This is a genomic window from Shouchella miscanthi, assembly GCF_007725405.1.
In the GTDB taxonomy this organism is placed as follows: domain Bacteria; phylum Bacillota; class Bacilli; order Bacillales; family Bacillaceae_D; genus Shouchella; species Shouchella hunanensis.
Genome location: NZ_CP042163.1, coordinates 3161220 through 3622592 on the forward strand (window position 1 = coordinate 3161220; position 461373 = coordinate 3622592).

General features: G+C 39.5%; 483 protein-coding genes, 14 tRNA genes, 3 rRNA genes, 6 pseudogenes and 6 riboswitches (1 of these 512 cut by a window edge). Of the genes and pseudogenes, 147 read left to right on the forward strand and 359 right to left on the reverse strand.

Annotated features, from left to right (window positions below):
- Both uvrA and uvrB read right to left on the reverse strand, forming a co-directional pair.
- Nucleotides 1-1457, reverse strand: partial view of an excinuclease ABC subunit UvrA gene (uvrA, locus tag FPV17_RS16095; RefSeq protein WP_144559449.1) — the 5' portion only. 1405 nt of this gene lie to the left of the window's left edge; only the first 1457 of its 2862 coding nucleotides appear in the window; the start codon lies at nucleotides 1455-1457; the stop codon falls past the left edge of the window.
- A gap of 4 nt (nucleotides 1458-1461) precedes the next feature.
- On the reverse strand, nucleotides 1462-3444 hold the full coding sequence (gene uvrB, locus FPV17_RS16100) for an excinuclease ABC subunit UvrB (protein WP_035394633.1): 1983 nt from the start codon (nucleotides 3442-3444) through the stop codon (nucleotides 1462-1464).
- Nucleotides 3445-3722: 278 nt separating this feature from the next.
- Nucleotides 3723-3848: riboswitch (FMN riboswitch) on the forward strand.
- A 111-nt stretch (nucleotides 3849-3959) separates the two neighbouring features.
- Between uvrB and FPV17_RS16105 the strand changes: the two genes are divergently transcribed.
- The gene (locus FPV17_RS16105) at nucleotides 3960-4940 is read left to right on the forward strand and encodes a DMT family transporter (protein WP_144559450.1); all 981 of its coding nucleotides are present in this window, start codon (nucleotides 3960-3962) and stop codon (nucleotides 4938-4940) included.
- A gap of 48 nt (nucleotides 4941-4988) precedes the next feature.
- Here FPV17_RS16105 and FPV17_RS16110 read toward each other — a convergent pair whose 3' ends face one another.
- From FPV17_RS16110 to FPV17_RS16155, 10 genes are all read right to left on the reverse strand, one after another.
- Complete coding sequence (locus tag FPV17_RS16110; protein ID WP_144559451.1) at nucleotides 4989-6161, reverse strand: PDZ domain-containing protein; 1173 nt, start codon at nucleotides 6159-6161, stop codon at nucleotides 4989-4991.
- 84 nt (nucleotides 6162-6245) lie between these two features.
- A complete protein-coding gene (locus FPV17_RS16115) occupies nucleotides 6246-7712 on the reverse strand; it encodes a S41 family peptidase (protein WP_144559452.1) in 1467 nt (488 codons plus the stop codon).
- A gap of 151 nt (nucleotides 7713-7863) precedes the next feature.
- Complete coding sequence (locus FPV17_RS16120; RefSeq protein ID WP_144559453.1) at nucleotides 7864-9267, reverse strand: murein hydrolase activator EnvC family protein; 1404 nt, start codon at nucleotides 9265-9267, stop codon at nucleotides 7864-7866.
- Between the two features lie 30 nt (nucleotides 9268-9297).
- Nucleotides 9298-10188 (reverse strand): permease-like cell division protein FtsX, encoded by an 891-nt coding sequence (ftsX, locus tag FPV17_RS16125; protein WP_035394639.1) that lies wholly within the window; start codon nucleotides 10186-10188, stop codon nucleotides 9298-9300.
- Nucleotides 10178-10864: a cell division ATP-binding protein FtsE gene (gene ftsE, locus FPV17_RS16130; protein WP_144560512.1), complete on the reverse strand. Its 687-nt coding sequence runs from the start codon at nucleotides 10862-10864 to the stop codon at nucleotides 10178-10180. The genes ftsX and ftsE overlap by 11 nt, the downstream gene beginning before the upstream one ends.
- 282 nt (nucleotides 10865-11146) lie before the next feature.
- A complete protein-coding gene (locus FPV17_RS16135) occupies nucleotides 11147-11470 on the reverse strand; it encodes a c-type cytochrome (RefSeq protein WP_186370632.1) in 324 nt (107 codons plus the stop codon).
- 170 nt (nucleotides 11471-11640) lie between these two features.
- Nucleotides 11641-12748, reverse strand: a protein-coding gene (prfB, locus tag FPV17_RS16140) for a peptide chain release factor 2 (RefSeq protein ID WP_186370633.1) whose coding sequence is annotated in 2 segments (ribosomal slippage) — nucleotides 11641-12675 and nucleotides 12677-12748 — 1107 coding nt in all. Because the reading frame shifts where the segments join, the coding sequence is not laid out codon by codon here.
- A 26-nt stretch (nucleotides 12749-12774) separates the two neighbouring features.
- A complete protein-coding gene (secA, locus tag FPV17_RS16145) occupies nucleotides 12775-15297 on the reverse strand; it encodes a preprotein translocase subunit SecA (RefSeq protein ID WP_035394643.1) in 2523 nt (840 codons plus the stop codon).
- Nucleotides 15298-15446: 149 nt separating this feature from the next.
- Nucleotides 15447-16013, reverse strand: coding sequence for a ribosome hibernation-promoting factor, HPF/YfiA family (gene hpf, locus FPV17_RS16150; RefSeq protein WP_035394645.1), 567 nt, complete (start codon nucleotides 16011-16013; stop codon nucleotides 15447-15449).
- A 157-nt stretch (nucleotides 16014-16170) separates the two neighbouring features.
- Nucleotides 16171-16368, reverse strand: coding sequence for a cold shock domain-containing protein (locus tag FPV17_RS16155; RefSeq protein ID WP_011247912.1), 198 nt, complete (start codon nucleotides 16366-16368; stop codon nucleotides 16171-16173).
- A gap of 609 nt (nucleotides 16369-16977) precedes the next feature.
- Between FPV17_RS16155 and FPV17_RS16160 the strand changes: the two genes are divergently transcribed.
- Nucleotides 16978-17820 (forward strand): DUF6612 family protein, encoded by an 843-nt coding sequence (locus FPV17_RS16160; protein ID WP_144559456.1) that lies wholly within the window; start codon nucleotides 16978-16980, stop codon nucleotides 17818-17820.
- 70 nt (nucleotides 17821-17890) lie between these two features.
- Here FPV17_RS16160 and fliT read toward each other — a convergent pair whose 3' ends face one another.
- The 16 genes from fliT to FPV17_RS16240 all read right to left on the reverse strand — a co-directional run bounded on the left by fliT (nucleotide 17891) and on the right by FPV17_RS16240 (nucleotide 29874).
- Nucleotides 17891-18235 carry a flagellar protein FliT gene (gene fliT, locus FPV17_RS16165; protein WP_035394649.1) on the reverse strand — a complete coding sequence of 115 codons (345 nt, stop codon included), beginning with the start codon at nucleotides 18233-18235 and terminating at the stop codon, nucleotides 17891-17893.
- Nucleotides 18232-18624 (reverse strand): flagellar export chaperone FliS, encoded by a 393-nt coding sequence (fliS, locus tag FPV17_RS16170; RefSeq protein ID WP_144559457.1) that lies wholly within the window; start codon nucleotides 18622-18624, stop codon nucleotides 18232-18234. The genes fliT and fliS overlap by 4 nt, the downstream gene beginning before the upstream one ends.
- A 12-nt stretch (nucleotides 18625-18636) precedes the next feature.
- The gene (gene fliD, locus FPV17_RS16175) at nucleotides 18637-20397 is read right to left on the reverse strand and encodes a flagellar filament capping protein FliD (protein ID WP_144559458.1); all 1761 of its coding nucleotides are present in this window, start codon (nucleotides 20395-20397) and stop codon (nucleotides 18637-18639) included.
- 15 nt (nucleotides 20398-20412) lie between these two features.
- The gene (locus FPV17_RS16180; protein ID WP_035394652.1) at nucleotides 20413-20715 is read right to left on the reverse strand and encodes a flagellar protein FlaG; all 303 of its coding nucleotides are present in this window, start codon (nucleotides 20713-20715) and stop codon (nucleotides 20413-20415) included.
- A gap of 36 nt (nucleotides 20716-20751) precedes the next feature.
- Entirely contained in the window at nucleotides 20752-20985 is a 234-nt protein-coding gene (gene csrA, locus FPV17_RS16185) for a carbon storage regulator CsrA (protein WP_035394655.1), read from the reverse strand.
- Nucleotides 20986-21417 carry a flagellar assembly protein FliW gene (gene fliW / locus FPV17_RS16190; RefSeq protein ID WP_060703674.1) on the reverse strand — a complete coding sequence of 144 codons (432 nt, stop codon included), beginning with the start codon at nucleotides 21415-21417 and terminating at the stop codon, nucleotides 20986-20988. It abuts the gene before it with no gap.
- A 9-nt stretch (nucleotides 21418-21426) separates the two neighbouring features.
- Nucleotides 21427-22482 carry a flagellar hook-associated protein FlgL gene (gene flgL / locus FPV17_RS16195; protein ID WP_186370634.1) on the reverse strand — a complete coding sequence of 352 codons (1056 nt, stop codon included), beginning with the start codon at nucleotides 22480-22482 and terminating at the stop codon, nucleotides 21427-21429.
- An 18-nt stretch (nucleotides 22483-22500) separates the two neighbouring features.
- Nucleotides 22501-23850: a flagellar hook-associated protein FlgK gene (flgK, locus tag FPV17_RS16200; RefSeq protein ID WP_144559460.1), complete on the reverse strand. Its 1350-nt coding sequence runs from the start codon at nucleotides 23848-23850 to the stop codon at nucleotides 22501-22503.
- 11 nt (nucleotides 23851-23861) lie between these two features.
- Entirely contained in the window at nucleotides 23862-24257 is a 396-nt protein-coding gene (gene flgN / locus FPV17_RS16205) for a flagellar export chaperone FlgN (protein ID WP_144559461.1), read from the reverse strand.
- Nucleotides 24254-24517, reverse strand: coding sequence for a flagellar biosynthesis anti-sigma factor FlgM (gene flgM / locus FPV17_RS16210; protein ID WP_052007862.1), 264 nt, complete (start codon nucleotides 24515-24517; stop codon nucleotides 24254-24256). Before flgM ends, flgN begins: the two co-directional genes overlap by 4 nt.
- Nucleotides 24518-24533: 16 nt before the next feature.
- Nucleotides 24534-24956: a hypothetical protein gene (locus tag FPV17_RS16215; protein ID WP_052007864.1), complete on the reverse strand. Its 423-nt coding sequence runs from the start codon at nucleotides 24954-24956 to the stop codon at nucleotides 24534-24536.
- A gap of 10 nt (nucleotides 24957-24966) precedes the next feature.
- Nucleotides 24967-25677: a ComF family protein gene (locus FPV17_RS16220; protein ID WP_144559462.1), complete on the reverse strand. Its 711-nt coding sequence runs from the start codon at nucleotides 25675-25677 to the stop codon at nucleotides 24967-24969.
- Nucleotides 25674-27029, reverse strand: a complete 1356-nt coding sequence (locus FPV17_RS16225; protein WP_144559463.1) for an ATP-dependent helicase ComFA — start codon at nucleotides 27027-27029, stop codon at nucleotides 25674-25676. Before FPV17_RS16225 ends, FPV17_RS16220 begins: the two co-directional genes overlap by 4 nt.
- A gap of 22 nt (nucleotides 27030-27051) precedes the next feature.
- Nucleotides 27052-27891: a DegV family protein gene (gene fakB, locus FPV17_RS16230; protein ID WP_144560513.1), complete on the reverse strand. Its 840-nt coding sequence runs from the start codon at nucleotides 27889-27891 to the stop codon at nucleotides 27052-27054.
- A gap of 113 nt (nucleotides 27892-28004) precedes the next feature.
- Nucleotides 28005-28712 carry a response regulator transcription factor gene (locus FPV17_RS16235; protein ID WP_081762106.1) on the reverse strand — a complete coding sequence of 236 codons (708 nt, stop codon included), beginning with the start codon at nucleotides 28710-28712 and terminating at the stop codon, nucleotides 28005-28007.
- A gap of 31 nt (nucleotides 28713-28743) precedes the next feature.
- Complete coding sequence (locus tag FPV17_RS16240) at nucleotides 28744-29874, reverse strand: sensor histidine kinase (protein ID WP_144559464.1); 1131 nt, start codon at nucleotides 29872-29874, stop codon at nucleotides 28744-28746.
- Between the two features lie 252 nt (nucleotides 29875-30126).
- On the opposite strand from FPV17_RS16240, the gene FPV17_RS16245 reads away from it, so the two are divergent.
- Nucleotides 30127-30759 (forward strand): YigZ family protein, encoded by a 633-nt coding sequence (locus FPV17_RS16245; RefSeq protein ID WP_035394665.1) that lies wholly within the window; start codon nucleotides 30127-30129, stop codon nucleotides 30757-30759.
- Here FPV17_RS16245 and FPV17_RS16250 read toward each other — a convergent pair.
- Nucleotides 30738-31355 carry a pyroglutamyl-peptidase I gene (locus FPV17_RS16250; protein ID WP_186370635.1) on the reverse strand — a complete coding sequence of 206 codons (618 nt, stop codon included), beginning with the start codon at nucleotides 31353-31355 and terminating at the stop codon, nucleotides 30738-30740. The two genes, FPV17_RS16245 and FPV17_RS16250, sit on opposite strands and share 22 nt — an antisense overlap.
- A gap of 75 nt (nucleotides 31356-31430) precedes the next feature.
- On the opposite strand from FPV17_RS16250, the gene FPV17_RS16255 reads away from it, so the two are divergent.
- On the forward strand, nucleotides 31431-32033 hold the full coding sequence (locus tag FPV17_RS16255) for a trimeric intracellular cation channel family protein (RefSeq protein WP_144559466.1): 603 nt from the start codon (nucleotides 31431-31433) through the stop codon (nucleotides 32031-32033).
- 45 nt (nucleotides 32034-32078) lie between these two features.
- Here the strand turns inward: FPV17_RS16255 and FPV17_RS16260 are convergent, their stop codons facing one another.
- Genes FPV17_RS16260 through FPV17_RS16285 form a run of 6 tightly spaced genes read right to left on the reverse strand, consistent with a single transcriptional unit; the run spans nucleotide 32079 to nucleotide 38257 of the window.
- Nucleotides 32079-33914, reverse strand: coding sequence for an oligopeptide ABC transporter substrate-binding protein (locus FPV17_RS16260; RefSeq protein WP_144559467.1), 1836 nt, complete (start codon nucleotides 33912-33914; stop codon nucleotides 32079-32081).
- A gap of 14 nt (nucleotides 33915-33928) precedes the next feature.
- Entirely contained in the window at nucleotides 33929-34840 is a 912-nt protein-coding gene (locus FPV17_RS16265; protein ID WP_035394671.1) for an ABC transporter permease, read from the reverse strand.
- A gap of 17 nt (nucleotides 34841-34857) precedes the next feature.
- A complete protein-coding gene (gene opp4B, locus FPV17_RS16270; protein WP_035394672.1) occupies nucleotides 34858-35820 on the reverse strand; it encodes an oligopeptide ABC transporter permease in 963 nt (320 codons plus the stop codon).
- Between the two features lie 2 nt (nucleotides 35821-35822).
- Entirely contained in the window at nucleotides 35823-36749 is a 927-nt protein-coding gene (locus FPV17_RS16275; RefSeq protein ID WP_035394674.1) for an ABC transporter ATP-binding protein, read from the reverse strand.
- On the reverse strand, nucleotides 36730-37752 hold the full coding sequence (locus FPV17_RS16280) for an ABC transporter ATP-binding protein (protein ID WP_035394675.1): 1023 nt from the start codon (nucleotides 37750-37752) through the stop codon (nucleotides 36730-36732). The genes FPV17_RS16275 and FPV17_RS16280 overlap by 20 nt, the downstream gene beginning before the upstream one ends.
- Nucleotides 37753-37798: 46 nt before the next feature.
- Nucleotides 37799-38257, reverse strand: coding sequence for an Lrp/AsnC family transcriptional regulator (locus FPV17_RS16285; RefSeq protein WP_035394677.1), 459 nt, complete (start codon nucleotides 38255-38257; stop codon nucleotides 37799-37801).
- Nucleotides 38258-38701: 444 nt separating this feature from the next.
- On the opposite strand from FPV17_RS16285, the gene FPV17_RS16290 reads away from it, so the two are divergent.
- The 4 genes and pseudogenes from FPV17_RS16290 to FPV17_RS22600 all read left to right on the forward strand — a co-directional run.
- Nucleotides 38702-39724, forward strand: coding sequence for an LCP family protein (locus tag FPV17_RS16290; protein WP_035394680.1), 1023 nt, complete (start codon nucleotides 38702-38704; stop codon nucleotides 39722-39724).
- A gap of 203 nt (nucleotides 39725-39927) precedes the next feature.
- Nucleotides 39928-43371: an SH3 domain-containing protein gene (locus FPV17_RS16295; RefSeq protein ID WP_144559468.1), complete on the forward strand. Its 3444-nt coding sequence runs from the start codon at nucleotides 39928-39930 to the stop codon at nucleotides 43369-43371.
- Between the two features lie 126 nt (nucleotides 43372-43497).
- Nucleotides 43498-43731, forward strand: a pseudogene (locus FPV17_RS22250) (transposase); the annotation flags it as partial.
- Between the two features lie 61 nt (nucleotides 43732-43792).
- A pseudogene (locus FPV17_RS22600) lies at nucleotides 43793-43930 on the forward strand (transposase); the annotation flags it as partial.
- Between the two features lie 286 nt (nucleotides 43931-44216).
- Here the strand turns inward: FPV17_RS22600 and FPV17_RS16300 are convergent.
- The 9 genes from FPV17_RS16300 to FPV17_RS16340 form a co-directional block, all read right to left on the reverse strand.
- The gene (locus FPV17_RS16300; protein ID WP_144559469.1) at nucleotides 44217-47735 is read right to left on the reverse strand and encodes a glucosaminidase domain-containing protein; all 3519 of its coding nucleotides are present in this window, start codon (nucleotides 47733-47735) and stop codon (nucleotides 44217-44219) included.
- Between the two features lie 91 nt (nucleotides 47736-47826).
- Entirely contained in the window at nucleotides 47827-49524 is a 1698-nt protein-coding gene (locus tag FPV17_RS16305) for an N-acetylmuramoyl-L-alanine amidase family protein (RefSeq protein WP_144559470.1), read from the reverse strand.
- A gap of 335 nt (nucleotides 49525-49859) precedes the next feature.
- The gene (gene tagD / locus FPV17_RS16310; protein ID WP_144559471.1) at nucleotides 49860-50264 is read right to left on the reverse strand and encodes a glycerol-3-phosphate cytidylyltransferase; all 405 of its coding nucleotides are present in this window, start codon (nucleotides 50262-50264) and stop codon (nucleotides 49860-49862) included.
- A 54-nt stretch (nucleotides 50265-50318) separates the two neighbouring features.
- Nucleotides 50319-53054 carry a bifunctional glycosyltransferase/CDP-glycerol:glycerophosphate glycerophosphotransferase gene (locus FPV17_RS16315; RefSeq protein WP_144559472.1) on the reverse strand — a complete coding sequence of 912 codons (2736 nt, stop codon included), beginning with the start codon at nucleotides 53052-53054 and terminating at the stop codon, nucleotides 50319-50321.
- A gap of 133 nt (nucleotides 53055-53187) precedes the next feature.
- Nucleotides 53188-54978 (reverse strand): CDP-glycerol glycerophosphotransferase family protein, encoded by a 1791-nt coding sequence (locus FPV17_RS16320; RefSeq protein WP_144559473.1) that lies wholly within the window; start codon nucleotides 54976-54978, stop codon nucleotides 53188-53190.
- Between the two features lie 33 nt (nucleotides 54979-55011).
- Nucleotides 55012-55761, reverse strand: coding sequence for a CDP-alcohol phosphatidyltransferase family protein (locus FPV17_RS16325; protein ID WP_144559474.1), 750 nt, complete (start codon nucleotides 55759-55761; stop codon nucleotides 55012-55014).
- Nucleotides 55758-56948 (reverse strand): CDP-glycerol glycerophosphotransferase family protein, encoded by a 1191-nt coding sequence (locus FPV17_RS16330; RefSeq protein WP_144559475.1) that lies wholly within the window; start codon nucleotides 56946-56948, stop codon nucleotides 55758-55760. Before FPV17_RS16330 ends, FPV17_RS16325 begins: the two co-directional genes overlap by 4 nt.
- A 74-nt stretch (nucleotides 56949-57022) precedes the next feature.
- Complete coding sequence (locus FPV17_RS16335; protein WP_246117049.1) at nucleotides 57023-58405, reverse strand: sugar transferase; 1383 nt, start codon at nucleotides 58403-58405, stop codon at nucleotides 57023-57025.
- 160 nt (nucleotides 58406-58565) lie between these two features.
- Entirely contained in the window at nucleotides 58566-59591 is a 1026-nt protein-coding gene (locus FPV17_RS16340) for a glycosyltransferase family 2 protein (RefSeq protein WP_144559476.1), read from the reverse strand.
- A 127-nt stretch (nucleotides 59592-59718) separates the two neighbouring features.
- On the opposite strand from FPV17_RS16340, the gene FPV17_RS16345 reads away from it, so the two are divergent.
- The 8 genes from FPV17_RS16345 to FPV17_RS16380 all read left to right on the forward strand — a co-directional run bounded on the left by FPV17_RS16345 (nucleotide 59719) and on the right by FPV17_RS16380 (nucleotide 67653).
- Nucleotides 59719-60501 (forward strand): SGNH/GDSL hydrolase family protein, encoded by a 783-nt coding sequence (locus tag FPV17_RS16345; RefSeq protein ID WP_144559477.1) that lies wholly within the window; start codon nucleotides 59719-59721, stop codon nucleotides 60499-60501.
- A 259-nt stretch (nucleotides 60502-60760) separates the two neighbouring features.
- On the forward strand, nucleotides 60761-61153 hold the full coding sequence (gene nrdI, locus FPV17_RS16350) for a class Ib ribonucleoside-diphosphate reductase assembly flavoprotein NrdI (protein ID WP_144559478.1): 393 nt from the start codon (nucleotides 60761-60763) through the stop codon (nucleotides 61151-61153).
- A complete protein-coding gene (nrdE, locus tag FPV17_RS16355) occupies nucleotides 61074-63218 on the forward strand; it encodes a class 1b ribonucleoside-diphosphate reductase subunit alpha (protein ID WP_144559479.1) in 2145 nt (714 codons plus the stop codon). Before nrdI ends, nrdE begins: the two co-directional genes overlap by 80 nt.
- A 36-nt stretch (nucleotides 63219-63254) precedes the next feature.
- Entirely contained in the window at nucleotides 63255-64235 is a 981-nt protein-coding gene (gene nrdF, locus FPV17_RS16360; RefSeq protein WP_144559480.1) for a class 1b ribonucleoside-diphosphate reductase subunit beta, read from the forward strand.
- 111 nt (nucleotides 64236-64346) lie between these two features.
- A complete protein-coding gene (locus FPV17_RS16365) occupies nucleotides 64347-64970 on the forward strand; it encodes a hypothetical protein (RefSeq protein ID WP_035397633.1) in 624 nt (207 codons plus the stop codon).
- Between the two features lie 41 nt (nucleotides 64971-65011).
- Complete coding sequence (locus FPV17_RS16370) at nucleotides 65012-65203, forward strand: SE1832 family protein (RefSeq protein WP_035397635.1); 192 nt, start codon at nucleotides 65012-65014, stop codon at nucleotides 65201-65203.
- 138 nt (nucleotides 65204-65341) lie between these two features.
- A complete protein-coding gene (locus FPV17_RS16375) occupies nucleotides 65342-66634 on the forward strand; it encodes a glycoside hydrolase family 18 protein (RefSeq protein WP_035397637.1) in 1293 nt (430 codons plus the stop codon).
- 266 nt (nucleotides 66635-66900) lie between these two features.
- Nucleotides 66901-67653: an SDR family oxidoreductase gene (locus tag FPV17_RS16380; protein WP_144559481.1), complete on the forward strand. Its 753-nt coding sequence runs from the start codon at nucleotides 66901-66903 to the stop codon at nucleotides 67651-67653.
- Between the two features lie 482 nt (nucleotides 67654-68135).
- On the opposite strand, the gene FPV17_RS16385 is transcribed toward FPV17_RS16380, so the two are convergent.
- Entirely contained in the window at nucleotides 68136-68969 is an 834-nt protein-coding gene (locus FPV17_RS16385; RefSeq protein WP_035397657.1) for an NYN domain-containing protein, read from the reverse strand.
- Nucleotides 68970-69280: 311 nt separating this feature from the next.
- On the opposite strand from FPV17_RS16385, the gene FPV17_RS16390 reads away from it, so the two are divergent.
- From FPV17_RS16390 to FPV17_RS16405, 4 genes are read left to right on the forward strand one after another with little or no spacing between them, the layout of a single operon-like run.
- A complete protein-coding gene (locus tag FPV17_RS16390) occupies nucleotides 69281-70105 on the forward strand; it encodes a hypothetical protein (protein ID WP_035397640.1) in 825 nt (274 codons plus the stop codon).
- Nucleotides 70105-71256 carry a hypothetical protein gene (locus tag FPV17_RS16395; RefSeq protein ID WP_035397642.1) on the forward strand — a complete coding sequence of 384 codons (1152 nt, stop codon included), beginning with the start codon at nucleotides 70105-70107 and terminating at the stop codon, nucleotides 71254-71256. The genes FPV17_RS16390 and FPV17_RS16395 overlap by 1 nt, the downstream gene beginning before the upstream one ends.
- Nucleotides 71257-71276: 20 nt before the next feature.
- The gene (locus FPV17_RS16400; RefSeq protein WP_035397644.1) at nucleotides 71277-71663 is read left to right on the forward strand and encodes a GntR family transcriptional regulator; all 387 of its coding nucleotides are present in this window, start codon (nucleotides 71277-71279) and stop codon (nucleotides 71661-71663) included.
- Nucleotides 71650-72345: an ATP-binding cassette domain-containing protein gene (locus FPV17_RS16405; protein ID WP_144559482.1), complete on the forward strand. Its 696-nt coding sequence runs from the start codon at nucleotides 71650-71652 to the stop codon at nucleotides 72343-72345. Before FPV17_RS16400 ends, FPV17_RS16405 begins: the two co-directional genes overlap by 14 nt.
- A 4-nt stretch (nucleotides 72346-72349) precedes the next feature.
- On the opposite strand, the gene FPV17_RS16410 is transcribed toward FPV17_RS16405, so the two are convergent.
- The gene (locus FPV17_RS16410; protein WP_035397646.1) at nucleotides 72350-73114 is read right to left on the reverse strand and encodes an MBL fold metallo-hydrolase; all 765 of its coding nucleotides are present in this window, start codon (nucleotides 73112-73114) and stop codon (nucleotides 72350-72352) included.
- Between the two features lie 100 nt (nucleotides 73115-73214).
- Between FPV17_RS16410 and FPV17_RS16415 the strand changes: the two genes are divergently transcribed.
- On the forward strand, nucleotides 73215-73718 hold the full coding sequence (locus FPV17_RS16415; protein WP_144559483.1) for an Rrf2 family transcriptional regulator: 504 nt from the start codon (nucleotides 73215-73217) through the stop codon (nucleotides 73716-73718).
- A 17-nt stretch (nucleotides 73719-73735) separates the two neighbouring features.
- Entirely contained in the window at nucleotides 73736-74581 is an 846-nt protein-coding gene (locus FPV17_RS16420) for a metallophosphoesterase (RefSeq protein WP_144559484.1), read from the forward strand.
- A gap of 49 nt (nucleotides 74582-74630) precedes the next feature.
- Here FPV17_RS16420 and FPV17_RS16425 read toward each other — a convergent pair whose 3' ends face one another.
- From FPV17_RS16425 to FPV17_RS16445, 5 genes are all read right to left on the reverse strand, one after another.
- Nucleotides 74631-75293 carry a type 1 glutamine amidotransferase domain-containing protein gene (locus FPV17_RS16425; protein WP_144559485.1) on the reverse strand — a complete coding sequence of 221 codons (663 nt, stop codon included), beginning with the start codon at nucleotides 75291-75293 and terminating at the stop codon, nucleotides 74631-74633.
- A 190-nt stretch (nucleotides 75294-75483) separates the two neighbouring features.
- The gene (yidA, locus tag FPV17_RS16430) at nucleotides 75484-76293 is read right to left on the reverse strand and encodes a sugar-phosphatase (RefSeq protein ID WP_144559486.1); all 810 of its coding nucleotides are present in this window, start codon (nucleotides 76291-76293) and stop codon (nucleotides 75484-75486) included.
- 32 nt (nucleotides 76294-76325) lie between these two features.
- Nucleotides 76326-77264: a ribose-phosphate diphosphokinase gene (locus FPV17_RS16435; protein WP_035397664.1), complete on the reverse strand. Its 939-nt coding sequence runs from the start codon at nucleotides 77262-77264 to the stop codon at nucleotides 76326-76328.
- 127 nt (nucleotides 77265-77391) lie between these two features.
- On the reverse strand, nucleotides 77392-78489 hold the full coding sequence (locus FPV17_RS16440) for a Gfo/Idh/MocA family protein (RefSeq protein WP_144559487.1): 1098 nt from the start codon (nucleotides 78487-78489) through the stop codon (nucleotides 77392-77394).
- A 142-nt stretch (nucleotides 78490-78631) separates the two neighbouring features.
- Nucleotides 78632-79261 carry a D-Ala-D-Ala carboxypeptidase family metallohydrolase gene (locus FPV17_RS16445; RefSeq protein ID WP_144559488.1) on the reverse strand — a complete coding sequence of 210 codons (630 nt, stop codon included), beginning with the start codon at nucleotides 79259-79261 and terminating at the stop codon, nucleotides 78632-78634.
- Between the two features lie 148 nt (nucleotides 79262-79409).
- Between FPV17_RS16445 and FPV17_RS16450 the strand changes: the two genes are divergently transcribed.
- Entirely contained in the window at nucleotides 79410-79739 is a 330-nt protein-coding gene (locus FPV17_RS16450; RefSeq protein WP_144559489.1) for an SCP2 sterol-binding domain-containing protein, read from the forward strand.
- Between the two features lie 53 nt (nucleotides 79740-79792).
- Here FPV17_RS16450 and FPV17_RS16455 read toward each other — a convergent pair whose 3' ends face one another.
- Both FPV17_RS16455 and FPV17_RS16460 read right to left on the reverse strand, forming a co-directional pair.
- Complete coding sequence (locus tag FPV17_RS16455; RefSeq protein WP_035395297.1) at nucleotides 79793-79975, reverse strand: CsbD family protein; 183 nt, start codon at nucleotides 79973-79975, stop codon at nucleotides 79793-79795.
- A 63-nt stretch (nucleotides 79976-80038) separates the two neighbouring features.
- The gene (locus FPV17_RS16460; protein WP_144559490.1) at nucleotides 80039-81001 is read right to left on the reverse strand and encodes a Gfo/Idh/MocA family protein; all 963 of its coding nucleotides are present in this window, start codon (nucleotides 80999-81001) and stop codon (nucleotides 80039-80041) included.
- Nucleotides 81002-81168: 167 nt separating this feature from the next.
- Here FPV17_RS16460 and FPV17_RS16465 point away from each other — a divergent pair, with 167 nt between their 5' ends.
- The 4 genes from FPV17_RS16465 (at nucleotide 81169) to FPV17_RS16480 (ending at nucleotide 85622) form a co-directional block, all read left to right on the forward strand.
- Nucleotides 81169-81417: a YuzB family protein gene (locus FPV17_RS16465; protein WP_035395299.1), complete on the forward strand. Its 249-nt coding sequence runs from the start codon at nucleotides 81169-81171 to the stop codon at nucleotides 81415-81417.
- Nucleotides 81418-81549: 132 nt separating this feature from the next.
- Nucleotides 81550-83301, forward strand: coding sequence for a LytS/YhcK type 5TM receptor domain-containing protein (locus tag FPV17_RS16470; RefSeq protein ID WP_144559491.1), 1752 nt, complete (start codon nucleotides 81550-81552; stop codon nucleotides 83299-83301).
- Nucleotides 83298-84032, forward strand: coding sequence for a LytR/AlgR family response regulator transcription factor (locus FPV17_RS16475; protein ID WP_035395301.1), 735 nt, complete (start codon nucleotides 83298-83300; stop codon nucleotides 84030-84032). The genes FPV17_RS16470 and FPV17_RS16475 overlap by 4 nt, the downstream gene beginning before the upstream one ends.
- A 138-nt stretch (nucleotides 84033-84170) precedes the next feature.
- Complete coding sequence (locus tag FPV17_RS16480) at nucleotides 84171-85622, forward strand: carbon starvation CstA family protein (protein WP_144559492.1); 1452 nt, start codon at nucleotides 84171-84173, stop codon at nucleotides 85620-85622.
- Between the two features lie 32 nt (nucleotides 85623-85654).
- Here FPV17_RS16480 and FPV17_RS16485 read toward each other — a convergent pair whose 3' ends face one another.
- The 7 genes from FPV17_RS16485 to FPV17_RS16515 form a co-directional block, all read right to left on the reverse strand.
- Nucleotides 85655-87310: an alpha-keto acid decarboxylase family protein gene (locus tag FPV17_RS16485; RefSeq protein WP_246117050.1), complete on the reverse strand. Its 1656-nt coding sequence runs from the start codon at nucleotides 87308-87310 to the stop codon at nucleotides 85655-85657.
- Between the two features lie 822 nt (nucleotides 87311-88132).
- Nucleotides 88133-88618, reverse strand: coding sequence for a GNAT family N-acetyltransferase (locus FPV17_RS16490; RefSeq protein WP_144559494.1), 486 nt, complete (start codon nucleotides 88616-88618; stop codon nucleotides 88133-88135).
- Between the two features lie 363 nt (nucleotides 88619-88981).
- On the reverse strand, nucleotides 88982-90529 hold the full coding sequence (guaA, locus tag FPV17_RS16495; RefSeq protein ID WP_144559495.1) for a glutamine-hydrolyzing GMP synthase: 1548 nt from the start codon (nucleotides 90527-90529) through the stop codon (nucleotides 88982-88984).
- A 205-nt stretch (nucleotides 90530-90734) separates the two neighbouring features.
- The gene (locus tag FPV17_RS16500; RefSeq protein WP_144559496.1) at nucleotides 90735-92915 is read right to left on the reverse strand and encodes a transglutaminase TgpA family protein; all 2181 of its coding nucleotides are present in this window, start codon (nucleotides 92913-92915) and stop codon (nucleotides 90735-90737) included.
- The gene (locus FPV17_RS16505; RefSeq protein ID WP_144559497.1) at nucleotides 92905-94089 is read right to left on the reverse strand and encodes a DUF58 domain-containing protein; all 1185 of its coding nucleotides are present in this window, start codon (nucleotides 94087-94089) and stop codon (nucleotides 92905-92907) included. Before FPV17_RS16505 ends, FPV17_RS16500 begins: the two co-directional genes overlap by 11 nt.
- The gene (locus tag FPV17_RS16510) at nucleotides 94086-95054 is read right to left on the reverse strand and encodes an AAA family ATPase (protein ID WP_144559498.1); all 969 of its coding nucleotides are present in this window, start codon (nucleotides 95052-95054) and stop codon (nucleotides 94086-94088) included. The genes FPV17_RS16505 and FPV17_RS16510 overlap by 4 nt, the downstream gene beginning before the upstream one ends.
- Nucleotides 95055-95345: 291 nt before the next feature.
- Nucleotides 95346-95903, reverse strand: coding sequence for a thioredoxin family protein (locus FPV17_RS16515; RefSeq protein WP_144559499.1), 558 nt, complete (start codon nucleotides 95901-95903; stop codon nucleotides 95346-95348).
- 160 nt (nucleotides 95904-96063) lie between these two features.
- On the opposite strand from FPV17_RS16515, the gene FPV17_RS16520 reads away from it, so the two are divergent.
- Together FPV17_RS16520 and FPV17_RS22255 are read left to right on the forward strand one after the other, a co-directional pair.
- On the forward strand, nucleotides 96064-97011 hold the full coding sequence (locus FPV17_RS16520) for a metallophosphoesterase (RefSeq protein WP_035395312.1): 948 nt from the start codon (nucleotides 96064-96066) through the stop codon (nucleotides 97009-97011).
- A 188-nt stretch (nucleotides 97012-97199) separates the two neighbouring features.
- Nucleotides 97200-97337 (forward strand): annotated as a pseudogene (locus FPV17_RS22255) (YjcZ family sporulation protein); the annotation flags it as partial.
- Between the two features lie 36 nt (nucleotides 97338-97373).
- On the opposite strand, the gene FPV17_RS16530 reads toward FPV17_RS22255, so the two are convergent.
- The 8 genes from FPV17_RS16530 to FPV17_RS16565 all read right to left on the reverse strand — a co-directional run bounded on the left by FPV17_RS16530 (nucleotide 97374) and on the right by FPV17_RS16565 (nucleotide 104780).
- Complete coding sequence (locus FPV17_RS16530) at nucleotides 97374-97619, reverse strand: hypothetical protein (RefSeq protein ID WP_210244243.1); 246 nt, start codon at nucleotides 97617-97619, stop codon at nucleotides 97374-97376.
- Nucleotides 97620-97696: 77 nt separating this feature from the next.
- On the reverse strand, nucleotides 97697-99673 hold the full coding sequence (locus tag FPV17_RS16535; protein ID WP_060705701.1) for a penicillin-binding transpeptidase domain-containing protein: 1977 nt from the start codon (nucleotides 99671-99673) through the stop codon (nucleotides 97697-97699).
- A 194-nt stretch (nucleotides 99674-99867) separates the two neighbouring features.
- Entirely contained in the window at nucleotides 99868-100440 is a 573-nt protein-coding gene (locus tag FPV17_RS16540; protein ID WP_035395314.1) for a nitroreductase family protein, read from the reverse strand.
- A gap of 135 nt (nucleotides 100441-100575) precedes the next feature.
- On the reverse strand, nucleotides 100576-101367 hold the full coding sequence (gene ehuA, locus FPV17_RS16545) for an ectoine/hydroxyectoine ABC transporter ATP-binding protein EhuA (RefSeq protein WP_144559501.1): 792 nt from the start codon (nucleotides 101365-101367) through the stop codon (nucleotides 100576-100578).
- Entirely contained in the window at nucleotides 101364-102044 is a 681-nt protein-coding gene (gene ehuD, locus FPV17_RS16550) for an ectoine/hydroxyectoine ABC transporter permease subunit EhuD (protein ID WP_144559502.1), read from the reverse strand. The genes ehuA and ehuD overlap by 4 nt, the downstream gene beginning before the upstream one ends.
- On the reverse strand, nucleotides 102041-102712 hold the full coding sequence (ehuC, locus tag FPV17_RS16555) for an ectoine/hydroxyectoine ABC transporter permease subunit EhuC (RefSeq protein ID WP_035395319.1): 672 nt from the start codon (nucleotides 102710-102712) through the stop codon (nucleotides 102041-102043). The genes ehuD and ehuC overlap by 4 nt, the downstream gene beginning before the upstream one ends.
- Before the next feature lie 78 nt (nucleotides 102713-102790).
- Nucleotides 102791-103645: an ectoine/hydroxyectoine ABC transporter substrate-binding protein EhuB gene (gene ehuB / locus FPV17_RS16560; RefSeq protein WP_144559503.1), complete on the reverse strand. Its 855-nt coding sequence runs from the start codon at nucleotides 103643-103645 to the stop codon at nucleotides 102791-102793.
- A 337-nt stretch (nucleotides 103646-103982) separates the two neighbouring features.
- The gene (locus FPV17_RS16565) at nucleotides 103983-104780 is read right to left on the reverse strand and encodes a DUF6612 family protein (protein WP_035395321.1); all 798 of its coding nucleotides are present in this window, start codon (nucleotides 104778-104780) and stop codon (nucleotides 103983-103985) included.
- 236 nt (nucleotides 104781-105016) lie between these two features.
- Here FPV17_RS16565 and FPV17_RS16570 point away from each other — a divergent pair, with 236 nt between their 5' ends.
- The 6 genes from FPV17_RS16570 to FPV17_RS16590 all read left to right on the forward strand — a co-directional run bounded on the left by FPV17_RS16570 (nucleotide 105017) and on the right by FPV17_RS16590 (nucleotide 110147).
- Entirely contained in the window at nucleotides 105017-105973 is a 957-nt protein-coding gene (locus FPV17_RS16570; protein WP_144559504.1) for a glycosyltransferase family 2 protein, read from the forward strand.
- Nucleotides 105957-106376, forward strand: coding sequence for a GtrA family protein (locus FPV17_RS16575; protein ID WP_246117051.1), 420 nt, complete (start codon nucleotides 105957-105959; stop codon nucleotides 106374-106376). Before FPV17_RS16570 ends, FPV17_RS16575 begins: the two co-directional genes overlap by 17 nt.
- Complete coding sequence (locus FPV17_RS16580; protein ID WP_186370636.1) at nucleotides 106366-108951, forward strand: YfhO family protein; 2586 nt, start codon at nucleotides 106366-106368, stop codon at nucleotides 108949-108951. Before FPV17_RS16575 ends, FPV17_RS16580 begins: the two co-directional genes overlap by 11 nt.
- A 119-nt stretch (nucleotides 108952-109070) precedes the next feature.
- Nucleotides 109071-109235 carry a hypothetical protein gene (locus tag FPV17_RS22030; protein ID WP_158331992.1) on the forward strand — a complete coding sequence of 55 codons (165 nt, stop codon included), beginning with the start codon at nucleotides 109071-109073 and terminating at the stop codon, nucleotides 109233-109235.
- A 91-nt stretch (nucleotides 109236-109326) separates the two neighbouring features.
- On the forward strand, nucleotides 109327-109506 hold the full coding sequence (locus tag FPV17_RS16585; protein ID WP_060705697.1) for a hypothetical protein: 180 nt from the start codon (nucleotides 109327-109329) through the stop codon (nucleotides 109504-109506).
- A 98-nt stretch (nucleotides 109507-109604) separates the two neighbouring features.
- Entirely contained in the window at nucleotides 109605-110147 is a 543-nt protein-coding gene (locus FPV17_RS16590; RefSeq protein WP_144559507.1) for a ferritin-like domain-containing protein, read from the forward strand.
- Between the two features lie 16 nt (nucleotides 110148-110163).
- On the opposite strand, the gene fdhD is transcribed toward FPV17_RS16590, so the two are convergent.
- Genes fdhD through fdhF form a run of 3 tightly spaced genes read right to left on the reverse strand, consistent with a single transcriptional unit; the run spans nucleotide 110164 to nucleotide 114564 of the window.
- Nucleotides 110164-110970 (reverse strand): formate dehydrogenase accessory sulfurtransferase FdhD, encoded by an 807-nt coding sequence (gene fdhD / locus FPV17_RS16595; RefSeq protein WP_144559508.1) that lies wholly within the window; start codon nucleotides 110968-110970, stop codon nucleotides 110164-110166.
- A 2-nt stretch (nucleotides 110971-110972) separates the two neighbouring features.
- The gene (locus FPV17_RS16600; protein WP_144559509.1) at nucleotides 110973-111617 is read right to left on the reverse strand and encodes a helical membrane plugin domain-containing protein; all 645 of its coding nucleotides are present in this window, start codon (nucleotides 111615-111617) and stop codon (nucleotides 110973-110975) included.
- Entirely contained in the window at nucleotides 111610-114564 is a 2955-nt protein-coding gene (fdhF, locus tag FPV17_RS16605; protein WP_144559510.1) for a formate dehydrogenase subunit alpha, read from the reverse strand. Before fdhF ends, FPV17_RS16600 begins: the two co-directional genes overlap by 8 nt.
- Before the next feature lie 161 nt (nucleotides 114565-114725).
- On the opposite strand from fdhF, the gene FPV17_RS16610 reads away from it, so the two are divergent.
- Entirely contained in the window at nucleotides 114726-115535 is an 810-nt protein-coding gene (locus FPV17_RS16610) for a formate/nitrite transporter family protein (protein WP_144559511.1), read from the forward strand.
- Between the two features lie 24 nt (nucleotides 115536-115559).
- On the opposite strand, the gene moaD is transcribed toward FPV17_RS16610, so the two are convergent.
- Genes moaD through moaA form a run of 5 tightly spaced genes read right to left on the reverse strand, consistent with a single transcriptional unit; the run spans nucleotide 115560 to nucleotide 119012 of the window.
- Nucleotides 115560-115799, reverse strand: a complete 240-nt coding sequence (gene moaD / locus FPV17_RS16615; protein WP_035395331.1) for a molybdopterin converting factor subunit 1 — start codon at nucleotides 115797-115799, stop codon at nucleotides 115560-115562.
- Nucleotides 115796-116242, reverse strand: coding sequence for a molybdenum cofactor biosynthesis protein MoaE (locus tag FPV17_RS16620; RefSeq protein ID WP_035395333.1), 447 nt, complete (start codon nucleotides 116240-116242; stop codon nucleotides 115796-115798). The genes moaD and FPV17_RS16620 overlap by 4 nt, the downstream gene beginning before the upstream one ends.
- Nucleotides 116230-116748, reverse strand: a complete 519-nt coding sequence (gene mobB, locus FPV17_RS16625) for a molybdopterin-guanine dinucleotide biosynthesis protein B (protein ID WP_035395335.1) — start codon at nucleotides 116746-116748, stop codon at nucleotides 116230-116232. Before mobB ends, FPV17_RS16620 begins: the two co-directional genes overlap by 13 nt.
- Nucleotides 116724-117995, reverse strand: coding sequence for a molybdopterin molybdotransferase MoeA (locus FPV17_RS16630; protein ID WP_144559512.1), 1272 nt, complete (start codon nucleotides 117993-117995; stop codon nucleotides 116724-116726). Before FPV17_RS16630 ends, mobB begins: the two co-directional genes overlap by 25 nt.
- 3 nt (nucleotides 117996-117998) lie before the next feature.
- Entirely contained in the window at nucleotides 117999-119012 is a 1014-nt protein-coding gene (gene moaA, locus FPV17_RS16635; protein WP_144559513.1) for a GTP 3',8-cyclase MoaA, read from the reverse strand.
- Between the two features lie 94 nt (nucleotides 119013-119106).
- On the opposite strand from moaA, the gene FPV17_RS16640 reads away from it, so the two are divergent.
- The 3 genes from FPV17_RS16640 to moaC are packed head-to-tail and all read left to right on the forward strand — an operon-like array spanning nucleotide 119107 to nucleotide 120675.
- Nucleotides 119107-119598 (forward strand): MogA/MoaB family molybdenum cofactor biosynthesis protein, encoded by a 492-nt coding sequence (locus tag FPV17_RS16640; RefSeq protein WP_246117052.1) that lies wholly within the window; start codon nucleotides 119107-119109, stop codon nucleotides 119596-119598.
- Complete coding sequence (gene mobA / locus FPV17_RS16645) at nucleotides 119595-120161, forward strand: molybdenum cofactor guanylyltransferase (RefSeq protein ID WP_144559514.1); 567 nt, start codon at nucleotides 119595-119597, stop codon at nucleotides 120159-120161. Before FPV17_RS16640 ends, mobA begins: the two co-directional genes overlap by 4 nt.
- A gap of 1 nt (nucleotide 120162) precedes the next feature.
- Entirely contained in the window at nucleotides 120163-120675 is a 513-nt protein-coding gene (moaC, locus tag FPV17_RS16650; protein WP_060705689.1) for a cyclic pyranopterin monophosphate synthase MoaC, read from the forward strand.
- On the opposite strand, the gene FPV17_RS16655 is transcribed toward moaC, so the two are convergent.
- Nucleotides 120676-122115 (reverse strand): 4-hydroxyphenylacetate 3-hydroxylase family protein, encoded by a 1440-nt coding sequence (locus FPV17_RS16655; RefSeq protein WP_144559515.1) that lies wholly within the window; start codon nucleotides 122113-122115, stop codon nucleotides 120676-120678. It lies immediately after the preceding gene.
- A gap of 153 nt (nucleotides 122116-122268) precedes the next feature.
- Here FPV17_RS16655 and FPV17_RS16660 point away from each other — a divergent pair, with 153 nt between their 5' ends.
- Nucleotides 122269-123087, forward strand: coding sequence for an alpha/beta fold hydrolase (locus FPV17_RS16660; RefSeq protein ID WP_035395342.1), 819 nt, complete (start codon nucleotides 122269-122271; stop codon nucleotides 123085-123087).
- 142 nt (nucleotides 123088-123229) lie between these two features.
- Nucleotides 123230-123904 carry a queuosine precursor transporter gene (locus tag FPV17_RS16665; RefSeq protein WP_144559516.1) on the forward strand — a complete coding sequence of 225 codons (675 nt, stop codon included), beginning with the start codon at nucleotides 123230-123232 and terminating at the stop codon, nucleotides 123902-123904.
- A gap of 26 nt (nucleotides 123905-123930) precedes the next feature.
- Here FPV17_RS16665 and FPV17_RS16670 read toward each other — a convergent pair whose 3' ends face one another.
- The 3 genes from FPV17_RS16670 to FPV17_RS16675 all read right to left on the reverse strand — a co-directional run bounded on the left by FPV17_RS16670 (nucleotide 123931) and on the right by FPV17_RS16675 (nucleotide 127100).
- Nucleotides 123931-124284, reverse strand: a complete 354-nt coding sequence (locus FPV17_RS16670; protein ID WP_035395343.1) for a hypothetical protein — start codon at nucleotides 124282-124284, stop codon at nucleotides 123931-123933.
- Nucleotides 124285-124537: 253 nt separating this feature from the next.
- On the reverse strand, nucleotides 124538-124687 hold the full coding sequence (locus FPV17_RS22035) for a hypothetical protein (protein WP_186370637.1): 150 nt from the start codon (nucleotides 124685-124687) through the stop codon (nucleotides 124538-124540).
- Nucleotides 124688-126590: 1903 nt separating this feature from the next.
- A complete protein-coding gene (locus FPV17_RS16675; protein ID WP_144559517.1) occupies nucleotides 126591-127100 on the reverse strand; it encodes a hypothetical protein in 510 nt (169 codons plus the stop codon).
- 457 nt (nucleotides 127101-127557) lie between these two features.
- On the opposite strand from FPV17_RS16675, the gene FPV17_RS16680 reads away from it, so the two are divergent.
- The gene (locus tag FPV17_RS16680) at nucleotides 127558-127773 is read left to right on the forward strand and encodes a tyrosine-type recombinase/integrase (RefSeq protein ID WP_144559519.1); all 216 of its coding nucleotides are present in this window, start codon (nucleotides 127558-127560) and stop codon (nucleotides 127771-127773) included.
- A 239-nt stretch (nucleotides 127774-128012) separates the two neighbouring features.
- Here FPV17_RS16680 and FPV17_RS16685 read toward each other — a convergent pair whose 3' ends face one another.
- The 4 genes from FPV17_RS16685 to FPV17_RS16690 all read right to left on the reverse strand — a co-directional run bounded on the left by FPV17_RS16685 (nucleotide 128013) and on the right by FPV17_RS16690 (nucleotide 129800).
- On the reverse strand, nucleotides 128013-128240 hold the full coding sequence (locus FPV17_RS16685; protein ID WP_144559521.1) for a hypothetical protein: 228 nt from the start codon (nucleotides 128238-128240) through the stop codon (nucleotides 128013-128015).
- Nucleotides 128230-128403 (reverse strand): hypothetical protein, encoded by a 174-nt coding sequence (locus FPV17_RS22040; protein ID WP_186370638.1) that lies wholly within the window; start codon nucleotides 128401-128403, stop codon nucleotides 128230-128232. Before FPV17_RS22040 ends, FPV17_RS16685 begins: the two co-directional genes overlap by 11 nt.
- A 135-nt stretch (nucleotides 128404-128538) precedes the next feature.
- Nucleotides 128539-128694 carry a hypothetical protein gene (locus FPV17_RS22045; protein ID WP_186370639.1) on the reverse strand — a complete coding sequence of 52 codons (156 nt, stop codon included), beginning with the start codon at nucleotides 128692-128694 and terminating at the stop codon, nucleotides 128539-128541.
- A gap of 14 nt (nucleotides 128695-128708) precedes the next feature.
- On the reverse strand, nucleotides 128709-129800 hold the full coding sequence (locus FPV17_RS16690) for an AimR family lysis-lysogeny pheromone receptor (RefSeq protein ID WP_144559522.1): 1092 nt from the start codon (nucleotides 129798-129800) through the stop codon (nucleotides 128709-128711).
- A 340-nt stretch (nucleotides 129801-130140) separates the two neighbouring features.
- On the opposite strand from FPV17_RS16690, the gene FPV17_RS22535 reads away from it, so the two are divergent.
- Nucleotides 130141-130437 (forward strand): helix-turn-helix domain-containing protein, encoded by a 297-nt coding sequence (locus FPV17_RS22535; RefSeq protein ID WP_144559523.1) that lies wholly within the window; start codon nucleotides 130141-130143, stop codon nucleotides 130435-130437.
- 38 nt (nucleotides 130438-130475) lie between these two features.
- On the opposite strand, the gene FPV17_RS16700 is transcribed toward FPV17_RS22535, so the two are convergent.
- From FPV17_RS16700 to FPV17_RS16710, 3 genes are read right to left on the reverse strand one after another with little or no spacing between them, the layout of a single operon-like run.
- Nucleotides 130476-130937: a hypothetical protein gene (locus FPV17_RS16700; protein ID WP_144559526.1), complete on the reverse strand. Its 462-nt coding sequence runs from the start codon at nucleotides 130935-130937 to the stop codon at nucleotides 130476-130478.
- A complete protein-coding gene (locus FPV17_RS16705) occupies nucleotides 130906-132129 on the reverse strand; it encodes an FtsK/SpoIIIE domain-containing protein (RefSeq protein WP_144559528.1) in 1224 nt (407 codons plus the stop codon). The genes FPV17_RS16700 and FPV17_RS16705 overlap by 32 nt, the downstream gene beginning before the upstream one ends.
- Nucleotides 132126-132407, reverse strand: coding sequence for a hypothetical protein (locus FPV17_RS16710; RefSeq protein WP_144559530.1), 282 nt, complete (start codon nucleotides 132405-132407; stop codon nucleotides 132126-132128). The genes FPV17_RS16705 and FPV17_RS16710 overlap by 4 nt, the downstream gene beginning before the upstream one ends.
- Before the next feature lie 139 nt (nucleotides 132408-132546).
- Between FPV17_RS16710 and FPV17_RS16715 the strand changes: the two genes are divergently transcribed.
- The 4 genes from FPV17_RS16715 (at nucleotide 132547) to FPV17_RS16730 (ending at nucleotide 135683) form a co-directional block, all read left to right on the forward strand.
- Nucleotides 132547-132768: a helix-turn-helix transcriptional regulator gene (locus FPV17_RS16715; RefSeq protein ID WP_144559532.1), complete on the forward strand. Its 222-nt coding sequence runs from the start codon at nucleotides 132547-132549 to the stop codon at nucleotides 132766-132768.
- A 210-nt stretch (nucleotides 132769-132978) separates the two neighbouring features.
- Nucleotides 132979-133383, forward strand: coding sequence for a YhjD family protein (locus tag FPV17_RS16720; RefSeq protein WP_144559534.1), 405 nt, complete (start codon nucleotides 132979-132981; stop codon nucleotides 133381-133383).
- Between the two features lie 444 nt (nucleotides 133384-133827).
- Entirely contained in the window at nucleotides 133828-134547 is a 720-nt protein-coding gene (locus FPV17_RS16725; RefSeq protein ID WP_144559536.1) for a RipA family octameric membrane protein, read from the forward strand.
- Nucleotides 134548-134696: 149 nt separating this feature from the next.
- Nucleotides 134697-135683 carry a DUF3644 domain-containing protein gene (locus tag FPV17_RS16730; RefSeq protein WP_246117053.1) on the forward strand — a complete coding sequence of 329 codons (987 nt, stop codon included), beginning with the start codon at nucleotides 134697-134699 and terminating at the stop codon, nucleotides 135681-135683.
- Between the two features lie 192 nt (nucleotides 135684-135875).
- Here the strand turns inward: FPV17_RS16730 and FPV17_RS16735 are convergent, their stop codons facing one another.
- The 56 genes from FPV17_RS16735 to FPV17_RS22545 form a co-directional block, all read right to left on the reverse strand.
- Entirely contained in the window at nucleotides 135876-136970 is a 1095-nt protein-coding gene (locus FPV17_RS16735) for an N-acetylmuramoyl-L-alanine amidase (RefSeq protein ID WP_144558548.1), read from the reverse strand.
- A gap of 2 nt (nucleotides 136971-136972) precedes the next feature.
- Nucleotides 136973-137239, reverse strand: a complete 267-nt coding sequence (locus tag FPV17_RS16740; RefSeq protein ID WP_144558547.1) for a holin — start codon at nucleotides 137237-137239, stop codon at nucleotides 136973-136975.
- A 49-nt stretch (nucleotides 137240-137288) separates the two neighbouring features.
- Nucleotides 137289-137663, reverse strand: coding sequence for a hypothetical protein (locus tag FPV17_RS16745; RefSeq protein ID WP_144558546.1), 375 nt, complete (start codon nucleotides 137661-137663; stop codon nucleotides 137289-137291).
- Nucleotides 137627-138055 (reverse strand): hypothetical protein, encoded by a 429-nt coding sequence (locus FPV17_RS16750; RefSeq protein WP_144558545.1) that lies wholly within the window; start codon nucleotides 138053-138055, stop codon nucleotides 137627-137629. The genes FPV17_RS16745 and FPV17_RS16750 overlap by 37 nt, the downstream gene beginning before the upstream one ends.
- 128 nt (nucleotides 138056-138183) lie before the next feature.
- A complete protein-coding gene (locus FPV17_RS16755) occupies nucleotides 138184-138603 on the reverse strand; it encodes a hypothetical protein (RefSeq protein WP_144558544.1) in 420 nt (139 codons plus the stop codon).
- The gene (locus FPV17_RS16760) at nucleotides 138600-140192 is read right to left on the reverse strand and encodes a phage tail protein (protein ID WP_144558543.1); all 1593 of its coding nucleotides are present in this window, start codon (nucleotides 140190-140192) and stop codon (nucleotides 138600-138602) included. Before FPV17_RS16760 ends, FPV17_RS16755 begins: the two co-directional genes overlap by 4 nt.
- Nucleotides 140193-140234: 42 nt before the next feature.
- On the reverse strand, nucleotides 140235-141257 hold the full coding sequence (gene xerA, locus FPV17_RS16765) for a site-specific tyrosine recombinase/integron integrase (protein WP_246117054.1): 1023 nt from the start codon (nucleotides 141255-141257) through the stop codon (nucleotides 140235-140237).
- Nucleotides 141258-141485: 228 nt separating this feature from the next.
- Nucleotides 141486-141608: a hypothetical protein gene (locus tag FPV17_RS22415; RefSeq protein WP_281284306.1), complete on the reverse strand. Its 123-nt coding sequence runs from the start codon at nucleotides 141606-141608 to the stop codon at nucleotides 141486-141488.
- Nucleotides 141609-141625: 17 nt separating this feature from the next.
- Entirely contained in the window at nucleotides 141626-141928 is a 303-nt protein-coding gene (locus tag FPV17_RS16770; RefSeq protein WP_144559538.1) for a hypothetical protein, read from the reverse strand.
- The gene (locus FPV17_RS16775; RefSeq protein ID WP_144559540.1) at nucleotides 141897-142094 is read right to left on the reverse strand and encodes a hypothetical protein; all 198 of its coding nucleotides are present in this window, start codon (nucleotides 142092-142094) and stop codon (nucleotides 141897-141899) included. The genes FPV17_RS16770 and FPV17_RS16775 overlap by 32 nt, the downstream gene beginning before the upstream one ends.
- Nucleotides 142095-142111: 17 nt before the next feature.
- Nucleotides 142112-143566, reverse strand: coding sequence for a hypothetical protein (locus FPV17_RS16780; RefSeq protein WP_144559542.1), 1455 nt, complete (start codon nucleotides 143564-143566; stop codon nucleotides 142112-142114).
- Between the two features lie 10 nt (nucleotides 143567-143576).
- Entirely contained in the window at nucleotides 143577-144398 is an 822-nt protein-coding gene (locus FPV17_RS16785; protein ID WP_144559544.1) for a phage tail family protein, read from the reverse strand.
- Nucleotides 144395-149485, reverse strand: coding sequence for a peptidoglycan DD-metalloendopeptidase family protein (locus tag FPV17_RS16790; RefSeq protein WP_144559545.1), 5091 nt, complete (start codon nucleotides 149483-149485; stop codon nucleotides 144395-144397). The genes FPV17_RS16785 and FPV17_RS16790 overlap by 4 nt, the downstream gene beginning before the upstream one ends.
- A 51-nt stretch (nucleotides 149486-149536) precedes the next feature.
- Nucleotides 149537-150514, reverse strand: coding sequence for a hypothetical protein (locus FPV17_RS16795; RefSeq protein WP_144559547.1), 978 nt, complete (start codon nucleotides 150512-150514; stop codon nucleotides 149537-149539).
- A 363-nt stretch (nucleotides 150515-150877) separates the two neighbouring features.
- Nucleotides 150878-151063, reverse strand: coding sequence for a hypothetical protein (locus tag FPV17_RS16800; RefSeq protein WP_144559549.1), 186 nt, complete (start codon nucleotides 151061-151063; stop codon nucleotides 150878-150880).
- Between the two features lie 5 nt (nucleotides 151064-151068).
- On the reverse strand, nucleotides 151069-151260 hold the full coding sequence (locus FPV17_RS16805) for a hypothetical protein (RefSeq protein WP_144559551.1): 192 nt from the start codon (nucleotides 151258-151260) through the stop codon (nucleotides 151069-151071).
- A 140-nt stretch (nucleotides 151261-151400) separates the two neighbouring features.
- Complete coding sequence (locus FPV17_RS16810) at nucleotides 151401-151877, reverse strand: hypothetical protein (RefSeq protein WP_144559553.1); 477 nt, start codon at nucleotides 151875-151877, stop codon at nucleotides 151401-151403.
- Between the two features lie 128 nt (nucleotides 151878-152005).
- Nucleotides 152006-152569: a hypothetical protein gene (locus tag FPV17_RS16815; protein ID WP_144558535.1), complete on the reverse strand. Its 564-nt coding sequence runs from the start codon at nucleotides 152567-152569 to the stop codon at nucleotides 152006-152008.
- Nucleotides 152569-152979 carry a hypothetical protein gene (locus tag FPV17_RS16820; protein WP_144559555.1) on the reverse strand — a complete coding sequence of 137 codons (411 nt, stop codon included), beginning with the start codon at nucleotides 152977-152979 and terminating at the stop codon, nucleotides 152569-152571. The genes FPV17_RS16815 and FPV17_RS16820 overlap by 1 nt, the downstream gene beginning before the upstream one ends.
- Complete coding sequence (locus FPV17_RS16825) at nucleotides 152976-153458, reverse strand: HK97 gp10 family phage protein (RefSeq protein ID WP_144559557.1); 483 nt, start codon at nucleotides 153456-153458, stop codon at nucleotides 152976-152978. Before FPV17_RS16825 ends, FPV17_RS16820 begins: the two co-directional genes overlap by 4 nt.
- Nucleotides 153451-153792: a hypothetical protein gene (locus FPV17_RS16830; RefSeq protein WP_144558532.1), complete on the reverse strand. Its 342-nt coding sequence runs from the start codon at nucleotides 153790-153792 to the stop codon at nucleotides 153451-153453. The genes FPV17_RS16825 and FPV17_RS16830 overlap by 8 nt, the downstream gene beginning before the upstream one ends.
- A complete protein-coding gene (locus FPV17_RS16835) occupies nucleotides 153789-154121 on the reverse strand; it encodes a hypothetical protein (protein WP_144559559.1) in 333 nt (110 codons plus the stop codon). Before FPV17_RS16835 ends, FPV17_RS16830 begins: the two co-directional genes overlap by 4 nt.
- A gap of 1 nt (nucleotide 154122) precedes the next feature.
- Complete coding sequence (locus FPV17_RS16840) at nucleotides 154123-154338, reverse strand: hypothetical protein (RefSeq protein WP_144559560.1); 216 nt, start codon at nucleotides 154336-154338, stop codon at nucleotides 154123-154125.
- Nucleotides 154339-154350: 12 nt separating this feature from the next.
- Nucleotides 154351-155370 carry a major capsid protein gene (locus FPV17_RS16845; protein ID WP_144559562.1) on the reverse strand — a complete coding sequence of 340 codons (1020 nt, stop codon included), beginning with the start codon at nucleotides 155368-155370 and terminating at the stop codon, nucleotides 154351-154353.
- Between the two features lie 15 nt (nucleotides 155371-155385).
- Nucleotides 155386-155793: a hypothetical protein gene (locus tag FPV17_RS16850; protein ID WP_144559564.1), complete on the reverse strand. Its 408-nt coding sequence runs from the start codon at nucleotides 155791-155793 to the stop codon at nucleotides 155386-155388.
- A gap of 12 nt (nucleotides 155794-155805) precedes the next feature.
- Nucleotides 155806-156435 (reverse strand): hypothetical protein, encoded by a 630-nt coding sequence (locus FPV17_RS16855; protein WP_144559566.1) that lies wholly within the window; start codon nucleotides 156433-156435, stop codon nucleotides 155806-155808.
- A gap of 107 nt (nucleotides 156436-156542) precedes the next feature.
- Complete coding sequence (locus FPV17_RS16860) at nucleotides 156543-157643, reverse strand: phage minor capsid protein (RefSeq protein ID WP_144559568.1); 1101 nt, start codon at nucleotides 157641-157643, stop codon at nucleotides 156543-156545.
- Entirely contained in the window at nucleotides 157640-159238 is a 1599-nt protein-coding gene (locus FPV17_RS16865; RefSeq protein WP_144559570.1) for a hypothetical protein, read from the reverse strand. The genes FPV17_RS16860 and FPV17_RS16865 overlap by 4 nt, the downstream gene beginning before the upstream one ends.
- 10 nt (nucleotides 159239-159248) lie before the next feature.
- Nucleotides 159249-160526 (reverse strand): PBSX family phage terminase large subunit, encoded by a 1278-nt coding sequence (locus FPV17_RS16870; RefSeq protein ID WP_144558524.1) that lies wholly within the window; start codon nucleotides 160524-160526, stop codon nucleotides 159249-159251.
- Nucleotides 160513-161319: a phage terminase small subunit gene (terS, locus tag FPV17_RS16875; protein WP_144558523.1), complete on the reverse strand. Its 807-nt coding sequence runs from the start codon at nucleotides 161317-161319 to the stop codon at nucleotides 160513-160515. The genes FPV17_RS16870 and terS overlap by 14 nt, the downstream gene beginning before the upstream one ends.
- A 36-nt stretch (nucleotides 161320-161355) precedes the next feature.
- Nucleotides 161356-161679: a hypothetical protein gene (locus FPV17_RS16880; RefSeq protein WP_144558522.1), complete on the reverse strand. Its 324-nt coding sequence runs from the start codon at nucleotides 161677-161679 to the stop codon at nucleotides 161356-161358.
- A gap of 41 nt (nucleotides 161680-161720) precedes the next feature.
- Nucleotides 161721-161915, reverse strand: coding sequence for a hypothetical protein (locus FPV17_RS16885; RefSeq protein WP_144558521.1), 195 nt, complete (start codon nucleotides 161913-161915; stop codon nucleotides 161721-161723).
- 30 nt (nucleotides 161916-161945) lie between these two features.
- Nucleotides 161946-162323: a hypothetical protein gene (locus FPV17_RS16890; protein ID WP_144558520.1), complete on the reverse strand. Its 378-nt coding sequence runs from the start codon at nucleotides 162321-162323 to the stop codon at nucleotides 161946-161948.
- 65 nt (nucleotides 162324-162388) lie between these two features.
- Nucleotides 162389-162796, reverse strand: a complete 408-nt coding sequence (locus FPV17_RS16895) for a hypothetical protein (RefSeq protein WP_144558519.1) — start codon at nucleotides 162794-162796, stop codon at nucleotides 162389-162391.
- Between the two features lie 218 nt (nucleotides 162797-163014).
- On the reverse strand, nucleotides 163015-163350 hold the full coding sequence (locus FPV17_RS16900; protein ID WP_144558518.1) for a RyR domain-containing protein: 336 nt from the start codon (nucleotides 163348-163350) through the stop codon (nucleotides 163015-163017).
- A 515-nt stretch (nucleotides 163351-163865) separates the two neighbouring features.
- Complete coding sequence (locus FPV17_RS16905; RefSeq protein WP_144558517.1) at nucleotides 163866-164306, reverse strand: DUF722 domain-containing protein; 441 nt, start codon at nucleotides 164304-164306, stop codon at nucleotides 163866-163868.
- 14 nt (nucleotides 164307-164320) lie between these two features.
- On the reverse strand, nucleotides 164321-165034 hold the full coding sequence (locus FPV17_RS16910) for an HNH endonuclease (protein ID WP_144558516.1): 714 nt from the start codon (nucleotides 165032-165034) through the stop codon (nucleotides 164321-164323).
- 16 nt (nucleotides 165035-165050) lie between these two features.
- Entirely contained in the window at nucleotides 165051-165392 is a 342-nt protein-coding gene (locus FPV17_RS16915) for a hypothetical protein (protein WP_144558515.1), read from the reverse strand.
- A complete protein-coding gene (locus FPV17_RS16920) occupies nucleotides 165385-165588 on the reverse strand; it encodes a hypothetical protein (protein ID WP_144558514.1) in 204 nt (67 codons plus the stop codon). Before FPV17_RS16920 ends, FPV17_RS16915 begins: the two co-directional genes overlap by 8 nt.
- On the reverse strand, nucleotides 165585-166019 hold the full coding sequence (locus FPV17_RS16925; protein WP_144558513.1) for a DUF1064 domain-containing protein: 435 nt from the start codon (nucleotides 166017-166019) through the stop codon (nucleotides 165585-165587). The genes FPV17_RS16920 and FPV17_RS16925 overlap by 4 nt, the downstream gene beginning before the upstream one ends.
- A 102-nt stretch (nucleotides 166020-166121) precedes the next feature.
- The gene (locus FPV17_RS22635) at nucleotides 166122-166373 is read right to left on the reverse strand and encodes a DUF8096 family protein (protein ID WP_496196953.1); all 252 of its coding nucleotides are present in this window, start codon (nucleotides 166371-166373) and stop codon (nucleotides 166122-166124) included.
- Nucleotides 166301-166876 carry a dUTP diphosphatase gene (locus FPV17_RS16930; RefSeq protein WP_144558512.1) on the reverse strand — a complete coding sequence of 192 codons (576 nt, stop codon included), beginning with the start codon at nucleotides 166874-166876 and terminating at the stop codon, nucleotides 166301-166303. Before FPV17_RS16930 ends, FPV17_RS22635 begins: the two co-directional genes overlap by 73 nt.
- Nucleotides 166877-166885: 9 nt before the next feature.
- Nucleotides 166886-167035 carry a hypothetical protein gene (locus tag FPV17_RS22050; RefSeq protein ID WP_186370640.1) on the reverse strand — a complete coding sequence of 50 codons (150 nt, stop codon included), beginning with the start codon at nucleotides 167033-167035 and terminating at the stop codon, nucleotides 166886-166888.
- Nucleotides 167029-167592: a hypothetical protein gene (locus tag FPV17_RS16935; RefSeq protein WP_186370641.1), complete on the reverse strand. Its 564-nt coding sequence runs from the start codon at nucleotides 167590-167592 to the stop codon at nucleotides 167029-167031. Before FPV17_RS16935 ends, FPV17_RS22050 begins: the two co-directional genes overlap by 7 nt.
- 15 nt (nucleotides 167593-167607) lie before the next feature.
- On the reverse strand, nucleotides 167608-168036 hold the full coding sequence (ssb, locus tag FPV17_RS16940; RefSeq protein WP_144558511.1) for a single-stranded DNA-binding protein: 429 nt from the start codon (nucleotides 168034-168036) through the stop codon (nucleotides 167608-167610).
- Complete coding sequence (locus FPV17_RS16945) at nucleotides 168026-168556, reverse strand: HNH endonuclease (RefSeq protein WP_144558510.1); 531 nt, start codon at nucleotides 168554-168556, stop codon at nucleotides 168026-168028. The genes ssb and FPV17_RS16945 overlap by 11 nt, the downstream gene beginning before the upstream one ends.
- Nucleotides 168557-168736, reverse strand: coding sequence for a hypothetical protein (locus FPV17_RS16950; protein WP_144558509.1), 180 nt, complete (start codon nucleotides 168734-168736; stop codon nucleotides 168557-168559).
- The gene (locus FPV17_RS22540; RefSeq protein ID WP_367614612.1) at nucleotides 168717-168890 is read right to left on the reverse strand and encodes a DUF6011 domain-containing protein; all 174 of its coding nucleotides are present in this window, start codon (nucleotides 168888-168890) and stop codon (nucleotides 168717-168719) included. The genes FPV17_RS16950 and FPV17_RS22540 overlap by 20 nt, the downstream gene beginning before the upstream one ends.
- Entirely contained in the window at nucleotides 168883-169038 is a 156-nt protein-coding gene (locus FPV17_RS22055; protein WP_186370642.1) for a hypothetical protein, read from the reverse strand. The genes FPV17_RS22540 and FPV17_RS22055 overlap by 8 nt, the downstream gene beginning before the upstream one ends.
- Nucleotides 169026-169484, reverse strand: a complete 459-nt coding sequence (locus FPV17_RS16955) for an HNH endonuclease signature motif containing protein (protein ID WP_144559572.1) — start codon at nucleotides 169482-169484, stop codon at nucleotides 169026-169028. Before FPV17_RS16955 ends, FPV17_RS22055 begins: the two co-directional genes overlap by 13 nt.
- Before the next feature lie 2 nt (nucleotides 169485-169486).
- A complete protein-coding gene (locus tag FPV17_RS16960) occupies nucleotides 169487-170164 on the reverse strand; it encodes a sigma-70 family RNA polymerase sigma factor (RefSeq protein WP_144559574.1) in 678 nt (225 codons plus the stop codon).
- Nucleotides 170161-170430 (reverse strand): hypothetical protein, encoded by a 270-nt coding sequence (locus FPV17_RS16965; RefSeq protein ID WP_144559576.1) that lies wholly within the window; start codon nucleotides 170428-170430, stop codon nucleotides 170161-170163. The genes FPV17_RS16960 and FPV17_RS16965 overlap by 4 nt, the downstream gene beginning before the upstream one ends.
- 154 nt (nucleotides 170431-170584) lie before the next feature.
- Nucleotides 170585-171421, reverse strand: coding sequence for an ATP-binding protein (locus tag FPV17_RS16970; RefSeq protein ID WP_246117055.1), 837 nt, complete (start codon nucleotides 171419-171421; stop codon nucleotides 170585-170587).
- On the reverse strand, nucleotides 171354-172139 hold the full coding sequence (locus tag FPV17_RS16975; protein ID WP_144559577.1) for a replication protein: 786 nt from the start codon (nucleotides 172137-172139) through the stop codon (nucleotides 171354-171356). The genes FPV17_RS16970 and FPV17_RS16975 overlap by 68 nt, the downstream gene beginning before the upstream one ends.
- A gap of 99 nt (nucleotides 172140-172238) precedes the next feature.
- Nucleotides 172239-172994 (reverse strand): Rha family transcriptional regulator, encoded by a 756-nt coding sequence (locus FPV17_RS16980; protein ID WP_144559579.1) that lies wholly within the window; start codon nucleotides 172992-172994, stop codon nucleotides 172239-172241.
- A 138-nt stretch (nucleotides 172995-173132) separates the two neighbouring features.
- Nucleotides 173133-173333, reverse strand: a complete 201-nt coding sequence (locus tag FPV17_RS22545; RefSeq protein ID WP_055737401.1) for a helix-turn-helix domain-containing protein — start codon at nucleotides 173331-173333, stop codon at nucleotides 173133-173135.
- 171 nt (nucleotides 173334-173504) lie between these two features.
- Between FPV17_RS22545 and FPV17_RS16990 the strand changes: the two genes are divergently transcribed.
- A complete protein-coding gene (locus FPV17_RS16990) occupies nucleotides 173505-173726 on the forward strand; it encodes a helix-turn-helix domain-containing protein (protein WP_055737400.1) in 222 nt (73 codons plus the stop codon).
- A 307-nt stretch (nucleotides 173727-174033) separates the two neighbouring features.
- On the opposite strand, the gene FPV17_RS22060 is transcribed toward FPV17_RS16990, so the two are convergent.
- The 13 genes from FPV17_RS22060 to FPV17_RS17050 form a co-directional block, all read right to left on the reverse strand.
- Nucleotides 174034-174210: a hypothetical protein gene (locus FPV17_RS22060; RefSeq protein ID WP_186370643.1), complete on the reverse strand. Its 177-nt coding sequence runs from the start codon at nucleotides 174208-174210 to the stop codon at nucleotides 174034-174036.
- A gap of 231 nt (nucleotides 174211-174441) precedes the next feature.
- Complete coding sequence (locus FPV17_RS16995) at nucleotides 174442-174666, reverse strand: hypothetical protein (protein WP_144559581.1); 225 nt, start codon at nucleotides 174664-174666, stop codon at nucleotides 174442-174444.
- A 27-nt stretch (nucleotides 174667-174693) separates the two neighbouring features.
- On the reverse strand, nucleotides 174694-174879 hold the full coding sequence (locus FPV17_RS17000) for a hypothetical protein (protein WP_144558499.1): 186 nt from the start codon (nucleotides 174877-174879) through the stop codon (nucleotides 174694-174696).
- 12 nt (nucleotides 174880-174891) lie between these two features.
- Entirely contained in the window at nucleotides 174892-175167 is a 276-nt protein-coding gene (locus FPV17_RS17005) for a DUF7352 domain-containing protein (RefSeq protein WP_144558498.1), read from the reverse strand.
- Nucleotides 175168-175193: 26 nt separating this feature from the next.
- On the reverse strand, nucleotides 175194-175472 hold the full coding sequence (locus tag FPV17_RS17010; RefSeq protein ID WP_144558497.1) for a hypothetical protein: 279 nt from the start codon (nucleotides 175470-175472) through the stop codon (nucleotides 175194-175196).
- A gap of 24 nt (nucleotides 175473-175496) precedes the next feature.
- Nucleotides 175497-175685 (reverse strand): hypothetical protein, encoded by a 189-nt coding sequence (locus tag FPV17_RS17015; protein WP_144558496.1) that lies wholly within the window; start codon nucleotides 175683-175685, stop codon nucleotides 175497-175499.
- A 48-nt stretch (nucleotides 175686-175733) separates the two neighbouring features.
- Entirely contained in the window at nucleotides 175734-176006 is a 273-nt protein-coding gene (locus FPV17_RS17020; protein WP_144558495.1) for a hypothetical protein, read from the reverse strand.
- 187 nt (nucleotides 176007-176193) lie between these two features.
- The gene (locus tag FPV17_RS17025; RefSeq protein WP_144558494.1) at nucleotides 176194-176556 is read right to left on the reverse strand and encodes a hypothetical protein; all 363 of its coding nucleotides are present in this window, start codon (nucleotides 176554-176556) and stop codon (nucleotides 176194-176196) included.
- A 197-nt stretch (nucleotides 176557-176753) separates the two neighbouring features.
- Nucleotides 176754-177308, reverse strand: coding sequence for a host-nuclease inhibitor Gam family protein (locus FPV17_RS17030; protein WP_144558493.1), 555 nt, complete (start codon nucleotides 177306-177308; stop codon nucleotides 176754-176756).
- An 82-nt stretch (nucleotides 177309-177390) separates the two neighbouring features.
- Nucleotides 177391-178068: a Rad52/Rad22 family DNA repair protein gene (locus tag FPV17_RS17035; RefSeq protein ID WP_144558492.1), complete on the reverse strand. Its 678-nt coding sequence runs from the start codon at nucleotides 178066-178068 to the stop codon at nucleotides 177391-177393.
- 16 nt (nucleotides 178069-178084) lie between these two features.
- Nucleotides 178085-178288: a hypothetical protein gene (locus tag FPV17_RS17040; protein ID WP_144559583.1), complete on the reverse strand. Its 204-nt coding sequence runs from the start codon at nucleotides 178286-178288 to the stop codon at nucleotides 178085-178087.
- Nucleotides 178289-178340: 52 nt separating this feature from the next.
- On the reverse strand, nucleotides 178341-178649 hold the full coding sequence (locus FPV17_RS17045; RefSeq protein WP_144559585.1) for a DNA-binding protein: 309 nt from the start codon (nucleotides 178647-178649) through the stop codon (nucleotides 178341-178343).
- Between the two features lie 35 nt (nucleotides 178650-178684).
- Complete coding sequence (locus FPV17_RS17050) at nucleotides 178685-178882, reverse strand: helix-turn-helix domain-containing protein (protein WP_144559587.1); 198 nt, start codon at nucleotides 178880-178882, stop codon at nucleotides 178685-178687.
- Nucleotides 178883-179038: 156 nt separating this feature from the next.
- Between FPV17_RS17050 and FPV17_RS22420 the strand changes: the two genes are divergently transcribed.
- Together FPV17_RS22420 and FPV17_RS17060 are read left to right on the forward strand one after the other, a co-directional pair.
- On the forward strand, nucleotides 179039-179398 hold the full coding sequence (locus tag FPV17_RS22420) for a helix-turn-helix domain-containing protein (protein ID WP_144559589.1): 360 nt from the start codon (nucleotides 179039-179041) through the stop codon (nucleotides 179396-179398).
- Between the two features lie 29 nt (nucleotides 179399-179427).
- On the forward strand, nucleotides 179428-180630 hold the full coding sequence (locus FPV17_RS17060) for a site-specific integrase (protein ID WP_144559591.1): 1203 nt from the start codon (nucleotides 179428-179430) through the stop codon (nucleotides 180628-180630).
- Nucleotides 180631-180718: 88 nt separating this feature from the next.
- On the opposite strand, the gene groL is transcribed toward FPV17_RS17060, so the two are convergent.
- Entirely contained in the window at nucleotides 180719-182359 is a 1641-nt protein-coding gene (gene groL, locus FPV17_RS17065; RefSeq protein WP_055736533.1) for a chaperonin GroEL, read from the reverse strand.
- A gap of 51 nt (nucleotides 182360-182410) precedes the next feature.
- A complete protein-coding gene (groES, locus tag FPV17_RS17070; protein ID WP_035395350.1) occupies nucleotides 182411-182695 on the reverse strand; it encodes a co-chaperone GroES in 285 nt (94 codons plus the stop codon).
- Between the two features lie 226 nt (nucleotides 182696-182921).
- On the opposite strand from groES, the gene FPV17_RS17075 reads away from it, so the two are divergent.
- The gene (locus FPV17_RS17075) at nucleotides 182922-183836 is read left to right on the forward strand and encodes a CPBP family intramembrane glutamic endopeptidase (protein WP_246117056.1); all 915 of its coding nucleotides are present in this window, start codon (nucleotides 182922-182924) and stop codon (nucleotides 183834-183836) included.
- On the forward strand, nucleotides 183833-184006 hold the full coding sequence (locus tag FPV17_RS17080) for a DUF4305 domain-containing protein (RefSeq protein ID WP_144559593.1): 174 nt from the start codon (nucleotides 183833-183835) through the stop codon (nucleotides 184004-184006). Before FPV17_RS17075 ends, FPV17_RS17080 begins: the two co-directional genes overlap by 4 nt.
- Before the next feature lie 20 nt (nucleotides 184007-184026).
- On the opposite strand, the gene FPV17_RS17085 is transcribed toward FPV17_RS17080, so the two are convergent.
- The 11 genes from FPV17_RS17085 to FPV17_RS17135 form a co-directional block, all read right to left on the reverse strand.
- Nucleotides 184027-185121: an iron-containing alcohol dehydrogenase family protein gene (locus FPV17_RS17085; RefSeq protein WP_144559595.1), complete on the reverse strand. Its 1095-nt coding sequence runs from the start codon at nucleotides 185119-185121 to the stop codon at nucleotides 184027-184029.
- Nucleotides 185118-185939, reverse strand: coding sequence for a MetQ/NlpA family ABC transporter substrate-binding protein (locus FPV17_RS17090; protein ID WP_144559597.1), 822 nt, complete (start codon nucleotides 185937-185939; stop codon nucleotides 185118-185120). The genes FPV17_RS17085 and FPV17_RS17090 overlap by 4 nt, the downstream gene beginning before the upstream one ends.
- Before the next feature lie 21 nt (nucleotides 185940-185960).
- Nucleotides 185961-186629: a methionine ABC transporter permease gene (locus FPV17_RS17095; protein ID WP_035395353.1), complete on the reverse strand. Its 669-nt coding sequence runs from the start codon at nucleotides 186627-186629 to the stop codon at nucleotides 185961-185963.
- On the reverse strand, nucleotides 186607-187632 hold the full coding sequence (locus FPV17_RS17100) for a methionine ABC transporter ATP-binding protein (protein WP_144559599.1): 1026 nt from the start codon (nucleotides 187630-187632) through the stop codon (nucleotides 186607-186609). Before FPV17_RS17100 ends, FPV17_RS17095 begins: the two co-directional genes overlap by 23 nt.
- A gap of 69 nt (nucleotides 187633-187701) precedes the next feature.
- Nucleotides 187702-187810, reverse strand: a riboswitch (SAM riboswitch).
- An 82-nt stretch (nucleotides 187811-187892) separates the two neighbouring features.
- Entirely contained in the window at nucleotides 187893-188807 is a 915-nt protein-coding gene (locus FPV17_RS17105) for a glycine betaine ABC transporter substrate-binding protein (RefSeq protein ID WP_052008017.1), read from the reverse strand.
- An 11-nt stretch (nucleotides 188808-188818) separates the two neighbouring features.
- Nucleotides 188819-189583, reverse strand: a complete 765-nt coding sequence (locus tag FPV17_RS17110; protein WP_246117057.1) for an ABC transporter permease — start codon at nucleotides 189581-189583, stop codon at nucleotides 188819-188821.
- The gene (locus FPV17_RS17115) at nucleotides 189580-190575 is read right to left on the reverse strand and encodes an ABC transporter ATP-binding protein (RefSeq protein WP_035395355.1); all 996 of its coding nucleotides are present in this window, start codon (nucleotides 190573-190575) and stop codon (nucleotides 189580-189582) included. The genes FPV17_RS17110 and FPV17_RS17115 overlap by 4 nt, the downstream gene beginning before the upstream one ends.
- A gap of 13 nt (nucleotides 190576-190588) precedes the next feature.
- The gene (locus FPV17_RS17120; protein ID WP_281284307.1) at nucleotides 190589-191281 is read right to left on the reverse strand and encodes an ABC transporter permease; all 693 of its coding nucleotides are present in this window, start codon (nucleotides 191279-191281) and stop codon (nucleotides 190589-190591) included.
- 53 nt (nucleotides 191282-191334) lie between these two features.
- The gene (gene tatC / locus FPV17_RS17125; RefSeq protein ID WP_144560519.1) at nucleotides 191335-192087 is read right to left on the reverse strand and encodes a twin-arginine translocase subunit TatC; all 753 of its coding nucleotides are present in this window, start codon (nucleotides 192085-192087) and stop codon (nucleotides 191335-191337) included.
- Between the two features lie 7 nt (nucleotides 192088-192094).
- A complete protein-coding gene (gene tatA / locus FPV17_RS17130) occupies nucleotides 192095-192283 on the reverse strand; it encodes a twin-arginine translocase TatA/TatE family subunit (RefSeq protein WP_035395357.1) in 189 nt (62 codons plus the stop codon).
- Nucleotides 192284-192298: 15 nt separating this feature from the next.
- A complete protein-coding gene (locus FPV17_RS17135; protein WP_035395358.1) occupies nucleotides 192299-192934 on the reverse strand; it encodes a redox-sensing transcriptional repressor Rex in 636 nt (211 codons plus the stop codon).
- Nucleotides 192935-193101: 167 nt separating this feature from the next.
- Between FPV17_RS17135 and FPV17_RS17140 the strand changes: the two genes are divergently transcribed.
- On the forward strand, nucleotides 193102-195018 hold the full coding sequence (locus FPV17_RS17140; protein WP_144559601.1) for an ABC-F family ATP-binding cassette domain-containing protein: 1917 nt from the start codon (nucleotides 193102-193104) through the stop codon (nucleotides 195016-195018).
- A gap of 44 nt (nucleotides 195019-195062) precedes the next feature.
- On the opposite strand, the gene tsaD is transcribed toward FPV17_RS17140, so the two are convergent.
- The 6 genes from tsaD to FPV17_RS17170 all read right to left on the reverse strand — a co-directional run bounded on the left by tsaD (nucleotide 195063) and on the right by FPV17_RS17170 (nucleotide 198800).
- Nucleotides 195063-196070, reverse strand: a complete 1008-nt coding sequence (gene tsaD / locus FPV17_RS17145; RefSeq protein ID WP_144559603.1) for a tRNA (adenosine(37)-N6)-threonylcarbamoyltransferase complex transferase subunit TsaD — start codon at nucleotides 196068-196070, stop codon at nucleotides 195063-195065.
- Nucleotides 196048-196536: a ribosomal protein S18-alanine N-acetyltransferase gene (gene rimI, locus FPV17_RS17150; RefSeq protein WP_246117058.1), complete on the reverse strand. Its 489-nt coding sequence runs from the start codon at nucleotides 196534-196536 to the stop codon at nucleotides 196048-196050. Before rimI ends, tsaD begins: the two co-directional genes overlap by 23 nt.
- Entirely contained in the window at nucleotides 196508-197221 is a 714-nt protein-coding gene (gene tsaB / locus FPV17_RS17155; protein WP_144559605.1) for a tRNA (adenosine(37)-N6)-threonylcarbamoyltransferase complex dimerization subunit type 1 TsaB, read from the reverse strand. Before tsaB ends, rimI begins: the two co-directional genes overlap by 29 nt.
- The gene (gene tsaE, locus FPV17_RS17160) at nucleotides 197199-197672 is read right to left on the reverse strand and encodes a tRNA (adenosine(37)-N6)-threonylcarbamoyltransferase complex ATPase subunit type 1 TsaE (protein ID WP_144559607.1); all 474 of its coding nucleotides are present in this window, start codon (nucleotides 197670-197672) and stop codon (nucleotides 197199-197201) included. Before tsaE ends, tsaB begins: the two co-directional genes overlap by 23 nt.
- A gap of 15 nt (nucleotides 197673-197687) precedes the next feature.
- Nucleotides 197688-198674, reverse strand: a complete 987-nt coding sequence (gene thiL / locus FPV17_RS17165; protein ID WP_246117060.1) for a thiamine-phosphate kinase — start codon at nucleotides 198672-198674, stop codon at nucleotides 197688-197690.
- 52 nt (nucleotides 198675-198726) lie between these two features.
- Nucleotides 198727-198800, reverse strand: a tRNA-Met gene (locus FPV17_RS17170).
- 212 nt (nucleotides 198801-199012) lie between these two features.
- Here FPV17_RS17170 and FPV17_RS22065 point away from each other — a divergent pair.
- Nucleotides 199013-199156 carry a hypothetical protein gene (locus FPV17_RS22065; RefSeq protein WP_158318548.1) on the forward strand — a complete coding sequence of 48 codons (144 nt, stop codon included), beginning with the start codon at nucleotides 199013-199015 and terminating at the stop codon, nucleotides 199154-199156.
- A 34-nt stretch (nucleotides 199157-199190) separates the two neighbouring features.
- Here FPV17_RS22065 and FPV17_RS17175 read toward each other — a convergent pair whose 3' ends face one another.
- The 3 genes from FPV17_RS17175 to FPV17_RS17185 are packed head-to-tail and all read right to left on the reverse strand — an operon-like array spanning nucleotide 199191 to nucleotide 201079.
- On the reverse strand, nucleotides 199191-200330 hold the full coding sequence (locus FPV17_RS17175; protein WP_035395367.1) for a trans-sulfuration enzyme family protein: 1140 nt from the start codon (nucleotides 200328-200330) through the stop codon (nucleotides 199191-199193).
- Nucleotides 200331-200351: 21 nt separating this feature from the next.
- The gene (locus FPV17_RS17180; RefSeq protein WP_052008018.1) at nucleotides 200352-200708 is read right to left on the reverse strand and encodes a fluoride efflux transporter FluC; all 357 of its coding nucleotides are present in this window, start codon (nucleotides 200706-200708) and stop codon (nucleotides 200352-200354) included.
- The gene (locus FPV17_RS17185) at nucleotides 200702-201079 is read right to left on the reverse strand and encodes a fluoride efflux transporter FluC (RefSeq protein WP_144559611.1); all 378 of its coding nucleotides are present in this window, start codon (nucleotides 201077-201079) and stop codon (nucleotides 200702-200704) included. The genes FPV17_RS17180 and FPV17_RS17185 overlap by 7 nt, the downstream gene beginning before the upstream one ends.
- Before the next feature lie 115 nt (nucleotides 201080-201194).
- Between FPV17_RS17185 and FPV17_RS17190 the strand changes: the two genes are divergently transcribed.
- Both FPV17_RS17190 and FPV17_RS17195 read left to right on the forward strand, forming a co-directional pair.
- Nucleotides 201195-201905: an MgtC/SapB family protein gene (locus FPV17_RS17190; protein WP_035395369.1), complete on the forward strand. Its 711-nt coding sequence runs from the start codon at nucleotides 201195-201197 to the stop codon at nucleotides 201903-201905.
- Between the two features lie 71 nt (nucleotides 201906-201976).
- A complete protein-coding gene (locus FPV17_RS17195; RefSeq protein WP_052008019.1) occupies nucleotides 201977-202606 on the forward strand; it encodes a DedA family protein in 630 nt (209 codons plus the stop codon).
- An 859-nt stretch (nucleotides 202607-203465) separates the two neighbouring features.
- On the opposite strand, the gene rrf is transcribed toward FPV17_RS17195, so the two are convergent.
- The 9 genes from rrf to FPV17_RS17240 form a co-directional block, all read right to left on the reverse strand.
- Nucleotides 203466-203581: ribosomal RNA gene (gene rrf, locus FPV17_RS17200) — 5S ribosomal RNA — on the reverse strand.
- A 209-nt stretch (nucleotides 203582-203790) separates the two neighbouring features.
- Nucleotides 203791-206727: ribosomal RNA gene (locus FPV17_RS17205) — 23S ribosomal RNA — on the reverse strand.
- A 353-nt stretch (nucleotides 206728-207080) separates the two neighbouring features.
- Nucleotides 207081-207156 (reverse strand) — tRNA-Ala (locus FPV17_RS17210).
- 12 nt (nucleotides 207157-207168) lie between these two features.
- Nucleotides 207169-207245 (reverse strand) — tRNA-Ile (locus tag FPV17_RS17215).
- Nucleotides 207246-207344: 99 nt separating this feature from the next.
- Nucleotides 207345-208892: ribosomal RNA gene (locus FPV17_RS17220) — 16S ribosomal RNA — on the reverse strand.
- Together the 16S, 23S and 5S rRNA genes with 6 tRNA genes alongside form the textbook arrangement of a ribosomal RNA operon.
- Before the next feature lie 232 nt (nucleotides 208893-209124).
- Nucleotides 209125-209201, reverse strand: a tRNA-Ile gene (locus tag FPV17_RS17225).
- A gap of 22 nt (nucleotides 209202-209223) precedes the next feature.
- Nucleotides 209224-209297, reverse strand: a tRNA-Gly gene (locus FPV17_RS17230).
- 25 nt (nucleotides 209298-209322) lie between these two features.
- Nucleotides 209323-209396 (reverse strand) — tRNA-Pro (locus FPV17_RS17235).
- Nucleotides 209397-209399: 3 nt separating this feature from the next.
- Nucleotides 209400-209476: transfer RNA gene (locus FPV17_RS17240), tRNA-Arg, on the reverse strand.
- A 212-nt stretch (nucleotides 209477-209688) separates the two neighbouring features.
- On the opposite strand from FPV17_RS17240, the gene FPV17_RS17245 reads away from it, so the two are divergent.
- Nucleotides 209689-210546, forward strand: coding sequence for a polysaccharide deacetylase family protein (locus FPV17_RS17245; protein ID WP_144559613.1), 858 nt, complete (start codon nucleotides 209689-209691; stop codon nucleotides 210544-210546).
- A gap of 13 nt (nucleotides 210547-210559) precedes the next feature.
- Here FPV17_RS17245 and FPV17_RS17250 read toward each other — a convergent pair whose 3' ends face one another.
- From FPV17_RS17250 to FPV17_RS17315, 13 genes are all read right to left on the reverse strand, one after another.
- Nucleotides 210560-210913, reverse strand: coding sequence for a YuzC family spore coat inner layer protein (locus FPV17_RS17250; protein WP_035398679.1), 354 nt, complete (start codon nucleotides 210911-210913; stop codon nucleotides 210560-210562).
- Nucleotides 210914-211205: 292 nt separating this feature from the next.
- Nucleotides 211206-212297: an ABC transporter permease gene (locus tag FPV17_RS17255; protein ID WP_035398680.1), complete on the reverse strand. Its 1092-nt coding sequence runs from the start codon at nucleotides 212295-212297 to the stop codon at nucleotides 211206-211208.
- The gene (locus FPV17_RS17260) at nucleotides 212294-213001 is read right to left on the reverse strand and encodes an ABC transporter ATP-binding protein (RefSeq protein WP_144559615.1); all 708 of its coding nucleotides are present in this window, start codon (nucleotides 212999-213001) and stop codon (nucleotides 212294-212296) included. The genes FPV17_RS17255 and FPV17_RS17260 overlap by 4 nt, the downstream gene beginning before the upstream one ends.
- Before the next feature lie 486 nt (nucleotides 213002-213487).
- Nucleotides 213488-214282 carry an SDR family NAD(P)-dependent oxidoreductase gene (locus tag FPV17_RS17270; protein ID WP_144559617.1) on the reverse strand — a complete coding sequence of 265 codons (795 nt, stop codon included), beginning with the start codon at nucleotides 214280-214282 and terminating at the stop codon, nucleotides 213488-213490.
- A 39-nt stretch (nucleotides 214283-214321) separates the two neighbouring features.
- Nucleotides 214322-215320 carry a helix-turn-helix transcriptional regulator gene (locus tag FPV17_RS17275; RefSeq protein ID WP_060704821.1) on the reverse strand — a complete coding sequence of 333 codons (999 nt, stop codon included), beginning with the start codon at nucleotides 215318-215320 and terminating at the stop codon, nucleotides 214322-214324.
- Nucleotides 215321-215885: 565 nt separating this feature from the next.
- Complete coding sequence (locus FPV17_RS17280) at nucleotides 215886-216593, reverse strand: M23 family metallopeptidase (RefSeq protein WP_144559619.1); 708 nt, start codon at nucleotides 216591-216593, stop codon at nucleotides 215886-215888.
- 147 nt (nucleotides 216594-216740) lie between these two features.
- Nucleotides 216741-217184, reverse strand: coding sequence for an NlpC/P60 family protein (locus tag FPV17_RS17285; RefSeq protein WP_144559621.1), 444 nt, complete (start codon nucleotides 217182-217184; stop codon nucleotides 216741-216743).
- Nucleotides 217185-217849: 665 nt separating this feature from the next.
- The gene (locus tag FPV17_RS17290) at nucleotides 217850-218500 is read right to left on the reverse strand and encodes an SDR family oxidoreductase (RefSeq protein ID WP_035398685.1); all 651 of its coding nucleotides are present in this window, start codon (nucleotides 218498-218500) and stop codon (nucleotides 217850-217852) included.
- A 111-nt stretch (nucleotides 218501-218611) separates the two neighbouring features.
- On the reverse strand, nucleotides 218612-219355 hold the full coding sequence (locus FPV17_RS17295; RefSeq protein WP_144559623.1) for an SDR family oxidoreductase: 744 nt from the start codon (nucleotides 219353-219355) through the stop codon (nucleotides 218612-218614).
- Between the two features lie 16 nt (nucleotides 219356-219371).
- Nucleotides 219372-220406, reverse strand: coding sequence for an NADH:flavin oxidoreductase/NADH oxidase (locus FPV17_RS17300; RefSeq protein ID WP_144560521.1), 1035 nt, complete (start codon nucleotides 220404-220406; stop codon nucleotides 219372-219374).
- Between the two features lie 115 nt (nucleotides 220407-220521).
- Nucleotides 220522-220962, reverse strand: coding sequence for a MarR family winged helix-turn-helix transcriptional regulator (locus FPV17_RS17305; RefSeq protein ID WP_144559625.1), 441 nt, complete (start codon nucleotides 220960-220962; stop codon nucleotides 220522-220524).
- Between the two features lie 755 nt (nucleotides 220963-221717).
- Nucleotides 221718-222047, reverse strand: coding sequence for a tRNA-binding protein (locus FPV17_RS17310; protein ID WP_144559626.1), 330 nt, complete (start codon nucleotides 222045-222047; stop codon nucleotides 221718-221720).
- Between the two features lie 35 nt (nucleotides 222048-222082).
- A complete protein-coding gene (locus FPV17_RS17315) occupies nucleotides 222083-222994 on the reverse strand; it encodes a DMT family transporter (RefSeq protein WP_144559628.1) in 912 nt (303 codons plus the stop codon).
- Nucleotides 222995-223344: 350 nt separating this feature from the next.
- On the opposite strand from FPV17_RS17315, the gene FPV17_RS17320 reads away from it, so the two are divergent.
- Entirely contained in the window at nucleotides 223345-223701 is a 357-nt protein-coding gene (locus FPV17_RS17320; RefSeq protein WP_144559630.1) for a VOC family protein, read from the forward strand.
- 43 nt (nucleotides 223702-223744) lie between these two features.
- Here FPV17_RS17320 and FPV17_RS17325 read toward each other — a convergent pair whose 3' ends face one another.
- On the reverse strand, nucleotides 223745-224479 hold the full coding sequence (locus FPV17_RS17325) for a DNA/RNA nuclease SfsA (protein ID WP_144559632.1): 735 nt from the start codon (nucleotides 224477-224479) through the stop codon (nucleotides 223745-223747).
- A gap of 97 nt (nucleotides 224480-224576) precedes the next feature.
- On the opposite strand from FPV17_RS17325, the gene FPV17_RS17330 reads away from it, so the two are divergent.
- Nucleotides 224577-225527: a helix-turn-helix transcriptional regulator gene (locus FPV17_RS17330; RefSeq protein WP_144559634.1), complete on the forward strand. Its 951-nt coding sequence runs from the start codon at nucleotides 224577-224579 to the stop codon at nucleotides 225525-225527.
- A gap of 39 nt (nucleotides 225528-225566) precedes the next feature.
- Nucleotides 225567-225836 carry a hypothetical protein gene (locus FPV17_RS17335; RefSeq protein WP_144559636.1) on the forward strand — a complete coding sequence of 90 codons (270 nt, stop codon included), beginning with the start codon at nucleotides 225567-225569 and terminating at the stop codon, nucleotides 225834-225836.
- A 115-nt stretch (nucleotides 225837-225951) separates the two neighbouring features.
- Here the strand turns inward: FPV17_RS17335 and FPV17_RS17340 are convergent, their stop codons facing one another.
- The 3 genes from FPV17_RS17340 to FPV17_RS17345 all read right to left on the reverse strand — a co-directional run bounded on the left by FPV17_RS17340 (nucleotide 225952) and on the right by FPV17_RS17345 (nucleotide 228557).
- The gene (locus FPV17_RS17340) at nucleotides 225952-227202 is read right to left on the reverse strand and encodes a hypothetical protein (RefSeq protein ID WP_144559638.1); all 1251 of its coding nucleotides are present in this window, start codon (nucleotides 227200-227202) and stop codon (nucleotides 225952-225954) included.
- Nucleotides 227203-227339: 137 nt separating this feature from the next.
- Nucleotides 227340-227471, reverse strand: coding sequence for a hypothetical protein (locus tag FPV17_RS22425; RefSeq protein ID WP_281284308.1), 132 nt, complete (start codon nucleotides 227469-227471; stop codon nucleotides 227340-227342).
- Nucleotides 227472-227474: 3 nt separating this feature from the next.
- The gene (locus tag FPV17_RS17345) at nucleotides 227475-228557 is read right to left on the reverse strand and encodes a response regulator aspartate phosphatase (RefSeq protein ID WP_144559640.1); all 1083 of its coding nucleotides are present in this window, start codon (nucleotides 228555-228557) and stop codon (nucleotides 227475-227477) included.
- 267 nt (nucleotides 228558-228824) lie between these two features.
- Between FPV17_RS17345 and FPV17_RS17350 the strand changes: the two genes are divergently transcribed.
- Nucleotides 228825-229154, forward strand: a complete 330-nt coding sequence (locus FPV17_RS17350) for a YhjD family protein (protein WP_144559642.1) — start codon at nucleotides 228825-228827, stop codon at nucleotides 229152-229154.
- Nucleotides 229155-229165: 11 nt separating this feature from the next.
- On the opposite strand, the gene FPV17_RS17355 is transcribed toward FPV17_RS17350, so the two are convergent.
- From FPV17_RS17355 to xis, 19 genes and pseudogenes are all read right to left on the reverse strand, one after another.
- Nucleotides 229166-229522 (reverse strand): cystatin-like fold lipoprotein, encoded by a 357-nt coding sequence (locus tag FPV17_RS17355; protein ID WP_144559644.1) that lies wholly within the window; start codon nucleotides 229520-229522, stop codon nucleotides 229166-229168.
- A gap of 353 nt (nucleotides 229523-229875) precedes the next feature.
- On the reverse strand, nucleotides 229876-230379 hold the full coding sequence (locus tag FPV17_RS17360; RefSeq protein ID WP_144559646.1) for a YddI family membrane protein: 504 nt from the start codon (nucleotides 230377-230379) through the stop codon (nucleotides 229876-229878).
- 10 nt (nucleotides 230380-230389) lie between these two features.
- Nucleotides 230390-231418 (reverse strand): lysozyme family protein, encoded by a 1029-nt coding sequence (locus tag FPV17_RS17365; protein ID WP_144559648.1) that lies wholly within the window; start codon nucleotides 231416-231418, stop codon nucleotides 230390-230392.
- A 47-nt stretch (nucleotides 231419-231465) separates the two neighbouring features.
- A complete protein-coding gene (locus FPV17_RS17370; RefSeq protein ID WP_144559650.1) occupies nucleotides 231466-233871 on the reverse strand; it encodes a CD3337/EF1877 family mobilome membrane protein in 2406 nt (801 codons plus the stop codon).
- 14 nt (nucleotides 233872-233885) lie between these two features.
- A complete protein-coding gene (locus FPV17_RS17375) occupies nucleotides 233886-234212 on the reverse strand; it encodes an STIV orfB116 family protein (protein ID WP_186370644.1) in 327 nt (108 codons plus the stop codon).
- A 14-nt stretch (nucleotides 234213-234226) separates the two neighbouring features.
- Nucleotides 234227-236725 carry an ATP-binding protein gene (locus tag FPV17_RS17380; protein ID WP_496196954.1) on the reverse strand — a complete coding sequence of 833 codons (2499 nt, stop codon included), beginning with the start codon at nucleotides 236723-236725 and terminating at the stop codon, nucleotides 234227-234229.
- Nucleotides 236610-237131: a conjugal transfer protein gene (locus FPV17_RS17385; RefSeq protein ID WP_144559656.1), complete on the reverse strand. Its 522-nt coding sequence runs from the start codon at nucleotides 237129-237131 to the stop codon at nucleotides 236610-236612. Before FPV17_RS17385 ends, FPV17_RS17380 begins: the two co-directional genes overlap by 116 nt.
- Before the next feature lie 14 nt (nucleotides 237132-237145).
- Nucleotides 237146-237409, reverse strand: a complete 264-nt coding sequence (locus tag FPV17_RS17390) for a hypothetical protein (RefSeq protein ID WP_144559657.1) — start codon at nucleotides 237407-237409, stop codon at nucleotides 237146-237148.
- Nucleotides 237410-237427: 18 nt separating this feature from the next.
- A complete protein-coding gene (locus FPV17_RS17395) occupies nucleotides 237428-238465 on the reverse strand; it encodes a conjugal transfer protein (protein ID WP_246117215.1) in 1038 nt (345 codons plus the stop codon).
- A gap of 30 nt (nucleotides 238466-238495) precedes the next feature.
- The gene (locus tag FPV17_RS17400; protein ID WP_144559660.1) at nucleotides 238496-238810 is read right to left on the reverse strand and encodes a hypothetical protein; all 315 of its coding nucleotides are present in this window, start codon (nucleotides 238808-238810) and stop codon (nucleotides 238496-238498) included.
- A 10-nt stretch (nucleotides 238811-238820) separates the two neighbouring features.
- Nucleotides 238821-239108, reverse strand: a complete 288-nt coding sequence (locus tag FPV17_RS17405) for a hypothetical protein (RefSeq protein ID WP_246117061.1) — start codon at nucleotides 239106-239108, stop codon at nucleotides 238821-238823.
- Between the two features lie 11 nt (nucleotides 239109-239119).
- A complete protein-coding gene (locus FPV17_RS17410) occupies nucleotides 239120-239413 on the reverse strand; it encodes a hypothetical protein (protein ID WP_144559662.1) in 294 nt (97 codons plus the stop codon).
- A 21-nt stretch (nucleotides 239414-239434) separates the two neighbouring features.
- On the reverse strand, nucleotides 239435-239707 hold the full coding sequence (locus FPV17_RS17415) for a hypothetical protein (RefSeq protein ID WP_144559665.1): 273 nt from the start codon (nucleotides 239705-239707) through the stop codon (nucleotides 239435-239437).
- Nucleotides 239708-240132: 425 nt separating this feature from the next.
- Complete coding sequence (locus FPV17_RS17420; RefSeq protein WP_144559666.1) at nucleotides 240133-240399, reverse strand: hypothetical protein; 267 nt, start codon at nucleotides 240397-240399, stop codon at nucleotides 240133-240135.
- A 319-nt stretch (nucleotides 240400-240718) separates the two neighbouring features.
- Nucleotides 240719-241797 (reverse strand): annotated as a pseudogene (locus FPV17_RS17425) (replication initiation factor domain-containing protein).
- Nucleotides 241781-243238 (reverse strand): FtsK/SpoIIIE domain-containing protein, encoded by a 1458-nt coding sequence (locus tag FPV17_RS17430; RefSeq protein ID WP_144559668.1) that lies wholly within the window; start codon nucleotides 243236-243238, stop codon nucleotides 241781-241783. The pseudogene FPV17_RS17425 and the gene FPV17_RS17430 overlap by 17 nt, the downstream one beginning before the upstream one ends.
- A 765-nt stretch (nucleotides 243239-244003) precedes the next feature.
- Nucleotides 244004-244399, reverse strand: a complete 396-nt coding sequence (locus tag FPV17_RS17435) for a DUF961 family protein (RefSeq protein WP_144559670.1) — start codon at nucleotides 244397-244399, stop codon at nucleotides 244004-244006.
- 390 nt (nucleotides 244400-244789) lie between these two features.
- Nucleotides 244790-245035: a hypothetical protein gene (locus FPV17_RS17440; RefSeq protein ID WP_144559671.1), complete on the reverse strand. Its 246-nt coding sequence runs from the start codon at nucleotides 245033-245035 to the stop codon at nucleotides 244790-244792.
- A 4-nt stretch (nucleotides 245036-245039) separates the two neighbouring features.
- On the reverse strand, nucleotides 245040-245231 hold the full coding sequence (gene xis / locus FPV17_RS17445; protein WP_144559672.1) for an ICEBs1 excisionase: 192 nt from the start codon (nucleotides 245229-245231) through the stop codon (nucleotides 245040-245042).
- Between the two features lie 211 nt (nucleotides 245232-245442).
- Between xis and FPV17_RS17450 the strand changes: the two genes are divergently transcribed.
- From FPV17_RS17450 to FPV17_RS17470, 5 genes are all read left to right on the forward strand, one after another.
- Complete coding sequence (locus tag FPV17_RS17450; protein WP_144559674.1) at nucleotides 245443-245814, forward strand: helix-turn-helix domain-containing protein; 372 nt, start codon at nucleotides 245443-245445, stop codon at nucleotides 245812-245814.
- A gap of 21 nt (nucleotides 245815-245835) precedes the next feature.
- Nucleotides 245836-246939, forward strand: coding sequence for a tyrosine-type recombinase/integrase (locus FPV17_RS17455; RefSeq protein ID WP_144559676.1), 1104 nt, complete (start codon nucleotides 245836-245838; stop codon nucleotides 246937-246939).
- A gap of 179 nt (nucleotides 246940-247118) precedes the next feature.
- Nucleotides 247119-247478, forward strand: a complete 360-nt coding sequence (locus tag FPV17_RS17460) for a histone-like protein (RefSeq protein WP_210244244.1) — start codon at nucleotides 247119-247121, stop codon at nucleotides 247476-247478.
- Nucleotides 247479-247480: 2 nt separating this feature from the next.
- Nucleotides 247481-248887, forward strand: coding sequence for a hypothetical protein (locus FPV17_RS17465; protein ID WP_144559680.1), 1407 nt, complete (start codon nucleotides 247481-247483; stop codon nucleotides 248885-248887).
- Nucleotides 248863-250086, forward strand: a complete 1224-nt coding sequence (locus tag FPV17_RS17470; RefSeq protein WP_144559682.1) for a hypothetical protein — start codon at nucleotides 248863-248865, stop codon at nucleotides 250084-250086. Before FPV17_RS17465 ends, FPV17_RS17470 begins: the two co-directional genes overlap by 25 nt.
- 276 nt (nucleotides 250087-250362) lie before the next feature.
- Here FPV17_RS17470 and FPV17_RS17475 read toward each other — a convergent pair.
- The 8 genes from FPV17_RS17475 to FPV17_RS17510 form a co-directional block, all read right to left on the reverse strand.
- Nucleotides 250363-250445, reverse strand: a tRNA-Leu gene (locus tag FPV17_RS17475).
- 30 nt (nucleotides 250446-250475) lie between these two features.
- A tRNA-Leu gene (locus FPV17_RS17480) sits at nucleotides 250476-250558 on the reverse strand.
- Nucleotides 250559-250579: 21 nt separating this feature from the next.
- Nucleotides 250580-250656: transfer RNA gene (locus FPV17_RS17485), tRNA-Asp, on the reverse strand.
- A gap of 10 nt (nucleotides 250657-250666) precedes the next feature.
- A tRNA-Val gene (locus tag FPV17_RS17490) sits at nucleotides 250667-250742 on the reverse strand.
- Between the two features lie 168 nt (nucleotides 250743-250910).
- A tRNA-Glu gene (locus FPV17_RS17495) sits at nucleotides 250911-250985 on the reverse strand.
- A gap of 12 nt (nucleotides 250986-250997) precedes the next feature.
- Nucleotides 250998-251088 (reverse strand) — tRNA-Ser (locus FPV17_RS17500).
- A 1-nt stretch (nucleotide 251089) separates the two neighbouring features.
- Nucleotides 251090-251164 (reverse strand) — tRNA-Asn (locus FPV17_RS17505).
- Between the two features lie 76 nt (nucleotides 251165-251240).
- On the reverse strand, nucleotides 251241-251687 hold the full coding sequence (locus tag FPV17_RS17510) for a SprT family protein (protein ID WP_144559684.1): 447 nt from the start codon (nucleotides 251685-251687) through the stop codon (nucleotides 251241-251243).
- 80 nt (nucleotides 251688-251767) lie between these two features.
- Between FPV17_RS17510 and cmpA the strand changes: the two genes are divergently transcribed.
- Nucleotides 251768-251905: a cortex morphogenetic protein CmpA gene (cmpA, locus tag FPV17_RS17515; RefSeq protein WP_144559686.1), complete on the forward strand. Its 138-nt coding sequence runs from the start codon at nucleotides 251768-251770 to the stop codon at nucleotides 251903-251905.
- Between the two features lie 42 nt (nucleotides 251906-251947).
- Here cmpA and FPV17_RS17520 read toward each other — a convergent pair whose 3' ends face one another.
- From FPV17_RS17520 to acpS, 13 genes are all read right to left on the reverse strand, one after another.
- On the reverse strand, nucleotides 251948-254101 hold the full coding sequence (locus tag FPV17_RS17520; RefSeq protein ID WP_144559688.1) for a Tex family protein: 2154 nt from the start codon (nucleotides 254099-254101) through the stop codon (nucleotides 251948-251950).
- A 71-nt stretch (nucleotides 254102-254172) separates the two neighbouring features.
- On the reverse strand, nucleotides 254173-254769 hold the full coding sequence (locus FPV17_RS17525) for a PP2C family serine/threonine-protein phosphatase (protein ID WP_035398798.1): 597 nt from the start codon (nucleotides 254767-254769) through the stop codon (nucleotides 254173-254175).
- Entirely contained in the window at nucleotides 254769-255554 is a 786-nt protein-coding gene (gene sigB, locus FPV17_RS17530) for an RNA polymerase sigma factor SigB (RefSeq protein WP_144559690.1), read from the reverse strand. Before sigB ends, FPV17_RS17525 begins: the two co-directional genes overlap by 1 nt.
- Nucleotides 255520-255999: an anti-sigma B factor RsbW gene (gene rsbW / locus FPV17_RS17535; RefSeq protein WP_035398802.1), complete on the reverse strand. Its 480-nt coding sequence runs from the start codon at nucleotides 255997-255999 to the stop codon at nucleotides 255520-255522. Before rsbW ends, sigB begins: the two co-directional genes overlap by 35 nt.
- Nucleotides 255996-256322: an STAS domain-containing protein gene (locus tag FPV17_RS17540; RefSeq protein ID WP_035398804.1), complete on the reverse strand. Its 327-nt coding sequence runs from the start codon at nucleotides 256320-256322 to the stop codon at nucleotides 255996-255998. The genes rsbW and FPV17_RS17540 overlap by 4 nt, the downstream gene beginning before the upstream one ends.
- Before the next feature lie 66 nt (nucleotides 256323-256388).
- Nucleotides 256389-257405, reverse strand: a complete 1017-nt coding sequence (locus FPV17_RS17545; protein ID WP_035398806.1) for a PP2C family protein-serine/threonine phosphatase — start codon at nucleotides 257403-257405, stop codon at nucleotides 256389-256391.
- A gap of 12 nt (nucleotides 257406-257417) precedes the next feature.
- A complete protein-coding gene (locus tag FPV17_RS17550) occupies nucleotides 257418-257834 on the reverse strand; it encodes an anti-sigma regulatory factor (protein WP_035398808.1) in 417 nt (138 codons plus the stop codon).
- 2 nt (nucleotides 257835-257836) lie between these two features.
- Entirely contained in the window at nucleotides 257837-258193 is a 357-nt protein-coding gene (locus tag FPV17_RS17555; protein WP_035398810.1) for an STAS domain-containing protein, read from the reverse strand.
- An 18-nt stretch (nucleotides 258194-258211) separates the two neighbouring features.
- A complete protein-coding gene (rsbRA, locus tag FPV17_RS17560; protein WP_035398811.1) occupies nucleotides 258212-259030 on the reverse strand; it encodes an RsbT co-antagonist protein RsbRA in 819 nt (272 codons plus the stop codon).
- A gap of 150 nt (nucleotides 259031-259180) precedes the next feature.
- Complete coding sequence (locus FPV17_RS17565) at nucleotides 259181-259531, reverse strand: type II toxin-antitoxin system PemK/MazF family toxin (protein WP_035398813.1); 351 nt, start codon at nucleotides 259529-259531, stop codon at nucleotides 259181-259183.
- Between the two features lie 3 nt (nucleotides 259532-259534).
- Nucleotides 259535-259741 (reverse strand): antitoxin, encoded by a 207-nt coding sequence (locus FPV17_RS22430; protein WP_206698938.1) that lies wholly within the window; start codon nucleotides 259739-259741, stop codon nucleotides 259535-259537.
- A gap of 300 nt (nucleotides 259742-260041) precedes the next feature.
- A complete protein-coding gene (locus tag FPV17_RS17575; protein ID WP_144559692.1) occupies nucleotides 260042-261064 on the reverse strand; it encodes a LolA family protein in 1023 nt (340 codons plus the stop codon).
- A gap of 115 nt (nucleotides 261065-261179) precedes the next feature.
- Complete coding sequence (gene acpS / locus FPV17_RS17580; protein ID WP_035398705.1) at nucleotides 261180-261542, reverse strand: holo-ACP synthase; 363 nt, start codon at nucleotides 261540-261542, stop codon at nucleotides 261180-261182.
- 93 nt (nucleotides 261543-261635) lie between these two features.
- On the opposite strand from acpS, the gene FPV17_RS17585 reads away from it, so the two are divergent.
- Complete coding sequence (locus FPV17_RS17585) at nucleotides 261636-262388, forward strand: rhomboid family intramembrane serine protease (RefSeq protein WP_144559694.1); 753 nt, start codon at nucleotides 261636-261638, stop codon at nucleotides 262386-262388.
- A gap of 97 nt (nucleotides 262389-262485) precedes the next feature.
- Nucleotides 262486-263097: a YitT family protein gene (locus FPV17_RS17590; RefSeq protein WP_246117062.1), complete on the forward strand. Its 612-nt coding sequence runs from the start codon at nucleotides 262486-262488 to the stop codon at nucleotides 263095-263097.
- A gap of 162 nt (nucleotides 263098-263259) precedes the next feature.
- On the opposite strand, the gene FPV17_RS17595 is transcribed toward FPV17_RS17590, so the two are convergent.
- Both FPV17_RS17595 and FPV17_RS17600 read right to left on the reverse strand, forming a co-directional pair.
- Nucleotides 263260-265179 carry an LTA synthase family protein gene (locus FPV17_RS17595; RefSeq protein ID WP_052008327.1) on the reverse strand — a complete coding sequence of 640 codons (1920 nt, stop codon included), beginning with the start codon at nucleotides 265177-265179 and terminating at the stop codon, nucleotides 263260-263262.
- Nucleotides 265180-265320: 141 nt separating this feature from the next.
- Nucleotides 265321-266076, reverse strand: a complete 756-nt coding sequence (locus tag FPV17_RS17600) for a M15 family metallopeptidase (RefSeq protein WP_035398703.1) — start codon at nucleotides 266074-266076, stop codon at nucleotides 265321-265323.
- Nucleotides 266077-266347: 271 nt separating this feature from the next.
- On the opposite strand from FPV17_RS17600, the gene FPV17_RS17605 reads away from it, so the two are divergent.
- Both FPV17_RS17605 and FPV17_RS17610 read left to right on the forward strand, forming a co-directional pair.
- On the forward strand, nucleotides 266348-266656 hold the full coding sequence (locus FPV17_RS17605) for a hypothetical protein (protein ID WP_035398701.1): 309 nt from the start codon (nucleotides 266348-266350) through the stop codon (nucleotides 266654-266656).
- A gap of 83 nt (nucleotides 266657-266739) precedes the next feature.
- The gene (locus FPV17_RS17610; RefSeq protein ID WP_144559696.1) at nucleotides 266740-267372 is read left to right on the forward strand and encodes a YesL family protein; all 633 of its coding nucleotides are present in this window, start codon (nucleotides 266740-266742) and stop codon (nucleotides 267370-267372) included.
- An 11-nt stretch (nucleotides 267373-267383) separates the two neighbouring features.
- Here FPV17_RS17610 and FPV17_RS17615 read toward each other — a convergent pair whose 3' ends face one another.
- From FPV17_RS17615 to FPV17_RS17640, 6 genes are all read right to left on the reverse strand, one after another.
- The gene (locus FPV17_RS17615) at nucleotides 267384-268304 is read right to left on the reverse strand and encodes an MBL fold metallo-hydrolase (RefSeq protein WP_246117063.1); all 921 of its coding nucleotides are present in this window, start codon (nucleotides 268302-268304) and stop codon (nucleotides 267384-267386) included.
- Nucleotides 268305-268322: 18 nt separating this feature from the next.
- A complete protein-coding gene (locus tag FPV17_RS17620) occupies nucleotides 268323-269669 on the reverse strand; it encodes a dihydrolipoyl dehydrogenase family protein (protein ID WP_144559698.1) in 1347 nt (448 codons plus the stop codon).
- A gap of 144 nt (nucleotides 269670-269813) precedes the next feature.
- Nucleotides 269814-270551, reverse strand: coding sequence for a sugar phosphate isomerase/epimerase family protein (locus tag FPV17_RS17625; protein ID WP_035398699.1), 738 nt, complete (start codon nucleotides 270549-270551; stop codon nucleotides 269814-269816).
- A gap of 17 nt (nucleotides 270552-270568) precedes the next feature.
- Nucleotides 270569-271606: a Gfo/Idh/MocA family protein gene (locus FPV17_RS17630; protein ID WP_144559700.1), complete on the reverse strand. Its 1038-nt coding sequence runs from the start codon at nucleotides 271604-271606 to the stop codon at nucleotides 270569-270571.
- Between the two features lie 12 nt (nucleotides 271607-271618).
- A complete protein-coding gene (locus tag FPV17_RS17635; protein ID WP_035398693.1) occupies nucleotides 271619-272587 on the reverse strand; it encodes a sugar phosphate isomerase/epimerase family protein in 969 nt (322 codons plus the stop codon).
- A 126-nt stretch (nucleotides 272588-272713) separates the two neighbouring features.
- The gene (locus tag FPV17_RS17640) at nucleotides 272714-273556 is read right to left on the reverse strand and encodes an SDR family oxidoreductase (protein WP_186370645.1); all 843 of its coding nucleotides are present in this window, start codon (nucleotides 273554-273556) and stop codon (nucleotides 272714-272716) included.
- Nucleotides 273557-273675: 119 nt separating this feature from the next.
- Here FPV17_RS17640 and FPV17_RS17645 point away from each other — a divergent pair, with 119 nt between their 5' ends.
- Entirely contained in the window at nucleotides 273676-274533 is an 858-nt protein-coding gene (locus tag FPV17_RS17645; protein ID WP_144559704.1) for a PRC-barrel domain-containing protein, read from the forward strand.
- Here the strand turns inward: FPV17_RS17645 and FPV17_RS17650 are convergent.
- From FPV17_RS17650 to FPV17_RS17680, 7 genes are read right to left on the reverse strand one after another with little or no spacing between them, the layout of a single operon-like run.
- The gene (locus FPV17_RS17650) at nucleotides 274530-274934 is read right to left on the reverse strand and encodes a Na+/H+ antiporter subunit G (protein ID WP_060704810.1); all 405 of its coding nucleotides are present in this window, start codon (nucleotides 274932-274934) and stop codon (nucleotides 274530-274532) included. The two genes, FPV17_RS17645 and FPV17_RS17650, sit on opposite strands and share 4 nt — an antisense overlap.
- Nucleotides 274912-275196: a Na(+)/H(+) antiporter subunit F1 gene (locus FPV17_RS17655; protein ID WP_035394708.1), complete on the reverse strand. Its 285-nt coding sequence runs from the start codon at nucleotides 275194-275196 to the stop codon at nucleotides 274912-274914. Before FPV17_RS17655 ends, FPV17_RS17650 begins: the two co-directional genes overlap by 23 nt.
- Nucleotides 275196-275678 (reverse strand): Na+/H+ antiporter subunit E, encoded by a 483-nt coding sequence (locus tag FPV17_RS17660; protein WP_035394710.1) that lies wholly within the window; start codon nucleotides 275676-275678, stop codon nucleotides 275196-275198. The genes FPV17_RS17655 and FPV17_RS17660 overlap by 1 nt, the downstream gene beginning before the upstream one ends.
- Before the next feature lie 39 nt (nucleotides 275679-275717).
- The gene (locus tag FPV17_RS17665; RefSeq protein WP_144560525.1) at nucleotides 275718-277205 is read right to left on the reverse strand and encodes a Na+/H+ antiporter subunit D; all 1488 of its coding nucleotides are present in this window, start codon (nucleotides 277203-277205) and stop codon (nucleotides 275718-275720) included.
- On the reverse strand, nucleotides 277198-277542 hold the full coding sequence (locus FPV17_RS17670) for a Na(+)/H(+) antiporter subunit C (RefSeq protein WP_035394712.1): 345 nt from the start codon (nucleotides 277540-277542) through the stop codon (nucleotides 277198-277200). Before FPV17_RS17670 ends, FPV17_RS17665 begins: the two co-directional genes overlap by 8 nt.
- Before the next feature lie 3 nt (nucleotides 277543-277545).
- Nucleotides 277546-277968, reverse strand: a complete 423-nt coding sequence (locus FPV17_RS17675; RefSeq protein ID WP_035394713.1) for a Na(+)/H(+) antiporter subunit B — start codon at nucleotides 277966-277968, stop codon at nucleotides 277546-277548.
- Nucleotides 277955-280378 carry a Na+/H+ antiporter subunit A gene (locus FPV17_RS17680; protein WP_432813886.1) on the reverse strand — a complete coding sequence of 808 codons (2424 nt, stop codon included), beginning with the start codon at nucleotides 280376-280378 and terminating at the stop codon, nucleotides 277955-277957. The genes FPV17_RS17675 and FPV17_RS17680 overlap by 14 nt, the downstream gene beginning before the upstream one ends.
- 610 nt (nucleotides 280379-280988) lie before the next feature.
- Between FPV17_RS17680 and FPV17_RS17685 the strand changes: the two genes are divergently transcribed.
- Complete coding sequence (locus FPV17_RS17685; RefSeq protein ID WP_035394715.1) at nucleotides 280989-281675, forward strand: universal stress protein; 687 nt, start codon at nucleotides 280989-280991, stop codon at nucleotides 281673-281675.
- A 24-nt stretch (nucleotides 281676-281699) separates the two neighbouring features.
- Here FPV17_RS17685 and FPV17_RS17690 read toward each other — a convergent pair whose 3' ends face one another.
- Entirely contained in the window at nucleotides 281700-282287 is a 588-nt protein-coding gene (locus FPV17_RS17690; RefSeq protein ID WP_035394716.1) for a nitroreductase family protein, read from the reverse strand.
- A 75-nt stretch (nucleotides 282288-282362) separates the two neighbouring features.
- Nucleotides 282363-283193, reverse strand: a complete 831-nt coding sequence (locus FPV17_RS17695) for a VOC family protein (RefSeq protein ID WP_144559707.1) — start codon at nucleotides 283191-283193, stop codon at nucleotides 282363-282365.
- 125 nt (nucleotides 283194-283318) lie between these two features.
- On the opposite strand from FPV17_RS17695, the gene FPV17_RS17700 reads away from it, so the two are divergent.
- Nucleotides 283319-283660 (forward strand): winged helix-turn-helix transcriptional regulator, encoded by a 342-nt coding sequence (locus FPV17_RS17700; RefSeq protein ID WP_035394720.1) that lies wholly within the window; start codon nucleotides 283319-283321, stop codon nucleotides 283658-283660.
- A gap of 29 nt (nucleotides 283661-283689) precedes the next feature.
- On the opposite strand, the gene FPV17_RS17705 is transcribed toward FPV17_RS17700, so the two are convergent.
- Genes FPV17_RS17705 through dppA form a run of 10 tightly spaced genes read right to left on the reverse strand, consistent with a single transcriptional unit; the run spans nucleotide 283690 to nucleotide 293486 of the window.
- A complete protein-coding gene (locus tag FPV17_RS17705) occupies nucleotides 283690-284046 on the reverse strand; it encodes a DoxX family protein (RefSeq protein ID WP_144559709.1) in 357 nt (118 codons plus the stop codon).
- 12 nt (nucleotides 284047-284058) lie between these two features.
- Nucleotides 284059-285210, reverse strand: a complete 1152-nt coding sequence (locus tag FPV17_RS17710) for a CapA family protein (RefSeq protein ID WP_144559711.1) — start codon at nucleotides 285208-285210, stop codon at nucleotides 284059-284061.
- A gap of 17 nt (nucleotides 285211-285227) precedes the next feature.
- Nucleotides 285228-286232, reverse strand: coding sequence for an ABC transporter ATP-binding protein (locus tag FPV17_RS17715; protein WP_144560526.1), 1005 nt, complete (start codon nucleotides 286230-286232; stop codon nucleotides 285228-285230).
- Nucleotides 286232-287146 (reverse strand): C40 family peptidase, encoded by a 915-nt coding sequence (locus tag FPV17_RS17720; protein WP_144559713.1) that lies wholly within the window; start codon nucleotides 287144-287146, stop codon nucleotides 286232-286234. The genes FPV17_RS17715 and FPV17_RS17720 overlap by 1 nt, the downstream gene beginning before the upstream one ends.
- Before the next feature lie 6 nt (nucleotides 287147-287152).
- Complete coding sequence (locus tag FPV17_RS17725) at nucleotides 287153-288079, reverse strand: S66 peptidase family protein (RefSeq protein ID WP_144559715.1); 927 nt, start codon at nucleotides 288077-288079, stop codon at nucleotides 287153-287155.
- A gap of 55 nt (nucleotides 288080-288134) precedes the next feature.
- Nucleotides 288135-289769 (reverse strand): peptide ABC transporter substrate-binding protein, encoded by a 1635-nt coding sequence (locus FPV17_RS17730; RefSeq protein WP_144559717.1) that lies wholly within the window; start codon nucleotides 289767-289769, stop codon nucleotides 288135-288137.
- A gap of 21 nt (nucleotides 289770-289790) precedes the next feature.
- On the reverse strand, nucleotides 289791-290786 hold the full coding sequence (locus FPV17_RS17735; RefSeq protein WP_035394726.1) for an ABC transporter ATP-binding protein: 996 nt from the start codon (nucleotides 290784-290786) through the stop codon (nucleotides 289791-289793).
- Nucleotide 290787: 1 nt separating this feature from the next.
- Nucleotides 290788-291729, reverse strand: a complete 942-nt coding sequence (locus FPV17_RS17740) for an ABC transporter permease (RefSeq protein WP_060704805.1) — start codon at nucleotides 291727-291729, stop codon at nucleotides 290788-290790.
- The gene (locus FPV17_RS17745) at nucleotides 291729-292652 is read right to left on the reverse strand and encodes an ABC transporter permease (protein WP_035394730.1); all 924 of its coding nucleotides are present in this window, start codon (nucleotides 292650-292652) and stop codon (nucleotides 291729-291731) included. The genes FPV17_RS17740 and FPV17_RS17745 overlap by 1 nt, the downstream gene beginning before the upstream one ends.
- A gap of 15 nt (nucleotides 292653-292667) precedes the next feature.
- Nucleotides 292668-293486, reverse strand: coding sequence for a D-aminopeptidase DppA (gene dppA, locus FPV17_RS17750; protein WP_035394731.1), 819 nt, complete (start codon nucleotides 293484-293486; stop codon nucleotides 292668-292670).
- A gap of 292 nt (nucleotides 293487-293778) precedes the next feature.
- Here dppA and rarD point away from each other — a divergent pair, with 292 nt between their 5' ends.
- Complete coding sequence (gene rarD / locus FPV17_RS17755; RefSeq protein ID WP_144559719.1) at nucleotides 293779-294690, forward strand: EamA family transporter RarD; 912 nt, start codon at nucleotides 293779-293781, stop codon at nucleotides 294688-294690.
- 54 nt (nucleotides 294691-294744) lie between these two features.
- Entirely contained in the window at nucleotides 294745-295800 is a 1056-nt protein-coding gene (locus FPV17_RS17760; RefSeq protein ID WP_144559721.1) for a lactonase family protein, read from the forward strand.
- A 123-nt stretch (nucleotides 295801-295923) separates the two neighbouring features.
- Here FPV17_RS17760 and ald read toward each other — a convergent pair whose 3' ends face one another.
- From ald to FPV17_RS17785, 5 genes are all read right to left on the reverse strand, one after another.
- Nucleotides 295924-297048 carry an alanine dehydrogenase gene (gene ald / locus FPV17_RS17765; RefSeq protein ID WP_035394734.1) on the reverse strand — a complete coding sequence of 375 codons (1125 nt, stop codon included), beginning with the start codon at nucleotides 297046-297048 and terminating at the stop codon, nucleotides 295924-295926.
- 131 nt (nucleotides 297049-297179) lie between these two features.
- On the reverse strand, nucleotides 297180-298331 hold the full coding sequence (locus FPV17_RS17770) for a helix-turn-helix domain-containing protein (RefSeq protein ID WP_186370646.1): 1152 nt from the start codon (nucleotides 298329-298331) through the stop codon (nucleotides 297180-297182).
- Nucleotides 298332-298399: 68 nt separating this feature from the next.
- Nucleotides 298400-299821 carry a cryptochrome/photolyase family protein gene (locus FPV17_RS17775; RefSeq protein WP_144559725.1) on the reverse strand — a complete coding sequence of 474 codons (1422 nt, stop codon included), beginning with the start codon at nucleotides 299819-299821 and terminating at the stop codon, nucleotides 298400-298402.
- Nucleotides 299822-299883: 62 nt separating this feature from the next.
- Entirely contained in the window at nucleotides 299884-300711 is an 828-nt protein-coding gene (locus FPV17_RS17780) for a sulfurtransferase (RefSeq protein WP_060704801.1), read from the reverse strand.
- Nucleotides 300712-300804: 93 nt separating this feature from the next.
- On the reverse strand, nucleotides 300805-301749 hold the full coding sequence (locus FPV17_RS17785) for an ABC transporter substrate-binding protein (RefSeq protein ID WP_186370647.1): 945 nt from the start codon (nucleotides 301747-301749) through the stop codon (nucleotides 300805-300807).
- A 167-nt stretch (nucleotides 301750-301916) separates the two neighbouring features.
- Here FPV17_RS17785 and FPV17_RS17790 point away from each other — a divergent pair, with 167 nt between their 5' ends.
- The 3 genes from FPV17_RS17790 to FPV17_RS17800 all read left to right on the forward strand — a co-directional run bounded on the left by FPV17_RS17790 (nucleotide 301917) and on the right by FPV17_RS17800 (nucleotide 305352).
- Nucleotides 301917-303248, forward strand: a complete 1332-nt coding sequence (locus FPV17_RS17790) for an APC family permease (protein WP_035394736.1) — start codon at nucleotides 301917-301919, stop codon at nucleotides 303246-303248.
- Nucleotides 303249-303465: 217 nt separating this feature from the next.
- Nucleotides 303466-303954: a M15 family metallopeptidase gene (locus FPV17_RS17795; protein ID WP_144560527.1), complete on the forward strand. Its 489-nt coding sequence runs from the start codon at nucleotides 303466-303468 to the stop codon at nucleotides 303952-303954.
- Between the two features lie 138 nt (nucleotides 303955-304092).
- Nucleotides 304093-305352 carry a helix-turn-helix domain-containing protein gene (locus FPV17_RS17800; protein WP_035394737.1) on the forward strand — a complete coding sequence of 420 codons (1260 nt, stop codon included), beginning with the start codon at nucleotides 304093-304095 and terminating at the stop codon, nucleotides 305350-305352.
- A 265-nt stretch (nucleotides 305353-305617) separates the two neighbouring features.
- Here the strand turns inward: FPV17_RS17800 and FPV17_RS17805 are convergent, their stop codons facing one another.
- Nucleotides 305618-306757: a S8 family peptidase gene (locus FPV17_RS17805; protein ID WP_060704798.1), complete on the reverse strand. Its 1140-nt coding sequence runs from the start codon at nucleotides 306755-306757 to the stop codon at nucleotides 305618-305620.
- 194 nt (nucleotides 306758-306951) lie between these two features.
- Between FPV17_RS17805 and FPV17_RS22070 the strand changes: the two genes are divergently transcribed.
- Nucleotides 306952-307101, forward strand: coding sequence for a hypothetical protein (locus FPV17_RS22070; RefSeq protein WP_158331971.1), 150 nt, complete (start codon nucleotides 306952-306954; stop codon nucleotides 307099-307101).
- Between the two features lie 113 nt (nucleotides 307102-307214).
- On the opposite strand, the gene hflX is transcribed toward FPV17_RS22070, so the two are convergent.
- Both hflX and FPV17_RS17815 read right to left on the reverse strand, forming a co-directional pair.
- Complete coding sequence (hflX, locus tag FPV17_RS17810) at nucleotides 307215-308483, reverse strand: GTPase HflX (RefSeq protein WP_144559732.1); 1269 nt, start codon at nucleotides 308481-308483, stop codon at nucleotides 307215-307217.
- 237 nt (nucleotides 308484-308720) lie between these two features.
- Nucleotides 308721-309614: an alpha/beta fold hydrolase gene (locus FPV17_RS17815; protein WP_437183300.1), complete on the reverse strand. Its 894-nt coding sequence runs from the start codon at nucleotides 309612-309614 to the stop codon at nucleotides 308721-308723.
- 134 nt (nucleotides 309615-309748) lie between these two features.
- Nucleotides 309749-309922: riboswitch (yybP-ykoY riboswitch) on the forward strand.
- A 41-nt stretch (nucleotides 309923-309963) separates the two neighbouring features.
- Between FPV17_RS17815 and FPV17_RS17820 the strand changes: the two genes are divergently transcribed.
- From FPV17_RS17820 to FPV17_RS17830, 3 genes are all read left to right on the forward strand, one after another.
- On the forward strand, nucleotides 309964-310776 hold the full coding sequence (locus FPV17_RS17820; RefSeq protein WP_144559736.1) for a TerC family protein: 813 nt from the start codon (nucleotides 309964-309966) through the stop codon (nucleotides 310774-310776).
- 133 nt (nucleotides 310777-310909) lie between these two features.
- Nucleotides 310910-311009, forward strand: a riboswitch (TPP riboswitch).
- Between the two features lie 59 nt (nucleotides 311010-311068).
- Entirely contained in the window at nucleotides 311069-311755 is a 687-nt protein-coding gene (gene tenA, locus FPV17_RS17825) for a thiaminase II (protein ID WP_035394739.1), read from the forward strand.
- Nucleotides 311752-312357, forward strand: a complete 606-nt coding sequence (locus FPV17_RS17830) for a hypothetical protein (RefSeq protein WP_144559738.1) — start codon at nucleotides 311752-311754, stop codon at nucleotides 312355-312357. Before tenA (FPV17_RS17825) ends, FPV17_RS17830 begins: the two co-directional genes overlap by 4 nt.
- 248 nt (nucleotides 312358-312605) lie before the next feature.
- Here the strand turns inward: FPV17_RS17830 and FPV17_RS17835 are convergent, their stop codons facing one another.
- Genes FPV17_RS17835 through FPV17_RS17845 form a run of 3 tightly spaced genes read right to left on the reverse strand, consistent with a single transcriptional unit; the run spans nucleotide 312606 to nucleotide 316299 of the window.
- Nucleotides 312606-313313 carry a TasA family protein gene (locus FPV17_RS17835; protein ID WP_035394741.1) on the reverse strand — a complete coding sequence of 236 codons (708 nt, stop codon included), beginning with the start codon at nucleotides 313311-313313 and terminating at the stop codon, nucleotides 312606-312608.
- The gene (locus FPV17_RS17840; RefSeq protein ID WP_035394742.1) at nucleotides 313294-313857 is read right to left on the reverse strand and encodes a signal peptidase I; all 564 of its coding nucleotides are present in this window, start codon (nucleotides 313855-313857) and stop codon (nucleotides 313294-313296) included. The genes FPV17_RS17835 and FPV17_RS17840 overlap by 20 nt, the downstream gene beginning before the upstream one ends.
- Nucleotides 313858-313908: 51 nt before the next feature.
- Nucleotides 313909-316299, reverse strand: a complete 2391-nt coding sequence (locus FPV17_RS17845; protein WP_186370648.1) for a S8 family serine peptidase — start codon at nucleotides 316297-316299, stop codon at nucleotides 313909-313911.
- A 381-nt stretch (nucleotides 316300-316680) separates the two neighbouring features.
- Between FPV17_RS17845 and FPV17_RS17850 the strand changes: the two genes are divergently transcribed.
- The 5 genes from FPV17_RS17850 to phnE (FPV17_RS17870) all read left to right on the forward strand — a co-directional run bounded on the left by FPV17_RS17850 (nucleotide 316681) and on the right by phnE (FPV17_RS17870) (nucleotide 322026).
- Nucleotides 316681-318231 (forward strand): AbgT family transporter, encoded by a 1551-nt coding sequence (locus FPV17_RS17850; protein WP_437183327.1) that lies wholly within the window; start codon nucleotides 316681-316683, stop codon nucleotides 318229-318231.
- 430 nt (nucleotides 318232-318661) lie between these two features.
- Entirely contained in the window at nucleotides 318662-319558 is an 897-nt protein-coding gene (locus FPV17_RS17855) for a phosphate/phosphite/phosphonate ABC transporter substrate-binding protein (protein ID WP_035394790.1), read from the forward strand.
- 110 nt (nucleotides 319559-319668) lie between these two features.
- Complete coding sequence (gene phnC, locus FPV17_RS17860) at nucleotides 319669-320469, forward strand: phosphonate ABC transporter ATP-binding protein (protein WP_038483200.1); 801 nt, start codon at nucleotides 319669-319671, stop codon at nucleotides 320467-320469.
- A complete protein-coding gene (gene phnE / locus FPV17_RS17865) occupies nucleotides 320438-321226 on the forward strand; it encodes a phosphonate ABC transporter, permease protein PhnE (RefSeq protein ID WP_035394744.1) in 789 nt (262 codons plus the stop codon). Before phnC ends, phnE (FPV17_RS17865) begins: the two co-directional genes overlap by 32 nt.
- Nucleotides 321223-322026, forward strand: a complete 804-nt coding sequence (gene phnE, locus FPV17_RS17870) for a phosphonate ABC transporter, permease protein PhnE (protein WP_144559744.1) — start codon at nucleotides 321223-321225, stop codon at nucleotides 322024-322026. Before phnE (FPV17_RS17865) ends, phnE (FPV17_RS17870) begins: the two co-directional genes overlap by 4 nt.
- A gap of 51 nt (nucleotides 322027-322077) precedes the next feature.
- Here phnE (FPV17_RS17870) and FPV17_RS17875 read toward each other — a convergent pair whose 3' ends face one another.
- On the reverse strand, nucleotides 322078-323085 hold the full coding sequence (locus tag FPV17_RS17875) for a zinc-binding alcohol dehydrogenase family protein (RefSeq protein ID WP_035394746.1): 1008 nt from the start codon (nucleotides 323083-323085) through the stop codon (nucleotides 322078-322080).
- A 131-nt stretch (nucleotides 323086-323216) separates the two neighbouring features.
- On the opposite strand from FPV17_RS17875, the gene FPV17_RS17880 reads away from it, so the two are divergent.
- A complete protein-coding gene (locus tag FPV17_RS17880) occupies nucleotides 323217-324740 on the forward strand; it encodes a CocE/NonD family hydrolase (RefSeq protein WP_144559746.1) in 1524 nt (507 codons plus the stop codon).
- Between the two features lie 33 nt (nucleotides 324741-324773).
- On the opposite strand, the gene FPV17_RS17885 is transcribed toward FPV17_RS17880, so the two are convergent.
- Complete coding sequence (locus FPV17_RS17885) at nucleotides 324774-325421, reverse strand: peptidylprolyl isomerase (protein ID WP_437183301.1); 648 nt, start codon at nucleotides 325419-325421, stop codon at nucleotides 324774-324776.
- Nucleotides 325418-326173 (reverse strand): hypothetical protein, encoded by a 756-nt coding sequence (locus FPV17_RS17890; protein WP_035394749.1) that lies wholly within the window; start codon nucleotides 326171-326173, stop codon nucleotides 325418-325420. Before FPV17_RS17890 ends, FPV17_RS17885 begins: the two co-directional genes overlap by 4 nt.
- 166 nt (nucleotides 326174-326339) lie before the next feature.
- On the opposite strand from FPV17_RS17890, the gene FPV17_RS17895 reads away from it, so the two are divergent.
- Nucleotides 326340-327398, forward strand: coding sequence for a DUF3900 domain-containing protein (locus FPV17_RS17895; RefSeq protein WP_035394750.1), 1059 nt, complete (start codon nucleotides 326340-326342; stop codon nucleotides 327396-327398).
- Nucleotides 327399-327540: 142 nt separating this feature from the next.
- Here the strand turns inward: FPV17_RS17895 and FPV17_RS17900 are convergent, their stop codons facing one another.
- Nucleotides 327541-327993 (reverse strand): flavin reductase family protein, encoded by a 453-nt coding sequence (locus FPV17_RS17900; protein ID WP_035394751.1) that lies wholly within the window; start codon nucleotides 327991-327993, stop codon nucleotides 327541-327543.
- Nucleotides 327994-328238: 245 nt separating this feature from the next.
- On the opposite strand from FPV17_RS17900, the gene map reads away from it, so the two are divergent.
- Both map and FPV17_RS17910 read left to right on the forward strand, forming a co-directional pair.
- Nucleotides 328239-329006 (forward strand): type I methionyl aminopeptidase, encoded by a 768-nt coding sequence (gene map, locus FPV17_RS17905; protein ID WP_144559748.1) that lies wholly within the window; start codon nucleotides 328239-328241, stop codon nucleotides 329004-329006.
- Nucleotides 329007-329136: 130 nt separating this feature from the next.
- Nucleotides 329137-330210 (forward strand): substrate-binding domain-containing protein, encoded by a 1074-nt coding sequence (locus FPV17_RS17910; RefSeq protein WP_035394753.1) that lies wholly within the window; start codon nucleotides 329137-329139, stop codon nucleotides 330208-330210.
- 33 nt (nucleotides 330211-330243) lie between these two features.
- Here the strand turns inward: FPV17_RS17910 and FPV17_RS17915 are convergent, their stop codons facing one another.
- Nucleotides 330244-331533, reverse strand: coding sequence for an aspartate aminotransferase type Ic (locus tag FPV17_RS17915; RefSeq protein ID WP_144559750.1), 1290 nt, complete (start codon nucleotides 331531-331533; stop codon nucleotides 330244-330246).
- A gap of 276 nt (nucleotides 331534-331809) precedes the next feature.
- Between FPV17_RS17915 and FPV17_RS17920 the strand changes: the two genes are divergently transcribed.
- Nucleotides 331810-332316, forward strand: a complete 507-nt coding sequence (locus tag FPV17_RS17920; protein ID WP_052007883.1) for a GNAT family N-acetyltransferase — start codon at nucleotides 331810-331812, stop codon at nucleotides 332314-332316.
- 28 nt (nucleotides 332317-332344) lie between these two features.
- On the opposite strand, the gene FPV17_RS17925 is transcribed toward FPV17_RS17920, so the two are convergent.
- On the reverse strand, nucleotides 332345-332695 hold the full coding sequence (locus tag FPV17_RS17925; RefSeq protein ID WP_144559752.1) for a hypothetical protein: 351 nt from the start codon (nucleotides 332693-332695) through the stop codon (nucleotides 332345-332347).
- 200 nt (nucleotides 332696-332895) lie between these two features.
- On the opposite strand from FPV17_RS17925, the gene FPV17_RS17930 reads away from it, so the two are divergent.
- The 4 genes from FPV17_RS17930 to fni all read left to right on the forward strand — a co-directional run bounded on the left by FPV17_RS17930 (nucleotide 332896) and on the right by fni (nucleotide 337184).
- Nucleotides 332896-333339, forward strand: a complete 444-nt coding sequence (locus FPV17_RS17930; RefSeq protein WP_144559754.1) for a MarR family winged helix-turn-helix transcriptional regulator — start codon at nucleotides 332896-332898, stop codon at nucleotides 333337-333339.
- Between the two features lie 166 nt (nucleotides 333340-333505).
- The gene (locus tag FPV17_RS17935; RefSeq protein ID WP_144559756.1) at nucleotides 333506-334177 is read left to right on the forward strand and encodes a nitroreductase family protein; all 672 of its coding nucleotides are present in this window, start codon (nucleotides 333506-333508) and stop codon (nucleotides 334175-334177) included.
- 83 nt (nucleotides 334178-334260) lie between these two features.
- Nucleotides 334261-334428: riboswitch (M-box (ykoK) riboswitch) on the forward strand.
- A gap of 195 nt (nucleotides 334429-334623) precedes the next feature.
- Nucleotides 334624-335994, forward strand: a complete 1371-nt coding sequence (mgtE, locus tag FPV17_RS17940; RefSeq protein WP_035394756.1) for a magnesium transporter — start codon at nucleotides 334624-334626, stop codon at nucleotides 335992-335994.
- Between the two features lie 140 nt (nucleotides 335995-336134).
- Nucleotides 336135-337184, forward strand: coding sequence for a type 2 isopentenyl-diphosphate Delta-isomerase (fni, locus tag FPV17_RS17945; protein WP_144559758.1), 1050 nt, complete (start codon nucleotides 336135-336137; stop codon nucleotides 337182-337184).
- Here fni and FPV17_RS17950 read toward each other — a convergent pair.
- Nucleotides 337181-338809, reverse strand: a pseudogene (locus tag FPV17_RS17950) (YndJ family protein). The gene fni and the pseudogene FPV17_RS17950 overlap by 4 nt on opposite strands.
- Nucleotides 338806-339693, reverse strand: a complete 888-nt coding sequence (locus FPV17_RS17960) for an AraC family transcriptional regulator (protein WP_144559763.1) — start codon at nucleotides 339691-339693, stop codon at nucleotides 338806-338808. The pseudogene FPV17_RS17950 and the gene FPV17_RS17960 overlap by 4 nt, the downstream one beginning before the upstream one ends.
- A gap of 158 nt (nucleotides 339694-339851) precedes the next feature.
- On the opposite strand from FPV17_RS17960, the gene FPV17_RS17965 reads away from it, so the two are divergent.
- From FPV17_RS17965 to FPV17_RS17980, 4 genes are all read left to right on the forward strand, one after another.
- Nucleotides 339852-341153: an alpha-glucosidase/alpha-galactosidase gene (locus tag FPV17_RS17965; RefSeq protein ID WP_144559765.1), complete on the forward strand. Its 1302-nt coding sequence runs from the start codon at nucleotides 339852-339854 to the stop codon at nucleotides 341151-341153.
- A gap of 211 nt (nucleotides 341154-341364) precedes the next feature.
- On the forward strand, nucleotides 341365-342126 hold the full coding sequence (locus tag FPV17_RS17970) for an L-2-amino-thiazoline-4-carboxylic acid hydrolase (RefSeq protein ID WP_246117066.1): 762 nt from the start codon (nucleotides 341365-341367) through the stop codon (nucleotides 342124-342126).
- Nucleotides 342127-342390: 264 nt separating this feature from the next.
- Nucleotides 342391-342969 carry a sigma-70 family RNA polymerase sigma factor gene (locus tag FPV17_RS17975; protein WP_035394766.1) on the forward strand — a complete coding sequence of 193 codons (579 nt, stop codon included), beginning with the start codon at nucleotides 342391-342393 and terminating at the stop codon, nucleotides 342967-342969.
- Nucleotides 342966-343217: a hypothetical protein gene (locus FPV17_RS17980; protein WP_035394768.1), complete on the forward strand. Its 252-nt coding sequence runs from the start codon at nucleotides 342966-342968 to the stop codon at nucleotides 343215-343217. The genes FPV17_RS17975 and FPV17_RS17980 overlap by 4 nt, the downstream gene beginning before the upstream one ends.
- A 42-nt stretch (nucleotides 343218-343259) precedes the next feature.
- On the opposite strand, the gene FPV17_RS17985 is transcribed toward FPV17_RS17980, so the two are convergent.
- From FPV17_RS17985 to pepT, 7 genes are all read right to left on the reverse strand, one after another.
- Nucleotides 343260-344141: a carbohydrate ABC transporter permease gene (locus FPV17_RS17985; protein WP_144559767.1), complete on the reverse strand. Its 882-nt coding sequence runs from the start codon at nucleotides 344139-344141 to the stop codon at nucleotides 343260-343262.
- Nucleotides 344142-344155: 14 nt separating this feature from the next.
- On the reverse strand, nucleotides 344156-345040 hold the full coding sequence (locus tag FPV17_RS17990) for an ABC transporter permease (RefSeq protein WP_144560530.1): 885 nt from the start codon (nucleotides 345038-345040) through the stop codon (nucleotides 344156-344158).
- 77 nt (nucleotides 345041-345117) lie between these two features.
- Nucleotides 345118-346305, reverse strand: a complete 1188-nt coding sequence (locus FPV17_RS17995; RefSeq protein ID WP_186370650.1) for a response regulator — start codon at nucleotides 346303-346305, stop codon at nucleotides 345118-345120.
- 4 nt (nucleotides 346306-346309) lie between these two features.
- Entirely contained in the window at nucleotides 346310-348031 is a 1722-nt protein-coding gene (locus tag FPV17_RS18000; protein ID WP_144559771.1) for a cache domain-containing sensor histidine kinase, read from the reverse strand.
- A gap of 101 nt (nucleotides 348032-348132) precedes the next feature.
- Nucleotides 348133-349803, reverse strand: coding sequence for an extracellular solute-binding protein (locus tag FPV17_RS18005; RefSeq protein WP_246117067.1), 1671 nt, complete (start codon nucleotides 349801-349803; stop codon nucleotides 348133-348135).
- A gap of 170 nt (nucleotides 349804-349973) precedes the next feature.
- A complete protein-coding gene (locus FPV17_RS18010) occupies nucleotides 349974-350816 on the reverse strand; it encodes a GNAT family N-acetyltransferase (protein WP_052007889.1) in 843 nt (280 codons plus the stop codon).
- A 20-nt stretch (nucleotides 350817-350836) separates the two neighbouring features.
- A complete protein-coding gene (gene pepT / locus FPV17_RS18015) occupies nucleotides 350837-352063 on the reverse strand; it encodes a peptidase T (RefSeq protein ID WP_144559773.1) in 1227 nt (408 codons plus the stop codon).
- A gap of 159 nt (nucleotides 352064-352222) precedes the next feature.
- Here pepT and FPV17_RS18020 point away from each other — a divergent pair, with 159 nt between their 5' ends.
- Nucleotides 352223-353731 carry a Na+/H+ antiporter NhaC family protein gene (locus tag FPV17_RS18020; RefSeq protein WP_144559775.1) on the forward strand — a complete coding sequence of 503 codons (1509 nt, stop codon included), beginning with the start codon at nucleotides 352223-352225 and terminating at the stop codon, nucleotides 353729-353731.
- A 135-nt stretch (nucleotides 353732-353866) separates the two neighbouring features.
- On the opposite strand, the gene FPV17_RS18025 is transcribed toward FPV17_RS18020, so the two are convergent.
- From FPV17_RS18025 to FPV17_RS18035, 3 genes are read right to left on the reverse strand one after another with little or no spacing between them, the layout of a single operon-like run.
- Complete coding sequence (locus tag FPV17_RS18025) at nucleotides 353867-354754, reverse strand: carbohydrate ABC transporter permease (protein WP_081762117.1); 888 nt, start codon at nucleotides 354752-354754, stop codon at nucleotides 353867-353869.
- Nucleotides 354735-355616 carry a carbohydrate ABC transporter permease gene (locus tag FPV17_RS18030; RefSeq protein ID WP_035394775.1) on the reverse strand — a complete coding sequence of 294 codons (882 nt, stop codon included), beginning with the start codon at nucleotides 355614-355616 and terminating at the stop codon, nucleotides 354735-354737. The genes FPV17_RS18025 and FPV17_RS18030 overlap by 20 nt, the downstream gene beginning before the upstream one ends.
- Before the next feature lie 59 nt (nucleotides 355617-355675).
- Nucleotides 355676-356953, reverse strand: a complete 1278-nt coding sequence (locus tag FPV17_RS18035; protein WP_144559777.1) for an ABC transporter substrate-binding protein — start codon at nucleotides 356951-356953, stop codon at nucleotides 355676-355678.
- Between the two features lie 200 nt (nucleotides 356954-357153).
- On the opposite strand from FPV17_RS18035, the gene FPV17_RS18040 reads away from it, so the two are divergent.
- Entirely contained in the window at nucleotides 357154-358050 is an 897-nt protein-coding gene (locus FPV17_RS18040) for an AraC family transcriptional regulator (protein ID WP_035394778.1), read from the forward strand.
- A 185-nt stretch (nucleotides 358051-358235) separates the two neighbouring features.
- Entirely contained in the window at nucleotides 358236-359297 is a 1062-nt protein-coding gene (locus FPV17_RS18045) for an acyltransferase family protein (RefSeq protein ID WP_144559779.1), read from the forward strand.
- A 46-nt stretch (nucleotides 359298-359343) separates the two neighbouring features.
- On the opposite strand, the gene tenA (FPV17_RS18050) is transcribed toward FPV17_RS18045, so the two are convergent.
- Nucleotides 359344-360015 carry a thiaminase II gene (tenA, locus tag FPV17_RS18050; protein WP_144559781.1) on the reverse strand — a complete coding sequence of 224 codons (672 nt, stop codon included), beginning with the start codon at nucleotides 360013-360015 and terminating at the stop codon, nucleotides 359344-359346.
- Between the two features lie 69 nt (nucleotides 360016-360084).
- Nucleotides 360085-360188, reverse strand: a riboswitch (TPP riboswitch).
- A 187-nt stretch (nucleotides 360189-360375) separates the two neighbouring features.
- Here tenA (FPV17_RS18050) and FPV17_RS18055 point away from each other — a divergent pair.
- The 3 genes from FPV17_RS18055 (at nucleotide 360376) to FPV17_RS22075 (ending at nucleotide 362826) form a co-directional block, all read left to right on the forward strand.
- Nucleotides 360376-361452 carry a metallophosphoesterase gene (locus FPV17_RS18055; protein WP_052007893.1) on the forward strand — a complete coding sequence of 359 codons (1077 nt, stop codon included), beginning with the start codon at nucleotides 360376-360378 and terminating at the stop codon, nucleotides 361450-361452.
- A gap of 145 nt (nucleotides 361453-361597) precedes the next feature.
- The gene (locus FPV17_RS18060) at nucleotides 361598-362692 is read left to right on the forward strand and encodes a response regulator aspartate phosphatase (protein ID WP_144559783.1); all 1095 of its coding nucleotides are present in this window, start codon (nucleotides 361598-361600) and stop codon (nucleotides 362690-362692) included.
- Nucleotides 362689-362826 carry a hypothetical protein gene (locus FPV17_RS22075; RefSeq protein WP_158331973.1) on the forward strand — a complete coding sequence of 46 codons (138 nt, stop codon included), beginning with the start codon at nucleotides 362689-362691 and terminating at the stop codon, nucleotides 362824-362826. Before FPV17_RS18060 ends, FPV17_RS22075 begins: the two co-directional genes overlap by 4 nt.
- Nucleotides 362827-362930: 104 nt before the next feature.
- Here FPV17_RS22075 and FPV17_RS18065 read toward each other — a convergent pair whose 3' ends face one another.
- The 4 genes from FPV17_RS18065 to FPV17_RS18080 form a co-directional block, all read right to left on the reverse strand.
- Nucleotides 362931-364568 carry a BCCT family transporter gene (locus FPV17_RS18065; protein WP_144559785.1) on the reverse strand — a complete coding sequence of 546 codons (1638 nt, stop codon included), beginning with the start codon at nucleotides 364566-364568 and terminating at the stop codon, nucleotides 362931-362933.
- Nucleotides 364569-364717: 149 nt separating this feature from the next.
- Nucleotides 364718-365782: a dual-specificity RNA methyltransferase RlmN gene (gene rlmN, locus FPV17_RS18070; protein ID WP_035394784.1), complete on the reverse strand. Its 1065-nt coding sequence runs from the start codon at nucleotides 365780-365782 to the stop codon at nucleotides 364718-364720.
- 165 nt (nucleotides 365783-365947) lie between these two features.
- Nucleotides 365948-366889: an NAD(P)-dependent oxidoreductase gene (locus tag FPV17_RS18075; RefSeq protein ID WP_144559787.1), complete on the reverse strand. Its 942-nt coding sequence runs from the start codon at nucleotides 366887-366889 to the stop codon at nucleotides 365948-365950.
- A gap of 16 nt (nucleotides 366890-366905) precedes the next feature.
- Complete coding sequence (locus FPV17_RS18080; RefSeq protein ID WP_186370651.1) at nucleotides 366906-367562, reverse strand: MOSC domain-containing protein; 657 nt, start codon at nucleotides 367560-367562, stop codon at nucleotides 366906-366908.
- A gap of 271 nt (nucleotides 367563-367833) precedes the next feature.
- On the opposite strand from FPV17_RS18080, the gene FPV17_RS18085 reads away from it, so the two are divergent.
- The 4 genes from FPV17_RS18085 to FPV17_RS18100 are packed head-to-tail and all read left to right on the forward strand — an operon-like array spanning nucleotide 367834 to nucleotide 371795.
- A complete protein-coding gene (locus tag FPV17_RS18085) occupies nucleotides 367834-368292 on the forward strand; it encodes an RNA polymerase sigma factor (protein WP_035397966.1) in 459 nt (152 codons plus the stop codon).
- Nucleotides 368289-369473: a hypothetical protein gene (locus tag FPV17_RS18090; RefSeq protein ID WP_144559791.1), complete on the forward strand. Its 1185-nt coding sequence runs from the start codon at nucleotides 368289-368291 to the stop codon at nucleotides 369471-369473. Before FPV17_RS18085 ends, FPV17_RS18090 begins: the two co-directional genes overlap by 4 nt.
- Before the next feature lie 14 nt (nucleotides 369474-369487).
- Nucleotides 369488-370831 (forward strand): MFS transporter, encoded by a 1344-nt coding sequence (locus FPV17_RS18095; RefSeq protein WP_144559793.1) that lies wholly within the window; start codon nucleotides 369488-369490, stop codon nucleotides 370829-370831.
- Between the two features lie 49 nt (nucleotides 370832-370880).
- A complete protein-coding gene (locus tag FPV17_RS18100; RefSeq protein ID WP_144559795.1) occupies nucleotides 370881-371795 on the forward strand; it encodes a ketopantoate reductase family protein in 915 nt (304 codons plus the stop codon).
- 43 nt (nucleotides 371796-371838) lie between these two features.
- Here FPV17_RS18100 and FPV17_RS18105 read toward each other — a convergent pair whose 3' ends face one another.
- From FPV17_RS18105 to FPV17_RS18120, 4 genes are all read right to left on the reverse strand, one after another.
- On the reverse strand, nucleotides 371839-373272 hold the full coding sequence (locus FPV17_RS18105) for a four-carbon acid sugar kinase family protein (RefSeq protein ID WP_035397974.1): 1434 nt from the start codon (nucleotides 373270-373272) through the stop codon (nucleotides 371839-371841).
- Nucleotides 373269-374174, reverse strand: a complete 906-nt coding sequence (garR, locus tag FPV17_RS18110; RefSeq protein WP_144559797.1) for a 2-hydroxy-3-oxopropionate reductase — start codon at nucleotides 374172-374174, stop codon at nucleotides 373269-373271. The genes FPV17_RS18105 and garR overlap by 4 nt, the downstream gene beginning before the upstream one ends.
- Before the next feature lie 94 nt (nucleotides 374175-374268).
- On the reverse strand, nucleotides 374269-375633 hold the full coding sequence (locus tag FPV17_RS18115; protein ID WP_035397978.1) for a GntP family permease: 1365 nt from the start codon (nucleotides 375631-375633) through the stop codon (nucleotides 374269-374271).
- A 51-nt stretch (nucleotides 375634-375684) separates the two neighbouring features.
- The gene (locus FPV17_RS18120; protein ID WP_144559799.1) at nucleotides 375685-376530 is read right to left on the reverse strand and encodes a MurR/RpiR family transcriptional regulator; all 846 of its coding nucleotides are present in this window, start codon (nucleotides 376528-376530) and stop codon (nucleotides 375685-375687) included.
- Nucleotides 376531-376690: 160 nt separating this feature from the next.
- On the opposite strand from FPV17_RS18120, the gene FPV17_RS18125 reads away from it, so the two are divergent.
- The 6 genes from FPV17_RS18125 to FPV17_RS18150 all read left to right on the forward strand — a co-directional run bounded on the left by FPV17_RS18125 (nucleotide 376691) and on the right by FPV17_RS18150 (nucleotide 382886).
- On the forward strand, nucleotides 376691-377527 hold the full coding sequence (locus FPV17_RS18125; RefSeq protein WP_144559800.1) for a class II fructose-bisphosphate aldolase: 837 nt from the start codon (nucleotides 376691-376693) through the stop codon (nucleotides 377525-377527).
- Nucleotides 377528-377633: 106 nt separating this feature from the next.
- Nucleotides 377634-379142 (forward strand): spore germination protein, encoded by a 1509-nt coding sequence (locus FPV17_RS18130; protein ID WP_246117068.1) that lies wholly within the window; start codon nucleotides 377634-377636, stop codon nucleotides 379140-379142.
- A gap of 16 nt (nucleotides 379143-379158) precedes the next feature.
- A complete protein-coding gene (locus tag FPV17_RS18135) occupies nucleotides 379159-380358 on the forward strand; it encodes a Ger(x)C family spore germination protein (protein WP_144559804.1) in 1200 nt (399 codons plus the stop codon).
- A complete protein-coding gene (locus tag FPV17_RS18140) occupies nucleotides 380355-380576 on the forward strand; it encodes a hypothetical protein (RefSeq protein WP_144559806.1) in 222 nt (73 codons plus the stop codon). Before FPV17_RS18135 ends, FPV17_RS18140 begins: the two co-directional genes overlap by 4 nt.
- Nucleotides 380573-381703, forward strand: a complete 1131-nt coding sequence (locus FPV17_RS18145; RefSeq protein ID WP_144559808.1) for a GerAB/ArcD/ProY family transporter — start codon at nucleotides 380573-380575, stop codon at nucleotides 381701-381703. The genes FPV17_RS18140 and FPV17_RS18145 overlap by 4 nt, the downstream gene beginning before the upstream one ends.
- 16 nt (nucleotides 381704-381719) lie before the next feature.
- Nucleotides 381720-382886 (forward strand): GerAB/ArcD/ProY family transporter, encoded by a 1167-nt coding sequence (locus tag FPV17_RS18150; protein WP_144559809.1) that lies wholly within the window; start codon nucleotides 381720-381722, stop codon nucleotides 382884-382886.
- Nucleotides 382887-382913: 27 nt separating this feature from the next.
- Here the strand turns inward: FPV17_RS18150 and FPV17_RS18155 are convergent, their stop codons facing one another.
- From FPV17_RS18155 to FPV17_RS18175, 5 genes are all read right to left on the reverse strand, one after another.
- A complete protein-coding gene (locus FPV17_RS18155) occupies nucleotides 382914-385508 on the reverse strand; it encodes an ABC transporter permease (RefSeq protein ID WP_144559811.1) in 2595 nt (864 codons plus the stop codon).
- A complete protein-coding gene (locus tag FPV17_RS18160; RefSeq protein WP_035397996.1) occupies nucleotides 385505-386188 on the reverse strand; it encodes an ABC transporter ATP-binding protein in 684 nt (227 codons plus the stop codon). Before FPV17_RS18160 ends, FPV17_RS18155 begins: the two co-directional genes overlap by 4 nt.
- A gap of 65 nt (nucleotides 386189-386253) precedes the next feature.
- A complete protein-coding gene (locus tag FPV17_RS18165) occupies nucleotides 386254-387273 on the reverse strand; it encodes a sensor histidine kinase (RefSeq protein ID WP_144559813.1) in 1020 nt (339 codons plus the stop codon).
- Nucleotides 387273-387956 (reverse strand): response regulator transcription factor, encoded by a 684-nt coding sequence (locus FPV17_RS18170; RefSeq protein ID WP_035398005.1) that lies wholly within the window; start codon nucleotides 387954-387956, stop codon nucleotides 387273-387275. The genes FPV17_RS18165 and FPV17_RS18170 overlap by 1 nt, the downstream gene beginning before the upstream one ends.
- 106 nt (nucleotides 387957-388062) lie before the next feature.
- The gene (locus tag FPV17_RS18175; RefSeq protein WP_144559815.1) at nucleotides 388063-389106 is read right to left on the reverse strand and encodes a serine hydrolase domain-containing protein; all 1044 of its coding nucleotides are present in this window, start codon (nucleotides 389104-389106) and stop codon (nucleotides 388063-388065) included.
- A 104-nt stretch (nucleotides 389107-389210) separates the two neighbouring features.
- On the opposite strand from FPV17_RS18175, the gene FPV17_RS18180 reads away from it, so the two are divergent.
- A complete protein-coding gene (locus tag FPV17_RS18180; RefSeq protein ID WP_060704739.1) occupies nucleotides 389211-389666 on the forward strand; it encodes a GNAT family N-acetyltransferase in 456 nt (151 codons plus the stop codon).
- Between the two features lie 124 nt (nucleotides 389667-389790).
- Here FPV17_RS18180 and FPV17_RS18185 read toward each other — a convergent pair whose 3' ends face one another.
- The gene (locus FPV17_RS18185) at nucleotides 389791-390417 is read right to left on the reverse strand and encodes a TetR/AcrR family transcriptional regulator (protein ID WP_144559817.1); all 627 of its coding nucleotides are present in this window, start codon (nucleotides 390415-390417) and stop codon (nucleotides 389791-389793) included.
- Nucleotides 390418-390576: 159 nt separating this feature from the next.
- On the opposite strand from FPV17_RS18185, the gene FPV17_RS18190 reads away from it, so the two are divergent.
- The 5 genes from FPV17_RS18190 to FPV17_RS18210 all read left to right on the forward strand — a co-directional run bounded on the left by FPV17_RS18190 (nucleotide 390577) and on the right by FPV17_RS18210 (nucleotide 395198).
- Entirely contained in the window at nucleotides 390577-392055 is a 1479-nt protein-coding gene (locus FPV17_RS18190) for an MDR family MFS transporter (protein ID WP_144559819.1), read from the forward strand.
- A 466-nt stretch (nucleotides 392056-392521) separates the two neighbouring features.
- Nucleotides 392522-392974 carry a VanZ family protein gene (locus FPV17_RS18195; protein WP_144559821.1) on the forward strand — a complete coding sequence of 151 codons (453 nt, stop codon included), beginning with the start codon at nucleotides 392522-392524 and terminating at the stop codon, nucleotides 392972-392974.
- 66 nt (nucleotides 392975-393040) lie between these two features.
- On the forward strand, nucleotides 393041-393733 hold the full coding sequence (locus FPV17_RS18200) for a metallophosphoesterase family protein (RefSeq protein ID WP_035395048.1): 693 nt from the start codon (nucleotides 393041-393043) through the stop codon (nucleotides 393731-393733).
- Between the two features lie 310 nt (nucleotides 393734-394043).
- On the forward strand, nucleotides 394044-394670 hold the full coding sequence (gene safA, locus FPV17_RS18205) for a SafA/ExsA family spore coat assembly protein (protein WP_035395046.1): 627 nt from the start codon (nucleotides 394044-394046) through the stop codon (nucleotides 394668-394670).
- A gap of 99 nt (nucleotides 394671-394769) precedes the next feature.
- On the forward strand, nucleotides 394770-395198 hold the full coding sequence (locus FPV17_RS18210) for a hypothetical protein (RefSeq protein ID WP_144559823.1): 429 nt from the start codon (nucleotides 394770-394772) through the stop codon (nucleotides 395196-395198).
- A gap of 306 nt (nucleotides 395199-395504) precedes the next feature.
- On the opposite strand, the gene FPV17_RS18215 is transcribed toward FPV17_RS18210, so the two are convergent.
- A complete protein-coding gene (locus tag FPV17_RS18215) occupies nucleotides 395505-396260 on the reverse strand; it encodes a hypothetical protein (protein WP_144559825.1) in 756 nt (251 codons plus the stop codon).
- A 150-nt stretch (nucleotides 396261-396410) separates the two neighbouring features.
- On the opposite strand from FPV17_RS18215, the gene FPV17_RS18220 reads away from it, so the two are divergent.
- The 3 genes from FPV17_RS18220 to FPV17_RS18230 all read left to right on the forward strand — a co-directional run bounded on the left by FPV17_RS18220 (nucleotide 396411) and on the right by FPV17_RS18230 (nucleotide 398568).
- Nucleotides 396411-397226, forward strand: coding sequence for an MBL fold metallo-hydrolase (locus FPV17_RS18220; protein ID WP_144559827.1), 816 nt, complete (start codon nucleotides 396411-396413; stop codon nucleotides 397224-397226).
- Nucleotides 397227-397336: 110 nt separating this feature from the next.
- The gene (locus tag FPV17_RS18225) at nucleotides 397337-397834 is read left to right on the forward strand and encodes a L,D-transpeptidase family protein (RefSeq protein ID WP_144559828.1); all 498 of its coding nucleotides are present in this window, start codon (nucleotides 397337-397339) and stop codon (nucleotides 397832-397834) included.
- Nucleotides 397835-397917: 83 nt separating this feature from the next.
- Nucleotides 397918-398568: an SGNH/GDSL hydrolase family protein gene (locus FPV17_RS18230; protein WP_144559830.1), complete on the forward strand. Its 651-nt coding sequence runs from the start codon at nucleotides 397918-397920 to the stop codon at nucleotides 398566-398568.
- Nucleotides 398569-398686: 118 nt separating this feature from the next.
- On the opposite strand, the gene FPV17_RS18235 is transcribed toward FPV17_RS18230, so the two are convergent.
- Nucleotides 398687-399286, reverse strand: a complete 600-nt coding sequence (locus tag FPV17_RS18235; RefSeq protein ID WP_144559832.1) for a hypothetical protein — start codon at nucleotides 399284-399286, stop codon at nucleotides 398687-398689.
- A 280-nt stretch (nucleotides 399287-399566) separates the two neighbouring features.
- Here FPV17_RS18235 and FPV17_RS18240 point away from each other — a divergent pair, with 280 nt between their 5' ends.
- Complete coding sequence (locus tag FPV17_RS18240; protein WP_035395033.1) at nucleotides 399567-399770, forward strand: cold-shock protein; 204 nt, start codon at nucleotides 399567-399569, stop codon at nucleotides 399768-399770.
- Nucleotides 399771-399815: 45 nt separating this feature from the next.
- On the opposite strand, the gene FPV17_RS18245 is transcribed toward FPV17_RS18240, so the two are convergent.
- The 7 genes from FPV17_RS18245 to FPV17_RS18275 form a co-directional block, all read right to left on the reverse strand.
- Entirely contained in the window at nucleotides 399816-400595 is a 780-nt protein-coding gene (locus FPV17_RS18245) for a nucleotidyltransferase domain-containing protein (RefSeq protein WP_246117069.1), read from the reverse strand.
- A gap of 9 nt (nucleotides 400596-400604) precedes the next feature.
- Nucleotides 400605-401402, reverse strand: a complete 798-nt coding sequence (locus tag FPV17_RS18250) for a pentapeptide repeat-containing protein (RefSeq protein ID WP_144559834.1) — start codon at nucleotides 401400-401402, stop codon at nucleotides 400605-400607.
- A 137-nt stretch (nucleotides 401403-401539) separates the two neighbouring features.
- Nucleotides 401540-402841, reverse strand: a complete 1302-nt coding sequence (locus tag FPV17_RS22605; RefSeq protein ID WP_437183302.1) for an N-acetylmuramoyl-L-alanine amidase — start codon at nucleotides 402839-402841, stop codon at nucleotides 401540-401542.
- A 165-nt stretch (nucleotides 402842-403006) separates the two neighbouring features.
- Complete coding sequence (locus FPV17_RS18260; RefSeq protein ID WP_052007967.1) at nucleotides 403007-403531, reverse strand: tetratricopeptide repeat protein; 525 nt, start codon at nucleotides 403529-403531, stop codon at nucleotides 403007-403009.
- A gap of 117 nt (nucleotides 403532-403648) precedes the next feature.
- Nucleotides 403649-405001, reverse strand: coding sequence for an amino acid permease (locus FPV17_RS18265; RefSeq protein ID WP_144559836.1), 1353 nt, complete (start codon nucleotides 404999-405001; stop codon nucleotides 403649-403651).
- Nucleotides 405002-405097: 96 nt separating this feature from the next.
- Complete coding sequence (locus FPV17_RS18270) at nucleotides 405098-405325, reverse strand: hypothetical protein (protein ID WP_035395032.1); 228 nt, start codon at nucleotides 405323-405325, stop codon at nucleotides 405098-405100.
- A 121-nt stretch (nucleotides 405326-405446) separates the two neighbouring features.
- On the reverse strand, nucleotides 405447-408200 hold the full coding sequence (locus FPV17_RS18275) for a 5'-nucleotidase C-terminal domain-containing protein (RefSeq protein ID WP_144559838.1): 2754 nt from the start codon (nucleotides 408198-408200) through the stop codon (nucleotides 405447-405449).
- 463 nt (nucleotides 408201-408663) lie between these two features.
- Between FPV17_RS18275 and FPV17_RS18280 the strand changes: the two genes are divergently transcribed.
- From FPV17_RS18280 to FPV17_RS18300, 5 genes are all read left to right on the forward strand, one after another.
- Nucleotides 408664-409887, forward strand: coding sequence for a glycosyltransferase family 4 protein (locus FPV17_RS18280; protein WP_035395027.1), 1224 nt, complete (start codon nucleotides 408664-408666; stop codon nucleotides 409885-409887).
- Nucleotides 409884-410915, forward strand: coding sequence for a glycosyltransferase family 4 protein (locus tag FPV17_RS18285; protein WP_035395026.1), 1032 nt, complete (start codon nucleotides 409884-409886; stop codon nucleotides 410913-410915). Before FPV17_RS18280 ends, FPV17_RS18285 begins: the two co-directional genes overlap by 4 nt.
- Nucleotides 410908-411933 (forward strand): lysylphosphatidylglycerol synthase transmembrane domain-containing protein, encoded by a 1026-nt coding sequence (locus FPV17_RS18290; protein WP_144559839.1) that lies wholly within the window; start codon nucleotides 410908-410910, stop codon nucleotides 411931-411933. The genes FPV17_RS18285 and FPV17_RS18290 overlap by 8 nt, the downstream gene beginning before the upstream one ends.
- Nucleotides 411934-412748: 815 nt before the next feature.
- On the forward strand, nucleotides 412749-413540 hold the full coding sequence (locus tag FPV17_RS18295; protein ID WP_060704828.1) for a lytic polysaccharide monooxygenase: 792 nt from the start codon (nucleotides 412749-412751) through the stop codon (nucleotides 413538-413540).
- 154 nt (nucleotides 413541-413694) lie between these two features.
- The gene (locus tag FPV17_RS18300) at nucleotides 413695-414087 is read left to right on the forward strand and encodes a hypothetical protein (protein WP_035395020.1); all 393 of its coding nucleotides are present in this window, start codon (nucleotides 413695-413697) and stop codon (nucleotides 414085-414087) included.
- Between the two features lie 61 nt (nucleotides 414088-414148).
- On the opposite strand, the gene FPV17_RS18305 is transcribed toward FPV17_RS18300, so the two are convergent.
- The 7 genes from FPV17_RS18305 to FPV17_RS18335 all read right to left on the reverse strand — a co-directional run bounded on the left by FPV17_RS18305 (nucleotide 414149) and on the right by FPV17_RS18335 (nucleotide 419829).
- Nucleotides 414149-414907: a class I SAM-dependent methyltransferase gene (locus tag FPV17_RS18305; RefSeq protein WP_144559841.1), complete on the reverse strand. Its 759-nt coding sequence runs from the start codon at nucleotides 414905-414907 to the stop codon at nucleotides 414149-414151.
- A complete protein-coding gene (locus FPV17_RS18310; protein WP_081762133.1) occupies nucleotides 414883-415401 on the reverse strand; it encodes a GNAT family N-acetyltransferase in 519 nt (172 codons plus the stop codon). The genes FPV17_RS18305 and FPV17_RS18310 overlap by 25 nt, the downstream gene beginning before the upstream one ends.
- 137 nt (nucleotides 415402-415538) lie before the next feature.
- Entirely contained in the window at nucleotides 415539-416525 is a 987-nt protein-coding gene (locus FPV17_RS18315) for a phosphotransferase family protein (RefSeq protein WP_144559843.1), read from the reverse strand.
- 272 nt (nucleotides 416526-416797) lie between these two features.
- Nucleotides 416798-416893, reverse strand: coding sequence for a putative holin-like toxin (locus FPV17_RS22435; protein WP_038483411.1), 96 nt, complete (start codon nucleotides 416891-416893; stop codon nucleotides 416798-416800).
- A 101-nt stretch (nucleotides 416894-416994) separates the two neighbouring features.
- Nucleotides 416995-418230: an MFS transporter gene (locus FPV17_RS18325; protein WP_144559847.1), complete on the reverse strand. Its 1236-nt coding sequence runs from the start codon at nucleotides 418228-418230 to the stop codon at nucleotides 416995-416997.
- A gap of 58 nt (nucleotides 418231-418288) precedes the next feature.
- A complete protein-coding gene (locus tag FPV17_RS18330; RefSeq protein ID WP_035395015.1) occupies nucleotides 418289-418861 on the reverse strand; it encodes a DUF2087 domain-containing protein in 573 nt (190 codons plus the stop codon).
- A gap of 71 nt (nucleotides 418862-418932) precedes the next feature.
- Nucleotides 418933-419829, reverse strand: coding sequence for a DUF2268 domain-containing putative Zn-dependent protease (locus tag FPV17_RS18335; RefSeq protein WP_144559849.1), 897 nt, complete (start codon nucleotides 419827-419829; stop codon nucleotides 418933-418935).
- Between the two features lie 390 nt (nucleotides 419830-420219).
- On the opposite strand from FPV17_RS18335, the gene FPV17_RS18340 reads away from it, so the two are divergent.
- Nucleotides 420220-420444: a hypothetical protein gene (locus tag FPV17_RS18340; RefSeq protein WP_035395012.1), complete on the forward strand. Its 225-nt coding sequence runs from the start codon at nucleotides 420220-420222 to the stop codon at nucleotides 420442-420444.
- 258 nt (nucleotides 420445-420702) lie between these two features.
- Nucleotides 420703-421602 (forward strand): EamA family transporter, encoded by a 900-nt coding sequence (locus FPV17_RS18345; RefSeq protein WP_035395011.1) that lies wholly within the window; start codon nucleotides 420703-420705, stop codon nucleotides 421600-421602.
- Nucleotides 421603-421614: 12 nt separating this feature from the next.
- Here FPV17_RS18345 and FPV17_RS18350 read toward each other — a convergent pair whose 3' ends face one another.
- From FPV17_RS18350 to FPV17_RS18375, 6 genes are all read right to left on the reverse strand, one after another.
- Nucleotides 421615-422070, reverse strand: coding sequence for a GNAT family N-acetyltransferase (locus FPV17_RS18350; protein WP_186370653.1), 456 nt, complete (start codon nucleotides 422068-422070; stop codon nucleotides 421615-421617).
- Between the two features lie 134 nt (nucleotides 422071-422204).
- Nucleotides 422205-422897, reverse strand: a complete 693-nt coding sequence (locus FPV17_RS18355) for a DUF624 domain-containing protein (RefSeq protein ID WP_144559853.1) — start codon at nucleotides 422895-422897, stop codon at nucleotides 422205-422207.
- Between the two features lie 4 nt (nucleotides 422898-422901).
- Nucleotides 422902-423990 carry an ABC transporter ATP-binding protein gene (locus FPV17_RS18360; RefSeq protein WP_144559854.1) on the reverse strand — a complete coding sequence of 363 codons (1089 nt, stop codon included), beginning with the start codon at nucleotides 423988-423990 and terminating at the stop codon, nucleotides 422902-422904.
- Nucleotides 423991-423998: 8 nt separating this feature from the next.
- Complete coding sequence (locus FPV17_RS18365) at nucleotides 423999-424742, reverse strand: carbohydrate ABC transporter permease (protein ID WP_412766059.1); 744 nt, start codon at nucleotides 424740-424742, stop codon at nucleotides 423999-424001.
- Nucleotides 424743-424894: 152 nt separating this feature from the next.
- Nucleotides 424895-425803, reverse strand: coding sequence for a carbohydrate ABC transporter permease (locus FPV17_RS18370; RefSeq protein ID WP_144559856.1), 909 nt, complete (start codon nucleotides 425801-425803; stop codon nucleotides 424895-424897).
- Nucleotides 425804-425866: 63 nt separating this feature from the next.
- On the reverse strand, nucleotides 425867-427189 hold the full coding sequence (locus FPV17_RS18375) for an ABC transporter substrate-binding protein (RefSeq protein ID WP_144559858.1): 1323 nt from the start codon (nucleotides 427187-427189) through the stop codon (nucleotides 425867-425869).
- Nucleotides 427190-427461: 272 nt separating this feature from the next.
- On the opposite strand from FPV17_RS18375, the gene FPV17_RS18380 reads away from it, so the two are divergent.
- Together FPV17_RS18380 and FPV17_RS18385 are read left to right on the forward strand one after the other, a co-directional pair.
- Nucleotides 427462-428424 carry a bile acid:sodium symporter family protein gene (locus tag FPV17_RS18380; RefSeq protein ID WP_144559860.1) on the forward strand — a complete coding sequence of 321 codons (963 nt, stop codon included), beginning with the start codon at nucleotides 427462-427464 and terminating at the stop codon, nucleotides 428422-428424.
- Nucleotides 428425-428604: 180 nt separating this feature from the next.
- The gene (locus tag FPV17_RS18385) at nucleotides 428605-429339 is read left to right on the forward strand and encodes a polysaccharide deacetylase family protein (protein WP_144559861.1); all 735 of its coding nucleotides are present in this window, start codon (nucleotides 428605-428607) and stop codon (nucleotides 429337-429339) included.
- A gap of 58 nt (nucleotides 429340-429397) precedes the next feature.
- Here FPV17_RS18385 and FPV17_RS18390 read toward each other — a convergent pair whose 3' ends face one another.
- The 10 genes from FPV17_RS18390 to FPV17_RS18435 all read right to left on the reverse strand — a co-directional run bounded on the left by FPV17_RS18390 (nucleotide 429398) and on the right by FPV17_RS18435 (nucleotide 439448).
- Nucleotides 429398-430510, reverse strand: coding sequence for a D-alanyl-D-alanine carboxypeptidase family protein (locus tag FPV17_RS18390; RefSeq protein ID WP_210244245.1), 1113 nt, complete (start codon nucleotides 430508-430510; stop codon nucleotides 429398-429400).
- Between the two features lie 110 nt (nucleotides 430511-430620).
- On the reverse strand, nucleotides 430621-431358 hold the full coding sequence (srtB, locus tag FPV17_RS18395; RefSeq protein WP_035395004.1) for a class B sortase: 738 nt from the start codon (nucleotides 431356-431358) through the stop codon (nucleotides 430621-430623).
- Nucleotides 431359-431374: 16 nt separating this feature from the next.
- Nucleotides 431375-432151 carry an ABC transporter ATP-binding protein gene (locus tag FPV17_RS18400; protein WP_035395003.1) on the reverse strand — a complete coding sequence of 259 codons (777 nt, stop codon included), beginning with the start codon at nucleotides 432149-432151 and terminating at the stop codon, nucleotides 431375-431377.
- Nucleotides 432138-433121 carry a FecCD family ABC transporter permease gene (locus FPV17_RS18405; RefSeq protein WP_060704711.1) on the reverse strand — a complete coding sequence of 328 codons (984 nt, stop codon included), beginning with the start codon at nucleotides 433119-433121 and terminating at the stop codon, nucleotides 432138-432140. The genes FPV17_RS18400 and FPV17_RS18405 overlap by 14 nt, the downstream gene beginning before the upstream one ends.
- Nucleotides 433118-434023 carry a heme ABC transporter substrate-binding protein IsdE gene (gene isdE, locus FPV17_RS18410; protein ID WP_144559863.1) on the reverse strand — a complete coding sequence of 302 codons (906 nt, stop codon included), beginning with the start codon at nucleotides 434021-434023 and terminating at the stop codon, nucleotides 433118-433120. The genes FPV17_RS18405 and isdE overlap by 4 nt, the downstream gene beginning before the upstream one ends.
- 23 nt (nucleotides 434024-434046) lie before the next feature.
- Nucleotides 434047-436392 carry an NEAT domain-containing protein gene (locus FPV17_RS18415; RefSeq protein ID WP_144559865.1) on the reverse strand — a complete coding sequence of 782 codons (2346 nt, stop codon included), beginning with the start codon at nucleotides 436390-436392 and terminating at the stop codon, nucleotides 434047-434049.
- A gap of 19 nt (nucleotides 436393-436411) precedes the next feature.
- Nucleotides 436412-437083, reverse strand: a complete 672-nt coding sequence (isdC, locus tag FPV17_RS18420; protein WP_060704709.1) for a heme uptake protein IsdC — start codon at nucleotides 437081-437083, stop codon at nucleotides 436412-436414.
- A 29-nt stretch (nucleotides 437084-437112) separates the two neighbouring features.
- Nucleotides 437113-437442 carry a heme oxygenase gene (gene isdG / locus FPV17_RS18425; protein WP_035394993.1) on the reverse strand — a complete coding sequence of 110 codons (330 nt, stop codon included), beginning with the start codon at nucleotides 437440-437442 and terminating at the stop codon, nucleotides 437113-437115.
- Between the two features lie 73 nt (nucleotides 437443-437515).
- Nucleotides 437516-438520, reverse strand: a complete 1005-nt coding sequence (locus tag FPV17_RS18430) for a FecCD family ABC transporter permease (protein WP_246117071.1) — start codon at nucleotides 438518-438520, stop codon at nucleotides 437516-437518.
- Nucleotides 438513-439448 carry an ABC transporter substrate-binding protein gene (locus FPV17_RS18435; protein WP_144559866.1) on the reverse strand — a complete coding sequence of 312 codons (936 nt, stop codon included), beginning with the start codon at nucleotides 439446-439448 and terminating at the stop codon, nucleotides 438513-438515. The genes FPV17_RS18430 and FPV17_RS18435 overlap by 8 nt, the downstream gene beginning before the upstream one ends.
- Before the next feature lie 314 nt (nucleotides 439449-439762).
- Between FPV17_RS18435 and FPV17_RS18440 the strand changes: the two genes are divergently transcribed.
- Complete coding sequence (locus tag FPV17_RS18440) at nucleotides 439763-440215, forward strand: flavodoxin domain-containing protein (protein WP_432813888.1); 453 nt, start codon at nucleotides 439763-439765, stop codon at nucleotides 440213-440215.
- Nucleotides 440216-440411: 196 nt separating this feature from the next.
- Here FPV17_RS18440 and FPV17_RS18445 read toward each other — a convergent pair whose 3' ends face one another.
- Nucleotides 440412-442607, reverse strand: a complete 2196-nt coding sequence (locus FPV17_RS18445; RefSeq protein WP_144559868.1) for a type IA DNA topoisomerase — start codon at nucleotides 442605-442607, stop codon at nucleotides 440412-440414.
- Nucleotides 442608-442763: 156 nt separating this feature from the next.
- Here FPV17_RS18445 and FPV17_RS18450 point away from each other — a divergent pair, with 156 nt between their 5' ends.
- A complete protein-coding gene (locus tag FPV17_RS18450) occupies nucleotides 442764-443267 on the forward strand; it encodes a hypothetical protein (protein WP_144559870.1) in 504 nt (167 codons plus the stop codon).
- A gap of 143 nt (nucleotides 443268-443410) precedes the next feature.
- On the opposite strand, the gene FPV17_RS18455 is transcribed toward FPV17_RS18450, so the two are convergent.
- Nucleotides 443411-444301 (reverse strand): YitT family protein, encoded by an 891-nt coding sequence (locus FPV17_RS18455; protein WP_035394987.1) that lies wholly within the window; start codon nucleotides 444299-444301, stop codon nucleotides 443411-443413.
- 164 nt (nucleotides 444302-444465) lie between these two features.
- Nucleotides 444466-444807 (reverse strand): DUF1904 family protein, encoded by a 342-nt coding sequence (locus tag FPV17_RS18460; RefSeq protein ID WP_052007954.1) that lies wholly within the window; start codon nucleotides 444805-444807, stop codon nucleotides 444466-444468.
- Nucleotides 444808-445268: 461 nt separating this feature from the next.
- Here FPV17_RS18460 and FPV17_RS18465 point away from each other — a divergent pair, with 461 nt between their 5' ends.
- Both FPV17_RS18465 and FPV17_RS18470 read left to right on the forward strand, forming a co-directional pair.
- Entirely contained in the window at nucleotides 445269-446348 is a 1080-nt protein-coding gene (locus FPV17_RS18465; protein WP_144559872.1) for an ethanolamine utilization protein EutH, read from the forward strand.
- Nucleotides 446349-446601: 253 nt separating this feature from the next.
- Nucleotides 446602-447594, forward strand: a complete 993-nt coding sequence (locus tag FPV17_RS18470; RefSeq protein ID WP_035394983.1) for a LacI family DNA-binding transcriptional regulator — start codon at nucleotides 446602-446604, stop codon at nucleotides 447592-447594.
- Between the two features lie 144 nt (nucleotides 447595-447738).
- Here the strand turns inward: FPV17_RS18470 and FPV17_RS18475 are convergent, their stop codons facing one another.
- Complete coding sequence (locus tag FPV17_RS18475) at nucleotides 447739-448221, reverse strand: FixH family protein (protein ID WP_144559874.1); 483 nt, start codon at nucleotides 448219-448221, stop codon at nucleotides 447739-447741.
- A gap of 418 nt (nucleotides 448222-448639) precedes the next feature.
- On the opposite strand from FPV17_RS18475, the gene FPV17_RS18480 reads away from it, so the two are divergent.
- Nucleotides 448640-449524: a cation diffusion facilitator family transporter gene (locus FPV17_RS18480; RefSeq protein ID WP_144559876.1), complete on the forward strand. Its 885-nt coding sequence runs from the start codon at nucleotides 448640-448642 to the stop codon at nucleotides 449522-449524.
- Nucleotides 449525-449606: 82 nt separating this feature from the next.
- On the opposite strand, the gene FPV17_RS18485 is transcribed toward FPV17_RS18480, so the two are convergent.
- Nucleotides 449607-450800 carry a GTP-binding protein gene (locus tag FPV17_RS18485; protein WP_186370806.1) on the reverse strand — a complete coding sequence of 398 codons (1194 nt, stop codon included), beginning with the start codon at nucleotides 450798-450800 and terminating at the stop codon, nucleotides 449607-449609.
- A 279-nt stretch (nucleotides 450801-451079) separates the two neighbouring features.
- Between FPV17_RS18485 and FPV17_RS18490 the strand changes: the two genes are divergently transcribed.
- On the forward strand, nucleotides 451080-453245 hold the full coding sequence (locus FPV17_RS18490) for an anthranilate synthase component I (RefSeq protein WP_210244246.1): 2166 nt from the start codon (nucleotides 451080-451082) through the stop codon (nucleotides 453243-453245).
- Between the two features lie 60 nt (nucleotides 453246-453305).
- Here the strand turns inward: FPV17_RS18490 and FPV17_RS18495 are convergent, their stop codons facing one another.
- On the reverse strand, nucleotides 453306-453692 hold the full coding sequence (locus FPV17_RS18495; protein WP_210244247.1) for a DUF2500 domain-containing protein: 387 nt from the start codon (nucleotides 453690-453692) through the stop codon (nucleotides 453306-453308).
- Between the two features lie 101 nt (nucleotides 453693-453793).
- Nucleotides 453794-453982 carry a hypothetical protein gene (locus FPV17_RS18500; protein ID WP_144559884.1) on the reverse strand — a complete coding sequence of 63 codons (189 nt, stop codon included), beginning with the start codon at nucleotides 453980-453982 and terminating at the stop codon, nucleotides 453794-453796.
- 179 nt (nucleotides 453983-454161) lie between these two features.
- On the opposite strand from FPV17_RS18500, the gene FPV17_RS18505 reads away from it, so the two are divergent.
- The 3 genes from FPV17_RS18505 to FPV17_RS18515 all read left to right on the forward strand — a co-directional run bounded on the left by FPV17_RS18505 (nucleotide 454162) and on the right by FPV17_RS18515 (nucleotide 456270).
- Nucleotides 454162-454557: a hypothetical protein gene (locus tag FPV17_RS18505; RefSeq protein ID WP_186370654.1), complete on the forward strand. Its 396-nt coding sequence runs from the start codon at nucleotides 454162-454164 to the stop codon at nucleotides 454555-454557.
- Nucleotides 454558-454728: 171 nt separating this feature from the next.
- Nucleotides 454729-454941 carry a hypothetical protein gene (locus FPV17_RS18510; protein WP_144559886.1) on the forward strand — a complete coding sequence of 71 codons (213 nt, stop codon included), beginning with the start codon at nucleotides 454729-454731 and terminating at the stop codon, nucleotides 454939-454941.
- Between the two features lie 204 nt (nucleotides 454942-455145).
- A complete protein-coding gene (locus FPV17_RS18515; RefSeq protein ID WP_144559887.1) occupies nucleotides 455146-456270 on the forward strand; it encodes a RipA family octameric membrane protein in 1125 nt (374 codons plus the stop codon).
- Nucleotides 456271-456486: 216 nt separating this feature from the next.
- Here FPV17_RS18515 and FPV17_RS18520 read toward each other — a convergent pair whose 3' ends face one another.
- Genes FPV17_RS18520 through FPV17_RS18530 form a run of 3 tightly spaced genes read right to left on the reverse strand, consistent with a single transcriptional unit; the run spans nucleotide 456487 to nucleotide 458243 of the window.
- A complete protein-coding gene (locus FPV17_RS18520) occupies nucleotides 456487-457203 on the reverse strand; it encodes a hypothetical protein (RefSeq protein WP_144559889.1) in 717 nt (238 codons plus the stop codon).
- A gap of 14 nt (nucleotides 457204-457217) precedes the next feature.
- Nucleotides 457218-457658, reverse strand: coding sequence for a protein-export chaperone SecB (locus tag FPV17_RS18525; protein ID WP_144559891.1), 441 nt, complete (start codon nucleotides 457656-457658; stop codon nucleotides 457218-457220).
- Between the two features lie 12 nt (nucleotides 457659-457670).
- The gene (locus FPV17_RS18530) at nucleotides 457671-458243 is read right to left on the reverse strand and encodes a hypothetical protein (RefSeq protein WP_144559893.1); all 573 of its coding nucleotides are present in this window, start codon (nucleotides 458241-458243) and stop codon (nucleotides 457671-457673) included.
- Nucleotides 458244-458514: 271 nt separating this feature from the next.
- On the opposite strand from FPV17_RS18530, the gene FPV17_RS18535 reads away from it, so the two are divergent.
- Both FPV17_RS18535 and FPV17_RS18540 read left to right on the forward strand, forming a co-directional pair.
- On the forward strand, nucleotides 458515-459066 hold the full coding sequence (locus tag FPV17_RS18535) for a helix-turn-helix domain-containing protein (RefSeq protein WP_035399113.1): 552 nt from the start codon (nucleotides 458515-458517) through the stop codon (nucleotides 459064-459066).
- Nucleotides 458949-459893: pseudogene (locus FPV17_RS18540) on the forward strand (IS3 family transposase); the annotation flags it as partial. The gene FPV17_RS18535 and the pseudogene FPV17_RS18540, both read left to right, overlap by 118 nt.
- A gap of 46 nt (nucleotides 459894-459939) precedes the next feature.
- Here the strand turns inward: FPV17_RS18540 and FPV17_RS18545 are convergent.
- Nucleotides 459940-461085: an N-acetylmuramoyl-L-alanine amidase gene (locus FPV17_RS18545; protein WP_144559895.1), complete on the reverse strand. Its 1146-nt coding sequence runs from the start codon at nucleotides 461083-461085 to the stop codon at nucleotides 459940-459942.
- Nucleotides 461086-461087: 2 nt separating this feature from the next.
- Nucleotides 461088-461357: a holin gene (locus tag FPV17_RS18550; RefSeq protein WP_144560535.1), complete on the reverse strand. Its 270-nt coding sequence runs from the start codon at nucleotides 461355-461357 to the stop codon at nucleotides 461088-461090.
- Nucleotides 461358-461373 lie beyond the last annotated feature (16 nt).

A 461373-nucleotide genomic window follows, 5' to 3' on the forward strand; every position in this document is an offset into this window, starting at 1 on the left:
GTGCCAGCAGCTCGTGATAACGTTAAATAATCAAGCCCAACATTAATGAGAAAACCAATTCGGTCTTCTATTTCTTTCAAAATTAACCTTGAAATTGAACGATCTTTTTCAGATAGCTCTAATGTTTGCATAAACTGCAGTGCATCCGTACATGAGTATTGGTTCACTTCACCTAAATGCTTCCCACCTACAAAAACAGCTAACGCTTCTTTCTTTAAACGGTACCCTTTACACGTGGGACAGTTTTTTTGCGACATATACGTTTCCATTTGTTCACGAATGTAATCAGAGCTGGTTTCTCTATATCTACGACCAACATTTGCAAGCACACCTTCAAATACAATCATATGCTCACGTACGCGACCAAAGTCATTTTCATAATGAAAGAAGATCTTTTCTTTTCCGCTGCCGTTTAAAATAATGGATTGATGTTTTTCTGGAAGCTGATTAAACGGCACATCCATGTCTATCGAGAAATGCTCACATACTGCCTCAAGTAATTGTGGATAGTAATTCGAACTTGTTGGCTCCCACGGCGCAACAGCATGATCTCTCAATGTCCTGTCAGCATCCGGTATGACAAGCTCAGCATCGACTTCCTGCTTCACACCTAGTCCGTCGCAAGTTGTACAAGCACCGTATGGGCTATTAAACGAAAAAAATCTCGGCTCTAGCTCAGGAATGGAAAAACCACATTCTGGACAAGCGTGATGCTGGCTAAAGAGTAATTCTTCACCATCAATTACGTCAATTAACACTCGCCCTTCTGCGAGATTTAAAGCCGTTTCTAGAGAGTCAGCCATTCTTGTTTGAATGCCATCTTTTACAACGATCCTGTCAATGACGACTTCAACACTATGTTTTTTATTTTTATCAAGCTGAATATCGTCTGTCGCTTCTCTCATTTCACCATTGACACGCACACGTACAAATCCATCTTTTTTGATTTGATCAAATACTTTTGCGTGCGTTCCTTTTCGCCCCGATACCATTGGAGCAAGAATTTGCATTTTTGTACGTTCAGGGAACTGCAACAATTGATCGACCATTTGCTGAATCGTTTGTGAAGTGATCTCTATACCGTGCTTAGGGCAGATCGGTTTTCCAATTCGAGCATAAAGAAGCCTAAGATAGTCGTGAATTTCAGTGACAGTCCCCACCGTTGAACGTGGGTTTCGACTCGTTGTTTTCTGATCAATTGAAATGGCTGGAGACAGTCCCTCAATGGCATCAACATCAGGCTTATCCATCTGTCCTAGAAATTGACGAGCATAAGCGGACAATGATTCTACATAGCGTCTTTGGCCTTCCGCATAAATGGTATCAAACGCTAAGGAAGACTTTCCAGACCCAGACAAGCCTGTCAAAACGACTAGCTTTCCTCTAGGAATGGATACATCCATATTTTTTAAATTATTTGATCGTGCACCTTTAACGATAATCTCTTCTTGTGCCATACCGTCATCCTTCCGCTTTAAGCTCTAACAGCATATCTCGAAGCTCTGCTGCCCGCTCGAAGTTTAAGTCTTTTGCCGCTTGCTTCATTTCTACTTCTATTTGAGCAATTGTTTTTTCGCGTTCTTTTTTCGTCATTTTTTGTTGCGGTTTCTTCGTTACGTCATATTCCCCTTCATCTTCAGCAGCATAGGTCGCTTGCACCACATCCGGGATTTTCTTTTGAATTGTTTGTGGCGTAATGCCGTGTTTTTTATTAAAGGCTTCTTGAATTTCTCGACGACGTTTTGTTTCACTAATCGCGACTTCCATTGAACCGGTTATTTTATCTGCGTACATAATAACTCGACCGTGTTCATTTCGAGCAGCACGTCCAATTGTTTGAATAAGAGATCGCTCTGCACGTAAGAATCCTTCTTTATCAGCATCTAAAATCGCGACAAGAGATACTTCTGGAATATCTAACCCTTCTCTTAATAAATTGATCCCAATAAGGACATCAAACGTCCCCAATCGAAGCTGACGAATGATCTCTAGACGGTCTAACGTTTTTACTTCTGAATGTAAATAACGAACTTTAATTCCAAGTTCCTTTAAGTAGTCCGTTAAGTCCTCAGACATTTTTTTCGTTAAGGTCGTCACTAAGACACGTTCGTCACGCTCAATCTGCTCATGGATTTCTCCAATTAAATCATCAATTTGCCCTTCAATTGGTCGGACTTCAATTGGTGGATCAAGCAAGCCAGTTGGTCGAATAATTTGTTCAACCATCTCAGGAGTGTGCTCTAGCTCATACGGGCCAGGCGTAGCCGATACGTAAACGGCTTGACTTATTTTTTCTTCAAATTCAGCGAATTTTAATGGTCTGTTATCGAGTGCAGACGGCAAACGAAAGCCATGGTTAACGAGTACTTCTTTTCGCGCTCGGTCACCATTGTACATCCCTCTTACTTGCGGTAATGTTACGTGAGATTCATCCATAATTAATAGAAAGTCTTCTGGAAAGAAATCAATTAACGTGTACGGGGTTGCCCCTGACTCACGTAAGGTTAAATGCCTAGAATAGTTTTCAATGCCTGAACAAAATCCCATCTCCGCCATCATTTCAAGATCATAGCGTGTTCGTTGCTCAAGTCTTTGTGCTTCAAGCAACTTTCCATCCGCATGAAGCGCTTTTAATCGTTCTTCTAGTTCGGCTTCAATATTTTCAATTGCTTTTTTCATTTTTTCTTCACGGGTAACAAAGTGAGAGGCTGGAAAAATCGATACATGGTTTCGCTCTCCCTTGATCTCTCCAGTTAATGCATCGACTTCGGTCATACGATCAACTTCGTCACCGAAAAATTCCACTCGAATACATTGCTCGTCTCTAGATGCCGGGAAGATTTCAACCACATCGCCTCTTACTCGGAATGTTCCACGTATAAAATTCAAATCGTTACGATCATACTGAATATCGACAAGGCGTCGTAATAATTCATTCCGATCCATTTCCATCCCGGTACGAATGGACAAGACAAGATCCCGGTATTCTTCCGGGTTCCCTAAACCATATATACACGATACACTCGCTACAATAATGACATCCCGTCTCTCAAACAACGCACTAGTAGCTGAGTGCCGTAACTTATCAATTTCATCATTAATACTTGCGTCTTTTTCAATAAACGTATCAGAAGAAGGTACATATGCTTCCGGTTGATAATAATCGTAATAGCTAACAAAATACTCAACCGCATTATGAGGAAAAAACTGTTTAAATTCACTATAAAGCTGACCTGCTAGTGTTTTATTATGGGCCATAATGAGCGTCGGCTTATTCACTGCTTGAATGACGTTGGACATCGTAAACGTTTTTCCTGTACCCGTTGCACCTAATAACGTTTGATGCCGATCCCCATTTTCAATTGCACGTACAATTTTTTCTATTGCAGTTGGTTGATCACCTTGTGGCGAGTAGTCTGATACTAATTGAAACGTTTGATCCATCGTCTTTAGAACTTATCAAATAACAATCTTTCTTTTGATAAGCTCACCCCTCCTTTGCAAAAGAACATGATCCTACTGGTATTCCCATTTTAGCGTCGTTAAAAACCCAATCAATTCATTTCCTGTAAACACACGTTCGCTTAAGTATACCACAAGAATGAAGACTTGCACCAACATTTACGAACGCACGTGCGCAACCAAAAATTGCTAACAAACAAATTTCTAGACGCTTTTAAAAAAATCCAGTATGATAACGGTAGATTATATACAAATTGAATAGGTATCTTCGGGGCAGGTGAAATTCCTGACCGGCGGTTAAAGCCCGCGACTCCGCATAATTATATGTGGACTGATTTGGTGAAAATCCAAAGCCGACGGTATAGTCCGGATGGGAGAAGATCAAATAGAAAGAACATAGTCTTTACTATGTTTATTTCTCCAGCCCTGAACACAACATTGTCCAGGGCTTTTTGATTTCTACAGAAGACCTTTTCATTGAAAAGGAGCTCACAGCTGTGAATGAACAACCGCAATCAAATAAGACGTTTTGGTTTATCGTGATTGGTGCCGCCTTTTGGGGGATTAATCCACTTTTTCGTATTTTGCTACTTGATACGATGACGTCTTTACAAATTGTTTTTATTGAACACATTATTTTAGCTTTTATTGCGATTCCCATCCTTTTAAAGTTTAAAGGTGATTTAAAGAAACTTAGCTTTAAAGATTTAGGAGCGCTTCTGTTTATTTCTTGGGGAGGCTCTGCTTTTGCCACTCTTTTATTTACACAAGGGTTAACTATTGCTGCATCTAGTGGTGAGATTAATTCAGTATTGCTATTACAAAAATTGCAGCCGCTATTCGCCATCACCCTTGCGCACTTTCTTTTAAAAGAAAAACTGCCGCAGCATTTCGGCGTTTACGTACCGATTGCGCTAATTGGGACATACCTGTTAACATTTGGCTTTTATTTCCCGATCAATAATCCAGGGGAAATATTTCAACTAGGTAGTTTGTACGCCATCGGAGCAGCAGCACTTTGGGGTGGCTCGACGGTAATGGGACGTATCTTACTAAAGAAATGTCGCCACGAGACTGTTACTGCACTACGGTTTTTACTTGCACTTCCATTACTCGGTGTCTTAATAAGCGTATCTCCTGATATGTGGGCAAGCCCTGAATCAACCATTGCATTAACGTTCATTGCCCTTAATTTACTTGCTTCAGCATTATTACCTGGTCTTGTGTCCATGCTGTTATACTATCGTGGGTTACAGTCTGTTAAGGCCTCCGTTGCTACAATTGCTGAACTAAGCTTTCCAATGACAGGGTTGCTTGTATCATGGATTACCCTTCAAGAAACCGTAACAATTGCCCAGCTAATTGGATTCGCCCTCATTTGGTTTGTTCTATTTAAAATCTCTAAGCAACAAGACACGATCTCTCAGCTACCACCTGTAAAAAAGCGTAAAAAAAGCGCGCTTCAACCATTAAAATAAAATTAATGCGTAAAGACCTTCCACAAAAATGGAAGGTCTTTTTATTCGCTAGATAATTGAGTTACTTAGCTTTTCTTGTTTGCGAACAAGCAATACACCAAGCTGATAGTGCTCTCCGCTATAAAGCGGTCCTTGTACAAAGCGCTTTTCTCCATTGACATCTTTCACTTCAATTTTACAGTAAACAGGGTTTTTTTGGAGCGCCTGATAAAGCGTCGTTTCATCATAAACCATTTGGCCATTTACCTTTGAAATTTCTTCTCCTAAAACAATCTTCATTTTATCAGCTGGACTGTTTGGTAAAACCCCAACCACTCGACAACTTTCTTCTTCCTCTGTAAAGAACGCGGTATCCTTCTTTTCTTTATGCCTAATGATCAATTGGCTTATAGCATGAATGAAGGCAATAACGCCTAGTATACTTACAAATAGCCATTCATTAGGGTAATAGAACAGAATAACAGTAGAGACAGTAGCTACTCCTGCAAGCAAGAAGTAAGCGCGTGTATATTGATAAAATCGTGTATCTAAGTGTGTACGGGATTGTTGTTTAAACCCTAGCAGGATTGGAAACAGAATTGGCTGAATAAACTCAGACCCTATAGAAAAAGTTGGCCAAGGCCAAGGTAGTACCAAAGCACTCTCTGGAATAAAAAAGACAACGGGGACAATCCATAAACGATTTATTTTATGGATCCCTATAAATCTTCCTCTTTTTCCTTTTTCAAGCTGTGGTGAAATGAGCCTTTTCCCGTTCATAGTTACAAGCATGGCTTGAGAAAACAATAACACCGCTACACTAAACGTAATGGCAGCATAAAGTAAGGACCCCTGGTCTCCACTTTCTGAAAAGGGAAACACCATGAACTGTGGAAAAACAACTAAATAAAGAGCAACAAGGAAAAAAACATATGTAGGCGTTAGCCAATGCATTTGTCCAGTAAGTAAAAGCAGCAACGTCGCTAATGCAATGGCCACAAGTATATCAGTCGGTACTACAACTCCCGCCGCAATGGTCACTATACTGACGAGAACACCCGTCACAACAGAAGGAATGGCACTTAACAAAAAATCAGCTCGCCGTGCATAAACTCGTGTATGAAACGATGACCGTTCTTGCTTCACTCGCCAATGAGCGATTATAAAAAGCGTAAAGAAGCCGATATAAACAATTGGATTCAAAAAAAAGCTAGCGACTGCAATTAGGATGGTTTCTACCATGAACTTGTCCTCCAACACTTACTTAAAAAGGGATATCTGTGCAATTCAATACAGATATCCCTTTTTTACTTTCAACAACATTTCTTAGGATGCTTGTTCCACCGCAAGCTCAATCGCTCGATTCAGTTGTGCATCATTCTCAACGTCTCTAATGTGCGCCTGTATTTCTTCTTGAATTTTTTGTGCGGTTGCTTCATCTAATTGACCAGTTTCATCTAAATCATGATCTTCTTGAAATTCCCTTACTGCCGTCTCTGTTTGTTCATCAAAGTAACCATCTGTACGTTCAATCGGATAATCAAGCCCTTCTAGCATACTTTGTGTACGTGCAATTTGGTCAGATACTTGATCCCTTTCGTAAGGTTCTTCAATAGAAAGAGCAACTGCATAAAAGTATTCAGGCTGGTCTACTTCTACAGTAGGCTCAACGCCTTCATGATCAATCGTGTTGCCTCCAGCTGTCAGCCAGCGATCGGTTGTAATCTTTAACGCACTGCCGTCCGTCATGCGAATTGATTTTTGTACAGTTCCTTTACCGAACGTTGTTTTTCCAACAAGATCATAGTCTCCAGATTCTTTTAAAGCAGCAGCTAAAATTTCAGAAGCCGATGCACTGCTTTCATTAATTAACCCGATAATCGGATAAGGCTTTCGTTCATCTAAACTTGATTCATAGCTTTCAATACTACCGTTGCTATGCTCAATCTGAACAATCGGCTTATTATCTGGGATAAGCAGATTACCAATATTTTGAGCACCATCTAAATAACCACCTGGATTACGACGAACATCTACAATCAGTCCATCAATTCCATCTTCCTCTAACTCTTGTAGCAATTCTTCAAATTGGGTACCTACATCTTCAGAGAATGACGTAATCTCAAGACGACCAATTACTTGACCATCTACTTCAAAAGTATCTGCTCGAACTGCATCAACTTGAATACGATCACGCTCAATGGTTACGTCAAATGGCTCATTTTGTTCGCCACGTTGAATGGTTAGAATAACTTCTGTACCGCCTTCACCACGAATTAATTGAACCGCTTCGTTAACTGAATAACCTTCTATTGATTCGCCATCAATTTCTAAAATTGCATCATTTGGCAATAAGCCGGCACGTTCAGCTGGAGATTCTCTCATCGGACTGATAATAGACACATAGCCATCTACCATACCTACTTCTGCCCCAATACCTTCAAAATGAGAGCTTAACGATTCCTGAAAGCTTGCCGCTGATTGAACATCCATATAATCTGAGAAGGGATCCTCTAACGTTTCAACCATACCATTAATAGCACCTTCAATAAGCTTTGTTCGTTCCACTTCAGACACATAATTATTTTCAATCGTTGTCAGGGCTGTTTCAAATTTCTCGATTAACTCATCATCATCCAAAATGACATCCGGTACATCAGAGTCATCGGCATTTGTTGCAGGCGGTGATTCATTCGCTCCACCAAGTTGGATTCCATCATTTATAAAAAAGATAGCAGCTACAGCAATAATCACCATTACCGATAACGTAAAAAACAACTGCTTTATTTTCAAAACACTTCACCACTCCCAATGAGTTAGACATCCAGTTCTCAACTAATACTTTTATTCTAAGTTGTTCAATCATTAATGTCAAAACACGTTTATCTTATTTTTGTCAAAACATTTAAAAATAGCGTCCATCGAAACGGACGCTATTTGTGTTTTATATATAATTCATTGGATCAACTGCATTTGATCGTGACCAGTTGAACGCTCCTTGGTGCACTTCAAAATGTAAATGAGCGCCAAATGAGTTCCCTGTATTCCCCATTGTACCAAGCTGTGTACCTTGTCCAACACGCTGACCTGCACTTACGTCAATTCGATCTAAGTGTGCATACACAGTAGAGTATTGTTGCCCATTCATTTGATGAGTAACAAGAACCCAGTTACCAAAGCCACCACTATGGTAACCAGCTTCAACAACCGTTCCATCTAAAACAGAAACAATCGGCACATCTCCACTTCGACCATTTTTACCAATATCAATACCCCAGTGCATTCTTCCACCGCGCATACCGTATTGAGATGTTACCGAACCTGTCGCTGGACGAATAAATGATGAAGAGTTATTTGCCGCTGGAGCAGCATTCTGAACGCTATTGTTTCCACTAGTTGAAGGAGACGCTTCTCTACTACTTGGCGCGTTTGCTGCTGGAGTAGACGCTTTCGTTGGCTCTGAAGCTGTCTCTACCTGTGCTGCATCAGCTGTTTGTTTTGCCTCACGCTCTTGACGTTCTTGTCTTTCTTTCTCTTCTTGCTTGCGGCGTTCTTCTTCTTCACGGGCTTTTTTCTGCTCTTCTTCCCATGCTGCTAGTTCTGCTTCAAGCGCATGTTCTTGTCCTTTAAGTAACTCTTCGTCAGAAATAATCGCATTTAGCTCTTGCTGAAGCTGTGTTTCTTTTTCGTTCAAATCATCTTGCAGACTATTTAATTCGTTCTTTTGAGAATCAAGCTCATTTTTAATTGTTACTAAAGCTGCTTTGTTCTCTTCAACTTTCGCTTTCTTCGCTTCTACCTCTTGTTTTGCGTTATGTAGACGCTCTTCATCAGCAATATGTTCGTCTAGTAACTCTTGGTCACTTTGAGCAATCGTTGTAATGGCACTTAACCGTTCAATAAAGTCACCAAAGCTTTGAGCACCTAAAAGCACTTCTAAATAGCTAACTTCACCATCGGACTCATACGTCGCAACTGCACGTTCCTGCAAAATCTCTCTTCGCTCTTCAATGCGTTCTTCAATAATGACAATTTCTTCTTCAAGAGCTTTAATTTCTTCCCCAAGTTGAATAAGCTCTTCTTCTGTTTCTTTTAACTTTTGCTCGTTTTCTTGTTGTTTAGCAGTTAATGCTTCAATTTCTGCCGAAAGTGCACTAAGCTCGCTTTCAAGCTCGGTAATCTCAGAGCGCGTTTCATTTGCAGATTCTTGCTTTGATACTTGTTCTTCACGAACCTGATCTAATTTTGTCTGAATTTCTGTGTTTGCCATCGCTGGCTGGAATCCTGTAAAAAGGAGAGCTACTGCCGCAGTAACTGCAACAGTCGCTCGAATTGTACGCTTTTTCAACCTTATTTCCCCCTTGATTTCTACACACGATTATACTTTTAAGAATTTACGAACAGACATGACGCTTCCCCATATTCCAACGCCAAGTCCTAAAACAACTAATAGAATGGAAAGCTGTAAGATTAATAGATTAGGTGCCAATAGTTCATACGGTACACCTTGTAAAAAGCTTGCTGACTCATTGTAGAGATACGTGTATCCAAAACTAATGAGGAGTATCGGAATAATGCTTCCTAACAGTCCGAGTAGCATCCCTTCAATTAGAAACGGCCAACGAACGAAGCTATCCTTCGCCCCTACTAGCTTCATAATTTGTATTTCACTTTTTCTTGCTAAAATGGTCAATTTAATTGTATTAGAGATTAAGAACATCGCTGTGAATAATAACGCCCCAATTACAACGGCTCCGGCTATTCTACCTGTATTGGTAATGGTAAACAGATCGGATATGATTTCTTCTCCATATGAGACGCGACCAATATAAGGATGTTCACCGATCGATTCTGCAATCTCTTCTGTAAACTGTGGTGTCGTCGCAATAATGCGTAGTGCGTCTCGCAACGGGTTGTCATCCCGTAAACTTCCCCAGTAGTCTTCTCCACCAGTGGACGCAATTAAATTCTCAAGTCCTTCTTCTTTATCAATGAACTCAACTTCGGCTACATCATACTCTGATTCGACTTCTTCCATAAGCTCATTTATTTCTGCTTCATCAGTACCGCGTTCAATGAAAGCTCGAATCTCGACATTTTCTTCAATCGTTGACGCAATGTGATTACCGTTTAAAAAAACAATCATAAAGAACCCAACGATTACGAGCATAACGGTAACAGCGCTAATAGAAGCAAATGTCATCCAGCCACTTCGTCCAATGTTTTTGAAGCCTTCACGGAGGTGGCGTTTTGGTGCATTAAACTTCATATCCGTAATTCCCCCTAGCTTCATCTCGAACAACGCGGCCAGCTTCAATGGCAATGACTCTGCGCTTCAAAGTATTCACAATTTCTTTATTATGAGTGGCCATAATAACGGTCGTTCCTAGCGCATTGACATTTTCAAGAATGTCCATAATGCTCCACGCTGTATCAGGATCAAGGTTACCTGTCGGTTCATCTGCAATTAAGATGTCAGGACGATTCACAACGGCTCGCGCAATGGCAACGCGTTGTTGCTCTCCTCCTGAAAGCTCACTTGGATAAAATTTAGCTTTACTTTTTATTTTTACTAAGTCTAGTACATCCATTACTTTTTGCTTAATCTTTGATGGGTCTTCTTCAATAACTTCTAAGGCAAAAGCAATATTCTCATAAACTGTCAACGATTGTAGAAGTTTGAAGTCTTGGAAAACCACCCCGACTCGCCTTCTTAGATGAGGAACTTCTTTTTGCTTTAATTGAGATAGGTTCACATTATCAATGTAAATCTCACCCTTAGATGCCTTCTCTTCTCGGTATAACAATCGTATAAATGTGGACTTACCGGCTCCACTTGGCCCAACAATGTAAACAAATTCGCCCTTATTAAACTCAATTGACATACCATTTATCGCTTTAACGCTATTTGGATACACTTTCCAAACATCGTTTAACTTAATCAAACTCACTTCATCACAGCCTTTAATAAAAAATGCCAAGGTCAATTTGTATTTTCGATCATCTATTGTACATATTCAGACATGCTTCGCGGTTATTATATCATTAGATCAATCTAGTAAATATTACATTTTTATTTCAGTTTGATGTTTCATGTCAAAAATGATCGGGTATACAATATGATTTTGTTGAAAAATGGAGGCTTTTTCAGGCGCAGACAACAAAAAAAGCGCTCATTTCGGAGTCACTTCTTAACCCATTCTTCCGACAGCACTTTTATCATTTTCCTAGCGTGCACTTAACCATTCCACTAGCGCTCTACGATCTTCTTCATCCAAATCTTGAGGCGGCATAAACCCTACCCCATTTACGATAATGGCTTCTATTTCACCAGCAGTTAGGTCAATGTCTAAAAGTGACGGACCTGATGCTCCTTGTAACTGATCGCCATGACAGTTTATACAGCTATTTTCTTTATATATCTGGTATCCATCGTCGTTAAAAATGATGTCCTCTTCATCTATGACATCGTTTTGCTTCGAGTCGTCTACTTCCGGATGACAAGCAGCTAATAAGATAAAGCAAAAAAGAATACAGCGTACAACTTTCAAGCCCATTCACTCCTTTCTATTCACAAATAAAAAGCGCATAGACGGTGTTTGTTATACAAGTAACAGCGACAACTAAAACAAGAATGGTATCCTTGTCAAGTTGGAGCGTTTCTTTTAAAACAACCGTCCCTAGCGCCAAATTATTTTCGCATCCATATAAAGCGTGTTAGTTAATCAATTCGAATGGTTTGCCTTAAGTATGCATCGATGAATGGGTCAAGTTCACCATCCATTACTGCATTCGAATTTCCATTTTCATGATTTGTCCGATGATCTTTCACCATTGAATAAGGATGAAAAACATATGAGCGAATTTGACTTCCCCAGCCGATATCTTTTTGCTCGCCGCGAATTTCTGCTAATTCACGTTCCTGCTCTTCAATCTTTAATTGGTATAGCTTTGCTTTCATCATCTTCATGGCTTGCTCACGGTTTTTAATCTGTGAACGTTCACTTTGACAAGTCACTACCGTATTTGTTGGCAAATGCGTAATACGAACTGCAGAATCTGTCGTATTAATATGCTGTCCACCGGCGCCACTCGCACGGTATGTGTCAATTTTCAAATCTTCTGTATTGAGCTCAATATCGACTGTATCGTCCAGCTCCGGCATTACTTCACACGAAACAAAGGATGTGTGTCTTCTTCCAGAAGAATCAAATGGCGAAATACGAACGAGACGGTGAACGCCTTTCTCTGCTTTTAAATAGCCGTAAGCATTATGACCTTTAATTAATAACGTTACGCTTTTAACACCAGCTTCTTCACCAGGTAAATAATCGAGGGTTTCAACAGAATACCCGCGTTTATCGGCCCAACGTGTATACATCCGCAATAACATAGAGGCCCAGTCTTGCGATTCAGTTCCGCCAGCTCCTGGATGTAACTCCAAAATAGCATTGTTTTTATCATATGGCTCACTTAGTAGCAGCTGTAGCTCAAACTGATTCATCTTTTCGATTAATGCGCGAACACCTTCTTCTAATTCATTCGCTAGCTCAGGATCGCCTTCTTCTCGCACAAGCTCTAAGCTAACTTCTAAATCTTCGTAGGCGTCAGACATATCTTTAAAGGTATGCACTTGCTCTTTCAACCCGTTCGTTTCTGCAATGACTTTCTGTGCCTCTTCTTGGCTATTCCAAAAATCAGGGTCTGTCATCTTCTCTTCTAACTCCGCAATCCGCTCTTCTTTATCTGCGACGTCAAAGAGACCCCCTAAAATCGGCTAATCGTTTCTCTAATGCCGCTAATTCTTGCTTAATTTCTACTAAATCCAAATCTTTCACCTCATTATTTAGTAACCTTAGCCATTCGCCCCACAGCAGTTTTTGTATTTCTTGCCGCTTCCGCAAACACAAGGGTCATTTCGTCCAATGTCTTCACCTTTACGAACTGGTTTCTTTTTAGCTTGCTTTTGCTCATTGTTTACTGATGGTTGAACGGCCTTACCTTGAGCAACTTCTTGTCGTTGTAAGTTTTGTTGTACTTCCGCTTTCATCACATACATCGATACTTCTTCTTCAATCTCAACAATCATTGCCTCGAACATATTAAACCCTTCAAATCGATATTCACGCAAAGGATCATTTTGGCCATATGCGCGCAAATGAATACCTTGACGAAGCTGATCCATTTGGTCAATGTGGTTCATCCACTTACGATCAACCGTTCTCAACATAATTACTTTCTCAAATTCACGCATTTGTTCAGGTGAAACCTCAGACTCTTTTTCGTGATAAGCAGCAAGTACTCTTTCCGTTACAAGTTCAATAACTTCTTCTTGTTCAAGTCCAGTGATTTCTTTTTCAGTTAACGCACCTTCACTTAACAATTGTCCATTAATATACGTCACAATAGCAGTTAAATCCCATTCTTCTTGTACGAGTGAATCTGGCGTGTGCGTTTGTACAACATGAGTGATCGTTGCTTTTAACATGTTTTTCACAATTGACTGTAAGTTTTCCGATTCCAATACTTCCATACGCTGCTTGTAAATAATTTCACGTTGTTCTCGCATGACATCGTCAAACTGCAAAATTTGTTTTCGTGCATCATAGTTATTTCCTTCAACTCGCTTTTGCGCAGTTTCTACCGCTCGGGAAACAAGCTTTGATTCAATTGGTTGATCTTCTTCCATTCCAAGCCGTTCCATCATATTACGCATATTATCTGAACCAAACCGTCTCATCAATTCGTCTTCCATTGACAGATAGAATTGCGAAGAGCCTACATCTCCTTGACGACCTGAACGGCCTCGAAGCTGGTTATCAATTCGACGTGATTCGTGTCGCTCTGTTCCTAATACGTGTAAGCCACCTAGATCTTTTACACCTGGCCCTAATTTAATATCCGTTCCACGACCAGCCATATTTGTTGCAATTGTTACAGCACCTTTGTGCCCTGCATTCTCAATGATTTCTGCTTCACGCTCGTGGTTTTTCGCATTTAATACATGGTGAGGAATGCGTTTCTTTGTTAACATCTTTGAAACAATTTCACTTGTATCAACGTTCACCGTACCAACTAGTACAGGCTGTCCTTTTTTGTGTAATTCAGCAATTTCATTAACAACCGCATTAAACTTCGCCTGCATCGATTTGTAAATCAAATCAGACCGATCATCACGAGCTACATCTTTATTTGTTGGAATAACCATTACGTCCATGCCGTAAATATTACGGAATTCTTCCTCTTCCGTTTTAGCTGTACCAGTCATACCTGCAAGCTTTTGATACATTCTAAAATAGTTCTGGAATGTAATGGACGCAAGCGTAATGCTTTCTTTTTGTACTTGCAAATTCTCTTTTGCTTCTAATGCTTGGTGAAGACCATCGCTATAGCGACGACCTTTCATTAAACGACCTGTAAATTGGTCAACAATGACAACTTCGCCATCTTCTACTACGTAATCCGCATCACGATGCATCGCCACATGAGCTTTTAATGACTGATTAATGTGATGATTTAAAGAAACGTGTTGTTGATCATAAAGGTTGTCAATATTGAATGCGCGTTCCGCTTTATTCACACCTTCGTCTGTTAACTGTACGGCTTTTGTTTTTTCATCGTACGTATAATCTTCATCTACTTTCAGAACCCTTACAAACGTGTTTGCTTGTCCATACAGCTTGGTTTTCCGTTCAACCGAACCAGAAATAATAAGCGGTGTCCGCGCTTCATCAATTAAAATGGAATCCACTTCATCAATAAGGGCAAAGTGAAGCGGACGTTGAACCATTTGATCTTTATATAGAACCATATTATCGCGAAGGTAATCGAACCCTAGCTCGTTATTTGTACTATACGTAATATCAGCAGCATACGCCTTTTGCTTTTCTTCTCTGGAGAGACCATTTTCATTCAACCCTACTGTTAGTCCCAAAAATTGGAATACGCGACCATAGTTGCCAAGGTCACGGCTCGCTAAGTAATTATTCACTGTCACAATATGAACACCCTTGCCAAGCAACGCTTGAACATAACAAGCAATTGTTCCTACAAGCGTTTTACCTTCACCTGTTTTCATTTCTGAAATGTTCCCTTGATGAAGGGCAAGGGCACCAAGAAGCTGCACACGGTACGGATATTCATTTAATACACGTTTAGCCGCCTCTCTTACTGTTGCGAGCGCAGGTACAACGACCTCATCAATTGAAGTACCTTCTTCAATTTGCTGTTTTAATTCTTGCGTTTTATTTCTCAATTGTTCATCGGAAAGCCTTGCCATTTCATCGGCTAGCGCCTCGACTTGATCAATAACTTTTTCATTTTTCTTTAATTGCTTTTGAGCAGGATCGCCTACTACTTTTCGAAGTAAACCGAGCATATTCATCTTCCTCTCTTAACGGCAATACACACTACATGACTTTTTTTGGGTTTATCATACTTATATTAGCAGTTTAGACACCGGCTTACAAGACTGCCTACTTGTGCACAGCATTAAAAAGTGCCAGCTATTAGCTGACACTTTTATTTTTATGCTTCAGATTCAATTAAACCGTATTTGCCGTCTTTTCGACGGTAAACAACGTTCGTGCTGCCGCTATCAGCATCTGAGAAGACGAAGAAATTATGTCCTAGCAGATCCATCTGTAAAATAGCTTCTTCAGCATCCATCGGCTTTAAGTTAAAGCGCTTCGTTCGAACAACCTGCAGATCATCTTCTTCATACTCTTCTTCAATGATCTCCTCACGAAGTGGCTCTAGTTCATTTTTGAACATATGCTTGAGGCTACCCTCTTGTCTGAACTTACGATTTACCTTTGTTTTGTGCTTTCGAATTTGGCGTTCCAACTTTTCGACGACTACGTCGATTGCTGCATACATATCCGCATTTGTTTCCTCGCCTCTTAATAATAGCCTAGGCATCGGAATCGTAACCTCTATACTTGATTCGCTACTATTAATAAGCTGTAGCTTTACATTTACATCAGCCACAGGAGTTGTGTCGAAATAGCGTTCAAGCTTACCGACTTTCTTCTCTACATACTCCCTAATTGCTGGTGTTACTTCAATGTTCTCACCACGAATATTATAATGCATCGTTGAACTCCTCCTTTTCCCTTGCTTACTTCTACATTTCCCTCTAAAATCCTTCTTAAACATTAAAAATATGACAAAAAAAACACAAAAAACTCACCCTACTAATGGTAGAGTGAGTTGAGATTAGCTATTATTCATATCCTTACAGGAATGTGAATTAAAGCTTTACTACGTTTGCAGCTTGCGGTCCGCGAGCGCCTTCAACGATTTCGAATTCTACATCTTGACCTTCATCAAGAGTTTTGAATCCATCAGAATTGATTGCAGAGAAATGTACGAATACGTCATCTCCGTCTTCACGCTCGATAAAACCAAAACCTTTTTCTGCATTAAACCATTTAACTTTTCCTTGCATGTTTCACATTCCCTTCGTTACATAAAATTCAATGTATGGTGTTATACCACAGTTTCAATATACCAGTACGATTCTTATAAGTCAAACTCTTTCTTCAAATGGCACAATAGGCATTTGTCTAATTCTGTCGATACAGATAGCCCTTTTTGTTAACGCTTTCTTAAAACTGTTACTAGAATAAAAGGTTTACGTATCTTGTGAAAATAAGAGAGAATATGAAATTTGTCGAAATCTTTTTAGAAATTCTTTAAATGAGTATTCTAACTGAAATTAAAAAAGAGCTCTTAACACTTCCATTGTTAAAGAACAATAAAACAAAGTTTCTCAAATAAGAGGGCAATGGTAAGAAAGCAAATAGCTTGAACCTTCCTTTTTAATCAGTAAATTATGAAATCCATTTACTTTATGAGCGTAATATAGTTTAACCGTGTTTCTTCATTTAATTGTTAATTCTACCCGTAAGTGGTCTCAATATCCCCCTCCCTCAAAAACCTTGGTTCTATTTTCCTATTTGCATTCAAGAGCAGGTTTGTTACAATATCACAAGCGCTTGTAACATAAATGTAATATTTTGTAGCGCTAACTTAAACCAACCAGGAGTAGATGACTATGTTACACAGAAACTGGCTCTATTCAGGTGTGACCTTATCAATCCTTCTTGGAGCATGTTCTATAGAGGATGTTGAACAAGAGGAGACACTCATTTTATCTGATGAGATTGAAGATAAAGAGGATATGTTCGTTAATCAAAGTCAGTCGATTATTAAAAACACGATTGACGTAGAAAAAGAACTTAAAAATTATCAAGCTACTATAAAGATAACAGACTTTATTTCTTCCCAAACGAAGCAAGTAGAGAAAGTGACAGAAGGAGCATTGGCTTATCAAAAAGAACCTGAAGTCACATACACTACCTTTTCTCGTTATGGCTTAGACCAAGAGGGAAATGAAGGAAAAGTAGAGGAATCTCTTAGTGTTGTAGCTACAGATGAATCACTTTTTTCTAATCATAATGGTCAAGGCTGGGAAGAATTGAATAGCGACGTCGAGTTAAGTTCACTCTTATCTTTAAATTATTCTCCTAAAGCTCAGTTATCTCTATTACAAGGCATTTCAGAGTTTGTAAGTGTTCGTGAATACGACGATCTTTATATACTATCTATTGAAGCAAACGGTGATGATCTTGATGATATGGCTTTACATATGGAGCTGTTTGATCAATCGTTACTCGGTATTGAAGACATTGCTCAACATGAGAGCACTTTCGAAGTGTCACAGCTAGACTTTATGCTGTTTATAAATAAAGATAGCTTTCAACTCGAAAAGTCTACTACTGTATTTGAATTTGTTATACATGCTCCTGATGAAGAGTACGCCGTTCGAAAAAATGTAACGGTAACACGTCCATCTGTGAACAACCCAGAGGGAATTCACTATCCTTCTGTCCATTAACAGGTATCCTAAAAAAGCCCTCACTTGAAATTAGTGAGAGGCTTTATTTTTATACATTGAAGCAAAGTTGTTACGTAGATGTTTTATCTAAAAACACACCAGCTTGCGTTGGCGCATGCGTACGCTGGTATTTATACCGTCCATCTTTTTGTTTATTAAAACGTTGGATATCTTGTTTTACTTCTCCTCGCTGTGTAGAAAGAAATTCAGTTATTTTTTTTTCTTCTGCCTCTAGAAATCCACTTTTTATCTCATCAATCGACATATGCTCTATTAGTTGCTGTCGCTCATTTAATAACTGCATCACTTGATCAATATAGGCATCTCTCTGATCGTCTTCAGACGGCAGACCTGTCTCAAGATGAGTAAGAAGAGTTTTTGTTAAAAGAGAGAAAGGATTGGACTCAGCTGTCATTTCGGTGTAACGCCCCCAAAACGATTCTGACGATCCAATTTAATAACTTCTTTCCACGTATCTCTAAATTCAACGACGTAGCCCTGTGCCTCTTGCAAGGCCATCAGGTCACTTTTTATATTGGCTTCAATTAATTGATAATGAATGTATTCGTACATTCTCATCATATTTTCACCAACTTCGGTATCCGTTTTCAACGTAATCATTAACTCTTTTATAATGGCCTCTGCTTTTGTAAGTGCCTCATTTTTTTGCTGAAAATGATTGTCCTTAATAGCATTTTCTGCAATTCGTAGTTGTTTAAGGCAACCATTGTACAACATGAGTGTTAACTCGCCAGGCGAGGCTGTTTGTACAGATTGCTGTTTATAGGCTGCTTGCTTCAGCATGTGCTGCCTCCCTTAATTGTATAATAGATTAAATAATGATTCACTTTGCTGATTGGCCATTTGCATTGCTCGTTCCATTGCAGTAAATTGTCTCCAATACCTCGCCTCTTTTTGTTCAAGCCTCCGCTCAAAATTGCTAAGTTGTTGGTCAATGGTACGTGTTTGTTGGCCAATTGTAAATTGATGAGCCTCATGGAAACCTTCTGATCCTCCAGCTCTTCTGGCAATGGAGGACATGGAACGCTGCAAATCCCGCCGCATAGATTGGGCTAAACCTTCCGTTTCTTGATTCCCGTTGAACAGAGTAAAAATAGCTTCAGGGTCGTTCTCAATCGCTTGTCTTAGCTTATCTTCATTTATTTCTAACTTTCCACCATCAGCGTAATCTCTAGTAGTTGTAATGCCAATTTGCGACAGATGCGTGAATGCGCCTCCTGTTGATATTGGTTTATATAGACTACTTCTTAATTGATTTAAACTAGTTTGAAGGAGTGAGTCATTACGCAATAAACCGCTTTGGGCTCGTTCATCCCAGCGTTTTGCTTCTGCCTCTGACAAAGAATCTCTCTCTTCGTCCGTTAATGGGTCATAATCACGATAGTAGCGTTCATTCACTTTACCGTTCATAAAATCGATTAACTCATTATACTCATTTACAAACGAAGTAATTGTTTTATAGATTGAATCTACATCCGTTGAAGCTGTCAACGTAATCGCCTGATTCGTTGTATCTTTTAGCGTAATTGTCATACCACTAACTGAAAAAATGTTCTCTCTTCTTTCTGTTTCGAGTCCGTTAAGTGTAAATTGTGCATTTTGCCCGTTTTTGACTTCATTCAAGCCAAAAGTAGAAGTAAACAAACTACCACCAAACGTAAGTTCCTTCTCATCTCGGTTAAATGTTCCAGTACTTTTACTCGTCAGTACAAATGTCTTCTGGTGCTCATCAAAAAAAGCAGTAACATTCGCTTTTGACTGATTCATTGTCGTCACAACAGATTGAATAGAGTCATTCTCACTAAAATAAAAAGACGTTGTATTGTAGTCCCCGTTTTCATTGGCCATAACCGATAGAGAATTAAATGTGAAGCGCTGAGCCTTCTCTTCATCTTCAACACCAGCTATATACTCAACTTGCACTTGGGATGAGAGCGTTACATCTTCATGAAAAGTAAGTCTTCCAGAATCGTCCATTGCTACTTGATTTCGACCTAGCTCTCCAGCTTGATCACTGACAATTTCATACGCTTGTCCTTGAATCAGAATGTGCTTTACACCGTCTGCTAGTGGTTCCTTGAGTTTAATGGAATGATTTTCGTCAACTTGTACCGCTTCTCTCGTGCGCTTGCCAACTATCCATTCCATATCGTTTGTTGCAATATCTTTTAATAACGTTTTACTTGTTACTGAATCAGATTGTTCATTTGTTTTTGAAATGGAGCCGCCGATAGCAGTTGTTGATGTTGCCAATTGCTTGACTTCATTAATTGTAAAACTCGTATTTCCTACGTTTGAAGAAGCTGTGGCTGTTATGATTGCTTCATTGGAAGACAATACAGACCTTCGCTGCATAGAAGACGCACGCATAATAGAATCGAACATGGACGTATGCAGGGCACGAAGTTTTAAATTCATTTCCCGATACTGATCCATTTTCCAGCCTAGTTCCGTTTTTTTCTTTTCTAATTTATTTACTGGCATTCGTTCTGCCTTCATAAGATCTTTCATCATCTGATCAATATCAAGACCAGAAGATAACCCCGATAACCGCATATGGTTCACCTCTTTTTATACTTGCCGATCAATAATTAACCCCGCAGACTTCATCATCGACGCGAGTAAATCTAGTAGTTGCTCTGGAGGCACCTCTCTAACAACTTCATCTGTATCTGAATCAATTACTTTCACATAGACTCGATCTAAATCGGTATGAATATGAAAGGATAGTGCACGTTTAATCGGTTTGTTACGAACAACCATCTGTTTTTCATCATGTAGGGTTTCTTGTTGTTTTGCTTGCGGTAAAGCCTGTTTAAAAGAATTGCTTTCTAATAAACGATTAACACCAGCTGATTGTATCTCCATTGACATGACCACGCCACCTTAAAAAAGAAATGTAAAAAGCTACTACGAATCTTTCTTATGCTCAAACAATGACTTTATTGTATCAACCGTTACAGATTGAACAGCCTGCTTATTCTCGTTTTCAATAACCTCGACTATTTCTTTCCGAAATATATCAATCGACTTCGGTGCTTGGATACCGATTTTCACCTGATCTCCGTTTACCTCTAGGATTGTCAGCTCAATTTGATCCCCAATGCAAATGGATTCCGTAACCTTCCTTGATAGCACAAGCATTTAAGCGCCCTCCTTTGTGGAGAGTAATGCTTTCGAAGAATACGTTTGTCCTTCTTGGACAAGTTGTTTTCCTTTATTATTCCGTGTATTAATAATAATAGGTGCGTTTAGATTCGCCGTCGATTGTGAAAACGGTTGTTGAATCGTAATAATGACAAATAACGCAACATCCGTCGGTTGTGCTACCTCTAACAGTTGAATCGTATTGGCATCAAGATCTATGTGATAATTTTTCCAAATTGAAAAAGGGTTCAAGCAAACAAAAGCAACATGCTTTTGCGCAATCGATTGCAGAAGGTAAAAATCACTTTCTGGAAAAGGAAGTAGTACAAACTCTTTTTCTTCTGGAAAACCTGGAATACCTAAAGAAAAGTGAAGTTTGTTACCATCCTCCACTTCAATTGTTCCTAAATAATTTGTTTCAAGTTGCATAAGAACCACCTATCTTAAAAAGTCTAATAATGATGGCTGCAACACTCTGGCACTTGCAGCTAGAGCAGCAGAATGAATGGTTTCAGCCACGAGCAACTTCATTACAGTCTCTTCAAAATCAACATCTTCATTTTCAGATTTAATTTTCTCTAATAAAAACTGCTGTGTATTCAAACGGTCTTCTATTAAGTCAACTCGATTCATTCTTGCGCCCAATTGACCATTTACATCTGCAGCAACGCGTAAATGATTGTCTGCTTTCCCTACAAACGTATCTAAGTCTTCTGCGTTTACATTTGGATCCAGCAACGCTTTTTGAAATTGAAATAAATCACTAAAAAACTCAGTTGTAAACAAACGGTGGGCATCTGCACCAACTGTTATGTTGATTCCTTGCTGCAATTCAAGTTCATAAGCAGAAGTCGCGAATTGATTGTTCATCATTCGCACATCTTCAGATTGAATGGGCTCGTCTCCAGCAAACAGCTGACCATCGTTAAATGTTATTTGTTCTCCACTTTCACTTTCAAATAGACCATTTCCTTCATAGCTGTACGTATCACCATTGTAAAAAAGAACCGTATGCTCGCTGAAATCTTGCTCAGTTACTTGCGCTGGATTTAATGTTTTTAAAGGGGGAACGTTGCTTAACTCGCCATTAAAAATGTATTTTCCTGCGCTATTTGTATTGGCAATTGTGACTAAATGGTTTGTCAATTGCTCTACTTCTTGAGCAATGCTTTTCCGCTCATCGGCACCGAACGTATCTGTTGATGCTTTCACAGCTAACTCACGTATTCTTGTAATGATTTGGCTCGTCTCCCGTAACGATGCATCACTTTGATCCAATCGATTATGTGCTTCACTTAAGTTACGTTGATACTGGTTAAGTTGATCAATTGATCCTCGATATTGCATTGATTTTCCAGCTATAACGGGGTCTTGCGAGAAACGAGAGATTTTCTTTTGTGTGCTCATTTGTTCTTGTAAAGTGGATAAACGTTGATAACTCGCTTGTGAATAGTGTAATGTATTTGCCGTTAACATTGATTGAGTTACTCTCATTAACTCCATTCCTTTCTTTTATCGACCGACGATACCCATCCCATTAATAACCGTGTTTAGCATTTCATCCATGGCAGTCATCACACGAGCTGCGGCGTTATAAGAGTGTTGGAACTGTACCAACATCGTCAATTCTTCATCTAATGATACTCCACTAACCGACATTCGATTTCCATCAATATTACGTAACCTTGTAAGAGCTGCATCGGTCTTCCGCTGCATGCTTTGCGCCTCCACACCAAGCTGTCCCATCATTTGTTGATACCGGAGTGTAATAGAATCATCTTTTTGACTAAGGTTTGCTACGGCTTGTGCAGTTTCTTTACTTACAGTGAATTGACTCGGATCTGCTTTAATAGACTCTGATACTCTACCTGTAGTAACATCAAAGAAATTCGGAATAAGCTCATTTACTTCGCTCATTAATTGTTGCTTAAGTTGCTCTACTTGATCCATAGCTTTTGTAACATGAGAGATAGAAGAATCAATTCCGATTAGCTTTCCACTCATCACTTCACTATAAGACTCATCATTAATAAGTAAACTGCGAGCGCCATCTTCTTGTACTACCGAAAACCTCACTGGAGAAAATGACTCGTCACTACTATTAACTAGAACAATATCGCTGTTTAACATTTTTATGTCATAGCTACCTTCTTGCCCTTTATAAGCACTTGTACGTTCCACTTCAATAGGTAATAAAATGGCTAGCTCATCTATTAATCGATCCTGTTGGTCATACAACTCGTTCGCCGCTTGGCCACTCTCTTCGATTTTTTGAATTGCTCGGTTATTAGTAGCAATTTGTTCAAGTAAATCATTAATCGTAGCTTCTGTTCCTTCACGCTCTTTTTCAAGCAGGCTCATTTCTGACTGAAAGGCTTTTTCAAGAGACTCTAGAGTATCCATAACCGCTTCAGACTGTTCAATTAAAACAGCTTGGTTGTCTTGACCAGCTGCCAGTTCTCTCCAACCATTGAAAAAATCGTTGAACTGACTTGAGAGACCACCTAGATCACCATCATTAAGAGGACCTTCATTAAACAAATCTTCTAAGCGAGCAAAAGTACGGCTTTGAATGGCTGCATTTCCTGATACATGCGCTTCTAGTTGAAATTGTTTATCTAAAAATTGATCACGGACTCTTTGAATACGATCAATACCAACCCCTGTACCAACCCTTCCTTCCATAACCGGTCGACCAAAGGGACCCGTTCCTGGATAACCGGGTGTTGATTGCATGTTTACTCGCTGTCTTGTATAACCATCTGTGCCTGCATTTGCAATGTTGTTTCCGACTGTTTGCAAAGCTGCTTGATTAGCGGCAACTGCTCGCCTCATCGTTTCCATGCCTAAAAAAGTTGACAACGTTACACCTCCTATACTTGTGAATCAAAAATGGATAGTTTTCCGGACTTTGATTTTGCTTCTTTTGTGTAAACAGAACGATCTGTTTGAAATAATTGTAGTGACCCTTTCACAAAAGAAAGTGAATCCTTTATTAACAATGTATTTCGTTCGTTTCTATGCTTCAGTTCCATAACGGATCGTAACAGTTGTTCTTTTAGTGAGGAAAAGTGATCAGCTGAAAAATCAATACTTTCCTTCATTTTCATCTCCAAAATATTTGCTTTAGAGACTAGAGTCGATTCTTTTCGAACAATCGCTTGTAAGTCTTCAAGGTGATTTTCGATTAGCGCGTTCTCCTTTTGTTTTGCTAGTTCAATTAACGTACATTGGATCTCGATCATTTGCTTTATTAGCGCTTCACTCATTTAATAACTCCGCTTTCTTTCCATGCAGATAAAATCGCTTGTGCTGTTTTTTCTGGTTGAAATTCATAAGTGCCTTGCTCAATTTGTTGCTTCAACTCTTGTAATCGCTCTTCTTTCACTTTGCTTGTTTGCGCATTTAACTTTAATGCTTCTTTCGATATTTCGACTTTATCTTTTTTATCTTCTTGTACAGTTGTTGGCTGTGCTTGAGTCTTATACAACTTGTTTGCTTGAATGTATTGAGAAGAGTGAATTTTCATTGATGAAGAGCCTCCTTTATCGATTCTTCTTTAATGTATATGTGAGTGATAGATTATCAGACTGTTCTCTTACTGATGTAAGCTTATCATTCTTTCCTTCTTCATGATGATATAATTCCCCATTTAATTCGTTTACACATGTATGACAAAAGCGAGTCTCTTGTGTTGGCTTTTGGCATCTTTCGCAAAAGTGTTCCAAGTGAGGGAACTGAGAAAGTTTAAGCCTTCCTGAACGGATAAGCGATTGTAAGAACTTAAATGGAATCTTCGTGTTATCCATTAGCATACGTTGTGTGACCACAACGTCCTCATGTTCTTTCAAGTACGTACGAATCGTTTTTAACCATTGCTCTTCTTCCATTTGACACGTTTTACACGTTGGTTGGTGCGTTTTAACAAACAATCCTCCACAATGTCGACAATTCGCAAGCTGTTGCACGTTTAATCCCCTACCCTTTTATCGCTCTAGCAACTGTTAATGACGAAACACGTTCTGCTCCTGCTTCGAGCAATGTCTTTGCAGCCATTCGCACAGTTACCCCTGTAGTATATATATCGTCTAATATTAAATATTTTTTACCCTTAATAAACGTCTTTTCCGCTTCTAAAAGATTAAACGGATTTTCTTTCATTAAACTAATTCTCTCATACCGGGTCTTTTTGCTCTGTTTCCGACCATCTTTTCGGTCAGTGCGCGTTAGACACTGATGGATTCCAGAACGCTTTATGAGCTCCTCAGCCTGATTAAATCCCCGTTCTTTCATCCTTTTCTCAGAAAGAGGAATTGCAGTTACTATATAATCGTTAAAGCGATTGCAAATAATTTCTTGTAACGAAAATGTGAAGATATGCCCAATTGCTACATCGCCACGATATTTATAGTGCGAAAGCAAGGTTTTCAAAAAATCATTATATTCATATAGGGAAACATTTTCATCTAAATGATCCACAGCTAATAGCTGTCTCCACCAAACGCAATCTCCACACTCTTCTTCAATAAAAGAACCAAATCGTTTTGGCTTACGGCATCGTTTACAGCCAGTACAATGAATGAACTGCTTTCTACACTCTTCACAAACACTCTCTACCTTTGGAGTGAAAAGAGAAAGGACAGATATTTCCTGGAAAAACTTCCCTTGACAAACAACACAGCTGCTCATAGCATTCCTTCTTTGTTCATTTTATCAATATGGTGCCTTGCTTTTAACATTGATACGGTTATGCCGTAATGCCAGTAAAGAATATCACCGTCTGGAAACTCTTGTTTTCTACCGACTCTTCCTGCAATTTGTACTAAACACGCTTCATCAAATATGGGTTGCTCTGCTCCAAGCACTGCTACTTGTAAATTCTCAACGGTAACCCCTCTTTCCAGTATCGTCGTCGTTAATAGTAAGGAAAGACGCTTTTGTCTGAAGGCTTGAATGACTGGATGTCGGTTTGATGCGTCAGCATAAACGAAACCATGGTCAAGCTGAAGTTCACTTAAAATTGCGGAACATTTTTTCAATGCGCGAATAGAAGGAAAAAAGATCAATCGTGGCTTATCCGCATGGAGTTGTATCCAACGAATCATTTTTGGCGGTATCGTTCCTTTTTGAAGCAGTCGATTCCAGTTTCCAATCCATTGAAATGACGGCAAAGGAATTGGTTTCCCATGAAATCGACGCGGGATTTTCGTCACTGTAAGCGAAGGCGTGTTTCTCAACTTAACAGAAGGTGTGGCACTTAAGAAAATCATCGTTGCTTGAGGTTTTTTTGCTCGCATACTTGCGTATTGTAAGGAGGAATCATACGTGTAAGGAAATGCATCTACTTCATCAATTACGAGAACATCAAAGGCATGAGAATAGCGAATCAGTTGGTGAGTTGTTGCGAGCACTAGCTGAGCAAGTGGGTTCGTATCGCGACTACCTCCATAGAGGCTGGCTTGGGTAACTGTAGGAAATGCATATTTCAAGCGGGGGCTTAATTCTTTTACAACATCTGTTCTGGGTGTGGCGATGCCTATTCGGAATCCTAATTCAATGCTTTTTTCAATCATCGGGAAGAGAATTTCCGTTTTTCCGGCACCACAGACAGCCCAAATAAGATGGGATTGATTTTTTTGTTCAACTGCTTCTACAAGCCGATTGCTAGCTTGCTTTTGGTAAAGAGAAAGCTCTCCTTCCCATTGACAACTGTTTTCTTTTGGTTCGTAGTGAAGAGAATCTCCAGTCCAAACGAGAAACTGTTTACAGGAAGAAGCCTTTCCCATTTGGATACAGTGTCGACAATACGTACAGGTAGTTTGACAATGATGACAAAAATGATCATAAAAACGTGACGGCTTATCATTCCCACACCGTACACATTTCCAAATGCCCTTTTCAAACACTAAAACAGGTTCTGAATAAACGAGTTGCTTCTGTTTAGATTGAAGCAATAATTCAGCTGAAAAAGGCCATTCGCTAGACAGCATACACCGATGATGCAAAAAATGCTGGATCTTTTTGAAGTCGTTCTTGTTCAACAACCTACCTCCTTCTATTGAATTAACACCACCCAATACCTAAACTACTCGGTCCTAAATGAGTCCCAATTACCGGACCAAAATAGCTAATTTCCACATTCGCTTCAGGATAAGCGTCTTGAATTTTTGTTTTTAAACTCTCCGCACCTTCTAAACGATTAGCATGAATAACCGCGATTTCGTTTACATAACCATTTTTCAAGTCATCAAATAACAAATCTAGCATGCGGTTAAGCGCTTTTTTCTCTGTCCTTACTTTTTCAAACGGCATAATTTGGCCTTCTTCAAAATGGAGAATCGGCTTAATTTGTAACAAACTTCCAAAAATCGCCTGAGCGCCGCTTAAACGACCACCACGACGTAAATGGTTTAAATCGTGTACCATAAAGTAGGCGCGGACTTGCTGTTGTTGCTTCTCTAAATATGTAAGTATATCTGCACCGCTGCTCCCTTCAAGAGCTAACTTAGCTGCAGAGCGCACGTAGAACCCCTGTGGAGAACAGCTAATTTCCGAATCAAATCCATAAACATTTAACGTCTCTTTCATTTCCCCGGCAGATAAAGCGGTTTGAAGCGTTCCACTTATTCTCGCAGATAGGTGAATACAAACAACGTCTGTATAACCTTCTTGCTCAAGACGATCGAATAACTCAACAAACTCTCCTATCGCTGGCTGAGAAGTTGTTGGTAACGCTTCCTCCTTCTCAAGCTTTTGATAAAAAGCTTCCGTTGTTAAATCAATTCCTTCTCTATAAGTGCCATCTGAAAAATTAACACTTAAAGGAATGGTATTAATCTTTAGCTCTTCAATCGTCTCTTTTGCTAGATAGGCTGTTGTATCGGTAATTACCGCGGTTTTTATCATTCGTTATTCCTCGCTTCTTTTCTACAATCAGTCACTTCCCTTAAATTTAGCGGAAATAGACCTGACATTCAAGAAATATTAAAGAATTTCCCGAGAAATAATATCGTTTCTTAGCGAACAATGACGTATCCTTTTTTAATCGCTTCAACAACCGCCTGCGTTCGATCATTTACATTCATTTTTTGCAAAATATTACTAACGTGGTTTTTGACGGTTTTTTCACTAATGTAGAGGGATTCCCCAATTGCTCTATTATTCTGTCCATCCGTCATTAACTGAAGCACTTCACACTCTCTTCTCGTTAAAATATGGAGCGGCTTACGGTATTCAACTTCTCTATATCCAACAGAATCTTGGTGCTTTTCATCTTGCTTTGCTAAACGACGGTATTCTTTTATTAAATTAGACGTTACTTTTGGATGAATATAAGCTCCACCAGTAGCTACGACTTTCACTGCTTCTACTAATGATTCAGCGTCCATCTCTTTTAATAAATAACCTGACGCTCCTGTACGCAACACATGAGATACATAGGATTCATCGTCATGGATGGACAAGATTAACACTTTTACTTTCGGAAACACTTTTACAAGTTCTTTAGTCGCCTCTACACCATTAAGCTTCGGCATATTTATATCCATTAAAATAACATCTGGACGATGGTTACGCACAAGATCAATTACTTGAGAACCGTCCTCGCCATCTGCTACTACGTTAAAGTTCTGTTCCATTGAAAGAATTCGTTTAACTCCTTCTCTAAACAATGGGTGGTCATCTATTATGACAATTCTAATTTCGTCTGTCTCTTGTACAATCACTGTTTATCACCTCTCGTAAACGACTACATTATTAAACTGTTGTTACAGGCAGCTGGATAAAAATACTTGTGCCCTGTTCTATTTCCGATTGGATCTTAATCGATCCATTCAACATGTTCACTCGCTCTTTCATACCGATAATGCCAAACGACGCTTCTTTTTTTTGAGATGGGTTAAAGCCAATGCCATCATCTTTAACGACAACCATAACTTGATTCCGATTCATTTCAATTTTTACAAGTATCTCTGAAGGCTTTGCATGCTTTAATGCATTTTGAACCGCTTCTTGCACAAGCCGGAAAAGAGCAATTTCAAAATGCTGCTCTAACCTGTTATCAATGCCAAAATGTTTAAAATGAATGGTTAAGTCATGACGTTCTTCGCTGTTTTCCAAATACTTTCTGAGAGTCGGTACTAAACCAAGATCTTCAAGAGCCATCGGTCGTAAATCGTAAATAATTCTTCGTACTTCTGCTAAAGAAGATCGAACCATTATTCGCAAGCCACGGATTTCTTTTAATGCCTCTTGAATCCCTTTCTCATGATAAATTCGCTCAATTAATTCTGAATGCAACATGACATTTGCCATCATTTGAGCTGGTCCATCATGAATTTCGCGAGATAACCGACCTCTTTCTTCCTCTTGAGCTTCTATTATCTTCAACCCAAAAGATTGCTTTTCCTTCGCATCTTCAATAATTTCTCCAACTTTTTTCAAATCGCTAGCTAAAAAATCAAACACTACTGACATTTGAACGGAAAGTTGCTCAGCACGACTTATTGTATCTTGTAAGTTTCTTAATCGTCTTTCAATATCGTCTCTTCTCGTCCGCAATAGCTTTTCTTCCTGTTGTAAAACAGCCATTTCGACTTGGAATTCACTTGCTTGTTCATATGCCGCTCGAACTTCATCATTCGTATAATTATTAAACTCTTTACTTACTTTTGCTAACCGATTTCTTGCATGCCTTGCATTGAGAGACGATTTGTCCACTTTTTGAATGACTTCTAACACTTTTTGTTTTGTTTGCTCGAGTTCCTTACTTAAATATACATGTTCAGTTCTAGATCGTTCTCCAATTTCAAAAATCTTTTCTCTACTTGTTGACACAGTATCTATTGTTTGAGAAATAATCTGATTTAAAACTTTTACTTCTTCCATTTAAATCCCCACTTTATGAAAAACAATGGTTTGCTCGTTGCTGCAACTGGGCTTAAAGCATTATCCTTTAAAATTAAGCCGCTATCCGTTATTCTTATCTTACACTATCCGATGGAGAAAGAAAGACGAATATAGTAAAAGAGTACGATTTTTATCTCAGTAGTAGAGAATACCGCCAATACTATCAGACCAGTGTTACATCACGGTTTCGTGAATATGTAAAAATATAAAAATTATTATAGGAGGAAACCATTGTTAGCGAACTATAAAACGGTCAAACAGACAGGCAATTATGAAATTGTGGTTCAAAAATCACGATTTATCTCCCACTTTAAACGCACATCGACAGAGCAAGAAGCTCTTGATTTTATTCAAGAAATTAAAAAAAATCATTGGAATGCCACCCATAATTGTTCTGCCTATTTGATCGGTGAAACAGATCATATACAAAAGGCCAACGATGATGGTGAACCGAGTGGGACAGCTGGTGTGCCAATGCTCGAGGTCCTAAAAAAACGAGGATTAAAAGACACTACCGTTGTTGTCACACGTTATTTTGGTGGCATTAAATTAGGTGCAGGCGGACTGATTCGCGCATATGGTGGTTCGGTAAGTGAAGGATTGAAACAAATTGGCGTTGTGAATCGTACACTCTGTTATACAATGGCAACAACGATTGATTATACGTGGCTGGGAAAAATTGAAAATGAAATCCGCCAATCTTCTTATCCTTTAAAAGAAATTACCTATGCCGATTCTGTCACGGTTCATGTTTTTGTTGAATCTGATCAAATCGATGCATACAAAGACTGGATAACAGAACTGACAAATGGGCAAGCCAAAACGATACAAGGAAAAAGCGTCTATCTAGAAACAGACGCTTGAATCGAAAGAGATAGCTTGTGAAGTAATACGGTTATGGCTTGATAAAGGTTTTCATGTGTGAGCGGGTTTGTTTCATTTAATTCTTTTGTAAAGGGAATATGAATAAACCCACTTGGCACACGTTTTTCCAAGCGCTTTAGCTCATGCAACGTCTCATACATAAGCGCATTACAAACATAAGTACCAGCTGTATTGGACACATAAACATGTGGATCGTGTTCCTTTACTCCTGCCTCTATTCCTCGAAGTGGTAGCGTTGAAAAATAAGCAGCTGGTCCTTGTTCATTAATCGGTTGATCGCTCATAACGACTCCATCATTATCTTCTGGACCATCCATTACATTAATCGCTATACGCTCTAACGAGATAGCCGTTCGCTTTCCTGCAAGACCTAACATGACAATGGCTGCTGGGTCCTCTTCCTTTATTAATTTTTTCATTATTTCAGCTGCTCGCTGAAACGAAACCGGTAACACAACACTTTTTACCTGCAGCCCATTTATCACCTTTTCATCTAAAGCTGACACGATTAACTCGCTTGGATTCGCTTCATGATTGAGGAATGGTTCGAACCCAGTTAAAATCACTTTCTTCATTAAAGAATCCCCCTTTACTTTCCCGCTTGTTATTACTATCATATCATATGACAACATAAGAATGAGGGACGCTACGTGGACACTTGGGAAATCTTTACGATTATTGGCACAATTGCTTTTGCGTTATCTGGCGCAATCGTTGCCTTTGAAGAAAAATATGATTTATTTGGCATATATACACTCGCTTTTATTACAGCTTTTGGTGGTGGAATGATCCGAAACATTGTTGTAGGCATACCCGTTTCCGCTTTTTGGAGTCAAACATCTTTGTTTATCATTACCTTTTGCCTTATCACCATTCTATTCTTTTTACCTGCGTTTTTATTTAAACTATGGGACCGATGGGGCGTCTTCTTTGACGCAGTCGGCTTATCTGCCTTTGCCATACAAGGCGCGCTTTTTGCCAAAACGGCGAACGAATCTATCTTTGCGATGATGCTTGCCGCAGTCTTAACGGGTGTAGGCGGAGGTATCCTTCGTGATGTTCTTGCTGGTAGAAAACCGATGGTGCTTCATAGCGACATTTACGCTGGCTGGGCGTTGATGGGCGGCATCATTATCGGACTAGGTTTAGACCACCCCATTATGCAATATAGCTTATTTGTCTTAATCATTGCCATGCGCATGCTAACCGTTCATTACAAGTGGCGGTTGCCGCAAGTAGATAAGAGGATTTAGAAAAGAGCTAGGCAGAAATTCTACCTAGCTCTTTCGCTATAACTATTAATCAACTGCTGCGTTTTCATCATTTAACTGAACTGTGTGCCAGCCATAATCGTTGTTTCCAACTTCATATGAAATCCCGCTCACACGCTTATTAATTGGGAATGTATCAATTTGATAAAGTGTTGGTGCAAGTGGTAGTACTTCATTAATATAAGATTGAAACTCATTATACACTTCTTGACGGTATGTTAGATCGAAAGATTCTTCAGAAAGCCCATCCGCTAATATTTCCTCTAACGTATCATCTGTATAACGTGGGTAGTTAAACATTGCTTGTGGGCCGAATAAGCTTGATGGATCAATATCAGATCCTACGCCCCACCCAGCTGTATACATGTCAATCGCCGGATCGTCTTCTTCAATTCGATCATAAAACGCATTTGGCTCAGTTAAAGAGCCTTCTAAAAGTTCAATATTTAAACCAATATCTTTCCATGCCTGCATTTCATAATTGGCTACGGCCTCTGCTGTCGCGTCACCTTGACGAGCAGCATATGTGATAACGAGCTCTTCTCCATTTGGATCTTCAACAAATCCATCGCCATCTAAATCTTCATAGCCAGCTTCTGCTAAAAGCTCTTTTGCTCTCTCTGGATCGTAATCAAACCCTGGGTTCGTATCATCATGATACAAAGCATGGTATGGAGTAATCACTGTTGTTGCTGGATATCTTAAGCCTTTGTACATCCGGTTACCTAAATCTTCGTAATTTACAGCTAGTCTGACAGCTTCACGAAGTGATTGGTTAGACATCTTAGCGTCAGGATCATATGCTACTTCGCCTGCGTCTGCATCCCAAGTTCCTAGTTTAAACCCAGTATACGTGTAGAATCTTGACGTTCTGCCCAACCAATCCACATTACTCATATCTGCATTATCTGCAAATTGCGTAGCCGGGAATGTTGTAACGATATCAATTTGGCCTGTTTTTAACGATTCGACTACAACATCTGGGTTTACAACTGTCAACACAACTTCATCAACAAGAGGTGCCCCTTGCCAATAGTCTTCATTTTTAGACAGCGTTACAGACTCACCTGGAACGATGTTTTCCACAACGAATGGACCGTATCCTAATGGCTCTCTACGCACTTGGTCAGATGAAGACATATCTGCTACTTCTACACCTTCAAAATAATGCTTTGGCATCGCATAGTACCAAATACCACCGCTCATTAGCGATGGGTTCGCTTCTTTGAACGTTAATTCTACTGTTTTCTCATCAATAATATTAAATCCTGAAATCTCGTCCGCTTCTTCATTGTGGTACTCTTCCATCCCAACAATGTTTCTTAACGAAGCATCGTAGCGGACACCGTCATAATCTTTATGACCAATGACTTCGTGCGCAAAGACAAAGTCTTCTGCTTTTACAGGTTCTCCATCATGCCAGTTGACATTATCTTTTATCGTAATCGTATAAGTTAAGTTATCTTCGGAAACGTCAATAGTTGCCGCACCTTCATCTGTAATGTTAAAGGCTTCATCCATCTTAAACAATGATTCACTAAAAAATTCAATGATATCTGCATCAGTTGAACCAGAATAATGCTGCCAATCAAGTGTGCCTTCAAAAGGGGAAGCAGCTACAACACCAACATTTAATGTGCCACCTTCAATGGCCTCTCCATCTGCTGTTTTTGTCGGTTCAAAATCGTCTAAAGAATAAATACCATCTTCATTTTCAATGGTTTCTTCTGAGCCCTCTTCTTCTCCAGTACCACTTGGTTCAGAAGATCCTCCCCCATCACCATTATCACTACATGCCGCAAGTGCTAGAACGGCAACAAGCGTAGGTGCTAAATAAAATTTAGGCTTTAAAAGCTTCTTCATAATTGCTCCTCCTTTTAACCTCTTCTTTGTTTTGCATCAGTCGCGCGTTTTAAAGCTTGACCAACATTATTTATACACAGCATCAACACTAAAACTAAAATCGATGCAGGTAACCATACCCAGGGGCGTAGCTCGAAAATCTGTGGATTTGTCGCGTGACTCATTAGAGTCCCTAAACTTGGTGTGGACTCTGGGAATCCAAACCCTAAAAATGATAGTCCTGTCTCAATTCCAATATTAGCAGCCAAACTAAGCGTTAAGTTTACAATAATAATAGAATTTAAGTTTGGTAGTAAATGACTAAAAATAATTTTGTAGTGCGGCGTCCCTAATGTACGGGCTGCTTGAATATATTCGAGTTCACTCTGTTGTAGAGCTTTTGAACGTATTAACCTTGCCATGGATATCCATATAAAAGCAGACATAATTAATGTAAATTGAAGAAGCGAATAATTAGGCACAACCGCTACAAACGCAATGATAATCATTGTAGTTGGCAGTACTAAGAAGAAATCAACAATTCGCATAACCACATTGTCAGTATGACCGCCAAAATAACCAGCAATTAACCCCATTCCTAATCCAACAAGTCCAGACAATACCGTTACTGCAACTCCTATTAAAAGAGAATTGCGTGTACCAATGATTAATTGACCAAACACATCACGTCCGCCATGATCTGTACCTAACCAAAATTCTGATGATGGAGGTTCAAAAATAGCTAGTAAATCAACCGTGACAATTTGATCTTGATCTAGAATAATTGAAACACCAAACACAAACGCAGCGATCAATAGTAGTAAGATTGCTGAAATTAACGCAACTTTATCTTTTAAAATTTCAACAAGTATGACTTTGGCTCCTGATGGTGTTTTGATAAGTGCATCTTTACTTGGATCGATTTGTATCTTTTTTTGTGCTTCCATTTTTAATCCTCACCCTCTTACTTAATACGAATTCGTGGGTCTACCATGCTTAAAATAATGTCTGACAACATTGTTCCAACTACAGCTAAACAACCAGATAGTAATAAGAGCGCAGTGACGACACTATAATCTCTGTTATTTATAGAAGATATTAGCAAATCCCCTATTCCCGGAAAGCTAAAGACCCTTTCAATAAAAACAGAACCACCTAATATCCCTGTAATTTCGTATCCGAAGAAGGCAGCGATAGGAAGTAGAGAATTTCTGAAAATATGCTTATTGTAAACTCTATTTTCACTTGCTCCCTTTGCCTTAGCAGTTAAGATAAATTCTTTATGTTTAATATCTATAATCTCACTTCTTAAATATTGCACAGTTCCAACAGTCGTTATGAGAGCAAGAGATAGTGCTGGCAACGTCATATGATAAATTTTACTTATATAGTATTCAAACGTCCCTGTTACAAGACCAGGAGAAACACTTCCACTAACAGGAAACCAGTTTAAACGGAAACCAAAAACAAATAGTGCAATAAGCCCAAAAATAAAGCTTGGAACTGCAAAACCAACGTATGTATAACCTGCAATAGCACGGTCTGCCCATGTATCATTAAAGCGTCCACTTACAATTCCTAAAGGAATGGCAATCAAATAAGAAAAGAGTAAGGTAAGCACCCCTAGTCCCGCTGTGTTTAACAAGCGATCGCCAATGAGTTCTGTAACATCCATTTTGTAGCGAAACGACTGACCAAAATCCCCTGTTATGGCGTTTCCTATCCACCGCCCATACTGTTGATACCAAGGATCGTTCAACCCATGTATCTCCCGTAATTCTGCTAAACGCTCTGCCGTAATACTAGGATCTATCATCCCTGTAAACGGATCACCTGGCATTTGACTAGCTAAAATGAACACAAGTATACTTAGAAAGAACAACTGTGGAACAGCAATTAACATACGTCTAACAATAAATTTCCACATCGTTAACTCCCTTCCGGCATTGCAACTCTATGAGTTTCAGACAAACTTTTTAAAGGGTATGCAAGTCCTTCATGATCAAAATAATCTTGTGTATTCGTTTCATACTCTTCATTTATTTTCTTTCGAATCAATTGAATATCTCCTCTTTTTGTTGGATCAATATCTGGAATAGAGGATATTAACCTTCGCGTATAGATGTGCTGCGGGTTAGTAAAAATGTCATCAGGTGTTCCTTCCTCTACAAATCTACCTTTATACATAATGCCGATATGATCGCATATATGGCGTATGATGCCTAAATCATGACTTATAAAGAAGTAAGTTAAATTTAAATCCTTTTGAATATCTTGCATAAAATTTAACACTTGAGCTTGAACAGAGACGTCTAATGCAGAAACTGGTTCATCTGCTATTATTAATTTTGGCTTTAAGGCTATTGCCCGAGCGATACCAATACGTTGTCGCTGTCCGCCTGAAAATTCGTGCGGGTATTTAAAAATACTATCAGGACTTATACCTACTCGTTCTAGTAGCTCTTGAACAGCTCGCTGCTCTTCTCGCTTTGTCATTTTTTCGAAATTCCTAAATGGTTCTGCAACAATGTCTATGATTCTTTTTTTAGGATTTAATGAAGAATAGGGGTCTTGAAAAACCATTTGTACATCTCTTCTAAACTCTTTTATATTTCGCTTCGTTACTTCTTTATTATTAATAAAGATCTGACCGGACGTAATATCATTTAATCCAATAATGCCACGTCCAGTTGTCGTCTTACCGGAACCGGACTCACCAACTAGACCATATGTTTTTCCTTCTTCTAGTGAAATGTTTAATCCATCAACAGCTTTTACATACCCAACGGTTCTTTTTAAAATACCTGCTTTAATAGGGAAATGTATTTTTAAATCTTTAATTTGCAGAAATCCCATCCACTACTTCCTCCTTAGATGCAAATTCAAATGTCTTGTAGCAACTACAACGAACATAATGATGTGGTGATATTTCATGAAGCTGAGGGTTTTCTTCATGAGCTGCATCACCAATCCATGGAATGCGTTCTGCAAATCGACAGCCCGTTCTAGGTAAATTCACTAAAGAAGGTACTACCCCTTGAATAACATGTAACTTTGTTTTAGCCGTATTGTTGGTTGGATTTGATTGTAATAGCGACCTCGTGTATGGGTGCTTTGGATTTGCAAATAACTCTTCAACGGGAGCTAATTCAACAATTTGACCAGCATACATAACAGCCACTTTATCCGCCATTTCCGCGACAACACCTAAATCATGGGTAATTAGAATAACGCCACTATTCAATTCATTTTTAAGCTTGCTTATCAGCCCTAATATTTGCGCTTGTATCGTTACATCAAGTGCGGTCGTTGGTTCATCCGCTATTAAAAACGCAGGGTTACAAGAAATGGCAATCCCTATCACCACTCTTTGTCTCATTCCACCAGAAAGTTCATGTGGGTATTGATTGTAAACCACCTCTGGTCTTGAAATACCAACTTGTTGTAAGAGCTCTAATACTCTATTTTTACGCTCTATTTTTGTTAAATCCGTATGTAAAATAAGTGATTCTTCGAGTTGTTTCCCAATTATCATTAGTGGGTTTAGCGCTGACATTGGGTCTTGGAAAATCATTCCTAATTCTCCGCCTCTTAACTTCTGTAATCTTGCTTCAGATACTTTGGCAATATCTTCACCTTTATAGTTTATTTCACCTTCAATTTTCGATTTACCTTTTGGATGTAAACCTAGAATAGAAAACCCTAAAGCACTTTTTCCTGAACCTGATTCGCCAACAATGCCAAGAATTTCATTTTTATTTACTGTGAGTGTGACATCGTCAACAGCGGCATAATATTCATTATTAATTCGAAAAGATGTTTTTAAATTCTGAATCTGAAGAAGTCTATTGTCCGACATCTTATCCCACCTGACCATTTAAATGTTTAGTCTATTTACGATTATCTCATTTATCTGTCAATGAATAACCTAAAACATCCTTGTACGCTTTTAGCTGTATACTGACGTCCAGTTGATGAATAGAAGTTGATTGCGCTAGTGTTTCATTTACAAACCTTAGTAGCCGCTCATTGTCGTTGAAATAGGCTTGCACGATGAAGTGATGATAGCCGGATACCGAATCAACGCAAATGATTTCTTTAAACGAAGCTAGCCATTTCCCAACCTCATCTTGTTTTCCAACCTTGACATTTATACCAATAATCGCTTTTACGCTTAAGCCTAATTTGATTGGATCAATCTTAATAATAAAGTCAAAAACACCGCTATTAACCATTTTCTTTGAGCGTTGCCTAATGGTTCCTTCACTTACGTGCAATTCTCTTGCTATTTGACTATACGTAAATTTACCGTTTTTTTGGTATAAATCCAATATTTTAAAATCTAGCGCGTCAAGTTTCTCCATCTCGTATCACTCTCTATTTCCCAACTTTGATTTAAACTTCCGCTACGAATTTATGAAACAATAATCAGATTTATTCATTTTTTCGTAAAAGTTATTGTCAGTATAAAAGAACCCTTTGTAGAAAGCAACAAATTTTTTAAACAAATGTGACTATAATTTATAGTTTTACAAACTTTTTGATAGTCACGTTTTTTCAGTATACCATATCTTAAAATAATGTATATTATTATTTTTTCACATTATTCTAACCTTTATCCCACTAAAAACAAGCTCATTTATTATACTGTCAAATTATTCTCGTTAGTTGGGACAAGTTGTTAAGTAATCTGACAAAATTTCTATTATTTTACGTTCTATTCACACGACAGATTATGCTATAATTTGACCTTGGAATGTTGACAAACTTATTTTTTATAAATTGTAGTGAAATGAGGGATGAATACAATGGATGATACGCGTAAATATCGTCGAAAACAAAAGAAGAAACGACTGCTTTTAAAGACGATATTAGCTACAGCGTTAATTGCTATTTTAGCAGTCGGCACTGGTGCCTGGTACGTTGTCAATCAATTAAATGATACAGCTTCTAGCGCTTATCAAGGATTAAATCGTGGTGAAATGTCTGAATTACGGGTCGAGCCTGTAGACATCGGTAAAGATAATTTTTCAATGCTTATTCTCGGCAGTGACTTCCGAGAAGGCGATAGTGGCGGTGAACGAACAGATACTATGCTAGTCGCTACCTTTAATAAAGGGGATCGTTCTATTAAACTAACGAGTATTCCACGCGATACGTATACGGAAATTATTGGTTATACAGAGGGACCTTTTTACGATAAAATCAACCATGCAAATGCCTTTGGTGGCATTGATATGGCAATTGATACTGTCGAAAACCTTCTAGATATTCCGATCGATCATTATGCATTAGCCCGTTTTGATGGATTAGTTGATATTATTGATGCGTTAGATGGGATTGAAATTGATGTAACATATGAATTTGACTTTAAAGAAAAAAGTCGTAATGTCGATTTTACATTTACAAAAGGACCAACCCATATGGACGGTGAAAAAGCTCTTGCCTATGCTCGTGAAAGAAAATCGGCTGAGAGTGGTGGAGATAAAGGACGAGGCATTCGTCAGCAACAAGTTATTGAAGCTATTATTGACCGAGCAGCATCTCTTTCTAGCATTACCCGATTTAACGATCTGTTTGATGCTGTTGGAAACAATCTTCAGATGGACTTAACATTCGGAAATATTGTCTCTCTACATGGCTACGCTTCTTCAATCGATACCATTGAGACACTCCAAGTGCATACGAATGGTCAAATGCGCCCAGATATTTATGGAAATAACATTTGGTATGAGGATGCTGTTGAAGAAGACTTATATGCATTGCAACAAACATTAAGAGAGCATTTAGAACTCCCTATAGACACTGAAAATGAACTTTATACGCAATAAAATGAAGAGACTAGACATCGATCTAGTCTTTTTTTGTAGAAAAGAAAAAATGAGTCATTCTAACTAGGTTTTATTCTTTATAATAAGAGGTATAGTGACAGGATCTCTAAATATTTGCGAGATGATTAAAAATCTCCTCAATTCTATTAATATATGAAACAATTGTTTCGATAAGTATAGTTGAGGAATAACAAAATTCGGAGGTGTTTATCATAAAAACGAAAATTCTAGTTACAAGTGGATCAGCCTCCGCGCTCACTCTAATCGCAACGGCTTTCCCTCTTCAAACAACGTTCGCAAATTCCTTTACAGTCATTGAAAATCATTACCCTATCTCATTTAACGATGCAGTCGACCGACAAATGGGATTGTCTGCCCCACCACAAACTGATCGAAATGGACGATGGCAAAACGCGTCCAGGAATGATGTAGCCTACTACATGAATCCTAATAATTTTAATCAAGGAACATCTGCTTATTTACAGTTTCTTGACTTAAGCTCTAGTGCGGGTTTAAGTGCGCAGTCCATTAACTCCCAACTTCTATCTAATAAAGGGACTCTATCTGGACATGGTCAAACATTTATTAATGCGAGTAAACTGCATGGCGTAAATGAAATCTATCTTATCTCTCACGCATTATTGGAAACAGGTAATGGTGGTTCCCAACTAGCACGAGGGGTTCAATATAACGGTCGAACCGTTTACAACATGTACGGAATTGGCGCTTTTGACGGAAATGCAGTACAAGCAGGCGCCCGCTATGCTTATAATCAAGGTTGGTTTACACCTGAAGATGCCATCATTGGTGGTGCTCGTTTCGTTTCTAACAATTACTTTGCTAGAGGTCAGACAACGCTTTATAAAATGCGCTGGAATCCTGCTTCTCCTGGGACATACCAGTATGCAACCGATGTCGGTTGGGCTGTCAAGCAAACCCACCAGATGGCGAATTTATATGGATTAGTCGATAACTATAATTTGCAATTTTCCGTTCCCGTCTACAATAATCAGCCAGTAGGAAATCAACCAGGTGACAATGAACTTGAGCCATTACCACCAAATACATATGGTACTACTACTGCAAGATTAAATGTGCGAACAGGCCCAGGTACAAGTCATTCTGTTTTAACTACGTTAAATAAAGACGAACGAGTTGAGTTAATTGCTAAAACGGGACAATGGTACCAAATTAAAGTTGGAAATGTAGAAGGCTATGTATCAGGACAATTTTTAACGTTTTCGCAAGAAAGTGAAGACCAAATTGAAGAAGTAGATGAAGAGATTATCGCGGAAGGTAAAACAACGGCGCGTTTAAATTTACGAGCCCAGCCAAACACGAATAGTTCGATTCGCACAACTCTTTCCAAAGACCAAACTGTGCAAATCGTAAAGAAAGAAGGCAACTGGTATTTTGTAAGAGTTGGCTTTCAAACTGGGTGGGTTTCTGCTGATTTTGTCTCCATTACAAGCGACAATGTTGAAGAGAATAAGCCTTCTCTTGGCTCTGCGACAACTACGGCTCGCTTAAACCTTCGTTCGGGTGCAGGCACGTCTCACCGAGTCTTAACAACACTTCCGGTCGGACAGAAATTAGAGCTTCTTCAAAAACAAGGCAACTGGTATCAAGTCAAAGCCGGCAATCAAACTGGGTGGGTTTCTGCTGACTTCATTAAAACAAATGGGAATAATGTCGGAGACAACAAGCCTTCTCTTGGCTCTGCGACGACTACGGCTCGCTTAAACCTTCGTTCGGGTGCAGGCACGTCTCACCGAGTCTTAACAACACTTCCGGTCGGACAGAAATTAGAGCTCCTTCAAAAACAAGGCAACTGGTATCAAGTTAAAGCCGGCAATCAAACTGGGTGGGTTTCTGCTGACTTCATTAAAACAAATGGGAATAATGTCGGAGACAACAAGCCTTCTCTTGGCTCTGCTACAACGACAGCTCGCTTAAACCTTCGTTCGGGTGCGGGCACGTCTCACCGAGTCTTAACGACGCTTCCGGTTGGACAGAAATTAGAGCTTCTTCAAAAACAAGGCAACTGGTATCAAGTTAAAGCCGGCAATCAAACTGGGTGGGTTTCTGCTGACTTCATTAAAACCGATGGAAACAATGTCGAAGACAACAAGCCTTCTCTTGGCTCTGCGACGACTACGGCTCGCTTAAACCTTCGTTCGGGTGCAGGCACGTCTCACCGAGTCTTAACAACACTTCCGGTCGGACAGAAATTAGAGCTCCTTCAAAAACAAGGCAACTGGTATCAAGTTAAAGCCGGCAATCAAACTGGGTGGGTTTCTGCTGACTTCATTAAAACAAATGGGAATAATGTCGGAGACAACAAGCCTTCTCTTGGCTCTGCGACGACTACGGCTCGCTTAAACCTTCGTTCGGGTGCAGGCACGTCTCATCGAATTTTAACGACGCTTCCGGTTGGACAGAAATTAGAGCTTCTTCAAAAACAAGGCAACTGGTATCAAGTCAAAGCCGGCAATCAAACTGGTTGGGTTTCTGCTGACTTTCTTTCCACTAAGTCAGAGGCAAAGAAAGAAGAGACAATTGTAACAAAAGCTGGTGAAACAACAGCACGATTAAATTTACGTGAAGGCGCTGGAACTTCCTACAAAGTTCTCACTACATTAAATAAAGGCCAATCTGTTGAGATTTTGAGCACTAAGAGCGGCTGGCATCAAGTAAAGGTTGGTTCACAAACTGGCTGGGTTTCTGCAAACTATGTTCAATTAGAAAGTGCACAGCCAAAGATTCAGATTATGGCTCGGATATTTAGTATGGGTTTTGCAAAACCTGTTGAAGAAACTATCTTTTGGCCTAGCACAGACGAACCTGGTTATGCTGATGTTGTTGAACAAGAGTCTGAGACCCCTTCTGATGAAACGATTGAAGAAGCTACCTCTGAGCCTAACACAGACGAACCTGGTTATGCTGATGAGGTTGAAGAAGAATCTGAGACTCCTTCTGATGAAACGATTGAAGAAGCTACCTCTTGGCCTAGCACAGACGAACCTGGTTATGCTGATGTTGTTGAAGAAGAATCTGAGACCCCTTCTGATGAAACGATTGAAGAAGCTACCTCTTGGCCTAGCACAGACGAACCTGTTGATGCTGATGTTGTTGAAGAAGAATCTGAGACCCCTTCTGATGAAACGATTGAAGAAGCTACCTCTTGGCCTAGCACAGACGAATCTGTTGATGCTGATGTTGTTGAAGAAGAATCTGAGACCCCTTCTGATGAAACGATTGAAGAAGCTACCTCTTGGCCTAGCACAGACGAATCTGTTGATGCTGATGTTGTTGAAGAAGAATCTGAGACCCCTTCTGATGAAACGATTGAAGAAGCTACCTCTTGGCCTAGCACAGACGAATCTGTTGATGCTGATGTTGTTGAAGAAGAATCTGAGACTCCTTCTGACGTTTCGAATCATTCTGATGAAATCACTTTAAGCAATCATGCGACGTTAATTGAAAAAACGTTCCTTCTTTCAACTCCAGCTCAAGGAGATTTGACAGAATTTGAACTAGAGACTGGGGAAGAAGTGAAAATAATTGAGCAAACTGAAGATTTTGTCCTTGTTGAATCTAAAGATAAACAAGGTTGGGTATCGATTGAGTCACTCACGTATAATTAGTTTTCTAAATAAAGAAAACCACAAATGCTAAATCTCAGCTTGTCGACAAAGTCTTGATTCAAAGAGACAGTCGGCAAGCTTTTTTGTAGAGACCGCTTATGTTTAAAATCTCTCGAAGAAAAGCGAATGGTGTTGGAGATGGTATGGATTGAGAAACTCGTGCCTGAAGATCATCCGGTGCGTCATGTAGATGCTTCGCTCGATTTCGCCTTTATCTATGAAGCGGTCAAGCCTTGGTATTCGTAAAATAGGTTGACTGAGTATCGATCCGGTCGTTTCATTTTAACTCGTTTTTGTTCAATATTATTGGGGTTCGTTCGATGCGCCAAACCCATTAAAGATGCCGAAACAAATGTTGCTTAACGCTGGTTCCGCTATATCTGACAAGAAGCTTTCAATGAAACTGAACATGGAACGGAATAAAGAGATTTACGAGAAGCGTAAAGAAAATTGAACGGGTCTTTGGTGATCTTAACGAAGCATGGACTACACTGGACACTCCTTCGAGGAAGGAAAAACCACAGTTAAGGCGATGCTTGTTATCGCTGCAATGAATTTGTAAAAGCTAGCAACTTGGAGTTAGCTTATACGAAAAAATCAACTCCTTGATATCAATTGCCCGTCTTCGTCCTCTATTTCATAAAGAAAACCACCAAAACCCGATTGAGAGTAAACTTCAATCGGGTTTTGTCTACGGTCTAAGGTCTAGTTAATGGCTAGATCCTTTTCAAGAAACCTTTAAATTAAGAATTCCATTTTTAAATGAACATATTAACAGTCAAATTAAATTTATTCATATTCATCTAAATAAAATCAATAAACCTGTTAAAAAACAGCGTTTATTTCTAGAACCCTTCTAAAGGGATATTTAATGACTTATTAACAATTACGGGTGGTTGATTTAAAAAAGATGGGATATCATAACTAATAGAGTATGCATCTAATAATTTATACATAGCTGCTATTCTACCGGTCTGAAGTGTTGCCCATGCAACATGGGTTGCATATTGACGACGACCCTGATTTAAGGGATCCCATCTCATTTTGTATAACGTATCTTGCCCCGCATTAACATAACCATTCGAGATGAATTGCGCGCCTCCTAATATCGCAGCTTCAGGTGTAAACCAACCTTCATTATAAGCGCGTTCAGCGCCACATTGGTTTGGGCAGTTATCATAAGCACCTATACCGTACATGTTGTAAACCGTTCTTCCTTTATGAACAATCCCCCTTGCTAACGATGAGGTCCCGTTTCCAGTTTCATGCATAGCATGTGCAATCAAGTAAATTTCATTTATATTGTAATTAATGCCAGCATTTATAAAAGTCTGCCCCTGGTTCTTTAAAATTCCTGCATTTAATAAAATTCGTTGGTTTATATCATTAGCTGCAACTCCAGCAGACTCTGATAGTACCATAAACTGATAAAATTCATTAGTGCCTTTTTCAAAGTTTAATGGGTTTGCATAATATTCAACTTGTTGACGGTTAGCATCAATTAATCCTTTACCATCTGCTTTTGGGGTTTTAGTCATTTGAATATCAATTAAATCATTAAATTTGTAATTGTAATTTGTATAGGTCTCTTTAACTAAAATTTTATCCGGACCAACATCGTCCACGTGAATATAACCTGTGTGCTTCTTTCCATTAATGTAAACAGTTGCCTCATACCAATTTGGCAAAAAAGTTCTGTATTTTAATAAGGTTCCACGTTGATAACTCTTTAATACTGTAGAAGATCGTGAAGCCTGTGAATAAACATTTGTATTGTTCTTCATAGCATAATTACTTCTATCCTCTTGATAAGAAAAGCTATTCTCTACGTCATCTTTATGAATGTAACCCGTGTGCGGCTCTCCATCAAGATACACCGTTGCCTCGTACCAGCTTTCGCTAAACGTTTTATATCTTAATATATGACCTTGATTGTATCCACGCAGCACTCGTCCATTTCGAGTTGCGCTTGCATACACATTTGTTGGTCCTTTTTTCCCTATTCCTTTAAGCTCTACTTGCTTTTCTTCCACATTCTCTACGTCATCTTTATGAATGTAACCCGTGTGCGGCTCTCCATCAAGATACACCGTTGCCTCGTACCAGTTTTCGCTAAACGTTTTATACCTTAATATATGACCTTGATTGTATCCACGCAGCACTCGTCCATTTCGAGTTGCGCTTGCATACACATTTGTTGGTCCTTTTTTCCCTATTCCTTTAAGCTCTACTTGCTTTTCTTCCACATTCTCTACGTCATCTTTATGAATGTAACCCGTGTGCGGCTCTCCATCAAGATACACCGTTGCCTCGTACCAGCTTTCGCTAAACGTTTTATATCTTAATATATGACCTTGATTGTATCCACGCAGCACTCGTCCATTTCGAGTTGCGCTTGCATACACATTTGTTGGTCCTTTTTTCCCTATTCCTTTAAGCTCTACTTGCTTTTCTTCCACATTCTCTACGTCATCTTTATGAATGTAACCCGTGTGCGGCTCTCCATCAAGATACACCGTTGCCTCGTACCAGTTTTCGCTAAACGTTTTATACCTTAATATATGACCTTGATTGTATCCACGCAGCACTCGTCCATTTCGAGTTGCGCTTGCATACACATTTGTTGGTCCTTTTTTCCCTATTCCTTTAAGCTCTACTTGCTTTTCTTCCACATTCTCTACGTCATCTTTATGAATGTAACCCGTGTGCGGCTCTCCATCAAGATACACCGTTGCCTCGTACCAGCTTTCGCTAAACGTTTTATATCTTAATATATGACCTTGATTGTATCCACGCAGCACTCGTCCATTTCGAGTTGCGCTTGCATACACATTTGTTGGTCCTTTTTTCCCTATTCCTTTAAGCTCTACTTGCTTTTCTTCCACATTCTCTACGTCATCTTTATGAATGTAACCCGTGTGCGGCTCTCCATCAAGATACACCGTTGCCTCGTACCAGCTTTCGCTAAACGTTTTATATCTTAATATATGACCTTGATTGTATCCACGCAGCACTCGTCCATTTCGAGTTGCGCTTGCATACACATTTGTTGGTCCTTTTTTCCCTATTCCTTTAAGCTCTACTTGCTTTTCTTCCACATTCTCTACGTCATCTTTATGAATGTAACCCGTGTGCGGCTCTCCATCAAGATACACCGTTGCCTCGTACCAGTTTTCGCTAAACGTTTTATACCTTAATATATGACCTTGATTGTATCCACGCAGCACTCGTCCATTTCGAGTTGCGCTTGCATACACATTTGTTGGTCCTTTTTTCCCTATTCCTTTAAGCTCTACTTGCTTTTCTTCCACATTCTCTACGTCATCTTTATGAATGTAACCCGTGTGCGGCTCTCCATCAAGATACACCGTTGCCTCGTACCAGCTTTCGCTAAACGTTTTATATCTTAATATATGACCTTGATTGTATCCACGCAGCACTCGTCCATTTCGAGTTGCGCTTGCATACACATTTGTTGGTCCTTTTTTCCCTATTCCTTTAAGCTCTACTTGCTTTTCTTCCACATTCTCTACGTCATCTTTATGAATGTAACCCGTGTGCGGCTCTCCATCAAGATACACCGTTGCCTCGTACCATGTTTGGTCAAAAAATCTGTATTCCAAGATATGACCAATAATATAAGAACGAAGAACTCTTGATTCTTTGTCTCTAAATTCATAAACATTAGTATTTGTTAACGCTAATCCATATAACAAATTAGTATATGTAGAAGCACCACTTAAACTTCTGTCTTGATGTAATTCAACTTGGCTCTGTTCGGTAATTATCTCTTCTTCTAGAGCAACATTAGCAATTTCATTCCGTTCCTCTTCATTATCAAATTTTTCTTTCGTATTTATAGTTAGTTGTTCACCTTCAGGTTTCTCTATTTTTTCATTTATATCTTCTTTAACATTTACATTTTCTCTATCTTGCTCTTTAATATCTTCAATATCTACATTATCTTTTTCATTAATCCAGATTAAAAAATCCGAAATTGTCCAACCTAGTTCTTCCACTTTATAATAATAATTATTTAATTCTTCCTCATCCAAAAAATTCTCAACACCGATGTAACCTGTTGTGATTTCTAAATCTGTTTTTAGAATTTCAATTTCAATTGCATATTCATGTATTTTGATTATATTCTGAATGTCATTTTCTTTAATACTCTCAATTAAATTATTTAAATTACTATCTTCGTAAACGGAAATGAAACCATCATTATTATTTTTTAATTTCTGGATACTAATTAAATCTGACACTCTTTCTTCTTCAGCTAATGATATATTTGAAGACACCAACTGAAATGTTAATAGAAAAATAATTACACAACTAGTTAAATTAATAAATTGATTCCTCATAAAATCTCCTTGTATGTGTTTTAAGTTACTTTTTATATGTCATTTTTCAAAGATTAAAAGAAAGCTTATCCAAAGATAAGCTCCCTATAAGTTAATTAAAGTAATTTGTAATACCTATCAAAATGCCCTTTGCACTATCGTGAAGAAATGACTGCTGACTAAGTTTTTCTGCATCCCCCAAATGATCCATGAAAGCAACCTCTAACAGAGCACTCGGAATTAACGTTTCTCGGATAACGTGAAAATTCCCTTCAGCAACTCTCCTATTTGTGGTTCCGGCTTTTGACACAACTGCATTCTGTAGAGAGTTTGCTAATCTAATACTGTTTGCTCGTTCATTTCTACCATGCCAAAAAGTTTCTGTACCATTTGCTATCCCATTAAAAGCATTGTTATGGATGCTAATAAAAATGTCTGCATTTGAAGTATTAGCTATTAATGCTCTATTTTGGAGTGTAATGAATATATCATTTGTTCGAGTCATAATAACAGTAGCACCAGCACGTTCCAATAAATTTTTTGTTTTAAGCGCAATATCGAGATTTAAATTCTTTTCAATTAATCCATTTGCTATTGCACCAGGATCATTTCCACCATGTCCAGGATCAAGCACTATTCGTTTTCCTTGAATAGAATTTACGTGATTTTTGTGAATGTAGCCAAGAGTTGCTTTCCCGTTTAGATAAACCGTCGCCTCATACCAATTAGCAGAAAAGTTACGGTATTGTAAAATATGCCCTTCTGAATAAGATCTTAATGTTCTACTTGTTGTGGATGGGCTAGAAAAAACATTTGTAGACCCTCTCATAGCCAGACCAGTCAGTTGTTTTTGTATTGGATCTAATAAATCGACATCTTTTTTATTGATAAAACCATTTTCCCACTTGCCGTTAATACTCACGGTTGCTTCGTACCACTCACTGTTATATGGTCGAAACTCTAAAAGATGACCTTGACTGTATGAACGGAGAATAGCGCTGTCCTTAGATGTTTCACTATATACGGACGTTTTTTCTAATACCGCTAGGCCATACATTTGCTTTGCAAGTTGGGTCTCTTCAATTTCTATAGTCTGTGTATATTCTTCAAAAGCATCATCATTAGAGGGATCTTCAAGTTTATCTTGAGTGTCTATATTATGCTCTTTAGCGCTCTTAACTTCTTGCGATTCCTCTAAATTATTATCTATTCTTTCTTTTAGCTGTTTCGATTCTTTTTCATCATGCGTGGTATAATCTTCTAAATTTTTCGATTCATCTAGGTTACCAGTTTTATCTGTTCCTTGTTTATTTCTTTCTAACATTTCTTCCTCTGTAAGATATTCAATTTCATCTAAACCACTGTTATTTTCTTTATCTGATTCTTGGTCGCCTTTAGATTCAATATGTTTTTCCACCTGCAACTCAATAAAGTCAGTTAAATTTCCTCCGTTTACCTGTATGTACTCCTCAAAAAGTGCTGCTTCTTTAACCGAAAGAATATATTTTGGGTCCACAAAACCTCTACTATATTTGATTTCTCTCTCTTCATAATACATAAATTCTACTAGAGTAGCAGTTTCTCTTTCTTCCATTATGCGGACGTTCGTTCTATATGCAATGGTGCCCGCTAATTCAAGTAACTCTTCATCTCGAAAATAATTAACAGTATGATCTAATTTCTCCCCATAAACAATTCCTTCGTTACTGTCATTAAGAGTATCAGTTTCAGCAGATGCATGAATAGGAAGCGTTTGAACGACAATAATCATAACTAATAAACATATAAAAACCTTACTTAATAATCTCACAAAACTATTCCTTTCCTAATGACATTCTATCCTTATAATTAGACTGCTGATAATCCTCCTTTTTCTTTTGAATTACTATACATGATATTGTATCACAAATTATTACATAGATTGCCATAATTCAACAAAAAACTGATTCTCATTTTCAGAGAATCAGTTCCTACTTTATTTTTTATTTATAAGCTCTTCTAAACTCTAGATATTCTTAATCCTGATAAATAGAGCTTTTTTAAGATCATCTTTCTTCATAGCAAAGTCTAAAGTCGTTAATACAAAACCCAGCTTATCCACCCACATCAAATCTTTTCCCTTTAAAGACCAAGAAGAATATAAAGTCATTCTATAAATTCGTTCGTCCTAAATAATTCCTTTTTAATTTTTGTGGTTGATACGCCTTCAGTACGAGGCAAGTATACAATGTCACAATAGCTGTTCAAGTAATCAAACTTTCCTTTCCAATCATCTCCCATTACAAATACATCAATGGAGTATTTTTTGATATCAAGGATTTTCTGTTCCCAATTTTTTTCTGGAATAACTTCATCAACATAACGTATAGCTTCTAAAATTAATCTTCTATCATCAAAACTATAGTACGCTTTTTTCTTCTTTATTCGATTAAATTCATCAGTCGATATGGCAACGATTAAATAGTCACCAAGATCTTTAGCTCGTTTTAATAAATTGATATGTCCTCTGTGAAGTAAATCAAAGGTTCCATAAGTCAATATTCTCTTCATTTTACTTTCCCCATTCAACAAGAATCAAAAAGGCCTGATTTCAAGTAAATTTAATTAAAGTTTTATAATTTCTTCATAAGCTCTTTTTCTGTTGTTTTGATCTGTATACTCAAAGAACTGATCAACTCGTTGCTTGTATTCTTCATCCATTTCTATACCAGTTTCAAGCTGTTTAATTAATGTTTGTACCATCACTTGATGATTTACTATTATTTTTCCAAAACCCATTTCTTCTATTGAAAAATAGCCTGGATCCCAATTTGGGGGCTCAAATTGATAGTAAAATAGTGGTTTCTTCATATAAGCAAAGTCAAAAAAAACGGAAGAGTTATCCGTAACTAATATACTACCGCGCTGAAACAATTCAGAATAGCTTTGATCATACGACGTTACTTCAACGTCTTCAAGATTAAAATCACTTAGTTGTTGTCTAATTGAAGGATGAGGAGCAAAGAGTATTTTGTATCCATTCTGAAGGCAGTAATTTTTAAGCGATTCATCGTTTAACAAGGCGTTCCATTTATAAAAATAATTACTCTCTTTAAATGTCTCATTATAAGGACGTGCATTTAGTTTATTTGAAAACTCATTAACTAATGATCGTCGCCATGTTGGCATAATTAAAATTAATTTCTCTTGTTTGTCCGACCTCAAATTATCATATCGCGGTAAACCAGTTAATTTTACTTCTCTATTAGTGTATCCATAATGACCCTTTACTATCGATTCTTGTTCAATTTTAGAAGAAGTTAAGAATAGCTTGAAATTCTTATCGTGTTTTTTAAGCCAATTTGATAAATCACCCATAATAACACCATGTTGAAGGAAAATATACTTATATTCCTTTAGATCTTTAAAGTAATTTTCAGTCCCTGTAAATGGTTGATAAATAAATCGATCAGCATGTGTAGAAATTAATTTATCTGCTAATAAAAAGTTTAGTTTATGCCTAGCACCTTTATAATTTATAACAGGGAATTTATCTTGCAGCCTCTTGAAGTCTTTAGACGAGTTTTTTATAACGTAATAATTTTTCTGAGTCTTATTTTTATGTTGTTCGAAATATTCTAGTAAATATTCGGCACTATCATCGGCTTTATCTATGCGATCCATAAATAAGTTAATCTTCTTCTTCTTATAACGTTTCAACAGCCTGACAATCACTCTAGTTCGTGAAATCTTATTAAAATTTTTCACTCGCTTTTTTTTAAGTTCTAACCGGATTTTCCTTTCTTTTTTTAGCATATTAACAATGGAGTATTCTTTTACATCAAAACGTTTTGCATCGTGATTAAACCAAACCATAATTTCATTATTACCAACCATGTATCCATTCTTTAATTTGTTGGATAATTTGGCTGATGCAGAGAATTTTGCGCCTACTCTTTTTGATACACCATCTACCTCTATATATATCATCCATTTCTTAGAAACTTTCAGCTCATCAATAGGAATATTTAACTGGAAGCCAAAAAATTCATATATTGGTTCACCGACAATATAAGAGGTATCACCTGGAAAATCATATTTTTTTGATTCAAATATATGTCCGTTTATACTTTTCATATAAACCTTCATATTTTCTTGCGGTAAAAGCGAACCTAACCTCCCCACAATTATTAATTGATCATCTTCAAATTCACAAAGGTGTAGAGTCACTTCGTCTCTATTGCTTAAACAATCTTTAATATCTCCATTTAAGGAGCTTACAACAATATCGTATGATTCTTGCTCTTCCCCTGTTTTATTCATTGAAGTTTTAAGTACTTTACTTGATTCATAAAAAGGATCGCCTTGCTTAAATATTTCATTTCGAATTTTCATATTAGATAGGGCATGTTTTTGATACCAATTTAAATACCGTTGCTTCCAAATAATATCTATATCAATAAATTTCAACATATAGAGAATTCGATTGTAATAATCATCCATATGACCTTTTAACACTTCTGGAGCTACTTTCGCCTTTAATCGAAATTGCATGTCATACATCACAAGAAATTGAATATACTTAGGTACTCGATTTTGATAAAGCTGATTGTATTTTTCCAACTTTGGAATGTAATACATGTCAATTGTTGGTATATAATAATCAAAAGACTCCTTACTTCCTTGTAAAGCCGAGGTTCCAGACGTTCTAGCTCTATAATTGTAGACAGAGTCATGAATAACACCAAATTTCCTTTTCTTCATTATTATATCTGTTAATAATGATGCATCTTCCCCGAACTTTTGTCCTGGAAGGAACCTTAATTCTCCCAGTCCATTTTCTCTTTTTATAAAAGTAGAGCCTGATTGCAATTGAATTGAGTCATATTCAATATCAATATCAATTATTCGAGTGCTTTTAAATTTATAATGTAACATGTGTGGCCCTTGTTTCGCTTCAAAAAATATCAACGGTATTGCAACTAAATCAATTTCATCCCCATTCAGTTCAAAGAAATTATTTACTTTCTCAAGCACATCTAAATCAAAATAGTCGTCTGAGTCTAGAAAATTAATATACTTCCCTTCAGCCAATTCAATCCCAGTATTACGGGCTACACTTACTCCTGCATTTTTCTGCTTAATGTAAATTACATTGTTCGGATATTTCTCTTGATAAGTTTTACAAATTAATTCGCTATTGTCAGGACTACCATCATCTACTAAAATTAATTGGACATTTTCCTCGAACCCTATAGACTGATTAACAACACTTTCAATAGCGTCTTCTAGATATTTCTCGACGTTATATATGGCCATAACTATGCTAAAAAGGTATGGTGGTTTGTTTTCATCTATCATAATTTAATCTCCTTTTACTTCAAGCTTTTTTGTCATATTGCTATACTTTATTAAATAATTTTCGCCTTAAATAACACTATCAATTTTCTCTCAAAGGGTCAATAATCGAAATATCCTTAGAAAATTACATAGATTACTTTTTTTCCTCACCTAAGATTTTTTCACCTAATTTTCTTATTGATGGATAATATTTATACTTTCTCCATGCAACTTTTAAAGCATCACTATTTTTTATTTGAGATAACACTGGAGACTTTTTATTAAATGTTGATTCATTTCGCTGAATATCTTCATATATTCTCTTAGAGTTTTCTTGATCCATATATTTAAAGTATTTATTTCTTTTGCTTGCAAAGTGTTTTTTTTCATTGAACCCATTTTTAGCATACGTATCAATTTGCTGCAGTAATTCTTCTGGTTTAAATGCTAAATCTCCAAAAAGATCTTTTTTGAGGTTCATATAAGCACCTTGTTTAGCTTTATATTCGTCTAAATCAAACAAATAAAAAATTACAGGTTTCTTTTGATAATACATTTCCCATGCGACACTCGAATAGTCAGTTATTAAAAGACTTGCTCGCATTAATAAGTGGTTCAAACTTTCATCACCGAAACGAATAATATTAATGTTTTTACTTGCACTTGAGAATTTCTCGACGTAAGGCATAAACTTAGGGTGAACATAAAAATTAAGAGTTAATGAATTCTGTACCAATAAATCTCCTAATTCTTTAGAGTTTAAAAATTGACTGTATGATATATAATAATTGGATTTGAGAAATGTAGTTTCTTCAACTTCTTCTAACCAATTCCTCCAAGTAGGCATTAAAACGATTTCTTTACTTTTACCTTCTTTATTACTTAAAGAGGTATCTTTTAAATTATCCCACCTTGCAAGCCCAGTAACACTTATACGTGATTCAGGATATCCAAAATAATTCTTCACTATTTTTTTCTCAAAATCTGAGGATACAATAAATAATCTTGCACTATTTGCTGTTTGATAATTAAAAGTTGAATCTACCTTTTTTAGACCAAGCACGCCGTGCTGTAAGAAAATATAACTTTTATTATTTAGTTTTTCCTTTATTATCCCTTGAGATACTCTCCACGCATAGCCATGTCCTTTAGCTTCTGATGAAATAATAACTTTTGCCGATAGTAAGTAAACTAAATGCTTAAAGGACATGAAATGCACGACTCGATCTTTAAATGGCTCTAAATTTCTTACATCCGCGCTCTCTTTCTTTATCACATAATATACTTTTTTTTCTGGGTGTTTCTCATAGCAATATTTAAAGAAATAGAAACTATTGTCTTGAGCTGTCTCTGAAAATTTTTCATGTATAAGCCATACTTTCTTTCCTATAAAGCGATAAAACAATTGATAAATAATAAATGCCATATATTCCTTAAACTTATTTTTTGTGGTTTCATAGTGTCCTTTTTGTCGATAGGTTAAACTAACTCCTCCATTATAAGTAATATATGGATAGCTGATGTAATTATCGGGTAATTTTAATGTGTTTTTAAACACTCGATGCTTCAAGCTTTTCATAATTAAATAATTGTCACATACAACTCTTACTTCTCTTGTAATATTATCCACAGAAATAGATACAAAAAAGTCCCAAAAGAATTGTTGCAACTTTATGTTTCTTAAATTAATTTCTGCTCTTATCTTTAATCGATTTCTAGATCTATATTCTTTTTTTATTACGTTTAAGTGAATCAATTCCGATGCTTCACTTCTCAGTTTTAGTAATACTTCATTGACGGTAAAAAATTGTTGGCTTAATAAGCCAACAACAATTTCTATTGTCAAATTTCCGTTTTTTAAACTTAATTTTTTTAATGACACGTGTGCAGGATATTGCTTTTTTAACTTTAGTTTAATATCTTCATCCTTTTGCTTTTGTTCCATATAATCAGCCTCCAAAACTATCCCACAGCCCCTTTACTTTTTAAAACTTCGAATTGTAATCAAAAAACGTGCACAAACTTTTAGTGTCATTATTAATAAGAAGGTAGTAAAAAAGTATTGAACATAATTTGGAACAATTAAAGTTACTAACAATAAAATTGCAAAAAATCCGGGTAAACCCAACATAAATCCCGTTAACTCAAATAAAAATGTCTTTGTTCTAATTTTATTAACAGGATCTCTAGTTTCGTTAGTTGATTGCTTGAACGTAAGTTGATAAGCAATCGGAACAAATAAAGCAGCAATAATTATTATAATTAGGAAATATATAATTGCTAATACATTCCAAGGAGCATTTAAGTACCCTTCTAAATAAATGAGTGCAAATAGAATTGAAATATACACTGGCAGTGTTGCTCCTTGAATCAGCAGATCAATAAAATACCCTTTTTTTGATGTATTCCCTGTTAGTCTTGCTACCTCCCCATCAACACAATCAAATAAGTATCCAAAGTTATACGAGAAAAAAGCGAGGATAAAAGCAAATGGAGTTGCTTGAATTAGCCAGAAACCAGAAAAAACAACAAAAAATGCACTTAACCAGCTAATTGTATTTGGCGTTAGGCGTAATTTAAGAAAAATAACCGTTACGAAAATCGATATTCTTCTTAAAACAAACCATGACCACAGATCTTCCTTTGTACTATAGGCTTGTGATCTTTCTCTTAACCTTTTAATTTCTACTGTATCAAACCATGTGGAAGCAATCTGTTTATCCTTCATATAGAACTTGCTCCTTCATTTTTTTCAAATACAGCATCAACAACTCTTTTAGTTGCTCCTCCGTCTTCTAATGAACAAAATTGAGCAGTAAACTGATTAAAGTTTTCATTACTACCTTGCATCGTTTGAATTACTTCTAATAATTCATCTGTAGTTTGTACAATTGGTCCTGGGGCCTTCTCCTCTAAAGGAAAATAAAAGCCTCTAATATCATCTCGATATTCTTCTAAATCATAAGCGAAAAAGATTATTGGCCGGTTTAGAATTGCATAGTCAAAAAAGACTGATGAGTAATCGGTGATAAGCATATCTGCTACTAGGTAAAGTTCATTAATATCGTGGTACTCAGAAACATCTAAGACAAAATCATCCATGTCTTGAACGTTTAATTTTTCACTTATAAAGGAATGCATCCTAAGCATTAAGATATATTCGTGACCTAACACCTCTTGAAGTTTTTTTAAATCTAATTTCAAATCAAAATGATAAGAACCTGGACCGCTATTTTGATGATCCCTCCACGTTGGAGCATAAAGTAAAACTTTTTTCTCGTTTGGAATAGTAAATTTTTCTCTAATATGTTTAATATTCTCTTCGCTATTACCTGTTACTAATATATCGTTTCTTGGATATCCCATTTGCAACACTTCGTTAGAAAATTGAAAAGCCCGCTTGAAGATTTCCGTTGAGTAGCTATTTGGTGATAGTAAATAGTCCCATTGACGAGCTTCCTTATGAAAGTTTTCTACGTACTTTTCTTTTGTAGTGCCAGGCATTCGAACATGCTCCATATCCGAGACAAGTCTTTTTAATGGCGTTCCATGCCAAGTTTGTACATAAATCGTGTGATTGGGCTTGTTTATCCAATTGGGCATCCGACTATTCGTTACCCAATAGCGTGCTCTTGCCATCAATAAAAACCATTTCAAACTTAATCTTTCAACATGCGGGATATGATTATCGCTAAATTTTTTTTTGTGGTTTTTGTTGACACTCCAAACCAATTCATAATCTAAATTAGCGTCTCTCATATATTCATAAATTGCGCGCGGGTTACAGCTATACTGTTTTCCAGAAAAACTTTCAAACACGACAAGTTTTTTTCTAGTAGGCAGCTTTGAAGCCAAAGAAAAAGCAAAACTAGAAAGTTGTCTGACAATGTTTAGTCTCTTTAACTGTTTTTTCATTTTTGTAACAAACTCCTTTATAAAAAAACAGATCTCCCCGCACATAATCGTTTATGCGGGGAGTATCATTGATTTTAATGGCTCTCTTGTTTTCTCGTCACATAGGAAACATTTTGTTTGCTCTTTTTCTTATGGGCAAGTTCCCCTTCTGATTTTGCCTTATTAATGACCACGAGTATGGTCTGCATTAAAATGGTTAAGTCTAACCAGAAAGAATAGTTTCGAATATAGTGTAAATCAAATTTTAGTTTTTTATCCGCATCTGTTGTATATTTACCCATTACTTGCGCATAGCCAGTAATTCCTGGTTTTACAGCATGGCGGTAGTTAAACCATTTGTTTTCTCTTTGAAACTGTTTTGTGAAGAATTCACGCTCTGGTCTCGGACCAACAAGAGACATATCTCCTTTTAATACATTAATTAACTGGGGTAATTCATCAATTCTTGTTTTACGAATAAATTTACCCATTTTTGTAATACGGTCATCATTTGATTTTGCTAGCACTGGACCTGTTTTTGATTCGGCATCAATGACCATGGAGCGGAACTTTAAAATGTTAAAAGGCTTATGGTTTTTCCCAACCCGCTCTTGTTTAAAAAATACTGGGCCACGATCTTCAATCTTAATGCCGATTGCTGTCACAATCATAACTGGCAATGTTGCCACAATCATCGCTACAGCTGCCGCGATGTCAACACCTCGTTTAATGAGTAGCTGTGTTAACGAAAGCGTAAATGGTCTTACTTGCATCACCATCGTGTCATCCATTGTTGTTACAGATGTATTCATAAGCAGCATGTCATTCACTTTCGGTACAACGTAGACAAGCTTTTTATTTTTCATCGCATGAAACATCAAACGATCTTTCTTTTCTTCTTCTAATTCTGAACCAATGAAGACGACGTTAAACTGGTTAATTTGTGTACGCAATTGCGCAAGCGATTCTTTTTTATCATACCATCTGACATAGCTGCTCTTTGAAAGGAAGGATGCTAAGCTATCTTCCATTTCTTCGAATTCTTTTTCTGTTCCGATGAACATCACTTTGCCTTTTCTCGATAGCTGGCTATATTTTGTAAAAGCCGATTTCCATACTAATAAAGCGGTAAAGGCAATTCCATGTGCAGATAATAGGACTGAACGCGGCATGGCAAACTCTCGGAAAAAGAAGGAAACCGTCATCGTAATTAATAAAATGAACGTAACAGCAATAGCTAATTTCCTAACAATATCCCATACATCGTATTGAACCAAACGATCAAGCTCATAGATACCTAAGAAAAGGATGCTAATAACAATAATCCAAGGTAAAATTCCTAAAAACGCGTCATAGTTCTTAGGCGTCATTTGCTCATTAAAAAGAAGGAAGGCAAGACCATATGATAATACAATTAATATTAAATCGACGACCATTGTAAGCGCGCGAGTCGCTCGGTTTGGAATCATATTTGGCATCGTCTTAACTCCTAGTTTCATAGAATTTTAAACTAAGATTCATTTTAGCATAAGTGTGATCGAATGTCTTTTATCAAAAAAAGGTTTGATAAAATACCATACAGATTGTTTTCTTCACATATTCTTTCATAACTAAACCGTTCCATTGATTCGTCGATCCTTACGTATTTGTCCGTTTCACACGCCAATAGCTACGGGAGAAAAAAGCTTGGAATGATGCATACCCTCGCACGAAATGAAGTACGAAAAAAGTTGCTGCACACGGGAGCCAAGCACCTAGTCCATTTTCCTTTGCACATGGATATGATACGGTTAAATTGAGAATGGCGTATAAGAGAACAACGGAACTAAATAAGATGAGTGCACTTGTGCTTAACAATGACGCAATGATTAAAAGTAAACCGGCTAAAAACGCAAGCAATGGGATACGGTGTCGTAATCCAAGCGCTCCAGGCGTTGCGGCATTCGCAATGATGTTCCATTTACCGTCACCGAGGGATTTATCGATTAGCCCTTTTAATGTCGGTCTTACAAAATAGGTTGATTGGATAGCAGTAGATAAGAAAAAAGTCTTGCCAGCATCGCGCATCCGCTTATGAAACTCAATATCTTCGTTTCGTTTTAAGCGTTCATCAAATAAACCTACGTCTGAAAAGACCACTCGTTTATAGGCTCCGTAAGGTACTGTATCTACATAGCCTTCCCACTCTTTTCCTTCGAGAGTTCGGAATTTCGAATTTCCTACGCCGAACGGATGTGAGTAGACATACTCATTAATTTTCCCTTGTTTCCCAAGACCACGAGATTGAATAATGCCCCCAACGACATCAGCAGCTGGCTGTCGCTGTATACAGTTGACATAGCGTTGCAAGAAGTCGTTTGGGACAGCTGTGTGGCCATCAATTCTCAAAATATACGAACCACTTGCCCCTTTAATTCCAATGTTCCAACCTGTTGGCAATGTTTTTTTAGGATTATCAAGCACGCGTATTCGGTGTCCCTGCTCAACAAACCCTTGAATAATTTCCAATGTACGATCAGTAGAGCGACCGTCAACAACAATAATTTCAAAATCAAATCCGTTTTTTTCTTGCTTTAAAAGGTTTTCCATTAATGTCGCAATATACCGTTCTTCGTTTCGAATGACGAGTAATACACTTAGTTGGATCGTTTTAATTGTAGACATGTCTTCTCCTTATTCATCGGCCTCATGATGGCGACAATGACATTCTAATAGATCAAATAAACTCTTTCTATGTTCGCCAACCATGACTATAATAGATTGTAGATAATTGTCAAGAAAGGACGTAATAATGTTGAAGAAAATAGGTTTCCCTCTTGTTATTCTGTTTAGTATAACAGGAATTATTTTAAGCTATATGTATAATCAACAGCAAATTGCAGAAATTGCCGATGAAGCTACATCATCAATCCCTGTTGAAGAACCCGAAACAAACGAAGAAACAGAGGTTGAGCCCGACATAGACGAAACGGTTTCTTCAGGTTGGCTAGGAAGCCACATAGAAAAAGACTCCTCTCTTACTCAAAAAGTGGTGTTTGTTGGATCCTCATCGTTTACTAGTACTGAAAGTGATCGTGATTGGCCAAGCCTTGTTATGAAGGAAACCGCTCATGTAATCACCGCTACGAAGATTGATTACGAGGTACTAACTTATTCAGGTGAAACGGTCTCTTCTTCTCTTATTGCCGATACAGCGAGTGACATTACCGCAGCGGAGCCTACCATTCTTATTGTTGAATCGTTCTCACTAAACGATAATCAGTATTATCTGCCATTTACTGAACAAGAATCCGTTGATAATCTTTCTCTTTTTCTAACGCATATGGAAAGCGAATTACCTGATACTGAAATCATTGTCGTTCCTTCAAATCCTTTTCCTAATGCCTTACACTATTTAGAAAGAAAAACCACACTCGATGAACAAGCATCTTCACTTCCAGGTACATATGTGGATCACTGGGTGGCGTGGCCTACAGGCGAAGGTTTAGAATCCGTTACTCAAAATCTACGCCCTAATGATGAGGGCCAAGAAATTTGGTCAGAGGCATTTCTAGAATTTTTTATCGATTCATAAGCTTATGTGTTTCTTTTTTTACATGTTAAACAAAAAAATTTCCGTTATAATGGACAGCGTTCTACAAAAAGTAGGGCGTTTTTTCTTTGTCGAAAAAACGTTAAATTACGCTTATCCACAAAGAAAGGGTTGAAACAGCCCTGTTTTTCTCACTTTCCCACAGGCTGGGGATAAAATCAATATGTTGATTTATTTATGTTTATCGTCTACCATATGTGGTATTAAAGATATAGATGATTTATATTGGAGTTGTTCACTAATGAAGATACTTTTCGATTCTAGAACTGGTAATGTTAAGCGATTTACCGAAAAATTACCATTCGAATGTGAACGAATTACTGAGTCGTCATTTGTGGACGAGCCTTATATTCTTCTCACATATACGACAGGTTTTGGTGACTTGTCTCCTAAAACGCGTCAGTTTTTAGAAAGTAATCATAGATGGCTTGTAGCCGTTGCAGCAAGTGGGAATCGCATTTGGGGCGATCGTTTTGCAAGAAGTGCAGACTTAATTGCGGCGATGCATCACGTACCCATTCTTCATAAATTTGAATTAAGTGGCACAGCAACTGATGTTGCACACTTTATACAGGAGGTTCATTCTATTGACAACACTAACGCAAAACTCAGTACCAAAGTGGGTTCAGCTTAACAATGAGCTCATGATCGCCAAAGACGGCTCGTATCAATTTGAAAAAGATAAAGAGGCTGTACATAGTTATTTTGTTGATTATGTGAATCAAAATACTGTCTTCTTCCATGACTTAGAAGAAAAAATGGAGTACCTCGTAAAAAATGATTATTATGAGGAAGAATTACTAGACTTATACACTATGGATGAGATAAAAGAAGTAATGAATGTTGCTTACAATAAAAAATTTCGTTTTCCTTCTTTTATGTCAGCATTTAAATTTTACAACGATTATGCATTAAAGACGAACGACAAAACAAAAATTCTTGAACGGTATGAGGACCGCGTTGCGATTGTAGCGCTTTTCTTCGGGAAAGGCGATGTTGATAAAGCAAGAGCGCTTGTGAAAGCAATGATCTCACAAGAGTTTCAACCGGCTACACCGACGTTTTTAAATGCAGGTAGAAAGCGACGTGGAGAGCTTGTCTCTTGCTTCTTGTTAGAAGTGAATGACTCATTAAACGATATTAGTCGTGCCGTAGATATTTCCATGCAACTATCTAAGCTTGGCGGCGGTGTTGCACTAAACCTCTCGAAGTTACGCGCAAAAGGCGAAGCCATTAAAGACGTTGCCAACGCTACTAAAGGGGTTGTTGGCGTTATGAAACTGTTGGATAATGCGTTCCGTTATGCAGATCAAATGGGGCAACGTCAAGGATCTGGTGCAGCTTATTTAAACATTTTCCACGCAGATATTAACGATTTCCTTGATACAAGAAAAATTTCTGCTGACGAAGATGTTCGTGTGAAAACTTTATCTATTGGCGTTGTCATTCCTGACAAATTTATTGAACTCATGCGTGAAGATAAAGATGCGTACCTCTTCTACCCACATACGGTCTACAAAGCGTATGGTGAGCATTTAGATGAAATGAATATGGAAGATATGTATGAGACGTTAGTTGATGATCCAAGGGTACGTAAAGAAAAAATTAACCCTAGACGCTTGTTCCAAAAGCTTGCTATTCTTCGTTCCGAGTCTGGGTACCCATACATTATGTTTGCAGATAATGTGAACAAAGCCCATGCGAACAATCATATTAGTAATGTTAAATTTTCAAATCTCTGTTCTGAAATTCTACAGGCCTCACAAGTTTCAACCTATAATGATTATGATCAAGAAGATGACATCGGCTTAGACATTTCTTGTAACCTTGGTTCAATTAACATAATGAACGTAATGAAAAATCGCTCACTTGAACAAACGGTGTCACTAGCAACTGATGCACTTACAAGAGTGTCCGAGTCAACTAATATTACGAATGCACCAGCTGTTCGTCATGCCAATGAAAAGATGAAATCTATTGGTCTTGGTGCGATGAACCTTCACGGTTATCTTGCTGAACAACATATTGCTTATGAAAGTCCTGAAGCGCGTGACTTTGCTAACACATTCTTTATGGCAATGAACTTTTATTCCATTAAACGATCAGCAGAAATTGCTCGCGACCGTGGTGAAACGTATTATCGATATGATGAAAGCACATACGCAACAGGTGACTATTTTACGCCTTATCTCACGACAAATTTCACACCACAGTACGACAAGGTCGCTGCTCTCTTTGAAGGAATGCATATTCCAACAACTGACGACTGGAAAGAACTTCAAGCTTTTGTTCAAGAGCATGGTCTTTTCCATAGCTATCGATTGGCCATTGCACCAACTGGTTCCATTTCTTATGTTCAATCGGCTACCGCAAGCGTTATGCCAATTATGGAGCGTATTGAGGAACGAACATACGGAAACTCAAAGACGTACTACCCAATGCCAGGCTTAACAGCAAATAACTGGTTCTTCTTTAAAGAAGCATACGACATGGACATGTTTAAAGTCGTCGATATGATTGGAACGATCCAGCAGCATATCGATCAAGGGATTAGCTTTACGCTATTCTTAAAAGACACGATGACGACAAGAGACTTAAACCGAATTGACCTCTACGCTCACCATAAAGGGGTTAAAACGATTTACTATGCACGAACGAAAGATACAGGCCAAGATGACTGCCTATCTTGTGTCGTTTAAGCTTATATCGTGCAACATCAAAAAGGAGCGCAACCTATGACACACGTTTACGACGCAGCAAATTGGTCAAAGCACGAAGATGATTTTACGCAAATGTTTTACAACCAAAACGTTAAACAGTTTTGGCTTCCTGAAGAAGTCGCTTTAAATGGCGACCTTCTTACATGGAAGTACTTATCTGCTAACGAAAAGGATACGTATATGAAAGTGTTAGCCGGGCTAACCTTACTTGATACGGAGCAAGGCAATACAGGAATGCCCATTGTTGCTGAACATGTGAACGGTCATCAACGAAAAGCCGTTCTTAATTTTATGGCGATGATGGAAAATGCTGTTCATGCAAAATCCTATTCAAACATCTTTATGACTCTTGCCACAACCGAGCAAATTAATGATGTATTTGAATGGGTAAAAGAAAATCCTCGTTTGCAGAAAAAAGCAGATATGATCGTTTCTCTTTATAAAGCGATTCAAACAGGCGATGAGATTTCACTATTTAAAGCAATGGTCGCATCGGTTTACTTAGAAAGTTTCTTGTTTTACAGTGGATTTTATTACCCTCTTTATTTCTATGGGCAAGGTAAGCTTATGCAAAGTGGAGAAATTATTAACTTAATTCTCCGTGACGAGGCTATTCATGGCGTATACGTTGGTTTACTGGCTCAAGAAATTTTCAATAAACAAACACCTGATACGCAAACAGCTTTAAAAGAGTTTTCAATTGATTTATTAAAAGAACTTTACAAGAATGAGCTTGCTTACACAGAAGAATTGTATGACCCAGTTGGCTTGTCACACGATGTTAAAAAGTTTATTCGTTACAATGCAAACAAAGCACTAATGAACCTTGGATTTGATCCCTACTTTGAAGATGAAGAGATTAATCCAATCGTTCTGAACGGCTTAAATACAAAAACAAAGTCACATGATTTCTTCTCAATGAAAGGAAACGGCTATAAAAAAGCAACAGTCGAGCCATTACGAGACGATGATTTCTTTTTTGCCGATCAAACATAAGTATACTAAAGAAAAAAGAGCAGGATCATCTTGCTCTTTTCTTCTTGCGTCTTAAGATGCAGTGTAAGATAATGTAGAAGTTAATCGTTTTTTTGACAAGGAGGTACTATGATGGGCAAGATGGATGAAATGATTGTTGTTGCACCACGTAAACACGTTTTCCATGATGAGTCTCTTGCATTTCAAGGCGTTGTTAGTAACCATGAGCAAGTTGCGACCATTATGAATCGGATTAATCGCCATTTTAGCGAGATGAGACGAGGAAACGCTGAGGAAGACGAGTTATACAAGCAACCCATTCCATATGTCGTCATTCGTAAAGGATCAGCTATTTACGCATATGAGCGGTTAAAAGGCGGCGGAGAAGCGAGACTACACCAAAAGTTATCCATTGGTTTTGGTGGTCATATGAACGCTACATCGTCATCAGATTTTAAAGATATGCTTGAGGCGAATACAGAAAGAGAATTACATGAAGAACTTCAATTCGACCCTACACATATAAAAGGTATGAAAACCATTGGACTTATTAATGATGATGAAAGTGATGTCGGTCGTGTTCATATTGGTATTTTGTCTGTATTAGACCTAGCAGAAGAAGCAACCGTTACAGTAAAAGAAACCAATCAACTTGCGGGTATGTGGCTGACGGTTGAGCAGCTTAGCGAGAAAGAAACATTCGACCGCCTTGAAACATGGTCCCAATTCGTTATTGATATTTTGAAAAAGGGGTAATACACCCTTTTTTCTTTATTCCATTCTAGGGAGTGAAACGAATGAAAACCGTTCAACAATTAGAAAACGAGCTTGCAGAACTAAAGAGTGATTTTATTCGCATCCAAGGAGACGTCGAAAAAATTGAAACGATAGGCGGTAATGTAGCAAAAGCCGTTGAACAGCTAGACGCTCTCGAAAAAGAAATTGCAGATGTTAGAAATCAGCTCCGCGAAGCACTTGCCGAAACATAAACTGAACGAAGCCTGTCGACTTTTTCGACAGGCTTTTTTTAGCTGTTCCATGACACATCTCCTCATTCACATTCTTCTTTTTTTCTCTTTTTACGCATACCTTTATACAATTACTAGTACTTACAGAGGTGATGAATCGTGCAAATTCATGTTGTGCAACAAGGAGAATCACTTTACGGCATTTCTCAAGCGTACAATACCTCAGCTGAAGAGGTCATTAACGCCAATGAATTAGATGCACCCAATGAGCTTGTCGTTGGGCAGACACTCGTTATTCCGATAAATGGCCGATATTACTTTGTCCAGCCAGGAGACACGCTCACCCTCCTTTCTAATCGCTATGGTCTTCCTGTTCAAGAGATCGCTCAATTGAATCAACTTAACCCTAACCAAAACATTTATCCCGGCCAACGCCTTTACTTCCCCCCTTTACAGAAAAGCAACATTGAAACGAACGCCTACATTGAGCCTATTAATAACGTATTAAGTGAGAGTCTTATTACGGCAGCTCAGAGCGCCGTTCCATCACTTACGTACTTAGCGCCTTTCAGCTACCAAATCGAACGAGATGGCAGCCTGAGTGATTTAAACCTCGGTCCTCTGCCTGACATAGCTAGCCAGGCAGGTGCATCATTAATGATGGTCATTACGAATCTGGAGGATGGAGCCTTTAGTGGCGATCTCGGTCAAACCGTTCTAGAAAATAATTCCCTTCAAAATGCTTTACTGGACTCCATTATTGCCGAGGCAAATCGTGTCGGACGTTTTTCAGATGTACATTTTGATTTCGAATTTCTTCCAGCAACTATGCGCGAACCGTATAATCAATTTTTACGAAAAGCAGTTGAACGTTTACACCCACAAGGATTGCTCGTTTCCACTGCTCTTGCACCAAAAACAAGCGCCACCCAAACGGGTCAATGGTATGAAGCCCATGATTACGGTGCGCATGGCACTATTGTTGATTTCGTCGTATTAATGACATATGAATGGGGTTACTCAGGGGGGCCTCCTCTCGCTGTTTCCCCGATCGGTCCCGTTACCGACGTTGTCAATTATGCTCTGTCTGAGATGCCATCTGAAAAAATAATGCTCGGTCAAAATTTGTACGGCTATGATTGGACATTGCCTTATGAACCAGGTGGTGAGTATGCTCGTGCTGTAAGTCCCCAACAAGCCATTACCATTGCACGGGAAAACAATGCCGTTATTCAATACGATGAAAGCGCACAGGCTCCTTATTACTTTTATGTTGGGGAAAATGGTGCTACCCATGAGGTGTGGTTCGAAGATGCTCGATCCATTAATGCAAAATTTAATCTTATTCGCGAAAAGGAATTGCGTGGTATTAGCTATTGGAAATTAGGGCTGTCTTTCCCGCAAAACTGGCTACTATTGAACGATCAATTTACAATCACTAAGCGTAGCTAAATGAAACACACTTTAAACGAGAATTTACCCAATTGGCCTATATGCATTCATCCTTACGGTTGGTGTTATAAGAAAAGGAAGTCATACGTTTTGGTGTGTTTAATTAGGTAAAAGGCGACATTTGTTCAAACAACGGTACAAAATTGCATATTTCATTTCACAAGTGATGAAAGCGCCACTCCATACGCTTTTATCACTTTTTCTTTCTGTTTAAAAAAATGAAAATAGGGAACTACATGCGAATAAAGAAAACGAGGTGAATCGTCATGAAGAATCTTGCCGTTATTACAGGTGCAGCTTCTGGAATTGGCCGTGCTACAGCAGATAAATTTATTAATCACAATGTCCCAGTAGCGTTAATTGATGCAAATGAAGAACAGTTAAATGAACTAAAACAAGCATACCCTCATCACTCTATTCTTGTGTATAAAGGAGATATCTCAAACAATGATGAGATGGAGCGCATTTTTTCTTCCATTGGTACCTACACCTCGTCCATTTCAACATTGTTTGCTAACGCTGGAATAAATGGGAAAGTTACTTCCATTGAAGCATTTCACCCTGATGACTGGGATCAAACCATAAACACGAACTTACGAGGTACTTTTTTAAGTGTGAAGCATGCCATTCCTTTCATGAAAAACGACGGTGGGAGTATAATTTTAACAAGCTCAGTTAATGGGACAAGAACCTTTTCCAATATCGGGATGAGCGCCTACAGCGCTTCTAAAGCAGGAATCGCCGCTTTCGGAAAGATGGCTGCACTGGAGCTTTCTTCTTATCACATTCGAGTAAATACCATCTGTCCTGGTGCTATTAAAACGAGTATTGACGAACGGACCTATCGTGATGACACTTCTCTAGAAAACCTTACGTTCAAAAAAGAAATAAGCCCTTTTCCTGTACCCGCAGCGGATCCAAGTGAAGTGGCTAATACGGTCTATTTTCTTTCTTCTCCGGAAGCAAAACATATTAGTGGCACTGAAATTGTAATAGACGCTGCACAAACACTACTATAAATCCCAATGTGAAGCTCTATCTGTTTTATCGAAGCATGAGCGAAATGGTTACAATCACAATGAGCCACATTGGGATGCTTAAGAGTACGCCCCAAAATAAACCAACTAAAAAACGAGTTCCGTACATAGGTCATCCCTCATTTGGATACGTTTTTATTTTAGTTTTGACGAAAAGATGGACAGCTATGCATGCTATTGTCCATTTTTTCTTTATACTATATGCGGCGCTTGTTTTTTTTGAACCATTTGTAAAAATTTTATGCAGGTGTTTAAATATCGAGTAAACGGGGAAAAGAAAAAATATGAGACAGATTTTTTACACATACAAAAAGAGACAAGGTATATCCCTGTCTCTCGTAACGAATTTGTCTAACGCATAAATGTTTTATCGAATTGTAACGAATCATTTGTCTATCCCTATAATATGAGAGACTTATCTACAAGTCAACCCTTAAGATTCGACAAACATATCATTCAAATCATTACGTTTTCGATAAGGGCGCTAACCAATTGCGTCCTTCTTCTGTTAACGCGATACTTGGCTTGACATCTCCGTTTTTCAACTCTTTGTTTTCCGACCCAATTAACTTTTCAATCTTTAATAAATCGATCAGTTCACTTGCAGAATTTGCTGGTATACCGAACTTCACCGAATATTGATTTCGTAACCACGGTGCACCTAGGTACAATTCGTTCTCCGTTCCAAATCTTGCTTCCCACTCTTCAATAAACCGTAAAGCGTCTAGTTTATAGGATTCTAAATGATATTCTTTTACTTCTAACTGTAAAAATTCTCTTAAGTCCTCACTATAATGAGAGTAATTCGTTATATCCGTATGCTTTGGTGCGGCTTCAGATAAATAATAGAGTTCGACTCGCTTTCCTTTGTACATTAATCGGCTCATAATCGGTACCATATCACTATCCGCAGTGACAAACACATAACATGAAATATTTTCATCTTTATACGTCATTTCAATTGCATCTATACAAAGCTCAATATCAGAAGAGTTCTTCCGAGAGTCTCCTTCTTTATCATTTGAGTATACATGGCGTATTTGAACGCGTTGTTTTTGCAGATCCGTTAAGCTAGAACGGATTCGTTGAAAATCTGCATACGCTCGAAACGTTCGCACTTGATCCTGACCATAACGTTCCCATAAAGAATTGAATAGATTCTTTTCTTCACTCTCATGATTTGGATTATGATTATAGCGATTCATTAATGTCCAATAGACATTATCATAATCAACAAAGATCGCAATGTTCTCGTGATCTCCTGTATGAAATGCACTTTCTATCTGTCCTCTACTCATTCTATTAACCGCCTTTGAACGATCGTACGTTGCCCTCAATTGACGGTCTTCCTCCTATTCATTTCCATGAGGCACATGGCTTATCACGAATATGCTCAATTTCTTTAAGAATATCCTTAGTGTACGACAAAATCGAATCGTTGCCTACACGAATTTCGTAATTTTACATTGGGCAATATGACAGCCCCATGCTTATTAAATACCAGAAAAAAGTGAAAAAAAACAGAAAATAGGTTTGACAACTCACTGTATGAGTCATATAATACACACATCAAGTGTATGAACCAGATAATACATACAGGGGGTTAGTTATGTCGATTATTAAACTCATGATGTTTGAGTACAAACGAATTTGGAAACTCTATCTTGCCTTGGTAATAGCTGTTACCTGCATTCAATTGTTCTTTATATGGTACGGCTCTTATACCCATGCGGAGATGTATAAAGAACTTGCGAGAGAAAGTGGACGTACATACTATCAGATCGCACAGCAAGACCAGTTATCCTTTGTCCATGTCTTTAATAGCTTTCCTATCCATGCTTCTATCATGATATCCATTGCCGCTTTGTTGCTTTATAGCTGCTTCATTTGGTACAGAGATTGGGTTGGGAAATATCCGATGGCACAGCGACTCTTAACGCTCCCTATCCATCGATCTGCTCTTTACTTTTCAAAATTAGGTACGATTTTCACTTTTGTCTTAGGAATGATTGCACTTCAATATCTTATTATACTTGCAGGAATAGGACTTGTTCACTTAACTGTCCCTAGCGAATTTTTACAGGGCAATCCACTTGTACTTTCATCGATTGCAAGATTTTCACAGGTATTTTCGGTAATTTTACCGCTTACATTTAAATCCTTTTTATTAATGTATGGAACTGGCTTCACGTTCTTAACCGTCGCTTTTACTGTTATCGTCATTGAACGTTCGTTTCGGATGAAAGGGTGGTTTATTGGTGCAGCTTATATGGCTATTGCTGTGGCGTTCAATGGACTTGGCACGTACATATCGTTGAAATTACATTTATTTGAAAGTGAAGTCTTTATCGTATTCGGTTTCACATTAGTAATCACGAGCATTCTTTCTAGCCTGCTATGTATCTATCTCTTACAACGAAAGGTGACGGTTTAATGAAACAAAAACGGTATTTTTTATTTAGTTTCTTTTTTTTCTTTATCATAGCTACATTTGTGACAGTATTTACCGTTAACGCAATTGAAGAACGATTTGTTCAGCATCCACTTGAATGGGAGCTTGTTGAAGGGGATCGGCATTTCTTTGAACAGCTTTCTTTTGAAGGCTATGGACTAGGAAATGGTTCTCGTTCTTACCTATTTCAAAAAGAACGTGATTCGATTGAATTGAGCCCTATCCGTCGATCACTTGATGGTCACATGAGCTATAGCGCGCAAGCTGAACACATTTTACACGAGGATCGAAGGTTTTTCCGACTTCCACCTATGGAGCGAAACCTTGTATTGGAGAGCGAGGACTACTTGATTGCTGTTGGATCAAAGGAATCCTACGATGATGGATATAAACAATTTTTAACAATTCATTCTAAGGAAAAACAAGGGGTCCAAAAAGAACCCCTTTCTATCCCTATTGATCAACACTATTTTTCCAACCTTGATGGCATCATTCAAGGGGATCGACTCCTTCTTTTAGCTGGAGACTATACGTATTTAGAACAAGAAGGCTTTCTTAATGCATACGAAATCGATTTGGGGACGAATACAGTGGTTCATTCAGATACCATAGTCGGCCCACAATTCATCGAGGGACTAGGAACGGAATTTGATGATTTTCAGTATGCGCATGAACCTCATACCGTTACATTTCATCCAGATCAGCCTGTAGCAATTTACATCCATGAGCGTTCAGACGGCAAAATGGGCTACAGTATTTATCACTTTCAATCACAAAAACTCTATACACTTGAGACAAGTCAAACCTATCAAGATACACTGATTGCGCCTTCGCCTGATGGTTTTCACCTCTTAGAAAAACGAAATACAAAAGGGCATCTACTAACCGTCACACTAAATGATGATGGCATCGTTTCTGAAGAACTGCTTGAATTAGATTTACCTGCTTTGCGCCTTACAAGTAGCTTTGCTTATCATAATAATCAGCTTGCGTTGCTTCGTCAGGAAGATGGATCAGAATATCAACTAGAGCTCTTTCATGTTTCTGATAACAATCCTTTACTATCAGCAAAACTACCAATTAAAAAAGAGCATGGAATTGTTCAGATTACATCTATGCAGTTCGAAGAATAAGAGGGGGGACAGAAAAAGACATGAATATATTGTTTAACAACCGTGAACCCGTCTACATTCAAGTCATTCGACATTTTAAAGAACAAATCGCACTCGGTCATTTAGTCGCTGGTCAAGAGATCCCCTCTCGTCGTGAACTTGGCTCAACGTTAAAGATTAATCCGAACACCGCCCAACGTGCTTATAAAGAAATGGAGGAACAACAATTGATTGAAACGGAACGGAATAAACCAAGTCGTATTACGCAAGATCAAGAGATTCTAAACCAAATTCGAGCGGAACTAATTCACGAATCCGTCGATCTCTTTCTCGATTCTATGAAAACAATCAATGTGTCTGTTGATGAGCTCATTTCAATTATTCGCAATCGCTATGAGGACGGAGGTACATCCCATGATTCACGTTGAAAAGCTTTCAAAATCATTTGGTCGTAAGGTGATTTTTGATCAAATTCGTTTCACTGCCGAAAAAGGGGAAATCACTTGTTTGATTGGCATTAATGGGGTGGGGAAAACAACGTTACTAAAAGCTATTGCAAACTTAACGCCTGTTAACAGTGGCCAGGTTACAATTGACGGCGAGCCGCTGCGAGCACAACAGTATCGGGACATTGTCTTTATTCCAGATGTACTTCCTATGGCACCTAGTTTTTCGATCCAAGAAGCCATTGACTTTATGAAAGACTTTTATCAGAATTGGAATAATGAGCGCTGTAGCGAACTGCTTACATTCTTTAGGCTAGATCAGCATCAAAAGCTTAGTCATTTATCGAAAGGGAATGTTGCAAAAGTCAATCTCGTTCTCGGTTTATCAGTAGATTCCTGCTATATTTTAATGGATGAGCCTTTCTCTGGTATTGACATTTTTAGTAGAGAAGAAATTGCCTCGCTCTTTTCAAGCGGATTTCTTGAAGACAAAGGAATTTTAGTGACGACCCATGAAATACGTGATATTGAGCACCTAATAGATAAAGCCGTATTATTAAAAGATGGAACAGTAGTGAAGGAGTTCTATACAGAAGATTTACGACTAGAAGAAGGCAAATCGATTGAAGATGTGATGAGGGATATTTATATAAACCATGGCTAGAGGATTATCCTCTAGCCACTTCTTTCACTTGATAATCTGTTGCAACTTGAAAACCTTTTTCTTTGACTTCATTAGTAGGAAAGGTCTCATCCAAATGCATGCAGCAAATTGCGTGACGTTTCGCTGTTGGGATAAGGTCTTCAAGCTTTGAAAGCGAAAGATGCACGTTCCCAGGATAGTCTAAAAAGGATGTATCTTGGTAAACCATCTGATAAAAATCTTCATTCATCCGGTTTAAAACAGGTTGGGGTATGTTTTTTGCATCGCCACTATAATAAAAATGTTCGTTTTTCGCTTGGTGCACACATTCATAGCTATAACACTCTAAATGTGGAGCGTGTTCAGCAGGAAAAGCCGTTACATTGTATGGTCCAAAAGCCGAGTCTTCCTCTAATGATTGCCAAATGGCCTGTCCTTCTTCAACGCCCATTCGCATCAGTAAATCTTTTGCATGCATAAGCAATGTCCGTGGTGCCTTAATGCAGAGCTTCGCCTTAAAGGCTGGCGCCATTTTTATGTAGGAATAAAAAATAAAATCTCCTAATGAACCAATGTGATCGGGATGGGTATGGGTTAACATAACCGTTATTCTTTCAACATTTTCTAAGACACGAAAGCGAAGAAGTCGTTCAAATGTGGCACTCCCACAGTCAAACATGCCTAACTCCTGATTATGATAAAAATATCCGCCGTTATTTCCTAACGCTGTATGAAAAGCACTACCGCATCCTATAAACGTTAGTGGTGATGTGAATCCTTCATCTGACAATGGCTATCCATCCTCTCTTTTTTAAAAAGCATTTGCGTTGCTGTCTTGTTCACTTTATAGTAAAACAAAGAGCAATTTATTAAAAGGGTGCGATCCAATCATGAAAGTAAAAAGTGGTGTTGAGCAAGCGGTTTGTATACTTGTTATGCTTGCGACGCAATCAAATCAACAATATGTTAAAAGCGATACCATCTCGACACGATTGCATGTCTCACCATCTTATTTAAAGAAAGTGATGCGCAAGCTTGTCGTTCACGAATTAATTAAATCGACACCAGGAAACAGCGGAGGATTTTCACTAGCGCGTCCAGCTGAGTCGATTACGATGCTTGATATTGTACGAGCTATTGAAGGAGAAGGCTCTTTCATGAAATCAGAAGGTTTAATCGAACGGGTCTTTCCAGAAACTGATGCTGCTAAAATTGGCTCTCTACAACTTGAAGCTATTTTTTTCGATGCACAAGATGCTTATTTTCATTCACTAAAAAAAGTCTCGTTAAAAGACGCTTTGCTGTCAACATTGAATCGAGACAGCATTCAGCTTGTGGATTGGAACGATTCATTTGGACAAACAGATATTGAGAAACTTCAGAGTGAACGTTAAGAAAAGGAGCTATCCTGTTGTTTAGTCGCAAAACCATTCTTGTGTTACTCCTTCTATTCATTGTAGCCATATACTTTTTCTATACACAAAACCACAGAATCGTCCTGTCCAGTCATTCAATCGAAGTAGCACAAATGGATGCTGAACACAATGGTATCACCATCGTCCATTTATCTGATCTACATTCAGCAGAATTCGGTGAAAAAAATGAACGTCTCATACAAATCGTACAGCAAGAAGACCCGAGCTTCATCTTCATGACCGGTGATTTGATTGATTCCTATACGTCGAACAATGGAGAAGGCGTTGATTTAATGAAGGAATTGGTTTCCATTGCACCAACCTATTATGTAACTGGAAATCACGAATGGCGCTTAGGTATTGTCGAGGGGCTAGAAGAGACACTTGATGAAATTGGTGTAACGGTACTAAGAAATGAATCATTAACGATCGAGCACGAAGGGTTTTCTTTTCAACTAGTCGGTATTGATGATCCTGATTCTAGGGGGACTGCTTCTCCAGAAGAGATCGTAAGGGATTTATTGGATGAAGCGATTCCAGCTACTGCAGCAGATTCTTATACGATACTCCTGTCCCACCGACCAGAAGTGTTTTCGATCTATCAAGATTCAAGTGCAGACTTGGTGTTTTCAGGGCATGCTCATGGGGGTCAAGTTCGCCTTCCTTTTATTGGCGGTTTACTTGCTCCTGGTCAAGGGCTTTTTCCAGAATATAGCGAAGGCTTATATGAGGAAGAGGATACTAAAATGATTGTGAGTAGAGGCTTAGGAAACAGTCTTTTTCCCCTTCGCTTATTTAATCGACCGGAAGTTATTCGAATTGATCTTCAACCCCCTTCATAAGTAAAGGCAAAAAAACACACTCCGTTAGGAAATCGGAGTGTGTTCTTTGTTATATCGCTTTAATAAATTGTTTTGCCGTTTCAATGGATGATTGTGGATTTTGACCCGTCACAAGCTTCCCATCAGCGTATACATTTTCTTCCCAATCTCCTTTACCTACGAATAGAGCGCCCTCTTTTCTTAGACGCGTTTCTAATAGGAAAGGCATTTGATTGACTAATTCAACGCCTTCTTCTTCTGTATTCGTGAAGGACGTCACTTTTCGATTCGCAACAAGAAACTCACCATTTTCCAGCAATACGCCTGTTAGTGCTGCCGGTCCGTGGCAAACAGCTCCAATCACTTTATCCGCTTCATAAAAATCACGTAATAGTTGCTGGAGTTCTGGGTTGTCTGCTAAATCAAACATCGCCCCATGACCACCAGGCATAAAGATCCCATCATAATCAGCTGATTGAATCTCTGCCAATGGAATGGTTCGCTTTAACATCTCCGCTAGTTCATGCCATTGCTCAGGAATGATGCCATTCTCTAAACTGGCATCATCGATTGGTGATTCACCACCTTTTGGGCTTGCAACTGTTACATGGTAACCAGCTTTAGTAAATTCTTCATACGGCTCTGTAAACTCCGATAACCAAATTCCTGCAAACTGTTCATTATTCATTTTTGCGCCGTTTGTTACGACCATTAGTAGTTGTTTTGTACTCAAGATGACCTCTCCCTTTTTGTCTGCTACTCTTCTCTTCCCTTACCGTTTCTTCATTAAACAAGAAAAAGAAAGACAACATACGATTTACGCATTCATCATCATGCTAGCGGACAGACCTCTACTCACCTGCTCTCGTACAAAAAAGAAGTGCTCGATTAAGGTTAGAGACCTTAACGAACACCCCTCTCGGTTAATTCAACACATTCATTCGAATAGCATGTGCAACGCCATCTTCGTTATTTGACTTTGTAATATAATCAGCCGCTTCCTTTAATTCAGGAATGGCGTTTTCCATTGCTACGCCACAGCCTGCAAACTGTATCATCGACAAGTCATTCCCATTGTCTCCAATACACATGACTTCTTCTCGTGTGATGCCAAGCTTGCCTGCTAGCTGTTTGACCGCATTTCCTTTACTTGCCTCCGGATGGAGAATTTCCAAGAAGAAAGGAGCGCTTTGAACCATTTCATAACGTTCTTTTAATGAAGCTGGAATCGCCGCTTTTGTTTCCTCAAGACGATTTGGTTCATCAATGAACATGATCTTTGGTATGACAATATCTTTATCAAGTTCTTCCTTTGTTCGAAAACTTAGAGGCACTTGTGTAACATACGATTCATATATGGTATAAGGCGAAACGTCCTTATTAAATGTATATAACTTCGCTTGATCAAAGAAATGCATCGGTGTTTGAAGAGCTTCTGCCGTAGCAGACAATTCAAGTAAATCTTCATAGTGTAACGTTAGTGAGACAACATTTTCATTTGTATGCGTGTTTTGTACAAGTGAACCGTTGTACGCAATCACATAATCATCTTCATCCGTTAATTCTAATTCCTTTAAGTAGCGCGTAACGCCCCCAAGCGGTCTTCCTGTGCATAAAACAACCGTTACTCCAGCTGCTTTAGCCTCTTGTAACGCAGCTTTCACTCCTGGGGTTACGTGATGTTGATCATTTAACAACGTTCCATCCATATCAATGGCAATTAATTTATACATCTCTCTACTCCACTCCTTATTCACAAGCGAACTTATTGAAACAACGTGCTAACAGATTGTTCCTTATAAATTCGATAGATCGCATCAGCTAACAAACCTGCCATTGATAAAATGGTCATATTATCAAGCTGTTTTTCTTTAGGTAATTCAATCGTATTCGTCACAACAATTTCTTTTATTGGTGCAATGGCTAGCCGCTCGATTGCTGGTCCTGTCAGTACTGGATGGGTACAACACGTGTACACATCTTTAGCACCGTTTTCCACCAAAGAATGAGCAGCTAATGTTACCGTTGCTGCTGTATCAATGAGGTCATCAATAATAATGGCATCCATTCCTTTTACTTCACCTACAATGTCAATCGCTTGCGCAAAACCAGGTTCAGGTTGACGCTTATCAACAAAAGCAATCGGTGCATCAATATATTCGGCTAGCTTCCTTGCTCGTCCTAAGCCCGATGTATTTGGAGCAACGACGACAGGATTCACAAGATTTTTCTTGATATAATGCTGTGCCAGCAACGGTATTCCTTGCAATGGATCCACAGGAATATTAAAGAAACCTTGAATTTGTGGAGCATGTAAATCGACTGTTACAACTCGGTCTGCCCCCGCAGTTTCAAGTAGATTCGCAATAAGCTTTGCAGCTATTGGCTCCCGAGAACGAGCTTTTCGATCCTGTCTAGCATACCCAAAGTAAGGTATAACAACATTAATTTCCCCTGCTGAAGCTCGTTTTAATGCGTCAATCATAATGAGTAATTCAATCACATGCTCATTTCCCGGCTGAGAAGTTGATTGTAAAATAAATACCTTAGCCCCACGAACACTTTCTTGAATATGAATTTGCACTTCACCGTCACTAAAGCGATTCACTGTGCATTCTCCAATTGTACAACCAAGTTGATCGGCAACTTCTTGCGTTAACAATGGGTTTGATTGAATGGTAAACAGTTTAAATTTATCGTTCATTACATAACTCACGAAACCGCCTCCTACTCGTCCTAAAATCGTCTTAATTGTAGCTTACTTTCGAGCGGAATACAAAGTGTTACACTACAAAAAAAGCGTTCCTCTAATAAGAAGAACACTTTCACTCTTAAAAACCTCTTGTCGTCATAGACAACGGCAATAATTCGGGGATGCTACATGTACTTACCATTTGATAATGCTTTTCTTCTATTGACGAACGTAAAATGCCGTGCATCGCTTCAAGCACATGATAAGCTAGTGCATCACTTGCACGATGGGCACGCTTTTCCTTAATTGCCGCAACCATATCTAAAACACCTAGACCTCGACTATTTTCTTGAAAACCATAAGTAAGCGGTACTTCTTGAAACGCAACCTCCCCTTGTTTCTTGAAGAAGAGAGGTCCTCCAAATGTATTTGGATCTGGCAATATAAGAGAACCTCTTGTGCCATGTATTTCTAAATTCGGTGTTTGTGATCCCCATACATCAAAGCTCGTAATTAACGTTCCGATTGTTCCATTCTCAAAGTCTACTATACTAGACAAATGTGTCTCTACTTCTACTTGCATTGTCTCACCAAAACGGGGAAGGGATGTAATGTTACGTTCCTCAAATGCCTTTCCTGTAGAGGATGTAAGTCGCTTAATCGGACCTAGTATTGATACAAGAGCTGTTAAGTAATAGGGACCCATATCAAATAAAGGTCCAGCACCTTCTTTATAAAAGAAGTCCGGGTTCGGATGCCAGCCCTCAGGTCCATGGCTCATCATAAATCCATTAGCCGATACTGGTCTGCCAATCCAACCATCTTCAATTAGTTTCTTTGCCGTTTGAAGGCCACCACCTAAAAAAGTATCTGGGGCAGCTCCTAAATAAAGATTTTTTTCCTTGGCTAGTTTTCTAAGCTCCTCCGCTTCAGTTAGGGACAATGTTAACGGCTTTTCGCCATACGCATGTTTCCCAGCTTCTAATGCACGTTTATGAACGGCATAATGAGCAGAAGGAATCGTTAAGTTAATGACAAGCTCAATTCGCTCATCTTGAAAGAAATCGTCCATTGATAAGGCTTCTATTTCTTTGTAATCAGCTGCTTTTTGAGTTGCTTGAGCCATATTTAGATCGGTACAGGCAATAATTTGTATATCATCAAACCGATTATTTAATTGAAAATAGATATCGCTAATATTCCCACAACCAACTACTCCAGCTTTTAAAACGCTCACGTGAAATCCACTCCCTTAAAATCCTAACGTTTATTATAGCGCTTTCAAGAACAAACGACAATAACACATATTGTCTATACAAAAAAGCACTAGGAGACGCTGTCGATTAGCCATTCGTCTCTCTAGCACTTTTCGTAGTAACTTATGGCCAGTAATAGCCTCCACCCGTGGTTTCTGCTCGACTATCCACATGCGTAAATGTTTGATAAATAATGATGCCACTAAACCCACAAGTCCGTGCAGTATTTGCTTTCCTTGTTGGTGTTGTTGACGATGAGACATCTGCTGCTGATCCATATAAATGCTGACTGTTACTTGCTCCACCTACACTTGAATTATGACTGCGACTACGGAAGCCGGAGTTTATCGTTAATGGGATGTTCCCTAATTTGCGCCTCTTTGCCTCAAGTTTATACATTAAACGACGGACATTTTCTTGTACTTGAGTAGCCGATACTGCGCCTCCTGTAAACCTTGATCCATCTCTTGAATGAAACTCACTCCAGTTAAAATGTCTGGTCGAACCGTCAGCTGCTTCAAGATTGTTTAACGCGGTATGCGTTTGTGGTCCAGCAACTCCATCAGCAGATAAGTTGTAGCTTGATTGAAACCTACGAACAGCTCCTTCTGTTGCTGGTCCAAATTGACCGTCTACAGTAATATGAGTTCGACTTGCTGATGCAGCTGCATAGCCTGCCACCCGAATTTGTAATTCTCGAACATCATTCCCACTCATGCCACTTCTCAGTGTTCTCGTCCATTGATACGCCATCTTTATACCCCTCTTCTTTGATTTAGCAAGCGCTTGCTGTTTTTTAAAGAGAAGCAAATGAAGAAAAATAAAACGATGTAAAAAACTTTTCACCCACTATCATGTACGATATAATGAATGAATAATCATTCATAAAAGGAGATGTAGCATGAAGACAGAAGAGAAATTATATGCCCTCGCAAATCAAATAAACAATCATCCTGACAACATTCGTGATTTTAATCGTTCTTACCAATTTGAACTAAAACCAGAAGCTCGTTATAGCGTGACGTTTTCTAATGGCGCTGTAACGATTGAAAAAGAACCTATAAAGAACGAAGAAGCCTGTATACTGAAATTGAGCGAAGCGAACTTGCATAAGCTATTAGAGGGAAATTGGAATCCTACTGTCGCTTATATGACGGGACAATTAAAAGTAGATGGTGATGTCCGTCACGCCCTTAAACTCCATGAGATCGTCAAACAGTACACAGGATGAACACGAAAAAACCGACCTCGCTTATTGAGAGTCGGTTTTCTAACATGGAAAGCTTATTCGTTTGTTTTATTTTTGATATCACCTTTAGTATCTTGTACTTCGCCTTTAACTTTATCTTTTTTTCCTTCTGCTTGCATTTTTTTATTATTCGTAAGGTTTCCTACTGCATCTTTCACAGCACCTTTTGCTTTATTGCCAGCACCTTTTGCTTTGTCTCCAGTTCCGTTATCACTCATGAAAAACGCCTCCTTCTTGTCTATTTCTTTATATAGACGTTTTCCAAGGTTTCTAAACATTTATCAAGAAGAGCTCTGTTGACTCCACTGATGGCGCACTTCATCCATTAACGTCATCACATCGGTTGAATAGGTTAGATAGGATTGATCCATTCCACTAACGCTTGATTCCATTGCTTTAATTTCATTCACTAATGCTTCCGCAGAGAGACCTGCTTTTATAACCTCTGAATTCCCATCATGCCATGTTAATGTAGCTTGTTCAGCACGTGGAAAATCGTCTACTGTAATAAAACCGTTCTCACAGGCAATTAATCCACGCTTTGGCATTTTCCCTCGAAATGCAAGCGAAATGGTTACAATTTCATCGGTTGGTGTTTTTAGTACAATGGCCGATTGTTCATCTACGTTTGTTTCAGCTGCTTTCATTGTTGTTAGCACTTGCGTAGGCTGCTCTGAAAGAAAGAAACGAGCAAACGATAATGCGTATGTGCCAATATCCAAAAGCGCACCACCAGCTAAATCCGGGTTGTAAAAACGATTGCTCGGATCAAATGGTTTACGACTTCCGAATGTCACATTAATCGTTTTAACTGAACCTAATCGATTGCTTTTCATTAAATCCTTCAGTGTATGATACAAAGGCATATGATAGATGGTCATTGCTTCCATTAAAATAAGGTTGTTCTTCTCAGCAAGCTGGATAAGTTCCTTTAACTCCCCACCATTAATAGTAATCGCTTTTTCACATAATACATGCTTCCCATTCTCTAGAGCTTCTTTTATGTATTTATGGTGACTCGCGTGTGGTGTAGCCACATAGATAATATCTATTTTTGGATCTGTCATTAACGATTTATATTGACCGTACGCTTTTGTGGCACGATGTTCACTAGCAAATGTCTTTGCTTTTTCGATTGAACGAGAACCGACAGCGTACAATTCCCCATGATAGGATGTTAATGCATTGGCAAAGTCTGCTGCAATTGAACCGAGACCAAGAATACCCCAATTGTATGTATTCATAAAATAACCACTCCTTCTTTCAATACGTTCATTGTACAGAAGACGAGAGGGAACGACTACTAAAACGTATTGATCGACAAGCCAGGCACTAGAATTCTATCTAGTCATCCTATATAATGAACTATTGACTTCTTCTTACATGCATACAAGTCGAAAGGGTGGAACACATGGGCATAATTGTTGTGGAAGTCTGTGATGGAAACCTGATGAGTCGAGTAGACCTAGAAAATCTATTGGAGTCAGAGTACCCAGAAGTTGCCGTCATGGATAATGAATGCCTTTCCTTTTGCGGGCTTTGTGCGGTTAGACCGTACGCAATTGTAAATGGTACCCGTATTTTTGGTGCCACCGCAGAAGAATGCATATCAAAAATAAAACACCGTATTGAGTTGGAGCTTGCGTTGTACGAGCTTTAATTTATAAATAAACGTCACATACCGTGGCGTTTTTTCACTGCTTTCACTTGATAAACACATACATAGTCGACTACGTTTTTCATTATAGGCAACACTAAAAATGATTTTAACGAATGTATAGGAGTTTAACCAATGTTTGAATTACTTCTTCTTATGCTAGAGAGGCTTGGCCTCATTGTCATGCTTGCTTTTATTGCCACACGATTTCGCTTTTTCCGCAAGATGGCTTCTTCCATTGAATTATCTATTAAGCAAAAAACAACTGCCATTTTATTTTTCGGAGTGTTTGGCATTATTGGAACCTATTCTGGGGTGACATTTCAACCAGAGTCACTTGCATTAGAACGCTTTACCTTCGCCATTCCAGATGATGCGGCCATCGCTAATTTTCGTGTTATTGGCGTCATGCTCGCTGGCTTATTTGGAGGTATGAAAGTTGGTTTAGGTGCAGGCTTAATTGCTGGCATTCACCGAATGATGCTTGGCGGATTTACAGCGGTAGCGTGTGGCGTCGCTTCCATTTTAGCTGGTGTATTAGCGGCCTATTACCGAAAAAAAAATCCCCAAGTCATTTACCAACCACTACACATTATGATCCTTGGTGCTTTAGCAGAAGCCATGCAAATGGGGTTAATCGCCATTCTTGCTACACCAACAACGAGAGCGATTGAACTTGTACAGCTTATTGGAATACCGATGATTATCGCAAACGGGATTGGCTGTGTATTGTTCTTTCTTATAATTCAAAGTGTATCAAAAGAAGAGCAAAAGGCAGGGGCGTTGCAAGCGCAGAAAAGTTTGCGAATTGCTGAACAAACACTTGTTTATTTAAAGCATGGCCTGAGCAACCAATCTGCCTTTAACGTGTGCACGATTCTGTATAAAGAATTAAATGCTTGTGCAGTCGCTATGACGGACCGCAGCCTTATTTTATCCCATATTGGTGTAGGAGCCGATCACCATAAAGCAAATATGGTGATCCAAACGCAGTTAACATCAGAGGTCATGAAGCAGAAAAGAATGATCATTGCTAGTGACGACGAAATACATTGCAAGGAATCTCAATGCCCGTTAGGAGCAGCTGTTATTGCACCGCTTATTATTCGCGATAACGTTGTTGGAACGTTAAAGTTTTATTATCATTCTAAAAAAGACATTACAGCCCTTGAGACTGAAATGCTTTCTGGACTGACAAAATTGCTGAGCAGTCAGCTTGAATTAGCTGAGGCCGACCGAGCATACCAGTTAGCAAAAGATGCTGAGGTAAACGCACTTCAAGCGCAAATTAGTCCGCATTTTCTCTTTAACACACTCAATACTGTTATTTCGCTTATTCGACTAGACCCTAAAAAAGCAAGAACGATGCTACACTCATTATCGCAGTTTTTACGTCACAACGTTTCTGCTACAACTGTGACTTTTCACTCTTTAAAAGAAGAACTTCAGCATATACAAGCTTATTTATCAATTGAAGAAGTGCGGTTTGAAGATCGTTTATCAGTTACGTATACCATTGAGGAAGAACTACAAGCCGTCTCCATCCCCCCATTAACGTTGCAACCTTTGGTGGAAAACGCCGTTAAACATGGCTTTCGCAATAAACGCTTTAACTGTGAACTTACCATCCACGTATTTCATCATGGTGACAAGGTTGGACTACGTGTACGTGATAATGGTGAAGGGTTCGACGAATCGATGCTAAACCTAAATGAACGTGGACAAAAGACTGACTCAAGCACAGGAATTGGTATCTACAATAGTAATAAACGCTTGCAGATGATGTTCGGAGAGTCTGCCTCACTCCGTTTCAGTACGGAACTTGGAAAAGGCACGACGGTTGAATGTTATATTCCAAAATCAACTCGAAAGGAGACGGTAGAATGACGATTACTAAGATACGAACAATTATTGTTGATGACGAAAAATATGGACGTGAAGAGCTCCATTATTTACTCCGAGTTTTTCCGAACATTGTTATCGTTGGTGAAGCTCAATCGGGTACAGAAGCGATTGCCAAGGTGATGGAATTGCAGCCAGACCTGCTCTTTCTTGATATTGAGATGCCAGAAATGAACGGGAAAGATGTGGCGACCATCATTAAGCAGATGAAGCAACCACCTTATATTGTTTTTGCTACTGCTTATCCACAGTTCGCCGTTGACGCGTTTCAACTACAAGCAAAAGGCTATCTTGTCAAGCCCATTGATGAGGTACAGCTCGCTGAAACCATTTCACAAGTAGAAGATGCTTTAGATATAAAAAGCACACAGGAAAAAACAAACCTAACAGCAAAGCTCGCTGTTGATAAAGAGGATACCATTCATTTTCTCGATCCTGAGTCCATTCTTTACGCATATCGAGACGATAAAAATACAAAAGTCCAAACAAACATAGCCGCTTACGAAAGCAAGTTAACGTTAAAAGAGTTAGAACATCGACTCGCTCCCTACGCTTTTTTCCGGGTTCACAAAAGCTATTTAGTGAACACTGCCTACATTTCAGAAATGAATGCATGGTTTAATGGAGCGTATCAATTAACGTTAACAGGCGTTTCAGAACAAATACCAGTAAGTCGTAATTATGTCAAACCATTGCGAAAAATGATTGAATTATAGAGCCGACACTTTGGCTCTATTTTTCTGCATGTTGATCACTAATTTTGACATGTTACGACAAAATCAGCCTTTCTGATGGTAAATCCCTTACAATACGACTATGAAAACGCATTCACTCATGGTGAAGGGAGAACAATTATGATTACTTTTTTAATTGCTTTAGCCCTCTTATTTGTCGGCTACTTTACGTACGGCAAATTTGTAGAAAGAGTTTTTCAACCTAAAGCAGAGCGACCAACTCCAGCTTATACACAAGCTGATGGCGTTGATTACTTGCCAATGGGTAAAAATAAAAATGCTTTAATCCAATTAATTAGTATTGCTGGTGTTGGTCCGATTTTTGGACCAATTATGGGAGCGCTTTATGGTCCTGTAGCATTCATTTGGATCGTACTAGGTTGTATTTTCGCTGGTGCGGTTCACGATTACTTAACTGGTATGATTTCCATCCGAAACGGTGGTGCTCATTTACCTGAACTTGCAGGTCGCTTTTTAGGAAAAGCGATGAAGCATGTCGTAAACGCTTTCTCTATCTTACTATTATTACTTGTTGGTACGGTGTTCGTTGCATCACCAGCGGACTTACTTTACGATCTTGTAAATGGTTCAGTACCTGTTCTGATTTTTGTTATTTTCATTTTCATTTACTTCTTATTAGCAACGATCTTACCAATAAATAAAATTATCGGCAGTGTTTACCCTTATATTGGTGCATTATTATTATTTAGTACAGTTGGTATTGGGATTGCCCTCGTTTGGCATCAAGCTCCCATCCCAGAGCTCTCGTTTGAAAACACACACCCAGCAGGTGCGGCTATTTTCCCACTCTTATTCTTAACCATTTCATGTGGAGCTTTATCTGGGTTTCACGCAACACAATCACCAATTATTTCGCGGACAACGCAGAACGAAAGTCAGGGGCGCAGAATTTTTTACGGAATGATGATTGCAGAAGGCATGATTGCGATGATTTGGGCTGCTGCTGCAATGAGCTTATTTGATGGTCCGATTACACTAAATGAATTAATTAATACCATTGGTACAGGTGGTATTGTGTCTGAAATCTCAACAGCCATGTTAGGACCGATTGTCGGTACACTCGCTATATTAGGTGTCATTATTCTGCCAATCACTTCTGGAGATACAGCTTTCCGAAGTGCACGAATGATCATCGCCGACTATATTAAAGTCCCACAAAAGAAAATGATGAATCGAATATGGATTGCCATGCCTCTATTCATCCTGTCTATTTTCTTAACAACCGTTGATTTCACCATGCTTTGGCAATACTTTAACTGGGCAAATCAATCAACAGCCGTTATCGCACTCTGGATCGGCGCTATGTTCTTATATATCTCTCGTCGAAATTACTGGATTGCTATTTTTCCAGCATGGTTTATGAGCGTAACAGCAACAACGTATATTATGAATGCACCGATCGGGTTAAACCTATCCATGCAGACATCTGTCATCATCGGCGTCGTGTTCACTATCTTTTTAACGATCTTATTCTTCAAGGCTGCAAGCAAGCGCCGTGGGAATAATCACCCGTTAGAAGATGATGTATCGAATTGGAAGCAGAGCGCATAATTCAAAAAAAGAGGAGTACGGATGCTTCATCCCTACTCCTCTTTTTTAAATGCTCTTATTTGTTTTACATAATCAGGTGCATCCATTGGATCATCGACTACAATCTCCACTACACATAAACAGTCATTCTTTTCAATTTGACGAAGCACATGTTGTAGTTCTGTTGTTGTTTTAGCTTTAAAATGTGTAGCACCACCACCGAAGCCTTCAAGTAGAGAGCTATAGTTCCATGTTGGAATATCGTTATAAACTTGTTCCTTTGTTTCTGTGTTCAAATACCTCTCAATCGTATAACCAGCATTATTTAACACGAAGATAATAGGTTTACAGTCATAATAAAGCATGGAACTTATTTCCTGAACCGTAAGCTGCATTGACCCATCACCTGTAAATAACAACGTTCTACGATTAGGTTCTGCGATAGAGGCACCAAATGTAGCTGCCGTTGCAAATCCTATTGATTGCCATCCGCCTTGCTTTAAATAACTAACCCCTTTTTTCATTCGAGCTTGGGACATACCGTAGAAAAACGTTCCTGTCTCCACGATAACGATATCTTCTTCCTTGATAAAATCTTGCAAGATTGGATAATAATTAGACGCACGTAAAGCTTTGTCTTCTGTTTCCAATGCTGTAGCATAAGGGAAAGTAATTGGAGAAGCTACGGTATCTATTGAAATTTCTAACGTCCCAATTTCTTTTAATACATCATAGGCTTTCACATTCTCATACGTAGCATGCTCTACCCTTACATAGTGTGGTTGTATATCAATTAACTGCTCTTTCTTTAAAGAAGCTGTAAAATTAGCTGTATTTGTATCCGCCCAAACAAGTCCAACAGCGATGACACAATCTGCATGTTCTACTCGATCCCTTACTTCATGGCTCCCAAAATCACCTGCATACATACCGATGTACTGATCTGAGCTTTCATCCACTGAGCCTTTTCCATATACCATGCTCGCTACTGGAATACGAAGTGATTCTGTTACTTCCTGAATTAGCTTTTCCAATTCAAAACTTTTCACTTTCGTATCAACTAACAAAATAGGCTTTTGACTGTCACTTACTTTTTTTTCAATGTGGCGCATCGCTTGTGCAAACGTTTCTTTATCCGTTTTAAAGCGTAAAATGTCTTCCGCTTCCTTCTCTGTTATCGGTTCATTCGCATGATCATCTGCCACCATCATGTAAACAGGCTTTTGATAATCTTTTGCCATTTGTATCGCTTTTGCTACTTCCGTTTTTGCGTTGGAAGGTGTAACCACCGTACTATAAGCTGAAATTTCAGTAAACATCCGTTTGAATACATGAAAGTCCCCGTTCATTAACGTATGGTGCACGTGTAACCCTTTTGCTTGTTTGTCATAGTCAGGCGCTCCGACAATATGGATAATTGGGATGTTCTCGCAATTCGCACCCGCTATCGCGTTCGCTGCACTTAATTCCCCAACGCCAAACGTTGTTATAAGGGCAGAAATTCCATGCAAACGTGCGTATGCATCAGCTGCATACCCAGCATTTAATTCATTTCGGTTGTGAATAAATTGTAAGCCATCTGTTCTTTCAAGCGTATCGAGTAAAGCAAAGTTATAATCACCTGGAACACCGAACACATCTCGAATTCCCTCATTATACAAAGATTCATACAAGTAGTCTCCAACAGTTTGTTGGTTAGCTCTATCCATGATTCGTCTCCCTCCAGTCATCTTACAGAACCTATACCCTAATCTCGCATTTGCACACCTTTTATTACATCCATCAAAACAGTTCCAATGATCTAATAAAAAATAGTTATTTTTTCCTTTTTATAGAAGGTATTTAACAATTTATGCAGAATTATCTATATGCAAAACCATTTTTCGACGAAAATACTGCACGCTCTACTTCTTTAGACATACACAACTTCTCGTGTTGCTCTGTTCCTCTACCTTCCTTGGCCTTGTAATCCTTACCCTTTAGTCTCTGTTAGTTTGTAATCCAATAGGAAAGGAGGTGAGTGCTTATGTAAAAGCACAACCCCCGCACTAAAACCGCATTCTGTAGAATTACTTCTACACTCCTCCTGCTTCACAAACGATGTATGGTGCCAACCTCTTCCAGCATTCTCTTACTCGTAATGGTCTCTTCCTCCATGACCAATTTGTAAACTTATTCGGAACGTTTTATAAAAAAAGAGCTCTACTAACCACAATACAGCGGTTCTTAGAGCTCTTTTTCATATAATCATTCTGGTTTTCTGTTCAACGAAATGATGACGGCTAACAAACATATGCGCATAGGTATGAGCTTCATGTCTTACGTTAATCGGTGGCTTAGTACTTACAATCTAGCAAGAAATGCAATAGCTAGCTCCTAAAAGTAATTTAATCGCTTTTGCGGGTTTCAGCATTACAATATCTTATTGCCTCAAAAATTAAGACTTATAGCTCTCTCCGAAATCACTCCCTCTCACACCTATAAGGGTTGCTATATGAGCATGTTAGAGTAAGAAGAATAAATATGATTGCTTATAAATTTTTAATACAATAAATAGCTTGCTCTTCTCCAAACCTTAGTACGGTTTCTTGTAATTTCATACCTAGTTTTTCTAATAGTCTACAAGATGCTTTATTCGCTAGCTGTGTTTCAGCAACAATTTCAGTTAAGTTTAGTTTATGAAAAGCATAGTAGATAAATTCTTTAACAATTTCGGTAGCATATCCCTCTCCCCACCATTTTGGGAGCAACTGATATGAGACTTCAGTTGATACGCCATCGTAATGAGTGTCTAAGGAAATTAGCCCTATGAACCTATTTGTATCGTTCTCTCTAACCACAAAGTATGCGGAATCTTTCGAGGATAAATTCATCTCATTAAACCTTACTTGAATGGACTCCTCTTTCAAAGTACCTCCAAGATATTTTCTTACACTCTCATCAACATAAAGTAATTTTACATCTTCATAATCATCTTCTTGTAATTTGGAAAGCAAGCATCTATTTGTTTTTATCACGAATCTACCCTCCTAAAATAACCTCTTCTCTTTTTTTTATTTTTGATGGAATTCTTGTTGGTTATCCTTTAAAGCTCTGTTGTCAAACTTTTCTCCCTATAATCTCACGTAAGAGTCCTCTCATTATTAAAGGCCTTCTTAGGCATGAAGGTAGTGAAACGACATAGGCCTTTATATTCAAACAGTAACGTTGAAGCTACTCATAAATTGAAAGGTGTTGGGTATCGTTCTCCAACAAAGAAAAATCCTTCGCCTAAATATCAGTTCACTTTTAGCTTCTGTTTGAAAAACTACAATAAAAGTGCAGTAAAATAAGAAGAGCCAAAAACCCTTGATAGAAAAGGGTTTCTAGCTCTCCTGCGATTATTCCCACTCAATTGTGGATGGTGGCTTGCTCGTTACATCGTAGACGATGCGGTTGACGTGTGCAACTTCATTAACAATACGTGTTGAAATGATCTCTAACACATCCCAAGGAATACGTGCCCAGTCAGATGTCATCCCATCAATGGATGTTACAGCACGAATGCCGACTGTATAGTCATACGTACGTGCGTCACCCATAACGCCAACACTTCTCATGTTCGGTAGTGCAGTGAAATACTGCCAAATTTCGCGCTCAAGACCAGCTTTTTTAATCTCTTCACGAAGGATCGCATCACTTTCGCGAACAATCGTCAGCTTTTCATCTGTAATTTCACCAAGAACACGAATCCCTAAACCTGGTCCTGGGAACGGCTGACGCCAAACGATTTCGTCTGCAATGCCTAGCTCAGAACCTAGCGCACGCACTTCGTCTTTAAATAAAGCATTTAAAGGCTCGATTAGCTCAAATTTCATATCTTCTGGTAATCCACCTACATTGTGGTGTGATTTTATCGTTTGAGCTGTATCTGTACCTGATTCAATAATATCTGTATAGAGGGTCCCTTGTGCTAAGAAGTCCATTTTCTTGTCTTTTAACTTAGCTGCTTCTTCATCAAAAACATAAATAAATTCATTCCCAATAATTTTACGTTTTTGCTCCGGATCTGTTACGCCTCTCAATTTCCCTAAGAAACGATCTGCTGCATCGATTTTGACAACGTTCATGTTGAAACCTTCACTAAAGGTTTCCATAACGCTTTCTGCTTCGCCTTTACGTAGCAAGCCGTGGTCAATAAACATACACGTTAATTGATCCCCAATTGCTTTATGAAGAAGCACTGCAACAACAGAAGAATCGACGCCACCGCTTAATGCACAAAGCACATGACGGTCGCCCACTTGCTCACGAATCTTCCTAATCTCTTCTTCAATGAAATTCTCCATTGACCATTCGCCTTTTGCTTTACAGATTTCAAAAGCAAAGTTCTTTAATAAGTCATTTCCAAATTCGGAGTGACGTACTTCTGGGTGAAATTGTACACCATAAAAGCGTCTTGATTCATCGCTCATTGCAGCTACTGGACATGAAGGGTTCGATCCATCAACTGTGAATCCTTCTGGAGGAGCAATAATTTTATCACCATGACTCATCCAAACCGTTTGTTCAATTGGCAACCCTTTAAATAAATCTGATTGATTTTCCACTTTTAAAACAGCTTTTCCATACTCACGATGAGATGCTTTTTCAACTTTTCCGCCAAAATGATGGGTCATAAGCTGAACACCATAACAAATACCTAGGATTGGAATACCTAACTCATAGATGGCAGGATCGCAAGAAGGTGCTCCTTCTACGTATGCACTATTTGGTCCGCCAGAGAAAATAATTCCAATAGGATTCATAGCCTTAATTTCTTCGGCAGTGATTTTATGTGAATGTAGCTCACTATAAACCCCTAAATCACGAATTCGTCGTGTAATTAGTTGATTGTACTGCCCTCCAAAATCAAGGACAACAATCGTTTCATGATTCGTCACTTGCATCTTATCCACCCTTTACCATATAATCTATCTTTTATTTAAAAAGTTAAGAAGCTTCCCATGCAAACAAAACGGCTACAAAAACAATGAATGACGCTCCATTGAATTGCAGCCCTAACGTTGCGCTAGCTTTCAAACTCTTTTTAGTATGTGCATTCTTTCATACAGTTCATTCAAATTTAATCATAACAAGCAAGTAAACGATCGGTCAAGAAGTGATTTGATTCAGCATCTTTTTCCAATTTTCATCAAATTTATTTTTATCGAACCGTTGGTTATCGTGACTATAAATATACCGTTCATACACCTCTACCAAACGCATCATTGTTCGATCCTCTAAGCCTAATTCATTCTCTACATTATGAGCATATTCTTTCAATGTTTGATGGGATTGTCTCTTGATTCCGTATAGATGCAGTACCCACATTAATCGCTCAAATGACGTCGCATAGTCGTCTACCGTTTTAGCCGTTTGTTGTTTTGCCTTAATATAGCGTATTGCAAACGTTTTTCTAAAAAGAAACACGACAATCGCTCCTACAAGTGCAAGTGCTAAACTACCAAAAACAAAAAGACCGGTTGTTCCACGCTCTGTTTGCGCAGATGTCTCTGCCACTTCATCCTCTTGAACGTCTTCTTGCTGGCTTTCTTCTTGCTGTTCTTCTGAATCATTTTGATCTTCTGAAGTCGGAATGTCTTCAGCTTCATCTACATTTGAATCCACTTGTTCTTGTTCAAATTCAAATCCAGAAAAACTGGGTGTTGGTTCAAATGAAACCCATCCAGCACTTGGAAAATACACTTCAACCCATGAATGCGCGTTGTTGTTTGAAATTAAATATTCCTCGTATTCATCATTTACTTCAACTCGTTCTCCTTCAGTAAAGCCTTTTACCCATCGAGTAGGTATATCAAGGGTACGAAGCATGACAGCCATTGCTGTTGAGAAATTATCACAATACCCTCTTTGTGTCTCAAACAAAAATTGATCAACATAATCTTGATTTCCACTCGGCACAGGTACATCTTCTGTTTCATACGAGAATGACGGACCACGTAAATAGAGCTCAATGGCCATCACTTGATCATAAACCGTGTCTCTACCTTCAGTCAGTTCTTCAGCAAGCTCCCTCACTCTATCGGGCAGGTCATCTGGTAGTTGCGTGTAAAGATCCATTTCAAGATCAGAGACTTGATCATCTTCTCTTAAACCAGCGACTTGGAACGTTTGCTCATAATACGTTACATCGTATTGATTCGGTGGAGCTTGTCCATCTACTAACGTTGCTTGATTGGAAATCGGATGAATGACAATCGCTTCTGATTCACCTGTGTTCATCAGCTCAAGTTCACTGGACACCAGCTCACCAGGGTAAAAAAGATGGTTAAATCGTTGCTCTCCCTCACCATAAAACTGTAGTTGAGCTTCTTTTTCTTCACGAATAACAGAGATTAGCTCTTCCTCTTGTAATGGTGGAGTTTGGCCGGTATCATTCGTATCGTCCAAAGAAAGTTCCCAGCCTGAGCCTGTATACACATTTTTCGCCTCCCCTTTCCAATAAGAGCCTTCCTCTATACGGGCATAAAAGACTGGGGTATCGTCGTCTACAAAACCTCCACCTAACCTACTGTCATCTTCACTGTAGCCAATGCGCTGAGTTGGTGTACCACCGCTTGAAAAACCGAGGATGGATTCAAGATACGGTACAGGATCAGACCACTGCGGCTCGGGTTTTGGCATCACAAAGCTAATAGCGGCGGCAGTTAGAATAAAAATGCTGCTAAATGCCATCACCTTACCTAATCGGCCAAAGGAAAAAGCCGTATTTCCTTCCCCATTTTTCAATACTCGCAATGTGACAAGTAGTATTAGGCCAACCACAAAAATGCGTACAATAGATGCATCTCCACTATATTCAGTAAAGGAGTCAATCGCACCTACATAAATAATACTTACAATTAGAAACAGCAAAATTCTACGAGCATGAATAATCCAGTAATGGAGCAAGTAGCTTAATATTGACAATAAGACAATAAAGAGAAACGTTCTAAAAAGAGCAGACAATTCGACGACATTTCCTGAAAGAATAAAGACACTGTTTTCAAAGAAGTGTTGTGCCAATAAAGCAAACCAAGAATCCGATGAGCCAGGCTCAGGTGGGAATAACCAGAACAAGGCACCGATAATGATGACTGCTCTGAGAAAAAACGATACGATCATGGGTAAACGTACTAATGTAACGAGAAAAAATAGCCCTGAAATGGTAATAAAAGCAGGAATATCGCCGCCATTCGTAATATAAGGAACTGGGTATAGCCATTCTAGCAGCAAAATAAAACCGAGAGCATACAAAAAAACATCTCGAAATAAAAAGCTTTTAGGCTCCATAAAATTCACCCCTTTGACGATCCTCAGTATGTTGATATTGGGGGATAAAGACCTGTCCTCCTGCTTTGCTCACCTCAAAAACGGCTTCTTGTGATAGGGCTTCTGTGGTAACGATAAATACGCGTCGTTGGTGCGAGACGTTTCTTCGAATAACATCTATCGCCATTTCTGAATAGCGAGGTGTCACAATGAAACAAATCCCTTGATCCTTTTCTAAATGAGGGAGAGTGGTATCATTAGTGGGGACTGGATTAATTAATGCAAACAATCGTAAAGAATGCCTCCAATCGTTGAACGTGACAAAAGTACGAATCCATTCTTGATTGTACACATATATCGTTGTATGAACATGGTCCTGGATGAAAGCTGCATGAATAGATACAGCCTCTTTTATGCTTTCTTCATATTGTATAGGATCCTCTAGCGCATCCACCTCTTGTGCCACATGTACAATTTCCACATGCTGGTCTTCTTCTGTTTCAAATTCTTTTGTTAAAAGTCCATTCACACCAGCAGAACGCTTCCAATCAATTTTACTTAAACGATCTCCCGAAATATACGGACGAATACTTGAGAGGACATCATCGTGAAAGCCTTTATGGAAATGGTCGGCTTTATTCGCATATGCAAATAACGCTTTTTTATTTGTAATGGGGTAAAAAGCTGGCGATATCACAATTTCTGTATCGGAATGTAACGTTCGTTTTACACTTATTAACCCAAACAGATCGTTGGCGTGTACAATCGTTTCATTGAATTGATAAACCCCACGTTGTAATGCCTTTGCTTCATAAGAGAGCATTAACTGTTTATCGAATGAAAAAGAAAACAGTTGATGGTTTCTCTCCGATACAAATGTTTCAGGTGTGGTGTCAGACAAATGATAATAGAAGAATGGCGTATAGACAGGTTTTTCTACGATCACATCAATAGTTAGAACTTCTCCAACTTCAATGTTACTTTCCGTAACCGTTCGCTTTAGCTTTAGTCCAATAATGGATAAGAACGGGATGATACTAGAAAAAAGAAAAACGACGACTAGACCGTAAAATAAAAACCAACTAACAAATCCACCTTGAAACATTGCAAAGCTAAACGACAGCAAAAAAATGGCGATGGCAAGAATCCACCTAAAAAGAAAACGGCTCGTTTTGCTTAGCGAGGAGGTCTTCATTTCACTTTTTCCTTTTTATCGACTAACGGGACGCGAATATGGGCGATAACGTCCTCTAGCACCGCATCTACCTTTTTCACTTTTAATAGAGATTCATTGGTTAATCGGATCCGGTGTCCAAGTACGGATAAAGCAATATCTTTTACATCGTCAGGGCTCACATAATCGCGACCATTAATGAGTGCATTGGCTTGACTCGCTTTCATAAGCGCAATGGTTGCTCTTGGACTAGCACCGAGCTCGATATCTCGATTGGTTCTTGTAGCATGTATTAGGTTAACAATATACGTTTTTACACTTTCATGAATAAAAATATCCCGAGCTACCTTTTGCAGTTCAATGACTTGATCTAAATTAATGACAGTTGTAATGGCATCAATTGGATGCTCTCTTTCAACTCGATTCAGTAATTCCAATTCTTCTTCCACAGTAGGGTACCCAAGATGAATCTTAACTAAAAATCGATCAAGCTGTGCCTCTGGCAAAGGGAATGTTCCTGCATATTCAATTGGGTTTTGAGTTGCAAGAACGAAAAAGGGAGCATGAATGTGCATCGTCTCACCATCAACTGTCACATTTCCCTCTTCCAATGCTTCAAGTAAAGCAGATTGTGTTTTAGGTGAGGTACGATTAATTTCATCGGCAAGTACGACATTTGCCATAATAGGTCCTGGTTTAAATTCAAATAATTGAGTCTTTTGATTATAAATGGCGGCACCTGTTACATCGGAAGGTAATAAATCTGGTGTAAATTGAATTCGCTTAAATTCTCCACCGATGGTTTTTGCCATTGCTCGTACAAATACAGTCTTCCCCACACCTGGTACGTCTTCCAGCAGCACGTGACCACCTGCAAGTAAGGCTACTAATGAGAGTTTAATCTCTTTACGCTTGCCAATAATTACTTTTTCAACGTTATCAATAATTGTGTCTATCGTGTTAATGTACGAATGGAAAGTGGTCATGAATCCTGTTGTCCCCCTATAACTGCACTTTTTCATATTGTACCATCTTCATCTTGTAGAATAATAGTAGCAGACTCGCAACATCCTCATTTACATGTACCCTATTATCAATTGTATTCGCAATAAGATTAAGTCAATGTCCTATCTATACAACGTGATCATCATTTAATCTTAAAAGCCCTATTTAGTAAGAGAAAAAGGATAAGCGGCGCTTAAATGGTGAGGCAGCACCGCCGAAGTAGGTTGAGGATGAGAACTCCTCTTTATTAAGATGCTTATTTTTACAATCCGTTACAATTGGCGAAAGACTTGCACTAAGTCTTTTTCAATCGTTGCCCACGTAGTTTCCTGTTTAAACAGTTGATGCATTTTTGGAATGAACGTCTCTTTAAACGCAAGCTCATATTGAGGAGAATCTTTTTCAGGTAACAAAGCCTTATAGTTTGAAACGATTTCCTCTACCGCTGCAGCCCTCGGTCCCCATTTCGCTATTTCTTCCCCTTTTTCGTTTATAAAAATGATAATCGGTATTGAACGGGCTGTTCCGTTCGTTAAATAACGATCCATTAATTCTACATTCTCATCGCGAATTAAAAACCGGCACTCCATTAAGCTATTGTTTGCTAACTTTAGCAAAATCGGAATATTCACCATGGCATCCCCACACCAATCAGCAGTTAGCACGATGGCTTTTATTCCTTTTCCTGTGACAGCTTGTGTAACATTCTCAGCTTCTTGACTCAATTGATACGTATGGTATATCGACCGTAACGTCTCTTGATTTACTTGCATCGATTCGACATATTCTTGAGCAGTCATTCCTTTTTTAAACCATTCGAATAAATTCACTATAGATACTCCTTTACCGTTCATCATTTGGCTATAGTTTACCACAGTTTCAATGCTTAAGCCCCAAGAATGATTGCAGACGTTTTTTTCTTACAGAATCGGTTATAATTCCTCTTCTTTTCACACACACTATTGAAAAATGAGGAGGAGTAATTATAAAATGGGTCACCTAAAGAAAACGATTGCAATCCTATCCTTTGTTATGCTACTTCTTGGGCTACTCATCCAATCGTCTCACCCCGTTGAAGCGAAAAATGATCGCCCTTTTTCCTTTGTATGGATGTCCGATACACAATACTACTCACAGAAATACCCTTATATTTATGATCAAATGACATCTTGGATTGTTGACCACTCAAAAGAAGAGAATCTTAAGTATGTTATACACACTGGGGATATTATCGACCGAATGAACAATGAGTTTGAATGGATCCAAGCTGATGTTGCCATGAAGAAACTGGATCAAGCAAATATGCCTTACGGAGTCCTAGCTGGCAATCACGACATCAATCATAACGATCGCGATTATACTTTGTTCAAAACCTACTTTGGGGAAGAGCGCTTTAAACCGATGAAAGCATTTAAAGGATCGTACCAGAACAATGAGGCTCACTACGATATAATAGAAGTAAACCGACATAAAATCCTTATTTTGTACATTGGCTTTGGCTGGAATCAGCAAACCATTTCCTGGGCTGAAGATGTGTTACAGACGCACCCTGATCATCCTGTCATACTAGCAACTCATCGGTATTTACAAGTTGATGGACAGCGCTCGAAAGATGGCGAAACACTCTTTAGAAAACTTGTCATGCCTTATGAAAATGTTCAGCTTGTACTGAGCGGACACTACCATGGACATGCACAGCGGTTTGATAGATTGGATCAAGATGGGGACGGTATAAACGAACGAATGGTTGTTCAATTGTTATCTGATTATCAAAGCTATGATAAAGGCGGTAACGGATTTATGAGAATCTTAACGTTTCATCCTGCTACTTCTTCAGTAGCCATTCGAACATATTCACCATTCACAGGTGAACATTTACTTGAAGATGAAGAATTCCAAAAAATTCCAATGAGTTTTCATTTTCCATTTGCTTTTTAACATATCGCCCAAATTCCATTCCGCGTTCACCTTTTTAAGTGTACAGCCATATTGTGTACTAACCAAGAAAGGTGGTGCTTAATATGAGCTATTATCAAGCTGGTTACGGAAATCCTTGTTGTCCTCCACCACCTTGTGGAGGATATGGTTACGGTCCAGGTCCAGGCGGTTACGGACCTGGATACGGTGGGTACGGTGGTGGCTGGGCTATTGGCATTGTCGTCGTACTGTTCATCCTTATCATTATTATTGGTGGGGCTGGCTTCTGGGGTGGCGGCTTTGGTGCTGGTGGTTATGGCCCAGGCCCAGGTGGTAAACCTTGCTAACAAAAAGACATCAGCACATGTGCTGATGTCTTTTTGTTAATAATAGTATCCTCCGCCATACGGTGGATACCCATACGGTGGATAACCGCCATAGCCATAGCCATAACCGGGACCGCCGCCAAAAAGATAGGGCGCAACAAGCGCTCCTCCTAAGCCACCAACGAAACCACCTAACAGTGCATTTCCCCCTCCATAAAAGGGTCTTCTACCATAGCCACCGTATCCAAAGGGTCTGCGGAAATCTTGAGGCGTTTGCCTCATATATCTATATGGTGGATGCATGTGTATGAAACCTCCTAGCCAGTTATGAGGTATACTATGCGGAGACAACCAGGCATGTGCTGAGCAAAAAGAAAAATTTAATCAAGAAACGTGTTATACATGTGGTCAATAATCGGAAGCACGTCACCACTTCCAACTCCCTCTTGCATGATCGCGAGCAGTAAATTTGATTCATCACTCTCATAACTCACTACCCAGCCGAGTGTATCTTCACCTACCTCAGCTGTTCCTGTTTTTGCCGCAATGGCATAATCGTTTCGTTCTAAAGAATGTGCTGTTCCATGGTCGCTAGATACAACATACTTTAATGCCTCATCAACCAATGTAGCAGTCTCAGCCGATACAGGCTCCATTAACACTTGCCCCGTCTCTTCTTCTTGCTCCAAGATAGGCTGAATAAGTTGGCCTTCATTTATGAATGTTGTAAACATCGCTGCTAGATGAACAGGGTTTGTTAAGATTTCTCCTTGGCCATAACCCGTATCGGCAAGCTGAATCTCTGATTTAAATCCTTCTTCTCCTGTAAGCAGTGATTGCTGAAGAGAATAGGTAAATGCAAACGTTTCGTTAAACCCAAACGCCTCTGCTCCAGCTAGCAGTTCCTCCTCCCCTATTGCAAGCGCAGCTTGGGCAAAATAAATATTATCTGAATACGCCATGGCATCAAATAAGTCGACTGCTCCATTTGGATCTGTCACACGTCGAACGTGATAACCGCCCCAATCTGAATCGGCTGGCTGCCATTCGTGTCCAGGTTCATCAACCGTTTCATTCGGATCTACCGTACCTGAATCTACTCCAATTGCGGCAGTGATAGCTTTCATTGTAGAACCAGGTGAAAAACGATTTGAAAACCGGTTCAACAATGGCTGGTCTTCGTTTTCTTCCAGCTCCTCACGCTGAGCACTAGGCAGCCCTAAGGTCATTTGGTTTGGATCATAACTAGGTGAACTTACTAACGCTAGCGTTTCTCCTGTTTCAGAATCAAGGGCAACAGCAGTGCCAGGCTCTCCGTCTAATTCGTTCATTAGCTCTTCTTGTAGATCCATTCGAATCGTAAGATGGACATTATCACCATCCTCCGCTTCTCGTTCCACAATCGTTTCTTTTCGTTCACCATCAGCATCGACGATAACGATTTCCCCACCAGGAGCACCACGTAGCTGTTCTTCCTTTATTAGTTCTAAACCTGTTTGCCCTACAAGAGATTGTTCTGTGTACCCTTCCTCTCTTCGCTCTTCAAGCTGCTCTGCGGTTATAGGGCGTATGTAGCCTATTAGGTGCGCCGCCGCTTCACCGAAAGGATAGACCCGTCCTTCACTCATTTGATACGTGAATCCAGGCACGTCCTCATATAGCGCTTCAATCGCCTCCAATTCAGAGGCTGGCATTTGGCCAATTAAGACAAGGCTACCTTCTTCCACCCAGCTTTGATCTAACGCTTGCTCAATTGACTCCTTTGAACGTCCCAATCGATCCGCGATTTCTGCTATTTCAGACTCTTCCTCTTCAAATCGATTCGGTACAACCGCTAAATCAATGACTTCCCCATTGATAGCTAAACCCTGCCCCTCTTTATCAAAGATTTCTCCACGTTTTTGTTTAGAAGCGTTGTACCTAACTGAATCTTCATCACTCAAATCAGGAAAGATGAGTTGAGAACCCCACTCTAGTTTCCAACTAGGATCGTCTTCTCGTTCATCCCAAACGAAAGAAAGCTGCTCTTCAAATTCGTACTCGCCAGCAACTGTGGTCATAGAAACGTTTACAGGAATTTGTTCTTCATTTTCTCCTGTAAACTCCTCAGGAACAATCGCTTCTATAGTAAAGTCATTTATTAATCCATCATAAATATTTTCATAACGCGCTATAAAATCTTCTTCCGATATAGACTCTTGAACGTCACTTGTTACCATCTGATACATAGAAGCATAGTCACGATTTTCCCAATGGTCGATAAATGACTGAGCTGAATTTTCTGGTGTCTCTGTTGAACATGCTGCTAAAAATATGCTAATAATTGAAAAAGTGCTAAATACGGCTGCTTTCTTCAATCCATTCAATCCCCTTTTTTACATTTCAATTTCCTTTCCATTACATTCACTTTACCATACTCCAAATCCGGTTTGAACCATTTCACTTTGATAAACGTAAGCAGTAAACACAAAAAACACGAAAAACAGGCAGATGATTCCGAGCGCATTCCCCTCGCCTATCATGCCCTATCTCGCGTGTTTTTCGTCCTTGTTCAGTTATTCGTTACAATCGTTAGTTTATCTTTAATGCTTGTACGCTCTTTCGCTTCTGGTACGAAATCCGCATACCCAATCATTAACGTTCCAATAATTTTTTCGCCACTTTCCACTCCAATTGCTTCTCGAAAGATAGGATCGTAAATCCAATCATTCGTTCGCCAAATCATGCCAATACCTCTTGCCCATGCTGCTAATTGGAAGTTTTGTATCATGGCACTTACAGCTCCGTAATCTTCATCCCATGTTTTTTGACGTGGGTGCTCAGGCATTACAACAACGAGATGAAGGGGGATTTGGTTGAAATAAGCTGCTTTCTTTTTCGCTTTTTCAGGTAAGGTTTGATCTGCACCCAATTGTGATTTTTTATAAGCGTCTATAAACGCTTCTTTGCCTTCATCAGCAAATAAAATAAAGCGCCATGGTTCTGTTAATTTGTGATTCGGCGCCCATTTTGCCACTTCTAGCAGTGAAATGATTTCATCTATTGATACAGCATCAGATTTAAATTTTTTAATGGAACGTCTACCTTTTATAATAGAATCAATTGTCGTTATGTGATTCGTCATTGTATAACCATCCTTTTATCTAGCATTACGTTTAGTGTAGCGAATGCTTGAATCGAAAGCAAGGAATGATTCTCATTTTCAATTAGAAAATTGTATCGACACCTTTACAGTCTTCCCTATAAGGATGTCGCTAGATTAAGAATGAAACCGACCTAAAAACGATTTCAATCGCTCCGTTTGTGGATGTTGAATGACTTGACTCGGCGTACCTTGTTCAGCTATTCTTCCTGCATCTAAAAAGAAAACCCTATCGGCTACATCAAGTGCGAAATCCATCTCATGGGTGATGAGCATCATCGTCGTTTCTCCTTCAGCTGCAATATCGCGTATGACTTCTAATACTTCCCCTACAAGTTCGGGGTCAAGGGCAGCCGTCACCTCATCAAACAACAGAACCTTTGGCTGCATCACGAGCGAGCGAGCAATCGCCACCCGTTGTTGTTGTCCACCAGAAAGCTGTGAGGGATACATATCTATTTTGTCTTCGAGTCCTACTTTCATTAGCATTTCCCTTGCCCTAGCCTGTGCTTCTTCCTTACTCAACCCTAGCACATGGATAGGCGCCTCTGTACAGTTTCTCATTATTGTCATGTGAGGAAATAGATTGTACTGTTGAAACACCATTCCAATATTGCCTCTCACTCTACGCAAATGCTTCTCATCAGCAGGTAGTAGTTTCCCATCGACCTCCTTATGCCACAGCATCTCACCATCTACTTCAATCGTACCTTCTGTCGGTTGCTCAAGGGTCATTAACATTCGAATAATCGTTGTTTTCCCAGAGCCTGAGGGACCAATTAAAGCAATTTTCTCTCCTTTTTTCACGTCAATATTTAATTCATTTAAGACAACCGTATCGTCGAATGCTTTTTTTATATTCCGGTACCGTACAATGACATCTTGGTCTGTTTTGTCTTCTACACTCACGTTTTCATCCCCCTTGTTTCTACTTTATTTCCATGTAAATTGCCGACTTTCCGCTCTAGGTACCGAATAAATAAAGCAGATGGATAACTTAAAATAAGAAATAGAAAACCGACAATGGTTATTGGTTCCACAAAGCTATACGTCTGAGAACCGATTGCACGAGCCGTTGACATCATCTCCATTACAAATACACCTAGTAACAAAGGGGTTTCTTTAAACAAGACGATTAAATAATTTCCTAGCATTGGAATCACTGGAGGAACAGCTTGAGGGAGAATAATTTTCTTCCACATCTGTGCCTTTGAAAAGTTGAGTGCTTTTCCTGCTTCCCATTGACTGTTCGGAACAGCGTTAATACCAGACCGATAAATTTCCGACACGTATGTAGCATAATGGATACCGAGAACAAGAACTCCTGTTTGAAAACCCGTTAAAGGAGTTGTATAGAATACAAAAAACAATTGAACAAGTGGTGGTGTTGCACGAATAAACTCAATGATGCCAGCAATCGATAGTGCTAACGGCTTAAAAGTCGAGCGCCTTAGTAAAGCAAATACTAATCCGACTGTTAACGACAAAAAATATGCACTAATGGTTACAGAAATGGTTACTGTAATGGCCGATAAAATGTCAGGGAAGATTTCCCATGCAAAAGCCCAATCCCATACATCACTCATGAAAGTGTCACCCCTTTAGAAGCACGTTTTTCTAAATACCGAGCGAGTACAATAAGTGGCAGTGCAAGTAAGAAATAAGCAACTAATAAATACGTGTAAATTTCTACTTGGCTACTAATAGCAGTATTGCTACCTCTCAAAACGTTCGCATTAAAGGTTAAGTCGGCAAGTCCAATAAAATACACAAGGGAAGTCCCTTTTAACAGTTCAATCGCATTATTGCCAAAGCCAGGTAACATTAAGCGAAAAGCCTGTGGCAAAATGACTAGGCGCAATCGTTGAAAACGCGACATATTCAGAGAGATCGCCGCTTCAGTTTGACCAATATGTATCGAGTTAATCGCACTTCTTACCACTTCAGAAGCATAAGCGCCGTAATTTAACCCTACTGCTAATGAACCGGCTAGCATTAAACTCATGGAGATTCCATCAATCAGTTGGGGTAACGCATAATACAAAAAGAACATTTGCACGAGTAGAGACGTGCCTCGAAATAACTCAACAAAAACAGCAGCTATCGTACGAACAATAGCAAATTGAGACGTCCGCATTAATCCTGCTATGATGGCAATAGAATAAGCAAGAAGCGCACCATAAAGAAACACCATCACAGTTGTTGTCAGCCCTTGTAAAATAAAGGGAGCAAACGTCATAAAATTTGAAAACATCCATCACACCTCTTTTTCTACGAAAAAAAGCATGGGTAACGGTTGTGCATCACCATGCTTCCCTCATACTATTTCCTATTAGCCATTCCTCTCACAACGGTCTTCAGTTGTTAGATTATCTGGAGGCAAATTCGCTTCTGTAAAACCAAATTCTTCGATAATAGCAAGAAGTTCACCGGACTCAATTAATTCTTGTAACCCTTCATTGTAGGCTTCTCTTAATTCGTCATCTGCAAACACAGCAGCACCATAAGCTGTGACAGGCTCACCATCTATAATCGGTTGTTCAAATTCCTCAACGAACTCCACTTCACCTGAGGTATTATTTTGAGCTGCTGAATTTGCTGTAGCATCGGTGGCAACCATAACATCAGCCATCCCACTTTCAACTGCCGCAATATTGTCGGCGATGCTTGATCCCTGCATGAATTGACTCGAATCAATCCCTAAGTTTTCAAGCATCCCAATCTGATTTGCACCTGACATCACGGCTACCGTCACATCAGGATTTGCTACAATATCTTCATAACTATGCAAATTAAGAGGGTTTCCTGTTTGAACGACAATCCCTTCTCCATATTGAATTTCAATATCGCCGAAGTTCCCCATTTCACAGCGCTGAGGTTGTACATCCATTGCAGCAGTTGCCATATCAAATGAACCAGAATTTACCCCTTCAATTAATGCACCAAAATCATTTACAGTTCCTTCGATATCGTCATAACCAATCCGTTGCAACACGGCACGAGCAATCTCAGGAGCCGCTCCAGTTACTTCATTATTCTCAATGTCGATGTATCCGTATGGCTCTTCGTTCGCTACACCAACGGAAATAATGCCACCGCCGTCTCCATCTGTTTCATCACTGCTACCGCAAGCAACGAGGGCTATAGATGTCACAACCAAAAATCCGAACATTCCTACTTTTCTCAATATAAATCCCCCTTTTACAAGATCGTTTAACAAAAAACAAGTTGTTCCTTTTCGCTCTTTCTATTTCCCAACAACCTCTTTTTCATTGAACAAGTCTACTATGAGTACCATCATAGCATATTCACAAGTTTGTTAAAAATCAATTATTCAGCATATTCCTCCTTCTTTTTGCTTATTTTCCCTTTAGCCTCTTTCTCATTAAAATACATCTGAATAACTTAAAAATAATCAACTTTCCAAAAAATAACGCAGTTTGTTTGTTTATTTTCGCCTTATATAAGTATGATTAGTGTAAGAAACAGAAAAGAGCAAGGAATCTCCCTGCTCTTTTACGATATTACTCTTCTTGTTCTTCCATTTCTTGTTCTAAATCTGCTTGCATCTCTGCCATTTTTTCTTGTGCCTCTTCAAGTGTAATAGCTTGTTCAATTGCGTCTTCATCATAATCAACCTCTTCTAGCTGATCAAACTGACTAAATTCGTACACAACCTCTTCCGAAAACAGTTGCCCAACTTCGGCTATTTCACCTTCCATAGATAATTCACTTCGTTCTTGCGTGAAGTTGTCTTTTTGAATAAGTAATTCAAAATTAAAATCTTGAAGGTCAACCTCTAACTCTTCCGGGCTTTCACCCATAAAGGCTAATGCAAGATTTTTTACCTCGTCGTCCGTACCTGATGCCGATAGATGGTAATGGTCTTCTGTTTCTTCTAGGCTCAGTGCATCAGTATGATTTGCTAAAGTTGTTAATTGATCCTCGGCTGGTTGAAAAGACTCTGATCCAGAAATGCCGCTTTCTTCTGCAGAAAGTTGAATCCATTCCTCAAGCATTGGCTCTTCCGTATAAAACGCTCCATCATGCATAAAGGTCATCGCCGGTTGACCTTCCTCTTCGTTTTCAGCTTGTTGCTCCGATATGGAAAAAGCAAACGGTTCCCGTATAATCTTCGTTGTTGTTACAGAACCTTGTCCCTCTTGACCGCTGGCCGTTGTATCCATTTGGTAACTCGTTTTTTCTGCCATCTGTTCTTGTGCATTTTCTAAGATTGTATCAATTTCACCTTGATCTGCTTGATCATCTTGACATCCAGCTAGCGCGATCGCTGCAATAAAAATAAATGGTGTTTTTTTCACGCTTAGCACCTCGTTTTATTTGACTTCCTCGTCACTCTAACATATGAACAAAGAAGAGAACGACGACTTCATCAAATTCCCCTATTTTTATAGACTTTACGTCATTTCAACAGAACGCCACCTATTTTTTTAGAATCAACCATAATTTACAATATTTCTTTAAACGAACCGTAAGATTCATTTATGGTCGCGAAGGGTATAATAGTCCATATTACTCATTATGGAGGATTTCTTTTATGAATAAACCACTTCTTTCTGTTATTGTTCCTTCATTTAACGAAGAACAAAATGTCGAGCCCTTTTACTTTGCTTTAAAAGAAGTGCTTGACCAAAGCCATTATCGCTTTGAAGTGATTTATATTGATGACGGTAGTTCTGATTCCACCCTTTCTTTACTCCAACGTCTCTCTACTTGGCACCCCCAAGTAAATTATATTTCATTTACAAGAAATTTCGGTAAAGAAGCAGCCATTTTAGCCGGATTTCAACATTCGAAAGGGGATTGTGTGATTGTCATTGATGCCGACCTTCAGCACCCAGTCGAAATGATTCACGAGCTTCTTGATGGGTACGAGGAAGGATACGACCAGGTCATTGCGTGCCGAAATCGAAAAGGAGACAATTTTGTTAAAACGGCTTTGTCAAAGGTCTACTATAAACTTATTAACAAAGTCGTCGACGTTCAGCTCGAAGATGGGGCTGGCGATTTTCGCTTGTTAAGTCGAAGAGCTGTTGATGCCTTACTCATTTTAAGTGAAGGGAATCGTTTTTCAAAAGGATTGTTCTCATGGATTGGTTTTGATCAAAAAGTGGTTCATTATGAAAACGTCAGTCGCCAAAATGGTGAATCAAAATGGTCCATACAGAAACTTATTAATTATGGAATTGACGGGATTGTATCATTTAACTTAAAACCGCTTCGTATTTGTTTCTATATGGGCGGTATGATCTTGTTAGCTGCACTTGCTTACATTCTTGTCATGCTCACACAAATCGTTCGAACAGGTATCGACGTCCCTGGGTATTTCACCATTATTTCAGCTGTTTTATTCCTTGGAGGGATTCAATTATTATCACTAGGTATTATTGGCGAATATATTGGCCGAATTTACAATGAAACAAAAAAAAGACCGCATTATTTAGTTAAAGAATCCAATGCTACAAAAGGAAAACGATATGAACGCATTCAGTAATTTTTGTCAGAAAATCTATCGAAACCAATTTATGCGATTCGCTTTTGTTGGAGGGATTAATACACTTGTATTTTATTCCCTCTTCTTGCTTTTTCATCAAGTCTTTTCCCTGTTTTATTTAGTTGCTCACATCTTAGCCTTTATTCTTTCAATGATTGTTTCTTATTTTTTAAATGTTTTTTTTACGTTTGGTGTGAAACCATCTATAAAAACATTTTTACAATTCCCGCTAACACAAGTGGTAAATTTCACTGTATCAACGAGCCTCGTCTTTGTATTCGTTGAACTATTTAACTTATCTCCTGTTATTGCGCCGATATTTGCAGTATTTCTAACAGTACCCATTACGTTCGTTATTACAGCGAAAATTTTAAAACGAGATGGAGTTTCACATGAATCTTAAAAAAGCACTCATTCTTGTTAGTTTAAGCCTAGTGGTCGCGTTTCTTGCCCACGGTTTCTTTCTGTATCAACTACTACATGGGCAATTTATGGTTGGGCCTAATGACGGAACAGCTCAAATGCTGCCTTTTAAGCAATTTTTATATAGTCAGTTCAGCCAAGGGAACTTCTTTTATTCTCACCAGTTTGGTCTTGGTGGAGGAATTTTTAGTCAGCTTGCTTATTATTTTTCCACAAGCACCGTTTTTTTTCTCACTTTTCTAGTAGTCTTGATTGGCGAATGGATGCAATTATTTCAGAACCCAGACAATATTCTTTTCTGGGCAAATGCTGCTGTTATTGTAAACAGCCTTCGATTAGCTCTTGTTATCATCATCACTACCTATGTGTTGCGCTACTTTAAAATAGCCTTTCCGTTTGCTTTTCTTGGCGCCGTTTTATATGGCGCGAGTGTCATGTATTTTCGTCATGCCTCCTTCTGGGAATTTTTTGCGGATGCCTATTTATGGTTACCTTTACTCGTTTTTGGGGTAGAGAAGATTATACGGGAGAAAAAACCGTGGTGGTTTATTTTCGCAATTGCCCTTTCCATCATTAATAATTTTTATTTTGCCTATATGAATTTTATTTTCATTGGCATTTATGCGATTTTGCGCTTTTTCATTAAGTTTTCTAAAGAGGAAATTTCTATTAAACATCAGCTGTATACATATATTCCTGCAACCATGCTCGGTTTTTTTATTGGCTCATTTGCTTTTGTACCAGCTGTATATGGCTTTTTAAACAATCAAAGACCACCATTTGAGCAGTCAATCGAGTGGATCGATTTTCATGATGAAATCTTTTTTACAAGTCGCTATCTGCTGATCCCAGCTTTGTTTATTTTATTTATCTGTTGTAAAAGTTTATATCGGTTTAAGCCTTTTCTTTTGTTTTCTTTGCTCTCATGCCTATTTATTCTTTTTCATTATAGTCCAATGATTGGAAGTATATTTAACGGCTTTTCCGCCCCTCAATATCGGTTTCAATACATGGGATCCTTTGCTCTAGCAGCAGCTGTTGTTTTTGGCTTAAGCAAATTTTGGCATATTCCTAAAAAAGAAAAAGTACTTGCTAGTAGCGTGACAGGAGTTGTATATACAGGATTGTTCATTAGTGGTCTCATTACGGATAGAGACGCTTTTCTTTCCATTCAAGCGATTACGCTTTTTGGAACGGCTATTCTAACGGTGCTCATGATCGTTTTTCTAGTAAATGGTCGACGGAAGCACCTATTGTACGGACTGGTAGGCATCACTCTAGTCTTACATATCGGTTTAACGAATGCGTATCAGAAAGAATGGTTATTTGAACGAGGGGATCTACAAGCCACCTCGGCAGAATTCCTGCAAAGCCATGCGTATGATCATCGACTGCAAAGAGACTTACTGAATGAAGTGGAGGAACATGCACCTTTATCGAGAATTGAATGGGTCGCTGATTTCCGCAATAACACGCCGCTTGTTCAAGACTTTAACGGAGTTAGTGCGTATTCAAGTGTATTAAATAGTGAACTGCTTTTCTTTTATTACACGGATTTGGAGATTGACATGAATCGGGAAAGTGTCAGCAGGTATTCAGGATTCGGTGACCGTGTGAACCTCCATAGCTTGTACCAAGTCTCACATAAGTTGATTGACAAAGAAGATCCAGACCCCGTTCCGTACGGATTTACTGAAGTAAGCGAAAATGAACGTTATTATCTGTTTGAAAATGAACAATTGCTTCCTTTCGCGCGAACAGCTTCCACCCTTTATGGAAGAGACCAACTGTCTTCTTATAGCGTGCTAGATAAAGAACACGCTATGCTTACTGGTGCTATTGTGGATGAAGAGCTCGCTACCGAAGAGTTCCGTTCAACAGTGCAAAACCGTATCGACGACACAACCATCACAGCGATTGGCGGGGAGTACCATGATGGTCAATTAACAGTAACGGATGATATAGGTGGAATTGACATTGAAGTTGGTGAACGGCAAGACGACGAAGTCGATGATTATCTATCCTTTTACTTGCTAAATAACGCGGAGACAGCTCCTCTATTCCCGCTAACAGTAAATGAATTTGAAACGGATCGAAAATCACGTCAATCAATTTACAAAACGGATATGAATCACCTAACGATAAGAGTTGAAGCAAGTGAAACGATTTCATTAAGAGTGCCACAAGGGGAATATACATTAACAGAACTAGCACTGTACACAGAAAACTATGACATTCTCCAAGCACAACAACAAGAGTCGACAGACATGCATACCGCTATCGATGGAAGACATATTATAATTGATATCGATAACCAGTCAAACGATGAACTATTGATTTTACCCGTCCCTCATGAAAAGGGTTGGGAAGTGAAAAGAAATGGGCAGACAGTAGATGTTGAACAAGTCAATTATGCGTTTCTCGGGGTCAAACTTGAAGAAGGTGAAAACGAAATACGGTTTTCTTATTTACCACCTTTCTTTAAACCAACATTGCTCTTAGCGATTGTAGGATTGATCCTTACCTTTAGTTGGATGTATGCAAGAAGAAAGTAAAATTCTTCTTGCATCCCAATTGAATAAATGGTAATATGGAGTTTAAACCCATGGAAATCGACCGATTTCGAATTATTCATAGGATTTTAAAAATTAATTTAACACGGAGGTGATATGATTTGAAACGACTTTATATTGGTTATGTAACACTGCTCTTGGCTCTAGGTATTGTGCTAATTGCATTCGGTGTCTTAGATAGCATTGCACCAACAATTGTATTTACATTGCTTATTCTTGGTTCAGTCCTCTCTTTATTATTCAAACCTCGTAAAGCGCATAGCTAAAGCCTTTCCCGAGCCTGTTATTTCAACTTTTTGACCTAACTCATTTCGTTCGCTACAATACTCTTAGTAGTTATTACGGCGGAGGTCTAACATGTCCAAAAAACCAAACGAAAACCCACCAAATGAAGCACTCGGAATGATCATCGGATTACTGATTGCAGTCGGCGCTAGCATTATTTTTGATAGTATTCCTATTGGAATTATTGTCGGGATTATTGTTGGTTCAATGATTAGTTTCTATAGTAGGAAACCAAATAAGAAAAATCAATAACCGGCTCATGCAAGAGTCGGTTATTTTCATATTTTTTCTTTCGGCGCATACTATAAGTATGAAACATTTTGAAGACAAACCAATAGGGAGGTATTCTTTTGTTATTCAAAAAAAAGAAAGCTCCGTCCTTTGATCAACCTCAACCGTCTCAGCCATCATTTCGCCAACCACCACCGCCAACAACTAGCAGTCCATCTCAAGGATCCCAAATAAACCAGCCAAAGCCTTTAAGCTCAGACCAGCTACAGCACCTTCAACAGTTCATACAACATGCTTATCAAGCCGTAACAGACTATGAATACTTATATGAAAAAGTCCCAACGGAACACACCGCACATACCATTCGTGGCATTATTGATGATAATAAAAAACACTATCAAACTCTCCTTCATTTGTATCGCAAGCAAGCGAATAAAGATCCTGAAGTGACAGAAGCTATGTTAAATCGAAATGCTTATACTCCTGCTCTAAAGAAAGCATTTGAACAGGAACAGCAGTACACGCATTTATTCGAAGAAGCAGCTCGCTTATCAGACAATCGACAGCTACGTGATATTTATACATCTATAGCCAGAGATCATCAGCGACACGCACTATGGTTCCTTTCTTATTTAACCATTTATACAAACGACAAAACCTAAATAGAAGCTAAGGTTATTAGCCTGAGCTTCTATTTATCCGTTCAGGAACTGTATATACGTTCATAGATTGATGTCGAATAAAACCAACTGTTGTAATCTCCAGCTCTTCTGCAATTTCAAGAGCTCGATTGGTAGGTGCCGATTTGGATAAAATCACTTCACATCCAATTTTCGCTACTTTAAGAACGATTTCAGATGATAGCCTCCCGCTAAAGATGATAACCTTATCCTCTAGGCTAAGCTGATGACGTAAACAGTATCCATACAATTTATCGAGGGCGTTATGACGACCGATATCTGTTCGCATTAACACAATGCCACTTGGCGTTGCTAGTGCTGCATTATGCACACCACCTGTTTCTTTAAAGGTAGTTGCCCCTGCTTGAAGTTCATTCATTAGCGTCATACACTCAGCAGGTGATAGAAACACATTACGTGTCTTCATTGTTTTCGTTGTTTTGGCATCTGCGGCAAATATAAAACTTTGTCGACTCATACCACAACAGGATGTCAAATACCGCTTTGTTTGCAACTGATGATGAAATGGATTCAGCGCTTGCTTTAACGTTACATGAACAAATCCACTTGCAGCTTCATAGCGAAGATGCATGATTTTAGCGACGGATACAATAAACCCTTCTGAAACTAAATAACCAACGACCATATCTTCAATGTGATCTGGAGAAGAAATCATCGTCACAACTTCTTCCCCATTTATTTTTACAGTGATCGGTATTTCCGTTGCAACCATGTCTTCTACAACGTGTTCTTTGCCATTTACAAACCGGACAATGGTCCGGTTTGTTTGTTTTGAATAAGCCATATCTATTTTCGTTTCAATAAAAGTGGTAAAGCGAAAGCGAAAGCTCCGGCAGCAATCACATACCATTTTGTTCCTGATGATTCAGTTGACTCTTGCTTTTGAGGCTGCTGATACGTCTCATTTGCAATCGTGGACAATTCCGCTTGCGGTTGATTCGTTTCGTTTGACGATTGATCTTCTCCCATTCCTTTTAAAAGAGCTAACAGTGTATTCATGCCTTCTAACGTTTTCGGGTCTTTTAGTGATTTTAACAAATAGCCCGCGCTAGATTGGTTTTGCTGATGGTTATGCTCGTACTCAGACACATAATTTAAAGCTGAATTGATTTTAAACAACATGGGCTCTAAATCTGCTAATTTAATGGACCCAAGTGACTGCACAATAACAAGCATATTTTTTAGTGCCTGTGTGATATGAGGATCGTCTAGTTTCGTTACAAGTTGATGTAACAACGGGTTTTTTTGATCCAAAAGGGAGTGAGCAATATTGAGCGCTTCTGTTTGTTCAAGCTTACGAAGAAGAGATAGGACACTTGTTAAAGCATCCTTGTTCTCGAGCAAAGCATTCTCTAATTCTCGTAGCTCCTTTTCTCGTTCTGCATTAGGATCGACGGGCTTTTTTCGAATAACCGTTGCTGCTTTAGCCATTTTTCGCCTTCCTCCTTGCTTCCACTAAATCGCCAGGGAAAATATAATCCCGTCTTGCCCATTTCGCTTCGACGTTTACACCCATTTGCGGCTGTGGGTTTCCATTACGGTAATTAATCCGTGGCAGCGGGCTTTCACCTTTAGGTTCAAGAATTTCCATCTTCGCAGATATTTCTTTATACGCTGGAGTATCCGTATCTTTATCTGAATGAGAGCTTGTCAAATAGTTAATCGCTCCTTCTCCACTTGTATTCATCGGTAAATAGACTTCTTTTCCTTTTACTCGATCGGTTACAAGACAGCGGACAAAAACATGCCCGTATGGTGATGTAAGCTTCACTTTCGTTCCATCCTCAAGTCCTCGTTCTTGGGCTAATTCAGGCGAGACTTCAAGGAATTCATTTGGCGTTTTTCGGCTGATCGCTTTTGATTTATAGGTCATATTGCCTTCATGAAAATGCTCGAGCAACCGACCGTTGTTAATGTGCAAATCATATTCGTCATCAAACGATAACGGCTTCGTCCACTCTACTGGCCATAACCTTGCCTTGCCTCCAGGGAGAGCAAAGCCATCTGTGAACAGCAGTGGTGTATCCGTTCCATCTTCTTTTACCGGCCATTGCAAACTGTTATAGCCTTCTAGACGTTCGTAGCTAACACCTGCAAATAAGGGTGTTAACGAAGCTGCTTCAGCCATAATTTCACTTGGATGTGTATAAGTCCAATTCGCTTCCAAACGGTTAGCAATCTCTTGTATAATCTTCCAATCTGGCTTCGAATCGCCTAATGGCTCAAGTACTTGATACAGTCGCTGAAAACGACGTTCTGTATTCGTGAACGTTCCTTCTTTTTCTAAACTAGGGCTTGCCGGTAAAATGACATCAGCATACTGGGCAGTTTTCGTGAAAAAGATATCTTGAACAACAAAGAATGAAAGCTTTTCAAACCCATCTTGCACATAGTTAAGGTTTGAATCAACAATCCCCATATCTTCTCCTTTTAAATAGAGAACATTAAGGTTTCCATCATGCATGGCATCAACCATTTCATGATTGTTTAAGCCTGGTTCTGCAGGCAAATCTACGCCCCAACGCTTTTCAAAGCGCGTTCGCACCTCGTCATCTGTTACATATTGATAACCAGGGAAGCGGTCAGGCATGCTTCCAAAATCGCTTGCTCCTTGAACGTTATTATGGCCTCTTAGTGGATAAGAGCCGGCACCCGGTTTCATATAATTTCCTGTAACAAGTAATAAATTTGAGATGGCTGTACTCGTATCCGATCCTCCACCGTGTTGCGTTACGCCCATTGCCCATAAAACAGACGTTGTATTGGCTTCGTGAATGGACGTTGCAATCCCAATAAGCTCCTCTTTCGAGAGATTCGTAACTTCAGATGCGTAATCTAAGGTGTAGGAGTCCAAGCTTTTTAGATAGTCTTCAACATCTGTCACGTGCTGTTCTAAAAAGGCAACATCATGCCACCCTTGATCAACAATATATTTTGTCACCGCTGATAACCAGACAAGGTCGCTTCCTGGCGCAGGTTGAACAAACAAATCGGCACGGTCCGCTAGATCATGCTTTCGAATATCAGCTACAATTACTTTTTGTCCGTGCAGCTTCTGCGAACGTTTCACTCTTGTCGCTAATACAGGGTGGGATTCGACTGTATTGGAGCCAATTGAGATAATTAATTCTGCATTGGCAATATCCTCAATACTACCAGAGTCCCCACCATAGCCAACAGTACGCCAAAGCCCCATCGTTGCTGGAGATTGACAGTAACGTGAGCAGTTATCAACATTGTTTGTTCCAACGACTCCCCGTGCTAGCTTTTGCATTAAGTACGACTCTTCGTTTGTACATTTAGATGAAGAAATAAATGCCAGTGCATCTGGACCTTTTGCTTTCAGCGTTTCAGTAAATTTAGCCGCTATGAGATCAAGTGCTTCTTCCCACTCCGCTTCACGGAATTCATTTCCGTCACGAATTAATGGTTTTGTGATTCGTTCCTCGCTATTGACAAAATCCCAGCCAAATTTCCCTTTAATACACGTAGAAATTCCATTTGCCGGTGCTTCCGCTTGAGGTTCTATTTTTAATATCTGTCTATCTTTTGTCCAAACATCAAATGAGCAACCGACACCACAGTACGTACAGACGGTTTTTGTCTTTTTGATTCTCGATTCCCGCATCTGTGCTTCTAAATCAGAAATCGTCATTAACGATTGATAGCCTGTTTCCACATGTTTTGTAATATTAATCATTGGTCGCATGGATTCATCTTGAATGCCCGTTAAAAAGCCTGCTTCACCTTCCATACCCACTTCCATCATGGCATTACAAGGGCAGACAGTCGAACAATGTCCACAGTTTACACACGAAGATTCATCAATTGGAGAATCCTTGTCCCAAATGACTCTTGGTCTTTCCAAATTCCAATCAATCGAAAGGGTTTCTGTTACTTGTAAATCTTGACAGGCTTCTACACATCGACCACATAAAATACATTGGTCAGGATCGTAACGGTAAAATTGATTACGCTGAACAGCGGATTCTTTCGAGCTGTGTTCAGTATCTTGATGCGTCACTTTCATTTCTTTAACAGCATTATGTATCTCACATCCGCCGTTATTATAATCACAGACCGTGCAATAGAGTTCGTGATTGCCTAAAATCCGATCCATTGCAATAAGTTGTGCTTCATGCACATCATCTGTTCGCGTTTCCACTACATCACCAGGCTTAATTTCTGTTGAACATGAACGCACATACTCGCCATTTACTTTCACAATACACGTGTCACATGTTTCAATTGGCCCTAGGCTAGGATGATAGCAAAGACTTGGAATATCTACTGATTCATGATTCAAAGTCTGAAGAACTGAATCCGATTGAACCGTTTTCTTTTTTCCATTTAACGTAACCTCAAAAAATTCAGCCAATTATTTACCCTCCCTTTTGACAGTAAAACAATCCATTATTTACATATGGACCTATTACGTTCACCTTTCCCTTATTCTATTTCCAATAAACCTGACTGCGTCATAGTTTAATTGAGCAAGAGGTTGGGTATATTCGGTAACAGATAAAAAGGAGGGATACGATGTATAAAGACACCTTACATACATTAAATTCACAGGCGAAAAAAAAGTATGGGTTGCTCCAACATTCACCGATCCGTTATTTATTTGGCGCCATTCTAGCAGGTGCTTACGTCGGAATCGGATCATTAGTTCTGTTTGCAGTCGGTCAACCTCTTTATGAAGCAGATTCACCATTCGTTAGCATCATGACTGGGGCAACATTTGGCGTTGCTCTCGCTCTTGTCTTATGGGCTGGATCAGAACTTTTCACTGGAAATAACATGATTTTTACCGTGTCTTCCTTATCAAAAATCACTAGCTGGCGACAAACGTTTCTTATTTGGGGTTGGAGTTATATCGGGAATCTTATCGGTGCCCTCGCTTTATCACTTCTCGTGTTAGTATCAGGAATTTTTGCATCTGTCGGGCCAGATGATTACATGATGTCGCTTGCTTCAGATAAAATGAACGCACCGATGATGGAGTTGTTTTTTCGAGGGATCCTGTGCAACTGGATCGTCTGTTTAGCCATTTGGACATCGTTACGAGCAGAAGGCGACATTGCTAAGCTATTTTTAATTTTTATTTTGATTTTCGCTTTCATCGCAGCCGGTTTTGAACATAGTGTAGCAAATATGTCGTTACTTGGGATGGCACTTATGCATGGAGGATCGGAGACCGTTACATTAAATGGGTTCTTTCATAATTTAATTCCCGTATCGTTAGGGAACATTATCGGCGGGGGCGTTTTTGTAGCTAGTATTTATTACTTTATTAGTTATACGAAAAAAGAATATCAAGAAGAGAATTTCGATAAAAAAAGTAGTTGATGCGTGTAATGCATCAACTCTTTTTTATCCTCCACTCACCGGCGGGATAAACGCCACGGTATCCTGTTCGACTAGCACCGTATCATTTGTTGCAAATTCTTCATTTACAGCCACCATCATCCCTTGAAGAGTGTCGTTTTCAAGCTCATACACTTCTTCTATATGTGCCTTGAGCTGAAAAATCGCTTTTCCTGCAAATGGTAATGCCAATCTTGGCTGTCCAATTCGTTCTTCTAAGCCAGCAAACAATAAAACGGTAATCATAGTGTCGGTCCTCCCTTTGGGTAGGCTTGCTGCTCTAATTGATCGCCAACCCACTCTGTTCCGTCTTCCCAATGCTCTTTTTTCCAAATCGGCACTAATTCTTTTATTCGTTCGATTGCGTATTCGTTGCCTTCATACGCCGCTTTACGATGAGGTGAACTAACGGCAATAACGATAGCAATATCACTAATATCTAGAATGCCTAGTCGATGAATAATGGCAATCGTTGTACCTGGCCATCTCTCTTCCACTTCTTCCCCTATCTTTTGCAACATCTTTATCGCCATCGTTTCATAAGCGTGATACTCAAGTCGAATGGTTTTCTTTCCATGTGTCAGTTCCCTGACTGTCCCAATAAATGTCGTGATGGCACCACAATTTCTATCAAGCACATAATCAATTGCTGCTTGTACTTTAATTGGCTCTTTTGTTAGTTCATACATGAATGAACCTCCTTCTCTCTATCCAGAAACTCTTTTATAAACCTTAAAGCAGCAGGATCATCACGTTGAAAATGAGGAAACGGCACGGTCTCTTCCAAAAATGAAGAAGTCGTAAGCACACAACAAATAGTATCAAGGGATAAAAGACTTTTATCCTGATCATCACGCAAGCAAACAACTTTAGGGAAGTGGGCTTGTTTCCATCCTTCTATAAGAATGAGGTCTGGCTGACAAATTTGCTCTTGCATCTGTACGAGCTGTTTCAAGGACCCATCTCCCGCTGTTGTGGCTAGATGGATGGTGCCATCTCCTTCTACCAAGGAAGCCGTCGCTCCTTTTTCTAAAAAACGCCGGCTATCCGTCATTCCATCAGGCTCTCCTCCATGACCATGATGCTTTATCGTCGCTATCTTATAGTGATCGCGTTGCAAATAAACAAGCAACGCTTCAATAAACGTCGTTTTACCTGCGTTCTTATAGCCTACAACTTGAAGAACGTTTCCCACGTAGCATCACTTCCTGCATGACTATTAAGAAGCAGAATATCCACATCTGCTCCTTTTTCATACCCTCTTGTACCACCAGGTAATAAAATAAGAACATCTGCTTCTGCTAAAGATACCACTGAACCAGATTTATCAAGCCCAGAAGGATAGACAATGTGCTGACCGGTCTGCTCGTCCAATTTCCCACGTACCAATCGTGTAAAAGGGTTTGGCTTTGGAAAGTCTATCCCTAATTTCCCTTTACTGATCGGTAAATGTGCGGGTGCTCGCATTGAACGCCTCATGATCGGGCGTACAAACAATTCAAAACCAACAAAACAAGCCCCAGGATTACCAGAGAGACCAAAGAACAATTTCCCATCTTTAACAGCTGCTGTTGTGACGCTTCCTGGCCTCATTGCGACTTTATTAAACAAGGTTTCCGCTTCTAATTGCTGTACAATGCCTGGCACTAAATCAAAATCACCGACAGATGCGCCTCCAGTCGTAATCATACAGTCCACTTTATGAAAATGTTCATGAATTCTTTCCATGCATGCGTCCATTTCATCTGGTACTTGACCCAGCATAAGTGGCACCCCTCCAGCCCGCAACACTTGAGCTGCTACCATGTAGGCATTACTATTCCGAATCTTACCTGGTTCAAGGGGTTCGTTTACTTCTAGAAGCTCACTCCCTGTTGCTAAAATCCCAACAACTGGTCGAGACGCTACAGAAACTTCAGCTTGTCCAAAAGTCGCGAGCTGAGCCATTACACCTGGGTGAATGACCGTACCGGCCTTCGCAATCAACTCATGTTCCTTTGTATCTTCACCGATGAAGGAAATATTATCATGTTGCTTCACTGTTCGAACAATCTCTATTTCTGTTTTGCTCCGCTCATGAACAAGTTCTAACATGATGACTGCGTCACAACCACTTGGAATCATAGCACCGGTCATAATACGAACAGCTTCATGTTGACCAACCTCTTCTTTAAATACTTGTCCTGCTCCAATCTCGCCAATAACAGTAAAGAAAGCAGGAGTATCTCTTGAAGCGGTGGCTGTATCAATTGATCGGATTGCATAGCCATCATACGGAGAACGATTAAAGGATGGTACTGGATGTGTCGCTCTCACATCCTTCATCAGCACTCTTTCATAGCTTTCAACAATGGGAACGATTTCTACCTTTTCCTTTAGCGGATACGCCATTATCTGTTCGACTGCTTCGTGTATTTGAATCGGTTTTCTTCTTTCTACCATGCGCTATCCTCCAATATAGGACATTTCAATTTTCTTTCTATTTTTAGACGTCTCGGCTGTTCTCAGTTCAGAATAGCGATCAGACCGCTGTTCCCATACTTCTTTTATCTTAGTAAATAAAAATTCATCGGTTTTACCTACTCGTAAATCCTGTTTTAAATCAATGCCATCTTCAGAAAATAAACAAGTAAATATCTTACCGTCAGCAGATAAACGCGCTCTTGTACACGTACCACAAAACGTTTCTGTTACAGATGAAATAAAGCCAACTTGTACATCGGAATCCTCATAACGATAACGACTCGCTACCTCCCCGAAGTAATAAGGGTCTAAAGGCTGTAATGAACCAATTTCAGATACAGCGTCATAAAGCTCTTTTTTGGAAACAACTTTTGAATAATCCCATCCGTTCGTTTGGCCGACATCCATAAATTCAATAAACCGAAGCATCACACCTCGTTCTTTACAGTACCTAGCCATGGGGATAACTTCATGCTCATTTAAGCCTCTTTTGACGACCATATTCACCTTCACACCTAATCCAGCTTCTAGAGCAGCGTCAATACCTCGTAACACAATCTCTGCTTTCGTTTGACGTCCGCTCATTTCTTGAAACACAGCTGTGTCTAGGGCATCTAAACTAACGTTTACGCGCTTTAATCCCGCTTTCTTTAAGTCCTTTGCGAATTTCGGTAATAGAACGCCGTTAGTTGTTAACGCGATATCGTCAATTCCTGGAATATCATGTAGTTCACGGATAAGAAGGGACGCATTTTTTCTTAAAAGCGGCTCCCCGCCAGTTATTCTTAGTTTATTCACGCCTAATTGGGCAAATTGTTTTGCTGTACGAACAATTTCTGTAAACGATAATAATTCTTCTTCTTTCATGAAGACATAGTCTTTTCCAAATACTTCTTTTGGCATGCAGTATGTACACCTAAAATTGCATTGATCCATAATCGATATACGTAAGTCCCTTAATGGTCTCGACAATTGATCGTTGATCTTCATGCTCATACTTTACGACTCCTTTCTACTCACTTACTATAGGAGATAAGCAAATGCTAACTAGTCTAACTGGATATGTATATGGAAAGGAAAGGATAACCCTATGATGCACCATTCAAACGACGTTGTTCATGCTACTATTGCCATCGTAACACTTTCCGACTCACGCACAGTGGCAGAAGATAAAAGCGGTCAATTGATTCGCCAATTAATTGGTGATCACCATACAATTGGTTCTTATGCACTTATACCCGATGATCCTCAGCTCCTAACATCGAATCTCCTTGAGCTAGTAGCAGATCCAGAGATTGATGTCATTCTATGTAATGGTGGAACCGGCATGAGTAAACGTGATTATACTTATGCTACCATAAAAAAACTCTTGGATAAGGAATTAGTAGGCTTTGGTGAACAATTTCGACAGCAAAGCTATGAAGAGATTGGTGTAAAAGGACTTTTTAGCAACGCTATAGCTGGCACAATAAACGAGACAGCCCTTTTCGCATTACCTGGTTCAACTAACGCTGTCAAGCTTGGTATGGAAGCCTTTATTCTCCCTATGCTTCCTCATTTACTAGGAGAGCTTCGCAAATGACTGGCGTTGGATTAATTTTGGCTGGTGGACAATCTAAACGATATGGCAAACAAAAATTATTTGAAAACTACCACAACCAACCGCTTGTGTTTCAAAGCATTCAAGCCTTTAAGCAAGCACATATGCCTTACTTCATTGTAACAAACAATGAACTTGCGAACGATTTTAATGGTGACGTTCCGATAATAGTAGAACAAACCGCTCACCTAGGACCACTTTCGGCCTTATGTACAGGTCTCGAACATATCGAACCATATGGATATTCCTATGTACATGTTTTAGCTGGTGACCTCCCCTATATAGAGGCTTCGTTTGTCTTAACGATGCAACGGTACGCACAGACATTTCCAGAGTCGACAATTTTATTACCTGTACAGAATGAACGTGAACAACCATTACACGCTATCTACCGATTGGGCTGCTTACAAGCTATCCGAGCTTTATTGCCTGAGCAAACGAGTATGCGCGCCCTTTACAAGGGACAGAACACAAAGCGATTGTCGTTTCCAAATGACGTCCGGTTTTTTAAGAATATTAATAGAACAACGGATTGGAGAGATTAACATGAATTCTTTTTCCCATTTTAATGAGGAAGGTCGAGCAAAAATGGTGAATGTTTCTCAAAAAGCTGAAACCGAAAGAACAGCAACTGCTCGTACTAAAGTAAGGCTTTCTGCCACTCTTTACGACGCTATCCATGATCAAGGCTTAAAGAAAGGCGACCCTTTAGCAGTTGCACAAATAGCCGGTATTATGGCCGCAAAGAAAACAGCCGACTGGATACCTATGTGCCATCCCATTACGATACAAGGAACGGACTTGCAGTTTTCTTTTAGAAAAGACGAGGAAACCACTGATTATGTGTTAGTCATTCATGCGACGGTAACGGTCAAAAGTAACACTGGCGTTGAAATGGAGGCTCTTACTGCCGTTAGTGCTGCTGCTTTAACGTTTTATGATATGTGTAAAGCAATTGATAAAGGGATGATAATCGAAGAAACGTTGCTCGTTGAAAAAACAGGAGGAAAGAACGGCAATTTCTATCATCCTCTTTTACAAAAAGAGAGAAGTCGTTAATTACTTCTCTCTTTCAAAAAAATCGCTTATCCGCATTTGTAACTCTTCTTTCTTTTTGCTATACAATCCGTTCAAGGAGGATAGCACGCGAACCGGGTCGCCATAGAAGTATCGCTCATAAAGTAATTGCCTTGTGCCAAACTCTGTCATTGTCATATCCCGCGCGAGCTGAATGAGCTGAAATTTATCATAGGCGCTTACATATTCTCCTTTTATAAATCGCTCTAAATAAGGCGCAATCGAAGAAGCAAAATCTTTTTCACTCGGTGCCGCAATAAAATGACTCGCTCCTAAAAGTTGAATGATTTCAATTAATCGTGGGTACGTCGTCTGGTAGTAAGATGCACATGCTTTTAAGGTTTCTAATTTCGGCACCATTATGCCAAAGTCATTGACCTCTGCCTGAGCTTCGGAAGAATAAACGAAACCAACCATCGCCTCCAATGCAATAATCATTTCGCCAAGTTTTCCTTGGATATGCTGATGACGTTCAATATCAAGCATTGTTACGAGTGCCTGAGCAATACCGAGTAACCACTCTGTTTTAACAATTTGTCTGTTGACTGCTTGATATAACAAGAACGATTCCATTCCTGTTTTCATAAATAAATCGTTCATTAGCCATTCATTCCTGTATAAAAAAACCCGGTTCCAAGGCACAAGAACGTGGTCAAAGACAACGATAGCGTCACCTTCTTCAAATTGTGAGCTGAGAGGCGAATCAAATGTGCTTTCCTTTTTGTAAGGAGGACGGTTAATAAAAGTTAGACCTTTTGTGTCTGATGGAATCGTACAACCAAATAAGTAATCACTATCAATAAATGCGGCTGAAGGGATAACAAGTAGCTCATCCGTCATACCCCCTTGGGTTGCTAACAGTCTTGCCCCATCAACTATGATGCCTTCTTCTGTTTCTTCAATGATCTTAGTAGCAATCGGCTGATCTTTGCCTTGACCATCTGGGAAAAAGGGCTTTCTACTGATAGAAGGATTAACAAACGTATGTGTAAACGTTAAGTCTACTTCTTTTGCACGCTTATAGATCGCATCAATATTTTCTCCAAACTGTGGGTCTGCTTCAGCAAAGAATTTCTTTGCGCCTGCCATAATGGCGATCATCGTATTCACATAGTCTGGGGATCGCCCTAGCACCCCTAATGTTTCATTCGCCCATAATTGCGTCGCTTTTCTCCGTTTTACTAAATCTTCTTTTGTACGAGGAATGTCGTATGAAAAGTTAATTTTTTGATCCTTCCCCTGGAGAGTAGATGCATATCGTTCATCATGAACCATGTCATAGAGCTTTCCTTTTGCTTTAAAAACGGATTGAAATGGTTCCACATCTGTTAAAGGGCGTTCAATTCGTTTGCCGTCCATCCATACATTGCTTTTTAGGCATGCCATTCTTTTTAAATACTCCGCACCTGTAACGATTCCCATCTTTCACACTCCTTCTTCGTCGCTATAGCCTATGCACATTCGCCTATCACCGTGATTTGTCCTGTTGAACATTCACATCTGTTTTAAAACCAAATAAGCGGGTAAACAAACAAAACGATAGACTAGTTTTATAAAAAAGGAGCGAATGTTTACATGGCACATCGAATTGAAGTCGAGCACGGAACCACTCTTTTTGTAGAGGATATTGGTAGCGGCCAACCCGTTATTTTTCTACATGGCTGGCCAGTCAACCATAGAATGTTCGAACACCAAATGGCAACATTACCAGAAAAAGGTTTCCGCTTTATTGGTGTAGATTTAAGAGGCTATGGACAATCGGATAAACCAGCTTATGGCTATGATTATGACCGAATGGCGGATGACCTTCGTGTTGTCATTGATACACTTGAACTTAAGGATGCCGTATTATGTGGATTCTCAATGGGAGGAGCCATTGCAATACGCTATATGGCAAAGCACGGCGAAAAAGGTGTTTCTCGTCTCGCGCTATTAGGCGCAGCAGCACCGGTATTTACGCAGCGAGATGATTTTAAATTTGGTTTACCTAAGGAAAATGTGGATGACTTAATTTTAGGTGCATATGCGGACCGCGCCGACATGTTAAAAGACTTTGGCGGTCTATTCTTCGGCAAAGAACCAAGCACCCATTTTAATAGCTGGTTCCACTCACTTGGTATGCAAGCAGGACCTCACGCGACGATTGAATCGGCTCGAACCCTTCGAGATGCTGATTTGCGTGGTGACTTAAGTGCTATTTCCGTACCAACTGCCATTTTACACGGTCGAAACGATGAAATCTGTCCGTTTGATTTAGCAGAACAAATGGAAGCAGGTATTGCCAACGCCACTATTATCCCTTTTGAAGAGAGCGGTCATAGCTTGTTCCATGATGAAAGAGAGAAATTTAACGAAACCATCATTCAATTTATATCAGAACCTGTTAAATCGTAAGAAGATGTTTAAGACCAGTACAGTTGATGTACTGGTTTTTTGTCTGTACAATTATGTGGACTTGTGGTAAAGTGTCTTTCGTTCCTATGAAAACACGCAGTTCGTAACCTTCCTGCGTTATCAAAACTAAAGGAGATAAATCATGTCCACAGAACTATTAGGGCTATTGTTTGCCCTCGCAAATTTTTCCTTCCTGCTCTTATTTTATAAGTTGTTTGGAAAAACAGGTATTATCGCCTGGATCGGCTTTGCAGCCATTTTAGCTAATTTACAAGTCTTAAAGACAATTGAACTGTTCGGCTTTATCGTAACAATGGGGAATGTGATGTATGCGACAACCTTTCTCGCAACAGATCTATTAAATGAAAAGTATGGGAAAGCCCTCGCCAAAAAAGCCGTTTGGCTAGGCTTCTCAACCTTACTCGTTTCAACGATTATCATGCAATTTGTACTGTTATTCCCACCTCATGGAGAAGACCTAGCACATCCGCACCTTGCTTTTATTTTTGACTTCGCTTTACGCGTTGCGTTAGGAAGCTTAACGGCTTTTATCATTAGTAATCATATTAACATCTACATCTTTGCGTTCTTTAAAAAGCTGTTACCAAAAATGCTTTGGCTGCGAAACATCGTTTCCAGTATTTTTGGACAAGCGTTGGATACATTGATTTTCTGTGCAATTGCGTTTCTAGGTGTGTATTCGATGGGCATCTGGTTTGAAATTGCCCTAACAACATATCTGATGAAATTTATCGTTTCTCTGCTTGCGATGCCTTTTATTTACTGGGCTCGAAGCATCAAGCCTCTGCAAGATTAAAAAAACGGCCTGTCCCCAGGCCGTTTTTACATTTCCTTCTGAAACGCATTTATCATAATCTTAATGTTCGCAATGTCTGCTTCATTTTTTTCTTCAATTTCTTCTTTCAATTCAAGTAAAAATGTCTTCTTCGCACGTAAATTATCAAGAGCAGACTGGTACTGGTGATACACTTCTCCTTCTTGTTGATCACTTTGTTCAATACTCGCGTAAACAGCCTCCATAAACCGATATTCGGATAGCTTATCATTTACATTAATGGTCCCTTCATCCTGTTCATTTAACACTTCCGGTGTTTCAATTGTATAAATGTCTTTTAATTGTTTTTGTAAAGCAACCATATGTTCTTCGCAAAATTTTTGTACTAACTCATCGTTCATATAACCGACTCCTTTCTTTTTACCCTATTCCCAATAAGTATACAGGAAAAACCGTAAAGTAAAGCGGTCTTTAGAAGAAAAAACAACCACTCCTTAAAAGGAAAGTGGTTATTAAAAAAGTGTGCAGGCACATTACGATACCTTAAACCGCATCACCTGTTTTTATAGATCCTATGTATCTTTGTTCATTGCTCTTACCTTTAAAATCCTCTACTAAATTCAATTTTCCTGATTCATGAACCAATACATCGGCTTATGTCCCGGGACGCGTTGGACCATCTGTTAATTCAGCAACTGAACTTGCAGGTCCAGTACCTGGTCTTGTAGGGCCACTTAAATCAATAACAGAAGTTGTTGATAAAACGATCCCCATTGCAATTAGCAACGATACTACCTGTTTCACATCTTCACCCCCTTTTCATCATGTACTCTTTCGTAAATCTTTAGCATAACTTGCAAAGAAAAATCGACCACTACTTATTTCTTACCATATCATAACGCTCGAAAATCAAGTAGCGACTAGTACTAAGTTATCCCATATAAACAGTCAAGCAACGTTCATTCATCTTTAGTATCATGGTTTAGCAAAACACTCTAAGGGGTGATTAAATGAGTAGTTACATACGATGCACCTCTGTTACCCCAAGCAGGATCATGTAATAACCCATCGGCTTTATTAGCCCCCTTGAGACCTCGAAAAAAGCGGGGTTTTGTTTATTCTCTTATTGTTCATTTATTTCTATTGGACAGAAAGTATCTACTTTAAGTCTCTTAACCTTAATTTAACCTGCCAATATTCTAACCGCTCCTGTAACTGCTCTTGCATCAAAATAACCACCGTAACCCCTCTCTTCATCCAGCCTGAGTCAAAAAATTCTTTTAGAAAACCATTGCAATTGATTGAGGGACCGCGCACGGTAACGTGATCAGCTCTTTTTTTATTTTGATCTTATGTGTGTTCGTGACGATGTAATTCCGCGTTTTACCGCGCTCTCCAAGGGTAATGAATTAAAAGCGTTCACTAAACCTTAACTTTCAGAAGTATCTATAGAAATGGAGGTAATTAAAATTAAAAACGCATTATCAAAAACGTTAGTCACTTCCTTTATCACAGTTGTAGGCATTTTAATCATATTGCTCATCTTCAATGGGGCATCTGTATTTAATAACACTCTATTAATGTCAGCACTGGCGTTTATTGTACTAATACATTTTATTATTATACTCTTCCGCAACCGTTCCACTTAGACTGATTCAACCTATTTATTAAATCGTAGTAAATGAATTGGAGGTCTTCTTATGAATGAGAATAATGATAGAAAACCATTCCGCAGCAAGAAAGATATGTTCCTGTGGTTACTTGCAGGGATACTAGGCACTCTCATAGCTATAATAATATTTTGATACTCCAGTTAAACAAGATTTAGGAGGTATTCGATGTATCGTTTTAACAGATGGACCTATTCCCTGACACTAGCTCTCATATGCGGTGCCGTTTACTTAGCATTGAGTTATTTTAATAACAATCAAGCGGAATGGCTAAACACCCTTATCCTAACCACCGCTTTATTCCTTACATGGGTGTTTCTTTTTCCAAGATTCTATAAAAATAAAAATGGTGAAGTTAAAAAGTGATACTCCCTATAGAGGAGAGCGTTAATCAACAATTACAAAAATTCACGGTGAGGGGAGGATTCGAGATCGTAAAAATACTCTAAGCGTGAATTCTATGGAACAATTAGGAACTCAAGAAGAAAGAGGTACAAGAAATACTGAAGTTGTTGATATTCAAAATTGAGGAACGACTTTTGAAAACCCTACCAATTATACGAGCGATCGAAGTAACGATGAACTATTAGAGATCGAAATCTACAATGTAGGACACTCTTCTGTTGAAGTGTTTCCACCAACCGAGCTAACCCTGATTCGACAGAAGAGTGATTTTTAACGTATAGGGTATTCTCCCATACTTGCATTTTATAACGACTTTAGGACTAAAAACTGCAACTATACTGCAAATCAGTTATTTTCTTTTTTAGAGTCTTCATCTTTCCACTCAAAAAACACTACTAATAGGAAAGAAATTATTGCTAAAGGTAAAGTTACCATCAGTGCAATAAGACCAAAAGTATAAGTCCAAAATAAAGCGTTATTTCCAGTTTGATTCTGTATAAATTGTTCGTAAAGGTCAATTGCAAGAAAGAAAAGAAATATCGGAACTATAGTAATGACAATAGTCCAAAGTATTGTCTTAATTAATCTTTTAGAGAAAGATTTTGACTTCAAATTGTTTTACCTCACTTAAATTAGAAGGAAGCATTAAATCTTTGATTTCCATGTGTAGGGAATAAGTTGTTAAATCCTTCATTATCTTTTGTATATACTAAGAAACTCATTCCTGATTTCGGTATATAAACAGCCACTTCATGCGCAGGTGCTAAATCATGGACTCCAGATACACTTCCAGATCCATTAGAAGTAATATTTACTGAGTAATTATAATCAATATTTGGAGGTAACTCCATAAATAAAGGAATTCCCACTGAATGCTCAAGATCCCAAGAAGCTCTACTAGAGTTAATGCTAGAATTCGATCTCGTAAAAGTATCTGCTTCAGCCAGTTGTTCTTCAACTAATCTCTTATTCCCATTGTATCGACCTGTTACACTTATTGCCAAACCTCTACTATCAATGTAGGGGTATGAATTTGATCTATCTGCTTCAACACGGTTGTTTGTAAAATCTGCCCTAATTGCACTTCTTGTTCTGTAGCGGTCACTAAATTCGTCCCAAATTGCATTCCCCGCTGAATTCATACGATTATCTCCACCTATGTATCCCACCAAACCACCAGCTATACTTACATACTCATTAGGAATCTCCAATTGCCTCAACGAAACGCTTTAATATAATTAATTTTCTGTTATTTCGAGCATTATTATTCTTTGCATCGAATCACTCCTTAAGGTTTGCTTTATTTTAAAAGCCATATTTATGGCTCTTAAAACCTAATTCAACTTCTTAATAATTAAGACCTGTAGTGATCAAAAACACCTAAAAAAAAATAAAAACGGACGATTCAAATTGATGAGTTTGTTCTAGGAGAACTCAAAACCCTTAAGAAGATCATGAATGAGTACAAGCTCAGAAAAGGTAAAGAGTATAACGATCAAGGGTTTATATTTGTAGACACGAATAGAAAGCCCGGTTACCCAATGATTATTAAAACTGTCGGTCGTAGAATAAAACGAATTTTAAAATTAGCTCAGTTGGATGAATCACTTACCCCCTTACTCTCCAAGACTTACCCATACCTCTTTATTAGCTGAGGCTGGTGTTTCTCTTGAAGAGATCATGGAACGATTAGGACATAAGAATGATTCAGTCACAAGAGACGTTTATCTACACGTAACAAAATCACGCAAAAAAGAGGCTGCTGTAAAGTTCAGCAACCTCATGGATAGTGTAAGAAATAAAAATTCGGGGTAGAAAGTATGTCAAAAGCATGTCATATCATACAATTAACTACACTAACAAACCCGAAACCCTTAAAGCATCAAGGGGTCAGAGAGGCATGTTACATCATGCCGCCCATTCTGTTAATGGTTTTTTAGGGTTTCTTCTCACTTTTTTAAAGACTGGTTTTGAATACAAAACTACCAACAAAGTCAGTTTTATTCCTCCGTACTCCGCAGTCCTTATTATGTTTGTTATTTTTTCGTTAGTTTTTATAAACTAACATTATGCAATCCAATACTACCCTTAAAATAAGCAAACGACTCATCAATTATTTTTCTCATCTTTGCGTCATCTTTTATTTGTAAATCTTCAATATTCTTTATAACCTTGATCCAAACAGTTTCCAGTGTTTCATCGTTATCTGTTTCTTTGTATAAACTGTATAAAGACTTCGCTTCAACCAGTCTCCCCCTCACCTTGTCTATTTTAATCTTCATTACTCGGTCCTCTATACAGATACACACTGCTAATCTCTACCCAACGATTAAAACCATGTATATCTTTTTCTGGGGATAAATATTCTGCGTATACTTTTTTATTATCATGGACAATAAGTTTCCCGGACTGGTTCTCTATATCCCAAAACTTAGATAACTTCATTGTAGTTCCCCCTTTTTTTATGTACACATATAAATAGGAAGATACTCGATTCTCATATGCATATGTGTATATAAAAAGACGTCGTTGTATTAGACGTCTTCTTTAGTTGTAATAAGTATAGCTTTGTAGTATAAATTATGTCCCTGTACCTGGTTGTGTCGGTCCGCTAAGTGGTGTACTAGTAGGCGCTGTACCTGTTCCCGGTTGTGTTGGTCCCGCTACTTCCGTCAAAGTAACTGATCCAGATACTAGGATAGTCACAGCGACGATTGAAAGTAATAACTTCTTCAATTTCTCACCTCCCTTCACTGATATTCCGAAATTGCTCTTTCAAATAATTGAGCAAAGAAATTATTTCCTGATTGCTTCATTAAACCGTATCCTTTAATGATTGGTTTAATATCTTTAGTTGCAATCCCTAAGTAAAGAAGAGCAAAAGGAGATTTTTTATCAACCGTTTCTAAAGCTTTTCTTGCTTTCTCATTTTCTTTCCTTACTAAGTATTGGAATGCCAATTCTTCGTCCTTTAAAGATTCTATTTCCTGATATTCACCATGAACATTCAATACAAACTGAATGTCTTGCTCTATTTGAGCAGCCTTACTACTTGAAGCTAATTTATACAACCTTTTTGCTTCTTTTAAATTGTGTAAAGATAGCTCTTTATTACGATACATTTCAGCATGGCCTAATAAATGATAAGCGCATGCTACTAAATAAATTGGCACAAGCTTGCTCTTCGTTACCTCTTTTGCATGCATAATTGCTTCGTCAATATCTTCATTCTCGTAGAGACAAACAAAAGAATAATTCAAATGGTACTTAACCTTAAGCGAATCTTTTAAAAACCCTTCTTTCAAAGTACCTATCTTTCTCTCTACACGATCTATGAAAGATCTAATGTTATATTGATCATTACGGAAATGTATTGATGTTTCAATTAAGTCTAACTTGAGTTGGGCATCTGGAACTGTAACTCGTCCATATAGTTCGCGACACTTTTCCCATGCCACTTCCGGAGTCATGATGTTTCTATCCCTATTGAAACGGTATATTTCTACCCATTCTTTAACCTCACCACGGTGATCTTTATACTCGGTAAGCAAATCATCCATTAACTCTTGTCTTTCGAAATTAGAAGCGTATTCAAGTGAATTAAGTATACCAACTGGCTTTTTAAGCGTTCTGCAATAATCGTCCATTACCTCTAAGTAATCTTCTTCTATGTACCTAAGTACAGACAGCGTTTTCGAGAATCTTAAGTCTTTACTACCTTTTTTATCAATTACATCTGATATAAGGGATTTTGCAATGCCTGTGTTATGTGTAATGTCAATTTGCTTATTTCCCTCTTTGCTTAACCACTTGTTTATTGAGTTAAAAAGTACTTCTGACATAGGGACCCCATTTCCAGTTCGACTTTTTTAAAAGTTTTGTTTTGTCGAACATTTTAAACGTAACACTTTATACACACACTTTGTATTGGGAAAATTATAAAACAAAAACAACGTGTAATTTGTCGAAATTTAGTTTTTTATTACTATTTTTTTAAAATCTTTGATTAATTCAAGGTTTTCTTTGTTGGGAAACATTACCCTATAAAAATATATTATCACAAAACATTTGTTCGTCAAACAGAAAAATAAAGTGGATTTTAATTTTATAATTAACTACAAAACGGATTATTAACAGACTGTAAAACCGTCCCGATATATTCTAGGGGCGGAGGGCATCTATATGGAAACATTTGGCGAACGACTAGCCTACATACGAAAACGACATAATCTTTATCAGTACGAGGTAGCTGATAAGTTAGGCATCCATAAAGTTACCTATGCTAATTATGAGCAGGATAAAAGACAGATGGATTACGCTACTCTTGTTAGGTTTTGCGAGATATTCAATGTGTCATCTGATTTCTTACTAGGTATAATCCATATACCACATAGGATAGATGAATACAGCAAAGAAGAGGCTGACTTTATGAGACGCTCGCTCGATGTATATAGAGAAGTAAAACGAAATAAATATTAATAAAAAGAAAAAAAGCGCCGAATGTGGACGCTTCTTTTTTATGCCAAGGCTCCGCCGATCCCAACTAGCAAATTCATAAAAATCGGCATTAGCTGGACCAGTATATAGCCGATACTGGCATTTTGTATCAATCCCACCCCACGCTCCTTTTGGTTAATCATAAACATCAACGCGCCGCCTGTAAGCATCACAAGCGCAATAGGATATGATAGTGCTTGGATCGCGTCAACAAGTGGCATAAACGCTTCTACGATGGTTTCCTTTGCGCTATCAATCGGACTCCATGCAGGAATAGCGTCCATTGGCATAGTCTCGGTTGCACTCGCATAAACTGATTTAGCTTTTGCATTGGATATAGCGATTGCGGTTGCCCCCGCTGCCAATCCGGTGCCGACTTTTATGTTTAGCTGTCTACTGGCAGCTCTTTTTTTAGTTGGCTTTGGTGGACAATCTCTATTATTTAAAAAATCACTGACTGATCCGACTGTTTTTACTCGCATGCTCTACCACTCCCTCGATATAATCATTTTCTATCATCGGTGTTTGCACAATGTATTTGCGGTCTGTCAGGTAAACACCACGACCTTTTATAAATGGCAGGTGTGCAGCATCCGTTATCCCCTCACCTAGCACAACCTCACTCGCTTTATCAGTCTGCAGCTTAAAGCACAACTTAGCATCACAGTTTTGCTTAATATTGTGATTAAGTACCTCGCTGTATGGCGTTTGCGTGGCGTAGATTAGCCGATAACCGAGCGCCCCGCCTATTCGTGCTATACGTGATAAGATCACTTCACACTGGTTCTTGATTTGCTTCAGCTCTTTATCCTTTTCAATGCCCGGCGCCAACTCTGCTCCTTCATCAATAACGACAAAGTGCCTTGCCTTTATACCTGCCTCTTGTACGTTCTCGTAGCCACCTTCTTTCAAATAGGACATGACTCCATCCATTTGTACGTTGATTGCTTCCAGTCTCTCCAACGCTTCCTCTGCGTCGCTCGCAATACCTTGTATCTGAGGACATTTACTGTAACGGCTAAAGGTTAGACCACCTTTGAGGTCAATTAATGTAAATAAGGCATTATCAGGTTGATTAGATATAAGAGTCGTGATGGCCGTCTTTAAAAAAATTGATTTACCATACCTTGTCGTACCTGCCACAACCATGTGCATGACCTTATCAAAATCGTGCTTTATCTCTTTATCCCTGCTTACACCGATCGGTACCGCCCAGTCTTTGCAGTTGTTTTCGTACGGAAGATACTCGGTTAAGGGATGATTATAGATCTTTACTTTTAATGTAGTGTCATAGCTCAACAAAACCTCTTTTTTGTATGTCTCTCCGTTCGTGATTCGTTTGATGTTCTGTTTTAACCCTTTGTTCACATCCACATTTTTAATGTTAGTTAACTTAAAGCCTTCCTTGGATCCATTGAGGCTCGTTTCGATTGCTTCTTTTTTCTTTTTAAAATCTGTGAAGGTAAGTCCTTCCGGTAATCGGTAAACGTATTCGGTATGGTCGCTCGCTTTCTTCGTCCTCAGCAACTTTGGTGTATCCTCTTTTTGGTTGTATTTGATGTATAAACCACACTTTCGGAATATCCGGTCTAACCTCTGTTTGTCGGTATGGCCCTCTTTAAGATACTCGGCACCTAGCCACGCTGCACCGCCTAACAACAGCTCTAGAATCATCTTTGTGACCTACTAAGCATCGGATTATATGGAGGCGGTGTTTGTGGTTTTTTAGGTGTTACCGTTGCTACCAGTTTAGTTGGTAGTACCTTGCGCTCTGGCTGTGGTGTAGCGGTGTGAGTAGTATCGGATGGTAGTAGCCCTTTCCGTTTGATTTCATCATCCAAGAGCTTTTTGATAAATCGCGAAAAAGATTTTTTGCCGATTAGCTGCAGTCTTAGAATGTCATCTTTATTTGTCTTGTTGAAGCTAATAGATCGCACCCACTTATTACTCATGTGATCACTCCTCTGTTGTCGATTGATACATGATATTAGCGGTATTGCTTGGCATATAACTTAAATGCAAGATTTTTTTCTTTTTATGAATAAAAGGGTTGTCCTAATTAAGCGTAGAATTTTACATAAGGGTGATAAAATGAAGAGCTTAATTGGAGAATTGATCGATGAAAGAGGATTGAAAAATGTATTCATTGCAAAAAAAATGGGGGTTTCGCAAGCTCAAATTTCCAAATGGAGAACTGGCGCTTCTTTTCCGCGAGTCGATAAATTATTCAAATTGGCGGCTATTTTGAACGTGAAAGTAGATGACCTATACGACATGACCGATGATAGCGGTAATAGTGAGTCTGAGGAATAAAAGTGATTTTGACGGTAGTACCTGACGGGGAAATACAACTAAAAGCTAATAGCTTAGCTTGGCGTGCTATTAGCTTATGATTGCGGACAAGTAGTTTATTACAAGTTAAGCACTGCAAAAGGATCAATTTTAATTGGTTCTTTTTTCTAGTTGTATACGAACATTTATTCGCATATACTATCAGTAACCTAAAACGAAGGAAGATCAAATATGGACATTAAGCAAGCTGTGATAGAAATTGCGAAAGCCGCACCTTTTGAAGACTTGGCCGCAAAGGAAATTGACAACCGTCCAGAGATAACAATACGCGTTTATGTGATTACTCGTCTAACTAGAGAGTATATACACAATATACATGCCCAAAATTTCGATATGCACCAACAGATGCTTAAATTGATTGCTGACGATCTTTTCTTGATGAGAAGTTTCTTCCGCAAAATGAATATCCGTGTTGAAGACAATCCAAGTGAATCAGAGCTAAAATCACTACACTGGCGTTACTGGATAAATGGGCGAACAGGCACAGTTGGAGGCACAAAAACAGTATTAAAAAAGAATATTAAAGAAACCTTATTAAGATATAGAAAGCGGCTAAATGATGAAATGTCCTTTTGAAAAATCCTTTGAGCAGCGTTTAGAGGATCTAGATGAGGATCGACTGTGGGAAGAAATTTTAGCGGGTATAAGCGATGAGGATAAGCGCTCGAGTGTTACTAAGTCGTCGTAGCTTATGTGGCGGAAATGACAAATGTCGTTGCGTACGGAGACCGATTGATGTAGGTCTCTTTTTTGTTGCTCAGTGAAGGCAAAACCGTAATTGTAGAGTGCGTAGTTAACAACTTGATTGTAGTTACCATAATGATTGTTGGCGTTAGGGTACCGATCAATAATTGCATCATGGATGGACCATAGATAAGCGAATGCTTCAAATTCTCTTCTCATACTTAACCTCCTTAAATATCCTATTCTACACAAGTAACGATAAACCTTTAACAACTGTTTAGTAATGAATTAATTACCGATATATACTATAGTTATCTAAATAAGAGGTGATTTTAATTGAATGAGAACGATAAAAGTAAAAGTACAACTATTAATCAAGATGATTATCTAGATAAATTTGATAAAAAGAGAAAAATGATGGCTCTTAATTATGCTTTGGATATTAGAAAATTTGAAATAGAACTGTATTGGAAAAGAGCGACTTATTTTTGGACTTTTCTTGCTGCGACATTTGCTGGCTACTTTTTACTTGTATCCTCAGAAAGAGATATGTCATCAAGTATATATGTCGTTATTCTTAGTTGTATAGGATCGGTCTTTGCTTACAGTTGGTGGAAGGTCAATGAGGGTAGTAAAACCTGGCAAGATAACTGGGAGAGACAAGTCGATTTATTTGAGGATGATGTTTTAGGTCTGCTCTACAAATCCTTAATAATTAAAAATAATACACCTAAATTTTATTCAGTATCAAAGATAAATTTAAACTTAAGTAAGAATATCTTCCGTATTTGGTTGGGATTAGTTATAGTTCACAGCATTCTATTTATCGTGGACAAAATTTATAGATTTAACTCTCCCCCACCTGATTTACCTCCTGATTTTATACATGAATTTACTACAATAACTATTGTTGAATCTTTCTTATTAGTGATTGCATTCATTTCATTAAAAATAATTATAAAAATAATTGATAGTTCAACAAACAGTTCTCATGACCTAACTAATAAAGGTGAAGATGAGAACTATACAGTTTATTTAAGAGAAAATGGAAAATGATGTAATGATATTTAATAACCCCCTTGAGACCTCGCTGAGAAGCGGGGTTTTTGTGTTTATATTTATAACAATATATAAATGTTTAATGAATCCTTTGTATATATAAAGTATAATAAAAATTACAATCTTTTAGAAAAGGCGTGGGTATTTTGGCAACTGAAAAACCAATTGCGGACAGATTATTAGATAAAAGTCACGAAGCATTTATACTAGGAATTGAAATCTACAATAAACCCACCATACAATACAGAGTTGAGGGATTCGCCTTTTTTATCTGTAACGCTTGGGAACTAATGTTGAAATCACACCTTATAAAAAAATTTGGAGAAAATAGCATTTACTACAAAGAGAGCGATAGAACAATTTCGTTAGAGTATGCCGTTAAACAAATATTTACCAACGACAAAGACCCCTTAAGAAAAAATTTAGAAAAGATAATTGAGCTACGTAATACGAGCACTCACTTTATAACAGAAGAATATGAAATGGTTTATATTCCCTTGTTTCAATCATGCGTAATTAACTTTTCCGAGAAATTAAGTGAATTTCATAATTTTGATGTAACAACTCTAATTCCTCAAAATTTCCTTACACTAAATGTCTCAATGGAAGCGATTGATAATAGCAAGATAATCGCTAAATATCCAGAAGAAATTGCGAAGAAAATAATTGATGTAAATGAAGAGATTAGTTATCTTAGCAAGAAATCTAACGCTCATGGTAAATTTGCCATAGTTATAGAGCATCAACATTTTTTAGTAAAAGATAAGAGTAAAGCAACTTCATTCGTTGGCATCGATAATAATTCGGATGTGAAAATTAAGGTATTAAGAGAAATAAAAGATCCAAATAAAACACATCCTCATAGTGCAAAAAATTGTATTAATTCGTTAAAAAAGAGATTAGGTAAAAGCGAAATTGAATTTGGAATTAATATGCATGTATTCTTGTTATTCGTGGATTATTTCGAATTAAAATCAGATGAGGCTTATTGCTTTCAATTTCAATCTGGGGAATCGGGGAAACAAGTGATATACAGATACTCACAGAGAACAATCGATTTAATTTATAAAGAAATTGAAGCAGACCCTGAGTATATATATGATAAATTAAAAGAGGGCATGAAAAAAAGATAACCTCAGGGGCAAAGGAATTCTAAGTGGTTAACCACATACTCCCATTCGGGAACCCAGCCTTATCCATCGCAAGTTATCTTTATTATATATATTATATCTTATATCGAGATATATGTATAGTTTTTTATAACGTCTTAAGATAGCTGTATAATAGTGAATTTGTTTAACCCCGCCGAAGCGGGGCTTTTTTGTTTATCCCAACTGATTTACTCTTGCTCTAACTTGATTATACTGCGCCTGTGAGATACCTAATGACTTCCTACGCGCCTCATGTCCATTACCATGCTTGCCTGCTATCACCTCTCTAGCCATCTGGTCAACGGATTTAACAGGACTCTTTGTTCCGCCACCTGCACGACGGTTAACCTCAGCTCGCACTTTCTCGTATTCTGCCTGAGAAATTCCCAAGGATCTTCTACGGTTATCATGACCATTGCCATGTTGGTTGTTGATGACTTCCGTAGCCATTTGAGCAATGCTTTTTTTAGGCTTGGCTGGTGCTGGCTTTGATGATCCTAGACCTGATTTCCGGTTGACTTCCGCTCTCACCTTCTCGTATTCAGCTACACTGATACCTAATGATTTACGTCGGTTTTCGTGCCCGTTACCATGCTTTTGAGCGATTACTTCATCAGCCATTTGAGCGATGGATTTCTTCGATGGTTTAGGAGCAGGTCTATTATCAACAATTACCCCACCTGTCTTTGTATCGTTCGGAATCGTCACTTCTCCACCTAAATAAGCAATCGCCCCTTTAGCAATTGCCTCGCCTTGCGCTTTCAATTTGTCATCATCACGCATAACAGCCACATCGTGGCGAGAGTCCATGAACCCGCCCTCTGTTAGTATTGCAGGCATCCTCGTCTCTCTTGTGATATGCAGATTCGCCTTTTTAACCCCACGATCACGCAATCCCATTGCTTTAACATATAGAGGGTGTACAGCCGCCGCTAACCTTTCAGCGTCTGGGTGATTGCCATTTTGGGTAAAGGTTTCAATACCGGTCTCCTCATCTCTCCACCTAGAGCCCAAAGCGTTATGATGGACAGAGATATAAATATCAGCGCCCCATGAATTAGCGCGGTCTGTACGTGTTTTTAGCGATACATCTGTTTTACCCGTCGGATCATCTAAGCGTAATACCTCATGACCTGACGCTCTAAGGACAGCAATTGCGGCAAGTACTACCTTATTGTTAAAGTTCCATTCGTACTCACCCGCTGGTGTTCTTTTACCTGCTGTCGATCCATTACCTCCGTGTCCTGCACACATTGCAACTTTAGCCATAATTATTTCCCCTCCTTAGTTTGTCCATCACGATGTTTTACAAGTTCGAATAACCCTGTTGCTGATAGACCTGCAAAACCACCAGCCCATAACCTTAATGTTAATTCCATGTCAGTAAAAGGCGTTGCCGCCGCACCGATCGATAGACCGATAACCAACGCAATTAAAGGCAAAAGATTTACCTTCACCTTGAACGTCTTTTTAACCAACTCAATAAGTGCTAACACGATAGGTGCAAGCACTGTAGCGAACAATAAAACTTCCTGCATATAAATTCCTCCTCATAATAAATAGCCACCCCGAGTCTCACAGGATGGCTTACGTCGTTGGGAATCCCCCTAAAAGCTGTATGATGGCTAATATGATGACAGTAAAAATACCACCAGCGCCAAACACAATTTTAAGTAGCTCCCACTTCCCTTTTTGATTTTCCCTCTTCAACTCGTATTCTGATTCCACAACACCAAGTCGATCATCGACCTTATTTACGCTGTCTTTAACACCATTTACCGCGTCTTTAAATCCTTTTGTATTCTCTGCAATCTGTATCAGAACACCCTTTTGCTCAGAAAACAATATATGCAACTTATGGTGATCGTCCTTCATATCATCCATTTTTTTTACTACAGGAGCCAACTGCTTTTGAATCTCAACCTTTACTTCGGCTCTTGTAATCGGCGTGTTGTTCTCCATGCTATTCCTCCCAAGACAGCGATAGCCGCACTAAATAAACTCATAGCTAAATAGCGATAAGGCAATACGCTCGGTGTACCTGCATCAAATGAGGCTAATGCATATAAAAATAGCAAGATGGTTGTCATTAACCCTCCTGCAATAAACAATAAATATTGATATTTGGTTTCAGCGACTACCGCAATTGATAAAACCACAGCGGCCGCGAGAAATAATATTCCCCATCCGTACTGCGGTATTAATGTTGCCATCACTTTGTAAGTTTCAGATTGATAAAACAACCCTCGATCCGAGAAAATAAAGAAAATCCCTGTGACGCCCATATAGAATGTTAAGACTATTGACAGTGTGTCTAGCATGGTGTCATATTTGATCATCTTGTTCTCCTCCATCGCCTTCCCTCCTCTCATGTGCCATATTTATCAGGAGTTTTGGCTCGTTTACTCCCTTGTGTTTTGTGCTATAAATAAGTACCGCCTTTTCCTTGTGTAAGGCGTAGGGGAGTATCGGCTCCCCGTTTTCATGTTAGATCCAATGTCACTCCATAAAAGATGAGGTTTGATGCTACTAACGCATTTCTTAACCTCACCTGCCCGTCAGTTGAGATATCTAGGATTGCACTACCTGACACTAAACCCAACAACCCTCCTGTAAGTCCATCCAGCCCTACTACAAGCATTTTTGGCGTTATTGGTCTAAATCCTTGCGGCAAGACTGTAATGACCGTATTCGCTGATAGTAAACCCGAGCGAACGGCTCCTTGAAAACGAATTACATTCGGATTGAATTTAGCTACTTTTAAAGTGTGACCATCTAAATTGCGGTAGTTATTTTGTAGGGCCAAAGAGTTCCAAGGTGGATTAGCACCCATTGCTTTTGCCATTTCCATTGCTTGATCCGCTTTCTCCTGATGGGTTAATTCTTCAGGCACTTTCCTCAAGACAACACCTCCTTTATTAAGATTTCAATTGGTGCATTTATCGGTGGTGCATCAGTAAAACTAATTTGCGTTGTGCTTGTTTCGTTATAATCCGGTATGAATCCAACGGGCAATAAGTCAGCAGGAGTTCCACTTATACGCTTCGTATAGCCTACATACACGTCTAATTGGTTCATGCCAATATCATAAGAAAAAGGCAATGTAAAAACCGTTTGAGTACCGTCACCTATGAATAAGGCTCTTGACCTATTGCGGTTATTGGCTTGATTTAAAGCATCACTAGCTTCTTGCTGTGCAGAAGCTACTTTTTCATCAACCTTGTTCAAATCATCGCGTACCGCTCTAATATCCGCTTCCACATCGCTAGATGAAGGGTTGCTATCCCATCTACGAACTTGCTCGAGCGTTACATGTCGTGTCATATCGTTAATATGATTTGATAAATCTTGACTGTTTCCACTAACTGCTTGTTGAGCAGCCTTTGCTACTTCATTAGCGTTGATTGACTCTTGCCTAGCGACCGCAACAGATGCATTCAACACATCGATGCGTTTGTTATTCTGTTCAAGACCATTGATTTTGTCTGTGATGTCACGACGAAAAGAGCCCAGTTCGACAACGGGACTTCTGTTTTCATATGGATAGCGCTCGACGGAAATGATCTTCGCTTGAATATCGAGCTGCATCTTTTCATGTATGGCCCAAATATAGTCCCCTAATTGAAAGTCATGTAGCTTAAGACCATTCTCTACTAATTCCTCGTATTCCACTTCTAAGTGATAGTGCGGCAGTCCACTTGCTCTACGCGCCGCCTCTGCATCAATACCAGCTTGGGTGGTAAAGCGGTCATCCTGAAAGAATGCTTTATACAAGCGCTTATTACCAGTTTCGTGATCGGTATACCGTCCGCTATGTTCAGACTCGTATATCGTTTTAACAATCGGTTGGTCAGTCTCCTCATTCATTCGCCCCCAACCTTCGATGTACGTGATGATATCAGATCCGTCTTGATGCTCACGAATCGATTTAAGGTTGTGACCGTGACGGAATTGACCATCGGTGTAGCGCGCAATTTCAACCGCTATCGTTAAATGTCTGCCGCTTATTCGGTAATGGACACCAAAACGATCCATAATCTGTTGCATCATTTCAAGCGCCGAAGCGCGGCCGAAGTTTTCAAAGTCTTCACTAGGCAAGTCTGCACCGACAAAGGTATATGTGACACCTGTGTTTGCTAAAGCAAGATCAAGCGCTCGTCTGATACGCAAGGCGCCTGTTGTTTCGGTTGTTTGATACTCAGCTTTTAAGATATCAAATATCTCATGACGCGCCTCTATAGACTTTACGACAGTGGTGCCGAGTGGATCGTGGTCGTATGGATCAATGACATAGCGCTCGTTCTCGAATATGATCGCTTCTTTTGGCAAGAGGAGATCAAATAAATGAGCATTACTCTCATCCTTTTGGATGCTGAATGAGAAAGATTTCTCGCCATCGTCGGTTTCTCGCGCTGCCTCGGCAAAGGTGCCTGTGAGTGGTTCAAATACACCGGACATAGTTTGGATAATAATTGGATCAGGTTTTTTCATAGACCCTCCTTTCAATGAAAAAAGCACCCCAATCGAGATGCTTCATTGCACTAAGTGCTTTCTATATTGTTCTTGCTTGTATTCCTTTGTTATGTGAGCATATCGCAATGTTGTTTGCGGATTGCTATGTCCAAGGATTTCTTGAACCGCTTCTAACTTTGCACCATTATTTAAAGTCAAAGTCGCGAATGTATGCCTTAGCACGTGACACGAAACTTTATGATCAAGATCACAATTCTTTGCTATTTTTTTGATCTCATCTTGGATGGTCTTTTTATCCATACGTCTGATCGGCGACCGCTGCGTAACCATCAATGCAGGACAATCATCATTTCGCGATTTTAGATACTTGTTAAGGTGGTACATGGCTTTGAACGACAAGTAAACCTCTCGCTCTTTATCACCTTTCCCGACAACGTTGCTACTCATGTTTTGTGCATTGATATCAGATCGATCAAGAGAGTGTATCTCTGACAAACGACAACCAGTGGCGTAAAACACCTCTAAAAAGGCTCGTTGTCGTATCGTTTTACACGATTCCCTCATTAGTTCTAATTCTTCTATCGTCAACGCTTTCGGCATGCGTTTTTCAGTCTTAGGTGGATTTATTTTCAAAGTTGGATCACGCTGAATAAACTCTTCGGCGACAAGCCATCCAAAGAATGACTTTAACACCGATAGCTTTTTCCCAATTGTGCTCATTTTTCGATTTTCGTAGCTGGAAAGGTACGTTCTAATGTCCGCACTCGTAATATGCTCAGTCTGTTTGTTATGATGATCCATGTGCTTACAAAAGAGCCTGAGATCAATGCCGTAACCTTTTATGGTCTCTTTGCTTCTGTTCTCAAGCTTCTTGGCTGAAAGGAACATCTCAACCTTTTTAGGTAAGTCTGACTCGACTTGTTGGGCTCGAGACTGTTTTACATGGTACTTGGATACAATAAATGACACTTTGTTTCTAAGCTTGTCCACATCAATCCCTGGCACAAGATCATACACAAGTGCAACCATTTCAGACAACAAATACTCTTGCGCGTTGACTTCCATTCTTGCTACGTTATTCATTTTTTATTCCCCCAGCGGAATGTATTGCGCTTTAGACAACACCTGCCAATAAAAATAGAGCAGGTGCGCATCTGGGTGCGCTGACGGTCAGGGAGCTACCCTTTCCTACCTACTCCTAGGCTATCATACCACGTTTTTCCATTCAACAAATAGACGAACATTTGTGCTTGATATTATTCGACAATTACCAGACAGTAGCGTCCAACCAACTCTATAACCAGTTGTTATTTAAGAATTAATGTCAAACCAATCAAATACAGGTACTTTTCTATCTATTTTTAAAATACCTTTCTTGTGTAGTTCTTTTTCGATTTTTTCAATTCGATTTTCAATCAAAGTTTGCTTTTTCAAGATAATCACCTCTCGACTTAATTATTTAATGGTAGTTGACCGTCTTCTAAAACATCTCTTGCTTCAATAAACTCTCCATCAGACTTTAAATTAGCATATATCTGTCTTGTGAAGTTAAGTGCATCATCGTGCAAATCAACTGTCATTGTTCTACGTTCCGTTAGAATTGGCGATTTACCTTGGTTGAAATAAGACCTACTTACGTACCCGTGCAAAAAGTATTCACACTGGTCACTTCTAACAACTAATGAATCAATTCTATAATAAGCATTCCATACCTCAATACCACTATCCGTTATTGTTGTTTTCAACAGACCCATCCTTCTCTCCCTCCCCATCTTCAAGTTGTTTTATTAGGTTATATGCACCCGATAACCTTAGTAGTTCGTCCGATACTTGCCCTAAATAATGTTCTGTCTTCGCTCTTTCTTCACTGAAATTTTGTATAGCTGTCTCGATTTCTTCCTTCTTTTGTTGCAAATTCATTTTCTCTACCCCCTAATTTAAGCAATCATATTTTTCCATGTTAGTCCTTCGCAAATCCTAATCTTTCTAGTTGAGCTGTTATAATACATTCTTCCGTTTTCTGGTGTTGGATCACTTGTTAATTCACCTAATTTAACTGAACCGAAAAACCAAGTTTTTCCTAGCCCATCTATCCTCATCACTTCTGGTGCTGATCCATTTGAATTAGCAGCACGAACTGCAAAATGAGAATCTACTCTTAAATCTCTTTGATAGCTTCCAATGTGAATATGCGTACTCGCTGGGTAATGTGCATTATCTCCAAATAACTTTAAAGCAGCACCTCTTCGATCCGTTTCAAAACGCTTACCATAAGAAATTTCCCACTCATTATCCTTAATAATGCCTGAAATAATATCTGTAAAACCCGATTCAGAAGCTACTTTAAGATTATCTGTTGATTGACCGTAAAAGATGGTCCCTTTTTCAAGCACTGGAGGTACTGTATCGTATTTACCGACTATTAATGCTCCGCCGATGCGGAATCGTCCTGATGGGAAAAGTCTTGCCAACTCAACATCTTTTCCATTTTTCATATGGTGGATATTTAAAAATGATGTTAAGTCTCTTGCATAGTCACCTAAATAGATGTCCATACCTCCGGGGTTCGCTAGGTAGCTACCACCAAACATTTTAATTGACGCACCATCACGATTCCCTGCACCGAATTTCGATCCACCAGTGAAATCCAATGAACCTGCATTATTGGTTTTTCGTATTGCTTGGAAATTTTCAAAAGCTACTTCACCAAAAAACTTTGCTGTTCTTTCGCTAAAGTCGTAGCCCAAATTATCCCTATCAGTACCGAGTTTAACTACACCCATCTCTTTAGTGATTGGATTAAAAACTTGTATGTGCGCTTCCATTTCTCGCTTACCGACAAGCATTGTAAATCGGTATTTTTCGTCTGCGCTCCAACCTTCGAATACATGACCGCCATTAATAAAAGACCCTATTCCATCGACAGAATTCCAACGACCACCACCACCACGAACACTTATCATTGCGTCTGTTTCAAGTACACCTTTAAACGTGTTGTGTATACGAGTTTTATTCCGATCAAATCCATAATTCCAACGTATGTCATCCCAATTAGACCAATTAGGATTAATCGGTGATTCTAAATTCGCTTTTTGTGCCAACTGCGCGGTAGTCCGTTGCTGTACCGCGTCCAATTTAGCGGATGCATTTGGGTAAACTTTACCGTCTTCTACATCCACGCGAATCATTTTGGTTTCGTCTAATTGCTCTTGCCCGTCCACTGCTTCAAATAGACGTTTCTGCGTAATTTCGCTTTTCCAATCTGCGGAAGCCGCTTTATCTTCTGCTTTCTGCGAACGCTCACGCGCTTCCTTTGACTCCTTATGCAATCCCGTTATATCTTCAAGCGTTTGATAAAGCCGTGGGCCTACCTGATCATTAATACCTGACATGCAATCCCTCCTAGAAGTACAAAAAGCGGAGGTCGAATTCAATCGTAAAGGCTCCGCTTGTACCTGTTATTTCGAAAATGTTTTCTCCTACCGCCAATGTCATGACATTGCGGTTTGTTTGTCCGAATATAGATGACCCGTTTTTACGCGAAAAAACACCATCTAAAACAATGGTGTCATTTGTATTGCTTGATCCGTTGTATCGCCATACCTCTCCTGTTGTCCGATTTGTAATCGTGAGGTTGTTGCTTGCGCCTTTGTAATAGATACGTAGGTAATCATGACGCCCATCTACAACGGTGTCGCCTAGATTCCATACACTAAATCGTCGTTGTGTAAATTCGTATGAGAGAGGCACGCCAAGCGGTATATTCTGCCCGAATGCCCAAACATCCTCACGAAAGGTAAAGTCGTTTCTAAGCGTCCCTAGAGACTCAGCATATGGGCTTTTTGAAATGAACGGCACTTCAAATTCCCCAACTGGTCCCGCAATCCGATTAACAGAAAAAGAAGCAGCGCATTTTACACGCCACCTCTTTCTTGATTCCTCACTTGTATAAACAATAAATTCCTCTCGGCTGTCGAAGATGCGAAACACCTGTGAGCGTAGCATTGCATAATGATAGTTATTAACGCCGGTTAAGTAAAAACGAGCGTACAGCGTACGCCCTTCGTATGTTGTGCCTAGATCGGCATAACCATCTACACCCGGTCTAGTAGAGGTTTCTGTTACTGGGGAGGGAGAGTCTATGATGAAATCAGAGCATATCAACCCTAGTTCCTCATCCAGCACATATTTTGTACCATCTAGCCTTTCTACTGTAACAATCAACGTCTTCCCCCTCCCTTCATAATGCTTTTATTCATAGCCATGTCGGCTTGCAGTTGGTTGATTGGCTTAACGATAGACCTCGCTAATGATCTGCCATCCACGTTTAAGACAAGCTCATCAGGCATTCCGTCAAATCCTTGTCCAACTAACTGATTAAGCTGTTGTAACAAGCTAACCACTTTGCTGTCGTTGTCTGTGAAGCCAAGGTTATCACCCGTCTCTTTCCAGATTGCTTTTTGTCTTACGCGCTTCGCTGGATCGTGAGAGATAACCGACTCTGCCCATCCACCTTCTGCAATCCAAGCTAACTGAGCCATGTCTACAATACCGCCATCCGCAAAGCCAGATGGGTTAAGCGGTCTGCCATTTCGTCGCACTTCGTAGTGGACGTGCGGTCCTGTGCTGTCGCCAGTTGAACCTACAAGGCCAATCGTTTGTCCCGGTCTGACGACATCACCAACAGATACGAGGTTACGGCTATTGTGGGCATATCGATATTCTAAGCCGCCACCTGACTGTACATAAATGACGTTTCCGTATCCTGTACCCCATCCGCTTTTTGTGACTCGACCAGCGGATTGTGAAGGGATTGGCGTACCACTTGGCGCCGCCCAGTCATCACCATTGTGAGGTTGTATTCTACCCGTGATAGGATGACGCCTAGCTGGGTTAAAGGATGACGACTTTCTAAATGGAGACGGCCAACCCGGACCATTGCCTCCACCACCTGCGCTAAAGTCAGGTAATAAGCCTTTCACATAATCAATGACCTTATTCTTTGCATAACCAAAAGCCCCTTTTGACATCTCACCCATGCCACCAGGGAAACTAGGAGCGACAACGCCCATTGTATCCAATACTTTGTTCATGAGGTTCTTAGCGCCTCCTGCCATCCAGTCCCATACGTCCATTGCTTTGTCTTTTAGGGCACCAACACCATTTTTCACAGCGCCTACAGCACGACCGCCCATGTCCTTTGTCCAATCAATCGCGCCAGATACAAATTTACCGACGCCATTGTTGTAGTGGGGTAATGAGCTTAAAAAGCTTTTCGTATCTGGACCACTCATTACAGCGGTACCTCTTGGCATGTTGACTAGCGTATCTGTATTAGGTGACATCGCTAAGCGACCATTCGGGAACTGAATCAATTCCTCCATACCACCATCACCGACCATCGCAAGACCGCCGGGGTGCCCACCTGTACCTTTAGCATATTGCGGAATCTCGCTGTTGTTTAGCTGACGTCCCCTGTTACTTCCACCTGAAGCACTCGCGTAGTTCGGCTTCCATTCTGGTAATTTAGTGCTTACTCCGATCTTATCAAGCACCCAGTTTACGCCACGGATAACGCCGTTAACACCTACAGCTAAACCCTCTAGCATTCGGTTACTAACTGAACTAATGCCTTCCTTAACTTTGTTGGCCATGTTTTTAATCCCCGTACCAATTCTACCAGGTAAGTCTCTTGCTGCAGATACGATGTCGTCAAATGTATTCCTAACATTCGTCCACATGTTGGATACAATGTCGCTTACCCACTTCCTTGCGGTGTCGAAGCCGTTGCGGATGTTATCTCGAATCCGAGTTACGCGAGACGCGATATTTTCATAAATACGTGTCCATATAGATCGAATGAATGTCCAGACGTTATTAAAGATGCTCGATATCGTCTCTCTTGCAGAATTGAACGTGTCTCGAATGCGATTGAATATTGAAAGCACACGGTCACGAATGGCATTGAAGATACTAGTCCATACCCTTCTAATGAAAGCGAGAACGGCATTGAAAATACCCATCGTATTATTTCTGGCCATCTCCCAATGCTGACGTATCCGATTTACCGTATTTTGCACAAATGTCCTTATTGTCGTATAGATGCTGTTCCACACTCGTTTTATAAAATTCCACACAGAATTGAATATTGATCGAGTTGTGTTGAGAACAAAATTAAACGCTGATCGTACGGCATTAAAAATATTGTTTGCGGATGTACGGATAATGTTAAACAGATTCGTCCAGAGATTTGAAATGAAGTTACGTACTGTGTTAAAGATGTTTCGCGTCGTATTCCAGACATTCGTAAAAGCTGTTCGAACCGCGTTAAAGATTGTTGTTGCGACTGTTCGAATGATAGTGACATAAACATTCCAGACCGTTGTAATGAAGTCCTTTACCGTGTTAAACACTGATTTCGTTGTATTGTACGTTCTTGTAAATGCTGACTTAACAGCATTAAAAATACGACCAGCGAAATTCCTGATCGTCGTAAACATGAAATTCCATATACGACTAATGAAGCTGGCAATTGCGTTTACAGTCCCCATCGTATTGTCTCTCGCTGATGACCACGTTCGAGTTATAAATTGTTCAATGGATGATAGGATCTTGCTGAAAAACTTATAAATGCCATTCCAAATGGTTGTTACCACTTTCCATACGGTTGTCAGGTACCATCTAACAATGCTTACATAACCGTTAAAAGCAGTTGAAATCCCTTTTCCAATCCAACCGAACACCATCGAAAATATATTAACAACAGCGTCCCAACCTTTTTTTACTATTTTTCCAGCATTTGAAAAGAAAGAAACTATTGTATTACCAATACGACTAAAACCTTTGATTACAATTGAGCCGATATATCTAACTCCGTTAAAGATCGTCTTTAGTCCACTCCAAAAGTCTTTAAAGAACTTAATTAAACCTTGAAATAGGTTTCTACTAACACTAACTATAAAATTCCAAGCGCTTTGTATCGCTTGCCAAGCAGGTTGGACGCCGCCTCTAAACAAATCGACTACTACTTTCCAACCTTGACGTACAATAGAACGAACAATTTGAAACAATACTCTTACACCTGTTACAATCCTACCGAAAAATGTTAGGTTAATTACTCCCCAGATAAGTTCTACGGCTCCGAAGAATAAGTTCTTGATTCCTTCCCACATCTTCGAAAGGTCGCCAGTAAATATACCAATAAAGATGCCTATGATACCCTGAATGACATTGACCGCGCCATTAATAACGTTCTTTATCGCTGTCCATATCATATCAACAACAAATAAAACTGCTGGCATGACAAAGTTCACGATTGATAGGATCGTGTTAAATGCATTGGATACAGCATTGGAAATGGATTGACCTTCTTTTTGCCAAAACCCATAGATCTTATTAAACATCGTTAAAACAAACGGAACGACTGCATTTACGGCATCTTTAAGATATGGCATCGCGAATGATGCAACTTCTTTTATACCGCCTAAGACTGATTGTAATGTAGGTAAGATGTTCTTGAAATGTTCAACCATTGAGCTACCAAAACTTTGCACAATCGGTATAGCTGCTTGAAAAACATTTTTAATGATACTGAACCCATCGCTTAACGAAAGCAAAGGCAACTTACTTATAGCATTAGATATATATTCAAACGCTGTTACAGCAACATCTTTCACAATCGTTATTGCATTAGGTAATTTACTAAACGTATCACCGAACCATGCCATCGCCGCTTGAATATGGGGTTTCATCGGTTCCATGATGGTTGCCATTGTTGATGATATGGATGATTTCAAACTATCAACAGAACCTGTCCACGTATCTTTCATTCGCTCCATTAAACCAGCCATGGCAGCAGTCTCACCAGCAACGCCATCGGTTCCGTTTTGCATGCCCTCTACAAGCGATTCAATTGCCCAAGTAGACTCGATAGATCCACTCGAAATTTTCTTTTGCATTTCATCAACGCTTATACCCGCTTGGTTAGCCAAGATTTTAAGAGCAGGTACACCATTACCCTCTAGTCGCCTAATGGGATCGAGGCTAGCATTGGCTGTTATTTGTAAATCTCCAAAAGCGGCCGCAATCATGTTCAATCCTTGCGATCCTTTACCAGCACCAGCTGCAGCATCACCAATTGCTTGCATTGTTGGAACTACTTTATCCGTTTCCATCCCGAATGCTACAAGGTTTCTCGCAGACTCAGCCAGATCAGGGAACGCAAAAGGTGTTGTACGAGCAAATGTAAGGACGTCATCTAGAAAAGCATCTGCTTTCTCAGCATCACCCAACATGACTTCTAGGGACACACCAGCGTTTTCAATCGCAGATAAACGCGCCATTCCTGTATTGGCTAATGCACCTGTTGATAACAACCCTAGCGCCGTCGCGTACCCTTTTACGACATTCGTTGCCTCGCGGAAAGGCGATACGATTCCACCAATAACACTTCTCGATATAGAAGCAGTGGCGGTCATTACAGGTTGTGCAATCGTCCCTACAGCGTTCCGGAATGTAGTTAAGCCACCCCCAAGGTTTCTTAATACGCTATTTACTCCGTTAAAAGCCGAGGTCATGATAGACGCCTGTTGAGGCATCTGGCTCGCTGTGTTTGCAACTTCTCTTCCCACTCTACGTAAAGATTGAACAGAGCGAGAGGACATCGTTTCGAAGTTCCTCGCCATTGCATGTGTTGATACATTCGCTTCATTCAATGGGTTTCTGAGGGTTCGTATCGCGTTACTAAGCGTATTTGTTTGACGAACGCCTTGTGTGCCTAATGAACGCATAGAACGATTCATATCTTCGGTTGAGCGTGCATTGTTACGCATCGCCGATATAAATTGACGTGAGTAGTTTGTCGAGGTTCTGTTCATTTGATTAAATGAACGTGTCGATTCGGTTGCCATCGTCCTTGTACTTCTAGCAACAATCGATCCCTGTCTGGCAATATTTTGATACTGTTGAGCGGTCATCGTTCCAAACGACCGAACTTGTCCAGACGTACGGTTTACGACTCGACCAAATTCATTCGTTCGATTGGCGAGTGTAATTGAACTACGGCTCGCTAATGTATTAGCTTTGGACATATTGTTAATACGTGCTGTAACCGTCCTTGTTTGTCCATCTGCTGTTTTAAATGTTCTCGTCATTGTACGAGCGGCTTGATTCGTCTGATTTAAACCACGCGTATTCTGTACAGTACCTTGAGTCATTGACCGCAAATCTTTTGTAGCTTGTCTAATAGCGGTTCTTAAACCTCTTGCATGAGCAGTGAAGTTTGCACGTAACTCACGTACAGATGTTGCCATTCTTCATCCTCCTTTCAAGGCACAATAAAAAGCACCCTGAAAGCAGGATGCTTATGCAAGAAGCTTACATAGCTTCTGATATTCTTTTGCGTCAGCCTTTAAGTACATTGTGTAGTTTACGTTTCCGTCAGAAAACGCAATTGCTACAACTGAATCATCTTTCTTCCTACCACCTATAGCGGCACCTACGATAGCACCAGCGCCCCATGTAATTGGAGCGGTGACGATACCACCTACAACGGCACCCGCAGCGGCTTTACCGCCAGAGCGCTTTCCTTTTTCTTCCCAACCCATTCCGTTTACTGTGATAGATTTATTGCCAATCTTCAATGCGCCGGACGAATCACCTGCTTTTATAGTTACATTTCCTTTTTTAAGCTTAGGGTGCCCTCCTAAGTGTTCCAACTTTAAAGATCCAAAACTTAAAGAGACTGATGAATTGGATGACTCGCTGTAACTAGTAGAAGTTTTGTTTTTATTAGGCAATAACCTTTTTTCCCAACTGACTTTGTATTGTTCAATTTCATCGTCTGACAAATTATCGTTATTTAGCTCAATTAGTCTTTCTTTCCATTGACCACTTTTCATTTTCCCATAATCATAATTAGCTTGTTTCATCTCTTTTTCCAGTGATTCAATTTTTACATCATGCTCTTCTCGTAAATCACTAATCTTCTTTTCAATTACATTGGTCTTATTCTCATTATCTTCAAAAGAAATTAATTTCGTTTCCAGTTTGTATAGTTTAATCGCAATTTGCTTTTCGCTTTTCTTATAAAGATAAGCTTTTTTGATTGCTACTTTTTCTAGAGCTAGTAGTTCAATCCTGCCCTTTATTTTTTCTTTTTCATTCTCTTCAACTTCGTTTAACATTCTTCTCTTTAATTCTGATGAGACATTCCAAATTATATCTAGTTCAATATCTTTCTCTTTGGATAATTGCTCAAGTCCTTTTTGCATAGAACGTAATTGCTGTTCTCTTTCGTCACCATGAATAATCGATGACCAAAATCCTTGTTTCTCAGCCATAAGAAACACCTCCGCTTATCCTTGTATCTATTATACGTAGATAAGGCTTAACATTCCATTAAAAAGTATAAGAATATTCATTATCTATTTACAATTACTCATCGTTTTTCGATAATAAATATGAGGGACAGCCACGAAAGAGGTATCGATGTCAAAAATTAATCCACTAATCGCCGATCAAAAAATTGATTTTAAATGTGAGTGTGGTCGTAAGATATCCATTAAGTTTAAGGACGCCACAAAAAGAAATGCGAAAACAACGTGCCCGCGTTGTAGAACCGTCATTCATTTTGACCAAGATAAATCCTTCAAACGAGAATTAGATAAGTTGAACAAATCGTTAGATAAACTGACTAAATTATTTTAACTCCTAAATAATTGGTTGTCCCTCACTTTACTGATCGCTTTATTTAATTGATTGTAGCTTTGCGTTGTTTTCTCTGTTACTGCTTTTAACTCTTGGCTATTCTTGATACACTCTTGCATCATTTCATTTACTTCTACAATGCTTGAAGAATCGAACTCTAGAACGACCTTGGTCTCATTCATTGCTTTCACCTCTTTTCCTGTTCGGCTTTTAGTCTATTCATTAGCTCCTGATCCCACTTATAGACCTTCGCGGGACCTCTCTTCTGTTGGTTAAATTCTTTAGGTTTAAGCTCTTTAGCAAACTTTTCTTGCGCCTTCTTTTCATCTTTCGATTGCGGAGTACGCGAATTTACCATCATGAGATATTCAATATACATACGTTGTCTCTCTTGATCGGCCTTACTTTCATCCTCCGTTAGAACCGCGTCCATAAAGCCTAAAAGGGACATCGCAGACATTTGCCTAATTTGATTATAACCACCTAGCTTGTTGGCTAACTTATAGCCGAAAGCTTCCTCTAAGCTGACGGCTCCACTTCCGTTTCCTTCTTCTCTTTCTTGAGGAACTTGAACGCCTTCTTGGCGACGCCCAAAGACTTTTTTGCACGTTTAACCAACTTTTCAATATCATTCTCTTCAACAACAGCCTCGAAGATATCAAATACGTCTAGTACCTTTTGTGCTCTGAGTGTTTCCAAATCGATATCAGACAGCACAGCCAGTAATTCAAATGCCTTTTCAGGCAACTTAACCGTCAGTGTTTCAAAGGAAGATACTAATTTCTGAACCATTTGCTCATCGGTCAAACCCTCTGATTCTTCTAAGAAATCATTCACAACGTTTAAAAGTTGTTCGTCTTGCTGTAAAACGTCAAAGATTTCTTTTAGAGTCCGCATTGCTTTTTCTAACTGAAATACGCCAATCGCTTCGATTTCATGAGCGACCTTCTTTACTTCGCCTTCTTCACCTTTTACTTTTAACGAGATTGTTGTCATTTAACTTCCTCCTAATAGATAAGGGGCATAAGCCCCTTTATTCGTCTTCTTCTATCGGTTCTTCTGGTTCCCCGTCCGGCTCTTCAGGTTGTGGTTCAGGTTGTGGTTCAGGCTCCGGTTGGGGCTCATTAGGGCGTATCTAATCCCGAACGATCACCAATATAGAAATAGTTTCCGTCCTTTGTTGGGTCTGCGCCGTCTTTAGGAAATACGGAAAATGTCATCGGCACATTACCTTGCTCGTTGCCAAATGATCGGTTAAAATCGCCAATCGCCGCAACTTTATAGAGATAAATATCTTGAGACGAATCAGATGCATTTCTCGGACGAATTGTTAAGGTGCGTGCTCGTTCCCTGGCAGATGAACCAATTTTTGCATCTTGCAGTCCTATTACTCGCCCATCAGTACCCTCAACCTCGCTCGCAAAAGACATAGCTGCGTGTAAGATTTTAAGCGTCTGACGTGCTGCTGAAACAACCACCTCTGCTTCCCATCCAACTAAACGTTTATCCCATGCTGTATTTCCGTAATCTAAAATAACGATGTCTTCAGTTTCTGGTGTGAGTGTCACCTCTCCACCTTCGTTTTGCATTTCATCTACACCATCAAAACGAATTTCGCTATCTAAACCCTCATCAATGATAAAAGTTGCTGGACCAAACGGAATGTCATATGGATTAAATTCTGGCATTATAATTCCTCCTTGATTTCTAATAGAGTCACATCAAAGTTGATGGACCATTGCATGAGATCGCCCTCTAGACCGATTTGTATCGGGTCTTGAACTGCGGACATTAAAAAGACGCGATAGCTCTTTTTCTCTATCCCGTCGTCTATTGATATATCAAAATTACGATCTAAACCTCGGCGGTGGAAAAGATCGAATACCTTATATGCTGCGTGTTGCGCTAAATCCCAATCAGAAGAGCGTATCCAAACCTGATAGTTAGGGTATCTCATCACAATTTCGCTTGATGAAGGACGCGAGCCACCTTCGCTATATACTGTACCTGTGTTGTCCGGTGCCGTATATTGGTCATACGTCCACGTTAGCTTAGGTAAAGCCCTCGCTAACTCTTCACGCATCCAAGCTTGAATCACTTGCGCCCCCTCCTATCCATGGTTCGTTCTAAAATGCGTTCTCCCGTTCGTTGGAAATCTTTATCCGTTACACGGATAGCTCGCTCTAAATAAAGTCTCCCTGCCCTTTCGCCTCGCCACGCTGGTTTATTGTGCGTTCTTCGCCCTCTACCACCAACGTAATAGTTATCACCCGGCATTTTGTCATGTACACCCATTCGATAGGGTTGATAATGCCTGACAAGCGCATACTTTGAAGAAGAACCACCTTCAAATTCAAACCCTTGTCCCTTTTTCTTAGGTGGATCAAAGGAGATAGAGTCCTCTAAATCCCCTTCATCATGATGTACAAGTGCTTTGGCGCCTTCTTCAAGCAACGCACTATACTTGCCTAGCTCTTGAATGGCTGCACGCTCAAACCTCTTAGGCATCGCCTTAAACTCTTTTTCAAGCTCTTTCAACCCTCGCCATTGAACACTCATAAAATCGCGTCTAGCCACCGTACACCGTCCTGAAATAGACCTTCGAACCGCTAAGGTTCGTTGACTCTTCCCAGTTAACAACCTGAGCCTTGCGCTCTTGGCCGAATGTGTCTGTATACGAAATGGTTGAGTCGAAACCGAATTCAACATCAGGCGGTAAGTCAAATTCAATACTCGTTTTCTCTTCCACACCCTGACGGTTACGCACGACCCTAACTTTGTTTGTGATACGCGCTTTTGTCGGTGTTTCTTTAGGTGCTATAGGGCGACCGCGATTGTCGGTGATAGGATTGCCATTTTCGTCTAATTGCGTTGTCATGACGACTACATCGTCTCTCATAGGAGGTTTCATTGTAGCCGCCCCACTCTACCTTTAGACTTGAGTAATGATCTTACTTCAGGAGCAATCTCGCTACCACCTATTGAAGCTGCCACGCGATTGGTAGAAAAAGAGGATACCCCTTGCCTACGAAGCTTAGCGTATTCCTCTTCCTCTCCTTCGAGCATGTACAAGAGTTGCAAGGCGACAGCGCGTTCAGACAGAAGAGAAGCACGGTAGTGCGCTTTAAGTACCTCCTGCGCATTGAACACATGCTTTACCTTGTCATCAGACGATAACTCATCATATAAGGCTGTAAAGGGCATTTGAGCAAGATAAGCGTTAATAGACTCGAAGTCCATTCTATTCACCTACTTCTTTTTTCTGCCCTTTGCCTTTTTGTTTCTTTTCAGACGCATGTCCTTTTTCGTTCCCTTGCTTGGCTTTGCCATCGTTTATCACCTCAACATAACCAATAGACGACAAATAAGCGGCGGATTTCTCATCGATCTCCAACTGCTCCCCTTGCCGCTTTCCATCTACAACAGCGTTTAACACTTTTACTTTTGTTTTAGCCACGAATAACCCTCCTTATGGTGTAAATACATCGAGGTGACGGACTAAAGATGGTACCTCTAGAATCGGCAACCCGGCACCGACAGCACGGAAGATAGACTGAATTGGTTCTTTCTTGTCGTATGCATCTAAGAACAAACCCGGTTGAAAGTTATTCTCTAACGTAGGACCTTCAAGATATTCTCCAACGCCTTGTGACAACATAACAATACGGTTGACGGGCATAAACTCATGATTCACAATCTCGCCTGTATAAATATCTTTATACGTCATGCTGCGGTTTTTGATAATTTGAACAGGTGGTAATCCAAAGTTATCTAGCACCGTCGCAAGCTCTTCGTTAGAAACACGAAGCGAATTAGACGGTCGCCCTGATTCTGCGATGATATTCGTATTTCGAAGCATTTTTGCATTAATTTCACGTGATATCCACATAACCTCTGGCTCTTTACCGTTATTTTCAAATGCATATGCTTCTACTTGTTCTAACAAGAATCCAATCATATCAAAATCATCGGAATCAAAATCATTGCCATTCGTAAGTGCGATCTTGTTTTCCTCTGGGATTCCGTAATTAATGGTATAGCTGACGTTATTTTTCTTATATGCATGAGCACCTGTGCAAAGTGCCTCCATTTTCGATAACTGCTGTAGTTTACGTAAGCTATCAATTAGGTTAACGCCTTTACTTACGAGCGTATCAATCATTGCCTGAAACTCTTGATTGTTTCGAGATTCATTGATTGCTTGTAGCTCCTCGTAGGTAACGATGTCTTTCAAACCGTAATAAGCAATCTCATCAGCCATTGATGCAACAGCGTTGCGATCTACAACTGGCGGCTCTGCACCGTAACCAATGTAAGCGCCAATTTGTGGTGTGTTTTTAACAATTTGATAAGCAAACTTACGATCATAAGTCTGTCGTGTTGGTAAAAAGCTATCAGCTTCCGTAGCTTGTACGTCTTCTGCAGACGCATCTACAAGACCTCGTAAAGCTTCGCTTTGAAATTCTTCAAGATGTGTAATACCTGCCATGTGTGTATCCTCCTCTTATTGAATGATATTTTTTGTGTAACGCAAGAATGGGTGCGTTGCTTTTTTAAATGTCTCTGTAACCGTATCAGGCAGTTTAGCATCATAAACTGAACCACGAATAAGTACTTCACCTACAATAGCATCCTCCCCTTGCATGTTTACATCAACATTGAGTAAAGCGAATTCATCGTAGCCAGATGGCAAAGCAGGCTCTTCACCACTTGTATCATCTGCGTAAACCTCAAACTTTCCAGTTTCTAAGTTCCGCGCAACAGGTGTGCCTACAGGTAAGTATTTTTCGCCAATAGCTTCCGCATCTAGCGTGATACCTGCCTCAATATATTGGAAATGCTCAGAAGACAAGATGTTAATACCACCGCGAAATTCCGGTTCTTTTCTTTTCGTTTTAGAATAATATGGCATGTCGTTTCCTCCTTAGCGAATTTTACCGCTAGCTTTAGCACGCGCATAAGCGTTTTTACCAAGTTCGCGGGTGTCTTTCTTTTTAGTTCCACTATTGTTCTTTTGTTTCACTCCTGGACCATAACCAGATTTAGAAGATTCCTCTTCCTCCTCTTTTTCAGAGAAGAATTCAGGAAACTCTTCTGCTAGGTCTTCGAATAGCTCCTCTAAGTTCGTTGGTTCGCCATCATCATCCAATTCAATCTCATCAATACTGATAAGCTTCGTTGCGAGTTTAGCGTTGAACTTATTTTCCATTGCGTATTCTTTGACCGCTGCCCTCTTCTCTTTACGCTCAGCGCGGGCGAGACGCTCTTCGTGCTCATCAAGTTTAGAATTAGATTTATTATCCTCTTCCTCTTCTTGATTACTTTGCTCCTCTTGTTCCTCCGACTTTTCCTTCTTTGCATTCTTTAAACGACGCTTGATCGTTTTCCCTACCTTTGCATCATATTGCTTTTTAAATTCAGGATTTTTTAGTAACTCCTCAAGGTCAGGGGTAGATTCCTCTTCCTCTTGGTCTAAATCGTCCTGCTCTTCCTCTTCCGCAAAGAATTGTAGGTTCATAGGCAAAGCCTTCGTATACAATGGTTTAGCAAACATAATCGTTCTCCTTTCATCTGCGCTTCTGGTGCGCGATCCCATTATTTACTCGTACATGGTTAATGTTGCGTTGTGTCGCAGCACGGTTTGACACGACAAATAAGCCACTATCCACTAGAGGCTTTTGCGTTTCGTTTGATTGCTCGCATTTCTGCTTTCTTATCTCGAAAATTAAGCGAGTTGACTTTCTTCATACGTCTAAAGGCGCCTAATGTCTTAGGGGCATCATCACCTAGCAACATGACCATTTCAGCGTATTGTTTCTTTTCGGCGTTACGTTGTACGCGTTGTTTTTGCTCTCTTTCATACGCTCTCTTTTGTGCAGGGGAGCGAACATCCTTCACAGGATCAAAGGCTTTCCACCGGTCTTTCTCTTCCTGAATCTCTTTAGGTGTCTTGTATTCCATAACATAAGGTCTACATGTACAACGGCAGTTCGGATGAAACGGCGGTAGCTTAATATTGTTGTCATTGATTGACGCAAACCCTTCATGCTCACCTGTTAAGCTCACGACAAGGTTTTGATATCTAGCGCATACCTGACACGTTTGCCCCTGACCGCTTATCTTGACGGTTGTCACTCCGTTTTCAGTGTAGCGATTGACAGCGCCTTTCGTGTTAGCATCCCTTAGTTTCGTTCGAACCACTGTACTAGCGTAGAAGTCGATTGGTAACAGCTTCCCATCAATAGTACGATGACCGACAATGCCATGTTCTTTAAATCTCTGGCTGATGCGAGCGGATATCACGCGATTATGATCACCTTGAATAGACCCACGCGCCATATCATCTTTAAAGGTCTGTCTGACCTGATTAATATCAGCGGCCATATAACTCTTGGCAACTTCGAGCGAAGCTCGTATGTCTTCCATTCCACTGTTTGTGATCTCAAATAAAGCCTCTCGGTGTAACTTACGCTGTAGAATGGGACGAATAACCGCTTGGTCACTCTTCACAATGCCAGCGACCGCCAACCCCTCTTCCCTTAGCAGCGTATTACCTGTTATCAAACCAGACGTATACGCTTCTAGGATTTCGTTAGGCAAGACTTCTTCAATGGCTATTCCTAAACTATCGAGTGTGTCAGAGATTGAACGTATAAGCTCCTGTGCGCCTCTGTCGGTCGATAAACCTTCTATACTACCGACGTTACGGTAAATGTCTTCTAGAGCATCAGAGAAGTAGCGTAGAAGTTGGTCAATGTTCATTCTTCATCGCTCGTCAACGGTTGGTCGCGGTTATCAAGGTAACTCGACAACGTGCCACCACCAAATGTATTAGGCGTTTCTGATGCCATTTCTAAGCGCTCTAGCTCTTGTTGTATCCACTCTTCTGATGCCAGAGGGTTACAGTTGCGCACAGTTGTTTCAAGGCTCTGCGTGCCTTTCTCGTAAGCCATCGCGTTCTCTTCCAGCAATTCTTTGCGGCTAATTGGAATCATAGAACGAATTGCAATGTCCGGTTCCTCAATCATTACCGCCTCATCCTCTTCTGCCATGAGCCACAAAATATTTTCATAGAGCTGTTGGAGGAAGTAGATGTACTCGCTTTGTATCTGCTCCGCTTTTAGAATGGATGTTAGAAGGTCGTAGAACTTCGCTACACCACTTTGAGCGGATGCGGTACCAGTTGACTCACCTAAGTAGTAATCAATCGCCTTTGAGCTTGTACGCGTTTCTGACAGAACCATCTGCATAAGGTTGCGCACAGTCTCAATGTCACCAATCTTGCTCGTATCAATTTGAATGATCTCAAGCGCTTTTCCGTTCTCATCAAACGTTGTGATCTCTAAATCGCGATGATCAATCTTTTTCTCCGGGTTGTCTTCCCCATAGCGTTGAGCCGCTAACTCTTCCAATCTACTGAATACTTCTTCACTCACTGCGATACGAGGTTTACCATTACGCTCAAAAGTTATAGCCGAGCGCGTTAGTGTCCAGTTGATTTCATCCTGCTTTCCTTCTATGCCTTTAAGGCAACTACGACCTAGCGGGTTTCGGAATGTCTTCTCGTTTGCCCAATACACAACAAATGGACGGTTGCGCCCTTTGTATACCTTCTTGAGATCCTTCATACCAAGTAGCTGTTTCGCTTCCTCTTCATCAACAGGGATAAACTCAGTGCTGTTGTCCTCACCCATAAAGAGTAGATGTTCAGTGTGCAATCCATCTTTCTCCACTCGTTCACGGTAAACGTGTAAATAGCGGTCGTCATCGATCTTGCGATCATAAACCAGATCTACACCCAAATCGTCATCGTGCGGAAAATAAACGTCACGCTGTTTCATTTCCATACGTGGGCCCAGTTCGTCGATCCATACACAACCAACCAAACCACCATCTACCTGATGCTGAACTATGTTCGTCCAATGTTCGGTACGAAGCTTGCTGTTCTTCTCAATTTGTTCAATGATCTCTTGTTGCGCGTCCAGTATTTCAGCATTTAGCGAGTTGTCATCTGGTCCCTCTATCATGCTGTCTGTTTCGTCGTCCAGCTCTTCGATCTGTTCTTGTCGTCTTAAAAGCGAGGATGTGACCGAACCAATCGAACGAGCAACGAGTACCGCAGGTATCTCTGGTATTAACTTACTCACATTCGCTATGATGTAAGGCGTCTGTATTTGTTGTGCTACATGATTCCCCTCTGCGATTGCGTCTGTGATCTCGCCTTGTTGCGCTAGTCGTTTAGCGCGTGGGAACAATTCAATATGATTACCTTCGTACAGGTCGCGGTACCGCTCAATGCTTCCGTGTGTCTCTTCTATGATGCTCTTGTCAAACTTGTCCCATGTTCGTAATGCCATGTGTCACCTCCTACCAAGGGTTTGTTGAACTTAACCCCGCTTTCTTTGCAAATATAATGGTGTTCACAAAATAACGATCACCGTCCATATGATGATCGTTTTGCTTGATTGGTTTATCTTCGCCGCGTTTAGCCGCTTTCTGATCCCACGTATAGGAGCTGAACTCCTTAAATGTTTCAATGCAACAGTCGTTGTAGAGAATGAGCATACGGTTCAGCGCGCTTGCTACGTTCTGTATACCGTTCGCTACATCGTTCTTTGCGTCTTGCACCCTAAAGCTATCTCTTTTAAGCTGAGCCTTAAAACTAGCAGCAGAGGGATCGACAATGACAGAGGATATGCGATAACCATTTGTAAACTCTTTTAGATCACGGCTATACTCAACGTCCGTCTTCTGTTTGCCTTTCTCGCGACCATCGTAGTGGTATTCTTTCACCTTATACCACGTGTTCTTTTCCTTGCCCCACAATCCAAATGTCGTAGGGTTCTGCGTTCCGTAGTCAATCGATACATAAAACTGCGAATAGCGCCGTTCCTCTGTAGGTACGACGTGATAATCTTTATTAAACATGTCATAGATAACGCCCTCAGCGAGTACCCATAGACCTAAGATATAGCGCTTATAGAATATGCCCGTGTACATCCGCTTGTATCGCTCTTTAATCGCTTTTGAGAGCGAAAGGTTATCATCCATCGTAAAGTGTAAATGTAGCAGTCTTTTTTCGTGCTTAAGATCAAGAAACTTCGTTTTGAACCAATGATGCGGTCCAGCAGGATTGCAGTTATACCACATCTTCGACCCGTCCACCGAACAACGCGCGGTTGCTTGGTTAACAAATGATTCAGGCATGAGCGCGACCTCATCAAAGAACATACCCGCAAGGGTAATACCTTGGATTAAGTCTTGACTACTTTCATCCTTACCACCAAAGATATAGAAGTAATTTGCCTTACCTCTGAATGTAATGGACAAATAGTTATCTGCGCGGTGATCCTTAACGTGATAGCCCCTAGACTTGAGCATTCGCTTTAACGGTGTAATAACGTTCCGTCTAAGCGCTCCTATCGTCTTACCAGACATGCCAAGGTTTTCCTCGTTGAATGTCTCCATTGCCCACATAATGTACGAGAGAGACATGACAACCGTCTTACCCGCTCGGACTGAACCATCACATATGATGCCATCGTTATCTTTAAAAGGCGATGCATCTTGCCACCATGTTAATACCTTGAGTTGCTTCGTGCTGAACGGTTTAAATTTAAACAGCGCAGGTTTAAGCTTCTTCATCGTTCCACACCTGCTCACTAGCGCCCTTTATCGCATCCATAAAGCCGTCATCTTCGTACTCTTCTTCATCATTAGAGAGGAGACTGACTTCCGCTTTTGTCTTGTTAACGTTAAGCTGCAACTGTTCTAACTTGAGTCTGCGAGTATCATCTTCATGTGCCATATCGTTAAACTGTTTAATGGATGAGCGTAACTCTGCAATAGCTCTAGACTGCGCGCTCAAGAAGTTTGCTTGCTTATCCCATGCATATTGATTGTCGTATTGAAGCTCTTCTGCAAAAGCAACCTTTACCAAGTTACCTTCTGAATCGACTTTCAAGCCACCCTTAACTTTCGTGAGCGCCCTTGTAGAATCATTGGCATCGTTCACCCACATAATCTTTTGAGAACGCAAAATTGCGGCGTATTGTATTTGTATCTGATCCCACAAAAGATCAACAGGGTTTGCATCTTCAAGCATACCGATGATCTCCAATGTTTCTTTTGGCATGTAACGAGAAAAAAGCCCGTGCTTTAGCGCGGCACTGTTCCGTTCGGTAAATTGATTTTGTGGATTGGGATTACCACTCCGATTCTGTTGTTTCTTTCTTGATTTATCTGGTGCGCTCTTTTTAGTAACGCTCCCTTTGCCATTAGTAACGTTACCATTGCGCTCCCATTCATCATGGCTCTTCCATTTGCGTATCTGAGACGGGGAACAACCTAACTCCTCCGCTATCTCTTTCAACGGCTTCTTTGTCTCTTTCCATATCTCATACGCTTCGTCTCTTCTTGGATCTCTCTGTCTAGCCATCTACATACACCTCTGCCCCCTTCTTTGCTGATCTATTTAAATAATGCCACTATACAAACCTACCGGCTTTGTATATCTATCATCGTTAACCAATAAGCGAATAAATTCATCTTTGTGTTCCAGATAGAACTCGCGCTCTTTATCGGTCATAGGTACAGACTCCGCTAAGTACTTCTTATCTAATCGTCTTGCAGTCAGCTTTATCCGCTCTCCATCCTCGAATTTTATCGTTTCAACTGAGAATTGAATTGCACTGTTTTCCATTACCACAGATGCAGCAGGTGCCGCCCAATCTACACATGGTGTACCTACAACTCCACCAGTTTTATACCCTTTATAAACTCCATAACAATTCATCATTTCACCCCTCAATTTTCATAATAAAAAAGCAGCCCCTCGGACTACTTTGCGTGGTATTTCATGTATCTCGCTTCTAAAGCTTGCGTTACGGCTACTGTCTCACCCTCTGTGATGGTCTTGTTCTTGATCTTAGGCAGAATCGTATGTAGCCATTGCGCGAATTCCCTGTCTTGTTTCATGCGTTCCGCTTCAAGCTCAATGATTACGTTTAAATCAGGTATCTTCTTTTTCTTCACAACCGCTCACCTCTTTTTCCATATCTTACATTATTCCCGATCTAGCGACAATAAGGCTCTTGTGATACTTTCTATAGCTTGCTCTTCAAACACACAACCGCCCCCTATATCTTCTTTATCCTTGTTGATAGGCATAGTGTGTATGTGTAATAACTCATGTACTAACGTATGCTCCATGTCATTGAGAGGAAATCCATCTGAGCCGTTCCAATCCATCGGATCTAGTATTTTAATTGCCGCTTCTCTCGACTCGTAAAGAGCATGTATTTCACCAGCGCGACCAGTAACTTCAAATTCAACCAGCCGTTTTATCTTAGCTGTGATGATCCAATCCCTCAGTCTAAGTTTTCCTTGCCAGTATTCTAAACGCTCTTGCAACTGTTCTTGCGTCAATATGACCTCTTCCACCTAAACCCCTCCTCTTTAACACACAAAAAGAGAACCGCCTCGTAAGGTAGTCCTCTTTTCAGGTATCACATTCTGACTTTCTGAACAATTCTATTAGATATTTGAACAATTCTGTTACTCGCGTTTATTTGTTTGTCTTTTTCAACCTCAAATTTTTCAGAATCTGTCTTGATGTTAACTGTATCAAGAGTATCAGACATACCTTGAGTAGCGTCGACAAACTGCCTATAAGCTTCGATTAGCTCATTGTGCTCTTGTTTCAATTCAATGGGAGCTTCAAGCCTCTTTAAATCCTTAAACTGATTTTCAAATTCCATTATACCTTCTTTATAAATCTCTTTCACTGCTATAACTTCACTTAACCCTTTCGGTTCAGCAGTTTTAAACTTTTCGCTTGTAGCGGTCATCCTTTGTCCTATTGCCGCAACAGCAAGCATGTATTTCTTAATAGCTTGGTTTAATTTAACTTTCAATACAAAAACCCCCTTTCCGCACTATTCGACATCAAAGAGGATTATCCTGTTATTTTTTCACACACCCTGCCCCATACGTACAAAACATTCTTGTCTTTTCCTCTGTCTCGTATATCTTCTGGGCAAATACGCATTTTACGCAATCTTTATTGGGATCGATCTTCTTCATGTTTATTCTCCTTAAGAGCGAATATAAAAAGACGTCCGCTAGGACGCCTTTACTTAGCTGAATCGACTACCGCCTTGAATAAGTAGTCCTTTACACGTTGTTCTTTCGGTAACTCGCTATAAGCGACGAAACAAGGATGCTCTTTCTTCTCTGGATCTTTTATAGCTCCATACTTCCATCCGTTCTCTTGTTTATCTTTCATCCAGTTCTCATGGGATTGTTCTGGCGTCACATCATTTTCTAAGTGAAAACAAACGCCATTGATTGCACTATCCTTTTGCCACTGCGGAGCTTCCTCCCATTTCGGTTGGCTCTGATCTCCTGTTGCTTGACAATAGGCACGATTGACTTCATGCGCTGTTTTCGCTATTTGTTCTATGTTCATTTAATTCATCTCCTTTTAATATAAAAAGCGCATACGGCTATTAAGCTCGTACACGCTTCTTTTTTGTTTGTTCATCGGGTTAGGATTTGCACCTAACAAAGTATAGGATAGGCGTGACATCAGACGCCTCGTTTTACTGCTATGGGTAGGTGTACGGTTACTCAAAAGAGCAAAGGACACGACTTTCCACCTCTATTCGGCTGTGTTCCTACCTTACTTACTGATCCCCGAATAGCTCTCCTATACCTGATTAACGTCTACCTATTCCGTCACCGATGTGTAGTTTTTCACGCTTGCGTAAGCAAGACCACTGGAGTGAGGGGCTTATCTTGCTTACGGTACGTGATATTATAGGTTTGCACTCCACGTGAGGCATGGACAGCCCAATCTTTGTGCGCATTACACGCCTCTAGCCCCAATATGGAGTGCGGAATAAGTTATATCGTATTGGGTATTATCCCATACTTACATATTACTATGGATTTAGGGTCGAAAACTGCAAACTTACTGCAAACTTACACCCATCCAATTATGTGCCCTATTTCTTCTAACACTTTTTTTCGGTAATAATGACATGTTCTTTCACTCACATTTATCATGTCAGCAACTTGAATTGCAGAATAATTTTTTCCGCTCCAATATTTAACCCTCACAAATTTCATTTGATTTTTATCTAACCCGTTATATACCCTTTCGATCGCATCAGCTATCTCTTCATAATTTCTAAGTTTACGATCTTCAACAAGACGGGTTGCAATTCGCTCTGTTTGTCGCGAAATTGCTCGTACGCTGTTTACCCCCTTCCCTTGGTTTTCATCTACATATTCTTGATAAGGGTAAAGCAATTCCATTCTGCGCTTTTCTATTTCTTTCACGATATGAGGGTATTGGTATAACTCAGCCTCCACATGTTTTAACCTTGAATTATAAGCTTTTCTTTCTGCGATTGCTGTCATTAAGAACCCCCCTATTATTCGTTGATACGTGCATCTTTAGCCATCTTCTTTAGTAACCAATACGATTGTTCACTCTTATGCTCTTCCGCATGACAAGCGGCGCACAGAAGCACAATGTTACTCTCTACATGAAGTCCACCTTTTGAAAATCGTTCTTTATGATGAAAATGCAATCTGTTTTCACTAAAACATTTAGTGCACTTGTTACGATCACGCTTCCTAACTTCGTTTTTTATAAATTCTGGTATAGTGCGTTCTGCTTCAAACCCTTTTGTTCTCCTGCCTAGGTACATTCTTAATCGATGTATTTCATTTTTCGTGATCATGAGATCACTTATATATCTATCCGCAATCCAATTTGGCACTTTTTTACGACGCTCGTATCTCTTAAGTTCGTCCGCAAATATTCCAATCCGATGACTCATTTTGTTAGTGTTATAGCCTCGTAACATTCGAAACCCTTGTATCTCTGCCCCGGTGTATTCTAGTTCATCTGGTTGTCTCTGATTTTGTGCAGCTTTATAGTTAGTGAGTGTCTGCCGTTCTTCATGAACTATAGCAACCCCTTTATTCTCAGTGACGTAATCCCAATATTCTTGAATACTGATGTTATAATGGCCTAAGAAGTCTGTTAGGGAGATTGAGCCTTTTGGGTTGCGTCTCATGCTTCTAAATTCTTCTACAGTCAGCTCTTCAAATGGTTTTTCTATGAAATCGACTTTACTCATGCACTCTCCCCTTTTCTTAACCGGTTTCGTTCTGCCACCTCAATATGCTTTGTAACAGGCTTGCTTCGGTTCGTGTGTTGTTCATGCTGTCTAGCCCTGCCTTATACATTTCTCTAGCTATATCACGCTTAAAACGAAGTTCTGCTATGTCTTTTTGCCCCTTTGCTAATTCAAGAATGAGTGTAGCCGGGTACTTTCGATCATCTTTTAACCTCAAGATCTCCTGCCTTAACGCAATCTTGTATGCTTTTTCCGTTTCTGCTTTATCTTTCGCTAGATTAAAGATCTTTTTACTGGTCACATCTAGCCTCTGCTGCACCTCTCGCATTGACTGGATGACGCTTTGTAAATCACTCATATAAAGCTGCTAAGGTTTTATACCGATCATCCTGCTCCATCCACCAAAGAACATCCCAAGCCTCTAATAAAATTCGGTATGATTCCGGTAATGAAATTGGATTAGTTGATGCATACCCTTCAGCAAGAAGTCTTAACTGTTTAATATAGCGGTTGTCTATTCCTCTTATCGAAAGATCATACTCAAAACTATTCATTTCCTCACCCAACCCTTTTTATTGTTCTTCTGCCAGACAACCAACTCTATGCCCATTACGCTCTCAAACATCTTCTTAACGAGTGGAAAGCGTTCATTTGCGTATCCTTTTACGTCAATGACTTCCTCTTTGCCATCTTTATAAGTCACTTTGAAATCTGCAGTATACTTCCATGGCTGGCGCATCCTCTTACCTGTGCCGCTACACAACGTGCATTTGTTCATTCTGAGCGTTTTTTTATTCTCGACCTTCCCATTACCCTCACATCGGTAACACGGCACAGAAAAGGCGCTCAAGAGCGTGTACTGCGGTTGTAATTCAATTGCTTTTACGTTCTCGTCTGACCTTAGCAGGAGATAGAACTCACCTTCTGCCTTGGAGTCGAATTCATTTCCGTAGTAGCTTGTCTTTCTGCTTTTTATCTTTGCCATTGCGCCGCTCCTCTCTTCCCATTAGAGCAAGAGCAATGGAACAATATACAATCACTGCTGCTAGTAATATAAATGAGCTAATAAATATCTTTGGTAAATGGATCACACTTCTTGCTCCTCTCCGCATCCCTTACAGGTTCTTGTCCACTCGCTTTTCGCCACTCTCAGCTTGAATCTTCCATCACCACATTCACACCGTCCATGTCTCATTCTGACCTCCGGCTCAGGAGCAGGACCCTCTCTCTGCTCCCTTACCGCATCAGACCATTTAGGTTTCACCATTAATAGCCGTTTGCTTGCCGTTCGTGGTTGATTTTGTTCTTGTCTAAGTAGGCTTGTTCGATCTCTTCCCATGTGAATCCAAGACTTTCTCCTATCACCAAGAAGATATTTAACATGCTTTTGAAATTTCCGACCGTATTGTAAGCACTAAAGTCACCGACCTTATCAAACATACGTAAGAAATAGTTGGTCACATTTTCTTGATCTTTTGCATCATCATGGTAGAAATAAATGTTATCCACTAATCCATTTAATTCAGGATCTATGACAGAATTCCCTATACTCAATACAAAGTGCAGGCAGTCTACATACTCTTCGAGGAGTGGATTATAAGGTGCTGGATATGCACCTAGTTTTAATTCTGGGTCACTGTATTTCATTCTCGGTGCAAAAGTTCTCGCCTTCTGATTCTCGCTCCAAAACTTAAACCCTCTCCACTCGTTGGCGCACTCTCCTAGCTCTACTAGAAGGGCTAGGATGCGTTCAGGCAAAAGATCTTTGCCTTGGAGTTCTTTCTTTTCAATGATTGCCTCGTCTAGTTCTTTTTGTATTTGAAACAGCTTTGTTAGATTCATAAGCGCCTCCTAAAATATAATGGTTACTGCCATTGCCGCTATTGCTACACATGTCACCAAGCTATATGTTCGTTTGTCTTCTTCGTGTTTTTCTCCGATTGTTCCGAGTCCAAATATTACGATCATGATTGCTAAAATGATTTGAAATGTAATTAACATTGTTTCATCTCCTGTCTATTCCACCTACGGCCGTATTTCTCTTCGACTTCTCTGCGGTAGTTGGAGTATTCATCTCTCATACGTTCATACTGCGACCGTTCATAACTGATACGACGATTCATATAATTTACAAAGTCGGGATCATTGCCGTTAAATAACTTCTCCGCTTCTCTAGCTAGTGATCGAATCATGCTATCTTTTAACACCTGTTCATCAATTAAAAGTTCCTGTTTGCGCGCTCTCTTTTTGCACCACCCATGCACATAAACTCCAATGCCCGGCGGTATCTCATCCTTTACCTTGTCAAAAAGCTCCTCGGTCATAACGTAATAGTTTAAGTGACCGACAAAAGTCTTTTTTGCTTTGCTTCTAAAATCCGCAACAGACACTTTAATTTCATAACAACGCCAAACACCTTTTGTGTCGTAAGTCATGTAATCCACGCGCTCTTTGCCAAACCAGCCAATTGTTACCTCGAAGCCACCAAAAGTCCCTTGCTTGATAGTCGCTTTGTATATGGCCCTTTCAAGTTGAAGGGTTAATTCTGTCTTAGCCACAGCATTCACCCTTTCTTAAAATGGTAAATCATCCGAACTAATATCAATCGAACCGTCATTTGCAAACGGATCGTTGTCGTACTTACCGTTATTGTTATTCGTGTTATTGCCTCCACCTTGGCTATTCCTCGGCTCTAGGAACTGCACCGACTCTGCGACTACCTCAGTCACAAAAACCCTCTTCCCCTCGTTGTTGTCGTAGCTGCGCGTCTGTATTCTGCCATCCACACCCGCTAGGCTTCCTTTCTTGAGGAAGTTAGCAACGTTCTCTGCTGGTTTGCGCCATATAACACAGTTGATAAAATCTGCTCCTCTTTCTCCTTGTTGATTAGAAAATGGTCGATTTACGGCAATTGTAAAGTTCGCTACAGCCGTTCCATTAGCCAAAAATTTAAGCTCAGGATCGCGCGTAAGGCGACCAACTAAAATTACTCTATTGAGCATTGTTATTATCCTCCTTTAAATTTAGATAGCTTATTTTGTTATAAACAGACCTTCTTGAAATCCCTAAAAGACGCGAAATTTCTGTCGGTTTCTTGCCCATGAGAAAGAATTGCTTTAACTGTTCATCCACATCTTTATAGAAAGGGTGATCTTTCCGATCCTTATATCGTTGCCTTGCTTTTTTGGATATCTTTTTTCTTGTCTCTTCGGATCTTTTCAATCCTGTATGATGCATAACTGTATGATCCGTATGATTCATCACTTCTAGGTTAGTCAGTCGATTATCGTGCTTAATTTCGTTCAAGTGGTGTACAACTTCATCACTTTTTAAATAACGCCCTAAATGATGTTCCATTATAACCCTGTGTTCCATAACATAGCCTGATACATCACCATTTGGATGGGTTTTAATTAACAGTACAACGTAACCCATTCTGGTTCTTTTTCTTCCAGTTATGTCGTGGATGTCTTTCCCGATAGTAATGGAGTAAAAGGTCTGCTTTTCAATAGGCAAACCCATCTATACTCGCTCCTTTATGATTAACAGAGCTTTTTGCTCGTCGTCTGCGATCTCGTCATGTCCGTCTGTAAGTACTTTTACCGCCACTGTTCCATTAGCCTGACGCGCCAACCTAGCTACTATGCTGATGCCTTTGTATATGTCTGCTGTGTTGTCGCCGTTATGTTGTATCGTTAACATGTTCTTCATTGCCTCCTAATAGTGTTATTAGATCCATAGATTGCATGTACCTGACTTTCTCAGCGCAAACTCTTCCGTACCCGATCATTTGGCTTTCTGGACTCATTAGCTTGCGCTGGCACCTTTTACAATGCGTATAAGGAGCTTCACTCATGGGTTACTCCCTCCCAATCGGACAGAGGCTTTCTCACCCTGCCCGGTATTTTATCTTTCGCTACATTTCGTTCCGTTTCTCCCTCTGCGTATATCTGGATGACTAACAATCGCTCTTCGCCTTCTCGATGGTACGTTAACCACCGCATTTTTCTTGCTCCGCTATCATGAATTTTTCGAATGCTTCATGCGTTGCGTTCGGTATTAACCCTTCTTTGTAAAGGTCGAATCGATCTGCCCAATACCATTTCCCGAAGCGAGATTCTAGCTCTTCTCGCCAATAATCGGCATGTGATCGGTCTTGATGGCATTTCTTATGCAGTGATTCAACCAACGGCACAAGGTTGCGCCATGATCCTCTACCGCCTTGACTCCTAAACTTTACGTGGTGCATTTCTATCGCTGTGTGACCTGTCATTGCACATCCGTCGCCCCAGTATTCCATTGCCTTCTCGTAATCCTTTTTGCATATCTGCCCTCTCGTTTTACGCGATGGAATCTTAACGCCTTTGAATTGCTGCATCTTCTTGCTTTTCTTTGGCCGCTTCTCCTTAAACTTAGGAACAGGGTTGAACTGTTGCGATAGGTCTTGCATCGTTACACCTCCGCGTATTCTTGCCATGATTTAGCTATCTTTTTTCGCAATATCCGTCCAACATGAGCTTGTGTTATTCCGAATATCTCAGCAATTTCACTTTGAGTGTGCTCTTGTAAATAAAGCTTGAGCATTTGCCTGTCTTTATAATTTAATTTTGAGAAAAACTCTTCGACGAAAACTTGTGTTTCGTCTAATGGCGCCGATTCAAGGTAATCTTCTATTCTTCTCCCTTTTTGATTTTTAATCTGCTTATCACTAGATACAAAAGATTGATTTATGCAAATTATCGCTTGTTCAACCAAATCTTTTTTCGCTCCAATTAAAAAACTCAGTTCATCAACCGTTTTAGATTCATAATTCGGTATCTTCTTAATACTCAACAAACTCTCTTTAACCGTTCTGGGCACATGAATCTTTATGTTTGTATCTCGAAATGCTTTTAAAATTTCAAACGTAGCATTATTAAAGGCATGTGATCCGAATGACTTCCCGAATTTTTCATCATACGAATGGTAGCCCTTAGTAAACCCTATAGCACTAATGTTGTAGACATCGGCAAATTCCATCCCGTATGCCTTTGCTTGGTTAAATCTTTTAAGGGCAGCTATTTTCACGTACTTCTCATACTTATCAAAGGCTTGGTCAATATCTAGCCACTCTCCATTTATCTCTTTCATTGGAAGAACGGCCTTTCTCGCTCTTTTAATATTCCTCTATCTACAAAATCAGCAGCTAGAATAAAAACATCTACCCAGAATCGATTGAAGTGCTCGGCAATGTCCATGACTCCTCTGCCTTCCTTCCACAGCTTTTTAAACTCTCGCTTTTCTTCAGGTGTCCATAGATAGTTGAACTGGATACCCGCCACATAAGCGCCCTCTTTTAAGCTAATCTTTTGCTCTGCCCACGTTCTATTGGGCAAGTGCTGTTCGTTCTTCATCACGAAGCCTCGCCTCCAATTCTGCTAGTTGTTTCATACGTCTTGGTCGTGTTTCGTTAAGATAATGCTGATATTTGTAATCTGACTCTTCACAGGTGCAGGGGGTTATTAACCATCCCCCTGGTATGTTTTTACCTACTGTACATTTACACATGGTTTATGCCTCCAAATCTTTCGCAAAATTTATTAAACGCTCTTTCGCAAGCTCTTTTCGATAGCTCGTTGCTTTATTTTCAATCGTGATACACATTTCACTTAGCCGATCCACTGAACGTCCACCGATCTTCTCATGCAGTTCAGATGGCTTTAAATTACTTGTATAGAAAATTGGGCGCTTCTTACGATAACGGTGGTCTATGATGCCAAAGAACGTCTCTTCCACCCATTCCGTTACTTTTTCAGCCCCTATATCATCTAGCACAAGCAAATCGCATGTTACCAATGCCCTTATTACTTCGTCGTATTTAAAATTGCTCTTGTCACCAAACGTGCTCTTGAGCTTGTCCAACATGTCCTTTGTCGTTTGGAAAACAACCGTATGTCCTTTACTATTTAATTCATTTGCCACTGCTGCAGCTATATGACTTTTACCGTTGCCGTAGCTACCCCAGATTCCTAAAGATGTACCGCCGAACTCTTCAAACTCATTCACGTATTTCCGCGCCGCTTTAAATGGCTTTTCCGTTCCTGATCGATGAATGAAGCTTTCAAACGTTGAATTGGCGAATTTCTCACCCATAGTCGAGATATTAAACAAACGCTTAGTTGTTTTATCCTGCACGAATCGCTCTCTCTTAATCTCTTCTTCTTTCATTTTGCGAGTCACACACTCACACACTGGCTGAACAATCTTTGTTCGATTAAGAATCTCAACCTTCATTTGCGGGATAAACTCTCCACAATGGGGGCATTCAGCCCCACCGTCTTTAGAGGGAAAGTTCGTCGTATTCTGCTCCATCACTTGGCTTATTGCCCTTGCTGTTGCCTGAATCAACCTTAACGCCTCCTTTTCTAGACCAAGACTTTATTGTGAAGTAGTGGCTTTTGTATCTTCTTCCTGTACTGCCTATATAATCGTTAAGCCTAATCATTAGATCTCTTGTTATATCTTTTCCAAGATCATCAACGAGTTTGTTAAGTTCGGATTCCGTAAGTTTGACGAAGTCAAAATAGAGATTTTTCTTTTCTTCTTCTTTTTGTTCTTCTTTTTGTTCTTCTTTTTCTTCTTCTTTTTCTTTTTCTTCTTCTTGTTGAATTTTTTCCGACGTATCGTGGTACGTATCGTTGAAAGCCTTGCTATACGTATCGTAGATGGATTTTAGCTTCTGATTTTCAATTGAATCACTTACATACTCGATCAACGTTTTATCTTTGACTTGAGATAGCTCTTTTTTGACGCAATCCTCAACTGGCTTACCTCCGCGATTAAGGTTATATTTCCCCCAGTTTTTTATAGCGATCTCTTTCGTTAGATCGTTGTATTTAATTAACTTGTGATGGTTGATAAAGCGATCAAACAGAGACTTGATACTCTCTGGCGAATAACCAATCTCGAAAGCCGCAACCTTTTTCATAAGCTCATAGATGCCTGTTTGAGTTGTATGTTTGTTTGTAAGCAGATATAGGAAGAACAGCTTGTCCTCTGGTGTAAGTTCCTCAGTCACTTTAGGATCATCCCAAAATTTTGTTTGTACCTGTCTGAATTTAGCCATTTGTAACTCCCCTTAAAAAATAGTTGCTATTTGCTAAAAAGTTGTACTAACAGCAAGCCTTTTATGGTATACTGTTAGTACCTAATATTTGATACGGAATTAACTAGCCTCTGTTGCCGCAGTGGCTTTTTTTCTGTCTTCTAACGCTTCAATGCCGCGCTTTTTCATAATTTCATGGATGAATAATCTGCCTTGCTGAGTCCAATGTGTGTTAGGTCTTGAGTTACCGCCATCATCAATGTGTGTATGAGACTTGGTATAGCCCTTGTTCATATGCTTGTTGTATAAAACCCACTGCTTACCAACCTTACGTTGTACACCCTCTTCATGGAGGATCTTGTTAAGTGCTTTTGCACTTAGTCCGTAATCCGCCGCTATTTGCGTTACAAGCATCGTTCCAGATGACTTAAGTATTTGGTCAACGTAGTCTGCTTTCTCTTCGTATTCAGCCGCAAGAAGCTCTAACTGCTGTTTCTCCTCATGTTCTTTGATCCACGCTTTCGCTCTTGCTACTGGATCATTAATCATGTAAGACGGTTGTGCGACACTTAGAAGCTTGTCCCTCATTTCATTGAAGGCATTTATATAAGTCTCTTTAAAGCGACTAGCATCTTTCCCTGTGTATCCCATGACAAGAAAAGCAAATCCATCTTGAGAAATGTAATACTTTTGGTACTCTCTGCCTCGCTCGTTCGTGTAAGTTGACTCTCCAAAATTGGCGAGTGAAAATTCTTTGCTGCATTCAAGGTTTCTAATATCCCTCAAAACTTTATCGTGAGTTTTCCCGAACCTCTCAGCGACAGTCAAACTATCAGTTACTACTCTGTGATTGTTAATAAAAACAAGTTCATTCATAGTCAATTCCTCCTTTTTGTTTTTAAGGAAAGCTCCTGCTGCTCGTTTCGTATTAGCTCCGAAGCTGCAATCCCATTGAGAACAGCTTCATCGCTACAACTTGTCCACTTAACCACCTCCTCGGAAGTGATCTTATAATCAATCTAGGGAAATGAGCTCAGCCATTTCACAATTAAGAGCTTCGCAAACTTTCTCCGCGACAGGTATGTTAATTCTCGATACCTGATTCAACTTCCAACTGTGTAGTGTTGGTCTACTAACTCCCGATATTGAACTTAGTTCACTAATGGACTTGATTTCTGCTTTGGACATCATTTCTTCCAAGTTGAAACGAGCCATTCTTTCACCTCCTGTTGTAGATAATTATATTTCACTTTACCATTATTGTAAAGCTTCAATTACAATATAGTAAAATAAGACTATCATTTTAGGTAAATCACTTGCATAAAAAGCTCTTTTGGTTTAACATATTTGTAAAGCTAGATAACATATTTGGAAGGGAGGATTACAATGCGAAAAGTGCAATTCCATCTTCACGTTCTTATGGGCAAGAACAGAATCAAAAGCATAAACGATCTTGCAAAGAAGACTGGCATTAGTCGTCCTACTCTTACGAAGATCTACGACAACAACACAACAAGAGTAGATTTTGAAACAATACAAACCTTATGTGACTTTTTTGACTGCAAGCTCTCCGACCTTATGAGCATGGAAGGAGATACGGAAAATTAAATGTTTAGGTCCAGTTGCGAAATTAATCTAACTGGAAGGAGGGGCGCGCACGGTAATGTGATCAGCTCCTTTTTAGTATGTAATGAGACGTTTCGACAAATGGCGCGTTCGACCTTTTAGCCAGATGTTAAGTACGTATGTTCGGTTTCGAAACGTGCTGAAAGGAGAGTTTGACTCCCCTTATAGCTAATGTCGGATCAATGCTTTTGCTATGCTAGACTCTATACATCTTCCTATTACTCGACTTTCTAACGTAGTTAAAGGAAACTTATCGCGACTTCTTTTTATAATTTTATTTCTCTGCCTTTTATTCACGCTCATCCCCCTCGTAGTCCTCATTAATAATTAGCTTAATAAAGCCATCTGGTTTTTCATCAAGGTATTTAATTAATTCATCAACCGTACTCGAGTTATATTTCTCTTCATCCGCTTTATCTTGTAGAAATGAAATTAAAGCTGCTAGATCTGAATAATACAATTTCATACATTTTCCCTCCCAAGTGTGATACTCCCCACAGAGGGGAGCGTTAATCAGCATCAAATCCTTTTAACACAGCAATGTTATGCCAGACTACCTTCATAACTTCACTAGATGATCCAATTACTTGATGCGCTTTAGAATTACAGGTCTTGCATATAAACCATTTAAAGTTTCTAATACTGTCGGTATGCTGCATTTCACTTGAGCACTTGTAACAGATCATCCCTCTTCCTCCTATACCTGAAAGTAACTTAGTTTCACTGGCACATTTACCCACGACTTGTACAACTGATCGTTAACATAGATGTCATACTGAGTATGAACATGATCCTCATAATCAAGAGTTGAGTTTTTGATTTCCGTTACAATTAAACCACTCTTACCGTTAGCTAACTTTCCAACAAAGTAACACTCATCATCCATGTATCTTCCTGATTCAATGCCTAATATTTCGCTCATAGTGATTCCTCCTATACAGTAGTAGCCTTACTCGTAATCCGCTAAATTCCTGTAAACGCCGTTCTCTTCATAACCGAACCACATGTAGCATTCACTCATGAACCACTCTTGCATATCTTTTTTAATTTGCTCCAGAGTTGGCTCTGTACTGTATGTCTGTACCTTCTCTACTTTGGTGCCATCTACTTCAAAATTAAATTTAACTTCATGCATCCGTTTCCCCTCCTATAGCTTCTCGCAAAATACGTGAGCCACGAACGTGTCATTATCAAACATTACAGTTCCTATAAAATCCATATAACTTGCTGTATCAAGTAATGGATTCCCTGTCGTTCCGATTACGACTGTATAATCATCCATTTCTTTTACTTCTGGATCGACTATAGCCCATAGAACTAACTGATCTTTCTGATTGGCAACTGATAAAACTTTTGCCCCTTCTGGCAATTCCAAATTTTGTGTAAGAACCAATTTCAAGTTATATTTAAATATTGATTTCAAACGTTTTCCCTCCTATATAGGCAGTATCATCGTTCTATAAGTACGCAATCCTCTTCAAGTACTCTAAATACTTCGGTTTCATCTACTCCGCAACATATTACATTAAGCACTTTTTTTATCTCGTCATGATTGACTGGTTTGCCACTAATTTCAATTGGCGTTTCAACCCACGTATTAGATTCAAGAGCACCTATTACTTTGTGCACATACCATTCGTTCGCTACTCCGTATCTTTGCTGTTCGATCTTTACGTAATCACCAAAATCAATATCATTTGTTTTTCGATTACCTTTAAATGCTGACATGCTTATCCTCCTAGTGGCAGTAGCCTAATTGTTTATTCCTAAAAACTCACGTAATTCCGTTTGACTCTTACCAGTTGGATAAGCAGTTGTAGCGCTCATTTTTACAAGTGTCGATACAGCTTCATAATGTTCCTGTTCCATAGCTAACAAGTGAACTTCTCCATTGATTTCTAATACCGCTGTCACCTGTGAATCTTTTAAGTTTGTCGTCATAAGATCCTCCTAATAGCCTAATTGTTTAGTAACTCCGATTCCCTTTGCTTATTTAATAATCCGGTCGTAAATATGATGTGCATCATAAAACCAATGTGTTTCATGGCCCGTCTTCTCGCACTTTAAAACAGCGGTCACTTTATGAGGTTTTGATCCAGCAATAAGGTAACCTTTGTACGTGCCCCACTCATATGGTTTGCCGACAATTTTCTTTGCCATTTCAACCTCTGTATCTCTCAAATCATTTCTTAATCGTTGATGATAAGCTAATATTTTTACAGCCTCTGCAAGATCATCTATACGATCATTTAAGGCGACCATGTTTAATCCTCCTTATCGCTGTTTGGTCATACTGCGAATTACCATCCGTATTCTTCTGGATTAATAATTCCGAGTTCAATGTCACTAACACATTCCTCGCATATGCCAGTTTCTCGTTCTAATTCACGTTCGCAAATTTCACAATAAATTACAGCCATTTAAATTCCTCCCCTACAGTTTATGGATACTACTTGTTCTTTGAAATCAATCGTAAATCTGTTGGTCTAATAGTTTCACGGACAACCTTATCTACTTGGTGGTCGCCTACGTATTGCTTGTGTTCATCCGTCACATTTACAAACCCGATATACAAACGGTTGATAAAATCCTGCTGCTCTTCCATCCGCTCTAACATGCCGCTAATGTATACGGCTTGATCGACATTCTCTTGCATGGCGTGCTTTGCTAGATCGCTGTTGCTCCAATCAGAAGGCGTAAAGGGTTTAGGGTACTTATGACACCCCTTCTCTATTTGTTCTCTACGAACGGCTTCTCTGTACTCATGCGCCTCTTTATAAAATGGATGTTCCAAGTGCTGTTTAAGATCCACGTTTATCCCCCATCTGCTTTAAAGCATTGCGTATGTCGTTGTGTAGGCTGTCAGGTATGTGTGACAGCCATTCTTGTAAAGCCTGTTGTGTATCGCTCATATGCTTAACCACCCAATGGCTAAAATCGCTCCTAGCCCTATGCAAATGATTCTATCTACCAACAACTGAGCGTTTGTGATTTCCTTTGATTTAGCACTCATTTGATCACCTCAAGACTAAATTTGTCAGGGCGTGGCGTTACTTCTACACCGGGTATCTGTTCGCCGTTCTCGTCGATCAGTACACCGTTTATAACCTTGGCCGCTTTCTTAATAGCTGACCAGTCAGTCGATTCTTTCACCTTGACCATTTCGTTAGCTTTGGCATATTTAAAGAGCATGTCCTCGTCTTTCGTAAATTCAGGCTGTTGTTTAACCATTTTCAGCTTCACATTCGGTAGTTCAATGGATTTCTTTTTCAGCCCACCTTCCAATTGCTCTCGAAGGAAAAACTCTAATCGATGCGTGTAAAATTGCTCGGATTCCAGATAAGGTCTTTTAGCCTCTTCTGCCCACTCTTTCAAGCGATTCTCCTTGTTTTTGAGAGCTTCCAATTGACTGTCGAGCATATCTTGAATCTCTTGTTGCTTACCTTTGTGGTACATGATGCGAGCGTCAGCTACCAATGCATCCTCCATATTTGATACGGTAAAGTCCTCAGCCTGCTCACCATCGTTTAAAATTGCTTCAACCTGCTTCTGTAATTCAGTCATATTAATTCCTCCATTATTTGAAAAGTGTGTTATAATTGGACTAACCTTTTTATGTTAGAGCGCTTTCGTGGTTGTGAGCGCTCTATTTTTGTTTTTCATCTATCTTCCTCTGTAAAAAATCATTAATTTTTTCGTAAGAGTGACCTTCATCAATTTTGTCATTAAAGAATTTTTCAAAGCCATCCTTTGTGCCAGCTAACGTTTCCCACTTAGCTTCTAGATCAATAACAGATAATTCCTGATAGTGACTTGGGGTAGGATTATTGTTTGGTTGATTATTACTCGGTAACGCCCATGCAGGTAATGTAGGTGCATCCCATCGACCTGTTATTTCATCATTACCTTTGCCTGATTTAATATAAAATTGACCTTTGTCTTTTATATCCACCCAATACTCATCAAGATTGTAAAGGTAACGACCAATACCAAACTGTACAGCCGCTCGTTTCATAGCCCCACTGAAACCGCCTTTGGTACTCTCGATATTCGTTTCATCAGAAGCATCCCATTTCGTGACCCACTCACCGCCAATTTTGACTGTGATACCGCACATAACGCCTTTTTGTCTCCACTCAACATATTCGTTTTTCCACCCACCTACGCCGAACACTTCATCTAAACGATTCATGATAGCTCGGTTCGTCACATATGCCATTACAGTTGCTTTCGGCCCTTTTTTTGTCTTCATTGCTCTCTGCACCCGCCACTCAATATCTTCTGCTTTAAACGGCATTTGGAGCTGTTCCATAATGTTATCCATGTGTTTCACCTCCTCTTTAGAATTTAGTTACCAACAAATCTCCTTGAATGCTTAATGTGCGAAACCCATGCTTGTGTAGCTCTAATGCGATAACGCCTTTAAGTCGGTCAAAATCTCTAAAGAATGAGCGATCAATGAGCGTGTGTGGTGATCCTTCCGCATAATCCTCTTGTACAAGGGCTATACAGCGGCGTTTGATTTCTGATGTTGTTTCTATCATTGTTAAGCCTCCTTATTGAAATAAAAACGCTGTGACCATATAATGAATTTGACTACATAGCCTTAATGGAAAACATTATTTCTTGAGCGTTATTCGTGTTTTTATTAACCCATTCGAAGAACAAGTTAGTCGGAACCCTCGGATAACCAAGTTCTCTCAAGACAGGAAAATCAGAGCGATTAAATAATTCGGCACATTTTGATTCACCAATATCGCATAATTCCATAAATTGCTTACGTGTTAAAAGTGGTGGAAGACTTCTTTCGGCTTCAATTTCTTTTATAATGATAGGAACCAATTCTTTCTTAAGCTCACCAACTATGGTAGAAACTTCTTCAGTTGATAATGAAAAGTTAGGCATTTAATTTCCTCCTTTTATTTACGCGTAACGCTTAATTATTTTTCAAAAAAATTTCTTACATCTTCACCTAATGCGTCTGCTATGGCTTGAAGCGCCAATACATTCGGTTGCCTCTTCCCGGTAGAAATACCGTAATACCAAGCAACTGTACGATTGCATTTAGTAGCAATGTGAGTTTTTGTAACACCTTTTTCTTTTCTTATTTCTTCAATTTTAAGATGTACTGCCTTCATTTTTCTCACCTCCTAAGTGAGCGTTACGCTTAATATATTTTTATTATAAATGTGCGTAACGCTTAAGTCAACATTAATTTTATGTTTTTTACGCTTTTCGCTTAAAATATTAAATTTACTGCTTAATAATGGTATATTACGAAAGAGGTGTTTACGATGAGTGTACTAAGTGAGCGTTTAAAAGAGGCCCGACTAAAATCGGGATTAAAACAAATCGAAGCAAGTAAAAAACTCGGTATATCAAACGGGACTTTGTCTGGTTATGAAAGAGATTATCGTGATCCAGATACAAATATCCTTAATAAAATGGCTACTCTGTATGATGTATCAGTTGATTGGTTGATCGGTAAAACTAATACCGAGTCCGAAGATGATGTTATTGAAGCTGCTTTAAAAGATCCTAAAGCAAAAGTATTGTTTGCCAATTGGAATGACATGAATGATGAACAAAAAGATGAAGCTCTTCAAATGATTCAATATGTACTATATAAGAAGGATAAAGACAATCGTGTCTAAAAACAAACTCAACACCAAGGAGACTATTTATGTATTTTGAGACTGTCACCTTAAAATCCGGACAAACCCGATGGGTTGCTATGGCCGATGGACCCGCCGACCCAGTCACAGGCAAAAGGAAGCAAATAGCTCGAAGAGGAAAAACTAAGAAAGAAGCAAAACTAAAAGTTGAGAAGGAAATAGCTAAACGAGAAGATAGTGGCTTTAGTTCAAGGCAACTGAAATCAAAAACATTTGATCGAATGGCAGAAGAATGGATTGCCACATATGCGCTCTCTGGCAAAAAGAGAGGGTCAGTTCGTATTCGAGAAAAAGATATTAATGTTTTAAATCGTTCTTTCGCTAAGGTCCCAATTGACCGTATCACTCATTCTGTATACCAGAAATTCATTAACATGCTGCCCGAAAGATATTCATTAAATAGCATAAAAAGCATCAATGGAACAGCCGGTATGATTTTCAAATACGCATTAAGAGAACAATTAATTAAACACAATCCAAATGACGGGGTTTCTATACCTAAACAAATTAAAACGGTTGAAGACATAAAGAAAGACCCAGTCGAAGAAAAATATTTAGATCACGATGAATTAAATTTATTTTTCGAAGCTCTAACAAATAATGCGCTTGAATTAGATATGGAAAGATTTTATACTTTAGCCTTCTCAGGAATGCGCCCAGGGGAGTTGTGCGCCCTACAGAAAGAAGATCTTGATTTTCAAAACAATACAATAAGCATATACAAGACTCTTTATAACGAAAACAATAATATGAAGAGTTACGAACTGAACACACCAAAGACGATAGGCTCTATTCGAACCATCGAGATGGAAGAGTCCGTAATGAAAATGCTTAAATCATTAGTTAGGAGTAATGATGAGCGGAAAATGAGGTTAAGAACGAAGCATGATGATTTTCACGACAAAGATTTTGTTTTTTGTCGTCCTAATGGTTATCCGTATGTAACTAAAAATGTAGCTGATCGTATGGAACGGTTAATTAACATGACCAATATAACTAAACATGCTACACCTCATATTTTCAGGCACACTCATATCAGTATGTTAACAGAAGCTAAAGTTGACTTACCTACCATTATGGAAAGAGTCGGTCATGAAGATGTAGCAACCACTATGAAAGTTTACACTCATGTAACTAAAAAAATGAAAAAAGATGCTCCCGCGCAAGTATCAAACCTCCACGAGAACATCATCAAAAAAATTTCTTCTTGAAAAATGTTAGTTTTATGTTAGTTTTTCAAGAAGAATCATCTTAAATTACCTCATAAACCCTATCAAATCAAGGTTTCAGGGGGATGATTTACATCATGCCGCCCATGCCGCCCATTCCGCCCATGCCGCCCATATCAGGCATGCCGCCGCCTTCGTTTTCCTCAGGCTTATCAGCGATTACAGCTTCTGTCGTTAAGAACATAGCTGATACGCTAGCTGCATTTTGCAAAGCAGAACGTGTTACTTTAACCGGATCAAGAATACCTGTTTCCACCATGTTTACATACTCGCCTGTTGCTGCGTTGTAACCAACACCTACCGCTTCAGACTTCAATTTTTCAACAATGATAGATCCTTCAAGACCAGCGTTGTGTGCAATTTGACGAACTGGCTCTTCTAATGCACGTAGAACAATATTCACACCAGTTGCTTCGTCTCCAGCCGCTTCAACCGCTTGAACTGCTTTAATAACGTTAATAAGAGCCGTACCACCACCAGCAACAATACCTTCTTCTACTGCTGCACGTGTAGAGTTCAACGCATCTTCAATACGTAGTTTACGCTCTTTCATTTCTGTTTCTGTTGCAGCTCCTACTTTAAGAACTGCTACACCACCAGATAATTTAGCTAGGCGCTCTTGTAGCTTTTCTTTGTCAAAATCAGAAGTCGTTTCTTCTACTTGACCTTTTAGCTGACCAACTCGAGCAGCGATTTGTTCTGGGTTTCCAGCACCTTCAACAATTGTTGTATTTTCTTTCGTTACAACAACTTTGTTGGCACGTCCTAGAGAATCAATTGTTGCTGATTTAAGATCAAGTCCTAAATCTTCCGTAATGACTTCTCCACCTGTTAGAATCGCAATATCTTCAAGCATCGCTTTACGACGATCACCGAATCCAGGCGCTTTAACAGCTACTGCATTAAATGTGCCACGTAATTTGTTCACAACAAGTGTTGCTAACGCTTCACCTTCAACATCTTCAGCGATGATAAGGATCGGACGACTTTGCTGAACAACTTGCTCAAGAACTGGAAGTACTTCTTGAATGTTTGAGATTTTCTTATCTGTAATGAGGATATAAGGGTTATCAAGAACCGCTTCCATCTTATCTGAATCAGATACCATGTATGGAGATGCATAGCCACGATCGAACTGCATACCTTCTACTACTTCAAGCTCTGTAGAGAAACCTTTTGATTCTTCAATAGTAATAACGCCGTCGTTTCCTACACGCTCCATTGCTTCTGCAATGATTTGGCCTACTTCTTCGTCAGCTGAAGAAATCGCTGCTACTTGCGCAATCGACTCTTTGCTTTCAATTGGCTTTGAAATGCTAGCTAGCTCTTTTACTGCTGCTGCTGTTGCTTTTTCGATACCTTTACGGATGCCCATTGGGTTCGCACCGGATGTAACATTTTTAAGACCTTCACGAATCATGGCTTGTGCAAGAACTGTAGCAGTTGTCGTACCATCACCAGCAATATCGTTTGTTTTGCTTGCTACTTCTGCAACAAGTTTCGCACCCATATTTTCAAATGCATCTTCAAGCTCAATTTCTTTCGCAATCGTTACACCGTCATTTGTAATCAATGGTGAACCGAATTTTTTTTCTAATACAACGTTACGACCCTTTGGTCCAAGCGTTACTTTTACAGCGTTCGCTAATGTATCTACACCTTTTAGCATCGAGCGACGTGCTTCTTCACTGAACTTAATATCTTTAGCCATTGTATCTGCCTCCTGTATGTTGGTTCGAATTTATTCGTTCTTTATTAGCTTTTAGCCAATGATTGCTAGAACATCGCTTTCGCGAAGAATAAGATAGTCCGTACCTTCATACTTTACTTCTGTACCTGCATATTTTGAGAAGATGATGGAATCGCCTTCTTTTACTTCAAGCGCTACTTTTTCACCGTTTTCTGTTACACGACCTGTACCTACAGCTACGACCTTGCCTTCTTGCGGCTTTTCTTGTGCAGAGTCAGGTAGTACAATCCCACTCGCTGTTTTTTCCTCTGATTGGATTTGCTCAATAATGATGCGATCTCCTAATGGTTTTAACAAGGAAAACACCCTCCTTTGAAGACGTATGTAGTGATTATTATTAGCACTCGTTTGTGATGAGTGCTAACACATTTCCTATGATAATCATTCTGCTCGCGTTTTGCAAGAGGTAAGCCTGACTTTTTTTTGGACAGTTTCTTTAAAAAGGGTCTGAAAAGGAAAACGAATGCATAATATGGTATGATGAGTGGGAATTTAGACTGATCATGTGTAAAGGAGTTCGCTTGTGAATAAGATCTATTATAGCTTAGGAATTTTGTTTTTCGTTATTATGCAAATTGCTGTAGCGTTTACGCTTGTGGTCGTTTTTCAAGGTGTTTTAACTATGAATAGCGGGCTATCCATTCTTCTTGCTGTTCCATTAACAGTTGCCATTGCGTTTCTAACGTCGCGAATGGTTAGTCGAAATACAGTAACGATGCGATACGCACTCGTTGTACTTGCCTATATTGTGATGCAAACAGGACTTGCTTTAGTTGCTTCTACTCTACTTGCATCGATTTTCAACGTCACAAACCAAGCCCTTTTAATCGGTCTATCGTCCATACTCTCATTTACTGTCGGTCTTGTTGTTATTTTACTGATTTTACGTCGAGACGAACAGCTAGATGGTGGGTTAAGAGAACCTAAAATGAAAACAGGCGAAACCGTTGCTTGGTCCATTATCGGTATCTTTCTAGTATTTGGGACACAAATTGTCGCCGGCTTACTTCAGTCTCTGTTGTTTGGCATTGATCAAGGGTCTGAGAATACGGCGGATTTAGTTGCGATTGCACAAGAATTTTTACCGTTCATTATTGTTATTGCTGTTATAGGTCCGATCATAGAAGAACTGGTTTTCAGAAAAGCAATATTTGGCTGGCTATATCGCCGCACAAACTTTTTCGTTGCAGGGTTAATTAGTTCTCTTATTTTCGCTGTCATTCATTTTGATTTTGAACATATTCTCATTTATGGCGCAATGGGCTTTGCCTTCGCCTTCCTTTATGTGAAAACAAAACGAATCATTGTTCCAATTATCGCCCACATTGCACTAAATTCATTTGTCGTTGTTGTTCAAGTACTCTTCATTGATAAAATTAATGAGTTTATGGACACGGCTACTTTCATCTCTACTATGATTGGAATGATATTATTATGAGATTCTATGGTTTCTTCTACATTCTACTTGCCTTTCTTTTTGTCTATTTAACGTATATTCAAGTAGAAGCAAATGGGTGGGGGATTTTCCCAGTCGTGCTCGCTTTTGTAGCTGCAGTTGATTTCTATCTTGGCTGGCAAGCACTTAGACGACCTCCCAAAGATAAATAACACACGTTAAAACCGACCGGTTACCAAACCGGTCGGTTTTTGTTCCATTCTTCAATTTGATCAATTGCTTTTCGTACGTCTACTGCACTGATGACGCCTGGCATAACATGAATAGACTCTTCTTGAATCGTCGCTTTTTCACATACCTCGTTTAAATCCGCTGAACCTACGTCAATCCCTAAATTGACTAATGAAGTGGGTAGTTCCACTTTATGATAAAAAGGTATTAACCGTTCAATTTCATTCCAATTTTCTTCTAAAGCAAGCTGGACAAGAATACCGTAAGCCACTTTGTCCCCGTGCAGAACATCGTGAGTTTCTCTCAATGCTGTTAAGCCGTTATGGATCGAATGAGCGCCTGCAATACGTCCATATTTGTCTCCAAACCCTCCGACCATACCACCTAGCATAATGATTGCTTCCACTACTTTACAATAGGCGCTTGATACTTCTTTATCTGCTAACGACTTTATGCTTTCTTCACTTTTTTCAAGTAATACAGACTGACAAAGCTGTGCAGCATAATAAGAGATATCAAGTGCTGCACGCCTATCTGTAATGGCACGAAGCTGAACATCGGCCTCGTACCATTTCGCCAGTGTATCTCCAATTCCAGCAAGAAAAAAAGCCTTCGGTGTTGTAAGCAATACATGTGGGTCTACTAATAGCAGACTTGCATTCTGTTCATACACATCAAAGTGAGTATAAACCCCTTCCTCATTATAGATAACAGAAATGGGTGTCCACGGTGCACAATTAGAAGCAAGAGTTGGAATAAGTACATATGGCTGAGAAAGGAGATGAGCTGTCCCCTTTACGGCATCCATTAACGTTCCTCCTCCTACTCCAATAAGTGCATCATAGTTCCCATCCAGCGCCATTTCTGCTAAACGTCTCATTTCAGCTACTGAACACAGACCAGCATAAGGCTCATATGTTGCTTCAACTTCTTTCAATTCTGGCCAAAAAGCAGCAATGGCTTTCCAAGAAGCATGACCGTGAACGACAAGCACTCGCTTATACTTTCGTGCTACTAGCCTTTCTTCTAACTCAGATAAGACGCCTTCTGCAAAAACATATTCCTGTGGTGCACCACGAACGATAAGCGAGCTCACTGTTCCATCCAGTTTGGCTTTCCAAACCCTTCAAACTCTTCATCGATGACAGCTTCAAATTCGTCCGATTCAATAACCGCTTGAATATCTTGAGCTAATTGTCCGTCTACGTCTTCAGAACGAACCGCAACCACATTTCGGTATTGATCAGCCATATCTTCCAACTCTAATGCCGTTGTTAAATCCAACCCTGCCGAAAGAGCAAAATTACCTGGCACGGCAGTGAGTGGCTTTTGCCCTACTTCTCTTGGAAGCTGCGCGGCTTCGAGTTCAACAAATTGGAGATTGTGTTTGTTTTCATCAATGTCTTGAATAGAAACTGTTAACGGATCGATTTCGTCTTTAAATGTAATTAAGCCAGCATCTTCTAACATTAAAAAGGCTCTTGCCCCATTGGTCGGGTCATTAGGTATCGCTATTTCTACACCATCTTCAATGTCCTCTAGCGATTGGTACGCTTCTGAGTAGATACCCATTGGGGCAGTTGGTACCGTTACTAAGCTAGCTAAGTCTAAATCATTGTTTTCTGCAAAAGCATCTAGATAGACTTGGTGCTGAAATAAATTTGCATCATCTGTGCCATTGGCAAGCTCACGATTTGGGATAATATAATCCTGGTATTCATTGATCGTAACAGAATACCCTTTTTCTTCAAGGCCAGGAACGATGGCTTTTGTGAGCATATCACTATACGGTCCGGCTGTCGCACCAAAACTTATTTCTTGACTATCCTCTCCTGCATTACTGTCACCACATGCACTTAATGTTACTAATGCTCCAAGTGTAGCTACACTCCAAATCCAGTTGGTATTCTTCATTTGTTTCTCTCCTTTAATTGTCTATTTTCTTTTATCTGTCGTTTTTGCAATAGAGTCTCCAAGTAATTGCAATACTTGAACAAACGCAATTAAAATTACGACCGTTGAAATCATAATGGTATTGTCGTAGCGATAATGACCATAACGGATTGCTAAATCCCCAACACCGCCTCCACCAATCACACCAGCCATTGCTGAATAGGCAACAAGACTAATGACGGTTAAGGTTAATCCTTGAATCATTGAGGCTCTGCCTTCTAAAAACAACACATCTTTAATAATCATCCATGGTGTTGCACCTGTAGCAACAGCTGCTTCAATCATCCCTTTATCAATCTCACGCATAGCACTCTCCACAATTCGAGCAAAGAAAGGAATGGCTGCTACTGATAGCGAAACACTTGCTGCAACAGGACCGGTTGTCGTTCCTACAATAAGGTTCGTAAACGGATATAATGCAACGAGTAAGATGATAAATGGTATCGAACGTATGATATTCACAAAAACACCTAACACATTCTGCACCACACGATTCTCCCAAAATAAGCCCCGATCTGTTGCAAACAACACAACCCCTAACGGAAAGCCGATAACAATCGCCACAGCGGTGGAAATACTAATCATCAACAGTGTTTCAAGAAATGCACTCCACATTGTAGGCAACATCTCAATTAAGTGGGGAATGTCCATCACGAATCACCTCCACTTCAGCAGAACGCTTTTCAATATAAGCCAATGCTTGTTTAACGGCCACCGCTTCTCCTTGAAGCTCAAGGATAAAAATACCTAAAGGCTTTCCATCAATATATTCAATGGCACCATGTAAGAAATTACCGTTTAACGAAAATTGTTGTAGCATATCAGAAATAATACCTTCTCCAGCAATCTCTCCTTTAAATACCACTTTTGCAATAGTACCCGTAAACTGCGCAAGGGTTCGCTCTGGAACGTTAAACGAAACAACATTCTCAATAAATTCTTTTGTTAATTCTTCTTTCGGTTCGGCAAACAAGTCATATACGTTACCTTGTTCAACAATTTTGCCATCTTGCATCACCGCCATCTTATGACAAATCTCTTTTACAACGTTCATTTCATGCGTGATAAGGACGATCGTTAAACCTAATTCCTTATTCAACGATTGAAGTAACTGCAAGATGGATTTCGTCGTTGTCGGGTCAAGTGCAGAAGTGGCTTCATCACATAGCAAAACACGTGGGTTATTTGCAAGTGCTCTCGCTATACCAACCCGTTGCTTTTGTCCACCGCTTAACTGGGCAGGGTACGCATCTCGCTTATCGGAAAGACCCACACGCTTGAGCAGTTCGTCCACCCTTGTTGGGACAGTGCTCTGTTCAACTCCTGCTGCTTTAAGTGCAAATGCGATATTTCCATAAACCGTCTTCTGATTAATCAAATAAAAGTGTTGAAAAATCATTCCAATTTTTAAACGAGCTTCCCGTAGCCTGCTTGAATTTAGTTTCGTTAAATCAATACCGTCAACATTAATGGTTCCGCTTGTTGGACGTTCTAGCAAATTCATACAGCGTAGGAGTGAACTTTTTCCTGCACCTGAATAACCAACAATGCCAAATATTTCTCCTTTTTCGACTCTAAACGAAACATTATCTACACCAATAACCGTTCTTTTTTTGCTCTTATAAATCTTTGTTAATTCACGCGCTTCAATCATCCACTCACTCCCAAATAAAAAATGCTTCTTTCATGATGAAAGAAGCATCGAAAACCGGTCTGTTTTTTCGACTTATCTTCCAGAATAAAATGATTCTGTAGGATTTGGCACCTTCCAAATAAATGTGGAGGTTGCTGGACGTCAACGGGCCTATTCCCTCAGTCGCTCTTGATAAGTGTTAACGATTTAGTTGTCTTTGTATACTACCGTGTTGCGACTCTTTTGTCAAAACAAAATCTTACCATTTATTTTAATTCATATTAGCTCTCTTCTTCTATCAATCCCTCTTCAACGAGGAATTCATAGGCAACGATGGCCACACTTTGCCTTTCAATATCAACTTGATAATTTAAGGCTCGCATTTTTTCACTATCAAGAATGTCCGCTAGTGGTTGCAACAACTGTTCAATTTCTGGATTGTCTTCAAATACATCTAAACGAATTTGTACAGCTGCATTATAAGGAGCAAAAAAGGTGTGATCGTCTTCTAAAATGATTTGGTCATAATCATCAATCCTTGCATCCGTTTCGTACCCCATTGCTACTTCTAATTCCTCATTGTACAACGCTTCGTACAATAACCCAGCATCCATGTATTCAATGTTTCCATTCCCAAATTCAAATTCATATGTTTCTTGAAGACCTGGAAGACCATCCGCCCGATTGGCAAACGCGGCATCGGTACCCATCCGAATTTCACCTGGATTGTCTTTCACGTATTGAGCTAAATCAGACAACGACTGAATTTCTAACTCCTCGGCCTGTGCACGGTTCATGATGAGCGCGTACGTATTGTTCACATTTGAAATGTTCATCCAGTGTAGTCCATTCTCTCTGTCTACTTCTTGGAGTGTTTCGTATGCTTCTTCAGGGTCTGTGATTGGCTCCATATTTAAATACGTTGCAATCGCTGTTCCTGTGTACTCCCAAGACACATCCACTTGACCATTTTCTAAAGCAGAGCGAAGGACATTACTTCCTAAATTCTCTACTTGTCGAACCTGATATCCCGCATCTTCGAGAATAAAATACGTCATTTCCGATAAAAGATATTGCTCTGTGAACGATTTAGCACCTATTGTAATACTGTCCCCGAAGCCTAAGTAGCTACAACCGCTTAAGGATACACCTAAGAGGACAACTGAACCGCTCATATAACGTCGTAACTTGTTCATCTTTTTCCCCCTTATGCGGTTGCCGTCGTTTTTAAATGAGCTTGCTTTTTCGATATTCGCATACCTTTAGGCGTTAATAAGCGCTCAACGCCTCTTAGCAAATAATCAAAAAAGATCGCTAGCAGAGTAACTGGTACAGCACCAGAAATAAGGTAGGAATTATCGTACAGTTCAATTCCAGTAAAAATCCACAGCCCTAGTCCGCCTCCGCCAATAAAATAGGCAAAAGCAGCAGTACCGACATTTAAAACAATGGCCGTTCTTAAACCACCGATAATAGCGTATGCCGCATTGGGAACTTCGACTTTAAAGAAAATGTCAATCGGCTTCATGCCCATTCCTCTACCAGCATCAATAAGATCAGGGTTTACTGAACTAAAACCAGCAGCTGCATTTCTGAAAATCGGAAGGACAGAGTAAATAAATAAGGCAAATACAGCTGGAACAAAGCCAATCCCTAAAATTCCAATCATCAGTGCCACAACGGCCAAACTCGGTATAGTTTGAGCTAAGTTGGCAACGTTTGACGTGATCCACTCTGCTCGTCGAAACTTTGGCCTCGTGACAAAAACAGCTAACGGTAGTGCTACTAAAACAGCTACTAACGACGATACGAGGACAAGCGCCACATGTTCGCCTAGCAGGCGCAAAAATTCACCTGACGATTCGTACAGATGTATATACATTCCTTCTGATGCTGTCCAGTAAAGAAAGACTGCCACTAATAAAAACAATAGTAACCGAACACAATTTGTTACGATGGCTTGTGTCTTCAAGCGATCACCGCCGCTTTGCTTTTTTGATTACCTAATTTCTGATGAAGGAACTGTTGGATTAGATCAATCGTAATAGCACCACGTATATTGTCTTCGTCATCGTATACACAAACTTGTTCTGCTTCTTGGTTTAATAAGATAGAAAGGGTATTTTTCAAATCAGCATCTAAATGAATTTGTTTTGAATCAGCAATATCTTCTTGACATTCTAGTAAACCAATTTCTTTATTTAACTCATCAACGGTATGAAGACTAAGCATTTTAATGGCTCGGTCTTTTCCTATAAAATCAGAAACATACGTGCTAGATGGTTTCATTAAAATTTCTGATGGTGTACCATATTGCATAATTTCGCCTTCGCGCATTAAGACAATCTTATCCGCCATCCGAATCGCTTCATCAATGTCATGACTAACAAACAAAATCGTCTTCTTCACTTTTCGCTGGATATCTAAAAACTCATCTTGAATATGTTCACGAATCAGTGGGTCAAGAGCTCCAAAAGGTTCGTCCATTAACATAATTGGTGGATCTGCTGCTAGTGCTCTTGCTACACCTACCCGCTGCTGTTGTCCACCAGAAAGCTCACTTGGATAACGTTTTCGAAATTCTTTTGGATCGAGTCCAACAAGCTTCATCAGTTCGTTGTACCGCTCTTTTTTCTTTTTACTGCCCCACTTTAATAAGTTTGGAACAACCATGACATTGTCTTCAATGGTCATGTTCGGAAACAATCCATTGCTTTGAATAACATAGCCGATCTTACGACGTAGTTCAATTGTATCCAGCGTTGAAATCGGTTCACCATCTATTTCAATATCACCTTCACTTAATGAAACCAACTTATTGACCATACGTAATAATGTTGTTTTTCCGCACCCTGATGGCCCTAAGAAAATAACAATCTCTCCATCATTAACATCAAAGGAAACATGATTCACTGCGTTTTTGTCACCAGTATACGTTTTAGTTACCTCTTTAAATGAAATCACGTGTTATCCCCCTTTAGTGAGTTGCTCCTTTTGGTGTAAACCATTTCTGCAGTACTAGCAGAATGGTATCAGCGATAATTGCAAGTAAGGAAACGAGCACAGCACCAGCAACAATGGAATACATATCCCCTCGAGAAATCCCCTGTACAATCAATGAGCCTAGTCCCCCGGCACCAATAAATGCAGCAATGACACCAATACCAATATTCATGACAACTGCCGTACGAATACCTGCCATCATAACAGGCAATCCATTCGGTATTTCGACTTGAATTAAGCGCTGCATTTTTTTCATACCTAGTCCATTTGCTGCATCAATTACATTTGGATCTACATTTTTAATACCTGTATACGTATTACGAATAATAGGTAGAAGAGAGTAGAGTACAAGAGCTGTTAGTGCGGGGACAAAACCAATGCCGTGCCCAATAATGGAAAAGAACGGAATCATAATTCCAAAGAGAGCTAAGCTTGGAATCGTTAAAAGGATTGAAGCTGCTGCTAAAACCGTTTCAGCTAACGTGTCGTTCACTGTTAAATAAATACCTATACTAACACCAGTAACAATAGCAATAAGAATCGCCATTCCAACAAGGATGATATGCTCCATCGTTAGGTTAAACATACTTGTGGAATTGATTTTTACAAATTCAATAAATTCGCTCAGTTGAGATCCCTCCTTTTTGTATAGCTTCTTTTTACCCACTCTCAGGTTCTTTGAAACAAGAAAAAACGACAAAATCTTTAAGATTTCGTCGTTTACTGAGCTTCATTCGGTTGAGATTGTGCAGCTTGCTTGTGATGCTTTCGATACGTTGCTCTTGAAATGGCAATACTAATTTCATACAAAATAAGCATTGGTAGCGTGACTAGTAAATGTGACATCAGTTCAGGTGGTGTAATTAAACCTGCAATCACTAATAGTACGAAATACGCGTATTTTCGAATCTTTGTTAGCAGCTGCGGAGTCACAATCCCGAGTCGCGTTAAAAACATAACCACCACTGGTAGTTGAAATAAGAAGCCAAACGGTATTGTGAGCTGAAAGAGAAATGAAAAGTATTCGTTAATCCCATACATTTCATTAATGTCTAACCGATCTGCCATTGTACTCATAAAAGACATAACGTACGGAATGAGAATAAAATAGGCAAATGCAAAACCGGCTAACAAAAGAAAAAATGAAATAGGAATGTAGGCAAGGGTCGCTTTTTGCTCCTCTTCCTTCAATCCAGGCGCAACAAATGCCCACAGCTGATACAAAATCACCGGTATAATTAAAACAAAGGCAACGAGCATTGCAAAGTTCACATAAATTCGCAAAGGATCCGTTAGCCGAAATGCATGAAACGGCATATCAGCAGCCAATGGCGCAGCTTGTAAATAAGATATAACAGGAACTGCGAGCATAAACCCTCCAATAAGGGCAATCACAAAAAAGACGAGGATCACAAGAACCCTGCGTCTTAATTCCACTGCGTGATCCATTATTGACATGTCTGAGAGAGGAATATTCTTTTTATGCTTTTTCTTTTTGAACATTTGCTGGCTTGTTGTCCTCATCATCATCGGCTAAACCTTTTGTTGCATTTTTAAATTCTTTTAACGTACTACCTGCAGCTTTTCCAAACTCAGGTAGTTTTTTCGGTCCAAAGATAATTAATGCCACAATTGCGATGATAATTAGACTTCCTCCTGATAATGGCATGTATAGAGCCTCCCTTTAAAGTGGATAGTGTTTTAAAAAATATACAAGCGCTTGCAATTCAATCGCAAGGTCAATATGATGAACGCGAATATGTTCAGGTACAGATAATCGTACCGGTGTAAAATTAAGTATACCGCTAATTCCAGCTTCAACGAGCTTGTCCGCACTACTTTGTGCTTGTGAGGCAGGTACTGTTAAAACAGCAATTGATGTGTCCTTAATCCCTGCTTCTTCCAGCTTGTTCCAATCGTATATTGGAACGTCACCAATGGTTGTCCCGATCTTCTTTTCATCAACATCAAAGGCATGGGTCATGACGGTACTATTATTCTTAGAGAAATTGTATTGGAGCAACGCAGTCCCTAAGTTTCCGACGCCGACAAGAATGACATTCGTTCTCTCATCTTGATCCAATGTATCTCGAAAAAAAGAGAGAAGATACTGTACATTGTACCCATAACCCTTCTTTCCTAATGCACCAAAATAAGAGAAATCTCTACGTATTGTCGCTGAGTCGACTTTTAACGCTTGACTCAATTCCGTCGAAGATACTCGTTGCTTGCCTGATGTATGAAGATTCTCTAGAAACCGATAATAAAGCGGCAAGCGTTTTGCTGTTGCTTGAGGAATCTTTAGTTGGTCTGATTTCATGTCCGCCCCTTTCCGAGCATCAAGCTACATAAGCAACCTGCTTCCCCTCTATTGTACACCATTTTTCGTAAAATGAAAGAGCTGCCACCGAATGATTTGTTGTTGTTTGTTCGTTACTTGATGTAAACTGGTGACAGATAGAAATCTGTAGCAAAGGTTGACGAACTATGATTGTATTACAATGCGTAAACGTCTCAAAAGCATTTGGCGCTGAGCCAATTTTAGAAAATGTGAAAGTAGAAGTACAGACAAATGAACGTGTCGCTTTAGTAGGGCGTAATGGAGCGGGTAAATCAACACTACTTAAAATGATTGTCGGTGAGATGAGCATTGATTCAGGGGAAATTGTCATTCCAAAGACCGTCGAGATTGGCTATTTGTCCCAACATACCGATTTACGAACAAGTAAGACCATTTGGGATGAAATGCTCAGTGTGTTTGCACCGCTTCTTAAAATGGAGCAACATCTACGTTATCTGGAGACACAAATGGCAACGGATATGCCCGAGCATGAATATACGAAGTTACTAAAAGAATATGATCAATTACAAAATGACTTTAAAGAACAAGGTGGCTATCAATACGAAGCAGATATACGCGGCGTTTTAGCTGGTCTTCACTTCCAGCAATTCGATTATGCAACGCCCATTTCTACCTTGTCAGGTGGTCAAAAAACAAGACTTGCTTTAGGAAAACTACTCTTGTCAAAGCCCGAGCTTCTCGTTCTCGATGAACCAACAAATCACTTAGATATGGTTACTCTTACGTGGTTGGAGAATTACTTGAATAGCTATCCTGGCTCGATTCTAGTCGTTTCCCATGATCGCTTCTTTCTGGACCGATTAACCACAAAAGTTGTTGAACTGTCTCGTAACCAAACAACAACCTATCACGGAAACTACACGTATTATTTGGATGAAAAAGCAAAACGTTATGAGCAAGAACGTAAGCAATATGAGAAGCAGCAAGCGGAGATTGAAAAGCTTGAAACGTTTGTTGCCAAAAACTTAGTACGTGCTTCAACAACGAAACGAGCACAAAGTCGTAGAAAACAGCTTGAAAAAATGGAGCGTCTCGATCGACCTCAAGGGGATGAAAAATCGGCTTCATTTGGCTTTGATATCATTCGTCAATCTGGTAACGATGTCCTATCGATTCGTGATCTTGAAATAAAATACGGCGACCATACTGTATTTTCAAATATTGATCTCTCGTTAACAAGAGGAGAATCGGTTTGTTTACTAGGGGATAATGGGACCGGTAAAACGACATTGCTTAAAGCGGTCACAAAGCAGTTAACACCCGATTCAGGGAATATCTTATTTGGTAGCAATGTATCCGTCGGTTATTATGATCAGGAACATGCTAAACTCCAAAGCAATAAAACCGTTTTACAAGAAGTATGGGACGAGTTTCCAGCAACCATTGAAAAAGATATACGCAGTTTACTCGGTTTATTTTTATTTAGCGGAGATGACGTATTAAAAAGCGTTTCTTCATTAAGTGGTGGAGAAAAAGCTCGGGTGGCTCTTGCGAAACTTATGATGGTAAAAGCGAATTTGCTTATTCTCGATGAACCGACAAACCACATAGATTTAGATTCAAAAGAAATGCTAGAAGCTGCTTTAATGGATTACCCAGGGACCATTCTCTTTGTCTCACATGACCGTTACTTTATTAATCGTATTGCTTCTCGTGTTGTTGAACTAGATCAGGGGAAAACGACAAGTTACCTTGGTGATTACACGTATTATTCAGAGAAAAAGAAAGAAATGGCGGAACGTGCTGCGATAGAGGAAGAAAAAACAGCGCAATCACCACTTCGTACAGAACAAAAAGAAAAAACAAATTACCAACAAGATAAGGAAGCAAAACGAGCTGAACGACAAAAAGAAAGACGTATGAGTGCAATTGAAGAACAGCTAGAGAAACTTGAAACAGCGAATGCTGAACTTGAAGCACAACTACTTGAGCCAGAAGTATATTCTGATCATGTAAAAGCAAAAGACATTCAAGATCAGCTTTCTGCTAATGAAAACGAAATGGAACAACTTATGGAAGAATGGGAATCTCTTGAGCACTAATGAGGAAAGTTAAAAAGGCTTGGATCTCTCGATCCAAGCCTTTTTTAAGCAAACGATTGTAGCGGCATACCAGGGCGACCGTTCATACTGAGACTCCCTCTTGCTCCACTTAACCACATTTGATGTGCGCAAGCCCCAATCATAGCAGCATTATCGGTACATAGATGTAAAGGGGGGATAACAAGTTCTACTTTATTCGCTAAACGTTCTTCTAGTGCTTGGCGTAATCCTTTATTTGCTGCAACGCCACCAGCTACTAATACTTGCTTTGGTTGAAATTCATTAAACGCTGTCACGGTACGTGTTACAAGCACATCGGTTACACTCTCTTGAAAGCCTTTCGCAAGGGCAGCTAAGTTCGTATCAATCCCTTTTTGCTGGTCATTGTGAATTCGATTCAACACGGCTGATTTTAGTCCACTAAAGCTAAAATCGTAACTTCCTTTTTCGAGCCATGACCGAGGCAGTTCAATTTCTTCTGTCGCCTCTAAAGCTAATTTCTCCACATTCGGACCACCAGGATATGGTAGTTTCATTGCCCGAGCCGCTTTATCATACGCTTCACCTACTGCATCATCACGTGTTTGACCAATTGTTTCAAATACGCCATCTTCCTTCATTAAAATGAGTTCTGTATGCCCTCCAGAAGCAACGAGAGCCAACAAAGGAAATTTCATTGGTTGCACAAGTTGATTAGCGTAAATATGACCAGCAATATGATGAACGCCAATTAACGGAAGCTGGTGAGCAAACGAAATTGCTTTTGCGGTATGAATCCCGACAAGCAATGCACCAACCAAACCTGGTCCCTCTGTTACGGCTACCGCCGTTAAATCAGAAAACGTAACCTTTGCTTTCTCCAGGGCTTCTTCTACAACAGCGGTAACGGCTTCTACATGATGCCTAGAGGCTACTTCAGGGACAACCCCTCCGAATCTTGCATGACTTTCCATTTGAGTGGCAACGACATTTGCTACTATTGTCGTACCATCTTTAATCACAGCAGCTGCGGTTTCGTCACAACTGGTTTCAATTGCTAATATGATCGTCATTTAACCTCACCCACATTACCCATGCATCTTCTTGATTATCTGCATAATAATTTTTTCGAATTCCTACTCGTGAGAAACCTAATTTATGATAAAGTCCTTGTGCAACCTCGTTCGATGCCCTTACTTCTAATGACAATGTCTGAGCATTTACCATCTTCAACCATTCCATAATGGAGCGAAGTAAGTACTCACCATACGAATGACCTCGATGCTTTTTCAGTATAGCGATATTTGTAATTTGGACTTCATCCATCACTTTCCAAAGGCCGCAATAGCCAACGACCATTTCATCCACTTCGAGCACAAAATAATAGGCATAATTATTTCGAACGAGTTCTGCTTCAAATGCTTCTCTCGTCCAAGGAGTCGTAAATGCTTCTGTTTCTACTGTTAATACAGCATCAATGTCGAAAACATCCATCCTTCTAACTTGAACATTACGACTCGTTTCTTTGCTGCTGTGCATGCTGCCAGTTCACCTCCGCTTCAGGTAAGCGGTGATAGTCTGGCGTGAATCCATGAACATTTTCCACAGGCTCTTTTTCTTGTGCGAGAGCACATAATGCCCCTGCACGCGCACTTGGTACCGACTTTTGTGCAAATTGTGCTAGAGGACCAAGCTCCATTTCAATTTTTTCTCTGTGGAGAGCAACATCTTCACCAACAAATAAAATGGGTTGATCTTGTGTTCCAAGCTTTTCTAGCAAAGCGGTCAGTGTAAAATGACGTTCCTCTACTACTTCTTCTAGCGAACCATCGCACTTTGATTGATAAACCGCGGCAAAGGCTGTGCCTCTTCTCGCATCAATTAGAGGCACAACAAGACCATTAAAATAACATCCGACTTGCGCCATCATTTCAAGGGTCGAAACCGCAATTAACGGTATATTTAACGACCATGCTAATGTTTTTGCTGTTGTAACGGCCATTCTTACACCTGTATATGATCCTGGCCCTTTTGCAACGGCAATCCCATCAAGGTCACTTGGCTTGATTTCTACATCGTTTAACACATTTTCCACCGCAGGCATTAAGCGAAGTGCATGATTTTTCTTTAACGTTGTGGAATATTCTGCAATTACCACACCATCTTTACTAACCGATACCCCTAATCGATAAGAAGACGTATCAATCCCTAATAACGTTGTCATTCATCCATTCCTCCAAACGCCTTAGATGTGATGACCCTTGCGCCTGTATCAAGATGTCACGCTCTGTCTCACTACTTTTTTTGATGGTAAAGCTGAAGGAATGAGCTGGAAGTAAATCTTGGATGAGGTGTGCCCATTCAATGACAGTCACGCCACTTCCTTCTATATATTCTTCAAGCCCAAGTTCGTCAGCTTCTTCTCCAACACGGTACACATCCATATGGTACAAAGGCAGTCGTCCTTCATACTCTTTAATAATAGTAAACGTAGGGCTTGTTATCATACAATCTACGCCAAGCCCTCTTCCTAAGCCTTTTACAAAATGAGTCTTTCCTGCCCCTAAGTCACCCGCCAGTAAAATACAGTCACTTGGCTTCAAATATGCAGCAAATGACGCGGCAAGTGCCATTGTATCTTCCACGGAAAATGACTTTAATTCCATTAACTGCATTCTCCTCACACCCCACTAGCTAAAATGATTGTATCCACCTTTATCTAAAACCGTTTCTTCATTCGCTGATTTCATTATAACGCTTGCGTTACCCGCACGAACAAACCCAATGTCAAACAGGGTGGTCGGTGAGCTTTCTTGCAAATGCGCAAACGTCTCGTTTGAGGTTGTTCCGATTAATTGAAAATCTTCTCCACCGTTTAGCGCCCACTTAAGCTTCTGATGATAATCAACGTTTTGCAAGTCCGGTAAAATGGAATTCAATTTTTCTTCATTCATTACGATTTGCACGTTACTCGCTTCGGCCAGTTCCATCGCTTCACTTGATAGACCGTCACTTACATCATTTAAGGCAATTCGCTTCCCTAAGTTCGCTAAGTATGTGCCACTACTTATTTGCGGCTCAGGCTCTTGATGAGCACGAATACAACTATGTTCCATGTCTGTAAGTGGCTTATCTTTCTCTTTTTGCTGAAGTAGCTCTAGTCCAGCAGCCGATTTACCAATTGGACCGGTTACGAATAAGACATCCCCTGGCTTTGCTGAACTTCTTTTTAACGCTTTTCCTTCTTGAACGATGCCAATGGCCGTCACGGATAAGACAAGTTGGTCTTTACTCGAAACCGTATCGCCACCAATCAAGTCCATTTTATACCGCTCTGCAAGTTCGTTCATCCCTGCATAGATGTCTTGTAATTCATGGTCGGTCCAAGTCTTCGGAATCGCAATCGTTACAAGATAATACATCGGATTAGCACCCATTGCCGCTAAATCACTTATGTTAATTGCCAACGCTTTTCGGCCAATTTGAAAAGGACTTAATGTATCTTTACGAAAATGAATTCCTTCCACCATTGCATCCACACAGACCACTTGCTCTGTGTCAGCTGACGTTTTATAAACGGCAGCATCATCGCCTATTCCGATTGTTAGTTGCTGTTGAAAACGATTCGTAGGTGTAATGCTTTTTATAAAAGAAAATTCATCTCTCAATGTCTGCACACTTCCCTTTGAATAAATAAAAAAACCGAGAGGGCATCTCGGTTCATTGGTATTGCGGGGGGCGGATTTGAACCACCGACCTTCGGGTTATGAGCCCGACGAGCTACCAGACTGCTCCACCCCGCGTCGTTATAAAGTTTAGTACAATCCCCACTCATATGCTAGGGAAGCTCTTACTTCGTTGTATGTTTTAGTCTTTCTAACAACAGAAATAAATATACCATATTCCTTTACATTGTACAAGCTTTTTTACAGAAAAAACTTCTTGTCATTTTTGTGAAAGAGGAGTATCATATGAAAAATAAACACATACTAGTAATCTTTGAGGAGATGTTCGTATGAAAAAAGCATTTCGACTAATGGTTTTAACACCGATGGGACTGCTTTTAGGAGTACTACTATTGCCCGCATTTCTTGTTACGGACATAGCACTGTTTTCACAGTTTATTGATTCTATTATTATTGGAAATCAAAAGTCATAATAAATCAGCACCGCATTAACGGTGCTGATTTTTTTTATGCTTGATTTAGTGCTTGTAAAAAGTCTGTTTGAATATCTCTACTGTCTTCAATACCGACTGAAATACGAACATCTTGTGGACTTATACCAAGTGCTTCTCTTTTCTCTTCAGGGACAGAACGATGAGACGTTCCAACTGGATACGATATAGATGTCTCTACCCCCGCTAACGTTGGCGCAATCTTTACAAACGAAAAGCTCGAAAAGAATGTATGCACGTCTACATCTGGCTTCAAGCGCATCGTTACAATAGCGCCATTTCCATTTCCAGATAGCCCTTCAGGATAATACACTTGATCCACTTGTGGTTGTTTCTTTAAAAAGGCTGCCAGCTTTTCAGCATTTGCACATTGTCTTTCCATTCGTAAACCTAAAGTCTTTAGTCCTCTACATGCTAGCCATGCTTCAAACGGACTTAATGTAGCCCCCATTGTAATCACAAGTTGCTTCACCCGCTCCATAAGAGCTTGACTGCCAACAACAACACCAGCCGTGACGTCACTGTGCCCACCTAAATACTTCGTTGCACTATGGATCACAAGATCAACACCTTTATGAACAGGCTTAACCAGAAAAGGAGTAGCAAATGTATTATCGACAATAACACGTAATTGATGTTCGGCTGAGAAAGTTACAATTGTTTCTAAATCCTCTATTCGCACATGGGGATTTGTCACTGACTCACAGAAGAAAGCCTTTGTGTTCGCTCTCATTTCTTTTTTCCAGTCTTCATGGGATTGAACAAAGCTAACATCGATGCCAAACGTTTTTAGTTCTTGTTCAAACAATGTATATGTACCACCATAAACATCAAGAGCCGCTAGAAGATGATCACCTGCCTGACATACTGATAAGACGGCACACAAAATCGCAGACATTCCTGATGATGTCGCAATACCATCTTCCATCTCTTCCAGTAATGCCACACCTTTTCCTAAATCTTCGGTGTTCGGATTTCCGTAACGCGAATATAAGTAGTCTTTCTCTCCCGTAAAATAAGATTCCATATCATCTAAGTTCTCAAATACAAAAGCAGATGTTTGATAAATTGGTCTCGCTTTACTCTTATTTTTCGTTGTATCTTTCTTTGTAAAATGAACAGACTGCGTATTAAAGTAACGTTCTTTTCTCTCCACACCATCAAACCCTTTCTCTCTTTAAGATAGAAAAACAAAACCTAATCCAAAACCAAGCATTGAACCAATTAGAGTTAAAGTAATGTAACAACTCCCTTTTATCCACTCCCTATCAAGGAAGCATTGTAGTGCTTCCACACTAAACGTAGAAAAGGTTGTAAACCCGCCGCATAGATAAAGAATAAACATCTCAATAGCCGAAGACGGTTGCATTGCTAGAGCAATACCTAATACGGTACTACCAACAATATTCACGAATGCGATCACTGAAAAGCAACGAGACCACTTGTAATGAAGGGTTAAGAATTCTCCGATAATATAACGAAGAAAAGCTCCAGTTCCCCCACCAATTGAAACAAGAAGAAGCGTTATTAGCAAAACGCCACCTTCTTACCTACAACCATCCCTAGCCATGCTAAAAGAATTCCTCCACATACGGATGAAAAAACGTATACTAGTGCTAGAAGCCAATTTTCAGTCATGAAAGAGAAGAAATCAGCTATAAATGTAGACATAGTCGTATAGCCACCGATAAATCCTACGGTTGTTCCTTTCTTTACAAAAGTTGGTACTCTACTTTTTGTATTCAGCGCCTGTATAGCCCATCCCATAAAAAAACAGCCTGATACATTAGCCAATACAATCCCTAACCATTCATGATCGGGAACAAAAAGAGTAAGAGTAAATCTAGCTGTTCCTCCTAAAGCACCACCCACTATGACGGCCATATATGTTAGAAATCCGTGCATGAAACACCACCTAGAAAAGTTAAACTGATTTTACTACAAGCAACACGTTTCTACAACATCTTTAGCATGCTCAACCCATAAGAGAAATAGACTATAAGGAAAGGTGTGATCCTCATTGGGAATCGTTTTACTCAAATTAAGTATTGCGTTATTTTCAGGTTTCTTAATTGGCATTGATCGCCAAATTAAACATAAGCCATTAGGTTTAAAAACGAGTATGGTTATTTGTATTGCAAGTTGTTTAATTACCATTGTATCGGTCGAGGCCTATATATACTTTTCTAGCACCGACCAAGCAAGACTTGCGATGGATCCTATGCGATTAGCAGCGCAAATTGTAAGTGGAGTTGGCTTTCTTGGTGCTGGTGTTATTCTAAGACGTAGCAATGACGTCATATCAGGCTTAACAACAGCCGCGATGATCTGGGCCGCGTCGGGCATAGGGATTGCCATAGGGGCAGGCTTTTACACTGAAGCCTTTCTATCAGTCTTACTCATTTTAGTTGCCGTCAATGTCATTCCAGCTTTACTAAAAGTCATCGGTCCTACTTCATTAAATCAAACAGATGTATCGTTAAAAGTAGTCATGTCGGAAGAAGCTACTTCAACGCACCTAATTAAGAGCTTGCAGCACAAAGAAAAAAAATGGAAAAGCCGTAAAGAAAAGAATATTATTATCCATGATGTAAAGATTAGAGATGTTGAAGAAAATAAACAGCAGCTTGATATCTTGCTCTCGATTCCGCGCACAATGTATATGACACAGCTGTATGATATGGTTAAAAAAATTGACCACGTTCAATCGGTTGCCATTGAACAAAAATAATGACTCAACCTATAGAAAATTGTGTTTCCAATGTATATACTGTAATTAAAGTCTGATTTAGGAATGAAGATATGGACGTATTAAAAGAATTTATTATGCAATATGGCTATTTCGGCGTTTTTGTCTCTTTAGTAGCTGGCCTTATTGGCCTTCCTGTCCCTGACGAAGTATTATTAATCACATTTGGATACTTATCCTATATTGATTATTTTCATATAAGTACCACAGTTATTGTCTGTTTTCTTGGATCCGTAATAGGTATGTCGCTATCTTATTTTCTCGGTATTAAGCTCGGCGCTCCATTTTTAGAAAAATACGGTCCACGATTTTACTTTTCAATTAAAAAGCAGCGTTCCGTCCAGCAATTACTAAATAAACATGGAAAGTGGTTTATTTTATTAGGTTTTTTCATTCCTGGTGTTAGACATTTAATGGGCTATTTATCAGGTATTGCGAAGTTCAGCTATAAATCCTATATCTGTCTCACATCGATTGGAAGTGCAGTGTGGGCATCGCTCTTCGTTTTTACTGGTTACGGATTAGGAGTCAGATGGCTTTTCATACGTGATGATATTTATGCTCATAAGATGTTATACACATCGCTTTTTTCAACCTTACTTATTCTTTCACTTATAACGTATTTTATTTATAAATCAATCTCTGTAAACAAGAAAAAGCTAGTACGATCAAAAGAACAATAGGTTTCTAATGTAAAGTGAATGCACGTAATAGCATTCGCTTCTTTTGGGTTCGTTTTTTTAGAACTCCCCTGCTGAAACTGCTTTGATGATTCCCTTGAGGCTTCACGAAAACAACCCTTTCGTCTCACAGGGGCGTGCACGCTGCTTTCCTTCGTTGTTTTTTCTTGTTGTTCTTTTTTATCTTGCTCGTATTTTACGGCCGTTTTCTTTGTCTGACTCGCTTCTGTCGAAGCGCAGCTCTTTTGCGCCTTTCTTTATACACAAAAAAAAGACACCTTTTCAGGTGTCTTTCTCATTGCCTGGCAACGTCCCTTGGCTTCAGCGTGGTTTTCTTCGGGGTTGTTCCTCTTGTTGATTGTTCCACGATGCTTCCCATGAAGCTTTTACGAAAACAACCCTTTCGTCTCACAGGGGCGTGCACGCTGCTTCCCTTCGATGTTTTTTCATGTTGTTTTTTTTTATTGTGCTCGTTTCATAGGACCACTTTTTTGTTTGACTCGCTTCTGCCGAAGCGTAGCTCTTTTGCGCCTTTCTTCTCTACGCAAAAAAAGACACCTTTTTAGGTGTCTTTCTCATATGCCTGGCAACGTCCCTTGGCTTCAGCGTGGTTTTCTTCGGGGTTGTTCCTCTTGTTGATTGTTCCACGATGCTTCCCATGAAGCTTTTACGAAAACAACCCTTTCGTCTCACAGGGGCGTGCACGCTGCTTCCCTTCGATGTTTTTTCATGTTGTTTTTTTTTATTGTGCTCGTTTCATAGGACCACTTTTTTGTTTGACTCGCTTCTGCCGAAGCGTAGCTCTTTTGCGCCTTTCTTCTCTACGCAAAAAAAGACACCTTTTTAGGTGTCTTTCTCATATGCCTGGCAACGTCCTACTCTCACAGGGGGAAGCCCCCAACTACCATCGGCGCAAAAGAGCTTAACGACCGTGTTCGGCATGGGAACGGGTGTGACCTCTTTGCTATTGCCACCAGACTTATTTTGACGTCAGATCAACGGCGAATCTCTTCGTCCTATTTGTGTCTTTCTGTCAGTCACGTACGCAAGTACGCTCCTTCCTTCAAGCACTTCTAGTCCTCGATCTTCTTGTTGCTCTTTGTCAAAGGAATGAAATCCTTCTTGTTAAAAGAATCGGTGATTCTTTCAAAACTAAATCAAATCATCATACTCAAACTCAAGAAATTTAGGATAAGCCCTCGACCGATTAGTATCAGTCCGCTCCATGTGTCGCCACACTTCCACTTCTGACCTATCAACCTCATCATCTCTAAGGGGTCTTACTGGCTTACGCCATGGGAAATCTCATCTTGAGGGGGGCTTCATGCTTAGATGCTTTCAGCACTTATCCCGTCCATACGTAGCTACCCAGCGATGCTCCTGGCGGAACAACTGGTACACCAGCGGTATGTCCATCCCGGTCCTCTCGTACTAAGGACAGCTCCTCTCAAATTTCCTACGCCCGCGACGGATAGGGACCGAACTGTCTCACGACGTTCTGAACCCAGCTCGCGTGCCGCTTTAATGGGCGAACAGCCCAACCCTTGGGACCTACTTCAGCCCCAGGATGCGACGAGCCGACATCGAGGTGCCAAACCTCCCCGTCGATGTGGACTCTTGGGGGAGATAAGCCTGTTATCCCCAGGGTAGCTTTTATCCGTTGAGCGACGGCCCTTCCATACGGCACCGCCGGATCACTAAGCCCGACTTTCGTCCCTGCTCGACTTGTAGGTCTCGCAGTCAAGCTCCCTTATGCCTTTGCACTCTACGAATGATTTCCAACCATTCTGAGGGAACCTTTGGGCGCCTCCGTTACTGTTTAGGAGGCGACCGCCCCAGTCAAACTGCCCACCTGACAATGTCCCTGACCCGGATCACGGGTCGAGGTTAGAATGTCAGCACCATCAGGGTAGTATCCCACCGACGCCTCCACCGAAGCTAGCGCTCCGGCTTCCAAGGCTCCTACCTATCCTGTACAAATGGTACCAACACTCACTATCAAGCTACAGTAAAGCTCCATGGGGTCTTTCCGTCCTGTCGCGGGTAACCTGCATCTTCACAGGTACTATAATTTCACCGGGTCTCTCGTTGAGACAGTATCCAAGTCGTTGCACCATTCGTGCGGGTCGGAACTTACCCGACAAGGAATTTCGCTACCTTAGGACCGTTATAGTTACGGCCGCCGTTTACTGGGGCTTCAATTCAGAGCTTCTCCCTTACGGGATAACCCCTCCTCTTAACCTTCCAGCACCGGGCAGGTGTCAGCCCCTATACTTCGCCTTACGGCTTCGCAGAGACCTGTGTTTTTGCTAAACAGTCGCTTGGATCTATTCACTGCGGCTCTCTCGGGCTTTAACACCCTAATAGAGCACCCCTTCTCCCGAAGTTACGGGGTCATTTTGCCGAGTTCCTTAACGAGAGTTCTCCCGAGCGTCTTAGAATTCTCTTCTCGCCTACCTGTGTCGGTTTGCGGTACGGGCACCTGTATTCTAACTAGAGGCTTTTCTCGGCAGCGGAGGATCAGGGATTTCGGACCCTTGGGTCCTTCACGGTCACAGCTCAGCCTTCACGGAACACGGATTTGCCTATGTTCCAGCCTTGCATGCTTCGACGCGCACAGCCAGCGGCGCGCTCACCCTACCTTTCTGCGTCCCCCCATCGTTCAAACAAATACGAGGTGGTACAGGAATATCAACCTGTTGTCCATCGCCTACGCCTTTCGGCCTCGGCTTAGGTCCCGACTAACCCTGAGCGGACGAGCCTTCCTCAGGAAACCTTGGGCTTTCGACGGAGGGGATTCTCACCCCTCTTTTCGCTACTCATACCGGCATTCTCACTTCCAAGCACTCCACTAGTCCTCACGATCTAGCTTCACAGTCCTTGGAACGCTCCCCTACCCAATCCCTACTGGGATTGCCATAGCTTCGGTGATACGTTTAGCCCCGGTACATTTTCGGCGCAGAGTCACTCGACCAGTGAGCTATTACGCACTCTTTCAATGATGGCTGCTTCTAAGCCAACATCCTGGTTGTCTAAGCAACTCCACATCCTTTTCCACTTAACGTATACTTGGGGACCTTAGCTGATGGTCTGGGCTGTTTCCCTCTTGACTACGGATCTTAGCACTCACAGTCTGACTCCCGAGTTAAAGTTTTTGGCATTCGGAGTTTGACTGAATTCGGTAATCCTGTGGGGACCCCTCGTCCAATCAGTGCTCTACCTCCAAAACTCATCACTCGAGGCTAGCCCTAAAGCTATTTCGGGGAGAACCAGCTATTTCCGAGTTCGATTGGCATTTCACCCCTACCCACACCTCATCCCCGCATTTTTCAACATGCGTGGGTTCGGGCCTCCAGTCGGTGTTACCCGACCTTCACCCTGGACATGGGTAGATCACCCGGTTTCGGGTCTACGACAACGTACTTACTCGCCCTATTCAGACTCGCTTTCGCTACGGCTCCGCCTCATCAGCTTAACCTTGCACGTTATCGTAACTCGCCGGTTCATTCTACAAAAGGCACGCCATCACCCATTAACGGGCTCTGACTAGTTGTAGGCACACGGTTTCAGGATCTCTTTCACTCCCCTTCCGGGGTGCTTTTCACCTTTCCCTCACGGTACTGGTTCACTATCGGTCACTAGGGAGTATTTAGCCTTGGGAGATGGTCCTCCCGGATTCCGACGGGGTTTCACGTGTCCCGCCGTACTCAGGATCCACTCTGGAGGAAACGAAGTTTCAGCTACAGGGCTGTTACCTTCTTCGGCTTGTCTTTCCAGACAATTCACCTACTCCGTTTCTTTGTAACTCCGTATAGAGTGTCCTACAACCCCAAGAGGCAAGCCTCTTGGTTTGGGCTGATTCCGTTTCGCTCGCCGCTACTCAGGAAATCGCATTTGCTTTCTCTTCCTCCGGGTACTTAGATGTTTCAGTTCCCCGGGTCTGCCTCACCCTGCCCTATGTGTTCAGGCAGGAGTACCATCCCATTACGGATGGTGGGTTCCCCCATTCGGAAATCTCCGGATCAAAGCTTACTTACAGCTCCCCGAAGCATATCGCTGTTCGTCGCGTCCTTCATCGGCTCCTAGTGCCAAGGCATTCACCGTGCGCCCTTTCTAACTTATCCATTTTTACTTCAGATTTCCTTCGTATCTCTTCGTCTGGTTCCTGTCTTTCTGTCAGTTACGTAGCGAACTACGCTCCTTCCATCAAGCATTTCCCATCCTTGATCTACTTGGGTCTCTTTGTCAAACAGTTAACCTAAAAGGTTTATGAATTCTTGACGTCTCGTTCAAACAGTTGTAACACCGATGAACAAAACTAATTTGAGTTGATTGATTATGATTTAGTTTTCAAAGAACCATGCCTACAGGATGTAGGTACCAAACGCTCTTAGAGCGGTATCTACTACCTTCGCATTCTTGATCAGAAGATACATTCTTCCGGAACAAAATAAATCCCTTAAAAAGGGTATCGAATTGGTGGAGCCTAGCGGGATCGAACCGCTGACCTCCTGCGTGCAAAGCAGGCGCTCTCCCAGCTGAGCTAAGGCCCCGTTTTATTAAAATGGTGGGCCTGAGTGGACTCGAACCACCGACCTCACGCTTATCAGGCGTGCGCTCTAACCAGCTGAGCTACAGGCCCATTTTAATAAGAAAGAATGAGTTCTTTCAAAACTGAACAAAAGATCCAAAGCGCTATATGACCCGAGGTCATACATCGACTAGAGTAAAAACTCCATAGAAAGGAGGTGATCCAGCCGCACCTTCCGATACGGCTACCTTGTTACGACTTCACCCCAATCATTTGTCCCACCTTAGGCGGCTGGCTCCAAAAGGTTACCTCACCGACTTCGGGTGTTACAAACTCTCGTGGTGTGACGGGCGGTGTGTACAAGACCCGGGAACGTATTCACCGCGGCATGCTGATCCGCGATTACTAGCAATTCCGGCTTCATGTAGGCGAGTTGCAGCCTACAATCCGAACTGAGAATGGCTTTATGGGATTGGCTCCACCTCGCGGTTTCGCTGCCCTTTGTACCATCCATTGTAGCACGTGTGTAGCCCAGGTCATAAGGGGCATGATGATTTGACGTCGTCCCCACCTTCCTCCGGTTTGTCACCGGCAGTCACCTTAGAGTGCCCAACTGAATGCTGGCAACTAAGATCAAGGGTTGCGCTCGTTGCGGGACTTAACCCAACATCTCACGACACGAGCTGACGACAACCATGCACCACCTGTCACTTTGCCCCCGAAGGGGAAGCTCTGTCTCCAGAGTGGTCAAAGGATGTCAAGACCTGGTAAGGTTCTTCGCGTTGCTTCGAATTAAACCACATGCTCCACTGCTTGTGCGGGTCCCCGTCAATTCCTTTGAGTTTCAGCCTTGCGGCCGTACTCCCCAGGCGGAGTGCTTAATGTGTTTACTTCGGCACTACGGGCATCGAAACCCCTAACACCTAGCACTCATCGTTTACGGCGTGGACTACCAGGGTATCTAATCCTGTTTGCTCCCCACGCTTTCGCGCCTCAGCGTCAGTTACAGACCAGAGAGTCGCCTTCGCCACTGGTGTTCCTCCACATATCTACGCATTTCACCGCTACACGTGGAATTCCACTCTCCTCTTCTGCACTCAAGCTTCCCAGTTTCCAATGGCCGCTCGGGGTTGAGCCCCGAGATTTCACATCAGACTTAAGAAGCCGCCTGCGCGCGCTTTACGCCCAATAATTCCGGACAACGCTTGCCACCTACGTATTACCGCGGCTGCTGGCACGTAGTTAGCCGTGGCTTTCTGGTGAGGTACCGTCAAGGTACCGGTAGTTACGCCGGTACTTGTTCTTCCCTCACAACAGAGCTTTACGACCCGAAGGCCTTCCTCACTCACGCGGCGTTGCTCCGTCAGACTTTCGTCCATTGCGGAAGATTCCCTACTGCTGCCTCCCGTAGGAGTCTGGGCCGTGTCTCAGTCCCAGTGTGGCCGATCACCCTCTCAGGTCGGCTACGCATCGTCGCCTTGGTAAGCCGTTACCTTACCAACTAGCTAATGCGCCGCAGGCCCATCCCTTAGTGACAGCCGAAACCGTCTTTCAAAAGAGAATCAGGTGATTCTCTTTATTATCCCGTATTAGCTCCGGTTTCCCGGAGTTATCCCAGTCTAAGGGGCAGGTTACCTACGTGTTACTCACCCGTCCGCCGCTAACTTCCGGGAGCAAGCTCCCTTCTGTCCGCTCGACTTGCATGTATTAGGCACGCCGCCAGCGTTCGTCCTGAGCCAGGATCAAACTCTCCGTTAAAAGTGTTTACTTACACACGGATGTGTTGACTTCGACGTTGCAACATGGACGTTGCGATCTTAGTCGAAGATCCTAAGCTGTTGCACATTTTAAAGCTGTGTCTAACTTCATTGACGAGATACCTTGTATCTCTTTTTACGCTTGGCTTTTGTTCAGTTTTCAAAGAACCGCTTTGTTTTAGCAACTTTTCTATCATAATAACTGAAAGGAAAATTGTCAATACTTTTTTTTATGGTGGGCCTGAGTGGACTCGAACCACCGACCTCACGCTTATCAGGCGTGCGCTCTAACCAGCTGAGCTACAGGCCCATTATTTCTTGTTAGTGTTTAATGGAGCGGGTGATGAGAATCGAACTCACATCATCAGCTTGGAAGGCTGAGGTTTTACCACTAAACTACACCCGCGTTAAAAAAAGAAATTATGTAAGAGTCGGGAAGACAGGATTTGAACCTGCGACCCCTTGGTCCCAAACCAAGTGCTCTACCAAGCTGAGCTACTTCCCGAAATGGCGCGCCCGAGAGGAGTCGAACCCCTAACCTTCTGATCCGTAGTCAGACGCTCTATCCAATTGAGCTACGGGCGCATTTTTCAATTCATTCAGCAACTCGCTGACGACAAATAGTAATATAGCATAAATATTTTAGAGCAGCAATAGTTTTTCAAAAGAAAATTAAAGACGGAATTTTCATCTCATTATCGTAAACCGATTAACCCCCATTATATAGCTGTTCTTAGCTTGTTTATTCAAAAGGAAGCCATTAAAATAAAAGAAACGGATCAGAGAGGATAGAATCTATGCGAGCCTACCATAAACTGTTTTCACCTATTTTCCTTTTACTCTTAGTAGGTTGTACGAATTACGAGTCTACTACCGTCACTTTACATCCTCAAAAAGAACGATCTGAGCATTTGCCTAAATCTAGCAGGATCCCTTCTATTATAGATCCGCATCCCCTAGACCTCACGATCTACCAACACCAAGCGCCAACAGAGTGGGGGGAATTTATCAGCGGTGTTAAAACAAAAATGGAAACCAATGAAAAGGCAATAGCATTAACATTCGATGCTTGTGGTGGTGAGCATGGCTCTTTATATGATGAAGCGTTGATGAACTATTTAATTGAACATCAAATCCCAGCTACACTTTTCGTAAATGCACGCTGGATAAAAGCGAATGAACCACTTTTTCTTGAATTAGCGGAAAACCCCTTATTTCAAATCGAAAATCACGGAACTGAACATAAGCCACTCTCTGTCACCGGAAAAAGCGCTTGGGGTATAGACGGAACTAAATCAATTGAAGACGCCTATGAGGAAGTACTAGTGAACCATAATCTTATAACTGAACTAACGGGAGTAGAACCGACAATGTTTCGCCCAGGTACAGCCTTTTTTGACAATATTGCTGTGCAAATGCTCGATGACTTAGGAATTGAAGCTGTAAACTATTCCATTTTAGGAGATGCAGGCGCCACCTTTACGCCTGAGCAGGTGACGCATGCACTTGTTGACCACGCAGAACATGGAGCCATTGCCCTTCTGCATATGAACCAGCCAAGTAGCGGAACCGCAGAAGGAGTTAAACGAGCCATTCCCCTTTTAATGGATGCAGGTTACACATTTGTTCAACTTGATGAGTTCCCATTAAAATAAATAACAGTTAAAATTAAGCCCACTTTAAAACAATGGATAAATGGCAACAATTTACTTCATTACTTACGTCTGGAGATTGTACTTGAAACACCACACCTGTCGGGGAATAGTGGGTTTGTGGTAAAACTGTTAAGCCTGGAATGGACTGAATTAAGTGATCAACAACTTGTTGATTACTTTTTTGAGCTGCATCCATTAGTTGATACGAAAAATGTTGATTCTCAAGATGTTTCATTAATAACTGACTTTGTTGTAAAAGGAATTCAACTTTACCGACTGATTGTGTAAATGTTGTCGTGTCAACAGCAGGAAACGATCTACTGTATGGTTGATACGTATATGGATGCTGGTAATAAGGATGATACATCGGTCTTCACTCCTTACAAATCTAACCTATCTTATGCAGCTAAACTGTGAAGTGAGCCTATCTTCTAACGAACGGTAAAAGCCCGCACACAGTGCATGAGTAGCGGTCTTAACTGAGTGGGCTAATTATAAGCTTTTATGTTCTTTTTTATGCGTCTGAAAGGAACGTGCATCCGCGAGATTTAACTCCCTCAGGCCACAATGCCACGAAAACACTTTTTCCCCTTTAAAAATTTCCTTTTTACTCCTTCCTTCTTTTAGCTAAATTAAATTCTAGAATACGAGCCTATCTATTACGAAAAAAAGGTTCTCTGAATCAATAAAACAACCATCAAAGTCGATATTTGGATTAAAACACCTCTTCTTTGAATGTGCTTTTCCGCATCGTTTATCATTTGATCATCAATAGGAAAGTGGAGAGGAATGAACTTTTTTCCTGAACCAATTCCTTGAGAGAATTGCAATGTATTAAAATAAAGGATGACAGCTAACAGCGGAAAAAGAATGAATAAGCTTTCAAAATAAAAAAGAATAAAGATTGTTAAGAGAATGACTCGAACAAAGTTTCGGCTGGTTTCCGTTCCCCTTACTGTTAATCGCACCAATAAATAGACCATTGGATTCTCATTTTTTCTAAAAAAGACTAGTGGAATGATATTTCTAAAAGATGTCTGATTTGACTTTACATCGATAAGACTGCTCAAAAAAAACTGACCTATTTTTCTTGTTTTTTCTTCAGACTTCATTAGTGTTTTCCAAGAATAAATAGGGAAAATCATCAGTCTAGTATAGAGTGAACCAATAAGTATAATACCTAATACAATGAAAATTCCAAAGATGTTGGGTGCTTCTAGTAATAATAGAAAGCAACTTGCCATACAAACATTGTGAAGCCCAACGAATAGCGCTGTTTTTTTTGTACTCGTACTTATGATCATAACGAGAAACAGAATATGCAGAATACCTATAAGTTGTAAAAAAAGAAAAAGAGGGATCAGCTCGCTTGTGTTTAAAGAAAAGACATATAGTAAAAACAAGCTAAATAAAGTGACCTTTATAGATTGAATGGTCAAGTTATAAAGTAAACAATAAATAAAATAACCTTCCACCTCTTTTATTTTGGGAGCTAAATAAACCTCATCAAAATCACTTATAAAGCTAACAATCCCTTTATTGAGTGTAAAAAAAAGAAAGAGACCAGTAAGAATAAAAGATTGATAGAACGAATGAAGGTTACCATCTTGTAGTGTCATGATAAGGACATATACTGCCAACATCATAAATGGTATTAACGCAAATACACCACTATGTCCCAACACTTTAACCAGAATTTTCATGTTTTGTTTCATGGAACTCTGAAGTCTTTCAATAAATAAATCCTTCATCTTTTTTCCTCAATGATGGAAAAGAAAATATCCTCTAACGTAACATCTTTCAGATGATCAGCAGTCAGGTAAGGAATATCATGGTAAGACTTTTGGTGACCTTCATGTAAAACAATGATCCTATCACACAAGCTTTCCGCTATATTCAACATATGAGTTGAAAGGATAATGCCTACACCCTCTTTTTTAAGTCTAATGAGATCCTCCGTAAAGTATTTCAAACCTCGTGGATCTAGTCCCATAAAGGGTTCATCAATAATAAGAAATGTTGGACTTGAAATCATTGCACTAATAATCGAAACCTTTTGTTGTGTGCCTTTTGATAATGCATAAGGGTATTTGTTTATATGGGTTCGAATTAAATATCTGTCCACTAAAGTATTTAAATAATCATCCGTATTAATTTGATAAAGCCTCTTTATAAACTCAAAATGCTCATAAACAGTAAGGTTTGGATACAGATGTGGTTTATCAGGTATTAGAGCAAGTTTCTCTCTTTGACTATACCAATCCTGCTTGTTAATGGTAACTTCTCCATCCATAGGTTTTAACGTACCTACAATGTGACGAAGTGTTGTGCTTTTTCCAGCTCCATTCAAACCGACTAAACCAATGATTTCTCCAGTGTGAAGATCAAACGAAATGTCTCTTATAATTTTTCGAGTAAGATAGCCACCACTAACACGGTTTACGCTTAACATCATCGAAATGACTCCCTCATTGTCTTATTTACTCATAATGATTCGAATATTTTAATTAACTCGTCATCAGTATACCATCTATTACTTTATAGGTAATGTCTCTATTTATCCCTATTCAAAAACGAAGATTAAATTTTGATCGATCTTCTTTATGTACAATACATTACCTGATTTGTTAGTCTGGAAAATTTTAAAAACACCAAAGCCATATGCCTTGATGTCTTTAGTAAACGATTCAAAATCACGAACGTTCATATGTTTTTAGTAAGAAGTACATCCTTCTTTTAAGAAAGATATTATTCAACAGTTTTCGTCTGTCATAGCTGGTATATTTACCTCTTTAACACATGAAACAGTAGACAAACTCACTATACAATTGACAATTGACAATTGACACAATATCTTGAACCGGAATTCTTGTGCCATGATAGTCGGTTATAATCTTCATAAGGCAGCCAATTCACTTGGATTACTACAAGTACTTTTTTATTAAAAGATGGTTGGGACCATGCCCCCATCCATACGAATAGGTGACCCTCTAAAAGCAGACGCATGTGGACTACATAAAAACGAAGCAAGTCTGCCTATTTCAGATGGCCTGATGAACCTCTGTATTTCAGATTGTGGCAAATTCTGAGCCATGAATTTTTTCTCTTTTTCTGAAAATACCATGCTCTCATCGTTGTAAATACTTTCTATTATTGATTGAACATTTTCCGATAGTGTAGGTCCAGGCATAATTGTATTTACGGTCACTTCAGTTCCTTTTGTAAGTAGAGATAAACTTTTCGCCAGTGATAACAGCATCGACTTCGTCATACAATACTGTGGCATTTGTCCAGAAGGCATTACTGCTTCTTCACTTGCTATAAAAATAATGCGACCACCTTCACTTTCTAGCATCTTAGGAAGATAGTGTTTACACAATCCATTTGCAGCTAATACATTCGTTTCAAAGTATGCTCTCCACACATCATCTGTAACATCTTCATATTGCATAATCTCATAAATCCCCATATTGTTAACTAAAATATCTACTTTGGGATATTTTTTAATTAGTTGTTCTCTTTCTTGTGCGTTAACAAGATCCGCTGTAGCATTTTTGGGCGACGTTAAAGGAAATTCTAATTTAAACTCCTGTACTGTTCGTTCTACTTCCTCATGGGAACGCCCATTTATGAGAACATTAACTCCTTCTCTAACCAGTTCTTTCGCAATGGCTTTACCAATTCCTTTTGTTGAGCCTGTAACCAAAGCCGTTTTATTTAATATATCTAGTTTCAAGATACTCTTCCCCTTTCGTTTTACTTTCAGTTTGTTTATTTAACCTAGGTGCTTATCACGCCACTTCAAAGGAGTTTCTCCTTCCCAATCCCGGAATGCCCGATAGAAGGAGCTTTGATCTTTATAACCAACGAGAAACGCCACTTCTTTAATCTCTAGGTTTGGGTTAGCCAAGTACCATCTTGCTTGTTCATGACGCGCATTCTTTAGCACTTCTTTATAATTAGTATGTTCATCCACTAACCTTCTCTGTAAAGTCCGTTCGCTCATGCCTAGCTCAAAGGAAATGTGATGTATGTCCAGTTTATCCGCGGTTAAATTGCGTGTTAACAACCATTTAACTACTCCTGTTATTGACTGATTACTACGCTGTTCTTCCAATGTTTGCTCTAAAACTGGAGTTAAAACCTCCAGTAGCTCAGCGTTATATGAACTAAAGGGACGATCTAGGTCTTCCACATGCAACGTCAGTCTATTCCTCTTTGCCCCAATTTGGATCGGGCATCCAAAATACTCCCTCAATAAACTTACTTGAGCGAATGAGTGGGTAAACTCTACTCGTTTAGCTTTTATGGGATATCCAGTTCCACGTCTCCCTAGTTCTAGTAAAAACGTAATGATTGTGCCGACAAGCAACGCCGGTTCAATTAGCTCCTTATCAAAACTCTCCAATTCAATCGTACAATTCGAATGTTCTTCTATAATGTGTAATTTTTCAGGAGGACACATTTCTTTATAGCGTGCCATCCTCTTAAGCGCATCTCGATAATCACGAGCGTGGTAAGCAGCTAATACAGCTGGGGGATATTGTGCTGTTTCAAATACAGTTGGTAGTTGTAACATTCCAAATTCTATGTCACCGATGATATCTGAGTATGCTTGCCATAGTGCATAATAGTGTTCAACGGTAACAAACGATTCATTAATTACACTTAAAGGTAATCCTGCTTTCCGAACCACATTCGGTACTTTAATCCCAAGTTGCTTCAATGTAGTCCAGAGCCCATCAGGTATTCTAATCCGAGCATTCGTAGTCATAATTCACCTCTCTATCAGCACATTAACAGTTTTGATAGTTTGTTAACGGGACAGCTATTTCATATTATCTAACTTTTATTATTTTGTAATTCGCAAGGAACGACATCCCATTCGCCAAATACGACAAATTTACTTCGTAAGGATTATAGCTACTACTTTACTCTCAAAGCTACTCTAACCAATAAACTTATTTTACATGACAAAATATATATTTTGTAACAGGCTTAGCTGGTTATGGACTAATTATAAAAAAGTGAAAAGATTAACGGCTAACAAATTCATTTCTAATAGAACAAAAAGAACTAAATCTCTGAAAGACTTAGTACTTCAACGTTCTTTCTATATGCTGTTAAGAAGACTCGAATTTCTAAAGGGATGTAACCCCCACTAGAAAATATTCACTCTAAAGCCTCTAAAAAATAATTATTCAGTTAAAATGAACGAGCCCTTTCGTGTATTGACAAGGCATGTTCATCCTTAGCAGACAACTTACCGCCTACTGTTCTAACTGTACAATTATCTGCATCCACTTTGATATGATACGTACTTTCCGCTCAGTTTAATGTTATCGCTGTTCATTAGGTTTTTGAAATCTTATTCTATCCTTATTTGTTGGAATCGAATTATTTACTTTTTCCCATATGCCATCTTTAAATATTTCGTATTGCTCAAAAGCAAGAGGTAATCCGTTTGCAACAGCAATATTACTACTATCCATAAGCTGAAAATGCAAATGCGGAGCAAAAGAGTTACCTGAATGACCAACTCTACCAATAAGATCACCTTTTTTTATACGCTGCCCAACTGAAACTTTAATGGACCCTGTTTGAAGATGAACTAATGCTGCATATACATTGTCGGCACATTTTATAATAATGTAGTTACCTGCAACTGTTTGTATGATGACTTTATTCGGATCAAAAAATTGAGCATTTTTGTATGCATTAGACATATCTGATAGTAATCTAGTTCTTGATCGTTCTTTATAACCATCCTCGGCTTGAAGAATAATTCCATCACAAGGAGCAAATACGTCTTGCCCCCAACAATAATAGTCGTCTAAGGGAACTCCAAAAAGTAGGTAGTGCACTAAACTAGTGCGATAGGAAGGCCTGCCCTTTCTTTTCCAATCCACTTGAACGAAGTCATAAGCATATCTTGTTCCAAATTTGTTTGTACCATGACTCGGAATTTTTGTTCCTGGCGTGTTAGGAGAGTACCACTCTCCTCTCAAAGGAAACTCTACAATCATTGGCTCATGTGCGTCAATCATCTCTTGATCCTCCTTCGTTGCTTCTTTGCCCAAATCATTAAAAAGAAAAATCCTCCACCCCTAAATTTCAATCTAAAGGATTTATATAATGTAGATTCAGTCCAATTCTAATTTGTTGAGAGGACTCAAATCTCCACGAGTTTAAACTCATTCGTATACCTTCTTTCGGAATCCTTTCATAATTCTCCCAATAGGTACCCATCCAATAATTTTAGGACTATCCCACCCAGGAGCACCACTTAAATTTTCAACTTCAAGATACCCATCAATCCGAACCATGTCCCACGCATGAATTACCTTGCCATTACCTATTGATAATCCGACATGGCCCCAATTTCTATGATCCCCATTAATTGGCCCTGAGCAATCATAAAAGACAAAAGAGCCTTTTGGAGGTATACCTTCACTTATACTGTCATCATATAAGCCTGCGGATTCTTTTGCACTATCTCCTCCAAAAATTTCTACATTATTGCTTCTCTCTAACGCATCTTCCACAAAAGCTAAACAAATATATGCGTAATCTACAGAACCCAAGTGATCCTTAGCCCAATTAATAGCGTTATCAATATACTCACAATATTTACCCATTAGCACTCTCCTAAACTAAAAATTCTTTTCACCTCTAATTCAATCCATGTATTACAGAACGTTCTATCCTCATTTAGTAAGTGGGAAAACTTAGATAGCCTTTCATTTGAATTAATTTTTCACTTCTATCATTTTCTTATAATATAATATGCGGTTGAGAGGAGTCGAACCTCCACTAGTTTAACCTCACTAAGCCCTCAATGCCGTGGAAACGTGTTATCTCCTGCAAACACGCACACTACTTGCACGCATTTGCACCCATTTCATATAAAATCGTCCATTTTCAGATATAGTGGTGAAGCTAAAATACTCTACAAAAATATCTTGAAATTATTCGCCCTATCTATATCTAATAACATCTAATAAATAATCCAATTACTATCACTAAAGGAAAATTGTTTTTTTAAATTAATTTATCGTGCTTTCTTTGAATTCCTACTCCTTAACCCCCGTAATTTACTTCTTTGTTAATTTCTCTGAAGTAAGGAATAAAAGATATTTGATTTGCGCCATTGGCTCTCACCACTGTACGATATACTTTTCGATTACCTATTTCAACCACTGATAAGTCTCCATCTTGATAAAAATAAAAAAGTACCAAAGCTCTAAAAGCCTTGGTACTCATAAATTTCTAAGAATATCATTGAAGAGTTAAACCTTAGTTGTTAGAAATTTTTGTTTACTGCTTCCTCAATTGATTCGTCGCCTTGCTTAATATAAAAACTCTTACCCAATAACTTTTTATTTCCAATTGTTTTAACGAGTACCTGAGCAACATCCTTTCTTGTGATAAGGTAATCATTAAAATGATCTTGCCTTGTTGGATGTAACTCTATTTTTCCAAGTGCTTTTTCATTATTCATCGGTCCTGGTCGCACAATTGTGTATGGTAGGTCGCTTTTTTCTACGTAGAAATCAGACATATTCTTTGCAACCGCATAAGGTTTCATTTTCTCGCTTTCCTCATCCACATCTAAACTGTCCGCTGCACTTAGTTGAATAAAATGTGTGACACCTGATGATTTTGCATAATCAACTGCTTTTTTAGTTCCCCATAAATCAATAAGCAATGTCTTATCTGCTCCAGTACTTCCACCAGAACCAGCAGCAAAAATAACCGTATCAATGTTCTTAAAAGCATGTGAAAAATCCTCTTCTAAGTCACCTAGCACAACATCGTTAGCACCGAGTGATTTTAACTCTTCTACTTGTTCTTTTTTACGTACAAGAGCTGTTGCTTGATGAGCTGTTTGCTTTAATTGAATAATAATTTCTTTTCCAACTTGACCATTTGCTCCAATCACTAGTACATTCATGTGAGTCCCTCCAAATATTTGCATGCATGCGTCTGCATGTTATTGTATTTATTTATACCCTTTTCATTCTCAATGAAACAAGAATCATGCATAGTTCATGCGCTGAAATTCTTACCACTCTTGTCTAGTTGGTGTCACAAAAACATCGTTTATCATAACATTACTTGGCTTATTCACTGCAAAAGCAATCGTTTCAGCCACATGTTCTGGTGCAATGGCTACTTCATTTAGGTTACCTAACACGGAACTCACATCTTTGTCCGTTACTTTCTCTTGCCAATTAGTTGCGATTACGCCTGGTGAAACGTACACCGCTTGAATATTATGATTGACAGATATTTCTTTTCTTAAGCTTTCTGTAATGGCTCTAGTTGCATATTTTGTCGCACTATAGACACCATGACCTTCACCTATTGCGTGACCTGCAACTGAGCCAACATTAATAATTTGACCACTGCCTTGCTTTTTCATTTGTGGGAGAACAGCAGCTATACCGTATAATACTCCCTTCAGATTTAAGTCGATCATTTTTTCCCACTCGTCAACATGAGCATTATCCCATTTTGAAAATAACATTAACCCTGCGTTATTAATGAGTGTGTCCACTCTCCCGTATTTCTCTACAGTAAAATCTATTAACGCACTTACTTCGTCTCTTGAGGAGATATCCGTTGCTTTAAATGAAGCAACTCCACCATTGCCTTCAATTTCTTGAACAATTCCATGTAGTTCTTTTTCATTACGAGCAGCTAGAACAACTTTTGCACCTTCCTTAGCAAGATGTTCTGCTGTTGCTTTTCCAATCCCACTTGATGCTCCAGTTACGACAATCACTTTATCTTTAATGTAAGACACGTGTCATTACTCCTTTTTAAAACCCTAATTTATATTGAACCGGAACTATTTCATCCGTTGATTTTCTTAATTGTTTGGCAGCTTCTAGAGCCCAATAAGGATTACGAAGCATGCCTCTCCCTACCGCTACAAGATCTGCATCTTTTGTTCCTACCACCGCATTAGCTAAAGTTGGGTCATCTAATCGTCCCACTGCAATAACTGGTACATCTAATGCCTTTTTGATTTCTCTTGCTAGCGGGACTTGGTATGCTGCATGTGTACCTGGTTTACCCCAAGCTGCAATTTGACCTTCTCCACCAGAAGAGATATCAAAAATATCTGCACCAGCTTCTTTATAAGCTTTAGCAAGTTCAATCGCTCCATTAATATCATAGCCACCATCTACATATTCTTTGGCAGATATCCGCATAATGAGAGGCATGTCGGTAGGAATTTCTTCTTTGGCTGCTTTAAGAACATCTGAACCAAACTTCGTTAACTCTTTTCCAAATTCATCTGTTCTCTGATTTGTTAATGGTGAGTGGAATTGATGAATGAGATAACCGTGAGCTCCGTGGATTTCAATGACATCAAATCCCGCTTGAACAGCAAATCTTACAGATGTACGAAACTTCTCAATCAGTTCGTATATTTCTTCAGTTGTTAATTCTCTTGGTGTTTTTGAATTTTCATCAAAAGGAATGGCAGATGGTGCAACAGGTACTTCAGCATCTTCAGCTTTTCGACCTGCGTGCGCAATTTGAATAGCTGCCTTCGCACCATGTTGATGAATCCCATCAACAATCTTTTTTAATGCCGGAATTTGCTTTTCAGACCATAGCCCTAAATCATGATCAGAAATACGTCCATCAGGTTCAACATCCGTCATTTCAACCATAACTAGGCCAGCACCTCCAATAGCACGGCTTATATAATGAATATAATGCCAATCAGTTGCGATACCATCTTTCTTGTCCACACTGTATTGGCACATTGGTGACATCATAATGCGGTTTTTAAGCTCTAATCCTTTTAAAGAAAAGGAATCAAACATACTTGGTTCTTTCATCATTGTCATCTCCTTGTAAATTAAATGCATGCGTCTGCATGTAATTAGAAAGTTAACATCAATTTTATTTGATGTCAACCAAGAGCGTTACATGTGTTGAAATCCAGATTTACCGCTAATGTCGCTCATTCGTACTCTTCAAGACACTAAAGATTATACTGTTATGCTTTTCATCTATATCCATATCCTTTATTACCGTATTAAACGTATTCAGTGCTCGTTCAAACTTCTTCTCCCCTAATGACGTTAGGGAAGTATATATTCCTCGTTTATCATCTTCACAAGTCGTTCTCTCTAATGCACCACAGGTTTTAGCTTCTAACCTTCCTACAAGTCGAGACATTGCACTCTGACTCAGTCCAATTAATTCTTGAAGCTGTTGTAATCGTAATTTACGATCACTTTCTTGTGATAGGTAGTACATGACATAAAATTCTTTGAGGGATATATCGTTATTTCTTTTTAGTGCAGACTCCAACTCATTCGAAATTTTATCTTTTATTGAAGTAACTTCTAACCAATTGTTTAAGAACTCATATTGAGACTTATTATCCATAAGATCACCCTTTATAATAATTAGAACGAAGCAGCTATACTATTTGATTACTTATCCTATTATAACCTATAAAAATTTTGGTTTATTTACACTTCACTTACTAAGATCCAAATTATTTTATACTACAATATCATATTAGAACATAAGATGTTGGTATTTTAAAGCACTCTAAAGCAAATATTTATAATATATAATTTTTCCCACATAAAAAACTAAGGTAACAAATACTCTTGTTCATAACTTTCAAACCCTATCCTACCAAACAAAGGAATCTTGAAATGATTATAAATCCTATTAATACGTTATTAATGTAAAAACAAAAAAGTACCAAAGCTTTAAAAGCCTTGGTACTACTGAGATGCGGTTGAGAAGACTCGAACTTCCACGGGATTTAACTCCCACTAGGCCCTCAATGCCGTGGAAACGTGTTATCTCCTGCAAACACGCACACCACTTACACTCATTTGCGCCCATTCCATATAAAAACGTCCATTTTTAAATATCGTGGTGAAGAATTGGTGAATATTAAAAACCCTCAATTATCAATTCTTAGCGTCCCATTGTTAAAATACCCTTAACATAAAAACCGAACAATGAATGTGATTTAATTATCAATATTCGTTTATTTCAACGTTAGGCTTCACTCCGTAAACTAACATTTATTTAGGATCATAAGGTAGGATCACTACCCTCTTTATATTGTATTCTTATAATAAAAAAGAACACAATTAATATGTGTTCTTTCTTATCTTAAATCAACCTAGTCGATCACCTTTTTTTACTTTTTGTTGAGGTTCTATAAGGACAACTCCTTGCTCGGAGTAAACACCCATAATTAAAGCTTCTGAACTAAAGTCAGCCACTTTCATAGGTGGGAAATTTACGACGCCAAGCACTTGTTTACCAACTAGTTCATCTAGATCATAACAGTCGGTGATTTGAGCACTACTTTGTTTTGTCCCTATTTCATCCCCGAAATCAATCCATAATTTGTATGCCGGTTTTCTTGCTTTAGGAAATTCCTCGGCTCTTATTATTTCTCCCACACGCATATCTATTTTTTGAAAATCGTCAAATGTTGCCATACTTATTCCTCCTAGTTTTTGGTTCATTTTTATTATCAAGTTGTCATCTGATTAGGGACATCCTTTTGTTCTTCTTGTCTCTCTTTAATCACTATTAAAACACCCAATAAAATTAAGAAAGATCCTATCCAAAAGGACATACTAATTGTTTCCCCTAATACTAACCAACCTAATAATGTTCCAACGACAGGTTGGAAGAAAAAGAACACTCCTCCACTCGAAGCATTAAGCATTTGCAACCCACGATTCCACAAAAGGAATGCAAGCGATGTTGAGATAACGCCTAGATAAATTAATCCTCCCCAAATGGTAGGATTCGTTAATTGAGTATAATCAAGTTGAGGTAATGTTGTTAGAACAAATGGAGTAAGCACAACGAAAGCTATCAACGTAGCATAAGTCGTAACAACAATTTGTGAATAGTCACTTGGTAAACGTTTTATAAGCACGGACATTAAAGCCCATGTGATGGCAGCTATAACAAGTGATATTCCTCCAAGCGTACTAGACACATTAAGACTATCAATTCCCACAATTATAATGACACCCAGTGTCGCCAAGCTCACAGAAATAGCCTTTTTAAAAGTTAACCGCTCTTTAAGAATAATACTTGCAAACAGAACCATGAATGCAGGTGTTGTAGCTGTAATAATCGCTCCCATTTGTGCCGTTGAAAGCATAGTGCCTGTTTCTTGAGCAACAATAGATACGACGTACCCAACAAGAGCAATCGCAACGATTAGACCAACATGTGTCCGTTTTATTTTCCACTTTTGTTTTGTCACAAGTCCAATGATGACTAAAGCGACAAGAGCTATTAGGTAACGCATCCAAACAAGTTCTAATGGTGGTATGACAGCCACTAATATCTTAACGACTACATACATACCTCCCCAAATGCTTGAAGCTAGTATTAAAAATAAAGAACCAACTAATGTATTTTTCATGTTTGTACCCTCCGTTTTTTTAGGCTTCTTTATGCCCTAACGGAGAGAAGTAGCATTTTTATTTTCTCTCCATTATGAGCGGGAGAGTGCTACTGGTACATCATTTTCAAATAATGGTGCGTAAAACATGCGTATCAACTCCTTAAGTATAGATGAAATATTTATATTAACAGACATAATATACAAATCAACAATAATCACTTTTAGGTTGACTTACATAATATGTTTTTTATTTTTTTTATAATTAGATCATATAAAACTAACTTTTTTAATATGACCTCATTTGTCATATTAAAGAGTTATTATAGTTTTTGTAAGACAAACTAGAGATGAAAGATGAGGTTTTTACTATGTCTAATAAGGTTAATTTTTTCGAAATTGTATCCAAGAACTCTAGCGAGCTTTCAAAATTTTATGAAGAAGTTTTTGGATGGAATATCATCCCTCCACAAGGTTCTATGGAGTATAGAATCATGTTGACTGGGGATGATAATACCTCAGTTGGTGCTGTTGCAGATCCTATTGTTAATGAAGAGACTTGGGTAACAATTGGAGTACAAGTTGATAGTATTGAAGAAACTATTAAGTTGGTTGAAAGTAACGGTGGAGAATTGAAGGTTCCTAAATTTACAACCGATACTGGTTTCACAAGAGCATATATCAAAGATTCAGCAGGTAACATAATTGCACTTGATGAAAATAATTAATTATAAAAAGCAAACTCCCACTTCTTGTGAGAGTTTGTTCTCTTTATTTAAATTGTTCACTAATATTATTAAAGCGATTTAGAAATACTCCATCATGAGATATTTCAAAATTCACTTGCCAAAGCTCAACACCTTTCTCTAAAGACTCCCTAACAATCTTATTTATCACTTCATAGTTCTCACTAGGTTCAACAATAAATCCAGGATTGTCATATAAGAAACAGGTTAAAAGTATAGCTTTCTCATGATCGGCTAAACTAATTGCTAATTCTTGAATATGTTTTGCAAATCTTTCCGTAGAATTAAAAGGCGTCATTTTCTTTCTCTTGATCCAATCAGGTATTTTTTGTTGAATAGTTTGTAAAGGGGTTTTAACTTCCACATAGGTTGAATCAACCAAAAAATCAAGTTTAGATTGTCCAAGTTTAACTTCTCTCTTAACATCTTCAGTTGTATCGAATAGTGAGTTAAAAGCACCTTCTTTTATAAAGAACTCTACGTATCGATTAACTGCATTTTGATTAATGCCTATCCACTTTTTTTCTAAAGTATCCATAGAATTAAGAGAGATGGCTTCTACAGTAAATTTAGTTTTACGATTTGGATTATCATTTTCTGATACCAAACAGCAAATATTTTCTAAAACTAAGTCACCTATTCTTCCTGTTGTGGGACAATGAGCAAGGTAGTTTTCTTCTTTTATTTTAATTTCCATAATAAAGCGATTTTTTCTTTTAATTATAAGCGCTTCTTTTAACGGTTGGTCAAATTTAAACATTGGTTTGATAGTCAACTCCCTTTGTAAATGTTAATTCTACTACTATAGGCTATCATTTAAATATGACATTATACGTCAGATTTAAAAAGGAGATAATATGGACAAGTCAGAGAGAATTATTCGCATGTGGCTTTCTATTTTAAATAGACGATCTTTTATAGTAAGTGATTTAGCAAAAGAATTTGAAGTGTCTACTCGTACGGTTCATCGCGATTTAGACTATCTATCAGAATTGGGAGTCCCAATCTATTCAAATGTAGGAAAAGGTGGTGGGTTCAAGCTTTTAAACAACACGTTGACTCCACCAATTGCTTTTTCTGAAAATGAAATCTTATCAATTGTATACGCATCTACTATGTTGAAGTCCTTAGGTACATCTCCATATGACATAGAAATTAACTATGTACGAGAAAAATTACTTTTTCAGATACCAACAAGTCTACGGGAAAAGTCTAATGCAATTGATCAACATCTGGAATATGTTTTGCCATCAAAAAATACTGATCTAAAATTTTTAAAAGAGATTTTCCAAGCTAGCCTTGAAAAAAATGAACTTGAATTAGATTACAGCAAAGAAGAATCCAACGTAAAATATAGACTGATTTCTATTGGCATTTATTCATATAACGGATTTTGGTACTTTGTTGGCTTTTTACTAAAAAGCCAAATTTATAAGATATATCGTATAGATCGTGTATGCAATTTAAAAATTCTTGATAAACTAACTAACGAGAAAATTAAGGAAATTAAAACACTGAAAGAATGGATGAAATTACTTGATGAAAAAAAAGAAGAGGTAACTATACAATTTAAAGTATCAAAAAACGCATATCGTTCTATAACAGACCATTGGATTCTACAGGGAACTAAAAATATTGTATCGGAAACTGAATATCTTATTGATTTTTCATGTCCACATTCTCAAGTTAAATTCATCGTACCTCAACTACTACAATTAGGTGGAGAAGCAAAAGTACTAGAGCCTAAAGAGGTTCGAGATCAAATTATAGATACAATCAATAAAATGAGAATTCAATACGAAGTATAATGAAATACTTTTAAACCAAAGAAGAGGAGAAAGTTGACTATGCAAATGAAACGAGATAGTAAAAAAGAAGGAATAATAGTAAAAAGAAAAAATAGATCCATTGTCATAGTAAACATAAATGGTGAAAATATGAATTGCTTCTTACAAACTCCCTCAATAATTGACAATTTAGAACTTGAGAATCTTCCTTGCTTGTTATCATACAACACTGATGATTGTGTCAGTGATTTATTATATAAGATAGACGCGATATCTATTGATAAAGAAACTTGGATAGGATTAAATCAAAGTATCGTGACAAATAGATAGTTATGCATATTAAAAACACGATTAATTTAAAAAGCACCAAAGCTCTGAAAGCCTTGGTGCTACTTCTATGCGGTTGAGAGGAGTCGAACCTCCACGAGTTTAACCTCATTAAACCTTATCTTCTAATGTTATCAGTAATCTTATAAATCAAACTTATTAATGCTGATTTTGCTTTTTCTAAATGCTCGACTGCTTCTTCAATTGAATTTATCTTATAATTTCTTTTTATCAGATCTTCTAAATCATCGCCTCTTTGGTCAAACTTTTTAATAACTGAATCTAACTCAGCCTTATGTCTTTCACTCCTCACAGAAAAGAAAACCCCAGCAAATATTAATGTCAGAAGTATACCTAAGAAAGATTGAATCATTGAGATTGTTTGACTTATATTATTTGCAGGCACTAGACCTGGTATGTTGTTACTAAGTAGGTTATTAAAACTGTAATAAATAAAAGTGAAAAATGATGGCTTTTCATTAACTACAAATGACGTTGTGTCAATTTTATAAATACCCATATTTATAAGAGAAAAAGATAATGTGATAAAGAAAAGTAAGAATACGATCGTTCCTGCAAATGTAGCATAGTTAAGTCTACTTTCTTGGTAGTCTCTCAACTTTGTAGCCATGAATAGAAAGACCCTATTATAAAGAACAATTCCTTGTAATTTTGTGTTCCAACTTTCTAACTGTTTTTTATCTAATTCTTCATAAGGCAGATTTTCTACTCCTTCATCAAGAGTAAATGATCTAACAAGCCCATCTTCGAACGGAGTAGATAAAACATTAATATAAAATTCATTCACTTTTGAAGTCTTAAAAATAGCTATACATCTATTTATTAAAATAAGTGATACTAAAATAAAGATTGTTATGATTGCAACAGTAATTGAGATAGAATTAGTAGATTTAAACATAACTATCATAGCTATTAAGAATATTGCACTAGAGAATACCATCTGCTTAATTGAAACAAAAAAAGCTATAACAGAGTTTAAACAAGCAATCGCAAATATCCAACTTCTCTGTTTAAATATAAAATATGGTATTTTCCAAAAAAACAATATGAACGGATACAATGTAATATAAAGCGACCAAAGTACGATAATCTTCTTACGAAAAATCATTAATATAAGAGCAACTGTGGAAATAGTAATCATAAATTTATAATTAAGCAATGATATAAACTCAGGAAAAAATTTATTAAATATGTATACATCAATATCAAAGATAAGTAACTTTATCATTACAAACATCCATATAATAACGGCTAAAATTTTTATTGCGAAATTAATTTTTGGAAGTTTAAATGGTTTTTTTTCTTTTGTTTCAGTATTTTCAAAAGAGATTAAGGGTTCATTTGTCATACTTTTCTCCTTTTTAAATCAAAATTATAGGCTCAATAGTAAGAATTTAAATTTAAATTTGCTATTAATCAATTATACTATTTAATACACTAATAAAAAGAAGAAATAAAAAAAGATCCCTTTAACGGGAACTTTTCTTAAGTGGCTACATCACCCTTACCTGATGTCTGTTGCAAGTTTTGAACCTCATTTAAGAAGTTTGGATTCTCTTGCAAGCCAACAAACAATAAAGAACTTAACATAAACACAGTTACAATAAACTTTTTCATTTCTTATTCCCCCAGTTCGTTTTGTTTAATATGCATTTTAAGTGACAGCTTTAAATAATAGGAACACTTTTTATAGTCATTCATGCTCTCATAATATTTAGCTATTTCCTCTGCCACTTCGAATACCTCAAAGTAATGTTCATTCCTTTCAAGAATTTCTAATGCTTCTTGTAGCTTCTCTTCATTAAAATCCACGTACAAATTTCTTGTAATAAGATTCTTTGCTATAAATTCCTTGTTATCATTCTCGTTAGCATATCGTTCAGCTTCTTCTAATAAATCTATTCCCCGATCTTCTTTTCCTAATCTTAACTTGATATTAGCAAGATCAGATTTCGTTTTATAACCAACATACGATTCTTGATGTTCTTTTATCTCTAGCGCTTGCTTCATCAATTGTTCTGCTTCTTCTAACTTATCTTGTCTTATAAAATTTAACCCTTTTGCCCGAAGCAATAACGCCTTTGTCACAGCAAACTTAGAAGATTCAGAAATCGCCGTATCGAATAGTGCATTTGCTTTCTCATAATCACTAACCTCTGAATGAATGCAAGCAATAATCAAATCACAATTCAATACTTTTTCTTGTCCTTCTTTATCCTCTAGGAATATCATTTTTGATTCCTCTATATAATTCAAAGCTATACCATATTGGTTCAATCGATAATAGGCGACACCGATTCTATGGTAAAACTCCGCTCTTTCAAGATTACATTCTACATTCTCAATTAACTTAGAAGCTAATTGGTAGAATCTAATGGCTGATTTGTAATTTCCTTTATAGAACTCATCTTGTCCAGTAAAGAAATAGTACATATATCGCAACAAAACATCACTTTGTTTTTCTTCTTTTATCTCACTCTCAGGAATACTTAATCGTTTCTGTATATCCTCCATTAACAAGTCATGGCGATAGTTGACCAATTGATAATATGTTAGGGTATTTTTATCTAACTCTTTTCCCTCTATTAATTTATCAATTTCAACTTTCAATTCAACAGCATGTTCAATATCTCTCGAAACAATACAACTATACCATTGCACGCATTTCGATCCGATCGTGCGTGAAGCTACTGCATTCTCCATATTGAATCCTCTCCTGACTGTCTACCTTCTTTTTTTGTAATTGTAATATAAGTGATGGTAATGATTCCACAAAATACTGTTTTTCCCAACATAATTGGTAACCAATACCCACTTTTGTTACAGGTAAATCTGACTGATTTTGTACTTTTATCTGCTAGTCTACCTTTTACTTACGTTATAACTTGAAAAAAGTTTCCTTTTTTATGGATTTTTTTTGAACGTTTGAGGTATATTAAGAACACACGTTCTTTTTTGGGGGATTTATAAATGAGGAAATACACATTTACTGACGATGAATTAATAAAGAAATATATCATTTACAGTACTATGAGAAACGTGATTAATCGAAAAAACAGAGGTTTAGGTTTAAAGAATTTAATCGAGATGGGGAACGAGGTAGGAAACGAAATTCACAATATGCAAAATATCATCTTTATGAAGAAAATAAAAATCATTAAAACACCATCTAACAATAATGATGTTTATGCCTATACACTTTTTAAAAATGGATGGCGTTCTGAACATACAATGGATAAATCAATTATTAACAATGAAGTGAAAAAACTGTGGAATGATCTACACAAAAAAAAGGACTAGTTTACCTAGCCCTATAATTCTTCTCCTAATTGTTCTTGATAGACTGGTGTCTTATTTAATAGAGGTTCACTTTCATACTGCTTTAATTGCTTCCAGCTATTACCGACTTTTTCATACGATTCTTTCCGACCTTCTGTTTCATCTTCTGGATCAATAAATGATAAAGTAATATATTTACCATCATCATAAACAACGATATTCGCATTCTCTCGAACTTCGATTGCCTTTCTTTCTTCATTAATATAGATTGGATATTCTCTATGAAAGTCAATTGCACTTTCAATGTCTTCATCGTACTCACTTCCACCACATGCGACCAAAATAATGGCTAGTGGAATCATCCACAAAGTCACAATTATTCTTTTCATACTTAGCACTCCTTAAGGTTCCCTGAATCCATAAACAGCAACAAAATACATAAAAAAATGAAAAAGAGATAGAAGGACAAGTATAGAAATCATACTTATTCTCAACTTGCCCTTTACAGAAATAATGCTAGTAAGAATACCTAAAATTGAAACGACAAGAAGTAAATAAATATTCCATAGTAACGAAACTGGACTATTGAAATCAAACCAAATTAAATCTACTGTTAAGGCTAAAAAATATAATATAGATAGTATCGCTAAAGAAAAATATATCTTCTTCATAAATCCTCCTAATTACCATATTTTTTCCTTTTGATAAATTAATCTTAACGAACCTATAAAAATTTTTCAAGCTAATATTGAGTAAAAGAAAATTCATGCACTTTCCAGTCACCATCTTGTTCGATCATGTTTAGTTTCATAATCGTTTGCGCTCGGCTATCTACATCATTAAACGAAATCTGATTTGAAAACAGCACAAGTAATTCCTGACGATCATCTAACGATTGACCGGAATAAACCGATAAATCCTCGACGCTAGATTTTACATGTAAATCTTCTCTCCCCTCTAGTTCTTCATGCTTCGCAAACTGTAGTTGGTTCAACACCTCATTTGTCGCAAAGTCTTCCACGTTTTCTTTGATAGGCTGATCTTGATAATCAAAATATCCTTCAATAAATGCCTGGGCAGACGTTTTCGCTTCTTCATGATACGATGGCACGACGATTTCTTGATCTTCGGTATGACTTTCTTCTATTAAAACCTGATTTTCATTTTTTAAATGGCTGTTCTGAATCAGTAAATAGACGACTAACGCTCCTACTACTAAACACCCTGCAATCAGTTTCTTCTTCATCCTGTACCTCCTATAATCCTAGTGTTTCTTTTGGATCTTTTTTCGCATTATGCGGTTGCCCTAATTCGGTCATATGTTCTAAATGAAGATGATTCCCTGTACTTGATCCTGTTGTCCCACACTTCCCAACGGAATCGCCTTGATTCACAGATTGACCATTTCGTACGCCAATTGAGGTTAAATGAGCGTACCGACTAAACTCACTGTCACCATGCTTCACCGTGACATAATTACCGTATCCGATATTACTATGAATCGCTTCAACGACTTTGCCATCTTTCACACTCAGGATATCGTCAGATGGGGTACACCCAAAATCTAAACCGCCATGAAATGAATTGACTTCACCTGTAATGGGATGTGTACGTGGACCGAATTCACTTGTTATGCGAATCTCTTTTAATGGCAGCGACCATTCAGAATTCCCTCCACCTGCATAATCAGGTTCATTCGTATCTAAATATCTGTAAACATTGTCAATATAATTGGGATCGCCATAGACATTCCACCCTAGCCGTTGTTTCATATGATCGGAAAATTGCTGTGCCAAAGGTTGACTATACTCTCCGTTGTTATGTTCCTTCGCATAATCAATAAAACCATGCCCCATGTTGTAACTTTGTAACGCTAGTTTTGTATCACCACCCGCTGATTCTAAAACGGTTGAAAAATAGTAAACCCCTTGCTGAATCGATTCTTCGGGATCAGTGATCGTATTAACAGGTAACCCTAGACTTTCTGAACTCTGCATAACGTCCGCTAGTCTTCCTCCACTTTCCTGCATGGTCATTGCCATTAAGATTTCGGTATGATCTTCGATTCTATTTTCCTTGGCGTATTTTTCAAAGAAAGGTCGATACCGCTCAATCTCAGGACTAACGCCATTAAATCGATACTCACCGTCATACGTGAATTCTTCATCTCTCATACCTTCGTTTACACTTGAATCATTCTCACCAGTAACGGTCATCATAATTCCTAAAAATAAAAGACCCATACCGACAACAGGTATCAGAAACAAGCAACCTAGTTTTTTCATGTCACTTCTCCTTTCATATAAAAAAGGACATCCTAAGATGTCCTATCCTATCCTCTCCGACTATGGCGGTCTTCGTCTTTTTCAATAGCGTTTAAATGTTGTTGAGTACGATCTTGGCTTTTTCTTGCTTCACTCTTTGATGGTGCATTCGTTCGTTTTTCATGTGTTGAAGTTGTTTTTGATGATGTATCTTTTTTGACTGTCTGTGATGGTTGCTTTGTTTGATCCTGCTTCGGTTGAAGTCCTTTATTTTGCTTGGTTATTTGTGGTTGATTGGTAGAATGATGTTTATTGGTTGTTCTAGCTTGGGAAGGATTAGAGAACGATTGAACCGAAGGTTTAGATTCTCTTTCTCTTTCTTTCGGCTGTAACGATTCTTCAATAGGTTTTGTCCGTTCTCCCTTTGATTTTATTTCTCTTTGACTAGGTGCTTTTGTCTCTCGTTCTTTTGGTTTCAATGCGTCTTGATGAATTGTGTTTTGATTCGTTCTGTCCTGTTTCGTTTCTTTTAATGGTTGTTTATGAGACGAATCTCCTTTTTGTACAGTACGCAACGCCTTATGATCTTCCAAGTTCGTAACGGTGTTTGCTTTTCGTCCTTGTTGTTCCTGTGCTTGTAACCCTTTTTGATCTTCCTTCGACTGTTGTTTACTTCTTGTTGTATGAGGTGTTTGTAGGTTCTGCTTTGTGGCTCGGCGGTCAGTCTTCTCTTTCTCTGACATAGGAGCTAAAACGTGTTGTTGATCCTGACCCTGTTTCGCTTTTCGTTTTTCCTCCTTCTGTTCTTTCTTTCGCTCGGCTCTTGTTTGCTTAGCCTGTTGTGGTGTACGCTCATTGTTTGTTTTCATAAAGGCTGTGCTTCCTGATGTTGGTGTTTCCTGATGATCTTTTGTCTGTGCGGTGCGATCCTCTTTCGCTACGCCTTTCTTACCTGTGGCAGTTGCCTGTTCCCTTGTTGAGTTTGGCGCATTCACACTCGATGAAGGTGACGACGCTTCTTGTCCTGTCTGCTTAGAGGAAGCTAATCGTAAACCTGCCATCTTCGATTGCAACGGCTGTAATGCAGGATTGACCACATCACGTTGAACATTTTTTACCATGTTATTATCAACCGATTGAACTTTACCAGCCGTGATAAAATTAACAAGCGTATCACGTTTCTTAATCATAAAGAAAAAGAGAATAATCATAGAAAACAGATTCACTAAGTACATCGCAAAGCCATTCGGTGGTAAAAGGGTATCGACAATAAAACATAGAAGATACACGAAAAGCACCAAAATGCCAAGTAATGCCTTAATTAAGAAGACACTTAATAGTTTTCCAATCGCCTTAAATCCCGAATTGGCGAAAGTAGGAATGTACGCCATGATAAAAGCAAATGGTAAAGCGAAGGTTAATGCTAATGCAAGAACTTCTAGGATTAGATTCAAGAAGGGTAAAAGGAAAAATGGAATGCCTATACCTACCGCACCGACTAAAACGAGTAGCGATATGCCTAACTGTGCGAAAACATTTCCTGACCCTAAGTTATCATTGTTTAATTCACTAATTTCACCCTTTACATAATCATCTCGATCGTCCATCCCATCACTAGTTAATTCAAAAGACAATAATCGATCGACTCGATTATAGTTACTTCCACCCGGAAGCTTGGACGGATCATCATCATGATTATTAACCGCATTTTCGCTTGTCGTACCATAATTCGCAATGAGATAAGGCTTCTTCACCGCTAAATCAAAATAGATATTTCGCATGACGGATACTGTCCCATTCAAACGATCTTCTTCGTCAATGTTTTCTGTATCGGCATATACGCCATCACCGTTGGCAATGGTAATCATGCCGTTCCCTGCTTCCAATAGATAGCCTTGTGCTTCAACCGATATCGCATTCATGCTTTTTAAAAGATACCCTGCATTCATCATCCAGTATCCACCAACAACCAAAACGAGAAGCAACAAAAGAAAACGCCTCACTGCTTCTTTGATACTTCCACGCACGATACATAGATAGATCATGTATCCGATAGCGATAATGAAAAACAGTTCTCCGAAGTAGGTCTGTAACGTGTCATAAACCGTAGAGGTTACGCCCGTTAATAGATCGGCAAATCGTTCAATCGGTTCAAGTGAATACATGATTTCCATTGATTTATCGACCGTTTCAACAACGAATGTACCAATGGTGAAACTTAGGTTCGCAAAGCCAACGAATGCGCCCCGTAAAGTATGGCTACGATCTTCATTATTCGCAAAATATCGATTTAAAGGGAAACGCTTGATGTCTAACTCCACGCCCCCTTTTTCTTCGATAGTCACATCCGACATATTTTCTGACCCTCTTGGTTCTTCTTCTTCATCTTCGGCATAGGTTATACCGATCGTTGCGAACACAAGAAAAAGGGGAAGCAGTATCGCCACCCCTAAAAGTAGTAGTTTTCGTTTCACGTTGCCCCTCCTTTCTAATCGATCCGTGTCAGGAGATAAAAGTCATATTTCACATTGTGCAATTCTTCTTTGCTTAATCGCTGATATTCTTGATAACGGTCATACAGTTTAAAACAAATGGCTCGTTGAAATCGATTCTGTTTAAATCGAATCCGATTCACTGGAACAGGGAAACCAAGTAATTCCTCTAATACTCGTGAAGACGCTTCGTGTCCCACATAACTTTCATAATCGGTTTCATGTTCAAACATGATTTTCCTCGCTTCAAGCAGCGTGATCTTTTCCGCTTTATAATACCCTTGATTCGTTACGACCATTGAATTTAAAATCGCCAGTTTCATGAAATTCCTCCCCCCTACAAGTATTTTTCCTCGGCCACGGCGACTTTCGATTCTTCGACCGTTTCTAATGCGCCCTGCCATTCTTCAAACAGACATTCAATGCTGATTTTCGCTGTGCGTCCATAGTAATCTTTAAATAGGCATTGTCCTTGAAACATGTTATCCATCATTTCGATGTTTTCTTCGCTTGGCTCCATGTTCATCCATTTCAAGACATCTTCTCGCTCATTCGGTTCATCAAAGGCGAATGCGACACCGAAGTTGCCTGATTCTTCTTCACTTAATGCGTCCTTGGTTGTTTGAGTAATTAATACGAGCGCATTTTCGTAGCTTCGACCAACTCGTCTCATTTGCTTCTCGACTTTCTTCCCTTGCTTACTGGATGTAAAGACCCATGCTTCATCAATAAATTCAATCGTTCGTTCACTCTTATCCATGCCGAATAACTCACAAAACTTGCCAAGCGCAAACATGACCACACTCGATTTTAATTGTGAGTTCGTGTAACTTTCAATCGGATCAGTTGCGTCAGGTAAATCCAAATGTTCAACCTCGATGATGTTAATACGATCTGTCAGCGATAACGCTTCATTTGATCCATCATGCACACATAATTTTAGAATACTATCCGCCACGACCTCATATAGAAAGTCTCCTGCTTTCTGAACAATCGGTTCTTTATGGTCTCTCATAAGTTCGATGATCTGCATTGATCCCACTTGTTCGTCTTGTTGTCTTCGCTCTATGACTTTGGCTATGGCTTGCAAGAATGCGGTATGAATATCATCCTTCCCCTTAAAGTCATAGACTTGGGAGAAAATGACCTGTACCATTTCTTTCGCTTGCATGGGTGGAAGGAAGACAATCGGGTCAAGCGACCCCCAATTCTCTTCATTCTCTGAATCCAACGTAGTGAAGTGAAAGCGTTCAAGGTGTTCCGCAAATAAAGGATAATCTTTTTGTACTTGCGGATTTTTCATCACTTTATTAATCCATTTCCTTAACTCTTTCTTTGGATCAATGTAGAGTGACCGAACATCTAGCATACTCACATATAAGAATAGGAGTTTCGCTAGAAACGATTTCCCTGTTCCTGTGTCACCTGTGATAAGAACGTGTGGCGACCGTGTTTTTGATCCTCGTAACTGTTGATTGGCTAGAAACATGTGATACAACACAGGGAAACGACTTGAATGAATCGCACTTGATAAATCCGTATGTTTAGCGAATGGATCAATCCATCCAATAAAGAAGCCAACTTTTGAACCGATGTCAGCTGTGACACCGAATAAGCCTTCGGCTAATCCATCTTGTGTCGTCTTTTGAATCCAATTTCGGCTTGTTGCGTCCAGTCGCTCTCCTGGTAGAAATTTATAGAATAACGGTAGTTGATCGGCTACAGGTAATCGGCATGTGATTCCTGCTGACTTCATATGACGAATGACTAATTTCGCTCGGTTCTTACATTCTTTTTTTGTTTCTCCTGTTACGACAATCACTGATAGCCAATTCATCATGTTCACATCATCATTTTTAATTTCATCTCTCAAATGTTTCACAAGGTATGAACTGGTACTCACCGATGAATCCGTTTCTTCTCCCACCTGATTCTGTTCGTTACTCGTTTCTTTTAATTGTTGATTCTTCATGTTTAAATCCATCTTCGTTTTTGATTTACCTTCAGCTTGAATTTTCATTTGTACTTCCACGGGAAACGGTAGCGTTTGCGCTTCATAAAACAATTCACTCTCTGCCATGTTATGTCGAAATTCGTCGACAACCACAAAGGACGTATAAGCTTCATCAAACTCTCCATTCAATTTCAGTACACCAGTGGACGTGGGATCAATCAATGCGTCGGTAATGGCATTCACGCTTGTTTTATCCATTTCTTCATCAACCTGATGGTCAATTCCTCGAATGAAATTATAGCGATTCACATAGATCAATTCTTCTTCTGACAGTCTGACACCACCAACCATCATCATCACGTTTGCCATCGTTTCTTCGGCTTCTTTAAATTGGTTAAAAAAGGATTCGGATACGTCCTGTTCCCACCCTAATAAATTGATAATCGTGTCTGTCGCAGTTGAAAACATCGACATCATATTCTCTTTTAAATCAGCGTCCACATTGACCAAATCAGAACGTAATCGAACGCCTATAATAAAGTCATTTTTCGTCACATTGCCTAGTCGTTGATTTAACATGCGCTGGGTTTCTTCGATGTAATACATGGCCATTTCTTTTGAATCGTCCGCTAGATCATCATTCAGATCATCAAACTTTTCTTCTAGTTGATAATCTTGTGGGTACATCATCAAGTGGATATCTTTATACTCGGTCACTTCTTCGAAGTAGGCTTTCCAGTTCTTTTTATAACGGTTGACGACTTTCTTATTTTGCATGGGAATGGATTGACTCTTGACTCGATAGTACCCCCACACGTCGCCCGTTTTCGTCAATAGTAAGTTCTTCCGTAGCGTCTTCATCGGTGTTTTTAACATACTCATAGTTGGATTGCACCACCTTTACACAGGGTTTAAATGTTTGCGGTTCATCCATCCATTGCACTTCATGATCTTGGCAGAACCGCTTCTTTGGTAGCTTAATTTGCAGATAGTATCGTGCAACATCTAAAAAGTAGAGATAAAGGTTTTTCCCTTCGGGTTTGATTTTAGTTACCAAAACGGTTAAACCGAACGGGATACCAATTAAGAAAACGAGAAAGCTTTTCCCAAACGCATGGGGGAATCCCATGCGAATGAGTAAGCCTACTCCTAGGACGATAAAGAAGAATAAAAAAAAGTTGATTACATGAATCAACTGAAAGGCAAAAGGTAAACTATAATCTTTCGTTAGTTGTTGAACCTGTTTCGGTTCTCTCATGGCTTTTCGGTAATTAAACACGTATCTCATGTCGTTCACACTCCTTAGAATGTATCAATAAACGCTGATACCCATTCACTTACTCGTGACCAGTTTTGAACCACAAAGGTAACGACTCCACCAAGAATCATGGTCATAACAATGCCCCCCATTTTAAAGCGGGCAAAGTGTTTCGCTACCATGTAGAAAACGAGTAAACTAATCAATTGAAGAATAACGGTTAATCCCCAATTTTCAACTACATTTAATGTTGGTAATTCGTCTGGTACATTCGAGTTCGCTAATACAACTAGTTCCGTTAATTTCATTTCAATCACTCCTAGGTTTTATTGGTATTCCAAGGTTTCAATAAAGAAATTTCCTTCATGACGTTGAAGATCTAATTCCATATTCACCACATGCGGAATATTCGTTTCGACACCTCTGAACAAGACTGTCACAAATACCTGATAGCCTTCTTCTTTTTCAACGATATGGGTGCTCGTTAGTTCATCTAATTCAAACGCTCCATTCAAACTCGTTGGCTCCTTCATCATGTACTCTAATTCCTCTTTCGGCTCGGACGCATACCGAGTAAAGAAGGTATTTAAGAACGCATGGATCGGCTCAACTTCCTCTCCTGTATAGGCTTCGGCTCTTTCTTCTTCTTCCTGTTCAATCACTCCTTTCACCGTTGGTACTTCGGAGAAGTACGGCACACCTGATACCGCAAACTGATTTTCTTGCGATTGAATAGGAACACTTAATAGTAAGGTTTGATCGGTTTCCTCTGTTTCTGTCACCATTTCAGTTTCAGGTTCTCTGTCTTCCTCGTCTTCATCGTCATTTTCCTCTTGTTCAATTTCCACTTCTTTTTCATGGTGAATGCGATTTGTGAACGTCACCTTGTATTGAAATAACGTTTCGTTTTCTTGTTCGTCTTGTACATCAAAAAGCGAATAACTTTTTAACACTCGATCTCCTTGAATACTCGACAATTGATAGAACTCATTTCGTTCATCTTGAAAATCATTCGAATGAACCATGTATTCTCTTAAATTCTGTTTACGTTCTTCGATCGCTTCATTTGTATTCGTTACGTTGATATAGGTTGGAATGAAACCCGATAGAAACTGTTCGGCTAACGGCTGCGACATGGTTTCCTCTACTTCTACATTCTCTTGATTTAACATCGCATTCGTTGTATTCAGTCCTGACCGAGTATTCACGGATAATAAAATAGTTAAAATTGACAGAACAAAAATCGAGCCAAGAAGCGACCATACAGCTAACGCTGTTCGTTTTGAATGATCTTTTTTCATAGGACTTTTTCGCTTTTTAGGTACCTTGATCTGTTTCGTTCGATTCTTAAATCGATCAACCATCTTCAAGTCTTACACCTCCAGTCATTACTTTTACTCCTCATTAATGGTCATGTGTTGATATTCAAACGGGACAATTAGGAGATCAGGATCATCGGGAGGATCATCCATCATTTCAGTAACTGGAAATCCATCAAGCGTCATAAATCGAACAGTAACTTTATGACGTTTATCTTCGATTATCGTTCCAATTGAAAGATCAAATGTCTCTCCAAATCCTGACGAATGTCCATTCATGTGATCCATTAGATAATCATAGAAAGCGTCAATTCCTTCTTGCTGATTAAGCTGATTTTTAACAAATGCCTGTTCCATTTCACTACGATTAATCAATTGATAGTTAGACATGTGATTCCTCCTAATTAGGCAATTCGTTTATATACATCAAAAAAGATGTTACCTTTTGTAACACCTTCTTAGGTGAAGCGTCTTTAAGATAGACTTTTTCGTGTTTACGATCCCCATTCGGTAGATATGATATTTTATAGAAGGTATACCGATACGTGGCATACCCTCTTTTTCGTTCGCCCTCAACGACCAACATCGTTAAATGGCTTAGTTCTTTCACATAGACCACTGATCCTTTACCGACTGTGAAACCCAAGGCTGAAAAGTGTTCATCCATCGTTTTGTATTTTGTGAGCATAAAAAATACCACTATCCTTTATCAGAAGTGGTTACGTCTTGGAACAAGATATATTTTAGTCCGTCAGATTCTTCCCGATACTGTTCATCTTCATCTTCATGAACAATGAAGTGTGCGGTAATGTTTTTCAACACATTATCCACAACCATTTTCACATCAACGACAAACTGTTCGTAGACACCTTTAGCGATATATTGAACGTGTTCTTTCATTCGTTCAATCAATTGTTCTGCCACTTCTAACATCCCTTGATTATCCAATTGATCCTCTAAGTTTGAACGATTTAATAAAATAACATTATTCATACAGCAATCATCCTTTCAGATTTAGTTTCTTGGAAAATGCTCGACTAAATAGTTTTGAAAGTACAGTTCAATTACGCCATCCTCTTTCAATTCAAGTACAGTAAAGTAGAAATCATAACTCCCTTCTGTCTCTCGACTGTATTCGTCCAAATGAACATGTATTTGTTCTCCTATTTCAGTGTGGCGTGTAAATTCAGCCAACTGATCGAAGATCGGTTCCCATTGACGTTGAATGTTTTTCCTGATTAGCAATTCGTTTAATACGGATTCATTCACAACGTCTATAAAATTCATACCGTACTCCTTTTTATTCTTACAATACTTGAAGTACAGATACTGGATACAATAAATATCATGATTAAGCTGATAATTCCCCCAACAACAACTTGTTGTTCAATCGAAATCATCATTACCGTAAAGGCAATCAATGATGTACCAATGAGAAAACCAACTAACAAGATTGAAGATACAATGGCTCTAATCATAACCCACCCCTTATCATGTTTTCCTTGCTCTTATTCTATCGAGTTTTTTTGACCAAACGACAGCCACAACAGAGAATCCTAAACTAGCAATGAAACCAAAACAATAAAAACCATCTCTAATTGAGATGGCTAGAAGTAAACTAAACAAGAGCAAGGTGAAAAGTAATACAGTAATATCAAGTATTACAAGTATCGTCTTTAAAAATAATTCAACGTAAGACATTGTCACCATCCCTAATTGTTATTTAATAACATACGATTTTCTCCCTTCATTAAAGATCGAATACGTTTAATCATTTCGTTAGTGTCTGGAACGTTAAGGTTTAATAAGATACCTTGTTTTGAAACGTTTATAATGGACATTTCTTCAATCTCATTAAGTTCAAAAGTATCTAGCAAATAGTCATGAACATGTTCAAATTCAATGACCTTTATGCTAAACGCTGTATGGGCTAAAACAACAAGATACGTCTTGGCTTCAGATTCTAAATTATCAGGCACGTTGTAACTTACCCCGTATTTCAATTCTTCTTCGATAAGATCACCTCATTAATTTAAGTCTAGCATAACCACCTCGTTAGCAGTTTAAAACCTTGGACGCTGTCCAAACCTGCAAGCTAATTTAGCTTGACCAAGAGTTAATATCATCCCCCATCCCCCATTCTTGGGGGCGACCCTAGCCGGTAGGCGAACAAAAAAAAGTGTTTTTTTGTTAGGCCAAGAGGGTGTACTTCCGATACTCTATCAACTCCTTAAATTCCTTTCACGTTGTTTCAGTCAGCCATTTACCGTTGACAGATACCATATGCAGAGCCTTGATTTATGCGTGTACCATATCTTTGACTTCGCCCAACCATACATCAAGCATTTTTTCTTGTTTCTTAGTCATTTCAGCATTAGTGACCATATCCGATAGCTGATTCGTCCCTAACACTTGATCGGCTTCAAGAACCATTTTCATAGATGGTGCACATGAATTGCCTAACCAACGCTTGGTTTTCTCATAGAATTCTTCTTCGGGACTCATTAATAGACTTAAACGCCCAAAGTCACCAATAAAGTCTTGCCAAAATTGGCTCGTTTCCCATTTAGAACGTGGTTTGTCGTTATCCTTATCCGCAAATCGGATATAGTTATTTACGACTTGCATAGCAATATCCAAAAACTGATTGGTTTTCATTAAAGAAAGAATCGCTTTTTGCGCTCGTTCGTTCTTCATCCGTAATTCATAGCGATTCCATTCGTCCATATCCTCAATCGGTATGTCGTATTTTTCAGCCTGTTCATAATTCTTCTCGTAGAAACAGAGGTACGTTTCTGACTTTTTAGACCCAAAATATAAAGTCGTTCCTCCGTTTGATCCATCCTTAATACTGACTGACCCATTAAAATCTGATTTCCGAAACCTTGAAATAGCTTCGCCATTTTGAACTTTTTCAAGCAAATAAGGAACAGTGAAATAGGTCTTCCGATCATCGATCGCAATATCCACTCGACTGAACTTCCCATTCAAGTTCAAGCAATCTTGAAAGAAATCGAACCATGTTTTGTTGCGAGCCTTTAAAAACGTTTCAAATTGTCTGCACCCTTTACCTGACATTTCGACCAATATCCCTCGACTATCCCCTGGCTTCGAGTAGAAGACTTTGATTTGATCTAGTTGAAACGTTCCAATGTAGCCATAAAAACCTGATTCTAATTCCTGCATGTATGCTTTCTTTAGATGAACCACCTTTTCAAGAATCAAATCAACATCGTGTGTTTTGAATGACACCCTTACGTAGTCCATCATAGCGGTTAATTCATGTTCCACTCCGTTCACCTCTTTTTCTTGTTTTTAATTACTACCCCCCTGTTAGCTAGGGGGGGTTCGTTTAGTAGGTCACTCGCTGCGCTCATTCCCTACGCTTGTTTCCGAGGCTGTCGCTACGTTGCCACTGGCGACTGCCGTCGCCGACGCGCCAACCTCTCCAACGGACGCTTGCTCGATCTCCTTCATGAAATCATATCCTTTTGGTACTAAGGGACTGTAAAACTCCATGATGGTTGATGTACCACTATCCGCATAACCACGCCCTTTGACGTTCTTATTAATAAAGGTTTTATCCGAATCACCAAACATCATGCCGTATCCTGTTTCCGACATTTTGCCTAACGTCACTCGGAAATTAAACTGGTCACGTATCCCGTCCGCTAAATACTTAGCGTCAGGTCGTTGCGCTCCAAGCACTAAAAAATAACCCATCTGCCGACCAAGCATGACGAGTTGTTTCATATATCCCATAGCTTCATTTCGTTCCTTCATCTCTAACAAGTCCATGAAAGCGACATATTCATCAAAGAAAATGAACACAGGTGGTAATCCTAGATACGCATAGTTTTCACCTGTTCGATAGTCGGACATGTTTTTCATGTCCTCGGATCGTTTCATCATATCGTCAACGGATCTACGAAGTGTCATAAGAATTCCCGTAGACTTTGAAAAGACTGTTCCTTTAGGGAGAACCGCTTCTAAATCGGCTAAATCTGCATTCTTTGGATCAAGTATTTTGATCTTGGCATTCGATTTTAGTACCGATTGAATAATAGTGAGAATGAAGTACGTTTTACCTCCACCCGTTCCACCTGCGATCAACATGTGTGGAAGTTTATCAAACGACCAATACACACCATCCATTAGTTTCATTGAACCATTTTGTACGGTCACTTCTTGTATTGGAATTCGCTTCTTACTAGCGTCATACAACAACTTGAATACCACGAAGTTTTCTTCCACTTCTCGGTCTACGAGATCACAAAAAAGACCACTCTCTAAATCCTTCCCTAGGTTTAGATAACGGTCTTGAAATCGGCTCATATCCATCGCAATTCTGATATAGATATGACCTTTCTTTTTCTTATAATAGGCTCTTGGAAAGTAAGTGATTTTATTTTTACTCACCTGTTTCTCTGACCATTGCGATTCTGTTTGAACCCGCTGTTCCTCTACAAATCGATTAGAAAAGAACATACGTGTAATCTTCTGTCTATGCCATATGCTTTTATATTTCTCATGAAAAAGCAGATAGACGAGAACTACACCAAATAACCCTATCATGAAAGATAAACCTACTCCATTGATAATCAGCGACCAATCCCACTCGCTTAATCTAGTAAAAACTTGATACTGTTTTATGTCTAACCAATTAATGATAGGAAAGTGGTTACGAAAGTAAACGTATATCCCTAAAAGGAAAATAGGAATGAATACAATTAATATAGCGTTTCGTACACCATTTCTCATGTGAGATAAGATTCTGTGTCCTCGGTATTTCCAAATCTTATCTTGAAAAACTCCCATCAAACCCCTCCTAATTACATTGTTTACTATTTCATTTTGCATTGCTAAAATATAAGTCTAATAGAAAACAAAACATCATTACTTCCCTTAAAGAGTCTCAACCGTTGATTCCAACTTAAATATAGAAAGAAGTGAAATAATGCTAACTAGCTTCAGTCACTTTTATAGTAAATATGGATTTCTGTTTATAATCTTACTTATAGTTTTCAATTTCATTTTTCTTTTTAATTCAGGTTTGCTTTTAAGTTTTTCTTCGTCTATTTATAAATTTATACCTGAATCACTTGTTAATTATTTTATCAACAACAAAATTAATTCATTAGATTGGTTAAACATCTTTGTAACATTTGTCTCAATTACTGGTGTCACAACAATTTGGCGTTTTTTTTACATAAGATACTATATAGGCAAAACCTTAGAGATTGATAGAAAAAACAGTTATATAAACAAAAAGCCTTTCAAGATGCCTAAATTTCATATGTTATCTATTCACAATTTTTTTTCAGATGCAACAACAATATTTGTTTTAGTCTACTTGTTGATTCTAAATGCAGGAACTATAACCATTCAACCAACTCTAAATTATATATTTAACCTTCTTAGAACTGAATACTTTATTATCCCATTTTTTTTCATTGGAATATTAAGCACAGCCTTAGGATGTATATCATTGGTAATTGGATTTCTAGGTACAGCAACAAATAGAGCTGAAGATTTAGAAGAAAACTAAAAGCGTATTAGTATAAAACTAATACGCTTAATTTTTTATTTCTTATCTGTTCCTGATCCAACTAATTCCTTCGTTTCTTGTGGTTTCTTATCAAAGCCTTTTTGTCCCACTGGTCTGATATCCTCCGCAACAATCGTATAGATGATGTTTGCAAAGGTTCCGTTCACTTGGGCTCTTGCTGTGATTCTAGGGTGAACCAGTTCAACTTCACTCATGAAATCATATTCTTTTAGATCAATATAATCAGGTAGCGTGACTTCAATCTGCCCCTGTTGAATACTTGAACCCAAGTTATAGATTCTCGATTCCAACTTATCTGTGCGTTCACCTTTTTCACGGTCATAATACATTCTTTCTCTTGCTAACCCCATAAACACTAGCGTTCCAAATGTCTCTGTCTGATCCGGTTTAATTCCTGCTTTTAAATTCATATACAATTCCTCTTTTCGTTAAATTAGTTTTGTGTTTTCTCTTCGTCCATTTTCAACAGTTCAACTCAATCTATAAAAAGAAAAATCGCTCCGGTTCTGTATCCATCATGGCGCTTATCAGTCGCCTTCTTTGCGACCTAGTAGGTCAAAGCTATGACCATCAGCACGAATATTCGTTCCTGCTACAGCATTTCAATAAGTGTTAGCTGTGTCCACTTAATACTCACGAACGTGACATTTTAAGTAGAGTACGCTATAATAAACTTTCCACAGTTTTATTGATGGCGTATCTGACTTGTCAGGTGCGCTTTCTTTCTATATGTAGTTATCAAAGTCCACTCATTCCTTTCAAGTATTATTGAATATCCTCAAAGTGGTTTACCTTCACACTCATTGCATATTCTCAAACACCGATATCTCATTTCTTCCTAATTTGTAGTTCTTTGAAATTCGTCTGTATGAAACGCCATGTTTAAGCAAATTTTGTATGACATTCTTAGAAATCGGTTGTTTCATATAGTGATTTACCTTCACACTGTGTAAGGCCAATTTCATTCTAGCTTGCCAGTCACCCTCCATAGTTTTAGCAAGAGGAATTGCTTCTCTCATTAGGGATTGCATAACTTCAAAGTTCATCTTTTCACCCTACTTGATTAGTTTTTTTGTTATAGATAAAACGTTCTTCAAACTTTTCTCTGTTAACTTTACCTTGAATGACAAGATACCCATCTTTTTTCAACTCTTTGTTTAATTCTCTTATAATTGCATAAGCCTTTGTATCCTTAACCTTCAATATCTTTTGAATATCTTTTGGTGTTAAAAACTCATACACTTTGTTTAACTCCTCTCTACTTTGAATATAATTTAAGTATAAAGAAACAAAAAGACTAAGTCAACAATAAATTAAACATTAAGACTAAAAAATATATAAAAATTCATTATGATTACAAATAAATAAACTATTCGTTGATTACCGAGTATTTTCTTCACCATATTGATATCATAAAAATAAAAACAACATTTAGACGAAAAAAGGGGATATTATGACATTAGGACAACGATTAAAAATCTCTAGGATTAAAAAAAACCTTAAACAGATTGACGCAGCGACTAAATTAAATGTATCATCACAAGTACTCTCAGCCTATGAAAGAGATATTAGAGACCCTGACACTGCTTCCTTAGTTAAGATCGCTCTTTTTTACGAAGTCTCAACAGATTACCTCTTAGGTATCGACAGCAATAATTTCGATTTGCCAAAACATCCTCTCGATAAAATATACGATGAATTCTTAAATGAAGTTAATTTCGAAGAGTATCCATTTCTTCATGATGAAATTGATGATGAATCTGCAACAGTTATTAAAACATTACTCAAAAGTAGTCTTACCATTGTTCAACAACTAAAAGACTAACAAGTCTGGAGGGATTAATGGATGGTTAGAAAGCTAGGCAATAAACGCTATTCTGCTGATATTAGTCTAGGTAAAGACCCCTTAACAGGTGAAAGACGAAGAAGACAGAGAATATTTTCCTCTAAAAAAGAAGCTGAAATGTATGAGGAAGAACAGCGGGAGATGTATCGGCTTAATCGGGTGGTTGGCGAAAGGAAATTAAAGTTTCCTGTAATAGTTAAGCTTTACTTAGAACACTGTAAATTACACGGCAAACCTAGCTATTATGCAAATCAAAGATATTTGATAAATAAACATATTATAGGTTATTTTGAGAACAGCGATTTTATTGCCATCACTACTCGTGATATTAAAAATTATCAACAAAAGTTAATTGATACGGGTTTGGTAAACAAATCAATTAATAACGTTATGATAACTCTGAAAAATATTTTCAACAAAGCAATCGAGGAAATGGTCATTCCTTCTAATCCGTGTGATGGAGTTAAGAACTTAAAAATAAACAATAAACAAATGAGTTTTTGGACGCCTGATCAATTTAAAGAGTTTATTTCTTTAATTGATGAAGATGATTTTCTCTTTAAAGTTTTTTATACATTCGCTTATCTTACAGGAATGCGTTGCGGTGAAATGTTAGCCTTAAACTGGAATGATATTGACCGTTACAAAAGAGAAATTAATGTTCATAAATCACTCAATTATCTAAACGGTGAAGTTGTTATAACAGAACCTAAAACAAAAAACTCCATCAGAAGGGTAAGTGTTAATAAGAAATTAATTGACCTACTAGATCTATGGAGAGAAAAACAGATAGATATGTTTTATAATTTGAACATTAGACATCATGATGAAATTCACATTTTCCAGTATAGAGAGAAGCCCCCCACAAAAGATATATTTAGTCGAAGGATTAGGACAATATGTAACAAAGGTGAATTAAAGCCAATACGTTTGCATGATTTAAGGCACTCACATGTAGCTTTACTTATTGATCAACGAGAAGATCATGTTACTATTAAAGAGAGATTGGGTCACGCTTCTATTAAAACAACTATAGATGTTTATGGACATCTTTTTCCAAATAAACAGCAAGAAACAGCAGATAAGTTTGATACTCTATTTTAACCAAGTTATTGAAACTTGGTTTTTTTAGATTCTATTAAACCAGCATTTTTCACCAATCAGTTCCTTATACCTAAAAACACTAAAACAATATCCTGTTTTTAACTATTTACAACTCCTTTCTAATTGTTTTTGTGTATAATAGATTTACATAGAAAAATATATTAAAAGGATGATACATGATGTCTGAAATCGAAAACGACAATATTAAAGAAGAAAATAGACTTATAACAGTTACTGCCCTAAACAGATTCACAAAAAACGTTTCTAATATTGATCAGGTTAAAATGACTAAAGACGCTAAACACTTACTGATTGATCAATTAGAGCAAATTACTACTATGATTTTCCGAAGAGCAGAAGAGATTTGTAAAGCAAATGGTCGAAAAACAGTAAATGATGAACATTTAGAAACAGCCTACGAAGAGTTAATGAAGCCACAGGAATTTCTTGAGAATATTATAGATAAATTAGACTCTCAGAAGGAAGAATTAAAGACAATGGCAGCAGATAAATCATTAATTAGATTTATGGAGGAATGAATATGTCAAATAAAACATTCTTCTTTAGAGATACATATACTATTAAAGAGATGACAGAAAGGATATTTGCAGTAGATTTTATTAGCTTCTTTAAAGGTTACGCTTCATACAGTCCTCAAGAAGATTCAGAGGTTAACAAGAAAAATTGTTACTTAGGATTAGTGGAATCTTTTTCAGGTGATGCAAATAAAATAGGAAAAGAAATAGAAAATTGCTTTAAATCTGTAGGTAGATATGGTGATAAACTTAATGTTAAATTATATCTTCTAGAAGATTTTATTAATACATACAATGAAATTAAAAGTGAACTTGAAGATATCGTAAGTTCTTATACTAATATTAAACATAAGGATTCCTTATCCCAGGGTTTAAATGATAATTTTTTTATAACAGATTTTAAAGAAGCTGATTCTAAATTAGATTTGAAATTCCTCATTGAACAAGAAGTAATAGATAATGAAAGAACAGTCCCAGTCATAGATAAAAAAGTTTCAAATATAGAATGTAGGTTGTATTTAAATACTGGATTAGTTGCAATCTATAATCCTGATAACCAAGCTTTAAGTAAAATTAATAATGTTTTATCTATAGTTCATCTTCTATTTAAAAAACATTCACCTAGAACACATTCAGTTAATTTAGATGAAGCTCAACTAATAATGACTAATTTAAGATTAAAAGGAGAAATTTCATCACCAAAATATATATCAGATGAAAGCTTACGAGTAGATATATATGGTGTAAATGCTTCTAATAGAGAAGACCCTGTTGTTAGGATTGTAGGCGAATCCCAATTAAAAATATATGAACTTACTGTTAAGGCTTTAATAAAAGGTCACAATTGTTCTGTAAAGATACATCGACACGGGAGTATCTTAATTGATACTTATGTTCTTCCTGAAGTACTAGACAGCATCATAGCAGACCTAAATTGGGTGATACTGAAAGAAGACTATTATATCGATTATTCTATACAGCTTGATAAATTCATTAAGAAAAATCGTAAAGCTGGTTTATTATCTCAAAGAAAAAAATATATCAGAAAAATTGAATATGATTTCAATGAATTAATTAATAGTCTAGAAGCTGTTAGTTTTACTCCCAAAGAAATTAAATTAACAACTACAATACTATTTAACATCGCTGTTCAGATAATTAATAATCAATCATTTGATGTATTAAAGAGTGATCAAATAACTCTAGTCAGTAACAAGTATAATGACTTAAAAAGTATGTTTTCTAACTATATAATTATTCTTTGCAGTAAGAATAAAGATGAAGCCGATACTCTTTCCGAAAGTCTTATAGCAACTCTTCATTCACTACTATTAGAGTGCGAAGGAGATAGTGTAAGAGTTATAGAAACTTATGAGGAATGGTTAACATGCCAACTAAAGCTCTCTCAGTAGAAGAATTAAATTTTGTTGATGGAGTACTTAATTTATATGAATATGAAGATCTAGAAAATTTCAAAATTAAGTTAGAGCTAGCAAAAAAAGAGGACTGGTTTAGTGAAGAGACTTTTAACTCATTACGTATGTGTGGCGTCATTATCACTAAGATAATTCAAAACAAGCGATCTGTAGTTGAAGGCCATTTAGAAACTATAATAGATGAAGACATTATATTTCTTAAGATTGATACTTTAAGATTTGTGGAAATTTGGTTTGAGACATTTGTTTTTAGATTAGGACCAAAGCGAGAGATAAAATTAAATTCTATTACGCCAAAAACTGATTTAGGCTTTATATTGTTGAATTTAAGTTTAGGCGAGAGCACGGATTCTTTAGACGTAAAAATAATCACTAATACTAAAATCAAAGATTTAGAAGGTATACTTGTAAGCTTAATTAATTTTCAAGATAACAAACTTTTTGATATTATCTCTTGGTATGAGCCAGTCATGACTAACGATGATGCTTCATATTTTTTTGGGATTTTAGAGAGTAAAAACAATTTGGAATTAAGTCGGAACTATATTTACATCAATATTCCGGAACAATACGATTCTCAAGAAATAGATAACTTGAAAAAAGCTGTCGCAAAATTTTTAGAGAAAATCAACTTTATTGAAACTAATCACTCAAAACATTTCAGACCCGAATCTAAAGAATATAGCATAAATGAACATAATATTATCAACGTTTTCATCAAGGATAATGAGAAGATTTTCCTTCTACAAAATGATAAAAGACTACTTCTTCAAGCATTTAAAAATGGATTTAAATTAGAAAAAGATAAAGATCACAATGAACTAACTCTACTTTCCAACTTTATTAATGAGAAGAAAGAAAAATACAGCAAACTGAAAAATAAAATTAAAGTAGGAATTTTAAAAGATATTAAGTACATTTTCACAATTTTACTGCCCATAGTTATTAGCCTAATCGCATCAATAAATATTATTTTCTCTTCCAATAATATTAGTTTGAATTCTGAAGTCCTTCTTTATATTCATTTATTTTTCAGCTTCGTTATCGTAGCTTCAATAATATTTACTGCAGTATATCCTTTGTTGTCATTATATTTCTTCTCATGGAATAGAGTCCGAGATAAATCACTCAAATTCGAAAACAGAAGTAATACTCTAAAGAGTAATTTAAATTAGTTCTATCAGAGTTCAGATTTCTTAAATATAAATACAAAAAATTCTCTTCATAGAAGGGATTTTTTTTATATAATATATTTAATTCGGTTCATTTAATTAGTCAAAATCCGAACGATGAAAAATATATGACATTTTTAAAAAAACAAACATATTTATAGATCAATGCTATTTCAAATGAGTTCTTTTAACTCATGGTGAATAAGTGGTGAATTCAAACAAAAGTCGAAGAAATAAATAAAAAGCACCAAAGCTCTAAAAGCCTTGGTACTACTGGGATGCGGTTGAGAGGACTCGAACCTCCACGAGTTTAACCTCACTAGGCCCTCAACCTAGCGCGTCTGCCATTCCGCCACAACCGCTCGTTGAATAAAAAAAGCACTTTTTAAAAGTGCGGGTGAAGGGACTTGAACCCCCACGTCATAAAGACACTAGATCCTAAGTCTAGCGCGTCTGCCAATTCCGCCACACCCGCGAAAACAGAAAGAAAAAATAATGGCGGTCCGGACGGGACTCGAACCCGCGACCTCCTGCGTGACAGGCAGGCATTCTAACCAACTGAACTACCGGACCATTATAAAGATGGTGGAGGATGACGGGATCGAACCGCCGACCCCCTGCTTGTAAGGCAGGTGCTCTCCCAGCTGAGCTAATCCTCCAAATGTGACTTCAGATAACCCTCGTACTTTTTCGTCCAATTCATGTCTTTCAGTCAGTCATGTACAAATGTACACTCTCTCCCTCAAGCACCTCTTGTCCTCAAATTACTCGATTCTCTTTGTCAATATAACTTCAGATAACCCTCGTACTTTTTCGTTAAACTAAAATGGTGACCCGTACGGGATTCGAACCCGTGTTACCGCCGTGAAAGGGCGGTGTCTTAACCGCTTGACCAACGGGCCTAGAGTGAAATATGGCGGAGAAGGAGGGATTTGAACCCTCGCGCCGCTTACACGACCTACACCCTTAGCAGGGGCGCCCCTTCAGCCACTTGGGTACTTCTCCGTGGCTCCACAGGCAGGATTCGAACCTGCGACCGATCGGTTAACAGCCGATAGCTCTACCACTGAGCTACTGTGGAATATGTATAAAACGTTCTTGTCTCCTTAGCGACTTCTATAATATATCATAAGCCACCAATTAAGCGCAAGACTTTTTTAAGACAAAAATTGAAGTTTCCCTCTACATACACCACATACATATTTGAATGGATTGACTTTCCGTTTACGGTAGTATTTTTGCTCGCACGATGAGCATTGATACACGTAATGTATTTGTGCTTCACGTTCTTTAACAGAGCGACAGTAACGGGGAGCACCAACTTTTTTTAATAACTGTTTAAAATCTTGGTCCTTATGCCGATAGCCCTTCCCTAAAAGATGTAGGTGATAATGACATAGCTCATGCTTAATAATGCCAACCAGTTCCTCTTTCCCGTACTTGGCATAGTGCTTTTCATTTAGTTCGATGTTATGGCTTGAGAGCAAGTAGCGCCCTCCTGTTGTCCGCAAACGTGGGTTAAAGATGGCTTTATGCTGAAAAGGTCTGTCAAAAAAAGAGTCAGATAACGCTTCGGTTAAAGCTTGTAATTCTTTGTTCGTCATAATCCCTCCAAAAAATATTCATCAACACTGACAACCCCGCTGGCATATACTATTTGAAAAACGAAGGGAGCGACATTCCTTTGCCTACTTGGCTTCAGAATCAATTAAAAAAGGCATATAGCGAAAAGAACCGCCACCAAGTAAAAGTACTTAATCAGTGCTGGTTTTATTATAGATCTACTGTCCAAAGTCGCTTAAACAGTAAAAAAACCATCTAAATTTTATCACAAAAAAGGAGAGGCGTCATGCTCTCCTTTTCATTATTGTGGTTGCTTCATCGTTAAGGCAATTCGCTCTTTCTCGAAGTCAATGGTTTCCACCCATACGGTAACAATTTCACCGATTGAGACTACATCAAGGGGATGCTTTACAAAACGATTGGCTAATTTAGAAATATGAACGAGTCCATCTTGTTTAACGCCGATATCAACAAAAGCACCAAAATCTACAATGTTCCGTACCGTTCCTTGAAGCTCCATTCCTTTTTGTAAGTCTTCCATCTTTAAGACGTCTTGCTTTAATTGTGGAGCTGTGACTTCATCTCTTGGATCACGGTTTGGTCGTACAAACGCATCAAGTAGATCTTGTAATGTATGGTGACCGATTTCTAGTTCTTCTTCAAATGAAGATGTTGCTTGTCCTGTTAGTTTCGCTTTCAACTGCTCGCTTCCAATATCCTGTGGCGTCATATCTAGCTTTTCTAAGATTGCTGTTGCTTCTGAATAACTTTCGGGGTGGATTGCTGTTGCATCAAGCGGATTTTTCCCACCCGCAATACGTAAAAACCCAACTGCCTGTTCCAAAGATTTTTTACCGAGTCGAGGCACTTTTTTAAGTTCACTCCTACTTGTGAAGGCACCATTTTCATCACGGTATGCAGCAATATTCGTTGCTTGCGTTTTATTTAGACCTGCTACATAAGATAATAACGACGCAGACGCCGTATTCACATTAACCCCTACTCGGTTGACGACGGTTTCGACGGTAAAGCTCAGCGATTCATTTAACTTCTTCTGCGTTACATCATGCTGATATTGACCAACGCCAACCGATTTTGGATCGATTTTCACAAGCTCAGCTAGTGGGTCTTGTAATCGTCTGGCAATGGAGATCGCACTTCGTTGCTCGACTTGCAGGTCAGGAAACTCTTTGCGCGCAAGTTCGGAAGCAGAATAGACACTCGCGCCTGCTTCGTTCACAATAACATAATACACCGTTTCATCCATTTCTTTTAGAACGGTTGCGATGAACTGTTCTGTTTCTCTTGAGGCTGTACCATTTCCAATTGCAACCATGTTCACTCCGTGCTTCTTCACGAGATTTCGAATAACGTTCGCTGCTTCTTTCTCTTTATGATGCGGTGCTGTTGGATAGATAACGCCAATATCGAGCGGCTTGCCTGTTTGGTCAATCACAGCCCATTTACAGCCTGTACGAAACGCAGGGTCCACACCTAAAACCATTTGCTCTTTCATTGGTGGTTGTAACAATAGCTGCTTTAAATTCTCTGCGAATATTGATATGGCTTGTTCTTCAGCGACTTCCGTAAGCCTATTACGCACATCTCGTTCAATGGAAGGTTCAATGAGCCTCGTATAGGCGTCACTAATAGCCTTTTCCATTATTGGCACAACAGGTGAACGCTTTTCTCCAATAGATAGGCGTGTTAGTTTGAGAATAAACGCTTCTTTCGGAAACGTAACAGCCACTTTAAGAATTTGCTCTTTTTCCCCTCGATTTAGCGCAAGCGTTCGGTGCGGTACAATCGTTTTAACCGATTCCTGATACGCATAATAATGGCTAAAGACACCTTTTTCATCTTCTGCGCCTTTTTTTAGTTCAGCCGTCATTAAGCCCTCTTTCATTGCTGCATTACGAAGATTTTCACGTACTTTCGGATCTTCCGCAATGACCTCGGCTATAATATCATTCACACCAGCTAAAACATCCTCCACTTCATGTAACCCATGTTCGTCGCTAAAGTAAGCAGCAGCTTCTTCCTCGATACGAAATTCAGACGGGAATGTTACTATTTTTTGCGCTAATGGCTCTAAACCTTTTTCTTTTGCAACCGTTGCTCTTGTACGGCGTTTTTGCCTAAACGGCCGATACAAATCTTCTACTTGCTGCAATTGGGTGGCTGCAGTAATCTTTGTTGTTAACTCCGGCGTTAATTTATCTTGTTCCTTAATTAAACGAATGACTTCATCTTTTCGCTCAGACAGATTTTTTTCATACTCATATGTATCCGCAATCGCTTTGATTTGCACCTCATCAAGTGCACCTGTTTGTTCTTTACGGTATCGGGCTATAAAAGGGACAGTATTGCCTTCTTGCAACAATGACACGACATTCTTTACTTGTTTGTGCGTTAAGTTTGTTTTTTGAACCGTTTGTTGAATCCATTGCTCCATTGTATGTTCCTCCTTTTTTCCACTTCTTCCATCATAACATAAAAAAATAAGCAGCCGCTTCTCAGCACTGCTTACTTGAAATTCCCTACCATTAACGTTGCATCATCTTTTTGACTATAGAACTTTCCATTTAAAAGTTTCTCACTTACGGCTTTTGCTGTTGCCGTATATTCACGTACTTTCGGCAATTGTTCAACGCCATCAGTAAACATAATAAAGGACGAGCCAGGTTTATAGTGGAATTGTTCGCTACTGAGCTTTTGAACACGACCACAAAGATAGCCTCTCTTAGGCATTGGTTGTACCACCGTGCCGTCGGGATGATATAAAATAAACCCAATATTACCAAAATTAGAATACGTAACGGTAGAAGCGTTATAGTCAATGCGGAGCAACGTAATAACAGCACCTCTTTCATTTGTAAGGTACTGATTACAGTGCTCTAGTATTTGCTCTGCTTCCTCATTATGATGATCTTGAATAGCACGAATGGCTTTTTCAGCGGAAAGGTGAGCTCCTTTTCCACTGCCAAGACCGTCAATGACTGCGCAAATCGTGTACGCACTGCTCTGGAATACGATATGGCCATCTCCACACACTGTATTGCCAGGTTTTGTTTTTTGAACCGTCGCTACATCAATGTGATGATCCTTATAGAGTGTAACCATTAAAAGATCTCCGTAGGCTCTATTCGAATAGAATCGCGAAGTTTTTGTAACGCCCTTCGTTGCAATCTTGATACGTGCATTTGAGAAATGCCAAGTTTTTCACCTGTTTCTTTCTGGCTTAAGTTCTCATAGTACGTACACTGTAAGATCTCTTTCTCTCTCTCATTTAAAACCTGAAATGCCTTTTCTAACAACATTCTTTGGTCGGCTTGTTCATAACCAGTGTCATCGTTCCCTACCAAGTCAAGGAGTGTGACTTCTCCTCCTTCTTGGTCAGCTTCTAGCGAACGATTTACTGAAAGAGCTTGATAACTTTTGCTCATTTCCATTGTCTCTAGTACTTCTTCTTCCTCTACTTCTAGATACTGAGCAATTTCATGAACGTATGGAGAACGTTGCAATTCGATGGTAAGAGCATCGGCAGCTTTTTTGATTTTAGGACCCAGTTCTTTTATTCGTCTTGGAACGTGTACACTCCACGTCTTATCACGAATAAAGCGTTTAATTTCCCCAACTATAGTCGGAACCGCAAACGATTCAAAGCTTCGTCCAAATTCCTCATTATAACGGTTTAATGCGGCGAGTAAGCCGACCATCCCCACTTGAAAGAGATCTTCGTCATACTCTCTTCCTTTCGAGAATTTTCGTGATAGAGAGCGTACAAGCGCTTCAAAATGCTTTACGAGACGTACTTGAACTTCTTCGGAACCTGTGCGCTGGTATTCTTCAATCCATTTATAGATGTCATCCTTATTCTGATTGTAAGGAAGAGATTCCGTCGACACTTTCCTTCACCCCACTCTCGTAAAGGTACTTTGTCATAACAAGCATTACACCGTTATCTTCATTAATTTCTACTTTATCCATTAACGTACTAATGAGGAATAAACCAAGCCCTCCTTCCTTTAGGTCTCCTACAGGTTTTTTCGCGTCAACTGGTCCGAGACGACTTTCGACTTCCGCAATATCAAAACTTTTGCCTTGATCAGCAACGACAATTTGAATGCGATCCTCATAAATATAGCAAGCTAAAGAAATAAAACCGTCTTCAGAATACGCATGTTCCACAACATTTGTACACGCCTCTGCAACCGCAATCTTCAGATCTTCAATATCGTCGTAAGAAAAACCCAATCGATTCGCAATACCTGAGACAGTCAAACGCGCAATGCTCACATATTCTGGCTTAGCAGGGAGCTCAAGATGGATTCGATCATTTTGTTCCATCACCCTTGTCCCTCCTTCGATTTAATTGAAATAACTTCGTCTAAACCAGTAATAGAGAATAGACGTTTAATACGAGAAGTCATTCCTAATAACGTTAGTTCACTGTTCGTCGCATCTGTTGCTTTTAACACACCAACAAACACACCTAAGCCTGTGCTATCAATATACTCCACTTCATCAAAGTGAATATTAATTTGTTGATTTTCTTTTTCTGCTAATGGGAGTAGCGATTCTTTTAATTGAGGTGCTGTGTACGCATCAATTTCTCCCGCAAGATGTATATGATAAGTGGAATCCACTTGTTCCGATTTTATTGAAAGGTTCATACTTGTTACTCCTCCTCAAAGACCATTTCAGTTACATTGTACTCTCTTACCACGTAACAAACTTTATTAAACCTTTCTCCGCAAAATAATGAGGGTGAAATCATCACGTAAGGTGAAATCTTGGAGCTTCATTAACTCTTCATACACATGATCGACCATTTCCTGCGCACTTAAATGCATATAATTGCGAATGAGATTTGTAATTTCTTCTCTCTCAATAAATTCATCACCGATTCTACATTCGGTCACACCATCTGATAAAAGAACAACAAAATCACCTATCTCCAAATGTCGAATGTATTCACGGTATGTGGTTTTTCTAGAGACTCCTAGAACTAATCCTTTTGCGCGAAGTTCTTCAAAAGAATCTTCTTTTTCATTGTAAAAAAAGCCTGGCTCGTGACCAGCTCCAGAATAATGAAAATCAGACGTTGTTCTGTTATAGTATCCATACATCATCGTAATAAACATACTATCGTCAACATTTTGTTCGACTACTCGGTTTAAGTTCCCCAACAAAACAGACGGCTCCAGCTGTTGTTCAGACGGTAAACTATCCATAGCATATTTAATCATCGACATACACAATGCCGCCGGGACACCTTTGCCAATAATATCAGCTATTGCCATTCCTAATCCTCTATTGTCGTCATGGACGTAGTGATAGTAATCTCCACTCATTTTTTTAGCTGGAACAGACACAACTCCGATATCAAGAAAGTGCGCTTTTGGCTTTTCTTGTGGCATGAGGGTCTGCTGCATACTCGCCGCAACATCAATTTCTAATTCTAATTCTTGCTGACGGTTTCTTAATATTTGGTGTTCTTGATAAGCTAAGCCATATCCCATCATGACCTCTAAGAGTAAGTCAAAGGAATCCTTTACTTTCTTATCAATAGTAGGCAGCAATTCTGTTAATAATTTGAAATGAATGCTCACAAACTCTTCTGGAGAAATTTGTTGCTCCAGAAGAAATTTGCTTATTTTTTGCGCTTCATAAAGACTTTCTTCAGATTGTTCTTCAAGAAATTCTTTAAGAATTCGCTTATAGGAGAGTTGCAGTTTATGATCGGTTAGTCGCATTCACTCCCCTCCTTATCTTGTCCATTTTGTCGCGGTAATTGTTGTGCCAACTCCTACCTCAGAATCAATAGTAAATTCATCCATTAATCGTTTTACACCAGGTAAACCTGCACCTAAGCCGCTGGAAGTTGTGAACCCATCCACCATCACTTGTCGGATGTTTTGTATACCAGGGCCTTCGTCTTTCGCTGTCACACGAATTCCTTTACGCGGTCTAGCGTTGTTTAAGTCTTCCACAATTTCAAGGATGATTTCTCCTCGGTTTGCGTATAAATAGATATTCCGTGCTAGTTCAGAGATAGCTGTTGTAATGCGCGCTTGATCGACATTGCCAAAACCAATTTGGCGAGACAGGTCACGACCTGCTTGTCTAGCTGCCACAATACCCCACTCATTATTTACTTCAACAGCGGATTGGAGATTATCCATACTTAACCCTCCAATTCCTGTTGCAAACTTGCGAGTCCTTGTTCAAGGTCTAGAGCAGTTGATACGCCCTCTAATTTAATTCCCATGTCAATAAGAGTAATCGCAACAGCAGGTCGAATGCCTGTGAGTACGACTCTTGCCCCCATTAAACTTGACATATCAACTACATCACCTAAAACCTTTGCAATAAAAGAGTCAATCATATCAACACTTGTTAAATCGATAACAACACCGTTAGAGCCTTCCTCATGAATTTTACCTAATAAATCTTCTTGAAACTGAAGAGCGGTTTGATCATCGAGTTCGGTTTGTATACTAATTAACAAATACTGATTCAATTTCAGAATTGGAATTCTCATATTCCATTCTCCTTCCAATTACATATCCGTTAATTGTTTCCCAGTTAGTTCCAAGGCGGTAACAACGCCTTTTCGTAATGTGCTTTTCGTAGGGAATTTCGTTAAATCAATACCTAAATTAACAATGGTTTGTGCGATTTCAGGTCGAATTCCTACAAGTATACACTTAGTTCCTACAAGTCGTACAGCTTCTGATGCTTCAATAATATGATGCGCAACCATTGTATCGACAACAGGTACACCTGTAATATCAATTAATACAACTTTTGATCGGTTTTCTATAACACCCTCTAAAAGGTTTTCCATAATCAGTCGCGCCCTGGCTGTGTCAATACTGCCAATGAGGGGCATGACTGTTATGCCTTCAAAAACAGGGATTAGCGGTGCAGATAACTCTAACAGAGAGAGTTTTTGAAGTTCAATCGTTTTTTCCCATGCTTCCGAATAATCTTTAACAATTCGATTCATCCGTTTATCGATCCACTCATCAAGTTCAATTAAAAACTCAAGCGCTTCTTTTTTTTCAAATTCTGATTCAAGAACAAGAGTTTGACACGCTTTTCGAAGTAGTTGAATGGATTGAGACAAAAAATGAAGTGTACCCCCATTTTGAATATAGCGAAGAACGTAATCATTAATTTTACTATCTAATTTGTCTCTGCGCTCGTCAGCTGCTTCCAGCATTAAGTCTAGAAACTCTTGATTCGTCTCATGAAATGATTTATCGGTAAGGGATTGTAAGTAGTTTTCAGATCGAAGTTCCGCTAGCTTCTTTCCCCAATCATCGAGTAGTTTACCCCTATTCTTTTTTAGATACGAGACAATATAGGACTGCATCGCCTTGTCTCCTCCTCCCACTAAAAACATCCTTACCTCTATTATTTCACGAGTTTCGTTTGGTTGCAAAGAATTATATTTGGGAATCGTCGACTAATTTATGCTCATCCAGTATTCACACACAAAAAAACCCCTTTTCAGCGATAGGGGTTAAAAATCAATTAAACCTAAACTAATAGTCAATGCCTTGTCTACCGACTGCATCATCTTTTCATCTAGATGAGTAATTTTATCTGTTAATCTTTGTTTATCAATTGTTCGAAGCTGTTCAAGTAAAATAACAGAATCTCGATCAAATCCGTACTTGCTTGCATTAATTTCAACATGCGTAGGTAATTTAGCTTTTTGGATTTGTGCCGTTATCGCTGCAACAATTACCGTAGGACTAAATCGATTTCCAATGTTATTTTGAATGATGAGAACTGGTCGTACCCCACCTTGTTCTGATCCTACAACTGGAGATAGATCAGCAAAATAGACATCTCCCCGTTTCACTATCAAAGGCTACACCCCGCTAACGAGACGTGTCAGCGTATGATTAGCTTCCTCCTCAGCAAGAAAAGCTTCTGATGCAATGGTTAGATTAATCTTTGCCATTTCCATATAGCCTTGTTGCATCGATTCGCGAATTTCAGCCTTTAGTTCAGCACGGTCTTTTAATCTTGGATCATTCCATTTTTCTTGTTCAAGCACAATGTCCACCTCATTCAATCAGTGTATGGCTTAAGACAGCCGAATTAGTCCGTTTCTTCTACTCGAGTAATATACATGTTTCATCATAGCATCCCCACCATTACTTTGCAAAGCCTCTTTTTAAAAAAGATGAGTAATCGTGTAATTTCATCTAACATCGCGTTTATCTTAAGCCTATCATTACCCACTCTTGTTAATCTATGCAGTGAACCAAACATTTAGATGTCTTCCGTTAAAAAAGCAAGAAAACAAGGAAAAAACCAGGCACAGAGATTACTCCGCACCTGGTTGTTATCAAGTGTCTCTTTAAGTAGTCAATTACTTTTCGCCAACAGCAACAACTGAACGTGCTACTTCAATCAGCTCATCCATCTCCATATCTTGTGATAATAAGGAGAAATCTGAACCATTGTGGGACCACATAATGGTATCATTTACTTGAATTCCTACAGCAAAGCCAAGGTCAACCACTTTCGCTGACACTAGATTCTGCGGAGTAGATGCAGGAACGACTTGCGCTTGCTCTTGAATAAGCGTAAACGACTTTTCACCTGTATACTGTTGTACAAAGGTCGTACGGTCTCCAGTCTCAACTTGATCCTCTTCTGGTTGATCATTAACGCCATCTGGAACAAATTCAGGGTAGTAAATACGGAACTCTTCATTTAATTCTTCTTCTGGATCAGCCATTGTCGGTTCTGACATTTGTGCACCTGTCATGACTTTCTCCGTTTCGAATTCTTCTGCCGCAACAGTAGGATTCTTTTCAAATTCTGTAAACGTTAAATCTACAAGCACTTTTTCGTCTGCATCCATTATCTTGACAGAGGCTGGCTTCAAATCCTTTTTGTGTAGACGAATTTCTTGGCTATTCAAATTTTTATTTTGGTACATGGTTGCCGTCTTAAAAATATAGAAGTCGTCGTCTTGTGAAAATTCCATATCAGCACCTAAGCTAATATCTTTTAACAACGATTCATACAAATAAGCTTGGCTGCTTGTTTTTGGCCAATCGCTTTGAAAGCGGAATACTTTGTTTAAAGCCGGTGTAAGAACAAATACACCTTCGTCATTTTTTAAAATAATTTGGCTTTGATCATTGGTTGTATTTTTCAAATCCACCTTATAATACGATTGATCCTTTTGCATCACTTCAACGTCATACGTTTGCGGCTCTTGACCTGTTGCTAACTGCATGGTTGCTTTTGATGTGTAACTTGTTGTTTCTTCTAACGCCTTATCAACATCGTTTAGTACATCTTCTTGCGATTTCTCTCCACATCCTACTAAAATGACCACCATAAAAGCAGCCACTAGTGAAAGCCACATCTTTTTTCTCATCTTACCATTCACCCCTTCAGCTCACATTCGGCGATTGGACAAAATCCAATACCCCTGTTGCTGTAAACTATATGAGCGGGGTCCAAGCAATATGCAGACAAGTCGTGACAAGTTTTTAGGAATCTTCTAGAATGACTTGCGCAAAGGCGTATTCCTTCGAGTGAGTAATGGATAGATGGCATTTATTTTTTTTTTGTCGTTTAAACCAAATCTCAGGTTTTCCTGTCTCACTCGCTAAAATTTCAATGTCTTGAAACGAGAGATGACGTCCAATTCCAGAACCGATTGCTTTGGCGTATGCTTCTTTTGCCGCGAATCGTCCAGCAATATATTCAATTTTCCTCGCTTCACCGGCAGACGCAATTCGTTCGTATTCTTGCTTTGTTAAGATGCGTTCGATAAAACGCTCTGGATGACGTAGCACCAGGTTCCGGATGCGGTCAATTTCAATAATATCAATACCTGTTCCGATAATCATTTTATGCCACCCTTCTTTGTGTTGGTCTTGGAATGGAACTGGTATAATAGCAATAGAATAAGGATGAAGATTCTATGTAAAAGGAGCTTGCTTATGTTTTTTAGAAATGAAACTTTTTCTTCCTATACGAGGAATTACCCAGTTGTTACAACCATTATCGCTGTAAACCTACTTATTTTTATTCTGATGATGTTCTTTCCTATTATTCGTGAAAGAGGGGTCGGTTTTAATTTGGCCATTGAATATGGAGAGTATTGGAGGCTAATCACGCCTATTTTTCTCCATAATGACCTCATTCACCTTGCTTTTAATATGGGCGCGCTTCTCATATTCGGACCGGCCCTCGAATCAATGATGAAGAAATGGAAATTCCTTTTACTATTTCTACTACCCGGTATTTTAGCGAACATTGTTACCTTTTATTTACAACATAGTTATTACATGCATCTTGGTGCTTCTGGCTCTATTTATGGCTTGTTCGGTGTTTACTTGTTCATTTATTTGTATCGTGAAGATCTCATTAGTAGACAAACGTCTCAGATTATCGTGCCGTTAGTTATTATTGGTGTTATTATGACCTTCCTTAACCCTAGTATAAGCATAACTGGTCATATTTTTGGTCTTGTATCCGGTGGTTTACTTGCGCCATTGTTTTTAATTGGTGCATCAACGCCATTTGTCTATCGAACACGTACACGAAAAGCTTATTTTGATGATGATGAGGTCTCGTTTAATCCAGATCGCTGGAAAAACCGTGGACGTAACCGAAAAATAAAAAAAGTGCTTCTAGTAGTCGGCATTCTTCTATTTTTAGGATTTGTCTTCCTCCAGTCCCTTCCTCAGTAATAAACCGCAATCCTCTCACACGACCGGTCAGCATAGTCATAGAGTTGTCCGCATATGTATAAATGAGCTTGGCTAATTGTTGTGTGAGGGTGATAAAGTGGGAAAAGGATTACGTTATGTACTCGTATTATTTTTAGGCTGTCTCCTAATAAGTGTAGGAATTAATTTCTTCTTCGTGTCTTATCATCTTTTAGATGGTGGCATTATTGGAGTCGGATTAATTGCCCACTATTTGTGGAACGTTCCAGTGGGAATGACCATTATCGTTGTCAGTATCCCTATTTATATTTTAGCATGGATGTATTATCGACCATTTTTTTTCAATTCATTGGCAGGTGTCATTGTTTCATCACTCATGATCGATTTCTTTGCTGCATTTATTCCTGAAACACCTATCCTTGGTCCTTTAACTAGCGCCGTACTCGGTGGTTTAATGCTTGGCGTCGGTGCCGGCATTATGTTTTTGCTCGATATTAGTACAGGCGGTTTTGATCTCTTAGCGCAAATGATTTCAGCGAAAACCACTTGGAATGTGGGTGTCCTCATTGTTGGCTTTGATCTAGCTGCAGTTGTCGCCGGTATACCCGTCATTACATTTGATGAAATTATCTTGTCGACTATCGCTGTGATTGCAACAGGTTTCGCTACAACTGTTATTACAGCTGTCGGAGGGGTCAATGCCCACCCTAGACCTCCTTTAAGTATTTAAGGCAGCTGTAAATCACCTGAAAAAATCCAGTAAAGTGCTCCATACACTACAGCAACGCTTGCAATTAAAATAAACCAAAATCGATTGCTTTTCTTCATTTAACAACCACCTCTTTTCAAACCATATTGTACAAAAAAGGCGTCGCAATTGCGACGCCTTTTTTTATTCATCTTCTTCGTTATCATCGTGACGGTTTTCTTCATCCGTAAGGTTTTCGTTATTTGGTTCAAAGAAACGTAATAAATCTCCGTAAATCACCTTATCAGAGTACTCGAGATCTGACGTGGCACGCTCAGCGTATTCACCACACGCATCTACTCCCTCTTCCTCTTCAATCGGTTCTCCTGTTTCTTTATTGTAACAAGTGTTATTCGTCCAAACGACATCATCTGTTATAAATGAACCATTCCGTAAAACAGCAAACGAATCTCTCTCAGGCGCAAACAAATCTGACCCAAATTGAATATCTTCCTTCGTACTCATACCTAGTAAATGCATAAGCGTTGGTTGAACGTCAATTTGTCCACCAACTGTGTCAATGGTTTCACCCTCATGGCCAGGAATGTGAATAAACAAAGGTACACGCTGTAATTGAATCGTATCAAAAGGCGTAATCTCTTCTTTTCCTAAGTACTCAGCCATTGATCCATTATGATTTGTAGAGATCCCGTAGTGATCACCGTATAAAATAAAGATGGAATCCTCATACAAGCCAGCTTCTTTAATGTCGTTAAAGAATTGCTCCACAGCATAGTCCATATAACGAACTGTTGGGAAATAACGATTTAATGTTCCGCTTCTAAATTCCCCTTCCGCAATCATCTTATCTTCTTCACCTAATTCAAACGGAAAATGATTCGTTAATGTAATAAACGTTGTGTAAAACGGTTTCGGTTGCTCTTGTAATAGCTCAATTGATTGCTCAAAGAATTCACGATCTTTCAAACCCCAACCAATTGAATTCTCTTCTGTTACATCATAGTATTCAACGTCATAAAACTTATCGTATCCAAGTGAATCATACACAATATCTCGATTCCAAAATGACCGATTGTTTGCATGCATGACTGACGTATAATAACCATTCTCACCTAGAATATTTGGTGTCGCGTTATATTCATTCTGTGCGTGGGTAAAGAAAACCGCACCACTACTACGCCCAAACATTGAATTTGCTACAATAAATTCTGAATCAGACGTCTTCCCTTGTTCTGTTTGATGATAAAAATTCTCAAAGTAATAGCTGTTTTCTTTCAGTTCATTTAAAAACGGTGTAATCTCTTCTCCGTTTAAATCATTATCGATAACGAAGGACTGTAGAGATTCTAAAGAAATCATGAAGACATTTTTGCCTTCAGCTGTACCAAACATCTCAGAGTTAGGTTCTTTATGATTTGCTTGTACATAGTTTTGAACTTCAACTATGTCAGAGCTATCTGCTAGTACACGCTGAGCCCTAGACTGTGACTGCAGAAACACATCATACAAATGAAAATTAAACACACCAATGTTCTTCACTAACATATCACGGTCAAAGGAACGTGTTAAAAGCTGTGGTCTTTCCGTTTGAGCTAGTGTTAGATTCCCTAAGAAAAGAAGAATGGATAGGGAAAACAGCAAAATCGGTTCACGCTTAAGACGGCCTACGACAGGTACTTTTTGTCTAAACACAAAATAAGCAAGGATAAATACATTTGAGAAAATGAAGAGATCCCAAATGTTCATTAATTCAAATACACTTGATGATAAATCCTGCATATTGTTTGTCTGGAACAATACAGGTAATGTTAAAAAATCTGAATAAAAACGATAAAACATTAGATTGCCGTACAAAATAAAAGAACCAATAAAAGAAAGCACAACAATCATGATATTTCGTGCTCGATTCTTAAATAATAGGGCAATCGCTAAAAGCAGTATGGATGAACTAATCGGGTTTATAAACAATAAAAACTCTTGCATCATATTCTCAGTTGGAATTGTAAACGATATTTTATAGAGAATATACGTTGTTAGCGACAATAGAACGACAGCAAGCCAAAAAAACTTTAATCGTCTAAAGCCCGCTTTAATCTTGGTCATATCGTTAGTCTCCTCTCATAACACGAGTGTGACCCTTATTTTCTTTTTTATCTAGTTGTTGGGTTCTACAAAGAATAAGTTTATCAAAAATCATTCACCTTGAATACCATTCCACGGACATAAGAAATTTTCACACTGGTTTTACATTTTCTTTACATTTTCAATAAATTCTTCGTACGAAACGCCTTGTTCATAAATCTCATTGGCAATCGTACCCACATAGCGTAAGTGCCATGGCTCATAGCTATAACCTGTTATTTCTTGCTTTCCTTCAGGGTAACGAACGATAAAGCCAAATAGATGAGCATTTTCTTCAATCCAAATACCCTCTTCTGTATCTCCAAAAGCCTCCGTTAAACCGAAGTTCACGCTAGAAGACGAAACGTCCATTGCCAAACCGGTTTGATGTTCACTAAAACCAGGTTGTGCGACTAATGTTTGATCAAGCCCACTTTGAATTTGTTGATTTTTAAACAACTCATACTGACGTTCAAACGAACGAAACCCTGAGTTCGCATAAAGGATATGTCCATTCAATTCAGCCTCATAGAAGAGTTGTTCAAGAGCATCTGCTGCTTCTTCTCGTAAATACGATCGCTCCTGTATGCCTTCGTACGGTCTGCGTACATCAGGAACAACCAAATCAGCTGGCTCATAATCAACTGGTAACCGATTATCCAAATTAACATTCGCTTCAATATTCTCCGGATTTTGTATAATTGGATCACCTTGCACAGTGATCACATCATTTAATTCAATTATACGGTTATCGCCATCAGCAAGTTCCGCTTCTGGCATTTTTTCTTCTTCAGTCACTTGCTCTGCCTCATCTTCTGAAGGAGAACACCCTGCTAATAAAGCACTAATAATAACTGCAGGTATCCAATAGTTTTTCATCCCACTCATCCTTGCTCTCTATTCTTATCGTCTAATAGTAAAGGACTTCTCGGGTTTTTTCAATCTTGTCCACCATTTTATTCTATTTAGGATATGCATGAAGAAACGACTTTATGAAGAGATAGAGGTTGGTTTTTTAGCCAGTTTAAGGGAATCGGCTTTTCCTTTCGATACCCTTGTTTTTAAACACTAAACCTCTTCTTTTATGTGTAAGTGCCAACGAAAAAGGGTACAGGAATTAAACGACTATTACAAATGAGGTGGATAGACAATGAATCGAGAGCGTTTTTATGTAACAGTTGATATGGCTATGATGAAAATTGCAAAAGAAAAAATACCTGATAATACCATTCAGTACGAAATTTATGCGAATCAAGAAGAGGTTGACCGCATTCAAGCAATAATTGAGCAGTTAAAGTCGGAAGATTTTCGTCAAGAAGAAATTTTCCAGCGTCCTTTTCAAGAAAAAAAAGCAGATGAAGATAAAGAAATGACGGATAACGAACTTCAAGAACTTTATACGATTATTTACGACCTTGGAACAGTGGAAACGAAAGAGGTTGTCAAAGACTTGAAATAAAAGAGCGAAAAGAGGGCGTATGCGCTCTTTTTTTGTGGTACAATAACGATAACGCTTTCACAAATAAAGAGGTGGTTCTTCAGATGGAAATGAATGGACTTATGGGTGGCGTATACCGTATCGCTGAATGGATCATGCGATTAGCAGCCATTAATTTGCTTTGGATTCTATTTACTGTAGGAGGACTTGTTGTTGGAGGCTTATTTCCAGCTACTCAAGCTGCATTTGCAGTAACAAGACAGTGGATTCGAGGCGAAACAGATCTTCCAATTTTCAAAACCTTTGTCCACTATTTTAAAAAAGATTATTTGAAAGTTCAAATAATGGGTCTTTGTTTAACGATTATCGGCTTCGTGCTGTATATTGATCTCGTTTTTATTTATCAATCGGCAAACCCTTACGTACAGTTATTAGCGTTCCCTTTACTCATTTTGACGTTTATCTATATCCTCACCTGCTTTTATGCTTTTAGTGCGTTTGTTCACTACGAGTTATCCGTCTTTAAATTGTTAAAGCATGCCGCTTTACATACGGTTGTGCGACCGTTTTTAAGTATTGGCATGCTCATCACTTGTGCTGGTGTTCTGTTTTTAATGTTCCAATTTCCAGGAGTGCTTCCATTCTTCGGAGTCTCGATACCCATCTTTTTGTTGATGTGGTTTTCTCACACAGGGTTTGTTCGAAACGAAGAAAAACAAAAGAGTCAAGCAGCTTAATATCAGCTGCCTTATAAACGAAGCGTACCGCCAATGGGTAGGACGCTTTTTTTCTTTTCATTTATTCCTTTTTCTTTCCATGCTTGTTCAAACCGTTCGAGAGCTTCTGGTCCTGTATCATCGGCTAAACGAAAGGTTCCATAGTGCATCGGCACCATATGACTTGCTCCTAAATCAATAAATGCTTGTACCGCGTCTTCCGGTTTCATATGATCGAGCTCCATAAACCACTCAGGTTCATAAGCGCCAATTGGAACTAACGCATAATCAATTGACTTTATCTTTTGTAGTTGCTTGAACCCTTCAAAATAACCACTATCACCTGCAAAGTATAGCGATTGAGCTGTGGACTCTAAGACCCAACCACCCCATCGTGACGTATTCGTGTCAAATAAGCCTCGTTTCACCCAATGTTGCGCTGGTACAAACGTTAGCGTAACGTTTTGATTTGACCATTCTTCCCACCAGTCTAATTCCACTATCCGTTCTTCTAAAAACCCTTTCTTCTTTAGAAGCGCCTTTAACCCTCTAGGTATTAAAAAAAGTGGGTCACCAGGTAAATGCCGTAATGATTGAATATGCAAATGATCATAGTGACCGTGAGAAATAAGGACAACATCTATTTCTGGTAAATGTTGAATAGGAATGGTAACTGGTACATTTCGCTTCGTTGTCCCCATAAAATTCGTCCAAACTGGATCTGTTACCACTGTTAGTCCATTGATACGGATCAAGAAAGTCGCATGCCCTATCCATGTTAAACTATCTACATTGGCATTGTGAATTAGCCTATAATCTGGCTGGTGCTTAACAGCGATCGTCTTTGTTAAGTCTTTTGTCTTGCTCATTCTTTCTCGGTACCAGCTTACAAAATCCTTTAATTGATGTTGATTTTGCACACCATTCAGGTTTTCAAATCTTTGTTTTTTCAATTCTCACCAACACCTACTTTATTGAATTGGCAACACATTCCCACTATCCCCTAAAACAGATGGATACGTATAGTGAACGGATGTAAGCTGTTCTGTCGTTAACTCTAGTTGAATTGCAAGAGAAAACAAATTGATCCATTGATCTGCATAGACGGTTAAAAAATCAGCACCTAAAATCTTGCCAGTTTTTTTACAAACATATACTTTTGCTAACGCTTGATCTTCTTTTATCATCGAATAAGTGAGCCAGTCTGTCATCGATGTGTTCTTAACATAATACGCTATCCCCTCTTGATCAAGCTGTTTCTTTGTTTTCCCTACTTTTGCTAACTTCGGTATCGTGAAAACAATGGACGGCATTGCCCCTTGGTGAAGAGTTTTCTTTTGCTCTTCTAGAATATTGTGTACAACAACTGAACCTTCTTGACTTGATAAAGGTGTTAGAGGTAACGAGTGGGTTGCTGTTACATCACCAGCTGCATACACTCTTGGATTTGAAACGCTTTGCAATGTGCCATCAACATGAATACCAGTTCCATCGTAATCGACATTTGCGGCTTCAAGATTTAATTTCTTTATATTCGGTGTTCGACCAGCACCATGAACAGCTTTGTCGACGGTAAGTGTTTGTTTGTCTGTTCTTATTGTAACTTCATAATCGCTTGATTCAATACTTGAAATTTCCTCATTCCAATGAAAGGTAATGCCAATTGCTTCTGATTGTTCTATTAAAGCTTGGACGTGGTCTCGATCAAATGCTTTTAATCCACGATCACCAGAATCAATAATATGAACGTTCGTACCTGCTCGAGCAGCGAGATGAGCGAATTCAAATGAAATGTAACCACCACCGATAAAAGCGATTGACCTCGGCAACGAAGGAAGGTTTAAGAATTCTTCATTCGTTAGAAGCGTCTCGGCCCCCTTAAATGGGAGGGATGATGGCTTAAGACCAGTTGCGATAATGAACGTTTGAGCTGATAAGGTAAATGTATCAATTTGTACAGTTTCTTCATTGATGAAAGACGCATAACCGTGATAAGTATCAATGTTTGCTTGTTTCATCGTTTGCTCAATCTCTTTATAAACAGAGTCTGTATAATTGTTTTTTTCCTTCATCGCATCTTCCCACTTAAAGGAAGTCGTTCCATCTATACCGGTACCTCTTAATTTCCCGGCTTGCCATGCTGCTTCACTTCGAGTGTACAGCAGCTTTTTAGGATCACATCCGAAATTGGGACACGTTCCTCCAAATCGATTTCCTTCTATAACAGCAACACGCTTAGTTGCTTCTGCTAATGGAAAAGCCGCAGCCATTGCTGCTGGTCCGCTTCCAATAATGATAACATCATATGATTCTGCCATCTTAACTCCTCCTCTATTAGCAGTGCTATTCCCTAATTCCTTTATTGAAAAACAGAAGATCGATCATATCGATACCAGACGTTCACTCTATTTTACATCACAAAAAAACAGGTAAGAAGCCAAATGCTTCTTACCTGTTGTTCGCTACATAGACTGGATATTTTTAAAACTAATCTCAATGCTTTCAAGTGGAGAACGTTCACTCACATCTTGCTCAACAATAAAATATTTCGTTCCAACCGCTTTTGCAGCTTCAATAATTCCTTTAATATCAAGCTTTCCTTCCCCTACTTCAGCAAAAGGTATATTTCCATCTTTCATGTCTTTCACATGGATAATAGGGACGCGATTTTCGTGAGCAGCTAAATATTCTGTTGCTTTATGACCTGCATATTCGACCCAAAAGGTGTCACATTCAAGAGCCATATTACACGTACGTGTATTGCGCAGCAAAATGTCCAATCCAAATTCGTCGTCAAATGTATCGAATTCAAAGTCATGGTTATGGTACAACAATACCATTCCTGCTTCTCTGACTTGATTGCCAATTTCCTCTAGTTCTTCCGCCAAATCAAAGTAGTTTGTTTTTGTTTGACGTTCTTCTTCTGTTAAGTAGGGACAGACAATGTAAGGTGTACCTACTTCTTTATGAAACGCAATGACACTTTGTAATTCATGACGCAGCTTCTCAAGAGGAACATGACTAGACCAAGGCTCTAATCCAATCTCTTCGAGCATCGCTTTCACTTCTTTTGATGAATGATCACCAAAGCCTGCGAATTCGACTCCTTGATAGCCAACTTGCTTAACCTTCTCCAAGGTTCCTTTAAAATCTTTTTCCATTTCATCTCGCAAAGTATATAACGCTAGTCCGACATTCATGTTATTCGTCCTCCTTGTTAGACTTCCTTTACTGCTACAAACGATTTTGTTTCCGACGATTGAAGTGCTGCTAATACAACTTGTAACGATTTCATTCCTTCTTCACCTGTAATAGCAGGCTCTCGGTTCTCAAGAATCGACGTTACAAATTCATCGATGACACCACTTGCGACTTGGCCACCAGCATCGTTCGTTGCAATTGCGCCAACTGAGTACTGTTCAACACTGCCGTCCGTTAGTTTTACAACGACTTGGACTTCTGGATGATCGCGAATCTCAAGTACACCGTTTTCACCATAGATCGTTGTCGTATTATCTTCACCTTTGTAATAGGTCCAGCTCGCTGCCATCGTACCAATAGCGCCGCTTTCCATTTTCAATAATGTTGTTGCATTGTCATCCACATCCGCTTCTTTATGCAATGTATTTACAAATGCAGCCACTTCCGACACTTCTTCACCTAATAACCAACGCATGAGGTCAATTTTGTGAACACCTAAATCACCCATCGCACCGACAAATGCTTTCTCTTTTTTAAGAAACCACGTATCTTTTCCTTGAATACTCCAAGAGTCAGCTCCACCGTGTCCAAACGTTGTTTTAAACGTCAGCGTTTTTCCGAGTTTTCCAGACGTTAAAATTTCTTTTGCCTTCACATGAGGCGGCATTAACCGTTGGTTGTGACCAATCATAAGCTTGACGTTGTTTTCACTTGCAGCCTTAATCATGTTCTGTGCTTCTTCTAACGAAGTCGCCATTGGCTTCTCACATAAAACATGACAACCTGCATTTGCTGCATCAATCGAAACACTAGCGTGGTCCACGTTTTGTGTACATACACTAACAGCGTCGACATCGACTTCTGCTAATAATTCTTTGTGGGAAGTAAAAACATTCGTTACACCGTACTGGTCAGCCATTCTTTGAGCGACCTCTTTAGTTAAATCGCAAAAAGCGACTAATTCAACGTTTGGATTTGCTGCATATTCTGGTACATGACGGTGTATGGCAATGGAGCCACAGCCAATAACAGCAACTTTTAATGGTTTATTCATGTTGTTTCCTCCTTATAGCCACCACATCTTTGGAGCTGGCTCTTTCATTAAGACTTGTTGTAAATTACTAACTGCTTTTTGGAACCCTTCATCAATCGACATTAATCCATCCTCATGTTCGATACTAATAGCACCATCGTACCCGACTAAGCGCAGTGCACTAATAATATCTGACCACGTTTTTAAATCATGACCATACCCAACCGATCTAAAATACCAAGCTCGATCTTGAAGATTCGCATACGATTGCATATCAAGTACACCGTGCATGTTCATGTTTTCTTGATCCATATACGTGTCTTTTGCATGGAAAAAATGAACCGCATCTTGTTTTCCAAGGATTTTAATTGCCGCAACTGGATCAATCCCTTGCCACCATAAATGACTTGGATCAACATTTGCTCCGATAGCTGGACCACACGCTTCGCGTAGCTTTAATAGCGTAGCAGGTGAATGCACCAGGAAGCCTCCGTGTAATTCTAAGGCGATCTTAACACCATGTTCTTCTGCAAACGCTGCCATCTCTTTCCAGTATGGAATTAACTTTTCTTCCCACTGCCATTTTAAAATGTCACCATACTCGTTTGGCCAAGCGGCGACAGGCCAGTTTGGTTGTTTATCTCCTTCGTAAGCACCTGGTGTACCTGAAAATGTCGTAACAGTTGGAACCTGCAGCGCCTGTGCTAATTTAACCGTTTGCACAAAAGATTCATGAGATGCTTTTGCAAATGCTTCATCAGGTGAAATGGCATTTCCATGACAGCTTAGACTAGAAATGGTTAAACCTCGGTCATCAACTGCTTTTTTAAACGCTTTCAATTTTGTTTCGTCTTCTAACAACTCAGCAGGATTACAGTGGGCCGTACCAGGGTAACCACCTGTTCCAATCTCTACAGTTTCAAGTCCTAAACGTTTTACATGGTCAAGCATTTCCTCGAAAGGCTTTTCAGAAAATAAAACAGTAAATACACCTAGTTTCATTTTTGGTTCCTCCTATGAAATCGATTTCATATTTCGTTAGTAAGATTCCTCTTTATTGTACTGTTTTTACGTCTGTATTTTAACCCCCTTTTTAAAAAAAAGTTGTGAAAACAGCAAAAGCCGTTCTCACAACTGATGTAAACCTGTCTGTTTCTCACTCCAGGCCCAGCATTTCATTGCTACTTCTCGATCCAACGCTATTTTTGCTGGTTTTGAAACCTTTCTTTTAATGAAGTACTTTCCTGCATCTTTTTTGACTTTATCTGATAAAGCCAAATAAAGCATTGTGTCCGCACCCTCTCTAGGTGTTAAAAAGAATGGACGAAGCAATGTATGGATTGCTTTCCCGAAGCCTGATGCACGATCCACTCCTAGATTCGTTGAAACAGCACCTGGGTGCATAGTAAATACAGACACATTTGTCTCCGCTAACCTTTCTTTTAATTCGTTTGCAAACAATAAGTTACACAGCTTTGACTGCCCGTATCCTTTTGCAACGTTGTATCCTTCATGCAAATGAGGATCTTTTTCATAGAAATGAGCCCATTCATGTGCACCAGAAGACACAATGATAATTCGCCCATCTTCTGAATGTTTTATTTGATCGAGCAGAAGATTCGTTAGCAAGAAGTGACCTAAATGATTCACACCCATTTGCATTTCAAAGCCATCTTCTGTTTCCTTGCGCTTAGGATTGACAACGCCAGCATTATTAATAAGCACATCAATTGAAGCGTGCTTCTTTTTTAGTGCTTTAGCAGCTTGCTTCACACTGCTTAATGAGCCGAGATCACATAGTTGTAGTTCGACACTTCCATTTTTTTTATGTTGTTCTATATAAGACAGCGCTTCTTTTCCTCGCTTTTCATTTCGACAGAGCATCACAACGTGCATCCCACTATTCGCTAGAACGAGCGCAACACTTCTCCCCATCCCAGAATTTGCTCCTGTTACAGCTGCAACCTTCATGTGTATCCCTCCTACTGTAAGTTATTCCTTCAATTATTAAAAACGAAACAATGAAAGTCATGGTTTTACTTTTCTGAAAACGGTTATAGCAATAGTACTACAAGACTGGAGGAATGAACATGTTAATTCACGCAAAGAAATTAAGTACGTTTACAATGAACGCTACTGACGGTGAACTTGGACAACTGGACGACTATTATATTGATTCCAATACGTTACATGTTCGCTATTTTGTCGGTGACACTCGCACCTGGTTTTTCGGTGGAAAAGTTCTTTTAAATGTGGATGCGTTTACAGCCATTGACGAAGAAAAAGAACAGATTAGTATTAATGCAACAAAAGAGCAAATTAAAAACAGCCCTAAGCCTGATGAAACAGCTCCTATTCATCGACATTATGAACGTGAATTAAGTGACCACTATGGCTGGCCAACATATTGGGCCGTTCCAGCTCATCCAGTTGCAGCTGGCTACGGAACCCATACAACTGCAGGAGCTCCACTTGTGCCACCCGTATTTGTACCAAATGATAAACAGAATACTGAAGAGACAAAAGATGCCATTCGTACCGGTGCAGAGGAACAGAAAATGGATCGAAACCAGCAAGAAAATGTTCATCTTTTCAGCCTCGACGAACTAAAAGGCTATCACGTTCATGCTAAAGGCGGTCAGGTAGGAAAAGTAATGGACTTTGTTCTCCATTATAACCAAAATGTTGATAGTGGGAATTGGACCGTCCGCTACATCGTGATTGATACTGGAGGGTTTATGCAAAAAGAACCTGTTATCGTTCCAGTTCAAACGATAAAAGAGGTAGCATGGTTTGATAACAGCCTCATTATCAATCTTGAAAAAAATAAAATCGAATCGGCCGAAGAACACCCAACCGATCAGACCATTACTTTAGGTGCGGAACAAGCCATATTTGATCACTATAATTTAACTCCGTATTGGCATAACAAAAAAGAAGAAGGCTAATGGCCTTCTTCTTTTTGTTTTTCTTCGCTTTTAGTAGGATCATGATAGTCTTTTTGCTCTAATACGTCTTTTAATTCATCTTCAACACTTGTTTCTGTTAGCGGTACTTTTGAGCGATAAGCTGCTCGAACAATTAAATGTCCAGCTACAGGTGCTGTTAAAAAGACAAAGACAATCCCTAAAATTAATCGGATACTTATATACTGATCCGTCATCCAAAAATAAAAGAAGGTACCGGTTAACGTTAGCAACACAGCTAATGTCGCACTTTTTGTTCCTGCGTGTGATCTCGTGTATACATCGGGGAAACGTATAATCCCTACTGCACTAATGACAGCCATAATCGCACCAGCAAGTATTAAAATTGCTCCGATGGCTTCACCTGTCGCGCTTGCGCTCAATGATGACCCCCCTCTCAATAAATTTAGAGAAAGCGATTGTACTGATAAACGCTAATATCCCAATAATCAAGATCACTTCTAAAAAGGCTCGTGTTTGTAAAACAATTGAGACAACTGCCGCAACCGAAATAAGGTTTACGCCAATGGCGTCAAGGGCAACAACACGATCTGGCATACTTGGACCTTTAATGATGCGGAATGCTGCAATACCAATTGCGGTAGCGAAAAGGAACAAAGCAATAATTAATAGGACTTGAAACATTAGCGTGTCACCTCCATAATTGCCTTTTCGAATTTAGTCAACGCCCGCAGAACAGCATTTTTCGATTCTGGAACGTCCATGGCGTGGATATAAAAAACATTATTTGATGGTGAAATCTCAACAACCACCGAACCAGGTGTGAGCATTATTAAAAGCGAAAGAGCGGTAATTTCCCAATCTCCTTTAAGCTTAGTTTCATACGTGAAAATACCTGGGGTGAAATTCAATTTTGGTGAAAGGATTTGACGAATGATTAATACACTCGAACTAATGAGTTCACGATTAAAGATCAACAATAATTTAAGCCCTGAGTACGCACGCTTTAAATAAAACTCTTTAAAGAAGAACCTTCTCATAACATAAATAATCCCAAGACCAACTAAAAAACCGGCAAATAACGTTGAAAATTCAAATGTATCTTCGTCTTGCAGTAAGACCCATAAGAAGGCAATTAAAATATTTAATAAGAGTTGGCCAAACATTCATCCATACCTCCTCTTCCACTTAAAAACACACTCATGTTAAGCGCCTCCTTGATTTAGAACTGCATCAATGTAGATTGTTGGATTCATTAGCGTTTCAGCAGCATCGCTTACAACCCCAGCAATTCCTTCTACACCAAAACCTAAAGCAAAAGAAGCAGCCACAAAAATGATACTCGGAATGATCATGGCTTTTTTCATTGGAAGCATATCTTCTTTACTAATCGTTGATTCACCAAAGAAAACAGCTCTGAAGATACGTAGCAATGAATAAAGAACAAAGATACTCGATATAAGTGTGAAAGCAAGCAAAACATAAGCACCAGATTCAATTGCACCTTGCGCAACATACACTTTACCGATAAAGCCACTTAATGGTGGAATCCCAGCGAGTGATATCATCGTAATAAAGAACATCCAACCGAGTAGCGGATAGTTTCGTATCATACCACTAACGCGATCGAGCCTACCAACATTTGATAAATAAATGGTAGCACCAATTAACAGGAATAATAGCGCCTTAACGATCATGTCGTGAACAAGGTAGAAAATAGATCCTTCAATAGCGGCTTGATTTGCAATCGCTAGTCCACTTAAAATAAAACCAACTGCTATGACAACATTATATGCAATGATTTTTCTTAGATCATTATAGGCTATGGCGCCGATTGAACCTCCAATCATTGTCAAGATAGCCATTATGCCAATTAACGTGTGCGTAATATCAGGCTCATGGTAGAACAAGAGGGTAAATACACGAAACAACGCATAAATGCCTACTTTCGTAAGAAGAGCACCGAATAGAGCAGCAATTCCCATTGGTGGCGCACCATAGGACCCCGGTAGCCAGAAATATAAAAGCAAGCCTGCTTTGAGACTGAATACAAGCAGAAGAACAATCGCAATTGTCGTTAGAAGTGCAGGTTGTCCTGCTTCTGCCACTCGAAGTGAAAGCTGAGCAAAATTAAGAGTTCCTAACGTTCCATATAAGAAAGCAATCGCTATAAGGAATACAAAAGAAGAAAATACATTCACGAGCACGTATTTAATGGATTCCCTTAATTGTCCTTTTTCCCCACCAAGTACAATTAATGCATATGATGCTAATAGCATTACTTCAAACCCTACGTATAAGTTGAACAAATCTCCAGTTAAAAACGAACACGCAACACCAGCTAAAAGTAAAAGAATTAATGGATAGACAAACATCTTCTCTTTCTCTTCACCAATTGTTGCAAACACATAGATTAACACAATGGCTGCAATAAAATAAGCCGTTGCGGTTAATAGTAGAGAAAAGCTATCCCCTACGAATGTTATTCCGTACGGAGCATCCCAGCCCCCGAAATCAAGGGTTTGAATACCATTGCGTTGCACTTCCACTAATAAATATGTGGAAACACCGAATGTTAAGAGCATCGTTAGAAAACTAATAATTCTTTGAGTCCTAACAAACGGGCGTAGGAAGATCAATATGATTCCAACAATTAATGGGAGGACCATTGGTATTACTAATAAATTACTCATCATTATCATGTCCCCTCAATTTCGTAAGATCATCGGTCTTTAATTCTTTATAAGTCCGATAGGCTAGCACTAGAAAGAAGGCTGTTACACCAAAACTAATAACAATTGCCGTCAAAATGAGCGCTTGCGGCAGTGCATCCGTATAAGAAGCCGCCTCTTCACCGAGTAAAGGCGCACTGGAATCTCTTGAGAACCCACCCATAACAAGAATAAGCATATGAACCGCGTGCGACATAATCGCTGTTCCTAAAATGACACGTAGTAAACTTTTAGAAAGGATTAAATACGTGGCAACAGTGACTAAGATACCAACTAAAATCGACATCATTGTTTCCATAAGTTATACATCCTCACTTATACTAATAATGATAGTGACTACGGTCCCAATAACAGCGAATGCTACCCCTGCTTCAAACAATACGACTGAAGCAAGCGGAATTTCTCCTAAAATAGGTAAAGTAGCAGATACTTCGGTTTGACTTAAGAACGGAACACCGAATGCAAGTGCAGCTAAGCCTGTTCCAACGGACAAAAATGCCCCTACTGCTGCTAATAATTTAAAATCAATTGGCATTCCTTTTCGAACCGTATCAATATCGAACGAGAGCAGCAGTAAGACAAACGCTGAGGCAAGAACTAATCCGCCAACAAAGCCGCCACCTGGTTCATAGTGACCTGCAAGAAACAAGTGCACACCGTACGTCAAAATGATAAACACCGCTATTTTAGAAACGGTTTGAAGGATGACATCATTCGCCTTCAACGTCCTGCCCCCTCTCCTCTTTTTTCGGTTTCAATTTAATTAACACGTACACACCAAGACCAGCAATAAGGAGTACCACAACCTCTAACATCGTATCAAAGGCTCTAAAGTCACCTAAAATCGCGTTCACAATGTTTTGAGCACCAGCAAGCTCATACGCATTCTCATAAAACGATGAAATCGAATCGAAGAACCGATTGTTTTGAACCGATAAAGCTAGTAATGTCACGAGCGTTCCAACTGAAACGGCAATGACTGCATTCATTACTTTAATTCGTGGTTTGCGCGCTTCTTTTTCCCATTCCGGTAAGAAATAAAAACATAGCAGGAACAATGCTGCTGAGACAGTCTCAACAACGAGCTGTGTTAGTGCTAAATCTGGTGCCCGGAAAAAGACAAAGAATAGTGCAAGCAAGTATCCTAATACGCCATTTAACAAAATCGCTGTTAATCTTGATTTTGCAAATGGGATAGAAAGAGCCGTAACAGCCATAACCGCTGCAATAAATCCTTCGTAAATACTGATTGGTGCATCGTTAGACGAATCAATGGAAATGGCGCCTGTGTAAGCGACAACGCCTGTAACAATTACGAGAATGGCAATAAAGATATACACCATATAGTGATACATATTTCCAGTCATGTATCGGTTTGTAAAGTTAGTGGACTGATTTTCAAGTGTCAGTAACGAACGGTTGTATAAATTATCGAGGGTCCATTTTCTAGGAAAAAGAGCATAGACTCCTTCCCATTTCGGCCATAATTGATACAGCACAACACCAAAACCAACGACACCTAACGTCATTAACAATTCAGTATTAAAGCCGTGCCATGCAGATATATTAAATTGTGTATCGTATCCCTCCACACCAACAAATGTTGGCATGACCGCTGCATAACCCGGTTTAATAAGGTATTCTCCTAAAAGATTCGGAAAGAAGAAAAACACAATGACTAAGCTTGCTAAAATAACTGGTGAAATAAGCATGCCAATTGGCGCTTCATGCGCTGTTTTTTCAAGTTTTTCTGGTTGATGCTTTCCAAAAAAGGTTTTGAATACAAGAATCATGCTGTAGACAAAGGTGAACACACTTGCAACCCAAGCTACGATTGGAAACAGCATCCCCCATGTATCAATGGAGAAAAACGAGAGCTGCGTTACATCAAGAACAGCAGTGAAAAACATTTCTTTACTTAAGAACCCATTAAATGGCGGCAAGCCTGCCATTGCAAAACTCCCAACAACTGCTAACGTAAACGTAACTGGCATAATAGCCATAAGTCCACCCAACTTACGAATATCACGTGTCCCTGTTTCGTGGTCGACAATCCCCACAACCATAAAGAGCGCACCTTTAAACGTTGAGTGATTTACTAAATGAAACAGCGCTGTAAAAATAGCTATAGAGTACATCGCCGATGCGGTATCTGCCGCATCAAAGTAAAGCGCCGCTGAACCAATGCCTAGTAAACTCATAATTAAACCAAGTTGGCTAATCGTCGAATAAGCAAGAAGGGCTTTAAGATCTGTCTGTCTAACAGCATTAAAGGAACCCCAGAACAACGTAATCATTCCGACGAGGCTGACGACCCAAAACCATACAGCGTCCCCGCCAAATACAGGTGTAAAACGAGCGACTAAATAAATACCAGCCTTTACCATCGTTGCTGAATGCAAGTACGCACTAACAGGTGTCGGTGCTTCCATTGCATCCGGTAACCAAATGTGAAACGGAAACTGTGCCGACTTCGTAAATGCTCCTAATAGCACTAGCAGCATCGCAGGTATAAAGAGCGTGTGATCTGTATATGCTGCTACATTTGCGATGATTTCACGAATACTGAACGTGTCCATCATCGTTGACAGCATGATGAAACCAGCTAACATTCCGATCCCGCCAGTAACCGTGATTAACATGGATTTTTGTGCCCCATAGCGAGATTGACGTCTATGGTACCAATAAGCAATCAATAGAAAAGATGAAATACTCGTCAATTCCCAGAATAAATAAAGAACCATTAAGTTATCTGAAAAGACAACACCTAACATCGCACCCATGAACATGAGAAGGTAAACGTAAAAATGGCCTAAAGATTCTCGTTCCTTTGACAAATAATAAATGGAATAAAGAATAACAAGGCTTCCTACTCCTGTAATGAGTAAGGCTAATATTAAGCTTAACCCATCTAGATAAGCAGTAAAATTTATGCCAAGTGATGGAATCCAAGGAACTTCATAAATATATACCTCTCCACTAGCAACACTTGGAATAAACTGTACAAGATAAAGAAAGAGTACAATTGGTACAATTAAAACAAACCAGCCTGTATGTACACGCTTTAGTGATTTATACAATAACGGCACAATAAGCGCTATGATGAAAGGCGAAACAATTGCAAGATTTAACATGTACAAAAAAACCTCCTCTGCACGAACTTTGAATCATCTATGGAACATACATATCGCTATAAATTCCTTACAAGTTTACCCTTAGAAAACGAAGCTAACCAAAACTTGTGCTACTTATATTATGGGTGTATGATGGGGTCAATGGCAGGTCGAAATGGTACGACAAGCCAAAATCGCGCAGCATCACGAACCTCACTGCGCGCCTAACTATAATGGATATAGCCTAGATTCTTGCACATCTATCATGGTTAATTGGAAGGTTTTTATTGAAGGGAATCGATTACATGCCTAACTAAATGATTACTTTCTAAAGAAAAGTATATACTATTTTTAGTTAACATGCACCGAATATGCCTTCGCTTTCACTAGTTGTGTCCAAATCGTCACATTTTCAAGCGTCCAGTCAAATTGGTTTTTTGTGCATTTACTATAAAGGAAAAAAACTTTCACTTATTTAAAGATATGGATTGAATTTTTCTGTATGGTGTTATACAATTATTTGGTTTCAAAGCCTCAGTCGCTAAGGGCAACTGGGGGAGTGTTGATATACGTCACATACACAATTTCTTTGTTCTTAGATTTATACTATTAAGCTGAGGTGAACTCTTTCATGAAAAAAGCAAAAGGACGTATGGATGAGAGCATTTTAGTTTGCGTCTATTATGGTCCAAACGGAGAGCGTCTAATAAAACGTGGTGCAAAAATTGCTACTATGCTTGATTGTCCACTTTATGTTTTAACCGTTGATGCACTTCCGTATGATGAATTAGATGCTGAGAAGTCAGCATATGTTGATCGCTGGAAAGAACTTTCTGAGGAATACGATGCGGAAGAATTTATTGTTCGAGACAATGAAAAGAAACCAGCTGTTAAAGTAATCGCAGAGGTTGCCAGAGAGCATCACATTACGCAAATTATTATTGGGCAAACGGCAAAAAGCAGATGGGAAGAAATCACAAAAGGATCTTTTATGAATGTACTTTTAAGAGAAATTCCATTTGTTGACTTTCACGTCGTTTCTTGTGATCGTGCCATTAAAGGACTGGAAGGTCATTTTGAGAAAGGCTGTCGTGCTTATCTTGTTGAAGATGAGGAAGGTTACGCCATCATGTTCTCTCATACAAACAAAGCGAAATACGAGGGTATTTTCTTTAAAGAAACTGGTACGGATTTTAACAACGGTATCTTCAAATTCATGAAGCATAATCGGATGATTCAAGTACACGTTACCGATGATCGTGTCACCGAACCAACGAAAATCTATCCTACTTTAAAAGAAGAAAAACTCCAGAAATAAAACCGGAACAATGCTGTTCCGGTTTTATTTTTTTCCATATATACGAAGAATTTTCTCGGATTCAACTTCATTTATTTCTATTGGAGAGCCACTTGGCTTCCCAAACGGCAGTTGTGCTTTTAACTCCCACCATTCTGGTACTTCCCACTTTTCTTTATCTTCCAAACGTGTTAGCAAAGGATAATGATATAAGTTGGCACCAAATCCTTCTACTTGTAAAGCATTCCAAGCAGTTAGTTGGAGCATGCCAGATGAATGATCTGACCATGATGAGAAGTAATCGAGTTTTTTTGGATGTTGTTTTTTTGCGTCGGCTATGGCCTGTTGATCTTCAAAGAAAAGAACCGTTCCAAAACCAGCTTTATGGTGCGCTACTTGTTCAAGTATGTCATTTTTAGACATCTCTTTATTCTTTGAAGCATCACTCCAAAATTGGCGATGCTGCTCACCTAAAAGAACCAGCAATTTACTCGATTGAACATTAAAGGGCGTTGGGACATATGTCACTACATGCTCAAGAACATCAAGAAGACGCTCTTTTGAGACGACTGCTTCTGCCGTCACACTTTCGTACGGTCGTCTATTTTGAATAGCCTCAAAGAAAGTAGTCATATCACTTCCCCTTTCAACAAATTGGTTACTCTTTAGTTTACAGAGTAGCGAGGTTTTCCTCAAGAAAACTGCCTGTTATGTTTGACTAAACTTAATGTGCATTTCTGATGGATCTTGAACGATAAACCATGCTTCTCCATGATCGACAATCTCTTTATTAGCACGGTCCCGCACCTGATTAAATGTCTCTTCGTCTTTAACATGTATGGTGTACTGTTCCATACCTACGAACGCTTCTTTTGGTTTTTCCTTGTTTCTTACCCATATATTAAAACCAAAATGATGGTGGTAGCCTGCCCCTGACATAAACAACGCTTGCTGTCCGAAGTACGTCATCACATCGAATTGAAGAATGTCTTTATAGAAAGTCTCTATATCCGCAAGGTTCTTCACATGGGTATGAATATGTCCCATCGTCAAACCATCCGGAATGCCGTCCCATTCTTCAGCTAATGCATGCAGACCCGTTACGTCTAAAGGTTTTGTGTCCATGACAATCATACCATTCTCTTCATATGACCAAGTCGTTCGTGGACGATCACGATAAAGCTCAATTCCATTTCCATCCGGATCTTGAATATAGACTGCTTCACTGACAAGATGATCGGCTCCACCCATTTCAATGTTATGAGCAAGTAAGTGTTTTATCTGTGTGCCAAGGGATTCACGATCCGGGTATAATAATGCAATATGATAAAGTCCTACATATAACTGACCTGGGTTCTTCTTCGCTTCTTTATTCTCTCTTAATGTGATGAGGAGCTTCCCTTCGTTTGAAAACAACTTTGCTTCTTTATCGTTTAATTCAATATGTGTAAACCCAATGATTTCCTTATAAAAGGAAACTGATTCATGCACGTTCGTTACGGTTAAGATCACTTCTCCTAATGTTAGGTGTTCATACATGTAAAAACGCCTCCTTCATATACTAATTCTATAAAGAAATTGTATAATGACGATTCAATAATTGGAAGTACGCACTAATTTGTACTATAGTATATAAAAAGATACTTAATCGCGAGGTGGAATTAATGGAATCATCCTGTCAAGTCGATACAGCACTCGAAATTTTAGTCGGAAAATGGAAGCACAAAATTTTATTTCAGTTAATTAACCACGATGTGATGCGCTTTAACGAATTAAAGCGGGCTATCCCTGGCATTACACAAAAAATGCTTACTTCTCAATTACGTGAGCTAGAACAGAACGATATTATCCAACGACAAGTTTATCCTCAAATCCCACCAAAAGTTGAGTATTCCATGACACCTTATGGAGAAAGTTTAAAACCTCTCCTTGATGCCATGCACAGCTGGGGCTCTAATCATATTAAACATTTAGATCAACTATTTCCACAGACAAATGAACAATAAAAAATTCAAGCGTGTATCGCTTGAATTTTTTATGGCTTTGTCACTTTAAGAACCCACCAAATAAGAACGAATTGTAATGGCAATCGAAGCCACAGTGCATACACTGGGATATCATATTGTGCCGGAAAAAACGCCATATACACATTCACAGGAAAAATAAGCAACAAAAAGAGGGTTGTCCAAATGCCCGCTCTAGAACGTGTTGGTTTGTAGATAAGTAAAATAGCTAATGCTATTTCAACAATCCCTGATGCATAAACAATAAATAGTCGAAATGGTACCCATTCTGGCATCGCCTCTACAAAAAAACCATCCATAATAAAATGCCCGACCCCAGCTAAAAAGAACAATAATGAAAACAGATAAAGTCCAATGACTCGGAACATGACTACGTACTCCTATTCTCTAGTAACAGTTAATTCTGGTAACCACTGACTCATATGTGCTTCAACGTCATCAAGGTGCTTTTCCACATCTGGCAAATCATAATCCGTTAAATCTTTCATCGGTGTCACTTGATAATTGTGGTCACCTTCATCGAATTGAACATAGGTTGGCATAAGAGAAGGATTAATAGCTTGCGCCTTTTTCCCTGTTAATTTCTGCAAATCAAAAGTGAAAATGCCCCCTACTCGCCTCGGATGATCATATTGACCTGATAGAAAATTACCGAGTGAATAAACCACTAGCATATCATGGTCGTGCTTGCCTTCTACCCATTCAATTGGTTGAAGTACATGAGGATGATGACCAATGACAGCAGTAGCACCACTATCGGCAGCTACTTGAACCAAGTCACGTTGTTGTTGATTCGGAAAATCAACGTATTCTTCGCCAGCATGTAGGGCAACAAGAACCGCATCGGCCTCTTTATCTGCTTCCCTAATTTGCTCTGCCATAAACGACGCCTCAGCAAAATTCACTAAATAATCCCTTCCATTTGGTACAGGGATCCCGTTTGTTCCATATGTATAGCTTAGTATAGCAATGGAGATGCCTTGACTCTCAATAATACGTAAATCCTTTGCGTCTTCTTTATTTCGGAAGGCTCCTGTATACGTCATATTTAGTTCGTCCCAATAATCTAAGGCGTTCAGAATTGATTGAGGCCCGCGATCGAGGGTATGATTATTCGCTAACGTTACAACGTTTACACCAGCTTCTTTCAACGCATCACCCACTTCAAACGGTGAATTGAAAGCTGGATACCCTGACAATCCAAGTGCTTCCCCACCAATCATTGTCTCTTGATTCGCAATGGTTACATCTGCCGCTTGTAAGTATGGAGCGACATTGTCAAACATTGGTGAGAAATCAAATCCCCCTTCAACCCTTGCATCATCATACACACGATCGTGGATCAAAATATCCCCCACTGCACATATCGTCGCAGTCAATTGAAAGCGGTTTGAATCAACAGAACGCTCCATTCTCTCTTGCTGCTTCATTCCCTCTAAGAACAATACGTCTTTTGCAGTCGCTTCTACTTCTGACTGACAACCACTCGCTAGTAGCATCAGCAAACCAAAAGTAGCAGTGGCTCGCTTCATCTAACGTCTCCCCCAGACTAATCTCCTGTCACAGCTACTTCTTCTTTTCCCCTACTGTTTACTTCATCATGTAAGTGACAAGCAGCATAATGACCAGGCTTATATTCCTTCATTTCTGGTTCCATAATAGCACATTTTTCCATTACTTTGGGACATCTCGTCCGGAATACACAACCACTTGGTGGAGAAATAGGACTAGGAATCTCTCCTTTTAATAAAATGGTTTCACGCTTGTCTTCCAAATCAGGGTCGGGAATGGGGATTGCCGATAACAATGCCTCTGTATAAGGGTGTAAGGGTGTTTTATATAGTTGCTCACTGGTGGTTAATTCAACGAGCTTACCTAAATACATCACTCCTATACGATTACTAATATGCCTCACCATTGATAAATCGTGGGCGATGAACAAAAACGTTAACCCTTGTTCCCGTTGAAGCTTTTGCAATAGATTTACGACTTGCGCTTGAATTGAGACATCTAAAGCGGAGATCGGTTCATCCGCAACAATAAATTCGGGGTTTAACGCTAGCGCTCTAGCGATGCCGATACGTTGCCGCTGCCCTCCACTAAATTCATGGGGATATCGATTTGCATGCTCTTTGCTCAAGCCAACCGTTTCCAGTAGTTCAAAAACTCTTTCCTTTCTTTGTTTCCCCTTTAAGCGACCATGTACATCTAGCCCTTCGGCAATGATATCCATTACCATTGAACGGGGATTTAATGATGCATATGGATCTTGAAAAATCATCTGCATACTTTGATCCAGCACTTTCTTTTGCATGGCAGAGGCTTGATGAATATCTTGATTTTTAAAGAGAACGCTCCCTGAGCTAGGTTGATAGAGACGTACTATTGTTCGCCCAAGAGTCGATTTCCCACATCCCGATTCTCCTACTAATCCAAACATTTCTCCTTTTTTTATTGCAAAAGATACACCATCTACCGCTTTAAGCGTTTTGTTCTTTTTTAATTGAAAATGTTTCTTTAAATCCTTTACTTCTACCATAACGTCTTCTTTCATCATGTTGACTTCATCTCCCATAACGAAGAACTTAAAAAACGCCTCACACCGCACAATTCCTTCTCATAAACAGAATTTAGCGGCACTTCTTCCACTACTTTACCGGTTTTTGGTGCATGAATGATGTTGCCATCTCCTGCATACATGGCAACATGATGGACCCTGCCTTTCCCTTCTTCATAGGCAAAGTAGAGAAGATCTCCTTCTTTCATATCCTGTTCAACTATGGTATCCCCTGAACGATATTGATTGGAGGCATCCCGAGGAATCGTTATTCCACTTACTTTGTGAAGTCGATAAACAAAGCCAGAGCAGTCAAAACCAAACCCACTCATTCCTGCCCATAAGTATGGTAATCCTAAAAAGCGACGTGCTTCTGTTAACAAAGAGTGCCCGTCTTTTTTGTTGAATGATAAGCGGACATCCTCTCGTTTTATTAAGGCATTGCCCAGCGGTGTTTCCACTTTAATCCAGTCGATTGATTCATCTAAAACCGTTAGTTCTGTTCCATAGCTGACTTGAAGCCATGCTTTCTTTTTTTTTGTAAAGAGCCACGCTTTTTGTTGAACGATGATCACTCGATCTTTCGTTTGTTCATTCGGAATGCCTGCTACAAGATGTTGACTTGGTACCCAGCCTGGATATCCGTTTTCATTTTTAATTGTTGGCTGATCCGGTATTATGACCTCTTTCCACCCATTTACTTCTTGAACCACATAGACAGGTTCATTAAATAGAAGCTGCGTTTGCGCCAGGTCGTTCGTACAAAGCTGAAGACGATCATCATAAGTCATTTTTTCTAAATAGCTTTTTAGTTGATATGGCTCTCGTGTAATAAGGTAATCAATGGAGCGAGGTGACGCTTTTGTCGTCCACACAGTTGAGACTGGTACACTTACACATTCTATACTCATCCTTATTCACTCCTTCACACCTGGTTCAATGGATACCATTTTCTTATCGGTGTCTAACGTAGCTTGAGCACCATAAGGTACCGAATAAACGGGCATACAATGGCCGATCGAAAATCCTTTCATACAAGGCTTTCCATCTTGATTTAAATAATGATCCAACACCTCATCTAACGTTAAAGAACGATGGCGTTTTTTCGGTGAACAGTTATTAAAATTGCCGATAACAAAACCACTTGCATCGTCAAGAATACCTGCGAGCTTGAGTTGATTCAGCATGCGATCAATACGATACGGCTCTTCTTCAATTTCTTCAATAAAAAGAATAGCCCCTTTTGCATTGAGCTGGTACTGACTACCCACTAAGCTTGATAGCAGAGTTAAATTTCCCCCGACAAATGGGCCGCTCACACGTCCACTTTGCAGAATCGAAATGGGCTCTGTCTGCTCCGTCAACATAAGAGGGGTTGGCTTAACAATTTGACTCAACCCTTGTTCGGTTACCGAGTCAATCTCACCTGTTAAGTCTGAGCTCATCATCGGGCCATGAAAGGTTACAAGCCCTGTTTCTTGATGAATGGCTGTATGCAAGCACGTAATATCACTATAGCCCCAAAAAACTTTTGGATGTTTTGCAATTAGTTGATAATCAATCTGATCGACAATACGCGGTGTGCCGTAGCCACCACAGGCACAGAAAACACCCGCAATATCTTGATTTGCAAACATATCCTCTAAAGCTTTTATTCTGTGGGAATCAACAGCACTTAAATAGCCGTACCCATCCGTTAAGTGAGGGGAGGTCACAATTGTGATCCCCATTTTTTCATACAGGTGTTTGCTCTTTTCAATATTCTTCATTAACGGTGTACTAGCTGGCGCGATAACGCCAATCGTATCTCCCGCCTTAATCGGTTTCGGGTAGATTGTTTTCATTGATTTGAACCTCCAAATAGAAAGAAGGAGAGAGACAAAAGCTCCCTCCCCTAGCTTATTCGTTTAAATCTGCCCATTTTAATTCTGTATACCCAACTGGATGACGAACAATGCCAGACACGGCATCATTTTCTAGAACCGGTTGATTATAGAAATACAACGGGAAGAACGGCATTTCTTCTAACACTAATGCTTCTGCTTCATGTAAAAGCTCGAATCGACGCTCTTCATCAGCCTCGGCTTTTGAGTCAGCAATTAACTGGTCATACGTTTCATTCGACCATGCTGTTCTGTTCATTGAACTATCAGTAATAAAACTCTCCAAGAAATTAATAGGATCAGCATAATCAGCTATGAAGGACGAACGGGACATTTGCATTTCTAACCCACGTTGACGATCTAAAAAGACACTTGACTCGACCACTTCAAGATTCACATCTACCTCTAGGTTTTCCGCGTACATTTGCTGCAGACTTTCCGCAATACGCTCATGTTCTGCTGGCCCTGAACTATATGATATGGTTACATTCGGCAAGGTTTCGTACCCTTCTTCTTCCATTCCTTCTTTTAAAAGTTGTTGGGCTTCTTCCACATCATATGTAAATAAGTCTCCGCCGACTTCTCTAAAATCCTCCCCGGACGGCTCTGGAAAACCGTAGGCAACAAATCCTCCAGCTGGTCGTTGATTTTGACGAATGACGCTTTCCACAATTGTTTCACGATCAACCGCTTTTGCAAACGCTTGACGGATCTTTTTATTTTGAAACGGCTCTTCTGTCGTTAAGAAACGGTAGAAGTATGTTCCTGCCTGATCATATAAATCCACTTCCCCACTGGCAATTAACTCTTCAGCTAAATCGGCCGGAGGTGTTGTCGTATGCAAACCACCTTGCTCATATAAGCTGTATGCTGTATTTTGATCTTCTAACATTAACCATGTGGCACCATCCAGCGCAACACTTTCTGCATCCCAATAGTGATTATTTCGCGTCATTCGTAGCTCTGTATTATGATCCCAGCCTGTTAAGGTAAACGGTCCGTTCCCAACATACGTGCTCGCTTCTTGATGCCATGACCCATTTTCTTCAACTGTGTCTTTATGTACAGGGAAGAAGGATGGATTCGTAATAAGGTTTAAGAAATATTGTTGCGGACTATTCAATACAACCTCTAGCGTCTTTTCATCTAGCGCCGTAACCATGACATCTTCTTCAGTGCCGTCACCTTCATAAAATTCAGTTGCGCCTTCAATTAAATTTGCTAGAAATGCCGCTGGCGACCCTGTATCTGGATGAACGAGTCGCTTCCACGCATACTCAAAGTCTTCTGCAGTAACCGGATCACCGTTAGACCAGTTTGCATTCTCACGTAGATAAAAGGTGTAGGTTAATCCATCTTCCGAAACCTCATAGCGTTCGGCAGTCGCTTCTTCAGGTACGTGATCGGCATTTAATCTCATCAAACCTTCCATAATATTGTTAAGAGGCGCACTAGACACCGATTCGAACGCAATTTGCGGGTCAAGACTTACTGGCTCCGCACCATTATTCACAATTAAGATCTTGTCTCCCCCGTCCGAATCATTCGTATCATCATTACCACCTGGATCTGCATCATTTGACGTACCCGTTGTACATGCCGCTAACATCATTGTTGCTGCCATTGTTCCTACTAGCCATTTCTTTTGCATGAAAATTCCCCCTTTTTTTTGTTATGCAAGTTCTTCAAAAACACCCTTTGATCTTGGATCAAGTAACCAACATGCGGCTTTATGAGTTGACGTAATCGCTGTGGTTTCTGGCATGTGGTAACGACAAACATCCATTGCAAAACGACAACGTGCAGCAAATGGACACCCTGAAGGTGGTGCAAATAAATCAGGTGGTGTACCAGCGATTGGAATGAGCTCTTCTTTTGCATCATCTAACCGTGGAATGGATTGTAATAACCCTTTTGTATAAGGATGAGCTGCTTGATAAAACAACTCTCGACGGTTGCTTCGTTCAATCACTTTTCCTGCATACATAACGTGTACACGATCTGCTAGCTGAGCAACCACCCCAAGGTCATGCGTGATTAAAATGATCGCTACACCTGTTTTACGTTGCACTTCTTTAAAAAGCGCTAAAATCTGTGCTTGAATGGTGACATCTAGTGCCGTTGTTGGCTCGTCAGCAATTAAAATATCTGGTTCGCAAATAAGGGCCATCGCAATCATGAGCCGTTGTCGCATCCCACCGCTAAACTCATGTGGATATTGCTTTAAACGCTCCTCCCCATTTGATATACCGACAATGGTTAGCATCTCAAGTGCTTTTTCATTTGCTTTAGCAAGAGAAATGGACGTATGTTTCCGAATGCCTTCTGTTAATTGTGTACCAATTGTCAGCGTGGGATTTAGTGATGTCATAGGATCTTGAAAGATCATCGATAGATCAAACCCTTGAATACGTCTCATTTTCTTATCAGACAACTTCAACAAGTTCTGACCTTTAAACCAAATTTCACCACTTTTCACTTTCGCAATTCCTTTTGGCAATAAACGCATCATACTTTGTGCAGTGACGCTTTTTCCACAACCACTCTCTCCAACAATGGCAAGGGTTTCCCCTTTTTCTAAAGTTAGATCCACACCTCTAACAGCCTGAACTTCGCCACCATATGTTTTAAAATGAATATGTAAATCTTTTACTTCCAATAAAGGCATGCTATTTCCCCCTTGTTTTCGGATCAATGGCATCTTGCAAGCCATCACCAAATACGTTAAAGGCATACATCGTTAGTGAAATAAAGAAAGCAGGGAAAAACAATCGCCACCAGTTTCCAGTTAAAATGGACGAAAGTCCGTCTTCTGCAAGAGAGCCCCACGATGCATAAGGAGCAGAAATTCCTAATCCAAGAAAGCTTAAAAACGCTTCTGCAAAGATGGCAGTTGGAACCGTTAGCGTCATTTGAATAATAATGGGTCCCATCGTATTCGGTAATAAGCTTCTACGAATAATATGATTCGTACTAGCACCGAATACTTTTGAAGCTAGCACGTATTCATTTTGCTTAAGAGAGAGGACTTGACCACGAACAATACGAGCCATGCCAACCCAGCCAGTTATCGTTAATGCAATAATAATGGTTAATAGACCAGGACCCATGATGACCATTAGTAAAATGACGACGAGTAAATAGGGAAGCCCGTAAAGGATTTCAACGATACGCATCATTACAGAGTCTGTGCGCCCCCCTTTATAACCAGAGACACCACCGTAAATAATCCCAACAATGCAATCAATAAGAGCAGCGACTAACCCAACAAATAAGGAAATTCTTGCTCCATACCAAGTACGAGCAAACATATCTCGGCCAAGGGCATCTGTACCAAACCAATATTCAAGGGAAGGAGGTTGATTGACCATACTATAATTTGGCGTTGCGATAGAATGAGGTGAAATCCATGGACCAATGATCGCCATAACTGTTAAACCAATCATCGTGAATAGACCAAACATAGCGAGCTTATTTTGTCTTAAGCGAATCCAAACCGACTGCCAATAGGATAGGGACGGTCGCGAAACAAGTTCTGCATTAAGCCTTTCACTACTAGGTGTGAATAGATGATCCTCTACAGGTTTTCCATTTGAATTAAGTAAGGCCATTAGCTCGCCTCCTTTTTATCAAGCCGTATCCGCGGATCAAGGAAGCCATAGACAATATCGACAATTAAAAGCATGACGAGTAAGATAGCGCTATAAAAAATCGTTGTTCCCATTATGACCGCATAATCACGATTGTTTATACCCTCCACAAAATAGCGACCAATTCCAGGAATAGCGAAGATTTTTTCAATGACAAAACTCCCTGTCAACACACCTGCTACAAGGGTTCCTAGAATAGTGACTACAGGCATAAGCCCGTTTCGTAATGCATGCTTAGTGACAATGACAAATGGTGATAGTCCTTTTGCTTGTGCTGTTCTTATGTAGTCTTGTGTTAAAACGTCAACCATCGTTGAACGAGTTAAACGAGCGATAATAGCCATCGGTGACGTTGCTAGTGCAAAGACAGGCAAAATCATATGTGTCCAGTCATGCCACAAGGCAACGGGTAAATAACCTTTAAACGATTGAATAAGCAAAGCCGCTAATATAAAGTTCGGTACAGACAATCCGAGCACAGCTAACGTCATTAAAAGGTAGTCAATCATTCCATTTCTTCTCAACGCTGCTAATACACCTAACGTCACACCTGATAAAAGCGCAAATGCTAAGGCAAACAGTCCTAACTCAAGGGATACTGGAAACCCACGAGCAATCAAATCGTTCACCGATACAGCCGGCTGAGAAATAGAAGGTCCAAAATCAAACTGTAAAATAGATCCTAAATAATCGACATATTGAATAACAACTGGCCGATCGAGTCCATAGAATGCTTCTAAATTGGCTTGAACCGCTTCACTTGTATTATGTTCACCATTTAAAGGTGAGCCTGGTACACTATGCATAAGAAAAAAAGTCGCTGTAACAATGATCCACAGCGTAACAATCATCGCTAAAAAACGACGACTAACGTATTTAAGCATCGCGATCGCCTCTCTTTAACAAAACGTTGTTTGCATCGCAAGCTCAGTCATCACAAGCATTGCTTGGTAAGCTTCCTTGATATCTTTTGCCTGAAATGCCACAGTCGTTCCTGATTCTATTGAAGCACCTGGCATCAATGCCGCCCATTCCGCTTGACCATAATTCGCAAATTCAATATGTAGTAAAGGCGCACCTTTAAGCTTTAAAGGAGAGTGGTTTTTCTGCAAAAGAGCTTCTTCGGTTTTTAGTTGGAGTAATTGTTTGCTTTCTTCTGGCGATAAACACAAAGCCGATGATCGGGACTGTGCCCTTTTCACAGGAGCGGTTACCACATTTGGAAGAAGGGCTTCCGCTTCTTTGCAAGCGCCTTCATCACCAGCTACAAGTGTAACCGGAACATCGTAATAACCAGCAAGAAACGCATTAAGTCCTAACTCACCGATCAGTTCGTTATTTAACCACATGTTTCGAACACCAAAAATCATCGTATGACTCATCACACCTGGCATTGAAGCTCTTGCATGGTACCCAATAAAGAATACGTGTTCAAAGGATTCATCTAAACCTTGCATCATCGAAAAGGGCTTCACTTCACCAGAGATTAATTGCACACGATGATGAAGCCTTTCTATTAGAATATTATTCATTTTCCCATGTGAATCATTCGCTATAAAATTTTTGCAGCCATGTGCAAAAGCGGCTTCTGCAACATGATTGACTTCACTCGTCATCAGCTCTTGGCCGCGATGATAAAATCGTTCGCCAGGAGTGACAAATTGTCGATCCACTAAACCCGTTATCCCTTCCATGTCTACTGAAGCAAACACGTTCATCTACTCATCCCCTCTCAATTCTTGATGTATCTTTACTCTATTCGTAGTAAAAAGCTATTTTCCTGCTGAATTTGCGATTTAAACCGAAAAAATTGTAAACTTTCCTTACATTCTGTCATTTGTTCAAAGATAAACGTCCCTTTCTACGACTAGAAAACTACACTCTACTAGACGGCTTTCTATTCAGCTTATGCTTGAAGGTCAACACTTCTTTCTCTAAAAGTCAAAATCATGTTATTTTTTTAAGAAATCATCTAAAATAAAAGTACTATTAAGAATTGGAGAATGATGTATGCAGCAAGAACAAAATTTTCGAATGGGGGTAACCACGACCCTATCCTCCTATTTAATCTGGGGGTTTTTACCGCTTTACTGGGCATTACTTTCTTTTATACCTGCTTTAGATGTGTTAATGTATCGTATTTCATTTGCGTTTTTATTCATGGTTATTTTGCTCATTTTTGCGAGGAGAAAAGCTCAATACATAAATGAAATAAAAAACGTCTTTACCCAGTCCAAGCTACTTATGCAAATGATTTTTGCAGCCATCTTTATTAGCTTAAACTGGTTTTTATTTATTTTTGCTGTTAGTAGCAATATGGTATTAGAAGCGAGTTTAGCTTACTACATTAATCCGTTACTTAACGTTGTACTTGCGACTGTCATCATTAAAGAAACGTTAAGTCGTGCAGAAGTTTTTGCTGTTAGTGCAGCAGGAGTTGGCGTACTCATTCTGATTGTTTTTAACGGTACGATTCCTTGGGCTGCATTTGGAATGGCGTTAAGCTTCTGCTTCTATGGATTTATTAAACGTTCCGTTTCTATATCTGCTACAGCTGGACTGTTTATTGAAACCGCATTAGTTACACCCATAGCGTTACTGTACTTACTCTTTTTCACAACGTATTCAATCTTTACCATGGATAGCTCGACGATCTTACTACTTTCAGGTGCAGGTATTTTCACCGCAGTGCCTCTCATATTGTTCTCTTTCGGGGCAAAGCACATTCCGTTTTCCCTAGTCGGATTCTTTCAATATATTGCACCGACGACAATGCTTTTTCTAGGTATCTTTATTTTTAAAGAACCTTTCTCTCTTGTACAATTCATTGCGTTTTTATTTATTTGGATTGGTTTACTAACGTTCACGTCATCAAAAATTTTAAGTCGAAGAAAAGGAAAAGAACCCCTTACACATGAATGATTCAAGTTGTTCATGTATACTAGCATTGAAATGAATGAAGAAAGGAAGGATACAATGGCACAATACCGTGGCTATATTGGTACCTATTCAAAAGGAGATAGCAAAGGTGTATATACATTTACATTAGACACCGAAACAAAGCAGCTCAGCAATCAGCAGTTAGCCGCCGAACTAAAAGACCCTACCTATGTGGCGATAACAAACGAGAACAAGTTATACGCTGTTATGAAAGAAGATACAAAAGGTGGCATTGCCGCATTTACAATAAACCCTGACAGCGGGTCATTGGAACCGTTAAATCGGCAAATTACTGCGGACGGAGGACCTTGTCATGTAACCGTCTCAAGAGACCAAAGAAAGGCGTTATCAGCTAATTATCATAGCGGTACAATCCTTTCCTACGCCATTCAAGAAGATGGATCTGTTGGCGACATTCTATCAACTGTGACGCATGAGGGCAGCGGTCCTAATAAAGACAGACAAGAAAAAGCTCATGCTCACTTCTCTGGCTTTACACCTGATGAGCACTATGCAGTAGCTGTTGACCTTGGGACAGATGAAGTTATTCTTTATAAACATAACAATGGTGAGTTAAATAGACATTTCACCCTGAATGTGGTACCAGGAGCAGGACCACGGCACATTGCCTTTCATCCGCAAGAAGCCTATGCCTACATCATGACCGAGCTCTCGAATGAAATTATTGTTTGCGCGTACAACGCAACAGTAGGTGAGCTTCATGAAATACAAACAATTTCTACGTTACCAGAAGGGTTTGTAGAAGAAAGCTTTGGTAGTGCCATTCACGTCTCTCAAGATGGTAAATTTGTATACGCAGCGAATCGTGGGCATAATTCGATTGCGAGCTTTGCAGTAAATGAACTCTCTGGAGAGCTGACGCTTGTAGAAATTGTTTCAACAGAAGGAAATTGGCCTAGAGATTTTCACATTGACCCGTCAGGTGAATACCTACTTGCATCCAATCAAGAATCTAGCAACTTGACTTTATATAGTCGTAGCAAGGATACAGGCAAGCTATCGCTTCTTGAAAGTGAGATCCCAATGCCTTATCCGGTTTGTGTTGTGTTCGTTTCAGAACCAATTCATTAAACGAAGCCTGTTTATCTGTATACGAAAAATTGAGGCTGCTCCGTTAGCACCTATGTCTTAACGAAGCAGCCTCTTTCCTTTGTGAAGATGATGCATGGTCCAGCGCGTCTTCCATTGTGCATTTTATGAAAGTAATGGAATGGCTTCATCCACTTGCTTATGCTCAAACCCTAAATCGCTTGCTACTGCTTCATATGTTACATATCCGGCAGCCGTATTTAACCCTTTTGCTAGTGCTAGGTTTGAGCGCAATGCTTTGACAATGCCAAGGTCTGCAATCTGCTTTGCATAAGGGATCGTCACATTGGTTAAAGCGATGGTTGACGTTCTTGGTACCGCTCCTGGCATGTTGGCAACTGCATAGTGAATAATGCCATGTTTCACATATGTCGGCTGGTCGTGGGTCGTCACTTTGTTTGCTGTTTCAATAATACCACCTTGGTCCACGGCTACGTCTACTACAACACTACCTTCCTTCATCGCCTTAATCATCTCTTCTGTAATAAGCTTTGGCGCTTTTGCTCCTGGTATTAGCACTGCACCGATAACCAAATCCGCCTCCTCTACTGCTACAGCAATGTTAAGAGGATTGGACATCATCGTTTGAATGTCATTCCCAAATAAATCATCGAGCTGGCGTAGACGCTCTGCGCTGACGTCAAGTAAAGTAACCTGAGCACCTAATCCAATGGCCATTTTTGCGGCATTTGTTCCAACTACACCACCACCAACTATCGCTACTTTAGCTCGCTTAACACCTGGTACACCTGATAACAAAATACCTTTTCCACCATTAGTTTTCTCAAGAAACCGTGCTCCCATTTGAGTCGCCATTCGGCCTGCTACTTCACTCATAGGAGTTAGAAGTGGCAAGGTTCGATTTTGCTCAACGGTTTCATACGCAACTGCTATGACTTCGCTCTTCACAAGGGCTTTTGTAAGCGCAGGTTCTGCCGCTAAATGTAGGTAAGTAAATAGAATTAATCCTTTTCGAAAGAAGCCAAATTCGGATTCAAGTGGTTCTTTTACTTTAACAACCATATCTGCCTCAGCCCAAACGTCAGCTGCTTGTGGCACAATTTTTGCTCCAGCTTGCTTGTACTCCTCATTCGTGAAGCCACTTCCGTCTCCTGCTCCTGATTCAATCATAACTGTATGACCACTTGTCGTCAGCGTAACTACACCGGCTGGGGTCATTGCTACACGATTTTCAAAACTTTTCACTTCTTTAGGCACTCCAATAATCACAACAATCACCTTCCTTCGGCACTTCTTATTGGTAGTATATCCACGACAGCTATTTTTCTCTTCATGGGATGGGGCTAAAATTCACCCTTCCTATTTGTGTGAAAAACACAAATGATCAGACTATTGAACAGTCAATAGTCGTCGCGTAAATCTAAATATAGACCAGTCCGCTCATTCGGATCTTTTAAACGAATGTTTGTAATTTCCGTTATTCGTTTTATGCGATACTGTAAAGAATTGGTGTGAATGTGCAGTGCTTTTGCTGTTGTGACCAGATGATTATCATTTTTTAAATACTCATCTAAGGTCTTCAGTAAATTCGTTTGATTTTGCCGATCATATCGTTTTAATTGTTCAATAGCCGGATGCTTACTACTTACATAAGCTTTTTCTTCGTACGGTCCAACGTAGCGCATTGCCCCAGACTGATAATAAAACAGCTGACTGTTTAGTTCTTCTTTAAAACGATCTTTTAACGCGAGCATTGCTTTGGCTTGCTCATACGATTTTGCCATACCTTCTAGAGAGCGATCAGGATTTCCGCAAGCTAGTGAAAGGGTTAAGGGCATCGCGGTTTGAATAGTATGAACGGGAAGCGTTACAGTAGCATGCACCACCATAGCAATAAAGTATCGTCCATCAAACATATAGAGAGGAGCATGAGGTTGCACAAGTTGCTCGACTTTCATTAAATGCTCTGCCTTACTATGTAAATCAATCATTAAAATACATTTTTCATTTGTTTGGTCCACCCAAGACACAGGTAAATCGAAAGGCATATACGTATTCGTCATAACTTTCCAAAGCTTCTCTTCTTTCGTAGGTGCGAGCTGCTCTCGATCATACATAGAAAAATAAGTACTTGCTTTTACCGCTACTTTCTTTAGCCATTGTTGCTCGAATACAGTTAGAGATCGAGTTGTTTCAGATACCCAAATGTACCCAATCACAATATTTGAACCATCTCTAATTGAAAGAGCAACGCGCTTTCCTAGTCCAAACTCTTCGATTCCAGCAATTAATAGTGGCTCAGCTGACTGGTTTAGTGCCGTCATAACACCATCTTTCCAAAATCGATGAATGAGCTTATCAGGAACTTTCCTACCAATAATAGTTGAAATTCTTGCCGAATCTGTTCCTTCACCATGTTCAGAATAAGCGAGCAAGTGATGATGCTTGTTTTCAATCGTAATGGGGCAAGCAAGCAATTTACCTAAACTTTCGACGAACGAATCTAAATGTGTATAGGTTTTGGTTAAAAATAGTTTGTATGCATCTGTCATCACAAACCCTACTTTCTCTTTCATTCATTCAATCTAAGTATAGCAAATTCTTGCTTGCATTTCTCTATTTAATCGTTGTTGCCAAAGGCTTGAAGCGCTCGTTTTCTCGCCGACTGATGATCAATAATTGGCTTTACATACGCAGCACAACCATACTCTTCTCGTTCCTCTTCACTTAAATCATGAGGCATATGAATCGCCTTTGTCGGCACATCTTTTAGTTCTTTTACATACGAACGAATAAAACGTCCATACGGGTCAAACCGTTCTGATTGACGATACGGATTAAAGATCCTAAAATACGGAACTGCATCGGTACCTGTTGATGCCGCCCATTGCCAGCCGCCAATATTTGAAGCTGGATCATAGTCGATAAGACGTTCAGCAAAATAGCGCTCTCCTAAACGCCAGTCAATCAATAAATGCTTCGTAAGAAAAGAAGCCACAACCATTCGTAAGCGGTTGTGCATCCAGCCAGTTTCGTTCAACTGCCGCATTGCTGCATCAACGAGAGGATAGCCGGTTTTGCCTTCCTTCCAAGCCTGCAATTGCTCTTCATCTGATCGCCAATCAAGCCCTTGATAAGTCGATTTAATTTCTAGGTTATCACTCTTTGGATAGTGCACATAAATCATATTATAGAAATCACGCCATGCTAATTCCTGTATAAACGTTTCAACACCTGAATCGTCTTTTAGTTGCTCTCTTTTTTCTTCAGCCATTTGATAGACAGTTCGAATGGATAAAGCACCCGTTCTTAAAAATTTTGATAATCGACTTGTCCCTTCGATTTCTGGATAGTCACGATCTTTCTTATACGATTCAATGGTATCGTCAATAAAGGATTGCAGGTATTCTCGCGCACATTGCTCTCCAGCCTCTTGTTTCCATTTGCCTGTTTTTTGCTGCATGATTCGTTTATACGCATCCTCACCGGCTTCATGTTTTGGCTTTTTAGATAGACTCTTTTGCCGTAAGGAAGATTCGTCTATACAGACTGGCTCTGGTTTATGGAGCTGTCGCCATTTTTTATAATACGGCGAGAATACTTTGTAATGAGTATCATCTTCTTTTAAAACGTCATGAGCGCCATGTAAATGGTGATCCATAAAGGCTTTTGTTTTTATTTGCGCAGACTTTGCCCACTTTTCAAACGCTTCATCTCGCTTCTTTCCAAAGCCCACCTCATCCCGATTGTAATAAATGGTGTGGATGGAATCCATTTTTGCCTTTAATTCGTCAAAACTCGCTTCTAGTTCACCATACAAACATAAAATAGGGAATGACACTTTATTTGCATGATCCATAAAGGCCTTTAACGTCTCATAGAAGTAATCATGTCGAACGGTAAAAGACTCTGTTAATTTTGGGTGAATATGAAAGACACCCATTAGTGTATCGTTTTGTGAACAAGCCGCTTCCGCCGAGGCAAGCGCTTGATGGTCTTGTAATCGCAAATCTCTTCGAAACCAAACAATGTGGACAGCCATTTCGTTTGCTCCTTTCATTCATGTAGTAAAAAGACGCGTTGCCGATGCAACACGCCTTTCTTTTATTCCCCTTTTTCGATTGGATAATCATGTGTAATCCAGTCACTCCATGAGCCAGGATACAGTTTAACGTTTGTAAAGCCAGCTTGTTCCAATCCTAAATAAAGTGGACATGCAGAAATTCCTGATCCGCAGTAAACAATTACTTCTTTGTTTTTGTCTCCTAGCGGTTTAAATTCTTGCTCAAGCTGTTCTTTATTCTTCCACGTACCATCTTCATTTAACACCTGTTTCCAAAATAGGCTCGCCGCCCCCGGGATATGACCAGACTTTGCATCGAGCTCTTCCTGTTCTCCAAGAAATCGGTCGTAGGCACGTGCATCCAATAAATGTGTTGCTTTTGACCGCTTGGCAACATCATCATGTGCCACTTTCATTTCGTCTCGAATGGTTGCTGAGAAGGTTGCACGTGTAGGCTTGTGTCGTTCATTCGTTGTCTGATATCCTCGTGACGTCCATTCTTTAAAGCCACCATCTAATACGTACACAGACGAATGGCCAATATAGGTCAGCATCCACCAAGCTCTCCCGGCAGCCATTCCGCCACTACCTTCATCATAAATAACGACTGGAGTAGCCTCATCAATTCCTTTACGCTCTGCCATCTCAATTATAGCACCGTCAGAAGGCAATGGATAACGACCACCTTCTTGTAAAGCTCGATCTGCCATATCTTCTACCATATCGATAAAAATCGCACCGGGAATATGTGCCTCATTGTAAAGACGCTTCCCTTTTTCTTCATCTTTTAAGTCATGTCTTGCATCTAACAACATAAACGTTTCGTCTTGTTTCATCCATTGCTGAAGTGTATCGACTGAAAGAATCATTCCTATACCTCCCATTTCTTTTCAACTTTACATAGCAACCAATTGGAAATCAATAAAAAAAGCCTGTCGACAAAGCCGACAAGCATTAATGGTTTACTGGTTTAGTAAAAACTCGGAGATTTCATTCAGATGTTGTTCAACAGAGATAGGATCATTAAAATAATAACCAATTGGATCCATCTCAAACACGCGATCATTTTCTACAGCTTCAAGCCCTTCCCAAATTGAGCTTTCATAAAGGAAATTTCCGTCCATGTTTACGGTCCAAGGTGCTGTTAAAATATAGTCACCTGCATAATCAGGAACAGCCTCTAAAGACAAGTTATTATAGCCATCTCCCTCTACAGCTTCAACAGCAGCTTCTGGCATCGATAAGTCAAATTCATTGTACATAATTTCACCACCGCGCCCCCAACCGCTTCCGTACAAATAAACATCGCTATCTGTCGGCTGTAAAATAGAAATCGTGCTATCACCTACCGCAGCTTGTACATCAGGTTTAAGATCCTCTACTTGTGCATCCCATTCGTCAATCCAGCTTTGAGCGGCCTCTTCCCGACCGAACATTTCCCCAAACTCTATAAGTTGATCTTTATACCCTAATGATGCGTAATCAACAGCAACTGTTGTTGCAATGCTTTCAAGCTGATCTAAAATTTCAGATGAGCCATAGGCAATAATTAAGTCTGGATCTAATTCAAGTACTTGTTCGACAGATACAGTGCTTGCATCACCTAGATTCTCAACACCTTCTGTATACGCTTCTAAAAACGGGCTTTCAAACACATAATCTGTTGCCGCAGCAACGTCAATCCCTAGTTCTTGTAAATAGCCAAAATAGACGTCCGCTAAAAGCACGACTCTTTCTGGATTAGCAGGTATCTCTTGCACACCATTCATCGCTTCGTATGGAATCGTCTCTGTGCCCTCTGTTGTTGAGCTACTATCGTTTTGCTCATCGGCTCCATTTCCACAAGCTGCTAACATCAGTGCACTAAGGGCAAAGGTCCCAAAAGACCATTTATGTAATTGTTTCATTTGCATGTACCTCGCTTCTATTGATAAAGATTTTCATTTTCAATAAAAGTATAATATGAAACAGAACAACGTGCAAATTTTAGCTTGAGCGCGTATATTTTTTTCATCTTTTTTAACGTACATATTGCGACAGTCTTCGGAAGACATTAAAATAAACGTTAGATTTTATGGGGGTGGTTCACTTGGAGAAAGAACATGAAACAAAATTGAAACGTACGCTTACGCTGGTACCGCTTCTTGTTATTGGCTTAGCTTACATGGATCCGTTAGTCGTTTTTGATACGTACGGTATCGTTGCTCAACTTACGGAAGGACATGTGGCAACGGCTTACTTGTTTACAATCGCAGCGCTTCTCTTAACGGCCTATAGCTATGGAAGAATGGTACAAGCTTTCCCTAAAGCGGGTTCAGCGTATACGTATGCCCAAAAAAGCATTCATCCAAATGTTGGATTTGCAGCTGGATGGACGCTCCTACTCGACTATTTATTCCTTCCAATGGTCAATTTCGCCATTGGTATGGTGTATTTGCAAGCAGCTTTCCCGCAAATACCTGCTTTTATTTGGGTTGTTCTATTAGCAACCGTCATAACGACAATTAATATTCTAGGCATTCGCCTTACCGCAAATGTAACTGGCTTATTTGTCTCTTTTCAAATTCTTGTGGCAGCGATTTTTATCTTTTTTGTTATCAAGGGGTTAGTGAATGGATTTGGTACTGGTCAGCTTTTGTCCATGATGCCTTTTTATAGTACGTCACTTGAAATGACGACTGTTTTTACCGGAGCAGCCATACTCTGCTTTTCCTTTTTAGGCTTCGATGCTATTTCAACCCTTTCAGAAGAAACAAAAAACCCAAAAAGAACGGTTCCTTTAGCCATTATTTTAGTTGTTCTTATCGGTGGTGCGTTGTTTGTTGGAGTATCCTATTTACTACAATTGGTATACCCACATTACGAATCGTTCGTTTCAGCTGAAGCAGCTTCATTGGAAATCGCTCAATATGTCGGTGGTGCTTTTCTTTACTCCCTATTCTTAGGAGGCACAATGGTCGCAGTTGTATCGTCATCAATGTCTTCTCATGCCAGTGCGTCACGTCTTTTATTTGCAATGGGTAGAGATAGCACGTTGCCTAAACGATTTTTTGGTTATTTACACCCTCGATTCAAAACGCCTGTCTTTAACATTGTCTTAATTGGCGTGCTCTCTCTGACTGCTATCTTCGGGGAACTTGAGATTATCTATTCCTTTATAAGTTTTGGCGCCTTAATTGGGTTTACGAGTGTAAATGCTTCTGTTATTGCGCACTATTTTATACGACAAAAGCAACGCTCTATAAAAGGGACCATACTCAATTTAATTATCCCTTCATTAGGAGCTATTTTCTGTTTATCTCTCTTATATTCAATTGAAACAAATGCATTAATAATCGGTCTAAGCTGGATGTTCTTAGGGCTCTTATATTTTATCTATCGCAGGAAAAAATTTGCATCCGTATAAAGGTTTGATTTATTGATTAGCAGCAAGTAAGATTAAGACTGATGCAAAAGGAGCGTATATGGATCCAATTGCTTAGGGGGTATATGTGCGACAGTTTAAGCGATCACTTTTATTCATTTTTACTTGCCTTATCACTATTTCTTTCCTTGTGTTTTACCTTTACACATCAGAAAATAGTCGTTTTTCCATCGATCATCTGGAAGAGACACTTGGTACAATGATGCGAGGAGACCATCCAGATGTTCCTATAGAAGAAATTATTTACGCTGACGAGCTCCATCCGATTGTAGCAGACAAAACGGAACAGTTAATAGAACAAGCTTCTCGAATTGGCATTTCCATTATTATTACTGATGGGTTTCGAACCGTCGAAGAGCAGGACGCCCTTTATGAGCAAGGACGCTCAACAACCGGCAACATTGTTACAAATGTTGCCGGTGGAGAATCCCTCCATAATTACGGCTTAGCCGTCGATTATGCATTACTTAATGAAAGTGGACAGCCTATTTGGGATCTTGAGTATGATGGAAATCAAAACGGTGAGAGTGACTGGATTGAAGTTGCAGACATTGCAAAAGACCTAGGATTTAATTGGGGTGGCGATTGGAAGCATTTTGTTGACTATCCTCACCTAGAAATGACATTCGGATACTCTATGCGTGATATTCAGCGAGCATTAAATGATTCTCTATCACCTACCGATTAATAAAGGAGTGACCGTTATTTAATAAGGATAAGGTCACTTCTTTTTATACTTTTAGCAGGAAAATCAGGAAAAAGCGAGAACTAATTTAGAGGAAGAAAACTTTATGTTCGATATATTAAAAGAAGTGGGTTGATAACCGTGGAGCTAGGTAGAACAATTAAGTACTACCGGATTAAACATAACATGACACAAGCTGAACTCGCTGATGGTATATGTTCTATTCCACATTTAAGCAAAATTGAAAATTCAATATATAATGCTAATTTCGGGACTGCAGCACTACTTTTAGAAAGACTCGGAATTAATATTGAAGAAGAATATGCCCAGCACTCAGAAATTAAACACACGCTCGATGCGTTTATAGAAGCCATTCAATTCGCTGACGAAGAGAAAGCACTTGAATACTATGAATCGCTTCTTGATAAAGAAACGGTTATACCGCGGACCAATTATCGTAATATGTATCATTTGTACATGATGCGCTACCATTTAATGAACGGTCATTTAACTCTCGCATTTAAAGATTGGAGTATTGTCGACAAGAACAGGAGTAATCTCGATCCTATTGAAGAACTTTCCGCCGAGTTGTTCTATGGCATTTATTTAGTTGAACTCGGACGACTTAAAGAAGCTAAACAGCTATTGCTTAGTATTAAAAATGCAGAACATTCATCACACTATCTTTTCGCTCGAGAAATCGCATTTATTTTATCCCATTGTTATACCGAATTAAACGAGCCTGAAAAAGCCATTATTTATGCAAAAGAAGCACTTTACCTATTTAAACAAGAAGATAATTATATACGCACTGCCCAATCACAAATGGTGTTAGGCATTAATTATACACAGTTAAATATGCTCGAAGAATCCCTTCGTGTGTTTAAAGTCCTCTTGCGTAATTCGCGACTATTCGGTCAACAATCGCTTTATTTTCAAGCAACCTATAATTATGGCATCCTCTTAAAGAAAAGTGGCGATTATGAAGCGAGTCACGACTGTTTCTTGCAATGCACAAACTTTTATGAACCTTCTAGCAAAAACTACCTCTATGCTCGTTTAGCCGATGTAGAAGTGCTGTTTTTATTAAATGCCGAAAAAACGAGTATTCGTGACATATTAGTTGAAATAATTGAGCAAAGCGTTACACAGGCTCATGAACGATTAGAGCTCCAAGCACGTTATTATATGTATCGTCTTGAATCGTCTGAACAACTCTATCATTTTATAGAAACGGAATTGTTGCCGCATTTGGAACGATTAGAAAGCCATGCGGAATTGTTGCCCTATGCTCGAGAGTTAGCTCATTGGTACCAACAAAATGGACACTATGAGAAAGCCAATGAATACTTACAGAAATACTCTTCCATTTCGACGAAGAAAGATTTGTCCATGGTCTAATAAACTGTAGATAAAAAGCTTATGAACGCACATGTGCGTTCATAAGCTTTTTTGATTTAAACCATAGACGAATGCGTTGCGATATGTAATCGAACAGCATAAAAAAAGCGCACGAGACTGCGCCCCCCACTGGAACCGTCCCGGCCCGAAAATCGAGAATGCTTTTCTCGAAAAGGCTAGATTGTTTCTAGTGGAAAGCGTCAGTCGGTAGCGCTTTATACAATCGATTACTAGTTAGAATAAGTCTTTTTCGTGAAAAAACGGATTAACGTGTTGCCGCTTCTGCGTTAACAAGACCACTTCCGAATTGATTTGTATTTCCTAAGTTTGTTGCCGTATTTTTAAGGTGGTTACGAATTTGAACATTTGACCAAGATGGATTCTTTTGCTTCACTAACGCAGCAACACCAGCAACGTGCGGTGTAGCCATAGACGTACCATTGAAGCTTGAGTATCCATTACCAGGAACCGTACTTTGTACACCAACACCTGGTGCTACAATGTCAAGACCTGCTCCGTACTGAGAAAAGCTAGCGCGGTTGTTATTTTGATCTGTTGCACCTACTGCCATCGCATTTGCATAGCGTGCTGGGAATCCAACATTTCCTGCACCTGAGTTACCAGAAGCCGCAACTACAAGAACGCCACTTGCTGTTGCTTGGTTAACAGCTTGTTCCATTGTTGCAGATCCAGCACTACTTCCTAAACTCATGTTTGCAATGTGCATGCCATTATTTGCAGCCCATTGTAACCCTTGAGCAATACCACTGATTGACCCAGAGCCACTTGCTCCTAGCACTTTAACCCCATATAAATCAACGTTTGGTGCTACGCCGAGTACACCAATTGAATTGTTTAACGCTGCAATTGTACCAGCAACGTGAGTACCATGACCGTTTCCATCACTAATATTCGGCTCTCCTGGTACAAAACTAGCGCCGCCACGGATTCTTAAATCAGCGTGATTTGAGATCCCTGTGTCTAAAACAGCCACACGAACTCCAGTACCTGTGAATCCTCTGCTTTGAGCAATCGGAGCTTGTACACGGTTAATTCCCCATGGAACGGTTTGCATTGTCGTTACCTCAGCATCTTCCTCTATATAGGAGATGGCAGGGTCAAGCTCTAATGCTTCTACATCTTGTGGGTCAAGTTCAACGGATAAAACAGGAATAAAATCAAATTCATGAAGGAGATCAATTTCAACATCTTCCACTTGAGAAGAAGAAATAGAATACTCATCTCCATCAATTTGGTCAACAAATTGGGACATAACTTCTTGTTCCTTAAAGCCAATGAGGTATTTTTCCTTCGCTTCCTCGGCTGCTTGTGCGATTGATGAACTAAATGCTACTGATATAATTAGTGCTGTTCCGGCAACAATTTTCCCCATTTTCTTATTCAATTCGTTATACCTCCTCAAAATGTTCCAACCTGCGCAGCTGGTAATCTAAAATTAACAAAATTTTAACTCTTTTGGTATTGGGAAACCTTTTTAGCTATTGGGAAATATCCGTAAATTAATAGTTAACTTTTTTGTTAGTTGATGATTAAAAAAGCATGTTATTGCTCATAATGGTAAAAAAAGGAGGAGAGTAGATGGAACTACTTCACCGTGTAAACTATGAGGATAAATCGATCAAACTCCCTACAAATAAACGTTTATCCCGCCACATTCTCACATATAGTCATTGGTACGATCAATCAACGGTTGAAAAAGCCAAAGCAGATTTAAAACAATTGCTGTAACATTACTATTTTCCATCATCAAGAAAAGAGACCGGTTTCCCGGTCTCTCGCCTTGTCGAATGAATGAAAAACAGCTCGTTATTCAGTTCCATGACTTACAATTCGTTTCGCTTTCAGTCACGTTTTTCATACTCCGTTACTACAGAAGCATGCTTTTCATGCATCATCGTTTCCACATACCAGCCTGTGTCATCTTCTAGCTGCTCTAGAATATGCGTATGTTCATTTACATAAGCAAACGCTTTGCTATCTTCATAGGGGATATGCAACGCTTTTTTAATGTAATGAGTGAACACTTTAGCCTGTATGCTTTCAACGAGACGATCCATCCCTTGTCCTGTTTTAGCCGAAAGAAAGATCTCGTCTTTTTCTGTTGACCATTCCCTTGTCTCTACCCGATCCATTTTGTTATAGACCGACAAAAGAGGTTGATCTATCTCCAATTCCTTCAACGTGTTTTCTGTTGTACGCATCATTTCTTTATAATGACTACTAGAGTAATCAACAACATGAAGCAGTAAATCTGCTTCGCGAGCCTCTTCTAACGTTGAACGAAAAGCTTTTACTAAATGAGTCGGCAATTTTGAGACAAAACCGACTGTATCCGCAAGAAGAAAAGGCAAGTTCTTTTGCATTTCGACACGCCTAACCGACGTATCTAGCGTCGCAAACAACATGTCTTTTTCAAATACTTTTTTCTCCTGCTTTTCAGTTACAAAAGCGTTAAGTAACGAGGACTTCCCTGCATTCGTATAGCCAACTAACGCTACAACCGGGATACCTTCTGTTTTCCTTTTTTGCCTTTGCGTTTGACGGCGCTCAACAACGACTTCAAGCTCTCTTTCTAATGCACTGATTCTACTTTCAATTTTTCTGCGGTCCAGTTCAAGCTTTGTTTCCCCTGCACCTCGGTTCGCAAGACCAGACCCACTGCCGCCTTGCCTACTTAGCGAAGCCCGCATGCCAACAAGACGTGGTAATAAGTACTTCAGCCTCGCAATTTCAACTTGGAGCTGCGCTTCGTTTGTCTTTGCGCGCTCTCCAAAAATATCTAAAATGAGCATGGTTCGATCATAAACCGTCACTTCAAGTTCTTTTTCCAAATTTCGGATTTGTGACGGGGTAAGCTCATCGTTGAAAATTACTAAATGAACGTCAAATGAATCAATTAATCGAGACAGTTCTGTCACTTTGCCGCTCCCAAGATAAGTTGCTTGATTTGGTGTTTGAAGCTTTTGGGTGAGTGACGCAACCGGATTTAAGTCAAGTGCTCTAGCTAAATTCTCCAACTCTTCCATCCCATAGTCAAAGTGGCTGTCTCCTTGACGCTCAACACCTACCACAATAATATCTTGAATGGTTCTTGTTTCTGTTTCATGCATTTTATTTAAAAACCTCCATCTCATTTTGTTGGTACACAAAAATGACACACGACTCAGCCTGTGTGTAAACGAAGGTTATTTAGCCCTATAAATGCCATCGTCAACAGGTGATGCTGCGTATCATTACATTCTACTTTGCTCTGTAACGGTTAAATCGATCATGATGACGATTCCTCCTTTAAGCTTCTAACTTAAGAGTACCACTTGTTAGATAGCCGTGTAAATTAAGCTGTGCAGCTATTTAAGTGGGTACGGTAATTCATCCTTTTTCTTTTTTAAGCTTCTAAGAATTAACTGGTTCACAATCTCAGGATATTCATGATGAACCCAGTGTGTTGCGTCATCGATAAAAATAAGTTCTCCATTTGAACAACGTTTCAGACTTTCTTTTGCTAATGTTTTTGACAAAAACGGGTCGTTCCACCCCCAGAGAATCGTTGTTGGTACATGTATCATCTGATCAAACGGCTTAGGACCATTCCGAAAATCCAGCCGAATAGCTCGGTACCAGTTTAACATCGCTGTCAGTGCACCAGGCATTAACCAGGCATTCCGATAGTGCTCTAAGTCTTCTTCCACAAAGGCACCCTCACGCCCTGTCATTTGTAAGCCTTTTGCCATATATTTAAATTTCTTTGTTTGTAAAAGTTTTTCTGGTAAAAAGGGAATTTGAAAAAACGCCATATAGGAGCTACGAACTAGCTGTGTTGGATTTTTCAGTATTCCTTTGGGGATATCTGCTGGATGAGGAATATTAATTGGAATAAACGTTTTAATTCTTTCTGGTTTTGTTGAGGCCAAATGCCACCCTACCGCTCCTCCCCAATCATGTCCGATGACAATGGCTTGTTTTCGCTTATACGCGTCAATAAGCGCAACACAATCGTCCCTTAATGTGTCAAGACTATAAGCCTCTACTTCTTGTGGTTTGTCACTTTCATTATACCCACGCTGATCAGGCACTACGACGTAATAGCCTTGGGTAGCTAACGCGGTTAATTGATGCCGAAACCCGTACCAAAACTCAGGAAAACCGTGCAACATAAGAATGAGTTCACCCTCTTTTGGACCAGCACAAACCACGTGAAAGGTATGCCCATTCGCGTCAATTAGTTGATGTTCAAACCTCATTATCCTTCACACCTTTCTTTTCGATAGTCTTCTCTACCCGTATTCTTTCGCCTTTATGCCAGCACTTTCCTGTTACCGATATTAGGTCTTGACGTACATGGAGACTTCGCATATACTAATTTTACAATCACATACATTCCTTCAAAGGGGAGTAGCTGCAAGTGATTTTTACTTGAACCAAAGTCGTCATTACGTGGATGATCTCCACCGGCTTTGTTTGGCATGATACATAAATGTCTAGCAAGACCTTTGCCTCGTTCGTATACAAGGCAGGGGTCTTTTTTGTATTCATAAAGATCCCTCATTTTGTCGAACCTAAGGGGTGCAAAAAAAGAGAGGCGTGTTGTTTATGGATGCAGCTTTATTACTAGAATATAGCTGGGTGTTACTTGTTTTAATTGCTTTAGAGGGAATTCTTGCCGCTGACAATGCTTTAGTCTTAGCGATTATGGTAAAGCACTTGCCGGAAAAAGAGCGAAAAAAAGCCCTGTTTTATGGTCTTGCCGGGGCATTCGTTTTTCGTCTCGCTTCCTTATTTGTTATTTCGTTCCTCGTAGACGTTTGGCAAGTACAAGCGCTTGGAGCCGCTTATTTGTTATTTATTGCGCTAAACCACTTGTTCCGGAAGCATGTTGTTAAAAAGCAAGAACAAGCCGCCGGTATCACGAAAGTAAAAAAAGGTAGTGGCTTTTGGACGACGGTATTTAAAGTTGAAATTGCCGATATAGCGTTTGCTGTAGATTCTATTCTCGCTGCAGTTGCCCTAGCAACAGCTTTAACACCTACGGGCTTAGGAATGGTCGGAAGTATGGATGTTGGTCAGTTTGTTGTTGTCTTTTTAGGTGGATTTATTGGATTACTCATTATGCGATTCGCAGCATCTAAATTTGTTATTCTGCTACAAAAACGGCCTGGATTGGAAACCGCGGCGTTTATTATCGTTGGCTGGGTAGGTGTGAAATTAGCGGTTCAAGTTCTTGCTCATAATGCAATTGCCGTTATCCCGCATGAATTCCCACATTCTACTGGTTGGAAATTATTCTTCTATACCGTACTTGTACTAATTGTTCTTGGTGGTTGGTTCTTCTCAAAACAACCAAGCGACGGGGATGAATCAAAAACGGAAATTGAAAAACGAGCAGAAAACAAAGTTGAAGGGTAAGGAATCGAAACACCGAAAGCTTGCGCACTACGCGCAAGCTTTTTTAGTTCCACTTCTCCATCGTTAACCGTATAAAAATTCCATTTCCCCACCATAAGGATTGAATATTCTGCACGTATATGTTTCACTTAAATAGAACCACTAGGGGCGTCTTTTGACTGAGAAAAGCGTAGCTTTGACCCTTTGAACCTGATCTGGTTTATACCAGCGTAGGGAAGTGGAGATGCTAGTTATTGATTCAATAGCTCTCCGTTAGGGTCCTCCCTTTGTGTAAAAAAAGGAGGTTATTGTTATGAGTTTTAGCAACGAATTACGTGCACACGCCAACCCCGTATTTGAAGCCATTTTACAACACCCGTTTGTCCAAGGTATTGGAAAAGGACAACTCCCACCTGAAGCATTAATCCATTATGTCAAGCAAGATTTTGAATACTTGAATACATTTATGCAAATTTATGGATTAGCGATAAACAAAAGTACGACGAGAGACGACATTGCGCTATTTAATGAACAAATATCGTTTATTCTTCATAGTGAAATTCATCCACACAATAACTTTTGTCAAGTGGCAGGGGTTTCGTACGACGAACTTCAATATGAACCCCTAGCACCAACCGCTCACCATTATACAAGACATATGCTTGATGTAGCTCAAAAAGGTTCGTTAGCAGAGATTTTGGCCGTCCTTCTCCCTTGCCCTTGGACGTATCAAGTTATTGGAGACTACCTTTATGAAACATTTAACCCAACAAAGGATCACCCTTTTTATGAATGGATTTCATTCTATCGTTCGAATGGTGAAATGAACGTCACTTCCTTATTCTGCCAGCGTTTAGATGAGCTTGCTAAAGACGCGACTCCTGTTCAAAAACAGCAAATGATTGATCATTTTGTGAAAAGCTGTCAATTAGAGTTTGCGTTTTGGGAAATGGCGTACACAAATGAATCTTGGCCTGTTTCATTAGAGTCTGTTACATGAAGTATGTATGGTATGCGAGCTACGGATCAAATTTATTAGAAGAACGCTTTCTTTGCTACATTCGAGGTGGACAGCCAGCTGGTTCAACAGAAAGCGAACCAGGAGCACGCGATCCATCCCTTCCACTTCGATCAATTCAGTTTTCAATGCCTTATCCACTTTATTTTGCAAAAGAACGAACAAAATGGGGTAAAGGTGGCGTAGCTTTTATTCGTAATAAGCGAAATGAGCAAGCTTACACATTATCGAAAGCCTATCTCATTACCCTTGATCAATTCATTGATGTTGTTCGACAGGAAAATCGACTAGAAACAATCTCCATTGATTTTGATACATTGTTTAAAGAAGGTTCAATTGAATTAACGGATGGCTGGTACAATAAATTACTTGTCGCAGGCTATCAAGACGATCTGCCTGTTTTAACGTTTACGTCCCACCAAGATTGGCCACTTGAAGAGGAAAAAGCTCCTGCTTCTTCATATGAAGAGACATTACTAATTGGATTATTCGAACTCGGCTTAACGAAAATAGAGGCTAAGCGATATGTAAAAGCCCATTATCCTGGCAACGAAAGACAAGAAGAGGATGCGAGAGGTGAATGAGGAAGTTTGATAATTCAAGGTTTTTTTGATGAAAAATTACACAAAAAAGCGCGTTAAACGGTGACTTCAGCTCATTTTTAGAGCCGAAGAGTTGCCTATGGCTTGTTGACACGGTAACTGCGATATGAATTAAGCAGTTACCTTGTCACACATTCGCCGATAGTAAGAAGACCGTCAGAAGCGCTACTATCAAGAGCCATTCTTTTTTACATCATGAGAAGCTTGTAACAATCCCTACTTTTTCTTCTTTAGTAGGTTGATCCATTATCCGTTTGTTTTGCTAACACTTCTAAAACTGCTTGGTATACCGCACCTTGATAGTCATTTCCAGCGTTTTCATCGAGCTTCACACCAAAGTTAAGATCAATGTATTGACCTTCATCAAGCTGCCAGAATTCGTTATCACGACCTGATTGCGACCCATCTCCTAAGAATAGTTCTCCTGTGTTTTGGTCGTACTCACTTTCATCGACAATGGCCACAAGCACTTCTACATCATCCGATGCAGCGCTAGATGCTGCCGAGAATGTTTGGACTTCGTTCGTTACACCATTAAATAGTTGATCCAAGCGATACTGCGCGTCTTCATATACATCTCTTCCAGGAGCTACTGTATATTTCAACGCGATATAACCAACTTTATAAGCATCGATCGGCACTTCAAGATCAACTTGATGTCGATAAGTAGCCTGTAAGTGTGTATCAAGCGTTCCTGTATTTTCAACAGACAACCAATCTCCAAAAATGAGTTGGGATGGGGCAAAATTAGACGCTTGTACAATTGAACCGTCAATGTCCTGTCCATTGTTCAATTCCAATGTACCGCCTTGAATTTCACCAGTAGCTTCTACAGAATCAGTAAACCAAGCAAATGAGCCAGTTGAAGTGGCTGTAAAAACCAATGCACCTGCAAATGCTGTTCCGAGTAATGACAGTTTAAGGGCTTTCTTTTTCATAAAGTTGCTCCTCCTTAGGTTTGTTCCGTTTTTTTTGTATCATTTCAACAATTGTTAGGATAAAAAAAAGCATTAAAGGAATAAATACGACATAACGCATATCGATATTTTTTTGTATAGTTTCTGCGACAAGACCTACTTTAGGAATCGTAAAACGGTGTACACCTACAATTTGTTCGCTTACGATAGGAAGACGATCTTCAATCGTATTATTGTCCCCTTTCGTTATGTAGGACTTGCTCCCCTGTTCGATCGATTCGTTTACAATACGGTGCGTAAACAAGCGTCGTTCTGGTGTCATATACGTGACAACATCCCCTACATCTACACCTTCCACTTGTTCAATAATAATAACGTCACCAGCAGAAAAGGTTGGCTCCATACTATTCGATAGCACGGTAAAGGACGTATAACCAAATAACTCCATGCCACCACTTTCTTCTTCTCCATTCAGCTGTAAAAACAGCAATAGGACAACAAAGAATAGGAATGAAAACAACGTCATGACCACTAAGCGTATGCCTGCCCATACTTTTTTCGCCATTTGTTACACCCTTAGTAAGAAGGGGAGTTCACCTCCCCCCTCTTGGTCGTTTTATGATGCAGGATTCCCTGCAATGACCGGCTGGCCAATTGGCAAATCTGCAATAGCCTGTTCCGATACATACGTTCCAAATGGCACACGGTAGACTTCAGTAGCGTCTTTTTTATTAGTGAAAATCATGTAGCCGCCATATAGCCCTTGTAAAGCTGTTTTTGGTGCGATTAAGAAACTATTGCTTGTAATGGTTTCTCCTGCTGGAACCGAAATAGAAGCATTTGTTTGCAGTGTCATACCACTTGCACCAGCTGGTAATGTTCCGTTAACTGCTTGGAAACTCGTTTGCACATTAAACGATTTTGCTTCATCACTCGAATTTGTAACACGTAAGCTCTGATGCTCACGAATGTTTCCATTCGCCGTGCTAACTGGTCCGAAGCTAATTGCACCCGTACGATCAGGAATAAGCGTTAATAAACTGTCTTCAACATGGAGGCCATCCATTGTTGTTTGGAACATCATCGTTGTATCAATAGCAGCTTGCGGATTCACCCGTCCTGCTCCTACTTCAAATACGTTGTAATCGTTTGTCATTGGCACTGCTGTGTTCATTAACTTTGTTTTAATATCAGCAGGAGAAAGCTCTGGATTCGCTTGAAGCATCAGTGCAGCAATTCCTGCAACATGCGGAGATGCCATAGACGTACCGGAAGAGCGGCCATATGAGTATTCGTAATCACCAATGTATTCAGGTCCTGCCATGTAGCTCGGGATTGTCGAAAATACGTCTACCCCTGGCGCAACAACTTCTGGCTTAATCGCCGCAGTGTAATTAACTGGACCACGTGAACTAAAGTCTGCAAGTGTATCACCTATTGTCGTAATCGCACTCATATCACCAAACGTAATGGTTGACTCTTTATCCAAAAGGTCCGCAATGGCTTGACCTTGCTCATACGTTAAAGAGAACGATGGAATGTAGGAATGACTTGCACCAACGTAGACCGGATTATGTCCTGCACCTGGTATATTATTGTAGATAACAATTCCAGCAGCACCTGCATCCTTCGCATTCGCAATTTTGTCGACAAAGGCAATCTCTCCGCGAGCAACAAACGCTACTTTGTCTTCTACATCAACATTTTCAAAATCTTGCACCCTACCTAAGCTTGCAGATACAACTTGTAACGTTTCACCAGTCAAACTTGCAAGGTCGGTTTCAAATGATTCCGCAATAACACGTAAGTCGCCAGGTAATGTCTCACCACCAACCGAGTATTCACTTGAAAATTCAGGAACTTCAATTGGTACATTACTCGCTCCTACTGAGATTGGTAATGCTGCTGAACCAGGTGCACCAATGGTATAAAGGCCATTTCTCCCGCTATTTCCAGCAGACGTAACTACTGTAACCCCTGCTAAAGCAGCGTTATTTGTTGCTATACCGGTTGGAGCAATAGGGTTATTTGTTGCACTCCCTAGAGATAAGTTTATGACGTCCATACCATCTTCAACAGAACGTTCGATACCAGCAATAACACCAGACGTAGCACCAGAGCCATAAGGACCAAGTACGCGGTACGCATACAATTCTGCATCAGGTGCCACACCAGTGACCGCATATTCTGATTCATTTTCTCCTGTTCCATTCGTTGTACCACTTACGTGTGTACCATGACTTGTATAATAAGAACGGTTAGCTGAATCAAACTCTGGTAGTCCAGATGCTAACCAGTCTTCATATGTGGCTTCCATTGGATCATCGTCGTTGTCAACGAAGTCATATCCACCTTTATAAACACCTTTTAAATCTGGATGGTTGTAATCTACTCCTGTATCTAGTACACCAATTTTTATGCCTTCTCCAGTTAAACCATCAATATGTAAATCACTTACACCTAAAAAAGGAATGCTATCCACCATTGTTGCATCAACCGGCTCATCGTAGCCCTTTTCATCAACAGGGTGAATTAATTCAACTTCTTCATCGTTATAAATCGCTTTAATTTCTTCATATTGAAGTAAATCCTCTACTTTATTTGCTGGTAACGTAAGCGCTACTCCGTTAAATATGGTTGTATACGTAAAATTTACTGTGTAATCGAGTTCTTTTTCCTGTGATTGAGGAAAGACATCGTCTAAAATTTCTTCAAACACTTCTTGGGATTCAGAAACAGTCGCTTTTGCCTCCGCTTCCGTTAATACACTTCCCTCTTCTTCTGCTAAAGCTAGGGCTACTTGTTCTGGTAGCTCATCTAGTTCAACAATAATGGAAATCTCTTCATCACTTGTAAGATTAATAGAATCCGGTAAGAGAAGTTTTGTATCCGTTTGATCCTCCGCTTTTACGTACTGCACGGAAGTAAAAGAACTTGCCACCATACAAAATGATAGCGCTACGACAGATAGTGATTTTGTACAGTTTAAATTTGTCGTTTTTTTCAAATGCATTCACCCTTTCAGTCGAAATATGACGTGCTTATAGGGATTATACCGAAAATACAGAAAACAAAAAGTATTATTTTCTATTGTTTTACTTTTTTACCAGATACACTTCATATGCGACCAAAGTATGAATTTACTGAAATTCAGACAGTTAAATTACATATTATTTCAACTTTTTATGGAATTACCCAAAAAACAGAACCAATCCTTGACGAAAAAAAAACGATTCTATATACTCACTTTTTGTAGAACGGAATTCCCTACAATTTTGGAAGGAAAAGTAAGGTCTTTAGTCATACTTACTTATCTAAACAATCGGGTATTGTAACCTTTGCTTATTATGGTAGACTTGTTCATTTAGATTACTTGAAATGAGGGAAGATCGTGGCACAACAACAAAAGACAGGGTTCTTCTCACGCACGTTTAATCGCTTGTTAAACCGTGTTGAGTGGCTAGGCAACAAGCTGCCTCACCCCATAACGCTATTCGCCATTCTAGCAGTGCTCGTTATTATCGCTTCGGCAGTACTATCAGCGTTTAACGTTTCGGTAGAGGATCCTACTCAAGCAGGAGAAACCCTTGAAGTTCAAAATTTATTAAGTGCTGAAGGAATTCAGTATTTATTTACAAGCATGGTTGATAATTTTATAAACTTCGCACCCCTTGGCGTCGTTCTCGCTACAATGATTGGTATCGGCGTAGCTGAGCGTAGTGGCCTTATCGGCGCAGCACTTCGAGGCATTGTTACATCTGTTCCAAAACAACTCGTAACTGCTGCACTTATCTTTGCTGGTGTTCTTTCAAGCATGGCTGTTGATGCAGGTTATGTCATTTTACCGCCACTTGGCGCATTAATCTTCTTATCTTTAGGTCGGCATCCGTTAGCTGGCCTAGCTGCTGCTTTCGCAGGTGTGTCGGCTGGATTCGGTGCAAATCTCTTTGTAACCTCTCTTGATCCAATGCTAGGTGCACTAACGATAGAAGCTGCTGCCACATTAGATCCCGAATATGCTGAAGGCTTAAACTACTTAATGAACTATTACATTATGGCTGTATCAGTTCTTCTATTAACGGTAGTAGGTACCATTGTAACGGAGAAAATTGTAGAACCAAGACTCGGAAGCTTTAAAGGAAAAACAAATAAAGAAGATTCCATTACGTATCTTTCTAAAGTAGAAAAAAAAGGGTTAACCTACGCTGGATTAACCGTTGTCGGATTAATCGCGCTTGCTTTGCTTCTCGTTGTTCCTGAATGGGGACCATTGCGTGGCGAAGGAGATAGCCCGATTTTGAATTCCCCATTTATGGATTCATTAGTTGCCATTCTCTTATTCGTTTTCCTTATACCAGGTCTTGTTTATGGAATCGTGACTAAAGAAATTCGCAATGACAAAGATGCAGCACAACAAATGTCAGACACGATGGCTTCAATGGGCATGTTCATTGTGCTTGCCTTTACAGCTGGGCAGTTTGTTGCTTACTTCGCTGAAACGAATATCGGTACAGTCATCGGTGCATTCGGTGCTGAACTACTCGAGACCCTTCAAATTGGCGGAATCCCCTTATTGCTAGGGTTTATGATCGTCTGTGCGATTATTAATCTCTTTATTGGGAGTGCATCTGCAAAATGGGCAATCATGGCTCCTGTCTTTGTTCCATTAATGATGGAATTTGGCTTTTCACCGGCTTTAACACAAGCTGCTTACCGAATTGCTGACTCTACAACAAACATTATTACGCCGACTATGACGTATTTTGCAATGATTATTGCCTTTGCACAGAAATACGACAAGAAGATCGGTATTGGTACACTCATTTCCATGATGTTACCGTATACGATTTTCTTCTCTATCGCGTGGACGGCGATGCTCATCATCTGGATGCTTCTCGGTATTGATTTAGGTCCAGGTTCACCAATTTATTATGAATAGAACGCTTTAAAAAGGTAGAAATCAACTGATTTCTACCTTTTTTATGCTCATAGAAAGAGTCTTGTTTATTCCTATTTAACTAGCTATACGTTGTAAGAAAATATACCATCTTTTTTTAAAATTCACGTTAAAAAGTTATTTTCTTCATACACGGTTTACAAAAATCAATTATACTAGACTTGTTTCTCTCGTAAATTGTCGAATAGAATCGTTTGACTACACTCTTTTGGCAAAAAATTAGCACAGCTAAAAAGAGATGGAAACCGTCAAATTCACTGATAGTGATACGTTTTTTGCTTCATTCGTGTACAGCGCTAAATGAAAGCGATAAAAACGGTTATTGACGGTTTTACAAACTATATCTACAATTATCGAGGAAGCTACATTTTTAACCAACTTTTAGGGGGATCTACAATTGAAAAAAAAGGTGATGGGTTCAACGCTTGTAGCAGCAACAGCGCTTATGTTAGCAGCATGTGGAGATGGGGGAGACGAGGCTTTTGAGCCAACTGACAAATTACGAGTTCAGTTCGTTCCATCTCAAAATGCAGAGACACTAGATGTCATTGCTCAGCCGCTTGAAGACTTACTTTCAGAAGAATTAGACGGTATTGAAGTAGAAGTGTCCGTGTCAACGGATTATCCATCTGTTATTACAGCGCTTGGTTCAGGATCAGTGGATGTTGGGTTCTTACCTCCTAGTGCATACGTAACGGCTAAAGAAGAAGGCTTTGCAGAGGTTATTCTTCAGTCATTACGCTACGGTGTAAACGAAGAAGATGGTACACCAACAGATGAGCTTGTAGAAGGCTACAAATCACAATTCCTTGTTCGCGCAGACTCTGATATTGAAACACTTGAAGATGTTGAAGGTAAAACAGTTGCATTCCAAGGTCGCTCATCATCTGCCGGGTATGTATGGCCAGCAGCTAGCTTACTCGATATTGGAATTGATCCTGAAACAGATGTTAATGCAGTTGAACGTCAAGGACATGACCAAGCTATTTTAAGTTTACTTGATGAATCTGTCGATGTAGCCGTTACTTTCCAAGACGCTCGTAATACTGTTGCAAATGATTTCCCTGACGTATGGGAAACAACGCGGGTTATTGCGACAACAGAAATGATTCCAAATGACACAATCTCAGTTCGATCAGATATGTCAGAAGAATGGCAAGAAAAATTACAAACGGCCTTTATTAACATTGGTAAAAGTGAAGTAGGTCGCCAAATTATCTTTGATGTGTATTCACATGAAGGCTATATGGAATCAGAAGATAGCAACTTTGATATCGTTCGTCAATATGAGGAAGAAATCGGAGAATAAATTTTAGTTATTTACGACTATACGCTCTTTGAGCCCGTTCATCTTACATGTACGGGCTCTACTACTCTTAATACTGTTAGATTATGATTTATGTAGAAAGTTGGGACGTAATGATCGAAATTAAGAATGTGTCTAAAGTTTATCCAAACGGCACAAAAGGATTACAGAACATCAATTTAACGATTGAACAAGGTGAATTCGTCGTCATTGTTGGCTTATCAGGCGCTGGAAAGTCCACCTTGCTTCGCTCTATTAACCGATTAAATGAGATTACTGAAGGCGAAATCTTAATTAATGACCAATCTATTACGACAGCAAAAGGACGCACTTTACGCAAGATACGCCAACAGACGTCTATGATCTTCCAAAGCTTTAACTTAGTAAAACGTTCATCTGTGTTGCGAAATGTCTTGTCTGGTCGGGTTGGTTACCATGGTACGCTACGAACGACTCTTAATCTATTTCCGAAGTATGACGTAGAACTAGCGCTACAAGCATTAGATCGAGTAAATATTGTTGAAAAAGCCTATGCAAAAGCAAGCGATCTTTCTGGTGGACAGCAGCAACGTGTGGCCATTGCACGCGCTCTTGCTCAGCAGCCAAGCGTTATATTAGCCGATGAACCTACTGCTTCTCTTGATCCATTAACAACAAAGCAAGTAATGGATGATTTGAAACGCATTAATAAAGAAGATAAGATTACGACAATCGTTAATCTGCATTTTATAGATTTAGCACGTGAATATGCGACAAGAATTATTGGATTACGTGCAGGAGAAGTTGTATTTGACGGACCCGTTTCCGAAGCGACTGATGAGAAGTTCGCAGAAATTTATGGTCGACCGATTCAAGAGGATGAGCTTTTAGGGGAGGATTTACATGAGCCAGCCACTCCACCAACAACTAACTAAGCCACCTAAAACAAAGCTCTACACTACGCTCGCCTTAATTGCAGCGGTGATTTTAGCAAGCGCTTGGTACATCGATGCCAACCCACTCACGTTGATTGAGCGCGGTGATCGGGCATTTGATATTATTGGTCGTATGTTCCCTCCTGATATGAGCTTTTTTATTAGTGCAACGCCTGCGATGCTTGAAACCATTCGTATGGCCTTAATCGGGACAACATTCGGTGCTATTCTTGCGATTCCCATTCTATTCTTTTGTGCAGCAAACGTCGCAACACCAGTTTGGATTCACCAACCAGCAAGAATCGCATTGAATGCATTGCGTACGGTTCCTGATATTTTACTAGCAGCTATTTTTGCTGCCATATTAGGATTTAATACACTAGCCGGGATTGTTGCTTTAAGTATATTCTCAATCGGTGTTATAGGAAAACTTTCTTACGAAGCCGTTGAAAACATTGATAAAGGTCCACTTGAGTCGATGACTTCTGTTGGTGCAAACAAGATCCAGTGGATTGTATTTGGTGTTGTACCTCAAGTGCTGCCACAGTTTACTTCCTTTGTACTGTATACACTAGAGATTAATGTACGTGCAGCAGCTATTTTAGGGATTGTTGGGGCTGGTGGTATTGGACGCCTTTACACAAACTCACTAGCATCCTATTCATTCGACCAAGTATTTGCATTAATTTTGTACACACTAGTTGTTGTGCTTATTATTGATTTTATTAGTTTAAAAATTCGGGAGCGCCTAATATGAGTGATTTAAGAAGTAAGGTTCAGAAACCGAAAAAGAATCGTATTAAAAACGCATTTATAATTCTCCTACTTATTCTATTATATGTATGGGGATTTGCAGGCATTAACTTTTCAGGAATTTCACCGAATGCCGGGACTGTTACCTCCGCTATTCTCGATGGGTTTCTGAATCCTGAATGGAGCTACATCTATCGTCCTGGTCAAGAGGATTTAATACAGAACTTGCTTGAAACGTTCGCAATAGCTCTGGTTGGTATTACATTATCCATCGTGCTTTCATTTCCAATAGCTTTCTGGGCTGCTCGCAACTTAAGCGTAAAGCGAATTATTTCTGGTTCCGGAAAATCGTTTTTAAGTTTCTTCCGTACTTTTCCAGACATCGTCATGGCACTAATCTTTATTGCAATTGTCGGTCCAAGTCCTTACGCTGGGATGCTCGCGCTTGGCGTTAGTGCGATGGGGATGCTCGGTAAGCTCTACGCAGAAGAAATTGAAGCGATTGACCCTGGTCCGTCTGAAGCACTTGTTGCCGCTGGTGCAAATAAACTGCAAGTACTGCTGTTTGCAGTCGTTCCTCAAGTGTTACCAGGCTTTATTTCCGCCACTCTTTACCGCTTTGAAATTAATTTACGTTCCGCTGCCACTCTCGGTATCGTTGGGGCTGGTGGTATCGGAGCACCACTTATCTTTGCGATTAATGGACGTAGTTGGGACCGGGTAGCCATTATTTTAATTGGCCTTGTCGTTTTCGTCCTTGTTATTGATTTAATTTCAAGTGCGTTACGTAAAAAAGTAATCTAATGAAAAGGAGCGCTACAGGCAATATACCGTAGCGCTCCTTTTCTAGTACAATCACTTCTGTTCGATGACAAGCTTTCCAATCATCTTTCCATCTTCTAACTGTTTATGGGCTTGTTTGAGCGTCTCTGCGGTTAACGGTGATAGCAGTTTCGTCATTGTGTGCCGAAGCTTTCCTTCATCAAATTGTTCGCTCATTTTCGTTAACATATGGTGTTGTTCAATTTGATCTTCTGTCTTGAACATCGAGCGAGTAAACATAAATTCCCATGAAAATGTCACACTCTTTGCGCGAATTTTTTGCATATCTAAATGATCTTTATTCTCTACAATGGCACAAATCGTTCCTTGAGGCTTGATGCAGGCAGCCATACCGTCCCAATGTTGATTAGTATCTGCAAGACATAAAATATAATCAACACTTTCTAGCCTATTGGCTTGTAGCTCTGTGTGCAAATCCTCGTAATGATTCACAACAACGTCTGCCCCGAGTGAGTGACACCACTCCTTTGTTTCCTGTCTTGACGCAGTGGCGATAACGGTTAACCCTTGTTGCGAGGCTAACTGAATGGCAATGGAACCAACACCACCTGCGCCTCCAATAATAAGAATTGACTTTCCTCTGTCTTTTTCCGTGACCTTCATACGATCGTATAGGGATTCCCATGCTGTAATAGCGGTTAACGGCATTGCGGCAGCTTCAGCAAACGATAAACTTTTTGGTTTTTTTCCTACGAGCCGTTCGTCAACAACCTGATATTCAGCGTTTGATCCGTTTCGAGTCACATCTCCCGCATAATAGACCTCATCACCAGCTTGAAACAACGTACATTGGTCACCGACCGCTTTCACAATACCAGCTCCATCAAAACCGAGAATACGGAATGCTTCTTCCTCTGGCTTGTTCGCTTTTCGTTGCTTTGTATCGACGGGATTGACGGATACAGCTTTCACTTCAATAAGCAGGTCGTAACCCGTTGCTTTAGGGGTTTCGACTTCTTTTTCAACTAGACTATTTTGGTCTTGAATCGGTAAAGCTTTGTAAAATCCAATCGCTTTCATTTTCTTCCTCCCTCTACACCCTTTCCTTAAGAGTAATCAATTTTACACTTCCCTGTCTACTCTGTTGCAATTATAAGATAAAATTAGTACCTTTAAGAAAGACATTACTATAGAAAAGCAGGTTATAACCGATGGCAGATACAATACTTATTGAAAAAAACGTCCCCTGTTTGATGCGTGATGGGGTCACACTATATGCTACTATTTATCGCCCACAGGAGGACAAGCGCTACCCAGTGCTTCTAACACGAATCGCAGATGGGAAGGACACACATACCTTCCGTTCCACTAACGTCTTTCAGTTTGTTCAAGAAGGCTACGTTGTCATTATTCAAGATGTGCGAGGGCGTTATGCATCTGAAGGTGTATTTGCGCCATTTGTTCATGAAGAAGAAGACGGCTATGATACCATTAACTGGATAAACCAGTTACCATATACCAACAAAAAAATTGCGATGTTTGGAGATCAATACAGTGCGTATACACAGTTTGCAGCTGCTAAAACTGCTTCTACGTTTCTCTCAGCTCTGTTTCCAATCCATTTGTTTGAGTCAATGCATGCCTTCTCTTATCGAGAGGGGCTATTAAAAAATAAAGCCTTAATCGATACAACATTAGCCCTTTCAGAGAATGTAATTGAAAAGCGAGACACACGTGCAGAAGATAAAAAGGATCAACGGTTCCATCTTTACGCTTACCAAGAGCGTAAAAACCAACTTTACCGTTACAAGGCAATAGACAAACTTCCTGTCTTTAAAATGCTTGGCGTCCAATGGTTGTTTCAAACATTCCTTGAAGCAGAGAAACCTTCAGAAAACCATCCCCTAAAAAGCTGGCCTGCCTCTTACTTCGTAACAGGTTGGTTTGACGAACATGCCGCCCATACATTAGCAGCTTTTCAAACAGCACGAAAGCAAGACGAAGATAAGCACCTGCTCCTCATTGGGCCATGGAAAACTGGCACATTATCCATGCCTACTTTACCGCATCCATTTGGGTATACAACGAACAATGAGTCGCTAGCAAATGGAGGTAGTTTAACTGATTTTCATGTACGGTGGTTTGATCACTGGCTGAAAAACAAACGCAATGGCGTAAACGAAGATGCACCTGTTTTACTGTTTGTAATGGGCATTAATAAATGGCGTAAAGAGCGCTCGTGGCCGCTTGAAGAGGAAGATGTTCACTATACACCCTTTTCATTTGCAGCATCTCAACAGGACGAAGCTTATACTCTCGTTCATCAAGGGGAAGATTCATCTATTCTGAGCTTTACTCATGCACCTTTTACTGAGGCTCACGAACTAATTGGCTCTCCTACTTTACGATACCAGTTACCGAAACATACACAGCTATCAAGCTTCTATGTACGTCTCTATGTTCTAAACGAAGAAGATGAAGCGTTTCTGTTATCAGATGGACTCGTAAAACGATCGGATACTGATGACCAAAGTGTGACCGTTACTCTCTCACCTGTTGCGTATCATTTTAAAAAAGGAGAACGGATTTCCATTGGTTTTTCAGCAGTTCCTTTAGAAAGGTATCGTACCACCGTTGGTAAGGTGCAAGAAGAAGATCTTCATACATTGCTTCCACATCTTATTAAACGTGCAACACAGTTAACACTTCCGTTCGCAAAACAACCTTTACGTTAAAAAACCAGCCTCATACAAGAGGCTGGTTTTCCTTTATCGTTCTATTACAATCGATTGGATGACTTGTTCTTGACCTGCTACTGGGCTCTCACCTTGCTTATCCACAGTGGCAATCTGATCCACGATGTCCATACCGTCTATTACTTTACCGAAGGCAGCGTAGTCACCGTCGAGGTAGGTAGCATCACCGTGGACAATAAAAAACTTGGAGCCAGCCGTATCCATTCCTTGTGATCTCGCCATTGAAAGAACACCAGGCTCATGACTAAGGTCATTTTCAACGCCATTGCTTTCAAATTCACCTTTAATGCTGTATCCAGGTCCGCCTGAACCATTCCCATTTGGGTCTCCACCTTGGATCATAAAACCTTCAATGATACGGTGAAAACGTAATCCGTCATAGAAGCCATCTTCTGCAAGAGCAACAAAATTATTAACGGAGATCGGAGCAATTTCTGGGTATAGTTCCACCGTTATTTCCCCGCCATCTTCCATTTCAATTGTCGCAATGGGTGTATCGTCAGCTTCTACAGGCACTTCCGGCACCCCTTCGGTAGCTGTTTCGTTGGACGCTCCTGCAGTCTGAGCATCATCATCAACGTTCTCCCCTTCACTAGTACCACAAGCTGCAAAGACTAGTAAACTTAAAACAATCAACCATCCATATTTCAATTCTTTCACTCCTCGTTCGCTGTATCAAGACTTCCATCCTCTTCATCAACGCTCTTTTCTGCTATTCCTTCATTTTCATCTTCATGAATAATAACACGAGCAGTATCCGACTGAGCAGGAATCCCTTCTGTCACTTTACTCCGAGGAATGACTTCCACGATTAACCCAAGCGTTAAATCACCATTAAAGCGCTCGTATTCTTGATTTTCGTTCATGAGCAATACTTCAGTAGCTGGGTCATAATTAAATCGAGTACCTGATTCATAGTGACCATCTTCACCGGAAACAAAGAAAGTCTGTTCTTCTTCATTTACGTTTGAGATTTTGCCCGTAATGGACATATCTTTAGATTGAATAACAATTTTTGTAGCGACCGTTTCATCGCTACCTTCATCGTTTAGTTCTTCATATACAGTGACATCAATATCATTTTTCAAATAAGACTGGTTAACTCGTAAATAAGACGACAAATGTTTAATATATACTTCTGTTCGATTACTTAAATGAACCGATTTCTGAGGATCGCCATTCACGTCAAACGATTCAATGCTTGGTAATTCATCTACATCTTCAGTCGATATGTGAGCGTTTAAACCGGCTACCGCATGCTCGTTGCCTTCGTACTCTATATTTGTGATCGTACCATCAGTAGCAACCATATCATCGTCAGTTATAACGTTTTGTTGTTCACTACAAGCTGCTAAGATGGCGAATAATCCCGTCGCTACAGCAAAAAAAAGGGCTTGTTTCAATGAATCCACACCTCTCTTGCTCCTTTTTACCTAGTATAACCCAAAATAAATCATTACGCTTTCTTAACAAGTGCATTTCAATAATATCACACAACCCGTTTGACAAATGCCCATACTTTTAAAAAAATGTGTGCTATACTCCTCATAGAAAATGGATCGGAGAGAGGATTTGTTTATGGAGTTTTCAATTTCTTATTTATCTTTTTACGTTATTGAGATTGATCAACAAAAAGATCAGCGAACCTATAGTCATTACCAAACATTGGATGCAGCGACATTTGAAAATAGTGCCCTTTCCCAATTCTTAGAAGGAGAATTAAAGAGAATTGTAAAACGGAAAGCACAGTCCCATCCCAATCATGCACAAGCACCAACGAAACTAGGTGAATTCGTAACGGAAGGCAATCATCCTCTTGAATCGAACCCAAATTATGCGCTTTTTCAAAGAGCCCTTCATGCAACAACTAGTACTGATTTCAAAAAAGAAAGTGAATCATTTGTAGAAACGTATGTTCAAACGAGCGCCGTTCGAGGAGGCGTTTTTCTCGTTTGCCAAGCAAAACCAAAAAAATACTTTGATGACTTATTTCTTTTTATATTAAAATGTGATTTTCAAGATGATATTGCGGTTCTGAGCGACGCCAATACACTTGTTAAAAAAGTGGAAAGAGCGATTACCACGAAAAATATGAAGTCGATTCAGTATCCATACATGATTGAAGAGGGCATGCTCGAACACACTAAAGTGAAAATTCATCAGTCTTCACATGCACGATACTTTGAAGATTTCCTTCCATTCGTTACTTACGGAGACCCAATGCCAGAAGTAATCAAAACCCAAGTACAGACAATGGTTCAAGATCATGTCAATGAAACCTTTTCCTCTGAGAGTTCAGAAAGACAAGAAATGGAAGAGCGCTTAGAGTCATGGTCAGCTAGTGAGACGAGGGAATTACAAGAACAGTTAAATCACCATCAAGTCGTAGAAGCAACAGCAGCCATTACGGCTCACATACCTGATTCAAAAACAACGATTAAATTGGGTGACGTTGTCGTTAAATTTCCCCTAGACGCATATGGGGATAACGTTCACCTTGCGAAATATAATGATCGCTATGTACTTGTTGTTGATGCCGAACAGGTTACATTTGATAAAAATGCTTCTCCCATTGAGTTTTTAAAGCCTGACCACTTAGAGGCGGTTATTCAACGCATGCAAGCCGATGACGAGTAAATGGATGCGTCGTTCAGCTTTTCAAAATACTAATAACGACTACCGTTAATTTAACTGATTTTACTAGAAAAAGCGCTACCGGCGGCCGTTTCTGATAAGAAAGGGGTCGTAGGTTCGCGCTTTTTTTTGCAACTACTCTATACTAGATCTTCTTGTAACTACCTTGGTAATAGACGAGAGGGCTTTGATCTGTTACAGCCACGTCCTTTACCTTTCCAATAAAAAGCGTATGATCTCCTTGCAAGCTTGTATCGTGGAGATCACAAACAATGGTAGCTATTGCGCCGTCAACAGTTGGCATACCAGCAAAGGTTGTTAACGCTAGGTCTTCCTTTTCTTTTTGGCGAGCAAAGTGCATAGAAATATCTTCATGACCTTCTGCTAAAATACTAATAGCAAATGAGCCAGACTGTTCGACAACAGCTTTCATTCTTGCTTTATTATCTATAGAGACTAGAATTAGTTTAGGATCTAATGAAACCGACATAAACGCATTTGCTGTCATTCCGTAAACCTCGTTATCCCATTCTGTTGTCACTACCGTTACACCTGTTGTAAATTTACTCATTGCGGTTTTGAATAAACGATCATCCATTGATTCCCCTCCTCTTTCTTTTTCGTTGTCCATATGTGTGCACTCAATTAAAATAATACCTACATTCAAAACACGTTGCAACAAGTTGAACTTGCAACAATTAGCCATTACTTTCGTATGCTAGTAACATCAGAATTGGTGACGTTCTTGACTTTGTAAACATGGAATACTACATTTAATTCAATCCCACTCCATTTTGTTCAATATTTATCGACTCTGCTTATTAAAGAAAGAAGGTGGTTTAGGTGATCACATTAAAATCAAAACGAGAACAAGAAATGATGCATAAAGCGGGACAACTGCTTGCAGCTTGTCATAAAGAAATTGCTAAACGAATACAGCCAGGTGTGACTACAGATGAGATTGACCGTTTTGTAGAAAATTATTTAAGAGAACATGGGGCAACCCCAGAACAAAAAGGATACAACGGCTATCAATATGCAACATGTGCATCTCTAAACGATGAAATATGCCATGGCTTCCCAAGAAAGACTCCTTTAAAAGAAGGAGACCTCATTACCATTGATTCAGTCTTTAACTTAAACGGAGCATTGGCTGATTCTGCTTGGACGTATGCTGTTGGACACCCCTCTCCTGAAGCGGAAGCACTAATGGCTGTTACGCATCAGGCTTTATATGAAGGAATAAAGCAAGCCAAAATTGGAAATCGTCTCGGAGATATCGGTCACGCCATTCAGTCTTTTGTTGAACCTAAAGGATACTCCGTTGTGCGAGATTTTACCGGGCACGGCATCGGTCCGACTCTTCATGAACCTCCTCAAATTCTGCACTATGGCTCTCCAGGTAAAGGGATTCGCTTAAAAGAGGGGATGGTGATTACCATCGAACCGATGGTGAACACGGGTGCTTATCACAGCAAACTGGACTCCAACGGTTGGACAGCTCGGACTGTAGACGGCTCTTTATCTGCTCAATACGAACACACCCTCGTTATTACTGCTGATGGTCCTTTTATTTTAACCGATCAAGGAGATGCAGCCTCTTACCTATAAAGAACGTATTTTGTGACTAAATCAATTAAAGCACTTTTCCTTTCTTGTTGTGAGGAGAAGTGTTTTTCTATGAAAATAAAGCGTTTTAAAAGTAAAAATAGGGAAAAGAAGAAAGATAGGAGGTGGTCAGGTGTTTGTGACAAAAATGATTCGAATCATTGTTTTATCTACCATTGTTTTTATTGGATTTGTAACGGTTATGATCTGCGCTTTCTTAGGTATGTCGATTTTCTATTTATGGCTTCTGTCAGCTGCAACGATTTGCATCGTCATTTATGTTACATTAATGTTCTACCAATGGCATCGACCAGGCTTTCGGCGCATGTTTTTTCTCAGTATGATCATTGTTGGACTGGTTAGTATCTATACATACGAGCAACGAAACAATGCTTTAAAAACAATCGCAGAGCCTTACGTGCCATTAGAGCAATGGGAACCATTCCATCCTAATCGACCAATTGAAATCGAGCGAGCAGAAACCAACCTATCTTCTGATTCAATCCGAATTACCGGACAAGCCTTCTTATATCCACTTTATAGTTCATTTGTCGAAGCAACCTTTTCAAGTGTCGATCCTTCTTATGCCCGACAAGTACTAGATACGGCATCTCGTCCATTAGACTCTTTAGGTAATGACACGATTGCGTTCGTTCCAGAATATCTTCTTCCAACTGACCATTCAGTTGAGCCAGTTCCTATTGCGAAAGATGCTTTTGTGTTTTTCACGCATCAAGAACAAGAAGTGGAAACAATTAGCCGGGACCAAGTTCAATCTATTTACACAGGTGCGCTATCCAATTGGTCACAAGTTGGTGGTGCAACCCAAGCAATTCGTCAATATCAACGAAAAGAAGAAGATAGTCAGGAGGCGTTTGAGTGGTTTATGGAAGAATCGAGCCAAACAGATCCAACGACTCCCTACGAAAATGTCCAAAATGCCATTGGCTTTACGTTCTATAGTAACTATCAATTCGTCGAAGACACGAATCAGACCAAACTGTTAGCTATTGATCACGTGGCACCATCTCAACAGACACTTGAGTCACATGAATATCCGATTCCTATAACCGTCTACGCTGTAACATCTACAACACCAAATGATGAGGTAACGTCATTTATTGAGTGGATCCAATCAGAAGAAGCGCAAACGGTCATCGAATCAGTCGGTTTTTCGCCTATTCAGGAAGGTGAACATGCATACTAAAAAAAGACTCGTGGTAGATCACGAGTCTTTTATCTATGCCTTGCTCTTCTCAACTTTGCCTTCAATTGCAGCAAGTTCTACACAATCACAAAAAACATTCATGGCTTTTTGTAATTCATCTAAAGTCGGGAAAGATGGTGCAATACGAATATTACGATCAAGTGGATCCTTTCCATACGGATAGGTTGCGCCTGCTCCAGTTAGAGTTAACCCAACTTCTTTGCATAACGCTACCACTCGTGCTGCACATCCATTTTCTGTGTTGACACTAATAAAATACCCACCATTCGGTTCCGTCCATGTGGCAATGTTTTTGTCCCCTAATTTATGCTGTAGCGTATCAATCACTAAATCAAATTTCGGTTTGATAATCGCTGCATGTTTCTTCATTAGCTCTTCAACACCACCAATTTTTTCAAAGAAACGAATATGCCTTAATTGGTTAATTTTATCAGCACCAATGGTTTGAAAACTAAGCTGTTTTTTTGTAAACGCGATATTATCAGGAGAAGAAACAAACGCGGAAATGCCTGCTCCTGGGAACGTTACTTTCGATGTTGACGCAAAGACGTATGGGCGATTTGGATAGCCTGCTTTTTTTGCTTCTGCAAGGATAGATACTAGTGTATCGGGTGTATCAGTTAAATGGTGAATTACATAGGCATTGTCCCAGAAAATGCGAAAATCAGTCGCTTTTGTCTTCATGGATGCAAGTCTTTTTACTACTGCTTCCGAATACGTAACACCTTCTGGATTACTATATTTTGGAACACACCAAATCCCTTTAATCGTTTCATCTTCTCGAACGAGGGCTTCTACTTGATCCATGTTAGGACCTTCACTTGTCATGTCGACTGGAATCATTTCAATCCCAAGAAACTCACAAATAGAAAAGTGACGGTCATAGCCAGGAGACGGACACAGGAATTTAACCGATGGATAAGAAGACCACGGTTTAGCTTCTTCCTCTACACCCTTTAACAATCCACGGGCAACCGTGTCGTGCATGGTCGACAGGCTTGAATTCCCCCCAACGATTACTTGACTAGGCTCTACCTCAAGAATGGAAGCAAACCAAGATTTCGCTTCAGGGATACCGTCTAACTGGCCATAATTTCGCGTATCTAAACCATCGCTAGTAATAAGCTCCTCTGCAGTTAATAAAGCAATCATCTCTTCTGAAAGATTAAGTTGATCGGGACTTGGCTTTCCTCGAGACATATCTAACGTCATATTTTCACGCTTGTAACGTTCCAATTGCGCTTTTAGCTGCTCATATCGTTGATAAAGCTGTTCTTCAGTTAATTCATTCACATTGGACACTGTTGATCTCTCCCTTAGAAGATTAAGAAGATCCGTACTTCCTTCTCATTCATTTCACCTTTCTAGTTTAAGCTAGATGATAGGGTGTGAGCAAGTAATCACTTATGACCTACAGTCATGAATTGCAAAAATTCATGTGCTTCTCTTTCTTTTCTGACTACACGCATCTTCCTTGCATTCTGTCTGAAAGATATGCTAAAAAATGAAGGTATTTTTTATTGTTATTGGCAACATAACTAAAAAGAAAATTTGTTCTTTTTTCGGAGGGATATTGATATGATTCGTAAGGCAGTTAAGCAAGATTTAGTTAAAATAGAGGAAATGGCTATTCGAGCAACCAAGAAGATGAATGCTGAAGGAAGTGACCAGTGGGACAAGCACTACCCTACTATTCAACATTTTACAAAGGATCTCGATTTAGGTTCATTATTTGTGTACGAACAAGACGGAGTAGTCGTCGGTTCTATTACAATCGACCAATCATTTGCACCTGAATATACAAGTACCTCTTTACAATGGTCTGAACAACAGCGGCACGCAGGAACGTTTCATCGCCTTTTAGTAGACCCTAGTGCGAGAAAAGCCGGTATTGCCGCGGCACTTATCGATTTTGCAGAAAAACATTCTCACAAAAAAGGCTTAACAGCCATGCAAGTGGACACGTACTCGTTAAACGAAAAAGCCCAACAGCTTTTTGAGAAATATGGCTACGAAAAAGTTGGCACGCTTCAGTTTCCTGGGAAAGAAGCCATCTTTTTTGGCTTTGAAAAACAGCTCACATAAAAAAGAGGGGTCTCCCCCTCTTTTAATGTTAATTATCCACGCGGCTCATATCCAATTCGTAATCGCCATCTTCTTTTTTCACTTCAGTTGGCTTTGATCCAAAAATACTATTGCGATTAATATTTAGTTTCTCTGCGGCGCGATCAGCGTATGGATCCACTAATTGACTATCTTCGTTTAAAACAAATTCTAACGCATTGATTTGCGTACGTAAACGCTGCATCGTGCGATCAAGATAAATATAAACTTGCTGCTCATGCTGGTCCATTTGTTTAAATGACTCTTCATTCACTTTCATTTCTTTAACCTTATTGATACACTTACCTAATTCTTCACGAAGTATGTTACGTTGTTCTTTAACAATCGATACGTCTCTCATTACATGTCATCCTTTCAATTCTAAAGAAGATTTATACTAATCTATTTACCTCTTTTCTAGTATAAAGGTTTCAGTTGAAAATATCAGCAAATTCCAATGAATTCACAAAATTAATCAGAACACCCCTTTGATTGACAGTCCAAGGGAACATCTTTTATAATTAATTCAAATTCGAGATAAATGATTTCGAGGTGTTTACAATGAAAGAAACAGATCAAGATTCATTAAAACTATTTACTGTATTATCAAGAGCTATGCAAACCGTTAAGTCCCACGTTGAGACAGATATACGCAAACACGGGTTTAACCCTACAGAATTTGCAGTCCTTGAATTGCTTTATTCAAAAGGTGATCAAACTGTGCAAAAAATTGGTCAAAAAGTACTTATCGCTAGTAGCAGCATCACCTATGTAGTTGATAAACTCGAAAAAAAAGCAATGATTGTTCGAAAACCTAGTCCAACTGACCGCCGCGTCACTTATGTGTCTATTACACAAAAAGGGATAAATTGGATGGATGCTGTCTTTCCTCAACACGCTCAAGCACTTAGTTCCATTTTCTCCCCACTAAATGAACAAGAAAAAAAAGCAATGATTACGTATTTAAAACGAGTCGGTTTGCAAGAAAACCGCATTTCAGACTAGTCCCTAACCGTTCGTATGCTCATGTTTTTAAATAAGCATCCAAGGGAATTGTATTATTACCTAGAATAATGCTACAGGGTGTAAGACAAGAGATCACCCGAGTAGAACTTGGCGTTCTTATCTCGTAGTGTCTATTAAAATAATACGAAAGGAGTCACTCATCTTCATGAAAAAATGGACTCGTTTATTTCATAAAGAATCTCAACCTGTCAAAAAAGAGAATCCTGTTCCTCCCGCTGTTCAAAAATTTGGAACGGATAAAGATGATGATGAATTTTACCAAGCGATTGAGAATAGACGATCTATTTACGTTTTAAGTAAGGATACGGTTCAGGGAGATTCTGACATCCTCAACCTAATTGAGCTCTCCATCCGATCCTTGCCAACGAATGAACATGCTCTTTCTGCACGAATGGTACTTTTGCTCCATGATGAGCATGATGCGTTCTGGCAGTTAACTCAGGAAAGAATGAAAAGCATTATGGACTATGCTGATTTCACCGACACTCAAGCGAAATTAGAAATGTTTGAACATGCTTACGGCACTATTTTGTTTTTTGATGATCAGGAGACATTTTCTACTACCTATACAAAGTCCATTGCCGGACAATACAATGGAATGCTTCAATATTTAATTTGGGTTACCCTTGAAACAAAAGGCTTTGGTGCTTCTTTACAGCACTATAATCCCATGATTAATGAAGCAGTCAAAAAACGATGGGATCTACCGAATAATTGGAATCTTGTTGCGCAAATGCCTTTTGGTAGACCTCATGAGTACCCAAACCCAAAAGAAATAAACCCACTTAAAGATCGGGTGATAGTGAAAGATTCGTAAGTAAGCGAGTCTTTTTCTTTACAACAAAAATTAAGGTTTGACAAGTTGTCTTGCGCATTGTAAAGTGAAATTTGCAAGAAATTATATGCCCTCGTTAGGTGAGGCTCCTGTGCTGGAGATACGCTGCTACCCAAAAATGTCCAAAGACGCCAATGGGTCAACAGAAACCATCGACATAAGGTGGTTTTTAACGTAGCTGGATATGTGTTCCTATGCCGCACAGTGCTAAAGCTCTACGAATGGAGGAGAGTTTATTGATACGATATGTTTCTTTAGTATGCGTTCAAACCGCCTCCCATTTGCTGAGGCGGTTTTTTATTTTTCTAAAAGGTGGTGGTGTGGGATGGATAGTTTACCCAAACCGAGGATAGGCTTTAACAGTATAAGAAGGGGGCCATTCCACACGTATTGTTTGGTTCTCTTCTAGGAAGTAGGAGGAGAGCATGATGGATAAATTAAAGACTGACCGGAAACGGAATGAATATAAAAACGAAATTGTAAAGCATCTAGTTTCAAGAAATCTTAAGGCTTTCAGAGAAACCTTTTTAGAGCTCCACCCAACGGACCAAGTTGAATTGTTTCACGAAATTGAGCGTCCTCTTCAAAAACAAGTGTTGTTATTTCTTAGTCCAGCTGAATTCGCCGACCTATTTGAAGGGTTAGATTTAGAAGATCAGCTTATTGTTTTTGAAGGGTTAAGCTATCAATATGCCGTTTCCATGTTCAATACGATGTCAGCCGATGATGTTGCTGACTTTTTAGCGGAAATTAATACGGAGCGCGCTGATGATATTTTAAGCTCAATGGATTTAGAAGAAGCGAAGCGCGTAGAGGAATTAATGGCTTACGCACCGAAAACTGCCGGTGCGATTATGACAAAAGAATTTGTACGCTTATCGGTAGAATCTTCTGCTAAAGAGGTTATTGCTGAACTACGAGAAAGCGCACCCGATGCAGAAACAATTTACTACTTGTATGTCGTTGATCAACAGCAGAAACTTGCTGGTGTCGTTTCGCTTCGTGACCTCATTATTGCGACACCAGAAATGACGGTGGAAGACATTATGAGCACACAAGTGGTATCCGTAAGTGAGAACGAAGATCAAGAAGACGTTGCTCGATTAATTAAGGAATATGACTTTCTTGCGGTACCTGTTGTAACGCCTGAAAAGCGACTTGTCGGTATCATTACCGTCGATGACGTCATTGATGTACTAGAAGAAGAAACAACAGAGGATTTCGATGAATTTGCCGCAACACGAGGGGCGACGGATTTATCTTTAACTGCGGTAACCGCTGCAAGAAAGCGTGCACCTTGGCTTATTTTGCTCATGTTTTTTGGTTTGATTACAGCAAATATTATTGGTCAATTTGAATCGACTTTGGAACAAGTGGTACTGCTTGCTGCATTTATGCCGCTCATTATGGGTACAGCAGGAAATACAGGAACGCAGTCTCTAGCAGTTGCGGTACGTGGTATTGCAACAGGCTCATTTGACCGAGGCGGTGTATGGAAAACAGTAAAAAGAGAACTTGGAACAGGGATTATACTCGGTCTTGTTTGTATGGTTGTGTTGATGGGCATTATTTATGTGTTTTACAACGGTGATTTTATTTTAGCATTTACTGTTGGGTTCTCTCTTTTTGCAGCTTTAAGTGTGGCAGCAGTGATCGGAGCAACTGTTCCTGTCGCCATTAACAAATTAAAGATTGATCCAGCCGTGGCCTCAGGTCCTTTTATTACAACGCTAAACGATATTATTAGTTTAATGATTTATTTTACAATCGCAACGACACTTCTTGACCAGCTATTATAAAAAAGGAAGCTTATCGACATGAACATCGATAAGCTTTTTTCCTTGTTCGTGTCTTCCTTGCGAAACCAGCGTTTTCTATGGTTAAATTCAAGTAAACAGGGTATAGAAAATAAGAAAATGAATAAGAAAGGAGCACGTCTTTGTCTAGAGAACAACGTAAACATGACCATATTCATCAAGCCATTCAGCAGCACCAAACGCGCTCCCCTTTTGAGGACATTCAATTTATCCATCAAACGCTCGCTACCTCGTCCTTTCATCACTGCCAGCTTGAAACCACTTTTCTTCATAAACCCATATCGTTGCCATTGCTCATAAACGCAATGACAGGTGGTGGAGGCAAGCAAACAGCACGTATTAATCAGCAGCTTGCAGAAGTGGCGCAACACTTTTCCATTCCAATGGCCGTTGGATCGCAAATGGCAGCGATCAAAGATCAAGAGCAAGTACATACGTATCGGATTATTCGCGATGCAGCACCAGACATCGTTTGCTTAGCTAATTTAGGGGCAGAAGCAACACCGTCTGACGCCTTGCGTGCCATTGATATGATTGAAGCGGATGGTCTTCAAATTCATTTTAATCATATCCAAGAGCTAGCTATGCCTGAAGGTGATCGGGATTTTTCTAAGCGTCTACGCAATTTGGAAGCGATTGTGGCGAAAAGTCCTGTACCGATTATTGCGAAAGAAGTCGGTTTTGGCATGACGAAAGAAGCAGTTAAACGTCTCTATGAAGCTGGTGTCTATGCTGTTGATGTGAGCGGCACAGGCGGAACGAATTTTTCACAAATTGAAAATGCGCGTCGGCAACTTTCATTAGACTTTTTTAATTCGTGGGGCGTTCCTACACCAATTGCATTAGTTGAAGCCCACTCATTAGCACTTCCACTCACATTGATTGCTTCTGGGGGTATAACATCGAGTATAGATACAGCCAAAGCGCTCTCGTTAGGCGCTTCCTTAGTAGGTATGTCCGGTTTTTTCATTAAGACATTGCAGAATGATGGCATCGATGCCGTTATCGCTTCTATTGAGCGCATGCAGGAAGAGCTATGCTATATGATGACTGCCTTAAATGTCCACACTGTAGAGGAACTTAAAAACGTCCCCCTTATTCTAAAAGGAGAGACGCATCATTGGTTGAATGAAAGAGGCATTGAAACGAAAGCCTATGCTTCGCGTTACTAAGAGCGAGATGATGGTGACGTGCTTTCATTCATCACGTACATAATCGTAATCATCTCTTTATTAAAAAAGGAAATGGCGTGCTTCGCATGAAGAGTGCCTTCCTTTTCTACTAAATGAAAAACTTCTCGGAGCGGTGTTCTCCAAGTCCACTTCCAAAAAGATAGATAGACACCTGTTAGCGGGTCCGTTTTATCTCCCACTAAGTAAAGGCCATCCCCTCCATCATTCATTGGTAATAATAAACCTGTTAAAACGCCGAATGGCAAGGGTAACTGAATAAAGTTGTATCGTTTGCTTCCAAGCCAGTTTGAATAGTAGGCCGTAAAAATCGGTTCTTTTGTTTGTGCATGCTTACGAACCCAGACCGTTGTATGCTCTTGCCCATTTGATACTAGCGCATACGTATTTCCCTCCATTGGTACCTTGCCAGCTGGAAGATGAAGTTGTTTTAATCGCTTTGTTACAAACAATAGGAAGGGCAGAAACCATCGAAATGGCTGATGCCATTTAATAGTCGCTTCTAGCGTATAGCGACTAGTCTGTTCGTGAAAGCGTAAAACGTTTGGATGTACGTTTTTAAAGTGAAACTGCTCGTGCTCATATTCACGCCACTCTTTTATAAGTGCGTTTGTCGGCGTAAGCTCTAAGTGAGCAAACAGTTGATCTTGAATGTACTTCCTCCCTCTTATAGGCTGAAGTGGCATTTCAGGTCTATGTTTCGCGCTTGGTTTAACGACAATCCAGACAATGAGCACGAGCAAAGCATAACCAAATGCATTAGCCATTCCGTGATAACGAACCATGTCAGGAATCGTTAATCGCTGAGGTGCCCATGCAAGCCCTGCGCTATACAAATAAGACAGCACCATTGTCATAAATAAGACGGCATGCGCTAGAAGCAAAAACCATCGTAACCAACCCCTGAGTAAAAAGCTATAGCGAATAGCTATAAGAGCAAGCCAAAACACAAAAAAAATGTAGATTAACACAAGAATCGGCTCTAGGGGCGGACCCAATTCAATTCCAAGTGCCACAAGAAAAGGACCGATAAGTATACCTGCTGCTAAATAAGCAAATCCGTTTTATGGAACCGTTTGATGCTTTAACCAACGTCCCAGCATGCCGCTAGCAATAGGCAGCACAAAGGCAGAGTAATGAAAATGAATGGCCGTTAAATCAATAATCGTTTGGCTGTAGGAAAGAAAAGTAGTTGCTTGTACAGCTGATAAAACAAACCAACCACCACCGATAGCAAGATAGATACACCCAACGTTTATGAGCACTTCTTCTGCATTTCGAAATCCTTGTAAACTTAAGCGAAAAAAACCAAAGCAGGCAATAACCACCGTTGCCCCTAACCAAATGATTGAAAACAAGGTCGCCACCCATAGAGTTTCAACCGTTAACGATGCTAAACCAGCTACAGAAAAAAGCAACAGCCACTTTTGAAGCCATGTGATAAGTGTTATGTACGGTGTATCTTTATTAGTCTCAATCAATAGCACTGTCGTTAACGGAACAATGACCATAACAGCAAATCCCAGTCCGAGATCAATACCAGTCGGCTTAAAGAAAAGCGCCCACAGTAGAAAAAAGGCGCTATATACTAAGTAAACGTGCATCATTCCCACTCCGTTATAATGTAGTCAATAAGATGAACATCTTCATTTTTACGAAATTTACTAGCCGACACACCGACCGTCTTTTTAAAGAGTTTCGTAAAATAATTCGCATCATCAATACCGACTTGATGAGCAACCTCCGCCACAGTTAAATCGGTTTTAGAAAGTAAATAGGCGGCTTTCTTAATACGTAGAATCGAAACATAGTGCATGGGTGTAATGTTCAATTCACGTTTAAATTGTTTAATAAAATAGTATTTAGACAGACCCACGTGATGAGCAACCGTTGCCAAATCAAACTGGTCACTCATATGGTCTTTCATATAGGTAATCGCCTGTGTAATCGGTTCTTTTAGCTTTTTCTTCGGCGGAACCGCAAGAAAGTGAAACAGCGTCATCAGAAATTCATATGCTCGCTGCGAGCCAATATAGGAGTTTGTAATCTCTCCCGATGCTGTTTCCGATAATAAGCGTAAAAGCAAACGGATTGGTTCTGCCTCTTTTTCAATAACAAGAATTGGTCCATACTTCTCTACAATATGATCGTGCATGGATAAAGCTTCTTTTCCTTCTAATGTAATATAAATAAATTCCCAATCGGTCGTAGCCTCTTTTGGATAGAAATAATGGTGATCACTTGGAATGGAGACAAAAAAAGCCTGCCCCTTTCCTAACGTAAATGTCTGATCTTCATAGGCTAAGGCGCCATGTCCGGATAGCGTGTATTGAAACACAATTTTTTCTCTATCAATTCGAGTCTGCCCGTTCCATGAATAAGTAGGGCTACGGACAACTTCCCAGCCAATGTTCCAAAGATTCACTTGAAATGGATACGGATGTTCTTGGAAGCGAAATCCATATGAACCTTTAAGCCCTTGTTCTCTCATGATTCTCTCCCCCTTGCCCCCTCAGTATAACGTAGAATGCTTGTTGCGACTAGGCTCTGTTGAAAGCGCAATAATTTCCATAAAGTAAACAGCAATTTTCTACTACTTTTAGTGAAACTATTACTATACTGTGAGTATCAACAGTAGGGGGTTACGTTATGAAGAAACTAACATTTATTGGTGCAGGTAGTACCATCTTCGCAAAAAATGTTCTTGGAGACTGTATGCATGTTGAATCTTTACAAGGGTTTGAATTTGCGTTATTTGATATTAACCCAGATCGCTTGCAAGAATCCTATTCTCTTCTCACTCAATTAAAAGATAATCTTAAGTCTACCGTAACCATTAAAAAATACGACAACCGCAAAGAAGCCTTACGCGGTGCAAGTTATATTATTAACGCTATTCAAGTCGGTGGTTATAAGCCTAGTACCGTTATCGACTTTGACATCCCTAAGAAATACGGGCTTCGGCAAACCATTGGTGACACAATTGGAATCGGTGGTTTATTCCGTTCTTTAAGAACGATTCCGGTCATGCTTGATATTGCAAAAGATATTGAGGAAGTCGCACCTGACGCTTGGTTTCTTAATTATACCAACCCTATGGCTGCGCTTACTGGAACGTTGTCACGCTTTACAAATGTCAAAAATGTTGGGCTATGCCACAGCGTTCAAGTGTGTACACGCGACTTATTTAAGCATTTAGACATGGACCATTCCGGAATTCAGGAAAAAATTGCCGGTATTAATCACGTTGCTTGGTTACTTGAAGTAACAAGAGACGGCGTCGATCTTTATCCAGAAATTAAAAGACGGGCAAAAGAAAAAAGTAAGGAAAAACATCACGATATGGTGCGCTTTGAACTGATGCAACGTTTTGGCTATTACTTAACGGAATCATCAGAACACAATGCCGAATACCACCCATACTTTATAAAATCAGCTTATCCAGAGCTCATTGATCGCTTTAACATTCCGCTAGACGAGTACCCAAGACGTTGTGTGAACCAAATCGAAGGCTGGGAGAAGATGAAGCAGTCGTTGATGAATGACGGGGATATTACACATAATCGTTCTATTGAATATGGCTCACGAATTATTGAGGCAATGGAAACAGGTGAAGCATTCTTATTTGGTGGCAATGTTCTAAATAAAGGCGGCCTCATTTCAAACTTGCCGACAAACGCTTGTGTAGAAGTTCAATGCATAGCCGATCGCTCAGGGGTAACACCGACTTTTGTTGGTGATTTACCAGAGCAACTTGCGGCCATTAACCGCACGAACATTAATACACAGTTACTTACTATTGAAGCAGCGATCACCAAAAAGAAAGACCACATTTATCATGCGGCAATGCTCGACCCGCACACATCAGCAGAATTATCAATTGATGATATCGTAGCGCTTTGTGATGATTTAATTGAAGCACATGGAGAATATCTCCCAGATTATTCATAATGTCTATAAAAAAAGCTTTCACGCCATTTCTACTGATTTGGTGTGGAAGCTTCTTATTTATAAACGCGTACTAATCCGGCTCAGTCCCTCTCATCTATTTTGTATCAGCCTACTCTACCAAAACATCCATACTACCTATGATAAAATAGAAAAACCTAAGCAATAAGTTCGTTTTCCGTTAACAGATTAAATAAGAAAGGATGAGACTACAGTGACCTTGAGAAACGATGTACCTGATGTTCCAGTAACAATGGACATTATCATTTCAAAGTTATATGCTTCACTCGTGAAGTCTGTCTACGAACAATTTGGAGATGAAGGAGTAAACAAAGTCGAGCAAGGGGTACAAGCTTTGCTTGATGAGCAGTTAAACGATTTAAACAAACGTTCGTCTTATTCCTATAAGCAGCTAGACGAACGTGCACGCTATTCCATCCCACATTTAGCTAATGCTTCGGAAGTGAAAGAAACTCACCGTGCATATGAACAGATTCAAAAAGAGGCAGGAATTGAACCCTTTACGATTTACGCTATGATGGCAAAGCTCTTTGCGCATATTGCGAAAGCGGTTGTTGATCGTTTTGACGAAGATGGCAGACAAGCCATTAGAGAAGGGGTTCGTCATTTCGGTGAAGCCCGTGGGCAAGACATTGCCAGACGAGCAGCGGCAAAAGGATTGCCTAACACAGCTGAAAACTATTTAACCAATTATGATATGGGTCGTAGTGACCTGTTTGAGTTTGAAACCACATACCATCCAAAAGAAATCGAGCAAACCTTTACTGTTTGCGCATTCGGTGATCAATGGAAAAAAGATGGAACCGGTGAGCACGGGATTCTCTACTGTCAAATGATAGATCCTTCTATTGCAAAAGGTTACAACCTGAATTTCGATGTTGTTCATGATCGCTATGTGTTAAAAGAAGGCGACTGTCATTTTCGCTTCCAGATGAAAGAGGATGAATCGAATTAATACATGCTCCTGAACAAATGTATCTTTAAATAAATTTTTTTATAACATGAACGATTTAAAAAATCCTCATTTTTCGCTACTTCTAGTTGATTGAAGTAGTCTTTTTTTTTGCCTTCTTTCTATCTCAATCATATTTCCCAATGGACAGGCTCTTGATTAGCGAACAATTGTTCTGTATACTTTTTTTATACGAAAATATGTTCGTGTTTTTATTTTTTTTGCGAACGTTCTCTATTATAAAAAGAGGTCAAGGAGGTCATTTATGTGGATGAAGCCCATACAAAGAGAAAACAGTCCGTCCGATTAATGATTGAATTATTCCTAAAAGATCGTGACCATCAACAGCTTTTCTTAACGGCACAACAATACCCTACTCCAATGAATCAACTTGCACTTGATGATGCGTTTCGGCGTTTTTTCACGCGTATTAAAACGGTTCAATACATTAGTAGACTTATTAAAGGGTATTCAGTCGATTTTGATAAGCGTGTACGAAATCAACCTTTAACTGTTTCCATTGACGAAAAGCAAACAGATGATGGCTATTCTACTTTTATTGGAATGATTCGTGCCGGTGATGTTCTAGATGATCTTGAGCACGCATTGGATGAAGAAGGTTCTACTGCTGAATTATTTGCAGACAAGTATATTTCCCAAGCGTTTTCACAGCTTAATTCGATGCAGCAAACCATTTTAATCTATTCATACTTTTATGGCTATCAAAACAAAGAAATTGCCCTTTTCCTAGATGCATCAGAACAACGAATCTCATACAACAAAAAGCGCGCCCTTGAACGTTTAAAATCAAGCGTACCAAAAATAAATGAGGAGAATGAACAATGAGTTTTCACTATGAAAAGATCTTAGAAGATTTTCAACCAAAAATAAAAAAAAGCCTCTACCAAACCGCACCTGCAAACAGAGAAGATTTGGAACAGGAAATTAAAATGAAAATCTATGAGAAAATGGATGTCATCCAGAATATCAATGCTCCAGGTTTTTACGAATTTGTTAGTGGCCATGAGGAAGTAGCGGAAACAATTGGTTTATACTTACTACATCATGAAAAGAACAAGAAAGAATACGAGTAGAATCGCTTTATTTATCAAAAGAAAAGCGATTCTACTAAGCCGTTATTCCTTAACAGAACCTAGCACGATTCCTTTTACAAAATACTTTTGAAGAAATGGGTAAACGAGAATAATTGGTAATGCACCAATAAAAATTTGAGCAGAGCGAACCGTCCGTTCTGATAGAGCCCGGACTTCATCAGGATTTACATTCATTTGTGAATAATCATTTTGTACAATTATCGTTTGTAAAAACGTCGATAATGGATATTTCGACGAGTCGGTTAAATAAATAAGCCCATCGAACCATGAATTCCATTGTCCTACCATTGTAAACAGACCTACCGTCGCAAGTGCCGGTAATGAAATCGGTAAATAAATGCGAAAAAGGATCTTAAAATGACCGGCACCGTCTATTAAAGCGGCTTCTTCTAACGATTTAGGCACTCCTGTTCGAAAGAAATTTAACAGTAAAATCATATTAAAAACATTTACTGCTCCTGGTAGAACAAGTGCCCAAATCGTATTAATCATTCCGAGGTTTTGAATTAAAATATACGTTGGAATTAATCCTCCGTTAAATAGCATAATAAAGATCAGTGTATATACATACCATTTTCTACCTCGGAACTCATGATCTTCTTTTGACAGTGCATAGGCCGCAAGTGTCACAACACTTAAACTAATCAACGTCCCAAGAACCGTTCGAAAAACACCGTTCCAAAGCGCTCTTAGGAAATTTTCATTTCCAAGGGTTTGCTCCCAAGCAGCAAACGTAAAGTCAATCGGAAAAAAGCGAACCAAATTCGCATTTGCCGGCGCTGAAGCGCTAAACGATACTGCTAAAATATGAATAAGCGGCAAGATACAAAGAATACCGAGGACAAGAAGAAAGATATTGTTACATAGTGAAAACAGTTTATAAGAACGACTTCGATGATGCATAGCTCCTCCTCCTTCTAAAAGATGCGATAGTTTGCGTACTTGTAAGCTAAGCGATAACCGGTCACAATGAGAATAAAGGCAATAACAGATTTAAATACACCGACTGCTGTTGCATAGCTAAAATTCCCGCCAAGCAGCCCTTGTCGATAAACATATGTGTCAATGATGTCACCTTTATCATAAACAAGTGGGTTATATAAATTAAAAATTTGATCAAATCCCGCATTTAAGATATTTCCTAGTGCGAGCGTTGCCACAACGATGGTAATGGGTAGTAGACTTGGAAGCGTTATGTGAAGAACTTGTTGCAAACGATTAGCTCCGTCGACGATTGCAGCCTCGTACAAACTGGGGTTAATTCCTGCTAACGCTGCCAGGAAAATGATTGCCGAAAATCCAAAGTCTTTCCAAACATCCGATACGATAACAGTTACGCGAAACCAATCACTATCTCCTAAAAAGAAAATTGGATTCATACCAAAGATCCCGATAAATTGATTGATTAACCCACCATCAACCGATAAAAGATCAAGTAAAATACCGCCTAAAATAACCCATGACAAAAAATGGGGTAAATAGACTAACGTTTGGATCGAGCGCTTATAAGCGATAATTCGAACTTCATTTAATAGTAAAGCAAACACAATAGGCACGATAAGCTGGAAGATTATTTTGAAGGTGGAAATGACAAGTGTATTCCAAATGACTTGTCTGCCTTCTTGAAATTCAAAGATGCGAATGAACTGATCAAACCCAACCCATTCGGATCCTAAAAAGCCTTCCCATGGCTTAAAGTTTTGAAAGGCCATAATAATACCTGCTAAAGGAATATAATTAAATACAAGTGCAAAGAGTATTGCTGGCAGCACAAGTACGTGTAGCGGCCAATTACGCTTCATATTCCAAGGCTGTTTCTTCTTTTTAACGAGAGGCTGTATCGTCTCACTTTTTAGTTGGGCCACGCTTCTTTCCCTCCTTAGCGCTGTCTAAATTCATGTGGCGTCTGCTTAAATTCTTTCTTGAACACTCGAATAAAATAAGAGGCATGCTGATACCCTAATTCTTCTGATATTAGACTGACTTTCATATTCGTTTGTGTTAATAACGTAACAGCACGATTCATGCGTAAGCGGTGAATATAATCTGTCAATGTTTCGCCTGTTTCTTCTTTAAAACGCTTTGATACATAGGATGGATTTAAATATAGATTCGTTGCTATGTCTTGTAGCGTTGGCTGCTTCATAAACGAAGCATCTATAAATTCTTTCACTCTTTTTGCTAGCGACTCTTGTTGAATTTCTTCGCTAGTTGAATCCACTAGCGGTTTACGAAGATACTGTTTTGCCTGCTTCCAAAAAATTAATGGCGCCCCCACTTTTATCGTCACTCCATAAAAAAGATCCTTTTTCAATGCTTTTCGTAATCGAACGGCACGATCATGAACATCTTTTTCTACTAGCAATGGATCACTGTGATGTACAGGATAAAGAAGATAAGAGATCGCATTTAGAGAGACATGTTTTTCTAGTAAAACATAAGCTTCTGCAAGTTCTTCATTAATCATCTGCTTCCAGCCATGGCTTGAATTCTGGCTGTGCTCAACACGAACGGTAATGGGAATGGTACGAATATCGCTTTGATGAGCCATACCGTAATGCACAAGCTCTGCTTTTAGAGCATCATCTCCCTTTTCTCCACTAATCCATGGCTGAAAGACCGACTCTCCTACAAAACTTAAGTTACTTTTTATCGCTGCAACAGTTTGTTCTTGCATATACCGTTCCTTTTTCTCTTCAATCTTTTTTACTAATGCTTGTTCAACTGCATAAATGAGCTCTTCATCTCTAACTGGTTTTAGTAAATAATCGACTGCCTGTGCCTTTATCGCTGCTTGCGCATAGGAAAAATCTGAATAACCAGAAAGTAAAATACATTTAGGTTGTATGGAAAACTTCGTTACATCCTGTAATAACTCAAGACCTGAACGCCCTGGCATACGTATATCGGTAATCAAAACATCTATAGGAAATGCCGCTAAGATTTCATTCGCTTTTCGAGCGGAGCGTGCACAGTGAACCTGGCTAATCGTAAGTTGATGCCATGGTAAGCTTGCTAATCCTTGTAATGTAGCGTCTTCATCATCCACAATTAATAGCTGGTACATACCATCACTCCCCATTTTGATACGCTTTGTCCAGTTTACATAAAAGAGTAACGTTTAAACCGCCAAGCTCAGAAAAGCCGACAACTAAACCTGAATTCGCCCCAAAACGATGGCGCATGCGTTGATTAACATTCCGTAGTCCGTAATGATTCATCGCCTCTTCTTGGGATTCTAGTAGCTTCTGAATCCTAGCTAATGAATCAGTCGAGACAGTGTGTCCATTATCATCTACGCATATTTGCCAGCCTTCTTCTAGAAGCTTTCCATGAATTCGAATTTCCGCCCTTTCCTCGACATCAGCTATCCCATGAACGATGGCATTCTCCACAATAGGCTGAATAAGTAGTCGCGGAATAGGTTGCTTTAAAAGGTCTTCTGGTAGATTCATAGAATAGCTTAAATCACGCTTCCGCAAAGAATGGATGGCTAAAAAATTGTTTACTAACTTCAATTCTTCTTCTACAGTCGTTTCTTCCTTTTCTACTTCTGTTCGATAGCGGAAATAGTCACCTAAATGAAGCGCCATTGCTTCGACAGCATCTGTATTGTTTATTTTCGCCATGTTTTTAATATAGAAGAGGCAATTGTATAGAAAGTGTGGATCTATTTGAGCTTGCAGCAATTTTAATGTTGCTTGCTGAGATCGAATTTTCTCTTCATACACTTCTTCTATTAACGTTTGAATTTGATCAGCCATATCATTAAACCCACTCATTGCAATAGCAAATTCCTTTTGGTCTGGAACAGCCATCCGCGTGTAGTAGTGTCCTCTTTTAAACTGGAGAATGGCATCCTTTAATGTTCCGATTGGCTGCAATAATTGCGTATTTAATAACCAAGCTGCAGCAACACCTAAAAGCAACAACACAAATCCAGTTGCATAAAACCAAGTTCGTGTTGTCGCAATAGGACTTAACACATCTTCTAGCGGAACAAGATCGACGAGAACCCAATCTAAACTTGTCGAGGAAATATACGATAATGTGTAATCATCTTGACCTAATGTAAACCGTTCCGTTCCCCTCTCTTCGTCATCTAATTGGAGTGAAAAGTTGTAATCCAGTGGAAACTCGTGATTGGTGCCTACCGGTTTAATTAATTCGTGATGTGGATGATACAGGAATGAATAACCATCATTTGCTAGAGCTAAATCATTTAAATGGTGTTGGACAGCTTCAATATAAATCCGTGCTTCAACAATAACAGCTTGATTCTCATTATGATGAGTAATCGAGTCTTTCACGTGCTGAACAAAATAAGGGCGATCCGAATCATTCCCTTCTCCATTGGCAATATATGTCCAGGAAGGGGATAGCGTTTCTGGTCGTTCTGGGGATTTCATCATGGTGGATAATTGTCTTTCCCCATCCGGAAAAAAGATCGTCACATCAACTAAAAATGTACTAAGCTGCTGGTAAAGCAATAACTTCTCTTGAATGTCCTGCTGAAGCTCTATTGAATCGTACGGACTCAGTAAATCAATATTCCTTAGTCGATTTGTATCCGAATCAATGCTTAATGCCACGAGAAATTGTGACACTTGCCAAAGATCCGCTTCTAGACGATTCATTGAGACATCAAGCCGATTGATGTTTCGCGTATCGATTTCATCTCGAACCACTCGTTCACTGACCATGTTTGAATACGTATAAACAATGACTACAGGTACTAGAAAAAGAATAATGCTTACGACCATCTTGTAAAATAAGCTTTTTTGTTTGAACATAACGCTCCCCCCTAAGCGTTATTGTAAGCGATAAACAACCAGCTAGTATGCCAATTCAGAGAAAAAGACAGCGTTTTCTTTTTACGCTGCCCGTTTTTTGTTCATTCACTCGAATTGACAACGTCAAACCATTCGTTCACTTCTGCAATGACATCGTCGCCGCCCTGGCTTCTCCATTGCTCAACCAGACCATCAAATTCATCAATTGGCGTTTCACCGTAAATCATTTTATTAAAGCCTTCGCTTAGTAACGTATCAAGTGCATCCCCCCGGCTAACCATTGTTTCTGTCGGTCGCCCTGTAAACATACTTGGTATTTGCGCATCCGCACTATCAACCACTATGCGGGCACCTTCCCACGCTTGTTCTGGATATTGAAGATACACTTTGCGTTCAAACGGGGTTTTTGGCTCTTCTCCTCTTGCGAAATCTGCAAGCGCATTAATATAAAGGCTTGGAATACGCGCACCATCAAATGTGAGTGTGTACTTTACAGGATCAATTCGCCCACCTGGGATATCCTCTTCTCCATACTTCACGTCTCCATTTTCGAAAACGTAGTCATACCCTTCAGCAAACCCATATTCAAATTCGCTTCCCTCTTCTGGATTTGCAAAATTCTCAAATAAATAATTTTGATACACAAAAAATGCTTGAATTTCATCTTCTGTTGCATTTTCATTAAACATAACTGCACCATTTTGTGATGTAATGCCTGTCGAGCGCCCTTTTAGCCCCTCTGGTCCGGTTGGGATATCATACGCTTTATACTCCGCACCTTCTACATTTTCCAACACTTCAGCTAATGGCCAATCTGGCATCCAATGCGGTCCAGCAATGATTCCGGCACGACCAGCGGTAAACAATTCTGCAGCCTTGCCCTCGTCCCATAAACCGGACTCTTGGTGAAGATACCCTTCATCCATCCAACGTTTTAACGTTTCTAAGCCATCTTTTATTTCAGGCTGGATATCTCCATTCACGAGAGTGCCATCTTCAGCAAGATTGTACTGATTTGGCATCCCTCCGTGTGCACCAAAGACCCAGTCTACCGTTGACATCCACGTGTTTAATTGGTTTGTAAAGCCTGCAGCAAGGCCGTATACTTTCTCTCCGGTTCCAGTGGGATCACCATTTACAAACGCATCCATGATTTCTTCAATGTCCTCCAACGTTTCGGGAGCGTCAAGACCTAGATTGTCCATCCAATCTTGTCGAATGAACAGAACGGTATCACCATTCATTTCATAATCTAATATCGGAATAGCAAATCGCCCTTCTTCCCGAGTATATGGATCCCACGCATGCGGATCAGCTGCCATTGCTTCTTTCCACGTATCGGACGCATATTTATCAAATAATTCTCCAACCTCTTTCACGCGGCCAGAATCGATTAAATCCTGTGTAAGAGGACTTCTTAACGCTAAAATCGAGGGTAGTGGTTGATTGGAAGACATCTCTAGTTGAAGCTTTGTTTCGAATGTCTCACCAGGTCCACTTGTAGTCCACATATAATTCAAATCAATGTTGAACGTATCTTTTACCCATTCAGTATGAACATTGTCTTCAATTGTTTCACCGTCACGAAAGAAAATATCACCAGAGACATGTTTAATTAAGTCTAATCTGACTGGTTCTTCAAACCGTTCTGGCAATTCATCAGCTGATGCTACGGCCTCCACCGTACTTTCTCGGTCGTTTGACGAATTGCTACAAGCTGCAAGCGCGATGACAGCAACACTTGTCATTAGAATAGATCCATATCTTTTCACTTCTTGCTCCCCCTTACCTTTTGTGTAGTCAGGCTTTTTTTCACCATTTGTAAGCCCTTTCATTTCACTATATCGCTTCTATTAGACTTTTAAAATAATACTTCTTTTAGATTTATAACACTCTGTTGTCATTCTTAACAGCATCTTTTGTTCTCAACAAAAAAAGGCCATTAATCGACCTTTTTCACTTCCATGACAATAGAGTCACTAACCGGTTCAAAACCAATTTCTTGGTAAATGTGATTGGAGGTAGGGTTATCTAAGTCCGTATACAGTAAAATAACTGAAAACCCATCCTTTATACACTGATGGCACAGAGCAGTGACACACCTTGTAGCAAAACCATTTTGCCGAAACGGTTTTGGTGTATAGACAAGGTTAATCGTCACGCTTTGACCGATCTTTCTTGTAGCGTTTGCCATTGCTACAGCGATACCGTCCACTTCTAGAAGATATAACCCACCTTTATCTAGCTGCTGTCTTGCCGTTTTTTCAGCTTCCTTTACCGTAATACGCTGCTCTGATAAATTCGCTTCATAGTCAAAATCTTGAATCCAATTTGCGACAAATGGAATATCTTCCCGCTTCATCTTCCTAATATGTCCTCCAGATATAGGACTTACAGATGTAAGATTCAATTGATACAAGCGCTGATTCATCACCGTTTGCACAGAACATGCTCTCGCTTTACCTAATAACTGAGTGATGTGCACGGTCGGTTCTTTCACCCCGACAAAGCGAGTAATGGGTCGATCCTTTAGCGCTTGAACGAAGACATTGATTACGGATCCTGATAGTTGCTTCGTTTTAAAAGCCAAGACGGCTTGGTTCGGTATTGTCTGCAAGCAAAAGACGTCATATTCAACACTACACATAAACAACGGAGGTTTGTTTCCTCTTAATGTTTGTTGTGCTAAACCTAGGAATAAACTATTTTCGACGCTGTTCTCCTTTAACGCTCTTACGCTTTCGTTGTAAAAAACGTCACTGTCTCTAAACAGATGAACCTTCACCTCACCGCCTCCTTTGTATCCTACGCTCTCTGTTCTACAATTTGAACAATGTTCACAATGACTTGGACTGCTTTTTCCATATCATCAACGGATATATATTCATAACGCCCGTGATAATTTTGTCCCCCAGTGAAAATATTTGGCGTTGGTAATCCTTTATAAGACAGCTGGGAACCATCGGTACCACCACGTATTGGTCCAACAATGGGTTCAATTTCACATGCCTTCATCGCATCTAATGCTACATCAACAATCTCTGGATTAGGCTCAATTTTCTCTCGCATATTGTAGTATTGGTCCCGAATCTCAAGTGTGACATTGTGATCGCCGTGCTTTCCTTGCATTTGCCTTACAATTGATTCCATTTTTGCTTTTCGATTAGCGAATACTTTGCGGTCAAAATCACGAATGATGTAATGCAATTCCGCATAATCCGTATCACCCTTCATTGATAAAAGGTGATAAAAGCCCTCGTAGCCTTCCGTAAATTCAGGCGCCTCATCTGCAGGCAATTGATCATTAAATTCCATGGCACGCTTCATCGCATTAACCATTTTATTCTTTGCTGTTCCTGGATGGGTACTCACACCTTGAAAACAAACCTTTGCTGCTGCCGCATTAAAGCTTTCATATTGGAATTCACCTAGCGGTCCCCCATCTAATGTGTAGGCAAAGTCAGCGTTAAAAGCTTCAACATCGAAGTGATGTGGACCTCTTCCAATTTCTTCATCTGGCGTAAAAGCCACTCGAATCTTGCCATGCTTAATCGATGGGTTATCGATTAAATATGCCATTGCTGTAACGATCTCAGCAATACCTGCTTTATCATCTGCACCAAGCAATGTCGTCCCATCTGTTGTCATGAGCGTGTGGCCAACATAGTTTGCTAATTCTGGAAATTGTTTTGGCGACAGCATAATCGTTTCATTTAGCTGAATGTCACCTCCGCTGTAGTTCTCATGCACTCGTGGATGTACACCTTCACCTGTAAAGTCTGTCGCTGTATCCGTATGTGCTAAAAATCCAATTGTCGGAGTTGATTTGTCGGTAGTTGCTTCAAGTGTCGCCATTACATATCCATTATCGTCCATAGCAACGTCTTTCATGCCAATCTGTTTTAACTCTTCTACCAGTAACTGCCCGAGCTCAAGCTGCCCTTTTGTTGTCGGTACTTCATGACTTGCTTCTGATGACTGAGTATTTATTTTTGCATAGCGTGTTAAGCGTTCAATAAGTTGTTGTTTCAATGAGCTAACCTCTTTTCCAATTGTATTAGTTTTAGTATAGCGGTCTTTTTTTACCCTGCACAGAAAAAAATGATCGCACCATTTGGTAAACTATGATATATTCATATCTATGCATATTTATTAAATTATTCAATATATAGAACGTGTAGGAGGATAACAATGGATCACATGGGCTTTATCTCGCTCATCCCCCCGCTTATTGCGATAGGACTAGCGATTACAACTAAGAACGTACTCGTTTCTCTATTTACCGGGTTGTTTGCTGGCGTTCTTTTACTGACTAGCGGGAACCCAATAACAGCGACAACAGAAACAATAGGTGAATATTTATTCCCTCAACTAACAGATAGCTACAATGCTGCCGTCCTTGTATTACTCTTGTTTATTGGTGGATTTGTTGGTTTAATTGAGAAATCAGGTGGATCAGCCGCGTTAGCAAAACGAGTTGTCCGCTTTTTAGATACAAAGGCTAAAACACAGATGGCCGCTTATGTCGGTGGTTTAACGATCTTCTTTTCTGATTTAGGCTCTCCTTTAATTGTTGGTCCCATCTTTGAAAAGATTTTTGATAAAGCGAAAATATCTCGAGAAAAATTAGCGTGGATTATTGATTCTACCGCTTCCCCCCTTGCCGTTATGATTCCTTTTATTGGCTGGGGTGTTTACATCATGGGGTTAATTCGTCAAGAGTTTGACAATATTGGCTCGGACATGTCTGAATTTACTGCTTTTCTTCAGGCCATTCCGTTCCAACTTTACCCGATCTTAGCTGTGGCAATTGTTCCGTTTATCGCCTTAACCAAACTGGACTTTGGACCAATGGCACGAGCCGAACAACGTGTAGAAAAAACAGGTGAATTGTATTGGAAGAGCTCTCGCCCGCTTCGATACAGTGAGCCAGTTGATGAAAACCAAAAAAGTTATGCAGTCTTAATTTGGTTGCCATTACTAACACTCTTCGTTACGCTATTTGGCCTTTTACTGACCCATGGCTTTCCATTTGAGCCTGTTGCTGGCGGCGATTTCCGCGTTGCTTTAAGTACTGCTTACTTATTTGCTAGTATTGTTCTGATTGGCTTAATGGTTTTATTAAAAGTAAAACGGTTCTCTGAAGCATTTGAACTCTATTCAAAAGGAATGCAGAAGATGGTGTTTGTATTAGCCACGCTTGTATTAGCCTGGGCATTAGGAACTGTTATGAGTGAAATGGGGACGGCAAACTATGTGATAGAGTTATTACAGGACAGTGTTCCTGGTTACCTTGTTCCTGCCATTCTCTTCCTTGTAGCGGTCTGCATCTCGTTGGCAACTGCAACGTCATGGGGAACTTTTGCGATTATGATGCCGTTTGCGATACCGATGGCTTTTGGTCTTGATGCCCATCTTGCGGTTTGTATCGGTGCAGTTCTCTCAGGAGGGATATTCGGGGATCACTGTTCACCTATTTCCGACACAACGATTCTTTCTTCTACTGGTGCAGGTTGCGATAATGTCGATCACGTCAAAACGCAATTTCCGTACGCTTTGTTAAATGGCTTCATTGCATTTATTGTCTTTATTTTTGCTGGCATTACAGGAAGCTCACTCGTCTTTTTAGCTGCTCTCGCTTTCATGATGATAGCGGTCTTCCTCATCGGAAAACGAAAACCGAAACATGCTCAAATCTAAAAAGAGCGTTGCGTACGCAATTTTTTCAGGGTGTAATTATGACCACATCGTCCCTTTTATTTAGGGGTGCTGTGGTTTTTTTTATGATCGGTAAAAAAAGCTTATTGACGTCTTTTCGTCAATAAGCTCTCGTATTTAACCTTTCACACCTGTTAAGGCAATCCCTTCAATAATCTGTCGTTGAGCGAAGAAATAAACAATCAATACAGGGACAACAGAAATCGTAGCACCTGCCATTAGTAAAGGCCATTGTGTTACATACAACCCTTTAAACATTGCCAGTAGAAGTGGAACCGTAAACAACTCGGTGCTACTTAGAAACGTAAGCGGCTGGATAAAGTTATTCCAAATGCCGATAAAAGAAAAGATTCCAAATGCTGCTAGGGCAGGCTTTATTAAGGGAAGCATGATCCGCAAATAGATAAAAGCAGGATTGGCCCCATCCATTACAGCTGCTTCTTCCATTTCTTTTGGGATCCCAAGCATAAATTGTCTAAGTAAGAACACTCCGAATGCATTAAAGAGAGCATTTGGCACAATGATGGATAAATGGGTATTCACCCATTGAAGCTGATCTAAAATAAGGTAAAGCGGAATAAGTGTTACTTGCATAGGCACCATCATCGTTGCTAAAAAAGCAATGAACAACACTTTCGATCCTGGGAACTTTAATTTGGCAAAAGCATAAGCAGCCATTGAGCACGTAATAATTTGACTAAGTACCACAATGGTTGAGATATAGAAACTATTCCAGTATGCTCGACCAAACGGCATTGCATTTAGGGAATCAACGAAATTACTCCACATAATAGGATCTGGAATAATGGTAGGCGGGATGGAAAACATTTGCTCAAACGACTTTAAACTACTCAATCCCATCCAAATAAACGGACCTGCCATAACAAGAGAACCTAAAATGAGTGCAAGATGAAGGAAAACGGTAGAGGGTTTCACTTTTCGCTTCACTGCTGGTTGGACAGGAGGTTGTATTTGGCGCTGCGCGTTATCTGCCGTTGTCTTCATAGTGCACCCACTTTCTTGAAACCGTAAACTGGATTAAGGTAAAGATTAAAATAATGACGAATAAAATCATAGCTGCAGAGGTACTCGTACCGAAAGAACTTCGTGTAAAGGCTTCATCAAAAATATGAAGAACGAGTGTATAACTGGCGTTTCCTGGTCCCCCTTGCGTCATGACATATGCTTGGTCAAACACTTGGAATGAACCAATTACTGTCATAATCGCAACAAAGAACGTTGTTGGAGATAATAATGGCATCGTAATGTTTTTAAATTTCTGCCAAGCAGAAGCGCCGTCAATTTCAGCTGCTTCATAATAACTTCTTGAAATACCTTGAAGACCAGCTAAGAAGATAACCATGTTCGTCCCAAGTCCCCACCAAATACTTAGCATCGCGATTGATGGAAGCACAAAGCGTCGATCCGTTAACCAGTTTGGCCCATCAATACCAACTGACGCAAGCACTTGATTAATTAAGCCAAAATCACCGTTTAACAACCACATCCAAATGACTGCGATGGACACGGAGCTTGTCACGACTGGCATAAAGAAGAACATCCGATAAAAATCTTTTCCCTTCACTTTATTAAGGGCTAAAGCAGAAAGAAGTGCAGCGGCTATCCCCCCAGGTATGACGATTAGCGAGTAAATGGTTGTATTTCGTAACGCCGCTCGAAAATTACTATCTTGAAATTGTGCAATGTAATTTTCAAGTCCGACAAAGGTTCGTTCACCGAAACCGTCCCAATTCATAAAGCTTATACCAAAAGCGAATAGTAGCGGTAATAAAGAAAAGAGAATCATTCCAATCATCTGTGGTGCAATAAACGCGTATCCCCACCACTTTTCACGTTTTGTAAACAAAACTACCCCTCCTTTTAGAAAGAGGAGGAGACAAGCTCCTCCTATCCATGTTTCTCTATTTATTCAACCGCTTCTTTTGCTTTTGCTGTTGCTTGTTCTAATGCGTCTGCTGCATCCATATCTCCGAGCATCATTAATTCATAAATGTCTTCCAAATCTTCACTTAATCCTGGAGATGTAAATTCAAGACCAATGACTCGACCCACACTACGAGCATCTAGTAAATATTGACCATGTTCTGGACGATCCTGATTTAAGACAATTTCATCAATGCCTACTACTGAAGGAACTGCATTCCCCTCACCATCTAAACGTACTTCCTGTCCATCAGTGGATGTGTAGTAGGAAATGAATTTCATTGCTTCTTCTACATGATCTGATTTTGAATTAACCGCCATATAGGCAGTAGCAATATTAGCTGTTTCAATTTGTTCATCTGTATTAGAAGGAAATGGAATATAGTCAAAATCAATACTTGTGTCTAGGAACATGGGCGTTAACCAACGGCCTGCTGAAACAAAGCCAACTTGGTTTGACATAAACATCGCTTCGATTCCTTGGCCTTCAGGCATCGTCCCTGCATACGTAAAGTTTCCTTCATCTATCATTCGATCAACGTATTCAAATGCTTCCATCGTTTTTCCATCGGTGTCTCCAACAATGGCGTCCTCAGTTGCAAACTCACCGCCATTTGTCCAAATCCAGTTCAACATTGCGCCATGACCACTTTCTTGCATGTATCCGTGATTACCCGATTCATTTAATTGACGAGTGATGTCTTCAAACGTTTCCCAATTCCATTCACCGTTCTCATACAATTCTTGAGGAGATGGTATGTCGTTCTCTTCTAATAATGCTTTGTTGTAGTACATGAGGATAGGGTTACAATCAACCGGTAGACCATAAACAATGCCATCATTTCTTGAAGCGCCCCAGATGTCTTCAGTAAATTCATCTTCCTTAACGTATGAATCTCCACTATCTAAAAAATCTGATAATGGTTCAATTGTGCCATTTGACATAAGAGTAGAAATATTCTCAGCACCTACATAAAACACATCTGGTGCTTGACCGCCTTGTAAACGAGTTGTTAACGTTTGGAAATAATTGTCGTTCGGTAAGCCTGTTAACGTCACTTCAATGTCATCCTGCATTTCATTAAATGCATCTACTGCCCGGTTATACACATCCAGTTCAGCGGGATTGCCCCATGCAGAAAAAGATAGTTCAACAGCATATCCGTTACTTCCAGTAGATGAGTCTGACCCAGATCCACAAGCAGCCAATGTCGTAATAGCCAATGCAGAAACAAAACCAACGCCAAAAACTTTTTTCATTTTTTTCACTCCCCCGATTGATTGAAAACGTTTACAAGTTGTACTATTAAAAAAATGACGAAAACGATTACGTTGCGTTTAAAAAAGGTTCATATCATTATTATAGAACAGATTCCACTTTTCGTTGTGTGTAATATTTTTTATGACAAGGGTAATTTATTGCGGTCTATACCATGATTCCATTCTAGGAGGACATTCTTATGACTGATCACTCAGCCTTTATTAGAGGTACACACTCATTTACGTTTCAGTTCTTACCTGAAACCGGTTTACTCAGTTTATGGAATATCGGGTGGGAAGTACGATCAGATCCTTCTTATTATTGGGATGGGCAAACAAGGAATGTAGATAATAACACACTTATCTTTCAATATACGATTTCAGGTTCAGGTAAGCTAGAAATTGATGGGCGAACCATTACGGTTCAACAACATGAAGCTTTTATCATTGCAGTTCCTGGTAATCACCGTTACTATTACCCTGAAGATGGGAAAGAGCCGTGGGAATTTATTTACATTGCACTTCAAGGCCCGACAGTCGAAGATATTTGGTCACGCCTCATTCAGGAAACCGGACCAGTTGTCGCACTTTCACCAGATAGCTATTTAATTCGCTCTTTATTCTCCATCTATGCAGAAACAAAAGCAGACCGACTTCGGGATCCTTATTTAGCAGCAGCTCAAGGCTATCAATTTTTACTTGAATGCTTTCGCACGCTGCATTCTCATACGCCAAAGGGAGATTCCTATTATTATCAACAAGCCTATTCCTATATTGAATCAAATTTCCACAAACAGATTTCTTTAGACGATGTGGCTGAACAAATTGGGTTGTCACGCTATAGCCTTACACGCTTGTTTAAAAAGCAAACCGGCGCAACGCCGATGGAGTTTGTTCGCGAGCTTCGCATTCGTAAAGCCTGTTCTATGTTAATCCATACGAACCGTCCGATCAAAGATATTTCCATTGAAGTAGGCTTTCTTGATGTGAATTATTTTCATAAAGTTTTTCGACGTTACACTGGATCAAGCGCTAGTTTCTTTCGAAAAAAAGGCGATTTCTCACAGATTTATTTACGTAAAACCAAACATGACTAACATGACAAATGTAACAATAAGATATCTTTTTCCGTAATACTATTCAAAAATAACCGCAAAGCTTCCGCAATTAACCGCACTCCCTTAAAGGTGTATGTAAAGTTCCGTTTATCCCTTCTCATCTGTTTATTCTTACGTATACTAACCTGTACAGGAACATGACAGAGAGAAGGCGGTGAACAAAAATGGACAAACGAATTCATTGGATTGATGCAGCGAAAGGGCTCGGTATTATACTCGTTATTATGAGTCATGCACCGATGGATCCTGAGCTCCGCGCCTTTCTATTTGCTTTTCATATGCCATTATTCTTCTATTTATCTGGTGTTGTATTCAAACCTAGTCGCCAAGCACCACTTGCTTTTGTCAAAAAGAAAGCGCGAGGATTACTTCTACCTTATTTTATCTTTTCGGCAATAACCTATGTGACTTGGTTCCTGCTTTTTCGTCATCTCCCATTTACACCAGGCGAGAATGTTGATCCAATCCACCCTTTTACCGGGATATTTTTATCGACACCAGAGAACTATCAATTAACTTATAATCCTGCAATTTGGTTCTTAACTTGCTTATTTTTAGTTGAACTCTTATTCTTTTTCTATTATCGTTTGAGCCGAGGAAAATGGATCGGACTGTTTTTATTGACGGCCGCTATTTTAGGTTATGGTTCAACATTTTTACAATTCGCCATTCCTTGGAACGGATTTGTTGCTCTCACTGCCGTTGTTTTTTATGGTCTTGGATTTTTAACGAAATCGTTTTGGAAAACGCACTCTTGGAAAATCGTCGCTCCATTAGCATTCAGTTTCTTTAGCATCATGTACTTCATTCAATCGTTTAATGAACGCATTGATATGCGTGGGAATATTTTAGGAGAAGCATACTTGTTTTATCCAGCAGCTATCTTAGGCATCATTGCTTTTCTCATGTTGATTCAAAAACTTCAACATGCAAAAGGTTTGCTCTATTTAGGCTCAAATTCCATTATCGTATTGCTCGTTCATATGCCCGTTTTGAATTTGGTAAAAGCAATGATGCACTATGGATTTGGGGTCAATCTTGATACGGCTAATACGCTTCCTTGGACCCTTCTGTTTACAGGTTTAACACTCTTATTAACCATTCTATTTATTGTCTTTTTCAACAAACATCCATGGTTTTTAGGTAAGAAAGAGACGAATAAGAAGACGAGAATGAGAACCCCTCAAGTTTCGTTTCGAGAAAAAAGCTATCCTAAAAGTATTTAATAAAGAACCCCATTAAGACCGCTAACCGATCTTAATGGGGCTCATTTTACTCTACAGGCCAACTTTCTTGTTTATACGCCATATCCCAAAACATATATTCATAACGGCTCGTATTTAAGAAAATCTCCTCTAATCGTTCAAGTTCTTCTTCTGATTTTGATTCAGCAAGCTGGTCTAACGTATCAATTAACCAGTCGGCGATGGAACCAAAATCCTCTGATGAATACATTCGTACCCATTCTCCATAATATTCATGGTCTAGCGCCCCTGGCAATGTCGCAAGCGCTTTTCCAATCTCATAATAACTCCAAGCACACGGTAAAATCGCTGCGATTAATTCAGCAAGAGACCCTTTTTGTGCTTCTGCTAGCATCGCACTGCTGTAAGCTAACGTAACTGGTCCTGGTACAGTCGCTTCTAATTCCTCTCGACTCACGCCAAGTCGTTCAGCGTACGTACGATGAAGTTCCATCTCTGTATTTAACGTTTCGTCAAGTGCAGCAGCAAAGCCTGACATTGTTTTTAAATCAGGTGCGAGCACCGCTCCCATCGCCATGACTTTTGAATACTCAATTAAATACTTATAGTCTTGCTTCATATAGTACTTAAAGGATTCTTTCGGTAATGTACCATTACCAATGCCTTGAACAAACGGATGGTCATGGCTAGCTTTCCAAACGGCATCTGCACGTAAGCGAATACGTTGTGTAAATGACATACGATCACTCCTTATTAAAATAAAAAACCACTTTCTGAATAAGGAAAGTGGGTACACGTCATCTTAAAAACCGATTCGTATACACTTCCCTCCGCTAGTCCAAACTAGATCAGGTTATAAGGGTTAAGGTCATTAGCCTCTCTCAGCCACAATTGGCACCCCTAGTGATTTTAAACTTACTCGTTTCATCATAGTGCATTAAAAAGATTTCTGCAAGACAAGCCTCTGTACATGAGAATTGAGACCGCAACCCCACCTACTTCTCTCTTCTTTCTATTCAATTCTTTACTTAACATTGTTGCTTTCAGAGTGTTCATGCTATGCTTTTGATAATTCTAGATGCAAGGAGTATCGCAAATCATGATGTACGTTTACCTTTTTCTCTTTTTGTGCCTTTACGGCCTTGCCTGTTATTACATAGGCTTTAACGGGTATCGGTGGCTCAAAAGAAGTTTTGGTTTTTATTATAAGAAATCTTATACGATTGTCATTGTATTATTATCTGTTGCTTTTATCGCCTCATTTATTGTTTCATCAAGGCTATTGGAGCTAATTGGTGGCTACTGGCTCGCCATTGTTGGTTACGGCCTTCTCCTCATTCCTCTTGTGAACCTTATCTATTTTCTATCTGGAAGAAAGCCTATTGTTCACCTTGTTTCCGGTTATATCCTATCGCTTTGCTTTTTGGGACTTCTTATAATCGGTTCATTTAACGCTTGGTCACCAACAATTCGCCATTATAATGTATCACTAACAAACGAACCGACAGAAGAAGTCCGCTTTTTACTTGCTGCAGATTTCCATTTTGGTAACGTTATTGGTATGAACCATTTTGAACGCTTTCTTCAACTTGTTGAACAAGAATCTCCTGATGCCATCTTTCTTGCCGGAGACATTATTGACGACAACATCGACGCTTTTATTGAAGAACAAATAGCGGATGGGTTTTCACAGCTTGATGCGCCCCTTGGCGTCTTTGCGATTCCAGGAAACCACGATTATTACGGAGGCGACCTCTCTTTACTGAAACAAGAGCTCCGTTCTAGCGGCGTCAATGTCTTGTTAGATGAACACATGCATGTAGACGGACTTTTCACTGTCATTGGACGTAAAGACGAAACAGATTCTAATCGAAAGGGCATAGCGGAACTGATGGAACCTGCGAACGAACAACTTCCTATTATTATGCTTGATCACCAGCCACACGAAACGGTTGAAGCGGCTACTCACAATGTGGATATGATTTTGTCAGGACATACACATCGTGGACAACTCTTCCCTGGAAATTTACTCACCCAAGCGATCTATGAGAACGATTGGGGTCATAAACAAATTGACCAACTCCACTCTTTTACAACGTCTGGATTTGGGTTTTGGGGCCCTGCACTCAGAATCGGTAGTCGATCTGAAATTGTCATGATAACTGTAGAATTATAAGCAATGGCTACTTTTTACTTCTCTTACAGTTAACAAGTTCGTCTCATCCCTCATGGAACGTTGGGAAATATCTGTCTTCTCTATCAATCTGCAGATAAACACGCTATAATGAAGCAACTAACGGGTAGGAAGGGAGGTTGCACTAATGTCATCAACTGTAGCTGCACCAGAAGTAGGAGCTAAAATAGTCGAGTGGTATAGTTGCATTATTTCCTATGATCGAGAGCAAGCCATTCTTTCCAAACACGAAGTCAATCAACTGATGAATCGAATGGTTCCGGATGAAAAAGTGAAGTCGTATTATGAATTAGTAAACTTTAGACACCAATTATTTATTGAGCCGAATTCAAGCGAGCATAAACAATTTGCAGCTATTGCGATAGCAGATAAAGCAACCGATGAGTACATGCAATTTATGTACTACTTTATGTACGGACAAAATGAATTCCATAACGGACGTTATAAATCAGCTGTTCGCTCCTATAAGATAGCGGAGCGACTTTTAGAACAAGTACCTGATCAAATTGAAAAAGCAGAGTTTTACTACCGATCTGCTATTAGCTATTATCGAGTAGATCAATATATCTTTGCTGTTTCCTATTTTGAGCAAGCCCTTGAAATCTTTGAAAAGAAACCTGATTATGAAGAAATTGTGCTCAATATTCACATTTTCTTAGGCGGGATTAGTACGGAGCTTCTTAAATTTGAAGAAGCAGAAGATTTACTACAACATGCCTTCAGACGTTCTAAACCGTATCCTGTGACACGTGCGCTCATCTTAAGAATTCTTGGTTTAAATCGAGTCAAACAAAACCGACAAGATGAAGCGATCCAGTATTTTGAAGAGGCACTTTTACTTAAAGAACATAAAGATTCAGTAGTCGGAACAAAAACAGAGTACAACCTCATTAATGTGAAGCTAAGAAAAGAACCGAATAAAAAAGAAAACCATGACATATTAAATAATATATCACACAAAGTTCAGTCACTTAATATGACTGAATATGTCATCCGCTGTAAAGTAAGTCTCGGTCTTTACGTGCTAAATGATACAGCGATGATCAATGAAGGACTTGAAGAATTGCAACAAGCCGAATTATACTTTGAAGCTTCTGAACTAGCGGAAGAAGTAGTGGACGTGTATTCAAAACTCGGAAAGTTTGAGAAAGCTTTGCATTTCATGAGGATGGCACATCGAATGCGCATCCATCAATCTTGTATAGGAGTTGAACAAACATGAAAAAGAAAACATCTCTTCTTATTGCATTAGCAGTTGCTCTTTCAATTGGTAGCTTCAGTTTAGACGCCAGTCATTCTGCTGATAAAGCAGATGGTCGCTCTATCACTGCGTTAGATAAAGCGGATGGTAGATAATTTAGTGTACCGATAAAAAAACGTATTTCTCGTAATGAGGAATACGTTTTTTATGTTGGAAGCGCCTTTTAAGAGACTACGTTTGTTCACACATGCCTCCCCTATTACCGTTCCTTGCTGTCGTCTTCTTCACCTTGAATGGATTCTTCAGGAATGTTCTTATCAAATTCTTCCTTCATTTCTTCTAATTCTTGATGTGATTCTTCTTGATACCTCGGATCCCAATCCCGATGTTTGCTTTCCAGTTTTAAAATGTCATACTCACTACTTAATGCCTTCATTAACGAGATGGCCATCAATAAAACAACAAATACGAACGGGAATGCAGCTATAAGCATTGCCATCTCCAATGCTTCTAAACCACCAGATATCAAGAGAGCTGCTGCTGTAGCTGCTAAAATAAGACCCCAAGCGATTTTCACTTTCACACTCGGGTTGAGCCTTCCACCTGTTGTCAACATACCTAATACGAATGTTGCTGCATCAGCAGATGTAACAAAAAAGGAGGCAATAAGTAAAATGGCTATTCCCATGATTACTGGCGCCATCGGATACGACTCTAAAAAGGCAAATAACGCCACTTCATTCCCTTGATCCATAATTAATTGATATAAGCCGCCACTTTGATTAGCATCCATTTCTAAACCTGCAACACCGAAAATGGAAAACCAAATTGCACTAAACAAAACTGGCACACCCATTACACCAATAACAAACTCACGAATGGTTCTTCCTCTTGACACACGAGCTATAAATGTTCCTACAAAAGGAGACCACCCAATCCACCATGCCCAATAAAACAAAGTCCAATCATTAAGAAATTCACGCTCACCTGTAAAAGCGTTCATACCAAATGTCATACTAGGGAGATTTTGAAGGTAGTTTCCTACTGTTGTTGTGAATGATTCGATCATCTGAACGCTAGATCCTAGAAGAAAGACAAATATCATAAGTGCAATGGCCACAACGATATTCATCCAGCTAAGGTACCGAATGCCTTTGTCAACTCCAGATGCCGCGGATAAAATAAACGCAACCGTTACGACAGCAATCACAATTAGTGTCGTTAAAGTCGAATTCTCTATTCCGTCAAAGCTATAGCTTAACCCCGCCGTAATTTGCGATGCCCCTAGCCCTAACGATGTAGCAATACCAAAAATCGTTGCAAAGACAGCTAAGATGTCAATACTATGACCGATTCCACCTTGCGCATGCTTTCCAATTAACGGCGTAAAGGCCGAAGAAATAAGCGCAGGTGAATTATGTCTAAATTTAAAATAAGAAAGGGCTAAAGCCACAATCGCATACGTTGCCCACGGGTGAAACCCCCAATGAAATAATGTATATAAGAGCGATTCTTCAGCGGCCGCGATACTATTGGCTTCTGTTGTTGGTGGGCTGTAATAATGGGTTAACGGCTCTGTCACCCCGAAGAACACAAGTCCGACACCCATGCCAGCAGTGAACAAAAAAGCAAACCAAGTAAAATAACTGTATTCCGGTTTTTCGCCTGGTTTTCCTAATGTGATTTTACCGAATGGGCCAAAAATCAAAAATAATGCTAAGAGAACAAAACCTGTCGTTGCTAATATGTAGACCCAACCCAGATTCGATGCAACGAAACCATCAACTGCTCCTAACACGGTCTCGACGTTTCTTGGTAAGAAGATGCCCCATAAGATGAACACACTCGCTAATAGGAGTGAACACCAAAATACAACGGTAAGTGTATTCTTTTTCAACTAAACGCCTCCTTTGGGATTTTTTTCTCGATTTATCGACAAAAACCCTCAATATTCCTAGTACCTATTTCCTTCTTTCATAGGATTAAAACCTTTAGTACTAGTTAACACAAAAAAAGACTATGAATTGTATCCATAGTCTTAGGGGTTTACCCAACACGCTTCTTTTCTTGCTTGCTTCGTAATTGACCACAAGCGGCATCAATATCTGTTCCTTGCTCTAAACGAACGCCACAGTTAATGCCTTTTTTCTTAAGCGTCTGGAAGAACTCTTGAATGGCTTCTGGCTCGCTTCGCTGATATTGACCATGCTCATCAACTGGATTATACGGAATTAAGTTCACGTAAGAAAGGTGGCGCTTATCCCCTATTAGCTCTGCTAATTGTAGCGCTTCTTCCTTATGATCGTTCACATCTTTAATCAGAATATATTCGTACGTTACACGTCGATTGGTCTTATCTAAATAATAGTTAACGGATTCCATCAGCTTCTCAATCGGGAACGCTTTATTGATTTTCATAATCTTAGAGCGCAGCTCGTTGTTCGGCGCGTGTAAAGAAACAGCTAAGTTTACTTGACTCTTCAAATCTGCAAATTCTTTAATCTTATGGGCCAGTCCGCTTGTTGATACAGTAATATGACGCGCTCCAATAGCAAGACCTTTGTGGTCTTTAATAATGTCTAAAAAGTCAACCGTATTGTCAAAGTTATCAAATGGCTCTCCAATTCCCATCACCACAATATGACTAACGCGCTCTTCTTTCTTACGTTCATCAAGGAAGAATTGAACATTCATGATCTGTTCAACAATTTCTCCGCTCGTTAAGTCACGATTCTTTTTCAGCAATCCGCTCGCACAAAAGCTACAGCCAATGTTGCACCCTACCTGGGTTGTCACACAGACAGAAAAACCATATTTGTGCGTCATGAGTACCGTTTCAATCAAATTTCCATCACTTAGTTGGAATAAAAATTTAACGGTACCGTCTTTTGACTCCTGCCGAATATGCTCCTTCAAAGACCCGAAAACAAAATGCTCTTCTAATAAAGAAACCGTTTCTTTATTAAGATTAGACATTTCCTCGAAACGTGTCACACGCTTACGATAAAGCCAGTCCCAAACTTGAGTTGCTCTAAATTTTTTATGGCCGTGCTCAACAAACCAATCGGCTAATTTATCCATTGTCAGACCATAAATTGATTGCTTTTGCATATGATCCCTCTTTCCTATCAATTTCGTATTTCCATTTATATTAATCCTAAACACAGTCAAATAAACACATTCTACAATCCTTTATTCTATCATACTTTTCAAGAAAAAGAAAAGAAAGATTACAAAAAAGCTTATTGAGAGTATCATCAATAAGCTTTTTTATGTTTATCCAACAGGCGTTAATGCTGTTCCTTCTTCTATATAAGAGGTAATATTGCCTGCAGCAAGTCTTGCCATTTCCTCTCGTGTTTCAATCGTCGCATTCCCAATATGAGGGGTTAAGACAACATTCGCTAATGTCTTTAATTCATCATGAATAAGTGGCTCGTTTTCAAAAACATCTAGCGCTGCACCTGCAAGTTCTCTTTGTTTTAACGCACGCACTAGTGCTTCCTCATGAACTACAGGACCTCTGGACACGTTTAAAAGAATTGCGCTCTTCTTCATTCGCTTAAATGTTTTTTCATTAAATAAGTGATGGGTCTCATCTGAATAGGCTGTATGTATGGAAACGATGTCTGCTTCTTGAATCAATTGATCAAATGGTCGATAGTTGATTTCGTTTTCTGTATCTTTCTTTGTTCTTGAAGTATATAAGATGTTCATTCCAAATGCCTGTGCACGCTTGGCAACGGCTTGTCCAATCTTTCCATAGCCCACAATCCCAAGGGTTTTCCCTTTTAGTTCCCTTCCTAAAAAGAATAATGGTGCCCATCCATTGAACCCTTCTGTGCGACAGAGTTGATCTCCTTCTGGAATCCGACGCATTAAGCTAAGCATTAATCCTAACGTTAATTCGGCTGTCGCATCAGTGGATACTTTTGGGGTATTTGTGACTACGATCTCTCTTTCTTTTGCTGCCACTAAATCAATATTATCAAACCCTGCACCATAGTTTGCAATAATCTTAAGAGACGGCGCTGACTCCATCACTTTTCTTGTTACCTTTGTGGATAACGGGCAAAGTAAAGCAGTTGCATCCCTTACACCTTCAATTAAATCCTCTTCTCTGATCACGTTTTCACACTCATAAACATCAACCGAATATTTTTTTAATGCTTCGTATCCACTAACCGGAATTTCGCCTGAAATAAAAATATGTGTCATCCCGTTACTTCCTCTCTTACGATTGCTGTTTTAGTCGATCAATTCGTTTTGCTAAACGTCTCTTCCAGTCCTCAGCCAAGGGCTCAACCGAAGCAACCTCTTCCATTTCTCCCCAATCTTCATTTGCAAAATAGACCTGATTACAAGCAAGGACTGACATCTTCTTTGGGTGTTCTTCAATTAACTCAATGGTTGATTGTGAAGAAATGGTTCCTTCCTCCAGCACACGACCTAAGTACCCTGTAAAACCAGTCTCAATTGTTCGTTTTAGTAGTGTGTCGGCCTCCGTATACTGGTCAATTGTACTGCAAGGGATGCGTCCCTGAGTAATTTGAACAAGCGCACGACCTATCCTATAAATATTCCCTATGTACACGCTCTCTTCAAGCATATTTGTCACCGTAAGGTTTTCTCCGAAAGCGGCATTGGGCAATACTCGACCCAATTCTTCTTGCCATTTTTTATAATGCTCCAATGGGTAAAAACAAACTGCTCGGTCTGGTCCGCCGTGGTTTCGCTTGTCAGCCACATCGTCTCCTTTAAACCCATCTTTTGTTAAATACACCTCGTCTACACGCTCTTTTTCTATTCCCGTAACAACTGAGCGCTTCATCCCGCTCTTCTTCATTTCCTTTGGCAAACCTGTAGATAATGCATGTATCCTTTGTTCCATCCATTTATTCCCCCTCATAAAGAGTATCTATCGTTTACACGAGTACAATAACGTTATCATTATCATGCCACATTCATTACAAATTGACGAGGTTCGATTGTTATTTTTATTCAAAAGCTCGACCACCTGCTTTAAAATGAATAAAAGGAAAAAACGTCTACATCATGTAGATAAAGTCGAAAGTTCGAAAAAAAATCATTTTTTGCCAACAGTTCGCGTTCCTTAACCGTTATCTATGTGAAGACAATGAAAAGGAGGGAGTTCTGAATCTATGATTGTTCACGAAGCGCTAGAAAGAGACATACGAACCTTTGCACTTTCTATCGCTGCAAATGAACATGAAGCGAATGATTTAATTCAATATGCGTGGGAAAAATCCCTCTCCTATACTGAGCTTCATGAATGGCCTTACTATAAACAAAAAGCATGGTTTTATCGTGTTATGAAAAACGAACTTATTGATTTGAGGAGAAAATACGGGCGTGAAATTGGCCTTGACGAAACGAAAGAACCTGTTTTCTTGCCGACGGAGTTCAACAATCTTGAAGTAATAGAGCTTCTTAATAAACTTCCACCTAAGCAAAAGGATCTTGTTTTCAAACGCTACTGGTTAGGACTTTCAAGCACTGAAATTGGCAAAGCACTAGACATTCCTTCAGGAACAGTACGCTATCAACTTACGAAAGCAATTGGATTTTTAAGACAATTAATTCAGGAGGCATACGAATGAAAAAAACAATCGGAAATGTAGGGACTCTTAATCTTACAGAAGCAACGGAAGAAAGCATCTCAGCGATACAGCATATTAACAACGTAGGGTTATTGCTTTATTCAACTGAAACAGCTTCACTTGTACCAAAACTATCAATTGGCAACCTTGGCTATTCTCTTAAAATCCCTAAAGATGCTCAAGTAATAAACGGGTTATTTACTGTAGATAATGAACTATTAACCTATGCTAAACCAGATCAGACGATCATCGTCAATGGGTTATTAACATTTTCAAATGATTTACGGTTGGAAACGATCTTAGAGACAGAACTCACCTTTATCGTAAATGGGATTATATACGTGCCTACTGCATTTAAAGGATCTGTAAATAGACTCATAAAAAAGCACTCTGGCGTATTACTGGATTACACAGGTAGTGAACCTAAACTCTTGTCAGGAGACACGCTGCTAACAAACGCATTGGTCGATAGTTTTTCACCGAAAACAAATTTAGCCCTAAATGGTGTCCTCACATTAGCAGCTGATCTTGATTTAGAGCAACTAAGCGATAAGATCGAATCGATCCAAATTAACGGGGTTATTGAGCTATATGAACATCAAGTGGCAAGCGTTATGTCCAAGGTAACGATACATGGAACAACAAAAATCATTCCTACTCATTACAAACAGCTAAAAAGTGTGTTCCAACTGTCAAGTCAGTCCATCAAACGATTTAAACAAGAATGTGTTTTTACAACAAAACCACTTGTGTTCGACCAATCTGTCACAAGAGAAGCGTTTCAGAAAGCATTTAAGTCGATTCATTCCCACTCATTTATACTTTGTTCTGAAGATATTGAGGATCTTGTATACGAAGTCCTTAATCGCTTTGAAACAGATGTTTATACGTACAAGGATGATTTTCGCTTTATCACAAACGATACATGGAAGCAGGAAACATTGCAGCAGCTCAAGTATCCAACAACCATTGTGGTCTACCGCTATCTTCGTTTTGAAGATACCCTTTCCTTTGAAGCAATAAAGGACCATTCAATCGTTCTCTTAGGTGAATTATCGGTTCCGAATGAACAATCAAAACACGTTATTCAACAGCGAATGACCGAAAATAAAAATGGTCTCATTCACACGTCCGATCAACTAGAACCATCGAAATCAAACTACGGTGAATTAAATTTATAAGAAGGAGTCAGAAGATGTACTTACCACCAAAGGATCGGTTAGATCAACTTTACCAAGAGGCAGAGACTCATCAATTAGGCCAGCAATTGAAAAGGGAACACCCCCCTCAAACAATATGGGGTATTCGAGGATACCCTGCTTTATTTACCTCTTATAGTATTTCTGTTATTGGTCAGTGGTTTGATTCGATCGCTCTAATGGTTCTATTCGCTTATATTTGGCAATCAAGCCCGATTTATCTGGGCTTGATTCCGGTAGCTCTTGCACTGCCACAAGTCATTTTCTCTCAGTTTGTTACCAGCTTGGTGAAACGTTTTCAAAAAATTCGCTTAATGGTGTTCGCCGATTGTTTAACTGCCTGTTTCACCATTGGACTCTTTTTTTCACCAACACCATGGCTTGCCCTCATTTTACTAAGCTTACGTAGTACGGCAAACGTTGTCCATTTTCCTATCCAACAAAGCCTAGTTCGAGAACTGGTTCCTGAGCACCTTCGACTTAAAGCAGTGTCTTGGAACGGTTTGGTGAGTCAAGGTGCCAAAATAATTGTTCCCTTTCTTGGAGGACTCTTTTTAACCGTGCTTACTCCACAAACACTATTACTTCTTAACGCAGCTGCTTTTCTTATTTCCGCAGCGATTTTATTTTCGATTCAACATTTAATTTCGCCAGCTTTTATGACAACACTTACAGCGTTTTCTAGAACATCTTTTTTTGAAGAATGGAAATCCGGTTGGTTAGCTCTTTTTACTCACCCTTTACTACTCTCATTAGTTAGCCTGTCATTAATCGGTTTATTTTGCATTCAATTCGTTGATTCCCAATTCCCTATTCTCTTTAGGGAAATTGCACCAACAAACCCACAACATTTAACACTAGTCATATCCGCTATTGGTTTTGGGGCGGTAACCATCATCACGATCTTTAATCGATTAAAAAAGCTTACCCATCTTCTTTTTTGGATTAGTACATCTCTAGCACTTATCGCGCTTTCGTTTATTGGCTTTAGCCAAATTCAAGCTCATCATCCAATAATTCTTTTTCTTGTAATTGGCTTTATATGTGGAATCGGTACGGGTCTCTCGATCACGACCCTTAATTATGCGATACAGACCATTCCACGAGATGAAGAGGTAGCAAGTATTGCCTCAATTTCACAATCTCTTACAAGCCTTGTTGTTATCGTTGCACCACCGACTGGAGCCGTCCTTACTCAAGCAGTGGGCGTTCAAACCATGTTCGCTTTGTCTGGCATCGTCTTAATCATCTGCTTGTCTTTACCTGCTTTATTAAAAGGGAAAAAGAAGAGACTCTCTTCTAAAAAGAAAAGAATAAACTATGATAACTCAAGCTTATAAGGAAAAAGGATGACATTTGTTTTATACTACAAAGGAAAGGAGAATGCATATGCGGATATTAGTAGTTGGCGGAGGTGGCGTTGGTGGATACTTTGGCGCAAGACTTGCGGAAAAAGGAGAAGATGTTACTTTTTTAGTACGAGAAAAGAAAAAGAAACGCCTTACCGAGCAAGGATTACATGTGAGAAGTATTCACGGAGACATTGATTTAATCCCATCTCTTTTAACGTCAAGCGATAAAGCAAACCCATTTGATCTCGTCATTTTCACAACAAAAGCGTACCACCTTGATCAAGCCATTCAGGATGTTCGTCCTTTTACAGATGAACAAACTTTGATTCTACCGTTGTTAAATGGCGTTGCTCATTATGAAACGCTTGATAAAGCATTTGGCGAGAATGTGATAGGCGGTCTTTGTTTTATTGAAAGCGCTATCGACTCAACCGAAGCAATTCGACAAACAAGCCAAGCTCACCGTCTCGTATACGGAAGTCGATCAGATCGTCAAACAGATCGAGTCGAACAGCTACATGCCCATTTTTCAGGAACAAAAGCAGATTTCATATTTTCGACTAACATCGAACAAGAAATTTGGCATAAATACCTGTTTATCACGGTGGCATCAGGTATCACAACTCTTTTCCGTTCAAGTATTGGTCCCATTCTCAGCAATGAAGAAGGCAAAGCCTTCATTAGAAGATTTTTAACTGAATGCGTTACGATCATGAAGGCTGAAGAAGCGCCTTTGTCCCCGACTATTATCGCTGATCATATGCGTACCTTTGAATCCGTTAACGCTGACATGAAGTCGTCCATGCTCCGTGATATGGAACAGCGTTCAACAACAGAAGCCCGCCATCTTCAAGGTTACTTAATAAAACGGGCCGCAAAACACGGTATTGAAGTCCCAACGCTTTCAACCGTTTACACAAATGTAAGCCTTTACGAAGCAAGACTTACATAAAACACAAAGAAGGCGTGGATTAAAAAACCACGCCTTCTTTCGTTTATTCTTTTCCTTCAAGAATGGCTACAGCTTCTTTAAGTGTCTCAGGTTGTCCTACATTCCCTGGAAAAATCACATACGCTTTCCCCGGGAACTTACTTTCCTGTCCTGTCTTCCAAACAGGAATTCCTGGTTTAATTTGACCTGCTACTACTGCTCTTTCAACACTTAGACCAATCGTCCCAATACTACTCGATGTTATGCCGCCTTTTGCTACGATATAACTCGGCTCAACTTCTAGATCCCGCACTATGCTTGTGACTGCATCAGAAATTTTAACCGATTGTTTTAATTCCTCTTCTTGCATATTGTCACCTAAATCCAGACGCTCTCTGCGTGTATAATAAACAACCGATTCCCCATTTTTAATGGCCTCTTCACATGCAAGACGTACACGTTTCGTTTCTTGTACAAATTTCTCGTCATCTTGCACAAGATGAACATCAAATTCGATTCCTTTTACTAAGCCACTATCAAGAAGGTGCTTAAGTTGTTCCGTTGTTTTTTTCACGTGGGAACCTACTGCAATTAGTCCACCATGCTGACTTCCTTTTGTGACCATATCTTCTCGTTTAAGTAACGGCTTATCTGTGATACCACCAATAACCTTTGTCAACGCAGCAGCACTTCGAGCGATAAAATGCTTCCCTTGCTTTAACGCTCTTAATAAAGCCGTTGCAAACACTTCAACATCTTCATAGCCAACAGCATTCACCACAATTTTTTGGAAGTCAGTCGCTGCGGATAATTGTGCTGTAATTTTTTCAATGGCAACATCTCGTAAATCTTCAAGGGAAATGTAAATCGTCTCTTCTTTTTGGTAACGACCATTTGTTTTTTCTTCGATGTACTCACCTAAATGAGAAGAAGCAAAACCAAATGTGCGGTCATTGGCAAATTCCGTTTCTCCAGCCGGCACGAGTTCTGTACCATTTTGAACGTAATGAATATTATTAATGGTAAAGCGTCCTCCTTCTTTAAAGAAAGGAATGATAATTTCCCCATCAAAGTGCTTTTGTCCCATGGATTCAATTTTCGTTTTAATGGTTTCGGTTTCTAATGGATAATGTCCACGTAATGTTGAATCACCACGGCTAATAAGCAAATATGGAGTATTCTCCGCATCCGCAACTTCTTGTACACGTTCCGCAATTTCTTCATGACATTGAATGGTTTCCTCTTCAGTAAAACCGCGTGAATTCGTTAATATAAAGAACATCGATTGATCTTCTTTGAAACCAGCTTGAATCGATGCTTTCGTCCAATCTGTAAACACAGAAACGCCATGAACGGTTTGAATGCCTGTTGGATCGTCATCTAAGACAACAATCTTATATGGAGATGCTTGTTGTTCTGCTTTAAGAAGTGACTGTATTTCATGGCGATCGACAGGCTTAATGCTTGCAAACGTCTCTTCCACATTTAACTGTTTCATTCGTTCTCCTCCTTGCGCTGAACGATTACATTGGCTAGCTTTTCATAGTGTTGAACAATGCCACCGTGATCGATTGCTTGCTTCCCATCAGCACTTAATGAATGGAAAATCTCAAGCAATTGACTGGAAAGCGGTAATGGAACGTGCATTTCATGCGCAGTATTCATAACGTTCGTTAAATCCTTCATATTAATATCAATTCGACCACCGGCGACAAAATTACGATCTAAAATCATCGGTATTTTTGCGTCCATCACGGTGCTACCAGCTAGACCACCACGAATCGCTTGATACATTTTTTCAATATCAATACCTGCCTTGGATGCCAATACAAGCGCCTCCGAAACAGCCGCAATGTTTAAATTAACAATAATTTGGTTTGCAAGCTTCGCTGTTGTTCCACACCCAGCGTCCCCAACAAGAACAATATCTGTTCCCATCGCTTCTAGCACTGGTTTTGCTTGAGCAAAAACGTCTTCTTCTCCACCAACCATAATGGCAAGTGTTCCATCAACGGCTTTAGGTTCTCCACCACTTACAGGGGCATCCAAGAAATGTACACCTTTTTCTGCTGCATGTGTCGCCATTTGCTTTGAATCAACAGGTGATACAGAGCTCATATCGACAATGATTAACCCTTTTTCTGCTCCTTCAATTACACCATTTACACCAAAAACAGCTGCGCGAACATGTTCACCTTTTGGTAACATCGTAATAAGTACATCACTGTTTTCAGCTACTTCTTTTCCTGACGAAGCTGCAACGGCACCTTCAGCAGCGATTGCCTTTACTGCATCTTGATTAAGGTCAAATGCCGTTACGCTAAAACCAGCTTTTAATAAATTTCGCGTCATCGGCATACCCATAATACCTAATCCAATAAATCCTACACGTTTGTTCATGTTTCTTCTCCACCTTTATCTCTGTTGTTAATTATTTATTTCTGTAAGTAAAGCCGGAAAAAACCAACTAAATAGTCGGTTTTTCCATTGTCATTTAAAGTCCTGGTAAGAATCCTGCGATTGCACTTAAGAAGAAAATAAAGGCAAGTGCCGTTACACCAGCAATGAATCCTCCTAGACTCCAAACACGAAGCGTTTCTGCAACGGACAAACGCCCGAATTTAGACACTACCCAGAAGCCTGAGTCGTTCGGTAATGAAAGACCGATACCTCCCGCACAAATGGCAAGTCCAAGTAGAACTGGCGACACACCTAAATCAATAGCCATCGGCCCTAATATACTCGCTGTTGTAACAAGAGCAACGGTTGCACTACCAAGAGAAGCTCTTAGGATTTGTGCAAAAACAAAACCTAATAATAGTGCAGGCATGTTCATCCCCTGCATAACACTAATCAACAGATCACCTAAACCTGTTTCTTGTACGACTCGTCCAAAAGCTCCACCAGCACCTGTAATTAAAACGACCATACCAGACGCTTCAAATGCTTGACGAAATACCGTTGGAGTTGATTCCTTAATGTATTTAGGCAAAACAAACATTGCGACAACAACACTGATCAAAAGTGCCATGTTTTTATCGCCGATTGTTGCAAAGATCGTCGGAATGATCTGCTCTTGATCATTGCGGTAAATGACGTTATTAATTAACGTGTTGGATAAGATGAGTACAATCGGTAATGCGAGCATCGCGTATGAAAGCCAAGTCGGTATTTCACGTGATACTGTGTTATCGACGTTTTCAATATCTTCAACTGCATCATCTAATCGATTACCATTTGGAATTCGTTTGCCGATAAACTTCCCGTAAAGAACACCACCTACTAACGTTGCCGGAATGGCTACTAGTAAACCGTAGAGAAAGAATATTCCTATGTCTGTGCCCATTTGGTCTGCAACAACTAATGGACCAGGAGTTGGAATAATTAAGCTATGTGAAACAATTAAGCCAATAGCAAGAATGGCTACAAAGGTCGCCAATGAAATCTTTGTTTTAATTGATAAGCTTTGTACAAGTTTATTTAAGATAATAAAGGCTGCATCAAAAAATACTGGGATTGCAACAGTTGTAGCTGTAGCAGCCAATGCATATGGTGAATTTTTTATTCCGAATGCCCGCAACATAGAGCTAGCAATTTTCTCAATGGCACCAGAGGCAGCAAGGAACTGACCAAAGATGATTCCAAGACCGATTAAGATCCCGACGCCTGTAAGAGTAGCACCAAACCCTTCTGCAACAACAGTCGGTACATTACGTGTAGGAATGGCCGATACAAGACCAAGTCCAACAGCGATGACGAGTAACGAAATAAATGCATCCCATTTGAATTTCATAATAAGAATAAAGAGAATGATAAGAGCGACAACAAATCCGATAATTAATCCATTGCCAGTTAACATGAGCCCACCTCATTAAAATGACTTTTTAATTGTTTTAGCGTTTGTAAATCGTTATTTTTTCATGCGTGTGACGGCCAAACGGGACTGATTTATTTTTTGCTTGGCATCCTCACCTGCTTCAGCCGCAACTCGTGTATAAAGCGTATCCATTAAAACGAGTTGAACGAGCCTTGAAATCATTGCATCTGATTGATGCTTCGTTTCATGAGCTTGAGTTAGAAAGACATTATCTGCAACACTTGCAATACTTGAATGCTCATTTGCGGTAATTACAATAAGATAAGCCCCGTGTTTCTTTGCCATCTTTAACACTTCATATATATTTGTCGTTTCTCCAGAATGAGAAATCGCCAGAATCACATCTTTATTCGTCATGTGGCTTGCATAAATTGCTTGATAATGCGGATCTTTAACTGAAAGTACATTCCCGCCTAAACGCATAAATTTGTGCGCACCGTCTTCAGCCATTGTGGCAGATAACCCCTGACCAAAGAAGTAAAGCCTGTTCGCTTCTATAATGGCTTGAACCGCTTCTTCCACACGTTCATTTGAAAGCCTTTCTTTTGTTAAAGCCATGGCTTGAAAAACCTGATCGGCCATTTTTTCAAAAATAGTCTCTGCCATATCTTCTTTTGCAATATCAATAATCTCTAAAGAAGACGGTTTCATATCAGCCATTTCTTGCGCTAACGCAACTTTAAGCTCTTGATAGGACTGATATTCAAGCTTTTTATACAAGCGAACGACACTAGGTTCACTTACTTCACTTAGCATCGCAAGTTCTCCCATAGACAGAAGAAATGGTTTGTCCTGCACTTTTAACTGATGAATAATCTTTTCTTCAGTTGCCGTAAGCGATTTCTTTTTAAGCGTAATGCGTTCTTCAAACCGAAGCATTCTCTTCCCTCCTCATTTCTGTAGTAATATTACTACATATGTAACGCTTACACAACAGGATTTTTTTCTTTTTCTACATAATTCGACTTGATTTGTACAAAATAGAGGCTTATTATGTGCTTAACATGTAGTTTTAACTACAAAGTAGGAGGAATTGGTAATGTTTACTACAACAAAAGACGTTCTCGCTTATGCAGAGAAAACAAACACAGCCATTGCAGCATTTAATTGCTACAACGCCGAAACGATCCAAGCCGCTGTAAAAGCAGCAGAGAATCAACAGCAACCAGTCATTATAGCGTATGGGGAACGGTACAAAGAGTATATGAACTTAGAAGCTTTTGCTGCCTTTACCAAAGTGATTGCCGAACAAGCTTCCGTTGACGTGGCTCTTCACCTTGATCATAGCTATGAGTTTGAAACGATTCGTCGTGCTGTTCATGCTGGATTTACATCGGTTATGTTCGATGGATCAGCTTTATCATTGGAAGAAAACATTAAACAGACAAAAGAAGTCGTTGATTTTGCACATGAACACGGGGTTGATGTTGAAGCAGAGATAGGCTCTATGCAAAAAGGTGCTTTCTCCGATGAAGAAGAAGGTGACGGTCGCTTAACAGATCCTGATGAAGCAGCAGATTTTGTTAAAAAAACAAATGTTGATTTTCTTGCCGCTTCTATTGGAACCGTTCATGGAATGTATGATGGTGACCCAGAGATTCGTTTAGATTTACTTGACGCTCTTAAAGAAAGAATTGATACTCCACTAGTTTTACACGGCGGTTCAGGAACACCTGAAAAGGAAGTACTTCAAGCTATTGAAAAAGGTATTCGCAAAATAAATGTCAATACAGAAATATCTTTGACTGCTGTCGAAACCATTACTGAGACAGTAGACAAGAATCCAAAAGCACACTTAAGTGTCGTCATGGAAAACGCTCAAAAAGCAATGAGTAACCATATGGAAAAGGTTGTTACACTTTATAAAAATAAATAAGCTACAAAGAATGGAAGCGACCTAAAAAGGGTCGCTTTTTTTAATGTATGTTTTCTTTTCGGTTCCACATAATAAGCTTTATTCAGGGAAAAGGAGGGTCAGTAGTATGAGTAAATCAAAAGATTCCAAATCGGTTTATCTGCAGCCCGCCAAAGCTTTGGATAAGAAGATTGCGTACATTGAGCAGATTATAGGAAAGAGCGATGATCTCGTTCAGCGTCCATTTTCTTTTGGTAGTGATCATACAATTCCAGCTTCCCTTCTATACATAGATGGCTTAGTCGATGATCGCGCCTTACAGAAAATGATGGCTGGAGCGAAACAAACAGAGCCATCGGTAGAAAACCCTATTGAGGATATCCAACTTAGCTTAGAAGAAATCGGCCATACAGAAAAAGCATTAACGTATAACATCATCTTAGAAAAACTTTTAAAAGGAAATGCAATTTGCTTAACGGAAGGTTCTTCTTCTGCCATTGCTGTCGCTATCCCTCAATTCTCAGAACGCACCGTCGCAGAACCGACTACTGAAACGGTTGTCAGGGGTCCTAGAGAAGGATTCGTGGAAAATATGAGAGTGAACACTTCATTAATTCGCAGACGATTATCGGATGAAAACCTTTGGATTGAATCTATGACCTTAGGCGAGCGCTCACGAACAACGATATCCATTGCTTACGTAAATGGCATTGTCGATAAAACGTTGGTAAAAGAACTTTATAGTCGCTTAAAAAGAATTGACACAGACGGCATTCTAGAAGATGGCAGCTTAGAAGAATTGATTCAAGATTCTTTTTACACCCCTTTCCCTACCGTTTACACAACCGAGCGACCTGATACAGCTGCCGCACATTTATTAGAAGGTAAAATTGCCATTATTGTGGACGGCACACCGATGGTCATGATTGTCCCTGCGTTGTTTGTCCATTTTTTTCACAATACAGAAGACTACACACAACGATCCGATATAAGTACGTTAATTCGCATCCTTCGATTTGGTTGTATTTTAATCGCATTATTAGGGCCTTCCTTATATATTGCCGTAACAACCTTTCATCAAGAGCTCATTCCAACTGGCTTATTAGGTAATTTAGCTGCTCAGAGGGAAGGTACACCTTTCCCTACTTTCATTGAGACATTATTAATGGAGTTGACGTTTGAAATTTTACGCGAAGCTGGTATTCGAATGCCTCAGCCTGTTGGTCAGGCGGTCTCGATTGTTGGCGCAATTGTCATTGGTCAAGCGGCTGTACAAGCTGGAATTGTATCTGCTGCCGTCGTAATTGTCGTTTCCATAACCGCTATTGCTGGCTTTGTGTTCCCAAGTTACAACATTGGCATCCCCATCCGCATTTTGCGTTTTGCTTTCATGGGACTCTCTGCTTCTTTTGGATTAGTCGGGATTTGCGTTGGGTTTACAGCACTTCTCCTGCACCTATCGAGCTTAAAATCATTCGGAATTCCTTATATGCAAGGCTTCACACCATTTGTTTTAAAAAATCAACAAGATATGATCTTTCGAGCACCTAAATGGATGATGAAAGAACGCCCTACACCGGGAGATTCCCTTGATCGAGTAAGGAATCGAACAAAGCGCCCAAGCCCAGAGAAATAAAAGGAGGTAGTGCACAATGTCCTTAAAACGATTTTTCATACTCATACTTGTCATGTGCCTGCCACTTTCGGGGTGTTGGGATCGCTGGGAACTCAACGAATTGTCGCTAATTGTTGGCATGGCCATTGATAAAGATGATGATGAGTATATCTTAACAATGCAAGCAATGAATCCAGCAGAAATTGCTTCTCAGGAAACAGGTAGAGGCTACGCTCAGGCGATGAATGTCCAGGAACGTTCAAAGACTATTCATGAATCTTTAAGAAAAATGGTGCAGAAATCACCACGTCGTGCATTTATCTCGCAATTAAAAGTATTAATTATAAGCGAAGAAGTGGCTAAAGACGGCTTAGAGAATGTGCTTGATTTCTTTTATCGTGACCACGAGTCCCGTTCTGATTATTACATTGTCATTGCCTATGACAACAATGCTTACGACATTCTGGATATTATTACACCTCTTGAAAATTTACCTTCACAAAATGCCTTTGATTCCATCACGTTTTCACTCCGATCCTATGGCGGAACGAAAGCGATCACAATTGATGAACTATATCAAGAGATGATGGCAGAAGGTATTGAGCCATCCATTATGGGCATCACCGTTTCAGGTGATTTAGAAAAAGGACGCACAAAAGCGAACGCAGAGGTCAATTCCCCTCTCTCCATGCTTCATATTAATAAAGCTGCATTATTTAAAGAAAATAAGCTTGTTGGTTGGCTAGGTCAAAAAGATAGCAAAGGCCTTGATTACTTAACTCATGATGTAAGCGACAGTGTCGGTAGTTTCACATGCCCTGGTGGTGGTCAGATTGCTCTTGAAGTAAAAGATGTACAAAGACAACTAAAAACGGAAATTGACAACAACCAACCGAAAGCAAACTACAAATTTGACATTGAAGCAACTATCTCAGAAGTGGATTGCACAACGTTAAACCTTGCCCTGCCCTCATCTTATAAAAAAGTGGAGCAGCTAGCGAGCGATGAATTTAAAACAACGTTAAACAGCACCATCGAGAAAGTAAAAGAGCTTAATACAGACGTGTTTGGTATCGGTCAAAATATTTATCGTAACCACCCTAATTATTGGGAGGCACACCAAGATGAGTGGGACACATTATTTAAAGAACTTGAGGTCAACATTGAGGTTGACATTCAACTGACTGATAGTGGAAGTATTGTGAATTCGTTTTTAAAGGAAGGTGACCAAAAATGATTGTCTTTCAACTGCTCTTATTAGCTGGTGTCGCCTTCCTTATCTATATCAGTCAGAGTAAGAAGTTAAAAGGTGATAAAAAAATGTCTATACTCTTTTTCACAATCCTTAGCATCGGTCTTTTTTACGGAACTACCTATATTTTACAAATTGAAATACCCAGCTTGGCAAATAAAATGACATCAATTGTAAAATCTCTTCAAGGAATGAAAACATGAGCAAAGAAAAACTAACAACCAATCAGTTTCGCATGCTTGTCTTATTTAGTACGTGTAGTACATCTCTTTTAAGCATGCCCTTGATCTTGGGCACTATGGTAGGAAGAGATGCTTGGTGGATTGTTATTTTCGGAACGCTCCTAGGACTGCCACATATTTTTTTATTTCAAATGCTGGCACGACGCTATCCTCAAAAAGATATTTTCGAAATAAGTCGAGATATTCTTGGTAACAAAGCTGGAGTTATCGTTGTTTTACTTATAACAGCACTTCCGCTACTAACTGTTTCGACAAAGTTACACTACTCTCTCTCATTCATCAATAATCATCTGTTGCCTGAGACACCTTCCGCTATGGTGATGTTTATTAGCATGTCTATTGTTGCGATGGGCGTTTATTTAGGAATTTGCACACTTGGACGCACAGCAGAAATGCTAAGCATTTTCTTTTTTATCCCTTTGTTTACGCTGTTTGTGCTAAAAGCATCCGATATTCATCTTGAATTTGTTTTACCCTTTTTTCGTGGAGAGCAAAATCAATATGTTGAAGCCATTCTGTTTTATTTAGCCATTACTGCGTGTAACAATTTTCTTATTTTAAGTATTTTCCCAAAGTATGTTTCTGACAAAAAGAGAGCGGGTCGAGCATTTTGGCAAGGACACGTACTCGCTTGCACCATTTTATTTCTCGTCACGCTCCTTTGTATTTCTGTACTAGGGCCCGAATTAATGACTACTGCCTATTATCCGTTATTCGCATTGACTCAAAGGGTTTCATTCGGAAACTTTGCAGAACGTATTGAAGCATTGTTAACAATTCTTTGGTTTATTACAATTTATTTCAAAATTTGCCTATACCTTTATGTCAGCGCTAAAGGGATTGGAAACATGTTTCAACTTAAGAATATAAAGCCACTTGTGTTGCCGCTCGCCCTTCTTTTCCTCTTCATACCGCTGCAAGCATTTGAAGATGCGGCTGCTGATTATGAGTTTTACATTGGCCCAGCGATGTGGCTTTCTCTCGGAATTGGTGGCATCTTACCGATTGTTCTTGTTCTTATAAGCTTCTTTACGTATAGAAGGAAGCGACCACTGAACGATTCTCAAAAGCCAAGCCAAGGATTATAAAGGAGGAATAAATAAAATGAAATCTAATCACACGTTCACCGCTGTTGCTTACACGTTCATTGTTATTTATGCAACGTGCAGTACCGCCCTCCTTGGTATTCCTGCTACTTTGGCTTTTTTCGTAGGACAAGATGCGTGGTTATTCCCAATTATCGGAAGCATTATTGGCATTCCTATCGTCTTTCTTTATACGATGATTGCACGCTGGAACCCTAAAGGGACCATTTATCATATGAATGATTGGGTGTTCGGAAAAAAAGTTGGAAAAGTGTTTACTGCTCTATTTTTACTTTTTCCTCTTTTTCATTTTCCTGCCATTGTCTCTTACAATGTGGGCTTTATTGGTAATTTCTTGTTACCAGGTACACCACCATTCGCCATCTATTTAATGTGTATACTCATCATCGTTTACGGAGTATACTGTGGCATTGAACCAATTGCTCGGACAGCTACTTTAATTAGTGTGTTTTTTATACCACCTTTACTCTTATTAATAGGTTTAAATGTACCTGATGTGGATATAAAAATGGTGCAACCTGTTATGCAGTCAAATTTTTCCGATAGCATAAATGCACTCTCTTTTTTCATGGGTAATGTCGTCTGTAACGTCGTGATACAACTCACCATTTTCCCTAAGTATCTCACCTCAATTAAAAATGGAGAGAGGGCTCTTTGGATTGGTTATTCCATCGGATGTACCATTCTTATCATTATGACTTTTCTTTGCATAACCGTTATGTCTCCCGAAGTAACGAGCAGAGATTTTTACCCTGCTTTGTCCCTTGCTCAACGAATCGAATTAGGTGAGTTTCTTGAGAGGATTGAAGCAACCATAACGATTTTATGGTTTATTTCCATCTACTTTAATTTGTTGCTCTATCTATTTGCTATAATGGAAGGCATTTCGCATTTATTTAAGTTAAAAGATAGCAAAGCGCTTTTAATGCCTATGGGTATGTTGCTTTTATTTATTGGCGTCACCATGTTTGACAGTGTCGTACAAGAAAGAGAATTCTATCGATTTGTGAGCATCCCACAATCGATTCTTTCCGGCTTTGGTATTCCCTTACTCCTTGTTAGTATTGGTATCATAAAAAGAAAAAGAAAAAAATTACCTCTCTATCCAAGTCACTCAAAAAAACCTCTATCTACAGGGCCTGCTTCATCAAATGTAAAGAACTGAAGCCAGAGTGACTTCAGTTCTTTTTACTTAACTATTCTCTTGCTTCAGGCCATCAATGATACTTTCTTTCTTCATTTTCGATGAAGCGTACCTCATTGCAAAAGTGACAATCCCAAACACAGCTATGATAACAGAAATGATTGCCACCCATGGAATTGTGAATGGATAGACAAAGCTTCCTACCATCGTATGATACATGCCATACATAATTCCCAAACTAAGTGGTAAGCCGATGATCAACGAGTGAATGCCATAAAAAAGACTTTCATAACGAATCATTTTTCTAAATGAATGTGGCGTCATGCCAATAGATCGATACATCGCTAACTCTCTTTTACGTAAACCTACACCTGTTGAAATGGTGTTGATAATATTCGCAACGGATATAAGCGTTATAAGGGCAATGAATCCGTACGTAAATACACTAACGACGACCACCATCTGCAAGTCACTTTCAACCCGTTCATAAAAATTATATGTCTGTAATTGACCGTTACCCAATGCTTCAATGGCCGCTGCAGTTTCATTTGGATCATCACTTTTTAGGTAAAGTTGCTCGTAACCCACACTATCATCTTCTATGTCTGCCAATAGTGCTTCCAACGTTTCCGTTTCCATCATTAGAACGAGATTCCCTAAATACACGTTTCCAACGCTTAACGGTCGTTCATCAGTCAATCCAATCACTTCGACTGGCGCAAGCGGGGTTCTTACATTTTCGTCGTCCCAATCTTGATGAATCAATTGAATCGTGTCGCCAATGGACGTATCAATCGCATTCGTCTGCACGTACTGTCCTGCGTCATCGTCAGGGTATTGGATCGTTTCTAGTACAATTGCCGGCACCGTATTATCTGCACTTCTCTGCTCGCCTGTTTCAGTAGCATCACCAAGTATCGCTTCATAGGACGCTTTATCTAAGCCAATTAGATCAACGGTATAGTCAAATTCCTCAATCGTTTGTCCCCATGTGTCGATGTCTCTTTTCAGTCGCTCAGGAATTTGCGCTTCCCTCACATCACCTATAACTGTGACCGATGTGATTAACTGAGCTGTTTGAACACGCTCCATTGCCTCTCGGTCCGTCAATATACTCTCATAGTCACGTTCACCCTCCTCTGAATACACCGAGATATCGTATTGAGGATCTTGCTGGGTCATCATCATCGATTGTGTCATAGTTGAAGTGAAGAAGGTAACAGAAAGAAACAAAATAATGCTCACAATTAATGAAAACACAGTAATATAATAGCGCTTTTTGTTTCGCTTTAAATTTTTTAATGCAAGTTCTGCCTCCATACCATATAACCATTTTGTTAGCTTAGAGGTTTTCAGCACTTTTTTTGTTAATTTAACATCATGTGTTTGACGAATTGCATCAATGGCAGAAATTTTTGATGCTCTTCTTGCCGGTACATAACACGAGAAGAAGATGGTTACAATGGATATAGCCAATGCTGCCAGAACAGCCGTTGGGGTAACAACAGCGTACAACTCTTGATCTATTCCTAGAGTCGATTGAAACATGCCGTCAATGAAATGGAACGTGATAGCAATGCCAGTATAGCCTGCTAATAGGCCAATGGGGATACTAATGGCTCCTATAAGTACTCCCTCAAAATAGACGGAATTACGTTTTTGTCTTTTAGTAGCGCCCACACTCGATAGCATCCCTAACTGCTGCGAGCGTTCAGAAACTGAAATGGCAAATGCATTAAAAATAAGCGAGATAGACCCGATGACAATAATGACTAAAATGATGGTGATTGCTGTATAAAGTGTTAATTGCAATTCATCATTAAGGGTTAATCCATAATAACGTAACAGTTCATCATTAAAGCTAGCATCCTTCCCTAGCTCCTTATTTAGGATTTTCACATCCCCATAAAGAGAGCGATTAACGTGATCCACAACAATCAGTCCTGCTGATACGGTTTCAGAGACTAGTTCTTTCTCATCATACATTGTAATGGCCGTATGAGCTGGACCCCATGCTGGTTCCCAAGATGGTACCTCAATAAAGCCAACAATTGTAAATTCACGTTCACCTGTAATCTCTAACGTTTCTTCATTGGGGATGTATTGACCATCCGTACCATATGTTCCCTCAGGTAAAGAATACTCATCTAAAAAGAGCCCCTCTTCATCAAAGCGATTTCCATACGTTAATGTGATTGTCTCGCCAAGGGAGAAAGCTTCTTCCACTGCTGTAGAAAGCACTAACTCTTTCGATGAATGAGGTAACCTGCCAGATGAAAGCTCAATCGGAAAATAATTAAAACCTGCTTCGTTAAATTCATTTATAAACAGAAACGATTTATTTTCGTCAGACGATCTCGCGTCCTCTTCTACGAATCCCAACTTGTTATGGAGAATTAACTCACTTGTTCGATCAAATGTCCGCAACGCTTCTACTTCAGGCCCACTAACGTCTTCATACGCCACATGCCATTCACCAGTGTTTGAAATAGCATTTCGTTGCAGCAAATCCATCATAGAGGCAGCAATCGTTGTAACAGCAAAAATCATTGCCACTGAAATAATGGTTCCGAATAAGGTTACGATGGTGCGTTTTTTGTTTTTTTGTAGATTTCGGATCGTTAGTTTATTAACGATGTTCATCGACCAGTCACCTCGTCACTGGCAATCTTCCCATCTTCAATTGTAATAATCCGATCAGCCTGTAAAGCGATTCGTTCATCATGAGTAATGACAATTAAGGTTTGCTTTAGCGAGCGATTAAAATATTTTAATAAGTCGATAATCTCTTTACTGTTTTTACTATCTAAATTTCCAGTCGGTTCATCGGCAAGCATAATCGCCGGGTTGCTGACAAGCGCCCTACCAATCGATACCCGCTGTTGCTGACCACCAGATAATTGATTTGGTAAATGATGTAATCGTTGCTCTAGCCCGAGTCGACTGACCATCTCGTTTAAACGTTCAGCTTCCACTTTATGCCCATCCAGTAAAATGGGTAGCGTCATGTTTTCTTCTACCGTAAGAATGGGGATAAGATTATAAAATTGATAAATTAATCCTATTTGTCTTCTTCTAAAAATGGCAAGCTGTGTTTCGTCTAACTCATACATATTTGTTTGATCAACTAGAACGTTCCCACTTGAAGGTCGATCAACACCACCTAATAAATGTAATAGTGTAGACTTCCCAGATCCAGATGGCCCGATAATCGCCACAAATTGTCCTTTCGTAACTGAAAAAGAAACGTCGTCAAGAGCCTTCACTGCGGTATCACCTTTTCCGTACACTTTAGACAAATTTTCTACTTTTAACATCTCCACGTTCATTCCCCCAGAAAACTTATTACCCATAGTATAATTGTCTAAAGTGACGTAAGCGTGACAGGTTAAGTGACAGTTTTGTCATTTTCATGTTGATGATAAAAACGAACAGTAAATACTGTCCCCTTTCGGCTGGCAGATTCTACATGAATCGCCCCTTCTTGCTTGGTCACAATATGATACGTTAAAGCCAAGCCGATGCCAACGCTTTGTTTTTGTGCGTTCGCCCCCTGATAAAACCGTTTAAAAATATGAGGAAGATCCTTCTCCTGTATGGGATCACCACTATTATGTATGGCAATCTCCGTATAAAGAATTGTATCGGTAACGGTTATTGTTATAACCCCTCTTGTATCGGTGTGCTCGACTGCGTTTTTCACAATATTAATCAGTGCTTCCTTCGTCCATCGAACATCGACAACAATTACAGCTTGATAATCACCAACTTTTTTCAAAACAAGCTGCTTTTCCTGTATTTGAAAAGCGAAAGGCGAAACGGTTTCATCAACTAAACGTTGAACATTGACTGGTTCCTTTGAAAACGTTATGGCGCCTGCATCAATTTTTGATAGCTTAAGCAAAGACGTCACGAGCCATTCCATTCGAATTAACTGGCTCGAGACGTTCCCTAAAAACTCGGCTTTTTTTTCCTTTGGTACGTCTTCTTGCGCCAATAAATCGGTCATAACCGTCATTGCTGTGAGAGGTGTTTTTAATTGATGTGAGACATCGGCTAAGGCTTCAGCGAGTTTTATTTTGCTTTCATCAGCCTGTAGCCTTCGTTCCGATAACATTTGTGTCATTTTGTATATTTCGTTTTTTAAAATACTTAACTCGCCTTCATCGTTATCACGGACATCGAGAGAAAACACCCCTCCAGCCATTTTTTGCAAATAAAGAGAAAGGCGCTCCATTTCCTTATACCGCTGCCAGGAATAGAGTAAATGGATAAACGTAATGATTCCTACGACCATTGCAGTAATCACAGCGAGTAGAATCGATTCTCGACTTACAGCAATCGTTAAAACAATCCCTAATCCAACGATCCAACTTGTACTATGTCGTAACTTTTTATTCCGAAACATTACGAGCCCACCCGATACCCTAAGCCGCGAACGGTTATGATTAACCTAGGCTTTTGCGGATCGTCCTCAATCTTTTCTCTTAACCGTTTAATGTAAACTGTTAATGTATTATCATGAACAAATTCACCTGCTGAATCCCATATCAGATGAAGCAATTGATCACGTGATAACACTTGACCGATGTGTTTAGCAAAAATCATGAGCAATCGAAACTCTAGTGCGGTCACATGAATTTCCTGCTGCTGTCTATACACTTTCCCTTCTAAGGGATGAATCTCAATTGGACCAAAAGGATACATTTCCGTTCTCTGACTTTGACGCTCATACCTTCTTAACACCGTCCTTAAACGACTTACTAACTCCTTCACGCGAAAGGGCTTTGTTATATAGTCATCTGCCCCCATATCTAACCCTTTCACAACATTCCCTTCATCATCTATCGCCGTTAAAAACAAAACAGGAATATCGCACTTTTGCTTCACTAAAGCACAAAGGTCATATCCTGTTCCATCTGGAAGATTAAGATCAAATAGACAAACATCAATTGTCTCCACATGATGTTGAATAAATGAAGCGGCTTTTTCCACTGTATTAAAAACGATGACGTCGTATCCTTCTTGTTGAAGCGTGTACTCTAAACCTGACACAATGATGACATCATCTTCTACTAATAATAATTTCACTCGAAACGCTTCCTTTTTTTGAAAAATTATGTCTCTTCCTTCATTATCCTATTACATCTCGACGATTACTACAATAATGTAAAAAGGACATAAAGAGAAAGGCTCTTTACATCCCATTGGTTTCCTCTTTAATCAAATCATGTAGTTCTGCTCGAATTCGACTGATCTCGCGATTCTCTCTACCAAAGTGAACGCGATTCGTCAGTAGGATCACACGAAGACCATCTAGCGGGTCGAACCACATACTTGTGCCGGTAAAACCTGTATGCCCATACGAAAAAGATGTGAAATCAGCGCCACAAGAAGCGTATCCGTGATCTTTCATGATCCATCCTAATCCCCTGCGCTCATTTAACCCTTCTGTTCGACAACGCTTTGAATCCCTTACGACCGATTCACTAATGATGCTCTTTTCACCTACTTTACCATTGCCTTCAATCATCCTCGCATATTTCTCTAAATCTTCAATTGTCGAGAACAGCCCAGCGTGGCCACTCACTCCACCGAGGAAGCGCGCATTTTCATCATGCACAATACCATTTAAATAGCGCTTGGTAGCGTTGTCCCATTCTGTGGAAGCAAAGTGTCCATCTATAGGATTAAATGAAGTCGCATTCATCGAAAGAGGTCGAAATAATTGTTCATTCGCGAATGTGACAAAATCTGTTTTTGTGACGTTTTCAACAATATGCTGAAGTAACATAAAATTCAAATCACTATAGATCACTCGTTTACCTGGTTGGTGTACAAGAGCCATTGCACCCATTTGGTCTACAACCGTCTGACCTTCACCACCTTCATAAAAAGGATAATGTGCCTGAAAACCAGATGTATGCGTCAGCAGGTGCTCTACAGTAATAGGATGTTTGTCTTCTTGAAAAGAAGGGAAAAAGCGGCTTATTTTCGTATCTAAATGTAAGAATTGTTTATCCATTAATCGCAGTATTAATGGCAGGGTGACAACTACTTTTGTTAAGGAAGCTAAATCAAAACGCGTTTGAGTTGTCATCTTTTCTTTAACGGGGTAATAGGTCGCATAACCAAATGCCTCACGCAAAAGGGTGCGATCTTTTTTTGAAATACTCAACACAACTCCTGGTATCGTCTGACGAGAAATCTCTTTTTCTAGATAACGTCTAACGTTTATCATCCTACCACCTCTTCTTTTTAATTTTTACGCTTCATGTACGTAAGTAAGTAAAAGGAATTCAATGATTTTTACCGAATAATAAGTATGAGAAAGGCGGGATACATATGAGTGACATGCTTGTAGCTCTTTACTCTTTACCCAAGGAATCCATTCCGGCAAACCTTATTGTCAGGCGCGCTTTAGCTCCAGAAAAAACAGTCGTCTTGAATTGGATTAAAGCAAATTTTAGTCAAGGCTGGGCAGATGAATGCGATGTCGCATTTAGCCGCGAGCCAGTATCATGCTTCCTCGCGATTCAACACGAACAATTAATTGGCTTTGCGTGCTATGATGCTACGTTAAAGAATTATTTTGGACCGACTGGTGTTCATGAGTCAGCAAGAGGAGCAGGCGCTGGTAAAGCTTTACTACTACGTTCACTCCATGCGATGAAAGACGCTGGTTATGGGTATGCCATTATCGGTGGTGTTGGACCAGCAGAATTTTACGAAAAATCGGTGGGTGCAACGCTCATCAAAGAATCTAGTCCAGGCATGTACAAGGGGCTGTTAAAAAACTAACGTACTCCTATGTTCATTGGAAACAGACGATAGTGAAGATGGTATAGCCTTTAAAAGGCATATGGGGTACCGTAACGAACACCGCTAGTCAAAAAGCTCACCAACATAAACTGCTGGTGAGCTTTTACGCTTGTTTCATTAATGGTAAAAGAATAGGCATCATTAGCGTATCAACTATCCGTTCAATATAGGCCCGATCGAATGGTTTTCCAATAAGGAAAATTCGATACGTTATTAAGGCGGGCCCGATGTCAGCTAATAAATCCAAATCCGTTTGCTTTAGTTCGCAGCCGTTTTTTAAAAAAGGATTTACAATCGATTCAATCGTACGTCGATGGCGTTGGTAAAAATCATTGTGAAGCCCTTTTTCTAATTCTTTGTTATGAGGAATTGCCGATCCAATCGCAGTTAGTGCTTTTTGATGATGCTCGTGATCACCACGAAATACAAGACATAGTAAATCAATTAATTGATCACGTAACGTTTTACTATAATCAAGCTTTTCACAGAGTGTCTTAAATGGACTGATTGAGGCAGAGGCATCAATGACTAAAGCTTCCTTAGAAGACCAACGTCTATAAATCGTTGCTTTTCCTACCTTAGCCTTTGCTGCAACTGCTTCTATTGTTAATCCGTCATAACCAACATCCGCCAACATATTAAGAGTGGCCTCTAATATCACTTGGTTTCGCGTTAAATCCATTGGTCTGCCTCTTTTTATTTCTTCGCTTGCATTCTCCGATGTCGTCAAGGACTTGCCCCCTCCTTTTCTATCATCTCTGTTTCATAGTGTAGCACTCAAAAATTCCCATGACAATTATTTATGAAACTGTTGCGTTTCGAAAATGATGATGATAAGCTAATTTAGCTGAACAAAAGGGTTCGTATATTTATTCAAGGGGGTATCTTTATGGCAATCGTTGCTGAGGGTAGTGGTGCAGCAAATGAACCAAATAAGCAAGCTGTCAATCCAATACCAATTATTGCTGTTCTTCTTTCTGGTGCCTTCGTTGCCATTTTAAGTGAGACGATTCTTAACGTCGCATTAAATGCAATTATGGCTGATTTTGGCATTCAATCTAGTACAGCCCAGTGGCTCGTAACAGGGTATATGCTTGTCATTGGAACGCTGATTCCTATATCCGCTTATTTTATGCAGCGGTTTACAACAAGGCAGTTATTTATTACAGCAATGACGTTGTTTTGTACTGGAACATTGGTTGCTGGTTTAAGCCCCTTCTTTACTCTCTTACTTCTAGGGCGCTTAACACAAGCTGTAGGTACAGCTATTATGATTCCATTGCTTATTAACATTATTTTAGCAGTCATTCCGATTGAAAAACGTGGTGCCTCAATGGGTATGGTTGGCTTAGTTATCATGTTTGCACCGGCAATTGGTCCGACTGTATCAGGTGTCATCGTAGAAAATCTATCTTGGCGCTGGTTATTCTTTATTATTCTTCCTATTGCGTTAGGCTCTCTCTTATTTGGGATAAAGGTGTTAACAAATATAGCCGAAGTATCGATACCAAAACTTGATATATTATCATTTCTACTATCAACACTTGGTTTTGGGGGAGTCGTTTATGGCTTTAGTGCAGCCGGAAAAGGAGATGCGAGCTTTGCAGATCCAGCTGTATTTACCTTCTTAATCGTCGGTTTTGTTTCGTTAGGGATTTTTGTCTTTCGACAACTTAAACTTGAATCACCGTTATTAGATGTACGGGTATTCCGGTACCCTATGTTCACCATCGGCCTTCTCATGGTGATGATGGTCATGATGACGATGTTTGCAATGATGCTAGTCATGCCCATTTATATGCAAGGAGCACTAGCATTCACGCCCATTATTGCAGGACTTGTTATGCTTCCAGGTGGATTATTAAATGGGGCAATGTCACCTATCATGGGGCGTTTGTTTGATAAATTCGGACCACGTCCGTTATTAATACCAGGAACAATTATTTTAGCAACGATTGTATTTACGTATCGGTTTACGGTTCCTGGTGTACCTGTTTGGATTGTCATTGTCCAGCAAGCCATTCTTATGATTGCTGTTGCAATGATTATGATGCCTGCGCAAACCAATGGCTTAAACCAAATACCAGAGAAGCTGTATCCACATGGAACAGCCATAATGAACACCCTCATGCAAGTATCTGGCGCTATTGGTGCGGCACTGTTTATTTCCGTAATGGAGACAGGTCAGCAAAGTTACCTAAATGATCAAGGTACAACACTAGCTGAAGCAACGGAAGGTCAAGTTGTGGAAGCCTTAACTTATGGTTCTCAACAAAGTTTCTCTACTGGTTTTTATATGGCAATTATTACAATCATATTGGCCCTACTCGTTAAAAGAACCACACAAACAAAAAAGACAAACGGTTAACCGTTTGTCTTTTTGTTTGCATTCGATTCGACACTATCGTTTTAAGATGAGGAAAAAGAAAAGCATGCGGAAGTGTTTCTAAGCTCAATGGCTCTTACGAGAGAACCAAAACAGAGTGCTATGTAACGTTAAAACGTCACTTAATTGAATACGATGAAGGCTGTACATACTGGAAGAGCCGCTAGATAGACACTTCGTTGCTCGTTCGACATTAGCAACAAACAATTGCTTTTCTGAAAAGGAGCACAGATGATATACTTCAGGGGTTGTTGTATCATTCTTCACTTTTTTTTACAATAAGCAAAGCTATTTCTCAGGGTTTAGCGAAATAATGGTTTATTGCGAGAAATTTCTCATTTATTTCCTGGGGAATACCGTCGAACAGATATACACAGGGATCTGTTTTATCATTCTCCGACAAGATCTTTTATAATCATGTCGTTTAGTTGCTTGAAAGGTGTTTTTTATGAAAAAAATTAGTAGCTGGTGTGCAGTTGTTGTTTGGATGGCTTTAATCTTTTACCTCTCTCACCAACCTGGAGGGGAATCATCTCATTTAAGCGGTGGCGTTCTTACATTCATTCATGCGCTCATCCCCATGTTTGACTTGCATGAAAATGAATGGATTCATACATTTGTAAGAAAAGGCGCACATCTTGGAGCATACCTTATTCTTGGTGCGCTATTTATGATTGCTCTTCGTTCTAGTTATCAAACAACTCTGCGTAAAAGAGCCTTTATAGCATTTATTTGTAGCTTTCTTTATGCTATTTCTGATGAAGTTCATCAATTGTTTGTTTCAGGTCGAAGTGGACAAGTAACTGATGTTCTCATTGATAGTTTAGGCGCGGCGATTGGAATCGGTATTTATTTAGCTATTTCAAGATTTATGAGCAGCAGAAACCGTTCTACTCGATAAACAATCAAGAACTACATAACTCCATATCATTTTTGCTATAATGAAAAGAAAAAGGACGGGTTCTATTTGAAGAATGTATTTGTGGTGGGTGATATTCACGGTTGCTTTGATGAGCTCAATGAATTGTTACAGCATTGGGACAAGGAACAAGATCAACTCGTCTTCTTAGGCGATTATATTGATCGCGGGAAAGACTCACGAAAAGTACTTGAGTTCATTCAAACCCTTGTTCAAACAGATGGAGCAATTGCGCTAAAGGGAAATCATGAACGGATGTTTATTGACTGGCTTAACGAATGGCAAACAGAACGTTTTATTCGTAACGGGGGAAAAGAAACGATTTATTCACTTCTAGGTACTGATACAGAAATAGATGAACGTCGTGCTATTGCAGAGGCGTATCCTCAAACAATTCATTTCCTAAAGAATCTCCCACTTTACTACGAATGGGGTGACTATTTATTCGTTCATGCAGGTATTAACCCAGCCCTACCGGATTGGAAACAAAATACTGAACATGATTTGCTTTGGATAAGAGACGCCTTTCACTATCAAACAAATCCGACCAACAAAGTCATTATCTTTGGCCATACACCTGTTCAAATGCTTCATCCTGAACCGCAGAGTCAACCCTGGATTTCATCTTGCACAACAAAGATTGGAATGGACGGTGGTCTTGTATTTGGTGGGAAGCTCCTTGGTCTTCGAGTATCATCAACAGGTACGTATGAATGGTTTGAGCAACAAAAGCACGAATAGTTCGTTCACAGGAAGCTTGGGTGTTTCCCAAGCTTTTTAAATAAAATTTGAAACGCTTTCCTTCGCTCCCTTTCTACTATTGTCATTGCCATCTATAAAGACATAATTATAAAAATGTTATGACTATAAGAGTATCTCTGGTAATATTTAGTAAAAACCTAAGAAAAACGTCTTTTCTTAATTCGTATGTTACACTGTTGTAAAGAGACTGAAATGAAACATCCTTTCTTCTCCATTTATACACATTCTTTCATAATCACCCAACTCTCACCTCTTTTTTTTCTTTTTATCCCCCCTTATAGTAAGGCTTATGAAAACATTACTCACTTTTTTTACTACACTTTTATTGTCTGTCACTTTAGTCTATGGTTTTTCATCAGAAGCAAAGGCAGCGTCAACACACACTGTTCAATCTGGTGATACAATGTGGAAAATTGCGGTTCGCTACCAAATTGGTGTTCAAGAAATAATTGATGCGAATCCACAGCTTTCCAACCCAAATGTGATTTATCCGGGTCAAACGATTCAGCTTCCTACTCAGCAGTCTCAAGAACAATCCATTGAACAAGAAGTCGTTCGTCTCGTTAATGCAGAACGTGCAAAGCATGGTTTGCAGCCTTTAAGAGAAAATTGGGAACTTTCCCGTGTTGCCCGATTTAAATCAGCTGATATGCGAGATAAGAACTATTTTAGTCACACATCTCCTACATACGGAAGTCCACATCAAATGATTCGCGATTTCGGCATTCAATACCGTGCTTCAGGGGAAAACATCGCTGCTGGTCAAACAACTGCACAAGCTGTGTTTAATTCTTGGATGAATAGCTCAGGGCACCGACAAAATATATTGTCTCCAACCTATACTGAAATTGGCGTTGGTTATGCGGAAGGAGGCTCTTATCGTCACTATTGGACGCAAATGTTCATTAGTCGATAAAGAAAGGCGATTGTGGTTTACCACATCGCTTTTTTTATTTATCTAAGTTCACGTATAGTCTTAATAGAATAGGAAAGAGTAACGAATGAGGTGGTAAATGTGCATTCTCAACTAAAAATAGTCGTTCTTTTACTTGTATGTATCTTGGTCATTCGGCAACCAATTGCTATGGCAGCAACACCGATAGAAGTTTTTTCCTTAGACGAAGAAAAAGTGGTTTATCAAACAGGAGGTACCCTTAAAGCACAGCATACAGCACAACAATTCATTCAATCCATTGACGGTTTAGTGACGGCCATTAACCCACTTCCGCCATCAGGATATTTGATAAAAGTAACGTTTGATCAACCATATCTCGTGAAAAATTATTGGTTTGATGCAACGGTTACGCAAGCAGTCTTTGTATATGAAAAGGATCATCCCAGCTCTGTTATGCTGATAAATGAGGATAATCAATCTGTTTTTTTCACACTTAGTCGAAATGTTGAGGAATTTTTTACAATTATTCAATTTAAACCTACTTCATAATAACTCGAGTTGTATCGTAGGCGCTTGTCTTATTTTTCGAAATAGTAGGTGTTTGGTCGTTCAAAGTGTGTTCCCCTTACATATAGTGCTAATGTGAGCTTGACTTATTGCTCACGTGGATGAACAAAACTGCCAGCGTTATGAAAGTCCAATAGGATATAAAAGCCTGAAATCATTCCCCTCTTTTTACAGAAAAAGATCACTTCTCGCTTTTATATGATGTAGGAACTTTTGACTATGCTACCCATCTTGCAAACTCATGTTAAAGGACCTCCTCAAAAGGAAGCGAACCGCCTTCGCTTCCTTTTAATTTTGTACCATATGACGGTCTATAGGCTGGAGGAAAGTCACTTTCCGCTTACCGTGCTTTACAACTTTAAGACGGCGAAAAGAAGTGTGTTCAATTAAGGTTGATTTGTCACTCACAATGGCAACAACGCCATTAGTGGCTAAGACACCGTAAAGATTTTGAAGCATCTGCTCGACTGGTGAGAGGGCGTTTGAATCCCAGCTAACCAGTTCACCATATGGAAGATCAGCTATCACGATCTGAACCTCTTTAAGCTTCGGGACTTCCTTAACTGCGATATTAAATTGAAAAATTTCTCCTTGCACCTCTCCTGTTTTGTCCAAATAGCTTTTTAGGCGGTCAGCACTCTTTAGTGCCTCTGCATGAGCACTCTTGTTATATAGCTTGAAATCCTTTTCTAATTTTCTTTTCCGTTGTGCTAATCCCTCATAAGTAAGTAAATGTAAATTAGATTGTCCTGTTTCAATAATAGTTTTGTTACTATCCGAACCATATAGCGTTTGTATAGAATCACCGTGTAAAAATCCAATTGCAGTAAGAAGATGTGCTCCACCACAACAAGGGTCATACACCGTTAACTGTGTTTGTTTCTGAAGATAGGAACGGCTTATTTGAAAAATTTCACTCGTTAATCGTATAGGAAACCCTGTTGATCCAGGCGCATTATAAAGAACACGACCACTTGCAAAATCGCTAAAATCTCTTTTAACCGTTTCATATGTAAATTGCATATTCGCTTCAACTCTCCTCATCTCATTCCATCTTTTTATGGTAGCTTTTTTCTTTTTTTCTTGCAATCCATCTTCATCTATTTGTCAAATCGAAGGGTTTCAGCTATAATTCCCCTATAAAATGAATCATTATTCATTTTACAGTTTATAAGAGTGAGGTTGTCTTCTTTCATGTTTAAAAAAAGGGTAAACGAACGGTTTAAGAACAATGTCCATATGGTTGAAGGAAACGTAACGTTCCAGAAGATACAGTTAAACACAATCAGTTTTGCTACTGACGGTATTATTATTGATGCCGCCGCCGCTTCTGTTAAATCACTCTTCACCCCATTTTGGGAAAAACACAACATAGATGGACTGTATTGTACTCATATACATGAGGATCATACTGGTTGCGCATCTTGGTTTGAAAATGAAAGAGGTGTTCCAATTTTTTTAAATGAACGCTCACTATCAGAGGCAAAACGAAGAGGCTCTTACCCACTTTATCGGCGCTTGTACTGGGGAACCCGTCTACCTTTTAGTCCCATTTCTATGCCCGAAAGGTTTGAAAGCAGAAGGTCTAAATGGCGCAGTATTCATACCCCTGGTCACTCTTATGACCATACGTCACTATTAAATGAATCAACTGGTCAATTATTCTCTGGTGATTTATACGTGCAAACAAAAACAAAAGTCGTTATGAAAAGTGAATCCATTCCAACGATTATTGATTCGTTAAGGAAGGTTCTTCAATTTGAATTTGATGACGTTTTTTGTTCTCATGCTGGCTATTTGCCAAGAGGAAGAACTAATCTTCTTAATAAACTGCAGTATTTGCAAGAAATTCAAGAAAACGTTTTGACTTTACATAAACAAGGCCTTTCTACTAAAGACATTCAGCGACGTTTATTTTCACGAAAATACCCAATTACGTTTTTTTCATATGGCCAGTGGGACTCAAAGCATATGATTACGTCCATATTAAAAGAAGCTTCGTCTACCTAAGAGTTACATTACGTTGTGTAAAAAAATATTCTACACCTCATTTTTTATTTTTGGCGTCTTTTCTATTAAAGCCACATACATTAACTAAAACGTTTCAATGAGGTGATTTTCTGTATACACATATTGTTCAACCTGGGGAAACTTTATACGCTATTTCAAACGATTTTAGAATTGATCTTATTACGTTATTATCTGCCAATCATCTGCACCCTTCAAGTCAGCTTTTCGTTGGGCAGTCAATCATCATTCCCACTTTACCAGATCCACAAACAATTCCTTACAGCATTCACGTATCCTTAAACCGTCACCAGCTATCACTTTATCACAATGGTCAACTCATTCAACAGTACCCAATTGCAGTAGGGAAAATGCTCACTCAAACCCCAACCGGTTCTTATATCATTATAAACAAAGCACCTAATCCAGGGGGCCCATTCGGTGTCATGTGGATGTCTTTATCAAAACAGCATTATGGGATTCATGGAACAAACGACCCGTCTTCTATCGGACGTTCGGTTTCACACGGTTGCATTCGAATGTACAACCAGGACGTAACACAACTAGCTGCAACCATTCCTATTGGCACACCTGTCACAATTTCACCGTAAATGGTCCTATTTTTATCGTCAATGATTGAGATTTATCTTTCGTTCTATTAGAATTATTCTAAAAATAGAAACGAGGGAACCCTATGTCAACTATTCATAACGAACGCATCCTTTTTATTGGTGATTCTATTACAGATTGCAATCGGAACCGACGCGAAAGAGAACATGATTCTGATCGATTAGGTCACGGCTATGTTTCTTTTATTCATGCCCTCTTACAAGCAACGTACCCTAGTAAGCATTATAAAGTGACCAACAAGGGCATTGGTGGCAACACCATTCGTGACTTACAAGAGCGTTGGCAAAGAGACGTTTTAGCATTAAAACCAGATTTACTCTTTATCATGATTGGTATAAATGATGTTTGGCGACAATTCGATCAGCCTTCTGAGTTCGCTCAACATGTCTATCCAGACGAATTTACAGGAACGTATCGTCAACTCGTCGAGCAGTCTTCAGCTAAGAAGATTTGTCTACTGTCTCCCTTTTATATTCAAAGTGAAAAAGGAGACCCGATGCGAAAAATGATGGATCATTACGGAGATCTGACAAAGTCAGTTGCCGAAACTTGCCACGTCTCATTTATTGATCTACAAAAACAAACGTTTGATCCATTAATGCAAGGGCTAGACGACATTGAAATTGCTCAAGATCGTATCCACCCTTCTTCTGTAGGGCATATGGCGATTGCGAGAACCATTTTAAAGCATTTAGACTTTAAATGGGACAACTAGAAAAAACGTTGAAGTCCCTTCCATCATGAGAATACTTCAACGTTTTGCATCCTTTTTAAAAAGAGAATGATTAAAGTTAGAAACTGCTTTTCTTAACCACCAATGAATGGACTAGTTTTTAGCTTGCTAACATGAAAGACAGTTCAATCTCCTCCGTTAGCTGATCCCCACCTAAATCGGTGCTTGGTCCATTCATGGAAAACGTTAGTTCAGTGACGCCTTGAATTGATTCCAGCGGGAATAACAGACGAACTTCTTTCGTATCACCCTCTTCAAAATGTGGCTCAACATCGTCACTCAATACAAGACTTGCTGTTTCAACTTTCTCACCAGTATTCGCTTCTAAACTCGCTTCTCCATATGGGACATACATCGTTTCGTCAGAAGCATTTTCTATTGTTAGCATCATTTCTACATAGTCGATCGTTTCATCTCCTGTAGTTGCTGCAACAAAGCCTTCTAAATCAGCCATGCCAAGATCAATCTGGGTAATTGTCATCTCAACAGGTCCCTCTGTGTTAGCTGTGACATCCGTAAAGCGTTCGTAAACAGAAAATGTCCCTTCTTCTCTCTCTTCCTCCTCTAATACCGTTTCATACTCCGTTTCGTTTTCATTGCTTTTGTCTTGTTCTGTTCCTTCTTCGACTGAATCGCTACTAGTACAGGCAGTTGCCATAAGAAGTGCAACGGTAATACCGCTAAATGACCACTTATTCATTCGTGAAACCTCCATAAAAACGTTTGTACATGATCCTATCACACTGAAAACGGGCTTGTAACGTCAGACACTTAAACGTAATTAAATCGTAAATGGTTTTTTATAATAAAGGAGGCTTTTCATAAAAATATCGAAAAGGCTTGCAAAAACAGAAATCATCTGATAAGATTAAGATTGCTTATTTTTGTTCGTGTAATAGCTTAAGTCTTTCGTCTTGAGTTTCGCTTTGAGCAAGGATAGGAATACAATTGTGCGAATAACGCACTAGGAGGCAACAACAATGGAAACAGGTACAGTTAAGTGGTTCAACGCAGAAAAAGGATTCGGCTTCATCGAGCGCGAAGGTAACGACGATGTATTCGTTCACTTCTCAGCGATCACTGGCGAAGGCTTCAAGACGTTAGAAGAAGGTCAAAGAGTTTCTTTCGAAATCGAAGATGGCGCACGTGGCCCTCAAGCTGCTAACGTAGTTAAAGAAGGTTAATCTTCTTTCTATAAAAACAGACTCGGAAATCCGAGTCTGTTTTTTTTATGTTAATTCTTTAATCATACGCTCCCAGAAAAGAGGAACTTGTAAGTTCTCTTTTATTTCAGATTGAAGCCATTCATGCTCATCTTTCAATAAAGCGACGGTTCTTTTTACAGCTTGTTTATGTCGAGCTGGTGTTGAATCGTTCATTCCTTTTAAAAATGACTCAGCAATGGAGGCTGGAACATTTTTCTCTAGTGCTTTTAAACCGAGCTGAGCCCGTTCTGGAGCGTAATGATGCAAGAGAACTTTTGCTAATCGAGCATGTACATAACTCAGGAGATGAGCTGCCCACGCATGATTGCTTCGTTGATTGGCTTTATAATATTGGAACAAGAACCAAGCCACATCATATGCTTCGTCTTCAAACTCCTGCTGAGTTAACACCAGCGTTTGCTTTTCTCGATACTGATCTAGCCGTTGATTGGGATCATAAACGATCGAGAAGAAATCTTTTGATACGAACGTTTTTTCTGTAACCGTGTAAAAATCAACGTGTAATAAGTTATCATAAACGGCAATAATCTGTGGAGCAATAATAAAAATGTCTTCATGAAATACGATCTCTCTGTATGCCTGAAGATGCTTCAGCCGATCTTCGAGAAACGCCACTTTCTCTTCTTCACGAACGAGCACATAAAGATCGACGTCTGAAAATGCATCATGCTCGCCTCTTCCCATGGACCCTTTTAAGAACACAGCCTCTACACGTTCGTCTTTTTTTAAACTTTCAGCGATTTGCTGCACTGCTTCCTCTTGTCTACCCATTCCTGTTCTCATGTCTCCTTTTCAACCGACTTCGTTCCAGTGATTTGGCTTTACTAACCCACTTGGGAGAATCGTCTCTTTATTCCCTACTGCTCCATTCACTTGTGACTGGGTTAAAAAAAGCGCATCCTTCATGTTTGCACCGTGTAATTGAGCATCTCGCAAATCTGCTCCAAGAAAGTCTACTTCTCGTAGATCTGCTCCTTTTAAATTCGCCGCCATAAGCCACTTTCCTCGGAACGATGCCCCTCTTAGAGATGCACCCTTTAGCTTCTTTCCAATCAAATCGGTCGCTAACGGCTTTTGCTTGAACGACTTTCGGTAGGCTACGCTAACTTCATTTAGCAACTGCCCTACTTGACCATGAAATCGATCAATGTCTATCTGCATAATCGCATTCGGCATCTGCTCAGTTCTCTCCATTAATGCTTGTTTAAGTGATAATAGTTCCTCTACGAGAACATCACCAGCAACAGCTATTGCTTCATTGAGGTAAACAATCATCTCATGAACTCGCTGAACAACCGGAAAAACAGCAAACATCTCTTTAGACAGGTGGGGATTCTCTCTCCAGCTCTGTTTCGCATAGAGCGTTTGAGATACATACTGACCTGCCCCAAAGCACTCATAGGTGACACAGCCCTTATAGCCACATGTACGTAAGCTGTCATGGATAGCGCAATGATTCATAGTAGATAAATGGACGCAAGGCTCTCCAATTGGTTTATCACTCGGGAAGTCTGCAGATTCCATATAGGGTAGCGCAACACAGCACAAACCCATACATTGTTGACAATCTGATGTCCATTCCCTCTCCATACCTGCCACCTCTTTCATCTTCATTCGATACGGCTTTTCGCACGCTTACATTCCTGTCATTATAGCACGTCCATATTCAATCCATAAAAAAAGTCCTAAGAATTGGCGTAGCTTCTTAAGACTTCATATGCATTCAATCACCCAGAGAGCTGATTTAATAGACGCGAGTTCTGTTGTGCAGTCCCACGATAGTTTGCAATGCCATATTGAGACGCTAATCTAGACCGATTTGAAAACGATGAATCGACTCCAATTCGATTGAGGTAATCAACAATTCCTTCCCCTTGACGAGCTTTTGGACGAGAACTCGAATGGTTTGAGCCGCCGTTTCTTAGTCGCTGTAACAACTGCGTATTTTGAGCAGCAGTACCAGTGTAATTCTGAATGCCATTTTGCCGTGCTAGGCGAGCTCGGTTCTCGAAGCTTGAATCAACACCAATACTGTTTAAATAGGTCACGATACTTCCTGTTGTTTGGTTTCCACTATTGCTCGGTGGCGTAACATTTTCATTACGCACTAACGAGAGCAACCGTGTATTTTGTTCCGCTGTTCCGGTATAATTTTGAATGCCATTTTGCGTTGCTAAACGAGCTCGGTTTTCGAAGCTTGAATCAACGCCAATACTGTTTAAATAGGTTACGATACTTCCTGTTGTTTGATTCCCGCTCCCACTCGATGGTGGTGGAGCCGGTGATGGAGATGGTGTGTTCCCACTAGACTCTTGTCCATTTCTAAGCAGTGAAAGCAGTCGCGTATTTTGTTCTGCCGTTCCTGTATAGTTCTGGATCCCATTTTGGCTTGCTAAACGAGCTCGGTTTTCAAAGCTTGAATCAACGCCAATACTGTTTAAATAGGTCACGATACTTCCTGTTGTTTGGTTCCCGCTACCGTTTGATGGCGGTGACGTTGGTTGTGGGCTTGGCGCTGGTGCATTGTTTTCCTCTTCTACTGGAATAGTGCTTGCATTTGGAATTAATGTACGGAACATTTCAATTCCACCTGCATTTATAATATTGGCGGGGCAGCGTTTTCCACTCCAATGTTGGTGTGCCACAACACGGTCAAGAGGGATTTGAAACTGATCCATCAATTGACGAGTTAATTGTCCCGCATTTCGCATCGCCTGTTGGAAGTCACCATCTCGGTTCACACAAATTTCAATTCCAATTGATTGACGGTTTCCTGTTCCACTACCACCATCGCCTGCATGCCAACCGTTTTCATTTAATGGCAAGTGCTGATAGATTGTTTGGCCATCATCAACAGTAAAATGCCAACTGACTGCAGTAGTAGGGTTTTTTACATATCTAGCGTGCATCGCAGCATTGGCTCCGGCGCTTGTATTAGCGGTTTCATGAATAGTAATATAGGTCGGATTCAACGCATAACCAGGTCGATTTCCATTAGAAGCAGGGATAAAGTCTTGGATGATATTCATATAAATCTCCTTTCACTCTGTCATTTAATACTTTATTCACTCATTAGAGAAAAGAGAAAGGCATGTGCTGAAAATCAAACAAAATGTACGATTGTCTTTAAATCTTATTGAGAATAACACTGTTCGAAATCATCCTTGACTTCTTGCATTTTTGTGACACCAACCTTAGACCAATAAACGTAATGCTTGTTTCGTTGACTCAATAAGCGCTTCGTCCCCTTTCTGTAATCTCAAGGCATAAGCCTCTTCGAAGCACCGTCGTGCCTTCCTAAGTTCATTCATTTCCCACAAACATTTACCCTTGTGCTGCAGAATAAAATCATCATACTCACTAACGCTTAACCGGTGAGCTATTTCAGATGCTTTTCTGAACCACGCAAGCGCTTCATCATGTAGGTGTGCACACTTAAGAACTTCACCAAATCGTATGGAGTTGATTAACAATGATTTATCGTCTCCATTATCTTCTGCTTTTTGTAGACAGCGCTGATAATAGTAAAAGGCTTGTTTTGTTTTTCCGAGAACGCGGTAAAAATACCCAAGCATCGCATAGTCTTGATCCTCACCACAGTCTTTTAAGTAAACAATTGCTACTTCCAACTTTTTCGGGTCAACTGTTTGCTCTCGTAAGTAATTGGAACGATCGAAGTAGATCGTGGCGTTTGCTTCTTTTAAAATTATGTCTTTCATCTTTTCACCTCTAGAAAAATAGACTTAAAAAAGACTTCTAGCAATAGATGCTAAAAGCCTTTAAACAGTTCTTTATCGTTCACCTAACAAACAGGCTACAAACTTATTTATTTAAAGTTATTTACGGGTATAGCCATTCCACACTTTTGGTTTATATCGTTTTTTCTTTACAATGAACGTCATAACGATAATGAGAAGAAGAAATACTAGACTCACGTATAAACCTGGTCTACCTGTTTCTTCCACAGCTATTCCTGTAATCGCAAAAAGCATGAGCGAGAAACCGAGAATATGGCCACAGATTCGCCAAAGCGTGGGGTTAAGTAAACGCCAATTAGACAGTAAAATTACCATCCAATTGACTAAAATTAAAATGCCAGCTGCGGTTGTAATGTATTCAAATAAACGACCTGGTAACAGCAATGCAGCAACGACAGCTAAAATTAATCCACAAATGGCAAGTAACAATGAAAAGAACGGTAAATCGTGAAACGAAACGCGCTTTTGGAATATGGAAGGCGCGTGTTTTCGCTTTGCTAATTGAGCTAATAATGTTGTTACACCAAACAACGACGCTGTCATTGCTGAAAAACCAGCGACAATGATAGCACCATTAAACACATGCGGAAAAAATGCTAACCCATACGCTGACATGGCTGTTACAAAGGGACTTTCAGAATCATTGAACGCAGTGTAGGATACAAGGCTCACTGCAATCCCTAAAGAGAGTGTATACAAGACAGTAACGCCTATAAGCAACACTTTTCCTGCCTTTGGTGCATCTTCCTTTTTCTTTAATTGCATCGCCATTAGACCAATGACTTCAATCCCTCCAAATGCATAAAAAGCATAAATGAGCGATCCCCAGAAACCAGAAAATCCACGTGGAAACCATTCCTTCAAGTTAGATGGCAACGTTGGCTCTTGACCCGAGTGACTGATTAAGTGAAAAACTGCCAATATACCTAGCACCACGAACATGAAGATGGCTGCCACTTTAATAACGGATAGTACGTTTTCAACAGAGTCAAACCCTTTTGTTCCTAGAATGACAACAAAGATTGCCAAACTTGAATAGAAAGCAGCAAACACCCATAATGGCGTGCTTTCAAACCAAAATTGCGATAAAATTGATAACGCCGTAAGTTGACTTCCTATGATTAAAATATTGGACATCCAGTAATTCCAGCCAGAGGCAAATCCAAGCTTTTCCCCAAACGCGTTTTCCGCATAAACACTAAAGGAACCTTCCTGCGGATCGTTAGCAGTCATCTGTGCCAGTGCAATGAAAACAAGATATGTGCCAATAGCGGCAAGTAAAAATGAAACGACGATGGCAGGTCCCGCTAGAGAGATCCCAATACTAGATCCAAGGAAATAGCCTGTTCCAATCGTACATCCGATCCCAAGAAGAGAGAGTTGCCACCAAGCAAGACCTCCTTTTGCTTTTAGCTTCTTTTGTTTAGCCATAATCGCTCCTTTTTTATTGCTAGTGTGCGATAAGATTGGCTCGCTTATCCAATAAAAAAAGCTACAATGAGGTTTGTTCCTCACTGTAGCCAGCCTCTAGTTTGATTTATATTGCTCATTCAGCTTAATTTCATCATCCTCAATGCCAAGGGTTCCGACTTTATCAATGACACCTTTCTGCTTCAAGTCCATCATGACATCGCCAATGACATGAGCTGGATTGCCATTAAAACCATCTAGACTTTTCTCGAATTTAACGCTTGATACAGTATCTACTTTTTTAAGTTCTGCTATGATTTTTTCTTCAATTTCTTTTTGGGGCACTGTTGTCTCCTCCTTTTTGTATATTCTTCTTTCTTTTTGATATTCCACAGTTCCCATTTTTTAATCATTCTTTTTTGTATAAAAAAAGCAGAGATACGGAAATCCATATCTCTGCTTTTTGTTATTCGGCTACTTTTTTCCATACGTCCCACTGGCCAGATTGGCTTGGGTTTTCTCCTTGCGTCCACCACTTTGCTTCATAGAGCTGCCCATCTAAAAGAACTTGATCACCAGCAACGTAGATTTGATCCTTATTCCATTCTTGAGGACCTTCAGGAATCTCATAGCAGTCCGCTACTTTTTTCCATACGTCCCACTGACCAGATTGGCTTGGGTTTTCTCCTTGCGTCCACCATTTTGCTTCATAAAAGTCACCATTGTATTCAACACGATCCCCTGCCGTATACACTTGACTACCACTCCACTCGTCAAACGAACAAACTGGCGGTTCAGGTTCTACAGGGCCTTCCTCTTCTATCCATTCGAACGTACTAGGCGCTCTCATACCAGGAGTAGAAAAATAAGCTTCCAAAGAACCAGTGATACGTACTGCCTTGCCTAGATTTGTTGGATTGCTTTCTAAATTTAAACCGTTTCTCACTGCTGTACCACTCACAAGCTGTACAGGCAACATCTTACTGCGATCGGTTTCATTAGGTGAATCCGCCAGTAACAGATTCGACACAGCGTGAGTCCCTTCTCCAATCACAGGACGCTGGTTTACAATTGAACCGACGATGTATCCTTTTACAGGATAGACTCCGCTATTGTTTCCAATTGCTTCTGCTACCGTTCTCGTACCAGTCGGATCACCTGGCTCTGATCCTTCAATCGTAATTCTGCTTCCTTCTTCATAATTAATCGGTTCTGTTTGGTTCATTACATAATCCACAACAGCTTGCCATACTGGTCCATAGGAATCGTCCAGCACATTTCCTAATTGATAAAAGTTTGTTCCGTGCATGTAATCATTATATGCAACCGTATACGTTTCCTCAGCATCTATCGGCTCTCCGTGCACGTTCACATTTGCTAACTCATAACGATTTCCATCTGGTATAAGCGTATATGTTAAACCTGAAGCTTGTAGGTCAACACCATTATGATAACGGGACTGTTCGAGTAACACGTCCATTATTCGTTCACCTGTTGTTTCAACAACAACAATGACATTGCCAAAAGAATCTAATGCTTCAATTTGGCGATCGGTAATACTTCCAGGAGGGATTTCTCCTGTTATGGAGCTTCGATTTAAAAGCCCAATGTCACTTCCTGTTTTTGTTCGAATGGCGTCTGTGTATAAATTTCCGATACCAACATCTTGCGTACTTTTGTTAGCTGAATATAGACCCGTATCAGTCGAACCAATAATTTCGCCTGGATTTGGTCCAGAAGGATCTACTTTAATAGATATACGTCCTTCTCTATAGTAATTTAGTTTTTCGCCAGCATCAGTCAAACGTAGAGCATACTGCTCCATCGCTGCTGTCATTAGACCAACTGTTTCGTGGATCACTTCGCCTTCAAACTGATATCCGGAACCACCTGTTCCGATATAATCGGCGACTGCGACCATGTAAGTTTCGTTTTCATCAATCGCTTGTCCGTCTATTGTTAAGTTTGCTCCTAAATAATTTCCTGTAGTTCCTGTAATAATGTCATAGTGTAAGCCGGATGTCTGAAGGTCAATTTGATTTCGATTGTCTCTAGAATAAGAAAATGCAATGACATCTTCAATCGCTGCACCTGTCATCTCAATAACCATAATTTCATTGGCAAATGGTTCAATTGAATAAAGATCATTTAGCGTTACTTCTCCCGGTGCAATACTGTCTCGCAAGCCACCGTTATTCGTTAACGCTACATCTGCATCAGCAAAGTCACGCATAGCATCTGTCCAGAAATTCCCTAACGGTGCATCGCCGTTAAAGCGTCCATCTCTCGTTAACCCTGTGTCGCTGTAGCCAACAACCTTCCCTAAAACGTCTTCCATTTCTTCAACGTAGCCATCAATAACAGCTTGAACCTCTTCATCAACACTTGTCATTGAAGACACAGCCGTTAAAGTCCCCGCTACATTCGTCACTTCTTCGGTCTCATCATTATACGTTAGCGTAAGCTCACCGAGATTCGCTAAATTCGACCCTGTTTGGACAATCGGCGTGCCATTCACAACAACAGGCTGACGTAATGTTGTATGCGAGTGACCACCAATAATAACATCAAAATAGTCTACCGCTTCTGCTAAGCGACGATCTTGATCATGTCCAATATGCGTTAGCGCCACAATCACATCTGCCTGCTCCTCGAGCTCAGCCTGGTAGGAAAGAGCCGTTTCCGCATAGTCTTGATCAAACGTCATGCCAATAACATTCACCGGGGCCGTGGCAGGTGGTGCTTGTGTAATACCAAGGATACCGACCGCTATGCCATCTACATCAATGATCGTATAAGGTTCAGGGTTTTCCACACCTGTTTCCCCTGTACTCATATTTGCACCGAGCCATGGAAATAAGGAATCTTCCATATTTTCTTGTAAATATGCTTGTCCATAGTCAAATTCATGATTTCCAATCGTAAATGCATCAAGACCAGCAAGGTTAAATACATCCACCATCGGTTTCCCAAAATTTAAATCAACAACGGGATTGCCACTTGCAAAGTCACCTGCATCAACAAATAACACATGCTCAAGCTGATCTCGCTTTTCTTTTACATAAGCAGACACTTTCCCGTACTCTTCAAACGATGCATGAATATCATTCGTATGAAAAATATTCAGTGCTTTCTCTTCTGCGTGCGCTTCCCCGTTAACACTAAACGGTAGAGATAGTGCGACAAGACTAGCACCTACCCACTTTTTCCATTTCTCCATCCCTGATGTTCCTCCTCAATGAAATCAATACTAAACGCTTGTCCGTAGACTCTCTAAGCGTAGCAAAAAATGACGACTAATATTGTCGAAATCTCTAATATTTTTGTAAAACATGTAATAAGGTAAAAAAGATCTATCATTCTGTTGTGAATGAAGTGAAAAAATGGGAGAAAACGTCTTTTATAGTCCTAGATTCCTTCCTATTCTTTAGAAAAATACGGCTAGAGACGTATACACATTCATTCTCCCGCTCGGTTCAGCAGAGTAATAATCATGATAACGTTAATAGCGAACGAACATATTGACGTCATTTCTTAAGTTTTTCTAAAGAAATGAGCCAATACCCATTTACTTGTAAGAAAAATCGTATAATTAAGTGCATTCTTCCATTCCCGTTTGGTAAGCATAAAATCGCTCACATGCATATATTCATAAACAATCACTAAAGACAGGAGGGTCAAATGTGAATATTGGTATTTTTACTGATACTTACTTTCCACAAATCAGTGGAGTTGCGACTTCCATTGCAACACTTGATCGAGAATTAACCGCTAGAGGCCATAACGTCTTCATCTTTACGTCCGAAGATAAACAAGCACAAGTAGAAATAGAATCTGGTAAGATCTTTCGTTTCCCAAGCTTATCAACCACCATTATTCCAGAGCGACATCTCGCTTACCGTGGAATGAGAAGAGCATCAAAACTTATAAAGCTATATGACATTGATCTTATTCATACTCATACCGAATTTACAATGGGGTATTTAGGAAAATACATGGCTTACAAACATAAGCTTCCTTTTCTACACACCTATCACACGATGTACGAGGATTACTTACACTACGTTGCTCGAGGAAAGCTGTTAACACCTAAAATGGTTGGTTGGATGACAAAATGGTTTTGTCACAAAGCGGATCGGGTTATTGCGCCCACTGTAAAAGTAAAGCGGACGTTGCATCGATACAACGTTCAATCTCCTATTGGAGTTATACCTACAGGGATCAATGTTAACCGTTTTAAACGAACGGCGGAATCGATGTTTCAAGCGGCTATTCTCCGTAAAAAGCTGAATATCCTCCCCGAAGATCGGGTTATTGTCTCTGTTGGTCGATTGGCAGAAGAGAAGAATATAGACGCTTTAATTCATGCTGTTCACCATTCAAAAAAAGGCCATTCGTCCATTAAACTCATTTTGGTTGGTGAGGGTCCGCATAAGGCTTCACTAAAGAAGCTGACAAAGACTCTAGCTGTTGAAGATAATGTTCAGTTTATTGGTGCAGTTTGTTGGGAAGATGTCCATATTTATTACCAACTCTGTGACCTTTTCGTCAGTGCGTCCACCACTGAGGCTCAAGGTTTAACCTATTTTGAAGCAATGGCAGCAGGATGTGTGGTTGTTGCCAAAGCAGATCCAAGTATTCAACATGCAATTGTGCACAAAGAAACGGGCTACATCTTTGAAAAAGACGATGACCTTGCTCCATTGCTAGACACCATCTTCCAACAGAAACAAGAGCAGGTGGCTGTTCAAGTAAAAAGTAGTCAATTTGTTGAATCTCTCTCTGCCGAAGTATTTGGTAAAAAGATTGAAGCAATTTACCGCACCCATTTACTCGCCAACACATTGGAACAATCTACTCATAAAAAAGCGATATCGGCGTTATACCGAATGAGGAGGTCATCATAATGAAATTAACTATGCTATCATCAGCTGAAAAAGTACAAGGGCAAGGGGTTGCCTCGGCGTATCGAGAGCTGATCAACCTCCTCCAATCCCAAAACGAGCAAAGCTATGATCTAGCAATTAATCAGTTCCGACGGTCTGATATTACGCATTATCATACAATCGACTTTCGTTTTTTCTTAACAACATTCTTCAAGAGAACTGGGGTAAAAGTTGGCTACGTTCATTTCTTACCTGAAACAGTAGACGACAGCCTTTCATTGCCTAAACCCATTCGCTCTCTTTTTTATTACTATATGGTGTCTTTCTACAAAAGAATGGATCATCTAATTGTAGTAAATCCAAGCTTTATACCGAAATTAGTAGCATTAGGGTTGGATCAAGATAAAATCCATTACATTCCAAATTTCGTTTCTAAAGCGTCCTTTTCTGCCGGTAAAAAAAGTACTATTCGCGCTGAGCTTGGGATACCTGAAGATGCATTCGTCGTTTTAGGAGCAGGACAAATCCAGCATCGAAAAGGGGTAAAAGATTTTCTAGACATAGCAAGCCAGCGACCGGACATTCATTTTATTTGGGCAGGCGGGTTTTCATTTGGTAAATTAACGGCTGGTTACCACGAATTAAAAGCCTATGTAGATCAACCACCTACCAATGTTCATTTTCCAGGAATTGTACCTAGAGAAAGCATGCAAGCCTATTATAATGCTTGTAATCTGTTTTTCTCTCCATCGTACAACGAACTTTTTCCAATGACAATTCTAGAGGCAATGAGCTGTGAAAAGCCCCTTTTATTAAGAGATTTAGATTTATATGAAGACATTTTGTTTGACTATTATGTAACCGGCACTTCTAACAAGAGCTTTATTGGACAAATAGACCGACTTAGAGAAGACGACCAGTACTATCAACACACACAGAACCTATCTAAAAAAGGAGCTTACGCCTATTCTGAAGAACGCTTAACAACTGTTTGGAATCAGTTTTATAGAGATGTACACGGAGTAGTTGCATCCTCTTCCCATGCCTAAAAAACCAGCTTTTCAGCTTGGCATTGTATTGTTTATCAGTATCCTTTCGGTCTGGTTACTTGCTAAAAATATAGACGTATCGGTGTTCTTATTAGGACTTCGGGATATGAATGGTTTCTGGCTTCTACTTGCTTTTTTGTGTATTGGTCTAAGCTGGCTATTTGAAGCATTAAGTCTTATTTGGCTGTCAGCACATAATAAGCAAAGACTATCGTTCAAAACAGCCATGCATACAACATTAATCGGTCAGTTCTTCAATCAAATAACGCCTCTTGCAACTGGAGGTCAACCTGCACAACTTTATGTATTAGTAAAGCGGGGTTATCACAGCGGAAGCGCAACCTCTCTTTTGTTAATGAAGTTTTTGCTTTTTCAAATTGGACTTGTCTTGAGCTTTACTTTATTTTTGGGCATTGGCTATAAAAGCCTATTTTCCATTTTACCGAGCATGGGATTTTTTATCGTTATAGGCTATATTGTTCACGCGAGCATCATAATCGGATTAACCCTCGTGCTCTTTCACCAACGAACAGCAAGAGGGTTAGGTGAGTTGTTTCTTAAGCCCGTTCAATGGTTTAAAAAAGAAACAGCACGTTTATGGCAGCAGAAATTAGATCAATTCTTAGAGCCGTTTCATGAACAAAGTCTCTATTTTATCCAACATAAACAAGCCCTTATGGTAGGCATGCTTTATACATTCATTCAGCTAGGCTTTTTTTTCATCATCCCTTTTTTTGTGTTTCAAGCATTTTCGATCCACATGTCTCTTTTTACTAGCTCCTCTTTCCATGCGTTTGTCATGATGTTTGCGTCAATTGTTCCAACACCAGGAGGAAGCGGCGCAGCTGAAATGACGTTCTCAGCCGTCTTTCAATCGTTTATGGCTGAAGAAAAATTGATTTTGAGCATGTTGTTTTGGCGTATGATAACTGCTTATAGCGCAGTTGTTATTGGGGTTGGCTTAACAATGAGAGGAATACGCATAAAGAGGACACGTGCAAAAGAAATCTTGGATTAGCCATAATCCCTTCATTCGTTGGAGGGATTTTTCACATAAAAAATACTCTGGTATCTCCAGAGCATTCCAATAAGGGGGGATGACAAATGATTCGTTCGTTCGAAAAACATTCTGCATTAGCTTTTCGTTATATTTATTCTAGCATAGCCTTCGGTGGGTTCGTATTGGGATATATTTAGCAATGCACACGTTGCATTCATCTATTTTTCTTTAGTACGTTACTGCACTTAACTAGCCAACCCTCATTTCGCACATGATTTTGTCGAAATTTCGGCAGCAAATGTCGAATTAGCACTTATTTCACAATTTCTTTGTTGGGAAAATGATGGCTCATTAAAAAAAAATTGTTGATAATCAATTGTAAGCGCTCTATTTACTTCCTGCATCCACTCTATCTGATTAGAGAATTTAATTTATTTTTCCACTGAAAAAATAAATTATTTGTCCCTTTCTGCAAAACGAGCAATTTTTTTTAAGTGGTTTCCCAATAGGGCAATGTATTTATTAAAGGAACTATGAAGCTTCATTCTTTTAACAAAAAACGAATATTCCGTTATCTTCCATTTAGTTCAATCAAGATTATACCTCTTTTTCCTTATCTATTTACGAATAAAAAGAACACTTATTCAACTCTCATTCGTACTTTCATCCAACTTTATTAGCGGATCATTCTATTATTTTTTTGCGTTTCAGAACTTTTTTCATTCTTTTTCTTGAAAGTTGACTGGCTCATTTCCCAATTTATTTTTAAATACACATCGTTACAATGAAGGTACGCAAGCAGAACTTGCGAACAAAAAGGAGGAGTTCGTTTGATTGGTAAAAAGAAAGGTCACTCGTTTCTTCAGTCAATTGGTTTCACTGTTCTTGCATCTGCTTTGTTTGTTTTCGCAAACGCAGAATCGGCAAGTGCACATGGCTACATTGAATCTCCCAAGTCTAGAGCATTATTATGTGCCGAACGTGTAAACACAGATTGCGGTGCCGTCATCTATGAACCGCAAAGTTTAGAAGCGCCGAAAGGGTTCCCTGGTGCAAGTATTCCAGACGGACAGATTGCATCTGCAGGGGGTGTTTTTCCACAACTAGATGCCCAATCTTCTAATCGTTGGTCTAAAGTAAACATGAATAGTGGTTATCAAACGTTTAGGTGGCACCTTACAGCGATGCATTCCACAGCAAAATGGCATTACTATATTACGAAACCTAACTGGAACCCTAATCAGCCATTAACCCGCGATCAATTTGAACTAGTCCCATTTTATGAAAAGTTTGATGGTGGTGCTCGTCCAGGACAAAAAGTAAGTCACCAATTAACCGTGCCTGAGCGTTCAGGTTATCACGTCATTCTTGGTGTTTGGGATGTCGCAGATACTGTAAATGCGTTCTACCAAGTCATTGATGCTCAGTTCAGTGGTGGCAGTAATCCTACTCCAAATCCAGACCCAGGTTCACCAGAACAGCCACCTGCACACCCTGCTTGGACATCAACGGCAACTTATGTTGGCGGTGACTATGTAACACACAACGGTCAAGTATACCGTGCAAAATGGTGGACTCGCGGTGAAACTCCTGGTCGTGCCGATGTTTGGGAGCTCATCCGCTAACGCTTTTACTTATCCCCCTATAAAAAGCACATCATATGGATCAGATCCTATATGTGCTTTTTTTGATGTGAACATCTTGATAAGAAAAGGTATTTACAGCGAAAACAGTCTACTTTTATACTTATTATGGAAACAAAGGAGGAGGAGAAAACCCGTGGATCATCGACGCACCCTACAGACTGCATATACAATTGGCGGTATACTACTTACTGGATTAGGAGTCTTTTTACTCTTTACAACACGTTTGTCCGATGGGGTTTTTAGTGGCTATTTCCTTAGTCCGTTTGCAATGGGATGGATGATGCTTTGTTTAGCTTATGTCGTAGCAAAGGTCGGAAATAAAACGGAAAAATGGAAGGCCATTCGTGATAAAGCAGGATTTTATGCGATTCTTACAACTCTTGTTTATCTAGTCATTGCTATAATTATCACTGAATTAGACCTGTATCACTTATCAACTACACAATGGCTAACAACCATATCAAGCCTCATCATTATTACTTTATTTACATCTATGGCGATCCTTTCGAAAAGAACCGCCACATAGCTTTTTCATCTATCGCAACGTTCATGAAGATGCACGCCTATTTCCTGCATGAGCAACAACGTTAACGACGTATCGCTTCAAACGTAATAAGCGACGTTTCCTTCGATGGGGCTTTATCATGAAGATAATCAGCCGACATTTGTATAGATGTAAATCCAGCTTCTTTAAGCATATATGTAAATTCTTCTACTCCGTACCAATATACCTTAAACTGTTGCAACTCTGTATCAACCTCTTTTCCAGATTGCCACTTCCGGTAGGTTAAATAGGTAAGTGAATATTGGTCTATCCAGTTCATTTCCACGTCATAAACAGAGAGGGTAATCCCTTCTTTATCACCGAGTTCAACCGTCCTTAACGATTGGCTATCTTCTGAAAACATCTTAGGAAAACCTAGATCAATAAGAAGTCGACCACCAGGTGAGAGATGTCGGTAAAAGCGCGTTAACGTCTCCATTGCGTTCTCGCGGCCATTTAACAGAGCAAAAGAACCAGTAGGCATAATAATCGCCTCATACATATGCGGCAATTCCAGATTTTCAAGCCTTTGTGTCACGAGAAATGGATCGAGATTCCGTTTCTCACAGTGTTCCCTACATAAAGCGAGCATATCGTTTGATGCATCTACACCATCCACACATAACTCGTTCTCTAGAAGCGGAATAAGCATTCTACCAGTTCCAACACCTGCTTCTAATATTCTACCGGTAAAGCCGGCTAATCGCTGCTGATAAAACTCAATATCTCCAGACATCGAAAAACCAATTGGTTTTGTTGCTTCATAAAATTGCGTACTTAGCTTTCCATATTCGGTAAACATTCACTCTCCACCTCACATATATGTTGATTGAAAAAGTGAGTCATTTTTCTCACTCCAATTTGCTCAGTAAATTCACCGTCTGTCCATTCCTCAATGACTTTTCTCCAAAACGTTTGCGCAGGTTTATTCTCTTTTAATTGCGAAACATGCCAACGGCCTTCATAATCTTGGAAGACCTGTCTAGCAACGAGTCTACCTAAACCCTGTCGGCGATACTTCCTCATAATAAAGAATTCTGCGATCGAATGATAAGGCTGTTGCCTAATCTCAATCTGTTTAACAAGAACAAAACCTGCGTAACAATCATCCACAATAACAAAGTACGGATCATGCTTAGGTTTTGTCCAATAATCTAGTAGAGGATAATCCGTATAGCGGCCGTTCGATTCTACATCTAAATCAATATACGATGAAAAATCGTGCAAATAAAACTGCACTAAGTTTGAAAGTATTTGCCGCTGTTCCACTTCTGCTCTTATTAACTGAACATTCATTTCAACCCTTCCTTTACATTAAAGATCGTGCAACTAATCACCGTGTCCTCGAGTGAATTGAGTGACGCAAGACAAAAACCTCCAACTTACCGTCTTAAATTCTTGTAATATACGCATAAACTTCTTGTTTCACCTAGTCACTTCAAGTGTAAATGAATAAAAATGGTCTTAACCCATTTTTCAAACGATGTATGAATGGGTTGTCCCATCGCATGGAAATAACCCCAATCAAGTACAAGTTGGTGCAATAAATGAATGCGCAAGCGAGATTGAATCTCTACTAATCGCTGTCCAGTGCTATACTCAAGAATAAATTCGTTTGCAATTATAGGTAGCTCTTGTCTCTGATAAAAAAGAATCATTTTCGTTAAATCTACTAATGGATCTGCAAAATAACTATTTGTAAAATCAAATAATCCACTTATTGCCCATTGTCCATCTAGTTGGTCTACAAGGAAGTTTCCTGGTTTAACATCACCCATCACAAAACACGGATCATTCATCTTAGAAAAAACGTCGTAGGCACTTTTCAGTTCTCCAAACATCCAACGTTCATCTGCCTCTGTTAATGTTGAATATTTCTTTGCATCATGGAACCAATGGATGATTCGATTAAAGAGCCAGTCTTTGTAACTAGGTTGAAAAGATTCGATAGAATGCTTGAGAGGATGAAGCTCACCATACGATAAGCTTTTCCACTCGTGCATTTCTCTTAATACACTAGCTAACGATTTAGCAACAGCAGAATGGTCCTCCATTGTCAACTCATGCGCTACATCATGAAGATGCATCCCTCTCATTTTTGGCATGATGCTATAAGAAAATCCAAGAATATCTGTATCATGATGAACAATGTATGGGGTTGGCACCTTTAGAGACGTTTTTTCGGCTAAACAATCGATCACATACTTTTCTTCATCTAATTGCCCTTCATAAATTGGGTTTCCTTTTACGATCCACTCACCCTCAGTGGACACTATAGCCAGTGTTTGCTTCATTGCCCCTTCCTTTGTCCCATTAAAGCTAAGTACCTTCCCTAGCCCGTGAACAGCGAGCAGCTCATTCATTTGCGCTTTTGTCGGGAGACCAATCGCCTGAGATGCAAATAAAAGTTTCGCAGTCAATTCCACCACATCCTTATAAAAAAAAAACCGAATCGATTGTATTCTACATATTCGATCGAATTCCTTTTTTTAAAACAAAATGAAGTGTACGGTAAGCCGTTCTGTAGAACTGGTTAAAATCGATTGAATAGGGTATACTAACTAGACAAACAACGTAAACTAAAAAACCGCCTAGTGTGCGACCACTAGACGGGCGTCGAATCCCACATAGAGTGGGAACTGGCGCAAGAAGAGAGTTAAGTCCTCCTGAGCCGTCAACTCATCGTGGGGACTTAATTTTTTTTAATCAGCAAAAGCACCAACGTCACTAAGGCAAGAATAAACATCCCAAACCCTAAAGCTAAACTAAGTGCTTCAAAAACCGACACGGCATCACCCCCTCTCGAGAGTGCTACCAATCCCCACAACTATGAGTTATTCAACTCCTCTTATGATACCATCATTTTGCCACCTAACGGCTAGTTTTCCTCTAGATGTATCCGTCTTGTTTTTCAACTTCCCTTAACTGACGCATGGATGCTTTTATTTGCAGTCGTCGCACCAATTGGAAAAAGAAGAGAGCAAACCCTATATACACAAATCCAATAACGAATGCCATTTGAAAAGCAGTGAACCATTCACTTAAAAACCCACCAGCCATCATCGCCAGTCCCATTGCACTCGTCTGTACCATGGACAAAGTGCCTGATAGCACGCCCCGTTTTGATGGAGGAAGGATTTTCATTAAAACTGTATCAAAGCATATCGTGCTAATTCCCCCTACAAACGTAATGCTAACCGCTACAATCAGCGCCTGTATAAAGAAGACTGACTGACTTAACAAAAGATGCCCGACTCCTTCAAGCGCAATCATAATAACCCCTATCGTTAAATAGCTTTTTTTCAGATAAGGGGTCATCTTTGAACTAAGTACAAAACCAAGGCCAAGAGCAGCATACATGAGACCAACGCCAAGTTCACCTCGGTCAAATTCATCAAGAGCGATCATATTCATCACGATATTATCGATCCCATTTGCAAGAGGCATAAGAAGCATCATGATAAAAAAAACTTGTAACACGCGTATGCCAACAAACCACTTCATTGTTTGTAAAACAGGTAAGTGTACAGTTGTTACTAGCTTCTGTTCTCGTGTTTTAACGGACAAAATCGGTTTTAACACAGCTGCTGCAATGAGCAAACAACTTCCATTCAATAAAAATAAGACGTTCGTCCCTATCCAAAACGCAAACAGGCCACCGGTCAAGGAACCAAACACAAGCGTATAGCCAATCAAATGTTGCTCCATTCCGTTAACGTGCAAAAGATTCTTTCTTTGGACAAGGTCTGGGATCGCTGCAAACCGAACAGGTCGATAGAAAGCATTGCCAATAGCAATGAGAAAGGTACTGATATACAGCCATAGTACGTCTCCCGTACTAATCGCCACAAGTGGCAATAAAGCAAATGGGGCACGAATCAACGCTGACAAACTCATCAGTTTAATTTTATGAAATCGATCCGCCAACACGCCGCTTATTGGCGCAAGTAGAATTGTTGGCAAAACTTGCAATGAGAGCAAGATTCCTAATGCAAATCCTGAGCCTGTTAATTGAAAGACAAGGGCAAATGAAGCGACTTGAGCGAACCGATGGCCGATCTCAATAAAAAGTGAACTCCAAAACAGATACGAATACTCTTTCTCTTTTTTTAGTATACTCGCCATATTACACCTCTACCTAATTAGACAATTATCAAAATAGATTCCGAAAAAGAGAACCTGCTTAAACAGGCCACATCTCTTTCGGATTTAATTCATATTGCTGTTCATCTCGGTACATGAAATGAGACATAATCAGTTCTCTTCTAATCGTTGCGTAATCACTGTTGTATCGTTTAATCACTTGATTGACGTCTGTTTCAGCATACTGCCGTCCTTCATCGAATTGCCGTGCAATCACTTCAAGAATAATGAGCCTTTTTTTCCGTTGCGCCGGAAGATGGCTTAACATTCCCTCTCGATCGAAAAAGCTTTTTACAATGGCTGCTTTTTCCTCAGACGGTACATCAAAATACTCAAACCGGTCTTCTCCACCGATACGGATTATAGCCTCTGCCATTTGCTTTAGCTTCGATTCATTCAAATGAAAATAGATCGTATTCTTGTCTCTTCTTTGATAAATCACATCAATTTCTTTTAGCTTTGTTAAGTGATGGGAAATGGTCGGTGGAGTGAGTCCGAGTTTACCTGCAATGGCACCATTGTGGAGTGGCCCTGCTTTTAACATGCTAATAATTTGAATTCTTGTCTTATCTCCAAGCGTTTTATGAAAATGAACCATTCGACTTAATTGCATGATATCCCTCCATCTAATTAGATAATAATCGAAATAGATGGAAATGAAAAGAGAAACCTTTCCTTTTCCCTTTAAAAAATCATTGAACGCGCAATAATGTCATCGCTTTTACATCGTGTGGCGTCAAATATGGTCATTCCCGTTCGTTCTAAAAACGCTTTAACCACTACATAACCGACTGCATAGCCAGCAGCGAATGAAAGACCAACTCGCTGATAGCCCTTCTCTGTTGCATAGGGGTCGCCAAACATATAGCTACTTACTTCTGCAAAACCTGTTACGTGCAAAGCATCTTTTATGACAGAAATGGAATACCTTAAATCCTCATCATCTAAGCCTGTTACCCATGGACCAAGCTGCTCTTTTCCATAAAGTGTTTCTACGAATACATCTGCTAATCCTTCGATAACTAGGTATTCACCTACGGTTACATTACCATGACTCCAATCAAAATAAGAAAAACGCACATTATGATGAAATTCATGGGCAAGTAACCCCTCAAAACGAGAGGTATTCCGATCATTCGGAAAGAGATGTACCATTAAATAACCTGGAATTCCACCGAATCCTGTATACCCATCGAGATGGTTCAATTTAACTTCATCTGCTAAATAAATTCCTAAATAAATGTTATCAGCTTTCAGTTCTAAACCTTTACCATTTACTACTTCCAGTAAATAATGGAGTGTCGTCTTCCCACGATCGACTATGTTCATGTTTCGTAACCGCTTTACTCCTTTTTCCAAAGTGTGTCGGTCATCTAAGTTAGCGAAACCTAACATGTCTGCTGCATAGATAATGTCATAGCCATTCGGTTCCTTTGCCTTCATCGGTACTTGCAAGTGAGCCCACATCATCTTTAATGGCTCCATCATTTTATAGCGAAAAAAATGCTGTCTTTGCTCCAACGATGCTAACTGTATTAACTCCTCGTACTGTTGCAATGGATCGTTTACCTTTATGATCATATTATCCCCTCCTACGCTTACGATAGTGGATGACGTAACGTAAAGGTCAACATAAAAAAGAATTGCGCGTGCATCAAATGCATTTACTTTTATAAAGGCATTTGCTATAGTAAAGGCACGAATTACGCGGATGTAAATTTTCTAAATAGTTAATTTATAATTCGCATTGCTCGCTCGAAACAAAAAATCCGCAAAAACCCTTTTGTTTCGCTAAAGGAATTTAATTTTAAAAAGCGAATACAAAAAAACGAATCTTTTTTTAATGAACAGGCATGAATTCTTCTGTCATTGCCTAAGATGAAGATAGAGTATTTCTTCATCGTAAGCAAAAGGTTTGCGATTATGTGAAAACAGGTACACACTAGAGTGAAAGGCGAAAGGGTGATAAGGATGGAACAAGCCATTGTTTATGATCTTCTTAATCAACAATTTTTACATGCCTTAAAAGAATTGGCAGCGCGGCCAGATGATGAAGACCAACAAATGGCAGCTGACATATTGGGCTTACTTATGAAAAACCCTCAAGCTATCCATGTCATTGATAGCGACTATAAAGAAGCAACGATTATGGCGTGCTGGTCACCTCAGTTAACCAATCAATCTCACTGCACATAATACTTAAAAGAATAGAGGAACATGTCTTTTGCTCATCGACTAGGTTGATGAGCTTTTTTTTTAGCAAGCACACGCGTCAGCTATCTTCCCTGTTGTCTTTTTTCATGATATCGTGTACAATCAAAAACGGTTAAACCTTATACTACGAACAAAAGTTTTTAACTTGTGGACCTTTTCAGAGCAATAACTGCTCTTTTTCCGCCACACTGGGCTTCGTGCCTAGTGTGGCTTTTTTATGTATTTAAGGGAGGTAAAAAAATGAAATCAACATGGCTCTATTCATTAGCTGTATTAATTGGTGGTGCCTGCTTTGGCATTTTATCCACTTTTGTTAAAATTGGTTACGGACAAGGGGCTGATCTTGTTCATGTCGTCATGACACAGTTCTTTTTTGGCTTTATCATTTTAGCAATTTTACTGTTATTCTCAGCCCGAAAAAAGATTCCGATTAAGATGGTATTGGCTCTACTTGCCTGTGGTATTCCAACAGGGCTTACAGGAATCTTCTATTATCATTCGTTGCAAACATTAGATGCATCACTTGCCGTTATTTTCTTGTTTCAATTTGTATGGATTGGTTCTTTTTACGAATTTATTTTCGCTAAAAAAATACCATCAAAACGACGCCTTCTTTCCATTGTCGTTTTAATAGCGGGCTCCGTTTTAGCAGCTGGCGTTTTACAGACTGCTGTACAATTTGATTGGGTTGGTGCATTCTGGGCGTTGCTTAGTGCGTTTTGCTCTGCTTTATTTATGTATGTGACTGGAGTAGTTGGTACGGATGTTCCTGTTGTCCAGAAAGGATTCATTATTTCCATCGGTGGATTTCTTTTATCTGCGATCATTCTTGTCCCGACCGCAGAAACGCTATCATTCACTGGAATTGAGACGGGGTTTATCGGCATAGCTTTTTTACTTGGCTTATTTGGCATAGTCTTGCCGCCACTCATGTTTTCAATTGGCATGCCAAAGATTGGTTCTGGTCTAGGCGCCATTCTTTCTACAGCAGAACTACCTGTTGCGCTTATTTTGTCCATTGCGTTACTCGGGGAAACCATTTTACCGATGCAATGGGCCGGTGTAGCGATTATCTTCGCGGGTATTTTCTATGGAAACGTTGAACGAAAAAAAGTCAGATATGAGTACGCAAGAGAATAACCTTGCGTACTTTTAGTGGTCTAACGGCTTTGTCATTTTGACGATTTCTTGTTGATACCCGAATTTTTCGTAAAACGCAACGGCATGTTCATTCGCTTTAAATACATCTAAAACAATTGTGTGGACCCCTTGTTCCTGAGCCCATTCTTCTGCTTTTTGCATGAGCCGTTTCCCTACGCCTTTGCCTTCAGCTTCAGGCGTTGTGGCAATAGCCGTTATGTACCCCTGTCGCTCATTAGTAAAAAAGTCATTTTGCAAACGCATTTCTAAATATCCTAAGAAATGGTGATCATTTTCAGCAATGAACAGGGACAAGTCATCACGCTGAAGAGATTCTAGCAGTAACGCCTCCTGTTTTTGTTCCATCACTGTTCGATCGCGGTGCTTCATTAAATCAAATTGCAAAAACCGTCTCGTTAATGCTTTAACGTTGTTTCGATCTTTTTCTTCAAATGAACGAATTTTCATAGGCAACCCCCTTGTTACTACTTTATTGGAAAGAAGGTGTGAATACAAGCGATGAAAAAAGCTAAAGAACGATACCTGAAAAAGACTTAACGATCGCATGTTTGATCATTAAGCCTATTGTATAACAATCACGCCTATGATAATTCCACCGTATCCATCTTCCGAAAGGTGCTATCACCTAAGATATCTGATCGACTAACGGCACCACTAGCCATCCGACTTAAAAACACTGCAAGAACCCCCGGCAATAAAAGCGCATTCCCAATGACTGTAAACGCAAGCAACCCGGCAAAAAGAATGAGTTGAAGGAAGCAGCCCATTGTATACAATGGATACTTTAGCAATAACTTTAAACTAATACCCATAGCTCTTAGTAAGCTCACGTTGTATTTGTTTATGAGTGGAACTGTATAAAGTTGGCTTAAAAGCACCATTCCTGCAAAATAGCTTTGAAAACAAGCGATTGCAAACGCTACATAGGTTTGCTCTATTGACCAATGCCACCATGAAGCGATAAGTATACATGCAAACCCACCGAAAAAGAACGTAAGCCCTAACCCTTTAAAATAATGACGTTTTACGGATATGAAAAACGTTCGTATAAGCGGAACGTTTTTATTCGTTAGTACCGTTTCCATGCTAGCAGTAGCCGCTAGCCAAACTGGTCCTCCAATAAAAAGCGCAAAGCCGATCGCCAACTGCCACGGCAAAAATAATAGAAACGGCACGCATAGAAGAGACACCATTAAACTGATTGAGATAATCGAAACAATATGCTGGTACAAATCTTTAGCAGTTATACGCACTATCGATGTAACTGAAAACATAGCTTCACCCTATCCTTTGTTTCGTTTCTATATCAAACAAATGCATTTTTTCCATTTGAAACGTCATCGCTATGGTTTCACCTGCTTTAATAAAATTTTCTCCAGCAGTTTTTGAAATAACGGACTGTTCATTAAAGGAGAAGTAAAGAAGGTTCTCTGCCCCTAAATGTTCAAACACATTCACCTTCACCTCAACACTCCCTTTTGGGTCTAGCAAAATATGTTCAGGCCGAATGCCAAACATCACTTGTCGATTTACATAGGCACGAACATAGTCTTGTCGATCTAAGGGAACATCTAAGAGATAGTCGCCCATTTGTAGTTGGTTTTCTGAAAGGACGTAAGCAGGAATAAAATTCATGGCCGGAGAACCGATAAACCCTGCCACAAACATATTTTGTGGTCGTGCATACAACTCCTGTGGCGAAGCGATTTGCTGAACTTTTCCTTCATTCATAACCACAATTCGCTCTCCAAGTGTCATCGCTTCTACTTGGTCGTGAGTGACATACACAATGGTCGCCCCTAATCGTTGATGAAGTTCTGCCAGTTCAATTCGCATTTGCACTCGTAGTTTTGCGTCTAAGTTAGAAAGTGGTTCATCAAAGAGAAATACTTTAGGATCTCTCACAATAGCTCGACCTAACGCAACCCGCTGACGTTGCCCTCCTGACAACTCTCGCGGCTTTCGATCGAGTAACTGATCAAGCCCTAATATTTTTGACGCATACGCAACTTTTTCTTCTATTATTGATTTTTCGATTTTCATATTTTTTAAGCCGAAACTTAAGTTTTGTTCGATGGACATATGAGGGTAAAGCGCATAATCTTGAAACACCATTGCAATGTCTCGATCTTTCGGATGAACGTGGTTAACAAGTTGACCATCAATATAGATATTTCCACCTGTTTGCTTCTCAAGCCCAGCAATCATCCGTAGCGATGTCGTTTTTCCACAGCCTGAAGGACCAACGAAAACAAGAAATTCTTTATCTTTTATTTCGAAAGTTGCTTCGTCAACAGCCGTGAAAATTCCACCTTTTTTCGCATCTGCAAACGTTTTTGTAATCCCTTCAAATACTATCGTTGCCATTTTTTCACCTACCCTTTCACTGCACCAATCGTAATGCCTTGTAAGAAATACTTTTGTAAGGAAAAAAACAAGATAAACATTGGTAATGCTGCAATTACTGAACCGGCCATCATGGCGCCAAAGTCGGTAGCTTCCGCAAATTTAAAGCTCGCTAGTCCAATCTGAATCGTTCTCATTGAACTTGTTTGTGTAACGAGAAACGGCCAGAAAAATTCATTCCATGTAGCCACAAATGTAAAGATTGCTAACACAGCCAAACCAGGCTTTGAAATCGGTAGAATAATTTTATAGAAGATTCGCCACTCACTACAGCCATCAATTCGAGCTGCTTGAATAAGCGTTGTTGGCAAGGTCGACATGTACTGCTTCATTAGAAAGATATTTCCTACAGTCGCAAACATTGGTAGCATAATCGCTGTGTACGTATTACCCAGCTGAAGCGTATTTACCACAATGATATAAACGGGAATAAGCGTCACTTGTGCTGGAATCATCATCGTTCCAAGTAACATCCAAAAAATCGTATTTCTACCTGGAAAACGAAGCTTTGCAAAGGCATAGCCTGCTAGCGAACAAAACAATACATTTGTAAACGTTAGAACTGTTGAGATAAACAGGCTATTCCCAAGCCACCTCATAGCATCGGTTTCAGTAAAAAAGCGAATATACGTGGCGACTGATGGGTTTTTCGGAAACCACTCTGGAGAAAAAGATGCACTCATGGATGTGTCTTTAAGAGACATAACGAGCATCCAATATAACGGAATTAATGTAATGACAATCCAGAACAATAAGATAGCGTAACTGACTACTCTTGCTCCTATTCGTTTCCCATTTGCTCGTTTTATTTTTGACTCTTTCTGATGGTGAAAAGCAGGCTGATTCACGCTCAATGCCCCCTTTTTTAAAATTCGACATCACTTGACATAAGCTTAAATTGAAAGACAGAGGCTAAAATAATAACAATCCCCAGTGCAAATGATTCTGCTGCGGCTAGCCCAAATTGATAATATTCAAAAGCATGTACATAAATTAAATAAGCAATCGTGGTAGTGGCAAAATTTGGTCCTCCTTGAGTCATTAAGTAAATACTCATAAATACTTGAAATGAGCCAATAATCCCCATCACAAGCAAATACAGTGTCGTTGGTTTTAAAAGCGGCATTGTAATATGCTTAAACTGAGACCAACCGCTAGCATGATCGATATCCGCCGCCTCATATAAAGACTTCGGAATCCCACCAAGGGCAGCTAAATACAAAATAATCCCTGCACCATGACCCGTTAACCAGCTCATTAAAATAAGTGAGAATAATGCGGTACTCCTGCTTCCTAACCACATCGTATTCTCTATCCCGATATAATTAAGGATCATATTTAAGAGTCCCATATTTGTCGGGTCATAAATCCAAAACCAGACAAGAGCCATGGTAACACCAGAAGCAACTGTAGGGAGATATAAAGACGCTTTAAAGAAGGTTTGTACTTTTTTCCCCCGTGGAAAAATAAGCACCGCAAGCACAAGGGTAATCCCAACGCTTACAGGGACAGTCGCTACCGTAAAAACAAAGGTATTGCGCATAGAGCGCCAAAAAATCTCATCTTGAACCATGGTCTGATAATTCTCTAGTCCAATAAATGTAGACCCCATAACATGATATTGTTGAAAACTCATAACAAACGCATAAATAACTGGAATAAAAGTGAACAGTAAGAAGACAAGGATGGGGACAAGAATGAAGACATAACACCAGCCGTAGTCTCTTAAGAATAGTGATAACTTAGATGGTGTTACCTGTACGGTTTCTGCCATAAGAAACGCTCCTTTATAAAGAAAGTAGAAGAGAGTCATTAATCCTCTACTTTCTCATGTTAACTAAGGTTGGTACTTTGCTGATGCTGCCTCGGTCTTAAATTTTTCAAATGCTTCCTCAGGCGTTAATTCTCCACTAATTAGACCTTGAAAGGTCGGGACAACCACCTGTGTTTTAAACATGTCGTCTTTAGCAGCAAGCTCGCTCGTAATCGTATTTGGCGGCAATACATTACTCGCAAGTCGTTCAGCGGCAAGTCTATTCTCATCTGAGAGTGGTAACTCATAATTGTCAGCGGCTTCTTTATGAATGATCGGTAATGCAAGTGCGGAGGATGTTTTTCCAATTGCATCTGCACCAGCCAAGTGTTCAAGCACTTTAACACTATTTTCGACATGGGCTTCATCAGCATTGTTTTGTGTAAATAATAAGTAACCCTCTGCTCCACCTTGTGAAACCTCCACTTCTCCCTCGTGATGAGGAATTGGAAGCAAGACAAAGTCTAACTCTTCTCCTTCTGTTACACCATCTTGAATCTCTTGATTACGATTCTGAACGATCGCATCTGCATAAGGAATAGCCCGACCGTAGAAAAGAGCTTGGTAGTTGTAATACATTTCTTGCCGTTTCGCCGCATCAATGGCTGCAGTCTCAGCTGGCATAATTCCCTCATCTCTTAGCTTCACAATAAACGTCATCGCTTCTAAAATTCTGTCGTCATCCCATTGAATACCCTCTTCTGTCATTCGATAAGGGATTCCATTATTTCGAGCTAAATGGTCTAATAATTCTTCATCAACACCTTGGAATACAAATCCATATTGCCGATCACCGTGGTCATTTTCCTGGTCGCCGATAGAAGCTAGCTCATAAAATTCATCCCATGTCCAGCCTTCTAACTGAATTTTCTCATAATCGACGTCGTATTCTTCAAGTAATGCTTTATTGCCACCCCATACATGGAGATATTGATACAACGGTAAGCCATACATGGATCCTTCTAACGTCATATGATCAAGTGCTACCTCATCATAATCGCTTAAATCAATAGATAATTTGTCATCTATAGGTACTAAAAGCTCAGTCTCTTTATATTTCCCAAGCGGTCGACCAAAGTATAAATCAGGTGGACTACCTGAATTCAATGCAATATCGAACTTTTGTAACCCCTCTGCCCAAGATAACACTTCGTACTCTACTTTAATGGTTGGATTTTCTTTTTCAAAAGCAGCAATAGATTCTTTTAATTCACCTTCATATTCACCATGAACAGGATACGTCCATACTTTTACGACATCTCTCTTCTCTTCATCCCCTCCACCACACGCCGTTAACGCAACAAGCATAGCGCCTGTTACGGTGGAAGCTATCAACAGCTTCTTCATTCCCTTATCCCCCTTTTTTATCTGTTGATCACCCTGACCTTTCCCCCCTCCTTTTAGTAGTAGTTGATAGTACAATGTATGCCTTACGATCTTTGGACATACCATTTTCAACTAAAACAGAATAACGTTTAGATCGTTTATCGATAGAGAGAGTATGCCAGCAGAGGTTACTATATCAAAAAAATAATGACGATTTCCTTATAACTATGTATAATGATGTACACACAGAGAGAACAAAAGTATTTTTAATTAGCACTACGCGGGGTGAGAGCATGAAACAAATTGAAATGATTAGTTCGTTTGCAGGAAAGTATTTTGTCTTCTTCGTCATAGGTGCAAGCGTGCTTGCATTCTTAATACCGGAGCCATTTTTACCTATCGCTGGCTACGTCCCCATTTTACTTGGAGTGATTATGTTTGGAATGGGAATGACGCTAAAGCCTGTCGATTTTAAAATGGTAGCAAAGCATCCATTACCTGTATTTCTAGGTCTTGTTGCACAATTTACAATTATGCCACTAACGGCATTTGGCATTGCCTACTTATTAAATCTTCCACCAGAATTAGCAGCCGGTCTCGTTTTGCTTGGTTCTGTACCAGGAGGAACATCGTCAAATGTTATGGTTTACCTTGCAAAAGGAGACTTACCTTTGTCTATTACCATGACGTCGTTTTCCACTCTTGTAGCACCAATTGCTACTCCGGCGATTTTGTATATTCTTGCAAATCAATGGATGCCTGTTCAATTTTGGGATATGTTCACCATGATTGTTCAAGTGATTATTATTCCGGTGGCTCTTGGCGTGACCATAAAACGATTCTTGCCCACATTTGCTCAACAAACAGAAAAAGCAATGCCTCTCGTATCCGTACTAGCGGTACTAGCTATTCTGTCTGCCGTGGTCGCTGCAAACAATGAGGCCCTCGCTTCTACTGGGTTAATTGTCTTTTTCGCTGTCATGCTTCATAATGCAGCCGGGTTAATTCTTGGGTATCTTGCTGCTGCTGCTTTCCGCTTGTCACCAAGTCAATGCAGAGCAGTCTCAATTGAAATTGGTATGCAAAACACCGGGCTCGGTGCAACACTTGCTACGGCTCATTTAACACCACTAGCTGCCATCCCAAGTGTATTTGGAGCTGCTTGGCATAACTTTACTGGAACCATTGTCGCAACCTATTGGGCCAGAAAGAAAAGTGATAAAGAACATGTACCAACACAGAAAAAAAGCGCATAACCACACTAACTGGCGAATGATCTTTATTAACAGGATCATTCGCCTTTTGCTTTAAAAAGACATCATTCAAACAATCGCGCAGAGTTGATTACCACTCGTGAACTTAAGTAGAAGCTCCTTAGAATGCATAAGGTTTCTTTATCCTCACATACTAAAGCTACCTAGGAGGAGGACAAGAAAATGAAACGATACCAGCTACTCGTTCTACTTGCAATCATACTCTTTAGCGTTACCCATTCATCTGCTAGCTTTGCCGCAATTAAAGAGCGCTATGAATATGAACAAACAGGCAAAGTTTTCTGGGAAGCTGATACAGACGAAACAAAACTCGCTTTAACCTTTGATGATGGACCTCACCCTGCTAACACACCTGAATTACTTGATATTCTAAAAGGATATAATGTAAAGGCGACGTTTTTCGTTGTCGGAAAATGGGTCGAAGCCTATCCAGACATCGTCCAACGCATGCTTGATGAAGGACATGAAGTGGCTAACCATACATACTCCCATATTTATGATGAGGCCATAACTAAAGAGGAATTAATGGAGGAAATTGATCACGCCAATCAAGTTTTAGAGGAAACGGTTCATATTCGCCCCACCTATTTCCGTCCTGTAGGAGGGTATTACACAGATGATATTATCGATGCTGCCATTGATTTAGAACAAGACGTTCTACTATGGTCTTGGCATCAAGACCCTCGCGATTGGGCAGGTACACCTACAAATGAAATTGTGAAACACGTCGTCGACCATGCACAAGGAGGCGATGTCATCCTACTTCACGATGGTGGTGGAAATCGACAAGAAACATTGCGAGCAGTGAAATTGCTTATTCCTGTACTAAAACACCAAGGGTATCAATTTGTAACGGCTTCAGAACTTTTAAAGCCCTCTCCCCTTTTCCATCATTAAGAGAGGGGTGTTTCAAGACAACGAAAAAGCAAGGCTCCCCTTGTGCCTTGCTTTTTACTTATTTTAAGTTTAAAAATTGAAGGAGACGGTCAATAAACGTTGGATTCTCTTCTTGATGGACTTCAACTTTCTCTTCTTCTTCTACTTCTTCTTCTACTTCTTCTTCAATCTGTTTAAGTGGTTCAGAGCGAATCACCTGATCATCATCCTCAATGATCAATGAACCGTTCCGAATATCAAACTGAAGATCCGCATCCTTTTCATACGTAATCGATGTGGTATGTTCAAGAATATATTCATTCCCATAACCATCTTCAAACTGCTTCCCTTTTTCTACCGTTTTCGTATCGTACGTGTCGACACCATACTCAAGTAATCGCTTTGTATCATGATAACTGTCGTTTGTTGTCGGTGCATTTAAGGTAACAGCAATGTATTCATCGTTATCTGTCTCGTATGTCGTTACCAGTGTAAAACCTGATTGTGAGACAAATCCATTCTTCACACCTGTTACTTCCTCGTGATCACGAACTAGTTGATGGTGGTTGTACAGTGTTGTTTCCCACCCTTCACCAATCCATTCTAATTCTTCTGTCGCTACAATTTCTCGAAATGTGCTATTTTTCATAGCGTACTTCGTAATTTTTGCCATATCAGCAGCTGTTGTATAATGATCGTCATCGTATAAACCATGAGGATTTGTAAAATGCGTATTCGAAACACCGACTTGTTCTTCTACGAACGTATTCATCTGCTCAGCAAACGCTTCTTCACTACCTGCCATATGCTCAGCAATAGCTGTTCCTGCATCGTTCCCCGAGTTGATTAATAAGCCTTGTACGAGCTGCTCAAGCTTCATCTCTTCATTTTCTAGAAGATAGACAGAAGTTCCAATGACATCGACTGCGTTCTCGCTAATGGTCACCTTGTCCTTCAAGTTCCCTTGTTCGATAGCAAGAATGCCTGTTACGATTTTTGTAATGCTCGCTGGGTACATTTTTTGATTTGCTTCCTTATCAAACAGAACCTCTCCTGATTTTGCGCTCATCAACACAGCTGCTTCACTATGTACATTTGGTGCTTCTGTATTTGCAACTGCTGAGTTCGTTGACACGGCCAGTATAACGATAACCATCATTGTACAACAAACATGACGTAATTTGGTTCCCATATTGATTCCCCTTCGACTTCATTCTACAATTTCCCCATCCTATATTTAAGCAGAAGGAGATCAAAGGAATGTAACAAAGAGATAACAATATTGTTTCAAGACCCTAACGATTATGCGGCTTGTGGGACAAGTTTTGCATGAACAACGAAACGTCCATCTTGTCCGGTGCTGTCATCACATGTCGAAAATGTAATGATTCGATCACTGCTCGATACCTCAGTAGCTGATGAATACATTGAACGTGCTTGTATTTCTCTTAAAAATTCACCGTATGCCTCATCATCTTCAAAATCAGTTTCGATGTAGTAAAAATCTGTTGTCGTATAATAAACGGAAAAAACGTCAATCGTATATTGTCCAACTGGTGTATCAAAAAAATGTCCGTCGCTCTCGTAAAAGAACGCTTCATCCGTAAAACGTTCTAGCTCATTGAACATGGTGCCATCACGCATATGATGACCATATAAAATGGTATGTTTCGCTTCTTCAGGGTGATTTCGATAATCCATAAAAATGCTACCTGCTCTTGTGCGTTCACCTTTGTAATTTCGGTTTAAATAGTAGTCGTTATCACTGCTTTGTAAAACAGGATAATGAATCTCCGTGTCATTAATTGAAACCCATCCAACAATATCTTGATTAATGGCACGCAGCTCGTCAAACGCATTTTTCCCCTCACTGTTCGCTTCTTCCTGCAACAAGTGAGTGTCAGAATAGATGTCTTTTGCCTCCAGCAACGTTTGCTTATTCTCATACGAGTCATACCAAATATAAACAAGATGACCACTCGCATAAAGGAAAACAAGCGCAAAAAAAACATTTATGGCTTTACTCCACATGCGCTTCATTTTTCACATCCTTCCTTTACAGTTTCCCTGTCGGAATAAGCAGTGGTTTAGTCAGTTCACTTCCCTTATCAATACGTGCTCTTACACAAAATACGTCTTCTACTAAAGAAGTCGTCAACACTTCCTGTACGTTACCTGCCGCTACGAGCACTCCTTCTTTCATTACCCATAGATCATCACTATATTGCAACGCTTGGTTTAAATCATGTATGACCATAATGATGGTTTTGCCTTGCTCATTTTTCAGCCTTTCAATTAAATCAAGTAATTCAAACTGATGATAAAGATCTAAATACGTCGTTGGTTCATCTAAAAGTAAAATGGGGGTCTGTTGAGCTAGAGAAAGCGCCAACCATACCCTTTGTCGCTCTCCACCTGACAACTCGAGAAGGGATTTGTTAGCCATTGCGTCTAGACCTGTCATCACTAATGCTTCCTCTACCGCTTGCTCGTCTTCTTTTTTCCATGAACCGAACCTACTCTGATATGGAAACCGCCCGTACTTGACAAGGCTTTTAATTGTGAGATCGTGTGCTACATCGTTTTCTTGGTAAACAATCGCTAGTTGCTTTGCCCAATCTTTCAAGGAATACGAATCCATTTTTTTCTTATAAAGAGTAGCATATCCTTGTTGCACTTGCAGTTGTCTTGCCAAAAGCGACAGCACAGTGGACTTTCCGCTTCCGTTCGGCCCTACAATGGACGTTATCTTACCAAGTCGAATGGAGCCACTCAACTTGTCTATGAATGGTTGCTGTTTCGTGTAGGCAAAAGACACATTATGTATTTCCATTATTGATACGCCCCCTGACTAGCAAAAAGATTAAGAACGGTCCACCTATAATGGACATAAAAATGGATGCTGGAATCTCATTTGGTGCTAATACGAGCCGTCCAAGTGTATCCGCGAGTAATAAGATCCAAGCTCCAGCAATAGCACAAAATGGTAGCAACCACTTATAATCAGAACCAATTAGTTGTCTGCCAATATGAGGAACCAGTAATCCTAAAAACGCAATGACGCCAGCGACTGCCGTTGCAATGGAAGCAAGTACAACCGCTATTATGGACACAATCAAACGAGTGGATGTTACTTTCATTCCAATTCCAAGGGCCGTTTTATCACTAAGTAATAATCGGTTGCATGCACTGGCTAAAAACAAAGAAAGTAAAATGGCAGCACCGCCGTAAAGCATCATGAGTGTTGCATCAGACCACGTTTTCATAGCTAATGTAGAAGTCGTTGCTGCCGAAATACTCGTGACCGAATAACTCCCTCGATAATTAAACACTTCTGCTAAGCCTGTAAATGTAGCATGAACCGCTACACCGATCAAAATTAGCTTTAGAGGATTTAAACCGCCTCGATAAGCAAAGCTATACACAAGGAGAAAAGCAATGATTCCTCCAATAAAAGCAAAGAGTGGCATAAAGAAATACAACTGCGGATAGATGGTCACGAATAATAACGAGGTAAAGCTCGCTCCTGACGAAATCCCAATAATACTTGGATCCGCAATCGGATTCCTCATTACAGCTTGCATTAACGCACCTGAAATAGCCAAAGCTCCACCTGCAAAACAAGCGATGATTATACGTGGTAACCGTAGATCATAAATAACGTTTACCTCTTCATCTGTTTTTGAAACTAAACCATCTAGTAATTGAGTAAACGGTACACGAATACTACCACTCATAACAGCTAGATAGAGAAGGAAAAGAAATGTAATCGTTACACTGGTAAAAACAATGGTTTTTCTCACCTTTCATTGTCCTCCGGATGCAACATTTCCTCTAAGGCATCCAATGCTTCAAGAACTGCAACATTTCCAGTCGTTCCAAACAATTCTTCTTCTAAATCGTAAACCCGTCCTTTTTCGACTGCACGAAAATGTTTCCAAATATCATTGCTTTTAAATTCTTCATCAAACATCTCGATCACCTCTTCTGGCATACCATGGGCTGCACGTAAAATAATATCCGGGTTCGACTGTTGCAGATATTCTGTATTAGAAGCCAAATACTCCATATCATTACCTGCATCAATTGCCATTTCTCCTCCAGCAATTTGGACAAGATCACCTATATATGAATGTTCAGTAGCAACAAGATAGCTTCCTGGAACTCCCATTAAAACAAGAACTGATGGCTTTTCGCTAGTGCGATACGCCTCTTCTAGCTCAGTTATTCGACCTTTAAAGCCGTTTACTAATGCAGTCGCTTCATCCTCACGATTGTACCGCTCACCGATGTCCAAAATTTCTTGAATCATGCCTTCAACACTTTGAAAATCTAAAAACTCTGCCTCGATTCCAGCTGATGTAAAAGGTTCTTCTAAATCCACTTGCAATGTCGTTACACTCCAAACAACGTCCGCCTGGAGCTGTCTAATTTGTTCTACATCTGGGCTCATTGGATTACCTAGTTCAGTGACATCGTCATAACGTGTAGGCAGTTCTTTATAGCTGGTTGGAATACCGACTAGATCTAAATCAAGAGCAGCCGCTAATTCCGTTGCAGATACTGTCATAGCAACAATTCGCTCTTCTTGAGCGGAAGCAGCAGAAGAAGGAGTATATTCTCCTTCTTTCGGATCACTTGTTGGCTGACATGCCGCAAACAGAAACAAACTCGTTAGCACGACACCATAAAGTGACTTCTGCATAGCCATCCCTCTTTTCATTATTTTTACAACGCTTTTCTCCTGTTTTGTTTCCATTTCCATACAAAGAATGAAGCAGACAGTAAAAGCAAAGCGAGGTAGAAGCTTACTAAGGCAGGGTCTGACGTTTGTGGATTTTGCTGGTTTGTGTTCGCTGCATTCTCTACTCCACTCCCTCCGCCATTATGATAACGATCATACGTAAGGTCATCGTCATTACCGTTATTAGTGCCATTGTCATTGTTGGTTCCTAGATTAGTCACAGGCTTTGGCGTTTGATCCGCTTTTACGAGCGTTAAACTTTCTGGATCAAATTGAATATCTACATCATATTGATTATCATAGTCAAAACCTGGAATCCCTTTTACAATAATATGGACCCAAGCATCAATGGCTTCGTGGAGAGAATTTGTTTCAAATCGCACCGTCTTCTCACTCTTATCAAGGTCTTCATTTACGACGGATGGACGTACTCCATTCATTTTCAAATCCTCGTACCATGTACTATTTGTTAACGTAAGATCGACTGTATACGTCCCATCTTTCAGAAAGACAGTGGCAGGTTTTTTCGTGTACTCGTCCATTACCGACATCTCTGTCGTCCCTTTCTTCAAAACGGAAAAATCAACTGTATACTCCCCATTCACAAGTCCTTCATCGACTGGAATCTCTTTGTTATCATTTTTTGGTTTTTCTTCTTTTGGTTTTTCTTCTATCGGTTTTTCTCCGGTTGGTTTTTCTCCTTCATCAACTGGAGTCGGCTCTTTTTCTTTTTCAACTAATGTTAAAGATTCATAGTTAAATTGAAGCTGAGCATCATACTGATTATCGTACTCAAAACCAGGTATCCCTTCTACACGGATGTGTACCCATAGATCCACCAAATCATTTAAATTTGAAACAGCAAAACGAACAACTCGCTTCTCTTCTGTTTCATCAATTGTCACTACTTGTGGACGTTTTTCGTTAATTGTTAAATCACGATACCAGCTTTCATTAAGTAATGTTAAATCAACTGTAAATTGACCGTCTTTCACATAAATGGTCGCTGGCTTTTCAGTATAACCGTCCATAACAGAAACATCATTTGAGCCTGACTTTAGGACGTTAAACTCAATATGATACCGACCGTCTACAAGCTCGCCCTCATCAGGTTGGTTTGGTGTTGGTTGCTCCGGTTGCTCTGGTTGTTCCGGTTGTTCTGGTTGTTCTGGTTGTTCCGGTTGCTCCGGTTGCTCTGGTTGTTCTGGTTGCTCTGGAACTTCCTCCACTTTCTCAGCGTTCTCTAAGTCAAAAAACAGACGAAAATCTTGCGTGTTTTCGTACACGCTTCCATTTGGTAAAGCAACACGCATAGACACTTTCGCTGCTTGTGGATTATTAAGCTCATCTACGTTAAACGCATACGTACGTGTATTTTCGTCCGTATTCTCATTTACAATTGTACCTGTTACTAGCTCACCGTTGTTCAACACTAAGTCCGTAATTTGATGACTGTCTTTTACCGTCATTGTTAATTCTTGTTTCCCTTTTCCAATAGTCACTTGTGCTGGATTAACCAGGTAGCGACTCATCGCAGAATCACGATCCTCGGTTGCATGTTTTGCTGCAAACGGCACATCATATTTTCCTTGTTCTAACGAGCTCCATTTTAGCTCTTCTTCCGGTTGTTCTTCTACTGGTTGCTCACCTGGCTCTTCTTCCGGTTGTTCTTCTACTGGCTGTTCACCTGGCTCTTTTTCCGGCTGTTCTTCTACTGGCTGTTCACCTGGCTCTTCTTCCGGTTGTTCTTCTACTGGCTGCTCACCTGGCTCTTCTTCCGGTTGTTCTTCTACTGGCTGTTCACCTGGCTCTTCTTCCGGTTGTTCTTCTACTGGCTGCTCACCTGGCTCTTCTTCCGGCTTGTCTAATTCAATCATTGTCGCGTTTGCATAATCAAACTGAATATCGACGTCATATTGATTATCGTAATGAAAGCCAGGTATACCTGTTACAACAATGTGCACCCATGCATTTACTGTTTCCGCCTTCGTCGTAAAACGTACGGTTCGTTGTCCTTGGTCTGTATTCTCTGAAATGACCTCAGGTCGTTTCCCTTCAACTGTAAAATCCTCATACCAGCTGCTGTTTGTAATCGTTAAATCAACTTGATAGGTTCCATCTTTCACTACAACTCTAGCTGGTTTTTTTGTATAACCATCCATGACAGATGCCTCAGCCGATCCTTTCTTTAATACAGTAAACGGAACATCATACACACCGTTTGCTACCTCATTTTTAGCTTCTGCCGCATAGCTAGTAGATGGTGCAATGAGACTAAAGACTAACAGAAACGTCAGTATCACATTCACCATACGATTATGAATTTTCACTTTGTGTCTCCTCCTACATTTAAGCTTGTTTTACTTGTCTACGAAGGAGTACAATAGCACTGACAATGACTAGACTCATCAGTAAAGCAATAGGTGCCCCATCATTTGTTTGTGGGTTGTTCTCCTTCTCTGTTTTATTGTCTTGATTGCGTTTTTGTTCATTGTCATCCGACGATTGAGCTGCCCCCAGCGGCTCGTCGTCTTCTTTTGTTTCTTCTTTTGTTACTGTTCCACCAGTCGACGTTAGTGTATTTTCATGGAAGTCTAGACGAACCGTATAATGGTGGTCATAATCAATATCTGGCACAATGACATGTATTTTTGATTCTGTCATTCCACTCAAATCGTCTAACGGAAATTGTACAATACGTTTATCTGCTGCTGTATCTTCAGATAGCACCGTGACGTTTGAAAAACTTCCGTTTGCTTTCGATTGATACTCAACAATCCAAGAGCTATTGTTTAACGTTAGTTTTGCATGTATTTGACCATTCTTTACTGTTAGTGTAGCTGGTTTTTCCCAGTAATCATTGGCAATAGACGCGGAAGAATCACTACCATGCATTACCGTGTAATCAATTGTATACGTACCGTCTGCTAGTTCTGCCTTACTAACTGATGGGAATGCTACAGACAGAAATAAAAAGGTTGCTCCTATTAGAAGACATACCTTTTTCCATTGGGTGATCATTGTATCTCTTCCTTTTCTATATAGTTTATTTATGCCTCTTGAATTTTCGGTAAAGGCATTCGAACAATCTCAACTTGGTAGAATTCGATTTCATTTCCTAAAATGTAGTCAGGACGAGCATTTTTTCCAGAATGTGCTTCACGAAACGCTTCACTCTTCGTCCAAGCGTGAAAGTCTGCCTTTTCCTCCCAACGAGTACTAATCGTTACTTCATCATGTTCTTTTTCCTTTGAATTCACCAATACTTCTAAACCAAGAAAGCCAGTTGCATATTCAATTTTTCCAATTTTGTCAAAGCGTTCAACAAGCTTATGACCTTCCCCTTTGCGAATAAGTGTTTTATTTGCCACTATAATCATTTACTTTTCCTCCTAAAATTTAATACGTATTTCTTGCACGCTTTCTCAGTTCACCTCCTTTAAAGATAAGATGTTACAATCGAATGTTGTTTTTCTTTAACAAATAAAGAAAGAATGGCGCCCCTAAACAAGCTAATAAAATACCAACGGGTAATTCAATTGGGTCAAAAACGGTTCTTGCTAGTGAATCTGTAAAAACGACAAGTGCCGCACCACCAATCATTGAAAATGGTAATAGATAACGAGAATCACTGCCGATTAAAAGCCGAATCATATGGGGTACGACTAACCCTACAAACCCTAAAAGCCCAGCAACGCTAACTGCTGCTCCTGCTAGTAACGCAGCAAGTAAGATGAGATAAAACCGCATCCGCTCTACAGGTGCTCCCAGTAATTTCGCAGTATGATCTCCTAATAACATAAGGTTTAATGGGCGGATTGCTAAGATTGCTAGGATTAAGCCGATTACTGCATAAGGCCATACAAATTCAACGTGATACCAGCCCCTGCCTTGAAAACCACCAGCTAGCCAAGGCAAGATCCCCTGAACACGATCACTATAGAGAATCATAATGCCGCTTTGAAGTGCCCCGCATAGCGCATTAATTGCCACACCTGCCAAAATAATTTTCAGCGGTGATGCTCCTTTTTCCCATGAAAGGGTGTAAATACAGAGCATCGCGACAATGGCACCAACAAACGCAAAGGCTGGCGTTAAAAATCCATACTGTGGTAGGGCAACCATCGCTATACTAGCAGCCAATCCTGCTCCTGCTGTTACACCAATAATGCTTGGGTCGGCTAGGGGATTTTTCATCACCCCTTGTAAAATGGCTCCTGCTGTAGCTAAACATGCACCCGCAATTGCTGCCACAATGAGTCTTGGAATTCGAACATTGAACAATATAAGCGCATTTGCTTCTGTTTGGTTTCGAAAAGCTTCAGTCAAATCGGTAAGAGTAAACGTCACTGCCCCGAGAAAAATACCTGTTAAGATGGCCATTGCTAAAAAAATAGGCAGCCCAATTGCCAACCATCTTCGGCGCTTATTACGTGTTTGAACGGTTAATTCACTCACTATATGCCTCAGTTAACTGCTCTCGCATATAATTAATCGCTTCTGTTACACGAGTTCCTGGATTTGTACCAAACAGATCTGCTGGTAATACTTTCATACGCCCTTCTTGTACTGCCGGCAATTGTGACCATCCAGCGTGTTGCTCCATTTCCTGAATAAAACTTTTTTCTACACTTGATGGATCACCATGTGCCATAAAAAAGACAATGGCCGGATTGGCTTGTATGACCCTTTCAGGTGAGAGCGCCGCATATTGTGGATAATCTTGCAGTTGTTCAAATTCCGCCGCGATGTTTATCCCGCCTGCAGCTTCTAATAGGTCTCCTGCTAATGAATTTGGTAATGCTACTAAATTGGATCCTGGTGCTCCATAAATTAATAATGCTTTTGTATCTGTATGTAATGGCTCATCCAGCATCTCTTTTTCCGTTGTCTCTATTGCGCGAACGATTTGTTCAGCCCTTTCTTCTTGTTGTACGACCTCTCCAATCAACGTAATTTGTGCTTTAATATCGTTAATTGAATTGGCTCTTGTCAGCACCACCTCAGCTCCAGTCCCCTCAATGGAAGAGATATCCTTCTGATTCATCGGATCATTTGCGAACACCACATCGGGCTGAGTGAGTGTTAGTCGTTCGATATCCACTTCATGATAGGAGCCAATTTGCTCTGCTTCATCAGCCTCTAATACAACGGGTTTACCATGACTTGTTGGTCGCGCTACAACCTCTTTTTCCAGCGCATACATAATATCGAGCTCACCATTTCCTAATACAGCAATTCGTTCAGGGATTTGAGCGAATTGGATAGAACGATCGGCGAAATCCGTAACCCCATGACTTGCTTGTTCACTGTCAGCATTCGTTGCTTGACAGCCCACTAGTAGTAGCAACCCGAATAGTAAAAAGACAAACGAGCGCAGTTCCATTTTCAAAACCCCTAACGATAATGAGAATCACTTTCATTTAAGTCTTATCATATTGATAATGAATCTCATTGTCAATTACTAGTTTGAAAGTTTTACATCCTTTTTTACCTTTTTGATCTACTCCTCCTTCTAATCTTACATTTTTCGTTCAATAAATACTGCTAACCATTGATCTGCTTACAAACTGAAGACACTCAAAAATAGACATGAAAGAGAGCTGTTTTCGTCTGTTTTAAGAAAAACATAAAAAACTAATTGAAAATGATTATCACTATCATTTATTATCAAAGATATACACTAAAGGAGTGAGGATTATGCGCATTTGCTTACTATATGCTTCTATGTCTGGAAATACTGAAGATATGGCAATCATCATAAAAAAGGAACTTGAAAAAGAAGAAATCGAAGTGGTTATGGAGGAAATGGATGGCTATGAAGTGGAGAAGCTTACCGAATTCAACGGCCTCATTCTCGGGAGTTATACATGGGGAGATGGGGATTTGCCTTATGAGGTAGAAGAATTTGAGGAAGAGCTTGTAAATGTTAACTTAACTCGTATACCAGCAGCTGTTTTTGGTTCGGGTGATCGGATCTATCCTTCCTATTGTGAAGCAGTTGCCATATTTGAAGAAACGCTAAAAAAAGCAGGCGCCGTCCTTGTCTGCAACGGATTAAAAAATGAATTTGAACCAAAGAACGAAGCAGAAAAAGAGGCGTGCCGTCATTTTGCTCAACAATTTTCCATTGCCTTAAAAGAGCGAGTATAGCACTTGGTTTTTCACAAGTGCTACCGCTTCAATATCAACATCTGAGTTAATACGCACTTGTCATCGCCGGCATCCCATTACTACATCCAAAACTGCCAGATCGTTCAGAGATAGTGCTTGAGGCTACATTCAAGATTCATCCTGCGTCTTCTTTCACAAAAATCCCCATGTAGTAGGGTTTAGACGCAAGCATATTTCATGATGTTCCTCCTTTTGCTTGCGAAGAGTGCATGTTGGTACGACCCTTCTTTCGAAAAGTAGGCTTTTTGGTAAAATCAAATTCAACCTTCCCTTCTTTTAGCACAAGCGCTGCTGAAAACGATTTACCTGCCTTGCTCTTGAAGCCTTTTAATACAGCTGTTTCACCCTTTGTAAGTAGTCGTTTTACCATCGCGTCTGTTAATGTCTTTTTTGCTAGCTTTTTGACAATCACAAACTTGCAGTTATTCTCCTTTGACTTAGAGCAAGCGAATACAGGTCCCCTCTGCACAACAGCCGCACCACATGATGGACATGGGCCAATGCCTTCACTTTCACTCGTTTCTATTTTAGAGGTGTCTAATTCCATCGTCTTCACATGTGCCGGTGCATCCGTTAATAATCGCCGAATATACGTATGAATGTTGGCAATAAATGTCTTGCTATCTTTTTCTCCTTGTCCAATTTTCCGCAAAAACAATTCCCACTGTGCCGTCATTTCTGCCTTGCTTAATAAATTGCCTTCTACTGCTTCACAAAGGATCTTACCTTTAGTCGTAACATAAACGTTATTTTTCTTAATCGTAATATACTCGCGACTTTTAAGGGTTTCAATAATATTTGCTCGTGTAGCTCCTGTACCGATTCCAGTTACTTCATTGAGAATCGCCTGTTCCTCTTCGTCCTCAACAAACTTACCTGCTGTTTTCATGAGCGGAATAAGCTGTCCTTCTGTATAGAATGGCGGGGGTTGGGTTTTCCCTTCCTTCGCTTTAACCATTGCTTGAATGAGTTCTCCTTTTTCAAGTGGAGGCAAGACTTGTTCCCCTTCTTTTTTCTTAGTAGAAGCGCCATGTTGAAACAATTCCTTCCACCCTAAAGCTTGCTCGATCTTACCCGTTGTATGAAACAATAAGCCTTGTACATCAACAGTCACTTTTGTCTCCTCCACTTTATAAGGAGGTGCAAACATGGCTAAGGTTGTCTTGACTACTTCTAAGTAAAGGTTTCGTTCATCTTGACGGAGTTTTTCTACTTGACTGGCGGTTGGTATTTTCTTTGTTGGTATGATGGCATAATGTTCCTGCACTTTAGCATCGTTTACATAGCGCTTTCGTGGAAAGAGATACGCTGGTTCAAATGAACGCTCTAAAAGTTGCTGATAGCCAGTCAAGTTTTTCCGTAAATAGCTAAACTCTGCTTGTGTAATATGATTCGATTCGGTTCTTGGATAGGTTAGCCACTTTTTCTCGTATAGCTTTTGCATTGTCTTTAATACATTCGAAGGACTATATTTCCATTTGCGATTCGCCGTTGCCTGCAACGTTGCAAGGCTATGAAGCAAAGGAGAAGGAATTTCCTTGTTTTTCTTCGTTAATTCTGAAATAACGCCTGGAGTCTTCCCTTTTATCCCGTGCCGATCCAATAAAGCTGTGACATCTTCTTTGGTTTTAAGACGCTGTTTATAGGTTGCTTGAAAGGAACCTCTGCTCGCATCCACGTTCGCCTTTAATTCAAAGAACGGCTCAGACACAAATGCTTCAATCTCTTTTTGACGTAAATAGATTAAATAAAGGGTCGGTGTTTGAACCCTACCAACAGAAAAGGTATCTTGCACTCCTTTTGTTCGAAGTAACAATGAATACAACGGACTCGCATTCATTCCCACTAACCAATCAGCTACCTGCCTTGCTTTTGCTTCTTCATACATCGGCATGAATTTTTCACCTGGCTGTAGCTGAAGAAACCCTTCACGTACTACATCATTTTCTTGTGAATTAATCCATAGTCGCTTAATAGGGATGTGATCACGAACGCCTGCTTGTTTTATAATCGAGCGAGCGATATTTTCACCTTCACGGTCTGGATCTGTGGCGATAATAATGGTGGTGGCTTTCTTGAGCCAGTTCTTGACTATGTTGAACTGTTCTTGCTTGCTACGAGGAACTTGGAATTCAACTTGTTCAGGCAAAATAGGTAGATTTGTTAAGTTCCAACGTTTCCATTCTTTTTTATAATGACCCGGTAAGCAAAGCTCGACTAAATGACCGATTCCCCACGTCATAATGGCTTCCCCTTTAAAAAACCGTGGATCTTGAATCGTAATATAGCCTTTCTGCTTTGTCGTTTGCTTAAAAATCGATGCGTAGCTTCTCGCTTGGTCAGGCTTTTCTGCTAATATAACAGTTGTCATGAAATCCCCCCTGTACTACTAATTCCTTTGGAGTGTATGACTAGTATACTACGATCACTGTTTTGTCTGCACTCTGCCACCACGCAACCAGACAAAACGACACACCCTTCTGTTTAGTAGTGGTAAGATAAATTCTAAATAGAGGGGGGATACAGTGTGAAAGGAATCTGGTTTTTACTTTTATTAGTGGGGCTTGTTGGTTGTTCAGATAGCAAATTGTCTGGAGTATCATTGCCAGAGGAACAGCCGGAGGATTTCAACTTTCGTCTAGCCTATGGAGTGAGTCCTCAAACGTTTAATGAAATCAATACCATTGATGGAACCTATACTAAAGATTTAGTTACGGCAGGAACAGAAACAGCTTCTTTCTTATGGACAGAAGAAGAGGTTGCTTTTTTTTATCAACAATTTAAACAGCTCGACATATTTGATCTTCCAAGACAAAGTGAAAAAGCTTCCTCCCCTTGTAGCGTACCGTATCAATCTTATGAGCTATACTTGGTAGCAGATGAAGAAGAATACACCCTTTCTTGGGATAGTAGCTGCTCAAATAAGGCGCTAGAGGAATGGGAAGCGTTTATGCATGCGGTTGGTGACGACATCATTTATCCAAGCGAAGCTTACCAGTCCTTACCCGAAGCAGTTGGAGGCTATGATTAAAAAAAGCACTTTCTTTACAGAAAGTGCTAACGTCTTAATCGGTTTTCGTCTTCTTCGCGCCAATCACACAACCGCTTTACTCGATTCCTTAAGTGTCGATATTCTCTGTAACGCTCTCGTTTTGTTTTTCGTTCCATAATCGATTACTCCTCTGCTTGGTTTTTGTAGTATTGCTTTTCTTTCTTTGCACTACTAAACGTCTTTTGCGTTGGATAATGCGCTTTTGAAAACGAACCACCACTAACATCTTTAACCGTATGAACGACGGTAAAGGCGTTCTCGTCTACATCTCGGATCAGTTTTTTCAAATAAAAAAGCTGTTGTTTAGGCACGGAAACATAGATTAAATGCTCATCCATTCCGTTTTCATCATTCTTCCCCTGCAAAATAGTCGTATGAGCTCCTAAATTGGTACGAACGCTTTTGGCCACTGCTTCATATGAACTAGAGAAGATATGCACGACTTTCTTAGACTCAAAGCCTTCTAATACATAGTCCGTTACCTTCTTACCAATAAACAAAGCCACTACCGTGTACAACGTTTGAACTGGGCCGATAACAAAAATACCCCCTACCACAATCGCTGCATCTAGTACAAAATTAGTCCCCGTTAATTCCCAACCAAATTTATGGTTTACCATTCGAGCAATCGTAGAAGAACCACCTGTGGTGCTACCTGAGCGAAAAACAAAGCCAAATCCGACTCCGGTAAATACGCCAGTGTAAAGTGCAGCAAGAAGAGGATCATGAACGGGTCCACTTCTATCTTCAAGAAGAAACAAAAACAATGAAAAAAGTGGGATCGTCAAAATGGATTTTACAATCATTGTTCGTGGTAAATACCGGTAGCCGATAAGTAAAATTAAGCCATTTGCAAGCAGTGTGACAAGTGAAGGAGACCATCCCATACCGTAATAAAGTAAAAGCGCGAGTCCTGGAATACCACCTTCTGCTAATCCATTTGGCATCGCAAAAATAGCGACTGAAAAAGCAAAGAAAAATGTTCCGAGAATCATAAATCCATATTCTTTCATACGCCACTTCCTCTCTCTATCTAGTGAGTGTGCGCTGTGAAACACATACTATATTGCTCCATCTATCTCGTTATAGCTCCATTACCCGTTTCAACAAAAAATAGTCCCTTTATTGACAACAAAAAAGAGATGCGCTATCGCACATCTCTTTATTTCTGAAACCATCAATGCTGGCTTTCTGTTGTTGATTTTATCGGAACACCATCTTTATAATACAATTCTGGTGAAAGGATTAGAAAATAAATATGAACCGTTTCAAACCCTTCCTCACGTAAAAGCGCAGATAAGTTGTTGGCTATCTGATCATGAACCGATTGAGCTCTGGAAAACATTCGAATTTCTATTGTAAGAGGAACATTTAAAATGGGTTCTAACGTGCTCCTCTCAATTTTCACTTTTTCTTTTGAAATATGGACAATTTCCGAGAATACATCAATAACCGTCGGTGCAAGCGTTTGTAGTCGCTCGGATGAAAAACCTGTAAAGCGTAAATATGGCAACCCCATCACGTCTTTTCTTCTAGTTTCTACTAGATAAGTGTACTTGTCTCGTTTTGAAAATGCAACGAAAGTCCGTAGAAAAAGACGTCCAGTCATACGCACGTCTGAAAAAGCTACAAAACACAACGAGCGAACCGCACTCAAGGGGGAAGTGCGGTTCAGTGTGTATATATTCATCAAGGAAGGGGGAGAAACAAATCTTAGGCATGCCTATGATTCGTTGTCCTTTTTATAGCCGCTTTCCCTACTTGTTAAACCTGCTTTTTATAAAAAAGCGCCCCCTTTTTTATGTAAAAATGTGTAAAGTGAGTCAATACGAAAGTGTCTACTAGCGCTGAGACAATTGTCTCTCCTTTTTTTACAGCGCATACTGACAACAACATGAAAGTCATTTAGAGAAGTGATAACAGCTTGTCTGCTTGAAGGAAACTTGATATGTTAAGAGAAAAATAGATTGGATTTGTAGAATGACGATAAATGAGTGGATTATGATAATCCTTGCCTTTTTCATTGCACTCGGAGCAATTGATTGGTGTTTAGGTAATCGGTTTGGATTAGGTACTGAATTTCAACATGGCATTATGAGCATGGGTCAGGTTGCACTAGCCATGATTGGTATTATTACTATCGCACCAATTGCTGCACAGTGGCTAACGCCTCTTATCACACCATTGTATCTAGCAGTCGGTGCAGATCCCGCATCATTTGCGAATACCATTCTTGCACTCGATATGGGTGGTTATGCACTCGCACAGGAAATGGGTATTAATGCGGATGCGGCGCGTTTTTCATGGGTCTTTTTAGGAACGATGCTCGGTCCAACAATCGTGTTTACGATTCCAATTGCATTGCGAATGGTCGAATCAAACGATCAACCTGCACTTGCAAAAGGCATGCTAATTGGATTAAGCACTGTTCCTCTCGGTTGTTTTATCGGAGGGTTGTCTGCAGGGATGGCCCCTTGGATGATGCTGCAAAATCTGCTTATTCCTACGGTTTTTGCGTGCATTGTCATGTTTGCATTACGCTTTTATCCAGAGACCTCTATTACACTGTTTCTATTATTTGGAAAAGGAATTCAAATCGTAGGTGTGCTCGGATTAGCCATTGCCGCCATCTCTCACCTTACTGGATACGAATTTCATTCCAAGCTTGCTCCGTTCGAAGAAGGTCTCTTTATTGTCGGAACAATTGCCGTTGTTCTTGCAGGGGCATTTCCTCTTGTCGCTTTTTTAAAACAGGTGTGTCAGCCTCTATTTGCCCGTGTGGGAAAACAATTTGCAATTGAAGGGGCTGCCATTACGGCAATTATCACTTCATTAGCACACGCTATACCTGCTTTTAGCTTATTAAAAGACATGTCTGTAAGAAGTAAAGTTGTTGCAACATCTTTTATGGTATCCGGCGCGTTTGTTTTAGGGGGACATCTCGGCTTTACCGCCAGTGTTGATCAAAGCATGGTTGTCCCGATGATGATTGGAAAACTAATTGGTGGAGGGAGTGCCGTCTTCATTGCACTTATGGTTGAACGCAATGACACACTCTAAAACCGAAACCATAGGAAGCCTTCTTTCGTTTCAATGTCTAGTATGATCACACTGAATACATGCAATCTGTTCATCGAATTACACTGACGTCTATATGGAAAAGCATCAATAGCGGTCGATTTTGAATGAATCGACCGCTTTTCTTGTGGCGTTTATGTTAGACTTCCTTTCTCCTCTTTGACATTTTAGTAGAATCGGTTATAGTAATACACGCAAACGATTAGGTGATCGCATAGAAAAGGACTTGATCTGAATGAAACGTGTAAGTATTAAAGATGTAGCCAAAGAGGCATCTGTTTCCACTGCAACTGTTTCCCATGTATTAAACGGTACTCGTTTCGTTGCTGAATCTACGACCATTCGTGTTAAACAAGCAATGAAAAAGCTTGGCTATACACCAAATTTCGCAGCAAAAACATTACGAAGTCAAAAAACGTCTACCATCGGCATCGTCCTCCCAGATATAGGAAATCACTTTTTCACTTCCATTGTTAAAGAAATAGAATTAGTTCTAGGTGAACAACAGTATCAATTATTGGTCGGCAATACAAATGAACAGGTCGAAACAGAACGCAAGAAAATTCAAGCGTTTATTTCCCAGCAAGTTTCAGGACTCATTATTGCATCAAGCGCAAAGGATTATAGCGAGATTGCCTGCGATATTCCAGATGATTTACCTAGTGTTTTTATTGACCGTCTGCCAGAGGAAACCAATCGAAGTTCCATCGTTGTCGACAACGAAAAAGGAGTTCAAATGGCGATTGAACAATTCATTGAAAGTGGTCACCAGAACATAGGACTTATTACAGGTATTCATTCTTTAAGCACAACAAAAGACCGTATAAAAGGCTACAAATCGGCATTAGCCAAGCATGGCCTTCCGTTTTCAACGAACCTAATTTACAATGGAAACTCTAAATTTGAAAGTGGTTACAAAGGCTGTGAACATTTACTAGGCACAACCAAGTTATCAGCACTTTTTGTCGCAAATAATTTAATGAGTGTTGGCGCGATGACCTATTTAACGGAGCATGGCATAGCCGTTCCAGACGACATCGCTATTATTGGTTTCGACGATTATCGGTGGGCTGACATCACCTCACCACCGTTAACAGTTATTAAACAACCAGTCGAACAAATTGGAGCGGCAGCGGCAACAGAACTATTAGAACAAATTGAATTGGGACAGTCTAGACAAAAACAGTATCGATTTGAAACAGAGTTAATCCGACGATCCTCTCATTAATTCTTTCTTATTGTGCCTCACCAAGAAGATGGTCCTTAAGATACCCTTCCATTACTCTATCAATCATTGAGTTAATGAACAGATAATCAAACATAAGCAAAAACCCTTCCTTAGCTAGGCTTTAACCAAGTAAGGAGGGGTTCTTTATTCTTCTTCCGAATCATGAAACTGACTTTGCTCTTCATTTGTTTGTGTGTTGCCTGCATTGTGAAAGGCTTCAATTTCACCTTCAGAAACATCACCAACAATCATCATCTGAGTAGGCATCACATGCAGATCCCTTGCAGTAACATGGGTTTGTACTATGTAAATCCCATCTTCACCGAATGCATACGGAGTGGCATAGACACCGTCAGCCTCTAGTTCCCCTTCTATAAGCTGTCCAGCATCTCGCTCTTGGTCTCTCCATACTTCGAAAACCACTTCCTCTGCATCGTTCACATCTTCTTCACCTTGGGTAACGTGTGCACGTAACACTGTTTCAGAGTCAGCAGGAATATGCTCCTCCACTTGGATATCTACATCTACAAGATCTGGTACATCCCACTCTTCCTGTTCACCTTGCATACAGCCACTAAGTGCTATTAAAACAAGTATTCCCCCTACTAATAGCGGTTTCACCTTCACTCTGATCTTCCTTTCTAATCAGACCTCTTACATTTAGTTTACAAGAAAAGTGTGTGCTCTGCATGAAGTTTCCCCATATTCTTTCCTCAAGATTACATTGTCGCACCACCCGATCTCTAACCAAAGCTATTAAGCACCTGCAACCTCCCTCAACACCCGTCAAACTAGGCCCTTTTTTCGTAATGAATGAGAGTTGTCTTTTTTAGAAAGAAAAATTATTTTTTCCTACAAAAAAGTTTTGTTCACTAAGGGCTGATCACCTCTATGATCGTTTAGAACCTTTGATACAAAGGCGTTTTCCCATGTGCAACTTTATTCCGATAAGGCAAGAACTTTAGTATAGCCAAAAAAGATTTCTGTAGACCCACATGGAACCTGCTTGCTATAGTCATACTATTGCTTTATAGGAGGGCACGTAATGGAGGAAAGATACAAGGAATTAAAGCAGGGAGAACGAGGTGCTCAAGTCAGCTTAGTGGCTTATATCATTCTCGCTATTTTAAAATTAACGGTTGGGATTTACGCTGGTTCGGTTGCTTTACGTGCAGATGGTCTAAATAACGTGACCGATGTCGTTGTTGCCATTGCCGTCTTAATAGGACTTAGAGTTTCGCAAAAGCCGCCAGATAAGGATCATCCCTATGGCCACTGGAAAGCAGAAACAGTTGCTTCTCTCGTCGCATCCTTCATCATTATGGTCGTTGGGATTCAAGTAATCATTGACGCCATTACATCTGTTTTCACAGGTACATCTGAACCTCCAAACATCATTGCGGCTTGGGTTGGCGCCTTTGGATTTGTTGTTATGTTTGCCGTCTATCTCTATACAAAAAAATTGGCAAAACGCATTAATAGTCACGCCGTCGAATCTGTTTCTAAAGATAATTTATCAGATGCCCTCGTTAGCGCAGGCGCAACACTAGGCATCATCGGCTCCCAATTTGGTTTACCATGGCTCGATCCGTTACTTGCTTTCGTTGTCGGTGTTATCATCTGTCACACCGCCTGGGGTATCTTCTCAAAATCTTCTCTATCCCTTACCGATGGCGTTGACGATAAAACGTTAGATGATATAAAAGAGACAGCTCTTGCTGTTGCAAAAGTAAATTACGTGACCGATGTAAAAGCACGCTACTATGGAAGTAATTTAATTGTCGATTTAGTTATTCAGCTTGATCACTCGCTTTCCTTCACGGAGGCCCACGATGTATCGACCATTGTAGAAGATCAAATTACAGAAAAACATCGCACGATTGATGTTCATGTACACGTTGAACCTGAAGGAAAAACCAATCACGAATAAATAGGAAAAGCGGATGACAGCTTGTCACCCGCTTTTTTCCTCTAGATTCAATCTCCCGACACCCTTCTTCAGTAGAGTTTACCTACTGTTGCACAACCCAATTAAATGGATCGGGGAGTTTGGTCCAATCTTGTTGATACTCTTCTTCTGTTAAAAGACACGCCTCTAACTCGTTTATAATGTCTTCTTTATTCATTCCCATTCCAATAAGGACCATTTTTGTATGGCGATCGCCGAATGTTGCATCCCAGTCTTTTGCCACTTCTCGATTCACTGCTAAAATTTGTTGTTGCTGCTCTTTAGGTAAAGCAGCTACCCAATACGTTACAGGTTCAATTGATACAGACGAACCAGCTTGTGAAAATAATAAGGCATAGTCATTTCTTGTTGCACACCAGACAATGCCTTTTGCACGAACAACTGATTGTGGCATAGACTCGCACCACTTATCCAATCGCTCTGCGTGAAACGGTCGTTTGCTTTCAAACACAAAGGAAGAAATTCCATACTCCTCCGTCTCAGGGGTATGATTTTCTGGGCCAAGCTCTAATTCTTTTAACCAACCAGCCGACTCACTCGCTTTGTCAAAGTCGAATAAACCTGTATTCAAAATCTCATTAATCGGAACCTCAGCTCGAGTCGAACGTAAAAGCTTTGCATCCGGTTGTAGCTTTTTAAGAACCTGTTCTAGTTGCAAGAGCTGCTCTTCTGAAACAAGGTCACATTTGTTAAGAACGAGCACATCACAGAATTCAATCTGATCAATAAGTAAGTCGGCAACTTCCCGGTAATCCTCTTCGCCTACTTCTTGTTTCCGTTCGATCAACGACTCACCTGATTCAAAGTCATGCCAGAAGCGATTTGCATCGACAACGGTAACCATGGTATCTAACGTACAAAAACGACTAAGGTCTATTCCTAACTCTTCGTCAACGTAACTAAATGTATGTGCAACTGGTATCGGTTCACTAATTCCTGAGGATTCAATTACGATATAGTCAATGTCTCCTTGCTTAGAAAGACGCTCAACTTCTACTAATAGATCCTCACGTAATGTACAACAGATGCATCCATTAGATAATTCTACGAGCTTCTCGTCTGTTCTTGAGAATCCCCCTTGCTTTTCCACGAGTTCAGAATCAATATTTACTTCACTCATATCGTTCACGATAACAGCTACCTTTAAGCCATCTCGATTATGTAGGACATGATTTAATAAAGTGGTTTTACCTGAACCAAGGTAACCACTTAACACTGTCACTGGTATTTTTTTCATCATTAGCATCTCCTCATCTCAAATCGTAATGATTACGATTTATAATACAGTAGTTACCTATCGTTGACAACCCTTTTTTACTAAAACAATTCTTGTAATTCCTTCATAGCTGTAATAGAATGTGTAACAAGCATGAAAGAGTTTCATGCAAGATAAGTCGAGCAGAGTTTAGTGAGTAGAGCAGAGATGAGTAGAGCAAACGATTATAAAAGGGCATTGCCCTATTTATTTGCTGATGCTTTCTCTGTATACAAACGTATACAAAGGAGGTTTTTTAGTGTGAGTATTCTATCCACATTGAAAACAAATGAAAAAACAAAACATTATCTTACAGACGGACAAATCCTCGTTACAAGGAAGATTGAAACCGTCTCCCCAACGAAAATTGACTCAGACATCTTGCCACAAATTGACGCTGTAAAAGGCGCTGTTTTTTCAAGTAGCTTTGAATTTACAGGGCGTTATTCAAGATGGGATGTTGCCTTTTTACGTCCCCCCCTTGAAATAAGCTTTTCAAATAACCGTTATTCCATTAACGCCCTTAATGAACGAGGCAAATTTCTATTAGAACTGGTGCGTACTCATTTTTTGAACAGTCGTTTTGATTTTATTCGTGGCTTTGACGACCAACAAACGAGTTTACATGGAACGATTCCAGCTACATCCGCTATTCAAAATGAGGAAGACCGCACCAAACAACCTTCCATCTTTCAAATCATTCGAGAACTGAAACAACTTTTTGCATCCGATGAAGATCAATTCTTCGGTTTATATGGCGCATTCGGGTTTGACCTTATTTATCAATTTGAACAGCTTGCGAAAGAAAAAAAACGCCCAGACGATCAAAAGGATCTCGTTCTCTATTTACCTGATGAATTAACCATTGTAGACCATCATTTATCGATCGCCTATACCCTTTCTTATGACGTTCAGGTCAATAACGAATCGACGAATCACTTGGAAAGAACGGGTCAGTGTATCCCCTATGAACGAGGAACCATCTCCCGGGAAACGCCCTACAAAAAAGGCTATTACGCTGATCTTGTTAAGAAAGCTATCCCTTCATTTCACGCAGGCGACTTATTTGAAGTAGTACCAACCCAAGTACTTGAAAAATCACTTGTCTTAACACCTTCAGAAGTATTTCAACAGCTACGTGATATTAACCCGAGTCCGTATGGCTTTATTATTAATCTTGGTGAAGAGTATCTCGTTGGGGCCTCACCTGAAATGTTTGTACGAGTGCAAGGGCAACAGGTAGAAACCTGTCCAATATCTGGCACCATTCGTCGTGGTAAAGACCCACTCGAAGACGCACAAAATATAAAAAAACTACTAAACTCTAAAAAAGACGAAACTGAACTAACGATGTGTACAGACGTTGACCGGAATGATAAGGCACGTATTTGCTTGCCAGGCTCTATAGAAGTAATCGGACGCAGACAAGTAGAAACGTATGCGCGACTCTTTCATACAGTCGATCACATTATTGGTGAAATGCGTGACGAATATGACGCCTTGGATGCGTTTATGACACACATGTGGGCTGTTACCGTTACAGGAGCACCAAAAATTGAGGCATTACGCTGGATTGAGAAAAACGAAGAGACTCCGCGAGGTTGGTATGGAGGTGCGGTTGGCTGGTTCGCCTTTAACGGTGACTTAAATACAGGCTTAACCTTACGAACTACAGCGATTAAAAACAATACTGCAACGTTACGAGTAGGTGCAACACTCTTGCATACATCTGATCCAGAAGACGAAGAGGAAGAAACACTGGTGAAAGTTTCTGCTCTGGCGGAAGCTGTATCCCCACAAAGCCATGAGCCAAGAACACCACATGTGTTTCAGCAATCCGGTAAAGGCAAAAGCGTCCTTATCATTGATCATGAGGATTCGTTTGTTCATACCCTCGGCAGTTATTTCAAACAAACAGGTGCGACCGTTTCGACAACACGATCCGTTCATGCACGAGATTTTCTCAATCGGGACTCCTATGATTTAGTCGTTCTTTCTCCCGGTCCAGGCACACCTAAACGATTCGGACTATCAGACACCATTTCTCTTTGTGTAGAAAAAGACATTCCGATTTTCGGTGTTTGTTTAGGCTTTCAAGGTATCGTTGAACATTTTAAAGGTGAGCTCGGTCTACTTGATACGCCATGCCACGGAGAACAATCAGACGTCTTTGTTCAACATGGAGATGGACTCTTTCGCAATGTCGCAAAACAAATTAGCGTCGGGCGCTATCATTCCATTTACGCAAAAACGTTGCCAGACTGCTTACGCTTAGAGGCGACAACAGCTGACCATATCCCAATGGCCGTTCAGCATAAGCATTTACCAATCGCAGGCGTTCAATTTCATCCTGAATCCATTTTAAGCAAATCTGGAGAGGTTGGCTTGCAGCTTATTCAAAACGTCATGGCAAAATTATGCGTGTAACAAAGAGGCCGATGAATTATCGGCCTCTTTGTTTAGCTTCTGTTCCTAGAGCCAACCGTGTCACCGTCTTTCGAAACTTAGAAAGCGTGTGCCTTGAAATGTCAGCGTTCCAACGTCTCTCTCAGCAAGCAATCCATACTGACTACTCGTTATAGAAAACTCTAACCGGTCCCCACCCTCAAATTGGAAGGTGGCATAATAAAAAGTGGAAGCATGGTATGAGGAATGCTCATGATGATGAGACGTTCCCTGACGAACGTCGGATCGCTTTGATGTGACAATTGCGTCTACTCGTAACTTAGGAGATTGATTGTTTGTGTTCCATTCTTTTAACCCTCTAACGCCCACACTAATAAAAATAACTAGAACAATCGCAAAAATACTAAAAAACACCACTGGAAATAGTGAGAAAAACCAGTCCCCTCCGGTTTCAAAACTATCATACATGTACATCCCCCCATCATTACGTATCATACGATATTTGACACACAATCGGTTCAAACTAAACAATGGCATCAAAAAAAGTGCCGCAGAAGCACTTCGCTTTTTTAATTCAGCTTTTTCTTAATCAAGCTTGCGCTAGTAAAAAAAACAAACGCCAGTATTCCTAAAAGGACTTCCAACAAGATCATTCTTTCCGTATTAAAAAGAAAGGAGGAAAAAATTAATAGAAGCACAATACTACTAGCGAAAACGAGTCCACTTAAAATAACCGAAACAGTAGACTTATCCTTCATCCTACCTCTCCCCTTTTTGACAAATGTAAGTACGTTTCTTTCATCATAGCACAACACACTTAGTCCTTTTTATGCACATCTATGTCTTGATCCAATATTTCCGTACATACTGCACCCCACTCTAGGCACATGCATATGCTACAGCAACAACTTTATTGTAGAAAGGACTCTGATGAAGGGTGTTGACGCTTCCACATTGGCTTTATCTCTTTGGCATGTTACTCATTATCGGCACCATGCTCGTTCGAAAAAATGTCGTTGTCCCTGCCATTATTATGACGTTTCTACTAGGGGTCGCCTATACAGGTGCTATCACCACCGGTGTCCAAACGGTTTTCTCAGCTAGCCTTATTGCGGCAGGTGAGCTATTCAGTATTTTTCTCATCATTGCCGTCATGTCTGCTCTTTTACAAGGACTTGAAGCCATCGGTGCGAACAAACAAATGATCCAACCGATTGGAAAGATCATGATTAACGGTCATATCTCGTATCTTATTATTATACTCGTTACGTATATCATTTCACTATTCTTTTGGCCAACGCCAGCTGTTCCTAAAGTAGCAGAAGGGACATAAATGGTAACAAAGTGATAGACCTAGACAGCTTTTTAGATTATAAAGGAATGTAAAATATATGACCCTTTATTTTGAACTTTGTATTAGCATCAGCATAAAGAAATAAAAAAACCTATTAAAAAATAATCTAGTTTTTTAAATTTTAAGCTTAGAATTATCTAACAAAATAAAATGGCAACTGAAGAAAGGATGATTTACATTAAAAACGATCCGCTTTACCTAACCATTGGTAATACAAAAATTAAGATAATTCCTCCAACAGATCCAGAAGTTATAAAGAGAGCTCATGAAGACTTCCATCGAGTTAGCTGGGAAGTTTGGAGAAGCTTCACACCTGAAGAACAAATCAAAATCAATGCCAAATATGGAGAAAAGAAAACATAGAACCTTAATTGGTTCTTTTTCTAGTTGTATACGAATGTTTATCAAGTAAACAGCTCAAAAAAGATATTAAGACTAATTTGCTCTTTTACATGGGTAGACTGACTGCACGAATGTCCTTTTGATGACAATACTTAGCCAATAATATTACTGAAAATTTTATCGATTTATGCAATAATATAGATATATTATTGTGGTGGTGTTTAATTGAAAAAACCAGAGGTATTTTGGGAAGAGAAAAGTATTTTATTAAAGGATGATTATCTAAACAGTGTTCCTTCTGTGGAAAAAGCTTTAGAATACGCATTAGACATTAGGAAAATTGAAATTGAGTTGTATTGGAAAAGAGCGACTTATTTTTGGGCATTTTTGGCGGTAGCAATTGGTGGCTACTCAGCTATTACCATAGCTAACGGTCCTCTGAACCACCTTTACTTATTTATAGTGAGCTGTGTAGGATTAACATTTGCTTTAAGTTGGTGGAAAGTGAATGAAGGAAGTAAGATTTGGCAGGACAATTGGGAAAAGCAAGTAGATCTTTTGGAAAATGAAGTAATTGGACCTCTTTATAAAACTCTTATAATTAAAAAAGACACTAAAAAGTTTTATTCAGTTTCAAAAATTAATCTAAATCTAAGCAAATATATCTTTTTAATATGGCTTTTAATTGCCGGTTTTCACGGTTATTTTTTTCTAAAGGATAAATTAAGTGGTATGCAATTAATTTGGTTAATAATACCTATAATAATTATCTTTATGTATTTTTTAAAAGATATATTTTACTTTGCAAAAACCTTTAATGAAAAAATTAAAGTATTTTGTAAAGTCCTTAAAGAAATAGGTTTAAAATTTAAGAATAAGGAAAAACCTAAGCGCTATTATTTAAAACAGTTTTTAAAAATGATTTTAAAAATGTTAAATACAGAAAGATTTTTAGTTACTGCATTATCTCTTTTTGGAATTATATTCTTTATCTACTACATTCGGTCAGGCGTACAATCAAACGATTATTCGGTTTTAGGTTTCTATATTTTTGGTCTAATTAGCCTTTACTACTGTTTTAAGATTTTATTTTTATCAGTCAATAGCTCTTATAGGTTTATTGAAGAAAAAGAAAATGAAAGCAGGAAGAATGAGGAAAAGACTGTAGACTGGAATCAAAGTACATCAGAAGACTATGTGATTTACGAAAGAAAAATAGCCCCTAATCAACAAGAACTTACAAGCTCAAACGCCAAAAATTTTGTTAAGAACCAAGCAACCGAGGAAGATATAGTTGAATTTGAAAAGCTACTTGATGATCGCAGACAACATCTATCTGAACAAAAATAAAGTCTTCAATGAAGACGGCGTTTTGTGAAGCAATCTATAGGGTACTTAATGACTAATTACATATGATGTTCCCCTGCCACCCCAAGCAGGATCATGTAATTGTCCCTTGGCTTAATAAAGCCCCCTAAGACCTCGCTGAGAAGCGGGGTTTTTAATATTACACTAAAATTGCCCTTATTAAGAAATAAGAGCAATTTTAGTGTAATAAACCTTAATTTATTTTTGAGTATTAGTACATATCTCATATAAATCTTCTCTATTGAGTATTTTGACACACTCATATCCATTTTCATTAAGAGCTCTTGTCTCATCTGCGACATTCAAATTTGAACAAACCAAATAAACTGAATTTTTATATCCCTCTGTTTTTAAAGTATTGTGAACTTCCCTCATATATTTTAATTTTCGTCTAGCTTTTCGTTTGAAATACCCTCTTCTATGGTTAAGAAATGTTGAAACATCTACTTTGCACTCCATTAACTCAAACTTCGAACCTAAATCAAACACAGAATCGAAATTGTGTTCAGTTTCACCAATATAATTACTATCGTTATCAAAATACAATTTTGATTCTCTGTACTTACTTTTAAAGACATATAAACTTAAAGAGTAGACTATTTCTTCAAGAATGTCCCCTCTAGCATCGTGAAGTTCATTCTCAGATAGATAATATAATTGATCAAGATAATTTTTGAATAGATCTTTTTTGTTGGTAGGTATATCTATCATTTCATCTGAAATTATTATCAATGATTCTAATTCTTCAATACGCTGTACAGTGTCATCAGGGTTTTTGTATGGACTTTTATATCTGTTAAGAATATCTAATAATAATAACAGAAATTCATTATGTTGCTTTATTAGAGTAATCATTTGATTTATCTTATGATCTAGTGGGCATGCTTGCATTTCCTCAAATACTAACTTTCGCATTCGATCAGCTCGTTTTAATTATTTTCTTCAAATATAGGATCATCTTTATGTAATGGCACATATAGAGCTGGATATCCCATTCTAACTGTAGTAGAACTTATCAATTCTCTAGCGTATGGCCAAATATTTATTGGTGCGTTGATTTTTGCAAAATGGCTTAAATATTGGTCTTCAAAATCCTCTTCAATGGGAATATTATAGGTTGCTTTGTAATTAAATTTAATGAGGAAAATATCATTATTATTTTTTTCATCTTCGGCTTTAACTTCAAAAAATAAATTTACAATTAACATGTCTTCCTCACTAATTAAATCTTCAACTCGTGCATGAAAATCAACTGTAAGCCTATCATGATCGTCTACAACATACCTCTTCATTTCTAAATTAAGCAATTCAATATCACGAAACTGAACTACATTAATCAAATTGTCGTAAACACTTTTGTCTAGAGTCATTTAAATCCCCTTCTATGCAGTTTTTACTTTAAATACCTCATCATTATTTGAAACATCACTTGCATAATCAAGATCAAAACTAATATTAATTTTACGAAAAGCCTTTCGTTCACGGTAATCTTGATTTTCAATATCCTTCTTAATTCGCATACTAACTTCTTTAGACCAATTAATTAAACGTTCTAATCTGTCATCGTTTAGTTCAATTTGCACGTGCTTTAAATCAGTAATCTTCAAATATGCTTCAAGCTTAGTAACGATCCTGCCATAAATTGCCGATGTGAAACTTCTATTTTTTATCAATGACTCAGTCTCTTTCAAATCGGCCAACCCATCACTATAAAAATAATCGAGTGCATTTTCTAACAAATTAATTCTTGAATAATGGCTATAAGTTGCATACTCCGATGCTTTTTCTAAACTGTCTTCAACTGATTCTTTTATAGTTAAGAGATATTGAATTAAGACATCTTTTTCATTAAATGCATTATCTACTGGCTTCTTTTCAACTTTAACAGTTGAATAAGCACGATAATCAACAGCACTAAAGACATCTTTCATATAAATACCCTCCCTTTTATCCATCTTCATCCCCCTTTATAATAGCAGTCAAACTTATTTCCATACAAGATATAACTTCTGATATGTATGAAAAATTTTTGACTTATATTCAAATGTTGGATTAAAGCAATTGATTTATACAAAATTTCTATAAAAAATATCGCTCTCCCACATTTAAAGAGAGAAAGGCATAAAAAAATTATAAGAATCACTTGATTTACACAATTTTATCCCCGCCGTAGGTGCTGCACCCCAAATGTTAGAGTAAAAATCTAGCACTTGGGGTGTTTTTTCTATGTCAAAATATAGTGACGAATTTAAACTGAAAATCATTAAAGAATATGTAGATGGATACCTGGGGTATCAATTACTCGCTAAAAAATATAACATCCCTGATACAAAAATCATTCGAAGGTGGGTACGCGCATTTCAAGCGTTTGGCGTAGATGGGATTAAAAGAAAACGTAAAAAGGCAACTTACTCTGTTTCATTTAAACTCGATGTATTACACTATATGGAACGGACTGGCGCCTCGTTCCAAGATACAGCGATTGAATTTGGGTTAACTAACCCACCTTTAATTTCTAATTGGAAAAAGAAGTATAGAGAAAAAGGCGTGGAAGGTCTGAATCAGCCGAAAGGACGACCTCCCATGACGAAAAAGAAAAAACAACTAGTAAAGAAAGAAGAATCACGCGAAAAACAATTAGAAACGGAGATCGAAGAGCTTCGTTTGGAGGTTGCTTATTTAAAAAAGTTGAACGCTTTTCGGGAGAACCCGGACACCTTCCTCGAAAAGCACAAGCAGCGCTGGCATTCGAACTCAAAGAAGAAGGATTCCCATTAAAAAGCGTATTGGCCAAGGTCGGTATACCATCAGCAACTTATCACTATCATATGAACCAATTCAAGAAATCCGACCCAGATCAAAAGTGGAAAGCACTGATTCGTGAACTTTTTCAAGAGCATAAAGGAAGGTATGGCTATCGTCGCATTCATTCAGAATTAAGAAAGAGAGGATACGTCATCAATCATAAAAAAGTTCAGAGGCTTATGAAAGCATTAGGGTTGATGTGTGCAAAGTTTACACGTAAGTCACGGTATCGCTCCTATAAAGGGACGGTCGGGAAGGTAGCCAAAAACCGCTTAAATCGCCGATTTAAGACAAGTATTCGTCTCCAAAAAGTAGTGACGGACGTCACTGAGTTTAAATGTACCGAAGGTCAAAAACTGTATTTCAGTCCGATTATGGACTTGTATAATGGGGAAATCCTTTCGTTTGGGCTAACGAAAAAACCAACGCTCGATTTAGTTTTAAAACCACTTGACCAGGTCATTACGATTATGAAAAAAGATGCTCGATACCGAACAACCATCCACTCGGATCAAGGGTGGCATTATCAACATCAACGATGGGTAAGCACGTTGAAAGAAAACAAGATTTATCAAAGTATGTCTCGTAAAGCGACGTGTGCAGACAATGCGGCTATGGAGAACTTTTTCGGCATCATGAAACAGGAAATGTACTATGGTGAAGTTCTTGTGGACTTTGAGATCTTAAAACAACGAATCAAAGCGTATGTCGAATATTACAATACAAAGCGAATAAAACAAAAATTGGCTGGACTAAGCCCGGTACAATACCGAACTCAGTTTAGCCAATTAACTGCATAAATGAAACTCTAACTATTGGGGGTCACTACCCGTAGCGGGGCTTTTTTTATTTTGAAAGAATGTTTAACAGTTGGTTGTTTTGTCCCGCTGTACCTCGATAATTTTTAATCCCATGCTGTGCCGCCAAATGAGCTCGATTGTTATAAGAGCTATCCATCTTTGCACGGTTCATCCAACTGACAATCCCCTCTCCCGCTCTTACAGCAGGCTTAGAAGGTGCTTTGGTAGAACTACCATTAATAATGGCTTGTACCGCATCATAACGACTACCCAAGGACTTTCTACGGGTATCACCATTGCCATGTAATCCAGCAAGAACTTCGTTAGCTAGTTGCTGATCTGTTTTGCGTGTTGGTGCCGGCGCTACTACACCGTCAAACGCTACATACTTGCTATTAGCGGTAATATACAAGCCGGAAATTAATTGATACATCTTAGATCCATTGACCGTTAATTCACGGGATACGGTAAACGCCTCACCCTTTTTAACAGTAAATGCTCTTGCCGACCAGTCCGGCTTGTCATAAACCCATAGATCCTCTGCAAGTACACGCAATAAAGATTTTCCAACATCGTCAGATTTAGGCTCCGACGGCTTACTAGGGGTTGGTGCGCTTCCACCGGTCGAAGGAACAGCGACACCGTAGTGAGCACAAATCCCACGTAGTAGTGCGTTAGAATAGGCCACGTCAAATGCAGGCGTAAGCATCCACGTTCTGGCTGTTGGATTCGTGAAAAAGTCTGCTTCAGTAAGAATTGAAAGCATATGCTGATAAGATGCACGAAGCACACCGAAATTAGCCCGTTTAACGCCACGGTTCGGTTGTTTAAATTCAGCCACCATTGCAGTTTGAACGGTTTGAGCAATAGACAAAGAAGCTTGGCTGTTAGTATGAATGAACGTTTCTGTTCCTCTTACGGAAGGATCTGCATGTGCATTGGTGTGAATAGATAAGAATAAATCTGCATTAGCATTTACTGCGTTTTGACCTCGTTGCGATAAACTTAAATCGACAGCACTGTCTAGATTACATGAATACATGGTCCGGAAACCCGCTGCCTTTAATTTAGCTGCTAATAACCTAGCTACTCGTCGATTACTTGCATATTCATAAAAGACAGGGTTACTTCCCGCCCTTTTACCTGGCGTGTTCTTCGCGTGCCCTGGATCAATACAAATTAATTTACTCATTATTACTTATCCCCTTTCGTAGTACCTTCTCGTTTTTTGAATGCCAACTCAAATAGACCTGTCGCAGACAAACCAGCAAAACCACCAGCCCATAGACGTAGAATTAAATCAAACTCAGTAAACGGAAACGCTGCTGCACCGATTAATAACCCAATCACTAGGGCAATTAAGGGAATGAGGTTCACAGGCACTTTCGCTGTTTTTTTAACCAACTCAACCAACGCTAGGATAATAGGTGCCAACGCAGTCGCAAAAATAACCACTTCTTGCATATCGTTCATCATGTTC

Excerpts from the sequence above, each read along its gene's own strand:
- FPV17_RS17400 (WP_144559660.1), bottom strand. The coding sequence starts at position 238,810 with ATGTCTAACTATCAATTGATTAATCGTAGTGAAATGGAACAGGCATTT.
- ehuD (WP_144559502.1), bottom strand. The coding sequence starts at position 102,044 with ATGAGTGATGTATGGGATTGGGCTTTTGCATGGGAAATCTTCCCTGAC.
- FPV17_RS17605 (WP_035398701.1), top strand. The coding sequence starts at position 266,348 with ATGAATCGAGAGCGTTTTTATGTAACAGTTGATATGGCTATGATGAAA.
- FPV17_RS16745 (WP_144558546.1), bottom strand. The coding sequence starts at position 137,663 with ATGGAGAACAACACGCCGATTACAAGAGCCGAAGTAAAGGTTGAGATT.
- FPV17_RS17790 (WP_035394736.1), top strand. The coding sequence starts at position 301,917 with ATGGGGGTGGTTCACTTGGAGAAAGAACATGAAACAAAATTGAAACGT.
- FPV17_RS16180 (WP_035394652.1), bottom strand. The coding sequence starts at position 20,715 with ATGTCAATGGAGATACAATCAGCTGGTGTTAATCGTTTATTAGAAAGC.
- FPV17_RS16330 (WP_144559475.1), bottom strand. The coding sequence starts at position 56,948 with ATGAAAAAACAGTTAAAGAGACTAAACATTGTCAGACAACTTTCTAGT.
- FPV17_RS17350 (WP_144559642.1), top strand. The coding sequence starts at position 228,825 with ATGAGGAAATACACATTTACTGACGATGAATTAATAAAGAAATATATC.
- FPV17_RS18220 (WP_144559827.1), top strand. The coding sequence starts at position 396,411 with ATGTTTAAAAAAAGGGTAAACGAACGGTTTAAGAACAATGTCCATATG.
- FPV17_RS18485 (WP_186370806.1), bottom strand. The coding sequence starts at position 450,800 with ATGAAAAAAATACCAGTGACAGTGTTAAGTGGTTACCTTGGTTCAGGT.
- FPV17_RS16240 (WP_144559464.1), bottom strand. The coding sequence starts at position 29,874 with ATGGAAGAAGTAAAAGTTTTAAATCAGATTATTTCTCAAACAATAGAT.
- FPV17_RS17550 (WP_035398808.1), bottom strand. The coding sequence starts at position 257,834 with ATGGATAATCTCCAATCCGCTGTTGAAGTAAATAATGAGTGGGGTATT.
- FPV17_RS16160 (WP_144559456.1), top strand. The coding sequence starts at position 16,978 with ATGTTACACAGAAACTGGCTCTATTCAGGTGTGACCTTATCAATCCTT.
- FPV17_RS16570 (WP_144559504.1), top strand. The coding sequence starts at position 105,017 with ATGAATAAACCACTTCTTTCTGTTATTGTTCCTTCATTTAACGAAGAA.
- FPV17_RS17745 (WP_035394730.1), bottom strand. The coding sequence starts at position 292,652 with ATGCTTAAATACGTTAGTCGTCGTTTTTTAGCGATGATTGTTACGCTG.
- FPV17_RS16390 (WP_035397640.1), top strand. The coding sequence starts at position 69,281 with ATGTCGATTATTAAACTCATGATGTTTGAGTACAAACGAATTTGGAAA.
- FPV17_RS16815 (WP_144558535.1), bottom strand. The coding sequence starts at position 152,569 with ATGCCAGAATTTAATCCATATGACATTCCGTTTGGTCCAGCAACTTTT.
- FPV17_RS17840 (WP_035394742.1), bottom strand. The coding sequence starts at position 313,857 with ATGGCGAAAAAAGTATGGGCAGGCATACGCTTAGTGGTCATGACGTTG.
- FPV17_RS17685 (WP_035394715.1), top strand. The coding sequence starts at position 280,989 with ATGAAAAAAGCAAAAGGACGTATGGATGAGAGCATTTTAGTTTGCGTC.
- FPV17_RS16915 (WP_144558515.1), bottom strand. The coding sequence starts at position 165,392 with ATGAGTGATTTACAAAGCGTCATCCAGTCAATGCGAGAGGTGCAGCAG.
- FPV17_RS16715 (WP_144559532.1), top strand. The coding sequence starts at position 132,547 with ATGAAGAGCTTAATTGGAGAATTGATCGATGAAAGAGGATTGAAAAAT.
- FPV17_RS17900 (WP_035394751.1), bottom strand. The coding sequence starts at position 327,993 with ATGGATGATCGTTTATTCAAAACCGCAATGAGTAAATTTACAACAGGT.
- FPV17_RS16775 (WP_144559540.1), bottom strand. The coding sequence starts at position 142,094 with ATGAATTTGCAACAAAAGAAGGAAGAAATCGAGACAGCTATACAAAAT.
- FPV17_RS17095 (WP_035395353.1), bottom strand. The coding sequence starts at position 186,629 with ATGGACATTCCCCACTTAATTGAGATGTTGCCTACAATGTGGAGTGCA.
- FPV17_RS16675 (WP_144559517.1), bottom strand. The coding sequence starts at position 127,100 with ATGAATTCAGCGGGGAATGCAATTTGGGACGAATTTAGTGACCGCTAC.
- FPV17_RS16265 (WP_035394671.1), bottom strand. The coding sequence starts at position 34,840 with ATGGAAGCACAAAAAAAGATACAAATCGATCCAAGTAAAGATGCACTT.
- FPV17_RS16905 (WP_144558517.1), bottom strand. The coding sequence starts at position 164,306 with ATGACAGCAATCGCAGAAAGAAAAGCTTATAATTCAAGGTTAAAACAT.
- FPV17_RS18130 (WP_246117068.1), top strand. The coding sequence starts at position 377,634 with ATGAGTAAATCAAAAGATTCCAAATCGGTTTATCTGCAGCCCGCCAAA.
- FPV17_RS16510 (WP_144559498.1), bottom strand. The coding sequence starts at position 95,054 with ATGACCACTTTCCATTCGTACATTAACACGATAGACACAATTATTGAT.
- FPV17_RS16500 (WP_144559496.1), bottom strand. The coding sequence starts at position 92,915 with ATGGAGCCTAAAAGCTTTTTATTTCGAGATGTTTTTTTGTATGCTCTC.
- FPV17_RS22050 (WP_186370640.1), bottom strand. The coding sequence starts at position 167,035 with ATGTTAATTACATTTCAAATCATTTTAGCAATCATGATCGTAATATTT.
- FPV17_RS17700 (WP_035394720.1), top strand. The coding sequence starts at position 283,319 with ATGGAATCATCCTGTCAAGTCGATACAGCACTCGAAATTTTAGTCGGA.
- FPV17_RS16300 (WP_144559469.1), bottom strand. The coding sequence starts at position 47,735 with ATGAGGAATCAATTTATTAATTTAACTAGTTGTGTAATTATTTTTCTA.
- ehuC (WP_035395319.1), bottom strand. The coding sequence starts at position 102,712 with ATGTTTTCAAATTTTATGACGTTTGCTCCCTTTATTTTACAAGGGCTG.
- FPV17_RS16980 (WP_144559579.1), bottom strand. The coding sequence starts at position 172,994 with ATGAATGAACTTGTTTTTATTAACAATCACAGAGTAGTAACTGATAGT.
- FPV17_RS16520 (WP_035395312.1), top strand. The coding sequence starts at position 96,064 with ATGGGTCACCTAAAGAAAACGATTGCAATCCTATCCTTTGTTATGCTA.
- FPV17_RS17730 (WP_144559717.1), bottom strand. The coding sequence starts at position 289,769 with ATGCAAAAGAAATGGCTAGTAGGAACAATGGCAGCAACAATGATGTTA.
- FPV17_RS17985 (WP_144559767.1), bottom strand. The coding sequence starts at position 344,141 with ATGCATCATCGAAGTCGTTCTTATAAACTGTTTTCACTATGTAACAAT.
- FPV17_RS17305 (WP_144559625.1), bottom strand. The coding sequence starts at position 220,962 with ATGGATAATAAGTCTCAATATGAGTTCTTAAACAATTGGTTAGAAGTT.
- FPV17_RS17080 (WP_144559593.1), top strand. The coding sequence starts at position 183,833 with ATGAGATTCTATGGTTTCTTCTACATTCTACTTGCCTTTCTTTTTGTC.
- FPV17_RS17260 (WP_144559615.1), bottom strand. The coding sequence starts at position 213,001 with ATGATGTTAAGCGTAAACCGTGTTAGTGGTGGCTATCTTACTCGAAAA.
- FPV17_RS18380 (WP_144559860.1), top strand. The coding sequence starts at position 427,462 with ATGAAACAAATTGAAATGATTAGTTCGTTTGCAGGAAAGTATTTTGTC.
- FPV17_RS17465 (WP_144559680.1), top strand. The coding sequence starts at position 247,481 with ATGTCAAATAAAACATTCTTCTTTAGAGATACATATACTATTAAAGAG.
- FPV17_RS18350 (WP_186370653.1), bottom strand. The coding sequence starts at position 422,070 with ATGAAAATTCGTTCATTTGAAGAAAAAGATCGAAACAACGTTAAAGCA.
- FPV17_RS16870 (WP_144558524.1), bottom strand. The coding sequence starts at position 160,526 with ATGAAGAAGCTTAAACCTGCGCTGTTTAAATTTAAACCGTTCAGCACG.
- FPV17_RS17830 (WP_144559738.1), top strand. The coding sequence starts at position 311,752 with ATGAAGTATGTATGGTATGCGAGCTACGGATCAAATTTATTAGAAGAA.
- mobA (WP_144559514.1), top strand. The coding sequence starts at position 119,595 with ATGACTGGCGTTGGATTAATTTTGGCTGGTGGACAATCTAAACGATAT.
- flgM (WP_052007862.1), bottom strand. The coding sequence starts at position 24,517 with ATGAAAATTCACTCTTCTCAATACATTCAAGCAAACAAGTTGTATAAG.
- FPV17_RS18060 (WP_144559783.1), top strand. The coding sequence starts at position 361,598 with ATGTCATCAACTGTAGCTGCACCAGAAGTAGGAGCTAAAATAGTCGAG.
- FPV17_RS22635 (WP_496196953.1), bottom strand. The coding sequence starts at position 166,373 with ATGGGAAGAGATCGAACAAGCCTACTTAGACAAGAACAAAATCAACCA.
- FPV17_RS17610 (WP_144559696.1), top strand. The coding sequence starts at position 266,740 with ATGGAAATGAATGGACTTATGGGTGGCGTATACCGTATCGCTGAATGG.
- FPV17_RS18470 (WP_035394983.1), top strand. The coding sequence starts at position 446,602 with ATGAAACGTGTAAGTATTAAAGATGTAGCCAAAGAGGCATCTGTTTCC.
- FPV17_RS18530 (WP_144559893.1), bottom strand. The coding sequence starts at position 458,243 with ATGGATAAAAGGGAGGGTATTTATATGAAAGATGTCTTTAGTGCTGTT.
- FPV17_RS17715 (WP_144560526.1), bottom strand. The coding sequence starts at position 286,232 with ATGAAAGAAGACGTTATGGTAGAAGTAAAGGATTTAAAGAAACATTTT.
- FPV17_RS17965 (WP_144559765.1), top strand. The coding sequence starts at position 339,852 with ATGAAGAAACTAACATTTATTGGTGCAGGTAGTACCATCTTCGCAAAA.
- FPV17_RS17245 (WP_144559613.1), top strand. The coding sequence starts at position 209,689 with ATGCGAGCCTACCATAAACTGTTTTCACCTATTTTCCTTTTACTCTTA.
- FPV17_RS17820 (WP_144559736.1), top strand. The coding sequence starts at position 309,964 with ATGGATGCAGCTTTATTACTAGAATATAGCTGGGTGTTACTTGTTTTA.
- FPV17_RS17690 (WP_035394716.1), bottom strand. The coding sequence starts at position 282,287 with ATGACTACTTTCTTTGAGGCTATTCAAAATAGACGACCGTACGAAAGT.
- moaC (WP_060705689.1), top strand. The coding sequence starts at position 120,163 with ATGAATTCTTTTTCCCATTTTAATGAGGAAGGTCGAGCAAAAATGGTG.
- FPV17_RS17645 (WP_144559704.1), top strand. The coding sequence starts at position 273,676 with ATGTTAATTCACGCAAAGAAATTAAGTACGTTTACAATGAACGCTACT.
- FPV17_RS18345 (WP_035395011.1), top strand. The coding sequence starts at position 420,703 with ATGAAATCAACATGGCTCTATTCATTAGCTGTATTAATTGGTGGTGCC.
- FPV17_RS16260 (WP_144559467.1), bottom strand. The coding sequence starts at position 33,914 with ATGAAGAAGCTTTTAAAGCCTAAATTTTATTTAGCACCTACGCTTGTT.
- nrdE (WP_144559479.1), top strand. The coding sequence starts at position 61,074 with ATGTTGCACACTTTATACAGGAGGTTCATTCTATTGACAACACTAACG.
- FPV17_RS16530 (WP_210244243.1), bottom strand. The coding sequence starts at position 97,619 with ATGCATCCACCATATAGATATATGAGGCAAACGCCTCAAGATTTCCGC.
- FPV17_RS17030 (WP_144558493.1), bottom strand. The coding sequence starts at position 177,308 with ATGACTGAATTACAGAAGCAGGTTGAAGCAATTTTAAACGATGGTGAG.
- FPV17_RS17620 (WP_144559698.1), bottom strand. The coding sequence starts at position 269,669 with ATGGCAGAATCATATGATGTTATCATTATTGGAAGCGGACCAGCAGCA.
- FPV17_RS18105 (WP_035397974.1), bottom strand. The coding sequence starts at position 373,272 with ATGAAACAGTTAAATGTGGAAGAGACGTTTGCAAGCATTAAGCCTGTC.
- FPV17_RS17575 (WP_144559692.1), bottom strand. The coding sequence starts at position 261,064 with ATGAGAAAAAAGATGTGGCTTTCACTAGTGGCTGCTTTTATGGTGGTC.
- FPV17_RS18330 (WP_035395015.1), bottom strand. The coding sequence starts at position 418,861 with ATGCAATTAAGTCGAATGGTTCATTTTCATAAAACGCTTGGAGATAAG.
- FPV17_RS18100 (WP_144559795.1), top strand. The coding sequence starts at position 370,881 with ATGCGGATATTAGTAGTTGGCGGAGGTGGCGTTGGTGGATACTTTGGC.
- FPV17_RS18235 (WP_144559832.1), bottom strand. The coding sequence starts at position 399,286 with ATGAATAAGTGGTCATTTAGCGGTATTACCGTTGCACTTCTTATGGCA.
- FPV17_RS18480 (WP_144559876.1), top strand. The coding sequence starts at position 448,640 with ATGGAGGAAAGATACAAGGAATTAAAGCAGGGAGAACGAGGTGCTCAA.
- rimI (WP_246117058.1), bottom strand. The coding sequence starts at position 196,536 with ATGCACAGCAGCAAAGAAACGAGTCGTAATGTTCAAGTTAGAAGGATG.
- FPV17_RS22540 (WP_367614612.1), bottom strand. The coding sequence starts at position 168,890 with ATGAGTGAAGCTCCTTATACGCATTGTAAAAGGTGCCAGCGCAAGCTA.
- FPV17_RS17035 (WP_144558492.1), bottom strand. The coding sequence starts at position 178,068 with ATGGATAACATTATGGAACAGCTCCAAATGCCGTTTAAAGCAGAAGAT.
- FPV17_RS16900 (WP_144558518.1), bottom strand. The coding sequence starts at position 163,350 with ATGAACATAGAACAAATAGCGAAAACAGCGCATGAAGTCAATCGTGCC.
- FPV17_RS16780 (WP_144559542.1), bottom strand. The coding sequence starts at position 143,566 with ATGTCAGGTATTAATGATCAGGTAGGCCCACGGCTTTATCAAACGCTT.
- FPV17_RS16340 (WP_144559476.1), bottom strand. The coding sequence starts at position 59,591 with ATGTCTACAATTAAAACGATCCAACTAAGTGTATTACTCGTCATTCGA.
- FPV17_RS16385 (WP_035397657.1), bottom strand. The coding sequence starts at position 68,969 with ATGAGTAGAGGACAGATAGAAAGTGCATTTCATACAGGAGATCACGAG.
- FPV17_RS16480 (WP_144559492.1), top strand. The coding sequence starts at position 84,171 with ATGATTACTTTTTTAATTGCTTTAGCCCTCTTATTTGTCGGCTACTTT.
- FPV17_RS17365 (WP_144559648.1), bottom strand. The coding sequence starts at position 231,418 with ATGAAAAAACTAGGTTGCTTGTTTCTGATACCTGTTGTCGGTATGGGT.
- FPV17_RS17285 (WP_144559621.1), bottom strand. The coding sequence starts at position 217,184 with ATGGGTAAATATTGTGAGTATATTGATAACGCTATTAATTGGGCTAAG.
- nrdI (WP_144559478.1), top strand. The coding sequence starts at position 60,761 with ATGAAGATACTTTTCGATTCTAGAACTGGTAATGTTAAGCGATTTACC.
- FPV17_RS16275 (WP_035394674.1), bottom strand. The coding sequence starts at position 36,749 with ATGGGATTTCTGCAAATTAAAGATTTAAAAATACATTTCCCTATTAAA.
- FPV17_RS22055 (WP_186370642.1), bottom strand. The coding sequence starts at position 169,038 with ATGCGGTGGTTAACGTACCATCGAGAAGGCGAAGAGCGATTGTTAGTC.
- FPV17_RS16640 (WP_246117052.1), top strand. The coding sequence starts at position 119,107 with ATGATGCACCATTCAAACGACGTTGTTCATGCTACTATTGCCATCGTA.
- FPV17_RS17855 (WP_035394790.1), top strand. The coding sequence starts at position 318,662 with ATGGGTTCAACGCTTGTAGCAGCAACAGCGCTTATGTTAGCAGCATGT.
- safA (WP_035395046.1), top strand. The coding sequence starts at position 394,044 with ATGAAAACATTACTCACTTTTTTTACTACACTTTTATTGTCTGTCACT.
- FPV17_RS17520 (WP_144559688.1), bottom strand. The coding sequence starts at position 254,101 with ATGGAGCAATGGATTCAACAAACGGTTCAAAAAACAAACTTAACGCAC.
- FPV17_RS17430 (WP_144559668.1), bottom strand. The coding sequence starts at position 243,238 with ATGGGAGTTTTTCAAGATAAGATTTGGAAATACCGAGGACACAGAATC.
- FPV17_RS18230 (WP_144559830.1), top strand. The coding sequence starts at position 397,918 with ATGTCAACTATTCATAACGAACGCATCCTTTTTATTGGTGATTCTATT.
- FPV17_RS18545 (WP_144559895.1), bottom strand. The coding sequence starts at position 461,085 with ATGAGTAAATTAATTTGTATTGATCCAGGGCACGCGAAGAACACGCCA.
- fdhD (WP_144559508.1), bottom strand. The coding sequence starts at position 110,970 with ATGGCTTATTCAAAACAAACAAACCGGACCATTGTCCGGTTTGTAAAT.
- FPV17_RS16680 (WP_144559519.1), top strand. The coding sequence starts at position 127,558 with ATGAATCACTTACCCCCTTACTCTCCAAGACTTACCCATACCTCTTTA.
- FPV17_RS16700 (WP_144559526.1), bottom strand. The coding sequence starts at position 130,937 with ATGCGAGTAAAAACAGTCGGATCAGTCAGTGATTTTTTAAATAATAGA.
- FPV17_RS17935 (WP_144559756.1), top strand. The coding sequence starts at position 333,506 with ATGAAAAAATGGACTCGTTTATTTCATAAAGAATCTCAACCTGTCAAA.
- FPV17_RS16345 (WP_144559477.1), top strand. The coding sequence starts at position 59,719 with ATGTTGAAGAAAATAGGTTTCCCTCTTGTTATTCTGTTTAGTATAACA.
- FPV17_RS18240 (WP_035395033.1), top strand. The coding sequence starts at position 399,567 with ATGGAAACAGGTACAGTTAAGTGGTTCAACGCAGAAAAAGGATTCGGC.
- FPV17_RS17380 (WP_496196954.1), bottom strand. The coding sequence starts at position 236,725 with ATGAGTATGTTAAAAACACCGATGAAGACGCTACGGAAGAACTTACTA.
- FPV17_RS17140 (WP_144559601.1), top strand. The coding sequence starts at position 193,102 with ATGATTGTATTACAATGCGTAAACGTCTCAAAAGCATTTGGCGCTGAG.
- FPV17_RS16655 (WP_144559515.1), bottom strand. The coding sequence starts at position 122,115 with ATGGGAATCGTTACAGGTGCGGAGTATTTAAAAAGAATGGCATGCCTA.
- FPV17_RS17785 (WP_186370647.1), bottom strand. The coding sequence starts at position 301,749 with ATGAAACAATTACATAAATGGTCTTTTGGGACCTTTGCCCTTAGTGCA.
- garR (WP_144559797.1), bottom strand. The coding sequence starts at position 374,174 with ATGAACAAACGTGTAGGATTTATTGGATTAGGTATTATGGGTATGCCG.
- FPV17_RS16910 (WP_144558516.1), bottom strand. The coding sequence starts at position 165,034 with ATGAGTAAAGTCGATTTCATAGAAAAACCATTTGAAGAGCTGACTGTA.
- FPV17_RS17770 (WP_186370646.1), bottom strand. The coding sequence starts at position 298,331 with ATGACAGATGCATACAAACTATTTTTAACCAAAACCTATACACATTTA.
- FPV17_RS16465 (WP_035395299.1), top strand. The coding sequence starts at position 81,169 with ATGGGCATAATTGTTGTGGAAGTCTGTGATGGAAACCTGATGAGTCGA.
- FPV17_RS18250 (WP_144559834.1), bottom strand. The coding sequence starts at position 401,402 with ATGGAGAGGGAATGGACATCAGATTGTCAACAATGTATGGGTTTGTGC.
- FPV17_RS18080 (WP_186370651.1), bottom strand. The coding sequence starts at position 367,562 with ATGGAACAAAGGATACATGCATTATCTACAGGTTTGCCAAAGGAAATG.
- FPV17_RS17525 (WP_035398798.1), bottom strand. The coding sequence starts at position 254,769 with ATGGTTACACTCTATAAGGATCATCACATTGATGTAGCGACGGTTCAA.
- FPV17_RS16445 (WP_144559488.1), bottom strand. The coding sequence starts at position 79,261 with ATGGCGTATCAATGGACGAGAACACTGAGAAGTGGCATGAGTGGGAAT.
- FPV17_RS16460 (WP_144559490.1), bottom strand. The coding sequence starts at position 81,001 with ATGAATACATACAATTGGGGTATTCTTGGTCTCGGTTCAATTGCAGCA.
- FPV17_RS16285 (WP_035394677.1), bottom strand. The coding sequence starts at position 38,257 with ATGGAGAAACTTGACGCGCTAGATTTTAAAATATTGGATTTATACCAA.
- FPV17_RS22605 (WP_437183302.1), bottom strand. The coding sequence starts at position 402,841 with ATGAATATCATCCAAGACTTTATCCCTGCTTCTAATGGAAATCGACCT.
- FPV17_RS16335 (WP_246117049.1), bottom strand. The coding sequence starts at position 58,405 with ATGCCAAATATGATTCCAAACCGAGCGACTCGCGCGCTTACAATGGTC.
- FPV17_RS18440 (WP_432813888.1), top strand. The coding sequence starts at position 439,763 with ATGCGCATTTGCTTACTATATGCTTCTATGTCTGGAAATACTGAAGAT.
- moaD (WP_035395331.1), bottom strand. The coding sequence starts at position 115,799 with ATGATTACCGTTTTATTGTTTGCTGGCTTAGAAGAACGAATTGGACAG.
- FPV17_RS18550 (WP_144560535.1), bottom strand. The coding sequence starts at position 461,357 with ATGCAAGAAGTGGTTATTTTTGCGACTGCGTTGGCACCTATTATCCTA.
- FPV17_RS18355 (WP_144559853.1), bottom strand. The coding sequence starts at position 422,897 with ATGTTTTCAGTTACATCGATAGTGCGTATAACTGCTAAAGATTTGTAC.
- FPV17_RS18445 (WP_144559868.1), bottom strand. The coding sequence starts at position 442,607 with ATGACAACTGTTATATTAGCAGAAAAGCCTGACCAAGCGAGAAGCTAC.
- FPV17_RS16580 (WP_186370636.1), top strand. The coding sequence starts at position 106,366 with ATGAATCTTAAAAAAGCACTCATTCTTGTTAGTTTAAGCCTAGTGGTC.
- FPV17_RS18525 (WP_144559891.1), bottom strand. The coding sequence starts at position 457,658 with ATGACTCTAGACAAAAGTGTTTACGACAATTTGATTAATGTAGTTCAG.
- FPV17_RS16110 (WP_144559451.1), bottom strand. The coding sequence starts at position 6,161 with ATGGTAGAAACCATCCTAATTGCAGTCGCTAGCTTTTTTTTGAATCCA.
- FPV17_RS18175 (WP_144559815.1), bottom strand. The coding sequence starts at position 389,106 with ATGATAAACGTTAGACGTTATCTAGAAAAAGAGATTTCTCGTCAGACG.
- FPV17_RS17100 (WP_144559599.1), bottom strand. The coding sequence starts at position 187,632 with ATGATTGAAGCGCGTGAATTAACAAAGATTTATAAGAGCAAAAAAAGA.
- FPV17_RS16540 (WP_035395314.1), bottom strand. The coding sequence starts at position 100,440 with ATGACGAATCACATAACGACAATTGATTCTATTATAAAAGGTAGACGT.
- FPV17_RS17135 (WP_035395358.1), bottom strand. The coding sequence starts at position 192,934 with ATGAAATCAGACCAACTAAAGATTCCTCAAGCAACAGCAAAACGCTTG.
- FPV17_RS17960 (WP_144559763.1), bottom strand. The coding sequence starts at position 339,693 with ATGAGAGAACAAGGGCTTAAAGGTTCATATGGATTTCGCTTCCAAGAA.
- FPV17_RS17895 (WP_035394750.1), top strand. The coding sequence starts at position 326,340 with ATGGAGTTTTCAATTTCTTATTTATCTTTTTACGTTATTGAGATTGAT.
- FPV17_RS16750 (WP_144558545.1), bottom strand. The coding sequence starts at position 138,055 with ATGGAGGAGAACAAGATGATCAAATATGACACCATGCTAGACACACTG.
- FPV17_RS22060 (WP_186370643.1), bottom strand. The coding sequence starts at position 174,210 with ATGAAATTGTATTATTCAGATCTAGCAGCTTTAATTTCATTTCTACAA.
- tatA (WP_035395357.1), bottom strand. The coding sequence starts at position 192,283 with ATGCCATTATCAGGAGGAAGTCTAATTATCATCGCAATTGTGGCATTA.
- FPV17_RS18045 (WP_144559779.1), top strand. The coding sequence starts at position 358,236 with ATGGACAAACGAATTCATTGGATTGATGCAGCGAAAGGGCTCGGTATT.
- FPV17_RS18155 (WP_144559811.1), bottom strand. The coding sequence starts at position 385,508 with ATGAACATCGTTAATAAACTAACGATCCGAAATCTACAAAAAAACAAA.
- FPV17_RS16435 (WP_035397664.1), bottom strand. The coding sequence starts at position 77,264 with ATGAACGATAAATTTAAACTGTTTACCATTCAATCAAACCCATTGTTA.
- FPV17_RS16855 (WP_144559566.1), bottom strand. The coding sequence starts at position 156,435 with ATGTTTGCTAAACCATTGTATACGAAGGCTTTGCCTATGAACCTACAA.
- FPV17_RS16315 (WP_144559472.1), bottom strand. The coding sequence starts at position 53,054 with ATGATAGATGAAAACAAACCACCATACCTTTTTAGCATAGTTATGGCC.
- isdG (WP_035394993.1), bottom strand. The coding sequence starts at position 437,442 with ATGATTATAGTGGCAAATAAAACACTTATTCGCAAAGGGGAAGGTCAT.
- FPV17_RS16925 (WP_144558513.1), bottom strand. The coding sequence starts at position 166,019 with ATGGCAAAGATAAAAAGCAGAAAGACAAGCTACTACGGAAATGAATTC.
- FPV17_RS18390 (WP_210244245.1), bottom strand. The coding sequence starts at position 430,510 with ATGGGAACCAAATTACGTCATGTTTGTTGTACAATGATGGTTATCGTT.
- hflX (WP_144559732.1), bottom strand. The coding sequence starts at position 308,483 with ATGCATGAAACAGAAACAAGAACCATTCAAGATATTATTGTGGTAGGT.
- flgN (WP_144559461.1), bottom strand. The coding sequence starts at position 24,257 with ATGAGTGAAGCGCTAATAAAGCAAATGATCGAGATCCAATGTACGTTA.
- FPV17_RS17300 (WP_144560521.1), bottom strand. The coding sequence starts at position 220,406 with ATGAAAGAACCAAGTATGTTTGATTCCTTTTCTTTAAAAGGATTAGAG.
- FPV17_RS18460 (WP_052007954.1), bottom strand. The coding sequence starts at position 444,807 with ATGGGGTTGCCATATTTACGCTTTACAGGTTTTTCATCCGAGCGACTA.
- FPV17_RS17010 (WP_144558497.1), bottom strand. The coding sequence starts at position 175,472 with ATGTCAGCATTTAAAGGTAATCGAAAAACAAATGATATTGATTTTGGT.
- FPV17_RS18075 (WP_144559787.1), bottom strand. The coding sequence starts at position 366,889 with ATGACACATATTTTTATTTCAGGCGAAATTCCGGTTAGTGGATACGAA.
- secA (WP_035394643.1), bottom strand. The coding sequence starts at position 15,297 with ATGCTCGGTTTACTTCGAAAAGTAGTAGGCGATCCTGCTCAAAAGCAA.
- tagD (WP_144559471.1), bottom strand. The coding sequence starts at position 50,264 with ATGAAGAGAATATTGACTTATGGAACCTTTGATTTACTTCACAGAGGA.
- FPV17_RS17360 (WP_144559646.1), bottom strand. The coding sequence starts at position 230,379 with ATGAAGAAGAAACTGATTGCAGGGTGTTTAGTAGTAGGAGCGTTAGTC.
- FPV17_RS22040 (WP_186370638.1), bottom strand. The coding sequence starts at position 128,403 with ATGAAGTTATCTAAGTTTTGGGATATAGAGAACCAGTCCGGGAAACTT.
- tenA (WP_144559781.1), bottom strand. The coding sequence starts at position 360,015 with ATGTCATTTACACAACGTATTCGCTTACGTGCAGATGCCGTTTGGAAA.
- FPV17_RS17880 (WP_144559746.1), top strand. The coding sequence starts at position 323,217 with ATGGCAGATACAATACTTATTGAAAAAAACGTCCCCTGTTTGATGCGT.
- FPV17_RS22425 (WP_281284308.1), bottom strand. The coding sequence starts at position 227,471 with ATGAAAAAGTTTATTGTAACTGTGTTTATGTTAAGTTCTTTATTGTTT.
- FPV17_RS16380 (WP_144559481.1), top strand. The coding sequence starts at position 66,901 with ATGAAGAATCTTGCCGTTATTACAGGTGCAGCTTCTGGAATTGGCCGT.
- FPV17_RS16325 (WP_144559474.1), bottom strand. The coding sequence starts at position 55,761 with ATGAAGGATAAACAGATTGCTTCCACATGGTTTGATACAGTAGAAATT.
- FPV17_RS16290 (WP_035394680.1), top strand. The coding sequence starts at position 38,702 with ATGGATGATACGCGTAAATATCGTCGAAAACAAAAGAAGAAACGACTG.
- FPV17_RS16320 (WP_144559473.1), bottom strand. The coding sequence starts at position 54,978 with ATGGAACAAAAGCAAAAGGATGAAGATATTAAACTAAAGTTAAAAAAG.
- FPV17_RS17040 (WP_144559583.1), bottom strand. The coding sequence starts at position 178,288 with ATGATAGAAACAACATCAGAAATCAAACGCCGCTGTATAGCCCTTGTA.
- FPV17_RS16830 (WP_144558532.1), bottom strand. The coding sequence starts at position 153,792 with ATGAAACCTCCTATGAGAGACGATGTAGTCGTCATGACAACGCAATTA.
- FPV17_RS17345 (WP_144559640.1), bottom strand. The coding sequence starts at position 228,557 with ATGGAGAATGCAGTAGCTTCACGCACGATCGGATCGAAATGCGTGCAA.
- FPV17_RS17275 (WP_060704821.1), bottom strand. The coding sequence starts at position 215,320 with ATGACTACGAATGCTCGGATTAGAATACCTGATGGGCTCTGGACTACA.
- FPV17_RS18085 (WP_035397966.1), top strand. The coding sequence starts at position 367,834 with ATGATTGTTCACGAAGCGCTAGAAAGAGACATACGAACCTTTGCACTT.
- rlmN (WP_035394784.1), bottom strand. The coding sequence starts at position 365,782 with ATGCAAAAGCAATCAATTTATGGTCTGACAATGGATAAATTAGCCGAT.
- FPV17_RS17290 (WP_035398685.1), bottom strand. The coding sequence starts at position 218,500 with ATGAATGTACTAGTGATTGGAGCAAATGGTCAAGTTGGAAAAGAAATT.
- FPV17_RS22535 (WP_144559523.1), top strand. The coding sequence starts at position 130,141 with ATGGAAACATTTGGCGAACGACTAGCCTACATACGAAAACGACATAAT.
- FPV17_RS17925 (WP_144559752.1), bottom strand. The coding sequence starts at position 332,695 with ATGAGAGACGTATCGATTGTTAAAGAACAACGTAACATACTTCGTGAA.
- FPV17_RS17595 (WP_052008327.1), bottom strand. The coding sequence starts at position 265,179 with ATGACCAAGATTAAAGCGGGCTTTAGACGATTAAAGTTTTTTTGGCTT.
- FPV17_RS16710 (WP_144559530.1), bottom strand. The coding sequence starts at position 132,407 with ATGAGTAATAAGTGGGTGCGATCTATTAGCTTCAACAAGACAAATAAA.
- FPV17_RS17585 (WP_144559694.1), top strand. The coding sequence starts at position 261,636 with ATGTTTTTTAGAAATGAAACTTTTTCTTCCTATACGAGGAATTACCCA.
- FPV17_RS18055 (WP_052007893.1), top strand. The coding sequence starts at position 360,376 with ATGATGTACGTTTACCTTTTTCTCTTTTTGTGCCTTTACGGCCTTGCC.
- FPV17_RS17660 (WP_035394710.1), bottom strand. The coding sequence starts at position 275,678 with ATGTTTGGCCAACTCTTATTAAATATTTTAATTGCCTTCTTATGGGTC.
- phnE (WP_035394744.1), top strand. The coding sequence starts at position 320,438 with ATGAGCCAGCCACTCCACCAACAACTAACTAAGCCACCTAAAACAAAG.
- phnC (WP_038483200.1), top strand. The coding sequence starts at position 319,669 with ATGATCGAAATTAAGAATGTGTCTAAAGTTTATCCAAACGGCACAAAA.
- FPV17_RS18310 (WP_081762133.1), bottom strand. The coding sequence starts at position 415,401 with ATGAATGTTCAGTTAATAAGAGCAGAAGTGGAACAGCGGCAAATACTT.
- FPV17_RS17060 (WP_144559591.1), top strand. The coding sequence starts at position 179,428 with ATGTATTTTGAGACTGTCACCTTAAAATCCGGACAAACCCGATGGGTT.
- FPV17_RS17655 (WP_035394708.1), bottom strand. The coding sequence starts at position 275,196 with ATGTTTCAAGTCCTATTAATTATTGCTTTGTTCCTTTTCGCTACCGCA.
- FPV17_RS18165 (WP_144559813.1), bottom strand. The coding sequence starts at position 387,273 with ATGTTTCGGAATAAAAAGTTACGACATAGTACAAGTTGGATCGTTGGA.
- FPV17_RS17375 (WP_186370644.1), bottom strand. The coding sequence starts at position 234,212 with ATGAAACTGGCGATTTTAAATTCAATGGTCGTAACGAATCAAGGGTAT.
- FPV17_RS17255 (WP_035398680.1), bottom strand. The coding sequence starts at position 212,297 with ATGAAGGATTTATTTATTGAAAGACTTCAGAGTTCCATGAAACAAAAC.
- FPV17_RS16630 (WP_144559512.1), bottom strand. The coding sequence starts at position 117,995 with ATGGTAGAAAGAAGAAAACCGATTCAAATACACGAAGCAGTCGAACAG.
- acpS (WP_035398705.1), bottom strand. The coding sequence starts at position 261,542 with ATGATTATCGGAACAGGTATTGATATTATTGAAATTGACCGCATCCGG.
- FPV17_RS16800 (WP_144559549.1), bottom strand. The coding sequence starts at position 151,063 with ATGAATGAGACCAAGGTCGTTCTAGAGTTCGATTCTTCAAGCATTGTA.
- FPV17_RS17470 (WP_144559682.1), top strand. The coding sequence starts at position 248,863 with ATGCCAACTAAAGCTCTCTCAGTAGAAGAATTAAATTTTGTTGATGGA.
- groL (WP_055736533.1), bottom strand. The coding sequence starts at position 182,359 with ATGGCTAAAGATATTAAGTTCAGTGAAGAAGCACGTCGCTCGATGCTA.
- FPV17_RS17395 (WP_246117215.1), bottom strand. The coding sequence starts at position 238,465 with ATGGTTGATCGATTTAAGAATCGAACGAAACAGATCAAGGTACCTAAA.
- FPV17_RS16400 (WP_035397644.1), top strand. The coding sequence starts at position 71,277 with ATGAATATATTGTTTAACAACCGTGAACCCGTCTACATTCAAGTCATT.
- FPV17_RS18500 (WP_144559884.1), bottom strand. The coding sequence starts at position 453,982 with ATGAAGGATAAGTCTACTGTTTCGGTTATTTTAAGTGGACTCGTTTTC.
- FPV17_RS17555 (WP_035398810.1), bottom strand. The coding sequence starts at position 258,193 with ATGAGAATTCCAATTCTGAAATTGAATCAGTATTTGTTAATTAGTATA.
- FPV17_RS16735 (WP_144558548.1), bottom strand. The coding sequence starts at position 136,970 with ATGGCTAAAGTTGCAATGTGTGCAGGACACGGAGGTAATGGATCGACA.
- fliS (WP_144559457.1), bottom strand. The coding sequence starts at position 18,624 with ATGCTGAAGCAAGCAGCCTATAAACAGCAATCTGTACAAACAGCCTCG.
- yidA (WP_144559486.1), bottom strand. The coding sequence starts at position 76,293 with ATGTATAAATTAATTGCCATTGATATGGATGGAACGTTGTTAAATGAT.
- csrA (WP_035394655.1), bottom strand. The coding sequence starts at position 20,985 with ATGCTTGTGCTATCAAGGAAGGTTACGGAATCCATTTGCATTGGGGAT.
- fliW (WP_060703674.1), bottom strand. The coding sequence starts at position 21,417 with ATGCAACTTGAAACAAATTATTTAGGAACAATTGAAGTGGAGGATGGT.
- FPV17_RS16600 (WP_144559509.1), bottom strand. The coding sequence starts at position 111,617 with ATGGCTAAAGCAGCAACGGTTATTCGAAAAAAGCCCGTCGATCCTAAT.
- FPV17_RS17710 (WP_144559711.1), bottom strand. The coding sequence starts at position 285,210 with ATGAAGCGAGCCACTGCTACTTTTGGTTTGCTGATGCTACTAGCGAGT.
- FPV17_RS18125 (WP_144559800.1), top strand. The coding sequence starts at position 376,691 with ATGTTTACTACAACAAAAGACGTTCTCGCTTATGCAGAGAAAACAAAC.
- rsbRA (WP_035398811.1), bottom strand. The coding sequence starts at position 259,030 with ATGCAGTCCTATATTGTCTCGTATCTAAAAAAGAATAGGGGTAAACTA.
- FPV17_RS17435 (WP_144559670.1), bottom strand. The coding sequence starts at position 244,399 with ATGAATTTAAAAGCAGGAATTAAACCGGATCAGACAGAGACATTTGGA.
- FPV17_RS18290 (WP_144559839.1), top strand. The coding sequence starts at position 410,908 with ATGCCTAAAAAACCAGCTTTTCAGCTTGGCATTGTATTGTTTATCAGT.
- FPV17_RS16660 (WP_035395342.1), top strand. The coding sequence starts at position 122,269 with ATGGCACATCGAATTGAAGTCGAGCACGGAACCACTCTTTTTGTAGAG.
- FPV17_RS17600 (WP_035398703.1), bottom strand. The coding sequence starts at position 266,076 with ATGAAAAACTATTGGATACCTGCAGTTATTATTAGTGCTTTATTAGCA.
- isdC (WP_060704709.1), bottom strand. The coding sequence starts at position 437,083 with ATGATCACCCAATGGAAAAAGGTATGTCTTCTAATAGGAGCAACCTTT.
- FPV17_RS18040 (WP_035394778.1), top strand. The coding sequence starts at position 357,154 with ATGACTGATCACTCAGCCTTTATTAGAGGTACACACTCATTTACGTTT.
- FPV17_RS17775 (WP_144559725.1), bottom strand. The coding sequence starts at position 299,821 with ATGGCTGTCCACATTGTTTGGTTTCGAAGAGATTTGCGATTACAAGAC.
- FPV17_RS18095 (WP_144559793.1), top strand. The coding sequence starts at position 369,488 with ATGTACTTACCACCAAAGGATCGGTTAGATCAACTTTACCAAGAGGCA.
- FPV17_RS18335 (WP_144559849.1), bottom strand. The coding sequence starts at position 419,829 with ATGATCATAAAGGTAAACGATCCATTGCAACAGTACGAGGAGTTAATA.
- FPV17_RS16280 (WP_035394675.1), bottom strand. The coding sequence starts at position 37,752 with ATGTCGGACAATAGACTTCTTCAGATTCAGAATTTAAAAACATCTTTT.
- FPV17_RS17640 (WP_186370645.1), bottom strand. The coding sequence starts at position 273,556 with ATGAAGGTTGCAGCTGTAACAGGAGCAAATTCTGGGATGGGGAGAAGT.
- FPV17_RS18325 (WP_144559847.1), bottom strand. The coding sequence starts at position 418,230 with ATGGCGAGTATACTAAAAAAAGAGAAAGAGTATTCGTATCTGTTTTGG.
- FPV17_RS18455 (WP_035394987.1), bottom strand. The coding sequence starts at position 444,301 with ATGAAAGAATATGGATTTATGATTCTCGGAACATTTTTCTTTGCTTTT.
- FPV17_RS18020 (WP_144559775.1), top strand. The coding sequence starts at position 352,223 with ATGGATCACATGGGCTTTATCTCGCTCATCCCCCCGCTTATTGCGATA.
- FPV17_RS17625 (WP_035398699.1), bottom strand. The coding sequence starts at position 270,551 with ATGAATGTCGGACTAGCGTTATATACTTTGCGAGATGAAATGGAAAAA.
- FPV17_RS22420 (WP_144559589.1), top strand. The coding sequence starts at position 179,039 with ATGAGTGTACTAAGTGAGCGTTTAAAAGAGGCCCGACTAAAATCGGGA.
- nrdF (WP_144559480.1), top strand. The coding sequence starts at position 63,255 with ATGACACACGTTTACGACGCAGCAAATTGGTCAAAGCACGAAGATGAT.
- FPV17_RS18535 (WP_035399113.1), top strand. The coding sequence starts at position 458,515 with ATGTCAAAATATAGTGACGAATTTAAACTGAAAATCATTAAAGAATAT.
- FPV17_RS18120 (WP_144559799.1), bottom strand. The coding sequence starts at position 376,530 with ATGCTTCGGTTTGAAGAACGCATTACGCTTAAAAAGAAATCGCTTACG.
- opp4B (WP_035394672.1), bottom strand. The coding sequence starts at position 35,820 with ATGTGGAAATTTATTGTTAGACGTATGTTAATTGCTGTTCCACAGTTG.
- FPV17_RS17760 (WP_144559721.1), top strand. The coding sequence starts at position 294,745 with ATGGCACAATACCGTGGCTATATTGGTACCTATTCAAAAGGAGATAGC.
- guaA (WP_144559495.1), bottom strand. The coding sequence starts at position 90,529 with ATGCAAGTGACGAATCATGAAACGATTGTTGTCCTTGATTTTGGAGGG.
- FPV17_RS16670 (WP_035395343.1), bottom strand. The coding sequence starts at position 124,284 with ATGAACGATGAGTTAGTACAAAAATTTTGCGAAGAACATATGGTTGCT.
- FPV17_RS18115 (WP_035397978.1), bottom strand. The coding sequence starts at position 375,633 with ATGTTAACTGGCAATGGATTAATTATCGGATTTGTTGTCGCTCTTATC.
- FPV17_RS16960 (WP_144559574.1), bottom strand. The coding sequence starts at position 170,164 with ATGAAAGAGATAAATGGAGAGTGGCTAGATATTGACCAAGCCTTTGAT.
- FPV17_RS16470 (WP_144559491.1), top strand. The coding sequence starts at position 81,550 with ATGTTTGAATTACTTCTTCTTATGCTAGAGAGGCTTGGCCTCATTGTC.
- FPV17_RS16485 (WP_246117050.1), bottom strand. The coding sequence starts at position 87,310 with ATGGATAGAGCTAACCAACAAACTGTTGGAGACTACTTGTATGAATCT.
- FPV17_RS16155 (WP_011247912.1), bottom strand. The coding sequence starts at position 16,368 with ATGCAAGGAAAAGTTAAATGGTTTAATGCAGAAAAAGGTTTTGGTTTT.
- FPV17_RS22075 (WP_158331973.1), top strand. The coding sequence starts at position 362,689 with ATGAAAAAGAAAACATCTCTTCTTATTGCATTAGCAGTTGCTCTTTCA.
- FPV17_RS16685 (WP_144559521.1), bottom strand. The coding sequence starts at position 128,240 with ATGAAGATTAAAATAGACAAGGTGAGGGGGAGACTGGTTGAAGCGAAG.
- FPV17_RS17455 (WP_144559676.1), top strand. The coding sequence starts at position 245,836 with ATGGTTAGAAAGCTAGGCAATAAACGCTATTCTGCTGATATTAGTCTA.
- FPV17_RS17460 (WP_210244244.1), top strand. The coding sequence starts at position 247,119 with ATGTCTGAAATCGAAAACGACAATATTAAAGAAGAAAATAGACTTATA.
- FPV17_RS17835 (WP_035394741.1), bottom strand. The coding sequence starts at position 313,313 with ATGAAAAAGAAAGCCCTTAAACTGTCATTACTCGGAACAGCATTTGCA.
- isdE (WP_144559863.1), bottom strand. The coding sequence starts at position 434,023 with ATGCAGAAGTCACTTTATGGTGTCGTGCTAACGAGTTTGTTTCTGTTT.
- FPV17_RS17780 (WP_060704801.1), bottom strand. The coding sequence starts at position 300,711 with ATGATTCTTTCAGTCGATACACTTCAGCAATGGATGAAACAAGACGAA.
- FPV17_RS16505 (WP_144559497.1), bottom strand. The coding sequence starts at position 94,089 with ATGAAGACCTCCTCGCTAAGCAAAACGAGCCGTTTTCTTTTTAGGTGG.
- FPV17_RS18265 (WP_144559836.1), bottom strand. The coding sequence starts at position 405,001 with ATGGCTAAACAAAAGAAGCTAAAAGCAAAAGGAGGTCTTGCTTGGTGG.
- FPV17_RS17340 (WP_144559638.1), bottom strand. The coding sequence starts at position 227,202 with ATGACAAATGAACCCTTAATCTCTTTTGAAAATACTGAAACAAAAGAA.
- fliT (WP_035394649.1), bottom strand. The coding sequence starts at position 18,235 with ATGACAGCTGAGTCCAATCCTTTCTCTCTTTTAACAAAAACTCTTCTT.
- FPV17_RS17670 (WP_035394712.1), bottom strand. The coding sequence starts at position 277,542 with ATGGAAACAATGATGTCGATTTTAGTTGGTATCTTAGTCACTGTTGCC.
- FPV17_RS16990 (WP_055737400.1), top strand. The coding sequence starts at position 173,505 with ATGCGAAAAGTGCAATTCCATCTTCACGTTCTTATGGGCAAGAACAGA.
- FPV17_RS17310 (WP_144559626.1), bottom strand. The coding sequence starts at position 222,047 with ATGGCAACATTTGACGATTTTCAAAAAATAGATATGCGTGTGGGAGAA.
- FPV17_RS18305 (WP_144559841.1), bottom strand. The coding sequence starts at position 414,907 with ATGTTTACCGAATATGGAAAGCTAAGTACGCAATTTTATGAAGCAACA.
- FPV17_RS17000 (WP_144558499.1), bottom strand. The coding sequence starts at position 174,879 with ATGCATGAAGTTAAATTTAATTTTGAAGTAGATGGCACCAAAGTAGAG.
- FPV17_RS16845 (WP_144559562.1), bottom strand. The coding sequence starts at position 155,370 with ATGGCAGGTATTACACATCTTGAAGAATTTCAAAGCGAAGCTTTACGA.
- FPV17_RS22545 (WP_055737401.1), bottom strand. The coding sequence starts at position 173,333 with ATGGCTCGTTTCAACTTGGAAGAAATGATGTCCAAAGCAGAAATCAAG.
- FPV17_RS16365 (WP_035397633.1), top strand. The coding sequence starts at position 64,347 with ATGGGCAAGATGGATGAAATGATTGTTGTTGCACCACGTAAACACGTT.
- FPV17_RS17015 (WP_144558496.1), bottom strand. The coding sequence starts at position 175,685 with ATGACGACAAACTTAAAAGATTCACAGGTGACAGCGGTATTAGAAATC.
- FPV17_RS17725 (WP_144559715.1), bottom strand. The coding sequence starts at position 288,079 with ATGAAAACAATCTACCCGAAACCGATTAAGGCGGGAGATACGATTGGC.
- FPV17_RS16475 (WP_035395301.1), top strand. The coding sequence starts at position 83,298 with ATGACGATTACTAAGATACGAACAATTATTGTTGATGACGAAAAATAT.
- dppA (WP_035394731.1), bottom strand. The coding sequence starts at position 293,486 with ATGAACGTGTTTGCTTCAGTAGACATGGAAGGGATAACGGGTTTAGTG.
- FPV17_RS17440 (WP_144559671.1), bottom strand. The coding sequence starts at position 245,035 with ATGAACTTTGAAGTTATGCAATCCCTAATGAGAGAAGCAATTCCTCTT.
- FPV17_RS16450 (WP_144559489.1), top strand. The coding sequence starts at position 79,410 with ATGAAGACAGAAGAGAAATTATATGCCCTCGCAAATCAAATAAACAAT.
- FPV17_RS18435 (WP_144559866.1), bottom strand. The coding sequence starts at position 439,448 with ATGGAACTGCGCTCGTTTGTCTTTTTACTATTCGGGTTGCTACTACTA.
- FPV17_RS16575 (WP_246117051.1), top strand. The coding sequence starts at position 105,957 with ATGAACGCATTCAGTAATTTTTGTCAGAAAATCTATCGAAACCAATTT.
- FPV17_RS16850 (WP_144559564.1), bottom strand. The coding sequence starts at position 155,793 with ATGCCATATTATTCTAAAACGAAAAGAAAAGAACCGGAATTTCGCGGT.
- FPV17_RS18400 (WP_035395003.1), bottom strand. The coding sequence starts at position 432,151 with ATGGAAATACATAATGTGTCTTTTGCCTACACGAAACAGCAACCATTC.
- FPV17_RS16790 (WP_144559545.1), bottom strand. The coding sequence starts at position 149,485 with ATGGCAACATCTGTACGTGAGTTACGTGCAAACTTCACTGCTCATGCA.
- FPV17_RS16950 (WP_144558509.1), bottom strand. The coding sequence starts at position 168,736 with ATGTTAACGATACAACATAACGGCGACAACACAGCAGACATATACAAA.
- FPV17_RS17330 (WP_144559634.1), top strand. The coding sequence starts at position 224,577 with ATGGACAAGTCAGAGAGAATTATTCGCATGTGGCTTTCTATTTTAAAT.
- FPV17_RS16805 (WP_144559551.1), bottom strand. The coding sequence starts at position 151,260 with ATGTATATTGAATATCTCATGATGGTAAATTCGCGTACTCCGCAATCG.
- FPV17_RS17415 (WP_144559665.1), bottom strand. The coding sequence starts at position 239,707 with ATGAATTTTATAGACGTTGTGAATGAATCCGTATTAAACGAATTGCTA.
- FPV17_RS16795 (WP_144559547.1), bottom strand. The coding sequence starts at position 150,514 with ATGGCTGAGAAACAAGGATTTTGGTCATCGATTATTCATGGTGACGAA.
- FPV17_RS17995 (WP_186370650.1), bottom strand. The coding sequence starts at position 346,305 with ATGTACCAGCTATTAATTGTGGATGATGAAGACGCTACATTACAAGGA.
- FPV17_RS16585 (WP_060705697.1), top strand. The coding sequence starts at position 109,327 with ATGTCCAAAAAACCAAACGAAAACCCACCAAATGAAGCACTCGGAATG.
- FPV17_RS18385 (WP_144559861.1), top strand. The coding sequence starts at position 428,605 with ATGAAACGATACCAGCTACTCGTTCTACTTGCAATCATACTCTTTAGC.
- tenA (WP_035394739.1), top strand. The coding sequence starts at position 311,069 with ATGAGTTTTAGCAACGAATTACGTGCACACGCCAACCCCGTATTTGAA.
- FPV17_RS18150 (WP_144559809.1), top strand. The coding sequence starts at position 381,720 with ATGAAATCTAATCACACGTTCACCGCTGTTGCTTACACGTTCATTGTT.
- FPV17_RS18190 (WP_144559819.1), top strand. The coding sequence starts at position 390,577 with ATGGCAATCGTTGCTGAGGGTAGTGGTGCAGCAAATGAACCAAATAAG.
- FPV17_RS16665 (WP_144559516.1), top strand. The coding sequence starts at position 123,230 with ATGTCCACAGAACTATTAGGGCTATTGTTTGCCCTCGCAAATTTTTCC.
- FPV17_RS16770 (WP_144559538.1), bottom strand. The coding sequence starts at position 141,928 with ATGGGTCTGTTGAAAACAACAATAACGGATAGTGGTATTGAGGTATGG.
- FPV17_RS17735 (WP_035394726.1), bottom strand. The coding sequence starts at position 290,786 with ATGCCTTTATTGGAAGTAAAAGATTTACATATTCATTTTAAAACATAT.
- rarD (WP_144559719.1), top strand. The coding sequence starts at position 293,779 with ATGCAGCAAGAACAAAATTTTCGAATGGGGGTAACCACGACCCTATCC.
- FPV17_RS18510 (WP_144559886.1), top strand. The coding sequence starts at position 454,729 with ATGGCAACTGAAGAAAGGATGATTTACATTAAAAACGATCCGCTTTAC.
- FPV17_RS17390 (WP_144559657.1), bottom strand. The coding sequence starts at position 237,409 with ATGAAATTAACGGAACTAGTTGTATTAGCGAACTCGAATGTACCAGAC.
- FPV17_RS17990 (WP_144560530.1), bottom strand. The coding sequence starts at position 345,040 with ATGAAGCGTAATTGGCCGCTACACGTACTTGTGCTGCCAGCAATACTC.
- FPV17_RS17320 (WP_144559630.1), top strand. The coding sequence starts at position 223,345 with ATGTCTAATAAGGTTAATTTTTTCGAAATTGTATCCAAGAACTCTAGC.
- FPV17_RS16920 (WP_144558514.1), bottom strand. The coding sequence starts at position 165,588 with ATGAATAGTTTTGAGTATGATCTTTCGATAAGAGGAATAGACAACCGC.
- FPV17_RS17105 (WP_052008017.1), bottom strand. The coding sequence starts at position 188,807 with ATGAACAAGTTACGACGTTATATGAGCGGTTCAGTTGTCCTCTTAGGT.
- FPV17_RS17740 (WP_060704805.1), bottom strand. The coding sequence starts at position 291,729 with ATGGCCTTACTTAATTCAAATGGAAAACCTGTAGAGGATCATCTATTC.
- FPV17_RS18245 (WP_246117069.1), bottom strand. The coding sequence starts at position 400,595 with ATGAGAACAGGAATGGGTAGACAAGAGGAAGCAGTGCAGCAAATCGCT.
- FPV17_RS17665 (WP_144560525.1), bottom strand. The coding sequence starts at position 277,205 with ATGAGTAATTTATTAGTAATACCAATGGTCCTCCCATTAATTGTTGGA.
- FPV17_RS16975 (WP_144559577.1), bottom strand. The coding sequence starts at position 172,139 with ATGGCTAAATTCAGACAGGTACAAACAAAATTTTGGGATGATCCTAAA.
- FPV17_RS18025 (WP_081762117.1), bottom strand. The coding sequence starts at position 354,754 with ATGAAGACAACGGCAGATAACGCGCAGCGCCAAATACAACCTCCTGTC.
- FPV17_RS17545 (WP_035398806.1), bottom strand. The coding sequence starts at position 257,405 with ATGCGACTAACCGATCATAAACTGCAACTCTCCTATAAGCGAATTCTT.
- FPV17_RS17920 (WP_052007883.1), top strand. The coding sequence starts at position 331,810 with ATGATTCGTAAGGCAGTTAAGCAAGATTTAGTTAAAATAGAGGAAATG.
- FPV17_RS18090 (WP_144559791.1), top strand. The coding sequence starts at position 368,289 with ATGAAAAAAACAATCGGAAATGTAGGGACTCTTAATCTTACAGAAGCA.
- FPV17_RS18275 (WP_144559838.1), bottom strand. The coding sequence starts at position 408,200 with ATGGAGAAATGGAAAAAGTGGGTAGGTGCTAGTCTTGTCGCACTATCT.
- FPV17_RS17185 (WP_144559611.1), bottom strand. The coding sequence starts at position 201,079 with ATGCACGGATTTCTAACATATATGGCCGTCATAGTGGGTGGTGCTTTA.
- FPV17_RS16835 (WP_144559559.1), bottom strand. The coding sequence starts at position 154,121 with ATGGACTTCGAGTCTATTAACGCTTATCTTGCTCAAATGCCCTTTACA.
- FPV17_RS16720 (WP_144559534.1), top strand. The coding sequence starts at position 132,979 with ATGGACATTAAGCAAGCTGTGATAGAAATTGCGAAAGCCGCACCTTTT.
- FPV17_RS16690 (WP_144559522.1), bottom strand. The coding sequence starts at position 129,800 with ATGTCAGAAGTACTTTTTAACTCAATAAACAAGTGGTTAAGCAAAGAG.
- uvrB (WP_035394633.1), bottom strand. The coding sequence starts at position 3,444 with ATGGATCAAACGTTTCAATTAGTATCAGACTACTCGCCACAAGGTGAT.
- FPV17_RS16220 (WP_144559462.1), bottom strand. The coding sequence starts at position 25,677 with ATGAGCAGCTGTGTTGTTTGTCAAGGGAAGTTTTTCCAGGAAATATCT.
- FPV17_RS17045 (WP_144559585.1), bottom strand. The coding sequence starts at position 178,649 with ATGCCTAACTTTTCATTATCAACTGAAGAAGTTTCTACCATAGTTGGT.
- FPV17_RS17315 (WP_144559628.1), bottom strand. The coding sequence starts at position 222,994 with ATGAAAAATACATTAGTTGGTTCTTTATTTTTAATACTAGCTTCAAGC.
- FPV17_RS17020 (WP_144558495.1), bottom strand. The coding sequence starts at position 176,006 with ATGGTCGCCTTAAATGATCGTATAGATGATCTTGCAGAGGCTGTAAAA.
- FPV17_RS17325 (WP_144559632.1), bottom strand. The coding sequence starts at position 224,479 with ATGTTTAAATTTGACCAACCGTTAAAAGAAGCGCTTATAATTAAAAGA.
- FPV17_RS18180 (WP_060704739.1), top strand. The coding sequence starts at position 389,211 with ATGAGTGACATGCTTGTAGCTCTTTACTCTTTACCCAAGGAATCCATT.
- tsaE (WP_144559607.1), bottom strand. The coding sequence starts at position 197,672 with ATGCAGTTAATGGAATTAAAGTCATTTTCCGTGGAAGATACAATGGCA.
- FPV17_RS16395 (WP_035397642.1), top strand. The coding sequence starts at position 70,105 with ATGAAACAAAAACGGTATTTTTTATTTAGTTTCTTTTTTTTCTTTATC.
- hpf (WP_035394645.1), bottom strand. The coding sequence starts at position 16,013 with ATGCATTATAATATTCGTGGTGAGAACATTGAAGTAACACCAGCAATT.
- FPV17_RS18000 (WP_144559771.1), bottom strand. The coding sequence starts at position 348,031 with ATGTTCAAACAAAAAAGCTTATTTTACAAGATGGTCGTAAGCATTATT.
- FPV17_RS17980 (WP_035394768.1), top strand. The coding sequence starts at position 342,966 with ATGAGTTTTCACTATGAAAAGATCTTAGAAGATTTTCAACCAAAAATA.
- FPV17_RS16930 (WP_144558512.1), bottom strand. The coding sequence starts at position 166,876 with ATGAATCTAACAAAGCTGTTTCAAATACAAAAAGAACTAGACGAGGCA.
- FPV17_RS17335 (WP_144559636.1), top strand. The coding sequence starts at position 225,567 with ATGCAAATGAAACGAGATAGTAAAAAAGAAGGAATAATAGTAAAAAGA.
- FPV17_RS17405 (WP_246117061.1), bottom strand. The coding sequence starts at position 239,108 with ATGCTCACAAAATACAAAACGATGGATGAACACTTTTCAGCCTTGGGT.
- phnE (WP_144559744.1), top strand. The coding sequence starts at position 321,223 with ATGAGTGATTTAAGAAGTAAGGTTCAGAAACCGAAAAAGAATCGTATT.
- FPV17_RS16810 (WP_144559553.1), bottom strand. The coding sequence starts at position 151,877 with ATGACAACAATCTCGTTAAAAGTAAAAGGTGAAGAAGGCGAAGTAAAG.
- FPV17_RS17385 (WP_144559656.1), bottom strand. The coding sequence starts at position 237,131 with ATGAGATACGTGTTTAATTACCGAAAAGCCATGAGAGAACCGAAACAG.
- FPV17_RS18145 (WP_144559808.1), top strand. The coding sequence starts at position 380,573 with ATGAGCAAAGAAAAACTAACAACCAATCAGTTTCGCATGCTTGTCTTA.
- ssb (WP_144558511.1), bottom strand. The coding sequence starts at position 168,036 with ATGCTCAATAGAGTAATTTTAGTTGGTCGCCTTACGCGCGATCCTGAG.
- FPV17_RS17680 (WP_432813886.1), bottom strand. The coding sequence starts at position 280,378 with ATGTTAAATCTTGCAATTGTTTCGCCTTTCATCATAGCGCTTATTGTG.
- FPV17_RS16860 (WP_144559568.1), bottom strand. The coding sequence starts at position 157,643 with ATGAACATTGACCAACTTCTACGCTACTTCTCTGATGCTCTAGAAGAC.
- FPV17_RS17280 (WP_144559619.1), bottom strand. The coding sequence starts at position 216,593 with ATGATTGACGCACATGAGCCAATGATTGTAGAGTTTCCTTTGAGAGGA.
- FPV17_RS16620 (WP_035395333.1), bottom strand. The coding sequence starts at position 116,242 with ATGTATGAACTAACAAAAGAGCCAATTAAAGTACAAGCAGCAATTGAT.
- FPV17_RS17720 (WP_144559713.1), bottom strand. The coding sequence starts at position 287,146 with ATGAGTATAGAATGTGTAAGTGTACCAGTCTCAACTGTGTGGACGACA.
- FPV17_RS18135 (WP_144559804.1), top strand. The coding sequence starts at position 379,159 with ATGTCCTTAAAACGATTTTTCATACTCATACTTGTCATGTGCCTGCCA.
- FPV17_RS16760 (WP_144558543.1), bottom strand. The coding sequence starts at position 140,192 with ATGAAAAAACCTGATCCAATTATTATCCAAACTATGTCCGGTGTATTT.
- FPV17_RS16610 (WP_144559511.1), top strand. The coding sequence starts at position 114,726 with ATGTATAAAGACACCTTACATACATTAAATTCACAGGCGAAAAAAAAG.
- FPV17_RS17450 (WP_144559674.1), top strand. The coding sequence starts at position 245,443 with ATGACATTAGGACAACGATTAAAAATCTCTAGGATTAAAAAAAACCTT.
- FPV17_RS16250 (WP_186370635.1), bottom strand. The coding sequence starts at position 31,355 with ATGAAGAAAGTGATTTTAACTGGGTTCGAACCATTCCTCAATCATGAA.
- FPV17_RS18465 (WP_144559872.1), top strand. The coding sequence starts at position 445,269 with ATGACGATAAATGAGTGGATTATGATAATCCTTGCCTTTTTCATTGCA.
- FPV17_RS17050 (WP_144559587.1), bottom strand. The coding sequence starts at position 178,882 with ATGAAGGCAGTACATCTTAAAATTGAAGAAATAAGAAAAGAAAAAGGT.
- FPV17_RS22070 (WP_158331971.1), top strand. The coding sequence starts at position 306,952 with ATGGAACTACTTCACCGTGTAAACTATGAGGATAAATCGATCAAACTC.
- flgL (WP_186370634.1), bottom strand. The coding sequence starts at position 22,482 with ATGAGAGTAACTCAATCAATGTTAACGGCAAATACATTACACTATTCA.
- FPV17_RS18495 (WP_210244247.1), bottom strand. The coding sequence starts at position 453,692 with ATGTATGATAGTTTTGAAACCGGAGGGGACTGGTTTTTCTCACTATTT.
- FPV17_RS22065 (WP_158318548.1), top strand. The coding sequence starts at position 199,013 with ATGAAAAAAGCATTTCGACTAATGGTTTTAACACCGATGGGACTGCTT.
- FPV17_RS18365 (WP_412766059.1), bottom strand. The coding sequence starts at position 424,742 with ATGCTCGTTATGTCTCTTAAAGACACATCCATGAGTGCATCTTTTTCT.
- tsaD (WP_144559603.1), bottom strand. The coding sequence starts at position 196,070 with ATGACGATCATATTAGCAATTGAAACCAGTTGTGACGAAACCGCAGCT.
- FPV17_RS18260 (WP_052007967.1), bottom strand. The coding sequence starts at position 403,531 with ATGAAAGACATAATTTTAAAAGAAGCAAACGCCACGATCTACTTCGAT.
- FPV17_RS17540 (WP_035398804.1), bottom strand. The coding sequence starts at position 256,322 with ATGAACCTTTCAATAAAATCGGAACAAGTGGATTCCACTTATCATATA.
- FPV17_RS17930 (WP_144559754.1), top strand. The coding sequence starts at position 332,896 with ATGAAAGAAACAGATCAAGATTCATTAAAACTATTTACTGTATTATCA.
- FPV17_RS17510 (WP_144559684.1), bottom strand. The coding sequence starts at position 251,687 with ATGACGAACAAAGAATTACAAGCTTTAACCGAAGCGTTATCTGACTCT.
- FPV17_RS18340 (WP_035395012.1), top strand. The coding sequence starts at position 420,220 with ATGGAACAAGCCATTGTTTATGATCTTCTTAATCAACAATTTTTACAT.
- mgtE (WP_035394756.1), top strand. The coding sequence starts at position 334,624 with ATGGATAAATTAAAGACTGACCGGAAACGGAATGAATATAAAAACGAA.
- FPV17_RS16995 (WP_144559581.1), bottom strand. The coding sequence starts at position 174,666 with ATGAGCGAAATATTAGGCATTGAATCAGGAAGATACATGGATGATGAG.
- ftsX (WP_035394639.1), bottom strand. The coding sequence starts at position 10,188 with ATGAAGTTTAATGCACCAAAACGCCACCTCCGTGAAGGCTTCAAAAAC.
- FPV17_RS17630 (WP_144559700.1), bottom strand. The coding sequence starts at position 271,606 with ATGAATAAACCATTAAAAGTTGCTGTTATTGGCTGTGGCTCCATTGCC.
- FPV17_RS16415 (WP_144559483.1), top strand. The coding sequence starts at position 73,215 with ATGAAAGTAAAAAGTGGTGTTGAGCAAGCGGTTTGTATACTTGTTATG.
- FPV17_RS17815 (WP_437183300.1), bottom strand. The coding sequence starts at position 309,614 with ATGAGGTTTGAACATCAACTAATTGACGCGAATGGGCATACCTTTCAC.
- moaA (WP_144559513.1), bottom strand. The coding sequence starts at position 119,012 with ATGAGCATGAAGATCAACGATCAATTGTCGAGACCATTAAGGGACTTA.
- FPV17_RS16740 (WP_144558547.1), bottom strand. The coding sequence starts at position 137,239 with ATGCAGGAAGTTTTATTGTTCGCTACAGTGCTTGCACCTATCGTGTTA.
- FPV17_RS18375 (WP_144559858.1), bottom strand. The coding sequence starts at position 427,189 with ATGAAGAAGCTGTTGATAGCTTCCACCGTAACAGGCGCTATGCTTGTT.
- FPV17_RS17195 (WP_052008019.1), top strand. The coding sequence starts at position 201,977 with ATGGACGTATTAAAAGAATTTATTATGCAATATGGCTATTTCGGCGTT.
- srtB (WP_035395004.1), bottom strand. The coding sequence starts at position 431,358 with ATGAAGCGCATGTGGAGTAAAGCCATAAATGTTTTTTTTGCGCTTGTT.
- FPV17_RS18035 (WP_144559777.1), bottom strand. The coding sequence starts at position 356,953 with ATGAAAAAAGTTTTTGGCGTTGGTTTTGTTTCTGCATTGGCTATTACG.
- FPV17_RS17795 (WP_144560527.1), top strand. The coding sequence starts at position 303,466 with ATGATGCGAGGAGACCATCCAGATGTTCCTATAGAAGAAATTATTTAC.
- FPV17_RS16945 (WP_144558510.1), bottom strand. The coding sequence starts at position 168,556 with ATGGGTTTGCCTATTGAAAAGCAGACCTTTTACTCCATTACTATCGGG.
- fliD (WP_144559458.1), bottom strand. The coding sequence starts at position 20,397 with ATGCGGTTATCGGGGTTATCTTCTGGTCTTGATATTGATCAGATGATG.
- FPV17_RS16880 (WP_144558522.1), bottom strand. The coding sequence starts at position 161,679 with ATGATGAATTGTTATGGAGTTTATAAAGGGTATAAAACTGGTGGAGTT.
- FPV17_RS17355 (WP_144559644.1), bottom strand. The coding sequence starts at position 229,522 with ATGAAAAGAATAATTGTGACTTTGTGGATGATTCCACTAGCCATTATT.
- FPV17_RS16705 (WP_144559528.1), bottom strand. The coding sequence starts at position 132,129 with ATGATTCTAGAGCTGTTGTTAGGCGGTGCAGCGTGGCTAGGTGCCGAG.
- FPV17_RS18215 (WP_144559825.1), bottom strand. The coding sequence starts at position 396,260 with ATGAGGAGAGTTGAAGCGAATATGCAATTTACATATGAAACGGTTAAA.
- FPV17_RS16955 (WP_144559572.1), bottom strand. The coding sequence starts at position 169,484 with ATGCAAGACCTATCGCAACAGTTCAACCCTGTTCCTAAGTTTAAGGAG.
- FPV17_RS18140 (WP_144559806.1), top strand. The coding sequence starts at position 380,355 with ATGATTGTCTTTCAACTGCTCTTATTAGCTGGTGTCGCCTTCCTTATC.
- FPV17_RS18195 (WP_144559821.1), top strand. The coding sequence starts at position 392,522 with ATGAAAAAAATTAGTAGCTGGTGTGCAGTTGTTGTTTGGATGGCTTTA.
- FPV17_RS17090 (WP_144559597.1), bottom strand. The coding sequence starts at position 185,939 with ATGAAGAATACCAACTGGATTTGGAGTGTAGCTACACTTGGAGCATTA.
- FPV17_RS17695 (WP_144559707.1), bottom strand. The coding sequence starts at position 283,193 with ATGTATGAACACCTAACATTAGGAGAAGTGATCTTAACCGTAACGAAC.
- FPV17_RS18360 (WP_144559854.1), bottom strand. The coding sequence starts at position 423,990 with ATGGCAACGATAGTATTTGAAGGGATTACAAAAACGTTTGCAGATGCG.
- FPV17_RS17250 (WP_035398679.1), bottom strand. The coding sequence starts at position 210,913 with ATGTATCATCCTTATTACCAGCATCCATATACGTATCAACCATACAGT.
- terS (WP_144558523.1), bottom strand. The coding sequence starts at position 161,319 with ATGGCTAGACAGAGAGATCCAAGAAGAGACGAAGCGTATGAGATATGG.
- FPV17_RS17410 (WP_144559662.1), bottom strand. The coding sequence starts at position 239,413 with ATGAATAATGTTATTTTATTAAATCGTTCAAACTTAGAGGATCAATTG.
- FPV17_RS16865 (WP_144559570.1), bottom strand. The coding sequence starts at position 159,238 with ATGGCATTACGAACATGGGACAAGTTTGACAAGAGCATCATAGAAGAG.
- xerA (WP_246117054.1), bottom strand. The coding sequence starts at position 141,257 with ATGAATAACGTAGCAAGAATGGAAGTCAACGCGCAAGAGTATTTGTTG.
- tsaB (WP_144559605.1), bottom strand. The coding sequence starts at position 197,221 with ATGACAACGTTATTAGGGATTGATACGTCTTCTTATCGATTAGGGGTA.
- FPV17_RS17635 (WP_035398693.1), bottom strand. The coding sequence starts at position 272,587 with ATGAAACTAGGTGTATTTACTGTTTTATTTTCTGAAAAGCCTTTCGAG.
- FPV17_RS17875 (WP_035394746.1), bottom strand. The coding sequence starts at position 323,085 with ATGAAAGCGATTGGATTTTACAAAGCTTTACCGATTCAAGACCAAAAT.
- FPV17_RS18370 (WP_144559856.1), bottom strand. The coding sequence starts at position 425,803 with ATGGCAGAAACCGTACAGGTAACACCATCTAAGTTATCACTATTCTTA.
- FPV17_RS18520 (WP_144559889.1), bottom strand. The coding sequence starts at position 457,203 with ATGCGAAAGTTAGTATTTGAGGAAATGCAAGCATGCCCACTAGATCAT.
- FPV17_RS16455 (WP_035395297.1), bottom strand. The coding sequence starts at position 79,975 with ATGAGTGATAACGGAACTGGAGACAAAGCAAAAGGTGCTGGCAATAAA.
- FPV17_RS16370 (WP_035397635.1), top strand. The coding sequence starts at position 65,012 with ATGAAAACCGTTCAACAATTAGAAAACGAGCTTGCAGAACTAAAGAGT.
- FPV17_RS16405 (WP_144559482.1), top strand. The coding sequence starts at position 71,650 with ATGATTCACGTTGAAAAGCTTTCAAAATCATTTGGTCGTAAGGTGATT.
- FPV17_RS17705 (WP_144559709.1), bottom strand. The coding sequence starts at position 284,046 with ATGTTCCGAGTCATTGGACTTTATCTGTTTTCATTATTGTTCTTTTTA.